Source organism: Sinorhizobium meliloti, from assembly GCF_017876815.1.
GTDB lineage: Bacteria > Pseudomonadota > Alphaproteobacteria > Rhizobiales > Rhizobiaceae > Sinorhizobium > Sinorhizobium meliloti.
The window spans coordinates 340,175-800,276 of record NZ_JAGIOS010000003.1; the positions used below are offsets into that span (position 1 = coordinate 340,175).

A 460,102-nucleotide genomic window follows, 5' to 3' on the forward strand; every position below is an offset into this window, starting at 1 on the left:
CCGAGCGACGAGGACATTGCCGGCGCAATGATCAATCTCTGTCGCTGTGGCACCTATAACGCCATTGCGGCTGCCGTCCGGCAGGCCGCTGAGGCTTGATCGGGAGCGACACCATGAACGACATGACACCGGTTACCTCTGAAATCACTGCCAGCGAGATCGGCAAGCCCTTCAAGCTTTCTCGGCGAGGCTTTCTCGGCGCCTCGCTCGGCGCCCTCGTCCTCGGCGTCACTCTTCCGGCCGGCCGGGCCAGAGCGCAGGCAGCCGCTGCGGCCATAACGCCCGGCACCCGGATTTCCGCATTTCTGGAGATCCTGCCCGACGAGACCGTCCTGTTCCGCAGTGCTTTCATCGAGGGAGGGCAGGGCATATTCACCGCCATGGCGCAGATCGTCGGTGAGGAACTGGACGTCGACCCGATGCAGTTCGTCGTCGAAGGCGCGCCTCCGGGTCCCGATTATCTGCTGACCGGCGGCGGGCGGTTCACCGGCGGCAGCATGTCCGTGCGCATGAGCTACGACGCCATGCGTAAGCTCGGCGCTTCCGCGCGCCACATGCTCATTCAAGCCGCTGCGGTACGGCTGCGCGTGCCGGTATCGGAGCTGTCGACGGAGCCCGGCCGCGTCGTGCACGGCGCTTCGGGGCGGACCCTTCCATACGGTGAGATCGCGGATGCGGCAGCGGGCTTGCCGCTCCCCACCAATGTCGTGCTGCGCGCTCGCGCAGACTTCCGCTGGATCGGCAAGCCGGTCGCGCGGCTCGATGTGCGCGACAAGTCGACGGGCAAGGCTCGGTACGCAATCGATTTGAAAGTCGACGGAATGCTGCATGCCGCGGTCCAGCACAGCCCGCGTCTCGGTGGCGAGCCCGGTGCTTTGCAGAATGAAGCGGACGTGCGCGGCATGCCCGGCGTCCATTCCATTCACAGCCTGCCCGGCACCGTCGCCGTGGTCGCCGATAGCTGGTGGCGCGCGCGCATGGCAGCCGAAGCCCTGCAGGTGACCTGGACGGAGCCGACTCGCGGAACGGCCCACGTCATGCCGGCGGATTTTTCCACCGAGGCGCACATGGCGATGCTGAAGGCGACGCCGGGGGAGGGCGTCGCCTACGAGACCGTCGGGAATGCTGCAACAGCGCTTGGTGATGCTGCGCGGGTGGTCGAGGCGACTTATGACGCGCCATATCTGGTGCATGGGCAACTCGAGCCGCCATCCGCGCTTGCGCGCTGGAACGACGACGGCTCGCTCGACCTCTGGGTTCCCAATCAGGCACCGGAGATGTTTCAGGCAGAGGCCGCGAAGGTAGCCGGCATCGCGCCGGAGAAGGTCACCATCCACTCGCCGATGCTCGGCGGCTTCTTCGGGAGGCATTTCCTCTATCAAACGGCCAATCCGTTCCCACAGGCGATCCTGCTTGCAAAGGCTGTCGCTCGGCCGGTCAAACTCATCTGGAGCCGCGAGGAGGAGTTCCTGCGAGACACCCTGAGGCCGATGGGCGCCGTTCGTTTCCGCGCCGGGCTCGACGCCGAAGGATTGCCGGTGGCACTGGAGGCGGTGGCGGTGGGCGAAGGTCCGACGGGCCGCTGGTTCGGCCGCCAGCCGGACAAGGTCGATAGTTCTTCCGTCGAGGGCATTGCGGGCAAAGTCTATTCGATCCCCAACCGGCATGTCGGCCAGGTTCATGTGGACGACCCCACGATCATCGGCTTCTGGCGGTCCGTCGGTCACTCGATGAACGACTTCTTCTACGAGACGTTCTTCGACGAGATGGCCGATGCGGGTCAGCAGGATCCTTACGAATTGCGGCGGCGTCTCCTCGCGGACAGCCCGCGGCACAGAGCCCTGCTGGAAGCCGTGGCCGAGCTCTCCGGCGGTTGGCGGCGAGGACCGTTCATGGCGGACGACGGCACGCGCCGCGCCCGGGGCGTGGCCATGGCCTCACCCTTCGGCAGCGAGGTGGCGACGATTGCCGAAGTGTCGTTGCGGAGCGGCGAGGTCGTCGTGCACGACGTCTGGGTGGCTATCGATCCGGGCAGTATCGTCAATCCGGCGATTATCGAGGCACAGGTGAACTCGGCCGTCGCGCTCGGACTTTCCTCGGCTTTGCTGGAAGAGGTCGTCTATGTCGACGGCATGCCGCAGGCCCGCAACTACGATGGCTATCCGATTTTGACGCCGGATCGCATGCCGCGGGTTCATGTGCGGATCGTAGCAAGCGGCGCTCCCATGGGCGGCATTGGCGAGCCCGGTTTGCCCGGGGTGCCTCCGGCCATCGCAAACGCCGTTTCCGTTCTGGCAGGCCGGCGCGTTCGAAGCCTGCCGCTGTCCAAACACGATTTCAAAGGAGTCGACGGTTGAACAAGGTCGTCATTGCTGCGCTCGTTTCTCTTGCTGTTTCAGGCCACGCCACGCCGGCTCTGTCTCAGGAGGCTGCGCCAGGTCAGAAGCTGTTTCAGCAACGCTGCGGTGCGTGCCATCAGCTCGAGACACCTCGAAACGGCGTCGGACCGCATCTGCTGGGTGTCGTCGGCCGAACGGCCGGCAGCGTTGACGGCTTCAGGTATTCCGCGGCTCTTAAAGGTTCCGGTTTCGCATGGACCGCCGAAACGCTGGAAACCTTCCTGAGCAATCCCGCCGCGATGGTTCGCGGAACGCGCATGGCCCAGCGTTTCAACAACGCCGACGAGCGTCGAGCGATCATCGCGTTCCTTAGGGCGCAATAGTCCTTCCGTCCGTGCTCTTTGCTCGGCGGCGTTGGCTTCGGTCGGCGCCGCCGCTTCGTTACAGGCGAGACTGGGAGTGAATGCCGGGAGCTTTCACCGCATTCGGTCACTTATGCACCCTGTCGATAAACGAAATCGAATTATAGCGGCCAATGCCATCGATGCCGGGCTGCTACATTCGGCCGTGGAGGAACTTGCGACAGGCTTCGGCCTATAAGGAACAGACATATGACGAATCCAACATTCGGCGAGACAATCGTCAAAACCGCCGCGGCCTGGGGCGCAGTGGCGTCCATGGCGCTGTGCGTTGCAGTGCTGATCGCTTCGGAATTCATGCCGGTCAGCCTCCTGACGCCGATCGCCCGTGATCTTGGTATGAGCGAGGGCCAGGCCGGACAGGCGATTTCGATCTCCGGTCTGTTCGCCGTGTTGACCAGTCTCTTCATTGCGGGGTTCACGCGGAAGATCGACCGCAAGTTCGTCCTGTCCTCGTTCTCGCTCATGCTGATCGTCTCGGGGCTCGTCGTATCCTTCGCCCCCAATTACGCGGCTCTGATGGTCGGTCGGGCGCTGCTCGGCGTTGCCATCGGCGGATTCTGGTCGATGTCCACCGCGGTCGTCATGCGCCTCCTGCTGGAGAGTGCGGTGCCGGAGGGCCTTGCGTTGCTGAATGCCGGCAACGCTATCGCTGCCACGATCTCCGCTCCGCTCGGCAGCTTTCTGGGATTACATCGGCTGGCGGGGCGCGTTCTTCTTCGTGGTTCCGCTGGCGCTCATTGCGCGCCGCGGGTCTTGATCGGCGGCGCCATCACCAGGGCCGTACTGCCGCGCCTGGTATGGGCTCAAAAGGAGACTAACATGAAGATGCGCATTGCCTTTGCCGATCACGTGTTCACGGCTACGCTCTACGACAGCCCCCCGGCGCGCGACCTCTGGTCGATGCTCCCGCTCGAGCTGGAGATCGACAATTACGCCAACAACGAGAAGATCGCCTATCTGCCCCGAAAGCTGACGGAGGAAGGCAGCGGTTCGTTCTCCAACGAAGCCCCGGGCGACCTCTGCTACTATGCTCCCTGGGGTAATCTGGCATTCTTCTACGCTGGCTATCGCTACTCGGCCGGTCTGATCCGGCTTGGCCGGCTGGATGGCGGCGTCGAACCTTTGCTCACACGCGGAAAGTTTCCACTCCGCATCGAACGACTGTCCTGAAGATCATGCTCGCACCTGTTCTACCGTGCCGCCTGTAGAGGGACGGCACGCATCTGTCCGTCACATTCGAAGCCTTTCGCCTGCGGGGTCGAAGGGCGGCCGTTCCAGGATGACTGCGTCATGGGCGCGGCCGAGGATCGCAACACTCACCTTGTTACCCGGTTTCGCCATTTCAGCCTTGATGTAGCAGAGCGCTAGCGACATGCCGACCGTATAGCCGTAGGCGCCGGATGAAACCTGGCCGATCGGGGTGCCGTCCCGGAGAAAGATCGGCTCGCCGCCGGTGGCGTCCGCATCCGTGGCGTCGATCGATATCATGGCGAGCTTCTGCCTCGGAAGCTTCCCTGCGATTTCCTGGTAAGGGGCCTTGTTCAGGAACACGTCCTTGTCGAGCTTGATCAGCCGGTCGAGAGCGCATTCCTGCGGCCAGTATTCCGGCGAATACTCGCGGCTCCAGCTGCCATAGCCCTTTTCGATGCGCAGCGAGGCGAGTGCGCGTGAGCCGACCGGACCCGCGCCGAGATCCGCGCCGGCTTCCAGCAAGGCGTCGTAGAGCGCGACCTGCCTTTCGGCGTCGCAGTAGAGTTCCCAGCCGAGATCGCCGGTGAACGAGACGCGCAGCGCGATGACCTCGACGCCAGCGACGCGCATCCTGCGCGACCGCATGAAGGAGAAGTTCTCGTTGGAAAGGTCGTCATTCGTCAGGCGCATCAGCAATTCGCGCGATTTCGGCCCGGCGATGTTGAAGGCGCAAAGGCGCTCCGTGAGCGAGGTGAAGGTCGTGTCGTCGGGAAGCGGAACCGCATTGAAGAAGCGCTGATGGTAGCGTTCCGCCATGCCTGAGCCGAAGATCATGAACTCGTCGTCGCCGAGCTTCGTCACCGTGAAATCCCCGGCGATGCCGCCCCGCTTGCCGATGAGAGGCGTCAGGCACGAGCGGCCGACCCCAGTAGGCATGCGGTTGGCAAAAAGCGCGTTCAGCCAGTCGGAGGCACCCGCTCCCTTCACTGCGTATTTCGCAAAGTTCGAGATGTCGATAATGCCGGCGCTTTCGCGCAGCATGCGGGCCTCGCGGCCGACGGGCGCCCACCAGTTCTGGCGGGTAAAACCGATCGTCTCTTCCTTCGGCTCGCCCTCGGCGGAAAACCAGAGCGGATGCTCCCAGCCGAAATTCAGGCCGAAGACGGCGCCCGTTGCCTTCTGTTTCTCATAAGCCGGCCGGGTGCGAACGGGTCGTCCGGCTGCCCGCTCCTCATTGGGAAAGTGGATCTTGAAACGGTGGCTGTACTGGTCCTGGACGCGCGCCTTGGTGAAGGCCTTGTTCGCCCAGTGACCGAAGCGCGCCATGTCCCAGCCGAACATGTCGAGCGACGGCTCGCCCTCGATCATCCATTCCGCTGCAAGCTTGCCCATCCCGCCCGACTGCGAGAATCCGGGGATGATGCCGTTGCAGCAGAAATAATTCGTCATTTCCGGTACCGGACCGAAGAGGACCGCGCTATCTGGCGACCAGATCATCGGCCCGTTGATGACGCGCTTGATGCCCGCCGTTCCGACCACCGGCACGCGATCGATCGCGCGCATCATATTTTCCTCGATGCGTTCAAGGTCGTCGGGGAAGAGTTCGTGACCGAAACCGAGCGGCGTGCCGTCCTCGGCCCAGAAGCGCATGTCGCGCTCATAGGCGCCGATCAGGAGGCCCAGGCCCTCCTGCCGCAGGTAATACTCGCCGTCGCGATCAGCGACGGAGGGAAGCCGCCGGTCAAGGGCGGCGATCTCCGCTATGGTCTCGGTGACGAAATACTGGTGTTCCGTCGGCATCAGCGGAAGTTCGAGGCCCGCCATGGCGGCGACTTCACGGCCCCACAATCCTGCGGCGTTGACCACCCACCGGGTGCGTATGTCGCCTTTCGGGGTGCGCACGATCCAGCTGCCGTCCGCTTGCGCCTCCGTACCGGTGACGGGCGTGAAGCGGTGTATTTCGGCGCCGCGCCTGCGCGCGCCTGCGGCATAGGCCATCGTCACACCGGAGGGGTCGACATTGCCGCCCTCCGGCTCGTACATGATGCAGCGGATGCCGTCGAAGTTGACGAGCGGATGCAGCCGCTCGGCCTCGTCACGGCCGATCTCGTAGAAGTTCATCTTGTAGCGGCGCGCCTTGGCCTCTTGGAGCCGGAGCTGGTGCTCGCGCGCCTCGGTCTGAGCAAGATAGAGCGATCCCGGCTGGAAGATGCCGCATCCTTGCCCGGTCTCGACCTCCAGCTCCTTGTAGAGCGCCATCGTATAATGCTGAAGCAGGCTGATATTGGTGGAGTCGTGCAGGCCGTGGATGTTGGCGGCCGCATGCCAGGTCGACCCTGATGTCAGTTCGCTCCGCTCGAGAAGCACGACGTCGGACCAGCCGAGCTTGGTGAGATGGTAGAGAATGGAGCAGCCGATGAGACCGCCGCCGATGACGACCGCTTGAGCGTGGGAGCGCATGGAAATCCAGCCTTGAAACGATGACCTGTGCCGCCGGCGGATCTCTGCCGGCGCGGCTCCAGTTTAGGGACGGGCCGTTTTTTGCAAAGCTGCGTAATGCGGGAAATCGGGCCCTTTTGTCATCGGATGGACAAATAAAACGAGGTCATTGATCTCGCAATTTTCGTTTGTTGCGCGGCAAGTTCCGGCTAGTTTGAAATCGGCCCTTTCCGGCATCGAGCCAACGGGTCACCGGTCAGCCGATCACCTTCTGAGCCTCGGCGATGATCCAGTCGCGCACCTTCGAGACGGTCGTTCCTTTCGACGCCTGTCCTTCGGCGAGGTAGTAGTTCCACGCGCTCCTGGTGCGGATCTGAAACGGCTCGACGAGCAGGCCGCGATCCACATAGGTCCGCGCGAGCGACTGGGTGGTCACGATGCAGCCGGCGCCGCTCGCCGCCATTTCCAGCGCGATATTGGTGGAATTGGTGGAAAGCCGCTTGTCGTTTGCGGATGCATCTATGCCGAGCGCATCGGCCATTTCCTGCCAGAACTCCTGCCGCCCGTGCACGGCGATCCAATTCGATTTAAGAACGTCGGCCGGCGTCCTGATTGCATTCTGGCCGTGGACGAGCTGGGGCGCGCATAGAAGCACAAGCCGGTCGTTCCACAATTGCATGCCGCTTGCCGGCATGTTGTCGAATCGTCGGATCGAAATCAGGATGTCGGCGATTTGCTCGGTCGAATCCTCCCAGATCGTACCGTGCAGAAGGATTTCCACGTCGGGATGTTTCCTGCTGAACCCGGCCACGCACCTTGCCAGCCAGTTTTCGGCAAGGCTCGTTGGGCAGGAGATGACGACGGTTTTGTTGCGTGCCGACGCAAGAACCGCTTCCGTAGCGAAATCGATCTGGTTCAGAGCCTGGCGCAGGGTGGGAAGAAAGGCCTCGCCCATCTCGGTCAGCTTGAGGCTGCGCGGATAGCGGATGAAGAGCTGGCGCCCGAGATATTGCTCGAGCGCCCGCACATGATTGCTGATGGCGGCCTGCGTATAGCCCAGTTCGCTGGCCGCCTCGGTGAAGCTGAGATGCCGGGCAGAGCACTCGAAGGAGCGGATGTAGTTCAATGGCGGCGGCGGCTTCATCTGAAGTTCCCTTTTGTGCGACGCTAGCCTGCCCGCTCCGGCACTTGCAAGACGCAAGCGTGCCATGACATGGTTTTTTTTGGGCATTGCCGCCGAACTTATCATGTGAAGACCGGTGCATCATTGGCCATAGTTTCGGTGAGCGGAACAGAAAAAGCACAAGTATTCGGAGCAGGCCTTCTGTGGCCTAGCTGCGCGGATCAGGGGATGAAAGGCAGTTCTCGATGAGCGGCAGACGCGGCGGCGGAAGACGATCGCGAGCAATCCGGGGCGGCGATGGTATCTCGCAGCTGCCATGGCAGGAGGTCGTCAACACCTATGCCCCGATGCAGCTTCTCGACGAGGAGCGTATTGAGGCCCTTCACCGCAATTCGATGCGCATCCTCTCCGAAATCGGCATTCGCGTTATGAGCGAAAAGGCGATGGCGCTGTTCGAGAAGGCGGGCGCAATCGTCGACCGCGAGAACCTGATGATCCGCATCGACGAATCCATCGTCGAGGCGGCGCTCGCCACGACGCCGTCTTCCTTCACGCTGACCAGCCGCAATCCCGAAAAACGGCTGACGATCGGCGGCAACACGATCGCCTTTGGGCTCGTGGCAGGTCCGCCCAACGTGCACGACCGGGTCAACGGCCGGCGGCAAGGCAATCTCGCCGATTACCAGAACTTCACGCGTCTGGCCCACCACTTCAACGCTATCCACATTCTCGGGAACCAGGTCTGCGCGCCGATGGAGCTGCCGGCCAATTCCCGGCACCTCGATACCTACAAGGCGAATCTTACGCTCAGCGATCTTTGCTTCCACTGCACCGCCATCGGGCGGGGGCGGGCCGTGGACGGCATCAACATGATGGCGATCGCGCGCGGCATCAGCGTCGAGGAGATGAGCCAATCCCCCGGCGTCATCACGATCATCTCGGTGAACTCGCCGCGGCTTTTCGACGACGCGATGGCGGACGGACTGATCGCCATGGCCGAGCACGGGCAGCCGGTGACCATCACGCCCTTCACGCTGATGGGCGCCATGACGCCGGTGACGCTTGCGGCAGCACTCTGCCAGCAGAATGCCGAGGCGCTGTTCGGCGTCACGCTTGCGCAGCTGGTCAATCCGGGTACGCCGGTCATGTATGGTGCATTCACGTCCAATGTGGACATGCGCTCCGGCGCCCCCGCCTTCGGCACGCCGGAGAACGCCAAGGCCAACATTATCGCGGGCCAGCTCGCGCGGCGCTACAAGCTTCCCTATCGCACGTCGAACGCAAATGCCTCTAACGCCGTCGACCTTCAGGCAGCCTACGAGACGGAAATGGCGACTTGGGGTGCGGTGCTCGGGGGTGCCAACCTCATCTATCACGCGGCGGGATGGCTCGAAGGCGGCCTCACGGCCTCCTATGAGAAGCTCGTGCTCGATGTGGAGATCCTGCAGAACATGATGGGCTTCCTCGAGCCCATGCCCTTCTCCGAGGACGATCTCGGCTTCGACGCTATCAGATCCGTACCGGCGGGCGGGCACTTCTTCGGTTCCGAACACACGATGGCGCGATACGAGACGGCCTTCTATCAGCCGATGCTGTCCAACTGGCAGAATTACGGCAGCTGGCAGGAAGCCGGCGGCCGCGACGCGCTGGAGCGCGCGACCGACATCTGGCAGCAGGCCCTGCGAGAATATGAGGAGCCGGTACTCGACCCGGCGATCCGGGAAGAGCTCGATGCCTACATGATCAAGCGGCGCGCGGAGATCGGGGCGGGCGAACCTTGAGGGGCAGATGAGGGATACGCAGGAAATCCGCTTTGCGGTATTGATGTTTCCGAACTTTCCGTTGATGGCTTTCAGTTCGGTCATCGAGCCGCTGCGCGCAGCCAACACGTTGTCCGGCAGGCGCTGCTATTCCTGGCTCACGGTCGCTGCCGGCGAGAAGATCAGCGCGTCGAATGGCATCGGTATCGAGCCGGACTTTCATGTGCGCAACGCACCAGAGGTTGATCGAATTGTCGTGTGTTCGGGCGGTGACGCAGAGCATCTCGTCGCGGACGAGGAGATGGCGTGGATCCGCAAGAATCTCCGCGCCGGGGCGCTACTTGGTGCGGTGGCCGATGCTGCCTTCTTCCTGGCGCGCAAAGGGCTGCTCGACGGCCACTCCTGCACGCTCCACTGGACCAGCCAGCCGGCCTTCAAGGAAGCGTTCCCGCATCTCGACATGCGCTCGGACCTCTATGTGATCGACCGCCGCCGCTTCACCTCCGTCGGCGGCATCGGCAGCCTCGACATGATGCTGGACATGATCGGACGGGACTATGGCGCCGAGCTCGCCGACGGCGTCGCCGGCTGGTTCATGCACAGCCCGCTGCGGCCGGACGCCGATCGCCGGAAGCTGACCTTGCGTATCCGGAGCGGCATCGCCGACGACCTGGTCCTTTCCGCGGTGGCGATGATGGAGGACGCCATCGAGGACGTTTTGCGGATCGAGGACCTGGCAAGCCGGCTGAATGTCTCATCCGATAAGCTCGAACGCGCCTTCAAGGCCGAACTTGGCGTGTCGCCCAACAGCTACTATCGCAATCTGCGGCTCGGTCATGCGGCAGACATGCTGACGCATTCAAACCTCAAGGTGAATGAAGTCGCCGTCGCGTGCGGTTTCGTAAATGCCGCAAACTTCTCCCGCGCCTTCAAAGAGCAGTTCGGATATGTCCCGCACAGCGTTCGCCGCCGCGTCTCGCGAGCGGGCGAGGCGCCCCGCGCAGTCGCGGGGCTGAAATAATGAAGCCGCGCGGATTCTGGCATAGATCCTGCGGAATCGGCGCAAATGCGCGCTCCGACTCTTCTCCATCCTGCTGGAAAAGGAGAATGTCATGAGCATTGTTGTATTCGATCCCGACAGCGTGGATGACGTGGACTTCAAGGACCGGATGCGCCATCCGGAGACAGCCGATCCGGCCGGCGGCATGTGGCTTTCGGACACGGAACCGTCCTTTATCGACGCCGACGCCCTGCGCAACGGGCGTTTGAAGAAGCTTCGCGACTGGATGCGCGCTGCCGGTTACGGCGCGGTGGTCCTTTTCGACCCCTATAACCAACGCTACGCGACGGGCTCCCGAAACATGTTCGGGTATTTCCTGCGTAACTCCACCCGCTATTTCTTCATCCCCACTGAAGGTCCGGTCGTCCTCTTCGAATATCCGCAGAGCTATCACGTCTCGATGGTCCTCGACACGATAGACGAGGCTCGCCCCTCCAAGCTTGTCTGGTCCTCCGTCTCCGGTAAGGACGACGAGACCGCCGGGCCGTTCGCGGACGAGATTACCGATTTGCTCAAGCAGCATGGCGGCGGGTCGATGAAGCTCGGCATGGACCGCTGCAGCCATCTGCAGGCACTGGCGCTCGAAAAGCGCGGGTGCGAGGTGAAGGACTGCCAGGGCGAAATTCTCGCCGTCAGGGCCGTCAAGACTCCTGAAGAGATCAAATGCCTACAGGTATCCATGGCCGGCGCCGAAGCTGCCGTGGCCGCCGTGCGCGAAGCGATCAAGCCGGGCGTTTCCGAAAACGAGCTCTTCGCGATCATGTATCATGAAGTGATTCGGCAGGGCGGCGAGTTCATCGAGACCCGGCTGCTGAGTTCCGGCCAGCGAACCAATCCCTGGTTCAACGAGGCAAGCGGCCGCAAGATCAGGCCGGGTGAGCTCGTGGCCCTCGATACCGATACGATCGGCTGCTACGGCTACTATTCCGATTTCTCGCGAACCTTCCGCTGCGGTCCCGGTAAGCCGACCCCTTACCAGAAGTCGCTCTACCGGATGGCCTACGACCAGGTTCAGCACAATATCGACATCGTCAAGCCGGGTATGGCCTTCCGCGAGATCGCCGAAAAGGCCTGGAAGATACCAGACCGCTTCGTCGATCAGCGTTACACGTCCGTGATGCACGGCGTCGGCATGCACGGCGAGACGCCGTTCATCGCCCATGCGATGGACTACGAGACCTACGGTCGCGATGGACATCTCGTGCCCGGAATGGTCGTGTCGGTCGAAAGCTATATCGGCGAAAAGGGCGGCCGAGAGGGCGTGAAACTCGAAGACGAGATCCTCATTACGGAGAACGGCACGGAGCTCCTGTCGCGCTTTCCCTATGAGGACGAATTCCTGAGCGGGGAGACTTGATGAAGAAACCGTTGCGGATCGACCGCGCGAAAGCCGCCGCCCTTTTTATCGATCTCCAGGAGGAGCATCGCCGCGACGAGCGCTATCTCGTCGAAGGTTACGATACGGTGCTCGGCAATGCCGCACGCCTTCAGTCGGCGGCCCGCCGAAGCGGCATCCCCGTCTTTCACTGCGCCTATATCGTCGATCTCGCCGACAATCTTCGCCCGTTCCATCCGATCGGACCGGACGGACGTTCCGCCTTCAGCGACAAGGACGATCCGCTCACGGCGATTTGCCCGGAGGTCGCTCCGCTTCCGTCGGAGCGGCTGCTTGTCAAAAACGAAGCGAGCGCCTTCGGCAAGAGCCCCTTGATCGGCGAATTGCGGGACGCAGGCGTGGAATGGCTGGTGATCGCCGGCGTCTGGACCGAGGCTTGTGTCGATGCAACGGTCAAGGACGCGATCAACCTTGGCCTGCATGTCCTACTCGTCAAGGATGGCTGCGGCAGCGGCGGCCTTGCGATGCACCAGACCGGCATTCTCAATCTGGCGAACCGCCTCTATGGCGGTGCGGTCGTCGGTACCGAAGCCGCTTGCGCCCTTCTGGAAGGAGATACGGTCGAAGCATGGCGGGTCGAGGGATCGGTGCCCCTGCGTTACACTTTCGAGAATGCCGCTAAACTTTACGGCGAACTCTGACGAGCGTTGATAGGGGCACGCATCAGAGCGGAAGGCCGGGTGTTCCGCCTGCATCCCGCTCTGATTTATTGGAATCGGTCACGCGCATGGTTTCAGGTCGAACCGGCCTGAGACATCGTGATGCAGTTTAGGAGAGGCAGGCGGCAACGAATGGAGATCGTTCGGTTCATCATCGACAATCTGGACATCATAGGCACGCGGACGATCGAGCACATTTCGATCGTCTTCCTGGCGGTTGGGATTGCGATCGCGACGGCCGTTCCGATCGGGGTTGCGATCACGCAGTCGAAGAGCACGGCCGACACCGTTCTCTATCTCGCGTCGATGATGATCACCGTTCCCTCGATTGCGCTGTTCGGCCTGATGATCCCGCTGCTCTCGCCGATCGGGCATGGCATCGGCTATGTCCCGGCGGTCGTAGCCGTCATTCTCTATTCCCAGCTTCCCATCATCCGCAACACCTACACCGCCATCACCAATGTCGATCCGGCTCTTCGGGAGGCCGCGAAAGGGATGGGGATGAGCACCTGGCAACGTCTGCGCCAGGTCGAAATCCCGCTTGCCATTCCGGTCATCATGGCCGGCGTCAGGACTGCCGTCGTCATGAACATCGGCGTGACAGCGATTGCGGCCTATATCGGCGCAGGCGGCCTTGGCACGTTCATCTCGCGCGGCATCAGCCAGTCCGATCCCCGTCAACTGGTGACCGGAGCGCTGGCGGTTTCGCTGCTTGCGATCGCAGCCGACCTTTTCCTCGCGCTCGTGCAGCGCCTTCTCACGTCACGCGGTATTCAGGGGGAGGTCACGCCATGATCCGGCTCGAGAATCTGACGAAACACTACGGCCCGGCGCATGATCCGCTCATTGCCGTCGACAATGTGAGTCTAGACTTACCCACCGGAGAGATCTGCGTGCTGCTCGGTCCCTCGGGATGCGGCAAGACGACGACGATGAAGATGATCAACCGTCTGATCCAGCCAACCAGCGGCAAGGTCTTCATCAACGGCAAGGACACGAGCACCATCGATCCGATCAAGCTGCGGCGGACCATCGGCTATGTGATCCAGCAGATCGGCCTTTTCCCGAACAAGACGATCGAGGAAAATATCTGTGTCGTGCCGGACCTTCTGGGCTGGGATCGCCGCAAGTCGCGCGCCCGCGCCAAAGAGCTCCTCGAGCTTGTCGGCCTCCAGCCCGACCTTTTCCTCAAGCGCTACCCGAAGGAACTTTCAGGCGGCCAGCAGCAGCGTGTCGGCGTTCTGCGCGCCCTTGCGGCCGATCCGCCGGTCATGCTGATGGACGAGCCGTTCGGGGCGATCGATCCGATCAACCGCGAAGCCATCCAGGAGGAGTTCCTGAAGATGCAGCGGGAGATCCGCAAGACGATCATCTTCGTCTCACACGATCTCGACGAAGCGGTGAAGATGGCGGACAAGATCGCGATCTTCCGCAGCGGCAGGCTCGAACAATATGCCGCGCCCGACGAACTGCTCGCCCGTCCCGCCAACAGCTTCATCGAAGACTTCCTGGGCTCGGACCGGGCACTCAAGCGGCTGAGGCTCGTCTCGGTGCGCGACGCCATGGAGACGGGTTTCATCACGGTCCGGAGCTCGGACTCGGTCGAGCATGCGCTTGAGCGCATGCGATCGTCGCGCAGCGCTGCAGTCTTTGTGCTGAACGCCGACGGCGCACCGCAATCTCTCTTGAGTGAGCAGGTGGCGGAGCTGCGCTCCGGTACGGTGGGCGATCATGCGGAACCGGTAAAGTCTGCCGTCCCGACCACCGGCGATCTTAGGCAGGCCGTGTCGATAATGTTCGCCCACGACATGCCGCTGCTGCCCTGCGTCGACGAGGGCGGTCGGATGGCAGGCGTGATGAGCTACCGTTCCATCGTGCACTATCTCGCCCATGGAGCAAAGGCATGAGCGCTCTCGTCAGCCCGGCCGCACCGCAGCAAAGGCGCCGGATCGAGACCGCGCCTTTGATCGTGCTCATCGTGCTGGCCGGAACCGTCGCCTGGCTGTGGTGGAGCGGCATGGCAGAGGAAATCCTCGCCTATTCCGACGACATCTCCTATCTCACCGTGCAGCATCTGGAACTGGTCGCCTGGGCGGGAGGGCTTGCCATCCTTGTGGCCGTACCGGTCGGCATCGTGCTTTCGCGGCCCGCCTTCCGCCTCGTTTCGGAGGCGGTGATGCAAGTCTTCAATATCGGCAGCACCGTGCCGACGCTTGCGATTCTGGCGCTTTCTATGACGCTGCTCGGGATCGGTACGGTGCCCGCGGTCTTCGGTCTCTGGGCGGCCACCCTCCTTCCGATCGTGCGCAACACCTATGCCGGCCTGCGCGCCGTGCCGCCGCACCTCGTGGAGGCCGCAACCGGCATGGGCATGACGCCGCGGCAGGTTCTGTGGCGGGTCGAACTTCCAAACGCCCTCTTCGTGATCTTCGGCGGCATCCGCACGGCGCTCGCGATCTGCGTCGGCTCCGCGCCTCTGGTCTTTCTGATCGGCGCGGGCGGGCTTGGCGAACTGATCTTCACCGGGATCTCGCTGGACGAACTCCCGATGATGATGGCCGGGGCCATTCCCACGGCAATGCTCGCGGTCCTGGTCGATTTCATCGTCGGCCAGATTCAGTACTACCTCGTTCCACGGGGCATCAATCCGCTGCGATAACAAAATGAGAGAGAGGAACTGAAATGAACTTCGCACCGAAACTTGCCAAGACCCTTCTGTCGGCGGCGGCCATCGCGCTCGTAACGACGACCGCCTGGGCCGCCACCATTACCGTCGGCGGGAAAAACTTCACCGAGCAGCTGATCATCGCAGAGATTACCAAGCAGCTCCTCGAGAGCAAGGGCCACACCGTCGACAAGAAAGACGGCATGGGCACGAAGATCGTCCGCGCCGCACTGGAGAATGGCGAGGTCGATCTCTACTGGGAATACACGGGGACGTCGCTCATCACCTTCAACAAGGTGACGGAACGGCTTTCGCCGGAGGAGACCTACAACCGCGTCAAGGAACTGGACGGCGAAAAAGGCCTCGTCTGGCTCGCACCGTCCGCAGCGAACAATACTTACGCCTATGTCGTCAAGCCGGGTAACGCCAAGACGGAAGGCATGGAGACGATCTCCGACCTCGCCAAGGCATATAACGACGGCAAGGATATACTCATGGGCACGACGGCCGAATTTCCGAAGCGGCCGGACGGCCTGATCGGCCTGGAGAAGGTCTACGGCTTCGAGACAGGGCGCGCCAATGTGCGGCCGATGGACCTTGGTCTTGCCTACAATGCGCTGGCCAACGGCGATCTCGACACCATCGCCGCGCAGGCGACCGACGGCCAGATCGCGGCACTCGGCTTGAAGACGCTGAAGGACGACAAGGGCTTCTTTCCCAACTATGCGCTGACCCCCGTCGTGCGCAAGGAAGTGCTCGACGCGAATCCGGACCTCAAGGAAACGCTCGAAACGGTCTCGAAGAAGCTCGATGACGCCACGATGCAGCGTTTGAACAGCCAGGTCGATGTGGAGAAGAAGACCATCGAAACGGTCGCCGCCAACTATCTGAAGTCGCTCGGCATGTAAAACGCGCCGCATTTATCGACGAACGTCTCGTCCCGCCTGCAGGTTTCCTGCCGGCGGGCGGGAAGGATGCGTGCCGGAGAACCCGGCGCAGATATACCGGATCGGCCGTGCCGGCCGTCTTTTCGAGGAACGAGAATGGTCAAAATATCAAACGTCCGCGTCCGCCCGCTGGTTCTGCCGCTCAAGCAGCCCTACCACTGGTCCTACGGCATCCGCGAATCTTTTGCGGTCAACCTTATCGAGATCGAGGCGGATGACGGCACGGTCGGCATCGGCGAATGCACGGTCGCGCCGGACCAGACCGGTACGGCGGCGATCCTTTATCGCCTCGCCAAACATCTCGTCGGCCATTCGCCTCACGACGTGGCACCGCTCATCGCTCGCATCTTCCACCAGGAATATCTCGGGCATGGCGCCAATATCATGCGGGCGGCCAACCAGATATTTTCTGGCATCGACATGGCCATGTGGGATCTTCAAGGCAAGCTCGCCGGCCTGCCGGTTCACCAGCTGCTTGGGGGCGCTCACCGGAAGGCGGTCGGCTACTTCTATTTCCTGCAGGGCGAAACCGCCGAGGAGCTTGCGCGCGATGCCGCCGTCGGCCACGCCCAGGGCGAGCGGGTCTTCTATCTCAAGGTCGGCCGCGGAGAGAAACTCGACCTCGAGATCACCGCGGCGGTTCGCGGCGAGATCGGCGACGCGCGGCTTCGCCTCGATGCGAACGAAGGCTGGAGCGTCCATGACGCGATCAACATGTGCCGCAAGCTCGAAAAATACGACATCGAATTCATCGAGCAGCCGACCGTCAGCTGGAGCATTCCGGCCATGGCGCATGTGCGCGAGAAAGTCGGTATTCCGATCGTTGCGGATCAGGCTGCCTTCACGCTCTACGACGTCTACGAGATATGCCGCCAGCGTGCTGCGGACATGATCTGCATCGGCCCGCGCGAGATCGGCGGCATACAGCCGATGATGAAGGCGGCAGCCGTGGCGGAGGCCGCCGGACTGAAGATCTGCATCCACTCTTCCTTCACCACGGGCATCACCACCTGCGCTGAGCACCATATCGGGCTTGCCATTCCCAATCTCGACGACGGAAACCAGATCATGTGGCAGCTCGTCCAGGAGGACATCGTCTCCTCGCCCGATCTCGCGCCCAAAAACGGCTGGCTCGATGCCTTCAGGAAGCCGGGACTTGGTTTCCAGCTCGCCGAAGACCTGGTCGCCGAAGGCGAAGGACGCTACGCGGCAAGCCGATGACGCCGGTCGAGACCTCCTGGGAAGAGATCGAGGCGGTTTGCCTCGAGGCGCTGACGCTCCATGGTGCGGCAGCCGAAAACGCACGCGCCGTGGCGGGCGCGATCGCCACGGCTGAGGCCGATGGCAATCGCGTCTGCGGCCTTTACTACCTGCCGATCTTCTGCAGGCACCTGGCGATCGGAAAGGTCGATGGAGAAGCCGTTCCCGCGGTGACGACGCGCGGTGTGACGGTTACGGTCGACGCAAGATCCGGCTTCGCACATCCCGCCATAGCCGCCGGCACGCCGGCCCTGATCGACCTTGCACGCCAGGCGGGCCTCGCGGCAATGGCGGTGCGCAACTCCTATAATTGCCTCGCGCTCGGTCATCACGTCCGGCCCCTTGCCGACGCCTGCCTTATCGGCATCTGCGTTTCGAATGCGCCTGCCTCTGTCGCGCCGCCCGGTGCGACGCGGGCGCTCTTCGGCACGAACCCGCTTGCCTTCGCCGTACCTTCGAAAGAAGGGGCTCCGACAATCATGGTCGATCAGAGCATGAGTGCTGTCACCAAGACGGAGATGATCCTGCGCCGCGATCGAGGCGAGGCAATCCCGATCGGCTGGGCGCAGGACGGGAACGGACAGCCGACGACCGACGCGGCCACCGGGCTGGAAGGCTCTCTGCTGCCCGCCGGCGGTCGCAAGGGCGCCAATATCGCCCTTCTCGTGGAAGTCCTTGCTGCGGCCCTGACGGGTTCGGCCCTCAGCACGGAGGCGAGCGCCTTTGGAAACGAGGAGGGTGGGCCGCCGCATGTCGGCCAGTTCCTGATCGCGATCGACCCTGATCACTTCGCCGCCGGTCACTTCTCCGAAGCGATGGATAATCTGGTCGCCTCCCATGGCGCCGCCGGGGTAAGGCTTCCCGGCCACTTTGGACGAAAGCAGCCCGTTTGCGTCGATGCTGATCTTTGGAAGAGGGCCGTTTTGCTTTCGCAATCGAAGGTCGGTCAGAAGCCTGGATAAAAGTGAAAAGTCAGCTCATCATCGATTGGCGGTCGTGTCGGTCTTGCGAAACTGCATGCACTGCCATATATTTTGCACAGGAAATATGTTCTTGGATATGACGCAATATGGCTCAGGCTCAAAAGATCCAAAGCGATAGCGGACCGCTGATACTTTCCTACATGGACAAGGGCGGAAAGATCGCGATTCAGCAGGTCGCGGACGGCTTCGGCATGTCGAAAACGCAACTTGCCGAAACGGCCGGGCTTGCGCGTGAAACGCTCTACCGGCCGGAGCGCAGCCGGGGGACGAAGACGCAGAACCGTCTCCGCGAAATGCTCGAGATCATCAGCCGGGTCACCGACTGGGCGGGCGGCAAGGAGCAGGCAATGGCGTGGTATCGCGCCCAGCCCCTCCCGGCATTCGGCGGGCGAACGGCCGAAGCTCTGGTGAAGGACGGCAAGGCGGCGGCCGTGCGCGATTATCTCGATCACATGGCCCTCGGGGGCTTTGCTTGAGGTTCAAGGGAACCTGCTATCGCGCGCATGACCCTCGCTGGGCTTTCAAACCTGCATCCGGCGATGGCGCGGCAATAAAGGGCGCGCGCTTCAATCCGAAGGGTGTGAAGACGCTTTACCTTGCACTCAGCATCATGACAGCGGTCAAGGAGGCCAATCAGGGCTTCGCTCATCGTATCGATCCTTGCGTTCTTTGCTCCTACGACATCGATTGCGCTGACATCGCTGATCTCACGGCGGAGAGGGGGAGAGCGGAACACGGGGTATCGCTGGAGGAGATGGCCTGCAGCTGGGCGGGCGCGTTTGCCGAGGGGAGGCGTCCGGCTTCCTGGGCCATTTACAACCGCCTCCATCCGCGCGGGACCGCCGGCATTCTGGTTCCGAGTTTCGCACCGGGGACCGAAGCGGGAGACCGGAATCTCGTCCTTTGGACGTGGGGACCGGATCTGCCGCATCGCCTCGACGTGTATGATCCAAGTGGTCGGCTTCCTAAGGATCAGCTCTCCTGGGGTTGAGTGCGTTTCCGTGGTGAACTGCTTTCCGCGAAATCCGTCTGCGTGGCATTACGCCGGAATTGCGCCGGGGACTTTCCGGTCCATTTCCGGAATGCGCGGTGAAAGGCGCTCGGCTCGGAAAAGCCGAGCTCGACGGCAAGCAGGGCCACATTCGTCCGGCCGTCAGCCAGGGCTTCCATCGCAAGCGCCCGGCGCAGGTCCTCCTTGATCGATCGATAGGTCTGGCCCTCCTGCCTCAATCTCCGCCGAAGGGTCGGCGCTGCAATCCGCATGCGCGCGGCAATCGGCTCGAAACCCGGCCAAGCGGATGGAGCCGTAGCATGGAGCCGCTGGCGTATTGCCGCGGACAATCCCGCGTCGTGGCGATATCGCACGAGAATATTTGCAGGCGCATGCCGGAGGAAGTGCTTCAGCGCCCGCTCGTCACGGATGGGCGGCAGTTTGAGGTACTCGGCATCGAAGACAAGCCGCGTCCGGGGCTGATCGAAGTGGACGGGCGCGCCGAAGAAGAGCCGATAATCGGTTCCGGCGGGTGGCGCACTGCAGCGGAAGTCGACCCAGCGGATCGGAAGCCGGCGCCCGATCAGCCAGCAATTGACGCCATGCAGGATGATCCAGAAGGTACGGTAGGCGAAGGCGGAGCGCGTCGCCCCGGCGTCCTTCAGGACAATCTGTGCCAGACCGTTTTCGACGACCAGCTCGCCGTGCGGATTCTCGAGGACCACCCTTAGGAAGCGCAGTGCTCGCCGCAGTGCATGTTCGAGCGTCGCGGTGGAAAGAATGGCGTGGCAGAGCAATGCGAAGCTGCCGGCGCGCATCGGCCGTGCGCCCTCGCCGAAAAACTCGTCATCCATCGCCTGCGCCACCGCATGCCAAAAGGCGCCGTATTGATCGGCCGAAACGGGCCCGGTGACGATGGATGGCAGGCCGGCTTGTGCAAGGAGGGGTCCGGCATCCACTCCATGGCGCCGGAGGCATTCGAGCGTGTCGTCCATGAAACATGGGGCGATCATCCGGCGTTCCATGAGCGACGATCCTTCTCATTGAACATTGCAAAAGCGATCACATAAGCTGAGCCATTCGGTCATTGCATACCATATTTTTCCTCTGCATCATCCGATTGGAAACAGTTGGAGCTGGAGCCTATGCAACTCAAGAGCCGCGTCTTTATCGTTACGGGGGCCAGTTCCGGGCTCGGCGCGGCTGTGACGCGCATGCTGGCTCAGGAGGGCGCGACAGTGCTGGGGCTGGACCTGAAGCCGCCAGCGGGGGAAGAGCCTGCCGCCGAGCTCGGCGCGGCGGTGCGCTTCCGAAATGCCGACGTGACGAATGAGGCCGACGCCACCGCCGCTCTGGCATTTGCGAAACAGGAATTCGGGCACGTCCACGGATTGGTGAATTGTGCCGGCACTGCGCCCGGCGAGAAGATTCTCGGCAGGAGCGGCCCGCACGCACTGGATAGTTTCGCCCGCACGGTCGCCGTCAACCTGATCGGGACATTCAACATGATACGGCTTGCCGCCGAGGTCATGTCGCAGGGAGAGCCGGACGCCGACGGCGAGCGGGGGGTGATCGTCAATACCGCCTCTATCGCCGCTTTCGACGGGCAAATCGGCCAGGCCGCCTACGCTGCGTCGAAGGGCGGCGTCGCAGCCCTAACGCTTCCGGCCGCGCGCGAGCTCGCGCGTTTCGGAATTCGCGTCGTCACCATTGCGCCTGGCATCTTCGATACGCCGATGATGGCCGGCATGCCTCAGGATGTTCAGGATGCGCTCGCGGCAAGCGTGCCCTTTCCCCCGCGCCTTGGTCGGGCGGAGGAGTATGCCGCCCTCGTGAAGCATATTTGCGAGAATACGATGCTCAATGGCGAGGTCATCCGCCTCGACGGGGCTTTGCGCATGGCGCCCCGGTAAGCATGGCCATGCAGGGAGGTTCGAATGAACAAGCAGGATCCTGTGGTCATCGTCGGGCAGGCACGAACCCCGCTTGGCAGTTTCCAAGGTGAGTTGAAGGACCTTTCCGCCGCCGACCTCGGCGCGGCCGCGATTGTCGATGCTCTGAAGCGCGCCGGACTTGCGCCGGATGCGGTCGATGAGGTGATGTTCGGTTGTGTCCTGACCGCGGGACAGGGACAGGCGCCAGCCCGTCAGGCGGCGCTCGGTGCGGGTCTTCCGCCCGGCGTCGGCGCGACCACCGTGAACAAGATGTGTGGTTCGGGCATGAAGGCGGCGATGCTGGCGCATGACCTGATCAAGGCGAAATCGGCCTCGATCGTGGTTGCGGGCGGCATGGAAAGCATGACCAATGCCCCCTATCTGCTCGACCGCGCGCGGCAGGGCTATCGCATCGGGCACCAGAAGGTTCTGGACCACATGTTCCTCGATGGGCTGGAGGATGCCTATGACAAGGGGCGCCTGATGGGCACCTTTGCCGAGGATTGCGCGGAAGCCTATCAATTCACCCGCAGTGCCCAGGATGAGTATGCCATTGCGTCCCTGGAGAAGGCGCAGAAGGCAAGCGCCGACGGCAGCTTTGCGGAGGAGATCGTCCCCTTGAGCATCGCCTCGGGCAAGGGGGAACGGACCGTCAACCTGGACGAGCAGCCGCAGAAGGCGCGGCTCGACAAGATTCCTCTGTTGAAACCGGCTTTTCGCGACGGCGGCACGATCACGGCCGCGAACGCCTCTTCGATTTCCGACGGGGCAGCCGCGCTGGTGCTGATGCGCCGGTCGGCGGCGGATAAACAGAGCATCAGGCCTCTGGCGGTGATCTGCGGTCATGCCACCCATGCGGACGCCCCCAGTCTCTTTCCGACGGCGCCGATCGGAGCGATCAAGGCACTCTGCCGGCGCATCGGCTGGGACATTGGTGAGGTCGATCTCTTCGAAATCAACGAGGCCTTTGCCGTCGTGCCGATGGCAGCAATGCGCGAGCTCGGCCTTGATGCGGAGAAGGTGAACGTCCACGGCGGCGCCTGCGCGTTGGGCCATCCAATCGGCGCCTCGGGCGCCCGGGTGATCGTCACGCTCGTCAATGCGCTGCGCCGCCGTGGCCTTAGACGCGGCATCGCCTCCGTGTGCATCGGCGGCGGCGAGGCGACTGCAGTCGCGGTGGAGATATCGGGCTGACGGGATGACGGGCCGCCCGTGTCGGCCCGGCATGTGGCGGGGTTTCACATTGATCCGGGTTCACCGGCGTCCGGTCGGCTTGCGATCGCTTCTGCCAATGGTGTACGTAGGTAATTACCCATATGGAGCTGAGCCGTGAACATCACGAAAAACGGTCTGGTAGGCATCACCGACCGCGGCAAGCCTTCCGATGCCCTGGCGACCCATGAAGAATTCGGGCGCTTGACCGGCAAGCAACGCAGCCTTGTCGACTCTCTCGCCATGCCCGGCCAGTCGGCAATCGATTTCGTGCTCCCCCGCGTCGAGATCAGGCGCCGCGATGTTGACTTGTCTTGAGGCACTTGCTGGAGAGCAAGGTCGTTTCCAAACTGCGCAAGGACGGATTTGCCGGTTGACGGTGCGGCTGCGGCACGCTGCGGCCACCAGCATGCCCCGACCGGCGCAGCAAGGCCGAGGTGCTGATTGCAGCGGCTCGCCAACTGGAGAAAGGGCGAATGACGACAATCACAGTAGACGATGCGCTCGATCGCGCCGGCACGGGAACTTACCAGCGGAGACTGATGGCCATATTCGGTCTGGTTTGGGCTGCCGATGCCATGCAGGTGCTGGCGGTCGGCTTCACCGCCGCATCGATCGCCGCCACTTTCGGCCTGACAGTTCCGCAGGCACTTCAGACGGGCACGCTTTTCTTTCTCGGAATGCTGTTCGGCGCCGCGGGTTTCGGCAGGCTCGCGGACCGGATCGGCCGCCGGCGCGTTCTGATCGCCACCGTCGCCTGCGATGCCGTCTTCGGTCTGCTGTCCGTCTTTGCGCAGGACTTTACCGTTTTGCTTCTGCTGCGGTTTCTCACGGGCGCAGCTGTCGGCGGCACACTGCCGGTCGACTATGCGATGATGGCGGAGTTCCTGCCGGCCCGGAACCGCGGGCGCTGGCTGGTCATGCTGGAAGGCTTCTGGGCTGTCGGCACGCTCATCGTGGCGCTCGCCGCCTGGGCTGCGAGCCTCGCCGGCGTCGCGGATGCCTGGCGATACATCTTCGCAGTGACGGCAATCCCGGCACTGATCGGCGTGGGCCTGCGTTTCCTGGTGCCGGAATCGCCGCTCTATCTGCTCCGCCTGGGAAATACGTCCGAGGCGAAGGCCATCGTCGATGAGATCCTCGTCGTCAACGGCAAAATGCGACTTGGCGCCGGCACATCGCTGGTTCCGCCGCCGCCGACGGCGAGTGCGGGTATTTTTTCCGCGGATTTGCGCAAGCGCAGTCTGATGATCCTGGCCATCTGGTTTCTGGTTTCCATATCCTATTACGGCGTCTTCACCTGGATGCCTCCGAGGCTCGCAGGCGAAGGCTTCGGCTTCGTTCGCGGCTACGGCTTCCTCGTTGTCCTGGCATTGGCCCAGATCCCCGGCTATGCGCTCGCCGCCTACGGTGTCGAGAAATGGGGCCGCCGGCCGACCCTGATAGGCTTCTGCTTGCTGTCGGCGCTCGGCTGCCTGCTCTTCGTGGCGGCGGGAACGGCCATGCTGATCGGCGTCTCGCTCCTGATCATGAGCTTCGCCCTGCTCGGCACCTGGGGTGCGCTTTATGCCTATACGCCGGAACTCTATCCGACCGCATCGCGGGCGACAGGCATGGGCGCGGCCGGCGCTATGGCCCGGCTGGGCGGCTTGCTCGCCCCGTCGCTGATGGGGCTCGTGGTGGCGCAGAGTTTCGGTCTCGCCATCGGCATCTTTGCCGGCCTTCTGCTCGTGGCTGCCGTTGCGGCCTTTCTGATCGACGCCGAGACGCGCCGGGTATCGCTCGCCTGAGATCTCCGCAACGATGTGAGATCTCTTGCGTATCCCAGGATGCCTTTCCTCATGCCCACGGCGGCATCATGTTGAGGCGGGAACCAAACAAATTTAGGAAGAACGCGATCAAATGGGAACCACGCGTGCTCGCCCGGGGGCGCATCGGCACACAGTGACTTGCTCCCGATTCAGGTACTTTTTATCTTGCCGTTCATTCCATTGGGGTAAAAGCCGCCCTTGCTGGCACCTTCCTTGTCGGAGATATACACAATGCGTAGGACCTCTTGCGGGGTCCGGGTGAACGCAATCGCATCCGGCGTCGAGGGAACGATGTTGGCCTTGCCATCCACCTGAAGGCCCTGATCCTTGTCTTCCGGCCCATCGATTTTGTCCCGGGCGTCCGATACCGCCTGCGCGGCCTTCCAGGCTTCTTCGCCCTTTCGATAAAGGGTCGATCGCGCCATTCCCATGTGGTAGGCCTCGACTGCCAGAATGCCCGCGGCGGCGGCGAGAAAGTCCTTGTTCTTGAGGACGGTGGCTGCTCCGGCATAGGCGGTAACGCCAACATCTTCGAATAGCATGCCGCCGAGCACGAAGTTCGTCTCATTACCGAACGGATCGAAGTCCTCGCCGAGCCCTGCCGATTTCGCAACCGCGGCGAAGCCGGCGTCGAAATCAATGGCCGGCCTCGGCACAGCCTGATCTGCGAGCGTCTTGCGATAGAACCTGACGTGGGCAAGTTCGTTTTCGGCTACCTCCTGCATGAACTCGCCGATCGCAGGGGTATCGAAGGAAACTTGCTTGCCGCCGGTCACCGGGCCGGCGTCAGAACCTGCATCGGAATCATCGATGCCTTTTCCGGTCGTGCCACGCAGGTAGTACTCGGCTTCCATGTATTCGAGGTTGAGTGCAAATTGGAATATGTCCTCGTCCTCGATGTCACTCGGCTCGTCGGCCTGCGATATCGAGGGGAAGCCTGCGGTTGAAACGAGCGTCGCCCCGAGGCCAAGCTGTAAAAGGCGACGGCGCGGAAGGAAAATTGAGGGCATTGGACGGATCATGGCTTCCTCCTTGAAGCCCACCCGGCGTCAGTCTTGGCTCCTCAGGTGCGGGCCAACTCTCTCGAACATTGGGCGAGGCGAAATGTTCCGGAACATGCTTGCAGTCGTCCCTTATCCGACTTCGTCTCTGGCTTGCGACATCTCGTCCGCGAGTAGCCGGCTCGAAATCTGCTGTACCGCCGTCCGATAATCCCATAAGATGTCTGCGACAACTATCGGTCGTAGTCATATGATGATTTTGGATGTGGGGTATGGGAATATTCATGCCGAGTACGAAAAAAGGGGGCGGTCGCCCATCGCTGTCCTCGCAGGTGGCAGACGCTATAAAGGCGCAGATCGAGGCGGGATACTATGCACCGGGCGACAAGTTGCCGACCGAGCCGGCCTTGATCGACAAGTTCGGCTTCAGTCGGACGGTGGTGAGGGAGGCGATTGCGGCGCTCAGGGCCGATGGCCTGGTGGAGTCGCGGCAGGGGTCGGGCGTCTTCGTGATAGGGCCGCGGCAGAGCGACCCGGGCCTCAAGCTTTTCACCGGCGAGACCGACAAGATTTCCGACATCATCGAGGAGCTGGAACTGCGCATCGGTATCGAGGTCGAAGCGGCAGGTCTGGCGGCGGCACGCAGTTCCCCGGCGCAGGAGGCCGAAATCCAGGCTCAGGTCGAGCGCTTTGCCCAACTTGTCGCCGAAGGGAAGCCCACGGACGAGGCGGATTTCCAGTTTCACATGGCTATAGCGACGGCCACCAACAACACCCGCTTCCGCACGTTTCTGGAGCATGTCGGGCGCCGCATGATCCCGCGCGTGAAGTTTCGCACGGTCATGGGCGGCGTGGATCCGCTGCCGAACCGCGACGAGCCCATTCTCCTCGAGCACCGCGAGATCGCCGAGGCGATCCTCGCGCGGGATCCGGACCGGGCTCGGGAGGCCATGCGTCGCCATCTCGTCACCGGGATCAAGCGGTATCGCTCGCTGACGACCTGGCGACCGAGCGAAAAAACCGATGCGGTTGATTGACTCATCTCAAAAGTCATCATATGAATTTCCCGTCTTAAGCTCGCAGCCGGAGGGAATTCATTGTCGCCTGAAGAAATCAAGTCGCGTGTCGGTTCGGGGCTCTTGTCCTTTCCGGTCACTCACTTCACGTCGGACTACAAGCTCAATCTGGAGAGCTATCGGCGTCATGTCGAGTGGCTTTCCCGCTTCGAGGCCGCGGCACTGTTCGCTGCCGGCGGCACCGGCGAGTTCTTTTCGCTCTCGCCGAATGAAGTGGGCCAGGTTACCCGCGCGGCCAAGGATGTATCGGGCGAGGTGCCGATCATTGCGGGTTGCGGCTATGGCACGTCCCTTGCCGTCGAGACGGCGAAAATCGTCGAGGAGGCGGGTGCCGACGGCATTCTCCTGCTGCCGCACTACCTGACGGAAGCACCGCAGGAAGGCATCTATGCTCATGTGAAGGCCGTCTGCGATTCGACGGGCCTCGGCGTCATTCTCTATAACCGCGCCAATTCGGTCGCCAATGCCGACACGGTCGCGCGCCTTGCCGAGGCCTGCCCCAACCTGATCGGCTTCAAGGACGGGACCGGCAAGGTGGACCTCGTGCGTCACGTGACGGCCAAGCTCGGCGACCGGCTCTGCTATATCGGCGGCATGCCGACCCATGAGCTCTTCGCGGAAGGGTTCAACGGCGTCGGTGTCACGACCTATTCGTCGGCAGTGTTCAATTTCGTGCCGGAACTGGCGCAGCGCTTCTACCGGGCCATGCGAGCCGGCGACAGGGCGGTGATGGAAGGCATCCTTCATACGTTCTTCTTCCCCTTCGCAGCCCTGCGCGACCGCAAGGCCGGCTATCCGGTCTCGATCATCAAGGCGGGCGTCGAGCTTGCCGGTTTTGCGCCCGGCCCGGTTCGCCCGCCCCTGGTGGATCTGACCGGCGAGGAGCGGGAGATATTGCAGGGACTGATAGAGGCATCGCGCCGCTGAAAAGAAACATCGGGCGGGCGCCAGGAGGATGGCGCCCGTCTCTAACGTCGTCGTTCCAACTGGGGAGGAGTGCAATGGGAAACAAATCTGTTCGCGTCATCGCGGGAGCAATGGTGGTCGCCGGCTGGGCCGGCTACGCCGCTGCGCAAAGTGCCTCGGAAATCAAGATCGTCCTGCCGGAGCAGCCGGCCAATTTCGAGCCCTGCGGTACCATCATCACCAATGTCGGCCAGATATTGAGCCGCAACGTGGTCGAGCCGCTGACCATCATCGATCCGAAAAGCGGCCAGCCGACACCCGGTCTTGCGACCGAGTGGAAGCAGACCGATCCGAACACCTGGCAGCTCAAGCTGCGCGAAGGCGTCAAGTTCCAGGACGGAGCCGCCTTCGACGCAGAGGCGGTCAAATTCTCCATCGAGCGGATGACCGGCGGCAAGCTGACCTGCAGCAACATTGCCAAGTTCGGCGATGCCAAGCTGACGGTCACGCCGCTCGATGAGCTGACGGTCGAGATCAAGTCGGACAAGCCGCAGCCGATCCTGCCGACGCTGCTCAGCGTGGTCATGATCGTCTCGCCGAACACGCCGGCGGACAAGGCCGTCAACGACCCGGTCGGTACCGGGCCGTTCAAGCTTTCGAGCTTCACGCCGCAGACAGTCGTGCTGGAAGCCTTCGACGGCTACTGGGGCGAGAAGCCGGCCATCGCCAAGGCCAGCTATGTCTGGCGCCCGGAATCCTCGATCCGCGCCGCCATGGTGGAAACCGGCGAGGCCGACCTGACGCCGTCGATCGCGATCCAGGATGCGACCAATCCGGAAACGGACTTCGCCTATCTGAACTCCGAAACTACCGCGATCCGCATCGATGCCGGTTTTGCTCCGCTCGACGACGTCCGAATCCGCAAGGCGCTGAATCTGGCGATCGACTGGGATGGCCTCGCGCAGCTCTTCGGCGAGGACGTGCAGCGGGCTTCGCAGATGGTCGTCACCGGCATCAACGGCCACGACGACAAGCTGGCGCCCTGGACGTTCGATGCCGAAAAGGCGCGTGCGCTCATCGCCGAGGCCAAGGCCGCGGGCGTTCCGGTCGATACCGAAATCGAGCTGATCGGCCGCAACGGCATCTACCCCAACGGTACGGAAGCCATGGAAGCCATGATGGCCATGTGGCAGGATGTCGGCCTGAACGTGAAGCTGACGATGCTCGACGTGAACGATTGGCTGCGCTACCTGCAGAAGCCCTTCCCGGAGAGCCGCGGGCCGAACCTGCTGCAGATGATGCATGACAACAACAAGGGTGATGCCGCCTTCACCATTCCGATCTTCTACACCTCGGCCGGAAGCTATTCGACCTTCAACGACGCGGCACTCGACAAGGAGGTCGCCGATGCCATGGCTGCCACCGGTGAGGACCGTACGGCAAAGTTCAAGGCGATCTTCGCGAAGGTGCATGACGATCTCGCGGTCGACATCCCGATGTTCCACATGATCGGCTACACCCGGGTCGGCAGCCGCCTGGAGTGGAAGCCGGACATCACGACCAACAGCGAGATCCCGCTCGCCAATATCGCTCTCAAGGACTGAGTGTCACCATCCGGGCGAGCGCGCGCGACAGGTTCGCGCGCTCGCATTGAACTGCAAGGGAATCCAGAGGCTCCGCATGATGCTCGGCTATATCGGCCGGCGGGCATATCACAGCGTAATTTCGGTGATCGGCCTGCTGACGCTCGTCTTCTTCCTCACGCGTTTGACCGGTGATCCGTCGGCGCTCTACCTGCCGCTCGATTCAAGTCTCGAGGCGCGCCAGGCCTTTGCACGCCTGAACGGCCTGGACCAGCCGATCTACGTGCAGTTCTTCCAGTACCTGCAAAACCTCATGTCCCTGGATTTCGGCCAGTCCCCGCGACAGAACCGGTCGGCGATCGAGGTGGCTCTCGAGGCCTTTCCGGCCACGCTGAAGCTCGCCTTGGTCGCAATGTCGCTCGCGACCGTGCTGGCCATCGTCGTCGGCGCGCTGGCCGCCGCCCGTCCCGGTAGCCTTTTCGACCGCATCGCCGGCCTCGTTTCGCTGGCGGGAGCGAGCACCCCCGATTTCTGGATCGCGATCGTCGGCATTCTCGTCTTTGCGGTCGGGCTCGGCATGTTGCCGACGTCGGGTACGGGCACTGCCCTGCACTGGATCATGCCGATCGCCGTCCTGATGTTGCGCCCATTCGGGCTGCTGGTCCAGGTGGTGCGTGGCACGATGATCTCCGCGCTCGCCTCGCCCTTTATCAAGACCGCCCACGCCAAGGGCATGAAGCGTCGCAAGATCATCTTCGGTCACGCGCTCAGGAACTCGCTGCTGCCGGTGATCACCGTCGCCGGTGACCTGGCGACCGGGCTGATCAACGGTGCTGTCGTCGTCGAGACGATCTTCGGCTGGCCGGGCATCGGCAAACTGATGATCGATTCGATCATCCAGCGCGATTTTGCCGTGGTGCAATCGACGATCCTCGTCACGGCAATCGCCATTTTCATCGTCAACATCGCGATCGACCTGCTCTACGCAGTGCTCGATCCTCGCATCCGCTACTGAAGGGAGGCGACAATGACCGACCTGGCATTGCCATCCGTAAGATCGCCCGGAGCCCTGCGGCAGCTTGCAATCTATCTCACCCGGGACAAGCTGGCGCTCTGCGCAGCCGTATTTCTGCTCGTGCTCATCGTCTGCGTGCTTGTCGGGCCGCTCTTCGTCGGCGAACTTGCCGGCAAGCTCGGGCTCAGGCAGCGCAACCTGCCGCCCTTCGCACTGGAGCACGGGTTCATCTACATTCTGGGAGCCGACACGCTCGGGCGGCCGATCCTGGCGCGGCTGATCGTCGGGGCGCAGAACACGCTCGGCATCGCGGCCGCCGCCGTCTTCTGCTCCATGGCTTTAGGCGGCATCCTCGGACTTGCCGCCGGCTATTCGGAGCGCTGGTATAGTCACGTCATCCTGCGGCTTGCCGATGTGGTGATGAGCTTTCCCTCGCTGCTGCTCGCATTGATCGTGCTCTATACGCTCGGTCCCAGCATGACGAACCTGGTGATCGTGCTGGCGATTACCCGCATGCCCATCTTCATCCGCACGGCGCGGGCCGAGGTTCTCGAACTGCGCGAGCGCATGTTCGTGAGTGCCGCGCGCTCCATGGGCGCAAGTACGGGACGCATCCTGTTCCGTCACATCGCGCCGCTCGTGTTGCCGACGCTGGTGACGATCGCGGCCATCGATTTCGCCACCGTCATCCTGGCCGAATCCTCCCTCAGCTTCCTCGGGCTCGGCATTCAGCCTCCGGATTTCACCTGGGGCGCTATGGTGGCCAACGGCCGCGGCTATCTGAAGACGGCGTGGTGGATCGCTTTCTGGCCGGGGCTCGCGATCCTGCTGACGACGCTTTCCTTAAACATTCTCGCCAGCTGGGCGCGGACCGTCGCCGATCCGCTGCAGCGCTGGCGTCTGCAATCGCTGCGAAAGGCCCCGCGATGAACGCGCCGGACAAACCCATTCTGCGGATCGACAAACTCACGGTCGACTTCCTGTCCGAAGGCGATCCCGTGCGTGCCGTCGATGACGTCTCGTTCGATGTCTGTCCGGGCGAAACCCTCGTCATCCTCGGTGAGAGTGGATCGGGAAAGAGCGTCAGCACCGGAACGGTCATGGGGCTGATCGACTGTCCGCCGGGCGACATCGTCTCGGGCTCGCTGGTTTTCGACGGCACCGACCTTTCCCGCCTCGATGACGAAGGCCGGCGTGAACTGAACGGCCGCCGCATCGCCATGATCTTCCAGGACCCGCTGGCCTATCTCAACCCGGTCTACACCGTCGGCAGGCAGATCGCCGAGGTGTTCGAGAGCCATGGGGAAGGCGAGGGCGGTGCGGTGCGCGACAAGGTCGTTCGGCTGCTCGAACGGGTCGGAATTCCGGAAGCGGACGAGCGGATCGACTATTATCCGCACCAGTTCTCGGGCGGACAGAGGCAGCGCGTGATGATCGCCATGGCGATCGCGCTGAAGCCGGATATTCTGATCGCCGACGAGCCGACTACGGCACTCGACGTCAGCGTTCAGGCACAGATCCTGGAACTCCTGCGGGACCTGCAGCGCGAGACCGGCATGGCTCTGATCATGATCACCCATGATCTCGAGGTCGCCGCGGCCATGGCGGATCGGATCATCGTAATGAACGGCGGCAAGGTGGTGGAGAGCGGCAAGGCCGAGGACGTCTTTACCAATCCGAGCCACGCCTATACCCGCCGGCTGATGTCGGCCGTGCCCCATGCCGACGCGCCGAAAGCGCCTCGGAATGCCGCACAAGGCGAGGTCCTGTTGCAGGTCGCCCATTTGAGCAAGCATTACAAGCTGGGGTCCGGCCCGTTCTCGCCCAAGCGGGAGTTCAGGGCCGTGGACGATGTCAGTTTCACGCTTCGTCGTGGGGAAACCGTCGGGATCGTCGGCGAGTCCGGTTCGGGTAAATCCAGCATTGCACGCATGCTGCTGAGACTGAACGAGCCGACATCGGGCGCGGCACTCTTTGCCGGCGAGGACATTTTCGAGCTCAAGGGCAAGGCGCTCGATGGTTTCCGCCGAAGGGTGCAGATGGTGTTCCAGGATCCGTTCGGGTCGATGAACCCGCGCATGAACGTCCGTTCGATCATATCCGAGCCTTGGGCGATCCACAGGGACATTCTGCCGCGCGAACGCTGGAACGAGCGGGTCGTGGAGCTGCTGGAGCTTGTCGGCCTGAAGGCAGAGCATGCTGCACGGCATCCGCATCAGTTTTCGGGCGGGCAGCGGCAGCGCATCGCCATTGCCCGGGCGCTCGCCAGCGAACCCGAGCTGATCGTCTGCGACGAGGCGGTCTCGGCGCTCGACGTGTCGATCCAGATGCAGATCATCGAGCTTCTGGCTGATCTGCGCCTGCGCCTCGGCCTCTCTTACGTCTTCATTACCCACGATCTGGCCATCGTGCGCCAATTCGCCGACCGGATCCTGGTGATGCAGCGCGGCAGGATCGTCGAGGAAGGCGAGACCGAAGCCCTTTTCGTCTCGCCTCAGCACGAATATACGCAAGCTCTGCTGAGGGCCGTCCCGCAGCCGAAGTGGTTGCGGAGCGATCCGGCGCCGATCGCAGGGTAGAGCATTTCCGGGAAAGTTTGAAACCGTATCCGGTCGGGTCCGGCCGGATACTCCGGTGCGCTGTCCCCGAGCGCTTGACGCAAGTCTCCTGCAGTGAATATACCGCACTAACCAGTTACATATTTAACTGCGGTGTAGCTGTTGTTCCGAGCGATGACCGGGGAGGGGATCGATGAGAGTTTTCGGCATGCAGCATATCGGCTTCACCGTGCCGCATCTGGAGGAGGCGGTTCGATTCTTCGAAGCTGCCTTCGGTGCCGTGACGTGTTTGGAGACCGGACGCATCGAAGCCGACGACGCCTTCATGCAGAGAAGGCTCGGCGTGCCAGCCGGCTGCAGGATCGAGAACATAAAGGTTCTTCGAATTGGCAACGGCACCAATCTCGAACTTTTTCAATACTCGGGCGAGGAAGACGGCGAAGAGCCATTGAAGCGCAATAGTCAATCCGGCGGCTTTCACCTGGCGTTTGAGGTGGATGACTGCCACTCGGCCGCGGATCGGCTGCGGCAGGCGGGCGTCGACGTGCTGGAGGGGCCGACTTTCGTGGATGCCGGAGCGATGCAGGGTCTCACCTTTACCTGCGTGCGCCGTGGGGGCAGTTCCTCGAGCTCGTAAGCATGAACGGTGCGCTGGGCTATGAGCGGGCCGGTGGGCCGAAACAGTGGTCCCCGGTAACCGGAGAGTGATTTCATCACCGATCGCAAGAAGGCCGTCGCCACGGAAAGGAGTGCGCTTGCCCCACGAGATAACGATCCCTGCAAAGCAGACGTTCCGACTCGACCGGTATGTGGACTTGCCGCTAAACTCCGGCGAAATCCGTGGGCGGACGGTTTGTACTTTGGTCAGCCCCGGAACCGAACTCGGCTGGGCGAATGGCGATGTTTTTCCGATTCGGCCCGGCTATTCTGCCGTCTTCGAGGTGGAAGAGGTGGCGGACGGCGTGGATGGTATTCGGCCCGGTGAATTGCGTTTCGCGATGGGCATGCACCGAAGCACTCAGACGCATACGGCGCGGGACACGGTTCCATTGCCGGCCGGCTTGAGGCCCGAGATCGCCGTTCTCTCACGCCTCATGGGCGTGTCGCTCACGAGCCTCATGACGACCAAGGCCCGGCCTGGCGATCACGTCGTTATCACTGGAGCCGGCCCGGTCGGTCTTCTCGCGGCGCAGCTCTTCAAGATTTCCGGTTACCGCGTGACCGTCGTCGATCCGGATCCTCTGAGAAGGGCGCAGCTCGCCAGTTGCGGCATCTCCGATTGCCGCGAGCGTGTCCCGCTTCAGTCGTCGCTTCAGGGGCAGGTCGCGCTCGTTCTCGATTGTTCCGGCCATGAAGGGGCCGTGCTCGACGCATGCCGCATCGTTCGCCGCCTGGGCGAGGTCGTCCTGGTCGGCGTTCCATGGCGCAAGCTGACCGAGATCTCCGCGCATGAGCTTCTGAACGCGGTTTTCTTCAATCTCGTGACCTTGCGGTCGGGCTGGGAATGGGAATTGCCGGTTCATGCCCGTGCATTCGAGTGGGAGGAACTGCTGGGCGGTTACAATAACGCGCGCCACAGCGTCTTCGGAGGGTTTGCCCGGGCGCTCGACTGGCTGGCAGAGGGAAGAATCGAACTCGGCGGACTGCTGCGCCGTGTTCCTCCGACCGATCCTGCCTCTCTCTACGCAGACATTGCCGCAAGACGTATCGAGGAACCGTTCATCGTCCTTGATTGGACCGATTTCGACGGACCCGACCTGAAGTCGTCGTGATCTAAGCGCAAACCATGCGCATGATGGTCTCTATGTTGAATTGAACGCGCTCTTCGAGCGCGTCTTTCGCCATCAGGTCACGCTCGAAAACGATCGAACCGGTGAAGCGGTTGGTGATGTAGTAATAGCCGATGGCCGCGATGGTGAGGTTCAGTTGGACCGGGTCGATTCCCGGCCGGAAAACCCCTTCGGAAACGCCCCGCTCCAGCAGTTCCTTGACCATGCCGACGAATTTTCGACTGGTTGCACGGACCACCTGGGACTTCTTCAAGTGCTTGGCGCGATGAAGGTTCTCGCTGTTGACCAGCGTTATGAACTCCGGGTGCTTCAGATAGTATTCCCAGGTGAAACGTACGAGCTTCTCGAGGGCAGCCTTGGGTTCAAGGTCATTGAGGTTGAGCTTTTGTTCCGCGGTCCGTATCCCGTTATAGGCGTCTTCGAGAACGGTCTGGAAGAGGTGGTCCTTGCCGTCGAAGTAGTGGTAAATCATCCGCTTGTTGGCGTTTGCCTTCTCGGCGATCACGTCCACCCTGGCGCCCCCCAATCCGTTTTTCGCGAATTCTTTCTTCGCGGCCTCGAGGATGCGCGCCTTGGTTGCTTCGGCATCGCGTAGCCGTGGCTTCCCGGCTGCTTTCGCTTTCTGTGCACTCGTCGTTCTCAAGGTCTGACCTTCACGCGTTCATGGCTTGTGTTGTCCGACTCATACACGCCTGCCGGTATAGCCGTCAAAGCCGCCTGCCGAGATGGTCGGCTTGATGAAAATATATGAAAACCCTTGACTCATGCAACACTAAACAAGTAACTAGTTAGTGCGTTAACGGTAGTGGCGGCGGAAGAAGGGTGCGGGCGGGGAATGATCATTCTCCTCCATGAAGCCGTCGGTGCCGGACACTCAACTGCATTGGGAGGAATGCGAATGTCGACATTCATCAAGAACTTCATCGAGCGTGAGACGATCAGCCGTCGTCACTTTCTGCTTGCCTCGGCCGCAGGTCTGGGGGCAGCGGTCCTGCCAAACCCGTTTGGCGGCGGCGCGCGCGCTGCATTGACGGATCCCGCGATCGCCTGGAGCTATCGCGACCGCGCTTCGGCCTATTGGAACTCGGTCGTCTCCGGCGGCGAAGCATTCGTCGAATCGCTCGGCAAGCCGAAGAGCGCGCTCGTAAGTCTGATCAACGAAGGATCATCCGAGAAATCTCTGGCCGACATCAAGGCCTTCCTTGCCAAGAACAATGGAAATTGCGCCCTGGCCTGCGATGCCAATGACAGCCCGAATGCGCGGCCGATCGTGGAGGCGGTGGCGGCTGCGGGCGGCTACATCTCCACGATCTGGAACAAGACCGATGATCTCCATCCATGGGATTTCGGCGACAACTACGTGTCGCACATGACCTGGTCGGACGAGAAGCCCGCCGAAGAGACCGCGCGCATCCTGTTCGAAGCCATGGGCGGCGAGGGCGGTGTCGTCCACCTGGGCGGCATTGCCGCCAACAACCCTGCGGTCGAGCGGCTCAACGGTCTGAAGAATGCGCTGAAGGACTTTCCCAACATCGAACTGCTCGACGCGCAGCCGGCGGACTGGGACACGCAGAAGGGCGCGGCTTTGATGTCATCCTTCCTGACCCGCTATGGCGACAGGATCAAGGGCGTGCATTGCGCCAACGACAACATCGCCTACGGCGTCATCGAGGCGCTGCGCGCCGAAGGCATCGAGGGCATGCCGATCGTGTCCTATGACGGCAATCCCGAAGCGGTGCAGATGGTCATGGACGGCCAGCTGCTCGCGACGGTCTTCACCAATCCGCACTGGGGCGGTGGCATCACGTCGGCGCTCGCCTACCATGCGGCAACCGGCAGCTTCAAGCCGTCGGAAGAGCCGAAAGAACATCGCGAGTTCTACGGACCGACCGTCCTGGTCAGCAAGAAGGATGCCGAGGAGTTCAAGGCCAAATATCTGGATTCGGTACCGAAATACGATTGGGCCGACTTCTGGGGTCCCTCGAACGGACAAATTCAGTATCGGTCCTGACCCTCTTTCCGGGGACGGCGCACAGCTGACCGTCCCCGATATTCCTATCCGAGACCCTGCGAAAGGTGCCCATCGTGACCCGGCCCATATCGCGCGAGACCCTGATCAAATGGGCGCCCCTTCTGGTGCTCATCGCGCTTGTGATCTTCTTTACGGTTTTAAACCCGACATTCTTCTCGGCCCGCAACTTCGCGCGCATCGCCATCGCATCCGCCCCCGCCTTGATGGTGGCCGTGGGCGTGACTTTCATCATCATCATGGGCTCGATCGACCTTTCCATGGAAGGTGTCATCTCGCTTACGGCCGTGCTCTTCTCCTTTGCCTTCATAAAGCTCGGCGGCACCTTGCTGGGCACGGCGTGGCTCGCCCTTCCGCTGATCCTGATCATAGGCGGGCTCATAGGCTTCCTGAACGGCCTGGTCCACGTCAAACTGCGGGTACCCTCGTTCATGGCGAGCCTCGCGATGGGCTTCGTCGGAACCGGCGCGGCAATTCTGATCACCGGCGGCGACATAGTGAGGGTCAGCGATCCGGCGTTCCGTGGCCTCTTGACCGTCAGATGGCTTGGCTTCCCGCTCATGGTGTACGTGGCCGCCGTATTCCTGATCGTGGCCTGGTTCATCCAGGAGCACACGAGGCTCGGCCGCAACTTCTATGCGGTCGGCGGCGGAGAAGAGCTGGCGCATGCCTCGGGCCTCGACGTCAGCCGCGTGCGGATCGCCGGCTTTGCGCTTGCAGGCGTGTTTTACGCGATCGCGGCAGTCCTCGTCGTCGCACGCATCGGTCAAGCGGAGTCGGTGACGGGTTCCAATTTCATGTTCGTATCGATCACCTCCGTCGTCGTCGGCGGAGTGGCTCTGTGGGGCGGCATCGGCGGCGTGTGGAATGCGCTGATAGGCGTCCTGATCGTCGGCGTCATCAACAACGGCATGGTGGTCATCGGTCTGCCGGATTTCCTTCAGGACGGAGTTCTGGGCCTCCTCGTCATCCTTGCCGTCGTGCTGTCGACCGATCGCAAGCTGGTCTCTTTCGTGAAGTGAGGGTGAGGACATGTACGAGCTGAAGTCCCTCGACAAGAAGTTTCCCGGCGTTCATGCGCTCAAGGCGATCGACTTCCATATCAAGCGCGGCGAGATCGTCGGGCTGGTGGGAGAGAACGGCGCGGGAAAATCCACCCTGATGAAGGTGATCTATGGCGCCTACCAGCCCGATGGCGGGCAGATCCTCATCAACGGCGATGCCGTGCGCTTCGCGAACCCCCGCCAGGCGATGGAAAAGGGGATCGGGATGGTGTTTCAGGAGCAGTCCCTGATCCCGAACCTGACGGTGATGGAGAACATTTTTCTCGGCTACGAGCAGCAGTTCGTCCGCCTCGGCGTCATCAACTGGAAGGAGATGGCCAAGGCCGCGAAAGCACAGCTTGCGAAGGTCAAGCTGGACATCGATCCTTCGACGGTCACATCGAAACTGTCCTTCGCTCAGCGTCAGCTGGTCGAACTCGCCAAGGTCCTCACACTCGAAGAGCGGGTCGACGGCGATCTCGTCATCCTCCTCGACGAGCCCACCTCGGTTCTGTCGAAGGACGAAGTCGAGCTTCTGTTCAAGCTCGTGCGCGAGCTCGTGACCCGTGCCTCCTTCATATTCGTCTCGCACCGAATGGACGAAGTCATGGAGCTGTCGGATCGGATCTACGTGATGAAGGACGGACAGGTGGTCGACGTCGTCGAGCGGGGCGGGGGCGGAGCCGATGCCGAATCGATCCAGCACAAGATGGTCGGGCGGAACGTCGACAAGCAATATTATCGGGAGCAGCTTCAAAAGCCCTACGATCCCTCGAGAGTCCTCGTCGAAATGTCCGGCATCGACCTGCCGGGCCGCACGAAGGATATCTCGCTCAGGCTTCACGCCGGTGAGGTCCTGTGCCTCGTCGGAACCGAAGGCTCGGGCCGTGAAGCGATCCTGCGCGCAATCTACGGCATGCTCAGCCCCACCGGCGGACGCCTGAAGATCAAGGGACGGGAGGTGAGGACATATTCGCCGCGTCAATCGGTCGGCCTCGGTGTCGGATATGTTCCGCGCGAGCGCAAGATCGAGGGCATCGTGGCGGGCATGAATGTCTACGAGAACATGACCCTCTCGCAGTTGAAGAAGCATTCGACGGCGAGCGTTCTGCAGGTCGGAAAGGAGCGCGCGCTCGCGCGGGAGTGGATCAGGAAGCTCTCCATCAAGGCCCATTCCGAGCTCGCCGACTGCGGCAACCTTTCAGGCGGCAACCAGCAGAAGGTCGTTCTCGCCAAATGGCGCTCCGCGGGCGCCGATATCATGCTCCTCGATCACCCGACGCGCGGTCTCGACATCGGGGCGAAGGAGGACGTCTACGAAATGATCCGCGCCATGAGCGATGCGGGCGTCGGGATCGTCCTGGTGGCCGACACGCTCGAGGAAGCGATCGGACTCTCCCATACGATCGTCGTCGTCAAGGATGGCAGGATCCAGAAACGGTTCGATTGCGTGCCTGGCGCGAAGCCCTCCCTGTATGACCTCCTGCATTACATGATCTGAGGATAAGATGGACATACAACGCCTCAAACCGCACCTGCCCTGGATCACGCTCACGGTGCTCGTCGCCATCGTCGGCATGGCCGATCCCGGCTTTCTCAAGCCGCAAAACCTCATGAGCCTCGCAGGCGACATCGTGCCGCTCTTCATCATGGCGCTCGGCCTGACCTTCGCCATCTATATCGGAGGCATCGACCTGTCGGCCCAGTCCATGGCCAACATGGTGACCGTGATTGCCTCGGTCTACCTTGCATCGATGGGAGCCTGGGTGGCCCTTCTCTGCGTGGCCGCGGGTTTCCTGCTGGGCACCTTGTCGGGCTACATCACCACGAGGCTTTACGTTCCGTCCTTCATTTCCACTCTTGCCGTAGGCGGCGTCGCTTTTTCGGTCGCACAGTGGCTGTCCGGCCAGCGCGCGCTGAACATGGACGCGGCGCAACGCAACGAGACCTTCGGCTGGATGATCGGCCGGACATGGGGGGTCCCGAACGAACTCCTCATCGCGGCAGTGCTCCTCCTCGTCTGCCTCTTCATCGAGCGCCGGACCATTCTCGGACGGGCGCTGAAGGCCGTCGGCGCAGGCGAGCTCGCCGCCGCCGCATCGGGTTTGAACGTGGCCCGCTACAAGATACTGGCCTTTGCGATTTCCGGTGCGCTTGCGGCGATTGCCGGCCTCCTGTTCGCAGTCAAGCTGTCGGGCGGAGCGCCGACGATCGCCAACGGTTTCCTGCTGCCGGCTATCGTCGCCGTTCTCGTTGGCGGAACTCCGCTGACGGGCGGCGTGGGTGGGGTCCTCAACACGGTTATCGGCACCCTGATCGTGGCGGTCATTCGCGCCTCGATGCTCTATTTCGAGATCGATGCGACACAACAGCAGATGGTCTTCGGCATCGTCCTCATCGGCGCCATCGCCTTGACGATCGACCGGGCCAAGCTCAGGACCGTGAAGTAGGAGAGAAGGATGGCGACGATGAAAGCTGCCGTTCTCGTGGAGCCGCGCCGGTTTGAAGTCAGAGAGGTCGGCATTCCCGAGATCGGTCCAGCCGACGTCCTGATCCGCGTAACGCGGGCGGGCATATGCGGTACCGACCTCCACATATTCAACGGCCATTACGCGGCTGATCGGTTGCCGATAGTGCCTGGGCACGAGTTCTGCGGGACGATCGCCGAGATTGGCGCAAGCGTGACGCACCTCAAGACCGGGATGCGTGTGGTCGCGGACATCAATATCGGTTGCGGCAACTGCTACTGGTGCCGACGCAACGAGGTTCTGAACTGCGGCGAAGTGGAGCAGATCGGGATCGGGCGCGATGGAGCCTTTGCGCAGTATGTCGCTCTTCCCGGCCGTCTGGTGCTCCCGGTGCCGGATGGGGTTCCCGAAGCAGTTCTTGCCCTCGTCGAACCGGTCGCCTGCGTCGTCCGGGCGGCGCGCAAGGCCGGTGCGGCCTTCGGTCGGTCGGGAGTGGTTCTGGGAGCGGGCCCCATCGGCAACCTGCATGTCCAGATGATGCGCCTTGTCGGCATGGCCCCGATCATTGTTGCGGATCTGTCGAGCGAGCGCTGCCGCATGGCGGTTGAGGCGGGCGCGGATGCTGCTGTATCGGAGCCGGCGACGCTCAGGAGCAAGGTGCTGGAGATGACGGGCGGACGCGGCGCAGATATCGTCGTCGAAAGCGTCGGCAGCTCGAAGCTCTATCGCCAGGCCTTCGACCTGGTCCGCAAGGGCGGTCATGTGGCTTTCTTCGGGATTACCCCGCCAGGCGAGACCATTCCGATCGAGATACTCAGGACTGTACTCGAGGAAAACAGCCTCAAAGGCTCGGTTGCCGGAATGGGGGAGGACATGCATGACGCGCTGACGCTTCTGTCCCATGGCAGGTTCCGGACCGCGGCCTTCACCGCTGCTCACTATCCGCTCGAACGCATTCAGGAGGCCTTCGAAACGATTCCGGCAAGAACCGGGCACCTCAAGACCCAGATCCTGCTGGACGCTTAGTGCGGGATGAGGAAGTGTCTGCGCGGTTTTCCGCCGCATCCCGCTCCAGTTTTTTGAATCGATTACGGCCATGACTTCAGGTCGACCGGACCTAAAGCCATCGTGGTCGAGTGCGCAGCTAACAGCAATATCCGTTTAGTTACTAGAATAGGGAGGCACCCGATGGACCAGCTGAACAACTTCCTTTCCCCTCCGGCCGCCCCGCGGGATTTCGGTTTCTTCGTGGACGGCAAATGGCAAAGCGGGCATGACTTCTTCGTGCGGCACTCGCCCGGACATGGCGTTGCGGTCACCCGCACGGCAAAATGCAGCGTCGACGACCTGAATGCCGCAGTCGCCGCCGCACGCCGGGCTTTCGAGGACCGGCGTTGGTCCGGTCTCCCGGGGGGCTCTCGTGCCTCGGTACTGCTGCGGGTGGCCGAGATCCTGCGCACCCGCCGCGATGAGCTCGCCTATTGGGAGACGCTGGAAAATGGCAAACCGATCGCTCAGGCGCGCGGCGAGATCGACCACTGCATCGCCTGCTTCGAAGTAGGCGCGGGTGCAGCCCGCCTTCTGCACGGCGACAGCTTCAATTCGCTCGGAGACGGATTGTTCGGCATGGTTCTGCGCGAGCCGATCGGGGTCGTCGGGCTCATCACGCCATGGAACTTTCCTTTCCTTATCCTGTGCGAGCGCGTTCCCTTCATTCTCGCATCGGGTTGCACGATGGTCGTGAAACCGTCGGAGGTGACTTCCGCGACGACTCTCATACTTGCCGAGGTGCTCGCCGAAGCCGGACTGCCCGACGGCGTGTATAACGTCATCACCGGCTCGGGCCGGACGATCGGCCAGGCCATGAGTGAGCATCCGGACATCGACATGCTGTCGTTCACGGGTTCGACCGCCGTTGGCCGTTCCTGCGTGCATGCGGCCGCCGACAGCAATTTCAAGAAGCTCGGCCTGGAGCTTGGAGGCAAGAACCCGATCATCGTCTTTGCCGACTCCGATCTAGAGGATGCCGCCGATGGCGCAGCTTTCGGCATCAGCTTCAATACGGGACAATGCTGCGTGTCCTCATCGCGCTTGATCGTCGAGCGATCGGTGGCGCGCGAATTCGAAGCGCTGCTTGCAGAGAAGATGAAACGCATACGCGTCGGGGACCCGCTGGACGAGACGACCCAGGTCGGCGCGATCACGACCGAAGCGCAGAACACGACCATTCTCGACTATATCGCCAAGGGCAAGACGGAAGGAGCGGAGCTCGTGACCGGGGGGACCGCCATCGATCTCGGCCGCGGGCAATACATCGCGCCCACGCTGTTTTCGGGCGTATCGCGTGAGATGGCGATCGCGCGTGACGAGATCTTCGGGCCGGTGCTTTGCTCGATGACCTTCGACACGGTCGAGCAGGCGGTCGAACTGGCAAACGACACGGTTTACGGACTGGCTGCAAGCGTCTGGACCAAGAATATCGACAAGGCCCTGACCGTCACGCGCCGCGTTCGTGCGGGCCGCTTCTGGGTCAATACCATGATGGCCGGCGGGCCGGAGATGCCGCTCGGAGGCTTCAAGCAGTCCGGTTGGGGCCGCGAAGCCGGCATGTACGGGGTCGAGGAATATACGCAGGTGAAATCGGTCCATGTCGAGATCGGCAAGCGCACGCATTGGATCTCCTGATGATGGAAGGTTTTGATTACGTCATCGTCGGCGGCGGATCGTCGGGCTGCGTTCTGGCCGCCCGCCTTTCCGAGAACCCTTCGGTGCGCGTCTGCCTGATCGAGGCGGGCGGGCGCGACCGTCACCCGTTGATCCACATGCCGGTCGGCTTCGCAAAGATGACCGCGGGGCCGATGACCTGGGGCCTGACGACCGCCCCGCAGAAACATGCAAACAACCGCGAGATTCCCTATGCCCAGGCGAGAGTGCTCGGCGGAGGGTCCTCGATCAATGCCGAGGTCTATACGCGCGGCCACCCGCGGGACTATGACCGCTGGGTGGAAGAGGGGGCCGACGGATGGAGCTTTCAGGAGGTGAAGCCTTACTTCCTGCGATCCGAGGGCAATACGATCCTCTCCGGCGAGTGGCACGGGACGGACGGTCCTCTCGGAGTCTCCAACCTTCCCGATCCGCAGCCGATGACACGGGCTTTCGTCCAGAGCTGCCAGGAACTCGGCATCCCCTATAATCCCGACTTCAACGGGCCGGTCCAGGAAGGTGCGGGGGTCTACCAGACGACGATCCGCAACAGCCGCCGTTGCTCGGCCGCTGTCGGATATTTGCGGCCGGCGCTCGCGCGCAAGAACCTCATGCTCATCACGGGTGCGCTTGTCCTGCGCATCGTATTCCAGGGCCGCCGCGCCGTCGGCGTCGAATACTCGACCGGGGGCGCCGCGAAGATCGCCCGGGCGGAAAGCGAGGTTCTCGTCACCTCGGGTGCGATCGGAACGCCTAAGCTCATGATGCTTTCAGGCGTCGGCCCGGCCGCCTCTCTGCGGAGCCACGGTATCGACGTCGTGCAGGATATGGCGGGGGTCGGCCAGAACCTCCACGATCACTTCGGCGTGGACATCGTTGCCGAACTGAAGGGGCATGACAGCCTCGACAAGTACAACAAGTTCCACTGGATGCTCTTGGCGGGAATCGAATACGCGCTTTTCAAATCCGGGCCGGTCGCCTCGAATGTTGTGGAGGGTGGAGCCTTCTGGTACGGCGATAGGGCAAGCCCCTATCCCGACCTGCAATTCCACTTTCTTGCGGGGGCGGGAGCCGAGGCCGGGGTGCCGAGCGTCCCAAAGGGTTCCTCCGGCGTGACCTTGAATTCCTACACGGTCCGGCCGAAGTCACGGGGTTCCGTCACCCTTCGTTCTGCCGACCCCCGTGCCCTGCCGATCGTCGACCCGAACTTCCTCGATGATCCGGATGATCTCAGGATCTCGGTCGAAGGCATCAGGATCAGCAGGGAAATTTTCGGGCAGCCGTCGCTGCAGAAGTACATCAAGACGATCCGCTTCCCCGACGAGAGCGTCAGGACACAGGCCGACTTCGAGGCCTATGCGCGGCAATACGGGCGGACGTCCTATCACCCGACATGCACCTGCAAGATGGGTCGCGACGATATGTCGGTGGTCGATCCGCAGCTCCGCGTCCACGGCCTTGACGGCATCCGCATCTGCGACAGTTCGGTGATGCCCAGTCTCGTGGGCTCCAATACCAATGCGGCTACCATCATGATCGGCGAGAAGGCGGCCGATCTGATACGGGGCAACATTTGAACGCGCGGGAGCGGCGTCACCTTTCTCTGCTGACCACGCAGAGAAAGGTACGGTGGGCTAGCGTGAAATCTGCTGAAGTCCACTTTAGTCTAGCAAGCGACAGCCTAGCGCCTGGGCGTGGCCGCGATCCGACGCGACGCTTGACTGCGACGCAGTAACGGATGAGTCCCGACGCAATTTGACAAGTGTGCTACTGAGTAGCATGATGGGTCAAAGGAGTTCAGCCGATGAGTGTCAAATCATCGATCTCACTGACCGATCAACAGGATGCGTTCGCCCGTTCGTTGGTAGAGAGCGGCCGGTATTCCAGCCTGAGTTCCGTCCTGCAGCAGGGCCTCGAACTGCTTCGTCAAAAGACGGAAGCGGAGGCCGTCGAAACGGCAGCGCTTCGTGAGGTGATCCAGCGTCGATTAACAGGACCGATGATTTCTGCGACGGAAATGGAAGGCCGCGTCGCGGCAATGATTGAGCGGAAGCGACGGACTGTGCGTGTGGACACTTGAATATTCTGCGGATGTCGAACGCGATTTCGAGCTGATTTTCGATCATCTGTTCGACGCTTATGTCAAACTTGGAGATCTGCCTGACGAGGCGTTGGAGCGTAGCGCTGAACGAATCCGCAAACTGCGCCTCGAATTCGATCGTCTCGTGGATACGCCTTATATCGGGACATTGCGGCCCGATATACATTCCGGGATCCGGTTTCTTCGGCGGGACAAGACGGCAATATGGTTTCTACCGGTAGAACGTAGCCGTACAATCATTGTGGCAGCAATTTTCTATGATGCGCAAGACCACATCAGGCATATGCCCGCACGCATGCTGGCGGAATAAAGCTCCTCCCTTCACGCCGCTTATTGGATGTTTCAGGCGTCCCCCGGGCGGAGGAGGTGCGTGACCTACCGGTCCCAATCCGGAACCCAGGGCAACATCCCGGCTTTCAGAATCCGATAGTTTGTCGCGTTCATCGCATCGATCCGCTTCATGTCGTGCGGCGAAAGCGCAAAATCCAATATCTCGAAATTCGCCCGGATATTCTCCGGCTTGGTGGACATGGTATTCATGGACACGCCCTTCTGAAGAATCCAGCGAAGCACCGTCTGGGCAGCCGTCTTGCCGTATCTTGCGCCGATCTCGGCGAAGACCGGATGCTTGAACACCTCGCCCCTGGCAACCGAACAGTAGGATGACAGCGCAATCTTCGTTTCCTCGGCTGCGTCGAGAAGCCGGCTCTGGTCGATGAGCGGGTGGAATTCGACCTGGTTGGTCACCAGCGGCGCCTCTACGATCGATTGTGCTTCGCGCATCATCGGGGCCGTGTAATTGGAGACGCCGATGTTGCGGGCGAGACCGATGTCGAATGCCTTCTGTAGCAGCCGCAGGGATCGCGCGTTCTCACCATTGATCTCCGGCCAATGCAGCATCAGGACATCGGCCTGATCGACCCGCAAGGCCTTCAGGCTCGCCTCGACCGAAGGCAGGAATGCTTCTTCGGAATAATTATCGGGGTGCACTTTCGTGGTGATGCATAGCTCGTCACGAGCCAGGCCGCTTTCGGCAAGCGCTTCCCCCGTCTCGGCCTCGTTGCCGTACATCTGTGCGGTGTCGAAGGCGCGGTACCCGACCGTGATGGCCTCGCGAACGGCAGCCTTCAACGGCTCGCCCTTCAGTGGGTAGGTGCCGAAGCCTCTCTGATAGCTCTTCTCGAAATAGACGCTCATCGGTCCTCCCATTGGTTAGCCATTAAAACGGGAGCTGAGGAAAAATGCCCCCTTGCCTCTACCGTTCATCATGCTTAAGCTATATCTGGTTAGTTACTTACGCAACAAGAAAAGGAGCCTTGGCATGGCAAAAGTGATGACCGCAAACGAGGCCGCCGGGCTGGTCAGGGACGGGGCGGTGCTGGCGGTCAATTCGTCGTCCGGCCTGGGTTGTCCCGATGAGGTTCTGAAGGCGCTCGGAGAGCGGTTCGAGTTGGAGGGACATCCGCGCGGACTGACGTCGGTTCATCCCATCGCCGCCGGAGATTTCTTCGGGACGAAGGGTGTCGATCACATCGCCAGACGAGGCATGCTCAAGAAGATCATCGGCGGTTCGTATCCTTCCGGTCCGAGCAATGCCGAGCCGCCGCTCATCTGGCAGATGATCCTGAAGGAAGAGGTGGCCGCCTGGAACGTGCCCTCTGGCATCGTCTTCGACATGCTGAGGGAAGGTGCGGCGAAACGCCCCGGCGTGCTGACCAAGGTCGGCATCGACACCTTCGTCGATCCCGAACAGGAAGGCTGCGCCATGAACGCCGCAGCGCGGAGCGAGCCGATCGTCAGGCGCGTGCGCTTTGCCGACGACGACTGGCTGCACTTTCCGCCCATTCAGCCCGATGTCGCGATCATCCGGGCGACGACCGCCGACGAGAGAGGCAACCTGACCTTCGAGCACGAGGGTGCGACGCTCGGCGCGATGGAGATGGCGCTTGCGGCGCGCAATTCCGGCGGGATCGTCATCGCCCAGGTGAAGAGGGTCGCGGCCGAGGGAACGATGCGTCCTCACGATGTGCGCGTTCCGGGGATACTCGTCGACGTCATCGTCGAAGCGCCCGATCAATTGCAGACGACTGCGACCCCGTACGATCCTGCGATATCCGGGGAATTGTTCCGCCCGCTTCATACGTTCCGCACGCCGGCGCTGGACCCCGGCAAGGTGATCGCCCGCCGTGTGGCGCAGGAACTCAAGGCCGGCTGGGCGGTCAATATCGGGTTCGGTATTTCGGCAAACGTTCCGCGCGTGCTGATAGAGGAAGGGCATCACGGCAAGATCACCTGGGTGATCGAGCAGGGCGCAGTGGGCGGCGTGCCGCTGCTCGATTTCAAGTTCGGCTGTGCCTCCAACGCCGAGGCCTTCGTAGCCTCGCCGCATCAGTTCTGCTATTTCCAGGCGGGCGGGTTCGACTGCTCTTTGCTTTCTTTTCTTGAAATCGACGCCGAAGGTTCGGTGAATGTCAGCCGTCTCGCAGCGACACCCCACCGCACGGCCGGCGCGGGCGGTTTCGTCGACATTACTGCGCGCGCAAGGAAGATCGTTTTCTCGGGCAATTTCAACGCGGGCGCGAAAATGCGTATCGAGGACGGGCGGCTCGTCATCGACAAGGAAGGACGAATTGCGAAGATCGTCCCGAAAGTCGATCAGGTCAGTTTTTCCGGCAGGCGCGCACGCGTTCAAGGTCAGGATGTCACCTATGTGACCGAACGCTGCGTGATGAAGCTCGAGCCCGACGGGCTCGTCGTCAGCGAGGTTGCCCCCGGATTGGACCTGAGACGGGACGTTCTCGATCAGGCAGCGACGCCCCTGCGGGTAGCCGACGGCCTCAAGGAGATGGACCAGGCCCTGTTTCTTTCAACTGCGATGGGGCTAGGCCTGTGAGCGAGCCGGTTCGACTGAAAATCGGGGAAGGTGTCGCCTGGCTGACGATCAGCCGGCCGGATAAGCTGAACGCGCTTGACGGCGAAATGGTCGATGCAATCGTCCCGGCCTGTCGTGAAATCGAGCGTTCCGCGGCGAAGGTGGCGATACTGACCGGTGAGGGGGAGCGTTCGTTCTGCGCCGGCGGCGACATCGATGCCTGGAGCAATGCTTCGCCCGAGGCCTTCGGCCGCCATTGGGTGCGTGATGGCCATGCGGCCTTCGATGCTCTGGCCCGGCTCGCGGTTCCGCTGATCGCGGTGTTGAACGGGCACACATTAGGGGGCGGGCTCGAGCTCGCCGCCTGCGCCGATCTCCGGATCGCCGAGGCGCACGTCAGGATAGGGCAGCCGGAGACGGGGCTCGGAATAATTCCCGGCTGGTCCGGAACGCAGCGCGCGGTGCGAAGGTTCGGTCCGCAGCTCGTCCGGCGCATGGCGCTCTTCGGACATGTCTATGGCGCTGAGGAGGCGCTCGCTCTGGGATTGGTGGATCAGGTGGTCGCAACGGGCGAGGGGCGCGCCGCGGCGGAAATTGCAGCGGCAGGCGTAATGAAGCGATCGGCGCGCGCGACCGAACTTACGAAGATGCTCATCAACGCGGCCGAGGGAGAGGAAAGCGAGCGGGTCGTCGAAGCCTTGGCGGGTGCCGTCGCCGCCGCGTCCGACGAGCTGCAGGAAGGCTTGTCGGCCTTCCGTGAGAGGCGGCCGGCGCGGTTCGGTCAATGAACTGGAGTTTTCATGTCGCCTGAAGATCGGGACTTTCTTTCGGAATTGTTCGAAGCGGCCGTGGGGGCGGCAGACCCGAAGCTTGCGCTTCGCGCGCGATTGCCGCAGCGCCCGCGCGGGCGCACTGTCGTCGTTGGGGCGGGCAAGGGCGCGGCCCAGCTGGCGGCGGCATTCGAGAGCCTGTGGGGCGGCCCGCTCGAAGGCGTCGTCGTCACCCGCTACGGCTACGCCGTTCACTGCGATCGGATACGAGTGATCGAGGCGGCACACCCGGTTCCCGACTGCAACGGACTGATCGCCTCGCACGCGCTGTTCGAAGCCGTTCGGGGTCTGACGCCGGATGACCTCGTCGTCGCTCTTTTCTGCGGAGGAGGCTCGGCCCTGCTGCCTTGCCCGCCCGAGGAACTCGCACTCGAAGATGAAATCGCCCTGAACAGGGCACTGCTCGCAAGCGGCGCACCGATTTCCGTGATGAACGCGATTCGCAAGCAGGTCTCCCGCATAAAGGGTGGGCGGCTCGCCGCCGCCTGCCATCCGGCGAAAGTGATAAGCTTCATCGTTTCCGACGTCCCGGGCGACGACCCGGCACAGGTCGCCTCGGGACCCACCATTCCCGACGCGACGGACCGAGCTGCTGCCCGCGCAATGAGGGATGCCTGGCGAATCGAACTGCCCGAGAGGCTGGTCGATTGGCTGAAGGGCGAGAACGGGACGGCTCCGTCGCCGAACGATCCCGTCTTTGCGGGGCACGAGGTCCAGGTTATCGCCTCGGCGCGGCTTTCGTTGGAGGCTGCCGCGGCTCGGGCCGATGCACTGGGAATTCCTGCCATCATCCTGTCGGACGCGATCGAAGGGGAGGCGCGCGACGTCGGCAAAGTCCACGCCGCAATCGCGCGCGAAGTGGTTTTGCGCAACCGCCCCTTCGAGCGTCCCGTGGTTCTGCTGTCGGGCGGTGAAACGACGGTGACGCTTCGCGGGCATGGAAGGGGAGGGCGCAATACCGAGTTCCTCCTTTCGCTTGCAATCGCAGCCGAAGGCCTGTCCTTCGCCTCACTGGCGGCAGACACCGACGGTATCGACGGTTCGGAGAGCAATGCGGGAGCGTTTGCGGACGGAAGCAGCGCCACGCGCTTGCGCGCACTCGGCAGAGATCCGGTCGCATTGCTCTCGGGCAACGACGCCTGGACTGCTTTCAATTGCCTCGAAGATCTGTTCGTGCCCGGGCCCACAGGTACCAATGTGAATGACTTCAGGGCGATTCTGGTCCGGTGAAAGGCGGCTAACCTTCTCTCCCGGCAGTGGATGCGGGCACCCTCTTCAAACGTCTTCCTCGGGCCAAAGCCCGAGAAAGACGATCGGAGAGGGCGCAATCTCTCTTGAGTCGCCTCACGCGGGGATCGGAGCATCCTCGCGCAGGAGCCCCTTGGACTTGAGTTCCGTCCAGAACCCAGCCGGAATCGGGTGGCTGAACCAGGAAAGGTTCTGGCGCAGCTGTTCGATCGTCCGTGTGCCAGCCATGAAGGAGGGAACGGCCGGGTGCGCGACCACGAATTGGAGTGCGGCTGCCCCAAGGGGCACATCATGTGTCCTGCACACCGCCTCGATTCGCGCCACCTTCTCCAATATGGCCTTCGGCGCCGGTGCGTAATTGTATTTCGCTCCTTCCCTCGCCCCCGTTGCCAGGATCCCTGAGTTGAAGCCGCCGCCGACGACCACGGCTGCGCCTCGCTCTTCACAAAGAGGCAGGAATTCCTCGAGTGCGTCCTGTTCGAGAAGCGTATAGCGCCCAGCAAGCAGGAAACAGTCGAAATCCCGCTGCTTCAACGCCTCGTGACACACCTCCCATTCGTTGACACCGACCCCGATCGCCTTGACCAGGCCTTCCGACCGGAGTTTCTCGAGCGCCCGCCAGGTCCCGTCCATGGCCTGGCCGAATACTTCGGGCTGCTCGCTTCCCCGCGTGAAAACGTCGATGTCGTGGATGAAGCAGATATCCATCCGTTCCAGGCCCAGCCTCTGCAGGCTGTCTTCGAAGGAGCGCATCGTGCCGTCATAGCTGTAGTCGAAGCGCATGCTGAAGGGCGCGGCGTTCACCCAGGGGGCGAAGTCGATCGTCGATCGCTTGGCGGGCGTCAGCAATCGGCCGACCTTCGATGAAAGCACGTATTCGTCCCGATCCCTCCAGCGCAGGCCCTGGCCGGTACGAAGTTCGGCCAGGCCATGCCCGTACATGGGCGCGGTATCGAAGAAGCGCACGCCCGCATCCCAGGCGAGCTCAAACATGGATTGCGACGTCTCTTCGTCGATTTCACGGAAGATGTTGCCGAGCGGCGCAGTCCCGAACCCGAATGCGGTGACGTCGAGGTCCACGCGGCCGAACTTCCGTTTCTCTCCCGGATGCATTCGCAAATCTCCTCATGTAAGTAACTGGATGGTGCACAATACGCGCGGCGACGGCCAGTGCGCAAGCCTCGTCGTGGTGCGATCGGCGATTTTCCGGCTTGACCGTCTGCCGCATGCCGATGTATGTAACTGGATAGTTACTGAATGCGGGATAAGTCTATGTATCTAACGGAAATACAGGGGCAGGTGCGTGATATGGCGCGCGCGTTCGCCGATGAAGTGATCCGGCCGATGGCGGAGTCTCTCGACCGCGAGGAACGTTTCCCCGCAGAACTTTACGGGGAAATGGCGAAGCTCGGATTGTTCGGTATCGGCGTTCCCGAACACCTCGGCGGACCGGGCTTCGATACGCTGACCTATGCGGTCGTGATGGAGGAGCTCAGCCGCGGTTATGCGTCGGTTGCCGATCAGTGCGGGCTGGTGGAGCTGATCTCCACACTGCTCGTCCGTCACGGGACCGAAGGTCAGCAACGCATGCTCCCCGACGTTCTGAACATGAGCGCCAAGGTCGCTTACTGCATCACCGAGCCCGAGGCCGGAACCGACGTATCGGGCATTCGGACGACGGCGGAACGCGACGGCGACGGCTGGATGCTTAACGGCGGCAAGATCTGGATCCATAACGCGCCCGTTGCCGATGTCGGTTTCGTTCTGGCGAGGACCGACAAGGAGGCCGGCAACCGCGGCATGTCGATCTTTATCGTCGATCTCAATTCCGCAGGGGTCGAGAGAGGTCCGAAAGAGCACAAGATGGGCCAGAGAGCCAGCCAGGTGGGAGCGTTGACCTTCACCGATGTGCGCCTGCCGGGCGGTGCTCTGCTGGGCCAGGAGGGCCGCGGTTTCCACATGATGATGTCCGTTCTCGACAAAGGCCGCGTGGGCATCGCCGCACTCGCCGTCGGCATCGCCCAGGCGGGGCTGGAGGCGGCGGTGGACTATGCCGGGACACGCAAGCAGTTCGGCAAGGCCATTTCCGATTTCCAGGGCGTGCAGTGGCTTCTCGCCGACATGGCAAAGGACATCGAAGCCGCGCGTCTTCTCGTCCATTCGGCCGCCTCGAAGATCGACCGGGGCCTGGACGCGACGAAGGCCTGCTCGATCGCAAAATGTTTCGCCGGGGACATGGCCGTTCAGCGCACCGCCGACGCGGTCCAAGTCTTCGGCGGGTCGGGCTATATCCGCGGCTTCGAAGTCGAGCGGCTCTATCGTGACGCAAAGATCACCCAGATCTACGAAGGCACGAACCAGATCCAGCGGATGATCATTGCGCGTGAACTTCTGAAGAAGGGGGCAAGGGCGTGAGTAATCCGACCGCGAAACCCGTGGCACTGGTGACGGGCTCGTCACGCGGTATCGGTCTTGCCGCTGCCGAAGCCCTGGCGCGGGAAGGGTTCTCCGTCGCAATCAACGGGCTGACGGCCGACGACGAATTGGCGGTCGCTGCCGCACGCGTCTCCAGGCACGGAGCGCCGGTGATCGCGGTGGCCTTCGACGTCGCAGACTTGGCTGCTCACGAGGCGGCGCTCACGAAGATCGAGGCGGAGCTCGGCCCGCTCACGACACTCGTCAATAATGCCGGGGTTGGCGTTCTGAAGCGCGGCGACCTCCTCGATGTGACGGAAGAGAGCTGGGATCGTTGCCTCACGGTGAATGCCAAGGCGATGTTCTTTCTGAGCCAGGTTTTCGCGCGCCGACTTCTGGCTCGGGAGCGAAGCCCGCTTTTCCACTCGATCGTCAACGTCACTTCGTCGAATTCCGTGGCGGTCGCCGTTCAGCGCTCGGAATATTGCGCCTCCAAGGCGGCGGCGTCGATGGTGTCCAAGGCGCTCGCGGTCCGCCTTGGGCGGGAAAACGTCGCTGTTTACGACGTCCAGCCCGGCCTGATCGCCACCGAAATGACCGCTCCGGTGATCGACTCCTATCGAGAGCGTGCGGAGCAGGGGCTGACGCTTTTTCCGCGCGTCGGAGAGCCCGAGGAGGTCGGGGCCGTGATTGCCTCGCTCGCCTCCGGAAGGCTCCCCTACACGACAGGACAGACGATCTCGGCAGATGCCGGCATGCTCGTTCCGCGATTTTGAGGTCTCCAATGAAAATTGCTCTTCCCGATGCCGAAGGCAGGCTGGCCGAATACAGCCTTTCAGGTAACGCGATAGCGGGCGCGGCCCTCGGTCCCGATCGTGCTCGTGTCGTCTATTCCGCCGCGCATGTCGTGGCAGACCCGTTCACCGCCAACGAGCCCTCAGGACGGGCGACCGTCGACTGGCCGAAGACGCTGGAGTTCCGCCGCTATCTTGCGGGGCTGGGGCTCGGGATCGCCGAGGCCATGGACACGGCACAGCGCGGTATGGGTCTGGACTGGGCGGGCGCCCTGGAACTCATTCGCCGCACGAAGGCCGAGCTGCCGGACGCGCTGGTTGCGAACGGCTGCGGAACCGACCACCTGGACCTTTCCAGATCCCACAGCATCGACGACGTGAGACGTGCCTATCTCGATCAGGTCGAAGCGGTGCAGAAGCTGGGCGGGCGGATCATCCTGATGGCGTCGAGGGCTCTGGTTCGGGCGGCCAGGGGGCCGGACGATTACATCAGCGTCTATTCCGACGTGCTCGATGCCTGTGACCACCCGGTCATCCTGCACTGGCTGGGCGACATGTTCGACCCGCAGCTTGCCGGATATTGGGGTGGCCAGACATTCGAGCCCGCGATGCAGACGGCGTTGGCCGTTATCGGAGCGAACGTCCGCAAGGTCGACGGCATAAAGATCTCCCTGCTCGACAAGGACAAGGAGATCGTTATGCGCCGGCTGCTGCCGGCGGGCGTCAAGATGTATACCGGCGACGACTTCAACTATCCGGAACTGATCGAGGGGGACGAGCAGGGCTTTTCGCACGCACTTCTCGGCATCTTCGATCCGCTCGCGCCGGCTGCCGCCTTTGCGGTACAGAGACTTGGCGAGGGCGACGTTAGCGCGTTCCGCGCGACATTGGATCCGACAGTGCCGCTGGCGCGGCTGATCTTCCGGGCGCCGACGCAACACTACAAGACGGGCGTGGTCTTCCTGGCTTGGCTGAACGGCTTTCAGGATCACTTCGTGATGCTGAACGGCGCGCAGGCGATGCGGCCGCTTCCCTATTTCACCGAGGTTTTCAGGCTCGCGGATCAATGCGGTCTGCTTCGCGATCCGGAAGTGGCCGTCACCCGCATGAAGCGCCTCCTCGCAGTCTACGGAGTCTGAGATGAGGGACTTCTCTTCGGACCACTCGGCCCTCGCACTGAACACGGCGAGCCTCGGCCACAACCTCGAGGGCCACGGTGCGGGCTGGACGAGCGAACAGGTCATCGATGCCTGTGCCGAGCGCGGTTTCGGGAGCATCGTGTTCTGGCGGCGCGAGATCGGTGAACGCGCCGTGAAGATCGGCGAACGGGTTCGTTCTGCCGGGCTGACCGTGGCGGGTCTGTGCCGGACCCCCTTTCTGGTAGGCACCCAGGCGACGGATGTCGAAAGCGTCATGGACGATTTCAAGAGGTCGATCGACATGGCGGCAGCCTTGGGGGCTCCGGTCTTAACGATCGTCGTCGGAGGCGTGCATCCGGGGACCAAAGGGGTTGCCGAGAGCCTGAAGATCGTGGCGGACCGCGTTGCCGAAGCCGCTCCCTGTGCACAAGCAAGCGGCGTGAAACTGGCGCTGGAGCCACTCAATCCCGTCTACGCCGGCAACCGGTCGTGCCTCACGACGCTGCGCGATGCCGTGGACCTTTGCGATCGCATAGCTGCCCCGAATGTCGGTATAGCCGTGGATGTCTACCATGTCTGGTGGGACACGGAGCTTGAACGGCAGTTGAAGCGTGCCGGCGCCGAGCGAATCTACGGCTATCACCTCTGCGACTGGCTCGCCGAAACGAATGACGTGCTTCTCGACCGCGGCATGATGGGCGACGGCGTCGCCGATCTCAAGGCGATCCGTTCATTCGTTGAAGGCGCCGGCTATCGCGGCCCTTGCGAGGTCGAGATCTTTTCCGCGAACGACTGGTGGAAACGCGATCCCGGCGAGGTGCTGGACGTGATGGTCGAGCGTTTCCGCAACTGTTGCTGACAGAGAGTAGGAATCCATGAAAATACTTGTGACGGTGAAACGGGTGGTCGACTACAACGTCAAGATCCGGGTCAAAGCGGATGGATCGGGCGTCGAGCTTGCCAATGTGAAGATGTCGATGAACCCGTTCGACGAGATCTCGGTCGAAGAGGCGCTGCGGCTGAAGGAAGCCGGCAAGGCGAGTGAAGTGGTGGTCGTGTCGATCGGCCCGGCCAAGGCGGAAGAGACGCTCAGGACCGCGCTCGCCATGGGCGCCGACCGGGCGATCCTGGTCGAGACCGAGGACCAGGTCGAGCCGCTCGCCGTCGCCAAGATCGTCAAGGGCGTGGCCGAGGCCGAACAGCCGGGGCTGATCATCGTCGGCAAGCAGGCGATCGACGACGATTCCAACCAGACCGGCCAGATGCTGTCGGCATTGCTTGGCTGGGCCCAGGGCACCTTTGCCTCCAAGGTCGAGATCGGCGACGGCAAGGTCAACGTCACCCGCGAGGTCGGCGGCGGCCTGCAGACGGTCGAACTGAAGCTGCCGGCGGTGGTCACCACCGATCTCAGGCTCAACGAACCGCGCTATGCCTCGCTGCCGAACATCATGAAGGCGAAGAAGAAGCCGCTCGACAAGAAGACCCCGGCCGACTTCTGCGTCGACACCAGCCCGCGGCTGAAAGTCTTGAAGACGGAAGAGCCGTCCGGCCGCAAGGCCGGCGTCAAGGTGAAGACGGTCGCCGAGCTCGTCGAGAAGCTCAAGACCGAAGCCGGCGTGCTTTAAGTTCAGGAAAGGGAGATATCATCATGGCTATTCTGCTTCTGGCTGACCACGACAACAGCCACCTTTCCGACCAGACGGCGAAGGCACTGACGGCGGCAGCGAAGATCGGCGGCGACGTGCATGTGCTGGTTGCCGGTCAGAACGTCAAAGGCATCGCCGAACAAGCCTCCAAGCTCTCGGGCGTTGCCAAGGTGCTGGTCGCCGAGGACGCCTCGCTCGCTAACAATCTCGCCGAGCCGCTGGCGGCCCTGATCGTTTCGCTCGCCGGCAATTACGACACCGTTATTGCCGCCGCCACCTCGGTCGGCAAGAACGTCATGCCGCGGGTCGCAGCCCTTCTCGACGTCGCCCAGGTTTCGGAGATCATCGAGGTCGTCTCGGCTGACACGTACCGGCGGCCGATCTATGCCGGCAACGCCATCCAGACGGTGCAGACGAGCGAGCCGAAGAAGGTGATCACCGTGCGCACCGCCTCCTTTGCCGCCGCTCAAGAAGGCGGCTCGGCACCGGTCGAGACGGTTGCCGCCGCGGCGAATCCGGGCCTTTCCGCCCATGTTTCCGATGCCCTGTCGTCCTCCGACCGGCCGGAACTGACCTCGGCGAAGATCATCATCTCCGGCGGTCGGGCGCTCGGCTCCTCGGAGAAGTTCAAGGAAGTCATCCTGCCGGTTGCCGACAAGCTCGGCGCCGCCGTCGGCGCCTCCCGCGCCGCCGTCGATGCCGGCTATGCGCCGAACGACTGGCAGGTCGGCCAGACCGGCAAGGTGGTCGCCCCGGACCTCTACATCGCCTGCGGCATTTCCGGTGCGATCCAGCACCTCGCCGGCATGAAGGACAGCAAGGTGATCGTCGCCATCAACAAGGACGAGGAAGCGCCGATCTTCCAGGTCGCCGACTACGGCCTCGTCGCCGATCTCTTCGAAGTCCTGCCGGAACTCGAAAAGGCGCTTTGAGGCGAGCATGGCCAATCAGGATCTGCCGGAGAGCTCGAACTGGCAGTGGCTGAAGAAGGCCCGGACGGTCTCGTTGTCCTTCAGGAAGTGCGCCGTCCCGAAATAGATGGGAACAGGCGTGAGGCTCAGCAGCTCCACCCGGGTTATCGTGTCGTCGTCCGGTCCGACGGACCAGGTAGGCAATATGGAAAAGCCGAGGCCTTCGCTGACATAGCGCTTGATGCTGACGCTTGACGAAACCGAGATCAGCGGCTCGACGACCGCACCCTTGCTGCTGAGGAAACCGGTGGCAATGTCCCTTATTATCTGTCCCGGTTCATGCGAAACGAAAGGACGACCGCAGGCCCATTCGGGAATATCTCCCTCGGCGGGAGCGGGTCCCCAGGTTCGGGGATAGACGAGCGAAAGGCTGTAGCGGCCGATCAACTGCTGGATCACGACGGAGTCGCCAAAGTGCCGCTCCGCAATGAATATGTCGAGGCTGCCCTGGCGGACCAGGTCGGACAGGGCGGTGTCACGCTCGTAGACGACAAGCTCCACGTCAGGGCGGCTTTCATGGAATTTCCGGACGACCCTGGGAAAGAGATCATGGAAGATTCCCTGCGGCATGCCGATCCGCAGCACCGGACGCTGGCTCTCCATCAGTCGCGTCAGACGTGTCAGCATGATGTCGAATTCCGGGCGGATCAACTCGTAAAGCGCAAGTCCCCGCGGTGTCAGTCCCACGCGCCGTGCCCCGCGCTCGGCAACGACCAGCCGCTCGCCGAGGAGGTGTTCCAGCCGCCGGATATGGTTCGCCACGGATGGATGGCTGAGATTGAGCTCCCGGGCCGCAGCGGAATAGGAGCCGGTCCGTCCGAGTTGGTAGAACGTCTGGACAAGTGAGAGGCTGATGCTGGGCAAGTGGCGGTTCCTGCGGCTCGTGGGCATTCGCGCCGAGGACGTTACGGTGAGCAGGGGCAGGGCCGCAAGGCGCAGCTTCGGCAAGTTGTAAGTTTTTTCATAACTCGTGCCCTTGTTCTTTTATCGACGCGGTTTTGCCGGGCGCGCTACGATCTGTCCCGAGACCTCCTTGCAAGGCGTTCAGATCAGGTGCGCGAGCAGCATTCTTCACCACCAGTCATTGTGATAGGCGCGGGCATTGTCGGCGCCGCGACCGCGTCGTTTCTCGCGCTCGCGGGTACGCCAGTTCGGCTGCTCGACGCTTCGACGCCGGCCAGCGGGGCGACCGGCGCTGCAGATGGTGCGGTGTCGGTGGCGAGCAAGCGCCCGGGTCCGATGATGACGATGGCCCGGGCCGGAGCGGCGCTTTATCGCGAACTCGCCGAGGAGGGGTTGTTCCAAGGCCTCTTCCACAGGCGGCCCACCTTCCTCGTTGCGACGAGCGATGCGGAAGCCGACGTCCTTTCCGACCACTCGGAAGCTCTCGCCGAGGTCGGTGCGCCGGTGCTTTGGCTCACCCGGGATATGGCTGCAGACAGATTGGCCCCGCTCTCCCGAAAGACGGTGGCAGTGCTTGAAGTCGAAGACGAGGGGCACGCGATCGGCTACAGCATAGTTTCGCGTCTGATTTCCGCCGCAGGGTTGAAGGTGGAGCGCAATTCCCCCGTTGCGGCGCTGGAATACGACGGACGATCCGGCCGCGTCAGCGGCGTTCGTGTCGGGGAAGCGGTGATCGAAGCCTCGGCGGTGGTCGTCGCCGCAGGTGGCGGCGCGGGCGGGCTTATAGGACTTCCCGATGTGTCGCGTCCACGTAGGGGGCAGCAACTGGTGACCGAGCGGGCACCCACCCTGAATGCCGCCCTGCCGGGGTCGCTTCTCTCCTGCAGCTATCTCCTCAGCAAGAAGCAAGGGGGCGATGCGGATCAGCGCGGATATGGCGTCGTCATCGACCCGCTCGAAACCGGCCAGTTCCTGATCGGCTCGACACGGGAGGAGGGCCGCAACATCCCTGAAAATGATATCGACGCGGTGGCTCACCTGGCGGCCTCCGCTGGGGACATGGTGCCCGCGCTAGGGCGCTTGCGCATCCTTCGGTGCTTCGCCGGAATCCGCACTGCGATATGCGATGGCCTGCCGATGGTCGGCAGGATGCCCGGTGTCGACAATCTTTTCGTCGCAGCCGGGTTTGAAGGAGACGGCATCTGCCTTGGTCCGCTGACTGGCCGGATCGTGGCGGATCTTGTTCGGGGGGAGGAGCCGGAAATCGATGTTTCGCCGTTCGATCCGGGCCGGTTCGCCGGTAGGAGCATCGCGGCATGACGGCCGTCCGGACTTTTTTCTGGCGGGGCTCCGAGGTGCCGTTCCGAGCAGGCGAAAGCATTGCAGCCGCCCTTGCCGGTTCGAACATCCATGGATTCGGAAAGGATCCTGCCGGGTCACCAACCCGGTATTTCTGCGGCATCGGTGCCTGTCAATCTTGCCTCGTCCGTGTGGATGGGCGCGCAACCGAGGCCTGCCTCGACCCGGTCTATGACGGAATGGTCGTGATGGCGCTGGAGGATGACGATGCGTGAGGCCGACATCATCGTCGTCGGCGGTGGACCGGCCGGCGTGTCGGCGGCGATCGAAGCCGCGAAATCGGGGCTCTCGGTGATGCTTTGCGAGCAGAGGCCGGCGCTCGGCGGCGCCATCCATCGCCAGCCGGCCGAAGGCGCAACCCCCGTTGCCGTCTTACCGTCACTTAGGGGCCGCTGGCAGGCCCTGTCTGCGGAGCTTTCCGCCTCGGGCGTGGATGTTCGGACGCGCCGCGCATTCGTCGGCGTCGACAGCACAGGCGCCGTGTTGATCGAAGACCGGGCAGCTGGCAAGGTCGAAGTACGCCGGCCGCGCGCCTTGATTTTAAGCTGCGGGGCCGTGGAGCGGGTAAGACCGCGTCGGGGCTGGCATTTGCCCGGCGTCGCCGCGGCAGGCGGTCTCCAGGTGATGCTGAAGGAGGGCCGCGTGCCTGGGGGACGCATCCTGCTTGCGGGGAGCGGCCCGCTGCTGCTCGCTTTGGCCGCACAAATGACGGCAGCCGGCAATCCGCCCGTGGCCGTCATCGAGGAGGGAGACCCTGCTTCGCGGCCCCTGGCAGGTGTCCGTCTGCTGGCTCATCCATCCATCCTTCCGGACATGGCTGCCCTGATGATGCCTGTCCTCTTCCGCCGCGTCGTGTGGCGCCGCGGCACGCGCCTGACGGAGATCACCCAATCCGGCGATATGCTCACCGCGTGCCTCATCGCGCCAAACGGGCGGGAGGAGCGGATCGAGGTCGACCGCATCGGTCTCCATGACGGGCTGCGTCCGAACGATTTCGGCCTGCCGGCCAATGATGCCGCGGCAGGCCTCGTCATCCTGCGGGCCGGAGATGTGCGCGAAGTGCTCGGCGCGCACGCCGCCGAGGCGGATGGAGCCGAAGCGGGCCGCGAAGCTGCGGCACGGCTGGCAGGGCGCCCGCCGCGCAGTGGCGCGAACGGGATTCGACGCCTGCGCTCTCTGCAGACCAGCCTTTCCCGCCTTTTCGCGCCCGTCCACGGTGCGCCGATCCTGGACGATTGTCCCGGAGACACGGTGATCTGTCGTTGCGAGAACCGGACGATCAGCCATCTGAAAGCACAATTGTCGGGGCCGGACACCGTTTCAGCACGAGAATTGCGGCTCAACGGACGGTTCGGCATGGGCGCCTGCCAGGGGCGCTTCTGCTCCGAATGGACGCTTTCACTGATGTCCGAACTGCGCCCCACAGCCTCTCCGTCAAGTATCGCCGAAATGGGCGCTTGCCGTTGGCCGTTGCGGCCCGTAGCTCTGTCGTCGCTCGCAAAAGGTGGCACGAACGCCGACACACTGACAGAACCGCATATGGAGGAGATCTCGGCATGACGCTGCAGGCCCGTTGAGGAAAGGGTTGCCGCCGCGAGCTTCGCTTTTACCCTTACGATCGAGGATGCAAAACAAAAATTCCAATAAGAGGGGTACACAGATGAACACAAGAATACTGGGTTTGGCCGCCGGCCTCGCCGTCCTGTTCGCGTCCACATCTTGGGCGCAGTCGATCACCGTAGCGATCGGCTCGGAGCCTTCGACCCTCGATCCCCAACTCCGCGATGACGGGGGTGAGCGACAGGTCAACGACAATATTTATGAAGCGCTGATGGCGCGCACTGCGACTGGCGATCTCGTGCCGGGCCTTGCCGCAGATGCGCCGACACAGGTGGATGCCAGGACCTGGCAGTTCAAGCTGCGTGAAGGCATCAAGTTCCACAACGGCGAGCCATTCAACGCCGATGCCGTCGTCGCTTCGGTGCTGCGGGTGATAGATCCGGCGAACAATTCGGAGCAGATGGCCTATCTTGGTCCGCTTTCAGGAGCCGAAAAAGTCGATGACCTGACTGTCCGCATCATCACATCCGCCCCCGACCCGATCCTGCCGGCCCGGATGTATTGGCTGAAGATGGTCCCTGCCGCCTACTCGAAGAACGCGACCGCCATCGCGGAGAAGCCGGTCGGAACCGGCCCCTACAAGTTCGGCACCTGGGACCGCGGGAACAGTATCACAATGACGGCCAACACCGATTACTGGGGTGGGGAGCCGCAGATCGATGATGTGACCTACCGCTTCGTGAGCGAGGCAGGCACGCGGCTATCGGGGTTGGTCGCCGGTGAATTTGACGTCGTCGTCAATCTGCTTCCCGAATTTGCCGACTCCGTGCCTCAGGCAAAGTCGGTAAGCGGCCTCGAGACATCGGTCATCATTCTCGGCGTGGACAATCCGGCCGTGAAGGATGTGCGAGTGCGCCGGGCGCTCAACATGGCAATTGATCGGCACGCCCTTGCGGAAAGCCTGTTTGCCGGCAACGCGAAGGTAACAAAGGGACAGCTCGTCCTGCCGGGCGCCTTCGGCTACAACGAGAGTCTGGAAAACTGGCCTTACGATCCACAGGGTGCGAAGAAGCTGATCGCGGAAGCGGGCGCGGCCGGAACGACGATCGATCTCGTCGGCGAGGCGGGGCGCTGGCTGAAGGACCGGGAGCTGGTCGAGGCGGTTGCCGCGTATTGGACCGAGGTCGGACTGAAGGTGAATGTCGAGATCCTCGAATTCTCGGTGTATCTCGACCGCATCTTCGACATGGGCAACCGGCCCGACAGCTACTTTGTCCTCAACTCGAACGAGCTTTTTGACGCCGACCGTGAAATGGCCTTCGCTTACGAACCGGGCCAGGGCGGTGCCTCGAACAGCGACAAGGCCCTCGGCGAGGCCATCCGTGCAGCACGTTCGGAAGTCGACGTGGAAAAACGCAAGGCCGCCTATGCCGTGATCACGAAGAAGCTGCACGACGAAGCCTATGACGTCCCGCTTCTGAACCATCAGGACATTTACGGCATGTCCGAAAAGATGGAATGGCAGCCGCGGGTGGATTCAAAGATTATTGTCAGGGAAATGAAGGTCAATGAGTGACGCTGGCAAAATCGAGGCGCAGTTGAGGGCGATTGCGAAGGTCAGGCTGCCTCATGGGGCTTCTGAGGAAGAGATCGCGGATTTTGTTCGAGGCCTCGTCATACTCGATGACGTGACGTTGCGGGCGCGTCGCGTGGCCGAAAGGCTAGCCCAGGACGAGATGCAGCCATGACCGCGCTTGAAAACCTGTCGATCAGGAAACTTGCGGCGATGGTCCGGGCACGTGAGATCTCCGCCGTTGATGTGACAACCCATTTCCTTGGCCGAATCGTGGCCTACGACGATGCACTTTGCGGGTTCAACGTGCCGGCACCGGAAGCAGCTCTGGACGCCGCACACGATCTCGATACGTATCTGAATGCAGGAGGCGAGGCGGGGGCGCTTGCCGGCATACCGCTCTCCATCAAAGATATAGCCGATGTTGCCGGGCTTCCCTCTGCGGGGGCCTCGGCGTCACGGTCAGGGCGCACGGCCACTGCCGATGCGACTGTCGTTGCCCGTATGAAGGCGGCGGGTGGGATCGTGCTAGGCAAGGCGAACTGCCACGAGCTTGCCTTCGGCGGCCCGTCTTTCGATCTGCCTTTCCCGCCTGCCCGCAATCCCTGGAATCTTGACCGCTTTCCCGGTGGCTCGTCGAGCGGATCCGGCGTCACCGTCGCTGCCGGCCTCTGTCTCGGATCGCTGGCGACCGACACGGCCGGTTCGATCCGGCTTCCGGCCACGATGTGTGGCGTCTTCGGCCTGAAGCCCGGTCACGATACGCTGCCGCTCGACGGTATCGCTGTCCTCGCGGCCACGATGGACCATGTGGGCCCGGTCGCCCGGACCGCCGATGATACCCGCATCCTGTTCGACGTCATGGCAGGCCGCAGCCCCGGTTCACCCTTCGTCGAATCGCTAAAAGGTCTTCGGATCGGCGTCCCGGAGAATGAATGGGATGTTGGACGGCTGATACATCCCGATGTGCGGGCGGCTATCGACGGCGCCATCGAAGTCGCCCGGTCTGAAGGCGCAGACATCGTGCCGCTCCGGCTTCCTTCGCTGGAGGATTTCCACGCCCCGGGCACCGTTCTCATGATGTGCGAGGTTGCTGCGGAGCATGCCGCTTCCGTCCGTGCGGCCTGGGACAAGTTCGGCGCGATATTCCGGGCTCGCGCACTTGTCGGTGAGGGGATAGCGGTTCATGACTTCCGACTGGCCGAACGTCTGCGCCCTGTTTTGAGGAAGAGGCTCTTGGACGCTATGTCGAACGTCGATTGCCTGCTGGTCCCCGGCGCACTCGCGCCGCCCGGGCCGCTTGCGTCGGTCGACCCCTTCTATTTCATGAAGGACCCCATTCCGAATATCGTCGCCAATTATACTGGCTTTCCCGCTCTCGCCTTTCCGGCAGGTTTTGGCGGCGACGGGATGCCGGTCGGAGTGCAGATCATGGGGGTGCCGCGCTCCGAGCATCGGCTGCTCGACATTGCCGAGAGCTTCGAAAGGGCTGATCCATCGCGGTTTGCGGCCAGGACGCCTCCGGGACTGGAAGGCCGGCCCGAGCCTTGCCTGTTCAAACTAGAACTTCCGGCTCGAGCCATGTGATATCTGAACAAAAAACAGGGGAACTTGGATGAAGAAGATACAGAGACTGACTGCCGGCATCGTGATGTTGCTCGCGTCGACACTTGCCGCATCGGCAGCATGGGCACAATCCATCACCATCGCCATCGGGTCGGAGCCTTCGACGCTCGATCCGCAGCTTAGGGATGACGGCGGCGAGCGACAGGTCAACGACAACATCTATGAGACGCTGATGGCAAGGACGCCGACCGGCGAACTCGTGCCGGGTCTGGCCGCGCAGCCTCCGAAGCAGGTCGACGCCACGACCTGGCAGTTCAAATTGCGGGACGGCGTCAAGTTCCACAATGGCGAACCTTTCAATGCCGATGCCGTGGTTGCATCCGTCTCGCGGGTCATCGATCCTGCCAACAATTCCGAACAGATGGCGTATTTCGGTACGATCAAGACGGCCGAAAAGGTCGATGACCTGACAGTCAACCTCGTCACCACAGGCCCGGATCCGATCCTGCCGTCGCGCATGTACTGGATGAAGATGATCGCGCCCGGCTATGCCAAGGACGGCGATCTTGCCGGTGCGCCGGTCGGAACCGGCCCGTACAAGTTCGACAGCTGGAACCGCGGGACGGACCTGAAGCTCGTTGCAAACGCGGACTACTGGGGCGGGGAACCGCAGATCGACGACGTCACCTACCGCTTCGTGACGGAGCCGGGCACGCGCCTTTCCGGCCTGCTTTCCGGCGAATTCGACGTGATCACAAACCTCCTGCCGGAGTTCACGACAAATGTGCCGAAGTTCGCTGCCGTTCCCGGCCTCGAGACGTCGGTCTTCGTTCTGGGCACGGACAACGAAGTTACGAAGGACCCGAAGGTGCGCGAGGCGCTCAATCTCGCCATCGACCGCAAGGCCATGGCCGAGGGCCTGTTCATGGGCTATGCGACCCTCGCCAAAGGGTCGCACATCAATCCGGCAGCCTTCGGCTTCAACGAAAAGCTGGAGCACTATCCCCATGACATCGAGAAGGCGCGGGCGCTGATCAAGGAGGCAGGGGCCGAGGGCAAGCCTCTCGTGGTCGTCGGCGAATCCGGCCGCTGGCTGAAGGACCGTGAGCAGATCGAAGCGGTCGCGGGTTACTGGGCCGAGACCGGGCTGAACGTCACGACCGACATCCAGGAATTCTCGCAGTACCTCGACAGCCTGATGGGCGACGGGCCGCGTCCCGACGCGATCTTCATCGCCAATTCCAACGAACTGCTCGATGCCGACCGGGAAATGTCCTTCATCTACCACAAGGACGGTGCAGCGGCATCGAACTCGGATGCCGAAATGGCCACCATGATCGAGGCGGCACGCGTCGAAACGGATACTGCAAAACGCAAGGCGCTTTATGACGATATCCAGAAGAAGGGCCACGACCTGAACTACACCGTCCCGCTGTTCAATCTCCAGGACATCTACGGAATGTCGGAACGCATGGAATGGCAGCCACGTGTCGACGCGAAGTTGATGGTGAGCGAAATGAAGGTAACCGAATAGCGTCGTCCGCAGGTGGATTAACTCTTGCCGCGGACCTGTTCTGCGGCAAGGGTCGCCCCGACCAAAGGAATGCCTCATATGCTGGAATTCATCCTCCGCCGCCTGTTCCAGGGCGTGCTCGTCGTCTTCGGGGTGACAGCGACCGTCTTCGTCGTGACCCGACTGGTGGGCGATCCGGTTGCGCTGATGCTTCCGCTCAGCGCAACGGAGGCGCAAAGGGCTGCCTTTGCCCAGCAGATCGGCCTGGACCAGCCGATCGCCACGCAGTTCCTGCGTTTCGTCGGGGACATCGCCACACTGGATTTCGGAAACAGCCTCTGGCAGCGTCGCCCTGCGATCGAAGTCGTGTTCGAGCGCTTGCCGAACACGCTGCTGTTGATCGCGGCAGGGCTTGGAGCCGCAGTCATGCTTTCGATACCGCTGGGCGCCGTTTCGGCTCTGCGTCCGGGCGGACTGGTCGATCGGCTGACCATGTCGGTCGGCCTTCTCGGGCTCGCGATGCCGCAATTCTGGCTCGGTCTCGTCGCCATCATGATCTTTGCGGTCACGCTGAGATGGCTGCCGACCTCCGGCATGGGCACGGCCGCTCACCTTGTTCTTCCAGCCCTTACGCTCGCCCTGACGCCGCTTGCGCGCTTCACGATGATGGTGCGCGCGTCAATGATCGACGAACTCAACAAGCCCTATGTCAAGACGGCAAGGGCAAAGGGCCTCGGGCTAACGCGTATTCTGCGCGTCCATACCTTACGCAACATCCTGGTTCCCTTTCTCTCTATCTCCGGATGGGAACTGATTGCCACTCTCTCCGGCTATACGGTTGTGGTCGAAACGGTGTTCGCGTGGCCGGGGCTGGGCCTGACGGCCGTGCAGGCGATCCAGCGGGGCGACCTGTTTCTGATGCAGGCCATCGTCTTCGTCATCGCTTTCCTGATCGTCTTGATCGGCATCGCGCTCGACATCCTGTCGAAGGCGGTGGATCCGAGGATGGAATTGAACTGATGGCCGCTTCCGCTTCCGCCGCTTCACCCACTCCTGTCGGCACGCGCGTGCCGCGCGGAAGGATATCGGAGCTCTGGCACGACAAGACCGCCGCCATCGGCCTCGCCCTCATCCTGCTCATCGTGTTCCTGGCCCTGTTCGCTCCGCTCATCGCACCTTACGATCCGGCCGCGCAGTCGATCATGGCACGGCTGAAGCCGCCGGTCTGGATGGAGCGCGGTACCTGGGAACACTTGCTCGGAACCGATAATCTCGGCCGCGACGTCCTGTCCCGCATCATCTGGGGTGCGAGGGCGACGCTGACGATCGGCGCCGTCACCTGCCTTCTGGCGGCGACACTGGGGACCGTCATCGGCCTTTGGGCAGGCTTCATGGGAGGACGCACGGACTCGATCCTGATGCGTCTGGTCGACATTCAGGTGAGCTTCCCGGGCATACTTCTCATCCTCCTCGTCGTCGCGGTTCTGGGGCCAGGCGTCTGGACGCTTGTTGCGGTCCTGTCGGTGACGAACTGGATGGTCTATGCCCGGCTCGTGCGCGGCATCGTCTCGTCGACCCGTCAGACCCCTTACGTCGAAGCAGCCGAAGTGATCGGCTGTCGTCCTGCAAGGGTCATCTTCAGGCATATCCTGCCGAACATCGTCTCGCCGCTGATGACGCTCGCGATCCTGGAGTTCACCAATATCGTGCTGGCGGAAGCAGCGGTGTCGTTTCTCGGCTTCGGCGTTCAGCCTCCGGCGACGTCATGGGGGCTCGACGTCGCCTCGGGACGGGACTACCTGTTCATCGCGTGGTGGCTCGTGACCTTTCCGGGCCTTGCGATCGTCGTGACAGTGCTGTCCATCAATCTCTTCGCCAACTGGTTGCGGGTAACGACCGACCCCGAGGAACGGGAGAAACGCTTTGCGCGCGCCGAGGCGGCCAGGCGGCGGCGCGGGCGACGGAGGGCGGAAGCATGACCATGCCTCTGCTCGAGATCGACAACCTGCATGTCTGTTTCGATACGCGCGCCGGGACCGTCCAGGCCCTGCGCGGGGTGTCCCTGACCGTCGCACCGGGCGAAACGCTCGGCATCGTCGGCGAATCCGGATCCGGCAAAAGCGTGACGGCACAGGCGGTCATGGGCCTGATCGACGTCCCGGGGCGCATCTCGGACGGTGAGATTCTCTGGGAGGGAAAGCCGCTCGCCGGGTTCGATGTCGCCAATGCTGCGCGCGATATCTGGGGCAGGGAGATCACGATGATCTTTCAGAACCCAATGACATCGCTCAATCCGCTGATGACGGTGGGGGCGCAAATCGCCGAGGTGATCGAGGTTCACATGGGATCCAGCAGGCGAGCGGCGCGACGTCGGGCGGCGGAATTGCTTTCGGCAGTCGGCATCTCCGGGGCGGAGCGGAGGCTCGATCAGTATCCGCACGAGTTTTCCGGCGGCATGCGACAGCGTGTCATGATTGCCATGGGAATCGCCTGCGAGCCCAAGCTCCTGATCGCCGACGAACCGACAACGGCCCTGGACGTAACGATCCAGGCCCAGATTCTGGAGCTTCTGGCGGAGTTGCAGGAGAAGATGGGGTTGGCGATCGTTCTGATCACCCATGACCTCGGCATCGTCGCAGGCCTCTGTCACCGCGTCGCCGTCATGTATGCGGGGCAGATCGTCGAAACCGGTCCGGTGGATGCGATTTTCGAGAATCCATCGCATCCCTATACGCAGGGCCTGATCCGCTCGACACCAGGCCTCGATGCCGACGAGGAGCGGCTGACGGCGATAGACGGAGCTCCGCCGGGGCTGTTGCAGCCGCCTTCCGGCTGCGCTTTCCTGCCTCGCTGTCCGATTGGCGACGAGGGTTGCCAGGGGCCTCAAGTTCTCCGTGCGGTCGGTGCGGGCACAGTGGCCTGCCGCAAGGCCGGCGAACAGGCATGGAGGGAGGCAGTATGACGGTCGCCCCCGTGCTTTCGGTTTCCGGCCTCGCCATCGATTACGAACTCTCGTCCGGCGGACTTTTCCGCAAACGCCGGAGCGTCAATGCCGTCAGCGATGTGAGCTTCGACCTGGCACCGGGCGAAACGCTTGGTCTTGTAGGCGAATCCGGCTCCGGCAAGACGACCGTCGGCCGTGCGGTGCTCCGCCGCATTCCCGCTGCGCAAGGCAGGATTGTCTTCGGCGGCGAGGACATTACCCATCTCGGTGGCGAGCCGCTGCGACGCCTGCGTGCGCGCATGCAGATCGTCCTGCAGGATCCCTATACGTCGCTCAATCCGCGCATGAAGGTCTCGAGCATCGTAGCGGAACCGCTTATCGTCCACGGCCTCGCCGCTTCCGCAGAGGAGGCGCGTGCCGCCGTTGCCGAATTGCTGGAGCGCGTGGGACTGCCCGGCGATGCCGCCGACCGCTATCCGCACAGCTTTTCCGGCGGACAGCGCCAGCGGATCGGCATCGCCAGGGCCCTGGCGCTGAAGCCCGCGCTCATTGTGGCTGACGAGCCTGTCTCCGCCCTCGACGTCTCGGTGCGGGCTCAGGTCGTCAATCTTATGCAGGACCTGCAGCGCGATCTCGGAATATCCTATCTCTTCATCGCGCATGATCTCGCGATCGTGCGGCACATCTCTCACCGGGTGGCGATCATGTATGCGGGGAGGATCGTCGAGATCGCGCCGCGCGACGCCATCTACCAGCGGCCTATCCATCCCTATACAGAGGCATTGCTGTCTGCGGTTCCGGTCGCCAATCCGAAGCTCCAGCGCGCCCGGAGGCGCATCGTGCCTCCGGGCGAGTCCGTCGATATCGCCAGTCCGCCGACCGGCTGCCGCTTCCATCCGCGCTGCCCGCTTGCGACCGACCGGTGCCGCGAAGAGGCTCCGCAGCTCCTGCGCAAGACCGGCGATCACTTTGCCGCCTGCTGGAATCGTCACGCATGATGGAATTGTTGATCAGCCCTCAGGGGATAGCCGCGGCCGTTGCGCTCATTCTTGCCGGCGCGGTTCAGGGTTCCACCGGTTTCGGGTTCAACATGCTCGCAGCGCCGATGCTCGCCATCATCGATCCCGCCTTCGTACCGGGCCCGATGCTGGCAATGGCGATAGCCGTGAGCGCCGGCGGTACGGTTCGGGAATGGAGCGACGTCAACCGGCAGGACCTTGCCTTCTCCCTGACCGGACGCCTGCTGGCGGCAGGGGCGGCCGCGTTCTGCCTGCAATTGCTAAGCCCAGATGCCTTCGCGGCCGTATTCGGCTTCGGCGTGCTCTTCGCCGTGGCGCTCAGCCTTGCGGGGCTGAGGATCGACACGACGCGCAGTTCGCTCTTTCTCGCCGGTGTCCTTTCGGGGTTCATGGGCACCTTGACCTCGATCGGGGCTCCGCCAATGGCCATGGTTTATCAGAATACCGGCGGCGCACGCATGCGTGCGACCCTGAACGCCTTCTTCGTCGTCGGTGGCATCATCTCGATCGGAGCGCTTTTCGTCGCCGGCAGTTTCGGCCTCTCCGATCTCCTTCTTGCCGCCACCATGCTCCCCTTCGCCTTCCTCGGCTTCCTGCTGTCGGGCTGGGGACGACGACTCGTCGACCGAGGGCATGTGAAAGTCATCGTCCTCATCGTGTCGGCGGCTTCAGCTCTTGTTCTGCTTTTGCGCGCATTTTCATGAGGATGCAATGACAGACGCACCAAGAATTCTCATTACCGGTGCTGGCAGCGGAATCGGCGCCGCAATCGCGCGGCGCATCGCGACGCCCGGCATGCGGCTTTTCTTGCACACGGGCGCGAATGCGGAAGGACTAAGGACAGTCGCGAAGGAGGTGAGCGCAAGAGGCGCCGAGGTTGCCACGGAACTCGGAGATCTGTCCGATCCGACCGTTCCCGGACATCTCGTCCAGGCGGCGCGTGCAGCCTTCGGCGGGCTCGACCAGATCGTTTCGAATGCCGGCCGCGCGCAGCGATCTTCGTTCGGTCAACTGACGGACGCAGACCTGCAGACCGCGTTCGACATGATGCCGATGGCCTTTTTCCGGCTGGTCGACGCCGCTCTGCCGGACCTGAGAACATCCATGCAGGGGCGAGTGGTCGCCGTCAGTTCCTTCGTCGCCCACGGCTTTGGAACGAATGGGATGCATTTTCCCGCATCCGGTGCCGCCAAGGCTGCGTTGGAGGCTCTAGCCAAATCGCTTGCTGCCCAGCTCGCGCCGGTGGGTGTGACGGTAAACTGCGTCGCACCCGGCTTCACGCGCAAGGACACCGGAGGCCATGCCGCGACTTCATCAGCAGCAATGGAAAGCGCACGTGCGGTGACACCGAATGGCAGGCTCGGCGAGCCGATCGACGTGGCAGAATTGGTCGCCTTCCTTCTGTCACCCGGAGCACGCCATATCACAGGGCAGGTCATGCATGTGGACGGCGGACTGCTGCTGGCATAGCCGGCGTTGACGGTCTCAACATCAGATGAATACCGGGCTTCTCGCAGTCGCGGTCGCTCATCGCAATCGATCCGACCCGCAATCTCCCACGCCGTCAAAACGTCGGAGAGTGACATTCTTACTTTGCAGAATCAGGACACTTTAGATTCGCGTTTTGACAACCGGCCGACCCTCCGATCGGACGACCGACGGCCTTCAGGCACAGATCCTGGAACTCCTGCGGGACCTACAGCGCGAGACCGGCATGGCTCAGATCATGATCACCCATGATCTCGAGGTCGCCGCGGCCATGGCGGATGATCGGATCATCGTACTGAACGGCGGCAAGGTGGTGGAGAGCGGCAAGGCCGAGGACGTCTTTACCAATCCGAGCCACGCCTATACCCGCCGGCTGATGTCGGCCGTGCCCCATGCCGACGCGCCGAAAGCGCCTCGGAATGCCGCACAAGGCGAGGTCCTGTTAGCATGCGTGCAATGCTGGATTTGCCCGAACCGGACTCGCCGACGATTTCCCCACGACGAAGCGTGAAACTGACATCGTCCACGGCCCTGAACTCCCGCTTGGGCGAGAACGGGCCGGACCCCAGCTTGTAATGCTTGCTCAAATGGGCGACCTGCAACGACTTGCTCGAAGCTCAATACGCTCTGTTGCCGCAATCACGGCCGATGCTTGCGCAAACGGGCCCAAACATCCGATCGATGTAGCACAACACTCAAGTGAGTGTCCTTAAGGCGGCGGTCCACGTCAACGAGGAGATCGTCAGCGCTGCACGTCGTCTGCTTTTCCGAAAGCGGCCGGCCTGACCGGATTGCCGGAACTCGAGAGCTTGTCATCCCGAGGACGCCTTATCTTGCAGCCTACATGATGCTGGCAGATATGATTCGGATTCTGCGTGTCCTACATGGCGCCCAGATGTCGCCCAGCGAGTTCGAAGACGAGTAGAAGCGGCTCCACTTCCTACTTCGTGGATCCCTGCTGCAATTCCCTGAGCACGCCGATGACGCCGACCGGCTTGTCGCAGATTTCGGGGTGGGCTTGCCCTGATCTCGGCGTTGCCAACGCGCAGCGAGTATACTCGAATAGCTCGGCGATTTTGGCAAGTAATGGGCCGCCGCTCGACGTTTCCGCAGACAGAGCTATCTACCTCCTGAAAAGCGGGACGCTTTTGTCCGTACCCGCGCGACGTGGCTTTTGATCGGAGGGAGGACCGACATGCTGTTCCGTCCTGGAGCTCTCGTTGCAGCGACCATGCTCTTTGGGTTGCCGGCCTCTGCTGAGGAGATTGTACGGATATCCGGCTGGGGTGGGTCCGAGGTCGCCATTGTCAACGGGCTATTGACGAACGTTCTTGCCGAAAAGCTCGCGGAAGAGGGAATCAGGGTAAAGTACGAGCCTGTTGATGGCGACTATTCGCAATTCATCATCAACGGCCTGTCGGCGGGCACCGCTCCAGACCTTTTTTACGTCGACACCTTTTGGGCGCGGTCGGTATTCAGCGCCGGTCAAGCCGCACCGGTAACAAACGACGTTTCTGGTTTTGCAGCCAATCTGCTGACGGCCTTCACCTACGATGGGAAGCTTTACTCAACCCCCAAAGACTTCAATACGCTGGCCATACATTTCAACAAGGACATTTTCGATGATGCGGGCGTCGGCTATCCGAGCGACGACGACACGTGGACGACGCTGCAAGAGAAATTGGTGGCCGTGAACAAGTCGCTTCCGGAGGTCGATGGTCTCTGTGTTGTGCCGGAATATGCCCGGTTCGGCGCCTTTGCGTTGTCGACCGGCTGGTCGCCCTTTGATGCTCGGGGAAAAACCGTACTGGATAAGCGCTTTCGTCGGGCATTCGATTTCTATACCGGCCTCGTGAAGTCCGGGGCCGCCGTTATGGCCGCCGACGCGGGGCACAGCTGGACTGGCGGTTGCTTGGCGTCGGAGCGGGCTGCCGTAGCGATAGAGGGTGCTTGGATCCTCAGCGCGTTGCGCGATAGTGCTCCAAACATGAATCTCGGCACTGTCCGGATGCCGAAAGACCCAGAAAGCAGCAAACGAGGCAATATCGTCTTCTCCGTCGGCTGGACCGTCAACGCGGCCTCGAAGGTCAGTAAGGCTGCTGCAAAAGTCGCCGAGCTTCTAACTACCGAGGAGGCCCAGCAATGGGTTTTGGAGCAGGGGCTGGCCCTCCCGAGCCGGACTAGTCTGAATGACAACCCGTGGCTGCGCGGCGGCCAGCCTGAACAGATCGCAAGCCGAGTGGTCCTTGAAGGCCTCTCGGACGATCACGTTATGCCGTATTTTTTTGGAGACGTCGGAGGGAGTTGGATGCAGCCGATCAATGCTGCGCTCAATTCTGTCATCCTCGGGGAGGAGGATGCGAACACAGCTTTGCTATCGGCACAAAGCGCCTTTGACCGGATGCTCGCCAAGTAAGTTTCTCTCGGGCTAGCAACGGTTAGAGAACGCACGAAGCAGGCGCCCGCGGGAGGAGCATGCATGTCACGAGCAAGGTCAGAAGAGAGGAGCGGCTGGCTCTTCGTACTGCCTTTTACGATCTCGATGATGCTGTTTTTTGCCTACGCGATTGTTCGGACAGCTTACTACAGCTTTACCGATTTCGACTTGTTCAAGGCTCCAAGCTTTGTCGGGATGTCCAATTACACTGCATTGGTCTCCGACGAACTTTTCCTCCTCGCCTTGCGCAACACTATCGGCTTCTCGCTCATCGTCACAACGACCCAGACTGTGCTCGCACTTGGTCTGGCAGTTCTCGTGAACCATGCCGTCCGGGCGAGGGGACTCATTCGGACGGTGTTTTACCTGCCATCGATCATGTCCAGTGCGGCCATGACGCTTATCTTCCTGTGGCTCTTCCAGAGAAATGGCTTCATGACCGCGATCGCCAGCGTCGTGCTTGCTTATCGCCAGCACATCCTTTTGTTCCTCGTGGGCATGGCTGCTCTGCAGGGCGCGCTCGTTCTCAACGCACGACGCAGCTACGAAGGCATTTCGATCTTCGATCCGTTCTTCCTGCTCGTCGCCGCCGTCGGCGCGCTGGCGCTTGCTGCTTCCTGTGCCCTCGCGGGATTGCTGTCTGTTTTCGACAATAATCTCCTTATTTCCTGGCTAAATACGCAGCGCCATTTCCTTTTCATGCCGGTCACGCTGTGGTCCGTGGCGTTAATGAACGTTTTTACGACGGTCCCGACGCTGATGCTGTTGTTCCTGGCAGGCCTGCAGTCGATCCCGAGCAGCTTATACGACGCGGCCGAGGTCGACGGAGCCAACGCTTTCCAGCGATTTCGCCACATAACCGTGCCGGCGCTCAGGCCGGTGACCTTTGCCGTCGTGACGATGGGCGTCATTGGTACCCTACAAATGTTCGACCAGGTCGCAATTCTAGGAGATGCGGCTCCCCTCGCAAGTCGGGTAACGCTTGCCTACTACGTTTATGAGAACGCCTTTCCGGCAGGCGCCTCTTCGAGAATCGGTCTGGCAAGTGCTGCGGCCCTGGTCCTTGGCATTCTTACAATCGCAGCCGTCTACGTGCAAAAATCGGTCGGCGTGAAGGAAAAGGGCGAATGATGGCGAGCATGCCGGCTGCGGAAGTCTCGCCCTCGCGCCGCCGTTTGCCGGCTGGCGCGCTTCGTCGGCGGCAGCTTGCAGCGAGCGCCTGGGTATATCTGGCCTTTCTCGCCGTTGCGACCATCATGGCGGGGACATTCGTTCTCGCCTTTATAGCGAGCTTGAAGGTCGACCCACTCGAGAGACCGTTCCGCATCTATTTCGATCAGCTCAATCCGGCCGCATGGGTCGCCGCCGCTCGCTTGGGACGGGAAGGTGCGGGTGACGCTTTGTGGGGAGGGCTTGCTCCTGGCGCCAACGTTCACTTCAGTGTGACGTACGCGGCACCCGCCGATGCTAGGATTGTTGAACCCAGAGCCGAGATTCCCCGCCGCCGCCCGGGTTCGGGCATCGCCGCTGCGCTCATGCGGCATTATGCGGCGGATTATGCGTCAATTGCATTGAGAAGCTCCAGTTCGGCAACAAAGCAGGCTCGTGACAAGAGGGGAATTCGGCAGGGTTGGCAGGCGCGGACATTCGTCTATGAGATCACCTACCGCTCCGACCGCCATAATGGCCCCTGGATCGAACGTACGCCCGTCAATCTTACCGCTCCGACCTCTCAAACGCTTATCGACAGTCCGATTTCGCCATCGCGATCCGAGCGTCGCGGACGTTTGCTGAGCTGGGATAACATCACACCAGGCGCTCTCGGGTTGATCTTCAACAACTACCGGAGGGTCATAAGCGAGACGGCTGACCTGCAGACTGGGAAGAGCCTGATTGGAAGCTGGCTGGGCAATAGTCTTGCGATCGCCACTGGGCGCCTGGTCCTGACGCTCGTCGTCGCCAGCCTTGCGGGGTATGCGCTCGCGCGGCTGAAGTTCAGAGGCAGCCGCTTACTGTTCGCTGCAGCACTCTTCTCCATGACGATTCCGGCGCAAGTGACCTTCGCGTCAAACTATCTGATTTTCAGGGATCTGTCGCTTCTGAACACACCCTGGAGCGTAATCGTCGTTTTCGTCGCCTCAGCCAACGTCCTCTTGATGAAACAGTTTTTCGAGGGGTTTCCAAGAGAGATAGAGGAAGCTGCAATCGTCGACGGCGCAAACCGTTTTCAAGTGTTCTGCAAGATCGTTCTGCCAAACGCCAAACCGGCCTTGTTGGTCAACGCGATTCTCGCGTTTCAAGGCGCCTGGAACGACTTCTTTTGGCCCCTCGTCCTCATCACCAGCCCACCTGAAGCGCTGACGATCCAAGTCGGGCTTCTCAGCCTACGTCGTTCGTTCGGGGGGGTGCAGGGTGATTGGGGACTCGTTTTGGCAGGTGCGTTCATCTCGATCGTGCCAGTCGTTATCCTTTTCGTGCTCTTCCAGCGCCACATTGTCTCCACTGAGTTCGCCAAGGGCACCACATAGCAATGCCACCCAAAGCCGTCCATTGTGAGTGCCGGAGTGCGGATTGCTGATCAATGCTTATCCATAGCGCAGTGCTTCCAACGGCGACTTGTGCGATGCGCGGATTGCCGAGTAAAGGCCAAAACGAGGCCGACCCGTGCCGAGAACGGAGAGCAAGCAGAACCGCGCAGCCGAAAGCTCGACCCACATTCCGAGCTGCTGTTCGGCAAAGATTGCCCCGCCGAAGCCGATCGCGGCACCTACATTCCACTCCTCCCGTTTGCACGCTTTCAAATGTCACAGCGCCAGCTCCCTTTCCCGCTTGCGCTCGAGTGTGCCCCATGTGTTGGGTTGAAGCGCGATGGTCGTGCGGGGAACTTGCGATTCCCGCCTGCGTTGTTCGTCAGTCAACGGAAGGAGGGCCTTGGATGGCAGACGACAAGACTAAGACGGCAGCTGACCGCCGACTGGTATCGGGCACCCAGAAGTACGAGGTCGACTACTTTGCGAGGAAGCACGGCATCGCTGTTGCGGATGCACGCCGCATCATCAAACAGCACGGCAGCGACCGCGACGCTGCCGACAAAGCGGCCAGCCGCTTGAAGGGCTAGAGGCGATTCTGTCTCCTACGGAAGCCTAAGCTGAAAGCCCGCGTCTATCTTTGTCAGCGGGACGGCCCGCCTCCTCTCGCACCCTTTAGCGGCACGCGGATGCTCTCCTGTACTGTGGGGCTGAGCGGCCGCCGTTCTATTACGTCCGAAAGCCAACCGCCGGTAAAACATCCTCAGCAGAAGTCTTGGAAGCGCATTCAGCCGCAAACCGCAATCACAGTGGCTGCAACCAAAATGTGGTCAGTGACGGAGTTTTGCCGAGGGTCTTGTGCGAGGGAGAAGAACGGCGCTTGACCCGCCTCTTGGGCCGGTTCGCCACGGCTCGGGGGTTGCTTCACAACGCAAACCGCGCTCCCAAGTGGAGGTATAAATGCGCGCAAACGGTAGAATGAGTGACCGACTTTGACGGAAAGCGCCCCTCAGCCTGCAACTGCCCCGTCCGCCAAGTGGCCTTGCGCGGTGTGAAGGCATTCAAGCTGGACGCCGCGCGCGTGACTGCCAGTTCTACTAGGAAAAATTATGAAAACGCTGCTCGATTCCAGAAGAATCGGTAACTGACGGTGCGATGCAAGAGCCACCGAGGCAACGTCGCGGCCCTTGGACGACCAATACGCCGCCAATCGTCACCCTCACTGCAAGGAATAGGGTGTTGGCTCCCCGGCCCGTAGGAATTGATGCGAGACAACCAGGTCACGCTCTACGGTTGCCACGGGGCCTATAAACTGAACTGATAGGAAACCGGCAGCCAACGATAGCCTCTATCCTTCCGCTCAACAAACCCGAGCGAGGGGAATGACGTATGGTATCCGGCGACGGGAAGCCGATCGGTTGCAACCATGTCATAGATGTGCTGCCGGGTCTCCGCGCCTTTGGCCTTATCCATGTCGAAAAAGGCGTGCCACTCGGGATACGCAAGCGATGCTACCTCGTGATGGGCGCAATCGCCCCAGACGAGCAGTTGTTTGCCCTCGCTTTCGATGTGAAACGCGAGGTGGCCAGGTGTATGCCCATAGGCCTCGACCGCACGAATGCCGGGAACCACATCACTACCCGGTTTGATAAAGCTTGTACGTTCGGCCAAGGGAACGACATTTCTGGCGAAGAGCTTTGCCGACACATACTCGTTGTCACTGGGAGGGGCTGCGAGACGGTCCTCGGACGACCAGAAATTGAACTCCACATCACCGGTTGCATATCGAGCGTTGGGGAATAGTGGTCTTCCACCCTCGATGAGGCCGCCTATATGATCAGCATGGCCATGGGTCAGGACCACGACGTCGATCTGCTCCGGTGCAAAGCCGGCCGGGCCCAACAGGTTTGCGAGCCAGCCGCCATTGGGCCTCGGGACGAAGCCGTTTTCGCCGTTACCGGTATCGAAGAGCACGAGCTCTTTGCCCGTGTTCACGATTGTGGGGGTAAAGCCCGGCCGAAATTTCCTTTCGGGAAGCAGGCTTTGCCGCATCAACTCTTCGACCTCGGACTGCGGGCGATCTTGCCCGACGATAGGCCACGGTCCATCGAGCACGGGGCCGGCATCGAGGATATTGGTCACTTCAAATCTTCCGAGCTTGAAACGATAGTGCGTTGGCATTGACGGACCGAGCGGCATTCCGGCACCTTGTGCCGCCGACCCGAACAGGCCGGCTATCGCCGGAGCTGCTACCAACGAAGCGGCCGAGGCCAGGACTTGCCGTCGAGATAAGTGGGGTAGAAGCATCATGCGGTATCCTCCACGTGGGTACTGGTCTCTGCTAGAGCAGCTCCACTGCGCTCGAAGCAGTGACCGCGTTAGCCGCAGCCGATCTGACCGCATAACGCTCCAGCACAGGTCATTCCATTTCTGCGAGCTTCACCTACACTGCAGTCCCGCGATCGAGATGAGGCTAGGTGGTCGCAAGTATTGGGAGGTTAGCCATGTCGGCACCGGATGGCTTGTATGAACGTGCTGCTCCGGACGGCATGCTCCGGCCCTTTTGGCACGTGGATGAAGTGCATACGTTCTTTGTAGGACCTCTCGAGTATAACAGGCTCCACCAGCATGGCGCTCCCGTTTTCCTGGCAGGGATCTACAGCGAATTCCGGCTGCGAATCCATGGGGGCCATTGGCATTCGTGCCGTACGGCGGTCATTCCCGCTGGTGTAGTTCACGAGCTTGATCTCTGCGGCTATCCGCTGGCCGTATTTTACGTCGAACCAAAGCATGGCGGCATCGAAGTACTTGTATCGCTGTCCGGCAATATTTGGGAAGTGGACGGCGTTGTTATGGGGCGCAGTGGCGAGGTTTCCGTCATGCGCGAGCTGTGGGAGGATAGTGCCGCCGCCAGATGGGCCGGTTTGGCTCTGGAGGACTTGCTCGCCTTTTCCGCACGACGGGCCACTAAAAACAGAGACACGCGAATAGCGGCGGCTATTGATTACCTGCGAACACACCCGGGCGAACTCACCTCAGTATCGCCCCTCGCAAAGAGCCTAGGCCTTTCCTCGTCGCAGTTTCAACGCGTATTCACCCGAGAGGTGGGCGTGCCTTTCCGTCGCTACCGCGCTTGGAACCGGATGCGTGTGGCCATAAGTGAGATCGTGAACGGCAGCAACTTTACGACGGCCGCCCACACCGCGGGCTTCTCGGATCAAGCGCATTTCACCAATGATTTCCGCCGGACTTTCGGCGCGCCGCCTTCAGTCAGTCTTCTGGCTTTGAGGAAGCCTCCTTCCCAGTGAATGCAAGTGGGTACGGGATAAGCCCGTCCCCAAGAGCGGGCTCCGGCCCCGGCCTTGGACGCCTGATGTTAACGTCTCGCTGTCGTTATTGGGCCATCACTAGACGGCGCATGTCGAGCGGCGGCCACGAACATTGGTGGGAGGCCGTGTCCCGCAAGCGCGCCAAACCTTGCCCTAGATGCGTCGGTGAGGTGCATTGATGCCTGTCAAAGCAAGGGTTGCACAATGAACGGCCTGCGGTTCGGATCTTTCAGGAGCTTTTACTCGGGGCCTGATTCAAGACTTTGACCGAGGATCCAACCAAGACCGGGCGTTCATCCAGCGTAGCGGGGGGCCGCCGGAAACCGATTCTCAATGTCCGACATGAGGGGCGGCCGCAGGTAAGCGAAGCCCCCTTGTGGATGTCCCTCGATGGCGGGATCAGGCCTCGGGTTCGTGGCAAACCACTTCGATGTTGTGCCCGTCCGGACCAATGACGAATGCTGCATAGTAGTTCGCGTGGTAGTGGGGGCGCAGGCCAGGAGCACCATTGTCTTTGCCACCCGCCTCGAGAGCCGCGCGATAGAAGGCTTCGACTTGCTGGCGATTGTCGGCCGTGAACGCCAAGTGAAGATGCGCTGGCTTCTCCTCGGTTTGGTACAGGCACAATGAAGCCTTGCCCTTTGGGCTAAGCTCGACACCGTACGCCGGCAGACCCTCAGAGACTACGGCTACGCCGAGCGGTTCGAGTGCCTTGAGGAAGAACGCTCTGCTCGCTGCGTAGTCGCTGACGCCGAACTTGACATGGTCAAACATGAGTTTCTCCTGAAGTGTGTGGGCTTGCCTGACGAAGATACGCTCGGAGCATACCTTTGCTGCGCACCTTGCAATGTCGACTTGGCTGCAACGGTCTTCGCGGGCGCTTGCGTCTGTGTCTTGATGGCATGTCTCAGCGATTAATGGCAAGGAACAACGTGGGGAGTGAAGAACCGCAACACCCTAATTCCCATGACAAGCGGCTGTTCGGGCAATGTCCGGGCATTCGATCTTGCAATGGGTGTTTCCTGTGGCCGACCGAGGGTTTGGATCGGACCGCGACAACCTTCCGGCAGGTCGTGCGTTAGTAGACGAAGAAAATTGGAGCGCGGAGAGCACCATGCCCTCAAGATTTCGTTTCGACGTACTTGCGAAAGCCGGCTACACCGCCCGTGGTGTCGTGTTCCTTCTCGTTGCCGGACTCGCTCTTTTCTCCGGAGTGACAGGCGGTCAACCGGAAATGAAATCAGCGCTCTTGACGCTGCTTGGACAGCCCTTCGGCCGGGCCTGGGTCGGATTGATCGGGCTCGGTCTGCTCGGGTTCGTCGCCTGGAGATTGGCCCAGTCTCTTGCAGATAGTGATGGCCACGGATCCGGTCGCAAGGGGCTCACTGTGCGCGGTGCACTGTTCGGCAGCGCCGCAATCTACCTTGGGCTTGCCGGCTACGCCCTTGGACATGCACTGTTTTCCGCGGGAGGAGACCAGGAATCGGGTGAGAAAGGGCTGGCGGAATGGATCATGTCGAAGCCATTCGGCTCATACTTGGCAATCGCGGTCGGGATCGGCTTCATCGTCGGTGGGGTCGTCACCGCCTACAAAGGCCTCACCCGAAAGTTCGAACGATATCTTCGCATTCCCGACCGGAACCGCGTCCTTACGTTAATCTGCATTTACGGCCTCGTCGCGCGTGGCGCAGTCTTCGTGATTATCGGTATCCTGTTTGCCTATGCGGGATTCCGGGTCGACCCGGAACAGGCTGGTAGCATCAGCGATGCCCTGGAGTGGCTTCGACAACTGCCGTTCGGCTCGATTCTGTACATCGCGGCCGCTGCCGGTATTGCTGCTTTCGGCATCTATAACCTCGTTGAAGCGCGGTATCGCGTCGTCCGCGGCCCTGATCTGACAGCGGCGAAGCAGCCGATTTGGCTGCAGAAAATCTGACCCGACTCAGCCGGCCAGGCCGAATTGACCGCCGGTTTCGAGAACTGGCACGTCGACTGTAGATTAGAACCCGCACAGTAATTGCGTAGGTTTGCAACCATCGGACGGATCTAAGTGTAGGCTTTGACTTCCATACTGAACGTTTGGGCGGGCAGGAGGAATTCCACAAATCCGAAATCGGTAGGGCAAGGCGACGCTTAGTCCTGCCGGCCCCAACGAACCTGGTGACGCTCGCGCTGCCGCCGCGCCCAACTTCAACTGTTCGGGAGCGTTGGTAAGCGCGCGGCCGGTTCGTCATGCCGCTGCCTTCCATCCGTCCCGGATGTGACGGTATCCATCGCGATAGACCACTTCGGGCGTCTCGGAGAAATCGCGCCAGACCTTCGTTGCTGCCGCGAGGTCTTTCAACGCGCGACCGAAGGCCTCGATTGTCAGCCAGCCGTCATAGCCGCTCGCACGGATTGCCTTGAAGGTCTCCGGCCATGGAATGTTGCCATGGCCCGGTACCCCGCGGTCGTTTTCTGAGATGTGGACATGAACGATTCGGTCCGCATTGCGGGTGAAGGCCCCCACGGGATCGGCTTCCTCGATATTGCTGTGGAAGGTGTCATACATGGCGCGAATGTTCGGATGCCCGATTGCATCAATATGAGCAGTAAGGTCGTCCATTGTGTTGACGAGATAACATTCGAAGCGGTTCAGCGCCTCGAGCGCAACGGTGACACCGCGCTGGGCGGCATGATCGCCGATCGTGCGCTGCGAGAAGATGGACCGCCTCAGTTCCGCGGCGGTGGGCCCGGTACCGGAGAACTGGCCTAGCGTAGAATGCAGTGGACCGCTTAGCGCGTGAGCGCCGAGGGCGGCCGCGCAGTCGATAGCCCATTGCATGTAGGCGATGCCGCGCTTGCGGGTCGCAGTGTCAGGCGAAATCAGGTTCATGGATGGGTCGCTCATGGCAGAAACAGCAGTGCGCTCCAGACCTATGCCATCGAGCAATGCGCCGAGGCGGCGGTAGTCGTCCGGAGTGCCCTCGAAGATCGGTATTTCTACACCGTCGAAGCCAGTCGCCCTGATGTCCCGGAGTAGCTTTTCATGTTTCCGGCTGACGCTCGTCGTCCAAAGAAACATGCACATACCGATCTTCATGGTTCCTTCCTCCCGTTTCTCACTGCCGCGGTAACGCCTCCCCACGCCGGTCGCCATCTGGTAATACCAAATGCGGCGATATGGTCAAGTTAGCAACGGCGATGATTTTGGACCGAAGCACCGAGACAGGACGGGCGCTTGTTAAAAATCCCAGAAACGCGAGGCTGCGTAAGCCGCCTTGCCGGCACAGGTAATTTGGGATAGACCTTTTAGGAAGTAGAATTGGCCAAACCAGAATAGGTTCGGTCGGAGTGGAGGAGATGCTCCGGCACCCTCGAGTGCCGCGGCAGCTATGATAGTTTGGGAGGACGTTTATGCACCTTTCGACGCACAACTGGATGCGGGCGGAGCCTCTCGCCGTCACGCTGAAACGCATCAAGAAGTACGGCTACGAGAGCATCGAGATTTCAGGCGAGCCGGCCCAGTACGACATCAAGGACACTCGCGCACTGTTCAAAGAACACGGTATTCGCTGCTGGGGCGCGGTGACGCTAACGCTCGGTGAGCGCAACCTCGCAGCCAAGGATGAGAGCCAGCGAGCAAAGTCGGTGGACTACGTCAAGAGTGTTATAACGATGGTCAGTGAGCTCGAAGGCGAGATCGTGACCCTTGTACCTGCGACCGTCGGAAAGGTTGTTCCGGATGGCACCGAGGAGGAGGAATGGCAGTGGGTCGTGGATGCGACGAAGGAGTGCTTCGCCCACGCCCGGGGAAAGGGCGTCCGGCTGGCGATCGAACCGCTGAACCGGTTCGAGACTTATCTCTTCAATCGTGCTGCCCAAGCGCTCGCGCTGGCCGAAGCAGTTGATCCCGATTGCGGCGTTTGCCTCGATGCTTTTCATCTCAACATCGAGGAGGAGGACATGTATGACGCCATTAGGCTCGCCGGAAACCGGCTTTTCGATTTCCATGTGGCGGACAACAACCGCTTTGCGGCGGGCCTCGGTCATCTCGACTGGCCGAAGATCGTCGCCACGTTGAAAGAGATCGGATACGATGGCGCGCTCACCAATGAGTTCGTGGCTCCGGTAGACCGCACGCCGGCGGCGAAATACCCCGATATGGTCGAGCGCAATCCGGTCGATATCCCGCCGGAGCAGCTCAAATTCATCCAGGACCACGGATCGAGCCTACTGACCGAGAAATTCTACGATGACCAGATGCGGATCACCGCAGAGACGATCCTGCCGCTGATCAAGTGAGGACGGAGCATGCCCCGCGGCCTTCGTGCTGCGAGGTTGGGAGGCGAAATGCGTATCAAGACCGTCCAAGCCTGGTGGGTTCGAATACCTATCGCAGCCAATCGGCAGCATCAAAGCGATTTCGGTCGCCTGACAACCTTCGACGCGGCGATCCTGCGCATAGAAACAGATGACGGGATCGTGGGGTGGGGTGAGGGCAAGAATGCTGCGGGTAGTGCGGGTTCTTACGGAACGCTCGTGCACATGCTCAACTATGAGGTAGGGCCGAGGCTCGTCGGTCGCGATGCCGCTGATATCTCCGCCGTCTGGGAGATGCTCTACAATGGCGTGCGCCACGAGAAGGCGGCGATGTCGGGTCATGCTATGCCGGAGCTCTCACGCCGGGGCCTCTCGATTGCCGCTATCAGTGCTGTGGACATCGCGTTGTGGGACATCCTTGGCAAATCGCTGGGCGTGCCGGTATGGAAGCTGCTCGGCGGGCGTAAGGCGGATCGGCTGCCTGCTTATGCTTCGGGCGGGTGGGAGAGTGCCGAAAAGATCGGCGGCCAACTGCAGTCCTACCTTGCCAGTGGCGGTTTCAAGGCGGTCAAGATGAGGGTCGGCGCGATGGACGGCGCGCCGTATGTCTCGGCCGCCCGCGTGCGTGCTGCCCGCAAGGCGCTGGGCCCCTCGGTGGATATCATGGTCGATGCGCATGGCACCTACACGGTTGCCGACGCGAAACGTTTCATCCAGCTCGTCCGGGATTGCGATCTTGCCTGGTTCGAGGAGCCGGTGATAGCAGACGATAAGGCCGGCATGGCGGAAGTGCGCGCCGCTGGAAACGTGCCGATCGCCACCGGCGAGAGCGAGGCCACTCGCTTCGCTTTCCGCGACCTTGCGGTGCTGCGCTCAGCCGATATTTTCCAGCCTGATCCGGCGTTCTGCGGCGGCATTACGGAGGCCATGCGCATCGGTGCGATCGCCAGTGCCTTCAACCTCCGTCTTGCACCGCATTTGTGGGCCGGTGCGCCGTGTTTCTTCTCTGGCCTGCACATCTGCGCGGCCTCCCCGGCAAGCTTCGTCGTCGAGTACTCGGTCGGCGCGAACCCGATGATTCACGACCTCGTCGAGGAGACTGTCGCCGTGAAGGACGGGATGCTAGAGATTCCCGATAAACCAGGCTTGGGATTCACGATAAATGAGCGCGTCCTGGAGACTCATGCGCAAAGACTTTAATTATGAAAGAAAACAATCTGCTTTCGGATCTGGCGGCCCATCTATTTTCGACTTCGAGCGGCAATGGGCGAACACCCTCGGAGCGGGAGCTCGCCGAGCACTTCGCCGTCAGCCGGGGACAGGTCCGGGAGGCTCTGGCAATCCTGGAGGCCATGCGCATTGTGGAGCGCCGGCCGAAGTCGGGTATCTATCTGACGACGACGGAGGCGAGTGTCGAGGCCATAGCACTCTTCGCGCGCGCTGGCGTACCACTGGACCCGATCGTGATCTACGAGACGGTAGAACTCCGCAAGATCCACGAAATCAAGGCTGCGGAGCTCGCCTGCGCACGGGCGACGGAAGAGAACTACGAACGGCTGCGCGAAATTCTCGCCGCTTCCGAGACGAGGATCGCTGCGGGCGAGGGCCTCGCGCGCGAGGACAGGGACTTTCATCTGGAGATCGTGCGGGCGACGAAGAACAGCGTGTTCCACCGGATCTGCAGCGTCTATTACACCATGGGCGAACAGCGACTGCCTATCTACTTCGCTGATATCGCCCGCAGCCGCCGCTCGCATGAAGAACATATCCGTATCTATGAGGCGCTGCTCGCACGCGACGGCAATCTCGCACAGGCTTTGATGAACGCGCATCTTCAGGGCGCGGAAAGCTACTGGAAGGGTCTCATCGGCGGGCCTGCGACAGCCGCGGAGTAGTCCCCGGTCGGCAATGAGGAGGCCGATGAGTTTCATTTTCTCGACCCACCAACTGCACCCCGATGCCGAAGCTATGCTGAAGGCGGCGGGTGATCTCCGTGTCGCGTCCGCCCCGGATCCCGAATCGTTGCTTCGTGAAGGTGAGGGTGCGGAGATTGTCATCGTGCGCGCTCCGATACCGCCCGCCTTCTTCGGAAATGTACCGGCCCTGCGCGCCGTAGTCCGGCACGGTGCGGGGCTCGACATGATTCCCTATGACGCGGCCACGGCCGCCGGTGTGCTTATCGCCAACGTGCCGGCGGTCAACGCACCGACCGTTGCGGAGCACGTATTCATGGTGACGCTTGCGTTGCTGCGACAGTTCCGTCCTATGGACCGCGATCTCAGAAACATGGGTTGGAGTGCTGGGCGAGCCCACTCCGACCGAGCACTTGATCTCGCCGGCCGGATCATGGGTGTCATCGGCATGGGCAATGTTGGAAAGGCGGTCTTCCGGATCGCGAAGTACGGGTTCCAGCTGGAGATCGTTGCGAACAGCCGCTCGCCGGAAAGCCTGCCGGACGGTGTACGGTTTCTCTCAGTCGACGATCTGGTGTCGACGGCGGATATCGTCGTTCTCTGTTGCCCGCTCACGCCCAAGACGACCGGGCTTTTAAGCCGCGAGCGAATTGCGCGCATGAAGCCGGGCGCGATCCTCGTTAACGTGTCGCGCGGTCCGGTCGTGGACGATGCTGCCTTGATCGAGGCGCTAGAGATGGGGCGTATCGGCGGCGCTGCCCTTGACGTGTTCTCTACACAGCCCCTGCCGCCCGAGCATCCCTACTTCCGGCAGGACAATGTGATTGTGACGCCTCATCTCGCCGGCATCACCGAGGAAAGCATGATGCGCATGGGAAAAGGAGCTGCGGCCGAAGCGATCCGCGTCATGGAAGGGGGATTGCCCGTTAATCTCCGCAACCCTGAGGTCGTCGAACACTACAGGCGGCGGTTCCCTGGATAGGGCTTCGTCCGTTCCGGGTGGACGCGTCATGGTGGCCATGTGAATGACGGGCAAACGGGCGGAAAGTCACGACCAGGACCGAACCCGTTTTTATGCCGTCAATGACGCCTCAGCCAGCATGGCGCAGGCTCATCCCGCTTCCGCCGTCGAAGAGCACGACTTTTTCCGGATTCCAGGAGAAGCGAACAGACTCCTCGATCTCAAGGTCGGTCTGAGCTGGCACCGTCGCCTGCAAGAAATGGTTACCTGTACGGAGCGTGACGATCTTCTCGACGCCATGGTTCTCGACGTCGTGTACGCGGGCCTCACCTGGTGCGCCGCTTTCGAGAAAGAGATCCTCAGGGCGAATACCGAAGGTAAGTGGCCGTCCGTCAAGCCCAGCGCCGGGGGCGGCGTCAAAGGGCAAGCGGTAGCCTTCGTCCGCGATAGCCTCGCTGGCCCCGAGCTTGCCGGAGATCAGGTTCATTGGCGGCGATCCGACCGCACGTGCAACGAAGGTGTTGACTGGATAGCGATAGATCTCCTGTGGGGTGCCTATCTGAACAAGCTGGCCGTTGTTGAGTACGCCGATCTTGTCGCCCATTGACATGGCTTCGATCTGATCGTGGGTGACGAAGAGGAAGGTCGCGCCGAGATTCATCTGAAGGTTCTTGAGTTCAGTGCGCAGCGCCTCCCGGAGTTTGGCGTCGAGGGCGGAAAGGGGCTCGTCCATCAAAAAGAGGCGCGGCTTGCGCACGATGGCTCGGCCGATGGACACGCGCTGCATCTCGCCCCCCGAAAGGCGGTCCGTCTTGCGGTCGAGTAGATGCTCGATGCGGAGCGTCCTCGCGACACGCGCGACACGCTCCTTGATCTCGGCCGGTTCGACACGCCGGATGCGAGATTTCAGCGGGAATTCGAGATTCTCGCGGACGGTATAGCGCGGATAGAGCGAATACTGCTGCAGCACAAGCGCCACGTCGCGCTCGGCGGCGCCCCAGTCGGCAACATCCTCACCGTCGATGAAGATCTGTCCGCCCGTCGGCTTTTCGAGCCCGGCAATCAGCCTGAGGGTCGTCGTCTTGCCGGCGCCCGTCTCGCCAAGCAGCACGAAAAACTCTCCGTCGGCAATTTCCAAACTGAGATCCCTCAGGGCGGTGTGGGCTCCGAAGGTCTTGGTGATGCCTTTGAGTTCGATATGCGCCATCAGAGCCTGATCCCGAAAGATGTGCCAGTCGAGCTGTCGAAGAAATGCGCCTGAGCCGGATCTATTCGAGCCCAGACGGCCTCGCCGGGCCTGCGTACGAAACCACTTTTTGTCCGCGCGCGCAGCATCTGGTCGCCAACCTTCAGGTCTATGATGTCATGCGAGCCGAGCGGTTCGATGATATGGGCCTCGACGGGCACGAAGCCCTCACGTGCTTCCCTGGACACGAGAACCCCTTCAGGTCGTACCCCGAGGGTGAGATTACCGTTTTGAGCCCCAGCGACAGCGAGCTGGGCCGTGAGATTCGACGGAAAATCGAAGGAAGTTGGAGCACCTCGGACCACGACGCGCGCATGCCCGGCGTCCTCGGAAACGGTCACGTCAGACATGTTCATGACCGGACTCCCGACAAACTGCGCGACGAACATGTTGGCAGGACGAGCGTAGACCTCATGAGGGCTGCCGACTTGCTGCAGCACACCTTCGTGCATGACGACAATGCGGTCGGCGAGGGACATCGCTTCGACCTGGTCATGGGTTACGTAGATCGTTGTCGAGCCCTGTTTGATGTGAAGTCGCTTGATTTCAGCGCGCATCTCTTCGCGGAGCTTCGCGTCAAGCGCGCCGATCGGCTCATCCATGAGCATCGCCTTCGGACGCCGGACGAGTGCCCGACCAATCGCCACGCGCTGCATGTCGCCGCCGGAAAGAGCGGAGGGCTTTTTGACGAGGAGGTGGGTGATCTGGAGCGTTTTTGCAACCGCCTGAACCTCGCGCTCGATATCCGCACGGTTGCCGCGCGTGGCGCGGAGCGGGAAAGCGATATTCTCGAACACCGTCATGTGCGGGTAGAGCGAGAAGGACTGGAATACAAAGGCGATGTCTCGGTGCGCCGCCTTTATGTGCTGCACCGGCTGACTGTCTATGAGGATGTCGCCTTCATCGATCGTTTCGAGCCCGGCGATCGCGCGTAGAGTGGTCGTCTTGCCGCAGCCGGACTGGCCAAGCAGAACAATGAACTCGTTGTCGGCGATGGTGAGATTGAGGTCCTTGATCACCTGAACGGCACCAAAGTGCTTCTCAATCCCGCGTAATTCAATCTGCGTCATGGGTTCCTGCCTTCGTCAGCTTTCTGTTCGGGCGGAACCTTCGACGTGATCATGAAGGCAACCAGCCCAACTAACGTCATCGTCAATCCATAGCGATGAAGGAACAGGTACCATGGCTGGCACAGCGCGATGATCCCAAATATCATCAGGAGCTGCGCGCCTGGCGCGAGATACTTCTGGTTTATCGCACGAAACGTCATTTGCGAATCGCTCCGAAGCTCATGCCGCGCAGGAGATGGTTCCTGAGCAGGAAGGTGAAGATTGCGACCGGTAGCAGGAACAGGAAGGTACCTGCGGCGATAACCGTCCAATCGGGTAGGCCAGAACCAACCTGGCTTGGGATGAAGGGCGGTGCCGTTTGCGCGCGCCGGTTCGTCATAATCAGCGCGAAAGCATATTCATTCCACGCTGTAATGAAGCAAAACACGGCGGTCGCGGCGATCCCTGTGGCGGCCTCCGGCAACACAATCTTGAAGAAGGCTTCCAAGCGCGTGTAGCCGTCTACGAGCGCCGCTTCCTCATACTCCTTCGGAATCTCGTCGATGAAGCCCTTCATCAGCCAGACCGAGAAGGATAGATTGAAGGCGGTGTAGAGGATTATAAGACCCCAGTGAGTGTCGTTCAGCCCGACAGCCCGGTACATCAGGAACATAGGGATTGCCACGACCACGGGCGGCAGCATGCGTGTCGATAGAATGAAGAACAACAGATCCGCTTCGCCTTTCACTTTGAAACGCGAGAAGCCGTAGGCCGTGAAGGTGCCCATGGCGACGGCGAGCACTGTAGAGGTGATCGCCACGATGAGCGAATTCATGAAGCGATTGGGATAGCCGGATAACTGCACCTGACCGCGTCCGGAACGCACGACCTTTTCCCCCCCGTCGAAGACCAGCCGTTCCCACCAGGGAGCGGCGGCATAGTCTTCGGGCTCAGGTGCTGACCGCAACTGAGAGCGCTTGGTGAAGAGCTTGACAAAAGGCGAGATCTCCGGCTCGAAGATAACCGTCGGGGGGATGGTCGTTGCGAGGTTGCGCGGTTTGAAGGCCGTTGACGTGATCCAATAGATCGGTGCGAGGAACAGCAGCGTGATTACGAGCACTGCGGCGATCGCTAGCCGGTTCAGCGCGCGCTCGGAGCGAGTTTGGACGGCCGCCATCTCAGCGCTCCTTCACCCTGTTGAGGTATTTGACGTAAATGTTGGTGATCGCGAGCACCATGATCAGCACTATGTAGGCGAGTGCGCAGGACCGCCCGGTCTGCCATTCCTGAAACGCCATCTTGTAGAGGCGGATCGAGATCACCTCTGTGGTCGGTTGGCTCGTGAGAATGTAGGCGAGATCGAAAGTCTTGAAAGCCTCCATCGTGCGAAAGATGATCGCGATCATGAGTATCGGCGCAACGAGCGGCAGAGTGATACGGAAGAACGTGTAGAACGGTCCCGCTCGGTCGATGGCAGCCGCCTCGTAAAGGTGCCTCGGTACGGCGGAGAGGCCTGCGAGCGAGAGCAGCATCACGAATGGTGACCACATCCAGATGTCGGTAATGGCGACAGCGTAAAGTGCCATTTCGGGATTCGCCAGCCACTCGAAAGAGCCGAGACCGAGCGCGTAGTTGATGATGCCGAAGGAAGGATCGTAGAGCAGCTTCCAGAAGAGCCCGACCACCGCCATCGACAGCATCATCGGCAGCAGAAGCAGTGTCGTGATGAGACCCTTGAACGGAATTTCGCGATTGAGCAGCATCGCCGTGCCGAAACCGACGACAACCTGACCGGTAACCGACACGATCACGTATTTCGCCGTAATGGCGAAGTTCGCCCAGATGAAGGGGTCGTTTAACAGTTCCCGGTAGTTCTGCAGGCCGACGAAGGTGGCCGGCGCGTTCGTCGAAGCACGAAAGTCGGTGAAAGAATAGCCGAGCGAGTAGATCAACGGGAAGATGTTGAAGACGATCAGGAACAGGATCGTCGGAATAATGAAAAGATTGCGAATTTTGATGTCGCTCAAGCCGCGCGAAGCCGCTCGCGACTTCGAATCCAACGATGTCATAACCACGGTGGCCAATGTGCTCCTCCTCCCAGAGCCCGACGCCGGGCGCACTTGCGCCATGTGTTGCCCGCGCGTCGCCGCGTCCGGCGCGAGCCCTGTCCGGTGCCAAGTTGAAGAACGGGAGGGAGCCGGGCACCCTCCCGTAGTGTCTTAGCGTTATTGGCGACCGTACTTCTTGAAGGTCGCGTTCCAGTCCTTGGCGAGAGCGTCGAGCGCCTCCTTTGCTGTACCCTGGCCGGCCGTCACATAGGGATAAATGCGTTGGTTCATCTGGATCAGCAGCTCGGCATATTCCGGCGTTGCCCAGAAGTCCTTTACTCTGAACATGGTCTCGTAGAAGGCCTTGTTGTAGGGCGTCGCGTTTTGGAACTCTTCGGACTCCAACACCTTGGCGCTTGCCGTGTAACCGCCGAGCTCGGCCCAGCGCTTCTGTGTCTCGTCCTTGACGAACCACTCAAGGAATTTCATCGCCTCTTCCTTGTTTTCCGAATAGGAGACGATGGAGATGCCCTGGCCGCCGAGCGCGGCGTACTGGTCGCCCTCGGGGCCGGCCGGATTGGCAAAGAAGCCGGTGACCTTCGCGTTTGGGTTTGATGCTTCATTGACCAGCGCCGGGAAGAAGGCGAAGTAGTTCATGCTCATCGCCGCCAGATTTTCAGTGATCGCCTGGTTGTTCTCAACGAAGAAGGACTTGGCCCATCCAGGAGGCGTAAAACCGTAAAGCTCGCGGTAGGCTTCCAGAGCCTTGACGTTCTTCTCCGAGTTGATGATCCCATCGACCTTGTAAGTGCTGTAGTCTCCGAGTTCTCCTCCAAAAGAGAAGATGGCGTTCTCCACGCCCATAACGAGGCCGTCGTAGGAGTTGTCGGTGTAGATCGCGACGCCGTAGCGTTTCTGGTCCGGACGATGGAAGAACTCGGCGATGTCGCGCAACTGCTTCCAGTCCTTGGGCGGAGCGAGGTCATAGCCATACTTCGCCTTGAAGGCTTCCATCTCCTTAGGGTCCTCGAACCAATCCTTGCGGTATGACCACCCGACAGCGTCGCCCTCGGCAGGGATCGACCAGTACTTGCCGGAGTTCGCAGGATACTCCGAGTAGTACTTCACCGTAGCAGGAGCCATCACCTCGTTTAGCTTGTGCTGGTTGAAAAACTCGGTGAGGTCGACGTAGTGGCCGGCCTCCGATGCGGCGCCGATCCACTGTGAGTCGCCGACGACCATGTCATAGGCCGAGCCCTTGGCGTTGAATTCGGTAAAGGCCTTCGTTTGAAAGTCCGCCCATGGAGTCGTTTCGACCGTGACCTTCACGCCGGTCTCGGCCTCGTATTCGTTTACAAGTTCCTGGAGATAATTGGCCGGGTCCCATTCGGCCCAGAAAATCGTCAGTTCTTGTGATTGCGCGGACGTCCCGCACGCGATCATAAAGCTGATACCGGCCAACAGCCCGGCCACTGTCTTGCGCATAATTTTTCCTCCCCTTTTGTGCATCCCGCCCGCTTTACAACGGCGGTCCGTCTGTCAAATCCTCCTGATTGGCGCTCCTGCGGCGGGTCCTCCTCCGACCCTTTGCGGCTTGGGACAGATATCAGGCCCAAACGAACGCAGCACCAATCTGGTAGTACCAAAGCCAACGAGCGTCAAGATTACTGTTCGTCGCCATCTGCCGCAGATCACCGCTCATAATGCTGGGTTCTCCTACGGAATCGAACCTGCATGCTTTACCTCAGTTCAAGCAGGAAAGAGCTGTCGCTAAGTCGTTATGCACGCGCATCATCTAAATTGGTCAAACCAGTTCCTATGCGGGCGGGAGTGCGCGAGATCATGCCGCGGTTTGCGCATCCCGGACCGCCGCCTCGACCAAGGCTGCTGCCGCCCATTCTGCAACGGCTTGCGCGCGTTCGGCCGAGAGGCCCCAAATATCCTTGAGCACGACCAGCACCTCGACACCGAAAACAAGCGAGAGCGCCTGAGCCAGCTGCTCGCGGGCCTCAGCCGACACCTTGCCCTCGAGTGGCACGGTGACTTGTCGAAGGAGTTCGACGCGGTGCCCTCGCGTGAGCTGTGGTTCGTTGCCGAGCGTACCTGCCTGGCGCTGCGCCCACTGGTCGAGCGAGAGCTTCAGCGCAGCCTTGAACGTCGCCTCGAACTCATCGATGCGCGGCATGGCGGTCGCGAGCAGATCGCCAACGCGGGTGAGCGCATCGGGCGCTTCGGATCTCCAGTCGAGGATCGGGCCGAGCGCCTCGTGCACCACCGCATGAACCAGCGCCGCCTGGCTCGGAAAGTATCGGTAGGCGGTGGCGCGCGAAACTTCAGCGGCTTCCGCGACCTCACTCACCGAGGGGGTTATACCGGACTGCATCAACCGCGTGGCGGTATCCAACATGAGTTTGCGGGTGCGGGCTCGGGGACCGCGTTCGGCGGGTGCGGAGGATTCGCTATGTTGACGTGAGACATCCATGTCTTTACGATACGCGCATCTCATATTTTTGCAAGTGCCGGCAAATCGGGCGGCATGAGGCGGCTTTTCAAGGCAGAGGAGGGCCAGGGCCGCCGGGGAGGAGAGATGAAGCGTATCTACGTCGTTGGCACGGCCGACACGAAGGGGGAGGAACTCGTTTATCTTGCGTCCTGCGTTGAGGCAGCGGGCGGCCGGCCCGTTTTGGTCGATGTCGGCACGCGTCGCCCCACGGTTCTGGTCGACATCTCCGCCGAAACCGTGGCCGCGGTGCATCCGGGGGGCGCCGCCGCGGTGCTTTCCGGCAACGATCGGGGAACAGCGATCGCTGCCATGGGCGAGGCCTTCGCAAGGTTCCTGCCCGCCCGGGACGACGTCGCCGGCGTGGTGGGCATGGGTGGCGGCGGCGGGACGTCGATTATCACCGCCGGCATGCGCAGGCTGCCGCTCGGGCTACCGAAGGTCATGGTCTCGACGCTCGCGTCGGGCGACGTGGGACCTTATGTTGACGTCTCAGACATCATCATGATGCCGTCGGTTACCGACATGGCCGGGCTCAACCGCGTGAGCCGCGTGATACTAAAAAACGCGGCCGAGGCGACTACCGCCATGGCGAACAGGCCTGCGGAGGAAACAGCCTCGAAGCCCGCTCTCGGCCTGACCATGTTTGGCGTGACGACGCCCTGTGTGACTGCCATCGTTGAACGACTGAAGGCCGACCATGACTGTTTGGTTTTCCACGCCACAGGCACCGGCGGACGAGCAATGGAGAAGCTTGCAGACAGCGGGCTTCTATCGGGTGTGCTCGATATCACGACGACGGAGGTGTGCGATCTTCTCTTCGGCGGCGTGCTGCCGGCCACCGAGGATCGTTTCGGCGCAATTGCGCGCACCGATTTGCCTTATGTCGGCTCCGTCGGGGCTTTGGATATGGTCAATTTCTGGGCGCCAGAGACAGTACCGGAGCGATATTCCGGCCGGCTCTTGTATCGCCACAACCCCAACGTCACGCTCATGCGCACGACTCCGGAGGAATGCGCCGCGATCGGAAGGTGGATTGGCGCAAAGCTGAACCTCTGCAGCGGACCTCTCCGGTTCCTGATCCCGGAGCGAGGCGTGTCGGCGCTGGATATCGAGGGCGGCGCCTTCTTCGATCCTGCGGCGGATGCGGTGCTCTTCGAAGCATTGGAGACCACCGTCAATAGAAGTGACCGGCGCCGCATCGAACGCCTTCCGCTCCACATCAACGATCCGCAGTTCGCCGAGGCCGCAGTCGCCGCCTATCGAGACATTGCCAACCCCTGAAAGAGAAACCGATGCCACTAATCCCCCGCAAGACCATTCTTGAAAAGTTCCACGGCATGATCGGCGCCGGCAAGCCGATCATCGGAGGTGGGGCCGGCACGGGAATTTCGGCCAAGGCCGAGGAGGCGGGCGGCATCGACCTCATTATCATCTATAACTCCGGCCGTTACCGAATGGCGGGCCGCGGCTCGGCGGCCGGTCTGCTCGCCTATGGAAATGCCAATGAAATCGTGAAGGAAATGGCCTTAGAGGTGCTGCCGGTCGTGAAGGCTACACCGGTACTCGCCGGCGTCAATGGCACCGACCCATTCATTCTCATGCCCCAGTTTCTCGCGGAACTGAAGGCCATGGGCTTTTCCGGCGTACAGAACTTCCCCACCATCGGCCTCTTCGATGGACGGATGCGGCGGGGGTTCGAGGAGACCGGGATGGGCTATGGTCTCGAGGTGGACATGGTCGCCGAGGCCCACCGGCTCGACCTCCTGACGACACCCTATGTCTTTAACGAGGAAGAAGCGATCGCGATGACGAAGGCGGGTGCAGACATCGTCGTCGCTCATATGGGCGTTACCACGGGAGGCGCGATCGGCGCCACTTCCGCGATCTCGCTCGACGACTGCGTGAGCGAAATCGACGCGATCGCGGCGGCCGCGCGCTCGGTCCGCAAGGACGTCATTGTGCTCTGCCACGGGGGGCCGATTTCGATGCCGGAGGATGCACGGTACATCCTGGATCGTTGCCCAGGCTGCAATGGTTTTTATGGCGCGAGTTCAATGGAACGCCTGCCTGCCGAGGTGGCGATCCGCAGGCAGACGGAAGAGTTCAAGGCGCTTGCCATCAGTACTGTGGTCTGAAGCGAGCAAGATGCGGAGGAGGCCGCGGCATGGCAAAGGAAGAATATTTTCTCTACCCGACGGATGTCGAAAGCTTCGGCTTCGACTGGGGCCGACTTGCGCTGACGGTCGCGCCGGAGGTGAACGGGGCCGAACGCTTCTCGGGCGGTGTGGTCGATTTGCCGAGCGGGGAGGGGCATACGCGTCACAATCATCCGGGCGCGGAAGAGATCATTTTCGTCGTCTCGGGAGAGGGCGAGCAGATGGTGGAGGACGAGAACGGCGATCCGGTGACGCAGAGGGTTGGGCCCGGTTGCACGATTTATGTACCGGAAAGCCGATTCCACTCGACGAGGAACACGGGTCCCGGCCCGATGCAGCTTTTCGTGGTCTATTCACCGGCAGGTCCTGAGCGTGCGCTTCGGGATCTGCCGGATTTCCGTCTAATCCCGCCCGGTACCTGAGGGCGCACGACAACGGCTTTGTGGGAGAAATTCCGTGGCTATCAGCCCAAGACAAACGCTGGCGGCGGGGCCGCCCTTCGATGCGGCGAAACTCGACAGGCTCATGGAGGAGGCGGGCATCGACGTTCTGCTCGCCACGTCCAAGCACAACACGCAGTACCTGCTGGGCGGTTACAAATTCATCTTCTTCGCCGCAATGGATGCGATCGGCCACAGCCGTTATCTGCCGATCGTCGTTTATGAGAAGGGCTCCCCCGATCATTCCGCGTATATTGGCAACCGCATGGAAGGGGGAGAACATCAGAACAACCCTTTCTGGACACCCGCCGTTCATACGGCGACATGGGGTACGCTCGACGCAGCAGCGCTTGCGGTCGAGCACCTGAGGAAGATCGGAAAGGCGGGTGCTCGCGTCGGCATCGAACCGTCCTTCCTGCCCGCTGATGCGCGGGATCTCTTTGCTTCTCGCCTTGATGGTGCGCGCTTCGTGGACGCGACGCACACGCTCGAGCGACTGCGCTCGATCAAGACACCGCAGGAGCTGGAGAAGCTCAAGGTTGCCTCCGAACTGATCACCGATTCAATGCTCGCCACCATCGCGGCTGCACGAGAGGGATCCACCAAGGGCGAGATCATTGAACGACTCAGGCGAGAAGAGACCAATCGCGGGCTGCATTTCGAATATTGCCTGCTGACCTTGGGTGCTAGTCACAACCGTGCGGCCTCGCCGCAGGCATGGGCGAAAGGTGAGGTGCTTTCGATTGATTCCGGCGGCAACTACCAGGGCTATATCGGTGACCTTTGCCGGATGGGCATGCTCGGCGAGCCCGATGCGGAGCTCGAGGACCTGCTAGCTGAAGTCGATTCGATCCAGAAGGCGGCCTTTGCCAGGATCAAGGCCGGGGCAACAGGCAGTGAGATGATTGCTTCGGCGGAAGAGATTTTGAAGAGCTCGCCTTCGGCCGCCTTTACTGACTTCTTCTGCCACGGCATGGGGCTCATCAGCCACGAAGCACCGTTCCTGATGACCAACCACCCCGTCGCCTATGAAGGCGTGGACGCGGATCGGCCCCTGGAGGTAGGCATGATCATTTCCGTCGAGACGACGATGCTTCATCCGCGACGCGGTTTCATCAAGTTGGAGGATACGGTCGCCGTCACGACGGACGGATACGAAATGTTCGGCAACAGAGGGCGCGGATGGAACCCTGGGGGGGTTTAGGAGCGGCGAAATTTTGCGAAAGACGGAGCCCGGCGCACGTTGGCATGCCGGACTCGTAGTATGTCATGTGTGGTAAATCTCGGCGCCAAGAACCCTAAGGCACTCCGCATGATAAGCGTGCGTTGAACGCCGAGAATCCAAGCCTCATGGACTTGATGATTCAAGTCCATGGATCATTCCTCGGTCTTACAATTCTATCGTCTCCCTGCTTCCCTAGGCCCTGCAGTCAGCTTTCCTGCGCTCCGACTACTACGGAAGCTCCGCGCTAGCATCGTCCCTGTCCGGCCTTCGCGGCTAGCCCAGTCCACATTGGGCAGGCGTGCCAAGTCCCGTGTTCCTTTCTTCAACCTTCGTATTATTAGGCGATAGGCTTTACTCCAGCGATACAGGAAAGGGGCAAAGAGAATTGTACCCGTTTCGGACACGGTTCCCGTGCACGCAGTGAGGATCGATGAGCCTCACCGCTTCAAATCGCGTGTCTTGCCTCCCATCCAATGGCGCGACTTGGAGGCGTTACCGGTTACAATTGCCGCGGGTGAGGAGTTTTCCGCCAGCCCTTACTTCCAGAGATCTTCCCGTTCCGGAGCAATACTCAATTTTGGCATGGTAAAGTATTGGACTGGAGCCATGTCTTGAAACGGGAGGAAGCAACATGGCTGTTCAAGTCCCGACGGATTTCCGCCGCGTGATCGTTGCGGCATCGGTGGGAAACATCATCGAATGGTATGACTTCTATATCTTCGGGAGCTTGGCTGCGGTTCTGTCCGTCAAGTTCTTCGAGCAATCACACCCGGTTGCGGCGCTGCTGAGTACGATTGCGCTCTTTACGGCAGGATTCCTGATCCGCCCACTGGGCGCTTTCCTCTTCGGCTGGATGGGCGATCGGGTCGGCCGCAAATACACGTTCCTGATTACGCTAACGGGAATGGGGTTGGGCACCGGTGCGATCGGTTTAATCCCGACCTACGAGTCGATCGGTCTGACGGCTGCGTTCCTTCTCTTCAGCTTGCGGATGATCCAGGGCTTGTGCTTGGGCGGCGAGTATGGCGGTGCCATCACCTACGTCGCCGAGCACGTCCCTGACGAGCGCCGCGGCTACTACACAGGCTGGCTTCAGACTTCTCCAACTCTCGGGATCGTGGTGTCGCTGGCGGTGATCATCGCGGCACGAACCTATTTCGGCAGTGAAGCTTTCGACGCATGGGCGTGGCGCGTTCCGTTCCTGGTATCGTTCCTGCTGGTAGGCATCGCAATCTACATCCGGCTCCAGCTCCAGGAGACACCAATCTTCCAGGAGATCAAGGCCAAGGGGCAGATGACCCAAAATCCCTGGAGGGAAGCTTTCCTCAGCTCCAACATCAAATATGTGGGCATTGCCACCATCGTGCTCATCGGGCAGGGCGTGGTCTGGTACAGCGGACAGTTCTGGGCGTTGTACTTTCTACAGCAGGTCTCCAAAGTGGATCCGCTGAACTCCGCCTATATCGTCGGAGCGGCACTGCTTCTCGCAACGCCGAGCCTAATCCTATTTGGCTGGCTTTCCGACATAATCGGCCGCAAGCCAGTAATCCTGGGAGGAATGCTGCTCGCCGCGCTCACCTATTATCCGCTGTATTTGTGGCTCGGTGCGGTCACGCAGCCTGACAACATCAACTATCCAATTGCGATCTTCATCATCTTCATCCTCGTTTGCTATGTCGGCATGGTCTACGGGCCGGTTGGGGCGTTTCTGGCTGAGTATTTTCCCGGAAGGATTCGGTACACGTCGGTATCAGTGCCGTATCACATCGGAAACGGCTGGGGTGGCGGATTGGTGCCGTTCATCACCTCAGCGGCTTTCGCAGCGACGGGTAGCATCGGGTACGCGCTGATCTATCCAATCGCAGTTCCTGCAGTGTGCTTCGTGCTAGCCATCTTCCTAATGCCCGAGACCCGCAGAATAAGCATTTGGCAGCCAATCGAGCCTCGAACGTAACAGAGATGCAGAAAATCGGCGGTCATCGCCATTGGGGCGGCTTGGGGCAATTACGGTGCTAGTCGACGCAGCCATGGTGGTCTGCCCATCCGAGACACAGCACTGTGCCATACACCCCCACCTTATCGACGGCCTGTGTGTTCAGTCGAATTCCGACGTGCGCGTGTGAGGCTAGTGACGGTCACCATCAGCTGCCGAAGTTCGTGCGCAGCTAAAAGAGATCTCCCTCCAAATCTTAGCTAATCTGACAACAAATCACGGCTTTGATGGCTTCTGTAAACAAATCGGATGAAGCCGTCGCGGGGCTTGGTGGCGACGCTTACGACGGGCCTTCCGTAAATGTTCCGCGCATTAACGGAGCCGAACAGACCCCCGATTCGAAGCGAGAGATCCAGTCGTCATTCGACCATTCGTCGCCAGCACCTTCAAAGAGTGATCTAGGGGTAGCCCCAGCGGTGGGCGGGCCATCCAATTTGAGCGGTTAATTTGAATTTCCGCAGAACTGATTGCAAAACAGAACTGGTTGCACTATTCTGCAACCAGTTGCTATTTGCAATCACACTTCAGCAGATCAAGGGAGGCTTGCAAGAGCATGCTCATCATTAAGGGCAATGACGTTGAGATCGCCACCGAAGCCTTCGGTGATTCTGCCCATCCGCCGGTCGTCCTCGTCATGGGGGGAATGGCATCTATGCTATGGTGGCCTGAGAGATTCTGCCGCCGGGTTGCTGAACACGGCCGCTTTGTCATTCGCTACGACCATCGCGATACCGGTCTCTCGACGAAATATCCGCCAGGTCAGCCGGGATATGCCTTCGACGATGCTGTCGGGGACGTGGTCCGCGTTCTCGACGGCTACCGAATTTCCGCGGCCCACGTCGTCGGGATGTCCCTCGGTGGCATGATCGGCCAGGCAACAGCGCTCAAACATCCTGAACGCGTGCTTTCCCTGACCGCGATCAGCAGTTCGCCGGTTGGGATGAACACAACCCATCTTCCTGCCAGCGGTACGGCTTGGATGGACCACATGAACATGGAGGTGGACTGGTCGGACCGGGCAGAGGCGGTCGCTTACATGCTCGAGGATGCGCGTTTGGTCGCGAGCACGGTACATCCGTTCGACGAGGCCGAGACCAGAGCCTTCATCGAACGGGATTTCGACCGCTCAGGCGGCTACCTCAGCGCCACCAATCATAGCGTTCTGTTTGAGATCAGCGACGCGTGGCAAGATCGGCTGCCCGAGATGAAAGTGCCCCTTCTGGTCATTCACGGCACAGCTGATCCGGTTTTCCCGGTCGAACATGGAGCGGCCGTCGCAACGGCGGTTGATGGAGCCCGGCTGGTGGAAATCGAAGGGGGCGGACACGAGCTGCACCCGGCCGACTGGGATAGAATTATCTCCGCAATCATCAAGCGCACCAACACTCGCCCGAACGAATGATTTCGACCCACCAGATCGTCCATCAACCAAGCAGTTCAGGAGACATACCATGTCCAAGCTTCGTATTCATGCTTTCTCGATTTCGCTCGATGGATACGGCGCCGGGCCCGACCAGAGCCTCGATAATCCGTTGGGCAGGGGTGGAGAGGCGTTGCACGAATGGTTTTTGCCTACCCGCACCTTTCAGCGGATGTCGGGCAAAGAGCAGGGGACGACCGGTATTGACGAGGATTTCGCCGCACGCGGGTTTGACAATATTGGTGCCTGGATCCTCGGCCGGAACATGTTCGGGCCGGTGCGAGGACCCTGGCCCGACCAATCCTGGAGGGGCTGGTGGGGCGAAAACCCGCCCTATCACTGCCCCGTCTTCGTCCTCACAAACCATGCGCGTCCGTCGCTGCAAATGGAGGGCGGCACGGTCTTCCACTTCATCACTGACGGCATCGAGGCCGCGCTCGCCCGCGCGAGGGAGGCGGCGGACGGTCGTGACGTCCGCCTCGGTGGCGGCAGCGCCACTGTCCGGCAATATCTGAACGCCAGGCTGGTAGACGAGATGCATATCGCCATCTCGCCCATCCTTCTCGGCAGCGGCGAGGCGCTCTTTGCCGGCATGGACCTGCCTCTCCTCGGCTACGAGGTGACCGAGTATGTCCCGTCGCAAAAGTCGACCCACATCGTCGTGTCGAGGCGGGCCTGAACCCGTCCGCTAGTTCTGACGAACCTAAAGGCTCTCCGCAATCCGCAGGCCGGTAACTGAGGAATAAAAGGCAGTGGTTCGGGAGGACATACTGCAGCGCTTCGGCCTCTGGCCTTCCGTTTGAAACGCACGAACTACCTGTTCGGCGACACCTTCGGTGTGGCGGATCGGTATCCGTTCATACTGACGGGCGGGGCGCAGGAACTCGAGTTCCCGCTCTCCGCGTGCTATCGCGATTACGTGGCGCGCATCGAGGCACGCCCCGCTGTGCGGGAGGCGGAACGGCGTGAAGCGCTTTCCGAGGCTTCTTCCTCGCAACTATGAGGCATCAGCCTTGAAACGGCCGAATTCGACGGCGAGGCGAACAACCGCCCCTAACGGAGCGACGGGCTTCGCCCGCGTCTTTTCCCGCCCAAGCAGTGCAGACGAAATCATTGCTAGCGTGTGCCAGCATGACGCCCTCGGATAGTAGATCTTCGAGTGGTTCGGCTTTGACTGTCGCGAACCCCGCGTCTCCCAACCAAGGCTCCGGGATGGTCTTAGCGGACGCCGGGAGCGCCGGGTTTAGTATGGCAACGCCGCCACTACGCTCCTCGCTTTCGCTCCTCACTGCCCGACCTTAGTCGGTCGAAAATCTCCGGACAGAACTCGAACTGCCTCGCAGTTCCGCGCCCCATGGAGTTCTTCACAATTGTCTCTGTAAGTATCCCGCGCTCAACGAGCGGGTCGACCGATTCCGCCACGGCATTGCGTGTCAATCCGGTAATTTTGACGATATTTGAAAGCGTTAGCTTTTCGTGACTCTGGTGCATCATGTAGAGGACCGTCATCATCCCGAGCTGCTTCAGCCGCGATTGCGGCGTCTCTCCGTCGATCGGTTTGTCGAGAACTTCCTGCAATGCGTAGGCCGCAAATAGCTGGCTCTGCCAATGTACGTTGAGTGCGCTTGTCATCTTTTATACTGTCAGTTATATGATTGTAAAACGAGTCGCGAGCTCGCAAAGCCTGATGGGGTCCGTGCATGTTCGCGTCGGTGAAGGGTGGTGGTCATGAACACGTCTCTCGTACGGGCATTCGTCGCTGCAGCCAGCTTAGCGTCATTCTATCTTGTTTTCGACGGTAAAGCGCGAGCGGACGACTGGGGATGCCAGGTTATCCTGTGCCTTTCCAATCCCGGTGGTCCGACGCAGTATGCCGAGTGCCGGCCTCCGATCGAGAAGCTCTGGCGCGCGCTTGCAAAGGGACACTCTTTTCCGGCCTGCAGCGGCGTTGGGTTCCAGGCCTCGCGCCCCGGATACGAGCCGTTGATGGCTACCGCCTGACGACGCGGTATGGAGATCGCGGGCGCGAGGCTAGTTGCATCTCGACCACGCCGCAAATCGTCTCAAGTCATGAATGCTATTTCGACAATGATCGGAGCACCTCGCCGAGGTGGCAGCGGAGCGAAGGCCGCATAAAGTGCCAACGCTATGTGACGACGCGGCCGAACATCCGCCCACAGCCTCATTATGTCGATGTGACCATCGACGGCGGCGGCAAACAAAGGGTGTGGTACTGAGCCATGCCCGCTGCGTTCCTCGATCTGGCGCAAACGTGCGCCCCTATAGTTGCGGCCGAGACACTTGCCGGTGTCGTCAGCCTTGAAAGCCGGTTCGAACCATTCGCCATCCGGATCAACAGCGGAGTCCCGCTCTCGGAGCAGCCCGCAACCAAGACGGAAGCGATCGCGATGGCAACGTCGCTGGCAGCCGAGCGGCAGGACATCCAGCTCGGTCTCGGAGGTATCGGCATGGGGGAGCTCCGGAGGCTGAAGCTCTCAATTTCCGACGCCTTCGATCCGTGCCTCAACCTTCATGCCACCGCGACGCTGCTCGACGGATATTACCGACTGGCAATGAAGGCCGGAGCGGATCCGGACCATGCCGAACAAGTGATGCTGCAATCCTACTACGGCCGAGACGACCCGTCCGTCGGCGCCATGGTCCAGTACGACCAGCAGGTCCGCCAGGAAGTGAAGCGGCTCGGCAAAAGTCTAGCCGCTCTCATGATCGGAGATGGCGGACAGGCGAGGGGAATCACCGAAGAGAGCCCTGTCGATGTGGCTGCAGAGAAGCCGCCGGGCGACCGGCCGGTCGACGAGAGGGCGTCGGTGCCGTCCTGGGATGTTTTCAGTTCGCGACGGAGATCATCCGTCCTCGTGTTTCAGAACAGTCAAATGGAGCAGAGTGAATGACTTTCAGTTCCCGTATCCGTCCGATAGCTGCATCCACTGTTATGGCAACGGCCATCGTGGTGACCATGGTCGAGCCGGCCTTCGCGCAAGCCGCCGGAATAGAGACCGTGCTGCAGAACATCGTCGACATGCTGACCGGCAACATCGCCAAGCTGCTCGCCGTCATCGCGGTGATCGTGATCTGCATCGCCTGGATGTTCGGTTACATGGATCTGAGACGGGCAGGGTTCTGGATCATCGGCATTGGCGGCATCTTCAGCGCCACCGAACTCGTGAATACCATCGTCGGAAGCTGACACCATGGCGGACTCAGGACCGGCACTCGAGGAGGACACGCTGTTCATCGCCTGCACGCGGCCCGCGATGATCGCCGGCGTAACAATGGAAGCCATGGGCATGAACATCATGCTCACGACCATTCTTTACATCGTCGCCGGCTCCGTCGCTTACGCGCTCGTCGGCGTGGTCTTCCATCTGGTGTTCCGCGCCCTCATCAAACACGACCACAACATGTTTCGCATCCTGCTGGCCTGGATTGAGACCCGCGGCCGGTCCCGCAACAGCGCCTATTGGGGCGGGGCGACGCTTAGCCCCCTGAAGCTCGCCCGCAAATACGATGAAAGGGACCTCGGATTTGCCTAGCCTGACCACACTCAGATCTCGCGAACTCGGTCCGGAGACCTTCATCCCCTATGTCCGCCATGTCGACGAGTCGACAATCGCGCTCGATTCCCGGGCGCTGATGGTGATGATCGCGCTCGAAGGCGTCTCCTTCGAGACCGCCGATATTCTCGACCTGAATGCCCTCCATCGCGACCTCAACACCCTCTACCGCAACATCGCCGACGAGCGGCTTGCCTTGTGGACGCATCTCATCCGCCGTCGCGACAACAGCTATCCAGAAGGCACGTTCGCCACACCGTTCTCGGCAGCGCTCAACGATAAGTACCGCGAAAGAATGGTGGGCGAGGACCTGTTTCGCAACGACCTCTATCTGTCAATTCTCTGGTCACCAGCTCGCGATCCGGCAGACAAGGCGGCAAAACTGCTGTCGCGCCTGCGTCGGGCCCGCCGGGTCGGGACCGAACTCGATGAGGACGCCCTCAAGCATCTCCGCGACAAGGTCATCGACGTCACCGCCGCTTTGAGACGCTTCGAGCCGCGCGTGTTGACCCTCTACGAGCACGACGGCCTCATGTTCTCGGAACCGAGCGAGGTGCTCCATCAGCTCGTCGGCGGCCGTCGCGAGCCGATCCCGCTGACAGAGGGGCACATCGCCTCTGCCATCTACTCGGATCGCGTCATCGTGGGGCGCGAGACGATTGAGATCCGGCACGAGGCGGACAGCCGTTATGCCGGCATGCTGAGCTTCAAGGAGTATCCGGCCCGCACCAGGACCGGCATGCTTGATGCCGTGCTCACCAGCCCGTTTGAACTCATTCTGGCGCAATCCTTCTCTTTCGTCTCGAAGGCCGACGCGCGCGTGATCATGGGCCGCAAGCAAAACCAGATGGTCAGCAGCGGCGACAAGGCGGCCTCGCAGATCGAGGAACTTGATGGGGCGATGGACGATCTGGAGTCCAACCGGTTCGTGTTCGGCGAGCACCACCTGACGCTTTCCGTCTTTGCCCCCTCAGTGAAGGAACTGACCGACAATCTTGCCAAGGCACGCGCCAGCATGACCAGTGGCGGCGCAGTCGTCGCGCGTGAGGATCTCGGCCTTGAGGCGGCCTGGTGGGCGCAGCTACCGGGCAACTTCCGTTATAGGGCCCGGTCCGGCGCGATCACGTCACGGAACTTCGCAGCGCTGTCGCCCTTCCACTCTTATCCGCTCGGCCAAAGGGACGGTAACGAGTGGGGACCCGCCGTCGCCCTGCTCAAGACCGCGTCCGGCTCGCCGTACTACTTCAACTTCCATTACGGCGATCTCGGCAACACCTTCGTCTGCGGGCCGTCCGGCGCCGGCAAAACGGTGCTGCTCAACTTCATGCTGTCGCAACTAGAAAAGCATGATCCGCATGTGGTGTTCTTCGATAAGGACAGGGGAGCCGATCTCTACGTGCGCGCCGCCGGCGGCACCTATCTGCCTCTCAAGAACGGCATCCCGACCGGTTGCACCCCCTTAAAGGCCCTCCAATTGACGCCGGAGAACAAGGTCTTTCTGACACGCTGGGTCGGCAAGCTGGTCGGCTCGGCAACGCGTGAACTGAGCGTGACCGAACTCCGCGACATTGCGTCCGCAATCGACGGCCTTGCCGACCTGCCGGTCGAGCGTCGGACGATCGGCGCGCTCAGGACCTTTCTCGACAACACGAACCCGGAAGGGATCGCAGCCAGGCTGCGGCGGTGGGAGAGGGGAGGGCCGCTCGGCTGGGTCTTTGACAACGTCATCGAGGATATCGGTTTCGGAGAATCCGGCGGTGGCAAGTTCGTCGGCTACGACATGACCGACTTTCTCGACAACGAGGAAATCCGGACCCCCCTGATGGCCTATCTCTTCCATCGTGTCGAGCAACTGATCGACGGCCGCAGGATCATCATCGTTATCGACGAGTTCTGGAAAGTGCTCCAGGACGAAGGGTTCCGCGATCTCGCGCAGAACAAGCTCAAGACGATCCGCAAGCAGAACGGCCTCATGCTGTTTGCGACACAGAGCCCGCGCGACGCGATCGTCTCGCCGATCGCTCACACCATCATCGAGCAATGCCCGACACAGATCTTCCTGCCGAACTCCCGCGGCAATCATGGCGACTATGTCGATGGCTTCAAGCTGACGGAGCGCGAATTCGAGCTGGTCGCGCGTGAGCTCTCCATCGAGAGCCGGCGGTTCGTGTTGAAGCAGGGACATAACAGCGTCGTCGCCGAGCTGGATCTCAAGGGCCTCGACGACGAACTCGCCATCCTCTCCGGACGAACCGCCAATGTCGAACTTGCCGATGCGATCCGTGCGGAGGTCGGCAGCAATGCAAAGGATTGGCTTCCCGTTTTCCAGCAAAGAAGGAGTGCGACCTAATGGCTTTCTTTCGAATTAATTGTGTGGTGATTGCCTCTGCGCTCAGCCTTTCCGCCACCGGTGCGGCAGGGCAGGGGATCCCGGTGATCGACCAGACCGCGATCGCCAAGCAGATCGAGAGCATCGCGCAGCTGAAAGTCCAACTCGATGCGCTCAATCAGCAGATCGAGCAGGCACAGCAGCTCCACGGTTCGCTCAACAAGCTCACCGACATGGCGGATGTTGCCAGCGCCTTGAACGATCCGGCCATTCGCAAAGCGCTGCCGGCAGACTTCAGCGCCATTGAGGACCTGTTCAAAGGCAACAGTACGGGCGTCTTCGCTGACTCAGCCTCAAAGCTTCTCGAAGGCAATACGACCTATCAAACCAACGCCGCCGACGACTTCTACGCGCAGGAGCTTTCGCGCATCCAGAACAAGAACGCCGGTCAGATGAGCCTCGGCCAACAGATTTATGATGCCGCGACCAAGCGCATAGACGGCATCGACCAGCTGCGCGAGAAGATTTCGACGGCAGGCGACGCCAAAGATATCGCCGACCTGCAGGCGCGACTTCAGGCCGAGCAGGCCTTCCTTCAGACCGATGTATTGCGGATGGAGGGTCTGCGGATGGTGCAGCAGGCGCAGGCGCAGATCGATGAACAGCGCAAGGCCGAGGACTGGCGGCAGCGCATGGACGCCATGGGAGCCGCACTGCAATGAGGGTGCACTTTTTCTGTGTTTTTCTCTTCGTTTTGGCCGCTTGCTCGAAAGAAGCCGAGCGCGTCTACACCGTCGATGAACTGATTGCCGACGAAGCGCTGCTTGCCGACGTGATCGGCAAATGCCGCCACAATTCGGGTGAGTTGAGTAACACTCTGAATTGCCAAACCGCTGCGGCCGCAGATTTCAGGGCGCGTCTTGAACGAATGTAAGGAGCGCTCGGAGGTAAAAACCGTGTATCAAGTCTTCGCCTTTGTCGACGGGCAGTTCAAGGCACCGCTCGAGACCTTCATTGCCTCGGGAACGTCGAACATTGCCGAGTGGGTCACTGGTCCCCTGACGACGGCGGTCACCCTTTACGTGGTCCTCTATGGCTATCTCGTGCTGCGCGGCTCGGTCCAGGAACCGATCCTCGATTTCGCCTTCCGTGCAATCAAGCTCGCCATCATCGTCATGCTGGTGAAGAACGCTAGCGAATACCAGACCTACGTAACGAACATCTTCTTTGACGTCCTTCCGCGCGAAATCTCCCAGGCGCTGAATACCGGGACGGAGCCGAACGCTTCGACCTTCGACGGGCTGCTCGACAAGGGACAACAGTGCGCCAAAGAGATCTGGGCGCGTGCCTCCTGGCCTATCGACATCGTCAGTGGCACGAGCGGCATGCTCGTGATCGGCGCAAGCTTCATTGTCGCCGCTATCGGCTACATCGTCTCGCTCTATGCCAGGCTTGCGCTTGCCATCGTGCTGGCGATCGGGCCGATCTTCGTGGCATTGGCCATGTTCCAGTCGACGCGTCGGTTCACCGAGGCCTGGATTGGGCAGCTTGCGAACTTCGTGATCCTGCAGGTCCTCGTCGTCGCCGTCGGCTCGCTGCTGATCACCTCAGTCGATACGACCTTTTCAGCGATCGATGCCTATAGCGATGTGCTGATGCGGCCGATCGCACTCTGCGCCATCTGCCTCGCGGCTCTCTATGTCTTCTATCAACTCCCGAACATCGCCTCGGCGCTTGCCGCCGGCGGCGCGTCGTTGACCTACGGCTACGGCGCCGCACGCGACGCCCACGAAAGCACGCTCGCCTGGGCGGCTTCCCATACCGTCCGTGCGGCCGGACGTGGTGTCCGTGCCGTTGGCCGAACCTTCACCTCAAAAGGCTCCGGATCATGACGCTTTTCGCTGGAACAAGAGAAAGGCTCTCCAGGAATAATCAGAACATTCCGCTGCTTTGCATTGCGGCGATCTTAAGCGGTTGCGCATCGATGACCTATCCGCCCCCGAAATGTGACGGCTATTCGCGCCGGCCTCTCAATCGATCGATGTGGCAGTGGGAAGACAATAGCAACTTCAAGCTGAAACAGTCCGGTGCGCGACCGGCGGCTTCTCAGTCCGTCGCCACCGCTGATGTCGACGAGGGCAGGGAATTTCCCACCTTCGCACATCTCGACATCGACGCATCCTATCGTCCTTGCGAGGGTTGACTCGATGGTCTCGGCGGACGAACTCAAGACATACTTCGAAAAAGCGCGACGCTTCGATCAGGACCGCGTGATCCAGGTCGAGCGCTCGGCACGCATCGCCTGGTCTGTTGCGATCGTAGCCGGCATTCTTGCGGGCGCTTCGATCTTCACCGTCGCCGCCCTCACGCCGCTGAAAACGATCGAGCCATTTGTCGTGCGCGTCGACAATTCGACGGGCATTGTCGATGTCGTCTCGGCGCTGACGTCGACGGCCGGCACTTACGACGAGGCCGTGACCAAATACTTCGCCGCGAAATACGTGCGTGCGCGGGAAGGCTATGTCTGGAGTGAGGCGGAGGAGAACTTCCGCACCGTCGCCTTGCTGTCGACGCAGCCGGAGCAAGCTCGTTTTTCGGCCATCTATCGCGGCAGCAATCCAGACTCGCCGCAGAACACGTACGGGCGCAGCGCCACAGCGCGCATCAGCATCGCGTCGATCTCGCTAATCAATCCGAATGTCGTGTCCGTCCGTTACATGCGCACGATTACCCGCGGCGAGGAGGTTCAACCCACCCATTGGGTTGCGACGCTCACCTTCTCTTATGTGAACTCGCCGATGTCATCGACGGATCGGCTGGTGAATCCTCTTGGTTTTGCGGTTAGCGAATACCGGGCCGATCCGGAGGCCATCAACTGATGCGGACTACTTTCATCGCCACCCTCCTTCTTACGGCCGCCGCCTCCACGGCGCTTGCCCTCGAAATCCCGCGCGGCGCGGCGCAGGACAGCCGCGTCCGTTTCGTCGACTACCAGCCCTACAACATCACCCGCATCATCGGCTCGCTGCGCTCCTCGGTGCAGGTGGAGTTCGCGCCCGACGAGGAGATCGCCCATGTCGCGCTCGGCAACAGTGTGGCCTGGGAGGTCGCCCCAGCGGGCAACATCCTGTTTCTCAAACCGCGGGAAAATCAGCCGGTCACCAATATCTCCGTCGTGACCACCCGGCGCGACGGATCGACCCGAAGCTACCAGATGGAGCTGACGGTACGGGATGGAAAGGTGGAGGTCGGCCAGAACACCTACTTTTACGTCAAGTACCGATATCCCGCCGACGAAGCCGAACGCAGGCGACAGGCCGCGGCCGCGCGTGCGATCGCCGCCCAGGCGAAGGAAGCCGACAACGTGCTGGCCATTCATGAAGCCTATGGGCCAAGGAACTGGCGCTATTCGGCGCAAGGCGCACAGGCGCTGGAACCGCAATCGGTCTACGACAATGGCAAGGTCACGACCTTTGCCTTCGTTGGCAATCAGGAAATGCCGGCCATCTACATCGAGAACTCGGACGGCAGTGAGAGCCTGGTTCCCAAGTCTGTCGACGGCAACCTGGTGCTGGTACACGCGATCAGCCGCAAGTTCATCCTTCGGAGGGGAGGGGACGTTCTTTGCGTCTTTAACGAAGCCTACGACCACGTCGGCATCAATCCGGATACTAACACGACCTCGCCCTCCGTCGAGCGGATCGTGCGGATCGACGCAGGAGCGGTGCAATAGGAGGCTGCCATGGCTCAAGAAGATGAAAACCGGATACCGGGCGAGCGGGCCGAGACGGTTTCCGGCAGGAAGATCGATAACAATCCCATGCTGAAGCGCGGCGCCGTGGCGCTGGCGGTCGTTGCCTTTGTCGGCTTCGCCTTGTTGGCGATGGGCGGGGAAGGGAAACGGCAGGACAATGCCCAGCCGGAGCGCGTGGTCATCCGACAAACGACGAACTTCGAACCGGCCAAGGAGAAATTGGAACCCGTTCAGCCAGTGCCGGAAGTGAAGCTGCCAACTCCCGTCGTGACCGAGGAGGTCAAGGAGGAAGACCCACTGCTCGACTCGGCGCGGCGGGCGCCCGTCATCGCCTATAGCAGCGGACAGAAAAACGCGACATCGCACCGTGACACCGAAAATCCTCCCATTTCGGCGGACAGCAATTTCATACCGCTCGATGGAGACACGATGGGCCGGAATACGGCCAATGCCGATGAACAGCGGTTCGAGGGGTTGCTGCGGCCGACCAGGCTTGAGGGCTCACGCGCCGGCACGCTCGGCAACCGGAACTTCATCGTTGCGATGGGAACCTCGATACCCTGTGTCCTGGAAACTGCCATGGCATCTGATCAACCTGGCTTTACAAGCTGCGTGATCAACCGTGACGTCCTCTCGGACAATGGCCGAGTCGTGCTGATGGAGAAAGGCACTCAAGTTCTCGGCGAGTACCGCGGCGGCCTTCAGCGAGGACAGAAGCGCCTCTTCGTGCTCTGGAACCGTGCGAAAACCCCGAATGGCGTCATCGTCACATTGGCCTCGCCGGCAACGGATGCCCTCGGCCGAGCCGGCGTGGATGGCTACGTCGACACTCACTGGTGGGAGCGGTTTGGAAGTGCGCTTCTCCTTTCCATCGTAGGCGACGCCACGAGCTATGCCAGCAGCCGCCTGCAGGACAGCGACGTCGACGCGCAGAAAACGACGAGCGCAGGCCAGCAGGCGGCGGCGGTCGCTGTCGAGCAATCGATCAACATTCCGCCGACGCTCAACAAACATCAGGGTGAACTGGTCTCGATCTTCGTGGCGCGCGATCTCGACTTTTCTGGTGTCTACGGATTGCGGGTGACCGGGTCGAAAAACAAGGTCCTCGACCGGGCGGTGCCGGGGGACTTCAGGCCGCAGTCAACGCTCGTGACGAAGTAGAGCAAGGCCGATGACCGAAGGTGCCGACGCAACGGTCGTTCGTGAACTGCTCTCTCCGTTCGCGCCGTTCCTCGGTGACAGGTCGCTCTACGAAGTGATCGTAAACCGGCCCGGGCAAGTGCTGACGGAAGGCGCTGGTGGTTGGCGGACCTATGACCTGCCGGAGCTTTCCTTCGAGAAGCTGATGCGCCTTGCCCGGGCAGTTGCCAGTTTTTCCCACCAATCAATTGATGAAACGCGACCGATCCTATCGGCAACCCTGCCCGGGGACGAACGCATCCAGATCGTCATCCCGCCAGCCACCACCAGGAACACGGTCAGCATCACCATCCGCAAGCCATCGTCGGTCACATTCACCCTCAATGATCTGAAAGAGAGAGAGTTTTTCTCAGAGACGCGATCGGCCAACGACGGCGCCTCGACGCGGGACGAGGGCTTGCTGGCGCTTTACCGTGCCGGCCGCTTCAAGGAATTTTTGCGACAAGCCGTCATTTCACGGAAGAACATCATCATCTCAGGCGCAACCGGTTCGGGCAAGACGACTCTCTCGAAAGCGCTGATTAAACACATTCCCGAGCATGAGCGGATCATTTCGATCGAGGACACACCCGAACTCATTATTCCGCAGCCCAACCACGTGCGCCTATTCTATTCGAACGGTGCCCAGGGACTCTCGGGGGCTGGCCCCAAAGAGCTGCTCGAATCCTGTCTCCGGATGCGGCCGGACCGAATTTTGCTGCAGGAACTGCGCGATGGCACGGCATTCTACTACGTTCGCAACGTCAACTCCGGTCACCCCGGATCGATAACTACCGTGCATGCCGATTCTGCCAAACTCGCCTTCCAACAGTTAACGCTTCTCGTGAAGGAATCGGCAGGGGGACGGAATCTGGACCGTGATGACATCGATAAATTATTGAAGGTATCGATCGACGTAATTGTTCAATGCAAGCGAATAGATGGGCGATTTCGTGCAACAGAAATCTACGTTCGAGCCTAAACTTGTAGGCCCGCGGTTCGAATTGAGTCTGATGCGTTTCTTCATGCGCTACGCACGGCGCAGATTCTCAATGTTCTTTCGGCAACCGATGGAGGGCGCTCACCGCCTATGGATGTTCTTACTTTCTCTGCATCGGGAGCCAGTGCGAGGATTTTCGGGGCAGCGCCGTATCAGGCGAACTCAGGCGTGTTGACGCATAACGATCGCAGACTCAAGGCTGCGCGCATGATCATCAACGCAGCCTTGAGAAATCGCTCCCCAACGGCATCAACAGCCGCAGATCGGCGATTGGAGGCGACCCTAAATTCGTTCAATGCTGCAAGCTTCTTTCCTGACCGTGTTTCTCGGTCAGGAAGATGGCGACCGCTGTGGCGGGCAGCGCGAAGCCGATCATGGACGCGAACCACCATCCACCAGAGGCAAAAGCCCAGGCACCCAAGGCAGAGCCAATGGCGCCGCCAGTGAAGAAGATAGCCATGAACAGGCCGTTGAGCCGGCTGCGCAAATCGGGGCCGAGTTCGTAAATCGAGCGCTGCCCGGTCACCAACGTCATGGTTACGCCGAAGTCGAGCAGGATGGCAGCAAGCGTCAGAAGCGTGAGCGCAATGGTTGAACCTTCAGAAGCGATTTGTGTCATCAGAAAAGCGACACCGACACTGAGAAGGCCGAATGCCGTCGCCGGCCGAACCAACCCCTTGTCCGCGAGGCGTCCCGCGATGGGGGAAGCAATGGCGCCCGCAACACCGGCGAGGGCGAAAAGCGCAATGCCGTTGTGACCCAGCCCAAAGCGAGGGCCTGCAAGATAGAGCGGCGTGACGGTCCAGAAGAGGCTGAATGCGGCGAACTGACAGGCCTGATATGCGGCGCGGCGCTGCAGGACCGGCTGCGTCGCGAGAAGCTGGGCCATCGACTTGAGCAGCTGGCCGTAACTCAGCCGGGCCGTCGGCATGCGCGTCGGCAGTTGGACCCATAGCAGGGTTCCAAGCCCGACCATGACGATAGCGGAAATATAAAAGACGGCATGCCAGGAGCTGAGGCCGGCGATCAGTCCGGAAATCGGCCGCGCCATCATGATGCCGACCATCAACCCGCTCATGATATTGCCGACGACGCGGCCCCGAGCCGCATCCGGAGCAAGGTTGGCAGCGAAGGGAACGATCATCTGGACTGCAACCGAGCCTACCCCGATGGCAAGCGAAGCGGTGAGGAAGGGCCCGGGCGTGGTTGAGAGGCCGGCCGCGATCAGGGCGAGAGTAACCAGGCCGATCATGGTCACGATCAGCCGACGATTTTCCACGAGGTCACCTAGCGGCACGAGCAGCAGCAGCCCAAGGCCATAGCCGATCTGCGTCAGGGTAACGATCAGGCCGGTTGCCTCTGCCGGCAGGCCGATGTCGACTGCAATCGGCCCGGCGAGTGGCTGGGTATAGTAGAGGTTGGCGGCAATCAGGCCGCAGGCGGCGGCCATCAGAAATGTCATGCCGGCAGAGAGTCCGGGCGGGTGCTGAGTCTGGGCGGTGGAAGCGGGAGTTGTCATTAAAATTCCTTGGGAGAAAGAAGGCGGGCGGTTTATTCAGTCGAGAATGCGCAACACGGCTTCGGCGGAAGGGAGCATCTGGTTCTCCAGCTCTCCGGTTTTGCCGGCGATGCGGACTCCCTGAAGATAGGAAAACAGCGCAAGCGCGGTCGCCGCAGGATCGACGTCCTGGCGGATTGAGCCGTCCAACTGGCCATCCCGGATGAAACCCTCGAGCCGGGCGACGAGTTTGCGATTGTGTCTGCCGACCATGTCGGCGATCTCCGCGTCGGACAGAACCAGTTCCACGGCGGCGCCAATGGCCAGGCATCCGCGCCTACCGGTCTCGCCACAGGCGGACATGGCATAGAAACCTACGACGCGGGCAATCTTTTCGCGACCGGTGGAGGCTGAAAACAGCGCCTGATCCAGAAGATCGGCCCGGATCTGTTTATAGCGGTCGTAGGCCGCGACGAAGACGTCACGCTTGTCACGAAACGCCTTGTATATGCTGCCGGCGGTCAGTCCCATTTCCGTTTTCAGTTCGGCGATGGAGGTCCCGTGATAGCCCTTCTCCGAGAATATGCGGATCGCCGCATCCAGAGCCTGGTTCATGTCGAATTCGCGCGGCCGCCCGACGCGGCGATTAGAGGTGCTTCCGAAGTTCATCTGACAACCTAATAGGAAATGATCATTTCCTATTAGGTTGCGGAATTGATTTCGTCAAGCCATTCGCTCATCGGCATCGCAGCTGATGGCACCAAGTTGCAGCACCAAGCGCTCGACCTGCGGAAATATTCCTCATTGCCTCTGCAGGTATCTTAAGGCTGGCCCATCGTTGCGTTGTTGACCTTGATCAAATGGATTTGTGCCCCGCTGTGTAGCCCAAGACATCGCCTAAAGAGTCACCTTTGTACCGACCAACAACGGCTATCTCGACGCAGCTCTCGCCGCGGCCAACAGTAAACGAGGCCAGGTAAACAGTAGGCCAATCCATACACCGGGCCTCAATGCCTACCTACGCGCTTGTATTAGAATTAGATAATGGTTATCGCCCCGTTCCCAAGTAATTGACAAACAACAATTTCCCTTGGAGCATTGTAAACTGCGATACACGAATTATCTGGGATCTCCCTTTATTTTTATCTGCTAGGTACTAAACTTCTCTCAGGCGTATGCGGAGAGGAGACGCTAAATGCCCGATGCTGATCAGCGAACCGCGAGCCTACCACGATCGCAGCGGCGAAACGAATTCACCACCTTCCTCGTCCTGGCCTTCGGCATCTGGCCAATCGTCGCCGTGGGCGTCGTGGGTGCTTACGGCTTTCTTGTCTGGATGTTCCAGATCATCTTCGGCCCACCCGGCCCTCCGGCGCACTAATGAGCAAGCCGGTCCACCTATCGAGGCGAAATTTTCTCCGCGGTTGTTATAAGCGGGGGAGTGGGCGTGTCTCTCCGCCGGGAGCAACCCCGGAAGGCCTCGAGGCCTGCACCGGCTGCGGACGGTGCGTCGACGCCTGTCCGACGCAAATTATCCGGCTGATCAAGGATCGCCCGGCGCTCGATTTCTCCGTCGCCGAGTGCACCTTCTGCGGCCAATGCGCGGAACTCTGTCCCGAGCCGGTCTTCGCCGGCCGGCCACAACAATTTCCACACATCGCGATGATCGGCGAGAGCTGTCTTGCCAGGAATCGCACCGATTGCCAGGCCTGTCGCGACGCCTGTCCGACGGAGGCGATCCGCTTCCGTCCGCGTGCCGGCGGGCCCTTCTTGCCCGAGCTTGACGAAGAGGCCTGCACCGGCTGCGGCGCCTGCCTTTCCGTCTGTCCAGTGGCAGCGATAGGCATTCGCGAGGTCGAGTGGGAGCGCGCCCATGTCTGATCGGAGCGCGTCCTATCATATCTCCAGCGCCGTCATCGTGACGATGCCGCATATGCGGGAGCGTGTCGTCGCTGAACTTGCCGAGATGCCGAACGTCGAGATCTACGCCCATGAGGCGGGAAAGATCGTCGTCGTGATCGAGGGCACGAGCACCGGGATGCTCGGTGAAAGTCTTTCGCGTATCGCGGTGCTCGAGGGCGTGGTGGCAGCCAACATGGTGTTTGAGCATGTCGAAACTCAAGGAGAGATCGGCCATGACCGGCGAACTGACGCGGCGTGAAATGTTGAAGGCGCATGCGGCCGGCATCGCCGCTGCGACGGCGGGGATCGCGCTTCCGGCGGCGGCCCAGCCCGTGCCGGGCGGCGTCGAAGCGCTTCAGATAAAGTGGTCCAAGGCGCCCTGCCGGTTCTGCGGTACCGGCTGCGGCGTCATGGTCGGCGTAAAGGAGGGACAGGTCGTCGCCACCCATGGCGACATGCAGGCCGAGGTCAACCGCGGCCTCAACTGCATCAAGGGCTACTTCCTGTCGAAGATCATGTACGGCGCCGACCGGCTAAAGACGCCGCTTCTGCGCAAGCGCAACGGCGCCTTTGCCAAGGACGGCGAGTTCGAGCCGGTGAGCTGGGACGAGGCTTTCGGCGTCATGGCCGAGCAGGCGAAGCGGGTGCTGAAGGAGAAGGGGCCGGCAGCCGTCGGCATGTTTGGCTCGGGACAGTGGACCATTTTCGAGGGCTACGCGGCCACGAAGCTGATGCGCGCCGGGTTCCGCTCCAATAATCTCGATCCCAATGCCCGCCACTGCATGGCCTCGGCCGCCTACGCCTTCATGCGCACGTTTGGCATGGACGAGCCGATGGGATGTTACGACGACTTCGAACACGCGGACGCCTTCGTGCTCTGGGGCTCGAACATGGCGGAAATGCACCCGATCCTGTGGACGCGTCTCGCCGACCGTCGGCTCGGCCACGAGCATGTGAAGGTGGCGGTGCTCTCGACCTTCACCCACCGCAGCATGGATCTGGCCGACATCCCGATCGTCTTCAAACCGGGCACCGATCTGGCGATCCTGAACTACATCGCCAACCACATCATCCAGACCGGCAGAGTGAATGAGGATTTCGTCAGGAAGCATACGACGTTCATGCTCGGCGCGACCGACATTGGCTATGGCCTGAGGCCCGACAATCCGCTCGAGGTCAAGGCCGTGAACGCCAAGGATGCGGCTAAAATGACGCCGAGCGACTTCGAGAGCTTCAAGACTTTCGTGTCGGAATACACGCTCGACAAGGTGGTCGAACTCACCGGGGTCGAGGCCGGATTCCTCGAACAACTGGCCGACCTTTATGCCGATCCCAAGCGCAAGGTCATGTCGCTCTGGACCATGGGGTTCAACCAGCATGTGCGCGGCGTCTGGGTCAACCAGATGGTGTACAACCTGCATCTCCTGACCGGGAAGATCTCCGAGCCGGGCAACAGCCCGTTCTCGCTGACCGGTCAACCCTCGGCCTGCGGGACGGCGCGCGAGGTCGGCACCTTCGCCCACCGGCTGCCAGCCGACATGACCGTGACCAATCCGGAGCACCGCAAGCATGCCGAGGAGATCTGGCGCATTCCCCACGGCATCATTCCGGAGAAACCCGGATACCATGCGGTTGAGCAGGACCGGATGCTGAAAGACGGCAAGCTCAATTTCTATTGGGTGCAGGTCAACAACAACGTCCAGGCGGCTCCCAATACGCAGAACGAGACCTATCAGGGCTATCGTAATCCGGACAATTTTATCGTCGTGTCCGACGTCTATCCGACGATCACCGCTATGAGCGCGGACCTGATCCTTCCGGCCGCCATGTGGGTGGAGAAGGAAGGCGCCTATGGCAATGCGGAGCGGCGCACCCATGTCTGGCACCAGCTCGTCGATGCGCCCGGCGAGGCCCGTTCCGATCTCTGGCAGATGGTGGAGTTTTCCAAGCGCTTCACCACCGACGAGGTGTGGCCGACCGACATCCTCGACGCCAGTCCCGGCTATCGGGGCAAGACCCTCTACGACGTGCTCTTCAAGAACGGCAACGTCGACCGCTTCCCGGCAAGCGAGATCAGCAGGGAATACGCCAACCGCGAGGCCGAGGCTTTCGGCTTCTACATCCAGAAGGGCCTGTTCGAGGAATATGCCTCCTTCGGGCGCGGTCACGGGCATGACCTCGCCCCCTATGACCGCTACCACGAGGAGCGGGGGCTCCGCTGGCCTGTCGTCGACGGCAAGGAGACGCTCTGGCGCTACCGGGAAGGCTACGATCCCTACGTGAAGCCGGGGGAGGGCGTGAAGTTCTATGGTCGTCCGGACGGCAAGGCGGTGATCCTCGCCGTTCCCTACGAGCCGCCGGCGGAATCTCCCGACGACGAATACAACGTTTGGCTGGTGACGGGCCGCGTCCTCGAGCACTGGCATTCCGGCTCGATGACGATGCGGGTGCCGGAACTCTACAAGGCGTTCCCCGGTGCAGTCTGCTTCATGAATGCGGGCGACGCACGCGATCGCGGTATCAACCAGGGGGCCGAGGTCAGGATCGTTTCCCGCCGCGGCGAGATTCGCGCGCGCGTCGAGACGCGCGGCCGCAACCGCATGCCGCCGGGCGTCATCTTCGTACCCTGGTTCGACGCCAGCAGGCTGATCAACAAGGTGACACTCGACGCAACCGATCCCATCTCCAAACAGACGGATTTCAAAAAATGCGCGGTCAAAATCGTCTCTGTCGCATGATGAGAAGCCCTGGATCGATACTGGGGGCGCCGTTGGCCATCCTGGTCGTCGCAACGGGAGCAATCGCGCAAATGGCTGACAAACGGGTGCCGGAGCTTTCCGGCCCGCCGCAGGAAATGGGCGAAGTAGAGGCGCACCCGATCCCGAAGTGGGTTGTTGACGACGTCCGCAAGGAGCGCGCCTATCCCGACCAGCCCCCAGTCATCCCGCATTCGATCGAGGGCTACCAACTTTCGGTCAACACCAACCGATGCCTTTCCTGCCACAAGCGCGAACTCACACAGGAGTCCGGCGCGCCGATGATCAGCGTCACCCATTACATGACGCGGGAGGGGCAGATGCTCGCCGACGTTTCGCCGCGGCGCTATTTCTGCACAGCCTGCCACGTGCCGCAGGCGGACGTGCGACCGCTCGTCGGCAACACCTTCCGGGACATGAGCGAGATGGGCGTCAGCCAGGCGGGGAGCGAGTAGGCCATGGCTCGGATAAAGCGCCTCCTACTCTGGGTGTGGAAGATCCTGACTACGCCGGCCGCAACGCTCAGCCTCGCCTTTTTGACACTCGGCGGCTTCGTCGGGGGCGTGATCTTCTGGGGCGCTTTCAACACCGCCTTGGAGCTCACCAACACCGAGGAGTTTTGCGTCTCCTGTCATGAGATGCGGGCCAACGTATATGAGGAGCTTACGCGCACGGTTCATTTCTCCAACCGCTCGGGCGTCCGGGCGTCCTGTCCCGACTGCCACGTGCCGCATGAGTGGACGGACAAGATCGCCCGCAAGATGCAGGCCTCAAAGGAAGTGTGGGGAAAGATCTTCGGGACCATCAACACGCGCGAGAAGTTCCTCGACCACCGCCTGGAACTCGCCAAGCACGAATGGGCGCGGCTCAAGGCCAACGACAGCCTCGAGTGCCGCAACTGTCACTCCTCAGCGGCGATGGACCTTTCCAAGCAGACGCAGCGTGCAGCAGAAATCCATACGCGCTACCTGCTGCCGGGCAGGGCGACCTGCATCGATTGCCATAAGGGCATTGCCCACGAACTGCCGAACATGCAGGGGGTTGAGCCCGGCTGGAAGCTGCCGCCCGAACTCGAAGGAGAGACGCTGCCTTCTGCTTCCGCGATTGACGAGCTGAAGCGGGTCATGGACGAGGCTCACAGCGCCGCGCTCGCGAATTAGGACCGCTTGCCCCGAGGCATTTAGCGGCGCTTCTGAAGCCTCCCAGCACGGGGAGAAGAAAGGCTATCTAACCATCAAGACGGGCAGCATCGGTGCATCGATCATCGACTTGGTTACGCCGCCGAATACCCTCTCGCGGATGCGCGAGTGCCCATAGGCGCCGATCACGATCAGGTCGGCCGAAGTGTCGCGTGCGTGCTGGGCGAGTACCTCTTCGACCGGGCGGCCGGCACTCGCAAGCTGGTCGACTGCAACTTTGACGCCGTGTCGTGCGAGATAAGTGGCGACATCAGCGCCGGGTCCTCCGCCGTTCTTGGTCTTTGGATCGACGAGCACCAGGTGTACCCCCTCGGCGTTTTGCATCATGTCCAGCGATTCGCGGGCGGCCCTTGCGGACTCGATGGTCGAGTTCCACGCAAGGAGGACGTTCTTCGGCTCCAAGGTAACTGATCGGAGATTCGCAGCGAGCAGGACCGGCCGTGCCGAATAGAAGAGAGCACCCTCTATGACTCCCCGCCGGAGGAGGTCATCTACCCTTAGACTTGTGCCGACCAAGGTGACATCAGCGTACCGCGCACGCTCTCCGACGTCTTGCCCGAGCCGCATCGTCTCTGAGTATCGCCCGACCACGTCGTATGAAATCCCGGCACTTCCGAGGATCTCCCTGGCCTCTCTGACCGATTGACGCAGTTGCTCCATATCACCGTCGCGGCTGTCAATCCACGCGGCGGAGATGGCTGCGAGGTCTCCCATCGGAGGGAGAGTGGCTATCTTGCTGACTAGAACCGAGAGGTGCGCCCCCTCCGACGCGCAAAGATCTGCCGCTGCCCTCAGGTCATCTTCGAGTTGGCTGATACCAACCACCAGAAGGATCGTCTTGTACGTCATTGGCCTGATCTCCCGAACGCGATTTGAATGCAGAAGCGATCTTACTCTGCGTCGCGGCGGCTACATTGATCACGGTCAATACTGTCGCGACGGGCTCTCGTCGTGGGGCGATTTGCAGCAAGCGGCGGGTTGGCTGTTTACGCCAGCATGGGCTATGGAAGAGTACGTATGGTGCAAGTACAGCCAAGACGCTGGGCATTGCAGCGGTAAACAGTCCTTCGGTGGATAACTGGATGCTTTCAAAAAGCGGTATTGAGCGGACTCAGTGGGGACGACGGGTCGTCAGGTGGAGAGGCGACGGCGTCGCAGCCTATATTGTCGCCGCGATCGTCACGTCGAGCGTTCTTGCGATCAGAATGATACGGGCCGAACCAATCGGCGAGGGCCTTCTTCTCTTCTCGTTTATCCCGGCCATCCTCGTTGTGGCGCTGATCGGCGGCCGCAATCCGATCCTCTTTGCAGCCGGGCTGTCGCTCGTTGTAGCGGTGCCTCATCAGCAGATCACGAGCGCCGACGGTCCGAGTGTCGTGGAACTGCTGGTCTTCGGGTCGGCAGTGCTTCTGATCGTGGCACTGGGAGAAGTGCTTGAGGCGGCAAGACGCGCCATCGACCGGACCGAGGACGTCGTAAGGGCCCGCGACGCTCATCTGAGATCCATACTGGACACTGTTCCGGACGCTACAGTGGTCAGCGCTACCGACGGCACAATCGTGTCCTTCAACGCCGCGGCCGTCCGGCAGTTCGGATACGCGGAGGAGGAGGTCATCGGCCAGAACCTGCGCATATTGATGCCGGAACCCTACCGCCACGAACACGACGGATATCTGCAGCGCTACATGGCAACCGGGGAAAAGCGCATCATCGGTATCGATCGCGTTGTCTCGGGGCAGCGGAAGGATGGATCGACGTTTCCGATGAAGCTCGCCGTGGGGGAGATGCGGTCGGGCGGCGAGAGGTTCTTCACGGGCTTCATCAGAGACCTGACGGAGCGGGAGGAGTCTGCCGCAAGGCTCGAGCAGATACAGGCTGAACTGGCGCGCCTTGCCCGCCTAAATGAGATGGGCGAAATGGCTTCGACGCTTGCCCACGAACTGAACCAGCCGTTGTCGGCGATCGCCAACTATTCGCATGGCTGTACGAGGCTGTTGCGTGACATGGACGACGCCGTCGCTACGCGAATACGCGAGGCGCTCGAAGAGGTGGCGAGCCAGTCGCTGCGGGCCGGCCAGATCATCAAACATCTGAGGGAATTCGTCACCAAGGGCGAGACGGAGAAGGCTCCGGAAGACATTCGCAAGCTGGTCGAGGAGTCTGCGGCCTTGGCTCTGGTCGGTTCGCGCGAGCAGGGCGTCCGCACCGTATTCGAGTATCTGCCCGGTGCCGAAATGGTATTGGTCGACCGTATCCAGGTGCAGCAGGTCCTCATCAATCTGATGCGCAACGCGATCGAGGCGATGCGCCACGTCGACCGCCGGGAACTGACGATCCGCACGATGCCGGCCGATCCGGGCGAGGTAGCAGTCGTCGTTGAAGACACCGGCGGAGGCATTCCGGAAGAAGTCGCCGGTCAGCTCTTCAAGCCGTTCGTCACGACCAAGGCAAGCGGAATGGGCATCGGGCTGTCCATTTCTAAGCGGATCGTCGAGGCGCACGGCGGTGAGATGACTGTTTCGAAAAATGAGGCCGGCGGAGCCACTTTCCGGTTCACGCTTCCCGCCTATCTAGATGAACGGATCGTTGCAAATGACTGATTATACGGTGCACATTGTTGATGACGAAGAGCCGGTCAGGAAGTCGCTGGCATTCATGCTGACAATGAACGGTTTCGCCGTGAAAATGCATCAATCGGCCGAGGCCTTTCTGGCTTTCGCGCCGGACGTCAGAAACGGGGTTCTCGTGACGGACCTGAGAATGCCGGACATGTCCGGCGTAGAGCTTCTGCGCAATCTCGGCGATCGCAAGATCAATATACCGTCGATCGTGATTACCGGGCACGGCGACGTGCCCATGGCGGTGGAGGCGATGAAGGCGGGGGCGGTGGACTTCATAGAGAAGCCTTTCGAGGATACCGTGATCATCGAGGCAATCGAGAGGGCGTCTGAACATCTGGTGGCTGCGGAAGCCGATGTGGACGATGCCAACGATATCCGAGCCAGGCTCCAGACGCTGAGCGAGAGAGAACGCCAGGTGCTCTCGGCAGTCGTCGCGGGCCTTCCCAACAAGTCGATCGCCTATGATCTGGACATCAGTCCGCGTACCGTCGAGGTGCACCGCGCCAATGTAATGGCCAAGATGAAGGCGAAGAGCCTCCCCCATCTCGTTCGCATGGCTCTCGCCGGTGGTTTCGGTCCTTCCTGATCTGCCGAGTTGATCTCGCGCAATGCGGCGCGTTGCCGCAAGCGGCTTAATGGCGGCTCGTTGCGGGCAGATGCACGCCGGATTGCGCGGGACTGAAATTGTTGGATGGGAAAACCATTATCGTCGTTGCAGCGGACCAGGGCCTCCGGCGGTCCGTGGCATTCGCCCTCGAAGTCGAAGGATATTACACGGAATCCTACGACTCCGTGCAAAAGGCTGAAGCCTCTTGCCGGGAAGCGCTCTGCGCGATTGTTGACGATGACATACTAAGATCCGAGCCTCAGGCCGCCGCGCAATTCCTTAGCAATCGGGGGGGCCGGGCCATACTGCTGGTTGATGGCCTGTCGGCCCTTCAGCGACGTGTGGACTACGCGACATTGACGAAGCCGTTCACCGGTGCCGACCTGCTCGGCGTGATCAACAGCCTGGTCGTGGCAGCTAAGTAGTTCCCCTTAGTGATCTAACCCAATTTCTCCAAATCACGCGAGTTGGCAATCTGTCCCCACATCGAACGGGGATAATCCATGTACGCCGCTGTAAAAGCCAAACCACAGTCCATCGAGGTCGAACACCTTGGACCGGCACCAATGTCGGGGCCGCATCTTGTCGCCACCTACAAGCCGGGTCGCGAGATCTATGCGCAGGGGGATCTGAACGACAAGTGTTATCAGGTTTCGACCGGAGCAGTGCGTATCCACCGCCTCCTTTCGGATGGACGCCGACAAGTCGTATCCTTTCATCTCCCAGGCGAAATGTTCGGGTTCGAAGCAGGATCCAACCATTCTTTCTTTGCCGAAGCCATCACTGAAACAACACTGGCCATTTTTGGCCGCCGGAATATGCAGGAGCGTTCGCGGGAGCTTCTCGCGCTCGCCTTGACTGGCATGGCACGGGCTCAGCAGCATCTTCTGGTAATCGGCAGGCAATGTGCCGTGGAACGGATTGCCGCATTTCTCGTCGATCTTTGCGAACGTCAGGGAGGAGGCAGGCAGCTACGCTTGCCCATGTCGCGGCAGGATATCGCGGACTATCTTGGCCTGACCATCGAGACCGTGTCGCGCGTGGTGACGAAACTGAAGGAGCGCAGCCTCATCGCGCTTAGGGACGCAAGGACGATCGACATCATGAAGCCGGACGCGCTGCGCTCGCTTTGCAATTGAGGTTGTCCGAGGGGCCGCGAAAGCGGGCCCTCTCTTCGGCTTCCTGGCGGGCGCCCGTTACTCCAGAAACGGAGCGAGACATGTTCGTGAGGGTAATGTCTCGTGAGGAATGCCAACGCGCCGTCGCCGCTGGAGATCTTGCGCGGCTGGCATGCTGTAGGGACGACCAGCCCTACATCGTGCCGATCACCTACGCGCACTCGGGCAACAGGCTCTACTGTTTCTCTATGCCCGGCCAGAAAATCGATTGGATGCGCAGCAACCCAAAGGTGTCGCTGCAGATTGCCGAGTTTGCCAGCAATCGCCAATGGAAGAGCGTGGTCGTGACGGGCAGGTACCAAGAACTACCGGCGACGCAAGGCTGCCGCCACGAGCGTATTCACGCCTGGTCCCTGCTCGAAAAGAAACCCAACTGGTGGGAACCGGGCGGCCTCAAACCTGTGCCACAAGAGATCTCAGGGGCGTCTGCGCACATCTTCTTCTGCGTGGAGATGGACGAGATGACGGGCCGGGCAACCTGCGCGGGTGAGTTATAGTCTCCCCCACGCGAAGGCGATCCCCTCCAACGGTTCTCCCGCCCTCAGCTTCCATTGCTTGTATTTTCCTGCTGCAGCTCGGGTGGTTCGGCCGATCCCAGAGCCCAAGCCGGCAGCCTTCCGGGCCCTTCGTGACGTCTTTGTCCGTACCGCTGTCCGGCCTCTTTTTGACCAACCTGCTAGCATGTGTCGCGAGTTCCAAAACACTTGATCTGGATCAAGGTGCCCAAGGCCGGGCTCTGACAATTCTCGCAACAGTTTGGCGCGTCGTGCACACGCGCCAGTCAGCGATTAGCGAGAGTTGGGGCCTATCATGAAACACACAGTCGAGATGGTCGTGCTTTCCGTCGGCGCCTTCCTGGCGCTGGTCGGAGCCGGCCTTGCCCAGGACCGCCTGTTCGGCGCGCACATGTGGGTGCTGTTCTTCGTGCTGCTCGCCGGCACCCTTGTGCTCATGCGCCGCGTCGACTTCCGTCCGGCTGTCGCGGGTCATCCGGGCCGTCGCAGCGAATACTTCGACGAGGTTGTGAAGTACGGCGTCGTCGCGACCGTGTTCTGGGGCGTGGTCGGCTTTCTCGTCGGCGTCGTCGCCGCCCTTCAGCTTGCTTTTCCGGACCTCAACGTGGAGCCCTGGTTCAATTTCGGCCGGGTACGGCCGCTTCACACGTCCGCCGTCATTTTCGCCTTCGGTGGCAACGCGCTTATCGCAACTTCGTTCTATGTCGTGCAGCGCACCAGCCGCGCACGGCTCTTCGGAGGTGACCTCGGCTGGTTCGTCTTCTGGGGGTACCAGCTCTTCATCGTGCTTGCGGCCAGCGGCTACCTGCTCGGAATTACCCAAAGCCGCGAATACGCGGAGCCGGAATGGTACGTCGACCTCTGGCTAACAATCGTCTGGGTTGCCTACCTCGTCGCCTTCCTGGGCACGATCATGAAGCGCAAAGAACCGCACATCTACGTGGCGAACTGGTTCTATCTCGCCTTCATCGTCACCATCGCGATGCTGCACGTCGTCAACAATCTGGCGGTGCCCGTCTCCTTCCTTGGTTCGAAGAGCTACTCCGCATTTTCCGGCGTGCAGGACGCGCTGACGCAGTGGTGGTACGGACACAACGCAGTGGGCTTCTTTCTCACGGCGGGCTTCCTGGCGATGATGTACTACTTCATCCCGAAACAGGTGAACCGCCCGGTCTATTCCTACCGGCTGTCGATCATCCACTTCTGGGCGATCATCTTCATGTACATCTGGGCGGGTCCCCACCACCTGCACTACACGGCGCTGCCCGACTGGGCGCAGACGCTCGGCATGGTCTTCTCCATCATGCTCTGGATGCCCTCGTGGGGCGGCATGATCAACGGTCTGATGACGCTCTCCGGCGCCTGGGACAAGATCCGCACCGACCCGGTGGTCCGCATGATGGTGATGGCCGTTGCCTTCTACGGCATGGCGACCTTCGAAGGCCCGATGATGTCGATCAAGACGGTCAACTCGCTCAGCCACTACACCGACTGGACCATCGGCCACGTCCATTCCGGCGCACTCGGCTGGAACGGACTGATCACCTTCGGCGCGATCTACTATCTGGTGCCGAAGCTGTGGAACCGCGAACGGCTCTACAGCGTCCGCATGGTCAACTGGCACTTCTGGCTCGCCACCCTCGGCATCGTCGTCTACGCCGCTGTCATGTGGGTCGCTGGTATCCAGCAAGGCTTGATGTGGCGCGAATACGACGACCAGGGCTTCCTCGTCTACTCCTTCGCGGAAACGGTCGCGGCCATGTTCCCCTACTATGTCATGCGCGCCGCCGGCGGCGCCCTGTTCCTCGCCGGCGCGCTCCTCATGGCCTTCAACGTAACAATGACGATCCTCGGTCGCGTCCGCGACGAGGAACCGATCTTCGGTGCCGCGCCGCTGCCGGCACCTGCAGAATAGGAGGGCATAGACCATGTCGATTCTCGACAAACACGCGATACTCGAGCGCAACGCCACGCTGCTGCTGATAGGCTCGCTCCTGGTCGTCTCCATCGGCGGAATCGTGGAAATCGCGCCGCTCTTCTATCTCGAAAACACCATCGAGAAGGTCGAGGGAATGCGGCCATACTCTCCGCTGGAGCTTGCCGGCCGCGACATCTACATCCGCGAGGGATGCTACGTCTGTCACAGCCAGATGATCCGTCCTTTCCGTGACGAGGTGGAGCGCTACGGCCATTACTCGCTCGCCGCGGAATCCATGTACGACCATCCCTTTCAATGGGGTTCCAAGCGAACCGGACCGGATCTCGCCCGCGTCGGCGACCGCTATTCCAATGAATGGCACGTCCAGCACATGATCGAGCCCCGTTCGGTCGTGCCGGAATCTGTGATGCCGAGCTACGCCTTCCTCAAGGAGACGCCGCTCGAGGTGAAGAACGTTGCCATGAGCCTCGAGGCGAACAGGGCGGTCGGCGTTCCCTACACCGACGAGATGATCGGCAACGCGGCTGCGGACCTAAAGGCCCAGGCCGATCCGAATGCCGACGGTTCGGGCGTCGAGGCACGTTATCCCAAGGCCAAGCTCGGCGACTTCGACGGCGATCCGCAAAGGCTGACGGAGATGGACGCGCTCGTCGCCTATCTCCAGATGCTGGGCACGCTCGTCGACTTCTCCACCTACGACGACGCCGCCGGCTACCGCTGAGAAGGAGGCAACATGGAAACGTACACGGCCATGCGCCATTTCGCCGATAGCTGGGGATTGCTCGCAATGACGTTGTTCTTCCTCGGCGTCGTCTTTTTCATCTTCCGCCCCGGCGCCAAGAACGCTGCCGCTCAGGCGTCTGTCATCCCGTTAAAGGAGGACTGATCCATGGCCGACAAGCACAAGCACATTGACGAGATAAGCGGCGTAGAGACAACCGGACACGAATGGGACGGCATCCGCGAACTCAATAATCCGATGCCGCGCTGGTGGGTCTACAGCTTCTATGCCACGATCATCTGGGCAATCGGCTATGCGATCGCCTATCCCTCGTGGCCTATGCTGACGGAGGCGACCAAGGGCATGCTCGGCTATTCGAGCCGCGCCGAGGTCAGCGTCGAACTGGCCGCTGCCAAGGCTGCCCAGGCCGGCAATCTGGAGCAGATCGCATCGAGTTCGGTCGAAGAGATCATCGCAAATCCGCAACTGCAGCAATTTGCCGTTTCAGCCGGGGCTTCCGCCTTCAAGGTGAACTGCGCCCAGTGCCACGGCTCGGGGGCTGCGGGCGGGCAGGGCTTCCCGAATCTCAATGACGACGACTGGCTCTGGGGCGGCAAGCCGCAAGAGATCTATCAGACTATTGCTCATGGAGTTCGCCACGCCCCCGATGGGGAGACGCGGGTTTCGGAGATGCCGCCCTTCGGCGACATGCTGACACCAGAGCAGATGCAGCAGACGGCCGCCTACGTGGTCAGCCTCACCCAGGCTCCTTCGCAACCACACCTGGTCCAGCAGGGTAAGCAGGTGTTTGCCGACAACTGCGCTTCCTGCCATGGCGCCGACGCGAAAGGAAACCGTGAGATGGGAGCACCCAACCTCGCCGATCCGATCTGGCTGAAAGGCGAGGGCGAGCAGGCGGTGATCACTCAGATGAAGACGCCGAAGCACGGCGTGATGCCCGCATGGCTGCCGCGCCTCGGCGACGACACCGTCAAGCAGCTCGCGGTGTTCGTCCACTCGCTAGGCGGCGGCGAGTAGAGGCCCACGATCAATCGGCCGTGCACCCGCGCGGCCGCTTCCCGACCACAGGCCGGCCTGGTCAGATTTTCGTTCCTCTATCGGAAGAAACCGCTCCGTTCAAAGCTCTTGGGGTTTTCCACCGCATGTGGGGCATGTGGGCCGCAGACTTGACGCAGATCAAGGTGAACAGCGTGCACATCGGCAAAGGTCGCCTCACAAGCGAAACTATCGCCGGAACCTGCCTCCATGCTCCACCAACCCAAAACCAAAGCTACAGTCGGACGGCTCGATGCCGAAACCGTCAATGCCGCCCGCGTGCGCGGTCCGCTTTACGAGAAGCGTCGGAAGATCTTCCCGAAGCGGGCCGAGGGTCGTTTCCGCCGGTTCAAATGGCTGGTGATGCTGGTGACGCTCGGCATCTACTATCTGACGCCGTGGATCCGCTGGGACCGCGGGGCGCATGCGCCGGATCAGGCAGTCCTTATCGACCTCGCTTCCCGGCGCTTCTATTTCTTCTTCGTAGAGATTTGGCCGCAGGAGTTCTTCTTCGTCGCGGGGCTCCTGGTGATGGCGGGCTTCGGGCTTTTCCTCGTGACGTCGGCAGTTGGGCGGGCCTGGTGCGGCTACGCCTGCCCGCAGACCGTCTGGGTCGATCTCTTCCTCGTCGTCGAGCGCTTCATCGAGGGCGACCGCAACGCCCGCATGCGCCTCGACGCCGGACCGTGGAGCCTCGACAAGATACGCAAGCGCGTGGCCAAGCATGCCATCTGGCTTGCGATCGGCGTTGCAACCGGCGGCGCGTGGATATTCTATTTCGCCGATGCGCCCTCGCTCATGTCGAGCCTGATCGCGCTCGATGCGCCGCCGGTCGCCTATACCACGATCGGCATTCTGACCGCGACGACCTATGTCTTCGGGGGACTGATGCGAGAGCAGGTCTGCACCTATATGTGCCCATGGCCGCGCATCCAGGCGGCCATGCTGGACGAGAACTCGCTCGTCGTAACCTACAACGACTGGCGGGGGGAGCCGCGCTCGCGGCATGCGAAGAAGGCGGCTGCGGCCGGCGACGTCGTCGGGGACTGCGTCGACTGCAACGCCTGCGTTGCCGTCTGTCCCATGGGCATCGACATACGCGATGGCCAGCAGCTCGAATGCATCACCTGCGCGCTCTGCATCGACGCCTGCGACGGCGTGATGGACAAGCTCGGCCGCGAGCGCGGGCTGATCTCATACGCGACGCTCAGCGACTATGCCGCCAATATGGCCCTCGCGACGAGTGGCGGGACTGCGGCGATCGATCCGAGCCGTGTGCGCGACGCCCATGGCGCTTTCCGTGACAAGGTGAGGCATCTCAGCTGGCGCATCGTCTTCCGACCCCGCGTTCTCGTTTATTTCGGCGTGTGGACGATGGTCGGATTCGGTCTTCTTTTCGGCCTGCTGGCGCGCGACCGGCTAGAACTGAACGTCCTGCACGACCGCAACCCCCAGTTCGTCGTCGAATCCGACGGCTCGGTCCGCAACGGCTACATGGTGAAGCTTCTCAACATGATCCCAGAACAGCGCACCATCAGCCTGACGATCGAGGGTATGCCCACCGCCACTATGCGCGTGGCAGGACAGGCGACGGGCGACGGGCGGAGCGTCACGATTGGTGTCGAGCCGGACAAGGTCACACCCCTCAAAGTCTTCGTCACATTGCCAAAGGGCGGGTTTGCCGAGGCGGAAGGGGGCTTCTCCCTCATTGCGGAGGACCCGTCCAGCCACGAACGCGATGTGTATCAGGCCAATTTCAATCTACCGGGAGCAGCAAGACGATGAGCACGGCAAAACAGCGCGGATTCACCGGTTGGCACATGTTGACCGTCATGGGCCTTTTCTTCGGGACCATTATCTCCGTAAACCTCGTCATGGCCTGGAACGCCAGCCGAAGCTGGAGCGGCCTTGTCGTGGAGAACACCTACGTCGCCAGCCAGCAGTTCAACGGCAAGGTGGCCGAGGGTCGCGCCTTTGAGGCAAGCGGCATCAGGGGACGGCTATCGACCGAACCCGGTGCTATTCGCTACGTGCTTACCCGCAACGGCGAACCGGAGCGAAAAATTGACAAGGTCATCGCCGTTCTCAAACGACCAGTCGAGGAGCATGAGGATATGCACGTCGAGCTGGTGCGTATGGGTGTCGGTGTTTTCGCCGCCGAGCAGTCGCTGAAACCCGGCCAGTGGGTTGCTGACGTGACGGCAATGGCGGGTGGAGCGCTCGTCTATCGCCAGGCCATTCGTTTCATCGTCTCGGGAGAGGTCCAATGAGCTGTTGCGCCGCGGGAGCCGCGACAAACTTGGCTGCAGAACGGGCGGGCCAGCGGCTCCCTTCTTCCGAAGAACTTTGGCTTGCGAGCCGGGACCTCGGAGGCGGGTTGCGTCAGACGGAGCTAAGTGTCCCCAACGCCTATTGCGGCGCCTGCATCGCCACGATCGAAGGAGCGCTGCGCGCCAAGCCTGAAGTCGAACGCGCCCGCGTCAATCTCTCCTCCCGCCGCGTTTCAATCGTCTGGAAGGAGGAGGTTGGCGGTCGTCGCACCAATCCCTGTGATTTCTTGCATGCGATCGCTGAGCGTGGCTATCAGACACATCTCTTTTCGTTCGGGGGGGAGGAAAGCGACGACCTGCTGAAGCAGTTGATTCTCGCGGTTGCCGTTTCCGGCTTCGCCGCAACCAATATCATGCTGCTCTCCGTGTCAGTCTGGTCCGGGGCGGATGCGGCCACGCGCGATCTCTTCCACTGGATCTCGGCGCTGATCGCCGGACCAGCGCTGATCTATGCTGGCCGCTTCTTCTACAAGTCGGCATGGAACGCCATTCGCCACGGCCGAACCAACATGGATGTGCCGATCGCGCTCGCCGTCAGCCTTTCCTATGGCATGTCGCTCCATGAGACGATTGGTCATGGCGAACATGCCTGGTTCGATGCATCCGTGACCTTGCTGTTCTTCCTGCTGATCGGCCGTACGCTCGATCACATGATGCGGGGACGTGCACGAACGGCGATCAGCGGTCTCGCACGCCTGTCGCCGCGCGGGGCCACGGTTGTCCATCCGGATGGCTCGCGCGAGTATCGCCCCGTCGACGAGATCAAGCCAGGCGAACGCCTGATTGTCGCGGCTGGCGAGCGTATCCCGGTCGATGGACGGGTGCTGCACGGGACAAGCGATCTCGATCGCTCCGTGGTCAACGGCGAGAGCTCGCCGGCCGTGGTCGCGACAGGGGACACCGTTCAGGCCGGTACGCTTAACCTCACGGGTCCGCTGACGCTGGAGGCGACGGCCGCGGCGCGCGACTCGTTCATCGCCGAAATCATCGGATTGATGGAGGCTGCCGAAGGGGGAAGGGCGCGTTACCGACGCATCGCCGACCGCGCCGCTCGCTATTACTCGCCGGCCGTGCATCTGCTGGCGCTCCTGACCTTCGTCGGCTGGATGCTGGTGGAGGGAGATGTCCGCCACGCCATGTTGGTCGCGGTGGCGGTGCTCATCATCACGTGCCCCTGCGCACTCGGTCTCGCCGTTCCGGTCGTCCAGGTCGTTGCGGCCGGGCGGCTTTTCCAAGGCGGTGTCATGGTCAAGGATGGCTCGGCGATGGAGCGTCTCGCTGAGATCGACACAGTGCTCCTGGACAAGACGGGCACGCTGACCATCGGCAGACCACGGCTCGTGAACGGGCACGAAATCTCACCGGGTCGGCTCGCAATGGCGGCGGGTATCGCGGTGCATTCGCGCCATCCAATGGCAATAGCAATTCAGAATTCGGCAGGGGCAGCCTCGCCGATTGCCGGCGATATCCGGGAAATTCCCGGCGCCGGCATCGAAGTGAAGACCAAGGAGGGCATCTATCGGCTCGGGAGCCGCGACTTTGCGGTCGGCGGTCCGGGGCCTGACGGCGGCCAATCTGAGACAATCCTGTCGTTGGACTTTTGTGAGCTTGCCTGCTTCCGGTTCGAGGACCGGCCGCGGCCCGCATCACGCGAATCGATCGAAGCCCTTGGCCGCCTGGGCATTGCGACCGGAATCCTGTCCGGCGACCGGGAGCCTGTGGTAGCGGCCCTCGCCAGCAGTTTGGGGATTGCGAACTGGCATGCCGAACTCTCGCCACGCGAAAAGGTCGAGGCATGCGCGGTTGCCGCCGAGGCAGGTCACAAGGCCCTGGTAGTTGGGGACGGCATAAACGACGCGCCCGTTCTGCGTGCGGCGCACGTTTCCATGGCTCCGGCGACTGCCGCCGATGTCGGACGGCAGGCTGCCGACTTAGTCTTCATGCATCAGCCCCTATCGGCAGTTCCCTTCGCCATCGAGACTTCGCGGCATGCCGGCCGACTTATCCGGCAGAACTTCGTGCTGGCGATCGGCTACAACGTCATCGCCGTGCCGATCGCAATTCTTGGCTACGCGACTCCGCTCGTTGCCGCTGTCGCGATGTCCACCTCGTCGCTCGTGGTAGTCTTCAATGCTCTGAGACTGAAGCACACGCTTGCCGACGGTAAGCCCGGTACGCCAACCACATTGATGCATCCAGGCGCGGTGACGTCATGAACACCCTCGTCTATCTCATTCCAATCGCACTCAGTCTCGGTGGTCTTGGACTCGTAGCATTTCTGTGGGCGCTCAAGAGCGGGCAGTACGAGGACCTCGACGGAGCGTCCTGGCGCATACTCGACGACGGCGATGGCGAGGGTTAATGAAGCCAGACTTTATAGCTATTTGACCAAGATCAAATTACCGAAACCGACATAGCCCTAGACTGGTGGCATGTTCATTGGGACACGCGCAATGGAGACACTGCAATTAACTTCGAGCGATAGGACGACCTTCTTGGGTTCGCGTTTCTTCGTGCGGCTGCCGCGCTCCACTGTCGACGCCATTCTCGAGGACACGAGGCTGTCCACTTACGAGGAGCACGATGTCCTCTTCCACCAAGGCGACAGCATCGACGACGTTTTCTTTCTACTTTCAGGTCTGATTCGCCTCTACCGTGTTGGCAAAGACGGGCGCGAGGCCGACGTCGCGGTGTTTTCCAAAGGGGAAATGTTTGCCGAGAACGCCATGTGTCTGGGGCGTGCAACCGCCAGCGCGGAGGCTGCCGAAGCATCCATTGTTGCGCGCATTGACGGTGCCAAGCTTCGCCAACTCGCCGCCGCAGACGCCGACGTGGCGCAGGCTTTCATCGAGCATCTTTGCCATCGAGGTAAGATGACGGAAGACCTGCTCGCGCAAGATCGCCTGCTCACCGCTCCCCAGCGGGTTGCCAGCTATCTACTCGGTCATTGTCCAAACGGCACCGCCACAAGCTTCTCGTTCCGCCTGCCGTTCCAGAAGAGCGTGCTTGCGGGGAAACTTGGCCTTGCCCCGGAAGCCCTGTCACGCGCCTTTTCGACGCTCCGCCAGTCGGGAGTCACCGTGAAGGGTCGGATGATCGAAATTCACGACAGGCATGCGCTGGAGCGGTTCTGATGCGTGCCTACAGGCGCTGGACCGGAAAATCCACTGTGACTTTCTTGCGTCCGAGCCACGAAATTCGCAACCCACTACGTTATGGATACTCTCCATGCCTCGCGCGCGAGCAATATACATGTTTGCGGCGACTGCGCACGTCTCTCCGACACCAACGGTTGTTGATCTGGAACAATGATCGGTTCCGGAGGCTCGTCTATTTGTCGGATTGATTGCACCGCCGGAATGGAGATTGGACGATGGCGAGACAACGGACGGGATTGAGCCGAGGGCTGGCGCTGGTTGCCGCCTGCATGCTCGCCTTGCAGTCCGTGGTCCACGCGTTCGCCGGCCAGGCGCCGGATATCCTACCATTCGACGCGTTCGGCAATCTGTGTTACGGGCGCAAGCCATTCAGACAGCGGGCATCGCGGCGGCGATCATGATAAGCTGCCCGAGTGCTGCATTCTCGGATGCGCCATGTCCTCGGCGCTGCCGGCTGCACCTAGCGGCGGCACGTCGCTGATCGTAACGCCGCGGTCTTCAGGCGCTGTCTTGCCTCCATACTGCGAGGTATTCGTTCGCAGAAGCGACCATGAGCCCGGCAGTGCGCGAGCCCCGCCACCGATCCCGGACCGCGTCGTGCGTGTCATCGCACGCCAATATCGTACCACCACCTAGAACCATCGTTCGTCGAGGTGCGGGCTATCCGAAACCTCATGAAACCGGCTGGCCGCCCAGTCCGCAAGTCAATCCCTTCAGCGATGAAGCGGACCGGCAATGCTGGTCCGTGTGAAACCTCGCCGGCGGGAGCCGGCATTCGATACAGGAGAGAAGTCCAATGCTAAAGAAACTGGCGCTGACTGCCGCCCTGGTTGCCGTTGGTGCGGGAGCGGCGATCGCTCACACCTCGCTCGAAACGAAGGAAGCCGCGGTCGGCGCGAGCTACAAGGCCGTCTTCCGCGTGCCGCACGGCTGCGAGGGCAAGCCGACAAACGTCGTGCGCGTCCTGATTCCGGAAGGCGTCATTGCCGTCAAGCCGATGCCGAAGCCCGGCTGGATCCTGGAGAAGGTGAGCGGCGCTTACGAGAAAGCCTACGGCAACCACGGCACTCCGACGAAGGACGGCGTGAAGGAGGTGCTGTGGAAGGGCGGCAATCTGGGAGACGACGAATACGACGAGTTCGTGGTGCGCGTCTTCCTCACTCCTGACCTGCCGGTCGGAAAGATGCTCTATTTCCCGACCGTGCAGGAATGCTCGGCGAATGCGGTTGAACGGTGGATCGAGATTCCGGCCGAAGGCCAGAGCGGCGACGATCTCGAGTTTCCGGCTCCCGGCGTAAAGCTCCTCGAAAAGGCACGGGGCCACTGAAATCAACGAGAGGCGGAGGGAAGGGCGCACTCCAGGCGCGCTTCCCTATAGCTGACGGAGGAAGGCTTGAAGATCATGCGCAGGCAACGCTTGAAGGGCACCAATTCCGCGACCCGGCTCGCCCGCTGTCAGTGTCCGTGCTTGCCTGTTCCGCATGGCTCTGGCTCGCCGCAACGGCCTTCGCGCATGCGTCGCTGGTCGAGACCATTCCTGCCGACAACGCCGTGCTTGCGGAGTCGCCTGCGACATTCTCGATGACCTTCAGCGAAGCGGTCTCGCCGCTCTCCCTCAAGCTGGTCGGGCCGGACGGCTCGAGTGTCAGCCTCGAACGTTACGAGCCGCGCGATCGAACTTTGGAAGTCGAGCCACCATCCAGTCTCGTCCGGGGCACGCATGTGCTTGTCTGGCGCGTGATCTCCGAAGATGGACATCCGATCGGCGGCTCCGTGATCTTCTCGATCGGACCGCCGGGCGCAACCCCTCGCGCAGCCGCAGTGAAAATCGACGGAGAGGTCGGCACGGCAATATGGCTGGCAAAGGTCGCACTCTATCTCGGCCTCTTTCTAGGGATTGGTGGGTCGTTCGCCCTGTCATGGCTTGGAAGGGTCGAGCGCTCCGGAACCGTGACCGTTCACATCATTCTCGGCATCGGGCTCTTCGGAGCGCTGTTGTCTGTCGGCTTCCAGGGCCTTGACGCACTCGCCGCTCCCCTTCGGCGCCTCGCGGATTCGGCGACTTGGCAAGCTGGAATGAGCACTAGCTTCGGCCGGACCTCCGTCGTCGCCGTTCTTGCATCTGCGATGGCGATCTTCGCGCTTGTCGCGAAAGGCGGCTGGGGGCGCCTTCTTTCGCTGGCTGCGCTCATCGGGACGGGTCTGGCACTTGCGCTGAGCGGCCATGCCAGCGCCGCGGAACCGCAATGGGTTACGCGCCCGATGGTCTTCCTTCACGGTGTCGGCATCGCGTTCTGGACAGGAGCGCTCATACCGCTTGGGCTAGCGCTCGCACGCCGCACTCCAGAGTCCGGATACATGCTGCGCCGCTTCTCCAACACGATCCCGCTCGTCCTCGCCTTGCTGATCGTCGCCGGCATCGTGTTGGCCGTGGTCCAGGTTCGAAATCTTTCGGCACTGGTCGAAACTGCCTACGGGGCCGTCCTCCTCGCAAAACTGGCCTTGTTCGTCCTGCTTTTTGCACTTGCCGTGTTCAATCGCCTACGGCTGACGGAGCCGGCAGAACGACGGGACGCACCGGCGGCACGGCGCCTCGCTCGGTCGATCGCCATCGAAACCGTCGTCGCCGTCTTGATCTTCGGGGTAGCCGCAGTTTGGCGGTTCACGCCCCCGCCGCGCGCCTTGGAGATCGCCGCTGCCCAGCCTGCAACCGTTCATCTCCATGCACCGCGGGCCATGGCGAACGTGCGGCTCTCGCCTGGCCGCGCCGGGCAGGTCGCGGCATCCATCGAGGTGTTCAGCAAGGACGCGAAGGTCCTCACGCCCAAGGAAGTGACGCTCGTCCTTTCAAATCCGGCGTCTGGCATAGAAGCGATCCGGAGGCCCGCGCAGCGCGCCGGGGAGGCGAACTGGCGCGTCGATGGTTTTGTCGTGCCCTTGCCCGGCACTTGGCATGTGCGGCTTGATCTCCTGGTCTCCGACTTCGAGCTGGTGAAGCTCGAAGGCGAGGTTGACATCCGGCGCTGAGTACGCTTGGCGCGGGACGGAGCCAAGTTTCGGGCTTAACCGGCGGGCGTTACTTGCTCCAGCGAAAAGGACCCTCAGTTCGACGCTCCTCGATGGAGGACTTCACATCTCGTATGTCTCGCGACCGCGCTCGCAATGACGGTGGTTATCGTGCTGATAGTTGCCCTTGCGACCCTGGGTCTCGGCCGCTGGAACCCGACGCAATTCACCTGGCGCAGACGTGCCGGCCGCGCGCAGTTCCTTCAGCCACGGCATGCCCAGAGATCGCATCCTCGCGGGTGCGAGATATTCTACCACGGCCGCCTGGCTTAGCGATTGAGCTCGCAGACGGAGCGGTTCTCATCTCGAGGTTCTCGCGGCGGCCCCTTCATTGCTGTGCTGGCACTTCATGGGCTCTGCTCTTCTGGCGCTGGTAGCGCTCGGTTTCTCTTCTTACCCCAGCACTGAGCTGTTTGCGCAAGCGCAAAGACGTGCATGCCATTCTCGTGCACGAACATATCAGTTCAGGGGCGCGGCTTCTGCTCGGAATGGCTCCAGCGAGTCTTAAGCCAAGGACATCTCTGGCAAGCAACACCAGACAAGGAACAGATCATGACGGGAATACGTCTCGACAACACCGTCGCAGCAATCGCGGCAGAGCTGCCCGGAGCGGCGGAACTCTTCCGGGGCCATGACATCAGCTTCTGTTGCGGCGGCAACGTCCAGCTCTCGGAAGCCGCCGTCAAGGCAGGCGTCGCGCCGTCGGCGCTGCTTGCAGAGTTGCAAGCCCTCGTAGTGGCCGCGAGACGAGATGCACCTGCGGAAACATCGGACCTCATCGGACACATCCTGGACAGATATCACCAGACGCACCGCGCCGAGCTCGCCTGGCTCATCCCGCTCGCCCAGAAGGTGGAGCGGGTACACGGAGACCACCCCTCGGCACCGATCGGGCTCTCCCAGGTACTTGAGCGCCTGCGAGACGACCTCGAGAGCCACATGATGAAGGAAGAGCAGGTCCTGTTCCCGATGATGCGGCGCGGCGGCAGTGCGGTGATCGCCCATCCGATCACGCAGATGCGAGACGAGCACGAGGAGGAGGCGGAGCATCTCCGGACGGTCGAACATGTGACCCATGGGCTTTCGCTGCCGCCAGGCGCCTGCGGCTCGTGGACCGCACTCTATACGGGACTGCGCAAGTTCACCGACGACCTGGTGACCCACATCCATCTCGAGAACGCAGTGCTGTTTCCGCGGTTCGAAACCCAGGCCCAGGCGGCCGTTTGACGCACGACTTAGCAGATGAGCTCAATCTGGCGGGCGCCATACCGGCCACTTTTCTTTCTCGCGGGACTATGGGCGCTTATCGTGCCTATTGTCTGGCTCCTCCCGGAACAACTCGTGCCGGACAGGGTCGAGTGGCACAGCCGCGAGCTTCTGTTCGGCATGGGCGGAGCTGCGGCAGGGGGCTATCTCCTGACGGCCCTGCCGGCCTGGACGAGGGGGGCCGTCCCGCCGGCCGCCACTGTGATCGCTACCTGCCTCTGGTGCGCGGCCCGTCTGACCGGCGCGTTCTCGGATCATCTGCCCCTTATCGCTGCCGCGATCGGGGTCTCGGGCTATTTCGCGTTCCTGACCGCGATGCTGATGCGTGGCGTCGTGGTCTCCCGGGCTTGGGCTCGGTGCTGGGCGCCGCTTGGGACAGGCGGGCTTGGCGTAAATGCCTTCGTTAGCATCGCCGATGGCCCGAGTCCCACGCCTCTGCTTTTTGCCGCGCTGATCGTCGTGGTAGGCGGACGCGCCGTGCCCGCGTTCACCGGCTCCTGGCTATACCGGACAGCGGGAGGGAAGTCCCTCCGCAATCGGCGGGAGCTTTCGCATCTGGCGGTCGCGGGCATTCTCATCGCGACCTGTCTTCATGGCGACTGGTCGCCGACGCTGCCAGGTCTCCTGCTGTTGTTTTCTGGCGCTATGCTGCTGTGGCAGATGAGCGAATGGCGGAGCCTCGGGACCCGCGGCTACCCGGCCTTGTTCATCCTGCATGTCGCCTTCGCCTGGACGCCGACGGCGCTCCTTCTGGGCGGTCTTTCAGCTACTATATCCGGCCATGTTCCAGCAGATGACGCCCTGCACGCGCTGACGATGGGCGCGATGGGTACAATGATTGCCGCCTTCATGATGCGCCCGGCCATGGTCCGCGACGGCGAGTCCCTGATCCTCGGCGGGACCATGGCTGGCGCGTTCTCGCTCGTGTCGCTCTCGGCGCTGCTGCGGACTTCCGGTGGCTGGCTGGATGCAGACCATTTCGAACCCGAAGCCGCTGCCGCAATCTGCTGGATGGCGGGGTGGACGCTCTTTCTGATAGCATATCTTCCGGCCATGAGCGGCCCTGTTCCCAGACCCGCGTTCAGCGCCGCACTCGGCAATCAGGTCAAGCGCGGCAACGGCACCACCGCCGTGGAAGGCGGGGTGCCGTTGTCCGTAGAGCACCGAGGATACCCGACCGAATAGACGTATCTCGCAAGGAAAAGTCATGCACGTGGAACGAGATCAAAATGGTGACTTCACATTCGACTCCGTGGCGCTCGCCGATCGTTTCCAGCTCTCAAGCGAGGACCTTCGTCGGAACATCCGCAGGGGACTGGTGACCAGCATGGTCGAGCGCGGCGAGGGCGAAGACGCTGGCACGTGCCGCTTGCGCGTGAAGATCGGGAACCGCGTATGGACCGCAATCCTGAACAGCGAGGATCGCGTAATCACCGAAGAAATGACCATTTATCGCGCGAGCTCGCGAAGTGAGATCACACTGGCGTCGGACGCATCTTGAGCCAGACCCCGCTGCAGCCAAGCCCCGAAGGCTTGCCCCTCGGCCTTCGCTCGAAACAGCTTCGGCCGGGGGGCAGCCTCACTCGGCAAACAGATCGGGACCGAATACTTCGTAGTGGATGCGCGCTTCGGTAATTCCAAGACCGAGGAGCTTGTCGTGCTGCATGCGCATGAACGGAACCGGTCCGCAGATGTAATAGTCGGCGTCGTCGAGCAGGATGCTGTCCTTGACCTTTTCGACGTCGACGAGGCCCGCAAAGTCGTAGTCACGCCCCTCGATATCCGTCGGCAGGGGGTCGTCGTAGAAGATGAACAGCTTGAAATCCGGATAGGTACGGGAGGCTTCCTTCAGCCGATCGCGCATCGCATGTACCGCGCTGTTTCGCGCGCCATGTACGAACACGACCTTCCGCGGCGGCGTCTGGAGCGCCTTCTTCAGCATGCTGACCATCGGCGTCAGCCCGACCCCGCCGCTGATCAGAACGATTGGCGTAGTCGCGCTTACATCGATGTAGAAATTGCCATAGGGAGCCGCGAGCTTGAGTTCGTCGCCGACATTGATCTCGTCGTGCAGCAAGGACGAGACATAGCCGGGCGTCCCCAAGCCGCCATCTTCTCGCTTCACAGAGATCCGATAGCTGCGTCCGTTCGGAGAGTCCGACAGGCTGTACTGGCGTATCTGCTGGTACCCGAGCTTAGGCACCTGCACGGCGACACTCGTATATTGTCCGGGTTCGAAATCCGCAACGGGTCCGCCGTCCGCCGGCTCCAGCACGAATGAGGTGATGACGTCGCTCTCCGGGTTCTTCTCACGGACGATGAAGCGACGCCAGCCGGCCCAGCCACCGGCACGTTCCTCCGAGCGCTCATAGAGCTCGCTCTCCATGCCGGCCAGTATATCCGCCAGATTGCCATAGGCCTGTGCCCACGCTGAGATGATTTCATCTGTCGCGGCATCTCCCAGCACCTCCTTGATAGACGCAAGCAGATGTTCTCCGACGATCGGGTATTGTTCCGGTCTGACGCCAAGGCTGGCGTGCTTATGGGCGATATCCTTCAGCACCGCCGAAAGGCTCTCCGGATTTTCGATGTTGGCCGCATAGGCGTAGACCGCGCGCGCGAGCGCTTGCTGTTGTTCGCCCCGTTCCTGGTGCGCCATATTGAAGATGTTCTTGAGCTCGGGATGAGCCTGAAACATCCGCTTATAGAAATGCTGGATGATGGCGTACCCGTGCTGCGCGAGGACGGGGGCCGTTGCTTTGACGATATCCTTGGTCTTCTGAGTGAGCATTGGGTTTCTCCTTTGGCTCCTTGACCCAGGGCGCTCTAACTGCACTGGTTTCAACATACGAGTGGACCCCAACCGCTGACGCTGATGCAGACCTGGAATTCTACTCAGCAATAGAGCGGAATTGCGCGCGGGTTTCATTGCGGCTGGGCTGAGGTTCGAATTTCGTCGTTTTGGAACCGATCTTTGGCACACCGAGGTCAGGCAGCCCGGCCGAACCGCTCGTGCGCACCCGAAGTGGAGATCATGTCAACAGTTAGTTCCGAATGGTGCTCGCACGCGATGCGGACAGCCGAACTGCCCATGAGGCTGAAGGCGGTTGAGAAGGCGTCGGCAGCCGTCGCAGTCGGAGCTACGACGCTGACCCGCCGGCGGAGTCTTGGCGCTCTCCCGCTAAGGGGGTCAAGAATGTGGCCGAAGCGGCCGGAGTCGTCGAATCGGAAACCGTCCGGGCTCGAGGTCGCGACGGCCCTGTTGACGAGATTCAGAACGCTGTCCGGCGTGCTGGCATCTTCTCGCGTCGCAAGTCCGACCCGCCACGGACGGCCGTCGTGTTGCGACCGTCCAGAATCGGTATCCAAGCGTCCCCGCCGCTGCCGCGGGCTCGGTCGGTAGGAAGCGGAGCGCGTTGGTCGCCCGACGCGCCGTGCTCCATCCGCAGGTTCTCCTTCAGGCGGGCACCATTCCGTCGAGTTCGGCCATTGCTTCGTCCGGGAAGTCGACTTCGGCGGCGGCGAGATTCTCCCTCAGATGCACGCGCGAGGAGGTGCCGGGGATCAGCAGGATGTTCGGCGAGCGCTTGAGCAGCCAGGCGAGCGCCACCTGCATCGGCGTTGCCCCTAGCCGCGCCGCCACATCCGACAGCGTCGAGGATTGCAGCGGCGAAAAGCCGCCGAGCGGGAAGAAGGGCACATATGCGGTGCCTTCGGCGGCAAGCCGGTCGATCATGGCGTCGTCAGCGCGGTTGGCGAGGTTGTACATGTTCTGCACACAGACGATCTCCGTGATCCTGCGGCCTTCCTCGACTTGCCTCAAGGTCACGTTCGAAAGGCCGATATGCCGGATCAGCCCCTGCCTTTTGAGATCGGTCAGCACCGTCAGCGGCTCCTCAATCGAACCCTCGGCCGGGCCGTGCACGCTGAACATGGCGCGCAGGTTCACCACCTCGATCGCGTCGAGCCCGAGATTGCGCAAGTTGTCATGCACGGCCTGCGTCAGATCTTCCTTCGAGAACGCAGGATTCCACGAGGCATCCGCGCCGCGCCTGGCGCCCACCTTGGTGACAATGACGACGTCGTCCCGGTAGGGGTGGAGCGCCTCCCGTATGATCTCGTTCGTCACGTGCGGGCCATAGAAGTCGCTGGTGTCGATGTGGTTGACGCCGCTTTCAACCGCTTCGCGAAGGACGGCGACCGCTTCCGCGCGATCGCGCGGAGGGCCGAAGACACCTTTGCCGGCAAGCTGCATCGCACCATAGCCGAACCGGTTCACCGGCCGCTCGCCGAGCATGAAAGTTCCTGATTCTGCAACACTGGACATGCACTGATCTCCGTCTGAGCCACAAAAACGGGATTAAGGCTGTTTCATCGGCAGGACAATCAGCTACCATTCGGACGGGCTGTGCGGTACGCCGAACAATTGGTGGGAGCGGGAATATGGAACGGGACAGGCCCAACATGGCGGATGTGGGCGCTTTCATGAAGGTCGCTCGGGCCGGTGGGTTCCGGGAGGCGGCTCGGGCGAGCGACATCAGCGCGTCGGCGCTGAGTGACGCCGTGCGGCGCCTGGAGGCGGAACTCGGCGTCAGGCTTCTCAACCGTACCACCCGCAGCGTCGTACCGACCGAGGCTGGCCGGGGGCTGATGGAGCGGCTCGGACCGGCATTCGGAGAGATCAATGCCGCGCTCGATTTCGCTCGCGGCTTCCGCAACCGCCCGGCGGGCGTCCTGAGGTTGAACGTGCCGGTCAGCGCCGCGCGGCTGGTCCTGCCGCCCATCGTGCCACCGTTCCTTGCGGCCTATCCCAACATTAGGCTGGAGATCGTGACCGAGGAGAGCTTCGTCGATGTTGTCGCCGCGGGCTGCGATGCTGGCATCCGCTACGACGAGCGGCTGCAGCAGGACATGATCGCCGTTCCGATTGGGCCACGCGTGCAGCGTTATGCGAGCGGGGCCTCGCAAGCCTATCTCGACGCGCATGGCCGGCCGCAGCATCCGCGCGACCTGCTTTCTCACAGCTGCATCCGCGGCCGTTTTGCCGGCCGGCCGATCAGTCCCTGGGAGTTCGAGCGCGACGGCGAGGTGATCACGATTGACCCGCCCACGTCCCTCGTGGTGCAGGCGGGCGGCGGCTCGGATCTTGGGATCGCAGCGGCGATTGCCGGAACTGGAATCATCTCGCTCTTCGAGGACTGGTTGCGTCCGCACTTCGAAAATGGAGCGCTGGAGCCCGTGCTGGAGCCATGGTGGCTGAGTTTTCCCGGCCCCTTCCTCTACTATCCTGGGCGCCGGCTGGTGCCGGCGCCCCTGCGGGCCTTCATCGACTTCATCAGGGCCATGCCGGCGGCTCCATCGGGTTGAGCAACAAGCCGCATGCCGCTATCCAGAGCCTGAAGGTGCGCAAACGCGTCGGTATGCTCATCAAGTCGCTCGGTGAACACGAGTGGTAGCGGTCCCAATCTCGCGTCGGCGCAGATGCTCCGTCGGATCCAGCTTACTCGGGATCGTTTCGGCGCCCTAACTGACTCCGCTTGCGCAGAGCCTGTTCGAGCATCTTGAAGGCGAAGGGGAGGGGCCGGCATTTCCACGGAGCCCGGCACAAGAGATGACCACCGGCGGTAAGCACGGCCGATGTTCTCGTTGTCCCGCCGCAATTCGGGCAGTAACAGACCGGTGGATGAGTGATCGTCTCCCTCGGCAGGTGGGCCGGTAAGGGACTTTGCCCCAGGGGCGACTTCGTCTTCGCGGCGACTGCGGACGGCGAGACTGATGGAAGGCCCTTGTGCCTGTTCGACGTCCGCTTACGCGTCGCTTTGCTCCAGGCGATTATTGCAGCCGCCCCGCCGCTATCCACGCTCGCTTCAATCAGCAACCTTTCAATGTAGGCAACCCTGTCGGCATCAACGGAGGTGAGATCCGTCGCAACTTAAAGATTAGGACAAATGCAAAATAGCTTTACTTGTTAGGGGATGCGCGGGCCTGGGCCGGATCGCAAGCTGCGCAAGCTGCAGGAACTAGCGAAACCGGGCGCGTCAGACCGCGATGCTGCAGTGGTCAGTTTTGTACTACGGGCTGCGCCTGGCGCGCCTTCCGTCGCCTTTGAACGGCGCTCCGCAGATTTCTCGAACCAGCTAACGATCCAGCCGAAGCCGTCCCATTCGCGACCGTCGAGCGGATCGGCAAAAGCATTGGTTCTTTTCTTGCGGTGTTGGGTTACTAGCTCTCTATATACAATCGTCCATTGCAGTAGCATCTCGTTTCTCCGCCATGCTGTCTGGCCAGAATGTGGTTCGTGGCGGCTTGAAGATGTAGACGCACAAGCGAAAGGTACGTTTCAGAGATGAAACTCGAAAATTGGGATGATCTTCGTTTGTTCCTGCACGTCGCTGAACAAGGCGGGCTGGCGGGTGCCGCCGAGAGGGCGGGCGTCAGCGCGCCTACAATCGGACGGCGCATGCTGGCGCTTGAACGCGCCATTGGGAGAGCGTTGTTTGTACGGGCGCGTACGGGATACGAGCTTGCACCGGACGGACACGTCCTGCTGGAGCGCGTGAAGGCGATGTATGAGGCGGCGCAAGATATCCACAACTGGCAGGAGTCGGTACACTCGCTGCCAATGGTGCGGCTTCTTTCCGACAGCACGTTGTCGTGCTTCACGGCCGCGAGCTTCAACCACCTGTGGTCGCCCACCGACTCGTTTCGCGTGTGTTTCAAAACTTCCGAGGCCATACTTGACCTGACGTACCGCGAAGCAGACATAGGATTAGCCGCCGAGCGGCCGGAGACTGGTAATGTCGCTGCCCGCCGTTCCGTCCGGATCGCCTACGCGCCCTACTGCGCCCAGGGTTTTGATCAGCGACGCTACAACAACTGGGTGTCGCTCGGCACAGACGTCGCAAATCAGCGGTGGAAGCGGTGGACGTTTGAACATCGGGGCCAGTTCATCACAAACTGGGCGAACGCGCCCCGTTCGATGTTCGATCTTGTGAAGGCGGGAGCGGGCGTCGGTGTTCTGCCGTGCTTCATCGGCGATCGCGATCCCGGCTTCCTTCGGGCGGGCCACGTGATTGACGAGCTGAGCCACCACTTGTGGATCGTGCTGCATGATGACGAGCGGGACCGGGAATCCGTCCGCACTGTCGCTGACCGTCTGTCGGCGCTGCTTGCAGCGAACGCCCCGCTATTCTGCGGCTTCACTGGGCAAGCTCCCTTGTGAACGGAGCGGGCAAGCGACCCCAGCAGGCTCAAGGGCGTGAGCCGCTGCCACATCTGTTCACCTCAGCTAGACGCGTAGGGCTCGCCTTCAATTTTTGCCCCATACGCCCATCAGCATCTGTGAAACCTTCCGCGGCCCGCGACAGGCGCCGCCGCGACGGCGGATCACGCCGATGATACGCGATATCTCGGGATCGCTAATCGGGCGTGTGATCAAGAACGGATGGTCATCCGAAGGGGTCGCCATGCGCGGCAGGACTGAAATCCCTAAGGGCATCGACCAGACCGAGCGAGGTGGACAGATTGGTCACTTCGTAGAACCAGCGCAGCTTGATGTTCGATTTTACCAGGGCCGCATCCAGCAAGGTTCTGTTTCCGCTTGAACGATGAGCGGTGATCAGATGGTAGGGCTCGACGTCTGCCCAGCCGACCGAGGGTTTGGCGGCAAGCGGGTGATCTTTGCAGGCCGCAAGCACGAAAGGGCCTTCTCCCAGCCGGTCGAAGATCAAATCTGGGTCCGACGTGCCCATGATGTTTATGCCGAACTCCACCTTTCCCCATGCGACCGCCCGTAGGCCGTCGAACGGTGGCCCCGGGCGGCATTCGATGCAGCGCGCCCACGCCAGCGCGGACTAAACTCGCGAGGGCTTTCCGATCAGGCGCTTGAAATCCAGCGCATGGGGATGTATATGCACATGTATATGCAAAGGAGGCCGAGATGCCCGAACTCCGACACAACGAACCAACACCGCCAAGGGAAGCTAAGCTCTTTCGAAATAATAGAAGTCAGGCTGTACGTATCCCCGCTGATTTTGAGCTTCCCGGCGATCGGGTGATGATCCATCGGGACGGAGATCGGCTGATAATAGAGCCGGTGCTCCGCAAGAACTTGCTGGAGGTGCTGGCTGGTTTGGAGCCGCTCGGGTCTGAAGATGAGTTCCCCGACGTTGACGAAACCCTGCTGCCGGTGAAGGAAATCGACCTGTGAGCAGGCTCTACATGCTGGACACCAATATCGTGTCCGAGCTTGCGCGAAACCCACAGGGGGCTGTCACTAAACGCATTGCCGAGGTAGGACCGGATGCAATCTGCGTCAGCATCATTACGGCGGCAGAGTTACGCTATGGATGCGCCAAGAAGGGATCATCGAAACTACTGGCGCAGATCGAGACCATTCTTGGAAGTATGCAAGTGCTTGCGCTCGATGTGCCTGCTGATGCCGAATACGGCGGCATCCGGGCTGAACTGGAGGCCGCTGGTAAGCCCATCGGCCCGAATGACCTGTTCATCGCCGCTCATGCCTGTATGCTTGGAGCGGTGCTGGTAACGGCCAACAGTAGCGAGTTCACACGCGTTCGTGATCTCAAGGTCGAGAACTGGCTGGATTTCACTCCTTCGTGTTGAAGCCAAAGGCGCTCAATGCTCTTGCCGACTTCGAGCAAGGGGAGAAACGGCATGGCGAATTCGCTGACTTCGTGCTGATTGACGGTAGTAGAAAAGGTTTATCCCGGGCTCAATGTTGTGGTGGCGCCGAACAATATTCATATGGGTGAGGTGTCAGCTGCATTGGCAATTCGCCTTCTCAAGGATGTGAAGTGAACAGCAAAGATCGCGATTGTAGACCGAGATCCGGGTTTGCAGATGGTCAAATTTCAACATCGGCTTCAAGGGATCCCGATCGATTGAATTGATGCGGTCGCCATTTGAGCCCTCGTTCGTGCTTGGGCTCAAAACGATCTTGCCTGCGATCGGCTGCGGGAAGCCTTCAAAGATCGTGAAGGCGGTCAGCCCGTCCTGCGGACCTTCTTCGTCGACGAACAGCGTGTGCCGCTCGTCGAACCGTACGACTTCCAGCAGGCGGCAGCCGATAATCTCGTAAAGCGGCCGGATGCCCAGATCGACCTGAAGCGCTACCGGCTTAAAAATCGTGGTTTCCGGGTCCAGCACATAAGCCGTGTTTGCTCTGACCATTTTCTAGCCCTTTCCTTCCGCGGTCTAACGTCTACCCGAGGGGCAGGAGCCCCGCTCCTGCTCCCCGAGCTCGCGCGGAGCAGCGGGAGAGAGGGAGGCAAGGGAACAAAGGGGCGGCCTATTCCGGCCAATTTCGCGCCAAAAGCTCTCCTAGACTGCATTCCGTCGATGTTGCTTTGGTGGTAGTTGAGAGTGCCCCGCCACCAAATTTCCAAATTGGGAACTTCACGCTTGTTTCCAAATTGGAAACGCGTTAAATAGGAGTTCGAGTGAACGTTATCGCTAAATCCGCGCTGGTGAATTTTTGGAGCAGCTTGCCGAAAGGAGCTCCCAGGGAGACCGCGGAAGCCGCGATGATGGAATGGTACACCACCGCATCGAAGGCGAGTTGGAGCAACTTTTGTGAGTTGAAGAAGACATTTAACTCGGCTGATATTGTGGCGGGCAACAAGGTTATTTTCGACGTCGGCGGCAACAAGTACCGCATCGTGGGGCTGGTCGCATTTCGATCAAAGCGGATTTTCGTTCTGTTTGTCGGGACGCACGCCCAGTACGGTGCGATCGACGTCAAAGACCTCTGACGTGAAAGGAAGTCGACATGTTGGATTTGAAAGCTTTTCGAACGCTTCAGAGTGAGGCCGAGTACAACGCCGCGCTGAAGGAAGTTCGGCCGTATTTCGAGAACGAACCCGATGAAGGCTCTGAGGAAGCTGCGCACTTTGACGCGCTCGTCCTTCTAATCGAACAGTACGAAGGTAAGCACTATCCAATCCCGACGGCGAGCCCGGTTGAGGTGGTCAAGTCGGTGATGGCTGCGAACAATTACACGCGTGCCGATCTCGTGGCGGTTATTGGCTCCAAAGCGCGGGCGGCCGATCTTTTGAACGGCAAGCGGGAAATCAATCTGGATCAGATCCGAAAGCTAAGCAAGGAATGGAACATTCCGGCTGGCTCACTGATCGGCGACGTCGCGGCTTAAGGGATACCCACAACCAATAACTGAAGCGCTCGGCGCCCTGGCCACTTTACGGTGACCTAAATACTCAAGCCTAGGCCGTTCTTAAGGGTCCGCGTGAGTTCGCAGGTTCGGCTCAACTCCGCCCGCAACGACCGCCTTTCGAAACAATGGTTTAAGTTCCATAATCTATCTTATGTGATCCGCTTGTGTAGCCGGGTACATTCTATTTCCAAGTGCGACATGCCAATAAAAACAAAGGCTTCGCCTTGGAGATTTTTGGATGTCGCTTTGCTATTCGCAACTCACCCTTTCCGATCGACGACGTTTGCATCAGCTCGTGGAACGCAAAGTTCCTGTCGGTGAGATCGCCCGCCAACTCGGTCGGCATCGATCGACGATCTATCGTGAACTGAAGCGCAATACCTTTCATGATGCCGAGTTTCCGGAATACAGCGGCTATTACAGCGGTATCGCCAACGACATCTCGAAGGAGCGTCGGCGACGGCTGCGCAAGCTCAGCCGCCACCCGCAATTGCGCGAACTGGTCATCGAGCAGCTGAAGGCACTTTGGTCGCCGGAGCAGATCGCCGGCCGTCTGCTTGCCGATGGTGTGAGCGCCGTCCGCGTCTGCACCGAGACGATCTATCGCTTCATCTATAGCAAGGAAGATTATGCGCTGGAGCTCTATCAGCATCTGCCGGAAGGCCGTCGTAAGCGCCGCCCACGCCGCTCCCGCAAACCCCGTGACGGCTCGATCCCGTTGGACTGCAGGATCAGCCAACGCCCTGATTTCATTGCCGATCGCTCTCAGTTCGGCCACTGGGAGGGTGATCTCCTGATCTTCCGGCGCGACCTTGGTGAAGCCAATGTCACCTCGCTGGTCGAGCGCAAGAGCCGCTACACGGTGATGATCAAGAATGGCAGCCGTCACTCTCGTCCGCTCATCGACAAGATCATCGATGCCTTCTCACCGCTACCCGCCTTTGCCCGGCAGAGCTTCACCTTCGACCGTGGTACCGAGTTTCGCGGTTTCAAGGCTTTGGAAGATGGACTCGGCGCCAGGAGCTGGTTTTGCGATCCGAATTCACCGTGGCAGAAAGGCGCGGTCGAGAACACCAACAAGCGCATCCGTCGCTTTGTGCCGAGCGATACGGACCTGTCCGCCGTCAACCAGCCGCAACTGGTCGCCCTCGCCCACCATCTCAATTCACTGCCCAGGAAATGCCTTGGTTACCGCACGCCCGCCGAGGTCTTCATGGCCCATTTGCGCGATTGCGGGTAATCCCCTACCCTCCACCCGTCATTGTTGCACTTGGATTAGATTCTCCACCGCAAAGTTAAAGTGTCCTGTTTCTGCAATGTAAGAATGTCACTCTCCCCGGGTTTAGATGACCTGGGAGATTGCGGATGGGATTGATTGCGATGAGCGAGCGTGATCTGCAGCGGATTGAGGTTTTGTCGAAGGTCATCGATGGTCGGATGACGCTGGTAACGGCCGCTCATGTTCTGGGGTTAAGCACGCGCCAGGTGCGCCGGCTCTTGGAGCGGATGCGGACGGATGGTGCCGCATCGATCCGGCACAAGGCGATCGGTCGGCCATCGAACAACCGGATCAGCGACGGCGTTCGGGATTATGCAGTGACGCTGGTTCGCGAACGCTATGCCGACTTTGGTCCGACGCTAGCGGCGGAGAAGCTTGCCGAGCGCGATGGCTTGCGGGTGTCGCGCGAGACCTTGCGCAAATGGATGTCGGAGGCCGGACTTTGGCTGTCGCGCAAGCAGCGGCGCACCTTCCACCAGCCACGATTGCGACGCGAGGCCTATGGCGAGCTGGTGCAGATCGATGGATCGGAGCACCGCTGGTTCGAGGATCGCGGTGATCCATGCTCGCTGCTGGTGTTCATCGATGATGCGACCGGCAAGCTGATGCAGTTGCGTTTCGTGCGCTCGGAAAGTGCGTTCAGCTATTTCGAGGCGCTGGAGCTTTATCTCAAAAATCATGGTGCTCCGGTCGCCTTCTATTCCGACAAACATTCCGTGTTCCGGGTGGCGAAGAAAGACGCCAAGGGCGGCCAGGGCATGACCCAGTTCGGGCGTGCGCTTTGCGAGCTAAACATTGAGATTCTTTGTGCAAATTCGAGCCAGGCGAAGGGTCGGGTCGAGCGGATGAACCGGACGCTGCAGGACCGTTTGATTAAGGATCTGCGCCTGGAGGGCATCTGTGGCATGGACGACGGCAACGCCTTCCTGCCTCGGTTCATGGAGGGCTATAACCGGCAGTTTGCCATTACCCCTGCCCGACCTGATGATCTGCATCGGTCGCTGAATCTTGCCCCGGATCGGCTCAAGGAGATCCTGTGCAAACGCGAGCAGCGCTACGTCGGTGCGCAGCTGACGTTTTCGTTCGAGCGCCAGCGGATCATGCTTGAGGAGACCGAGGTGACGCGCGGGCTGGTCGGTCGCTATGTCGAGACCTACGCCTATGCCGACGGCCGGCTCGATGTGCGGTGGAAAGGCCATTCCCTGCCCTACCGGGTATTCGACAAGGACCAGCGGGTGACGCATGCGGCGATCACCGAGAACAAGCGGCTCGGTGATGTCCTGGCCTACATCAAGGCGCGCCAGGACGAGCGGCCGGCGCCGAAGGTGAAGACCAACAGCGAGAAGATCGGCTACCGACCGCGTGGCCGCAAGCCGGGCAAGCGGACGGATTTCACCAACGATCCAGCGGTCATTGCCCGACGGCGACAAGCGCTCTCTGAGCTCGATGCGGCGGAATGACTGGCTGCTGCAACTGTCAAAGCTAAAGCCGATGGGTGCGTCTCATCCGCCCCCTCCCTTCCCTTGCAACCCGATCCAGCCGGTCCGGTCGGGGGCTTGGCTCAGTGCCAGTGGGGATGTCGCGTGTCGCATTTCTAAATGGTTGGTGAGGCACCCAAAGTGACATTTCAACTTTGCCCAACCGCGGACAGTTTAACCTTGCCGCCACATGTGGTGTAGCGGCCGTTTAGAGATGCGACATATGAGCCAGTTAGAGATGCGACAGTCGTCGCCGCTTGGGATGCTGGTCAAACGTCAACGTTTGGAAGGAAGACTGGCGACGTGAAGCGTGGCTGAGACCATGAGCGTTCGGAGTCGTCATGTCTTGTTTGATCACCATGTCGCAGAAGGAATTGCATCGTCTTGAACTGATCCAGCGGATTCGCGGCCGCAGCCTGAGCGTCGTCCAGGCGGCCGAACTGCTCGGCCTCAGCCGCAGTCAGGTGCATCGGCTGCTGCAGGCCTATGACCTGGCCGGCGCCGACGGGCTGGTCTCGAAGAAGCGCGGCCGGCCGAGCAACCGGCGTCATAGAAAGGATTTCCGCATCCTGGTGCTCGACCTGGTGCGTGAGCATTATGCGGATTTCGGACCAACCCTGGCGGCTGAGAAGCTGCTCGAACGCCACCGGATTGCCGTCAGCAAGGAGACGCTGCGTCAGTGGATGATGGAAGCCGGCATCTGGGTGTCGCGACGCGAGCGCAAGAAGCGCGTCTTCCAGCCGCGCGGCCGGCGCGATTGTTTCGGCGAACTCGTCCAGATCGATGGCTCGCTTCATTGGTGGTTCGAGAACCGCGGTCCCAAATGCGCCCTGCTCGTCTATATCGACGATGCCACCGGCAAGCTGTTGCACTTACGCTTTGCGGGCTCGGAGAACACCTTCGACTATCTGCACGCGACGAAGGCCTATTTGCAGCAATGGGGCAAGCCGATTGCCTTCTACAGCGACAAGCATGGCATCTTCCGCACCACCCATGCTTCCAAGAAGGACAGAACCAGTGGCCTGACGCAGTTCGGGCGTGCCCTTTACGAGCTCAACATCGACATCATCTGTGCCAATACCCCGCAGGCCAAAGGCCGCGTCGAGCGCGCCAACCAGACGCTGCAGGATCGCCTCGTCAAGGAACTGCGGTTGCGCGGCATCGATACGATCGCGGCGGCCAATGCCTATTCGCCGGAGTTCATGGCCGACTTCAATCGTCGCTTTGGCAAGGCGCCGCGCAATCCGAAGGACATGCATCGGCCGTTTGCCGCGCATGAGAACCTCGATGGCGCCATGTGCCGCAAGGAGATCCGCAAGCTGTCGAATTCGTTGACGCTGCGCTATGACAAGGTGATGTTCATTCTCGATCCGACAGATCGCGCAGCGGCGCTGGCGGGTAAGAAGGTTGTCGTTTGCGACTATCCCGACGGACGCCTGGAGATCACAGACGGGGAAGCCACCCTGCCCTACAGGACGTTCGACACGCTGCGCTCGGTGCACCGCTCCGAGGTGGTTGAGAACAAGCGCCTGGATGACATGCTGGCGCTGGTCGCCGCGATGCAGGCCGGACGAGAGCAACAGCGCAGCAAGGGCGGGCCGCGCCGCACCGGCCAGACGGACCATATGTTCGGCATTCGCGACGGCAGCCAGAGCAATGGCTACCAGAAGCGCGGCACGAAGCCTGGCCGGAAGACGGATTTTACCAAGGATCCGGTGGTCATCGCAAAGCGCCAGCAAGCCCTCGCGCAGCTGAAAGCGGCGGAGTGACCGGCGTGTCAAAGCTAAAGTTTATCTTGCACCTCAAGCCATCCGCCGCCGGCCGGGCTGCGCAACCCTGACCAGCTCCACCCGGCCGGCGGCTTGCGTCTCCGTACTTTGTAAATATAGCAACTTGCAAATGCAGTAGTAATGGATAGGATGATGTCGCGTTTCTAAGTTGACTACTTTGTCTCATCTTTAAATAGCTTTGACATTGATGTAGCCGGGGGTAAATTCTATTTTCAAGTGCGACATGGCAATAAAAACAACGGCCTGTCCCTTGGAGATTTTTGCATGTCGCAGTGCTATTTGCAGCTCACCCTTCCCGATCGCCGACGCGTGCATCAGCTTCTCGAACGCAAGGTGCCGATTGCTGAGATCGCCCGCCCTCAGTCGGCATCGGTTTGTCCTCGAGCCGACTGATCTCGCCAAGACCCTAAGCCGGCAAGAAGGTGATAGTCTGCGAACACCCCGCGGACGACCATTCTTATCAGCAGATCCATTGTCTGCAGGCGCTCGCCGCATGCACTTGGCTTCAAATGAGCCTGAGCTTTGTCGCCAGTGCCGTCGCCTGCGCCTGTGTGCTCGCACCGAGCTTCCTGCGAGCGTTGTTCATATGGAAATTCACATTCGCATAGGTCATGTTCTCGATGGTGGCGATGTCACTCATGGATTTGCCCTCGGATGACCACTTGAGCATCAGCGCCTGTTTGGCGGTCATGCGGATGCTCGGTTTTGCCGTGGGTTCAATTTGCGCTTGCTCGATCCTCACATGAAGCTGAGCGACCGCCGTCGCAGCTGCGACCGGATCGAGATCGAGATTCAGCGAAAGGCACGGCTTGTGCGACGCAATGGTCAGCATCGCGATGCGCCGGAATGCAGTCGCCACCGGAATCGTGATGCCCGATCGGATGCCGAACCCGGCAGCATCCAGGTAGAACTGCCGAACACGCCTCGACTTGACTTTCCGCGTGTTTTCCGAAGACCAAGTGAACGCCCTCATCGTGGACTTGGCGATCAGGACCACGGGATCAATCTCACTGAAGCTCTTGGAGAAATACCGATCCTGCCATTCGGGTGAATAATTCGAGACAGCGAATGTTCCGACCGGCTGAAGATTGAGGTAGGCGTAATATTCGAAGCCGAGTTCCCGTGCGAGTTCGGTGAGTGCTCCATTGAACATCTCCCTGGTGCGCGCTACCGCTGTAACATCGATTAGCTTCTGAAACCAAATCTCCACCTTCTAATCCCCTCTTGTTGCATCCCGTCTCATACTGCTCGTGCCCACCAAAATCAGGATATTTGGTCGGCGACCACTTTTCAACGAGGGCAGAGCAAAGCCGCCCGCAGAACTCGAAGCCTCGAACGCGGCAGAAGCATCAAGGCACGCCCCCAGCAAAACGCGCTGACGACGCCAAGCTCATCCTGCCACGGCCCTAGTTCGACTGCCTAGTCTCCATGCGCCGACCCGCGGCGGTCTTGCCGGGCTTTTCAGAATGCCCGCCGGCAGGTTTACGCGGCCGCGAGACTGATGCGAGAGAGCGGGCGATTTCCACGAATTCTTCACGGTTCGCGGTGGGGTCTTCCTTGTTCCAGGCGAGCCCCATGCCGATCGTAAAATCCACTCCCTCCACTTCCCAAAGCGAAACGACCGGTGGGGCAAATCCTTCGTCCATTTCCGGCACGAAACCGACCCAATCCCGGCGGCAACGAGCGAAACCAGGGAGAGCGCATCGTCGCAGCTGTAGGCGACCTGATCGAGAAGGCCGTGCTTTCTGAACTGCTCGAAGAAGTACTTTTCCGTGTAAGATAGATTCGAGCGGGAAAAGGCGATTATCCGCGCTCGTTTGAGGTCGCTCATTGTGACAGTTTCCGCCATCTCCAGCGGGCTGCCAAGCGGCACCGCTAGAAGACATCGTTCGTTGGCGATGCTCTGCCAGCGGAGCGAGCCGATATTTTCGACCGGCCGGATGAAGCCGAGATTGATGCGGCCCTTCTCCAGATCGCGGATGATTGCATCGGTCGAGCCACTGCTGATGTGAATCTGAACGTCTGGAATCGCTTGCCGAGCTTGCTTAGAAAGAGCGGCAAGACACCGCAGGTCGCAGGGTAAATGTTACAGATCGTGATCCGATCGACATCCTTGCCCGCAACGGCCCGGTCGACGGCGGAACTGTTTTCAATCTCCTTGAGAACACGGATACACCGCTCATAGAAAAGTTCGCCAGGCTTGGTCAATTGAACGCGACGGGTAGAAACGGGTGAGAAGCTGCACGCCGAGCTCCCTTTCCAGCGTCTGGATCTGCACGCTGAGGGCGGGCTGCGCCATGGCCGCGGCGCGACCGAAATGAAGTTCCTCGGCCAGCGTCGCAAAGCATCTCATCTGACGGACTTCCATTCCCTGTCCTCTCCAACTGTGCAGTTCTTCCGCAAGGCGCAGACCATCCGTTAATCGTCACTTTAGATCAATCTGTTGTTTTTTGATCTCGACCCCATGAATTCCCGCAGTAGACGGAATCGTCTTTGCCCTATCGGTTGAGCATGAAAACGAGCCTCGAATACCTTGCCGGAGAGGGAGCAGCGCGAGCTTGCCCGCGTCGTCTAGATAATCCCACGAGGAGTTTGCCGATGCGCTCGAGGGAAGCTCAGCCGCCTTTAAGAAGCGCGGGCGGTCGCCCGCGGTACGTTCGTCGACGAGCCGCAGGCTACCGCTCGGACTACGATATTCTCGTGATCGCCAGTTCGAAGAAATTGGCCGAACCGCAGTATTGGGGCAAGGCGACCGATCGGCTGCTGTGGGACAAGGGGGTCTCGACGCCGGTGGGGCTGATTGTCCATGGCGCGCGGGAGGTGAACAACTTCGTTGCGGACGGACAAGAATTCTTCGTCGACGTCCTCCACGAGGGCGTCGTGCTCTACGAAATCGACGACGGGGCCAGATACGCCGCCGTCAAGGTGGTCGGTGCCAATGCGAAAAACCGTCGATTTTTTCAAAGGCGCCGAGCCCGCTCGCATGGAAGGTCCCCGAATGCATCCATGCGCATGTGCATTGATGAGGCCCGGTATAAGCGATGCCGCCGGCTGCATCGATGGTTTCACGCGCCACAATCTCAGCGCCTGCGGCAGTCTCCTCAGCGTCAACTCCGGCGATCTGCCCGTGCCGGACATAAACCGCAGTCCGCTTGTGACATCTTGCCGCCACCAGTGATGAGGCTTGCGTCTCGGACGACTAGATCCATGACAATTATTCCTTTCGCCATGGTGCGGTGCTGGCCGCTGGTCGCCCGCCCGGCCGATCCAACCGGCGATGCGATTGCTCCTGGCTGGAACCATCCAGCATCTAGCCGGACGATCGCACCGTTCGGATCAGATCAGCGCAATTGGCCACGCTTAGCGCCTTGCGCAGTCGACCGATATGGACGTTGACCGTTTGGCGTCAACGAAACGACGTTCGGGCCAGGCAGCTTCAATGAGTTGTGCGCGGCTGCACGCCTGCTCCCGGTTCTCCATCAGGAGCTGCAGCAACCGAAATTCGATCGGTCCTAAGTGAATGCTGACGCCGAAACGCTTGACGCTATGCCTGTTGGTGCTCAGTTCAATCCCTGCGCGAGGATATGACCGTCGATCGCCGTGGGATGCGACCCGTGCAGGATGCGGTCACGGAGGAAGCCGAGCAGTTTCGAAGGAGCGATCGGCCTTACGAAGTTCTCGTCAATACCGCCTTCAGGTAGATCGATAAACCGGCATTCCGCACCAGGCCCAATCAAGCCGACCGTCGTGATCCCGAATGTCCGCGGCTCCTGCTTTAGCTTTACACAAGTTGCAGGAGCCCACTCTTCTCCCGATCGACAATCAAGAAGGATGGCTCTGACATCGTTCTCGCCTGCGAGATTGCAAATTCCGAGGCAATCCGCCCCCTGATTCCGAAATGATCTCGCCCCCCAATTCCGAGAAATAGTCGCCCCCTGATTCCGAGATGATGCCGCCCCCATCGGAAAGCATCTGGCGTGGGTGTTCTGCTGGTGTGAAGTTTCTTCCTTCGACGTGACGAGGAAGGAACGGGATGCCTGCGGAGAGACTGGAGATGCGGCGTGTCCGCGAGATATTGAGATATCGCTTCGAACAAGGACTTGGCCACAAGTCGATCGCGGTTCGGGTTGGAGCTGCGCCATCGACGGTGCGCGAGACGCTTCGGCGTGCGGCCATTGCGGAGCTATCGTGGCCGTTGGGTGACGACATCAGCGATGCAGTCCTGGAAGCGGCGCTTTACAAGGCAGCCGGGACGAAGACGGGTCATCGTCGGAGCCCTGAGCCGGACTGGACGCAGGTCCACCGCGAGCTGAAGCGCAAGCATATGACGCTGCAGATCCTTTGGGACGAATACATCAGCCGTTATCCGGAGGGCTATCGTTACAGTCGCTTCTGTGACCTCTACCGCGGCTGGGCGATGAAGTTGCCTGTGACGATGCGGCAGGATCACGCGGCCGGCGACAAGCTGTTCGTCGACTACGCCGGCGACACGGTCACGGTTGTCGTTGATCGGCTGTCCGGCAAGACACGGCAGGCGCACCTGTTCGTGGCGGTTCTGGGAGCATCCAGCCTTTCATATGCGCAGGCACGTTGGAGCGAGACGCTTCCCGACTGGATTGAATGCCATATCCTGGCGCTGGAGTTCTTTGGCGGTGCGCCAGCCTTGCTGGTTCCCGACAATGCCAAGGTAGCGATCATCAAGGCCTGCCACTTCGATCCCCAGGTCAACCGGACGTATTGCGGGATGGCGGCCCATTATGGCAGCGCCGTCTTGCCGACGCGGCCGCGACGCCCGCGGGACAAGGCGAAAGTGGAAGCTGCGGTTCGTATCGTCGAACGTTGGCTGTTGGGCCGGCTGCGCCATCGCATCTTCTATAGTTTGGCCGAGGTCAATGCGGCGATTGGCCAATTGCTCCATGATCTCAATGATAAGCGCGTTCTGCGCCGTGTCGGCGCCACGCGCCGCCAATTGTTCGAGGAGCTTGATCGTCCGGCTTTGCGACCGCTGCCTGTCGAACGTTATGTCTTTGCCGAATGGCGTATCCGGCGCGCCGGGCTGGATTATCACGTCGAGATCGAGCGGCACTATTATTCCGTTCCCTATCGCTTTGCCCGCGAGCAGGTCGAGGCTCGTATCACCGCCAATACGATCGAGATCTTCCACAAGGGCGAGCGAATTGCCGCTCACCGGCGCTCCAGCGGCAACGGCAAGCACACGACGATCCCCGATCATATGCCCTCTGCGCATCGCCGCTTTGCCGACTGGACGATTGAACGGATTCAACGCGAAGCCTCTGCGATGGGGCCGGATGTTGCGCTGTTGTGCGAGCGCATTCTTGCCGACAGGCCTCATCCCGAGCAGGGCTTTCGAGCTTGCCTCGGCATCATCCGCCTCAACAAGAGCTTCGGCCGCGACAGGGTCAATGCCGCTTGCGGCCGTGCGTTGGAGATTGGCGCACGAACCTATGGCTCGGTGCGATCCATCCTCGACAATCACCTTGACCGGACGGCTGCCTCAAATGGAGCGGCGCCGCATGAACCGATCCATCACGCCAACATCCGCGGACCTCGCTATTACCACTAAGGAGAACGAAAGATGCTTGCCCATCCAACACTGGATAAATTGAATGCCATGGGCCTGGCCGGCATGGCAAAGGCCTTTGGCGAACTTGTTGCCAACGGCGAAGCCGAACATCTCTCGCACGCCGAATGGCTCGGACTGCTGCTCGAACGGGAGTGGAGCTCCCGTTACGATCGGAAGCTTGCGGCACGCCTCAGGTTTGCCAAGCTTCGCCACCAGGCCACCCCAGAAGATGTCGACTATCGCGCCGACCGCGGCCTCGACCGTGCTCTCTTCATGAAGCTGCTCGGTGGCGACTGGATCAACGCCCATGACAATCTGGCCATTTGCGGACCCTCGGGTGTCGGAAAGAGTTGGTTGGCTTGCGCTCTCGGCCACAAGGCTTGCCGAGACGATCGCTCAGTTCTCTATCAGCGTGTCCCAAGGCTGTTTGCCCAGCTTGCGCTCGCGCGTGGTGATGGCCGCTACGCCCGCCTGCAACGAACCTTGGGCCATGTTCAGCTCCTGATACTGGATGATTGGGGGCTCGAGCCGCTCAACGAACAGGCCCGCCACGACCTGCTGGAAATCCTCGAAGATCGCTATGGACGCAAATCAACGATCATTACCAGCCAACTTCCCGTGTCCGCATGGCACGGCGTCATTGGCGACCCAACCTACGCCGATGCCATACTCGACAGGTTGGTCCACAATGCCCACCGCATCGAATTGAGCGGCGATAGTCTGCGCCGAAATCTACCGCGCAAAGCTTGACACCTCGCCTGAATGAACTGACAACAATCATCGCCTGCAGACCCCACTAAACAGGGGGCGAGATCATCCCGGAAACCGGGGGCGCAATCATCTCGGAACAAAGGGGCGGCTTCATCGGAATCGGCATGCGAGATGGACGATTCCCCCAACCCCCAGAACGAAGGATGACCTGATATCCCTCGGATTCTAGGATACGGATGACCAGCAGATAGTAATCCGCATCAATCGAGCCAATCAAGATCTGGGGCCGCGTTGGATTCAAAGACCTCCCCTTTGGACTCCATGTCTGTTTCGGGCCGATCCCGAGCGAATTCGGGCGTCATTCTCTGCAGCGGCGCGGCCGTTAGGCCGGCCGACGGTGCAGCGACGACACTCCGCGCGGCGCCCCCGGTTGCCGGTATCTGTTAAACAGCGACGGTGTGGCGAGTCCCTGGTCGAGCGGCACCAGCGCGAATCCGATCAAGACTTCCGACATCGGCAGAAAGAATTCCGGCAACGGCCAACGAGTTGCCAATGGGGCACGGCGGGCCGAGGCGCTGCATCGGCCACCCGGCACGCTTCAGAATGCGCTCGAAACGCAGATCAGTTGCGGTGACAATCTCGTGGTACCCGTTCGCCATCGACCATTCGATGATGCCGGCGAACATCATCAGCGTGGTCTTGTGGAGAGGCCCTGGCGTTCTGTGCTGGTCGAGCGCAGTGTCGACACAAAAGCGCGAGCTTTCGACCATGCCTGGGTGAGCGTTCAAACCGCGCGCTGGCAGGAGCTGCGGAAAGGTATTGGCGAGCATTGTCGGGCCTGTAGCTGGCAGAAGCCTTGCACAACCCGCCACCGCACCTGTGGGGGAAACAGCTAGGATGTAGGTCGGGTCGAATTGATCGTAGGCGTCGGCTTCACGCCCGTCCCTTATCTCTACGTCCCAATCCAGCCTGTCGCCAAAGACGCAGGCACGCAGTCGGTGCATCGAATCAATTAGGTCAGCAAATTCTCCACGCGCCGCGGCCGGTACAGCCAGTATCTCCATCACCAATCTCCGAAGAAATCTCGCTCGTAGACTACTGAACACGAGTCTTGGCGCTCGGGCGACTAATAAAGTTAGTAGTCGAGTGTTTGACCGAAGCGTGCATGAATATCGCGGATATGAGTAGCTCGGAACGGAAGGCAATCAAGGACGAAGGTCAAAGGGAAAGGAAGTCGATGTACAAGCACACCGCCGAAGCTCTCGTTTACGTAACGCACACCGATTGCGCCATAGAGAGCCTTTCTGTACGCCTCGGAAAGTATTGTGGAGCAATCAGGCACTTCGAGACCGGCAGGATACTCGACTTCGGCGAAGGTGAAGCGATCATAAGATCGACTGAGGGCGCACTTTTGTTTCACGTCTCCGCACGAGACATCCTCACATTTTATGGCATTCAGGCGCTTTTGCAGGGGAGCCTGTCCGTCATCGCGACGTTTCCTGGTGAAGCCGTCGAATGGCGCCCGGTGGACAGGGCGCCATTCGACCCTATGAGAGGATGACCCAGACACATCCAGCACTGGCAGGGTGGGAAATAGCCCCTCCCTGGACTTGCCGAATTCCCTTCAGCTGCTCATCGCAAGGAACGTCAAAGTCTTCGCGCGACGGTGAAAAGTCCGTCCCGAGGATGAGAAACAGCATGCCACTCTGCCTATGCCCCCCTTGTCATATCTGCCACTCGTATTTCCTACAGTTTCGCTACGGGAGCGCTGGCATTAGGATCCGGTTCTCCAGGTTTGAGACACAGGGCGAATGGCAGCAAACCGAAGCAGTCCACCGATGGTCGACAACCGTAGACTGTCATTGTCCCTGAGGACGCTGCAGTCAGCGAAGCACCGCCGGGACCTTCACCCTGCACTGGACGAGCTTTGCGCGCGATACGGCCTGTCGCATATGACATTCCTTGTGGTTTGCAGCGGAGGCAGGTCGGGTTTGTACCCCGATTACTGCACGACCTATCCCGGTAAGTGGACTGAGATATACGTAAACAAGCGTTATTTCGACATAGACCCGGTAATTGACGTCATTCGGTGGGATTTCTCCCGGTGGACTGGTCCTCTCTCGATCGGCGGTCAGCACAGGCGTACCGTTTATTTAAGGAAGCGCGTTCGTACGACATCGGGCCCCATGGCTTGACGATCCCAATCCGAGGCTCGAAAGGCGAACGCTGCCTCTTTTCCGTGAGCTCGAACCTGCCCAAGCGCGATTGGTCGCGGCTACGCACTTCGAGCATTCACGAGCTGCAGATCCTTTCTCACTATCTTCATGAGACGACGCTTTCGGCCAGCGGTCTGCGAGAGGTCGGCCGTTATCGGACCCTCTCCAGGCGCGAAACTCAGTGCCTGCAGCTGCTTGCAACGGGCCGGATTTCCAAGCAGATAGCAGCGGACCTCGGCATCTCAGAAAACGCCGTGAAACTGTACCTGCGTTCGGCAAGGATCAAGCTGAATGCTGCTACAAGTTATCAGGCCGTCGCCAAGGCGAGCTTCCTCGAGTTAATCAAGTTCTGAGCGCGCTCGATCGAGGATTCGGGACCTGTATGTCTCCATCCGGCTTTCCCGACAGCATCAATCTACCGAATTCGGTAGATTGGCTGCCCGCTCGCAAGGGTCCACACATAGCAATCACAAACTCACGCACGGCAGGGGCTAGCGCAACCGAAACATCTCGCCGAGAGCCGAGATGAAGCGCACCGCCGATAATGTCGGGAGGTGGTTATGGTGAATCGACTAACGATTGAACGCTGGCGAAACGCGCCCAGGCTTACATCGTTCGCAGCGTTCTTCGAAAGGACCGCCAGCGGACAGGGCGGAGCACCGGACCTTGCCGAACCTCAAATCGACATGAGCCTGCTCGATTTTGATCTGGAGAGCGCAGTTTTCGCGGATACGCATCGGCGTCTTTGGGGACACTTCGACAGCCATTACTTCGCCAGCATTCCCTATAGGCTCGAAGAGGAATGCCGCCTGGGTGCTGCGATACTTTCCCTCGGCCTGAGGGCCTGGGCACGCAGCGGCTCCCTAACGACAATATACACGCTGGGCACAGGCACCGGTTGCTTTGCGCGCACGCTTGCCACGCTTGGCAATGGTCGCATCGAGGCGCTCTGCTGCAGTCCAACGGCAGCCAATCGGACATCATTCCTTGCGAACCGGGGGAGCGAACACGCGCACTTCTTCCACGGCCCGTTCTTTGAGTTGGACGACGATCGATACGCGACCGACGAGGATCTTCTCCCATTTCGGGACGGATTTGACGTGCTGTTGGAAGACACGACGTTTCAGATGTACGACCGTGACCGGCTAAAGCAGCTGGAGTTCGTCGTCCCCCGCATACGGCCTGGCGGTCTTCTCGTCCAGGTGCAGAAGCTCGCGCATGAAGACCGCGACGTCTATGAGGAGCGCGAACGACAGAAGGACGAGCTTTTTAAGTCCCGGTTCTTCTCGACCGGTCACATCTCCGAGAAAAAGGATGAAGTCCTGAACACGATGACGGATCTTCAAGTCGATGTGGCAACTACCGTAGCCGCTCTGGGAGCGTTTTTCCGATACTCAGTGCTAACCTGGAACAGCGGGAATTTCTACACAATCGTGTCATCCAACTCCCGGGCTTCCGTCTTGGAACTGATTTCGCTGATGTTAAAGCCCGCAATTCCACCAGCCTATTGTTACGAACATTTGCCAGCCGCTGTCGTCGATACGGAGGTGGAAGGGTTGGCTCCTGATTTGACGTGGCGCAGGGCGAGTACCATGACGCTGCTCGCGCCCAGGCGCTTGGCATCGTGAAATGGCGGCCACCCCAGAGGTCAGCGAGCATTGCAGCGCAGGCGACGTGCGAAGCGCGCTGTCTGCCTTAATGCCGCATCTTACCTCCTATTGGGAGCGTCCCCTTCGAGATTACGCGTCGGTTGCCCACCACGTCGAGAAATTCCATTCCGAGTGTTGCGTGCGTCGTCATGCAATGGAGCTGCTCTGCCACTGCATAGAACGAGCGGGGCGCAAGTCCGGTTACGATCTTGAGGAAGCTCGAAGCGCCGGCCTTCAGTTGATGGCGTCGCCGGTACTGCAGACCGGTCCGCACTGCATGCTGCTGATCGAGCCGGATGCGTTCTACACGCATCTGTTCAGTCTGTTGGGCCTGTGCGCCAATAGCCGGCAATGGTACATCACGTATCACGCCTCGACAGTCAGCTTCTCGGAAAAATCAAAGAAAGGCCCCGGATGGCTCTGGCTTGAAGGCGAGCCCCTGAACGTCTTCGGCTTACCGCGGAGCCGGATGGATTCATTAAGCATCTGCGGTCTGAATGGTCCCTATCGCTTCGCTTTCTCGAATGCCAAAGGCGATCCGGCACCAAACGCCTCTGCCGTCCATCTCTTCGCCGAACTGCCGACGGTTGAATTTGCTTCTGCGGCCGACGCAATCAGGGCGGCCAACCAAACGCTTTGGCGTCGCAAGCTCCCCTCCCCCATCAGGCTACTTCAGCTCGATGATTTCGACATCGCAGACCTGGTCGCTGACCATCTCGACGACCAAGAGTCCTGGATGTCGGCTCGTTTCTTCGGAGACAAGGTTGCCGAAAGCATCCTGGTTGCCATGGATCGCTTAAGCATTGGACCCTGGAAGGGTTGGGTCCGCAGGACGACCGATCTCTTCTGGCGGCTGGAAAAAGGCAGGGTTGTTCCGCTCCGGCTCCAGGAAAATGCCCTCAGGGCCGCGGCCCCGTCCGGTTTCGAATTGGAGTTCCGGCCGGATAATATCGCAGCGGGGCTTCGGCAACGAGCGATCGTGCCCAGCCTCTATACAGTGTTCCTAGTGACTTCCATTCTGCCCGGTGTGAGGGCACTTGGGGGATGTCGGCAGACCATCTACTACCCACTCATGCGCTATCTTACTGCGGTCGGCCTTGAGCAGTCGGGTAATTCCGATCTCTTGGCCGAACTGCGTGGGGACGACCGACCCGGGCTTTGGGGCCACCGTGTCCTGAAGCCCGCTGGCGGTTATCCATTCCAGGAGATCGGACTTTTCGGACAAAGCCCGAGGTCCCTTTCAGAATACGCGCAGATCCCTTTGGTGCAGTCGAGCGGTGATCTAGGAAGTTTCACCGGGGATCCGATCTGGGCGAACCTGTCGAAGCAAATCGCCAGCGGTGTCATCAACTCGGGTTCCGTCGAGTGGCAGTGGTCGGGATCGTGAGCAAGTGACGGATGGCCGAGCGGCTTCGCTGCTGGAGCGTTTACATGCCATGCGATCAGATGCCCAGGTGGCGGGATACGGTGTTTCTCAGCCGGAACTTGGTGGAGGTCGATGTGTCGATTGAAGAAGGGGCGGTAATCAAGCGCCTATCAGTCGAGGACGTGGACGTGTTTCGCCGCATACGGCTGGAGGCGCTTTCACACGAACCGTTTTCGTTTGCGAGCGTATTTGACGATTGGCTCCATCTCTCCGACCGTGAATGGCGCGAGCATCTTGACCAGCCAGTTTTTGTCGCGTTCCTGAACGGGCAGCCCGTCGGCATGATGGGGCTCAAGTTTGAGCGTGCGAGGAAAATGGTGCATCGCGCGAAGCTTGTCAGCGTCTATGTGCGGAAAGGCGAACGAGGGACCGGAATTGCAGCAAACCTTTTGCATAACGTTACAGAGCATGCACGAGATCACGGAGTTCTGCAGTTGGAGCTTGCGGTAAATGCAGAAAATTCGGCAGCGATACGCTTCTATCAACGCCACGGTTTCGTCGAAGTTGGCCGCATTCCAAACGGCTGTCTTGGTCACGGTACGGAGAACGATGAGTTGATCATGGTACTCCGCTTGAATAATCGCTAGGTTAATACCGGTAGCCGAAATATCGGCTTCGTCCTTGGCCCCGAACGCGCCATTCGGCGATTGGGTTGGTGATGACCGCTTCGTCCCCGACGGAGCCTTCAGCGGAGGCGGTCCTGAACTTCCGCCCTCCACCCAAAAAAGAGGTCTGTGCCAGGAGGTATCAACGGCAGGTTTCACCACTAGAATCGACAAACCTCCCCTCGCTTGCGCAATGGAGAGGCCCAGTGCCTGACGCAATCTCGTAACTGTGCACGGCAAAACATGTGCCCGGTGGACGGATCAGGAAAACCGCTATTCCGCGGGGCAATTTGCTGATCAGGTTGCTGCCGACGTGCTCGGCCTGCGGAAGAGCGGTGACCTGTTCGGGCGATAAACGGCCTAGCCAGCTACTATTTCTTGAAACGAACACCCACGCCGCCACCGTTTTCCGGAATGAACTCAATACCAGCGCCTTCGAGAGCAATTCGGATCAGCTTTAGATTTGCTGCCGTAATTGTCGGTGGCCCATCTTCTGCCTCCGCCCGTCGTATCGTCGAGAGACCCACACTAGCAGTACTTGCTAGCTCTTCGGCGCTCCATCGAACTAATGCCCTCGCCGCGCGAATTTGAGCACCCGTTATTACACTCATAAATTTCGGTTTTCCGGTTGAACTTTTTTCGTTCATGTGGCACTTAAGGTTCCAGATCGGCCGTGCTCGGTGCTCGCAACACCGAACACAGCCTGACCACAACCAAGCTTACGGGAGCTCGGATCATGGCTGATTCCGACAATAGCAGAACTGTGTCTACGGTCACCCGGGGAGATTTTCAATCTTTCGTGGCGGCGTCTTTACCCACATATCAAGAGCTTACTCAGACGAAACAGCTATCCTGGGGTGCGTGCGATGCCGATCCGGCGCTCGTAGTTTGGCACCAATGGTGCGCCGCCTGGCAGCGTCTGAGCGAATCAAGTTTGCTACAACAGCGGCTCGAAAGATCCCTCTTTCCAGTGGTTTTGCCACCATCGGTTGAGCAAGCCGCAGGTTCTCGAACCTACTGCGAGGCCCTCGAAGCTGAAGATCGCGCATCCATCGCGGAGGAGCAGGCCGCGGAAACCTTGTGGAAGACGCCGGCGGTGTCCGTCGCAGGCGCCGCCGCCAAACTCCATGCCGCCATGACCAAATGGCAGCCCTCGCCCACAGGCCAAGAAGAGCCTTGGCCGCAAATCCGCATCGTCATCGCCGACCTCCTGAAAATCGATATGGCCTCAGTTGCGAGCGGACGGGATTGCCTGTCTACGGCCGACCTCCGACCCGAGTTTCAAAGCAGCTGAACGGACGGTGGCAGAGTACGCGGGATTCCGGCCTTTCCTTCAATTTCACATGACATGCGCACCGCGCCTTTGCATGCATTTCGCCGTGGGAGCACCGCGTTGGGACTGCTTCCAATGCGGCGTTCCGACTCTACCAAAAACTAAAACAAGGAACTTCAAATGAAACTGGGAAGCCCATTTCGGCCACGCCTGCTTTCCGCGCTTCTGTTCTCCATCTTCCTCGGGAGTGCTTCGGCGACGCCGGCGCAAGAACGCGGAGAGCTTCGGATCGCTACATCGTACAAGCTGATGACGCTGGATCCGCAATATGCCAATCTCAACGAGAACACCTCACTGCTCTCCCATATTTACGAGCGGCTCGTCTACCAGGACGAGAATCTCGAATTGAAGCCTGGGCTCGCCACCTCCTGGCGGCCACTGTCCGACACGCAATGGGCGTTCAAGCTCCGTGACAAGGTCCGCTTCCATGACGGCTCGGCCTTTGACGCCGATGATGTCGTCTACACGATCGAGCGCATCCGGGACTTCCTCAAACCGCCGAGCGGCGGCTTTCGCTCCTATGTCAGCGGCATCAAGTCGGTCTCGGCACCCGATCCCCTCACAGTGCTGATCGAAACCGACGGCGCGGTCCCCAATCTGCCACTCTTCTTCTCCTCCCTCTTCGTGATGAACCGGCCCTCTGAGGGGGTCGAGACGACCGAGGACCTCAACGCGGGTCACCCGCCCAACGGCACTGGACCCTATCGGTTCGAGAGCTGGAGTTCCGGCGAGAGCCTGAGACTTGCCCGGAACGACGACTACTGGGGCGGCAAACCTGCCTGGTCCAAGGTTACCTTCCGGGTGATCGAGAACCCGGCAGCGCGCGTGGCGGCGCTCAGCACGGGAGAGGTCGATGTGGCCGACGCGATCCCGGCCCGCGACGTTGCCTCCTTGAAGGAGCGCGGCGCCAGGGTCGCGAGCGTCGGTGCTGCACGTGTCAACTTCGTACAGTTCGACGTCGCGCGAGACACGCTTCCAGGAGTGACTGACAAGTCGGGCGAACCGATCGCCAATCCGTTCAAGAACCCGCTCGTGCGCCGAGCGCTTGCGCTGGCGACTGACCGGGGCATTCTCGTCGACAAGATTCTCGCCGGTTATGGCACGGCCGCCGCCCAGGTCTTTCCGAATGGTCTGCCGGGCACCTCGGCGAAATTGCTGCCTGAGGCTCCAAACTATGACGAAGCAAAGATGCTTCTCGCGAAGGCCGGTTTCCCGGACGGCTTCAACCTTGTTCTTGCCGGGCCGGCGGGCCGTTACCCCGGTGACGCCGAAAGCCTTCAGGCAGTCGCCCAGAGCTGGGCCCGCATCGGCGTCAATGCTCAACCAGCGGCCGCGCCTTTCTCGGTATTCAACACCAAGCGGGCGGCAGGGGATTACGGCGTCTGGTACGGCGGCACCTCCGGCGAGGCGGTCGACATCATTCTCCATACTCTGCTGGCATCCCCGGACCCAGAGCGCGGGACCGGTGCGTTGAACTTCGGGAAGTATCGCAACGAGGCCTTCGACGCGATGCTCGCAAGGGCGGAAAGCATTGCGGTAGGGCCGGAGCGCAATGCGGCACTCGCGCAGGCGACGGAACTCGTGATGGCCGACCAGCCGATCATACCGCTCTACCACTTCCATCACATCGTCGGTTACGGCTCGCGGATCGGCTCCTATGTCCTGCACCCCCGCGGCTGGACAACCGCGATGCAGACGCTTCCGGCGATGGAGTAAGCGGTCATGGGCATGATCTCGGTTGCATTGGGAAGGCTGGGCCAAGCCTTCCTGCTCCTCATCGCCATGTCGTTGATCGGCTTTATCGGCATCCACAGCGTCGGCAATCCGGTCTTCAACGTCGTCAACATCGAAACAGCTACGCCCGAGGATATTCACGCCGCAACGATCGCGCTCGGTCTTGATCAGCCGATCTGGCGCCAATACCTCGCATTCATCGGCAATGTCGTCAGCGGCAACTTCGGCACCTCCTACATCTATCATCTGCCCGCCTTCGAGTTGGTGATGAGCAAACTGCCGGCAACGCTTGAGCTCGCCTCCATCGCGATGCTGATCGCCGCACCGCTCGGGACGGGACTCGGACTCCTTGCCGGCCGACGCAGCGGCACGCTGTTCGACAGAACCCTGGTCAAGGCGAGCGTGTCGGCGCTGAGCATCCCTTCCTTCTGGCTGGCGATGATGCTGATCCTCGTCGGCGCTATCCTGACCGGCTGGTTCCCGTCCGGCGGCCGCGGCTTGACTGCGAGCTTCCTGGGTCAGGAATGGAGTTTTCTGACTGCAAATGGATTATGGCACCTCGTGCTTCCGGCCTTGGCACTGGCGATACCGAACATCGCTCTGATTGCCCGCCTATCGCGATCGGGAACAATCGAAGTCGAGAACCTGGATTACACAAGGTTTTGCCGCGCCAAGGGGCTTTCCGCGCGAAGGATCCTGTTCCGCCACACCCTTCCGAACATCAGCGTGCCGATCGTGACGATCATCGGACTGCAGTTCGGCGGCATGCTCGCCTTTGCCGTGGTGGTGGAAACGATCTTTTCGTGGCCGGGCGTCGGCAAGCTTCTGATCGACTCCATCCAGCTCCTCGACCGGCCAGTGGTGATGGCGACGCTGACCGTCATTGCCGTCGCCTTCGTCGCGCTGAATGCCCTCGTCGACTTGTTCTATGCCGTGCTCGACCCGCGCGTGCGCCTGTCTTCATGAAAGGTGACCCGTCATGAAAGCCCACATCGTAAGCGCGCTGAAGAGGCGCCGACACGGACCGGTGCTGACCGCGTCCAAGCTGCTGCTGGCAAGCTACATCCTGATTGCCATCGCTGCACCCTTGATCGCGCCGCAAAATCCCTATGACCCGCTGCAGATCTACGGCTGGGAGGCGTCCTCGCCACCCGGTACACGTGGCAGCGGCGGCTATCTCTACCTGCTTGGAACCGACGGTCTCGGCCGAGACATCGTCAGCACCATTCTCTACGGCCTGCGCATCAGCCTGGTGGTGTCGATCGTCAGTAGCGCGCTCGCCGCGCTGATCGGGCTGACCGCCGGCGTCAGTGCCGCGTATTTCGGGAAATGGGTCGACATCGCGATCATGCGGCTGGTCGACCTGCAGCTCAGCCTGCCGACGATCCTGATTGCGCTCATCGCCATCGTCACGCTCGGGCCGGGCATAGACCGGATCATCCTGGCGTTGATCATCGCGCAATGGGCGACCTATGCCCGGATCGCCCGCGGCGTCGCACTCAGCGAAGCGAACAAGCCTTACATGGATGCGGCCCGCTTGATGCGGCTGCCAACGTCCCGGATCATCGTCCGGCACCTGCTTCCGAACAGCATCGCGCCCGCCGTCACCTTGATACCGATCGAGGTCGGCCATGCCGTCGCACTCGAGGCGACCCTCTCCTTTCTTGGGCTGGGCGTCCCGATCGACAAGCCCTCGCTCGGCTCGGCGGTCGCAAACGGATTCCAGTACCTCCTGACCGGCCAATACTGGATCAGCCTGTTCCCGGGCCTCGCCCTCTTCGGCCTGATCGCCAGCATCAATCTCGTCGGCGAAGACGTTCGCCGCAGCCTCGATCCAAGGAACCATTCGCGATGACCGTGGAACACGTGACGACACCCCTGCTGCGGGTTGAGAACCTTGGCCTTCGCCATGTCTCGGGCTCGGCCACAACACAAATCCTGTCCGACGTGAGTTTCGAACTCGGGCGAGGCGAGATCCTCGGCATCATCGGCGAGTCCGGCGCCGGCAAATCGACCGTCGGCAATGCCATCCTCGGGCTGCTTTCGCCCGAGTTCCAGCAGACCTCCGGAACAATCGAGTTCGATGGCAAGGCGATCGACGGGATGACTGCCGACGAGCGCCAGACGCTTCGAGGACGGCGGATATCGGCGATCTTCCAGGACCACACCGCCTCGCTCGATCCGCTGATGAGCGTCGGCGCCCAAGTCGAGGAAACCTGCCTTGCGCTCGACAGCTCGCTTTCCAGGCGCGAGGCGCGTGCCCGCGCGGTTGATCTGCTTGCCCGCGTCGGCATTCCCGAACCGGAGCAGCGATACCGCAATTACCCGCACCAGTTCTCCGGCGGGCAGAGGCAACGCGTCGTCATCGCCATTGCGCTTGCCGGCTCTCCTGACATCATCATCGCCGACGAGCCGACCTCGGCGCTCGATGCGACGGTTCAGAAGCAGGTTCTGGAACTTCTAAAGATACTTGTCGACGAAACCGGTGTCTCGATCATCCTCGTCACCCACGACATGGGCGTGATCTCCGAAATCACCAACCGGGTACTCGTCATGCGAAAGGGCCAGGTGGTGGAGGCGGACCGCACGACCGCCATTCTCGATCAGCCCGGCCATGACTACACGAAGAAGCTGCTCGCCGCTGTTCCAAGGCTTCGAATCCCGACACGCATTGATAGCGGCCAAGCAGGCTCTTCCGCCCTAGACGGCGACCAGAACCCGCTTCTGGTCGCGGAAGGCCTTTCGAAACAGTTCGCGCCGCAGGGTTTTGCCTGGGGCGTCGGCCGGGGCAAGCCGAGATTCGGCCTGCGCGACGTCGGTATTCGCCTGGCGCGCGGGTCGATCACCGGGATCGTCGGCGAGAGCGGCAGTGGAAAGACGACGTTCGGCCGCATCCTCGCGGGCCTCGACAAGGCGCCGACCGGCAGGATCACAATCGGGGAACACGCCTTCGACGTTTCGCGAAGCGGCCGCCGCAGCGGTCTTCTCGGCCGCGTCCAGATGATCTTCCAGGATCCATCCGTCTCCCTCAACCCCCGCATGACCATCGGCGAGACGCTGGACGAGAGCATCCGCTTCGGCGGGAGGATCCGTTCCGGCGAAGAGCCGGCGGAAGTGGCCGCAATGATGGATCGGCTTGGTCTTCCGCGAAGCCTGCTCGCCCGCCATCCGCATCAGCTCTCCGGTGGCCAAAAGCAGCGTGTCTGTATCGCTCGCGCCCTGTTGGCACGGCCTGAGATCATCGTCGCGGACGAGCCGACATCCGCGCTCGACGTCTCGGTTCAGGCCGAGATCGTCGGTCTCCTGAAGGACACCATAGCGGAGCGGGCGATGACAATGGTCTTCATCTCCCATGACCTCGCGATCGTTCAAGCGATGTGCAGCTCCGTCTACATCTTCAAGGACGGCCGGATCGAGGATTTCGGGCCCACCGAGTTCATCTTCTCGCGATCCGACAATCCCTACACCCGCGCGCTCATCAACGCCCGCCCCCAGCGGTTCACATGCTGAGCGGCGCGGCACGCCTCACCGACAGCATCCAGGCAGGATCTGCCAAATTTTCGAAACGCACACGCATTGCCACAGAAGGTCACCCAAATGAATGACAGGTTCACATTGGCCGTAACCGGCCAATCTCTCATCAAGCACGATATCCGCGACATTCCTGCTCCTGCCTTCCGTGAGGTTCAGTCCCTCCTTCGCCAGGCGGATCTCTCATTCACCAACTTCGAGGGAACGATCCTTGGGCGTCACGGCGGGTGGCCGCTCAAAGGTTCGTTCTTCGGCTGCAGCGATCCGGTCGTTCTCGACACCCTCCGGGCGATAGGGTTTCGGGCACTTTCGCTCTCGAACAACCATGCTTTCGACCTCGGCCCGTCCGGCGTGCTTTCGACGCTCGAGGAAGTGGAGAAGCGAGGCTTCCTCCATGCCGGCCTCGGCCGCGATCAAGCGCAAGTCTCGCGGGCGAGCACCGCAACGATCGGCGGGCGGCGGGTCGCGATCGTCGCAATGGACGGAGGCCCCGGTCCGGATTTCATGTATGCTGCCGATGGCGACGACGACCGACCAGCACGCCCGGGCGTCAACCGGCTGCGTCTCACCCAGGTACTCGCGGTCGACGGAGCTGCCTTCGAACAGATTAGGGCCATTCGCGACAAGATCGGTTATACGGCGATCGATCTCACCAATGACAGTCAGCCGGACGATCCGCCGCGCCTCGCCGCGGAATCCGAGGTCGGCATCTCGCGTGCCGTCTTCAGGCGATCGGGGAAATTCGGACGCAGCGTCAAGATCGATGAGGCGGATCTGTCCAGGAACCTCTCAGCAATCGCGACCGCCGCCAAGGACGGATCTCTGGTGGTCGCGTATCTGCACCATCACCATTGGGCGTCCGACTGGTACCAGGTCCCTGACTGGGTGAGCGGCGTCGCCAGAGAGTGCATCGATGCTGGTGCTGCCATGTTCGTCAGCCACGGTGCGCCCGTTCTCCAGCCGATCGAGATCTACCGGGGCCGGCCGATCTTCTACAGCCTGGGGAATTTCATTTTCCATGTGCGTTCGGAGAAGTCGACGTGGACGGCACCCGAAGTCTGGGAAAGCGTCATCGGGGTCTGCTCGTTCGGCGAGGACAATAGACTTATCGAGATCACGCTTTATCCCGTCGTCATCGGAGGCGACGAGGCATTGGCCGACAGGATGCTGGAACGACGCCTGGCGCCACATCTTGCGACCGGGGAAAGTGCCGCGCGCATCTTGCGGCGGTGTTCAGAACAATCGGCCAGGCTCGGCGTCGACATCGAGGTTTCCGGCGGTGTCGGTCTAATCAGGCTCTAGCCTGCAGCGCCTCATACCAAGGAGCTCACTATTTCCTCCACCGCGACAGCGGGACGCGACAGTGAGCCCGCCCCTTTCAGCTAAAAACGCGACCGACAAAGGTCGCATCTTCTGCATGAGGATGAAGAGCATGAGAGTTCGGGAAGAACTTGTCAGCCGGTTTTTTCGCTATGCCGCGATCGAGAGCCAAAGCAACGGCCGCTCGCAGTCCCTGCCGTCCTCGCCGGGACAGGCGGCACTTGCCGCCCTGCTCGCCGACGAGATGCGCGCCATCGGCCTGGAGGACGTCTGCATCGACGCGCATGCCATCGTGACGGGAATAAAACGTGGCAACAGGCCTGCAGCACCACCGATCGGCTTCATCGCGCATCTCGACACGGTCGATGTCGGCCTCTCGCCCGTCGTCCGCCCTCAAGTCCTCCGCTTCAAGGGCGAGGACCTTTGCATCAACCGTCAAGAGGACATCTGGCTACGGGTCGCCGAACATCCGGAAATTCTTGACTGGTTGGGAGAAGAGATCATCGTCGGCGACGGCACCAGCGTGCTCGGTGCGGACAACAAGGCCGCCATCGCCGTGATCATGACGCTGATTGCCCGGCTCGATCACGAGGTCGGCCACGGCGACGTCTTTGTCGCCTTCGTGCCGGACGAGGAAGTCGGAATGCGCGGCGCCAAGGCGATGGACCTCTCCCGCTTCCCTTGTGACTTTGCCTACACGATCGACTGCTGCGAACTTGGCGAGGTGGTCCTGGAGACATTCAACGCCGCGTCCTGCGAGATCGTCTTTACCGGCGTCAGTGCGCACCCGATGTCCGCGAAGGGAATGCTGGTCAATCCCCTCCTGATGGCGATCGACTTCATCTCCCACTTCGACCGCAAGGAGACGCCTGAATGCACGGACGAACGCCAGGGCTTTTTCTGGTTCAAGGACCTCATCGCCAACGACAGCGTGGCGAGCTTGACCGCCCTGATCCGGGATTTCGACACAGATGGCTTCAATCGGCGCAAACACCGGATTGCCGAGGTCGCGGAACAAATGCGATCTCGCTATCCCACCGCAAATGTCCGGTATCAGATCATCGACACCTATCGGAACATCTCCACGAGCCTCGCTCGTGACGAGCGTGCCGTCGCTCTTCTGTTCAAGGCCATGGAGGAACTTGGCATCGAGAAGAAAGTGATCGCGATGCGCGGCGGCACCGATGGCGCGGTCCTCTCCGCCAAAGGAATACCGACACCGAACTTCTTCACCGGCGCCTACAACTTCCATTCACGCTACGAGTTTCTGCCCGTGCCAGCCTTCGAAAGATCGTTGGAAGTTGCGTTGAAGATTTGTCAGTTGGCGGCGTTTGACTGAGAACGTCGCGAACTGCGTACTCGAGCGGCCAGGCGCTCGACAAACGAGACAACCGACTGCTTGGCCTCGCCTTCATTCCAGGAGGGAAGCGCATCTGCACGCTGGGCAGTTGAAGCAAATACCAGCAGAATGATTGGCAACAGGTAGCTCTTTGCACCGAATGAAATAGGTCATGGCCCAATCTCCTCACGGTTCTCATCAGCAGGCACGCCATGGGTTACGTCACTCTTTCGCGACATGTGCCGGGCCGCCGTGATCAAGGCCATCGCGATATTCCAAGAGCAGATCCCAAAGCCGGCCTTCACCGAGTGCAACGGCAAATTCCCTCGAAGCTAGATAGGGGATGAGTATCAGCAGCATGACCACGCTTGTTGCCAGAAGCTCTGGTAGCTTGGCGCCTCCAACTTCCGCAAGCGTGGCGGCGATCGTTCTGCCGTTGCTGAGCCCGACGATCGCTTCCTCGACGATGGACAGGACGATGAGCAGAAGAAGGTAGAGCCGGCCTTGTAGGCGATAACGGAAACGAGCCGCAGCCCTCCATATCGTTCACCCAATTTCATTGCATGGCCGAGAAGGATGAACTTCCCGAGGATCAGCGCCTTGAAAACCGGGACGCCGAATGAAGAGACGTGCACGCCCTGACTGCCAAGTATAGCCATCTTGTAAAGGACGAGCGCACCGAAGCAGACGTACAGATACACGGACAAAAGGGCATACTCCTTCAACTCGCGCTTTGCTCTTTGGGCAATTGTCGCAGTCGGGCGGCCTTTCTCTATCGTCATCAGTCTGCCTTTCATTCGCGCTGAAGGTCGCGCCGGCTGCTTGGCTTGCGCGACCCTGCGATGATTTCATAATCGGGTCAGTGCCTGCCGCCCTCCTGCAGCTTCGCCATCACTTCGTTCAGCGCAAAGCTGCCAGGCGTTTGCCGCGGCGGGAAATCGACGTAGGTCTGCAGGTGCCGGACCACGAAAGCCTGGGCCGGCACGAGCGCAAAGGCATGCTCGACACGCCACCGGTCGTAGTCACCGGCGACATGCTGGGCGATCTCGAAAGGATCAGCCCGCAGGTCGATGAGTTTGGGGAAGCGCAGCGTTATCAACGGATCCTGCCACACATCGAGACCTTCGGCCCGCTGTTCCATGAACACAAGCTTCCAGCGATCATAGCGCAGCGCAGCGAGATTTCCGTCGTCCGTCCAGTAGAAGTATTCCTTGCGCGAACTTGGCCCACTTCCCGCGAGCAGTTCCCGCTGATTGTACCCGTCGAGATGGACCTTGAAGGTCTTGCCCGCCGCCTCGTAGCCGGTGAGAAGCTTTTGCTTGACATCCGGTTCGCCGGCCGCCGCCACGAATGTCGGAACCCAGTCTTCGTGAGAGACGATCTCGTTGATTTCCGTGCCGGGCTTGATGACCCCCGGCCAGCGCATGACACCAGGAACCCGGTAGCCACCTTCCCAGTTGGTGTTCTTCTCGCCATGAAACGGCGTGGATCCACCGTCCGGCCACGAAAAGACCTCTGCGCCGTTGTCGGTTGTAAACAATACGATGGTGTTGTCAGCGATGCCCAAGTCGTCCAGTTGCTTTAGAAGCTGGCCAACCATGCCGTCGAATTCCGTCATACCGTCGGCCACCAAGCCGAGGCCGGTTTTGCCTTGTGACTCCGGCTTCAGATGCGTGTAGATATGCATTCGGGTCGCATTGAACCAGCAGAAGAACGGCTTTCCGGCCTTCTGGTTCTTATCGATGAAATTCATCGCGGCGCCCAAGAACTCCCCGTCGACCGTCTCCATGCGCCTTTTGTCGAGCGGTCCAGTGTCCTCAATTTTCTGCTTGCCTACCCTGCCAAAGCGCGGGTCTTCGGTCGGGTCATCCGTGTCGCTCGCGACGCATCTAAGCACGCCGCGCGGACCGAATTTGGCGCGGAACTGCGGGTCTTTCGGGTAGTCGGGGTTTTCCGGCTCCTCTTCGGCATTGAGGTGATAGAGATTGCCGAAGAATTCATCAAATCCGTGCACGGTCGGCAGGAATTCATTGCGGTCGCCAAGATGATTCTTGCCGAACTGACCGGTAGCGTAGCCGTGCGGCTTGAGCAGCTCAGCTAGCGTTGGATCCTTGTCCGACAGGCCTTCCTTGGCGCCTGGAAGACCAACTTTGAGGAGCCCGGTGCGGAAGCAGCTTTGCCCTGTAATGAACGCGGCGCGTCCCGCAGTGCAGGACTGTTGGGCGTATAGGTCGGTAAAGATCGCCCCTTCGTCGGCAATGCGGTCGATGTTGGGGGTTTGGTATCCCATCTGGCCGCGGTTGTAGGCGCTTGTGTTCCACCAGCCGATATCGTCGCCGAAGATAACCAGTATATTCGGCTTTTTGCCCGCCGTTTGCGCTTTTGCGCCCGCGCCGGTCAAAGAACCCAAAGCCGTTACGGCCAGCAAAGATCCTCCCGCAAGCAGAACCTCGCGCCGGCTTGGATGGCGGCGCGAATTTGCGTGCTTATCGCTCATCTTTCTTCTCCCTGATTGCTTTGAAGGCAGGCATGGTGGCACCAACACCCGCGGGCGTCCGGCCACTTCGGTCGGAACACACCCTCCCTCAATGATGTCGGATTTTCTGGCACTCTCCCCTTGATGGCGCTTCCGCTGTTTTTCTGGTGGCAATTCTATGAAGTTTATGAACAGGCGCTATTGTACTTTGGGGAAGACACTTCCTGTATGCGGGTAGACCCCGATCCGACGCTCAATCCATTGCATCCCCGGCGAGTGCCTCCTTGACTGCAGCAATCAACGAGGCAGCGGCAAACGGCTTCTGGAGATAGGCGAGGCAACCCACCCTACGCGCCTCCAGTTCGAGCGCATCATCATCGATAGCCGTGATGAAAATGACCGGGAGCCGGCAATGAGCGGTTTTCAGCCGGCGCCGCAACTCCATGCCCGACATGTCCACAAGGTGCATGTCGAGCACGACGCAGCCGAGCTTCGCCGGCGTAGCGTGGCTGAGAAAGGCTTCGGCCGAGGAGTATCCCTCGGTCCTCAAACCACAGCGTTCAGCAACCGCTCTACGCTCGTCCGCATGCTCGGATTGTCTTCCACGACAGCAACCGTGCGTGGTCGGGTTCCCAACGTACTGCCTTTCCAGTGCTGGTCGGCCGCGGAATGCGGTCATGAAGGCCATTAGGAGCCAAAATTGCGGTGTCGCCTATTGTCCTTAGGGGAAGACGAATGTGAAGGCCGGCGCGTCAGTCATGTGGTTTTTTCAAGCAAGCCCAGTCGTTCCGCCATCGACACGACCTCGGCAAGAGAGCGGACTCCCAGCTTTTCCATGACCTTGTGACGGTGTGCCTTGACGGTCCGCTCAGATGTGTTGAGCTCAAAGGCGATCTGCTTGTTGCGCTTGCCACGAACGATCAGGTCGAAGACTTGTGACTCCCGTGGTGCTGGCAAGAAGAGTATGCAGCGCTTGGGCGCGATCGTGCTCCTTGCGTCTCGTCTCACAAAGCTGCAGCGCCCGTTCAACGGCTTCAAGCACCGCCGCGCTCGAGGCCGGCTTTTCGAGAAAGTCATGGGCGCCAGCCTTCATCGCCCGCACAGTAATCCCGATATCGCCACGGCCGGTGAGGAAGACGATCGGCAGGAGAGGTGCCAAATCGGCAAGACGAGCCTGCAGCTCCAAGCCGGATAGGCCAGGCATCTGCAAGTCGAGCAGAATGCAGCCGGACCCCCTTGGCAGGCGTGCCAGTAACTCTTCCCCAGATGAGTAGGACTCGATTTGGAAGCCCGAGGCCGCTAGCATTCGCCCCACCGCTGCGCGGAACGATTTGTCGTCATCGACGATATGAACGGTCGGGCCCACTGAATCACCCCGGTCGCGCGAGGGGCAGGACAAAGCGAAAGACAGCACCGCCCTGCGGGCGGTTGTCGGCCCAGAGCTTGCCACCATATATTTCTATTATTACGCGAGCAATCGAAAGACCAAGCCCGGTGCCAGTTGGCTTGGTCGTATAGAAAGCATCGAAGATGTTGCTGAGCTTGTCGCTTGGAATCCCGCTCCCGGTGTCGGAAATCGACACTTCAACCTTTTCATTTCTGTCGACCATCGTCGTTTGAAACATCAGATTTCGCTCGGCGGTCGGTGCTTGGAGCATGGCGTCCATCGCGTTAATCGCCAGGTTGAGAATGACTTGCTGGACATGCACCCGATCGGCGCGAACCGGCAGCCCTTGCGCGGACGCAACGGAACTGACGGTCACATCTCGCCGCTGAGCTTCCGGGTGAAGAATGTGAATCGCGCTCCGAACGACATCGTTCAAGTCGAATTCTTGCCAGTCGATCTCGCTGCGCTTCCTCAGCAATCCCCTCATCCGGTCAATGATGTCGCCAGCGCGCTGGTCGTCGTCGCGGATGTCGGCGAGAATCTGCTGGATCAGCTTCAAGTCGGGATTCGGTCTCTCGAGCATCAGGGCTGCGGTTTCGGCGTTGATGCGGATGGCACCGAGCGGTTGATTGAGCTCATGGGCGATCGAGGCCGACAGTGCACCGGCAGTGGCCGATTGGTTCAGATGGATAACCTCGAGAAGACGATGACGCGCTTGAAACTCCGCGGCTGCCCGGCGACGGCGTTCAAGGACCAACGAAACGATAACCAGACTTTGAGCTGCGACAAAGGCGGATATCGCTATGATCTCCTTCCAGTATTCTTGCCAAAGCGACCTTTCCTTGAACAATACGGCGGTGCCAAGCGGAAGATCGGCTTCGGAAAGCCCCCAACGCCGCAATTGCCGTGAATCGGCCATGTAGCTTTGCGGTACGGTGATATCGGTGATCGCCTTGCCGGCAAGGGCGTCGATGGCAAGACCGGCGACGGCGGTCCCGGTGGATTCGAAAGTCGCCGCATTGCCGCCGACGACGCCATGGTCCAGATATGTGGAATATGGACCATAGACCGGGGCGCTGGCCGCTTTCGCGATCTTTTCCAGTGAATTGCGCGGGACGAAGTTCCGGCCGGTGCGATCACTTAGCACGGTCAAGACGACGACAATTGTGTCTGGCGGAAGAGCTGCCACGCGCTCGACAAACTCCTCGATGGACAATCCGGTGAGATAGGTCGTCTCAATATAGCTCGGCAGGCCGATCAGGTCTTCCTGCGCCGCCGCGACCCATGCTTTGTCGAATTCGGCAGATCCCGCAATCACCACAACTTGCCGGGCGTCCGGCTGCAATCCGATCGCCATCTCGACGGTTTTCCTTATCTCGAATTCCGTCAATGCGCCCACGACGTCATTTGGCAAGCGCAACTCCTCGGCAGTGGCACTGCCGAATCCGCCGAAGACGATTTTCGCATCCGGCGCGATTGCATTTCGGTTCGCAACAATGAAACGGGTTGATTCCTCACCCAGGGCGATGACCAGGTCCGGTCGGCCATCGCTGTACTTCTCAGCGAGATAGCGCGCTATGCGATCGACGTGGCCTTTCTTCGGAAATCTCGAAAGATCGAGGAACTCCGAGAAGACCTCGACCTTGCCGGAGGTCGCCTCGACGAGCCGAGTTCTCGCGGCCTCACCGACGATATTCGTAGCGGGAATGCGCTCATCATAGGGGTAGAGGATCAGGACACGTGGAACCGGCCCTGCGCCTTGCGCAGAACAAATTCCGGTCGCCCCGAAAATCACGACCAACAGAAGACAGATGAAGGCGGACGCGTTCAGGCATGAGGGGCTCACACGGATTCTGCCGAAACGTGCCTGGGACCGAGCAATCATGCGACACCAGGTGGCTGGAAATTATCGAGGAACGCTTCTGAAATGACCTTGAAAGATTACTTCGTCGGCTGCCCTAAAGGACAATATTCTAGCCGCTAGCTTACCACTAAAATTCACCTATGGTGAGTGTCGGTTGCATTGATCCGACGTGCTTCGGTACCTTCGGGTTGTCAGCACATGCACGACACCTGAGACGCAGCGATAGCGAAAGGACGTGCAGTGGGCATTCCGCACAGGTTCGGGGAGGAGTGAAACGATGATACCGACAAGGATCATTGCACTGAGCAGCGCGATGACGATCATGCTGTCATTGCATGCGACCGCACCTCTCGCCCAGGAAGCGCTTTCCCCCTCCGGGCAGGAGCAAGCCGCCCCAGAACCACTCACCGAGGATGAACTCGAGGTACTCGTCGCCCGGATCGCGCTCTATGCGGACGAGTTGGTGGCGCTGGTCTCGGCCGCGTCGCTTTTTCCCCTGCAGGTCGTTGAGGCGGAGCGGTTTCTCGAGGCGCGCAAGAAGAACCCTGACCTGATGCCAAAGGAAGGTTGGGACGGCAGCGTGATCTCGCTGCTCAACTATCCCGATATCGTCAAGATGATGAGCGAGGAACTCGAATGGACGCAAAGCTTCGGCCAGGCGATCGCCTATCAGCAGAAGGACGTGCTGATCGCCATCCAGCAATTGCGCGACGAGGCACTCGCCAAGGGTATCATCAAGTCCGATGACAAGATGAAGGTGGTCGAGGAGGGTGACAACATCATCATCCAGTCGGCGAGCCCTGAAACAATCTACGTGCCGCAATATCCGCCGGAGATGCTCTACGAGCCGGATTACGCGCCAGCTCCGGTGGCCTACTATCCGGATCCCTATCCGGCCTACTACTATCCGGCCGCGACCTTCTTCGCCGGAGCGGTGACAGGCGCGGCATTCGCCGCCGTCGTCGACTGGGATGATTGGGGCGTCTGGGGCGGTCGCTGGAACGGCGACATCGACGTGGATTGCAATAAATGCTTCAACAACATCGATATCGACGGCAAGATCAAGTGGAACGATATCGACTGGAAAAACGTCGACCGCAGCAAGCTTCAGATCGATCGCGACCAGGTCCAGAAGTTCGACCGTGCGGACATCAAGAACAACATCAAGGCGGACGGCGACAACAACATCCGCAACCGTGCCGCCGAAATCAATCGCGACCGGGTGGCCGCACGTCCGGGCGCGGGCGCCGCCCAGGTCAAGGATGTCCGCAGGAGCACACTCGAGGGCCTGAAGGCCCAACCGCGACCAGAGGTGCGGCCAGCCGCAGGCCCCGGCGGCGCGCGGTCGGTCGCGAAGGCCGCACCCGGCGGTTCGAAGCCCAGCGTCAACCCTCCCAAGGGCAAGAAGCCCTCGCAGGTCAACCGCCCGGCTGGCAAGCCGAAGATGGCGGCCAAGGCGCAGAACCGGCCAAAGAAGCCGTCCGGCCTCGGCAATGTTTCATCCGGGCGGCGGGAGGTGGCGTCGTCGCGTCGCGGCGGCGAAAGCATGGGCGGCGGCCATCGCGGCGGCGGATCGCACAAGGCGATCAACCGTGGCGGCGGTGGCGATCGCAGACGTTGAACGAAGGGGAAGCCCATGACACAGCTCTTGCGTACTCTTCTCCTCGGATCGGCAATTACGCTCACGCTCGTCAATGCGCCGATCAATATGGCTCTCGCGCAGGCGCAGCCGCCGGTAAGTGTCGATGACTATGCCGCCGCAGAAGACCCGCCTGCCTTCGACGATCCATCGAGGGCGGTCGACGCCTTCAAGTCGGAGCTGAACACCAATGACTTCGACGGTCTTGCAGAACTCCTTGGCCTTGACGCCGCAAAGCTGAGGACGGGTGAAGGAGCGATGGAGACCTTCAATCTCATCCGCGAGGGCGCGGCCCGCAAGGTCGTCGTGCGCGATCTCGACAATCGCAAGATCCTCGAGATCGGCGACCGGCTGTGGCCGCTGCCGTTCCCGATCACCGAGCGCGAGGAAGGCAAATGGGCCTTCGACACCTATGTCGGGCTAGAAGAGATCGTCAACCGCCGCGTTGGCGAGAACGAGCTCGAGGCGATAGAGACGGTACGGGCCTATGTCGAGGCGCAGAAGGACTATGCGGAACGGGATCGCGATGCCGACGGCGTCTTCGAATATGCCCAGAAGCTGATCAGCAGTCCGGGCCAGACCGACGGCCTCTACTGGCCGGCCGACCAGGGCGATGGCGAAAGCCCTGTCGGCGACGCCATCAGCGAAGCCGCATTGGAAAAGGCTAAGGCCGGCGAAGGCTATTTCGGTTATCGCTTCCGCATCCTGACCTCGCAGGGGGACAACATAGCCGGCGGTCGGCACGACTACGTCATCAACGACAACATGATCGCCGGCTACGGATTGATCGCCTGGCCGGTCACATATGCCGAAACCGGCGTGAAGACCTTTGTCGTCAACCAACAGGGCATCGTCTATGAAAGGGACCTCGGAGCGAGCACCGCGGAGATCGTGCCCTTCATCGACGGCTTCGATCCGGACGACAATTGGAACGTGGTCAACGACTGAACCGCTTACCTCTGAAGCAGCCAGGCCCGCAAGGGCTAGATCAAAACAGCATTCTATGGGTCGCAGAAATGGCAGAGACATTGCATCCGGCCGCAGTCGATCATCTCCCTGTGTTCATCACCGCTCCGGGGGACACGGATATTCTCTTCAATGTCATGGTGGTGTTCGTGCTGCTGCTGATCTTCCTGATCGGCATTCTCTATCTACGGCTGCACGCGCTGCCGGAGCACATGGCGCATGGCGCGAGCAAGGTTCAGCTACAGTTGGTCGCCGTGCTGTCGCTGATCGCGCTGTTCACCCACAATCATCTGTTCTGGATCGCCGCGCTGTTGCTGGCACTGATCGAGTTTCCGGATTTCTCGTCGCCCATCACGTCGATGGCTGAATCGCTTCGGAAAATCGCCGATCGGGACGATCGGCCGCTCGAAACCCCGCCGATGGAACTCCAGGAGAAACCGACAAGCCCCCGTCCGGCGCAGCCCGAATGGACACCGTTCGAACCGGAACCTTCGGCGGGCGACACATTATCAGAGCGGAGGGGTTGAGCCATGTTAGAGTTCATGATCTGCTCGATGCTGACGATCTTTCCCGACTTTCTCTTTCGCCGCTATGTTCAGGGAAAGAGGATCGGCCGGGAGATCAATCTCTATTCCATTTGGTTCGAGCTGCGTTGGGGTATCACCGCCTGCGTGATCCTCGCCCTTTCGCTGATCACGCTGATTTTCTATTTTCATCCTTCCACAAAGAACGTCACAGCTGTTTTCCGCACGGTTACCATCTTGCCCGAGTCGACCGGACGCGTGGCCGAAGTGTTCGTCGGCACGAACGAGAAAGTCGCGGCGGGAGCTCCCCACTTCCGCCTCGACAACACGGAACAGCGGGCGGCGCTTGAAACGGCCCGCCGGCGCGTCGCCGAAATCGACGCTGAGACGGCGGTCGCGCAGACCGAACTGGCGGCGGCTGATGGGATGATCGCACAAGCGCAAGGCGCGTACCAACAGGCGCTGGACGAACTCAACACACAGGTTGAGCTCAATCGTCGCAACCCGAACGTGGTGGCAAGGCGGGAAATCGAAAGGCGTCAGGTGGCCGTGGACGGCCGCAACGGTGCGCTTGCCGCCGCCGTTGCCAACAAGCAGACCCTTCAGACGAAAATCGCCTCCCTTCTGCCAGCGCAGAAGGCCAGCGCCGAGGCAGCGCTAGGCCAGGCCCAGGTCGAACTCGACAAAACCATTGTGCGTGCAGGCACCGCCGGTATGCTTCAGCAGTTTGCTCTGCGGCCCGGCGACATCGTCAATCCGATGATCCGCTCCGCCGGCATCCTGGTGCCTGATGATCGCCGGATCGGGCTGATCGCCGGCTTTGGCCAGATCGAGGCCCAGGTGATGAAGCCGGGCATGATCGCCGAGGCGACCTGCGTCGGCAAACCCTTCACCATTATTCCGATGGTGGTAACAGAGGTCCAGAACGTTATCGCCACCGGGCAGATTCGCCCGACCGATCAGCTCGCCGACGTGCAACAGATGTCGCGTCCTGGGACGCTGACCACTTTCCTGGAACCGCTTTTCGACGGCCAGTTCACTGCCATCCCGCCCGGAAGCAGTTGCATCGCCAACGCCTACACCGGCAATCACGACGAATTGCACTCGCCGGACATTAGCACACCGCGCTGGCTGTTCCTGCACATGGTGGACGCCGTGGGGCTGGTACACGCCATGATCCTCCGGCTGCAAGCGCTGCTCCTGCCGGTGCAGACGCTTGTACTGACAGGGCATTGAATTGGAGGGGCGCCGGATCCTTGACTGGCGGCGCCTTCTTGCTCGTCTCGGAAGCCCACGGGCCGGCGCAACGACGTAATCCGCCCGCGTGGGTATCGTGGCCGTCTATAATCGGTGCAAAGGACTGGAAGCAGATGAGTGCAGTCTTCAAGCATGGTGATAGAGGCCTTGCCGCGATCGTTCTGTGTCTCCAGCTCGTTTTCGGGCTTGCCTCTACGGTGGCAGCACAGGAGCCGGCGACCGCTACCGCGCCGCCCGCGAAGGTCCAGCAACTGATCGAATTGCTGGACGACCCGGAAGTCCGGCAATGGCTGACCGCCAAGCAGGCCGCGGCGCCGGCCGCCGCCACGACACCGGCGGGTCTCGCATCCCAATGGATCGCAGAAATCAGGAGGCACCTTGGCGGCATGCGGAACGCCGTGCCGCGGGTGGTTCCCGAGTGGATGGCGGCAAGAGAGCGCATCGCGGCCGAGATGCACCAAGGGACGATGCCGATCCTGCGCGGCTTCGCCTTTCTGCTCCTTGCCGGCTACGGCGCCGAGTTCCTGCTGCGTTATCTCCTGCGGCGCAGTGCGAGCCGAAGCTTGGCTCAGTTCGGGCCTGGTCTTGACGCTCTTCTTCGCATCGCACCGCTGGTCGTCTTTGCGATCGCAGCGATCGCGGCCTTCGTGTTAGCCGGCTGGCCACGCCAGCTCGAGATGGCGGTCGCACCGCTGCTCATCGCCTGGATCGCCGCCCGCTTGCTGGTTGCAATCGCTGCGGCCGTGTTCAAGCCCGCAGAGGACGGCAGGGCGCTGGAGGGGAGCGTATCTCTCACGCCGGAAGCAGCGCATTTCTGGCACAGACGATTCGTGCTGTTTGCCTGTTCCGTTGCTTTCCTGTGGGCCGTCGTCGACGTGATGCAGGCACTCGCGTTTCCGGCCGACGTCCGCGATTTTACGGCTGCCGCCCTCGGCCTCGTCGTACTGGGCCTGGCGATCGATACCGTGTTGCGCCGACCCGTCGCGGAAATGTCAGCCGGACGGCGGATAATGCGCAATGCGCTGCTCATCGGCTTCCTTGTGCTGCTGTGGCTCGTCTGGGTCGCGGGCATGAAGGTGCTGTTCTGGCTCGGAATCTATGTACTCGGCCTGCCGCCGCTGTTGCGTTTCACCAGCGCCACTACAAGGACAATGCTGGACGCCGAAGCGGCGGATAACGTCCGGGTCATGCGCAACGTCCTAATTGACCGCGGTGCCCGGTTCGCGATCATAGCGCTCGCGGCCGCCTGGCTCGCCGTCGTTTTCCGTATCAACGGCAGTGCGATGATGCAGGACGATGTTTTCAACCGGATCTTCCGCGGTATTCTTGCAGGCGTAGTTATTCTGCTTGCGGCAGATCTGATCTGGCAACTGGCGAAGGGTTTCATCGATCTGCACCTGAGGCGGGCGAGCGTCAACGGTGCCGACTCAGCGCAACTCGCCCGCAGCATGCGGTTGCGCACGCTGCTGCCGATCCTGCGCAATTTTCTCGCGGTGTTTATTGCGGTCGTCGCCGGCATGATGGTGCTCTCCGGCCTCGGCGTTCATGTCGGCCCGCTGATCGCCGGTGCCGGCGTCTTTGGTGTCGCCATCGGTTTCGGCTCACAGACCCTGGTCAAGGATATCCTCAGTGGCGTGTTCTACATGATGGACGATGCCTTTCGGGTCGGCGAATACATCCAAAGCGGCAGCTACAAAGGCACAGTGGAATCCTTCAGCATCCGTTCGGTGAAGCTTCGGCATCACCGCGGACCGGTGTTCACCGTTCCTTTCGGCTCGCTCGGCGCTGTCCAGAACATGAGCCGCGACTGGGTTATCGACAAGTTCATGATCAACGTCTCCTACGATGCCGACGTTGCCAAGGTGAAGAAGGTCGTCAAGGGCATAGGCGCCGCGCTCCTCGACGATCCCGAACTCGGGCCGCTGATCATAGAAACGGTGAAGATGAAGGGCGTCGAGCAGTTCGGCGACTATGGCATCACCTTGAGTTTCGCCATGACGACGAAGCCCGGACACCAGACCCAGATCAGGCGCCGGGCCCAGGCCATGATCAAGGATGCCTTCGCGGCCAACAGCATCCACTTTGCCTCGCCGACCGTTCAGGTCGCCGGTGATGAAGCGCAAGCGACAGCGGCAGCTGCCGCGACACGCGACGCAATCGCGAAGAGGAATGCGGCCGCGGCGCAGAAGGGGGAGACAGCCGCCGAGTAGCTCATTGGTCTGCGGGAGTAAAAGTGCATGGGCGCCATCGTTCTTGTGCCGCTTCACGGATATGGATCCGGCTCAAGACGGCAGCTGCACAATTTGTCAAACACAGCCGCTGCTTTGGATCCGAGACACGACTTTGCAGTGCCACCGGTATATGTCGCGAAGTGGATGCGAAGCTGCCGTTCGGCAGCTTCGCATCCACTTCGGCTGTCCACCACTGCAGCCCTTAGAAATCGACACCGAATGGCGGAAATCTGTGCAACTACGTCAATCGCTGGTCGCCAATCGCGTTTGAGCAATTCTGGCGCCACCGAGGATCTTTGTCCTCTAGCTCGTAGACGCGGCCGGGGACGATCGCGGGCCTGGTTGACGATCTCGATGGCGATCTCGGGGCGAACGACCGCGTCGTAAGAGCTTTCCGTTCAGGCATTCGTCTCTCCTTCTGCTTTCTTCAATATGCTCATCGGGTGACGCCGCGAGCGCGATCGATGACGCGCCGCTGCCGCTCCGAAATGATCTCCTGACTGCTTTGCACGCGAACGGCCTGCTGCAAGATCGTCAGCCTGTCCCGCATCGCCTCGAAGGCGCGGCGCTGGGCCGGCGAGACGCGATTGATGACGTCCGTCTCGCCGCGCAGGATGGCGTTGCGGCCGAAGCGCTCATCGAGCGCGCGGCTGACCTTGGCGAACTCTCGGGCGATGCGCGGATCGAGCGAGCCCGCGGCGACGTCGAGCTTGCGGTCCTTGTTCTTGATCTGCGCCGCCAGCCGCTTGAGCGCGTCCTCGGCCGCTGGCGACAAACCGGGAATGGCAACCGCCATTCGGCGGCGCTCTTCGGTGATACTTCTAGTTTCGGCATCGAGGGCACTGGCATAGGACGCGCCGAGGGAACGGATACGGCTTGCCGCTTCCGGCACAGCTTGAAGTGCGCCCTTCCTTTCCCGGCCGACGGCAAGCAACTTGTCCATGATGCGGTCGGAACCGCGCAGCGCCCCATAGGCGGCGGGATCGTTGGTCACCGCCGCGGCGATGCGTTCGGCCGCAAAGCCCTTGACGATCAGATCCTCGATCTTGCCGATCGCGTCTGCTGGGTCTCGCCAGACGCGTGTTGCCGTTTCAACGAGGGCCGCGCGGTGATGTGCATAGTGAGGAGCGGCGAGCGCTCGCTCCCTCGCTTCCTCGTCCACCGTCGTCTTGAACTCGGTGACAGGCGCAAGCATCGGCAGCACGGCAAAAGTCCCCTTCCCCAACTCGACACTGGCGCCGGCAACGATCTTCGACCGATCCTGTCTCTCGGCAAGGTGCTGTTCTTCGGCGAAGCGCCTGATGACGGCGAACAGGCGCGTCAGCTTTTCGCGACGCTCGGGGGCAAGATCCTCCGGCATGCGCTCGGCGATGTTGCGCTCGGCAATCACATCCGCCTTCGCGGTGAAGGCGCTCCAGCCGAAGCGTGCGGTCAGTGCCTCGTTGACGGCCTTGACCTCCTGGATCAGCAAGCGGTCCTCGACGGCAAAGGCAAAGGCGGTCCTGTAGGCGTCGTCTCCCCCTTGCTTGCGGACCGCCTCGATTTCGACCAGGCGCGCCATCGCCGTTTTCGAGAGCGCCGGAACCGACAATGCCATATGCGCGCGCCGCTGCTGCTCGCGGATACCGAAGCGCTCGGCGTTTCTGCGGAACTCGGTCGCATGAGCGCGTGCCAGAGGCAGCAATTCCGACAGCGCGACGGTCGCCGCGGTGCGCTCGTCGCGCGCGGCGCGGCCGTCGACCACGAGCTCGGACCCGCGCAGGCGGCCAAGCCGGTCGGGTGCAAGGCCAAGGTCCTCGGCAAGCTTGCGCGGCTCGATGGCGGCGTCCGATGCCAGCGCATTCAGCGCCGACAGCGCGCCATCAGGATCGCGATAGATTTTCGCGAGCACCGGATGCACGATCGCCTCCCGCTCCTTCCACCGTTGCGAGGAGAGCTGCGCAAGACGTGCATCCTCCGCGACGCTGCGGGAGAATGTCGTGGTCGGCGGGACCAGATATTTTCCATCCGACGGGATTCCGGTCGAGAGGGTTTCGGTCCGTTCCTCGTTGTAGGAGACACGCCGTTCCCGCTCGATCGCAAAGCCGAGCGCAACGCTCGCCCGCTCCCAGAGCCTGGCCACCTGCTCCCGCTTCTCGGCAATCCCGGCCCAATGCCGCAACACCTCCGCTTCCATTCCGGCCGCGACCAGCGAGAGATGATAAAGCCCGCGCCGTCTGGCGAAGTCGCGGGCGTGCGCCTGATAACCGGCCTCATCCTCAAAATCGAGCGTCGTTGTCTTGGCGCCGGAGCGCGACAGGCGCTCGACGAGCTGCTTGAACAGTTGCGGCCGATGGCTCTCGCGCTCGATCCGCTCCCGGCGGGCCGCGGCGGTTTCCAGCTGGCTTGCGCTCCAGACATTGCGATCGACCTGTCGTTCCTCGAAGCGCTTCTCACCGGTTTGCTCATCGACAATCGGAACCTGGACCTTGACCCGCTCCACGCCGTCTTTACGCAACGTGATCGTGTCGCCTTCCGCGACGCCAGCATCCTTAAGCGCCTTCGGCAGGCTGACGCCCCAAAGCCGATTGACGGTGCCGTCGTCGGTCCTGATGTCGGCATAGGGGCTCTCGTCCGCATCCTCGTCATTGGGCCGGAACTTTGCCATCCCTTCTTCGACCAGTTCGCCGGTGACGCCGGCGGCATGGTCGACACGCGGCTTACGACCCCATTCGGGCTTCGCCTCAAAGTCCTCTTTCGCCGCGTAAAGATCGGCGCGGTCGCGATGGCGGGTCATCGCCACATAGGTCAGATGCTGGTCCATCATGCCGGTGGCGAGCACGAAGGTGCGGTCGACGGTCGACCCTTGCGACTTATGGATGGTCGCGGCATAGCCGTGATCGACATTGCGATAGCTGTCCTGGCTGATGACGACGTCGCGGCCACTGTCGAGGCGCACCGACAGCAGCGTATCGCCGCGTCTGTCGCCGGTGGAAACGACCGTGCCGAGCATGCCGTTCTTCACGTATTGCGGTCCAAGCCGCCGTGCCCGCGGCTCAATGAAGCGGGCGTTTTCCAGGAAGATGATCCGGTCGCCAGCGGCGAACTCGCGAAGCCCACGCGCCGTCTGGAATTCCCGCGCCCCTGCAAGCGCGCCCTCGCCGATCATGACGTTGCGCAGGGCCTCGTTCAGCTTCCGGACATCATCGTTGGTGTGGGCGAGAACCAGCAGCTCGTCGCCGCGAAGGCGGCCCGGATGTTCGCCGTCGGCGGTTTTCTGAAGCAGGTCACGGCGGGCATTGGCCCAATCGGCAACGATGCGGTCGACGATCTCGGCGCGGGTTTCGGTCTCGACAATGCGGCCCTGCTGCGCATAGGCATCGAGACCCTCTTCGACCTTGCCGCGGGCGAAGAGACGCGAGGCATCGCGCGCCCACGCATCACGCTGGCGGCGCACGCCGGCAAGCTCGGCAAAGCCGATCCGTTCGGTGATCGCCCGGAACGCCGCACCCGCCTCGATCGGCTGCAGCTGCATCGCGTCGCCGACCAGCACGGCTTTCGCGCCGGCATCTTCCACCGCCTTCAGGATCCGCGCCATCTGCTGCGACGACACCATGCCGGCCTCGTCGATCACCAGCACATCGCCACGCTGGAGCAGATCGCGCCCGCTTTCCCAGGCCAGTTCCCAGGAAGCCAGCGTGCGCGACCGGATGCCGGAACTGTCCTCCAGCCCCTCGGCCGCCTTGCCAGCCAAGGCTGCGCCGATCACCCGCCGGCCTTCGCCTTCCCAGGCGACGCGGGCCGCCGCCAGCAGCGTCGACTTGCCGGCCCCGGCAAGACCGACGACGGCTGCGATGGCATTGTCACGCGTAACATGACGGACCGCATCGACCTACTCGGGATCGAGCCGGAAGGGCTTTTCGGTATCAGCCGTTTCGATGCTTCGGACGGCTGCGGCGGCTCGCGCGTTGGAGACGCCGAAGCCCTTGCGCCTTGACAGCACCTCAGCCGACCGCGCCATGGCATATTCGAGGCGCAGCATCTCCCGGGTGGTGAACACCGCCGGCTGCTTCGCCTTGCCGGCCTCGGCATCGACCTGCTGCGGCTTCAGCAGCACCAGCTCGTCGAAGGCCATCAGCCGCGCCCGGATATTGGCAAAGTCGACGGGATCGTCGACATAGCGGTGCAGCGCCCTGGCGATATCGCGCTCGTCGAAGGTGGAGCGTTCGTTGCCAAGCTGCTTCAAGAGAAGCCCAGGCTCGGCCAGCAGCCGGTCGGCCATTTCCTGCCGGCGGGCGAGATCGGCCGGCGCAAAATACATCGCGATGCCCTTGCGGGCGAGCGCCGCCTTTTCCGGCCCAAGATGTTTCTGTGCGATGCCGTCGAGGCCCTGCTCGGCATAGGAGCGGCCGTCGAGGCGGATCTCGTGGCCGGCAAGCGCCAGATGCCGGTTGGCGGTTTCCGCCCAGGCGATCTTCCAGGCCTTGATCGTTTCCTTGTCGCCGGCCCAGAGCTTGTAGACGATCTTGCCGTTCGGCCTGTCCGGCGTGACGACACGCAGCGGCTCGCCGTCTTCGCCCAGGACCGGAACCTTCTTCGGCCCGAACCCCTCCTCCGTCAGCGGACGCAGCGCGGTCATCAGATGGATGTGCGGATTGCCGTCCTTGTCGTGATAGACCCAGTCGGCGACCATGCCTTTCGACGTCAAATTGTCCCGGACGAACTCGCGCACCAGGGCAATGTTCTCCGCCCGGGTCAGCTCTTCCGGCAAAGCGATGATCAGCTCGCGCGCCAGCTGCGCGTCCGCCCGCGTCTCGTGAGCCTCAACCGCATTCCAGAGCGCCTCGCTCGCCTTGGCGACCGATCGCCCGTCGATCGCCGCCTTCAGCCAGGCGGGGATATCGTCCGGCAGCGCCAGCTCCTCATGCACCAGCTCCGAGGCGCCGCCGCGATAGCTGAACGAGGTTCCGGCCTGCTCGTCGATCATCCGGGTGCGATGGCGATAGGCGGCGGCCGAGACGATGCTGCGTCCCGCTCCCCTGCCGATCACCTGCGCTCTGACGAACATGATCGCCACTGATGTCTCCAGACTTGTCCAGGCACGTCGCGCCAGCGACGTATATTGCGCCCTCAAACCGATCGGCCTGCTTTCCGGCTGCGACGTTTTCGGGATGATGCACGCTAACCCGTTTTACTATCATTTTCCAGATAGTATAATCGACGCCGTGCAGATTGCTCGAACAGGAAAGGACACATTCGAATGGCCGCAAAATCATCGATCTCCGACATTGACGCCCAGATCGAAAAGCTGCGTGCGCGCCGACGATCGCTGATAGTAAAATCCGCCGAACGGTTTGCGCGCGCCGCGACAAAATCAGGTTTGGCGGAGATGGAGATCACGGAGGAGGAGCTTGACCGGATCTTCGAAGAAATGGCCGCGCGATTTCGCAATGACGAGAAGAAGGGGGTGGATCACGCAACTGCTTCGCCGCGTCGGCCAGCAGCTGGAGCAACTGGAACGGCGGCGGAGGTTTCTCATGACGGCTGATCGCAAGAACGAGGCCCGCGAGAAATTCCTGCTCGGCGCCATCGTCGTCAGGGCCGGACTGTCGAAGGCGGACCGGGCGTTTCTGCTCGGTGGCTTCATCGAACTGGCGAGGGTCACGGCCGGCTCTGCCGAGCATCGGCGGCTGCGCGATATCGGCGAGGAAGCCTTCACCGCTCCCGCGCTTGATGGCGGTTCGGCTGGCAACGCGGAGACGGCGGAATGGCACTGAAGGCAAAAACGCATCCGAGCCTGTTGGTCATTCTCTTCCCCGTCGCCGTCACCGCCGCTGCCGTCTATGTCGTCGGCTGGCGCTGGCCGGGGCTCGCCGCAGTCATGTCGGGGAAGACGGCATATTGGTTTCTGCGGGCGGCGCCCGTGCCAGCGCTACTGTTCGGGCCGCTAGCCGGCCTGTTGGCCGTTTGGGTCTTGCCATTGCACCGACGAAGGCCAGTCGCAATAGCGAGCCTCGCCTGTTTTCTGACGGTCGCGGGCTTCTACGCGCTCCGTGAATTCGGCCGGCTGTCCCCCTCCGTGGAAAGCGGTGCGCTATCATGGGACCGGGCGCTGTCCTACCTCGACATGGTCGCTGTCGTCGGCGCGGTCGTTGGCTTTATGGCCGTCGCTGTCTCCGCGCGCATCTCCACCGTCGTGCCCGAACCGGTAAAGCGCGCTAAGCGCGGAACCTTCGGTGACGCGGACTGGCTGCCGATGGCGGCGGCGGGAAAGCTGTTTCCGCCGGACGGCGAGATCGTCATCGGGGAGCGCTACCGCGTCGACAAGGACATTGTCCACGAACTGCCCTTCGAGCCAAACGATCCGGCGACTTGGGGCCAAGGCGGCAAGGCCCTTTTGCTGACCTACCGCCAGGACTTCGATTCCACCCATATGCTGTTCTTTGCGGGCTCGGGTGGATACAAGACGACCAGCAACGTCGTGCCGACGGCCCTGCGCTATACCGGGCCGCTCATCTGCCTCGATCCGTCGACCGAGGTCGCGCCCATGGTGATCGAGCACCGAACCCGCGTGCTCGGCCGCGAGGTGATGGTGCTTGATCCGACGAACCCGATCATGGGCTTCAACGTGCTCGACGGGATCGAGCACTCACGGCAAAAGGAAGAGGACATCGTCGGCATTGCCCACATGCTGCTGTCAGAAAGTGTGCGCTTCGAAAGCTCGACCGGCTCCTACTTCCAGAACCAGGCGCACAATCTCCTGACCGGCCTGCTCGCCCATGTGATGCTGTCGCCCGACTATGCCGGACGGCGAACCTTACGCAGTCTCCGGCAGATCGTATCCGAGCCAGAGCCGTCGGTGCTGGCGATGCTGCGTGACATTCAGGAGCATTCCGCGTCCGCTTTCATCCGCGAAACGCTCGGCGTCTTCACCAATATGACCGAGCAGACTTTTTCGGGCGTCTACTCTACGGCGTCGAAGGATACGCAGTGGCTGTCGCTCGACAGCTACGCCGCACTCGTTTGCGGCAACGCGTTCAAGTCGAGCGATATCGTCTCGGGCAAGAAGGACGTGTTCCTGAACATCCCCGCGTCGATCCTGCGCTCCTATCCGGGCATCGGCCGCGTCATCATCGGCTCGCTGATCAATGCCATGATCCAGGCCGATGGCTCATTCAAGCGCCGGGCGTTGTTCATGTTGGATGAGGTCGATCTCCTCGGCTACATGCGCCTCCTCGAGGAGGCACGCGACCGCGGCCGCAAGTACGGCATCAGCATGATGCTGCTGTACCAATCCCTAGGGCAGCTGGAGCGGCATTTCGGGAGGGACGGTGCGGTGTCGTGGATCGACGGATGCGCCTTCGCCTCCTATGCCGCGGTTAAGGCGCTGGACACGGCGCGCAACATTTCGGCGCAATGCGGAGAAATGACGGTCGAGGTAAAAGGAAGCTCCCGCAATATCGGCTGGGACACGAAGAACAGCGCATCGCGCAAATCGGAAAGCGTCAATTTCCAGCGCCGGCCGCTGATCATGCCGCACGAAATCACCCAGTCGATGCGAAAGGACGAACAGATCATCATCGTCCAGGGCCACAGCCCGATCCGCTGCGGGCGCGCGATCTACTTCCGGCGGAAGGACATGAACGAGGCGGCGAAGGCCAATCGCTTCGTCAAGGCGGTCCCTTGAGGAGCCGACAGTGTCACGTTGGGAGAAGCCCTATCGATCAGGACGGCGGCACCGGGCAACGGGTCCTCCGCGCCGGGCGGAGTGAACCAGTCGAGGAAAATCGTGTAGCCGATCGCGAGGGCAACAAGCCCGAGCGCCGTCAGATCGAACGCCCAGAAGAACATGCCATTGGCCCGCGTGGGACGGGCGTATACCACGATCGAGATCGGCACCTTGACCATAGCATCATGAAACCTGTGATTGGGCGAAGCATGCAAAGGATATGGAAGGCGAGATACCACGCGCTGTAAACCGCCGCTCTGACGATGCCGAAGGCGCTCACGAACGGAAGCCCGACGATGAACCGAAGCGCGGGGAAAGCACCGCTTCGGCTCGTCGCGTCGGTTTCGCGTTAAGCGCTTTGAGGCTCTGTCGACTGACCGGTTCCCTCGGCAGGAGACTATCCGTTTCCTGAGAGTCTATTCACAAGCCCAGATCGACCCAAGCGAGAGGGCAAACGCCGCCCTCAGAAGGGCGGCGCGGCGTCGATGGTGCCCTCCAGTTCGGCGATCGCTGCGGCCAGCTCGGCCTCAGCCAGTTCCAGCTCCGCTTTGATCTGGCAGCGTTCGGCGGCGTCCGCGTTCCTGAGCTCGGCGCGCAGTTCTTCTACCTGAATTTCAAGTGCAATCGTCATCGTCGTCATCTCCTTGGATAGTGTGAAAGATGACGCCCGGAGTCGTGAGGATCGGGCCGGGTCAAGGATCGCGTCAGCGACCGCCGGAGGCGGCGAGCGGAGGAACCGATTTTCTGACGGTGCCCTTCAGGGCAGCGGTTGAAAATTGGAGGGGCCGCGAAGTCCTTGAGGCGGCGCGATGCTCACGGCAGACTTGGCTATCTGAGCAGACAGGCTTTCCTCTCGTGTGGCACGGCAGGAGGAGCACAAGCGGGCTCGATGCCCGTTTTTGCTCCCTATGCTGCGCGAAACAATGAAACGGCGAAAGCGGCCCCGATTGCTCGGGGCCGCTCGCTTGGCTCGTCAGTCCGGATTGTTCCACAGGATCACCTTCTTGCTCGGATCGCCGCCGGGTGCCGGTGCGAGGTTGCCGAAGATCACGCCGATCTCGGGGGCCTCCAGCTTCACCGTGAGGTATTCCTCGCCGGTCTGGCGGGCGATGCGGTTCCAACCCGCTCCGATCTCGAAGCCGGTCTTGCGGTGGATGACGCGGTAATCGGGGGCTTCTTCGCTCGACTTGCTTGCGTTCGGGATGATGGCGATCGGGGCGTTGACCCGGATGGTGGCGAAGACGCCTTCGAGGATGCCGTCGGTCTTCTGCGTCAGGGTTGCGATCGTGGTGGCCATGGTTCTGTCTCCTTCGGTTGCTCGGGACCATTCCCGATGGCGCACGAAGAGACGGCCGACCTGCTGCGGTCAGCTCGGCCGAAATTTTTGCAAAATTCTATTTTCCGCCGAGAGAAAAAGAACCGAAATCGAATTTTTCAAAAATTTCGGCTCGAGACTTACCCCTTTAGGGGTTGGCCGCAAAAGCAGGCGGTCGTCTATACGAGCGACATAAAACGGGAATGGTTCGGGGCGACTGAAGGACGCGACAAACCACCATAGCCGCCCGACCCAGCGCTGCGGGATATCGGCCGCGCATCCCTTGAACGTTTTGCCTGCAAGCCAGTCAATTGCGTACCCTCGCCCGCTCCCAACTACAGCAAGCGGGTGGGCACCCCTTTCGATACCATCCCTTTGTTGATCCGAGAGGTCGACGCGGCGACGGTATGGCGCCTGCAGACCGTGCGGCGATACCGGGTAAAGCTAATCGCGTGGACATCAGATGAGTGATCTTTCCCCACACGTCCGTCCGCGCCCGGCCATCTGAGCCGTCGGTCTTCGCCAGGCACATCGCCGCTGGCAAGCGTCCCATCCGAGCGATCGGAGCCGGCTTGGGCAGTGGAACCAAGCCCGTCGGAGATCACGAGACAACAGGATCCGAGCAAGTGACGAACGGAATGCCATAGTGCGCGACATTCTGATCCTGGAAAACGAAATGCGCTCCCTCCGCCACGGACTGCGCCATGAGAAGGTCGAAGGGATCGCGGTGATAAAGCGGAAGAGCCGTAAGAGCGATAAGATGCGCATCTGTAATATCCAGCCGGTCGAATCCCCGGCCCGGCAATATCGCAAGAATCTCTTCTATATCGGCATCAAGTTTGCCGATCCGCAGCTTCACCAATTTCCAAGACGGATGCGGCACTGACGAGGACGTCGTTCTCAGGTCGCCGATAGGGCCTCGCGCAGATTCCCGAACTCCTCGTCGTCGTTCAGCCACCACAACAAGGCATCGTATCGAGCAGCAGCCTCAGTCCCATCTTCCACGGACCTTAGAACATCCTCCGGCAGGCTGTCGAAGTCATCGGCAACTTTGATCTTTCCGCGCAATGCACCTGGTTTGCGTATGACCACGTCTGACGATGGCGGTCCGATTTCCGCAACCACCTTATGCTGGGACGTCAGGACGAACCTCTGCCCGTCTTCGACCTGCTTGAGGAAGGACGTCAGGTTGCCGCGAAATTCCCGCACGCCGACGCGGCGGGGAGTTGATGTCTGCTGCCGGGGTTGAGGCATGGCGAGGCTCCGTTTCAGTGGGAAATGTGTGCACATTTTTCAAGAAATGAAAGCTTGTCGAGCCGCGTGGAGAACGGAGACCCGGCCGGCATGACGAGGACATGTTGTCGTAAGGCGGAAGGGCGCGGCCTTTCTCGCCTGCATGTTGACACGACCGCGCTGACCATGCCAGCGATCAGCACCGCGATATCTCGATGCGCTGGCCGGTGCGGAGATCGACCAAGGCGATCTTGCCACCGTCACGTCCCGACACAATCGCTGTCGCCTCGACAGACGTTCGCATGCTCCGATCCGTCGGCCCTAGGAAAGTGTGGCGTCGGCTTTCGCTTACTCCGTCCGATTGACGCGTCGGCCCGATTTGCGCGGCGCCTCGCCAAAGGCTGCGGCAATCCTCATCATGAAGGCCTTGCTGAACCGGCCAAGCGCTTGCTCGTCCGGCCCGATGTATCAGGATCGTTCGGCGACATCGTAATTGTATTCGTCGACAACGATCCAGCAGCGCTTGCGGTCGCTAAGGCCTGCCCGCCGGCACTCGATATCAGAAACTTCCAAGGCGATCCTATCGGCCTGCGGCGGCTGGGTTGTGAACGCGAGAAGCGCCAGATGCGTCCGGCCATCATTCGCGTCACGGACGGCGACCACGACGCAGGCCCGGTCGGGTCTTCCGGCCTTCGGTTTCGCCGTGCTCGTGTTGCCACGCCCAGAGATAGGGATAAGCAATCACCTGACCGGGCAGGAACTCACGACTCATCGTCATACCTCTCGGCCGCGCCAGCCGGTCGATCTCCGCGGCGAAGAGCTCCCTATGCTCCTCCGGCATCTCGGAAGCGCGATGGACGCTGCGCGATCGCCGCCGGTGCGCATCCGCTCGTAGTTATTCGTAGCTCATCAGCACGAAGCGCGGTTTCTGGTGCTTGGTGAGAACCATCTTTTGCAGATTTGCAAGAAGACGGCGCTTACGCGCCGCTTCCCGAAGCCTGCCAGACCGGGATGCCAAGGCGGCGAGCCTTGTCGGCGAGGTTCTCGGTGATGCCGGAGCCGGGAAAGATGACGACGCCTGATGGCATGACCGAGAGCATGTCGTCGTTGCGGCGGAAGGGTGCTGCCTTGGCGTGCTTCGTCCAGTTCGGTTTGAAGGCGATCTGCGTCACCTTGCGCGCCTCGGCCCAGCAGGCGGCGATGCGCTCTGCTCCCTTCGGCGAGCCGCCATGCAGCAGAACCATATCAGGATGTTTCGCCAAGGCCTGATCGAGTTTCGCCCAGATCCGTTCGTGATCGTTGTAGTCGATGCCGCCGCCGAAGGCGATCTTGGTGCCGGCCGGGATCAGCACCTCGGTCTCGGCGCGGCGGCGGGCGGAAAGAAAGTCGCGGCTGTCGATCATCGCCGCGGTCATATTGGCATGGCTGACCTTGGAGCCGGTCCGCGGCCGCCAGGCGGATCCGGTCTGAGCTTCGAAGAGATCGGCTGCATAGTCGCGCATGAACTCGAAGGCGTTGCGGCGCTCGAGGAGCGTGATGCCCTCGGCGATCAGGCGTTCAAGCTCGACGCTTTTCACCTCCGAGCCGTCCTGCTCGCTCTGTCCGGCGCGCTGCGCGTCCTCATTGCGCTGGAGCTCGCGCTGGATGCGCTCGCCGGCGCGGTGGAAGAGATTGACCGTCGACCAGAGCAGATCTTCGAGATCGGGTTCCAGCCGCGTGTCGCCGAGCATCTCGAACATGGCGTCGAACATCGCAGTCAGCGCCGACTGAACGACCGGCTCCTCGGGAAGTGGGCGCGGGTCTGGTTCGTCCTGGAAAGGACGATGGCCGTAGATTTGCATCTCGTAGATGAAGCGGTTGGCTGGGGAAGACGCGTGGTGGGGCTCGAAGGCGTCGTCGAGGGACGAGGTAAGACTCATGATGATCTCCGTCGGTTTTGGGCCGCGGCTTTCGCGGCCTGACGGCGATCCCTGTCCATGCGGCGGCGGGCCGGAACCGCGAGCGCAGCGAAGCGGCCCAGCGTAGCGCCGGGCGGCTGAGGGAGGGTTTCTTGGCCCGCGAGGAATGCCGGGTTGCGAAGCGGCCCGGCAGGGAAAGAAACCTGACTGACCCGCTGAAGACCCGCCTGCCGTATGGTAAGGGTCGTCTCTCGGCAGGCCCGCGGGCGCCCGCCCACCCGTACGCGACCGACAGGATCCGGCCTTCCCTGCTACGCCGCGCCCTCCCCGCCTTCCCGTCCAGCAGCATCAGGTGGGCAAGAACGCCTCGGCGTCTTCCGGCGCGAGCTGGGCTCTCAGATGCACAGTGAGCCGGTCGGATCCGAGCCGGAGCAGGTCCTCGTTGAAGTCGCCGAGCTCCGGGGCAAGCACGAGCGGTAGGATACCTAGCGTCTGCGCGCGGCGGCTCAACCGCTCGGCGCCATGCCGGCCGGCCGCGTCGGCGTCGGCTGCGATGTAAAGGCCCCGGCAACCATCGGGCAGCCGAAAGGCGGCAAGGTGATTGGCGGTCAGCGCCGCGGCCATCGGCATACCGGGCATCACGTGCGCGACTGACAAGATGCTTTCGAGCCCTTCGCCCGCGGCCGTGACCGGCACTGGGCCATGGGCGGGAAACCAGAAGCGCACGGCATTTCCGAGCAGCCCGCCGAGCGCGCGGCGGGGATCGTCCACCTTCGCCTTTCCGTCGCCCCCCGGATCAAGCCAAGTGCGATGCACACCGGTGATCGCCCCGGAGGGATCGGTCACGGCTGCGATCAGCGCCGGATAGCTAAACGTCCTGCCGGTCACGAGGTCCCGGTAAAAGCACGAGGGATGGAAGCGGAGCGCCTGGTGCAGAGCCCCCCGCAGGATGCCCCGCTGGCGCAAATAGCTGTCGGCCAGTGTGCCGGCGAGCGGCTTCGTCATCCGGAACAAGCGTCTTGCGCGTTCGCCTGCCGGTCTATCGACCGGCGGATCGGTGTGGGCGTCGCCCCTATGGGACGGCGCAGGATGGGGAAGGCTTAGGAAACGCCGCACCTCGTCTGCGACATCACGGAAGTCCACCAACCCGCAGGTCTCTCGAACGAGGTCGAGCAGATCGCCATGTTGAGAGGTTGCTGCATCTGTCCACCGTCCGGCACGCGGGCCGGAGAGATGGACATAGAGCGACTTGCCCTTGCTGTTCGCGACGTCGCCGACGATCCAATAGTTGCCGGCCCGATGACCGGCGGAGAGGTAATGACGGCAGACCGCCTCGGCGTCGTGCGCGAGACGATCCGCCAATTGAGAAGCGGACAGCATGGCGATCACACCGGTCCAGTGACATCGACGATCGGATGCCGTTCGATGAGGCGGGCGAGGATCGCCGATCCTCCCTCGGATGTCGGAAGGAAGAACCTGAGCTTCCAGGCGATCGTCTCAGAGAACAGACCCATTGCTTTGAGCCTGTCCCGCATCCCGTCGGTGGAGCCACTGAGTGCGACACGATGGTCGCTCATCAACCGAACTCGGCGCAACGGCATATCGCCGGCGAGGGCAACGACCGAGGAGCCGCCGAGAAGCGATTGCCAGACTTGGTCGGCGTTGATGACCTCCGTCTGATCGAGCCCGAAATTCCGGCTAAGCCGTGAAAGCCCGCCGGTCTGGCGCTGACCCCGGGTAATCGCGTCGAGTGCGTCAAGGCGCCGAGCAATCGTTGACAGGAAGCGCCGTTCCGCCTTGACGTTGGTGGCGATCATGCGGAAGCGCGGCGGCTGTACGATCGCCATGAAGCCGGTACCGGCGGACGGTTCATGCAGGGTATCGTTCGCGATGACGCCGGCGGCGTGAGCCGCGACAAGGCCAAGCGGCAGCGGCGTGGAAAACTGCTGGAGCTGTTGGCTTTCCTCGGAGCGCCGTGTGTGGGTCAGGATCAGGCCCACGACCTTCTTCAGCATGATCAGCGCCGCCTGAGGCGCGTTCGCGCGAGCGGAAATCGCTGCACCCAGTTTGCGCAGAAACAGGATCTGCGCGACCTCGGACGCCGCATAGGCGTCCTTCCCCGCCCAAAAGCCTTCGGCGTCCGATCCTCCGACGACATTGGTTAGGGTAGCGCGAAGATCGGTGGTACCAATTGCCTGGCCGTGTTCGAGAAACGGCAAAAGCTGATGGCCTGCAACAAGATTTTTTCCTGCCCGGTCGGCACGGACGGAGGGAGCCAGCGGGACGGCGGCCGCGTTCGCGGCGCGAAATGAGGTCACGTTCATGGGAAAACCCTGTCGAGAGCGGGATGGAACTGCCCGCCCGGACGCTCTCCAAGCCCCAGCAGGCCGTCCCTCTCTGGCCCCTCTCTCCCTCCGGGGCGATTAGGCAGCCAGCACGCGACTTTCAGCCGGGTGCGAGCTCCAGTTCGACGAACGCCGCAACGCCGGCGACAGACAAGTCATGCAGAACGGCCCTGCACCCAGCGTCGATCCAGGTTGCGGTCTCTCTGCGCTAAGCTGATGGACATGGAGGAAAGCCTTGACAGTCTGATGCTGACGCCTCGACACTTGAAAGGATAGATGCCAAGAGCCTTTACTGTCAATTTTGTGATAGTAACTGAAACACTGTCCGTGTACCTTCGGCCGAAGCAAGGGGAGAATAGAAGTGCGTAACTTTGCGATCGGCGATCAGGCAGTGGACGAATCCTCGCCCGAGTTTCGGGCGCTGCTTCCGCACGCCTATGAGCAAAAGCTTCGCCCGATGTGCATGTGCAAGGAACTTCCGGTTCCAATGTATATCGCGCGCCTGGACGATCAGTATCTCATCAAGCGCATGCCGCTTTCGGGGCGCGACCACGATCCTGCATGCCCCTCCTATGAGCCGCCCTACGAGCTTTCTGGTCTCGGTCCCCTGATCGGCAATGCGATCCAGATCGGTGCCAGCGGCAAGGCAGACCTGAAGCTGGATTTTTCGCTGACAAAACGCGGGCCACGATCGGCGCCGGGAGCGTCGGCTGAGGCAGCGGAGCGGGGCATCCGCAGCGAGCCGAAGAAACTGTCGCTCAGGGCGATGCTGCATTATCTTTGGGAGGCCGGCGAACTGACGGAATGGCGCTCGACGTGGACGGGCCGGCGCGGCTGGGGCCGGGTGCGTACGAGCCTCATCAATGCCGCCTCGCAGATGACCGCAAGGGGCGGTCCGTTGAGCGACATGATCTTCGTTCCTGAGGTGTTTCATCCTGACGACAAGGACGGGATCGCTGCTCGACGCGCCGCCGCGCTCAAGCAAATCCAGACTTCAGGTTCGGGAACGCGCAAGCTCATGATGATCGTGGCCGAGGTAAAGGAGTTTGCCGCGGCCCGCGAAGGGCACAGAATCGTCGTACGGCACCTGCCCTTCCCGCTGATGATCGAGGATGGCGCGTGGCGGCGGCTCGCAGGGCGCTATGAGACCGAACTGGAACTGTGGCGCTCGAGCGAGGCGTTGCACCTGATCGTCATCGCGACCTTCGGCGTCTCGACCGCCGGCATCGCGTCGGTCGACGAGGTCGCCCTGATGGTGGTCAACGAGCATTGGCTGCCATTCGAGGACACTCACGAATTGCGGCTCTTGGAAAAGCTCAGTCATCTCAAGCGAAAGAGCGTCAAGGGGCTGCGTTTCAACCTACCCCGCGATGCGCCGATCGTGTCAGTAACATTGCCCGAACAGAAACCCGTCCCCGTCGCGATGTTCATTGTGCCGGCAAGCGCCGGAGATGAATACGAGCAGGCACTCACCAATATGATAGACGCGAGACCGGAGATCGCACCTTGGATCTGGAGAGTGGCCGAGGGCGAGATGCCGCGATTGCCTTGATACGGGAACACGGAGCTGCGGGGGCGTTGACCGGGCGAGACGATAAGAACACCTGTGGCATTGACAACTATCCGTCTTATTCAATCGGACCATCGTGAAGCCTTCAAAAAAACCGTTCGTCGTGGAGATCAAAAATCGGCGTCGCCTCACCACCGCTCCTCGGAGGCTCAATGATCGCGCCACGGTGCCCCTGCACCACGAACGGCCACGGGAATTCGCTCGAGTCGATGTCGACTGACGCTGCCGTATCGGCGTCGCCGGACCGGGCGGGCAGAAGGGCAATGATGCGGAATGATGCGGCTGGCAATGAAGATGTTGAGCGCACTGTCGACGTGTGGCGCCGATGCGCGAAAGGCTTCGTTCAGTTCGTGTCGCCTCACGCGGATCGGATGCATCGCTCCGAAATCGGTGAACGGGACAAGGATCGCTTCGATTTCGCGGCATTCGAGTGCATTGGTCAGAACCAGCGTTTCGAGCGGCGTGATGTGGGCAAGAGGGATGGGCGGGTGGCAGATGACGCTGCCTTCGATATTGGTCATGGCATTGATTTTCTGAATGCGGAAACGCCCGGCACAATTGCCGGGCGATGAAGGGGATTGATGAGGATGTGCATGCTAAGAGGCAGCAATCAGGCTGCGCTTTCCAGCAGCTTCCTCGCTTTGCCCTCCAGTTCGAGCCGCGTGTCCTGATGGGCTTTTCCGCGGGCAAGCGCGGTGATGCCCTGGACAAAATCGAAGATGCTCTCGGGTGGCCGCCCTTCTTCGGAAAGCACCGTCTCGATGATCTTGCCGGTTTCGGCCTTGGAGAAGCCGCGCTTGCGCAGGAACTCCGAGCGATCCTCGTCATTTCGCGCAACGACCCGCTCACGCGCGGCGCGGATGCCGGCAATGAAGGGCGCGGGCGAGGAATTGGCGAAGTTCGTCAACGCCGGGGCGGCTTCATGGGCAAAACGTTGCGCCGCGAACTTCGAGTGCCGGATGGTAATTTCCTCGAAATTTTCGGTGCCCCAAAGATTGCGATTGGCACAAACCGCCCGCAGATAGAACGAAGCGATGCCGAGCGTCTTGGACCCGACTTCGGAGTTCCAGGCATAGAACCCGCGGAAGTAGAGGTCCGGCTCGCCGTTCGGTAGGCGACCGGCCTCGATCGGGTGCGTGTCGTCGACGAGGAATAGGAACACATCGCGGTCACTGGCGTAGAGCGTGGTCGTATCTTTCGTGATATCGACGAAGGGATTGTGGGTCATGGTTGACCAGTCGAGCACGCCCGGCACCTTCCAGATCGTGTCGCCGGTTCCGTTGCCGGCGATGCTCATCACGGCGGCAACCAGATCTTTATCCCAGATGCGCCCGTATTCGGGGCCAGTCACCGCCCGCAGCTCGACGCGACCGTCATCCATCTCCAGTGTTTTGACCAGTTCGGCTTTGTGGTTCAGGAGCCCGTGCTGAAGATTGATCGCGGCCAATGGCGCAGGCAATTGTCGCATATAGCTCGCAGGCGCACCGGCCAGGCTGCAAAGCTGACCGTAACTCCAATGCGTCGGCGCAATCGGCTCACTCCCGCCGGGAACGATCAACGCAAGACGCTCGGCATTGTCACGGGTGGCTTCCACGCGCATCTCCGCGCTTTCAACCGTTCGAACACGGGCGCGATCGGTTCTGGCGCTGACCGCACAAAGAAGATCGGAGAGCGACAGGAAGCGCTCATCGTCGGGCCGCCAGAACCATTCGGATGAGACGCGGCCGATGCGTTCGCCGCGGGAAATATCGACCCTGAAGCCGGACGAGACCGGCGGCGGGCTGGAAATCATGGTGTTCATGCTCAAATCTCCTCAAACGAAGTATCCCGGCTGATCGCTGTCGCGACACCGAGCTGGTGGGGTGGAAGATGGCTCGCCGAAGCGTCTGTCGGACGCGGCAAGCGGGCGGGACGCTCAGGCGCGCCGAGGGCGGCGCGTGTTGGTTTTCAATCGATCGCCTGGAATATCTCGACAGCTTCTGGATGGTCGGCCGAATAGGCGTAGAGACGGCCGTAGCCTTCAGAGAGATGTTCGGACTGATACTGGAAGGAGAGATGGGAGAAGGCGAACAGTGTGGCGATGATGCCGGCGGCCTCGGCGGACACCTCCCCCTGAAATCCGGTGATCTCGCCGGTGATCCGAAGCCGCGATTTGGATTGCGGAGCCAGGAAGAGCGGCTTGCCTTCGTGTTCGTAGAAGGCCCAGAAGCCGCCGCCATAGTCGAGCGGGCTCAGCCGCTCCATCAAGCTATAGACTGCATTCTCGGCGACGATCAGGAGTGAACGACCGAACAGGGTGGGCAGGAATTCCGGGCGACTCGCTTCGGGGACAATGGTGGCGCTTTGGGGTGCAATCACGGATGTCGACATCGATGTACTCTCCAGAGAGGCGACAGGGTTCAGGCCGGACAACCCTCTCTCCATTGCCCGGCTTCAACCCTCCCTGGCCCCTCTCTTCCTCCTCCGGCCGACTGCAGCCGCCCCTTCCCAGGGTCCTGCAGCCATTATCCTGCTCGAACAGGTCGCACATGACGACACGGCCGGCAGCCTCATAGGGCGTCGATGTCCACATAGACGACGCGTCGATCGGACGCCCAGACCGCGGTTTCGTCAGCATCCGGCGGCTGTAATAGGGGTCCTGATTATGGGACCGCGAGGTCGTGTCCCAAACCTGCTCCTGCCGGAGGTGGTCATTGGTGATCGAAAATGCCAAGCCTGGCCGAGCTCTCGTCATTGGCATAGAATTCGAGCAGGCGCGGCGAGACGGAGGTCAGCCGCAGGCGCTGCCTCACCGTCGCTACCGAGATGTTGAAGCGGGCGGCGATTTCTTCCTCGTCGAACCGTGATCGCGCGGCTGCATCAAACCGCGAAACTCGTCCAGCGGATGCATTTCTTGGGTTGTCTTCAAGTGTCCTGTTAGCTGGATGACGTCGATTCTTAGATCTTTTTGCCTGCGCCTTGTTTTTTCAGGGTATCTTTAGCGTTGAAGCGCAGCCGCACGGTGTCAATCACGATGGCTTTCTCGACGGAAGCGATAGTCGCCCTTAGATGCGCGTAGTGGCTTTGCCAATCGCTTTGTTGATTTCATCGAGATTGCAAGCTTCTGGTTGGAACTTGCGACCTACCCACCGGCGCATGGCCTTATGTTCCTCATGATCAGGATCAAGCCACGCGTCGAGGAAGTCAGCATAGCCTGAAGTGCCACCGACATCTTCTGGAGGTCCGGATCGTTTGCCGGCGAGACAGCGGGGATATTTCACACCTTCCTGGCGGGCGACGCGCTCCAGGCGCAGTAGATGACGCCAATTATCGCCGAAGTCGTATTCGTAGAGGATCGTGAGAGGGTTTTCCTCGGGATCGTAGGGAAATTGAAGGTCGATCATTCTGACCTCAGTCGCCTCGAAGGTGCGGCTGTCGGACAGACCGTCCTCATCGAACTCCGGGGCTCCGTAGATAAGGCCCCCAATATTGAACTGATGCAGATGGCTGTCGGTCCAGCCAAAGGCCGCCTGCAACACCTCGTGGAGTTGGGCAAGGTTGAGAGTGATTGGCAATTCGAGAGTGCGGCTGATCTTGGGCTCGATGCCGAGGATATGAACCTCGGCGCGCACAATGAAGCGGTCTGGATCGAAGGGGTCAAGCATGCCGCAGATCATGCCGGGCACGAGTTTCGCATGCAATGGATGAGGCGACAAATATCCTTTGGCGGGGCGACACGAACGCACAATCTTAGACGACGTCAGGTTTTTAGCCAGCGGGAGGGGCACCGGCTTCGCGGCTCGACCACGTACGGCGATCAGGCGGGCGCTATGACGCTTCTGCCGCTCAACCGTCCGTTTCGGCTTCTCGACGAAATGACCCGCAACCTCGTGAGCGACTACGGTATCGACCTACCCCGGCAGAAGCATGCGAACTGTCATGGAGGAGGCATTCCCTGATGCGGGCTGGAAGGATGGGAAAAATTGAGCCGGACATGCGGAACGATCCCAAGGATCGGAATGTTGTCGCGGCAGCAGTCGCTTCCGAGCCACTGTCATCGTGACCTCGACATCCGCGATTTCAGCAACCTTTCCGACGGCATCGTTGCCATAAGCTCTGATGAATTCCTTTCGAAGATCCTCGCGAAAGATCCAACGCAGGTACTCGAGGCGATCACGGCTGAAGCAGGCGCTACCGGCGCCGACCACATGGGAGTTGATCGAAAGCTTGCGCTCACTTCACCTGGTTTCGCCGAGCAGGCGCTCGAAGCGTTAAATGACGGCTGACCTTAGTCGGTGACGACCAGGAGCCGCGCCCCGGCGCTCTACTGGAAATTCCGGCTCTTGATCTTCAGCGTATCGATATGAAGATCCGGCACGAGTATGTCCCTCGCGCGAACGCCCGGAGGAGCCTTTCCGCGGGAATCCGCGCTGCCCGGCGAACCATGGGCGAATTCGTCGCCACGGCCAGTCGGCGGCCGAAATGCGCCATCGCGCTCGGCAAGGCTCGACAGGTCGGCCGAGAGATCAAAGAGCTGCTGGGCGACGAGATGAACCACCTCGCCTTCGCGCTGGATCCTGCCGTTGATGGCCATCATGCTGGCGCCGAGCACCACGCGGCGCGACCGCTCGAAGAGCTTTGGCCAGACGACGATGTTGGCGATACCGGTTTCGTCCTCAATCGTGATGAACATCACTCCCTTCGCCGATCCCGGCCGCTGACGCACCAGCACCAGGCCGGCGGCCATCAGCCATTGCCCGTCGTGCGCCGTCATCGCCTGGGCACAGGTGACGATCCGGCGCTTGGCGAGGTCGTCCCGCATGAAACGCAAGGGATGCTCCCGGAGCGTCAGGCCGGTATGACTGTAGTCCTCTACGACGTTGTGACCGTCGGTCATCTGTCTTAGCTCGACTTCCGGCTCCTGCTGTTCGGCAATTGCCCGAGCCTCGCGATCGGCGGCGGCGGTGAAGAGCGGAAGCGGCTCGTCGCGCAGTGCCTTGATTGCCCAGAGGGCATCCCGTCGCTCGAGACTGAGAGATGGCAGGAAGGCGTCGGCCTCAGCCAGCTCGACCAGCGAGGCGACCGGCACGCCCGATCGCCGCCACATGTCGTCAACCGATGTGAAGGGTTCGTCGGCGCGGGCGGCTACGATCCGCGCGGCGTCGGCGGTCGCCAGACCGTGCACCAAGCGCATGCCGAGCCGGACCGCATGCCCGCCGGAGCCGTCGATTGGCTCAAGCATGCAGTCCCAGCGTGACCGGTTGATGCAGATCGGCCGGACTTCGACACCATGCTCGCGGGCATCCCGGACGATTTGGGCGGGGGCATAGAACCCCATGGGCTGCGAGTTCAACAGCGCCGCGCAGAAGACATCCGGAAAATGGCATTTGATGTAGTTGGAGGCGTAGGCGATCAGTGCGAAAGAGGCAGCATGGCTCTCGGGGAAGCCATAGGAGCCAAAGCCTTCGAGCTGTGAGAATGTCTTTTCCGCAAACTCCTTTGTATAGCCGTTTCGGATCATCCCGTTCACTAGCTTGTCCTTGAATCGCGAAACACCACCTGTGAACTTGAAGGTCGCCATGGATTTCCGGAGCTGGTCGGCTTCGCCGCCGGTAAACCCCGCACAGACCATGGCCACCTTCATCGCCGACTCCTGAAACAGTGGCACGCCGAGTGTCTTGTGGAGGACCGCCTCCAATTCGGGCGTCGGGTACTCGACCTTCTCCTTGCCTTCGCGCCGGCGGAGATAGGGATGGACCATGTCGCCCTGGATGGGCCCGGGACGGACGATCGCCACTTGGATGACGAGGTCGTAGAAGGTTCTCGGCTTCATGCGTGGCAGCATGGACATCTGCGCCCGGCTTTCGATTTGGAATGTGCCTAGGGTGTCGGCCTTTCGAATCATCGCATAAGTCGCCGGATCCTCCTGCGGGATGGTGGCAAGATCGATATCCTCATGCTTGTGCTCGCTGATCAGCGCGAATGCCTTGGCCATGCAGGTCAGCATGCCGAGCGCCAAGACGTCGACCTTCATGAATTTCAGCGCCTCGATGTCGTCCTTGTCCCATTCGATCACCTGCCGGTCGGCCATGGTCGCCGGCTCGATCGGCACCAGATCATCGAGCCTGTCATGGGTGAGCACGAAGCCGCCGGGATGCTGACCGAGATGGCGCGGCGCACCCATCAGCTGCTGTGCAAGTTTTAGAGTCAAAGTGAGACGCCGATCGTCCGGATTGAGGCCGAGTTCACGCACCTGCCGTTCGCCGACGGTCTCCGACCAGGACCAGATGCCGGAGGAGAGCGTCTTGATCAGGTCCTCCGGCAGACCAAGGGCCTTGCCGACATCGCGAATGGCGCCTTTGGCCCGATAGCGGGTGACGGTCGAGCAGAGAGCCGCCTTGTCGTGGCCATAGGTCTTGTAGATCCACTGGATCACCTCCTCGCGCCGCTCGTGCTCGAAGTCGACATCGATGTCGGGCGGCTCGTCGCGCTCTTGGGAGACGAAGCGCTCGAACAGGAGATCGTTGGTCTCGGGATCGATCGAGGTGATGCCGAGCACGTAGCAAACGGCGGAATTGGCGGCCGATCCCCTGCCCTGGCATAAAATGCCCTGCGACCGGGCATAGCGGACGATCGAGAAGACGGTCAGGAAGTAAGGCGCATATTTCATCGTCTCGATCAGCGCCAGCTCATGGCGGATGGTCTTCTCGACATGAGCCGGCAATCCCTCGGGGTAGCGCGCCCTGACCCCCTCCCAGGTGTAGTGCTGCAGCGACTGTTGTGCCGTCATGCCTAGGATCAGCGCTTCCTCGGGATATTGATAGACGAGCTCTTCCAAGGAGAACCTGCAGCGCTCGACGATCTCCATGGTTCGCGCCAGCGCTTCCGGGTAAGCCGGAAAGAGACGGGCCATTTCTTCCGGCGGCTTCAAGTAACGATCGGCGTGCCGCTCGCGCTCAAAGCCGACATCGTCGATGGTCATGCCGGTGCGGATGCAGGTGACGACATCCTGCAGCTGCCGGCGGCCGTGCTCATGAAACAGCACATCATTGGTGACGATCGTCTTTACCCGGTGTTTGACCGCCAGGTTCGTTAGCTCGTGCAGTCGCAGCTGATCGTTGGGCCGACGACGAAGACAAAGAGAGACATAGGCGCGGTCGCCGAAGACGTCCGCTATCTTCCTGAGCTGCACGGCGCAGACCTCGTCGGCCAAGTCCGGCACCAGGATGCCGATCAGGCCCTCGGCGTAGAGCGCCACATCGTCGAAATGGATGATGCAGTTTGCCTTCCCGCCCCGGCCCTTGCCCAAGGTCAGCAGCCGCGTCAGCCGCGAATAGGAAGCGCGATCGGTCGGATAAACGAGGATCGACATGCCGTCCTGCAGATCGAGCCGGCAGCCGACGACCAACCGCAGGCCCGTGGCGCGCGACGCCTCCAGCGCGCCCGGACGATGCCCGCCAGGCTGTTGCGGTCGACGACGCCGAGCGCTTCGATACCCATCAGCTTTGCGGTGGCAAACAGTTCCTCAGCCGAGCTTGCGCCCCTCAGGAACGAGAAATGCGTGGTGACCTGGAGCTCGGCGTAGCGCATCACGCAAACATCCCGTGCATGAACCACTTATGCGATCCTGTTTCCGCATCGACGCCGTCGCCGGATCGGAAAATCCAGAAGCGCTCGCCCCTATCATCCTCGACGACGAAATAGTCGCGGACCGCAACCCATTCTGAGCTGCGTTTCCACCACTCCCCAAATATCCGCTCCGGTCCGTCGGCGCGCTTCACTCTGCGCCGCTTGCTGCGCCACGTGAACGAGACGGGCGGATGATCGGGCAAAAGCGCGATCACTTCGATCAGTTCGGGACGCGCCAGAAGCCGCGGCGGTCTTGGCCAGTTGAGCGGCCAGGTGGCGCCGTCCTCGTCGGCGATCGGAGCGATCCGCCGGACGCTACGTTCCGGGACGTCGCTTGCGACCGGGGCCACACGGAATATCCGCTGTCCACCGCGATTGCCAAGCACGTCGATGAGCGGCGTCACATCGGTTACCTGTTCTTCAATGAGTGACGAGGCTGACTGTGCCTCAATCAGCGGCTCGGCGAGGATGGCCGCAAGACCGAGCTTCTCGATGCCGAAGCCTGGTTCGATCCTCTCGATGCGGTCGCGGAAGAGTTTCGTCAGCCAGGCGATGTCACGGACCGGCTTCGCCGTCCCCGCCCTCAGTGCCTGAATGGTGTTATCGACGCGATGGACGATGAGGTCGGCGCGTCTGACCCCAAGCCCGCGCTTCTCGAGCTCAAGACAGAGCTGCCGCACCAGGCGGCTCACATATTTCTCGATCGTTTCCGGCGCGCCGATGGGCTCAGCGAAAGATTTTTGGACCTCGACAAGTTCCGCCGGCCGGATCGGATCTATCGGCTCAGCGATATGGCCGAACATCTGATCGAGACGGCGGCCGACCTCCAGGCCGAAGCGCAGCGTCAGCGGTGCCCGCGGTGTGGCAGCCAAGTCGCCGACGGTGGTAAAGCCGAGGGTTCGAAGGCTTTGAACAGTTTCGGCCGGCAGCCGCAGCGACGACAGTGGCAGTCGGTTCGCGGCCCTGGCGGCATCGCCGCGCCCGACGATGACCGTCTCGCGATCTGTGGTCCGGGCAAGCGCATGCGCGGCACCCCAGGTATCGGCGATTGCCGCGCGGGCAGCGAGACCCCGGCCGCGGAAGCGATTGACGAGGCCGGACAGCATCAAGTCCTCGCCGCCCTGAAGATGATCGGCGCCTTCGGTATCCATGACGATACCGTCGGGAGGGTCCATCGCGACAACCGGAGAATATTGTGACAAGGCCCAGAGCGCCAGCCGTTCGAGGGCAGCGAGATCGGCTGCCGTATCGGCATCGATCATCACCAGACCCTGGACCAGTGCCTGCGCCTTGGCGGCCGGCATGCCGACACGAAGGCCGAGCTTGGTCGCCGCCGTATCAGCTGCCGAAATCCATCGCTTCGAACCGCTCCTGGCGATGACCACCAGCGGCTTTTCGACCGATAGCGAAGGATCGGCCCGCCTGATCCGGTCCGTTGGCAGTTTCGGAAGAAAGACAGATACGACCCTGGCCATCACATGCTCCGATGATGAACTCGCCTCCCTCCCCAGCTCTCACGCGCATAAGCTCCGCCAGCCATCGCGCCCGGCCAACACCCGGCACGGGAAGCGGCTCGGACGGCAGCACCGAGATCCGCCAGCGCGTTGCCGCAGCCGTCGGCATGCCAAAGTCCGAGGCTTCCGTCTGGCGCCGCCAGCGGCGGATCACCAGCCCCAATGTCCCCGACTTCTCCGCCGCGAGCTGCAAGCGGCGGGATGCCGTCATCGGCAGTCGCACCAGTTCGGCAACCACGGCGCCGAGGCCGCCGTAACGCAAAGCTTCTTCAAAGCTTGCGAGCACCGTCTCTTCCTTATCGCACTCGACGAAAATGACGCGGTCGGGATGAAGCCCGACCTGGGCGAGCGCCGGAAAGAACAGATCGAAGCGTGTCAGGCACCAGACCACCTTGCCGGTGGTACGGGCGGCGATGCCGCCGATGAAGAGTGCCGCGGCGGCTCCATCGATCGCGCCGTTTCCGCCACCGGCCACTTCGTGCAGTGCGCCAAAGGCAAGCCCACCTCCTGGCAGTTGCGCGTCGACCTCGGGGACCCCGAACGGTAAGATGCTCCGATTGCGTGAGCCTGCCCCTTCCAAGCTGGCGATTTTCCCGCGCAACTCGTGGAGGACGGGGTTCAAAGTGGCGACGGCTGCGGACATGATCTCCTTTACGGCAACCCGTTTTCGGCTTGAGATGGTGCAATGTGTTCTGTATTTGTTCTCAAAGCGAAAACGAGTCAATGCGCATGTGGCGCGCGGAAGTTGAGCGACAGTGCCCATCGGAGAATTCCGCCAACGGATTCAAATCGATGGCGGGAATGGGAATTTTTTGGCATGCCCCGACGGCAGCCAATGAACGATCTGGGCCCCGAAACTGAAGAATCGTCGGACCCGATCGTCGAATTCATCTGTGCCCATGTCATCGCCACTGCGCGCTTGAGCGCAAGCTGTTGGTGAAAGCGTTTGGCGCTGGCATGACCTTCGCTGTGATCCGCCGGCGCATGGCGATAGGCTGCGAGCCCATACAAACGCCGTAGGGTGACAAAATGCGGCGCGCACTTCCCATGTCTGGGCGATACAGATTGTCCTGATGGAGGCTAGGCCATGACAAACGACGAAGGCAGCGAGCGGCCGCGCAAAATCGTGCATGTGGACATGGATGCCTTCTACGCATCGGTCGAACAGCGCGGCAATCCCGACCTGCGGGCTGCCGGTCGCCGTCGGCTATCCTGCCGCCCGCGGCGTGGTGGCGGCCGCCAGCTACGAGGCGCGAAAGTTCGGCGTTCATTCGGCGATGGCTTCGGTCACTGCGAAGCGCAAATGCCCCGATCTGATCTTCGTCAAACCACGTTTCGAAGTCTACAAGGCCATCTCGTTGCAGATCCGCGCGATATTCGCCGAGTACACGCCGATGATCGAGCCGCTATCGCTCGACGAGGCCTATCTCGATGTTTCCGAAATCCTGAAGGGCACGGAGATAGCCACCGTCATCGCCCAGGAAATCCGGGCAAAGATCAAAGCGACGACAGAGCTCAGCGCCTCCGCCGGCATCTCCTACAACAAGTTCCTGGCGAAGATGGCTTCCGGTCAGAACAAGCCGGACGGCCAGTTCGTCATCACGCCGAAGAACGGCCCGGCCTTTGTCGAGCAGCTTCCGATCAAGAAGTTTCACGGCGTCGGGCCCGCACAGCCGAAAAGATGCATCGGCTTGGGATAGAAACACGCGCAGACCTCAAGGAGCAGACGCTCGAGTTTCTGGTGGAGCATTTCGGGAAGTCGGGGCCATGTTTCTACGGTATTGCCCGTGGTATCGACAATTGCCAGGTCAAGGCGGACCGGGTGCGAAAATCCGTCGGCGCGGAAGGCACGTCCTCGGAGGATATCCATTCCTTTGAGGCGGCTCGCGAAGGTCTTCAGCCGCTGATCGAGAAAGTCTGGAGTTATTGCGAGGCCAATGAGATCAGCGCCAAGACCGTGCCGCTCAAGGTGAAATATGCCGGTTTTTTCCAGATCACCCGGAGGGCACCTTTGCAAACGATCGGTGATCTCGAGGAGGTAGTCGGCTTGCTTCTCGCACCAATCTTTCCGCCGCGAAGGGGAATCCTCCTGCTCGGCGTTTCCCTGTCATCGTTGGAACGGCAGACGCTACAAACGGAACCGCAGCTGCGGCTGGCGCTTTAGACTGCCAGCATCGGCTGAACAGGAGAGGTTGAATGGCGCGTAACCCGGAATGTCCCTGCCGGCAGCCGGCGAAGGATTTCGCCTTCGGGTACCAGTCCGTCGAACCAGGCCAAGCGTTGCTCCCGTCTCAGCACCACCATCTGCCGGTCGTGAAACGGCGCAAGATCGTCATTCGCCTCGATCGTCAGGATGGCATAGGAGTCTGGCCAATCGTTGATCGCCGGCCGCCAAATCCCCGCGAAATAGAACCAGTCACCATTCGCGAGCGAGAAACTGAAGGTTCGGTGGCGAAACTCGGAAGCGGGCACCAGGCAGCGGTGGGTTGGAAATGTCCTTCCTTCCGATCGAACGACGTTCACGGCGCGCGCATCGCCGTCGCGCGGGCGCAGCCCCCACGGCAATTCCACCATCTCCACATCGCCGTCATGGCGCCTTATGATCACCCGGCGCTCGTCGAGCGGAGCGTCGGACTGGAAAACGGTCGCACTCGTCATAGTTAGAACATAGCAGGAACAACATCCCCACACAATCAGACCTGAGATGGAGGACGCATGTGCAATGATTATCGGCTGATGGTGGATGTCGCCTCGATCATCGAGGACTTCGCCGACCTGAAGATCAAGGTCCGTTTCGGCGAAGGCGCGCCGAATCTTGAACCGCGCGAGGACATCAAGATCACCGATGTCGGCCCCATCGTCAGAACGCTTGACGGAGCCCCGGATGAAGTCGAGCTCGTGCAGCGGCGCTGGAGCTGGCCCGGGCCGAACAAGCGGCCGGTGTATAATTTCCGATCTGAGGGTCGCGAGTTCAATTCCAATCGCTGCCTGATCATCGCCGACGGCTTTTACGAGTTCACCGAACCGAAGGACCCGAAGAAGAAACGCAAGGACAAATGGCTCTTCACCAAGAAGGACGAGCCGATCTTCTGCATCGCCGGAATCTGGCGTGAGACGCCGGAGGTCGGCCAGGCCTTCACCATTCTAACGATGGAGCCGGGAGCGGACATTGCCCCATACCACGACCGGCAGATCGTCATTCTCGAGCGCTGCGCCTGGGCCGACTGGCTCGACCCAACGGTGTCCGCGAAATCGCTGATCAGGCCGCTCCCCATTCGGACACTATCGGTAGAGCAGGTCGGCTGAACCGGAAAGGCTCCGGACGGGAGACTAAAGCGGCTATCATGCGATCAAGCCGAGCGCAAAAATCGCAGCCGTAACCTCCAGGAACTCTCGCGATATTAGCAAATCGTAATCCGCTCCCGACCTCAACCTAGGCGAGTAGACACCGATGCTCCGGTACGTAGCAGTATGCCTGTTTGTTATGTTGGATCGACCAATGCGCTGCCCGGCAACGACCTCGGACGTGTGCCAAACCGCCATGGAACTAGATCAATTAGCGGCTAGCGCTTTCGTAAGTTGACGCGACTTTCCCCGATACGGCGCATCGTCTGTCCCCTTGAATGGAATCAACCATGGGTCTCCTCGCCCGACTGGGTTCTGGTACGTCGCATAAGTATCGGTGGGCAGCGTAGCGGGGCGTTGATCGTTACGGACCGTGCCGGCTCTGTTCGGACACCCATCGCGGTTATCGCCGCCCATTGTTCGCGAAGGTCGGCCTCCGGCGCCAGTTTTTTAGCAGGGGTTCGAGCTACCGGCTGCGAGCCCATCTTTTCTTATCCATAGGGTGGATGATTGCTATCCTCATAATCGATTTTACCAATCTTGCTGAATGTTATTTAGGAGACCCTGAATGAAGGCCGGCGAGCGGTCGTCCGTAGTCCTACTGCTGCGCCTAGATTATTTCGGAGAGAACATGTGCGGGATTGTTGGCATCGTGGGGAATCAGCCGGTATCGGAGCGGCTGGTCGAAGCATTGAAGCGCCTGGAGTATCGCGGCTACGATTCGGCCGGCGTCGCGACGATCGACGCGGGAACGCTGCAGCGCCGGCGGGCCGAGGGCAAGCTGGTCAACCTCGAGAGCAGGTTGAGAGAGGAGCCTCTGGCCGGTACCATCGGCATCGCCCACACGCGCTGGGCAACCCATGGAGCACCCACGGAACGCAACGCCCACCCGCATTTCACTGAAGGCGTCGCCGTGGTTCACAACGGCATCATCGAGAATTTCGCCGAGCTCAAGGACGAGTTGGCGGCAGCAGGAGCGGAATTCCAGACGGAGACGGACACCGAGGTCGTCGCGCATCTTCTGGCGAAATACCGGCGCGATGGACTGGGGCGGCGCGAGGCGATGCATGCCATGCTGAAGCGCGTCAAGGGCGCCTACGCACTGGCCGTTCTCTTCGAGGACGATCCGTCGACCATCATGGCGGCACGCAACGGGCCGCCGCTGGCGATCGGCCACGGCAACGGCGAGATGTTCCTGGGTTCGGACGCGATCGCGCTTGCTCCCTTCACCAATGAAATCACCTATCTCATCGATGGTGACTGGGCCGTCATCGGCAAGACCGGCGTCCATATCTTCGATTTCGACGGCAATGTCGTCGAACGTCCGCGCCAGATTTCGACGGCTGCTGCCTTTCTGGTGGACAAGGGCAACCATCGCCATTTCATGGAGAAGGAGATCTATGAGCAGCCGGAGGTCATCGCCCATGCTCTCGGGCATTATGTGAATTTCATAGAAAATCGTGTCGTTCCGATTTCCGACGCCATCGATTTCGGCAAGGTCCCGAGCCTGGCGATCTCTGCCTGCGGCACAGCTTATCTCGCAGGCCTGATCGGCAAATACTGGTTCGAGCGCTATGCCCGCCTGCCGGTCGAAATCGACGTCGCGTCCGAATTCCGCTACCGCGAGATACCGCTGTCGCCGCAGTCGGCGGCTCTTTTCATCTCGCAGTCGGGCGAGACCGCCGACACACTGGCCTCGCTGAGATATTGCAAGGAGCACGGCCTCAAGATCGGCGCGGTGGTCAATGCCCGCGAGTCGACCATCGCACGGGAATCCGATGCGGTCTTTCCGATTCTTGCGGGCCCGGAGATCGGCGTCGCCTCGACCAAGGCTTTCACCTGCCAGCTTGCCGTCTTGGCCGCACTTGCGGTCGGCGCGGGCAGGGCCCGCGGAACGATCAGCGGCGAAGAGGAGCAAGCGCTCGTAAAGAGCCTTGCCGAAATGCCGCGCATCATGGGTCAGGTGCTGAACAGCATCCAGCCGAAGATCGAGAGTCTGTCGCGCGAACTGTCCAAATGCCACGACGTCCTTTATCTCGGCCGCGGCACCAGCTTCCCGCTGGCAATGGAAGGGGCGCTGAAGCTCAAGGAGATTTCGTATATCCACGCCGAAGGTTACGCCGCTGGCGAGCTGAAGCACGGACCGATCGCCCTGATCGACGAAAACATGCCCGTCATCGTCATCGCGCCGCATGACCGCTTCTTCGACAAGACGGTATCGAACATGCAGGAGGTGGCCGCACGCGGCGGCCGTATCATCCTGATAACCGACGAGAAAGGTGCAGCCGCGTCGAAGCTCGATACGATGCACACGATCGTGCTGCCGGAGGTCGACGAGATCATCGCGCCGATGATCTTCTCATTGCCGCTCCAGCTTCTCGCCTACCATACCGCCGTCTTCATGGGGACCGACGTGGACCAGCCGCGCAACCTTGCGAAATCGGTAACGGTCGAATGATGGCGCCACTTTCATAGTTGGCAACGCTCCTCCAGCAAACGTCGAATAGAGCTCAAGATGACGATATCTGCTCAGTGCAATCTCCAGAAACTGGCGTTCGCCACAACCCTGGCCGTGACCATCGTTCTTTCGCAAGGTCGGGCAATTGGGCAGGTTAAACACGGTAGCCCGATCGAGCTTGCCAAAGCCGACGTAAGCACCGCCGTCCGGCAAGACATGGCAAACGAAGTTCGTATAGTCGGCTCTCTAACGCCCATTCGACGTTCTACACTGACCTCGCGCGTGTCCTCGACGATTATTGAACTACCTGTTCAGATCGGGGACGTGGTCAATACCGGCGATCTCCTCGTCCGTTTCGAAAGGGGAGCTCTCGAATCGGCGGTGACGGGGCGAAAAGCAGAGGCGGATGCCCTTAGCGCGCAGACCGAACTCGCCGAGGCAGTGCTTGAGCGAAACACGCGACTGGGTGAACGAGGCGCGGCATCGGAGGCCACGAGGCTTGCTGCGCTGGCGGATGTGCTTGATCTTCGCGCGCAGCTAAGATCGAAACAGGCCGAGGTTTCGGACGCCGAACGATCGCTCTCCCATGCAGAAGTGCGAGCCGAGTTCGGTGGCGTTATTGCTGCGCGTTCGGTTGAAGAGGGCCAGACAGTTCCGCTGAATACCCAACTGATGACTATTGTCGAGCTCAATCGGCTGGAAGTTGACGCCGGTGTTCCCACAAGCCGCATCCCGCTCATTCGCCTCAAGCAGTCCGTAGAGCTGACGGTAGAGGGTTTTCCGGGCCGGACGTTTTCCGGAGAGGTCGCTCGTATCTCGCCCACCGCCGACGCCGGATCCCGTGCTGTGCGAGTGTTCATCGCCGTCGACAACGAGGAAGGCCTGTTGAGAGGCGGAATGTTCACCATCGGCGATCTAAGAGTAGACGACCAGAAGGATGTCATCGCACTACCGGCGGCTTCAATCCGACACGACGCAGATGGTTTTTTCGTTCTCAAGGTGGAAGCGGGCGTTTTGCAAAGGCGACCTGTCGGGCTCGGCAGGAGTTGGAGCGACCGTGATCTTGTGCAGGTGTCGGGAGTGAGTGAGGGCGATGTTATCGTAACCGCCCCATTGCCCGATCTCGTCGTCAATACGCCCGTGATCATCGAGGGCATCTGAGGGATGTTCCTCACACGTATCAGCATCAACCATCCGGTCTTCGCTACCATGATGATGGTGATGATCCTTGTCCTTGGTCTGTTTTCATATGGTCGACTCGGTGTCGATCACTACCCCGAGACCGACCTGCCAGTCGTAGTGGTCGCGACCACCTACACCGGAGCATCGCCCGAATCGGTCGAAAGCGAGATCTCACGGCCGATTGAGGCGGCGCTCAACACTATCGGCGGAATCGACACCATCACCTCGGAATCCTACGAAGGGCGTTCGATCGTCGTGGTGCAGTTCGAAGTCGATGTCGATTCACAAGACGCGGCACAGGAGGTGCGCGACAGGGTTGCGCGTCTTGAAACTAAGTTTCCCGACGGAGTGGCGACCCCTCAGGTCACGCGATACAAGCCGGAAGGCCAGGCAATCCTCTCTGTTGCAGTGTCCTCGACGAGCCGGACGCTGCCCGAAATCACCACGCTTGCCACTCGCGTGATCAACAATCGCCTGAGCGTTATATCGGGCGTCGGCCAAGTTTCACTGATTGGCAGCAGCGAGCGGCAAGTTCTCGTTGTTGTGGACCCTGATCGTCTCGGGGCCTACGGCCTCGCTGTCTCCACCGTCATCGAAGCAATCCGAGGCGAAAACCAGGATCGGGCGGCGGGAACGCTTATATCCGGCATCAATCAGCGAATCGTAACGGTCGAGGGACGCATTGCGAATACTTCAGGCTTCAACCGCATCATCGTCGCTCAAAGAAGCGGCTATCCCGTCTACCTTTCGGAAGTGGCAACCATTCTCGACACAGGCGCCGAAGTTACCAGCCTTGCAAACTACCAAGGCCAGACAACTCTCGGTTTGCACATCGTTAAGGTCCAAGGCGCCAACACGGTCGAGGTTGCGTCCGCAGTTCGCAGGGAGGTTTCCGCGCTGAACGCAGAACTGACAAAGGACAACGTCCAACTCACCATCACACGTGACAACTCCCGCCCCATTGCCTCCCAGGTTTCCCAAGTACAGCGAACGCTGGTCGAAGGAGGTGTTCTGTCAGTGCTGATCGTGTTCATATTTTTGAACTCCTGGCGATCCACGGTTATCACCGGCCTTACCCTCCCCATTTCAGTTATTGGCACATTCGCGGCAATTTACGCTCTCGGCTTCACGCTGAACATCATGACGCTTATGGCACTCTCCTTGTCCATCGGCATTCTGATTGACGATGCGATAGTCGTACGTGAAAACATCACTCGCCATCTACAAATGGGCAAGGATCCTGTAAGGGCGGCTCTGGATGGAACCAACGAGATTGGCCTTGCAGTGCTGTCGACAACACTGTGCATCGTCGCTGTGTTTCTGCCGGTTGCCTTCATGGGCGGGCTGATCGGTCGCTTTTTCCTTCAGTTTGGCGTTACCGTAGCCGTGGCCGTGGTCATTTCGCTCTTTGTGTCCTTTACTCTTGATCCGATGCTGTCGAGCATTTGGTGCGATCCCCAATCTCAAAAAACTGCCAAGCGAGGTTTCTTCGGGCAACTGATTGAGTGGTTCGATCAATGGTTCGAGGGACTTGCAAGCCGCTATCGCTCGGTTATCTACTTCACATTCGACTACCGGAAAACGACAATTGCTATTGTCCTAGGCATGTTTGTCGTCAGCCTGCTGCTTGTTCCGCGCATCGGAACTGAGTTTTTGCCGCCACCCGACCAGGGAGAAGTGAGCATATCGCTGGAAGCCAACGAAGGCGCTTCCCTCGATTACATGGCCGCGAAAGTCGGTCAGATCGAACGAGCACTGCGAGAATTCAATTATGTCTCCTCGACGTATTCCACTATCAATTCCGGGGAAATGCGTGGCTTCAACAAGGCCCTGGTGGCCGTGCAACTTGTGCACAGCAGTCAAAGGAGGCTGAAGACGGCGGAAACCCTCGGTCCTATCCGCCGGCGGCTTTCCAGGATCGCCGGCCTCGAAATCTCAGTCGGACAGCGTTCGGAAGTGGTCGGATCGATAAAGCCGTTACAATTGTCGATCCTCGGGGATGGTGACGAGGAGTTGCGACGGATCTCCGATCACATCACCTCGGTGCTTGCGGCCATTCCGGGCGCTACGGAGATCGAATCTTCAATCGAAAAGCTTCGACCAACGCTGGCTGTTCGGGTACGCCGCGAGGCGGCGAGCGATCTCGGCGTGTCGATCGCAACGATAGGCGATACACTCAGGTCACTAGTCGCGGGTGATGCAATATCTGTATGGAACAGCCCTGACGGAGAAACCCACGATGTCGTGGTGCGCCTCCCCGCCGCCGGCCGAGAGAACGCCGCACAGCTCCGTAATCTTCCAATCGCCACCGCTCGTATGGACGACAATGGCAAGCCGATAATGGTCTTACTGGATCAGGTAGCCGATGTCGTCGAGAGCACCGCGCCTGCTCAGATCACCCGCAAGGATCTGTCCCGGGACATTCGCATATCCAGCAACATTGAAGGAAGGACGTTGGGCGACGTTGTGGCCGATCTGAAGGCCGCGATGACAAAGATGGATATCCCAGTGGGGTTTCGAATTTCATTCGGCGGCGATGCGGAGAACCTGACCGAGAGCACCGCCTATGCACTCCAGTCGCTGGCGATGGCCGTCATCTTCATCTACATTATCTTGGCTTCTCAGTTCGGCTCCTTCATCCAGCCAATCGCCATCATCATGACAATGCCGCTATCCTTGATGGGTGTCCTGCTTGGCCTTCTGTTTACGGGCTCCACACTCAATATGTTCTCGATGATCGGCATCATGATGCTGATGGGTTTGGTGACAAAGAACGCGATCCTTCTGGTCGACTACTCCAATCTAGGCGTTCGCGAAGGCAAAAGCCTGCGTCAGAGCCTTGCAGATGCCGGAGCGGTAAGACTCCGGCCGATCGTGATGACGACCCTCGCCATGATTTTCGGTATGCTCCCAACAGCCCTGGGCTTGGGCGAAGGCGGCGCGCAGCGCGCGCCAATGGCCCATGCAATCATCGGCGGGTTGATATCCTCCACCCTCCTCAGTTTGGTCTTTGTGCCTGTCGTGCTGACTTATCTTGATGCCTTCGCCGGGCGCGTAAGGCGCTGGGTGCCTTCTCCTACTGGATCGAATGCTTCGGCTCAGCACGACGGGTCCGATAAGACTAAAGCTCCTACTTGCGCTCTCACAAGCCAGGATCAGTTAGGGACAACAATTATGTGAGGTCGCGTGCATGAGATTTCCCTTTCGGACGTGTCGAGCTTGGTTGGACAGGAACTCGGCACATCCAAATGGATCACCATCGATCAGGCGATGATCAACCTCTTCGCCGATGCGACCCATGACCATCAATTCATCCACGTAGATCCGAACCGCGCAGCGGCAGAGAGTCCGTTTGGCGGCACGATCGCTCATGGTTTCTTGACGCTGGCGCTTCTGTCGGTGATGAACTTCAGCGGTATGCCGAAGTTTCGCGAGCAAACCCTGGGCATCAATTACGGTTTCGACCGCGTCCGCTTCATCTCACCGGTCAGGACCGGCAGCCGTGTGCATGGTCGCTTCGTGCTTTCGGATTGCCGCTTACGCCGCGCCAGCATACTAATGACAGCCTACAACGTGACGGTTGAGATCGAGAACGAGAATAAACCTGCACTCACTGCCAACTGGATCGCTATCGCCCAGTTCAATCCCAAGGACCGGCCAAAAGCCGGTTGAGTATCGCTGCCAGCTTGATGAAGGTGCATGCATCCCGATGTTCTGGATGCACCCGCCATCGGAGCGCGAATACTCCTAGGAAACAGATCACGTCCCCCGGTGCGTCGGCGCAAGGGAATGGGATTGGAAGATGTTGGAAACTTCGAAGATCAAGTCGCGCGTTCCGTGATACAGAATTGTGAGCTTGTGCTGACTGCCCAGTTGGTCGAAGACAGGAAACCCGACGCGCATTAGCGGAGTGCCGAGACGTGCTGAAGCGTGCTGGCCGTGCGAATGCGTGACGAGAAGATCAGCATGGGTGGCAAGACTTTCCAAGTCGCCGAGATCACCGACCTGAATTATTTCCACCGGGACTTTGTGGAGGATTTTCGACGCACCTTTCGTGGTAACGGCTGCCACAATCTCGGCACCCAGGCAAATGAAGAACGTAGCGAGTTGATAGAGCTGGTCCGGCTCGGCTGCGATCGCAATCTTCTTGCCAGCCGAGTGGAAATGTCCGTCCAGGAGGGCGTCCTGCAGCTGTGCGCGGCGCCGGCGGACTTTCGCTGGCGCGGGCCGACCGGAAATAGAGGAAAGTAGCGAGACAAACCGGTCGACTGCATTTAATCCTGTCAGCGACTGAAACAGCACGTAAGGAACTCCGGTCAGCGTCTTCATCTCCTCTGCTGGACCGCGCATATGCTCACCAATCGCTATGCACTGCGCTGCTGTGCCAAGCTCGCGTATCTCCTCGACGCTGATGCCGCCGTATGTCGTCGGCACCCAGCGGTCATCGGGCACTATACCATCAAGCGAGCCAGAGAGGTCCGGCAGGATGATCGGCTTGAGCCCGAAGCTTTCTACTATATCGCGCAACTGCTCGATGTCAGCTATAGTGAGATTCCACCCCGGGAGGATTGCTATAGTTCTCGACTGCCGCTCCTGCTCGCCGATTCGTGTAATCGCTTTGATCATTACTGTGACAGCCTTGGCCCAACCCTCCTCCATAGCGCCGTCAAAATCCGGTGTATTGGCCAGCACGACGTCGGTACCTGTGAGTTCTTCCGCGCGCTCCAGCTTGATACTGGCGAGATCACCCGCCAGATCTTCGCCACGAGTTTCCACCAGCGCCGTGGTGCATATACCGATCAGCTTTGGCTTTGCGCGAATTTTGAGATTGAGGATCGCCTGCTCCAAATGACCCGCCCCGCCGAGGACTATTGCCACGTCGTCCATCGCGGTGGTTTGCAAGGGAATCGCTTCCTTGAAGTGCCTAACAAGAAGCACCAGTGCAAAGCTGGTGCAACCTTGACTGCCATGGAATAGCGGTATCGCACCACCGACACCAAGGAAGGCCAAGGCGCCACCCAGCGGCTGCGACGATTTCAGCGGGTTGATCGTTGCCCATTTAGTCTGAGAAAGGATGCGGACCATCAGCTTTCTTCGGTCTCACGACCTTCATGATCTGCCTGATGGCCTAACTCTGGGTTAGCCCCGATTTCTTGACCGTCATGCCAACGACGTTCGTGCCGATCTACATCTAGGCCGACCAGAACTTTGTGCCGTCGGTGATGAGAAGGGTTGGCTTGCCGTTTAGAAGCGGTCGCTACGCCTCCATTCTGATCCACACCGTTGCATTTCCTATCGAGAGCGTTACCTCGGTGAGAACCCTTGGGTCGGCACGCAGTGAGGCGGTATGTACTTTGGGAGAAGAACTCCCCGAAGCGTCTTCTCCCGCAAAATGCGGTCTCACCCAAACGTGACATGGTTCTTTTAGTCCCTGGTTGATACGCTGACTACGACATGCATCGGCAGTTGTCGCCGTTTTATGACCGGGAATCTCAAAACTCGTGCCAATTTTGTTAACTTCAGCTAAAGACCACTTTGTTGTTTGTTTCAGCTACTTATCCTCAGACGAGCTAAAGAGCTTAGCCAATCAAGCTCTGTCGCGGACCTCACAAACCCTACACCGGTTAGGGTTCCCCGACCCATTGCGGCCAACGATTCCGGGAATTAATGCCGCGAAGATCGCGTTTGCGGGTGGCTGATGCGAAGTTCCTCTCTTCAGTGTCGTTGCGTGGTTGCGTCTGTAGTTCACTGAGGCTCTATAAGCTCAAAGAGAGTACTTCATACGCTGACGAGTGTAACATGGATTGAGTTGCGTTGAGACGAATGCCGAGAAACAAAGTGCCTGAAGGAAGCGGCGGGGCGTCGCCACGACCCGAAAAGGCGGCTGGCTGAACAGGTTCATGATTCGAAGGGTGCGGCTGCTATTAGGAGCAGGACGTACGGCAATCAGTACGCGAGTGGGGAGCGCAAGAGTATACCCAAAGGCGCTATCAAGAGCGGCGGGTATGTCGCACCAATTTGGTCGATTGGACGGTTCGAACCGCAGGAGCTCCGGAGAAAAGCGAGGAGTTCTTGATCAACATGCAAGTTAATGCTCTTTGCAACGTTTAACAGGTGTCCGACTGAGGATCAATGCGCGACGCCTCTTGCAACAGTATCTCCCGCAACCAAATGTTTCCGGGATCAGTGTTGTGAAGGGCGGGCCACTGGACAGCTTCAGTGAAAAAGAGGGGTGGCAGCGGAGATGTGACAATGCGCAGTGGTACCGTTTTTTCGAAATATTTAACCAAGCGCAATGGTATAGTTGCTATGCGGTTAGTACCCGACAACAGGCGTGGAATTAAGGTAAAACCTGGCACAACAAGCTCGATACGTCTATTGAAGCCGTGCTCAAGCAATAGCCATTGCTCGACGGAGGGCTTCATTTCTCGTCCGAACTGGGCTGCAACATGCCCCATCGACATATAGGTCTCGAACGAGATGTTCCCCAGTAGCTTCTTGTTGGTGGGGCAGCCGACGCACACGAGTGCCTCGTCGAACAATTTCGCTTTGGGATGCGCGCTCGACATGAACACGTCTGGAAAAATCAGAAAATCAACATCCCCCCGCCGGAGAAGCTCATGGGGATCATCATCGAGAGGGAGCAACTCGAAGCTGACACCGGGGGCCTCGCGAGCCACGCGTTCCACGATCCTCGCAAAGAATACAAGTATCATGAAATCGGAAAGGATGATTCTGAAACGGCGATCCGACTGGGCCGGGTTTAGTGGATCCCAGGCAATGACGGAAAGCTGAATTTGCAGCAGGGCGTCGCGGACCGCGGGGGCGAGCGCCTCCGCACGGGGTGTAGGGACAAGTTCGCGGCCCTGCATCGAAAACAGCTCGTCGCCAAAATACGTGCGCAGGCGCGCGATAGCCGCACTCATGGCCGGTTGACTGAGGTTGATCCGGCGTGCGGCGGCCGTGAGCTTGCGCTCCGTCATCAGTGCGTCGAGCGCGACGAGGAGGTTTAGATCTAGGCCCCTAAAACGCATGTGCGGCATCCATATCGCAGATGATCGTTATCCAAACAATCAATTTTACCAATCTTGCAGAGTCCTATTAGAGAACCCTGAACTTAATGAAATCAAGGTGCGGCGCGAGAAAAGTTTGATAAGTACAGGATGGTCCAAATTTAGAGCCGTCGCCTAAGCCCTCGACCAACGGTCCAGCGCTACGGTGGCCTCCCCGGTGTGACTAGGCGGGTACACACCACTCTCGATCGTGCTTTGAAGAAACAACACACTGGAGTTCTTATATGTCCTTAAAAGTGCAGTGGAAACTATGCTGGGAAAATCAGCTGGAACGTGCAGACCACGAGGAGCTCTCAGAATTTTTTCGAAAATCCTATGGGCCCACAGGAGCGTTCCACGCGAAACCATTCGAGGGTGGCCGCAGTTGGGCGGGCGCGAGACCGGAACGCCGCGCAATTGCTTACGACTCGGTCGGGATAGCAAGCCACATGGGCGTGTTGCGCCGTTTCATTAAGGTTGGTGAGACTGATCTCCTTGTGGCTGAACTGGGCTTATACGCGGTGCGGCCCGATCTGGAGCGAATGGGCATCGCTCACTCGGTCGGTGCTTTGACTCCAACTTTGCGGGAGCTTGGTGTCCCATTCGCCTTTGGGACAGTTCGGCACGCCATGCGGAACCACGTTGAGAGATATTGCCAAAACGGGATGGCTAGCATTTTGACGGGGGTTCGAGTGCGGTCGAGCATCGCAGAGGTTAATCCCGATCTCCCTTCCACGCGCACCGAGGAGCCTCTCGTCGTGATATTCCCGGTTGGACGTCCGTTGAACGAATGGCCGCCAGGTACATTGATTGAACGGAACGGATCGGAGCTATGAAGCACCTCGATTACATACACGAGGTGCCGAGCAACTGCGATTACGGGACGGAAGATCCTAGTATATACCTGACCTTTGACGACGGCCCGAATCCACATTGCACACCGGAAATCCTGGATGTGCTGGCTGAATACGGCGTGCCGGCGACTTTCTTCGTCATCGGCACCTATGCGAAAAGCCAGCCGGAACTCATTCGACGTATCGTCGCGGAAGGTCACGAAGTGGCTAACCACACGATGACCCACCCGGACCTGTCAACATGCGGACCTCACGAGGTCGAACGTGAGATTGTCGAGGCAAGTGAGGCCATTATAGCCGCTTGTCCTCAGGCGGCCGTCCGACACATACGAGCACCTTATGGTGTCTGGAGCGAGGAAGCTCTGACAAGATCGGCGAGCGCTGGGCTGACGGCAATACATTGGTCGGCAGATCCGCGAGATTGGTCTCGGCCAGGCGCCAACGCGATTGTTGATGCAGTGCTTGCCTCGGTTCGGCCCGGTGCAATCGTGCTGTTGCACGATGGGTGCCCGCCCGACGAATCGGGAGCGCTTACGGGCCTGCGTGACCAAACCCTTGTGGCGATTTCCCGTATGATCCCGGCGCTGCACGAGCGTGGTTTTGCAATTCGCCCACTTCCTCCGCATCACTGAACAGACGAGAACCCATGTACCTGCTTGACACAACCAGCACCGCCGCTATCTCGATCTACGCGCTGCTCTTGACCGCCTACAGGAGCATGCAAGTCCTACATGCTCGACCGATAGACGGTCCAGCAGTGTCGGCAGAACCGGTCGAGACCCGCCCTCTGCCAGCCGTGGATGTTATCGTCCCCAGCTTCAATGAGGACCCAGGCATACTCTCGGCATGCCTCGCGTCCATTGCAGACCAGGATTATCCTGGAGAATTGCGAGTCTATGTCGTTGATGATGGTTCTCGGAATCGCGAGGCCATTTTGCGTGTACGCGCCTTCTATTCGCGCGATCCGAGGTTCAGCTTCATTCTGCTCCCGGAGAACGTCGGAAAGCGGAAAGCGCAGATTGCCGCGATAGGCCAATCCTCCGGAGATTTGGTGCTGAATGTCGACTCGGACAGCACGATCGCTTTCGATGTGGTCTCCAAGCTTGCCTCGAAGATGCGAGATCCAGAGGTCGGTGCGGTTATGGGTCAACTCACGGCTAGCAATTCGGGTGACACTTGGCTGACGAAATTGATCGATATGGAGTATTGGCTTGCCTGCAACGAAGAACGCGCGGCACAGTCTCGCTTCGGTGCTGTTATGTGCTGCTGCGGCCCTTGTGCTATGTACCGCCGGTCGGCGCTCGCTTCGCTGCTTGACCAGTACGAAACGCAACTGTTTCGCGGTAAGCTAAGCGACTTCGGTGAGGACCGCCATCTGACGATCCTCATGTTGAAGGCAGGGTTTCGAACTGAGTATGTTCCAAACGCCATAGTGGCAACCGTTGTCCCGGATACGCTGAAATCGTATCTGCGCCAACAACTGCGTTGGGCACGCAGCACGTTCCGCGACACATTTCTAGCGCTCCCTCTGTTGCGCGGCCTCAACCCTTTTCTCACATTTGATGTAGTCGGGCAGAATATCGGGCCACTGTTGCTTGCTCTGTCGGTGGTGACGGGACTCGCGCATTTCATAACGACCGCCACAGTGCCATGGTGGACAATTTTGATTATTGCGTCCATAACCATCATACGCTGCAGCGTCGTAGCATTGCATGCTCGCCAACTTAGATTTCTTGGCTTCGTTCTGCACACACCCATCAACCTCTTTCTCTTACTTCCGTTGAAAGCTTATGCGTTGTGTACATTGTCCAATAGCGACTGGCTGTCACGCTACTCCGCGCCAGAAGTACCAGTCAGCGGAGGAAAGCCGACTCCAATTCAAGCCTCCGGCCGAGTGACACCTGACTGCACTTGCAGCGGCGAGTGACAGTAGCATGACTGGAAACGGGCGAGTTTTGAGACAGGAAGCGGAAAATCAATTGTCAGATCGTGAGATGGCCGAAGAGGTTCCGCATCGGCTTGAGCCGAGTCCGTTCGAGTGGAAGGACCAAAGAGGTCTAGGCGTGAAGACCTCAATACCCGGCGCCATACCAACCGTGGCAATCGATGTTGCCAACGTAACAAAGTCGTACGGTGACAAACCTGTAGTCAACGGACTGTCGTTCACCGTTGCAGCGGGTGAGTGCTTCGGTTTGTTAGGCCCGAATGGTGCGGGCAAAAGTACGATCACCCGTATGATCCTCGGCATGACGACGCCTGGTACGGGTGAGATCACCGTGCTCGGCGTGCCGGTTCCGTCACGGGCTCGATTGGCACGCATGGGGATCGGCGTAGTTCCGCAGTTCGACAACCTCGACTTGGAATTCACCGTACGCGAAAACCTGTTGGTCTTCGGGCGCTACTTCCGGATGAGCACGCGCGAGATAGAAGCGGTAATCCCATCGCTGCTTGAGTTTGCGCGCCTCGAAAACAAGGCGGATGCGCGTGTTTCGGACCTGTCTGGCGGCATGAAGCGGCGCCTTACACTGGCACGTGCCCTCATCAACGATCCCCAGCTACTGATATTGGACGAGCCTACCACTGGACTTGACCCGCACGCCCGTCACTTGATCTGGGAACGGCTGCGGTCGCTGTTGGCACGCGGAAAGACGATTCTCTTGACCACCCATATTATGGAAGAGGCAGAGCGGTTGTGCGACCGGCTGTGCGTGCTCGAAGCAGGGCGCAAGATCGCCGAAGGCCGACCTCACATGCTAATAGACGAGAAGATCGGTTGCCAGGTGATAGAGATCTACGGGGGCGATCCACACGAGCTAAGTGCGTTGGTAAGCCCGCACGCCCGCCACATCGAGGTGAGCGGCGAGACCGTCTTCTGTTATGCGTTCGACCCGGAGCAAGTACGAGTCCAACTGGATGGGCGCGCGGGTGTGCGCTTTCTGCAGCGTCCACCAAATCTCGAGGACGTTTTCTTACGGTTGACCGGGCGGGAGCTGAAGGACTGAACCATGTGGAAGCTTTATGTGGCGGCTCTGCCCGCCAACGGGTGGAACTGGATTGCCGTGTGGCGCCGCAATTATCTCGCGTGGAAAAAGGTCGCGCTGGCGTCGATCCTCGGTAACCTGGCCGACCCCTTAATATATCTGTTCGGTCTGGGTGCCGGCTTAGGAATGATGGTCGGGCGCGTTGACGGTGTGTCGTACATTGCATTTTTGTCTGCCGGGATGGTCGCGACAAGCGCAATGACCGCGTCGACTTTCGAAACGATCTACGCGACTTTCGCCCGCATGCGCGCTCAGCGCACCTGGGAAGCGATCCTGCACACACAGGTCACGATCGGCGACATCGTGCTCGGAGAATTGGCGTGGGCAGCTACCAAGGCTTCCCTTGCGGGTACAGGAATTGGTGTCGTCGCCGCTACGCTGGGCTACACGGAATGGGTGTCACTCCTTTATGCACTGCCGGTCATCGCCCTGACGGGCTTAGCGTTTGCGAGTCTAGCCATGATCGTCACGGCGCTTGCACCCAGCTACGAATATTTCATATTTTATCAGACGCTCGTCATCACACCGATGCTGTTCCTGTCCGGCGCTGTCTTTCCAGTCAACCAGCTGCCGGGCGCTTTTCAACATGTCACACGAATCTTGCCGCTGGCTCATTCGATTGATGTCATCCGTCCGATAATGCTCGGCAGCCCGCTGGTCAACGTGGGTCTGCATATCGGGGCTCTTTGCTGCTATGCAGTAGTCCCGTTTTTCTTGTCGACTGCATTGCTCCGCCGACGCCTGATGCCTTAATTGGAAATGCGGCGCCACGTTACGGGGTCATCAATCGGAAACATCGATCGATCTGGCATGGCCGAGGCAAGCCAGCATTGCTCGAATATCTCACGCTTGGAAACAGCGATGAGAAGGCCCTCCCGCCACGGCGATCGTAACCAGCCAAGTGTTACGGCGTTACGGTTGAGATTCGCCTTTACGCGCGCGACGAGTTCTTCGCCATCTGCGAAGCAGTGAAGAAAGTCGATCCAGGCTTAAGCGAACGGCGCGCATTTGAGAGTATGTCGCTAAGCTCATCGATGCCATGGCCGGTAGTGCGGTGATCATCGGCACTGGTTACGACGCTGATGATACTTCCATTGGCCCGATTGTTGGAGTTTCGGACGAACGCCTCGAGGAATTCCAGGTCTTCGCTGAGCATTCGGCCCCATCGTTGATGGTGAAGACGTTGATGACGGTGGCCATCAGGCTGACTCAGCCTCGGTGCAGGTAGTGGTCGCGGGGACCAATGCCAAGGAAGGTAGCCATCCGAGCAGGGCGGCGGGATTTTGGGTGCCGCGCGTGGCAGGAGCGCGGCCGTTCCATACCCGACCCGGTCGGCCAGCGTCGAGGTCGAAAGCTCGAGGCCCTCGCATTTGAACCGGGTGCTCTGGCGGGTGAGCGGCCTATGCATCCCATACTTGTCGAAGAGGGATGGTCGCGAGCAGATGAGGACCGATGAAGCCGCGCGGCGTTGCATGGAACGGCGCCGGCGGCTGGCTGATCGCCTCGCAGTCACGGCAGGTAAATTTCTCCCGCACCGTCTCGATCACTTTGAACCGACGCGGAATCTCTTTCAGCTTTCAGCGTCTCGGTGACGTCTTCGCCCAGCTTGGAAAGCCGCGATCCGCCGCAGCATGCACAGGTGACGGGGGATCGATCACCACGCGCTCGCGCTCAATATCCTCCGGCCACGGCTTTCGGACCGGCCGTTTTCGCGTGAACGAACGTACGCTCGAGGTCTTGGCGGCGGCCGCTTGCACTGCGACTTCATCCTCCGTCGCCGCCATCACCAGTTCTTCGAGCTGCAATTCCATCTGGTCGATCAGGAGCGCCGTGCGCTCGGATCGAAGGCCGCGCAGCTCGCGCTTCAGCTTTTCGATCGCCAGCTCCAGACTGGCAATCAAGGCCTCACTGTCCGACAGCATGGCCTGCGCATTGGCGGCTTGCGCCACCGCAATGTCCCGCTCGGCGACGACGGTATCGCGCTCGGCAACAACGACATCACGTTCAGCCTGTAACATCTCACGCTCGGAAGCGCCAGATAGGCGCTCGCAAGGTCCGCAGGAAGATCCACAGGCTTTGAAGTCATGAAGCTATTCGATCAGATTTACCCAATATGTTCAATGCAACCGTCGACATCGCGTCCCACGATCACACGGGCGACCATTGGCGCTGACAACCTCCATAAGCCCACTTTTTGCCGTTAAAGAATTGGTCGGCGCAACAAGCGGAATGGCTAGCTCCGGGACCATATAGACAGAACATCCAGTTCGCCTCACTTCTCAGCAAGGCGGCCCTCCTCGGATGCGTACCCGTCCGTCTCTATGTTGGGCGTTGAAGCGGCGTCATTTGTCCTCCAATCCTGCAGTCAAGGAATTCCTCGATCGCGAGCGCCAGGTCGGTCGGTTGACGGCCGACGGTGCGTATATGGAGTTCCGGATTTTCCGGGGCCTCATAGCACGAGGATACGCCGGTGAAGTTCGCGATCTTGCCGGCGAGCGCCTTCTCGTAGAGACCCTTCGGATCGCGGCGCGCACACTCGTCGAGCGGCGTGTCGACGAATATCTCGATGAACTCGCCCTCCTCCATCAGTTCCCGCGCCATCCGCCGCTCGTCGCGGAACGGCGAGATGAAGGAGACGAGAACGATCAGACCGGCATCGGCCATGAGCTTGGCCACCTCCGCCACGCGGCGGATGTTCTCTACCCGGTCCTCCTCGGTAAAGCCGAGGTCCCGGTTGAGGCCGTGACGCACATTGTCGCCGTCGAGCAGGTAGGTATGCTTGCCCTGAGCGTGGAGGATCCTGTCGAGCTCGTTAGCGATGGTCGATTTTCCGGAGCCGGAAAGCCCGGTGAACCAGAGAACGGCAGGGAGTTGATTTTTCATGGCGCTGCGCGCGCTCTTGTTCACCTCGAGCGCATGCCAGTGGACGTTGTCTGCGCGCCGGAGCGGAAAATCGATCAACCCCGCACCAACCGTGGCATTCGTCACCCGGTCGACGATGATGAAATTGCCCGTCGCCCGGTTGTCCTTGTAGGCGTCGAAGGCGATCGGCGCCTGTGTCGAGATGTTGCAGACACCCACTTCGTTCATCTGCAGCGACTTCGCCGCCTCACGGATGAAGCTGTTGATGTTGACCTGGTGCTTGAGCGTGGTGACCGTCGCGCTGACGCTGTCGGTCTCCGTGCGCAGGATATAGCTTCGTCCCGGCATCATCGGGTTCGCATCGAACCAGATCACATGCGCCTGGAACTGGTCCGCCACGAAGGGCCGGGCACCTGGGGCGACGAGCATATTGCCGCGGGACGCATCCACCTCGTCAGACAGGACCAGCGTCACCGCTTCGCCTTCCCCTGCCGTCGCAAGCTCCCCGTCATAGGTCACAATCGCCTTGACCGATGTCCGCTGCCCAGTCTTCGCGACGACGACCGGATCGCCCACGGAAATCCTCCCGCAGGAGATCTGCCCGGCATAGCCGCGAAAATCCGCGTTCGGCCGCATGACCATCTGAACCGGGAAGCGGAAAGGCTTTGCCTGGTCCGTCGGATCGAGTTCGACCGTTTCCAGATATTCGAGCAGCGCCGCCCCTCTGTACCAGGGGGTATTGGCGGAAGCCGAGATGACGTTGTCGCCGTCTCGCGCCGAGATCGGGATTGGCCGTATGCTGGCGAAACCGAGCTCTTTGGCGAAAGCCATGTAGTCGGCGACGATTTCCTCGTACACCTGTTGTTGAAAATCGACGAGATCGATCTTGTTGACGGCCAGCACGACATGGCGGATGCCGAGGAGTGAGGCGATATAGGAGTGGCGCCGGGTCTGCTGGAGAATGCCCTGCCGGCTGTCGATGAGGATGATGGCGAGATCCGCCGTCGAAGCGCCGGTCACCATGTTGCGCGTATATTCCTCGTGGCCAGGCGTATCGGCGACGATGAACTTGCGTTTGGACGTGGCGAAATAGCGATAGGCGACGTCGATGGTGATGCCCTGCTCGCGCTCGGCCTCAAGCCCGTCGAGAAGCAAGGCGAGATCGATCTCCTTGCCGTTGGCGGCGCCGGGAGAGCCGACACGCCCGAGGTTTGCGAGCTGGTCTTCGAAGACCAGCTTCGCATCGTAAAGCAGTCGCCCGATCAGGGTCGATTTGCCGTCGTCCACCGAGCCGCAAGTGATGAATCTCAGGATCGACTTGTTGTCGTGCTCGGCCAGATGCGCTTCAATGTCATGCGGCGGTATAGATTGAACATACGACATCAGAAGTAGCCCTCCCGCTTCTTTTTCTCCATCGCCCCGACTTCATCCGTGTCGATCAGCCGGCTCTGCCGTTCGGACGTGCGCACCGTCAGCATTTCCCGCAATATCTCGGGAACGGTGACAGCGTCGGACTCGACCGCCCCGGTCAGCGGATAGCAGCCAAGCGTGCGGAAACGCACGAGCTGTTCGGTAACCTCCTCTTCGGGTTGGATGGGCATGCGGTCGTCGTCGACCATGATCAGCATACCCTCTCGCTTGACGACCGGGCGCCTGGCCGCGAAATAAAGCGGCACGATCGGAATTTCCTCGCGCAGGATGTATTGCCAGATGTCGAATTCGGTCCAGTTGGAGAGCGGAAAGACCCGCATCGTCTCGCCTTGCCCGACCCGCGTATTGTAAGTCTTCCACATCTCGGGCCGCTGGCGCTGCGGATCCCAGCCGTGCTGGGCACTGCGGATCGAGAAGATGCGTTCCTTGGCGCGCGACTTCTCCTCGTCGCGCCGCGCGCCCGCGAGCGCCGCGTCGAAACCGTATTTCTCGAGCGCCTGCCGGAGCCCCATCGTCTTCATGACATGGGTGTGCACGTTGGAGCCGTGCGTGAAAGGGCCGATGCCCTGATCGATCCCGTCCTGATTGACGTGGACGAGGAGATCGAAGCCGAGCTCTCGCGCCATCCGGTCGCGAAACTCGATCATCTCCCGGAACTTCCATTTGGTATCTACATGCAGGAATGGAAATGGCCGCTTGGCGGGGTAGAACGCCTTCATCGCCAGATGCAGCAGTACCGAGGAGTCCTTGCCGATCGAGTAAAGCGCGACCGGGTTGGAGAATGTTGCAACAACTTCTCGAATGACATGGATCGCTTCGGCTTCAAGCCGCCGAAGATGGGGAAGAGACATTTGTGGCCTTGTTCTATGTTCAGGAAACCTATCCGGGTTACGCCTCGGCAGCTCAGCTCGCTCAAGGCATCCCCAATGCGTGGGATCACCGCAGCAAGACGGTGGCGCGACGTAATGGCGCTAAGCAACGCCGCACTAAAGCGTTTGCGCTATCTGACGTTCCGCGCTGATGCGCCGGCGCCGAGCGAGATAGCGTCTTCATATGGGGCCGAGCTATTGCTGCTGGGACCGGAGCGCTCAATCGCAGGCTATTCCGTTGAGACCGTTCAGTATTGCTGACAGGTGCACTATCCATAATGGCTTGCTTCCTCAGCTTTCGGAAAGTGCAATGGCCTTTATGCCGTTATCATCATTGCGCTGATAGGCTGGCGTATGCAAAATGCAAGCCCACTCATCCGTAGGCCCGACCGCCCTCAAATCATTGCCATACCGCCGTTCACGTGAATGGTCTGTCCGGTGACATAGGCGGCGTGATCGGAAGCGAGATACGCAACGGCGGACGCGACTTCGGTACCGGTGCCCATGCGGTGGATCGGGATCGCCACCATGATTTTCTCCTTCTGTTTGTGATTGAGCTTATCGGTCATTGCCGATTCGATGAAGCCCGGGGCGACGCAGTTGACAGTGATGTTTCGCGTAGCGATCTCCTGCGCCAGCGACTTGGAAAAGCCGATCATACCGGCCTTGGAGGCGCAGTAATTGGTCTGGCCTGGATTGCCGATGGCGCCGGCGACCGAAGTGACATTGATGATGCGGCCATTTCGACGGCGTATCATCTGCTGGGTGATCTCGCGGGTCAGTCGGAACATGGCGGTGAGGTTGACCTCCAGCACAATGTCCCAGTCGGGGTCTGCCATGTGCAAGAACAATCCATCCTTGGTGATGCCAGCATTGTTGACCAGGATGTCGACGCCTTCAAGATCGGCTTCCGCTCTCTGACCAAGCGCCTTGACTTCGTCTCGATTGGCCAGATTAGCCGGGAACAGCTTGACCCGGTCTCCAAGCTCAGTTGCCAGTGTCTCCAGTTTTTCAATTTGGGTGCCGTGCAGTCCGACGATAGCGCCCTGAGCATGCAGCACGCGGGCGATAGCCCCTCCTATGGCTCCTGATGCGCCCGTGACGAGCGCCTTGCGCCCGGTCAATTCGAACATTGTCTTAACCTCTTCTCATATCGTGTAGGCTGGTGATGGTGTCTTTTAACGTCACCGCGCCAGCCGTCTTCGTGTTCATCGTGGCTTCCTTGCCGCGGCTGATCGTCGCCTTGCGCCGCAGCTCCGCCTTAATATTGCACAGCGGCGAGCCCGGCTTCGCGGCTGATACACGGCGCTAGGTCAGACAGCACCTTGCAAGCTCCGACTTGCTTGCTGCGATCCATTCACGCTGATGCCGGTACACGCCGGCAATGCCGCAAGAACAACCAGCATTACTTCATCGCGCCACCAGAAAAACTGCCTTACATGAACGCCGGCCAATCACGCGATCTCGAAGCGCTGGCCTAGGGTCAAACGCTGCCCAGACCAGTCGCTCCTTCTCCTGACGAGAGCCATGCCCGATCCCGCTTGACGGACTTCATTGATGCAACGGCACAGGGGGCGTCTCATGCCGCCCTGCAAGTGGTGATCATCGAGGAAGCAACTGACAGGCTCATACCTGCTTGAATGCCAGAACTGCGTTCGTGCCACCCATGGCGAAGGCGTTGCTCATGGCAACGCGCACCTTACGCTCACGCGGCACGTTTGGCGTCACGTCTAGATCGCAATCGGGATCTGGCTCACGATAGTTGGCGGTCGGCGGCACGACTCCTTCTTGGATCGCCATCACACAGGCGATCATTTCAAGCGCACTCGCTGCGCCGATACAGTGCGCGTGGGTGGACTTGGTGGAAGATATGGACATCGAATAAGCATGGTCTCCGAAGACGCGCTTGATAGCCGTAGTTTCGTTTTGATCGTTGGCCTTGGTGCCGGTGCCGTGCGCGTTGAGGTAGTCGACGTCCTCGGCATTCAGTCCTGCATCGGCAAGGCAAGCGCGCATCGCCGACTCCGGCCCATGGACAGCCGGCGCTGTGATATGGAACGCATCGGCGGAAAGGCCGACGCCGGCGACCTCCGCGAGTATTGTTGCACCGCGAGCGGTGGCATGTTCATAGCTTTCCAGCACGGCCATGCCTGCACCCTCGCCCAGTACCACGCCTTTCCTGCCGGCGGAGAAGGGTCGGCAAGTATCCGGAGCGAGTGCGCGCATAGCTTCCCATGCCTTCAGCACAATCCAGACTAGTGGCGCGTCGCTGCCCCCCGCGAGCATGACGTCGGCCCGGCCGCACTTGATCTGGTCTACCGCCGAAGCGATCGCATGGTTGGCCGAGGAACAGGCGGAGGTGACGCCGAAGACTGGGCCCCGCAGGCCGAGGCTCATGCTGACCTGGCAGGCGGCGGCACTCGGCATAGCCTTTACACCAGTGAAGATTTCAGTACGGGTCCCCCCGTCGACAAGGAGGGTACGGTATGCTTTTTCGGTAGCGTCCCATCCTCCCAAGCCGACGCCCACGGTCGCGCCGAACCGAAGGGCATTTCCTTCATTGCAGGAAAGCCCGGCCTGGCGCATGGCTTCGTGCGCTGCAATCACGGCAAGCACGCTAATGCGATCCATCGATACGAGCTGCTTGCGGTCGATGTTGTGGTCAGGCAGCGCCTTGATCTCAGCGCCCACTATGCCCTTCATGCCGTGAAGCTCTGTATTGAGAAGCGGCCCGATGGCGGAGCGGCCTTCGCGCATCCATTTCCAGATGGAGGTGGTGTCGGTGCCCAGTCCGCATAGGCCGCCCATTCCGGTGATGACAACGCGCCTGTCCATTCAAGCCCCCTTAGTGAGCAAGCCTCGGATGGCTCCCACTATGTCGCCGACGTTCTGGAGATCCGACCACGCCTCGGCCGTGTTCATCTCGATCCTGATACCGTAGGCCTGTTCCACGTCCCAGATGATGTCTGCCAATCCGAGAGAATCGACACCAAGCGCGGTCAATTCAGTGGCAGCCGTTAAATCGCCGACTATTAACGCGGTCTCTCCATCGCCGCCCTCCGATTCGACACGGTTCTTGATGATGCCAATGATTTCGCTTTCGAGTTGATCTACCATTCTGTTCCCTTTAGCTTGTGTTCGACGCACGGCGGCTCAAATTCCTGAGGCGGCCCGATACGAAAATTATCATCAGGCGTGCGCGACTGGCTTAGCCTAATGCCCGCAGAGCCGGACATCCGGCTGGTCTGTGCAGAAGCCTCCGATGACGAAGAACATCATTGGCCTCCCAATCGTGGGCAGCTTGTGCTACATATCAGTGGGATTGGTAAAATCGATTGTTTGGATGTCGGCCATCCGTGAAATGGATGTCTGTGACTAGCGGACGGCTATCCAGTGCACCAAGCACAACGACACATCTCTGCCGTAGATCACAACAATCAAATCGACTGCCGGCGCGAGTATGTTTCTCCCTGCTACATTGCGCTCATCCCCTCTGCGGCTCGGCGTTCTCATATTCACAGGCTGGATCCCTCTCATAAAAACAATCGATTTTACCAATCTGGGCGACTGCGATTAAAACGCTAAGCAGTCCGGATTGCGAGTGAGCAGCGCTGAGGTGTCGGCCGATAGAAGCACGAAACTAGCAAACGTCGAGCTCTGATCGAGTCATGAATGGAAGCTAACCATAGGTGATCAACGCTTAAGAGCAGCGCGCTCCCCAGACTAAGCAAGACGGCGGGCGAACATAATCCTCCGCTGAAACCACCACAACTGCTAAATGGAAACACGCCTGAATGACCCATTCCACGCTGCCGCCTCAGCCATTTGCAATCCTTGCAATGCCAAGGACCGGTACACACTACTTGGAAGAATTGGTGAACGAGCATCCGAATGTATTGAGTAACGGTGAATTGCTCAATACGTACGACACGAACTGGCCTGATAAAGAACGCCTGCTACTCAGCGATCGAGAGCTTCTTGAGCGTGCCTTCTTGCGCTATCCCCCACAAAGCGACAAGAAGGTGACCCATGTGGGTTGCAAGATCAACGAGCCTCAGTTTCAGGAGCGTCCGAGCTTTTTTGCCGAGCTGACCGCTTGGCCTGGACTTAAGGTTATCCTTGTGATTCGCAGAAACACATTAGAGTCGCTAAGATCGTTTGTGCAGGCAAGGCAAACCCGCCAGTGGCTCAAGTTCAAGTCGGACAGTTCAGCTCCTCCACCTCCGGTGATGTTGCCATTCGCCACCTGCGAAGCCTACTTCAAAGCTGCCGACGATTTCCACGCTCGAGTGGTGAACGCCTTTGATTCAAGCAGGATACGTTTAATCGAGTACGAGAGGCTCCTTCGCGATCCCCTCCCTTGCGTGGCAAAGGCCTTAGATTTCCTCGGCGCTCCTGCCCTACAGCTTGCTGATCGCGGTATTCTTCGGCGTCAAGAGACGCGTCCGTTGGACCAAACGGTACGGAACTTTCATGAGTTGCGGGTTCACTTCGCGAATGGACCTTACGCGAGGTTCTTTGAGCTTGCGTAAGCGCTCATTTCCATGCGCGTTGACGCGGCCCGTTTGACCGGGGTCGCTGTGCGACGGCTGCATTGGATCAGGCAGCGACTGCTTTGGTGAAGTTGAAGGGCAAGAGATCGGTGATGTCAGTATCTGTTGCGCGCTGTGGCAATTCACTAAGCACGTGGCGCAAGTAGGCCAAGGGCTCGACGCCGCAGGCGCGACAGGTCAGCATGATGCTGTAGACGACAGCACTGGCCCTGGCTCCGTCCACGGTATCGCTGAACAGCCAGGATTTTCTTCCAGTGGCCATTGCAAGGTCATTCTACCCATATCGGCGAATATGTGACCATTCATTACCCACATCATCCGCTTTTTGGGAAGCGCGTGAGACGTCAGGGCGTCGATCATCGCAAAGGCGGGGCGGTCGCGCACATCGAGACGACGCCCGGTAATGTCATTGTCATTCCGACGTGGATGCTGGATCCGATTGCCTGTGCGGGCATGGAGATTGGCGAGCCCCGTGCTTCCCTTGAAGCGCTCATTGAACTCGCCAGTCTATTGACCCCTCAAGGTGAGAGGGCACCCTCGTCAACTGCCAAAGCAGTTGACGAGGAGGTTCCAGATGAAACTGCCAACGCCAATTCCACCCGAGGGTCCGCGCCAGATGATCATGGCGTTCGACTCGGTGAAGACGCGTGGGATGAGCCCGCGCCAAAGGGAAGCCGCACTGATGGCATTGGCCATGTTGTTGATGGAGGCGGCCTGTGTAGCGGAGAAGGAGGCGCCGCATGAACGCGTTTAGCCCTCTGCCGCCAGCGCTTCTGAAGCGTAAAGCCGTCGTCTATGTGCGACAATCGAGCCAAAGCCAGGTCATGCAAAATCTCGAGAGCCAACGGCGCCAATACGATCTTGTGGATGCTGCGCGCCAGCACGGTTTCCGACGGGTCGAGGTGATTGATGATGACCTCGGATTGTCGGCGAGCGGCGCGGTCGCCCGTCCGGGGTTCGAACGTCTTGTCGCCTGGCTCTGCGCCGGAGACGTCGGCGCCGTTTTGTGTTTCGATGCTTCGCGTCTCGCCCGAAACGGGCGTGACTGGCATCATTTGCTCGAACTTTGCGGCCTCGTGGACGCCCGCGTCATCGACCAGGACGGCGTCTATAATCCGTGCTCTCCTAATGATCGTTTGCTTTTGGGCATGAAGGGCACGATCAGCGAGTTCGAGCTTGGCATTATTCGCGCGCGCATGCTCGACGCTGCGCGTGCCAAGGCCAGACGCGGAGAGCTGCGCATCAGCGTTCCTATCGGTTATATCTGGTACCGCGATGCGGGCCTTGGTTTCGATCCGGATCTGCGCGTGCAGGAAGCCGTCCGTCTGATCTTCAGCCGGTTTCGAGAGCTGAGAAGCGGTCGCCAGGTACTGTTGTCGCTGACGGAAGACAAGCTTTGCTTCCCACGTCCGACGGACGGACGCAACACGACGACTTTCGACTGGACACCGATCCGATATCGCAATGTCATCTCGGTGCTAAAGAATCCGTTTTACGCTGGCGTTTATGCTTACGGCAAAAGCGAGAAGCGCACCGAGATTATCGATGGCCGCGCCCGCAAGACCTATGGCCATGGCAAACCGAAGGAGGAGTGGGAAGTTTTTCTCAAAGATCACCACGACGGTTATATCGAATGGGACGAATATGAACGCAACCAGGCGCTGCTCGCCGCCAACGCCTATGGGCAAAAGGGCGGTGCAAAATCGGGCCGCGGTGGGCGTGCGCTGCTTTCTGGGCTCCTTTCCTGCGGTCGTTGCGGGCGGCGCCTGTGCGTCGCCTATACCGGCAAAACGCCACGTCCGGTTTACCGCTGCGAACGCCCCAATTTGATGTTAGGACTCAATCGATGTCTTGGCTTCGGCGGCCCGCGAATTGACAAAGCGGTTGCCGCGGAGCTTCTGCGCGTAGTCCAGCCGATGGCGATAGAGGCGGCGATGCAAGCTGAACACATGCAGTCTGAGGCGCGAGCTGAACGCCGCCGCGCCGCTGAACTCGACCTGCAGAAGGCGCAATATGAAGCTGCGCTCGCAGAACGACGCTACGCCGCCTGCGATCCCGACAATTGCCTGATCGCGGCAACGCTGGAGAAGAACTGGGAGGTCGCTTTAAAACGCCTGGAGGCCTGCAAGACACGCCTTGACGCCGAACAGCTCCCGGATACCCCGGCAAAGCTGCCTGATTTAGATGGCTTGGCGGAAGATCTGCAGGCCGCCTGGAATGCGCCGGGCGTCAGCACGCGGGCGCGGCAGCGCCTCGCGCGGGCGCTGATCAAGGACATCATCGCTGATGTCGACGAAGAAGCGCGCGACGTCGTCCTGACAATCCATTGGCAGGGTGGTCAGCACTCGCAACTGCGCGTCAGAAAGCCCAAGACCGGCGAACATGGTTGCAATACGTCCGAAGACGCTCTTGAGGTCATGCGTTCCATGGCTGGAAGATGGAGCGACAGCGATATCGCAGCCACTCTCAATCGCATGGGCATACGCACAGGCTTTGGCCACACCTGGACGGCTCACCGCGTCTCTTCGATCCGCCGTGTCAACGATATTCACGCATACTTTTCTGCCGAAAAGAGCGGCAAATGGCTGACGATGACGGAGGCGGCCACCAAACTCGGCGTGACAAACCACGTCATCCGCAACCTGATCAAGGCAAAAATCCTGCCGGCCGAACAAGTCGTGCCCAGAGCGCCTTATCAGATTAAAGCCGTTGATATCGAACGCGAAGATATCATTGAAGCGATTAACAATAGACGACGGAAACGCCCATATCGCGACCCTCGGCAAATCGCCCTTCCAATAAATTCAATTACTTAGAAAGGGGGTGCATAATGACTCATGTCCGGCAAAAATCCTGATATCGCGTTCGAGAAGGTTGTTGTCGATCGACATCCTGCCGTCTTCGGTGTAGCGCGTCAGGTATTCCCACTGGTTCAGGGTGTAGGATACGGCGTCACCGATCTTGCTATCGGGCAAGACCTTCGGCGCGATGTCATCGAGCCATGCTTGAGAGCGATCAGGATGGGGACGCTGTGTTGCTGGCGGAAACGGCGGATGCAGTCGGCTTGCGTTTCGCCAACTTCCGGCTTTTCGTTCTTGGCTTGGCTTTCAATCCGGTAGAGCTGCTCGAAGAACTTCAGCGCCTGCTCCGGCGGTCCGCCGCCTTTCTTCCTTGTCTTCAGAGCATCGATGAAGCGACGCCTCGAATGTGAGCGCGACGAGCATCCCACGGCTTTCGTCTGTTGACGGAGGAGGAGCCGTCCGCTGTTTTAGAACTTCTGCTTTGCGCGCTTTGGCATGAAGTAGCTTCGGATATTGACGAGCGCCTCGGCGACGGCAGCAGCATCCTTGTGGGTAGCTGGTCCTTTTGTCTCGCTGAGCTTGCGGATTGGCGCAATGATGTCGCCAGTGACGGCATGACCGCGAACGACGGGCCGCCACAGCTTCGGCGCGAACCCGGTTCCCATCAGAAAGCAGACGTCCCAGTCCATGGCATCAAAGGTCTGATCATCGATCCTGGTGAACCTGGGCCGGTGGTCTTTCGGCGTTTCGGCGAGGCTCGCCGAGATGCGGTTGTATTCCGCAACGATGGTCTGCACGGCCCGATGCTCGGTTGTTTCCATTGGCAGGTTCAGGGCCTCCGGGCCGGTCAGCTCCGGGATCCATTGACGTGGGTCGATAAACTTCGGGCCGATGATGAGAGCCGTGAGATAGCCATCGAGACCGCTCATTGACCAGATTGGCGATGCCGGACGACGTGCCCTGATGAAGGCTTCGAACGCCTCGTCATCGAGCTTCGGTCGTACCGTCGTCCCTTGGCTGTTCTGTGTCATGCCGCCCGTCGCTCCTGATCTGCAATGTCCTCGCGTTCGGCCTTCCAAGCCCACGGCAATAGGCTTTCCATCCGGTTGGCTTTCACTTTGCCGGAGATGATGCGTTCCAGCACATCGGCAAGCCAGACTTCAGGATCCACGCCGTTAAGCTTCGCCGTGTTGATCAGTGATGCGAGCACAGCGAAAGTCTCTCCGCCGCGCGCACTGCCCACGAACAAGGAATTCTTCCTCGTCAGGGCCACCGATTTCATCGAACGCTCGACCACATTGGAGTCTACTTCGATCCGGCCATCCTCTAGGAAGGCTGCCAGTCCGTTCCAGTGGTTGAGCGTGTAGGTGACGGCCTTGCCAAGCGCCGATTTCGCCGACACCTCGTCGCTCAGTTCGGTGAGCTGGGCCTTCAGTTCGCTCATGATGGGCGCTGCCTCGCGACGCCGCACCCTCAGCCGGGTATCGGCACTTTCGCCTCGGATCTTCGCTTCGATGCGATAGATCTCGGCGATCCTGGCCAGGATCGACAGCGCCTCCGAGGAGCCGGTCAGCTTGACGACATCGACGAACTTGCGTCGTGCGTGAGCAAGGCAGAACGCCAGCCGCATGGGGGCGACATTGCTCTTCCCCCTGCGCTTGGCCAAGGTTTTATAGGCTTGATAGCCATCGACCTGAAGCACGCCGGCAAACGACGACAGTTGCCCCTCGACCTCGCGAGCGCTGCGGCTTTCGGCAAAAGTATAGGCCACCGCCGGCGGCGCGGGACCATTCCATGGCCGATCGTCGACCGCCTGCGCCCACAGTTGGCAAAGCTTGGTGCGTTTGCGCCTCGGATCGAGCCGCGGAAGCGGTGTCTCGTCACAGAACACCCTTGGCTGGGAGAGGATGAAGGCGGTAAGCGCATCGTAGAGAAGCTCGAGCCACCAGGCGACCCGCGTCACCCAGGCGCCGAGCGTGCCGCGATCTATGACGACGCCGCAGGAGGCAAGCATCTGCGCCTGGCGATGCAGCGGCAAATGCCAGGCAAACTTCGAAACGGCGACATGGGCTGCAAACGCCGTGGTCACCATACCGCCGTCCATCACACGCGCCGGCGCGGGCGCTTGCACAACAACGCTTTCGCAGGCCCGGCATGCATAGCGCGGCCGGATCGTCCGCTTTACCCGGACAATTGCCGGCACGATATCGAGCGCCTCGCTGATATCCTCACCGATGCAATGCAGGTCGAACGAACAGCAGGGGCAGACCTTGCTCTCCGGCTCGATGATCTCGTCATAACGGGGAAGGTGTTTGGGCAAGCGACCGATATTGCGCGACGGCGCTCGCCGAGCCTGTGACGCCTGGTCGACGATTGGCGCAACATCGTCATTGGCCGCCACCGGGATGTCACTGAGATCGCCGAGATCGAGCACCGCCTGCGTCGGATCGATCGTCGTCATCTTCTCCGATTTCGGCCCAAACAGCTGGCCCTCGAGGAAGGCGACACGCGCTTTGAGGTCGGCATTCTCTGCATCGAGCGAGAGAATGATCCGGGTCAATTGCTTGGCATCCTGAGGCAAGGGATCGGGTCGAAGCGGCATGACAGACCCTACCACATGAGCCTGAATCTGCAAACAAATCCAATAGGATCAGCCCGCTTTTGAAGGCCTCCTCACCGCGTTTCGTTTGACCCGCGTCCAGTCAATGCCGGCCAGCAAAAGCGAGAACTCTTGGCTACTCATCTGCATCGCGCCATCGCGGATCGGTGGCCAAACGAACTTGCCCGCCTCCAGCCATTTCGTCGCCAGGATCATGCCTGACCCGTCCCAGTAAATACAGCGCAGGCGATCGCAACGCTTGGCGCGGAACACGAACACGTCGCCACAATAAGGATCAGCCGCAAGCGCTGACGCCACCAATGCCACCAGACCATTCATGCCGCGCCGGAAGTCGACAGGCTGCGTCGCCACCATGATCTTTACGCCACTCGGCGAAAGACCGATCACCGGCGACCTCGCAACGCCGCTACTACCGCTTGCGCCAACTCGGGCGCCACCGAGCCGATCACGGTCAGGCGCGCGCCGGCAATCTCAATCTCAATTCGACCGGAGGCACCGGAAGCGATATCCGACGACGCGCTCTGGTGAAGCGTTCGTTCTCCAACCACTGTCACCGGCACGAACATCGCCTGCTGTGCGCAGGCTTGCTCGGATCGTCGAGAGGTCAGCCCGGCTTCGCGGCGCCAGACAGTCAGCAGCCCGCGATTGACGCCCCAGCGCCGGGCAACAGCCGAGATGTTCACTCCGGGTTCAGCGCTCTCCGCAAGGATCCGCGCCTTCTCCTCGTCGGTCCAATTCCGCCGCTGGCGTCGCCCGGTGATCAGCTCGATCCGCCGGTAGGCTCCATCATGCCTAGCTTCATCCATGGCTTCATCCATGACTCCAAGCATGGCACCAGCGCGATCTCCAACCATCCCGTTCCACTCCTGTCGATGACGGAGCTTATCTCGCGGTCTCAATCAGCAAAGGAAAGGTGGGCTGTTCGTAGCGCTCACCCTCGAATGGGCCATACACCCAATATGGGTCGCTCCTGCCAGAGTGCGCCAGGCGGTGTAACCATCGCTCATCAATATGCCGCGGTAGTCGCCGAGGAAGGCCTGCGGATAAATCTGGCCGCGGCCGGGTTGATAATCGAGCAGCACGATCGGCTCGCCGCTGTCTTCACCGCTCCTGTATGCCCACATGAAGGATATGCTGGTGGCCTCCCTGTCCTTTTCCTTCAGCACCTGGACCGTTGTCTCGTCACCATGGATCAGCGGTTGTGAACGAAGCCGGAGCTTCAGCGCGTCATAGATGCGAGAGAGATGCCTCTCGCTCGAGCCGATCACCCAGTGACCCAAAGCACCGCGGCTGACGGGAACGCCGGCGCGCTCGAAGGCCTGGGCGAGACGGTAGAGCGGCGTGCCGTCGATGTATTTGTGGACCAGTGCAAATGCCAGCGTCGAGGCCGTGGCGATGCTGCCCGGCAAGGGCTGCGCGGGCATTGGCGCGAGAACGACAGGCGTGTTGATGCCGGTCCGGTCGCAATGGCGGCAGGCGTACTTGAACCGCACATTCTGCAGGACCTTGGCCTTCACCTCGATATGGAGCTGCTCGGTGACGGCCTCACCCATGCGATGCATCTGATGACGGCAGCAAGGGCAGGCCTTCTGGTCGTCGGCAAGGTCATACTCGACACGCTCGCGCGGCAGGTGTTCCGGCAGGGGCTTGCGGCCACGCTTCTTGCCCTCCGGTTTCTCGATCGTCGCAAAACCGGTTTCCGGCAGGTCGACGACCTCGCCATCTTCTCCGCTGGCGTCGTCTTCATTGGCAACCTGCTCGGCTTCATCGAAGAGCCGGTCCACATGCTTTTCGCTCTTCGGCGCAAAACGATGCAGCCGCGCCAGCTCCAACTCTTCCTCGAGCTTGACCACGCGGGCGCTGAGCGCTTCTTTCTCGGCTTTCAGCGCGGCATTTCGGCAGCATTTGCCGCCAACTGCGCCATCAGTTCTGCAACGCTTGGTTCGCCGGATCGAGTCATCGTAGTTTTGAATCTGAACCGCACCACCGCGTCAACCGCAGAAGTTCAGAGCCGTCAGCCGGCGATCTGATATTGCCGCACAGGGTGGCGCACCATGGCGTCGATATCGATGCCGTCGAGAATCCAGTGAAGCTGCTCAGTCGAAAGCGTCACCACCGCCGTCTCCCGGCGTGGCCATCTGAACCGATCTTCGGTCAATCGCTTCAGGACCATCACAAAACCGGACCGATCGAAGAACAGGAGCTTCATCCGGTCACGACGGCGATTGCAGAACGCAGAAACGGCTGGAGCAAACGGGTCGAGCTCCATCGTCTCCTGCACCAGGACCGCAAGGCTGTTGATGCCGGCGCGGAAGTCGATCGGTTCGCGGTGCAGGTAGACCTTGAGATCAGCGCCCAGTCTGAACATGGCCCAATGCTCCAATGACAGCCGTCAACGCATCCACATCCCTGCATTCCAGCGAAAGCTTCACGCCGTTTGGCAGCAACGCGCTGATTTTGGATAAACCTGACGGATGAACCGGCTTCTCCAGTGATGCTCGTTGTTCTTCATCACACGTGACCGACATATCCAGCGAGCAGGTCCCGACAGGCAGGCTGCCATCTGCTGCCACGACCGGGATAAACGCCGATCGTGGAGATACCGCCAGGGGGCCAGACTCCCTGGCCTCCTTGACCCACTTGCGCAGTAGGTTGGCATTGATCCCATGCGTAAGCGCAAGGCCGGATATCGACACACCAGGTTCAAGGCAGGCCGCAACAAGCCGCGCCTTTGATCCTGGATCGTAGCGGCGTCGACCATCGCGCCCCACATGCCGCACACGCAGTTTCTGCTCTTCGTCACTCATATTTGGTGTCCACCTATTTTAAGTGGACACTTCATGCGGCAGAGGCATCAACGAGAAAAGGCGCATGGAAATGAGCGCTTACGAGCTTGCTAACAACTGATTTGACAGCACAAATTCTCGGCATATTCCGATTCAGCATGCCGAAGCTGCCATTCGGAATTGCGTACGCCTAGGAATTTGCACCAAATAAACGCGATGGACGGAAAGGGACCGATGCCTGAAGTCACTAGGGCATGCAACTTGCGACGATGGGTACGCTAAGCTCATGTCGATTCACGCCGGGTCGGACCGTATCGTTAGGCAGAAGCCAGGGAGCGTTATTGCGTTCTCGACGGTGCAGATCGTCCAAAGTATGGATGGCGCGCAGCAGAGAGAGCACCTCTGAAAAGACCGGTGCCTCCTAGGGCTCCTCATGGTTTTAGCATCGTCAAGACTCTGCTGCGCGTGCAATTTCCCACACCGCGACGGAATGCGGCGGCTAAGCATAGTTCCGTCTCAGCGGATCGCAGTCCGCGCTGGCGACGTGGGGCGACTGACGGAACACCTACGTTCGGAGCAGGGTCGCGTATTGTCATCGGTAGTGATGAGAGGAGCATTTGACACAACGCCGCGAACCCGCCGGGATTGGGGCGTGCACAGCCGCTATGACCGCTCGCTCATCGTTGCAACTCGATCCTCGCTCGTGCCCCCTTGCGACTTCGGCCGGTTGACGAAAACGGCGGTGTCTGGACCCAGCCGCATGTGGTAGGCGCGCTCGGACTCACCCCCTCCCGGGTGTGAGTCATCGGGCAAATCGCGCATCGACCGGGTCCTCCACCGCCCTGGGATAGTTCAATCATCAAACCGTCGTCATTCATTATGCTCACCCATCCTCGCCTATTCGCTAGTCTTCGTCTAACCGGCCGTGGACGCTGCGGCGGCGATTTCGCCACGCAGCCAGCGATGCTCTGGGTCTCGATGGCACCGCTCGTGCCAGATCAGCGCGACTTCGTATGGTCTCAGTTCCACAGGCGGGGGAATCACCGCGAGCGACAGCATGGCGGCGACACGGGTCGCCACGCGGCTTGGTACAACCAGCACTGAGTCAGTCGCCGCGATCAAGACCGCCGCGGTCAGTACGGTGGAAACCACCATCGGATCACCACGCTGCAGTCCGAGTTTGGTTAACCTGTCATAGATCTGCCCGAAAAGCTCGCCAGGTTCCGAGGCAATGGCGACGTGGCGCAAGGCCGCGAAAGCCTCGATCGTCCACTCCTGCGCCAAGGCCGGGTGATTGTGGCGTAGCACGCAGGTGAAGCTGTCGGCGTAGAGTCTGCGCCGCAAGTAGCCGAGCGGAGCGGCGCCCATCTGCCCGACGACCACGTCGATCTCACCTTGCTCAAGTAACCCCAGCGCGCCGCCCAAAAGCGGATCGGTCACAATGTCGAGATGAGGGGCGCGCTCGTGTAACCGCGGCAACAGATGTGGCAGCAGAACCACCGCTTGGTGATCGGGCATAGCCATTGTCACCTTCCATCGCCGTTGCGCCGGAGCCAAGCTGAGGTTCATCATCTGGCGAATCGCGTCTAGTACTGAAGGCAGCATCTGGGTCAAGCATTCAGCCAGAGGCGTCAGGACCAAGCCTCTAGAGCCGGCAACCAGAAGATCGTCCTTTAACATGCCGCGCAGCCTTGACAAGGCTCTGCTCATCGCCGGTTGGCTACGGCCCACGTGCTGGGCCGCTTGAGTAATGTGCCGATACTGCAGCAGAGCCTCAAGATCCACCAGTAGGTTTAGGTCGATGGACGCAAGGTTCGGCATTTGCCGTTGTTGTGCGGCGTCACTGACACCGGTAAATTTGGCCCTATGCGGCCGCTTCCAAGTGGGCTGATCCATGGATCTATTCTCCTCGGCAGGTAATGTTCCCGCGCCACATCCCGGAGATCCAGGTCGTCACAATATGGGTGTGCGTGCCAAAGACTTTCCTGGCCCGCCGACAAATGGGAAGCGTCGTGATTTTCCGTTAATCAGAAGTACTTGGCTGTGACGCCCCCCGGGCCTCGCAGGCCTAGCCTGATGGGTGTCGAAGACCCGCTGGTCCAGAATGCTTTCGAGGAACTGCCGGCTCACATCATATTTCAGTGCCAACGAGCAAGCCGCAAAATGATCTCGCCAAAGTGGCCCCGCCTGAAACTTACTGAAGAAAACTGCCTCAACACATCTGAGGCCCTGGTCGCAAATCATGCTTTCATTGCAAAGGAGTCTGTCGGAATTGATCTCGCTGCCCACTTCTGCCCTCCGGTTATATTCAACGTTCTTGTAATGGCATTCGGCGAGACAGGAGAAATCGCGTTTTCGCATGACTGTCATCCACGTTTTGGATACATAGCCTCACTCAACGGCCGGTAAGCAGCCGCCCCTGCACTTCACTATCCATCATACAGGGTCTTCACCCGGCGCGAGCTCTGTTAAGGAGACTCTTGAAACGGGTTTCAAATGCCCATTGCATGCAGCGCTGATGGAAGACCGTCGAGACCGGCTTGCTGTCGAGGCCGCCGTCGGGCACGCGCCCGCCTCGGCAAGGCGGTCGGGGGACGCCCTGTCAAATTTTCAGGAGAGAGCGATCGCTAGAGGAGGTTGGCTCCGAATACGTGGCCTTTCGGACCTGCCACTGAACTTTTCATCCAGCGGCGATTAGAGCCTCGACCGTTTTCGATACACCAACTGGCTCGGTTGCGGCGATGATCCCAGGATAGGCTGCCGGGGTGCGGTATCCGAGCGACGAGTGCGGCCGGAACGTATTGCAGTCGTCGACCATTTGGAAATGGCCCTGCTGGCATGGCTGAGACCGAAGAACAGACTCTCGTTCAGCAGCTCGTCGCGCATGCGGCCGTTGCACCTCTCGACATAGCCGTGTCTCACATCGGCTTTCCCGGTGCGATGTAGTGCCACTCGACTTTGTGCGCCTTCGATCAGGCAAGGATGGCTTCCGAGGTGAACTCCATGCCATGATCGGAGACGATCATGCCAGGTTTCCCGCCCGCGCCGTTCAAGGAGCGCCGTCACCTCCCGTGCTACACGACGCCGGGCGATCGAGGTGTCTGGGATCGCTGCCAGACATTCGCGCGTCACGTCATCGACGATGTAGAGCACACGGAACCTCCTTCCGCAGGCGAACTGGTCGTGTACGAAATCCAGCGACCAGCGGGCATTGGTTTTAGCCTTGACGAGGATCGGCGCACGCGTGCCGACGGCACGCCGTCTGGCTTCCGTTTGCGAACCGAAAGCGCTTCCTTGCGGTACAGCCGATAGACGCGGTTGACCCCGGACGGCTCTTCTCCCGCCTGAGCAGGACGAACAGCCGCCGATAGCCGAAGCGCCGTCGCTCGTTGGCGAGCTCTCGCAGTCTCGCTCGCAGTTCGACCTCCGGCGGTCGGCAAGACCGATAGCGCACCATCTTCCGATCAGCGGATATGATCTGGCAGGCCCGCCGCTCCGAGAGGCCCATGACGGTCTTCAGATGGGCGACGGCTTCACGCCTGGCGGCAGGCCGTAACATTGAAGAAGCTCGCGGAGTGCGGCGGCACCCAGCATCTGCCCGGACAGCATCTTCTTCAGCTTGGCGTCCTCCTCTTCGAGCGCCTTCAGGCGCTTCGCCTCGGAAACCTCCATGCCGCCGTGTTTGGCTTTCCAGTTGTAAAAGGTCGCTTCCGAAACCCCGTGCTTGCGGCAGAGCTCAGCCACCTTCGCACGGCCTCCTGCTCCTTCAGCATGCAATAATCTGCTCTTCCGTAGATCTCTGCTTCTTCGATGCGTCCGTCCTGAGAAAATTACCGGTGGCAGATCACGTCTTCCATGCGGTCGATTTGCATCTCGGGGCAATGAGTCTTCAACCATACCCAGCGCGCATGATGGGATACGCACTTTGCATGGCGTGGGCTGACCGGTGGCCACTAATATGGCCATCCTTTATCTGACTATCGGAGCGACGCGATTGATGTACTCAGGAAACTCCCGGAGAGAAGGCGCTGCCACGGCAGATGGTCTCGCTCCGAACGCCGCGCACAGGTTGACCGGGGCGTCCTCGTCCTCGGCCATGCCGTCGAAATTCGAGTGGTGCGCACCAGTGACTTCTGATTGGTATGCCCAAGAGGCTGCTGACCTTTAACGACAGGGAAAGGGCCAAGCGGGTCTGCATGAGGCGGCTCGGGCTGACTCATCGATGATTCGCAGCCGGTGGCCGCCTGGCACCCCTGGCGGAAGAAATGGGGCACTAGAAGGTGCGCTCTGCCCACCGCGCTCGCACGACAATTCCGTTCGCACGTGGAAGGCGATCGTAGGTAAATGTCAGGAATGCTCCACGCAACGAAGTGACGCTTCGCTGGGTTTCGGCGGCCTTGAGCTCGGCCAGCTCTTCAGAAGGTCGTGTGCATTCGTCCGTCGGCCGACAAGCGTATGTGTTCCTTCGGTGCCTGACGCCTGAGACTAGCATGTCCGAGCGCCAGTTGGTCTTGCATCGAGTGCATTGAACAGAGCTGTCCTGCCGTGCTGACGACGTCCGGCGAAATGTTCGCCTTTACTGATTGGTCGGATGGTGACCTTTCAACTATGGATACAAACGAAGACATGCGTTTCAAAGGTCTTGATCTAAATCTCCTCGTCGCACTCGATGCACTGATGACCAAACGAAGCGTTACCGCAGCGGCACGCAGCATCAACCTCAGTCAACCGGCAATGAGCTCGGCCATCGCTCGCCTACGCTCCTATTTCCAGGACGAGCTTTTTAGGATGCAAGGCCGCGAACTTATCACAACACCGCGTGCGGAGGCACTCGCCCCTGCGATCCGGGACGCCCTGCTGCACATACAGTTCTCCATCATTTCCTGGGACATGTTCAACCCAGCCCAATCGGATCGATGTTTCAGGATCATTCTTTCCGACTTCATGACACTCGTATTCTTTGAGAAGGTCGTGGAGCGCGTGGCTCGGGAGGCTCCCGGCGTCAGCTTCGAGTTGCTGCCTCCCGACGACAATCCCGACGAGCTTCTCCGGCGCGGTGAAGTCGATTTTCTGATTTTCCCGGACGTGTTCATGTCGAGCGTACATCCCAAAGCGAAACTGTTTGACCAGACACTGGTTTCCGTCGGCTGCCTCACGAACGAACAGCTGCTAGGGGATCTCTCGTTCGAGAGATATATGTCGATGGGGCATGTTGCAGCCCAGTTCGGACGTGCGCTGAAACCCTCCGTCGAACAATGGCTATTACTTGAACACGGATACAAGAGACGTATCGAACTCGTCGTGCCCGGTTTCAATTTGATTCCGCCGCTGCTTTCGGGAACCAAACGTATAGCCATTATCCCATTGCGGCTGGCCAACCACTTTGCGAAAAGCATACCCTTGCGGATCGTCAAGCATCCGCTGCCACTCCTCTCGTTCACGGAGGCTGTCCAGTGGCCGGCTCTCCACAACAAGGATCAGGCAAGCATCTGGATGCGGGAAATTCTTTTGGATGAGGCCGCCCGAATTGCTGCTCCGCGCGAGACCGCAGGGTGTCTTGGGCGTTAGACATTGACGGATGCGGCATTGTTTCTCTTCGCTCTTTTCAGCAGATCGAGATAGACTAGGCCTTTCACGCCGACTTTCCGACTGGTGTCGCCGGAGCTACGCACCGGAGGCATAACCGGCTGGTCGGTGCGAAGCAGCGAACGCCAATGGCATCCACTCGAACTGGTGAAAGGCCGCCTGCACCCGCCTCCTCAGCCAGTTGACGTTCGAGTTGTGAGACGGACAGTTCAGAGTGGGAGTGGTACTCCGCCGTGCTGGGCCTCCTGATGCGCAGATCTGTCGACATTGAAGTCTTTACTTGGAGCTGTGATTGCGGTTCTCGCTGAAAATACCAAAAATGCGCAGCCGCGCGGATAGCTGCGCGATTGCAGCTAGACAGACCAGCAAGAGCACACTTCCGAAATAAGCTAGTTGGAAGAGCAGCAAGCAAGCCAGCGTCGTAACGATGAAGCCGGGGCAGGGCTGCAGGGCAAAGTAGATTGCGAGAGAACTGGCGCACAGGAGCAGCCATAGGATTAGACAAACGAATCTGAAGGACAATGACGTTCTCCTTGGTTTGCCATCGGATCATGCGGCAACCTCGGCAGCGTCCAACTGAGCAATAGTGTCCAACATTTTTAGATAACTGCCGTGACCCAGGTATAATTTAGCGGATCTTCGGCGGATCATTTGAAGCTGAGCCGGTAATCGTCATACAGTCGTTTGGGCGTAAGTAGCATTCGCCCGAGTCCTACGGCTGATCGCGATCGGAGGGTTAACAGAAGGCTCGCGCGCTCCCTGGCTAGGAGGCCCGCCCTCCGCGTAGAGATATTGTGTCTCCACAGCAGAATCGATTCGGCGTCGCCGGCGGCGGGGTCAGAGCGGCGTCACGGCGAAGTTGGCTCATAAGCTCGGCGGGGCCTCCCCGCTTCCACGATCCGCAGAAATCTTGAGCTCGGGTCAGCGGCGATGCAGTTGATGAATGGCTCGTCATCACTGTCATCGGGGTCACCAGTCGGAACACTTAACGATATCATCAGTCACTCCTCGTCTACGAACCGGTCATGCTTTTCGCCGATGCGCTCCGGTGTACTGATAGTGGCTATCGGCCCGCCCCCATCATGCAAAGCCGACATCCCGGTATGCTCCCGGTGTATAGTCATAAGCATGAGTTTTCAGCCCGCCCTGAAGACGCTCCAGCATGAAGTTCGAATACCACTCCCCGAAATTGCATGACGCCGCCCTCGTCTTCAGTCGAATAAGGGCCCGATTCGTAGGCCGGAGAGTGGATGCCAAAGGCAATTTCCTCGACAATCTGCCGGTCCCGGTCATTGGTTTCCGTCCAGACATGCGTGAGATCCTCGATCGTATAGTCGAGCAACCCTCGACCGGATCCTTGTTGATGAGCCACTTGGTCGTAACCTCAGTCAATTCGGGTAGCGCGCGGATCGCGTGATCGCCGAGGATATGGATTTGCTCCAAATCTATGGTGGTAGTCAGGGTCGACATAGAAGGATCGCCGTCAACGCAATTCGGCCGTAGGGTGCACAGGAACGCCCATCGGTTCGAGAGTTTCGAATGACATCGCCGTTCTACCGGTTCTTCTGTCCGATCACGCGGCAAGTATGTCAGCCGCGACATGAGTCTGGCAGTCCCTGGGGCAGACGCGGGCGCATGCTCCGCAGCCGATGCAACGGCCACGGAAGTCGACGACCATGATCATACGATTGAGCTCACCACCGAAATCGTCCTCTTCGCCATCGAATGGGCCGAGAATTTCACCTACATCATCTATGCCGTGAAGGTGCATAACCTCGCGCGAGCAGACTTTAAAGCAGCGACCGCAGCCGATGCAGGTCGCACCGTCGATGGCGGATAGATATTTTGGCATCCATCTGGATCCGTCGCGCGTCACGAATGAGCTTATCATTGTGCATTCTCCGACTCAGCAAGTTCTCTTTTCACAGCGTCCAACTCAGCAAAAGCGCGAAACGCTTTTTCCGCGACTGCCATGATTTCGGTCCACTTACTTGGAAGATCCTCCGCGAGGTCGTGCAATTCCATCATTGCAGTTCCGGGCCCGCGACTGCAGTTTCCGCATCCGTTTCCTCAGTTCTTCAGATCTGACATGATCTCTTCCCCTTCATCCCAAATATGGATGAGTTCGCGCACTGCGACCGCATCGTTGACCAGCTTCGTACTGCCTTGGCCGACCTTCAAAGCGTGTTAAAGGTGAATCGGTGCACGTCACAAAGGGCCTTCAGCACTCGACGAGCCGTTTGGTCGTAAATAGCACTCGCCCTAAACTCTCACTGGCGGAACGGCGGAACTCTCCGCCGGCGAGATCATTGAGATCTTTCCTTCCTCGATAGAGCGGTCGACGGCCCCTCCACAGCCAGCCGGATCAGGAACCCTCGATTACCCGGGATGGCGCGGCGCTGTTCTTCATGACGGGAAGTTCACCAGTAGCTCGGCACCGCACTTGCGCTCCGACGATGCTTAGGGATCCTGAGCATGGATCGGCCCAGGAGGCCGCCAGATGAGCGGAGCGGAAAGGGCCTTGCTATCATTGGCGGCAGGGGCGACCCGCGGGATCAGTAACGGGCTCATCATTCAGTCTCGTCCTCAAAGTCGGCTCTCTTTTTAGCTGCACCTGCATCCGCCAACATTTTGCGCAGCCAAGGTGGAGGAGCCGTCTGGAGCATTGTCTGGACGCTCGACAATACTTGGCTCATGGAGACAGCCTGCTGTGCTTTGATCGGATGAATCTTTGCGGAAATTACCTTGGCGGCCGAAGGACCGCCGATGGCGAGACAAAATAAAAGCTGGCAGCCCTTCAACGCGGACACCCTCGACCGGATGCGGCCGTCACCTTCAGTGCGATGCCTTCCGCTCTCGTCCGAAGCGTCATCGAACTCAATGGCTTCCATGAACTGCGACTTGTGAGCTGTCACGTCGTAGATGGCAAAACGCTTGGCCGACCCGAAATGTGCGTTCAGCCCTTTCATATCTTCAGTAGCAATCGCAATGCGCAATGCGCCTACCGGCCGGTCCGAAATCTCTCTCTGGGACTGATCGCTGACGAGCGAGAGACGACGAATGGAGATCATTTGGCAATTCCCCGACTACAGACTGCATTTAGTGGGTGTCGCGAGAGGAGTGCAAGAAGTTGGAAAGTTCGGAGTGAAGCCGGATGTATCGCGCAGAAAACACGCTGCAGCGGGCAAACCTCTAACAAACCAGAAAAATAGGCGTTGGCGAGTAGCGGAGGCGCATTCGCGCCTCCGCTCTCTCAGAACCGTGCGTGAACCTCTCAGTTCACACGGCTCCCATCAGGCAAACGTGCCGATCAGACCGAGTTGCCAGTGCACAAAGAGATCGGTGCGCTGCTCGACGAGCCGTTGTAAGAACCGACTTGCCCGAGCCTTACCCCTGCCAAAGCGCTTGAACTTCCGCCTTGCCCACGCAAGCATCGTCTGATTGACGTAGCGAAGTATGGGCTGCAGCCCCGTTGGCGCGTACCGTCCATAATAGCTGATCCACCCCCTGAGGAGCGGATTGATCAGCCGGGCGATGTCGTTCAACGAGAGCTGCGTCTGTCGGCGGATGTGCAAGTCCCTGATCTTTTCCCGCATCGCTTTCAGCGCCGAGGAACTGACCGCTGGTGTGAAGCCGCAAAACAGTCGCCCGCTTTGCGTTCCCCATACCGCGCGCGGTCGGAAGCAATATCCGAGGAAGTCGAACGTCACATTCGGATGTTGCCCTCTGCGTTTGGAGTCTCTGCAGTAAACGATCTTGGTTTTGGTGGGATGCATCTCCAGTTGGCACTCCGCCAGCCTCGCCTGAAGTGCGGCCTTGACGGCCTCCGCTTCCTGCTCGCTCCGGCAGTGCACCAAACCGTCATCCGCATACCGACACCATGGGAGGTCGGGATGTGTCCGGTCCATCCACAAGTCAAATGCGTAGTGCAGGAACAGATTTGAAAGAATCGGACTAATCACGCCCCCTTGCGGGGTGCCGCAATCACGCTCTATTCTTTGTTCATCTTGTTCCATGGGCGCCGTCAGCCATCTTTCGATGTAGAGCAACGCCCATTTGCACTTTACATGCTTGCGGACAGCCTTGAGCAATAGTTCGTGGGAGATGTTGTCGAACAGACCCTTGATGTCGAACTCTAAAACCCAATCATATTTCCAGCACCGCTGACGCGTGATCCCCACGGCATCGAGCGCCGATTTGTTCGGCCTGTAGCCGTAGGAATCTTTCAGGAAGATCTGATCGAGTTCCGGTTCGATGAGCTGCTTGACCACCATCTGCGCGATCCTATCGCTCACGGTGGGCACACCCAAAATCCGCTGGCCCCCAGTCTTTTTGGGAATGGGGACGGCTCGCACCGGTGGCGGAAAGTAGCTTCCCGAACTCATCCTATTCCAGATCTTGTAGAGATTACCCTTCAAGTCGGCTTCGAACTGCTCGATCGTCTGCCCGTCCACACCGGCCGCACCACCATTGGATTTGACCGCTTTATAAGCTTCGTACACCAGCCGCTTATCGATCCTAAACGGCTTGTCTGTCGTATCCGCCGACGTCATCCTGTTTCCAGTTGTTTCGAAAATACGACCACCTGACCCGACCCCTTCGCTCCAGCCCCATTACAGGGCCTTCAACGCTAATACGGGTCGATCCGTCCCAGCTTCCTGCATCGGTACTCTCGCCTCGCGGTGATGTGCCGCTTGTGCTTCTCCCTTGGCATCAGAAAGCTGGTTCCTGCAGTTCCACGCAAAAGCCTGCATCCGTCTCATGCCCCCTATACGCCGTCCACTGTCCGCCCAGTCATCAGGCTCCCGACGGACTTGTCCCGAGAGATCCATACACCCTCGGTTTTAGTGGTGGTAAAGAGTTCTAACGACGCGTCATCGAAGGGTTTGCTTGCGCTCATCTTCCGGATGCCTACCTGCCCCGGATCATGTCCGCGGCTTTTGACCCAACGCTCACCACCATGGCTCTTCTACCACAGCAGCTTGGGCTGGTTTGAGACCCGCTCCTGAAAGCCGATCCCGAGGGGCCTACCCTCATCTTTCACGCAGCTTCTCAGCATGTTGTCAGTTCGCCATCGAACCTCCTTCTGCTTGCTGCAGCACACTATGGACGGGCACTAGCGTAGTTCACGTCGCTTTATTTCCTAGATTGCTTCAAGTGCTTCCGCGACTGTCCAGCCTGGAGATACCGCCGCGCCCAGAAGCTTGGCCTCCTTTTCCTGCTCAAGTTTCATGCACAAAAACTCTAGTGCCTCCTGGACCGTTGAATGTGATTCCCCGGACCTACGATATGGACGGATGAAATCGATGGCGATATGGCACAGACCTTCCTCCTTCAGGCGACGACAAGCTCACCGAAGTTGCGGGGGATCTTGCCGCTAAGCTAAATCACAGTAGCGCTTCCTCCTCGGACATCTCCTCTCCTCGCGCAGGAGCCATCTCCCATGGCGCCGGTTCGCGCACCTGCGCCCAGATCGGGTTGTGGATTGATAGGTCGATCTGGCGCGCGAGTTCCACTACGCCGTGGTAGCCGGCGTAGGAGTGCTGGCGCTCCTGGTTGATATCGAGCCAGGGCATTTTGGCCTTGAGCGCTATAAATTGGGTGCGTCCGCCCGACAGCATGATATCAGCCTTATGATCCGATAGAGCCGAGTAAAGCTCGCGCGGCGTCGTCGCCCCACTCATACTATCGTTCGTGAGCATCTGCTTAAGACGCTCCTTATCATTGTCTGTCGATTTCTTAATTGACGTACCCGCGATTTCCAATCCGATCTCCATCAGCGCATGTGCGACGGACCAGGATTTTACCCCCCCGGTATTGAGAAGCACGCGCTTGCCTTGCAGCCGAGGTCGATAGACCTCAAGTCTCCTCCACGCCCTTGCCTCTTCTTCTACGATCAGTGCTTCGGTGCGACTGATTAGGTCCGGACCGGCTCCTTGCTTTACAAGCAGTCCAGCGATCTGCCTGAGTGCTTCCGAAGTGTCGGTGATGCCATAGAAAGAGCCCTCGAAAAAGGGAATGTCCCAGCGCTCCTGCATCTTGCGTGCGAGATTGATGAGCGCCGTTGAGCACACCATCATAGCTGCGCGTGCTCGGTGCGCTGTGGCAATATCGAGATAGCGCGAGTCGCCTGGAATACAGGCGCGGACGCGAACACCAAGCTTGTCCAACAGCGGCCTTACCTGCCAGAATTCGCCGGAGAGGTTGAATTCGCCAAGGATATTGATGTCGCTAGACCGGGCATCATCGGGCTCTACGGTCCCGATGACATGATCGAGCAAGGCTTCCCCCGCCAGTTTGTTGCCCAGGTTCTTTGAGCCGGCGAAGCCCGGCGCATTGACCGGCACGACCGGCAAGCCGAACTTTTCCGCCGCACGCCTGCACACCGCGTCTATGTCGTCGCCAATCAGTGCCGTAACGCAGGTCGCATAGACGAAGACCGCCGCCGGGGCATACGCCTCGTTGATCTCGCGGATTGCTTTGAAGAGCTTTCGCTCGCTATGCCCCATCACCACGTCGAATTCGGTAACATCAGTGGTAAAGCTTGTGCGCCACAGCATGTGACTCGAAGAAGCCGTGCCGCGATTGTCCCAGGAGTTGCCCTCACAGGCGAGCGGTGCATGGATCAGATGTGCGACGTTGGTGATCGGCTGCAGTGCCACCTTTGCCCCGTCAAATGCGCAGCCGCCGGCTGCCGCGCCCGGCATCGGCGGCTGCGAACAACCCTTCTTTCGCACCTTAAAGTCCTTGCTGCGGTTTCTTTCGCAGGCAGGTTCGTTGAAGAAGTCCTGATTTTTAGCACTGAGCGAGGGCATGGCGCTGGCCTCCGTGGCAATCAGAAGGTCGCCGGCTTTGGCCGTCCGCTGCTCTAGCGAGTAAGGTCATAAGAATAGTCCGTCACTCCCACCTGCATCGTCTCACGATCGAGTCGGTCGAAGATCTTATCGAGGATCGTCGTCAACACACGCAGTCCACCTTGATAGCCCATCAGGGGAAAACGGTGATGGTGGTGCCGGTCGAAAATCGGAAACATCAGCCGGATCAGCGGCGTGCCGGTATCGCGCTCCAGATACTTGCCATAGGAATTGCCGATCAGCAGGTCCACCGGCTCGGTGAAAAGGAGTGAGCGCATTGCCCAGAGATCCTTGCTCGCCCAAACCTGTGCATCATTGCCCAGGGGCGAGGATGCGAGCAGCTTTTTCATCTCAGCTTCCCAGGCTGGGGTGCCGTTGGTTGCGAGGCAGTGGGTTGGCTCCCCTCCAGTCTCCATGATGAATCGCGCTACGGCGTATACGAAGTCGGGGTCGCCGTAGATCGCGTATTTCTTACCGTGCAGCCAAGACTGGCTGTCCGCCATCGCGTCGACAAGCCGGCCACGCTCCAGGCGGATTGCCTCGGGGATTTCCCTGCCGGAGATCTCCGATACTTTCACCAGGAACTCGTCTGTCGCCTTGACACCGAGAGGATAGTGAAAGGACACCGTCGACTGTCCGGCCGCTTTGCAATATTCCAGGGTTCTGCGAGTATTGTATTGCTGCAGTGACACTGTCGCCTCGGCATTCAGTGCCGCTCTCACGTCCTCGATCTTGGTGCCTCCGTCATACATGCGGAACTCACCATCCGAGGGCGTATCAAATTGGTCGGAGGCATCTTGGATGAACGTATAGGAAACTCCCATCAAATTGAGCAGGCGCTTCAACTCGCGATTGTTCCCGACGCAGAATCCATCGAAACCCGGGATGATGTTGATCGAGCCAGGGTTTACAGTGCGCTGCTCGCCCTTCCAGAAATTCTCCAGCACGCCTTTAACCATGCTGTCATAGCCATCGACATGGCTGCCGACGAATGCCGGTGTGTGCGCAAAAGGGACATCGAAATCATGGGGGACGGCGCCTTCGTCCTTGGCATTTTCAATGAAGCCGTGCAAGTCGTCACCAATGACCTCCGCCATGCACGTGGTCGACACGGCGATCATCTTCGGTTCGTAGAGCTTATAAGTATTGGCTAAGCCATCGACCATGTTCTTCAAGCCGCCAAATACCGCAGCGTCTTCTGTCATCGAAGATGAGACCGCCGACGACGGCTCCTTGAAATGGCGCGACAGGTGCGAACGGTAATAGGCAACGCACCCTTGACTGCCATGCACAAACGACATTGTTCGCTCAAACCCGGCCGCCGCAAAAACCGCGCCAAGCGGCTGACAGGCCTTGGCCGGGTTCACGACGAGCGCTTCGCGGGCAAGATTTATTTCGCGATAATGCCAGGTTTTGGTGAATTCGCGTTGATCAGTGACGGTCCGATCCGGGTATGGTCGTTCGAAGTTTCGCTTCTTTTCGGCCAACATTTTCCTATATTCCGGCTCGCGGAAAAGGGGAGCATGGTCGAGCACTTTCTCGGCGGATTGCGGCATGTGGTAACCTCTTCCATATCGGCATCGTCTTGCGGCGGCACAGAGACGTTCGAGACGTTGCTGATCTCTCGCGGGGGAGAGATCAGACTCTCATTCAGCGGCACCTGATGCCGCAGGCATTGTCACCTTCTGCCAGGGCGCGTCGTAGAGGTCCCAGACCGGATTATTGACCGCAAGGTCCATGTCGCGGGCGAAGATCGCGAAGCCGTCATAGCCGTGATACGGTCCGGAATAATCCCAGGAGTGCATCTGGCGGAATGGGATGCCCATCTTTTGCACCGAGTATTTTTCTTTGATGCCGGAGCCGACGAGATCGGGGCGAATCCTCTCGATGAACTTTTCGAGTTCATAGCCGGTGACATCGTCATAGATCAGCGTGCCCTCCTTCACGTAGTGGCCAGTGCGCTGATAATCGTCGTTGTGGGCGAATTCGTAACCGGTCCCTACGATCTCCATGCCGAGGTCCTCATAGGCAGTAATAACGTGACGTGGTCGCAAGCCGCCGACGTAAAGCATTACCCTTTTGCCGTGAAGGCGCGGCCAGTACTTGTCGATCACAGCATCGGTCAAGCCACTGTACTTCCCGATTACCCTCTCCGCCCTTTCCTCGATTTCCGGTCCAAAATGTTTCGCTATCTGGCGCAACGAGGCTTCGATCTGGGATGGCCCGAAAAAATTGTACTCCATCCAAGGAACACCATACTTTTCCTCCATGTGCCGGCAGATGTAATTCATCGACCGGTAGCAGTGGATAAGATTTAGCTTTGCGGTCGGCGCGCGCTCTATCTCCGCGAGTGTGGCGTCCCCCGACCAGTTGCCGACCACGTGCAGCCCGATCTCCTCTAGCAGGATGCGCGATGCCCAGGCGTCACCGCCGATATTGTAGTCACCGATCACGTTAACGTCGTATCGACCAGCTTCGTACGCGACCTCGGTCGTGTCGAAAACCCAATCACGTATCGCGTCGTTAGCAATGTGATGTCCGAGGGACTGCGATACACCGCGGAAGCCTTCGCAACGCACCGGCACGATTGTTGTTTTGTACTCCTCAGCCTTCTTTCGCGAAACCGCCTCGATGTCGTCACCAATCAAGCCGATGGGACATTCCGACTGCACGGTAACACCGTTGTTCAGCGGAAACAGTTCCTCGATCTCGTCGATGATCTTTTCTAGCTTCTTGTCACCACCGAAGACGATATCCTTCTCCTGAAAGTCGGAGGTAAACTGCATCGTCACGAAGGCGTCGATGCCCGTCGTACCGACGTAATAGTTGCGGCGCTGTGACCAGGAATATTGGCCGCAACCGACCGGGCCGTGCGAAATGTGCACCATGTCCTTTATCGGACCCCAAACAACGCCTTTGGAACCGGCATAGGCGCAGCCGCGGATCGTCATTACGCCCGGGATCGACTTGATGTTCGACTTTACGTCGCACTCGGAAACCACCTGTCCTTCCTCGGCGGTCTCCTGCTTGTTCCTTGCGACACTCAGGTGCTTTTTACGGCGCTTCGCCGCCTTGTCTGGATAGTGCGATAGCACTTCTTCGATAAGCTTCTCGTGCGAAGCATCGTCATTCTCATAGTCGAGGCTCATTTGGGCCTGCCCATTTCACGATCTAGGTGACACCTCATCAATGGCGCCGTTTGTGGAATGGCACGCCGCGTCCAGCTGCGCCACCCTCTCGGCGGCGATTCAGTGGGGGGCTATTACCTTGGCTTCCTTGGCGTGGAGTTCGGCAAGCATCTGCTCGTCGCTCTTCATGATTCCAAAGTCGAGCAGCATGTCCTCCAGTTCCTCCATAGTGATCGGTGTAGGGACGGTGCCTCGGCCGGAATTTGCATGGATCTTTTCAGCCAGGGCGCGATATTCCCCGGCTTGCTTAGAGTTCGGCGCATATTGGATCACTGTCATCTTTCTGAGCTCTGCGTGCTGAACGATATTGTCGCGCGGCACGAAGTGGATGAGCTTGGAATTGAGGCGGGCGGCAAGTGCCTCGGCGAGGTCGAGCTCCCGATCGGTCTGGCGCTCGTTGCAAATCAAACCCCCCAGGCGCACGCCGCCGGCATGGGCGTACTTCAGGATACCCTTCGCGATGTTGTTGGCGGCATAGAGCGCCATCATCTCACCGGACATGACGATGTAGATTTCCTGAGCCTTGTTTTCGCGAATAGGCATCGCAAAGCCGCCGCATACTACGTCCCCTAGCACGTCGTATGAGACGTAATCGACATCGTTGTAAGCGCCGTTCTCTTCCAGGAAGTTGATCGAGGTGATAACGCCGCGTCCGGCGCAGCCGACGCCCGGCTCTGGGCCACCGGACTCCACGCACTTGATGCCTCTGTAACCCACTTTGAGCACGTCCTCGAGCTCGAGGTCTTCGACCGAACCTTCGGTTGCCGCAAGATGCAGTACGGTGTCCTGTGCCTTTGCGTTCAGGATGAGGCGCGTGGAGTCCGCTTTCGGATCGCAGCCGACAATAAGGATCTTTTGCCCCAGGTCGACAAGCGCGGCGAGTGTATTTTGGGAGGTCGTGGACTTGCCGATACCCCCCTTACCGTAGAACGCGATCTGACGCAGAGCTGCCATCTTGCTTCCTTTGTTGTTTAAACTATTTCGGTTGTTCGGACACATGAATGCGCAACAGCATGCGCGCCCAGGGCTGATCGTGCAAAAGTCGTGCCAGCCGCAGGAGTGTCTGAAATAAACTACTCGGCTTTCTTTCAGATAGTTAGATCTGGAAATTGACCATATGGTTGAGCGAACAACTCGTGTCGCTAAGCCGACAAGGGCTACGGATAGTGTCGTATGGGCGGTTGTCACGCGTCAGAAATCGCTCAACGAATTGCCGCCGTGCGTGGAAGCCCTTGTGACTGGGCGACGACACGCCGAGTGGCCGCTGGAGAGGCAATGACGCTGTACGGGCTGCTCTGGGTAGCGGCTCTTTTTGCGCCATCCTCGTGATCGGGAACGACTGAATTTCTGCCGCATACGCTTAGCTGCTGTGAACGCGAGTGCCTTCCCGCCGCGGGGGAACAAAAGAGAGCGGCCCAAAAAACCGGGCGGCTGATGTCGCAATCTCGCTCCAGGAGCCACCGGACCCGCCTGCTCGAGCGTACTTGCGGGTTGCCGGCATCCCTCCGAGTCCGGTGGCCCTCGCCAGTGCACGCTTCTCGCGGCGGCCTTGGACAGAGGATGGATGTTCATCGTTTCGCGATATTTTGCGACCGTGCGCCTGGCGATATCGACACCTGTCTTCTTGAGGACGTCGACGATGTCGTCGTCCGAGAGCACCGCTGAGCTCCAGATGATCTATCTGAAGCAGCTGGATTGCCTGCATCAGCTGCGGCGTCATAGTCAGCGAATGCGACTGCGACTGTCTTAAATGAAGGCTGAGGGAAGAGGCCATGCTAACGCGATGCTCCCGTCAACATTGCCGAAGCCGTGCCCGGTTAGGGCGAGTGCATTTTGGAGATTGTGGACATCCCCTTACCGTCGAACGCGATCTGACGCAGAGCTGCCATCTGCTTCCTTTGTTGTTTAAACTAGTTCGGTTGTTCGGGACAAATGAATGCGCACAGCAGGGGCACCACTGGGTGATCTTGCAAAAGTCGTGCCAGGCCGAGTGACCAAATAAAGTTTAGAGCCTTTTTTCAGATAGTTAGGTCTGGAAATTGACCATATGGTCGAACGAACAACTTGTGTCGTTAAGCCGACAAAGGTGACGAACATTGTCGTATGCGTGTCGTCACGCGTCCGGTCGGTAAAGGTCCAAACGATAGAAGGGGCCTGCAATAAGGCCAAGCTCGTGCATTCGCACCAATCACACCCGCGGCAAAATATAAAACGTCCCATCACCGAAGTCTCTCTCCAAGCGATCAACACCTGCTGCGCCAGAACCGTGCAGCGGGTTGGCTATTCCGATGGTCTTCAGCCAGCGATAATGAGGAGCGACTTGCCCGTCTGGACGACGGCGTTGAGGATCGGGAGGAAGCATCGCCGGCAGGTTGGAGAGCTTCTTCTCGAGCAGGCGCGCATGATGCACGTCCGAACAGACGCAGGGGTGTCCCCCAAACATAGCAGCCGCAGACAAAATGTCCGGTTCCACAGGCCGTGTTGGGAGGTGACAATGGGCCGACACGACAAAGACTAAAACACGCCGGAATCTCCAAGAACGAAATACGTCGATCACATCAATGCTTTGTGATGACGTCAGTGGTTGGCACGGTTGATGCTGGAAGAGACAGAAACGCTGGCACACATATGATTGGAGCCTGGAGCGATACCATGCACCTCGTAGTCTGTATAAAGCAGGTGCCGGATTTCTGCGCGAATTCACGTCGCTTCAGTGACGAGCACGATCATGCGCCTTGGGAAGGCGCCGCACGCGCCTTGCCTTCCGATCGCGCAGACAATCCCCGTGCGAGTTGACATGCGCTGCCCTCTCAAAAAATGCCCGCCATTGCAACTGCGGCATTCATCACCTCCGCGTCCTATACGCAAAGAAACCAGTCGAGCGGATGATTGCCGCAGCCATATGACATTGTCCGTCGCCTCTGTCGGCCCCTCGACACAAATTGTTCCTTCAAGCATGCGGCCAATTTCCCGATCTAACTATTTGAAAGAAAGCAATTAGCATTATTTCAGTCACGTCTGCGACCTGGCACGACTTTTGCACGATCATCCCCCTAGGAAGCGGTAAGAAGACACAATATCGAGCAAGACAGTGAGGACCATTCCGGTTGCTGCTAACGCTTGCCAGCAACGGAAACGCTGGCACACATGTGATTGGAGCCTGGAGAGACACCATGCACCTTGTAGTCTGCATCAAGCAGGTGCCGGATTCCGCGCAAATACGCGTCCATCCGGTGACCAACACGATCATGCGACAGGGCGTGCCGACCATTATCAACCCCCATGATCTGGCCGCCCTAGAAGAAGCACTGAAGTTGTGCGACACGTATGGAGGCGAGGTTACCGTGGTGACCATGGGCCCTAAGATGGCCGAGGACGCCCTGCGCAAGGCACTCACGTTTGGCGCACACCGCGCCGTTCTCTTAACCGACCGCCATTTTGCAGGCTCGGATACGCTCGCGACCTCCTTCGCCCTTGCTCAAGCAATCGCGGAGATCGGCGAGACCTTCGGCACGCCTGATGTTGTGTTCACCGGCAAGCAGACGATCGACGGCGACACTGCCCAAGTTGGACCTGGAATTGCCAAGCGCCTCGACCTACAGCAGCTCACTTACGTGGCGAAGATTCTCTCCATTGATGCCGCTTCGCGCGAGATCACTGTTGAGCGGCGCGCGGAAGGCGGCTCGCAGATCCTGAGAACCGGACTACCATGCCTTGTCACTATGCTGGACGGCGCCGACGCCATCCGTCGCGGGCGTCTCGACGACGCCCTTCGCGCCGCGCGCACCAAGGTCGTCAAGTGGAGTGCGGCGGACGCCGGCATTGCAGAACCGGCCAACTGTGGCTTGCGAGGATCTCCGACGGTCGTAAAGCGCGTGTTTGCCCCAACTTCCCGCGAACAAAAGGCAAGGCAGATCGACACCACAAATAAGCCACTGCGTGAGATCGCGGACGGTCTGATCGCGGCAATCTTTGCCGACCAGCCGGCCTTGAAACACGATCTCGGCTTCCCAGGCAGCACGGGACAGTAAGGAGCACCAGATGTCGACCGAGAATCGTGAAGCCAGTTCCCAACCCTCCGGACGCGCCGCCATGAAGAAGGAGCTACCCAAGCAATTCCAGGACTATCGGAACGTATGGGTCTTCATCGAACTGGAGCACGGTCAGGTGCATCCCGTCTCCATCGAACTACTCGGTGAAGGCCGCAAGCTCGCCGACAAGCTGGGTGTCCATCTTGCGGGCGTGGTCATTGGGCCGCCGGGAGGACAGGGCACGGCAAATGCTATTGCGGACGCCTTCTCTTACGGCGCCGACCTCAGCTACCTCGTCGAGTCGCCGCTACTCGCCCACTATCGCAACGAGCCTTTCACCAAAGCCCTGACGGATCTCGTCTTGGCAAACAAGCCGGAAATCCTGCTTCTCGGCGCGACTACGCTCGGCCGCGATCTCGCCGGATCGGTGGCAACGACATTGAAGACAGGACTCACGGCCGACTGCACTGAGCTAAATGTTGATTCAGATGGTTCCCTCGCTGCGACCAGGCCAACCTTCGGAGGTTCCTTGCTCTGCACGATCTATACACTCAAGTGTCGACCGCAGATGGCAACCGTACGGCCGAATGTAATGGCCACGCCGCAACGCGTGAATAGACCAACTGGAAGCATCATCCGGCACGATCTGAAAATGCTTGAGGAGGAGATCGCGACCAAAGTCCTTGCCTTTTTTTCCGATTGCGACTCGACCATAGCCAATCTCGCCTACGCCGACGTCGTGGTTGCCGGGGGACTCGGTCTTGGAGCAGTGCAGAACCTTCAGCTCTTGAAGGATCTCGCACGAACGCTCGGCGGGGATTTTGGGTGTTCGCGGCCGCTAGTCCAAAAGGGGTGGATGCCGTTTGACCGGCAGATCGGCCAAACGGGCAACACGATCCGGCCAAAGCTCTATATAGCGGCTGGGATCTCGGGCGCCGTTCAGCACCGCGTTGGCGTCGAAGGATCTGACCTCATTGTTGCTATCAACACCGATCCGAACGCGCCCATCTTCGATTTCGCCCACCTCGGCGTTGTGGCCGATGCGATCAGTTTTCTGCCTGCCCTGACGGAAGTCTTCACTAAACGGTTGGAGCCACGCAATCTTGAGAAGTTTGTGCAGTGAGACAAGGACCAATGACAAAGGAAAAATTTGACGCCATCGTCGTTGGTGCCGGTATGTCCGGGAATGCGGCGGCTTACGCGATGGCTAGCCGTGGGCTAAAGGTGCTGCAGTTGGAGCGCGGAGAGTATCCGGGTTCAAAGAACGTCCAAGGCGCTATAATGTACGCCAACATGCTGGAGGCAATCATTCCAGATTTCCGGAATGACGCACCGCTCGAGCGGCATCTCGTCGAGCAGCGATTCTGGATAATGGACGATACGTCTCACACCGGGATGCACTACCGGTCAGACGACTTCAATGAGGTGACGCCAAACCGCTACACGATCATTCGCGCTCAATTCGATAAATGGTTATCGCGCAAGGTGTGCGAGGCTGGCGGCACGGTCCTGTGTGAAACAACGGCTACAGGACTGGAATGGGACAGTGCCGGGAAGGCGATAGGCGTCCGCACTGACCGCGCTGGCGACGTCGTTCTTGCAGATGTGGTCGTGCTCGCTGAAGGGGTCAACGGACTCCTTGGCACGCGCGCCGGCTTACGTGAGATGCCGAAGTCGAAAAACGTAGCCCTCGCGGTAAAGGAATTGCATTTCCTCCCCGAAGAGGTGATCGCAGAGCGCTTCGGACTGACAGGCGATGAAGGATGCGTGATTGAGGCGGGCGGTACAATTTCGCGCGGAATGGCAGGATTGGGCTTCCTCTACACCAATAAGGAGTCAATCTCACTCGGCATCGGCTGCCTCATCTCGAACTTCGCCGAGACCATGGAGAGACCTTACGCGCTTCTCGACGCCTTTAAACGCCACCCTTCAATCCAGCCGCTAATAGCAGGGTCGGAAGTAAAGGAATATGCGGCCCATCTCATTCCGGAGGGCGGTTTCAACGCAATACCGCGGCTCTGCGGTAACGGCTGGGTCGTCGTTGGAGACGCGGCGCAACTTAACAATGCCGTGCACCGCGAAGGGTCTAACCTTGCCATGGCATCTGGGAGGATGGCGGGAGAGGCGATTTCAATCATAAAGAGCCGCGGGGGGGTAATGGATAAGGCGAGCCTCTCTCTCTACAAAACGATGCTAGACAAGTCCTTCGTTGTTGAGGACCTGAGCAAACAAAAGGACATGCCTTCCCTGCTCCATACCAATTCCCCAAACTTCTTCACGACGTACCCGCAGCTGATATCGCATGCCGCGCAGAACTTCGTGCGCGTGGACGGCACGCCTAAGATTGAGAGGGAAATTGCGACCACCGCCGCCTTTCTCAGGGCACGATCCCGATGGGGTCTCGTCAGTGACGCGGTTCGCCTTGCCTCCGCCTGGCGCTAAAGGAGAAATGAGATGAAGACGGCAATCGCGGAGCGTATCGAAGACAAGCTTTACCAGAACCGCTATCTGGTCGACGCAGGGCGTCCACACATTACAGTGCGGCCACACCGGTCGCCAAGCTTAAACCTGCTCGCGCTCACGCGAGTCTGCCCGGCCAAATGCTACGAGTTGAATGAAACTGGGCAAGTGGAAGTCACTGCCGATGGCTGCATGGAGTGCGGCACATGCAGAGTGTTGTGCGAGGCAAACGGTGACGTCGAGTGGAGCTATCCACGAGGTGGCTTCGGTGTCCTCTTCAAGTTCGGATGAGCCACTCTAAGGTCGATTCACAAGCTAGATCGGCGTTCAATAGGGGGACGAAGTGCCAGGGATCCTTACAAGGAAACCAACTTACCTTCCGTAACTTTATCGCTCTCCGACTGTCAATACGCATACCTCCTAATATTAAGCGGGCGAGAAAATGACTAAGGTGCTCCCATCGCAACTCGTTCAGGGGAGTTAGTGCCCTGTCTGTACCTTCACAAAGAGACATGCGCAAACAGGACAAGCGCTCCGCCGAAATTTACAGCATATCAAAGGCTCTGATGGCCCCCACTCGTCTTGAGACCACGCTTAACAATTTCGTGAATACCCTCTCTTTGATTCTGCGCATGCGCCGCGGCGGACTCGAGATTCCGGCGTCGGAAGGAGAGAAAAAGATAACAGCGGCTACCCGCAACAGCGGGTCTCCTTCTGCCGCTGATTATACTGTACCAAAGGCCGCAATAGACCAAGTCATGACTGCCGGGCGGCTGGTCGTACCAGACGTTTGCAACTCTGAGCTGTTCAAGGATGAGATAAAATGGCGCGGAATTGGTCCGACTGCCTTCATCGCTGCGGCGGTGGAAGTCGATCACGAAACGGGCGGAATGCTGTGGTTCGAGTGCGCCGAAGAGTCCGATTCTGATTATGAGGAGGAGGTACACTTTCTTTCTATGGCCGCCAATCTTGCGGGGAGGGCCATTCGGCTTCATCGCACAATGAGCAGGCGTGAGCGGACATTTGCCGAAGAGCAGCAAGAACAACAGAATTCACGTGATGAGCAGAGCCAGAGTTCCGCCCGCCAGCGGCTGCTCAAGAATGACGGGATCATCGGGGAAAGTACCGCCCTCATGACGGCGGTAGATATCGCCAAAGTCATGGCAGAGACCAATTCAATCGTTCTCCTTAGGGGAGAAACAGGAACTGGCAAGGAATGCTTTGCGAAGCTAATCCACCAGCATTCGACTCGGCAAAAAAAGCCCTTCATCAAGTTCAATTGCCCCGCGCTGTCTGAGAGCCTTCTCGAATCAGAGCTGTTTGGACATGAGAAAGGTGCGTTCACCGGGGCTATTGCTCAACGAGTAGGCCGTTTCGAATCGGCGAATGGCGGAACGTTGCTGCTCGATGAAATCGGCGAGATTCCCCCGGCGTTCCAAGCAAAACTGCTACGCGTAATACAGGAAGGTGAATTTGAGCGAGTCGGCGGCACAAAGACGCTGAAAGTCGACGTCCGGCTCATATTCGCCACAAATAAGGATCTCGAAATGGCGGTCCAGAATGGGGAGTTCAGGGAAGACCTTTACTACCGCATCAGCGGGGTGCCCCTCATTTTGCCGCCCCTTAGGCACCGCGACGGTGACATTCCGCTCCTTGCAAGAGCATTCCTTCAGCGGTTCAACGAAGAGAACGGTCGTGATCTCCATTTCGCGCCGTCTGCGCTTGACCACTTGTCGAAGTGCAAGTTCCCTGGAAACGTTCGCGAGCTGGAAAACTGTGTGCGGAGGACTGCAACTCTCGCCAGGTCAAAGACGATCACTTCGTCAGATTTCGCCTGCCAAACGGACCAGTGTTTTTCTTCTCGCCTCTGGAAAGGCGTTCACTGTTCGCATGGCCACATTGAGATCGATGCGCCCGCGGGTACAACACCGTTGCTCGGAGCGCCAGCCAATGACGTTCCGCCGAAAGAGCCCGGATCCGCAGGAGTGGCATCCAATCTGATCGAGCGCGACCGGTTGATCAGTGCGCTGGAGGAGGCCGGTTGGAATCAGGCAAAGGCAGCTCGCATCCTCGAAAAAACGCCCCGGCAGGTCGGGTATGCTCTACGTCGGCATGGTGTGGACGTGAGAAAGCTCTAAGCTGCCGGTGAGATAAAGGCGTCGCGAGCGTCGCCTCTTTTCTCCGTCCTTTCGAAACACGACCGGATGCAATTCAACTTTGCCCTTGTCGGAAGTCCGACAAGCCTGTGAGCAAAGAGACAGGACCGAATCCAAAGACGCCAATCCATTGACGAAAAGGATTTGGCATAGCTGTTGCTGGTTGAATTGCAAAATCACCCTCCACTGGAGTTGTTCATGTCCACACCCATGATTTTGCGTGAGAGCCGGACCAGCACTACATTCTCTGACCAGTTGCTGGAGAACGCTAAATCGGTTGGCTGCTCACCCCCATCGACGGCGCCGGGCGACATAGATCCTGGAACTTGGGACAAGATTAAGAATCACCCCTGTTTTTCAGAGGAGGCGCATCACTATTTCGCGCGCATGCACGTGGCGGTCGCGCCTGCCTGCAACATCCAATGTAACTATTGCAATCGCAAATACGATTGCGCCAACGAAAGTCGGCCCGGTGTTGCCTCGGAAAAGCTCACACCTGACCAGGCGGTGCGAAAGGTGATTGCCGTTGCCAACGAAGTGCCTCAGCTGTCAGTGCTTGGCATCGCTGGGCCCGGCGATGCCTGTTACGACTGGAAGAAAACAAGGGCGACGTTCGAACGAGTGGCTAGGGAAATTCCCGACATAAGACTCTGCATCTCCACGAACGGGCTCTCGTTGCCGGACCATGTCGATGAGCTTGCCGAAATGAACGTCGATCACGTGACGATCACCATCAACATGGTCGATCCGCGTGTCGGCGTAAAGATCTACCCCTGGATTTACTATGGTCAGCGCCGCCACACTGGTATCGACGCTGCGAGAATCCTGCACGAACGGCAGATGTTGGGCCTGGAGATGCTAGCCGAACGCGGCATCCTCACCAAGGTCAACTCGGTAATGATCCCCGGCGTCAATGATGAGCACCTGATCGAAGTCAACAAAGTTGTGAAAGGAAGAGGCGCGTTGCTGCACAACGTAATGCCGCTAATTTCAAACCGCATACACGGGACCTATTACGGACTGACAGGGCAGCGCGGCCCGGAGGCCTTCGAACTGCAGGCCCTTCAGGACCGTCTAGAAGGAACCAAACTGATGCGTCATTGTCGACATTGCCGGGCCGATGCCATAGGCTTGCTCGGCGATGATCGTGGTCACGAGTTCACGCTCGCTGAAATCCCCGACGAGATAACCTACGATGCCAGCAAGCGACAGGCCTATCGCCAGTTGGTCGCGCGCGAACGCGGGGACCACCTAGTGGCCAAGAACGAGGCGAACAGAACGGTAATGTCGGTGGAATATGGCGGATCGCTTCTCATTGCCGTGGCGACCAAAGGCGGGGGCCGGATCAACGAACATTTTGGACACGCGAAAGAATTTCACGTTTATACCGTCTCCCAGAGAGGGATCAAGCTGGCAGGCCGCCGCAGGGTTGAGCAGTATTGCCTCGGCGGCTGGGGCGAGGTCGCCACCCTCGATCACATCGTCGTTGCGCTTGAAGGAATAGACATCCTGCTCTGCGTCAAAATCGGAGATTACCCAAGGAAACAGCTGACACAGGCCGGGCTTCGAGCGACGGAAGCTTATGGCCATGACTACATCGAGAGTGCGCTCGGCGCGCTCTACGCCGCCGAGTTTGGCATCGAACCACCGGTAAAGACGGCGACAGCTTGAGCTGCCCTCCGACTGAATAAGGAGTTTTAAAATGGCCTTCAAGATTATTGCATCTCAATGCACTCAGTGCGGCGCCTGCGAGTTTGAATGTCCGCGGGGGGCGGTCAATTTCAAAGGCGAGAAATACGTGATTGACCCGACCAAATGCAACGAATGCAAGGGAGGATTCGACACACAGCAATGCGCATCGGTCTGTCCGGTGTCGAACACCTGCGTCCCTGCCTGAGCTCCTACCAATATGTTCCGACAGAACTTCGATTTTAAGGTCCTGCAGCACAAAGAACGTGAGGAACCGCAAGAGGTTGTAGGAGAACAGGGTCGAAATTTGCGAGGCTCCACCAAACTATGTGTAGAAATAGCCTCCACTCGCGGGATGACTGAAACTGCCACCAGTCTTGCAGAACGGACAGATCATGAAAGTCACAATCCGCATAACCGGCGACGCCTTGTCGGCGTATATCCCTAAGAAGGACCTCGAGGAGCCGATCATTTCGGTGGCGAATGAAGACCTATGGGGCGGCTCGATACTGCTGAGGAACGGGTGGCGCCTGGCCCTGCCCCACCTTCCGCAGGACACTCGCCTGCCGGTTACAGTCGAGGCAAATATCCGGCGACACTGACCGGACATGAGTTGCGACATGGATGAGATTATTTGCCTGGAGCGGGATCAGGGGTTCCCATCATCGAGCGACCGCGCTCAGGTTCCTTCACGCGGTTGCATTTGCCGAGTTTTTTGATTGTTGATATTAATGAGTTCCCAAGGATCCCCGGGTGCAGCGGGTTCGTGACGCTGGTGCGATCGCGATGATACACATCGCCGCCGACACCATACGCGGGCCTAGTATCGATCCGATTGCAGCAGGGTCGAAGCAAGTGGAACGCTAGAGCACGTGCTGCGATCGATGAATCGATTGTGAAGTGACGACGCAGGCCGAAGCTGATTCAACATCCACAGCGAAGAGGTGGATGATGGGCCAGGCACTGAGCGACGATCTTCGAATACGGGTTTTGAAAGCGTCTGCAGCGGGCATGTCAGCTCGACAGGCTGCAGCCCGGTTCGGAGTTGGGATCTCGACAGCGATCCGCTGGATCGCGAGAGCGAAAGAGGGCGAGCTGACCCCTCGGCCGCAGGGCTGGAGGCGGCCATCGGCGGTAGACGCACACGAGGAATTTGTTGTCGCCCTGATCGAAGAGCGGAAGGACGTGACGCTCGATGAAATGGTCCAGCGCTTGTCCGTCGAACGGCAGGTGAAGATCAGCCGTAGCGCACTTGGCGCCTGGCTTCGAGGCCGAGGATGGACCTTTAAAAAAAGACCGCACACGCACTGGAGCAAGACCGGCCGGATGTCCTGAAGCGCCGGCGCGTCTGGTTTGATGGTCAGCTCGATCTCGATCCGGAGAAGCTGATCTTCATCGATGAAACCGGCCTTTCCACGAAGATGGCACGTCTGCGCGGGCGTGCACTGCGAGGCGAACGTTGCCGGGCCGGCGTACCGCACGGGCACTGGAAGACAACGACCTTCACCGGCGCCTTGCGCCTAACCGGAATGACCGCACCGTTTGTCTACGACGGCGCGATGAACGGCAACGTCTTCCTGGCCTATGTCGAACAGGTACTTCTGCCGACCCTTCAGGCCGGGGACGTCGTAGTCATGGACAACTTGCCAGCACACAAGACATCCGGTGTGCGGGATGCCATCGAGCGCGCCGGGGCCAAGCTTATGTTCCTCCCGCCCTATAGCCCAGACTTCAATCCCATCGAGAATGCATTCTCGAAACTGAAAGCCATGCTGCGAGGCCGCGCGGAGCGAAAGATCGATGCCCTGTGGGACGCAGTCGGCGCCTTGATACCCCGCTTCACTCCTGACGAGTGTGCCAACTACTTCAGGGCTGCCGGGTATGACCCGGATTGAACAGGATCTGCTCTAGTATTGAAATGTATGCCGGGGCCTTCCGGCGCTTGAGCTATTCGACGGGCCGACCCAGTCGCCGATAATCAGAACGATAGCGTGGCAACAGCGCGCTCCTGACCGAGCTGCCCGAGCATCCACTCAAGCGGCCGAACTCGATCTGCGCGAAGGCTGACTCCGCGCAACAATCGCCACACCGTTGTTCGGTTGCAAGCATCCGCACGATCAGCTTGAAGTGGCAGAGAATTTCGAGAGCGTTGCATCCCCCGCAGGTAGTCCTCGCCAACTTAGCAATGTCGGATTCTCATTTCCATCAGACACGTCGTCGAGATCCGAAAGGCGACATCAAGGTAGGGCAGCCTCTCCCGGGGCTATCCGCGAAACTCGGGCTCACGGGCTTTCCTGCCCGACGCTAGTGGCGCCACATCGCGTTCGGCATCAAATCGTTCGAGCATCTTCTTGAGCCAGAGGTTCTGTGCAAGAAGCAGTTCAGCTAGCAACCTCTTGAGGAGCTTGTTGTCCGCACCCAGAGCGGCAAGCTCGTCGAGGGAGATCGGATCGTCGACAGTCCTGGTCTGCGCTTTTCGACCCTCGTGCCCGACCTTCAAGTCGTGCAGGCGCTTCGTGCGATTTCGAGCAGTGCCCGACGTCGATAGACGCTGCGATGGCGTGTGGCGCTCCTTTGTCTGCGCAACCGCCTCGGTCGGAGTGTCGGCGACGCGATGCTGCGAGATCTCAACCTTCGTGCCGTTGGCACGTTGTATCTCTGGCAGCGCAACCTCGACACGGCCGTTAAGCGGCTCTGCATTGATCGGATCGACCAGCCTAGTTTCACGCGAGCCAAAGGTTCCACGTCCCTCATTTGAATTGAACGGAAGCGACGCCATATCTTCCACTTCGCGTGCCAAAGCCTTAAGATCCGTATCTCCCCAGATTGACTTCGTCTGTGCGTTTGGCTGTCGCCGCTTTGTCTTCTTTTCGACAACAAATGTCTGTTGTGGCCTCTTCATCTCTTTCGACCCCGAGCAAAGTGAAAACAGACGCGACACTGATGGCCCCGCGGGATTTCTGCTGGCGCACCAATATAGCCCTTCCTCGCGTGTTTCAATTGCTTCGCAACGCGCCACCGGCCCTGGACCCGGCAAGATTTTTGGGACAGCAGGGCTTCGTCTGGGCGAAAATGCCAAATCGGGAGCCCCTCGCGTAGCGCGGAGAACGACAAAGCAACGTCTTCCCGGGCCTTCCCGCTCCTCGTCAGTCCAAACCGAGCCTCTTGCGCAGTTCAGTATTTTCCGTTCGCAGCTTCTCCGCCAGTTGCTTGCGGAGCCTCTGATTTTCCTCTTCAAGCTGGACAAGCTCCGCGAACTCATCGCCAGCCGATAAGGGTGTAGTTCTCTCAATGTCCTCTCGCGCGGCTGACTTAGCAGCACTTTTCCAATGATAGTAGGTTTGCTCTGATATACCGGCGCTCTTGATAGCGTCCTTGAGGGTATTGCCTTCGCTGACTTTTGTCTCAATCAGCCTGAGCTTCTCGCTCCTCTCTTGCTCGCTATATCCCCTGCGTTTAGCGGCCGGCATCTTTGGTTGAGCTGGTTCGGGGGGCGCCTTCTGGGGCCGTGACGAGCTACGCTTCTTACCCGTTGGTGCTTTCACTTCTGCATCCGCCACTACAGCCGGAGCAACTGGCCCTGCATTACTTTCGTCAACCATCAGAAATCCCTCCTTTAGCATCCGAATGTTCTCGGCTGAGTGTTCCACAGAGTCAACCCAACTATTAGAATCCTGCTTTACGGATAATTGATGTTTGGGTGTTTGATCCAGGCTTTGATGATGCCTTATCATCGCCGCTTGGAGCAGAGGCACTATCGGACACGTCTACATGGCAGACCACGCGGACAGAGGCAGTCCTTCGAGCGATACAAAGCAGTCAAGACAGCCTGAGGCTGCTTTAAGCGTTCTGGCGCTGGTCATCCCTCCAATAGATGCGATACGCGACATTCGAAGCGTACACCGGGAACATTGCCAGTACGTTGTACCGGACCCTCACCAGCAATTCGCTCGTCGCGCGCTCAAATACTGAGGCAAAGATACTTGGTTTCCACATAGTCATCGATGCCGTATTTGGAGCCTTCGCGGCCTTGCCCCGACTGCTTGACACCGCCGAAGGGCGCTACTTCCGTAGAGATCAGGCCTGTATTGATGCCCACCATGCCGTATTCTAGCGCTTCCGCCACGCGGAATACCTTACTCACATCCTTGGAGTAAAAATAGGATGCTAAGCCGAACTCGGTCTTGTTGGCCATACTGACAACTTCATTCTCGGTCTCGAACTTGAAGAGCGGCGCGACTGGGCCGAACGTCTCCTCGCCAGCAATCTTCATGTCCATGGTGGCTCCGGTCAGGACGGTCGGCTCGAAAAACAATCCGCCCCGCGCATTGCCGCCCAGAACCAGATCGGCACCCTTCGTCACCGCGTCCCGGATATGTTCCTCGACCTTGGCGAGAGCCTTTTCGGAGATCAGCGGGCCAGCGTCGACGTCCGGCTCAAACCCGTCGCCGATCGTCATCTCGCTAACCTTGGCAGTCAGCCTCGCGGCAAAGGCGTCGTAAATTCCGGCCTGCACGAAAATCCTATTGGCGCAGACGCAGGTCTGCCCGTTGTTGCGGTACTTGGCGACCATGGCGCCTTCGACAGCGGCGTCGAGATCGGCGTCGTCAAAGACGATGAACGGCGCGTTGCCTCCGAGTTCCAGACCCAGCTTCATGATCTGGTCGGCGCCCTGGCGCATCAGTATTTTGCCGACGTTGGTGGAGCCGGTGAAGGTCAGCTTGCGAACCTTGTCATTGGCACACATTTCCTTGCCAACTTCCGCGGAATCGGTCGACAGGATAACGTTGAAGACTCCGGCAGGCAGGCCGGCGCGTTCTGCGAGCAAGGCTAGCGCCAGCGCCGACAGCGGCGTCTCCGCGGCAGGCTTCGAAACCACTGCGCAGCCTGCGGCAGCGGCAGGCGCCAGTTTTCGGGCGAGCATCGCATTCGGAAAATTCCACGGCGTGATCGCCGCCACGACCCCGATCGGCTGTTTGAGGACGATGATGCGCTTGTCCGGCTGGTGGCCCGGAATCGTGTCGCCGTAGACGCGCTTCGCCTCCTCGCCAAACCACTCGACGTAAGACGCGCCGTAGAGAATCTCGCCCTTCGCCTCCGTAAGCGGCTTACCCATTTCCATCGTCAGGATGGTGGCGAGGTCGTCGGCATTGGCAACCACGAGGTCGTAGAGGTTGCGCAGCACCGCGGCGCGTTCCTTGCCCGTCTTCTCCGCCCATGCCCTTTGCGCCGCGTGGGCCGCATCGATCGCACGTGCGGTTTCGGACCGACTCATGTCGGGCAAGATGGCGATGACCTCGCCGGTCGCCGGATTGCTGACATCGAACGTCTTGCCGCTGTCGCTTCTGTCAAGCCATTCGGCGCCGATCAAACCCTTGTCGACAGCGAGGCTGGGATCCTTCAGTTTGACGAGAAGTGTTTCCGAAATCGTCATGCGTAGGTCTCCTGGTGCGTCGCCTTGTTTCCGGGCCGCTACTGTTCCATCGCCAGGCGTCTCACCGAAATAGCGGCTATTTCACTGACCGAAAACGTGCGCCGACCCGGCATCGAATCTGAGCCAAACGGCATCTCCCCGATTGAGTCCCGAGATCGCTTCATGACCGAAGGGAAGGCGGACGGACAGGTCGTTGCCTTTGCGGGTTTTCGTGGCCACATGGACGTTGTTGCCGAGGAAGGTGATATCGCTGACCGTGACCGGCAACCCGATGTCTGACTTCGTCTTTGACAACAGTAGCCGCTCCGGCCTCAGCATAAGCGCCGCTTTGCTCCCCGAAGAAGCAGTCCCATGAAGCGGAATGTTCGAAAAGGTCATGGAACCGCACACAGCAATCTCGGCTCGGCCATTGACCATAGAGACCACGTCGCAAGGGAGAAAATCGCTGTCTCCGATAAACTCGGCCACGAACCGAGTGGCCGGGTTGGCGTATAGTTCCGGCCCTGTGCCGATCTGATCGATCACGCCCTTTGAGAAAACGGCGATGCGATCGGAAAGACGAAGTGCCTCCTCCTGGTCATGCGTGACATACAGGATTGTGACTTCCGTCTGCTGGTGGATCCGGCGGATTTCGTGCTGGATCTCCTCGCGCAGCTTTTTGTCGAGGGCAGAAAGCGGCTCATCCATCAGCAGCACTGGCGGGTCATAGGCGAGTGCGCGGGCCAAGGCCACACGCTGCTGCTGGCCGCCGGACATCTGAGCGGGCTTACGGTCCTCAAAGCCTTCCAACCGGACGAGCTTCAGCATCGCGCGCACCTTGGCGTCGATCTCCGCCTTCGGAAGACGCCTGACCTTTAGCGGAAAGGCGATATTCTCGCCGACGGAAAGATGCGGAAACAGCGTGTAGCGCTGGAACACCATGCCGATATTGCGTTTGTGCGAAGGCGTCGCCAGCAGCGTTTCGCCATTTAGCAAGATGTCGCCGCGCGTCGGGTTCTCAAAGCCGGCCAGGATGTAAAGCGTCGTGCTTTTTCCGGATCCCGAAGGGCCAAGAAAGGTCAGGAATTCCCCCTGTGCAACATCGAGAGTAACATCTTGCACGGCCGTCACCGGGCCATACTCCTTGCGGATGCCGCGGATCTGTAGGAAGGGTCTATTCATGATTTTAATCCTTTACGGACGATGGCGACGAGCACCATCAAAAGTACTGTCAAGAGGATGAGAAGCGTGGAGGCGGCGGCAACGACCGGCGTTAAATCCTGCCGCAAGGTCGACCAAACCTTGACGGGAAGCGTCTGAAGCGTCGGGCTCGCCATGAAAATTGCGACGACCACTTCGTCCCAAGAGGTGAGGAAGGAAAATATTGCCGCGGAGAAAACGCCGTGGCTGATGGCCGGCAGCGTCACACGGATTTTGGCTTCGAAAGGCGAAGCGCCGCACAGAACGGCGGCATCCTCAATCGATTTATCAAAGCCCTCGAGCGCATTTGTGATCGACAGGATTGAGAACGGCAGTGCCAGCACCAGATGGGAAATGACGAAGCCGGTGAGGGTTCCATTGAGACCTATCTGCAGGAAGAAGGCGTATAGCGCCACGGCTAGCACGACGACGGGCAGGATCATCGGCGTCAGGAATAGCGCCTTCAACGCTTCCCGAAACAAGAACCGCCCGCGGTTCAGACCAAAAGAAGTGACTAGACCGAGAAGGACCGACAGCACCGTAACGATGAGTGCGATGCGGAAGCTCGTCCAGGCGGAGTCCAGCCAACGGGGATCTTCGAGTAGCTCCTGGTACCACCTGAGCGTCCAACCGGGCGGCGGGAATATCAGCCATTGCGACGAACCGAAGGAGAGTGCCGCTATGAATAGGATGGGGAGGAGCAGGAAGGCAGTTGTCAGCAACGTGATGCCGATGAGAACGAGCTTCCACCAGCCCAGACGGTCGAAATTCAGGAGCATGTCAGCGCCCTCCCATCCGGTTTTTGCCGAAGAAACGAAGCTGCACGGCGTACAGCGCCAGGGTGACGACCAGAAGCACCAGGGCCGCCGCGCCGCCCATGCCCCAGTTGACGAGAGACTGCACGAACTGTGCGATGAGCTCCGCGAGCATCATGTTCGAAGTACCGCCGAGCAGCGCCGGCGTAACGAAGTAGCCGAGCGACATCACGAAGACCATAAGCGCACCTGCCGCCATGCCCGGCATTGCGAGCGGCAGCAGCACGCGCACGAGCGACTGCCAGCGATTGGCGCCACAAAGAGCAGCCGCCTGCAGGATGGCGGGATCGATCTTCCGGATGACGCCATAGAGCGGCAGGATGATGAAGGGCAACATGATGTAGGTCATGCCGATCGTCACTCCCGTCAGGTTGTTGACGAGCGGAAGCGGCGTATCGATGAGCCCCATTCCAAGCAGCATCTTGTTGATGACACCTGTGCGCTGAAGCAACACCATCCACGCGTAAGTACGCGCAAGAAGGTTCGTCCACATGGACAGAAGCAGAATGGCGAACACAATGGATGCCGCGCGGCTGGGCATGATGGCCAGTGCCCAGGCGACAGGAAAGCCGATCAGCAACGAGACAAGTGTGACGAGGCTAGAAACGATGAAGGTGTTTGCGAATATTCGCAGGTAGGTTGATGAGCCCAGCAATTCGGCATAGTTGCCGAGACCCGGCACCGGCTCTGTGACGCTGCGCGTTAACAGCATGGCGACCGGCAGGACGAAGAACAGGATCAGCAGTCCTAGGGCTGGCAATGTCAGGTCAAAGTCGGTCAGCCGCCGGACCTGTGCAGGCGAATACGGTCTCCCACTCCCGGTTTCGGTCTGCGATACCATTGTTTCTCCTCCCTAAACGCAAGGCGCGCCGCTTTCCGGCTGCCGGAGCGACCGGAAGAACGCCACAACGTCCTTCCAGCCGTTCCCAATGATTACTTCGCCTGCCAGGCGTACCAGCGCTCGCCGATGGCATCGCGATTCTCGGCCCAGTAGTTCATGTCCGCATTCACTTGGCTTGCCGTCTGCGCGTCCGGCAGGGTCTTCGCTAATTCCGGATCCATCATCTTAGGCGAATCCAAGTTGATCGGCGCGTATCCTGTGATCTTTGCAAGGTCGGCCTGAGCTTCTGGCGATGTGGCGAGCGCTATGAACTGCATGGCCGCTTCTTTGTTCTTCGAGCCCTTGGGGACTACGAGAGCGTCGGCGGCGGTGATGTTCTGTTCCCAGGAAGTCTCGACATTGATGCCGCTTTGCGCGAGCGCCGTCATTCGGCCATTCCAGACGCTACCGAAAGGCGCTTCGGCGGAGGCGAGGAGCTGTTGCGACTGCGCGCCGCCTGACCACCAGATGATGTCGGACTTAATCGTGTCGAGCTTCTTGAAAGCGCGATCCAGATCGAGCGGATAGAGTTTATCGGGCGATACACCGTCGGCAAGCAGGGCGGCCTCGATGACACCCGGCGCGGACCACTTGTAGAAGGCGCGCATCCCTGGGAATTTCTGGGCGTCGAAGAGGTCCGCCCAGGTCTTGGGGCAGGCATCGACCGCATCCTTGTTGCAGCCGATGACGAAGGAATAATAGAAGCTGCCAACCGAATAGTCGGTGACGAAGCGCGGATCGAGCTTGGACTTGTCGATGACAGAGAAGTCGAGTTTCTCGAGGAGGCCCTTCTTGCCGGCCTGAGCGGCGTAATCGCCCTCGACGTCGACGACGTCCCAGGTGACGGCGTTCGCCTCGACCATAGCCTTCAACTTGCCGTAATCGGTCGGTCCGTCCTGCAGCACGTTAATGCCCGTCTTTTCGGTAAATTTCTCGGCCCAGGCGATCTTCTGCGCGTCCTGCGTGGTCCCTCCCCAACTCGTGAAAACGAGATCGGCAGCCGTCGCCGGCATCGCTGTAGCAATCGTCGCGGCAGTGGCCGCCAAAACAAATATCCTATTCATGTTCCCTTGCTCCGTGTTCCGGTTTTGCTTGGTTGTTCTAAGACGCGACGGCACCTGTCGGCGAAAATCGCGCCGCCTTCATGATCTTATTTTCAGCGACTTCTATCAGGTCGCGTATCTTGGGAAGAAAATCCCGCCAGGCCGCATCGTTCATGAGTGCGGCTCGCCGACGCTCGCGCTCATCGAGGCTCGGATAAGCCCAGATATGGACGATCTCGTTGATCGGCCCGATTTCGGAGAAGAAGTAGCCGACAAGTTCGCCGAGATGCTTCCTCTGGATGGCTATCCCTTCTTCCTCGACCACCTTCAGGTAGGTAGGGATCGCGCCATTCCTCAGCCGATAGGTGCGGATCTCGTAAAACATCGCTCTCACCGCATCACGAAGGGATCAGGAATTGGATCGTCCGACGTCCTGAGCCAAACGGTCTTGCTCCGGGTATAGTCGAGCGCCGCCTCCAGGCCGCCCTCACGCCCGTGACCCGAGAGCCCGAAGCCGCCGAAGGGCGCGACCGGGGAGACCGCCCGATAGGTATTGACCCAGACGATTCCCGCGCGAATTCCCTTCATGAGGCGGTGCGCTCGGGTGAGATTCTGGGTGAAGACCCCGGCTGCAAGGCCGAAGCGAGAGTCGTTGGCGAGATGGAGAGCTTCAGCTTCTGTCTCGAAAGACAGAACCGAGAGCACAGGACCGAAGAATTCGTTCTCGAGGGACGGCGATGCGCTGCCGTCGCAATCGAGAATGGTCGGGCGATAATAGAACCCGGCGCCCTCCGGCGCTGTGCCTCCGGTCACCAGCTTCGCGCCAGCGGCCAGCGAGCGCGCGACAAGGGTCTTGACGTGGTTGGATTGGCGCTCCGTCGCGAGCGGTCCCACCTCCGTCGACATCTCGAGCGGGCTGCCGATGCGAATTGTCTCTGCCTTGGCCTTCAGGATCTGCAAGAAGCGGTCCTTGACACTTTTCTCGACGATCAGCCGTGAGCCGGCCACGCAGCTCTGCCCGGTCGCGGCAAAGATCCCAGCGATCTGGGCATTGGCCGCACTTTCAAGATCAGCGTCGGCAAAGACGATGAAGGGCGATTTGCCGCCGAGCTCGAGCGAGGTCGAGGCGAGATTTTCCGCTGAATTGCGTACTATATGGCGCGCCGTCTCCGGCCCGCCAGTGAAGGCTATGTGATCGACCTGCGGATGGCGGCTGAGCGCCGCGCCGCATGATGGGCCGAAGCCGGTGACGATGTTGACGACACCGGCGGGAAAACCCGCCGCATGCACCAGCCGGGCAAATTCGAGAAGCGGCGCCGGCCCGTCCTCCGAGGCCTTCACCACCATGGTGCAGCCGGCCGCCAGTGCCGGACCGATCTTCACGGCCGAAAGGAACAGTTGGCTATTCCACGGCACGACCATGGCCACGACGCCGATCGGCTCGCGGCGCAGCCAGACATCCATGTCGGGCTTGTCGATCGGCAGATAGGAGCCCTCAATCTTGTCGGCGATCCCGGCGTAGTAGCGATAGTAGTCGGCGACATAGGCGATCTGCGACGAGGTCTCGCGGATGATCTTGCCCGTGTCACGGGTCTCCAGCTCGGCAAGTCTTCCGGCATTCTCAGCGACGAGATCGGCAAGCTTGTAGAGGAGCTTGCCTCTCTGCGTGGCCGTCAGTGTGGACCATGGCTGGTCGTGAAGGGCGATACGTGCAGCCTCGACGGCACGATTGACGTCCGCTTCCCGTGCCTCTGGCATCTCCGCCCAGGCACGGCCGGTGGTGGGATCGATGCTTTCGAAGCGGGCTTCGCCGTCTGCGAATTCACCGTTGATGTAACACTGGAAGCGCTGCATGTGCCCTACTCCGCAAATGCTGGCATGACATCGGCGATGAAGCGTTCGAGCGAAGCCTTCTTGCGCTCGAAGGTCATGCCTGTGTCGATCCAGAAGGAATATTCGTCATACCCCAGTGCCTCGTAGCTCTTGATGCGGGCGATGACCTCGTCGGCTGCGCCGACGACGTTGTTGCGTCGCATTGCCTCGCCTGAGAGCATGGCATTGGCGGCAATTTCCTCTTCCGGAATCCGATCGATGAGGCCTTGTCTGATCGGTCTTTCGTTCTTGAACCAGGCGAAGAAGTAATTGTAGTATACGCTCATCTCATGAGCTGCCTGCGCGATATCCGCCTCGTCGGAGCCGACATAGGTGTGCCGCAGCAGCATGATCTTCGGTCGCGGGAGCTCTGGATCCTTGGCGCAGGCGTCGTTGAACCGTGCCATCAGGCTCCGAACCTCCTCGTCGTCCTGCCAGAGTGGCGTCACCTGCACATTGCAGCCGTTCGCAACGGCAAACTCGTGCGAGTTGGGATCGCGCGCAGCAACCCATATCGGCGGATGGGGCTTCTGCAGCGGCTTCGGTGACGAGGTCGTGGCCGGAAACTTGAAGAACTCGCCGTCGTGGGCGTAATCACCCGCCCAGATCCCCTTCACCGCCGGAATGAGTTCGCGCATGCGCTGCCCAGCGCTCCAGGCGTCGAGGCCCGGCAGCAGCCGCTCGTACTCGAAGGAATAGGCGCCGCGGGCAATTCCGATGTCAAGCCGACCCTCGCAGATCAGATCCGTCATTGCGGCTTCTCCCGCGAGCTTGATCGGATGCCAGAAGGGCGCGATCACCGTGCCGGTTCCAAGCCGCGCGGTCTTAGTGCGACGGGCAAGGTCCGCAATCGTTACGAAAGGATTCGGCGCAATGGTGAACTCCATTCCATGGTGTTCACCGGTCCAGATCGCGTGCATGCCGCCTTTGTCGGCGATTTCGCACAGCTTGATGAATTCTTCGTACAGCGTCTTGTGGTCTTGCGAAGCATCCAGGCGCTCCATGTGAACGAAGAGCGAGAATTTCATGAGTGTGCGTCCTTCTTCGCGATCGGATGGACCGTGCCGCCGGTCTCGTCGCCGAAATACATGCCGAAATTGCCGATAGAGCTTTCGAGTACGAAACGATTGATGATATCGGCGGTCGCGCTGCTGCTGAACTTGGCCGCAGCCAGCTCCGCCGGCCTGACAAACCGGCCTTGTCGTGGTGCACCGTCGCTGGCAAGCGCGTGGTAAACGATGTTTTGACGACCATCGCTCTTGTCCTCGTAAACCGAGTAGAGAAATCCGATGGTGACGTTCAGCCCGGTCAGTTGTTCGAGAAACGCGGCAAGCGTGCGCGCTGGATCGCCGCCTTCGACTGTGCAATTCGGAAGCGACAGGGTTTCATTGCCTGCCAGAAATACAGCGCCCTGCTGTTCGAGCACCGCACCGAGACGAATTTCTCCCTCAACGGCAGCGGAAACCGCCTTTCCTGCCAACCTCGGCGTGAAGTAGCCGCCCCGGGCGTAACCCAGGCCATTGAGGCCGCTGTTTTCGAAGGCGGTAACGCGACCAATTATGATGACATGATCGCCCGCCTCGATGATGTCCTGCATCGAACACTCGAACCAGGCTGCCACATCTGAGAATATCGGGCAGCCGTCCCGGCCAAGCCGCCAATCGACCGCTGCAAACCGATCCTCCACGGGGCGGGCAAATGTATTCGAGACGTCTTTTTGCGTTTCGGACAAGACGTTGATGGCGAAACGCCCTGCCGAAGTCATCGATTCATAATTGCGCGAGCTCTTGGCAAGGCAAACGAGCAGCAGCGGCGGATCCAATGAGACGGACGTAAAGGAATTGGCCGTAAAGCCGATTGGCTTGCCTGCCGCATCGCTCGCCGTCACCACCGTCACTCCGGTTGCGAATGCGCCGAACGCGTCTCGCAAGGCTCTCGGGTCGAAAACTTCCGCAGTCATCTCGGTTTCTCCCTGGAAGTCAGCCATTCGGACATCAACGCGTTGACGATCTCGGGGGCGGTTAGATTGACCATATGTCTGTGACCATCGACAATGCGTGCCCATCCCTTTGGCGTCACAGACGCCATCTGTTTGGCCATTTCCGGTGTCGAATTCGGATCTCCCGAGCCCGTTAGGAAGAGAGCCGGGCATTCGACGGACGGCCAGCAGTCTGCATAGATCTCATCGCCCCCCGCAAAGGCGGCATAGGCAATCGCGTATCCTTCCGGATCGACCATCTCCAACCATGTTCGTGTTAGCTCTCGAGCACGTTGGCTCTCCGGATCCTCGCCGAACCACCGCTCCAAAGGCCCTTCCGCGTCGACCCCGTTTTTACGGATAGCTTCAGCGCGCGCCAGGACTGCAGCTTTCGCCGCGGCGTCGCGGCGATAAACGCCGTTGAGATAAGCGACACGAGTGATCCGGTCGGAAAATGTTGCCACCGCGCCTCCGGAAATAAGTGCACCCATCGAATGTCCGGCGATACTCGCCCGTGCGATGCTCAGGTCTTCCAGGAAGCAGCCAAACCAAGCAACATAGTCCCGCACCGTGCTGCCCGCTGGGATTTTTTCGCTTGCGCCATGCCCCGGCATGTCTAATGCGAAAACCCGGTGGGTTTTTGCGAAAGCCTCGATTTGTGGCGCCCAAGCCTCTAGGCGCATACCAACGCCGTGAATGAGGATTAACGTCTCTCCATCGCCGGCTTCGAAATAGGCGGTGCCGCGCGCAGTGGTCTTGCGCGGAAGGGAGGCGCCGCCCTCCCCGAATGTGTGTGATGTAACCGTTTGCATCGAGGTGTCCACCGCCGCTCAGACGCCGGCCGGATTGGTGACATCTTGCCCAAGCTCCTTCAAATCCTCGTAACGGTCGCCGATCCGGTGATGAGGACGTCCGCCAGTCGAGGCGCCAAGAGCCACCACGATTTCATCGGCGGCTGGGGCATCGGGTACTGCGGTCTGGATCGTCAGGTAGTGCGAACGGCGCCCCTCGTCGTTCTTGTCCATCAGGGGGATCATGATGGGGGCATTGGCAGGGCCGCGCGTATTGCAGAAGGCCAGGTATGATTTGGCGCCAACCGCTTGGCGATAATGATTGCCGAAACGCAAGGTATGGATGAGCGCCGAGGCATGCTCGATTTCGCCATCAATCCCGACCACGGCGGCTTTCCCATAAGCTTCAACCGCCTCGGCGGAACCAACGGCATCGATGATCATCCTAGTTAGAAGCTCGCCCAGTACCGGTGCCGCCCTGTGAATCTCCGGCCTCAGATCTTCGACGAAGCCGTGCCCAACCCACGGATTTTTCACCACCGCCACCGCCGAAAACAGCTTTAACGGCAGAGGGGCGGCTTTCCCGCCCTCGATCAGGGTCGTTTCCATCTGGAGAAGCGTCTTGCGGATCTGAACGGGCATAGGACATCCTTCCTGTGAGCTATTTGATCTTATGGTATGCCATCATATAAGACAGTCAAGTGGCTCTTCAACGCAAAGCCCGAATTCCGGCCAAGTGCCCGATTTTGGTAGGAAAAAATTTGCGATTGAGGGCGAACGCAAACCGAGCGCTTTGATCGCGGTCGGTTTTTTGCAGCGGAATGCGTGCCGATTCCGATGAAGCCGCCCCTTTGTTCCGAGATGATTGCGCCCCCGGTTTCCGGGATGATCTCGCCCCCTGTTTAGTGGGGTCTGCAGGCGATGATTGTTGTCAGTTCATTCAGGCGAGGTGTCAAGCTTTGCGCGGTAGATTTCGGCGCAGACTATCGCCGCTCAATTCGATGCGGTGGGCATTGTGGACCAACCTGTCGAGTATGGCATCGGCGTAGGTTGGGTCGCCAATGACGCCGTGCCATGCGGACACGGGAAGTTGGCTGGTAATGATCGTTGATTTGCGTCCATAGCGATCTTCGAGGATTTCCAGCAGGTCGTGGCGGGCCTGTTCGTTGAGCGGCTCGAGCCCCCAATCATCCAGTATCAGGAGCTGAACATGGCCCAAGGTTCGTTGCAGGCGGGCGTAGCGGCCATCACCACGCGCGAGCGCAAGCTGGGCAAACAGCCTTGGGACACGCTGATAGAGAACTGAGCGATCGTCTCGGCAAGCCTTGTGGCCGAGAGCGCAAGCCAACCAACTCTTTCCGACACCCGAGGGTCCGCAAATGGCCAGATTGTCATGGGCGTTGATCCAGTCGCCACCGAGCAGCTTCATGAAGAGAGCACGGTCGAGGCCGCGGTCGGCGCGATAGTCGACATCTTCTGGGGTGGCCTGGTGGCGAAGCTTGGCAAACCTGAGGCGTGCCGCAAGCTTCCGATCGTAACGGGAGCTCCATTCCCGTTCGAGCAGCAGTCCGAGCCATTCGGCGTGCGAGAGATGTTCGGCTTCGCCGTTGGCAACAAGTTCGCCAAAGGCCTTTGCCATGCCGGCCAGGCCCATGGCATTCAATTTATCCAGTGTTGGATGGGCAAGCATCTTTCGTTCTCCTTAGTGGTAATAGCGAGGTCCGCGGATGTTGGCGTGATGGATCGGTTCATGCGGCGCCGCTCCATTTGAGGCAGCCGTCCGGTCAAGGTGATTGTCGAGGATGGATCGCACCGAGCCATAGGTTCGTGCGCCAATCTCCAACGCACGGCCGCAAGCGGCATTGACCCTGTCGCGGCCGAAGCTCTTGTTGAGGCGGATGATGCCGAGGCAAGCTCGAAAGCCCTGCTCGGGATGAGGCCTGTCGGCAAGAATGCGCTCGCACAACAGCGCAACATCCGGCCCCATCGCAGAGGCTTCGCGTTGAATCCGTTCAATCGTCCAGTCGGCAAAGCGGCGATGCGCAGAGGGCATATGATCGGGGATCGTCGTGTGCTTGCCGTTGCCGCTGGAGCGCCGGTGAGCGGCAATTCGCTCGCCCTTGTGGAAGATCTCGATCGTATTGGCGGTGATACGAGCCTCGACCTGCTCGCGGGCAAAGCGATAGGGAACGGAATAATAGTGCCGCTCGATCTCGACGTGATAATCCAGCCCGGCGCGCCGGATACGCCATTCGGCAAAGACATAACGTTCGACAGGCAGCGGTCGCAAAGCCGGACGATCAAGCTCCTCGAACAATTGGCGGCGCGTGGCGCCGACACGGCGCAGAACGCGCTTATCATTGAGATCATGGAGCAATTGGCCAATCGCCGCATTGACCTCGGCCAAACTATAGAAGATGCGATGGCGCAGCCGGCCCAACAGCCAACGTTCGACGATACGAACCGCAGCTTCCACTTTCGCCTTGTCCCGCGGGCGTCGCGGCCGCGTCGGCAAGACGGCGCTGCCATAATGGGCCGCCATCCCGCAATACGTCCGGTTGACCTGGGGATCGAAGTGGCAGGCCTTGATGATCGCTACCTTGGCATTGTCGGGAACCAGCAAGGCTGGCGCACCGCCAAAGAACTCCAGCGCCAGGATATGGCATTCAATCCAGTCGGGAAGCGTCTCGCTCCAACGTGCCTGCGCATATGAAAGGCTGGATGCTCCCAGAACCGCCACGAACAGGTGCGCCTGCCGTGTCTTGCCGGACAGCCGATCAACGACAACCGTGACCGTGTCGCCGGCGTAGTCGACGAACAGCTTGTCGCCGGCCGCGTGATCCTGCCGCATCGTCACAGGCAACTTCATCGCCCAGCCGCGGTAGAGGTCACAGAAGCGACTGTAACGATAGCCCTCCGGATAACGGCTGATGTATTCGTCCCAAAGGATCTGCAGCGTCATATGCTTGCGCTTCAGCTCGCGGTGGACCTGCGTCCAGTCCGGCTCAGGGCTCCGACGATGACCCGTCTTCGTCCCGGCTGCCTTGTAAAGCGCCGCTTCCAGGACTGCATCGCTGATGTCGTCACCCAACGGCCACGATAGCTCCGCAATGGCCGCACGCCGAAGCGTCTCGCGCACCGTCGATGGCGCAGCTCCAACCCGAACCGCGATCGACTTGTGGCCAAGTCCTTGTTCGAAGCGATATCTCAATATCTCGCGGACACGCCGCATCTCCAGTCTCTCCGCAGGCATCCCGTTCCTTCCTCGTCACGTCGAAGGAAGAAACTTCACACCAGCAGAACACCCACGCCAGATGCTTTCCGATGGGGGCGGCATCATCTCGGAATCAGGGGGCGACTATTTCTCGGAATTGGGGGGCGAGATCATTTCGGAATCAGGGGGCGGATTGCCTCGGAATTTGCAGAATGCGGGGGATGACGCATCGTGCGCAAACCCGAGCACGTCAGCAGCGGCCACGTTAAGCGGCGATTCTCATGCGTTCAGAGGATGGCGTTCAGGCGGCGGCACAACCCGAAGGATGTTCCATAGGGCAATACCCACCACATCATGCTGCACAAACGCTACGGATTACCCAACGAGTGCAATCAGAAGAAGGGAGGCGCCAGTCCGCTGGCGGCCAACGAGCAGATCTGAGAGCCAGTGTGAGGTGGGTTGAGGCAGCCTTCGTCGCGGATCGTAGTCGTAACCTCGTCAGTCGCCCGTCTGCTGCGCTGAGAGTACGGCCTCCGCGATGACGGAAGCTCTGGCGACATGATCAAGGGCAGCCTTGTAAGCCGCTTCACCGTCGCCTTTTCGGATGGCCTCAACGATCTTTTCCATCTGTGCCGGTCCTTCGACGTCACGATTCCTAGTCTTGATCGTCATGGAACGGAGATGGTTGATCCGGACGGTCAGCAGGCTGACGACACCCCAGGCAACGTGGCGATCGACCTTGGTAAAAAGCGTCTGGTAGAAAGCGGAGGTGTGATTGAGAACCGCGGGCATATCCTTAGCAGCATAGCTCTGGCGGATGCCTTCCAAGGACGCGTCAAGGGCTGCAACAATGGTCGAGTCTTTTCGCTCCGCACAAAGTCGGGCGGCCATCCCTTCGAGGGCGCCGCGAATTTCGTAGATCTGCTTCGCTTCATTCAGATCTAGACGCGCGACGATCGGCCCTTTGTTAGGCAAGTTCGCGACGAGGCCCTCGGATTCGAGGTGCCGCAGCACCTCACGGACGATTGTACGACTGACACCGAGTTGCGCACACAGATCGCGCTCGACAAGGCGATCACCCGGTCTGAAATAACCGTCTACAATAGCGTCCCGCACCTTGTCGAGCGCCAGTTCCCGCAATGTCTTTGTCGGGCGCTCTACCCGAATGGCATTCCCTGCCAGTGCATCGTTCATCGGCTCACCTCGTCTAAATCCGCCCAATCAGGTATAAGCTCCGCACGAGAACGAATCCGCCCTGCCGTATTATGGCGTACCAGTATATAACCTGGATGCCCCGCTTAAGGCAACTGCCATGACCAGTTGCTCGCGATCACTATCGCGTCGATGTTTCCGATGCGTAGCAACGGGACTCGTGAAGTCCGAATTGCTGGGCCGTGGCCGCACCTATTTATGATGCTTGATATCACCGCATTGAGCCAGGCTCATGATGTCAAAGTTCCGCCGCGGGGCGTGCTCACCATCTCGAGGAGTCGCATTTGACCCCTCGATCACTCCATTATCGCGCCATCGCGTGAACCCTTCGAGCATACAAAAAAATTGAGAAAGGCGAACTACGGCATATCCTGCAATGCAGTGCCGTACCGCGACCGTCGTGCAGGTCTCAATGGGCGTGAAGGTGTCGCCTCGTGCCGCGCGTACATTGAACAATCCATCGGCGGTTGCTACTCAGTGAAGTGCTACTCCTTCGTTCGGAACCACGTTGTATCGTCGGCTCACGACGTGTTCGAGAGGATAGTCGAGAGCCTTGATCCTTTGGCGGGCGGTCGTACACCCAGCTTTGCCGAAGAGAAAATGCCGAACGAGACGCAAAGCGCGTCCGTTCCAGGCAACACCACGCTGTCCGGTCTAATCATTTCCGTACCCGAGACCGCCAGTGGTCCATTCCCTCCCCTACCCTTGGAGAACAAGGGCGAGTTTGTCGACGTCGACAGTTGCGCGGTTGAAAGGTTGAACGGACCGTGGCCACACAGACTTGCTTCTCGCTTCTAAGGTAGCGTGTTCGTTCCTAAATAGCTGAAACATAGCCAATTATCTCTTGATCGACTGATGCGAGCCAATTGGCCTGACTCTTCAACGTTTACTTGTAGGCGCGCAAGCGATAGCGCGGAGATTAGCTCTTTCGCAAGCTGAGAGCGATTGACCCTGCCCGCAAGTTTATCCAATTTTCGCTCCAGCCGTTTCGGGTTGCCCATTCCTAGCGGCGAGTTGCGGTGCGGAGCCATTTCGGCTGCGCAGAAAGTGTGTGGGCCGTGGGGATCTAATGGGAGGCCCGCTGAAGCGATGAGTCCGCCGATGCAGGCGAGTGATCAATGGGATGCGTCAAAGTCATGCATCGGCATTATAGCAACGTGGTCTGGGTCGGTAATGGGTGCGTACACTGCTGGATCGTCAGATTTACCCTGCATAGATCCTACTACGGTCGGGGCAACCTCTGATACATTGCCACGGAACAGAGAAGCGTTTAACCACTGGACCGAGCGTAGCTTGTAGTCCGTACCCGTCGCCACGCCCGGCTTTCTGACCGCGTAAAGAGCGGAATAATTGTCGACGTAATCCCTCGGAGACATAGTCTCGACATTTCTACCCGCAGAAATACGTGAGCCGTGGTCGCCATGAACGACTATCGTAGCGTCCTGAAATCTCTTATCGCTGAGAACCGCATTAAAGAACTTATCTAGTTGCTTGGCGAGACACAGCGTTTGAGCGAAATAGAATCCATATTCTTTCACCCGCGCTTCATCTAGCTCTTGACCTGCCAACCCGCGGACTTCCGTAAGATAGGACCTCTCAACCCAACGGTTCGTTGGTTTGCAATCTTTGTTGTAGACCGAGGGACTATGCGGAAATAGAAAATGTGCAAAAAAGGCGTTTCCACGACCTTTATCTAGAATCATGTTCTGAAACTGTCCGAGCCAGTAAGGGAAGGCTAGTTGGTCGTAAGATCGCGGGTGCCATTCTTGAAGTGCCGTCTCCTTCGTCTCCAGCAAGTTGGAGGCCACGAAGCCAACGGCTGCCATTGCAAGGCTTTGCCTGTTTCCCTCGACCAGCGCCTTAACATCCGCCAGCGAAGCGGAAGCGGGTGGAACGTCCCGGTATGGGCCGCCCTCGATCCGCTGCCGTTGAATAAATCTACTTCCGTCAAATGATGCGAAGGTGTGACAGTCGACTAGCGCTTCAGTTTTGCAGTAATCAAGATGCGCAGACTGGAAGACATTGACGGATAATCCTTGTCGATGCCACAGATTGAATAACAACAGTTCCTTGAACTTTGTTACCTCCCCCGGGTAGGCATAACGCGATCTATCGCCGGGAAAATTATAAGAATAGTCCATGTTCAAGGCGGCTGGTACTGAAACCTGAGTCAGAATGTGGCGACTGAAAGCCTTGGAATGGAGCCGAAACCCATGTTTCTGGAAAACCCGCGACAATGCGGCTTTGGCTTCTGCTCCATGGGGTAATCTTGTGTCGATCCCGGAAATGCCGATCATTTCATCAGTCACGATATAAATCACGGCCGGCGCGGGTTCTTCGGCGCTCGCCTCAGTAATCAAGCCGCGATCAAGAACTGTAGAGCCCAGTAGGGCTACGGCAAATGCGGCCATCATACGGGGCACAGCGGCCATGAGCTTGAATAGGATAAGAATAAGTACAACCAGTCCAGCAAACGCCAATGCGGCGGCGCCCCCCATTCCGATGTGGTCTGCTAGTCTCCAGAAAACACCGTATGAAAGATCGCCAAAAAGGAAAAGGGTAACGGCGAGTGTGCCTGCTGTTACGACGTTGCCAACAGCTCCCCTTTTATAGCAAACGGTTGCAATCATGCCCAGGGCGAGCCCAATTACGGCAACACAAGCGATGACGGCGTACCCTGCATCGCTTCTGGGGTCAATATACACTCCCTGAAACGCGTCAATGATCGGGCTAAGCAAGATTACCAGAGGTGATAGCAGCAAGACGATTCGCTTCATTTCTGCTTACTCCGATCTTTCGAACGTGTACAAAGTTCGTTTGCTGCCAGGTATTAGGTGCTTGCGCACCACCCGGGCTTTCTGGCTGAGCGCGCTTGCAAAAGCTTCTTCGTTGTAGTCACTGAAGATGTCCTCTCGACCCGCCAACATGCGTCGCACAGTCTCGTCCTCCTTCGGAACGAATTCGATAATGCCCTTTGGTGCAACTTGGGTCACCCATGCGACAACCTCGGCAAGGGGAACGTTGTGAGCGATTGCCAAATGATGTTCGAAGGCTAGCGCCAGAACAGCATCTGCCGAAAACCTTGAGCTGAACCCTTGACGCTCCCGTTCGCCCCACCCTTGGCTCGGCGATGGATTACGTGCATCAAGGTAGAGTGGAAGAAAGTTCTTTGATGTCTGAACTGACCGGTCGAACGCGGCGTCGAGCGCGTGCGGGTCGAAGTCAAAGCCTATCGCCTTCTCTGCACCATTCTCCAAAGCTACGTAGCTAAAGTCACCGGTATTGCAGCCAAGGTCGATTATAGTCCGCGGCTTATGTTGAGCGACAAACTCTGCGACGTACTGCCCTTTATCGCTTCTCTGGGTAGCTGTGTACGTGTTGTTCGCAGCGTATCCTTGCCAAACCGATTGTTTTCCAACATCAACTTTCAGTCCGCTAATCCAGCTGTAAAGTTGGGCGAGCATGGCGCGGAAGGCATCCTTGGGAAGCCGTCTCGCACGAGAGTCTCCAAGATCTACCTTGGTCTGCGATGTCCTAGATGACTGCAGCTTTGCAGGCAAAATGATATGCATGAACAACTTGTGGGAAAACCAATGTCGGGTACTCAGCAGCTTCACGAAATCCGCACTCGGCACCCCTTCGAGATTGCCGCGATACCAGCTGTGATGCGTGATGTCGAAAACGGATCGTAGTAACAGTGGAACGAGGAACTGCTCACAAAACTGCTTATGTCCATACCAAAGCTGTCCATCGCGGTACGGCTTTATCGACAGATGATCGATGAAAGTTGGTCGTGACCCTTCAAACTGAACGTTATAAGCGGTCGCATCCGACAGGCAAAAACCCTGATCAAGTAGATCAAGCTGCAGTTGAAGATGAAAAAGCGCCGCCGCCTTCAATCCAGCAAACGACCACTCGTATGGGTAGGTGATTTGCTCCAGGAGGGGATGCTGCAGAACTCGAGCAATGCTCCCTTGAAAAAGCTGATGAAGGCTCGGCTCCGCGTCTGAGAAGTCGACGAGTCGCCCTTCAACCACGAGCTGTCGCATTACTCTCTCAGCACTGGCAAACTCGATTGCAGCAGCCGAATCCATTGTCCGCAGAATGCGATCCTGGAAGTGGAAGACTTGACCAGAGGGATCTCTAAAGGAACCGGCGACGCGTCCGGGTCTCGGTGCGGCCGCCACCAACTTACTTTCCGCCATTCTTGCCATTGTTCTCCCGGCCTAAAAAAGATCTGACAGCCCATCTGATCTTATTCCAGTATCCGGAGACAGCTGCTCCGCCGATCGCCAACGCACCGATCAAGCCCTGAACGAGCATGCTGCCCGTGCCGGGGTCGAGATATGCATGAGCTGGCACAATAGAAAGGATGAGAAATCCCACAACACTCATAATTATCGGCATCGATATCCCCTTCGCATGTTGGTTGTTATTCAAGTTTTAACGGCGGTCAATTTCCTGTGCCTTCAGTGGCTGGTCCTGATTCTGTTGCGCCCCGAACGTACGCATGGAAGCGTCGCGGCCTCAGCACAGGATACTGTCGGCTGAGCGCCTAGAGAGCTCGAACCATCTGGCAAGCGCGCCACCAAGGAGCCGAAGGTCAGCCCCTTACCCGAGCTGGGCTTCCCATTACTTTTGCGCCCGCAGGGACGTCGCGCGTGACTACGCTGCCCGCGCCAACGACCGCATGATCGCCAATGGTCACGCCCGGGAGGATGATCGCGCCACCGCCAATCCATACGTGCTTTCCAATGCGGACGGGTCGCCCGAGCTGCAGCCCCGCCTGCCGCTGCTCGGGGTCATCCGGATGATCGGCGGTATAGATCTGCACAGCAGGCCCAATTGCGGTCCCATCGCCGATCGTCACCTTTGCCACGTCGAGGATGACGCAGTTGAAGTTCATATAGGCGTGGGCTCCGATACTGATGTTGAAGCCGTAATCGCAGTGAAAGGGCGGACGGATAACCGCTCCAGGCCCAACCTCGCCTAGCCGTTCGCGGAGGAACAAATGCCACTGCTCGGCGGAGTCGCCCAAAGTACTATTGTAGCGCTTCAGCCAAGCCCCAGCGGCCAGCAAGTCGGCTTGGATTTCTGGATCCGCTGCATTGTACATCTCGCCTGCGAGCATCTTCTCTTTTTGAGTGCGTGTCATCGTCTCCTCTCAGAACGTCTTTGATGGTTGATAGGGGGTTGCCGATGTTGACTATTGCATCGCCTTGACTATGCCCGGCGTCTTTAGTGCACGGGCCCGCACTCACTTGAATTCTTTCACCTTGTCTCCTATCGAGCACACTTGATGATTAGTAAAATCGATTGTTTGGATCACCTTCATCCGCGCGGTGGATGACACCGGCTTAGCGCCCTCCCGCCTTCGGCCGCCTCCATCAGCCCCATGATCTCGGCAAGGAAGGAGTTGCGCGCGTTTGCCGTCGCCCGGAGCACCAGCGGGCCGGTAAGGTTGAGCGTGCCGGCCTCGACCGCGTCACCCGAGCTGTCCGAAATCGGCTCGCTCTCGCCGTTGACCGAGCGGTCCAGGTCGCTGGTGCCGGATACCACGCAGCCGTCGACCGGTATTCGTTCGCCTGCAGCGATCATCAGTCGCTCGCCGGGTTCGATCTCACTGACGGCGCGATATTCCGGCGAGCCGTCGGCATGCAGGACTGTCGCGCCACGCGGCGATAACCGTGCGAGGCCTGATCGCGGATCGTGCGCGGCCGCGCATCATATGGTCGAGCGTCGGCCGATGAGCAGGAAGAACAGAAGGGTCACGGTCGCGTCGAACCAGGCATGCTCCCCATGGCCGATCGTCTCGTATAGCGACATGGCATAGGAGAGAGTGACGGCAAGTGCGATCGGCAAGTCCATGTTCGTCCGCCCGTGGCGGAGCGCATTCCAGGCGGACTGATAGAAGAAGCGGCCGGCGGTAGATCAGCATCGGCCCTGCGATCATGGCCGAGACCCAGTGGAAGAGACCGCGTGTGGCCGCGTCCGCACCCGACCAGACGGACACGGAAAGCAGCATGATGTTGGCCGCAGCAAAGCCCGACACCGCGACCGCACGGATCAACTGCTTCAGAACGGCATCCCCTTCCCCTCACCGTGCGTGAGATGTGCGTCTCGTGGCCGCGCTCGCTGATCGCGCGCACCAGTTCTCCAGGGTCGCTGCGCTTTCCAGCGACCTCCTCTTTCCAGACGATCGAGATGCGGCGGGTGGAGAGATTGACGCGTGCCCGTTCGACTGTTCGACTTGGATCTTTCCCGCAACGCCGTCTCGATGGTGGTGATGCAAGCACCGCAGTGAACGCCGGGCACGCTGAGATCCGTCTGGCGCAACCCGCCTCCAAGTGCCCGGCTCGTCAGCCAAAGTTCTTCGGAAGAAGGGAGCCACTGACCCGCCCGCGGCAGTGAACAACTTCACAGAGGGAAGTCGCTGCGCCGGCCACACCGCTCTCGTTCGGCCGACGGGATCTCGTATCCGCTACTCGCCGCCGCCGAGCGAATGAACGAAGACCGCAAGCTCTTTCACCACCGGATCGCCGATGCGCTGCAACCAGGCTGGCATGACGCCATGCTTCGGCGATTTCATCTGATCGATGATCGCCTGCTCCCCCTCGCCGTTCAGCCAGATCGCGTCGGCAAGATTGGGCGCACCGAATTCGCGGGTGCCTTTCGCATCCGCTCCATGGCACGAGGCGCAGTTCTCGGCGAAGAGCTGCTTGCCGGGTTCCACGAGCGCCGGGTTGGAGGGTGTTCCGGTGAGGCTGGCCACGTAGGCTGCGGTCGCCCGTACCTCGCGCGGCGCCAGCATGTCGGTAAAGGCCGGCATTTCCGAAACGCGCGTCTCTCCGTCTCCGCTGTAGCGGATGCCATGCGCAATCGTTTGGTAGATCTCCTCAGGCTTGCCGCCCCAGAGCCACTCGTCGTCGTTCAGGTTCGGGAAACCTTTCCCGCCGGCCGCACCCGACCCATGACATTGTGCGCAATTCACCTTGAAGGCAGATGCACCGGCCGTGATCGCGAACTGCTTCAGTTCCGGGTTGGCCACGATGTCCTCGACCGCACTCGAAGCGATGCGCTCAAGGTTACCCGCCTGAGCTGCCTTCGCTTCGGCCAGTTCCGCACTGACCTCGGCGCGGCTCGAATAGCCGAGCACGCCCTTGGTCGCTTCCGTCAGCATTGGCCATGATGGATAGGCGATCGCATAGCCGATCGCCCAGATGATCGTCGCGTAGAAGCTGTAGACCCACCAGCGTGGCAGAGGATTGTTGAGTTCGCGGATGCCGTCCCATTCATGCCCGGTTGTCTCTACGCCGCTTATCTCGTCAATGTGCTTGTCGGCCATGGATCAGTCCTCCTTCAACGGGATGACAGACGCCTGAGCGGCAGCGTTCTTGGCGCCGGGGCGGAATATGAAAAAGACGACGCCGAGGAAGAACAACGTCATTGCGAGCAGTCCCCAGCTATCGGCGAAATGGCGCATGGCCGTGTACGTTTCCATGTTGCCTCCTTCTCAGCGGTAGCCGGCGGCGTCGTCATAGGTGGAGAAGTCGACGAGGGTGCCGAGCATCTGGAGATAGGCGATGAGCGCATCCATCTCGCTCAGCCGCTGCGAATCGCCGTCAAAGTCGGCGAGCTTGGCTTTGGGGTAGCGTGACTCCACGCCGGAAGCATCGGCATCGGGATCCGCCTGGGCCTTTAGGTCGGCCGTCGCGTTGTCGATCATCTCATCAGTGTAGGGAACGCCGACCGCCCTGTTTGCCTCGAGGTTCATGGCAATATTCGTCACCTCGAGCGGCGTTTCCTTGAGGAAGGCATAGCTCGGCATCACAGATTCCGGCACGACCGAGCGAGGTTCGATCATGTGCTGCACGTGCCATTCGTTGGAGTAGCGGTCGCCGACGCGGGCGAGATCCGGTCCGGTTCGCTTGGAACCCCACTGAAACGGGTGGTCGTACATCGACTCCGCCGCCAGTGAATAGTGACCGTAGCGCTCGACCTCGTCTCGGAACGGGCGGATCATCTGGCTGTGGCAGACATAGCAGCCTTCGCGAACGTAGATGTCGCGTCCGGCGAGCTCCAGCGGTGAATACGGCCGCATGCCCTCGACCTTCTCGATGGTGTTTTCGAGATAGAAGAGTGGTGCGATTTCCACGATGCCGCCGATGGAGACGACGAGCAGCGAGCCAACGAGGAGCAACGTGGCGTTCCGTTCGAGTAGCGCATGTTTATCGAGAATGGACATAATCTGCCCTCCTATTTCGCCGGTGCCGGCAGCGGCGCGGCATCCAGGGCCGCGGCCTCATCGCGCACGCAGCCGAGGATGGTCATTGTTACGTTGAAGGCCATGAGGAGCGCGCCGGCGAGGAACAGGGCGCCGCCGGCGGCGCGCATGACGTAGTACGGGAACATCGCCGCCACCGACTCCGCAAAGGAGTAGACGAGGAAACCCTGATCATCGTATTCGCGCCACATCAGCCCCTGCTGGATGCCCGCTACCCACATGGTGGCGGCATAGACGACGATGCCTAGGGTCGCGAGCCAAAAGTGCCAGTTGACCATTTGCAGGCTGTAAAGACGCTCCCGGTTCCAGAGCTTCGGCACCAGATAGTAGATCGCGCCGAAGGTGATCAGTCCGTTCCATCCGAGCGCGCCGGAATGGACGTGACCGATGGTCCAGTCGGTATAGTGGCTCAGCGAATTGACGGTCTTGATCGACATCATGGGCCCCTCGAAGGTCGCCATGCCGTAGAAGGCGACGGCCATGACCATCATGCGGACGACCGGATCCGTACGGATCTTGTCCCAGGCACCGGAGAGCGTCATCAAGCCGTTGATCATGCCGCCCCAGGAAGGCATCCAGAGCATGATGGAGAAGACCATGCCGAGCGTCTGCGCCCAATCCGGCAATGCCGTGTAGTGCAGGTGGTGGGGACCTGCCCAGATGTACATGAAGATCAGCGCCCAGAAATGGATGATCGACAACCGGTAGGAATAGACGGGGCGATTCACCTGCTTCGGGATGAAGTAGTACATCATTGCCAGAAAGCCGGCGGTCAGGAAGAAGCCGACCGCGTTGTGGCCGTACCACCATTGCGTCAGCGCGTCCTGGACGCCGGCGAAGGCCGAATAGCTCTTGGAACCCATGAACGATACCGGCACCGCCAGGTTGTTGACGATGTGCAGCATGGCGATCGTCACGATGAAGGCGAGATAGAACCAGTTCGCGACGTAGATGTGCGGCTCCTTGCGCATCAGGATCGTGCCGAGGAAGACGGCCAGATAAGCGACCCATACGATCGTCAGCCAAAGATCGACGTACCATTCCGGTTCCGCGTATTCGCGCGACTGCGTGATGCCGAGCAGGTAGCCGGTCGCTGCAAGCACGATGAAAAGCTGATAACCCCAGAAAACGAACCAGCCGAGATCTCCGCCGAAGAGGCGCGCTCGACTCGTGCGCTGAACCACATAGAAGGACGTGGCGATCAGTGCGTTGCCGCCGAACGCGAAGATCACGGCCGACGTGTGGAGCGGCCGCATGCGGCCGAAGCTGAACCAGGGCTCCACATTGAGGTCGGGGAAGGCAAGTTGCAGGGCAACGACGACGCCTACGAGAAAGCCGACCACGCCCCAGAATACCGTGGCGATGACGCCGTACTTCACGACCTCGTCGAAATATTCCGTCTCTCCGGCCCGGCGACCCGCGGCAGCCGGACGGAAATCAACACGGCGCAGGAGCACCAATGTGCCGCCGAGCAGCACGAAGAACAGTACCCACATGTGCGCGCCGAAAAGGCGGTCCTGGGCGAGGCCTGCTCCGACCAGCGCCAGGAAGGCGCCGACGGCAAGTACGACCATCTCGACTGTGTGTTTCATGGTTGGACCCCAACTTCTTTTCTAATCGCTGACGGTGAACGCTTGCGCGCAAGCCGCCAACGTCGTTCGAGAATTGCCATAGCTTCGGCACCTTGATTCAGATCAAGACAATGGGAGCGTCGCCGCGCATGCCTCGGAAACCGGAGTGACCGCGACGTCGGAAACATGGCAGCCAGGCCCCTGTTCGCGGGACCGGTGACCCGGGCACATTGCGGTCTTGATGCAAGCTCCGCGCGCAGTACGCCGGATACAGCAGCGCTTGCTGCCCGGGCCGCTATCTCGTCCATCTCAACGCAGACGAAGATGTGGGCAGACGGCTTTGCTACAGGTTTGAGACCGCCTGGCTTCCACCAATTTGGCTTTTTTTCGCGCAAGGACCAGGCGTGTATGCGCTCATCATGGTGGTCGTGCGCCGCCGTTGGTTCGCGGCAACGGCCAAACACGGCCGCGCTTTTCCATTGGCGGTTGCTGGCAAACTCCTCTATCTGGAGCGACATCTTTGATTGTTGCGCGTCCAATCGATCTTCTGGCCGGACATGGAAGAACAGTAGATGCAATTGCCCAAGAGCGCGTACCTGATCGGCACGATGTAGGGCTGGCCGTCCCTGCAACAACCCAATCGCGCCAGATCTCCAGCGGCGACTATCCGTGACATTCAACACAAGAAATCTCCCATACGAACATAGCTTTTCCCCTGCTCCCACCACGCCCGGTCGGCTGCTGCAACCCGGGGAGAGGGCTGAGCGCGCAACCACTGCAGGGTCAATCGCAGAGCGAACGCAGAGCTTCCAGCCTCACGATGTCGATCGTCCTTGCGTCCCTAAGCGCGATGACGCTGCGCGCCTTCAGTTTCGTCACCACGCGCGACACTGTTTCGATCGTCAGGCCGAGATAGTCCGCGATATCCTGTCGCGACATGGGCAAGCGTAGCTGCCTGCATCCTCCCTGACGCTCGCAAAGATCGACGAGGAATGCGGCAATCCGTTCCACGGCACATTGCCTGCCGATCACCAGAAGATGCTGCTGAGCCCGTGCCATGCCGGTCAAGGCGAGCGCGAGAAGCTCCCGCGAACGCTCCTGCATATGCCGGCGACCGAAGACGCCCAGTGTTGTTTCCGTGATGGCTTCGGCAAAGAATGCATGGTTGGGTCCCGCTTCGAACCCGAACATTTCGCCTGGGAGATGAAAGGATACGACTTGTCGGCGTCCATCTGAAAGGAGGCGGTAGACACGCACGGCTCCGGTCGAAACCTGATAGCACTTGTCAATCAGATCACCCTGGGCATAGATCTCGCGACCCGGCTTGTAGGTGGCGACAAGATGGGGCCCAGAAATTGGGGCCGGTCCAAGGTGTTCGGCCTCAATGGACTGTGGTTTGGCGGTTGCAGCGGCGTACATGGATTATCCCCCGTTCGATGTGGGGACAGATTGCCAATTCGCGTGACCCGGGGATATTCGGTTAGATCACTAAAGGGAACTACTTAGCCGCCTCGATCAGGCTGTTGATCACGCCGAGCAGGTCGGCACCGGTGAACGGTTTCGTCAATGTCGTGTAATCCACACGTTGCTGAAGGGCCGACAGGCCATCAACCAGCAGGATGGCCGGGCCCCCGCGATTGCTAAGGAATTGCGCGGCGGCCTGAGGCTCGGATCTGAGTATGTCGTCGTCCAGGACCGTGCAGAGCGCCAGCCGGGAAGCATCTTCGGCTGTCCGCAAGGTGTCGTACGACTGGGTCGCATATCCTTCGACCTCAAGCGCGAATGCCACGGACCGCCGGAGGCCCTGGTCCGCCGCGACGACGATGATGGTTTTCGCATCCAACAATTTGAGTCCCGCGCAATGTGACGTGCATCTGCCGCAATGAGCCGCCATTACGCCCCTTGCGGCAACGCGCCGCATTGCGCGAGATCAACTCGGTGGATCAGGAAGGACCGAAGCCACCGGCGAGAGCCATTCGCACGAGGTGGGGAAGGCTCTTCGCCTTCATTTTGGCCATGACGTTCGCGCGATGCACCTCGACGGTGCGAGGACTGATGTCCAGGTCATAGGCAATCGACTTATTGGGGAGGCCCGCCACTACAGCCGATAGCACCTGGCGTTCTCTCTCGCTCAGCGTCTGGAGCCTTGCTCGGATATGGTTGCCTTCGCCCGCATCGGCTTGCGGAACGACCAGATGTTCAGATGCCCTCTCGATTGCCTCGATGATCACGGTATCCCTCGAAAGGTTTTTCGATGAAATCCACGGCTCCCGCTTTCATGGCCTCTACCGCCATGGGTACGTCGCCGTGCCCGGTAATCACGATCGAGGGTATATTGATCTTGTGATCGCCGAGATTGCGCAGGAGGTCCACACCGGACATCTCCGGCATTCTCAGATCCATCACGAGGATGCCGTTTCTGACGTTCGGCGCGAAAGCCAGAAAGGCCTCGGCCGATTGATGCATTTTCGCGGCGAATCCGTTCATTGTCATGAAGGTCAGCGACTTCCTGACCGGCTCTTCGTCATCAACAATGTGCACCGTATAATCAGTCATTTGCAACGATCCGTTCATCTACATAGGCGGGAAGCGTGAACCGGAAAGTGGCTCCGCCGACCGCATTTTTCGAGACAGCCATTTCACCGCCGTGCGCCTCGACGATCTGCTTCGAGATGGACAGCCCGATACCCATTCCGCTTGCCTTTGTGGTCACAAATGGCTTGAAGAGCTGACCGCCGATTTCCTCCGGAATGCCCCCACCCGTGTCTTCAACGACAACGGCAATTCCCCGCATCGGCCGGCATTATGTTCCGAGGACTATTTACCGCTGCAATGCCTAGCGCTTTGCTGGTTTCAACCATGCGACCCTTCCTAGACCATGCTGGCGTAAGTAGCCAACCCGCTCCTTGCAATTGTCTGAGGACGGAAGATGGCTGCGACCTATTTGATAGTGACGTACAAGGCAATCCTCCTCGCAATTTAAGTCAGCCAGTTTGAAGATGACCTAAACGCGGCGGCAGATCATTGTGCAGTTGAGGATGCGCACCGCCGCGAATGCTGCGATGAAAGCAATGAAGATTTACCCGGCGTTAGACGCCTAAGATCAAGCGCTCGGCGCGAGCCCAAGGCTCGAGATCGCGGGGCGCAAAGACCGTAGCTTGATCAGTGCCGATCGTCGCCGAATGAAAACCCTTCCGTCGCGGGCTCAAGGGCAAATTCTACGCATTCGTCGACGCCCATGTCGGCCCAACGTCATCTGACCAGCCGCAAATCTCCGACTGCACCGGCCCAACGCGCTGCCGCATGACCTCGGCCAGGACGATATCGTGCTAACTGGCAGGTTAGTGATACTATCTTGCTAAGGCCGCCGAGCAAAATCCTAGGCCAACATCCCGCCAAGGACAAACGAGGGTCATTCGTTTTCTCGCGCTGGTCTATCGGCAGCGGAACCTTCTAGAGCAGTGTCAACGGCGCTGTGAGGCATCGCGACCAGTACAATCTCCGAACAGTACTCCATGCAGTAGAGCAATCGGTGCGGAGCTAGGGTGTCATAATGAGGAGCAAACGCTCTAGATGCGCAACCTGAGCAGGTTACCCTCGGTCAGTCCGAGTCTGTGATCGTAGCCCGCCCGCTTGGTCCTTAAAGATCGAGCAGAGAAAACCAATCGTGGACGCTCAGTCCCAATTGTTCGAGGTGGGACGCCAGCGTCTTTGCTGGGTCACCGCCCCCGGCGCTGTAACTCGGAAGGGACAGATTATCGTCGCCCAATGGAAAAAGCGCACCGTGGCGCTCCAACACCGCGGCGGCGCCGATCTCTCCGCCCGCTGCAGAGGAATTGGCCTTTGCCGCGACTCTCGGAGTGAAGTAGCCGCCGCGAGCATAGCCCAGACCATTCAAGCCGCTGCTTTCGAAGGCTGTCACGCGACCGACCATCATGACATGGTCGCCCGCCTCGATAACATCATGCATCGAACATTCAAACCACGCCGCCACCTGCGCGAATATCGGACAGCCGTTCGGACCCCTCGCCCAGTCGACAGCAGCGAAGCGATCTTCGGCGGGGCGGGCAAATTTAATGGACACATCCTTCTGCGCCTCTGACAATATGTTGATGGCGAAGTGCTCGGCTGTGGTCATTGTCGAGTAGTCGCGCGCAGTCTTGGGAACGCAAACGAGCAGCAGCGGCGGATCCAAGGATACAGATGTAAAGGACTTGGCAGTGAAACCAACCGGTCTGTCCGCCGGACCGGTGGCTGTTATGACCGTCACTGCGGTTGGAAACGCTCCAAACGCCTCGCGCAAAGCTCTCGGGTCGAAAACGTCCGCCTTCATGTCCTTTCCCTCCTTGCGCGCCAGCTATTCTGCCATCGTCGCATAGACGGCTTCTGCAGGCAGATTCACCATGTGTTCGGCCCGCCGCGGATCGCCAACGATAGGGCCTTTCTGTCGACTTGAGACCTCCAGCACTTCCCTGCGTATTCGAGCGGCCATCGGTAGCCGTCTTCTAGATTACGTCTCATGGTATGCCATATTACGTTCCTGTCAAGCGACTCTTCAATGCGGGACCTGATGCCCGGCCAAACGCCTGACCGCGGCGACCCAACCTATGCCGATGCCATACTCGATAGGTTGGTCCACAATGCCCACCGCATCGAATTGAGCGGCGATAGTTTGCACCGAAATCTGCCGCGCAAAGCTTGAGACCTCGCCTGAATGAACTGACAACAATCATCGCCTGCAGACCCCACTAAACAGGGGGCGAGATCATCCCGGAAACCGGGTGTCAATGCCGCTGTAAATTTCCCCAAAAGTGCCGAAGTAAAATTCCCCAATTATGCCGACGGGGTCGTCATGGAGAGATGGCTATTTTTCGGCGGCCGTCCCCTCGGTTTCGGCGGAGGGGTGAAGGCTGGCGGCGTGATCAGCGCCTTCGAGCGGACATGCTCCGGCATGAGCTCGGCATGCTGACGCAGTCGATAGCTTGATCCCTCGATCTGGACGACGACGGCATGGTGCAGAAGCCTGTCGAGCAGCGCGGTGGCAACGACCGGATCGCCGAAGACATCGCCCCATTCGGCAAAGCCACGATTTGAGGTGAGGATCATTGCCCCACGTTCGTAGCGGGGCGTTGACGAGTTGGAAGAACAGATTGCCGCCGCCGGCGATGACCGGAAGATAGCCGATCTCGTCGACGATCAGCAGGCTTGGCCTGCAGAAGAAGCGGATGCGCTCCTGCAGCCTGCCTTCCCGTTCGGCGCGTGAGAGCGCGGCGATCAGATCGGCGAGCGTTGTGAAGTAGACGCTCTTTCCGGCCTTAACGGCCTCGACGCCGAGAGCGGTGGCCAAGTGGCTTTTGCCCGTTCCCGGTGGGCCGAGGAAGTGGACAGCCTCACACCGCTCGATGAAGCCGAGCTGTGCGAGGGTGAAGATCCGATCCTTGTCGAGCGATGGCTGGAAGGAGAAGTCGAAGCCGGCCAGCGTCTTGATCGTCGCAAGCCGCCCCATCCGCAGCGCGGTCTTGATACGGCTATTCTCGCGCAGCGTCAGCTCCTCGGAGAGCACGATGTCGATGGCTTCCAATGCGGAGAGTTCGCCATGCTCCAGGCGACGAACAACGTGATCGAGAGCCTCGAGCGCACGGGGCATCTTCAGGCCGACGAGATCGTGCCGAATGCGATCGATCATTGAGGATGCAGTATCGAAGGCGACGCTCATGGGCGGTTCTCCCGTGCCATGGCTTTGCCCACGGCGTCATAAAACGCCAGCGACCGATGAGAGACTCTGTCGCCAGCGCCCTGAAGAACGACGCTGCTATCGGTGGACGGCGGCAGTGAACGCTGGCAGGCCATGCTTCGACGATGATCGGGGTGGATGTGTCGTTGCCTGCGCCCCTCGAGGACAGGATGGACGGCGATCAGCGTGCCGTTCTCGAAGATGCGGACCTCGTCCGCGAGCGAATGGACTTCGACCATCCGGCTGCCGGTCGCGTCGGGAACACTGTAGGCATTGCCGCCGACGCTGACCATGCCTTCGCGGGAGATGCGGCGCTCCAACTTCAGAACCGAGCGGAAAGCGGCGAGCGGAAGCGGTCGCAAATGCGGCCGTTCTTCGGCGAAAGCCTCATTGACGACGCGTAAGGTGGTGGCATGCGTGCGCGGATTGGCGACGCTGTCCAACCAGTGCCGCAGTTGAGCGTTGAGGTCGTCGAGGTTGCGGAACGAGCGCGCCAGGAAGAAGTCTTCCCGAATATAGCGAAACGGTCTCTCGACCTTGCCCTTCGTCTTGGCCCGATAGGGACGGCATGCCCGGGGATGAAAGCCGTAGTGACGCGCGAGATCAACAAGCGCACGGTTATAGACAATACCCTCTGTCTCGCCCTCGCCGATGACTGCCGTCTTCATCCGATCGTACAGGATCTCGCGCGGAACGCCCCCAATCGCCTCGAAGGCGGCGACATGGCAACGCAGCACGGTCGGCAGGTTCTGATGATCGGCATAGGGGCGGCCGTTGTGACCGCGCCCCTGCCACACCACCCGGCATGCGGGTCCGCACCGGGCGGTTCGAAGAGTTGAGGTCAGGCGAGGCGGGGGATACGGAGGGCATCCATCCACCTGAGGGTTAGGACCGAATTGAGCAACATGCCGCTGTTGCGCCACCATCTGCGGCTGTTGACCGCGATCTGCCGTGCCACTTCGGGCTTGGCGCCCTTGGCAAGCAGGGCCTTGTAGGTGGTCTTGCCACGCTTCCAGTGCTTGAGCTGGATCGCGCGCACCCGGTGACGCATCCACTCCTCCAGCTCCTTGAAGAGCCTTGGAGTTTGTGCCAGCCGGAAGTAGGCTTTCCAACCCAGAACATAGACGCGCAGGCGCTCGGCCACTTCCGCCATGCTGCGCCCGCCCGAACGGCGGGTCAGTTGCCGGACGCGGCGCTTGAACGCCTTGAGCGGCTTGTCGGCCACCCTGCGCTTGACCGCGCCATCCCGGCCCCGCCAGAAGCTGAAGCCGAGGAACTTGCGGCCAAACACACTGGTAACCGCGCTCTTGCCCTCGTTGATCGTCAGGTGCAGCCGTCCGTAAAGCCGCCGCAGAAGCGCCATGACCCGTTCGCCCGCCTTGCGGCTGCCAACGTAAACGTTGCAGTCGTCCGCATAGCGCACGAAGCAATGGCCCCGGCGTTCCAGTTCCTTATCCACCTCATCGAGCAGCACATTGGCCAGAAGCGGCGACAGCGGCCCGCCTTGCGGCGTGCCCATCACCCGCTCCTGGACCACGCCATGGTCCATGATGCCGCTGTTCAGATAGGCCCGGATCAGGCGGATAACCCGCTTGTCCGATACCCGTTTGCTGAGGCGGTCGATCAGGATGTCGTGGTTGACCCGGTCGAAGAACTTCTCCAGGTCGACGTCCACGACAATCCGCCGGCCCGACTGCACGTATGACTGCGCCTCGAGGACAGCGTCATGCGCACTACGGCCCGGCCGGAAGCCGTGGCTGTGCTCGCTGAAAGCGGGATCAAGGAGCGGCTGCAGCACTTGCAGCAGCGCCTGCTGGATCAAGCGATCCGTCACCGTCGGGATGCCGAGCTCGCGCTCGCCCCCATCCGGTTCGGGATCGTCACCCGTCGCACCGGCATCGGCCGGTACGTTCCCGCCAGAACCCGTTCGCGGATGCCAGGCCACGACGTGCGCAGATGAGCCGCGGTCGCCTCGATGGACAGACCGTCCGCACCAGCCGCGCCCTTGTTGGCCTTCACCCGTTTCCAAGCTCTTTGCAGGTTCTCGCGCGCCAGGGCCGCTTCCAGCAGCCCCGGCCCTGTGCTCTGCGCGTCACAGCGCGGGCAGGTCGCTTCATCGCTGCCCGGTTCAGACAGGGCTTCACCCTGTCTCCCCACGGACCGCCCCGCTCTCGCGGGCATCTGATGCCTGGCTTCCTGCATCGCTATGCCTCAAGCACTCCTCTTCGTTCGGTCCTTCGCCGCGGATACGGCTACTACGACCTCTGCTGACTTCTCGCTCCGGCTCGACACCGTCGCCCTTTCAGGCGCAAGGCGAGATCTCCCCGGGTAAGAACGCATTCCTTCACCGCACCACCGCCGGATCTACGCCGCCGCCCCTTGGTCACGAGAGCTTCGCGGTTCATGGCCCGCTCGCCCTGGTCGGCACCGCCTCATATCCGGTTCTTGTTCATCGGCACGCGGTTTACGCTCCACGCTTCCTCCCCACGCTCGGTCACCCTCACGCAGTTGCGCTTCACTTCACTCGCTGTGACCAGCTCGTGGCGGGACTTCCACCCGCAGGAATGCGCCCATGCCGGGCGCACCATGACGAAGCGCGCCCAGATGAGGCGGCTGTAGCCGAGCACCATGGAAAACAACCAGACGATCCTCGGCGTCGTCGGTTCATCGGTGAACACGACATGAAACTGGGCAAAATCGACCTGCGCCTGCTCGCCCGGCGGCGTCTCGAAGCGAACCTCGAACCCTTGCTCGCTCGGTGGTCGAACGTCACGCAAGAAGTCGGTCAGCGCCGTGTAGCCGCCGGAATAGCCGAGATCCTTGATCTCGCGGAAAAGCCGCCGCGCTGTCAGGCCGGGATAGGCCTGCACGCGTTCGCGAAGATAGGCCGCGAACGGGTCGATCACCGTCGCTCTTGGCTTGCGCGGGCCATAGACCGGAGCCTCCAGCCCGCGCTCGATGTACTTGCGCACCGTCTTGCGATCGATACCAGCCTGCCTGGCGATCGCTGACACCGACAGACCTTGCCGATGTAGATCCAGGATCATCATCATCTCCCTCAGCTTGATCACCGAAATCCCCCTTCCGACCATCGGAAGCAGTATCGGTGATAACATGTGACCGATCTTCCGGGGCGCGCGCCGGAAGACCGCTCACGGCGCAAACTGGGGAAGATTCAAACGGCACATTTGGGGAGTATTGTTCCGGTATCCACACCGGGGGCGCAATCATCTCGGAACAAAGGGGCGGCTTCATCGGAATCGGCATGGAAAGACCCATCTCGTCTATGAAGACGAGGCGGGCTGGATCGAGGTCAAGCTGTGCATCGAACCAGTCCTGAAGCCGCTTCAGGAGGTCTGGCCGCTCCTGCTCCAATGCGCTTTTTTTGAATGTGAAGCCGCGCTTGCGCAGCCAGACGTCGAGGGTGCTGCGGCCGATAGAGACGGATCGGTCCTCTTCCAGACGCAAAACCATCTGTTCAGAGTGATGTCCTTCGACGCCTCGATCATGCCGATGATGAAAGCCTCATGATCGTCGAGACGGGAACCTCCAGGTCGACCCTGCTTGGCAGCGCTCACCTGCCCCTGCCGGGCGCTCGCGATCCAGGCAATCGCCGTCGAAATCCCGATCCCGAACCGCGCTGCAGCCGACCGCGCGGACATCCCACTAGCCGACGCAGCAAAAACCCGGTGGCGAGGGCGGCTTGTAGGCGCGCTTCTGGCCGCGACCTTGAAGATGACAAGGCCTGACGATCACGCCTATCGGCGGATGCATTTTGATCCCATGAAGTACAGTCTCGACGAGAAGCCAGTTAATGTCGTTTGGGGGCGCCTAAGACATTTCTCCCTGAAATTCGCTGCGCGAGGCTTCCTGCAAGAGTAACTCCCGGATCCAGACATTTCCGGGATCCTTGTCGTGGAGGGCGGGCCACTGGACAGCCTCAGTGAACCAGAGGGGTGGCAGCGGATGCTTGACGATCCGCAGGGGTATCGTTTGTTCGAAATACTTTACCAGGCGCAATGGGAGAATGGCTATACGATTGGTGCCCGGCAGCAACGGCGGAATCAAGGTAAAACCTGGCACGACAAGTTCGACACGTCTCTTGAAGCCGTGCTCCAGCAATAGCCATTGTTCGAAGGAGGGCTTCAAGGCACGCCCGAACTGGGCTGCAACATGCCCCATCGATATATATCTTTCGAAAGAGAGATCCCCAAGCAACTGCTCATTCGTCGGGCAGCCGACGCACACGAGTGGCTCGGCAAACAGCTTCGCTTTAGGGTGCGCACTCGACATGAACAAGTCCGGAAGAATTAGAAAATCAACATCACCGCGCCGGAGAAGCTCATAGGGATCGTCGTCTAGCGGCAGCAACTCGAAGCTGACGCCAGGAGCCTCCCGAGCCAAGCGCTCCACAACCCGCTCAAAGAATACAAGTGTCATGAAGTCCGAAAGGATGATCCTGAAACGGCGATCCGACTGGGCTGGGTTGATCGGATCCCAAGCAATGATGGAGAGCTGAATGTGCAGTAAGGCCTCACGCACCGCAGGGGCGAGCGCTTCGGCACGCGGTGTCGGGATAAGATCGCGGCCCTGCATCGAAAACAGCTCGTCGCCAAAATAGGTGCGCAGGCGCGCGATAGCCGCGCTCATGGCCGGTTGACTGAGCTTGACCCTGCGTGCGGCGGCCGTGAGCTTGCGCTCGGTCATCAGTGCGTCGAGCGCGACGAGGAGGTTTAGATCTAGGCCCCTAAAACGCATGTGCGGTATCCATAGCGGAGATGATTGTTCCCAAACAAACGATTTTCACACTCCCATTAGAGAACCCTGAAGTTAACGAAATCAAGCTTCAGTGAAGGATTCTTTCCTCATGACCTCGCTGGACTGACATTTCATCCCTCATTCAATTCATCGATCGCCGGACGGGGCCGATTTTCCTGCCAAGCAGGCAGGCGAGTCAAAGACCAGGCGTCAAGGTCATTTTTCAGTTGCTCAGGGCTCCGCTTGGACTTACCGCCACGGCCGTTGCCGACCCCCCCTTGCCGTAGAACGCGATCTAACGCTGAGCTGCCACCTTGTTTCCTTCGTTGTTTGAAGCATCTCGGTCGTTCGGACACATGCAGCAGGAGATTTCCGCTTTTACTAAGCAGCTTGCCTCGGCCGGCGCCGACGAAATCGGCCAGTGCATCGAACGCCTCAGGAGCGGCGGCATGCGGATCTCCGAAACGATCACTGCTGCAAACCCGGTCGAAGAATACCGGGAGGTGTAATGGTAGGTCGACCGCTCAAGTCGAGTGCGCCGCAAGCACGCCGGATCGAGATCGTCCAATCCCGGCACATACCCTTCACCACCTCCCGCTTCCGAGCAGGCCTTGAAGCTTCGCCGAATGACATCCTGCAACATCTCGAGGTCCAGCGTATGCGGCGTCCACGCCCCATCGATTATTCAGTTGCGGCGATCTGAGGTTGATCGACGGGCCGTCAAATGAGCTCACCGAAGAGTATCTGACGAGCTCATTGTGAGGCCTGGATGCGAGCGGCATAGGCCCATGGCATCAGGGCATCGATGTCTTTGGCGAGGTGGCCGTTTGCGAGGCGGGTGAAGAGGTTGCACAGATAGGCGTAGGGCTCAACGCCGTTCATTTTACAAGTGCCGATCAGGCTGGCAAACCGGGCCCAATTGCGGCCCCCTTCATCGTGCCCCGCAAAGAGCGCATTGCGGCGGTTCATGGCCATTGCAAGGTCATTCTACCCATATCGGCGAATATGTGACCATTCATTACCCACATCATCCGCTTTTTGGGAAGCGCGTGAGACGTCAGGGCGTCGATCATCGCAAAGGCGGGGCGGTCGCGCACATCGAGACGACGCCCGGTAATGTCATTGTCATTCCGACGTGGATGCTGGATCCGATTGCCTGTGCGGGCATGGAGATTGGCGAGCCCCGTGCTTCCCTTGAAGCGCTCATTGAACTCGCCAGTCTATTGACCCCTCAAGGTGAGAGGGCACCCTCGTCAACTGCCAAAGCAGTTGACGAGGAGGTTCCAGATGAAACTGCCAACGCCAATTCCACCCGAGGGTCCGCGCCAGATGATCATGGCGTTCGACTCGGTGAAGACGCGTGGGATGAGCCCGCGCCAAAGGGAAGCCGCACTGATGGCATTGGCCATGTTGTTGATGGAGGCGGCCTGTGTAGCGGAGAAGGAGGCGCCGCATGAACGCGTTTAGCCCTCTGCCGCCAGCGCTTCTGAAGCGTAAAGCCGTCGTCTATGTGCGACAATCGAGCCAAAGCCAGGTCATGCAAAATCTCGAGAGCCAACGGCGCCAATACGATCTTGTGGATGCTGCGCGCCAGCACGGTTTCCGACGGGTCGAGGTGATTGATGATGACCTCGGATTGTCGGCGAGCGGCGCGGTCGCCCGTCCGGGGTTCGAACGTCTTGTCGCCTGGCTCTGCGCCGGAGACGTCGGCGCCGTTTTGTGTTTCGATGCTTCGCGTCTCGCCCGAAACGGGCGTGACTGGCATCATTTGCTCGAACTTTGCGGCCTCGTGGACGCCCGCGTCATCGACCAGGACGGCGTCTATAATCCGTGCTCTCCTAATGATCGTTTGCTTTTGGGCATGAAGGGCACGATCAGCGAGTTCGAGCTTGGCATTATTCGCGCGCGCATGCTCGACGCTGCGCGTGCCAAGGCCAGACGCGGAGAGCTGCGCATCAGCGTTCCTATCGGTTATATCTGGTACCGCGATGCGGGCCTTGGTTTCGATCCGGATCTGCGCGTGCAGGAAGCCGTCCGTCTGATCTTCAGCCGGTTTCGAGAGCTGAGAAGCGGTCGCCAGGTACTGTTGTCGCTGACGGAAGACAAGCTTTGCTTCCCACGTCCGACGGACGGACGCAACACGACGACTTTCGACTGGACACCGATCCGATATCGCAATGTCATCTCGGTGCTAAAGAATCCGTTTTACGCTGGCGTTTATGCTTACGGCAAAAGCGAGAAGCGCACCGAGATTATCGATGGCCGCGCCCGCAAGACCTATGGCCATGGCAAACCGAAGGAGGAGTGGGAAGTTTTTCTCAAAGATCACCACGACGGTTATATCGAATGGGACGAATATGAACGCAACCAGGCGCTGCTCGCCGCCAACGCCTATGGGCAAAAGGGCGGTGCAAAATCGGGCCGCGGTGGGCGTGCGCTGCTTTCTGGGCTCCTTTCCTGCGGTCGTTGCGGGCGGCGCCTGTGCGTCGCCTATACCGGCAAAACGCCACGTCCGGTTTACCGCTGCGAACGCCCCAATTTGATGTTAGGACTCAATCGATGTCTTGGCTTCGGCGGCCCGCGAATTGACAAAGCGGTTGCCGCGGAGCTTCTGCGCGTAGTCCAGCCGATGGCGATAGAGGCGGCGATGCAAGCTGAACACATGCAGTCTGAGGCGCGAGCTGAACGCCGCCGCGCCGCTGAACTCGACCTGCAGAAGGCGCAATATGAAGCTGCGCTCGCAGAACGACGCTACGCCGCCTGCGATCCCGACAATCGCCTGATCGCGGCAACGCTGGAGAAGAACTGGGAGGTCGCTTTAAAACGCCTGGAGGCCTGCAAGACACGCCTTGACGCCGAACAGCTCCCGGATACCCCGGCAAAGCTGCCTGATTTAGATGGCTTGGCGGAAGATCTGCAGGCCGCCTGGAATGCGCCGGGCGTCAGCACGCGGGCGCGGCAGCGCCTCGCGCGGGCGCTGATCAAGGACATCATCGCTGATGTCGACGAAGAAGCGCGCGACGTCGTCCTGACAATCCATTGGCAGGGTGGTCAGCACTCGCAACTGCGCGTCAGAAAGCCCAAGACCGGCGAACATGGTTGCAATACGTCCGAAGACGCTCTTGAGGTCATGCGTTCCATGGCTGGAAGATGGAGCGACAGCGATATCGCAGCCACTCTCAATCGCATGGGCATACGCACAGGCTTTGGCCACACCTGGACGGCTCACCGCGTCTCTTCGATCCGCCGTGTCAACGATATTCACGCATACTTTTCTGCCGAAAAGAGCGGCAAATGGCTGACGATGACGGAGGCGGCCACCAAACTCGGCGTGACAAACCACGTCATCCGCAACCTGATCAAGGCAAAAATCCTGCCGGCCGAACAAGTCGTGCCCAGAGCGCCTTATCAGATTAAAGCCGTTGATATCGAACGCGAAGATATCATTGAAGCGATTAACAATAGACGACGGAAACGCCCATATCGCGACCCTCGGCAAATCGCCCTTCCAATAAATTCAATTACTTAGAAAGGGGGTGCATAATGACTCATGTCCGGCAATGGGGCGCAGGGCCCGTTCGGCGGCGTTGTTATCCATGGCGACGCGACCGTCTTCGAGGAATAGGCAGAATGAGTGCCAGCGGCTCAGGCCGTAACGGAAGGCGCTCGCCAGATCGCCCTTGCCCGGAATACGGGTCAGTTGCGCTTCAGCCCAGACGCGCAAGGCTTCGACCTTTGCTGTGCTGTGCTTCTGACGAGCAGCAAGGCGGATATCGGCAGGCTGGCCTGCAATGTCGCGCTCGATGTCGTAAATCGCGCCGATACGGTCGAGAGCCTCGCGCGCGATCTCGGATTTGTTCGAGATCCAGATATCATGGAAGTCACGTCGCCAATGCGCCCAGCAGGCCGCTTCCCGGAAGCGGCCTGTGCCGTCCGCTCCTGGCTCATAAAGCTTCCCGTAGCCTTTGTAGCCGTCAGCTTGAAGGATGCCGCTTGTCTGCCTGAGGTGATGGTGGACGTGCTCTTCCTTCCAGTCGGAAGCAAAGTAGTAGACCGTTCCCGGTGGAGCAGCGCCCGCCCAGGGACGCTGATCGCGGACATAGGTCCAGATCCTGCCCTTCTTCACGCCTTTGCCCAACCCCTTATCCCGAAGAGAACGATCGAGCACCCGGATCGGGGTGTCGTCGGCATGGAGAAGGTCACTGCTCATGACCACCGCCTCGATCCGCTCAATCAGCGGCTGGAGCACCTGCATGGCGCGACCGCACCAATCGACCAGCGTGCTGTCCGGAATGTCGGCGCCCATGCGGGCGAAGATCTCGTTCAGGCGATACAAAGGCAGGTGATCGTCGAACTTCGAGACCAGAATGTAAGCCAGAAGCCCAGCACCTGCCATGCTGCCCGGTATCGGACGGCTCGGCGCCGGCAACTGCACCATCTTCTCGCAGCAACGGCAGGACTTCTTCAATCGGGCGACCTCGATGACCTTCATCTGCGCAGCGATCATGTCGAGGATTTCGCTGGCGTCCTCGCCGACAAGGCGCAATTCACCGCCGCAATCGGGGCAGCAGGTACCCGGATCGAGTTCTTTGCGCTCGCGCGCTGCCTTTTCCGATACCCGCGGACGGCGGCGCATGGTCTTCTCGGGCCTGCTTGCCACAGGCGCGGCAGGCACTGCCGCATCGACCTCATCGAGCGGCTTGGTGCTGTTTTCCGCTGCGGCGATTAAAAGATCCTCCAGCGCGAGTTCCAGCTGCTGGATTTCCCGTTCGATCTTTTCCGAGGACTTGCCGAAGACCTGTTTCTTCAGCTTGGCGATGCGCAGTCGCAGTTCCCCGATCAATTGGTCGTGCGCCTGCAACGTCGCCGACATCTTCGCGTTTTCCGCCTGCAAGGCGGCGATCATCGCCTTCAGGAAGGCCGGATCGTCGGGAAGATTTTGGCTCGCGTTTGACATCATCCTGACTACCATAGGTCAGGACGAGTATCCATAAAAACAAGCAGATTCAGTGAGATAAAATCAACCGACACGCGCCGGCGGAGCGCCCCAGTTGGGCCGTCGCCAATCAATCCCTTCCCAAAGCATGGCCAGTTGCGCGGTTGTCAGCCGGGCCGTTCCATCGGCTGCTGAAGGCCATGGAAAACGCCCCCTCTCCAAAATTTTATAGTACAGGCAGAAGCCCTGGCCATCAAAATACAGGAGTTTCAAACGATCGCCCCGTCTGCCTCGAAACGCGAAGACTGCACCTCCCGTCGGCTTCTGGCGCAGCACATCCTGCGCAAGCGCAGCCAAACCTTCTACCCCTTTGCGCATGTCCGTGGCTCCGCAAGCGAGATACACTCGAACACCGGTTCCTGGTCCAATCATGCTGCTTCAACCGCCCGGATGAGCCGAGTGAGGACGGCGGGATCGACGCCACTGTCGAAGCGAAGGCTGCGCCCATCGTTCAACCGCAACTCGATCATTGCAGACACGCGCGCAACGTCCTCACGCACCAGCGGGGCGCCATGCATGGCGGCCATGTCTACGGGAACGAAGACCGTATCGGCCGTGGACGGCAACAAACCCTTCTTCTTCAGCTCATGCCGCCAGGCGTAAATCTGCTGCCGGCTTACATCGTGCCGATGGGCAACCTCCGTGACCGTCGCACCGTCGAGCCCAATCGACATGACAACGTCGAGCTTCTTCGCGTCACCCCAACGCCGCCGCCGTTCCTGACCAAGAATTTCGACACGCATCCCATACCTCACCTAAGACACGTCGCTAACGACGTCGTTAATGACGTGTCTTAGGTCATCAAGGCGCTATCCGGCAGGCGGTGCCAATCGGGTGCTTACGCTTCAAGGAAGGCAATGCCACGCAAACCGGAAGGTCAACCACCAATGCCAAGGAAAGTGCTGATTCTGCTTGAAGGCACTAGAATGGGTACTGGTCAGCTATACGTCCAAGCGGCGAAGCTTCTTGGATTGCACCCAATTGTCCTGTCAGCTGACCCGGCACGTTACAACTATCTTGCAACGGAAAACGTCGAGGCTATCCGTGTCGACACGGACGATCTCGACGCGCTGATCCGTGAATGCTCCCGGCTCCGGGAGACCTATGACATTGTCGGCATTACGGGCCTTCCAGTCCCCGGCGAGGCGGTCTATGCGACCGTTGCCAAGCTCTGTCGGCATTTCGGTCTACCGGGACCAAACCCCGCATCGATTGATCAATGCTGCGACAAATTCATCCAGCGTCAACTGCTCGCGGAGGCTGGTGTTCCCGTACCTGTCTGTCGCATGGCAACGAATGCGGCGGAGGTAGAAAGTGCTGCCGCGGAGATCGGCCTGCCAGTGATCCTGAAACCTGCCGCTGGCAACGGAAGCACCGGTGTCCGTTTGTGCCGCGATGCCGAGGAGCTAGCCGAACACACGGTTTATCTGCTGGGCGGAACGTACGAATGGCAGACTTCGCCGAGGATACTGGTCGAAGAATTCGCAGAGGGGCCCTATTTTATTGCTGATATAATGGGGAATACTATCATTGAGATAGGCGCCGGTGATTTCGGACCCCCGCCGAATTTCGTCTATCGTGAGTACACCTATCCGGCCTCGCTGACTGATGACCAGCGGACGCGTATCACCGATGTTTCGCTGAGCTGCTTAGGCGCTCTCGACCTTAACTGGGGACCAACGAACATTGAATTCCGGTGGACAGAGCGTGGCCTGGTTGTCATTGAAGTCAATCCGCGTCTTGCTGGCTCGCCCGATCCTCAGCTGATTCAGCTGGCTTGCGGTGTCGATCTTGTCATGGAGCACATCAAGCTTGTCATTGGCGACGAATGCGATTTGCGCAAAAGGCATTCGCAGACTGCGTCCGCACGGTTCCTGGTTCCGGATCGAGCCGGCACCCTCGACCGTATCGATGGCGCCGATCAGGCAGCTGGTGTACCGGGTGTCGCCGAGGTCACATGGTATATTAAGCCCCCGACGCCGATCATCATGAAAGGCGACTGCCAAGACTGTATCGGACATGTCATCGCCGCTTCTCCAAACCCTACCCAAACCTCGGCGATACTTCAGCGTGCAGTCGACTCAATCACCTGGTCGATTACACCGTTTCCGACCATCGACGACTAGGAACAATCCGTTACCTGCACCAGCGCAGGTGGACTGGGCTCCGGAATTGGGAAAAGGGGATAAGTGGGGTTCTGCGCGGCTGCGAACAGGGAGACGATGAGCAAGAAACCCGGCCGGAACCACCCCCGGGCTTTCAAGGGAGAAGTGGCCTGGTCGCCGTGAAGCGCAAGAAGACTCTGCCGAACTGGTCCAACGGTCTGATGTGCATCCCAACCGGATGAGCCAGTGGAGGGCCCAACTCCGAGGCGGCGCAGCCGGCGGTGGGGCATTGGGCTTATACACCTATCTGCATCGAGAGCGGCATGGCCCAGTTCCGCGTTTGCCGGCGCAGTGAATCGACGGTGGCGACTAAAAAACGCTTTACCGTCCTTCGTCACGGCTCTCCAGTACCTGAGTGCTGACTTTCCCCGGTTAGGGAAATTCCACTCTCATCGGTAGTGTGCTGAAGGTTCTGCAAATTCACTGAGAGAGGCGGTCATGGCAGGCTGGTGATGTTGAACGTCACCTGATTCCCTGGAAGGAACGCCACCATGACCAAGACTGAAGGTAGGACAGCCAGCGCCGCCGTCAAAGACATTTTGCTTTCGAACCCCGATGGGCTGCGCGAGGTGATCCGCACGGTGATGCAGGAGGTGCTGGAAGCGGAGATGGACGAGGCGCTGGGAGCTGCGAAAGGCGAGCGCACGCCGGAGCGGCTCGGCTACCGTTCGGGCCACTATGGCCGCACGCTGATCACGCGGGTGGGCAAGCTCGAGCTGCGGGTGCCGCAGGATCGCTCGGGGCACTTCTCCACCGAATTGTTCGAACGCTACCAGCGCTCCGAGCGGGCGCTGGTGGCAACCTTGGCGGAGATGTATGTGCAAGGGGTGTCGACGCGGAAGGTCAAGGCGATCACCGAGGAGCTGTGCGGCCATGCCTTCTCGGCGTCATCGATCTCGGCGATCAACAAGCGGCTGGACGAGAGCCTGAAGGCCTTTGCCGAGCGCTCGCTTCAAGAGCCGTTTGCCTACCTGATTCTCGATGCCCGTTATGAGAAGGTGCGCGAGGCCGGTGTGGTGATGAGCCAGGCGGTGTTGATCGCTGTCGGCATCGACTGGGACGGACGGCGGCAGATCCTGTCGGTCGAGATGGCCGGCCGTGAAAGCCGTTGCGCCTGGAAGGACTTCCTCGTCAGGCTGAAAGGGCGCGGTTTGAAGGGCGTCGAACTGGTGGTCTCCGACGACCATGCCGGTCTCGTCGCGGCAATTGGCGAGGTGATTCCGGAAGCTGCCTGGCAGCGCTGTTACGTGCATTTCCTCAGGAACGCCCTCGATCACCTGCCGCGCAAACATGGCGACGATTGCTTGCAGGAGCTTCGATGGCTCTATGATCGCCGCGACCTTGATGAGGCGAAGGCCGATCTCGCCGCGTGGCTGGGAAAATGGTCGGTCCGCTATCCGCGCCTGACCTCCTGGGTTGAGGAAACCATCGAGCAGACGCTGACCTTCTTTCGTCTGCCGCGCCAGCATCACAAGCACCTCAAGAGCACCAACATGCTGGAACGCCTCAACGAGGAAATCCGCCGCAGAACCTACGTCGTGCGCATCTTTCCCAATACCGAGAGCTGCCTACGCCTCGTCCGCGCGCTCGCCGTCGAAACCCACGAAAACTGGATGGAGGCCAATCGCTACATCAACATGGACGACCTGCGAGAGCACAAGAAACTCGCACTCCGTCAAGCCGCATGACCAGCACGCATGACCGCCCAATTTTGCAGAACTTGACGCACACAACCCTCTCATCCATTTGTCGGCAGTGATCGCCGAAATTTCCAATCGGGGGCGCCATGACATTTCCACGGGACGAAGCGGTGAACCTCAAGGAAAGGTCAACACCAATGAAACGACGAGCACTTGTGTTGGTCGAAGGATCAACGGGTAATGGCCTACTAGACGTGCGCATATGCGGACCCTGGACGCGTGGCGACCAGGCATACGACATTGTCCGTCGCTTTTGTCGGCTTTACGACACAGATTGTTCCTCCAACCGTGCGGCCACTTTCCGATCTAACTCTCTGAAAAACAGCCATTAGCATTATTAGTAACTCCCTCGGCCTGGCACGACTTTTGCACGATCAGCCCTGGGCGCGCATGCTGTTGCGCATTCATGTGTCGGAACAATCGAAATAGTTTAAACAACAAAGGAAGCAAGATGGCAGCTCCGCGTCAGATCGCGTTCTACGGTAAGGGGGGTATCGGCAAGCCCACGCGGAAGGCTGAGCTGGTAACCGCGCCCATCGAAGATCGCAGCCTCGGCTCTCCGTCAAAAAACGAGGCGCACTTCCACAGCCGCATGAACGTCATGGCTAACATGCGCGGCGGCCACGGCTTCCGCGTTCCATCCGCAGCTTCAAGGAAGGCAATTAAACACAAATGGAAAGGTCAACCACTGCCGAAGAAAGCGCTGATTCTGCTTGAAGGCACTAAAATGGGTACTGGTCAGCCGCCAGTGGCGTCATGATCAGCGACTCCTCCGACCACCGCTTCGATGCAATGCCGTTTGGCGGTTTCAAATATGACGGCATGGACCGCGAGGGCGTCCGATTTGCCTCTGAGGACATGACGCAGCCGAAGGTGGTGTGCATCAACCGCATGAAAACACAGAGCCACGCCTGCTCAAATCCATCCACAACTCAAGGGGCAAAGAATGTTTGAGGGTTCGATTACCGCGCTTGTCACGCCTTTTGCTGATGATCGCATCGATGAGGTTGCATTGCGCGACCTCGTCGAGTGGCAGATCGAAGAGGGATCCTTCGGTCTCGTTCCATGCGGGACAACAGGGGAAAGCCCGACGCTCAGCAAATCCGAGCATGAGCAGGTGGTCGAGATCACGATCAAAACCGCAAACGGGCGTGTGCCCGTCATCGCGGGCGCCGGATCAAACAGCACGGCGGAAGCGATCGCCTTCGTTCGCCATGCGCAGAACGCCGGCGCCGACGGAGTACTGATCGTTTCACCCTATTACAACAAGCCCACCCAGGAGGGGATCTACCAGCATTTCAAGGCGATCGATGCTGCGTCTACTGTTCCGATCATCGTCTACAATATCCCTGGCCGTAGCGCCATTGAAATTCACGTTGAAACGTTGGCCCGCATTTTTGAAGACTGCCCGAATGTGAAGGGCGTCAAGGATGCAACCGGCAACCTGTTGCGCCCGTCCCTCGAGCGCATGGCCTGCGGGGAAGACTTCAATCTCTTGACCGGTGAAGACGGCACGGCGCTTGGCTATATGGCGCATGGCGGACATGGCTGCATCTCGGTGACGGCGAATGTCGCACCGGCCCTCTGCGCTGACTTCCAGCAGGCCTGCCTGAACGGCGACTTTGCCGCCGCCTTGAAACTGCAGGACCGTCTGATGCCGCTGCACCGGGCGCTTTTTCTTGAAACCAACCCGGCGGGGGCGAAATACGCGCTCCAGCGTCTTGGCCGAATGCGTGGGGATTTGCGCCTACCACTCGTCACGATCAGTCCTTCCGTTCAAGAAGAGATCGATGACGCGATGCGCCACGCGGGGATCCTTTTATGATGGACAACGCAAGATTTGCTGAACGCATCGAGATGGTTCTTATCGGACCGAACAACCAGCGAAGAAAACAAGGTGGCACCTGCATGGGATTGGATTCTGGAGAAACACCATGCACCTCGTAGTCTGTATCAAGCAGGTGCCGGTTACAGCGCAGACACGCGTCCACCTCGCACGAACACGGTCATGCGGCGGCAGATGCTGCGGACCTCCACCCTTTCGGGTGACACATTCATTCACTTTACACCGGAGACTTGAAGCCGTTGCTGACAGGAAATTGAACACGCCAGAAGGATATGGTGAGGCTACCGGACACATGCGAGCTCATCCAAGCCGCTTGTCGGGACATGGGGGTAATATGCCGCCGCTCGCGGGATGACTGAACTGCCACTGGTCTGACAGAACGGACAGATAATGAAACTCACAATTCGCATAAACGGCGACGTCTTGTCAGCGTATATCCCTAAGAAGGACCTGGAGGAGCCGATCATCTCGGTGGAGGATGAAGCCTTGTGGGGCGGCTCGATATTGCTGAGGAACGGCTGGCGGCTGGCCCTGCCCCACCTTCCGCAGGAAGCTCGCCTGCCGGTTACCGTCGAGGCAAGAAGAATGTCCGGCCGGCTTGATCGAGGTGCGCATGAAAAACCCGATCGGATGACGAGGATCGGTGAGATCTCAAGCTCCCAAAATGCCGCTGCAATGCTAGCCGAGAACCAAAAGATGCATCCATGGCCGGCTCTAACGAGAACCGCTTACGAGGATGTCGCCGCATGTATCTCTTCCGGAGAATTATCCGGATCGGGACTGGGCATTATCAATGCGTTCGAGCGGCGCATGGAGGAATGGATCGGCGGCGGTTATGTGGTCTCGGCAAGTAGCGGCACAGCCGCCCTGACAGTGGCGCTCATAGCTCTCGGCATCCACCCGGGGGACGTTGTGCTTCTGCCTTCCTATACCTGGGCTGCCACAGGAGTGGCACCGCTACGTATTGGAGCGATCCCCCGTTTCGTCGACATTGATCCGAATTCCTACAACATCTCTCGCGTTGGCGGCTGCGATCACACCGGACGTCAAGGCAATCATCGTGGTCCACATGCACGGCACTAGCTGCGACATGGATGAGATTATTTGCCATGCGCGAGAGCAGGGCATTGCGGTCATCGAGGACTGCGTTCAGGCTCATGGCGCACTCTACAAGGGGCAACATGTTGGGCTTCTGTCCGACATCGGATGCTTCAGCATGCAAAAGAGCAAGCACCTGTCCGCGGGCGATGGCGGATTCATGGTGACAAGCAAGCAAGGTGCGCTGTCATTGAACCCACACGTCCCGAGTTCATCGAGACGTCATCATGTTGAGGACAGCAGATCGTCAGGCCGTGTGTTCTTGAAATTGTAATCGCATAGAATGGAACAGCGATGGAATTGAAACGCCCCTTTTTATTGTTCCTCGGAGACGCGGCCGACGACCTGGCTGTCAAGACAGCAGCCGGCATCGCACACTGGCGCAAAAGCTGGTGCGTCGGCCAATGGAGGCTCAGCGGGTGCAAGGCCGATGTCCACCTGAATGACATGTCGCCGAGCGACGCGAAAGCCCAGGGGGCCGAAACCATGATTGTCGCCGTAGCCAATGCGGGCGGCATCCTCAAGGAAAGCTGGATGAGCAGCATCGTTGAGGCGTTGGAGGCCGGACTCGATGTCGCCTCCGGCCTCCATGTGACACTTGAGGCTATTCCGGCAATTGCTGCTGCAGCCAAGCGCAACGGGCGCAGCCTTCACAACGTGCGCATCCCCGATCGCGCATTTTCGACGGGCAAGGGCACCAAACGTCGTGGCAATCGCCTCCTGACAGTCGGAACCGACTGCTCCGTCGGAAAGAAGTACACCGCGCTCAGTCTTGAAGCCGCGATGCGCGCTAAGGGCTGGGATGCTGACTTCCGCGCCACTGGCCAAACCGGCATATTCATTTCCGGGCGGGGGGTTGCCGTCGATGCAGTGGTGGCCGATTTCATCTCGGGCGCCGCAGAGTGGATTAGTCCCGACGCGGAAACCGACTGTCATTGGGATCTCGTCGAGGGTCAGGGCTCCCTCTTCCACCCGAGCTTCGCTGGCGTCTCCCTTGGCCTCTTACATGGATCGCAGCCCGACGTATTCGTAGTCTGTCACGAACCGACGCGCAAGACCATGCGTGGCGTGCAGGCACCGATACCAACCATCCGCGATGTCATCGACCTGACGATTGCATGCGGACGGCTGACGAACCCTTTCATCAAATGTGTAGGCATCGCCGCCAATACCGAGGCCCTTAACGAAAAGGAGGCCCGCGACTATCTGGCGTCTCTGACCAGGGAATACGATCTTCCGGCCACGGACCCGCTCAGGTTCGGTGTCGACGTTATCCTGGAGAGGATCCAATATCAGCGGTGATGGTGGCGTGGATCTGGACGGCGGCATCGCTTAGGCCCATGCGCGGGCAATGCCACGCGACGCTCACGCCGGGAAGGCTTTCAAAGCGCATCCGTGCGCTCGCTGCACAAAAGCGAACTGGCACGGTTTGTGCCATTTATCCCCACGAGGCACCACGAGGGGCTGCGGCGATGCCGTTCCCTTTAACCCGAGTGTCTCGTCCTAGTTGGAGACCAAGCTATGTCATACAAAACACTTCCAACGAGTGCTCCAGTCTTGCAAATGGACTCTCTGGCGCCTGCACTCAAAGTGCGGGACTGGATACGTGGCAAATCCTTGCGAGCTTCCAGCCGGGCAAATTGTACATCCGCGAGTTTTGTGGAACCTCGTGTGAATCTTGTGAGGGTGCGATGCACAATCTGATAGAGCTGCAGGAGACTTACAAGAACAGTGGAGTTGGGGCCGTCGCAGTTGTGGCAGAAGAAAGCGCTGCATTCGTCGGGGAGGCTCTGGACTTTGGGACGCGTGGTGGGCCGGTTCCCGAAGTCGAACCTGCGGGTCGCGCTCGACGACACAGGCACAATGAACACGGTTTGATGGAGGCGAGTTTTTCTGTCGAGATCCCGAAGGCGTTGGTGGTCGACCGAGACGGCTACATCGCCTCTATCGGCCATCCGAACGACCTGCATGGCGTTCTATGCTTGATGGCACCTGGCGCACCAGCGCTCAAGCGAAAGCCGCCGAAAGGGAGCGGATCGCCGAAGATGAACCAAAAGCGGCCAAGGAAGCATCGAAGAAGCAGATCAAGGCAAATTTGGCGGCAGCGGAGGAGATAGAGGATTTGAACACGGCGCTTGATGCGATCGAAGAGGGCGTCGCCCTTGATCCGGTTAACTTTTTTCCGCGAGGCTCATGTCCACCTGCTGCTCCATGAAAATGCACGACAGGCAGGCCGGTCTGCCCGCGCTACGCCAATCGATTCGCGGCGCAATCAACACAAACAACGAGTTAATGTTGACGGTGGCATCTTTCCGACTCTTCAACCCGGCACCCCTGCACCGGCTCTGGCATGCGCTTTATGTCCATCGGCTGAACCCCAGCGAACAAGGGCATTGCCGAGCTCGACGTGCTGGCCGAGGGTTGGCGCAAACATGCGGTGTGGCGGCAGGAGAGCGGCCGGGTCGAGGACTGGCGCAAGAGACTGGAGGGCACCGATGACTCCTCCCCCTTTCGTGATTTCCATCCAGAGCCAGGTCGTATTTGGTCATGTCGGCAATTCGGCAGCCCTGTTCCCCATGCAGGCGGCGGGGCTGGAAGTGGCGGCAATTCCGACGGTGATCTTTTCGAATACGCCCAATTACCCAACTCAGCACGGACGTGCGCTGCCGCCCGAGTTCTTTTCGGATCTGTTGCAGGGCGCACGGGAACGGGGCCTGACAGAACGGGCGGATTTTATCCTGACGGGCTATATCGGCTCGCTCGACGTGGCGCTGATGGTGGCGGATTTCGTGGCGGAGGCAAAGGCCGTGAACCCAGCCCTCATATACCTCTGCGACCCGGTGATGGGCGATACGGACCCTGGCCTCTATGTGCCGGAAGCCATTGCCGACGTGATGCGTGACCGGTTGCTGCCGATGGCCGACATCGCAACACCGAACCCGTTCGAACTGAGTTGGTTGACCGAGCGAAAAGTCGCGACTACTTGGGACCTGGAAGCGGCACGACAGATTTTGCGCTTTGCGCCAGAGGCTCAATTGATCACCACCGGCTGCGCGCTGGAAGATACCACTCCTGGTCAGATCGAAAGCGTCATCCTGGGGCCCGAGGGTATCATCAGCCGCCATCCGACGAAGCGTCTCCCAATCGGCCTGCCTGGCACTGGTGATCTCTTCGCCGGATTGATAGTCGCGGGGCTGGCGCGCGGGGTGCCCCTGCCCCGCGCAGTCGAGATTGCGCAGAACCTCACCTCCCGCGCACTAGATCACGCCAATGCACTTGGCGCCGGTGAAGTAGTCCTCAGCGAGCCAGAATTCCGCCGCGCGCTTGTGGCGCTCGATCCAAATTGAGCTCCGTGGCACCCTCATGGCAACGGATCCAACGTCATCGTCAACCGTTGCATGCAAGTTGCAGATCAGGAGATCGCTTGCGAACTTTCCGCGCAGCTCAAGTGAAGCCACGCAAATTGAAACGGTTTCAGGGAGAAGGCGGCGATTGGAAGATGATAGCGGCAAGAGATTGTCGATGAGCGTGACGCCGGGGCAACGGGGACTGTGCAGTAAATGCCCTTCTAACCGTTCCGCCTATGAGGAAGACCCATTCTTTCGGGATGCCGCTGCTCGTGAGCTCTAGCAGGCCGTTGAAGAAGTCAGTCGCGTTCGCAGACGAAGCCTGAATCGTCTCCGTTGTGGACGTAGAAGTGCCCGACAAGTCGTCCGGCGGAGCCGAGAGCTGCCCATCCGCGACCACAGACCCGGTCGCTCTCGTCTTGTCCCTCCCATGAGAACTCCGCACAGGCTGATCCATCGCGTGCGCCGTAGCGGACATCGAGAAAGCCCTTGAGCGCGACGAACGCGATTTCGCCGTCCGCCGTGCCCTGGAATGTCAGATGCGCCTCTTCGACGAGATCGAGGACGTCGTTGTCCCAGTTGTCCATCTCGACGATGCGCCAACGACCGGCGAAGGCCTTGGCGAAGGGAGAAACTCTCGCCATCAGCCTGTCTCCGTCATGAGCTTCGGCAGCCGCACCAGATCATAGGCGGCGGCCGCGAAGGTGAAGGCCCATCGGACGCGGTCGCGGCCACGGAACTTCGTCTTATCCTGCCCGGCGACGGTTTTGATCCAGCCGAACGCCCCTCCTCGATGCGCTTGCGGATGCGCAAGCTGACCCGATAGCCGGAATGGCACGTCGTGCGTCCATCAATGGCCGAGCGGCGACCATTGATGTTCTGCGCCACATGGGGCGTGACCTTCATCGACCGCAAATCTTTTACGAAGTCCTTTGTGTCATAGGCCTTGTCGACACCCAGCGTGATCGCTTGTGTCCGCTCAGTGAAGGGCCCGATCATGTGCAACGCCGCGACCCGTTCGGCATACCCGCTGGCCTCTGTCAGATAGGCATCGACCAGCAGGCCATGGCGATTTTCCATCAGCCCATGCCCCATGAAGCACAGCTTGGCCTCCTTGCCTTTTCCCTTCCTATAAAGCTTCGCATCCGGATCGGTCGTTGAAGCATGCGTCTCGTTGGAGCGTCTCTCGCCATGGAAGTCTGCTTCCTTATTCCGACCGCCCGCATCCGACGGTGGTTCGCCATGATCGCCCCTGGGGCCGTCCTTCGGCTTGAAGCTCTTGATCGACGCCCAAGCTTCGATCAGCGTGCCATCGACAGAGAAGTGGTCCGTTGACAGCAACCGCTTTACTTTGGGCTGCGAAAGGATTGCGACCAGGAACTTCGCGGCGATGTCGCCTTCCAGCAACCGGTCGCGGTTCTTCGAAAACACCGAATGGTCCCAAGCTGGATCGTCAATGCCAAGGCCAACGAACCAGCGGAACAGAAGGTCGTATTCCAGCCGCTCCATCAAAAGCCGCTCAGAGCGGATCGGATAGATGGCTTGCAAAAGCATGGCGCGCAGAAGCTTCTCAGGCGCGATCGACGGCCGCGTGATCGGTGAATAAAGTGCTGCCAAATCTCGTTCCAGTGAAACGAGCGCTTCGTTCACGATCTGCCGGATAGCCCGTAGAGGATGATCTTTTCGAACACGATCCTCCAGATCAACATAGCTGAAGAGTTCGCCTGTCCTCACATCGCCGCCGCGCATCCATCAGCTCCAAATCGCAGTAAAGCGAGTGAATCACGACCAGAACCTATGCGCCAGGGCCCTTTTTCAACAGCCTGCTAGTAGACCCGTCGCCGGTCCGCTTGACCTTATAGAGCAGAGAAAACCAATCGTGGACGCTCAGTCCCAATTGTTCGAGGTGGGACGCCAGCGTCTTTGCTGGGTCACCGCCCCCGGCGCTGTAACTCGGAAGGGACAGATTATCGTCGCCCAATGGAAAAAGCGCACCGTGGCGCTCAACACCGCGGCGGCGCCGATCTCTCCGCCCGCTGCAGAGGAATTGGCCTTTGCCGCGACTCTCGGAGTGAAGTAGCCGCCGCGAGCATAGCCCAGACCATTCAAGCCGCTGCTTTCGAAGGCTGTCACGCGACCGACCATCATGACATGGTCGCCCGCCTCGATAACATCATGCATCGAACATTCAAACCACGCCGCCACCTGCGCGAATATCGGACAGCCGTTCGGACCCCTCGCCCGGTCGACAGCAGCGAAGCGATCTTCGGCGGGGCGGGCAAATTTAATGGACACATCCTTCTGCGCCTCTGACAATATGTTGATGGCGAAGTGCTCGGCTGCGGTCATTGCTGGGTAGTCGCGCGCAGTCTTGGCAAGGCAAACAAGCAGCAGCGGCGGATCCAAGGATACAGATGTAAAGGAGTTGGCAGTGAAACCAACCGGCCTGCCCGCCGGATCGCTGGCGGTGATGACCGTCACTGCGGTTGGAAACGCTCCAAACGCCTCGCGCAAAGCTCTCGGGTCGAAAACGTCCGCCTTCATGTCATTCCCCCTTTGCGCGCCAGAAATCTCGCGATCGTTGCGTTAACGGTTTCCGCCGTTAGATTCTCATTTGCCTGGACTGGCGCGGGCCGCCAACGAGAGGGCCTTTCTGTCAACTTGAGACCTCCAGCACTTCCCTGCGTATTCGAGCGGCCATCGGTAGCCCTCTTCTAGATTACGTATTATGGTATTCCATGATACTAACCTGTCAAGCGGCTCTTCGCTGTGGGAGCCTCAACTCACCAGCTTCCCGGCAAGTTGTTGTGCCGAGTGTGCCGCAACTGATGGTCCCGATTCAGGAGCTATGCCTCGACGCTTACGCGTCCCAACGGCTTCGAGCAGCAGGCGAGGATATAACCGTCCTCGACATCCTCATCCGTGATGCCGCCATTGTGCACCATGTGGACCTGGCCCTCGGTCTTGCGCACCTTACAGGTGCCGCAGATCCCCATCGAGCAGCCCGACGGGATCACCAGCCCTGCAGCCTTTGCCGCCGCCAGTATCGTGTCCGTCTCGCTGCATCTGGTCGTGACGCCGGAGAGGGCGAAGGCGATCTCGGCATGGTTCTGCTCATCGGGGATCACATCCTCGGGGACGTCTTCGGCATGCCCCGGCTCCGCCGTGAAGCTCTCCTGATGGTAGCGGCTCATATCGTAGCCAAGTCCGGCAAGCGCCTCGCGGACGGCCCGCATAAAGGGCTCCGGACCGCAGCAGAACACTTCGCGCTCGAGATAATCCTGCGCCATCAGGCCGAGCATGATCTGATTGAACATGCCCCGGTAGCCGGTCCAGGGCCGGAACGGGTCTGGCTCTTCGACCACCCATTTCAGGTCGATGCCGACGATGCGCGACGCCATGAGTTCCATCCTGTCGCGCAGAATGATCTCGGAGGGTCGGCGCGCGCAATTGATGAAGACAATGTCCGGCTCGCGTCCGGAATCGTAGAGCCAGGTGGTCATCGCCACCATCGGGGTGATGCCCGAGCCGGCCGAGATGAACAGGTATTTATCAGTCGGGTGATGCACGATCGAGAATTTTCCCGCCGGCCCGATAGCCCTGATGCGCATGCCCTATGCAGATTGTCCAGCATCCACCGTGTGCCGGTGGACCCGTCCTGCGCTTTGACCGTGATCGTCAGTGCGGTTGGCCGCGAGGGTGCAGAAGAGATGGTATAGGTGCGATAGAGCGGTCCGCCCGGCGCGGGCAGTTCCAGAGTGACGAACTGCCCCGGATCATGGTTGAACAGCGCCCCGGAAGGACTTTGAAAGCTGAAGGTCACCACATTGGGAGCTTCCGGCGTGCGCGTGACGCATTCAAGCGGCTCGGCATCACTCCAGAAACTGAGCTGCTTGAACTGGGTCATCTGCTCACTCCGCAGCCACTTGACGCGGCGCAAGGGCGCGCTCCAGCGAGGCCGCATACCAGTCGACGAACTGCATGACGCCGCTTTCCTGACCCGGTGAATAGGGACCGGGCACGTAAGCCGGAGAGAGGATCCCTTGCTGGTTCGTTTCGACGATCTCGCGATCTTCGTCATTGGTGGCGATCCAGACCTCCGTCAGGCGCTTGAGGTCGTAGTCGACTCCTTCGACCGCATCCTTGTGTACGAGCCAGGTCGTCGTGACCTCGGTTTCGGTCGGACTGATCGGCATAACCCTGAAGGTGAGTGAGTGATCCGGCAGGAAGTGGTTCCACGTCGACGGATAGTGGAACATCAGGAGCGTGCCGGCATCCGGCGGGGCAACCCGGCCCAGATGCCGGGAAACAGCGGCCTTGCCGTCCATCGTATAGCTCAACGCCTTTTCCTGCAGCGGCATACGTGCGAGGCGATACTGACCGTCGCCAGCAAGGACGAATTGCGCCGGTGTGCCGGCGGCTTCGCAACGGTCGAAATGCACCTGGAGCTTCTTAGATACTCCGCCATCGGCCTGAACACCGGCAACTTCCGGGTCGAGCGGGAAGGAGCGGCAGAGTGCCGGATGGTTGCTGCTGCAATGATAGCACTCGCGGTTGTTCTCCCAGACCAGCTTCCAGTTGCCTTTCTCGATGATCGTAGAGGTGAACGCGACCTTGGCATCCTTGAGGTCGTGAACCTCCAGATAGGGGCGCGCCAGCTGTGCGAATGTTTGGAAATCCGGCGGCGTATCGGAAAGACAGATATAGATGAGGCCGTCGAGATTGCGCAGGTTGACGGGTTTCAGGCCGTATTTCGAAGCATCGAAATCGGGACCCATGTCGTTCGCCCAGATCAATTTACCGTCAAGCTCATAGGTCCATTGGTGGTAGGGACAGACAAGCTTCGCCACCTGCCCCTGGCGTGCCTTGCAGATCAACGATCCGCGGTGGCGGCAGGAATTATGAAACGCACGGACTTCACCGTCACGGCTACGGACAATGACCACTTCATAGGCGCCCACGCGTAACGTGACATAGCTGCCGGTCCTTGCGAGCTGGCAGGCCGGAACGGCATAGAGCCATTCCCTGTAGAAAATGTGCTGCAGGTCGAGCGCGTAGACCTCGGGCGAGACGTAGAAGGGCTGCTCCAGGCTGAAGCCCGATAGACGGCGATCGAGCCGCTGATGAATCGAGGTCGGGTTAGCTGTCATTGGCAAATTCCCGGGCGATGGTTCAATTCAGATCAATCATGCTTGCAAACCGGACCGTCTGGCAATAGCGTTAAATTTCACTTTGGATTAGCTGAAATAATCTCAAAGCCTACCCACTCCTGCGGGAGAACATATAACGGGACCCTTATGCCACGCCCTTATGAATTCTCTTCGATGACCGCCCTCGTCTGCTTCGAGGCGGCGGCGCGAAATGCGAGCTTCAAGAAAGCCGCTCAAGAGCTGAATGTGACGCCAGCGGCCATCAGCCACCAGATCAAGGCACTGGAGATGGACCTCAAATGCAGCCTGTTCCTGCGCCACCACCGCGGTGTCGAACTGACCGAGAAGGGAGCGCTCCTCTTCGTGGTCATTCAACGCGGCTTCGAGGCTATCTCGGAAACTCTTACCCAGATCCGCGAGCGCCCCGAAACCGTCGACGTGACCATCGGCGCGACTACGGCGTTCAGTTCACTCTGGCTGACCCCGAAGATTTCGGCCTTCTGGAAGATCCATCCCTCCATCACCGTGTCACAGGTCGTCAGTGATGTGCCTGGAATGACCAGCCGTTGCGATCTGACTATCCATTACGGCAACCCGCAGGAGAACGGCGTAGAATACAGGAAACTCTTTCAGGACCACATTATCGCGCTGGGAACGACACGATTTGCCGCCGAGCACCGCATTGCCCGGCTCGAGGATCTGCTCAAAGCACCCTTGATCCATTCCAGCAGCAACGAGACCGGTTGGACGGCCTGGGACGATTGGTTTGCCGTACTCGGATGTCCGGCCCCGAAGGGCCGCAGTTTTTACGTCAACAATTACATGATCGCACTTCAGGCGGCTCAAGACGATGTCGGGGCCGTACTTGGGTGGGACGGGCTCGTCGGGAGCCTCGTCAACGAAGGGCGGCTAGTCAAGCTCGTGCAAGAAAGCATTCCCTCACCTGTCGGCTTTCATCTGAGGATCCATTCGCGCGCAACGGCAAAGGCGCGGCTGTTCGCCGACTGGCTAGTCGAAGCCACCTAAGGCGCTCGGCATCTGCCCTGATGCGGACGGCGTCGCTGTCATGAAAACTCGGCATTCCCGACGGTGACCAATGGGGATGAACAGAGTTGTCGGATGGCGGCGGCGTACAGGGTTGGTGGAGATCGACATCTCGATGGTCGGCAATGGCGCGTGGCGGGACAATTCATCGAGCGGCTCTGGCGTGCGATCAAATACGAGGAGGTCTATACCACGCCTACAAAACCGTGCCCGAAGCCCTAGCTGGCATCGGCCGCTATCTCACCTTCTACAATTGCCGACACCCACATTCATCCCTTGACCGGCAGACGCCGGATCAAGCTTACTTCAACACGCTGACGCCGATGATGGCGGCAGCATAATCGAGGCGGAAATCCACCTAGAGAAACGCCCCAAACTGTTCAGACAAACCGCGCCACCTCTGTAGGCCTGCTGATGTCGTGGCGTGTTTGCCGTGCTCGTCCACGCCGTGTGGAGTAGCATCTTCTTGGGTCAGGTCTCGCCAGTCGATCATTGAATTTTCCTCCTTTGGTGACCTACCCGCTTGCGATCGGTACCTCTCGCCTCACGGTATCAGCCGAAATCAGCCGAACTTCAGGCCGATCTTACCGCTTGCAGAGACGGGGAGAGGTTTGCCGCCGATTTCTTTCCCAGGCCGGTCGCGCGTGCGAGCTCGGATCGCTTTCTGGCATAGTTCGGAGCTACCATCGGGTAGTCGGCCGGGAGCTTCCACTTTTCTCGATACTGCTCCGGCGTGAGTGCGTATTTTGCCATCAAGTGTCGCTTCAGAGATTTGAAGCTCTTGCCGTCCTCAAGGCAGACGATGAAGTCGTCGGTCACAGACTTCTTGATCGGCACAGCGGGGCGTTGCTCCTCGACTGTGGCCGGAGTTTTCGTTGGTTCAGAAGCCTTACCCAGCGAGCCGTAGGTTTGCTGAATAAGATGGGGGAGTTCGCTGGGAGCAATGACATTGCGGCTCAAGTAAGCGGACACGATGCGGCTGGTGAGCTCAAGCCTTAGTTCGTTTGAGTGCGATTCCGTCAATGATCTTCTCCACAAGCTGTTACAAATTGAGATCGAGCATGCAACCTGCAGATATTTCGGTCGGAAGGAAGGCAGTGTACGAGAAAGGCAAGACTTATCGACAGGTTCTGCCGCCCTCAGTATCGTCTCTTCAATCTCTGGTTTCGGGGAGGCACGGTGATACGAAGTCGTTGATGACTCTAGCGCAGTTCGAGATTACGTCGCCTCCTCGGTGCGCCAGGAAGCTGGCCACTTTTGTCAAGCGAAGCGAGAAATTGACCCCGCCCAACCAGCCTCGGGGTTTCATGCATCTCTTGCCTCCGGCCGGCGAATGTTGATCGAGATCAGTTCGGCTTTGTTCTGAACGAGCAGAACATCGGAATGCCGATGTCATACTGCTTGGTCGCGCCAAATGACGGCGTTTTCGTCGGTTGCATTCACCTTGGAATACTTCACCGTCCAACGCGCATCGCGATCCTTCTGCGCGAGCTTGGCGGGCTTGTCTTTGGCGGCCGGTACCTTCTCGGACAGGGAAAGGCCTGGCAACCGCATGAGCGACAGCCGGTCCTGGATGACGGACTCAGCCTAGTCGTCGGAGAGATTCTAGAGCTCCTGAAGCATCCGGATCTGGAACATCAGCACCGCTGGAAAACGGCGGACGCCCGCCCTTCGATCCGTCGGAGCGCTTCAGCGCTTTGGCCAAAGGCTTCTCGAACACAGGCCACGGGAGGATTCCGTTGACCTTGTCAAGCGGACCGCCAACCGCACTCAACCGCAGAGACGCGTCCGGACAATGATCAGAAAGAGGATCACAAGTGGAGGCTGGCGGCCCGGTTTCGCCGCCGCCAACGTGGTCAAGCTATTAATCGCGATGGCGGATTCGGCCATCGGTCCAACCGACTACTTGTTCGCAATGCCAAACCGATATGGCGTAATCGTGATCGGCAATCCCAGCATGCGACCGGCCTGTCCCGTTGCGAATCAATGCTTGACACTCAGCCGGGGCATATCTCAGCCACGGAGCTAGCACTCTCGCGTGAAGAGTGCTAACAACCACCACCGGGTCGTTCAAATATCCGCAGTGTCAATGATCGAGGGATTAAACAATGGCAAGCACCAATTTCCGTCCGCTGCACGACCGCGTTGTCGTCCGCCGCGTCGAGTCTGAAGAAAAGACCAAGGGCGGCATCATCATTCCGGACACCGCTAAGGAAAAGCCGCAGGAAGGCGAAATCGTGGCTGTCGGTTCGGGTGCCCGTGACGAAAGCGGCAAGGTTGTTCCGCTCGACGTCAAGGCTGGCGACCGCATCCTGTTCGGCAAGTGGTCCGGCACCGAAGTCAAGATCAACGGCGAAGACCTTCTGATCATGAAGGAAGCCGACATCATGGGTGTCATCGGCTGATCGGCCGGCAACCCTTCAAACTTCCGCAATTTGAAACCGGACCAGTTCCGGAATTTCGAAACCAGGAGCTTTCAAAATGGCAGCTAAACAAGTCAAGTTCGGCCGCAGCGCGCGCGAAAAGATGCTGCGCGGCGTCGACATCCTCGCCGACGCAGTCAAGGTGACGCTCGGCCCGAAGGGCCGCAACGTCGTTATCGACAAGTCGTTCGGCGCGCCGCGCATCACCAAGGACGGCGTCACCGTCGCCAAGGAGATCGAACTCGAAGACAAGTTCGAGAACATGGGCGCCCAGATGGTCCGCGAAGTCGCTTCGAAGACCAACGACATTGCCGGTGACGGCACGACGACTGCAACCGTTCTCGCCCAGGCGATCGTTCGCGAAGGCGCGAAGGCCGTTGCCGCCGGCATGAACCCGATGGACCTGAAGCGCGGTATCGACCTGGCTGTCGCCGAAGTCGTCAAGGACCTGCTCGCCAAGGCCAAGAAGATCAACACCTCGGACGAAGTCGCCCAGGTCGGCACGATCTCGGCAAACGGCGAGAAGCAGATCGGCCTCGACATCGCCGAAGCGATGCAGAAGGTCGGCAACGAAGGCGTCATCACGGTTGAAGAAGCCAAGACCGCCGAGACCGAGCTCGAAGTCGTCGACGGCATGCAGTTCGACCGCGGCTACCTGTCGCCCTACTTCGTCACCAACCCGGAAAAGATGGTCGCCGACCTCGAAGACGCTTTCATTCTCCTGCACGAGAAGAAGCTCTCCAACCTCCAGGCGATGCTCCCGGTTCTCGAAGCCGTCGTGCAGACCGGCAAGCCGCTCCTCATCATCGCTGAAGACGTCGAAGGCGAAGCACTCGCAACGCTCGTCGTCAACAAGCTGCGTGGCGGCCTGAAGATCGCTGCCGTCAAGGCCCCGGGCTTCGGCGACCGCCGCAAGGCCATGCTCGAAGACATCGCCATCCTGACGGGCGGCACGGTGATCTCGGAAGACCTCGGCATCAAACTCGAAAGCGTCACGCTCGACATGCTCGGCCGCGCTAAGAAGGTTTCGATCACCAAGGAAAACACGACGATCGTCGACGGCGCCGGCCAGAAGTCCGACATCGAAGGCCGCGTCGCTCAGATCAAGGCCCAGATCGAAGAAACCACCTCCGACTACGACCGTGAGAAGCTGCAGGAGCGCCTTGCCAAGCTCGCCGGCGGCGTCGCTGTCATCCGCGTCGGCGGTGCGACGGAAGTCGAAGTGAAGGAAAAGAAGGACCGCATCGACGACGCCCTCAACGCGACGCGGGCTGCCGTTCAGGAAGGCATCGTACCGGGCGGCGGCGTTGCCCTGCTGCGTTCTTCCGTCAAGATCACCGTCAAGGGTGAAAACGACGATCAGGACGCCGGCGTCAACATCGTTCGCCGCGCTCTGCAGTCTCCGGCCCGTCAGATCGTTGAAAACGCTGGCGACGAAGCCTCCATCGTTGTCGGCAAGATCCTCGAGAAGAACACCGACGACTTCGGCTACAACGCTCAGACCGGCGAGTATGGCGACATGATCGCCATGGGCATCATCGACCCGGTCAAGGTCGTTCGCACCGCGCTTCAGGACGCAGCCTCGGTTGCTTCGCTGCTCATCACCACCGAAGCCATGATCGCCGAACTGCCGAAGAAGGACGCTCCGGCAATGCCTGGCGGCATGGGCGGAATGGGTGGAATGGACATGATGTGATAAGGCGACAGCCTTAGCACGATCCATCCGGATCCGAAGGGCGGCGCTCGGGCCGCCCTTTTTTGTACGCAACAAAGAGACGCGAGCGATCTCGTTGAGACAGGTCGATCCGACGCTGCATCATACGGTCTGCTGGCCACCTTCGTGGATGTGAATCTCTGGCATGATGATAGCCGGGCGGGCCGTCAGCCTGCCCGGCGGCCGGCTGTCGGATCGTCACCTTCCAAGCCGCAGGCGCCGTGGGGGAGCGGCACCACAGCCGGATCTTCGTCTGACCCGTGCGGTTGCCGGAACTTTGAGGCTTGTATCCAAGACAGGAGCGATGACGCGAGGTCCAGGGAAGGGAAGGATCATCAATATGAAGGCAGGGTACAACCGAAACTCTGAAGCAGGAATCTTCTAGACTCCAGCTTCGAGTTGCGAGGGGGGCGTTATGCCGAACGCGATATCTGTTCCAAATCCTAAGGGAGGTCTCGCGCGGTCAAGACGCTGATAAGCCATCGAGGCACGAAGCCGGCTGTTACTCTCGTCGCAAGGAGCCGCGTATCCGGCAGAATGGAAAGCGGTCCTTTCGACGGAAGGTACAAGCCTCCCCAAGCGTTGGCGAATACTCCTCAGATTGTACAATTACTCCGGGTGATTTGTTTGAGGTATATCTTCGAAATCGTTGACGATGAGGGGCAGAGTCGCGCGTATGTCGCCTCACACATGTATCGCAAAGCAGATAAACTGATCGTGCTTCATCGAGGTGCGGAAGTCGGCATCGACATATGTCGGATTTGCGACTGGTGCGCAGTCGACGAGGACGAAGCGCAACGGGCGGGGACCGCCCAAACTGGTTGGCTGCATGATTGTTGAAGTGCGCCCAGCACGCGTTCAGTATGGAATCCGTCCTTCGATGGGATTGCAGCTGCCAATGCGCAATCTTGTGCTACGCCCCCCTCGGCAAGCTCAAACACGATCACTGGCCAGGCCTCCGTGATCGATAGAGACACATTAGAAGTCGCAGGCAACCGTGTGGGCTGCACGGTGTAGATGCGCCGGAAAGTTGGCAAAAATGCTTAGAGTCGGACTCGAAAAGGTTTCAACGATATCCATATCTTGCAAGGCGTCTGGTGAGCATGCGGATGTGAGCGATGGTGATCCACGCTTCTGCTGAAGCGACGGATTTTTCGAAGTCCTTGGCCAGTCTGCGGCATCGACCCAGCCAGGCGAAGGTCCGCTCGACGACCCAGCGGCGCGGCAGGATTTCAAAACCCTTGGCCTTGTCGGAACGTTTGATGATTTCGAGTGTCCATTTCCCGATTTTCTGCAGCCGCTTTTTGAGCTTGTCGCCCGCATAGCCGCCATCAGCGAAGACATGAAGCAACCACGGCCACCGGTTTTTGATGGATTTCAGGAGATCGGGAGCGCCGTCGCGATCCTGAATATCGGCGCTGTGCACCATGAGGCCGACCATCAGCCCGAGCGTGTCGACAATGATGTGGCGCTTGCGGCCCTTAATCTTCTTGCCTGCATCAAAGCCACGGATACCGCCGCTTTCCGTCGTTTTAACGCTTTGGCTGTCGATCGCGCCCGCTGTCGGCGAGGCTTCTTTCCCCTCCAATTCCCGCGCCTCCATGACGAGGTGATGGTTGATCCGTGGCCAAAGACCCATTGCCCGCCATTCATAGAAATATCGCTGCACCGTCGAACAGGGCGGAAAGTCCTTCGGCAGCATCCGCCACTGGCAGCCTGTCGAAGCGATATAGAGAAGGGCGTTTAAAACATCGCGCAAATCAGTCTTGCGCGGACGACCCAGACGCCGTGGCGCAGGCATGAACGGTGCAACAAAATCCCATTCGCGATCCGTGACATCGCTTGCATATCCGCTCGTCCGCCGGACATAATTGCGCCGGGTGGTTTCAGTCCAGGCCATCGTGATCTCCATCGAATCTTTGCAAATCCGACGGAATCACAACTGGCTGAAATCACTCAATTCTTTTTGAGGCAGCCTCTTAGACGGAGATGGCGGCACCTATCGGTGCGGAAAGGCAGCGGCAAACGCGCTTGATCTATTCTTGCGGCGTCACGACCATCCGGTGCGACATCAGAGAGCGCGATCGATATCAGAGGCTCGTCGGTGTCTGTTTTCGCGCCGACGGCCGCGAAGTAAATCGGTGGCTCGTCGAGAGCGGCAATGCTCTGGACTGGGTCCGGTACAGCCATGGCGCGTATGCGGGTGCGGAGAAGACAGCTCGGTCTGCGGGCATTGACATTTGGCGCGGCAATTTCCAGCTTCCCTGCGAGGTGAGAGCCCGACGATTTAAACATTCATCGTCGTGTTGAGCGGCAGCGAGCATCGATGGCGAAGCCATCACCGAAAGACGCGGCAGAACGAGTGCTACCGTCGTCTGAAAGCATCAATCATTGCTTGAGTTACGTCTTCCGCATAGCAGATCGGCGAGTATCCCTGGTTTTGAGTAGGCACTCCTTTCCCCACGGCGTCGCCCACCACGGGTAGTGTTCTGAAGGTTCTGCAAATTCACTGAGAGAGGCGGTCATTGCAGGCTGGTGGTGTTCAACGTCACCTGATTCCCTGGAAGGAACGCCACCATGACCAAGACTGAAGATAAGACAGCCGAATTCAGAGAGGCGCGCGTTATGCGAACACTTGAAGATGGAGTAGGAACCGCAATTGAAGTTGATCTTGCGGTAATGCATCCGCACCAAAGGCGGGCCTACGCCGGCCCCGAACAGTATCGCGGTCCCGTCGAGGTGCGCGGCGTCCAAGAACTCGCCAAGGAATTGCCGAATCCTGCTGACCTTTGCTATCTTCGATGTCGAGACGGTGTTGCGGTCTCCGGCGATCGCGCCATTCGTTACGCAGACGCTTTACTTCGATCCCGCTTGAGCTGCGGCGGGCCGCCTGCGACGGCGACCGGCGGAAAGCAGAAAGCGCGCCGATACCATTTCGAGCCATTGAAGCACGTCGGCGCCTCCCGCCATCCGAATTGGGAACAGGCATTCGAGCAAAATACCTACGCAAAGCCATCGAAGGATTTGCTCGCCTTGAGACCTCTTGCCGTCCCGGGCATTGACCGGTATTGCGTGTAGGGATGCTCAGCAACCAACGAGGACAAGATGGCAACTGGCACTGTAAAGTTCTTCGCCCAAGACAAGGGCTTTGGCTTCATTACCCCTGACAATGGCGGCCCAGACGTATTCGTTCACATCTCGGCGCTCGGTTTTGGCGGTTCTCTTCAGGATGGCCAGAAGGTCAGCTACGAGCTGGGACAAGACCGCAAGACCGGCAAGTCGAAAGCCGAGAACGTCAGCATTCTTTGAGTGCAGTGTCGGCTCGGCCCGTCTTGCGGCAATGTACATTTGCCGCAAGACGGCTACTAACATCGTAGCTCAAAGCGAAAAACGCGGGATCCCCCGCTTCCGTGATTGCATACCGGTCCGATGTCGCGCCAAATTGCTAGCAAAAGAAATTTCGCGAGCAAATCGATGGCGGAACTAACGACTACCGACATGGCGTTGCTCGACCGCGTCGCTGCCGGATCGGTCTCGCCAGGCCGGGTGATGAACACGGCGCCCAGCCCCATTTCAGACAAAGGGCCAAGAGTGATCAAGGTCAGACGAGGGCTGCCTGCCGCTCGTCCTCTGCGCCCTCAGGATTGATGAGGGCGTATTCGTCTTCCGCGTCCCGCTCAGGCGAAAGATTCCGTCGGCTTGGCCACGTTCGTAGAAGGTCTCCCAGGACATGCCGCCCTGAGTGTAGACGCCGAACAATTGCGCGAAGTCCGCAGCCGACATTGTGCTGTCGAGCAGATCTTTGGGCGGAGCGACGACTATGTCGGCATCATCCAGCCCCTTCATTCGAGCGGCGGCTTTCAAGCCACGCTCGAGCAGTGCAGCACAGAGACCTGCGATACGCTCATGAGATTGGCAGTCTCGCGCGCGAATCGGAGGCGCCTGGCCTCCCCACTCTCCTGTGTGGATTTCTCCTGTTCGAACATCCCGGCGCCGGCCATGACGGCGGCTTCCTTCTGCTTCTCGATCGCGTCCTCGTGCTTCTGGGTGCCTGAGCACGTCGACGAGACGTATTTCAGATCAGGCGTCATCGGGTCGCTGCCCATCATCTGGTGCACGACGCCGGCGCCGACGGTCTTCGGAGCCTCGCCATTGATGGCGACAAGCGTTTCCTGGCCGGACATGAAAAGCTGCCAACGCCAGTCCCCGGATAGCTGGTAGGCGTTGATGATGGCATTCGCGATGCCTTGAGCCGCTGGCCGCCGAGTGCGACCGGTTCAGTTGCCGTGACAGTGGTCAGGCCTTCGCCCTCATAAACTGTAGAGACATAGAGCCCGTCGACCAGAACGCGAAATTTCGGATTGTCCTTCCACTCAAACCCGTCTCGCTTTCTTGCCGCTTTCGTCCATGACGAAGAAATCGCGGTCCCAGTTGATGATGCTGTTACCGGCATAGCAGCAAGGAACGGCTCGCCGCCCTCGGCCGGCGCCGTCGTCAGCACGCCATATCGGCCGAGCCAGAGCAGGTACCGCGTGATTCTGCGGTGGCGCCCGGCCCGACTCTGCCTTCTTGTTCGGCTCATGGCTCTGGACGAGCTGCCGGCTCACGTCGACCCCGAACTCCTTCTTGACTGCGGCCGCCACGACAGATGGACTATCAAAACACGCCAGGGCTTGCACAATGTAGGTTTTCACCTCATCAGAAAGCTTCGCTTTGGCCATTCGTCCGTCAAAGCCCCGTCAAAGAAGGAATCGCCTGCATGGCTAAACACCTGATCAACCTTGAAGCTCTCGGAGATTGCGAGATCCGCGGTCACGCCATACCTCAAGGCACGTATCAGGGCGTGACGATTGATCGGCCAGATGTGAAAGCTGAAGGCGGCAGGGCGCAGGCCGTATTTTTGTCCCTTACCGCTGATAAATATGTTGATGCTGATAAAGCTCTCAATGCCAGTTCTGTGAATGTTACTGACTTGATCCAACAGGGCCTCATCGTCGAGATTTGATCAGGCGACCCTGAGCTGGCATGTGCCGCAAGCGTGGGCAATAATCTTAGCCAGGGCTATCTCTGGCGGGCGGGAGCGGCATCTACGATCGCGCGGACACCAGCTGCATTTGCGCCATAGCGGCGAACAACGCCGACGAACTCTTCCACGTTATGTCCGCGAATAGTGAAGACGGGCGCGCCACATGCCCGGCAGTATTCGGCATCGAGCGTGATGATGAAATCCGGGACGAAGCCAAACCACTGCTTTACCTGCATCTCTGCTCGGGCGCGGGCCTATTTGCCATGGCGCCCTGAGGTTTTCCTCCTCGCAGTGGCCGATGATGCGGCGGCCCTTGCAGCTGTTCTCGACTACGGTCCAGAGAAAGCCGAGCTCGGCAGCCGGCCGGATGGGTGAAGAGACGTCCGATTCCCCATATTTCTGAATTGGGGCAGGAAGTGAACTTGCTCGAGGAAAAGAACAGCACCTAACGAGATGTGCTTTCCCGCACTGCCTGATGGAGCGAATAGCCCTTGGCCGCCCACTCGTTGATGAGCGCTCCCATGCCCGGCATACCCATAAAGCCGGAATCGTATTCAGTGACGCGGTAGAGCATCCATCACCTCTTGGCTAAGCCCGATGAATCCCGGATAAAAGCGCACGAGCCATCACCACTGCCCTTGCTGCATGAACCGAACGCTATCTGCTCGTGCCGAGCATGAAGTGTGTCCGGTTTGCTTCTGGAGCCTGATGGCCAAGACGAAGACGACGAGGTGAGAGGCGGACCCAATGGCCGTTGGTCACTGTCTGCTGCTCGGGCCAACTATGCGGCTTTCGGCGCGTGGCGTGCGTAACGCAGGTGATTGAAACGACATTTCCTTGCTCTTTGGCTTTGTCGCGAAGAGCATTGAAAAGAGCGGTGTGGATATGTTTCCGTCGATGCTCGGGATCCACGTAGGAGAGCGTGATATCCCAGCTCTCCCGGCCGCAGTCGTAGGTGAGGAAGCCGATTGCCTTGCCGTCTTCACCGATGGGTACCACGCAGGAATCCGTGAAATCCGGCGGAAGGTACGGCCGGGCGCGCGAACCCACTCTCTTCGAAGTAAGTCACTGTCTGCGGCACCAACTGCCACGCTGGTGAATGCCCGTAATGCTTATAGAAGCGGATGCGGTACAGGCCTCGGCGGTGGGCTGGGAAGGGATGTTCATTGACAATCCTCGAAACGAAAAGCCGCCACCGATGGTGAGGGGATGATTTGGCTGCGGCGACAGGCTTAGAAACTGTGACTCTGCCCGCTCGGTGCGCTTCTTCGAGCGGTCGCGGGACTAGTTATATGGGAGGCGGCGGACGGCTGGCTGAGCGCTACCCTCTAGCCGCCTTATACAATGCGCCACTCGCGCTGGCCATTTTGGCTGAGGCTTTGTCCAACCATGTTAACGTTATTTAATGTGAGGAAGAGCCGGCGTTGCCTTCCTCGTACTCATCTGCATCCGCCGTCAACGCAGCGCACTCCTCGAAGTTCAGCCTCAGCAGGTTGACGAAGGCCTGGGCTGATTGGCTGGATCCGACCGTTTCCGCCAAGTCGCTCATCAAACCGCTACCCGCAGGCACTTTAGCCATCGATCACGTGGGCTAGCTGGCAAACACTCGGCAGCGTCGCTCTTTACGGAAGCTCAAGCCTTACGGGAGCGGGCTCAAGTCAGTCCTCTCCGCCAAATTGCCCGGATTCCACACGATCTCCCACAGATGGCCATCGGGATCGGTGAAGTAGCCCGCATATCCCCCGTAAAACGTCTCTTGGGCGGGCTTCACGATGGCCGCGCCCGCTTCGCGTGCCTGTTCCATGACTTCATCCACCTCGCTTCGTTGCGAGACGTTGTGGCCGATCGAGAACGATGTGCTGCTGGCAGGCGCTTTCGTCAGACCGCTATCGTGAGCCAAATCGTCCTGATCCCAGATCGCAAGTTTGACACCGTTCGAAAGATCAAAGAACGCGACAGCGCCATGCTCGAATTCGCGACCCACGATCCCTGGGGTGTGCAGTCCCAGTCCATCACGATAGAAAGCGAGAGACCGTTCAAGATCTGCGACGCCAAGCGTCAGCACAGAAATGCGGGGCTTCACGAGCAATTCTCCCGTAAAATAGTGGCTTGGCACATCCAGTTTCGCGCTGTCTTTGCGTCGACACAACATTGCCGCAGAAGCGCCGACCGTGAGCGGGCCTGTTATCACTGAGAGTTGTTTTTTCTTGGGCCTTGACGCTCCTCCGCCGAGTGTGAGCATCGCCAAGGCGAAATGAACACCCAACGCTCCGATGACCGCCATCAAAGCATCCACATGACCGCATTCTAGCATCACGCCGTTCGGCAGTGACGCGCTCACCGTGGTTGGAGAGGAAAAGGCACAGCTCTTTTCGAGGGCCGACCCACGCACCCCATCGCAAGTCCCCGCCAAATCCGCCGCAGCCATGCTGATCTGTCGCAGCAGGGCCCGATCGGAAGTGCTTTTAAACTGAACTGGGATAATCGCCGGTGATGAGGACGGGGCGAGAGGCTGGCTCTGCGCGCTTCTTTATCCGCTTGCACAGAAGGTTCGCGTTGACCCGATGTTCGAGCGCAAGTCTCGCTACCGATGCGAATGGCTCAAGGCAGGCCGCGACGAGGCGGTTCTTCGATGCGGGGTCGTATCGACATCGCCCGTGCCGACCTACAAGCCCTATCGGCAGTTGCTGATAATCGTCTTCCAACATCTCGACGCATTGGCCGTCCGTGGCGATGACATATGACCATCCGCCGACCCTCTCATGCATGAAGGAGAGAGGCGACTCTTCAGTCCAGCCATGATTTCGGACCCTGAAGGTTATCCTTCCCGGACGTGGAGCCTGCGCATCGGCGCGCCCCACAATTCCAGCAATCCTCTTCATCCAGGAGGCTGAACGTATGGCATCGGCATCGATCCGGAACCGGTCTTCTCCAGAGATCACTTCAACCGAACGGCTACGAAGTTCATTGGAGCGCGGCTCCTGTGTTCCGGCGGTAACTCGATGTGTCCTGTAGGAGAGCGACAGGATTTGGACATCCATGTCGCAGAATGCCGTATTCCAGCGATCGAACCGCAAGTCGTGTCAGGTGTTTCCATGTCTACCGAAATTCGTGCCATGTTCCACCAGCGAAATTCACGCGCTACCCGCATGACACAATCGAATACGACGACCCTCTAGAAGCCACCCGACAACACGACGGCCTCGCCGGTCATGAAGCTACACGCATCCGAGGCGAGAAAGAGCGCAGCGCCCACCATTTCGTCGGGCCTGCCTGCGCGGCCCATCCAGTTGAGCGTCCGGACGTAGTTCGACCATGCCTCAGGATCGCCGTCGCGGCGGGCAGCGTTTCGGTCCGTGTCGATGAGTCCCGGCGCAAGTGTGTTGAGTAACACGCCGCGGGAGGCATAATCGCGAGCGAGGCTTTGGATCAGGTTATGCTGGGCTGCCTTGGTCGCCGCATAAATGGAGACGATCGATTTCGGCCGCAACTGGTTGATGCTGCCAATGTTGACGACGCGGCCCCAGCCGCGTTCCGCCATAGCGGGCAACGCCGCCTGCAGCATCTCGACTGTAGAGCGAAGGTTGACATCGATCTGGGTGGCGAAATCCTCCGGTGTCACATCGTGGAGCGCCCCGTTGATTTGCGCCGATGCGTTGATGACCAAAATATCCAGGGGACCTGCCGCGCCTTCAGCCGCCGCAATCAAGTCGCGGCCGGCACTGGGCGGCGAAAGCTCGCGATGGATCGAGACCGCGTCACCGCCGGCCGCGCGTATCGCCTTTTCGATCTCGGCCGTAGCGCCGGGCCTCTGTCCGTGCAGGACAACACGCGCGCCATACGCTGCATAGGCTTGTGCGATCGAGGCCCCGATGCCGCGGCTCGAGCCGGTCACCAGAGCTGTTCTGCCCTTCAGCGAAAATATGTCCTTATACGTGTTCACAACTGTCCCTCAGACGCCGAAGAGCGAGGTGGGCAGGCCGCGCTCACCGGGATTGCAGGCAAAAATGCCGCCGGAGAGCGGTGCTTCCGTCAGCGTTGAGGCCGGGAGACGGGTGCGCGCACTGGTGATGAACAAAGTCGCAAGCTCGTCCCCGCCGAAGGCAACGCTGGTGGGGCGCGGCACTGGCAGTTCGACGGCTCGATCCAGCCGGCCATCTGGGCGATAGCGGTTCACGCGCCATCCGTCCCAGATCGCACACCAGACCCCGCCATCGGCATCGACAGCAAGACCGTCCGGGCGCCCTTCCGCCTCGGGCACCGTAACGAAGACACGGCGGTTGGCGATGCTCCCCTCGCGTGCATCGAAGTCGTAGGCATAGATGATGCCCGGCACCGTATCGACGAAGTAAAAGGTCGAACTGTCCGGACTCCAGGCCAGCCCGTTGGCGACCGTGAACCCGCTCCCGGCGCGGGTTACTTCGCCGGCACTCGTAAGGCGATAAAGGCTGCCGGTCGGGCGGCTCACGTCGAGCCGCATCGATCCCACCCAAAGGCGGCCGCTCGGATCGACTTTGGCGTCATTCAGGCGGTTTTCCGGCAACCCGGGTTCCGGCTCGGCGAAGGGGTTGAAGTCGCCGCGGTCGAAATCGAAGTGCTCGACGCCATCCTGGGAGGCGACGATCAGTCCCTCATTCCGCGTCGGAAGGACAGCACTGACGAGTTTGGCGACGTTACAGCTCTCGTTCTTACCAGTGACGGGGTCGAAGCGGTGCACAGCCGGATGCAGGATGTCCACCCAATAGAGCCGCTTCTCCCTTTCGACCCAAACTGGCGCTTCTCCGAGCTGAGCGCCCCAGGGCAAGACGCATTGCACGTCGCTGAAGCCCCCCGAGCGCGTGCGGGGGCGTGGTCCAGAGCTGATCGCAACCGCCCCGACCGTGCCAGTGATCCGTCGCGCCGCCGCCATCAACTCGCGCCCAGCCGGATGGATGGCGGAACTGTCGAGGCGGGAAGCCGGCCCAAGCACGACGAGTGCGCCGAGTGGCACTCCATCGCGCCCGGCGATCGGAGCAGCGACGGAATTGACCCCGGCCAGATGCTCCTCGTAGGAAACGGCGTAGCCGCGGGCACGTGTCAGAACGAGATCGGCCTCCAGCGCCTGCGAATCCGTGATGGTGTTTGGCGTAAATCGATCATATGTGATCTGCCCCGCCAGCGACCGGGCGAAAGACGGCTCCTGAAACGCAAGCAGGACCTTGCCGGCCGCAGTGCAATGAACCGGCACGCGCCGGCCGACCTCGATCAACACGCCCAAGCCACCGCTTGACCGCTCTTCCAGATAGACCACGCGCTGACCGTCCAGCCGGCAAAGCGCAACCGTCTCTCCGAGCTCGCTCGCAAGGCGATCGAGTTCGGGGATGGCGGCGCTGACGAGGTCGAATTTGTCCCACACCCGATGTGAGAGCTCGACAAAACGGTGGCCGAGCAGATAGGCCCCCGTGGTCTCGTCCTGGCGGATCAGCCGGAAGACCATCAGCGTCTTGAGCATGCGCGCAAGCGTTGGCTTCGGCACACCACTCATTTTCTGCAGATCGGCGAAGCGCAGCGGTTTCGGCGCCTCAGCTATGAGGTCGAGGAGAGCAAGCCCCTTGGCGAGCGCTGCCGCCCCCGCCGGCGCACCGCGATCCTCCAGCCCGCCTAAGCCTGCCTTATCGTCCATTCCGCTACCGCCTCGTCCAGCATTCGCATGATCGGCCAGTCAGGCTCGAAACCGAGTGTCTCGCGAATGCGCTGATTGGATGTGTGATACCAAACACCGGCGCCAGGCAGATCCACCGTCAAAAGCGGCAACCCGGTCATTTGCGCCATTACGGGCAGGATCTGGGCGAAGTCAACAGGTTCGGAAGCCCCCAGATTGAAGATACCACGGGCTGCCTTTTGGTGCGTAAGTGCAAGAAGCACGCCTTGGGCCATGTCGCGGGTGTCGGTAATATGCATTCGGAACGGCCGCCCCTCTTCATTGCGGGTCAGCACCAGCGCGGGCCGACCGGGGTCGGCCGCACGCAGAAGGTCGGCCGCAGCCTTATTGCCAAAGTTTTCCTGCTGCTCGATTTTGGGTCGAAGAAAGAAGCGCGGTCCGGAGAAGAAGCTTTCGGGGTCGAGCAGCTCACTTGCGTTCTGCGTGTGCGAGAAGCGCAGGATTACCGTCTCCATCGACGATACGCGCCCCTGGAACGTCACCAGTTCCTCGCCGAGAAGCTTGGTCAGGCCGTATGGCGACAGCGGCTTCTTCGGATGGTCTTCGGTAATCGGTTGAAACTCCGGTTTGTTTTCCGGGTAGACCTCGCCGGAACTCGCGAAGACGAAGCGCCCGACCTTAGCCGCGGCCGCGGCCTCGAGCACGATGCGCGTCCCCTCGACATTTGCCCGAAAGAGTTTGTCGCGATCGCTTGCCAGCCAGGACATGAAAGCGCCGAGATGAAGCACCGCGTCGGTGCCTTCGCAAGCGCGTATTGCCGCTTCCCGATCGTCGAAGGCCCCGATGACTTCGTCGAAGCCGCCGTCCTCGATACCGGCCGAGCGAAGGTCGAAGCCCCGGACTTGATGGCCGCCGGCAATCAGCCGCCGGACGAGAAAGGCGCCGACCCTTCCGGCAGAGCCCGTTACAAGCACTTTCATGTCAGTTTACTGCCTTTTCTGTCTTTGCGTCGAAGAGGTGGACCTCTGAGGCATTGAACGAGAGCACAAGCTCTTCGCCCTCGCGGATGGGGCCTGCGTGTGCGATACGGGCGATTAGACCCTTGCCGCGCTCCTCGTCGCGCGCATCCGCTCTGTAGGCGTGCTCGCCAGGTTCGAAGTAGACGTACTTTTCCGAGCCGAGGCTTTCCACCAAAGTCGGCTTTACGGTGAATGTGACGTCACCTGGACCGAGCGCGAGGTGTTCGGGCCGGATGCCGACGATGATCTCTCCCGCGCCGACGCCGACAGCCGCATTGAAGGTCTGGCCGAAGAGCGTCAGCTTGCCGGCTTCGATCCTGGCGCGCAGGAAGTTCATGCCCGGCGAGCCGATGAACCCGGCGACAAAGAGGTTCTCCGGCTTGGCGAACAAAGTATCAGGGTCGGCGATCTGCTGGATGGCGCCGTCACGCATGATGACGACACGATCGGCCATGGTCATCGCCTCGATCTGATCGTGCGTGACATAGACCGTCGTGACGCCGATGCGCTTGTGAAGCGCGCTGATCTCGGCGCGCGTATGGACGCGCAGCTTGGCGTCGAGGTTGGAAAGCGGCTCGTCCATAAGGAAGGCGCGCGGCTCGCGCACGATAGCGCGGCCGAGTGCGACGCGCTGGCGTTGTCCGCCCGAAAGCGCCTTCGGTCGCCGGTCCAGCAGATGGTCGACTGCGAGGATCTTGGCCGCCGCGCGAACCCGCCTGTCGATCTCTGCCTTGGGCATCCCACGCATCTTGAGCCCGAAGCCCATATTCTGACCCACCGTCAGATGCGGGTAGAGAGCATAGTTCTGGAAAACCATCGCGATGTCGCGGTCGCCCGGGGCAAGGTCCGTCACGTCCCTGTCGCCGATCATGATCTTGCCGCCGCTTGCAGGCTCCAGCCCGGCAAGAATTTTCAACATCGTTGACTTGCCGCAACCCGAAGGACCGACCAGTACGACGAACTCACCATCCGCGATCTCCAGCGAGAACTCCTTGAGCACGTTGAGCGCTCCGTAGTCCTTGTAGACGTTTTGAATGCTTATTCCGGCCATTTCACTTCTCCGCGCCGGCAGTCAGGCCGCCGACCAAATAGCGTTCGAGGAACAGGTAGATGAGGATGATCGGCAGCGCGATGAACACGGCCGCCGCCGAGATCTCGTTCCAGTCGGTGACGTACTCGCCCTTCATCGTGGTGATGCCGAGATTGGCCGTCCAACTGCCCTGGGCATTGGTCAGGAAGGTGCGAGCATAGGCATAGTCCGCCCAGGAGAGGACGAAGGCATAAAGCGCCGTTGCAGCTAGACCAGGCGTCGCTACCGGAAGCACGACCCGGAACAGGGCGCCAAGCGGAGAGCAGCCATCGACCATCGCCGCCTGCTCCAACTCGCGCGGGATCGTGTCGAAGTAGCCCTTCAACATCCAGGTGGTGAAGGGGATGATCAGCGTCGCATGGGCGAGGACAAGCGACCACAGGCTCCCGATCAGCCCCATCGAGCGGAAGATGCCGAAAAGCGGAATGACAAGCAGCGTTGCCGGCAACATCTTCGCTGTGAGAATGAAGAGGCCGAGCGATCGCCCGCCCTTCACGCTGAAGCGCGACAGGCTGTAGCCTGCGAAGACCGAAACAACCATCGACAGGGCTACAGAACCGAGCGCCGCGAGCGTCGAGTTCCACAGCCATAGGAAGATCGGCCGCTCGGTACCCACTTTGGCGAAGGTGCTCCACTGCGGTTCGGCCGGCCAGAAGGACGGCGGCAACTGGCGGATTTCCGCGAGCGTCGACAGCGCCGTGACGAACAGCCAATAGATAGGAAAGAGAAGGACACCGCAGACGACGGCAAGGCCGACGTAGAGCGAGAGCGTTTGAAGGGTGGTGCGCTGCATCGCTCGACCTCCTAATACATTGCCTGGGACTTGCGGCCGAGCATCAACAGGCTGGCGACGACGCACAGCACGAGGGTTACGATGCCGATTGCGGAGGCGTAACCCATGTTGAAGAAGCCGAAAGCCTGATCGTAGGTCATGATCGAGAGCGTTTGCGTCGCCTTGAGCGGCCCGCCGTCGGTCAGCACTTTGATGATTGAAAGATCCCGGAAGACCCAAAGGACAACGAGCACCGACGTCACGCCGAGAACAGGCATGAGCACGGGAATGGTGATGTACCAGAAGCGCTGGAACGCGTTCGCGCCATCGACCTTGGCGGCGTTGTAGAAATCTTCCGGAATGGACTGCAAACCGGCAAGCGTCATGATGGAGACGAAGGGGTAACCCTTCCAGATCATCGTTATCGCCACCACCCAGAATGCGGCGGTGGGTTCGGAGAACCAGTTGATCATCTGGCTCGTAATGCCGAGCTTGATGAAGAGCCAGTTCATCAAGCCGAAGGAAGAATCGAAGATCCAAGCGAAAATGACGACGGCGATGACTTCGGGAACGGCCCAGGGCAGAGCCACGAAGAGACGCGCCAGCGTCCGCCCCTTGAAACGGTTATTGACCAGCAAGGCCGTTCCCAGACCGACGGCGAAACAGGCTGCACTGACAACCACGACCAACTTGATCGTCACCCAGCACGAGTTCCAGAAATCCGGCGAGGCGAATAGCTTGTGGTAGTTTTCCAGTGTGAACGGCTTGCGCGGTGCGCTGAGCGTCGCCATGCCGATCTTCTGGAAAGACAAGTCGAGGGACACGAACAGCGGATAGACGATGATCAGGGCGACCAGCGCGACGGCCGGCAGCAACAACAGATAGCCCAGCCAATGCTGCCGGCTCGGCCGTGCCAGATCGAGGAAGCGTAGGCTCATGATTGCCTCTTGTTTCTTGCGGGGACCAGACGCCACATAAGGGGCGCCCGGTTTTCCTTTATGTGCCGAGGGCGGCAAGCGCCTATTGAAGCGCCTCGGCCTTCTCATGCATTGTCTTGGCGACCGCAGCAGGATCGAGATCTTCGATTATCATCCTCTGCGCCTCCTCCTGGATCATTTTCGAGAACTCGTTGAACTGGATCTCGAGGCCGATGGGAATGCGGTCGATCTTGTGGTCTGCCGCTGCCTTCTGCGACTGCGCCATCAGGTCGAAATGCGGAATCTGCGCCTTGGCTTCGGTGAGATCGGCGCGCGGGCTCGGCGGCGTCGAAGCGGCAAGGGTTGCGAAGCTGGTCTGGAATTTGTCGGAAGTCGCAATTGCGATGAAATCCCAGACAAGCTGCTTCTTCTCTTCGGAAATCTCGCTCGGCATGGCGAGAATGTTGGAGGAGCCGCCGAGCGGCGGATCGAAGGGAACGCTGGCGAGCTTCAGCTTATCCTTCGCCGCTCCCTGCTGCATGATGGAATAAATCCAGGGACCGTCGACCTTCAGCGCGATCTTCCCATCGGCAAAGAGCTTGCGGACTTCGCCGGCCGATAGATCGCGCGGCGTCAGGTTTTCCTTGACCACCGTCTTCCAGCGCGTCAGCCCCTCAACCATCTCAGGGGTGTCTATGGTCACCTCGCCTTCTGCATTGGTGAAGCGCGCGCCGGCGTCGAAAAGGTAACTCGCCATCTCGGCTATGTACTGGCCACCGCCACCCTTGGTTTCGTGGCCGGTTCCGAACTGATCGACAATGCCATCACCGTTCAGGTCCTTGGTCGTCGCTCGAGCCGCGGCAAGGAATTCCTCATAATTCGTAGGTACGTCGACGCCCGCCTGCTTCAACATCTCCTCGTTGTAGCCGAAGATCGTGCCGTAATAGAGCATCATGATGCAGACGGTCGTATCCTGGAACTTGCAGATGTCCTGCCCGCTCCAGCCGTCGAGCTCGAGCCCCGCCTTCTCGACCCAGGGACCGAGATCTTCAAGCCAGCCATTATTGGCGAAGGTCTGGAACTCGAACGAGGCCAGGTGGACGATATCCGGCGGCGTGCCGCCAGCAAACAGTGTCGTCATCGTGTCGGAGTAGGCGCTGCGCTCGACCTTGGTCCACTCGATCGTATTGCCTGGATGCTTCGCCTCCCACTCTTTGATCACCGAACCCCACCAGTCGCCGATGCCCTTCTCATCCTTCTGCCATGACACGAATTTGAGCACTTCCGCGCTTGCGGGCACCGCCGAGGCGGTGCAGGCAAACATTGCGGTCACCGTTGCCGCGACGGCGTATTTTCCGATGGTCTTCATTTTCTCCTCCACTCCTCCGAGAGAATATTCTTTCAATGCTTCTTGAGCAGCCCTTGAGCCTCCTTGGACGGCTCGACGCCGAGACCCGGGCCGGTCGGCACGACGTACTCGCCGTTCAGGCAATCCATATCGCCGACGAGAAGCCGCCGGTTGGGTTCAAAGATCGAATGCTGGAACTCGTGGCAGTCGACATTCGCCAGCGCCGCACTCGCCTGCAGACTCGCAGCAAGGAAAATGCCGACCCCGATCGTTGCGTGAGGGATGACTTTGATGTGGTGGACATGGGCATATGCGCCGATGCGCATGAATTGGGTGATCCCCTTATGACCCATTTCAGGCTGCACGATCGCGAGCGCACGGCGAGCGACGCGCGGCACCATATCGTGGACGGTTCGCCATTCCTCGCCGACCGCTATGGCCGTCGAGACACTCGCGGCGACCCGGGCCAAGCCGTCGATATCTTCGGTGCGCACCGGCGCTTCGGCGAACCACAGTCCGTGCGGTTCCATCGCCTTGATGAGCGCGACTGCCTCGCTTGCGGTATGGGCCCAATGCATGTCGCAGGCGATGCGCACGGCCGGACCCAGACTTTCGCGCAGGATTTCCATCTCTTTCGCGACGCCGTCGTCGGCGACCGGCGATGCGAATTTGAAAGACGAAAATCCCTTTGCCTGCCAGGCCGCGGCGAGTTCTGCGCGTTTGGCGCGCGTATCCTCCGGCAGCCCGGAGATATATGCCGCGATACGATCGCGCCGCTGTCCGCCGAGAAGCTTGCAGACAGGCAGTCCCGCGAGTTTGCCGGCCAGATCCCACAGGGCGATGTCGATCGCAGCGAGCGCATCGACGTAAAAGCCGCCGGTGTAGCCGCGCACCCGCATGAGGTCGTACAGATCGTCATGGATCGCCGCCGCATCGAAGGGGTCGCGGCCAATCGTGAAATCCGCAAGGAGATCATCGATGATCTCCATCGTGGCGCGTGGGGCAACCAGCCCGTAGGTCTCGCCCCATCCGACGGCACCATTCTCGGTTTCGATGCGCACGAGCACGCTGCGATCGAATGTCGGATAGACGGTCCGGTTGCCCTTGCGCACTAGATAGCCGCGCCCGTTCGGCTCCTCCCCCGGCCGCGGTTTGCCGAGATAAGGCGTTTCGCGCGGCAGCGTCAGAGTGAAGCTTTCGATCTTTTTGACGCGATCGCTCATTTTGTCCGCCTCCATTTGTCCGCCCCGACGGAGCCGAGGCCACACTCCTGGAAGCATTGTTCGATGTCCCGCACGGCCAAAGCATCGAGATCCGGTGTCGGCGCGCGTACAATGGGGTTGTCGAGAACCCCGCGCAAGCCGAGCACATGTTTTGTCAAGCGCATACGGTAAACCGCCTGCAACACCAACAGAGGTAGAGACTTGACGTAAAGCGCCCGCGCTTCGCTTCCACGACCGTCACGGTAACTGCGGTCGAGTGCGGCATGCAGATCGGCGATCTCCAGTGCCGGCATCGCCGCACATGCGCCTCGATCGTACTCGTCCAGAATGTAGCGGGCTCCTCCGCCGCCGATGACGCCAAGCATATGCTCCGGTGCGTTCGCCAGGATGGCCGTAATCGCCGGCCCCGCGGGCAGCGTCTCCTCCTTGACGTAGCGAACGGCTGCAACCCGACGGACGACTTCGAGGACTGCCTCGGGAGCGAGATCCGAACCACGCGGCGCCGGGGCGTTTTGAAGGATGATTTCCACCTCAGGCAGTTGCGCGGCCGCGGCCGCGAGAAAAGCCGTCACCGCACCGGCGCCGGCACCGATCGATTTCGGCGGCTGGATCATCAGCCGCGTGATCCCGAGCCCGAGCGCCTGTCGACCATACGCGACGACTTCGTCCACCGTCGGCGCGCTGGCGCCGGCCACGATTGGTACGCGGTCCCCCACCTCGGTCGCGACCACCTTGAGAAGGGCTTGACGCTCCTCCCCCGTTAACGCCTCCACCTCGCTTGCAAAGCCCGGGAAGACCACACCCGCTACGCCGGCATCCAAAGCGAAACGAACGATGCGGCGCATGGCATCAAGGTCGACACCCGTTTCGGTGAAAGGGGTCGGGAGAACCGGGAGAATTCCTGTCAGCCGCATGAAATGATCCATATTGTGAGACGTGTTTTCTATATTGTGGACCATACGCGGACATGGTAGGTCGTGTCAATCATCGAACTTCGAAGGAGATCGACCTTGTCCAACTCTGCTTTCAAACCCGTCACGGTCGTGCTCGATTGGGGCACCACAGGCTTTCGGGCTTTCCTGGTGAGATCGGACGGCTCGCTCGTCGATCAAAAGGAAGGCGAACGGGGCATTCAGTCGATCGCGAAGGGGGAGCATGGGCGCGTCGTCAGCGAGGCGCTTGCATCCTGGCGCGCCGAGTATGGGCCCCTCGATATCGTGGCGGCAGGGATGATTGGAAGCCGAAACGGATGGATCGAGATGCCCTATGTGCCGACCCCGGCAACGCCAGCGGATCTGGCCGCAGCGGCCCGCACCGAGGGCCTGCCGGAAGGGGACAGGATCACCTTCCTGCCTGGCTTGACTGATCCCACCGGGTTCCCATTTCCGGACGTCATGCGCGGAGAGGAGGCGCAGCTTGTCGGCTTCGGCCTGGACAAGGACATAATCGTCGTCCTTCCCGGAACTCACGCCAAATGGGCCGAGATCCGCGGCGGCCACATCGAGCGGTTCCGCACCTTCGTCACCGGTGAGATATACGCGACGCTGGCCGACCATTCCTTCCTGTCGAAAGTCGCCACCGCCGAGCGAGATCACGCCGCTCAGGCCTTCGCGGAAGGCGTTGCGCTCGCGCAGGAAGAGAGCACCCGGGCCGGCGGCTTGTTGACCCGGCTCTTTACCGTCAGGACCGGCTGGCTTGCGGGCGCCATTGCGCCGGATGAAATGAAAAGCCGCCTTTCCGGTCTCATCATCGGGTGGGAATTCGTGGAGGCTCGGACCGGTGGCTGGTTCAAGGAGGGTGACACGATCGCGGTCGTCGGCGACGACGATCTTGTCGAGGTCTATGGGAGGGTGGCAGTAGCCTTCGGCGTGAAACTCGCGCCAGCGCCTGCCGACGCGGCGATCCGCGGCGCGCTAACGATCTGGCGGCGGCATCGCCTCGCCGCGAAATAAAGGAGCATCTCCCGATTGATCCCGGCCAATGGGAATCAAGGACACCGCGACCAGCTCTTCGCCCAGATCGCGTCCTACCCGGTGTTTGCCGGCCACGATCGTCGAGCCCGAGGTTGAATAGTGGCCCCCTTTCCGTTGCCCTCGAAAAGAAATACGGCGATCTCCGAGGTTCAGGCTCGGGAGATTTGCGGGCGACATGGCGCTCCTCTATGACGCCCGTGGTGGCATCTACCTTTGGGGCCCGCTCCTGCGGAAGATGGAACGTCTCCTTCGCAATGATGTCTTTCGCCATCGCTTAACTGGCGAGCGGGCCGAGTGCCGAACTGTCAATCGCCTCTGAACCCGTCCGCCGCCGGGGGTCGTGCAGCCCTTGATTGGCAGCACACTGAACAATGAATGCAATCATGGGCAGGATGACGATGAGCAGCAGCCACCGGCGTGAGTGCACAGGCGTTCGCCACTCACGGCCGTGGCCCTGCCTAGTCGTTCCCGCGAAAATGCAGACGCTGGATCACGGCCATCATCAGTGCCGTTGCCCATCCGAAGATGATCCAGCCATTGACGGCCTCGAAAGTTGCAACCTGGCGCCAGTCTCTGCCGAGAACGATGTCGCCATAGCCCACCGTCGTGAATGTGACGGTCGAGAAGTAGAGCGCGTCTTCAAAGTCAGGCAGCGCTTGCGAGAGATAATAGAAAGTGGCCCAGAGCACGACATCAAGTGCGATCGGAACGATCAGGTAGACTACCCAGATGACGGTCGTCACGGTCGGGTAACGAAGCAGAAAATCTCGGCGATCTTCTTCCAGCCTGCGAAAAACACCAAGTCCGGCGGACATGAAGGACGCCTGAACGGCGACGGTTGCCGCAATAAGACCACACGCGATAGCCAGCCGAAATAACACCCATGCCTCCACACCGTTGGCCATTGCTTCAAACGCGAGAGATAGCATGGCGCCACGCGGGCGACCCGAACTCGGCCGGTCACGGCAAGCCCCAGCGACACGGCAGGATTGAAATGCCCGCCGGAAATTTGCGATTGAGTCACGCTTTCTGCCGGCGCGTCCAGGAGGCGCTCCAGCAAGATACGTTCTGAGCGGCGAATCAGGAGACGATGCGCCAATCCATAGGCTTGGACTAGGCCTAACAATTCGTGCTCAACTCCGGAGAACTTACCGGTCTCGACAAGAGGTCTGTCGTCCAAAGGCGTCGCCTAACTCGGGTCTGCGGGCTTCATTCCTAAGCGTCATCAGGAGCCCAGTTCAGGAAGAAGCCCACGTCACCTGGCATTCCACCGGGAAAGTTGACAATCATAGCTTTCAGCTTGTAGCCCTGAGGCTTGCCGAATTTTTGATATCGTTCATAGAATTCCTTCGCCTTGCCCTGGAGGGTCTGCGGCCAATCGCGGTCGGCGCTGTTTATTGCGCGGCCACTATCGGTGCAAAGATTCGAAGGGAAGCTGTAAACCATCGCCTCGAACTTTCCGTCTCGTACGGCGTTCGCCACGAGGCGGCGCACGACCGCGACCTCCTCTGGCGTCACGTGCTCCTCGAGAAATACGCCGGCAAAGTCAGTCAGCTTTTGCTCCTGTACCGCTTTGAACTGTCGTTCCTTCTCCATTTCCTCCATCTGTCGTTGAAGGAGTTGCATACGGAGGTCCTTGGCGCTCGCAGGTGCGGCATCCAAGTCGATATGTTGTTTTTCAGCCATTTCCTTGCTCCACTTTCAAAGGGTGGCAAGCCGCATCTCGCCATATCTGTGTGGCCTTCGCCCTGGGGACGCCATTTGGGAATTCGTCGTGCGCAGTTGCACCTTTTCTCGCAAGCGCACGGTTTTGAATATCGGAGGTTCCAGTCACCTTCATCCGTCACCTCGAAGGCAATCACGATTTCGTACCCGCCGACGGTGCGCAGACAATCTAGACTGGACGGGAGGCCGGACCTGGATTTGGAACCTCAACGTGCCACGTGATGTCAGAAAACGACGAGCTTATGATGGTGCCCCGCTCAGCACGCACCATCGCTGGAATGTCAGCCAATGCACCTATCGCGGCATCGTGGCCCGTTGCATTGACAAAATGACAGGCGGCCTCGACCTTCGGTCCCATAGACCCGGCAGGAAACGAGAACTCGCCTAGCCGCTGGGGATTCGTCTTGAAGATTGCCTTCCGTTCCGGGGTTCCCCATCCGGTAAATACAGCTTCTGCGTCGGTCGCCAATATGAGCAGGTCTGCTTCAATATCCCGGGCAAGAAGGGCCGAGCAGAGATCCTTGTCGATAACCGCTTCCACGCCAATCAGTGTCCGTTCCTTTCCCCGCTCATACATTGTCGGAATTCCGCCACCGCCGGCACAGATGACAACAGCACCTTTGTCGAGAAGCCATTGGATAGGGCGAAGCTCGAAGATACGCCTGGGAATCGGCGACGCTACCACGCGACGCCATTTATTCCCGTCCTGCTTGAATACCCATCCTTTTTGCTGATGAAGCTCTCCCGCCTCGCTTGCGTCGTAAACTGGGCCAACAAACTTGGTGGGATTCTGAAATCCGGGGTCGTTGCCGTCGACCTCAACCATCGTGAGGATTGTTGCCAGCGGCACCTCGAAAGGAAGGACGTTTCCAAGTTCCTGCTCCAGCATGTAGCCGATCATGCCCTCGGTTTCGGCTCCAAGTATATCGAGCGGATAGGCCTCCTCGGGCTTGTATGCCGATCCCTGCAGGGCTAATAGCCCGACCTGCGGTCCATTGCCGTGAGTAACCACTATCTGATGCTCGGCGGCGATCGGCGCTATAGCCTCGGCCGCTATCTTGATGTTCTGACGTTGTACTTCGGCGGTCATCGGCTCCCCTCGTTTCAGGAGGGCATTGCCACCTAAGGCGATCACGACGCGCATAGTCAGTCTCCCAGGGTTGCAACCAGCAGTGCCTTGATCGTATGCATGCGATTCTCGGCCTGTTCGAATGCTATGTTGGCTTGCGACTCGAACACTTCGTCAGTGACCTCAAGACCGTCCGACATGCCGTAGTCATCGGAAATCTGCTTTCCGATAGTGGTCTCGGTATCGTGGTAGGCCGGGAGGCAATGCATGAACTTAGTTTGCGGGTTGCCACTTGCGGCCATCAACTCGGCATTGACCTGATAGGGCGTAAGCAACTGAATGCGTTCTTTCCAGACCTCTTTCGGCTCACCCATCGAAACCCAGACGTCCGTGTGAATGAAGTCAACTCCCTCCACTGCTTCCCTCGGATTGTCCGTGATCATGAGGCGCGCGCCAGACTGAGCCTTAAGTCCTTTCGCGATAGTCTGATATTCTTCTGACGGCCACAGAGATCGAGGACCGCATATGCGCACATCCATCCCCATTAAACAGCCGACAATGAGCAGAGAATGACCCATGTTAGAACGGGTGTCGCCGATATAGGCGTATTTGATTTCGCTGATCGGCTTGTCGCTATGCTCGCGCATAGTCATAACGTCGGCGATCATCTGCGTGGGATGATACTCGTCGGTGAGGCCATTGTAGACCGGCACACCCGCATATTTCGCGAGAGTCTCTACACCGGCTTGTGAGGCGCCGCGGTATTCGATGGCGTCGTACATGCGGCCTAGTACGCGGGCGGTGTCCTTGAAAGACTCCTTGTGCCCGATCTGCGAGCCGGCAGGGTCAAGATAGGTAACATTAGCGCCTTGATCCGAACAGGCAACTTCGAATGCGCATCTTGTACGCGTTGATGTCTTTTCGAAGATCAGGCAGATTTCCTTGCCTTTCAAGTGTTCTTGTTCGGTCCGCGCATATTTCGCGCGCTTCAGATCGCGGGCGAGATCTACGAGGTAACGAAACTCCCGCGGTGTGTAGTCCTGCACGGTCAGAAGCGATCGATTTCGGAGATTAAAACTCATGGTGTTGCTCCAATTGCTGAAATTCCGTTTGCAAAGTCAGTCAGCCGGCTCTCGCCAGATCGGACAGGTCATGCAATGACCGCCGCCGCGTCCTCGGCCCAATTCGGCGCCGCGGATCGTGATGACCTCGATACCTGCCTTGCGCAGCAGGGTGTTGGTATACGTGTTCCGATCGTAGGCAACGACAACGCCCGGTTCGAGGGCAACGACATTGTTTCCGTCGTCCCATTGTTCGCGCTCAGCCTCATAGGCGTTTCCACCGGTGGCGATGGTTCGAAGCTTGTCGATGCCCAATGCTTCGCTGACAACTTCGAGCATGGGTCGGTCTTCCTGCAGCACCTCGAAGTTTCCCTGGTCGTCGAGCGGGAAAAGGCTGTAACAACGGATCTGATCTACAACGTCGGCGAAGAGCGTCACCACGTCGCGATCGCAGAATGTGAATACCGTGTCGAGGTGCATCGCCGCCCGGCTCTTCGGCATCAGGCAACCGATGACGCGAGTAGCGGCGCCGGCCTTGAACAACGCCTTGGCAACCTGGCCCACCGCCTGGTAGGTGGTCCGCTCACCCATTCCCACCAGCAGGATACCGTTGCCGATGGGCATGACGTCGCCGCCTTCCATCGTGGCATTGGCAAACTGCTCGTCGGAGTCGCCCCACCAAATGTCGAAGGCCGCGCCCTTGAAGGATGGATGAAACTTGTAGACCGCCCTTTGAATCAGGGTTTCCGCGCGCCGTGCCGGCCAGAACATTGGGTTGCACGTTACTCCGTTATAGATCCAGCAGGACGGATCGCGCTGAAACAATGTGTTGGGTATCGGAGGGACGACGAACTCGGTGGAGTGGAAGGCAGATGCCATGAGAGCCTTGCCCTGTCCTTCGGGAAGGTCTGCAATAGAGATCCCACCGATTAGGAAGGCAGCCAGCCGCCTGGAGTCCATTTCCTCCATCCAAGGACGCATAAGCTCGGCGATCTGGGATCCCATGACGTTCGGGGCGACCCGGCGATCAAGCACGAACTTGCGCGCTTCGGCATCCATGAGGGTGTCGGTTAGAAGGTCGTGCAACTCAAGGACCTCCACACCTCGTTCCTGCATTTTCAGAACGAAATCGTAATGGTCCTTCTGCGCCTCCTGCACCCAGACGACATCGTCGAAAAGCAAGTCGTGACAATTACCCGGCGTCAGTCGTTGATGAGCCAAGGAAGGTCTGCAGACCATCACCGTTCTAAGCTTACCGACTTCCGAATAGACACCGACAGTACGCATTGGCATCTCCTTCCGCGACACTCAGACTCGCCTGCGTTGGTCGAAATTCGGCGAAAGTCGGACTGGACGGTCATCCCGGCGCTTGGGGAAGAGCATTTTGGCCAGAGCCAAACAGTTCTGCAGCCTGTGGATGCCCCCTCAGTATTCGCTGCGGATAGAATAGCTCTTTGCGCAAGCGCCGGCATTGATCAGGAACAATTCTCCCGAAAATGTAACTTCGCCGTGCGATCAACTGCTCGCATGCACATTCGCGCCAAAGCAGCCCCAACATTACGGCGGTTTTTTTGTCGTTCTTGACCACGATCAACGACTTGTCGTTCGAGACTAACTAAAAATGGGTTTGCGCCAATTGCAGCGAAGGAATCAGAAAATGAGCACGATTCCAATCATCCGGGCGATGATGGTAGCCTTCTGTTTATTCCTGGGCGCCGCCGTGCCAGCGGCTGCAGACGAGTATTATGAAGGCATCGACATCAACCAACGCCAAATCGACGGAAAAAGACAGCCCATTAATACTTACCTACTGAAGCGTAGGGCCGCCGCCCAGAAACCGCCTCCATCAACTACGGGCTCCGTGCCAAAGCCGGCCCCAGCAGCGCGCGCACCGACAGCCACCGTTCGCCCGTAACCTGGTGCAGATTGCAGAGAGCCCGCCACCGCGGATCAGGTCTGACGCTGCAATCGCGGACCGGGCTCGCATAGCCCGATGTCTCGCCGCTCCATCTGTCAGGAAAGAAAGATGAGGGGGTGCGCTTCGGCGCGGCGCATTCGAAGCCGAGATCGCGGCCGTATTGACGTAAGCACGATCTTGATAATCGCGAAAGGCCCGGCCCCTGGGAGGCGGAAAGATGATGAGAGGGACGACCCTTGCACTTGCGGGCGCAATGACGCTCATGCTGTCGATGCAAGTCAGCGGCTCACTTGCACAAGAACCTACGAAAGCTGCAACCGGTACCGTGTCAACCCCGGAGCCGTTGACTGACGACGAACTGGAGGTCCTGGTGGCGCGGATCGCGCTTTACCCGGACGAGTTGGTTGCGCTGATTTCAGCCGTGTCGCTATACCCCTTACAGATCGTTGAGGCGGAGCGGTTTCTTGAGAACCACAAAAAGAAGCCAGACCTCAAGCCGAAGGAAAGCTGGGATGGCAGCGTAATTTCGCTGCTGAACTATCCCGACGTCGTCAAGATGATGAGTGACGACCTTGAATGGACGCAGGCCTTCGGTCAGGCAGTCGCCTATCAGCAGAAGGACGTGCTGATTGCGATCCAGCAGTTGCGCGACGAAGCGGTAGCCAAGGACATTATCAAGTCGGACGACAAGATGATGTTGGTCCAGGAGGGCGACAACATCATCATCCAGTCGGCGAATCCGGAGACTATCTACGTGCCGCAATATCCTCCGGAAATGCTGTACGAGCCGGATTACGCGCCGGTGCCCATCGACTACTATGACACGCCCTATCCCTCCTATTACTACCCAGGCGCAGCCTTTTTTGCCGGGGCGGTCACCGGCGCGGTCTTCGGCGCTATCGTCGACTGGGACGACTGGGGGGTCTGGGGCGGAGACTGGGGCGGCGACATTGATGTGGACTGCGACAATTGCTTCAACAACGTCGATATAGACGGCAAGGTCAAGTGGAACGACATCGATTGGAAAAATGTCGACCGCAGCAAGCTGACGTTCGATCGCGACCAGCTCCAGAAGTTGGACAGGACGAACTTAAAAAACAATATCAAGGCGAACGGCGAAAACAACATCCGCAACCGCGCTACCGAGATCAATCGCGATCGGTTAAAGTCGGGACCGGGCGGTGGCGCCAGCCAAATAAAGGACGTGCGCAAGAGCACGCTCGAGGGCCTGAAGGCGCAGCCGAGACGAGACGCCGCGGCACGTCCCACCGCAAAGCCCGGCGGCGGACAGGCGGTGGCAAAGGCGAAATCCAGCGGCGCGAAAGCTGGTGTCAACCGCCCCAAGGGCAAGAAGTCCTCGGCCAATCGGCCAGCAGGCAAGAAGAAGATGGCTTCCAAGGCGCAGAACAGGCCGAAAAAACCGTCCGGGCTGGGCAACGTCAACTCCGGCCGGCGGGAGGTGTCTGCCTCACGGCGCGGCGGCCACAGCATGGGCGGCGGGCAACGAGGCGGCGGGCGGCCGCAGATGAGTCGCGGCGGCGGCCGGCCGCCGATGGGAGGGGCCGGACGTGGTGGTGGACGCGGGGGTGGCGGACGCGGCGGAGGCAGGCGCTGAACGGTTACGGGAGACAGACCATGATCAAGTTCTTGCACACACTTCTCCTGGGATCGGCGATCTCACTTGCGCCCGTCGTTGGCCCGATGGACGCATCTCTCGCTCAGACACAGGATTTGGCAGACCTGGACGATTATGCTGCCGCGGAAGAGCCCCCGATGTTCGACGACCCGTCGAAGGCGGTGGAAGCATTTAAGTCGGTCCTTGCCGCCAACGACTTCGACGGGCTTGCACGACTTCTGGGGCTGAACGCCGCAAAACTGAAGACGGGCGAAGGAGCGATGGAGACCTTCAATCTGGTTCGCGAGGGTGCGGCCCGCAACGTTGTCGTGCGCGATCTTGACGGTCGCAAGATCATCGTCATCGGCGACCGGCTCTGGCCACTGCCGTTTCCTATCGTCAAGGACGAGGCCGGCAAATGGGCTTTCGATACCTATGTCGGGCTCGAGGAGATCGTCAACCGACGCGTTGGCGAGAACGAATTGGAGGCGATCGAGACGGCGCGCGCCTATATCGAAGCACAGAAGGACTATGTATCGCAGGACCGCGATGGGGACGGAGTTTTCGAATACGCACAGAAGCTGATCAGCAGCCCAGGCCAGACGGATGGGCTTTACTGGCCGGCAGATCAGGGGAATGGCGAAAGCCCGGTCGGTGAGGCCATCAGCGAGGCGGCGCTAGAGAAGGCAAGGACTGGAGAGGGCTATTTCGGATACCGCTTCCGCGTCCTGACCTCTCAAGGTGAGAATATCGCCGGCGGCAAGTACGATTACACCATCAACGGCAACATGATCGCCGGCTTCGCGCTGATCACCTGGCCGGTCAAGTATGCCGAAACGGGGGTCAAGACCTTCGTTATCAATCAACAGGGCATCGTCTATGAACGAGACCTTGGTCCGAGCACCGAGGAAATCGTGCCATTCATAGATCGTTTCGATCCGGATGAAAAATGGAGCGTGGTTACCGACTAGATCACGATGATTTAGATCCATTAAGCATACCGCACATTCAATGAAGCTCGTTGGATCGGCGCCGCGCTCGCGCTGGAAGACGCACATCTTATTGCCCCCCGGGCAGACGGCAGGCAAGCACGGGTGTCTGGCTCGGCTAGATCCAAGATTTCATACCCGCCATTAGAAACAGCCTGGCCGTACCGGCACGGCTGAAACAAGGAGGAATAATGTTATGAAGCTAACCCCAAAAACACGGATCGTAGCTGCGACGGCAGTGAGTCTTCTCTGCAGTGGAACGGTGGTTCAGGCACAGGACATGAAGAAGTACGGCACCGCGGCAGGCTGGGATATCATTGTGAGAGGGGACATGGGCCCCGGCTGCCTCATCGCGAAGAAGTTGGGTGATGATATGCAGGTTCTGATGGGCATAGACGAGACGACCGGCAGACGCGGCTACATGGCACTCTACACAAAGTTGGCGGCAAACGTTGGCAGTGGTGAGAAACGCTCCGTAATATTCGACGTTGACGGCCAGAAATTCAGCGGGGAGGCAACCGGTCAGCAGCTGGAGGGATTCGATGGAGCTTACGTTTGGGTCAACAATCCAGACTTCATCTACGATCTTGCCAAGATGAAGACGCTGACGATCACGCCGGAAGGGCGCAAGCCTTTTGCGCTAAGCCTTGCCGGAACCGACGCTGCAATGCAGGCCATGCGCGCCTGCCAGGAGGCTAACTAAGTAGGTATCGCCTGCGCGCACACTTGACTGCGATCAATGCGAGAGGATCCATGGAGTGGCATGCTCTGCACGCGGTAGAGCAATGCATGCGCGCGGTTTGCGCCGTCGCCTGGAGGGGAGCATGGCACCGATACAGGTTGGTCCCGGCCGTGCGTGTCGGTGTCGAGTGCTCTAAGCGACGTTGACGCAGGCTGTTGCCGCATCGAGCGTTGTCGATCTCAGATACGCTGCTGAATTGGTACCTTCGTTCACCTTGATCGGCGATCGAAACAGTTAAAGGAGCCGTCTCCAATATCAGATTCCAGTTTCGCCATGCTTCTCCGCGCCACACCGGCAACGCAGGTCAGCGCTCATCATTACTAACTTCCTGGGGCCCGGCGCTCGAAAGGTTGAGCAAATGTCAGCACCGTCAAGTGGCAAAAGCCTGGGTCTGGCCGCCTGTACCGCCATCGTCGTCGGTAACATGGTTGGCTCCGGCTTCTACCTCTCGCCGGCGGCAGTTGCTCCCTACGGCAATCTCGCTATCGTGATTTGGATCGTGATGGGAGCGGGTGCGATCTGTCTCGGGCTGACGTTCGCACGGCTCGCAAAGCTCTCTCCGGCAGTCGGCGGGCCTTATGCATATACGCGCCTTGCCTATGGAGACTTTCCGGGCTTTCTTATCGCTTGGGGATATTGGATTTCCATCTGGGCGTCCCTGCCCGTTATCGCCGTGGCGTTCGCCGGCGTGGTCATCGATTTTTTTCCGTTCCTCCGCGGGCGCGGAACGGCGACGCTGCTCACGTTGGGCGTGATCTGGCTTGTCGTGCTCGTCAACTTACGCGGCGTCCACGCGGCCGGGCTCTTTTCGGAAATCACCACCTACGCTAAGATGATCCCGTTCGGGGCCGTCGCGCTGCTGGGCCTGTTTTACATCGACTTCTCTCACTTTGCCGACTTCAATCCAAGCGGCCAGCCGCTCCTTCAGGCGAGCGCTGCGTTGGCGCCGCTTACCATGTTCGCCTATTTGGGGCTTGAATCTGCCACGGTGCCCGCTGGCGATGTGCGCGACGCCGAACGTACGATCCCGCGTTCAACGGTGCTTGGAATCGCCATTGCTGTAACGCTGTACGTTCTGGGCACCATTGTCGTTATGGGGTTGGTGCCGAGAGAGGAGCTCGTCCACTCGGTGGCGCCCTTCTCCGAGGCAGCAAGGAGAATGTGGGGACCGGCCGGTGAGCTAGCGATTTCTCTCGCAGTTGTCCTGTCATCAATCGGAGCGCTGAACGGCTGGACATTGCTGATGGGGCAGGTGCCAATGGCGGCGGCGCGAGACGGATTGTTTCCACCTCTGTTCAGCCGGCTCTCGGTGCGAAATGTGCCCGCCACGGGGATTGTCGTTTCGGCGACTCTGGCGACGATTCTCGTGCTCGTTCAGGCAGCCGGTTCCGAGGGCTTCTCATCCATTTATCGTCTATTCGTCGGCTTAAGCACAATGACCGCCGTTATACCTTATGCGTTCTGCGCTCTTGCCAGCAGTCTCGTCTCCGCACGGGTTAGCGGAGGGACTGTAATACCGCGTGTAACCCTTATCGAGCTTGTTGGTTTCGCTTTTGCAATTTTCACGCTTTACGGCTGTGGTGCGGAGCCTGTTCTCTACGGGCTATTGCTGCTGTTGCTGAGCATCCCCGTTTACATATGGCAGCGACGGCGGAGCTTCGTGCCGGGTGATGATCCTAGCCGGGGCCAGACGCCTGATTGATTGCGATAACTTAGAGCGGATGGGGGTGGAAAACCGCGTGCACCTTTCCTCATCCCGCTCCGGGCAGGCAGCAGCGCCTGGTACCGGTGTGTGGTTCGTTCCGTACCTCGAGGGCGATATGTTCAACGAGCAGACCTTCCTTCGGGCTTCCATCGCCGCCACCGTTGTCGTCGCGGCATTTGGAATTATCCTGGGACTTCTGTCCGGGTCATTCTCCATCACATTTGACGGCGTCTACTCGCTCGCCGATGCCGGAATGACTGTCTTGGCGCTTTGGGTTTCCAGGCTGATTGCGGTAGCGGCAACGGGCAATGCGTTGTCCGGCCGTATGCGGGAACGTTTCACGATGGGGTTCTGGCACCTCGAGCCGATCGTCTTGCTTCTCAACGGTACATTGCTGATGGCCATCGCCGTTTATGCGTTGATCAATGCGCTGACCAGCGTTTTGAAAGGGGGCCATCAGCTCCAGTTCGGCTTCGCCATTGCCTATGCTGCAGTGACCGTGTTCATTTGTACGATGATGGCGGTGATCGGTGCGCGAGCTAATCGCGGGCTTCGATCGAATTTTATCGCGCTTGATGTCAAGGCCTGGATCATGTCGGGGGGCATCGCGTCGGCGCTGCTGGTTGCTTTCATAATCGGCCATGCGGTCCAGAAAACGGCATTGCATTGGATGACCTCATACGTCGATCCCGTGGTGTTGGCTTTTGTCTGCATCGTCATCATCCCCCTGCCGATCGGTACGGTTAAGTCGGCTCTTGCCGATATCCTGCTGATCACCCCAAGCGAGCTCAGGGCTCGGGTGGAGCGCATCGCCGACGAAACGGTGCGGAAGCAGGGCTTTCTTTCTTACCGGGCCTACGTCGCCAGGGTTGGGCGCGCCAAGCAGATAGAGCTTCATTTCATCGTGCCCAGCAACCTTCCTCCTCAACCGGTAGAGTCGTGGGACCGAATTCGAGATGAGATTGGGATTGCTATTGGCGATGAAGGCCACAATCGCTGGTTGACAATCGCCTTTACCGCAGACGAGAGGTGGGCAGAGTGAGCACGAGCCCTGCCCGCGTCGTTGGCGTCGCCGTCGCCGATCCGTCGGCCGGTGCCCGATCGAACACGATTATCCGACCTGATTCCGGTAATGAGTATAAGCTCGCGGGCATAGGTTTGATCAGGATCAACGACGCGCCGGCGCCGCGCGTGTACGACTTACAACGAAAGCTGAGAATTCGCCGCCGCGTCCGCAGGAGCCTGGGACCATGGAGTTCTACAAGGCATTCCCCATCGCTGTCATCGATGAAGATTACGAGGGTAAAAACGCGGCCGGGCGGGGCATGCGCAGCCTCGCAGAGGCGATTGAAAAGGAAGGTTATCGGGTCGTTGGAGGGCTCACCTATGAGGATGCACGCCGCCTCGTGAACGTCTTCAACACCGAGTCCTGCTGGCTGATTTCAGTCGACGGGACGGAATCAAGTACGACGCGATGGGAGATTTTGGCCGAGCTGCTCGCCGCGAAACGCTCCCGGAACAACCTGCTGCCAATCTTTCTGTTTGGCGACGATACAACGGCGGAAATGGTGCCGGCGCCCGTGCTGCGCCACGCCAATGCCTTTATGCGTCTTTTCGAGGATTCTCCGGAATTCATGGCGCGCGCGATCGTGCGCGCCGCGCAGAATTATCTTGAGAGGCTTCCGCCTCCAATGTTCAAGGCGTTGATGGAATACACGCTTCACGGCGCCTATTCCTGGCACACGCCAGGGCACGGAGGCGGGGTGGCGTTTCGCAAGAGCCCGGTTGGCCAGCTCTTTTATTCGTTTTTCGGAGAGAACACACTGAGGTCGGACATTTCTGTGTCCGTCGGCAGCGTTGGTTCGCTCCTCGATCATGTTGGGCCGATTGGCGAGGGTGAGCGCAATGCCGCTCGTATATTTGGTGCGGATGAGACGCTGTTCGTTGTCGGCGGCACATCGACCGCCAATAAGATCGTATGGCACGGCATGGTCACTCGGAACGACCTCGTCCTCTGCGACCGAAACTGCCATAAGTCTATCCTGCACTCGCTGATCATGACGGGTGCAACGCCGATTTACCTGACGCCCTCACGCAACGGCCTCGGCATCATCGGGCCGATTGCGAAGGAGCAATTTACCCCAGAGGCAATTGCGCACAAGATCGCCGCCAGTCCGTTTGCCAGTGAGACGAACGGTAAAGTGCGCCTGATGGTAGTGACAAACTCCACCTATGATGGGCTCTGCTACAATGTAGATGAAATCAAATCGGCTCTCGGCGATGCGGTGGAGGTACTGCATTTCGACGAGGCCTGGTTTGCTTACGCCAATTTTCACGAATTCTACGATGGTTATCACGCGATCTCTTCAACGAAGCCCGCGCGCTCGCAAGACGCCATAACATTCGCAACCCAGTCGACGCATAAGCTGCTGGCCGCCTTCTCTCAAGCTTCAATGCTTCATGTGCAGCATGCCGTGGCGAAGCAACTCGACATCACACGCTTCAACGAAGCGTTCATGATGCACACATCGACATCGCCGCAATATGGGATCATCGCCTCGTGCGACGTGGCTGCTGCCATGATGGAGCAGCCCGCCGGGCGGGCGCTGGTACAGGAGACCATTGACGAGGCCATGAGTTTCCGTCGAGCCGTCAACGCCGTGCGGACACAGATGCAGGATTCCTGGTGGTTCGAAGTCTGGGAGCCCCCCATCGCGGATCGGGCACCGAGCGACGCCAGGTCGGATTGGCTTCTTAAGCCCAACGACGCGTGGCATGGTTTCGAAGACCTGGCTGAGAATCACGTGATGGTTGACCCGATCAAGGTAACGATCCTTTCGCCCGGACTCAATGCGGGCGGAGCGATGCTGGAGCATGGTATTCCGGCTGCAGTCGTCACGAAGTTCCTTTCTTCTCGCCGGATCGAAATCGAGAAAACGGGTCTCTACTCTTTCCTGGTGCTCTTCTCCATGGGGATCACACGGGGCAAGTGGAGCACCCTGATCACCGAGCTCTTGAACTTCAAAGACCTCTATGATGCCAATGCGCCTCTTTCACGCGCCCTTCCCGCCCTCGCGGCAGCCCATCCGGACGTCTACCGTGCAATGGGGCTCAGAGATCTTTGCGAGAAAATTCACGACGTGTACCGCAGCGACGACGTGCCGAATGCCCAGCGCGAGATGTACACCGTGCTGCCCGAAATGGCACTGCGCCCGGCGGACGCCTACAACCGCTTGGTCAAGGGGTGCGTCGAAAGCATCGATATCGACGAATTGATCGGCCGAACACTCGCAGTCATGATTGTACCCTATCCTCCGGGGATCCCGCTCATCATGCCTGGCGAACGGATCACCGCCGCCACAAGATCGATCCAGGACTATCTCGTCTACGCCCGGAGTTTCGACAGGAAATTCCCGGGATTTGAGACGGACATCCACGGGCTCCGTTTCGTCGCTAACCCGAGTGGACGGAGATATCTCGTGGATTGCATCGTCGAGGAGGGGCAGGATGATACCGCGTGATGTGAAGGCTCCGACCGTCCCCATTCCATTCCACAAGCTGCTTAAGGTCGTGGCATTCGTCGACGAACGCAATCTCGAAACGAAGAGACTTCTTGCGCACATTGTCGCGGAGAATTTCGAAGTCGAGTTGCGCGGCAGCTACAACGCCGACGTGTCCGAGGACGCTTCGGTTGGTGCCTATATTGGGACGGTCGAGGGCGGACGGCTCGAAGATGCCCGGAAGTTCGTCCGTGCGGTCAGAGACATCGGATTCCGCACGCCGCTATGGGCCCTCGCAGACTCCCACGGTATTGCGGACATTGCGGCGATTAAAATGGCCGGCGAAGTCGATGGCTTCGTTTATCTTGGGCAGCAGACACCGGCGTTCTACGCAAAGCAGATCATTTCAAGTCTGGTCAATTACGGCAAGACGCTCCTCCCGCCGTTTTTCGGCGGCCTCATGGCTTACGATGGAGAAGCCAACATCGCGTTCGACTGTCCCGGACACCAAGGCGGACAGTTTTACCGGAAGTCGCCCGCAGGCCAGCTCTTTTTCAATTATTTCGGCGAAAGCATATTTCGCGCCGATCTTTGCAATGCCGATGTCGACCTTGGCGACCTGCTAATCCATGAAGGGCCAGCGGCCGAGGCGCAGAAGAATGCGGCAAGGATTTTCGGCGCGGACCGGACCTACTTCATTCTGAACGGCACAAGCACATCGAACAAAGTAGTTACGAACGCGGTACTGCGCGCAGGCGACCTCGTGTTGTTCGACCGCAACAATCACAAATCGCTTCATCAGGGCGCGCTGGTGCAGGCAGGAGCGATACCAGTTTACCTGCCAACCTCACGCAACTCGTTCGGGATGATCGGTGCCGTGGACTGGGACGCCTGGGACGAAGCCAGCCTGCGCCGGCAGATCGAAAGGCATCCCCTGGTCGAGGACAAGACGCGAGCCAGTGCAGAGCGACCGTTCCGACTCGCCTGCATCCAACTTGCGACCTATGACGGCACTATTTACAACGTCCGCAAGGTGTTGGAACAAATCGGACACCTGTGCGACTACGTACTCTGGGACGAGGCGTGGATCGGCTACAACGCTTTCCACCCATTGTTTGAAGACCACAGTCCGATGCGGATCGACACGCTTGATGCCGAAATGCCGGGATTGTTCTCAACGCAATCCGTCCACAAGCAAGGGGCGGGCTTTTCGCAAGCCTCGCAGATTCACAAGCGCGACGAGCACATCCGTGATCAGCGCCGCTATGTCGAACATAAGCGCTTCAACGAGTCGCTTCTCATGCATGTTTCGACATCACCATTCTACCCGCTATTCGCCTCGTTGGACGTCAATGCCAAGATCCACGAGGGCAAGGCTGGTGAAATGCTCTGGGATCGCTGTATCGAGCTGGGTATCGAGGCACGCAAGAAGCTCAGAGAATTCACCCGGTACTACGAGTCGACGGGTGCGGGGCCCCAGGAGCAGTGGTTCTTCGACCCCTTCGTACCCGATGTCGTCACGATCTCGGGCTCCAAACATACCGAGGATGTTGTCGAGTCCCGTTGGGAGGCGCTCCCGACGGAGGTCATCAAACGGGAACAGCAGTGCTGGCGCTTCCGCCCAGGGGCTTCATGGCATGGATATTCCGGCTACTCCGATGGCTACGCAATGGTGGATCCAAACAAGCTCACGCTTCTCACTCCAGGCATAGACCGTGCGACCGGGGAGTATCGAGACTTCGGCATCCCGGCAACGATCGTTGCCAATTATCTTCGCGAACAGCGCATCGTTCCCGAGAAGTGCGACCTCAACAGCATACTGTTTCTGCTCACACCGGCCGAGGACGAGAGCAAGCTCAACACGCTGATAGCCAAGTTGGTGAAGTTCAAGAACTTATGGGATCGGGACGCACCTTTGGCCGAGGTTCTACCAACCGTGTTTGCGGCGAACAGAGAGCGCTATGCAGGATACACACTCCGGCAGGTCTGCAAAGAGATGCACGACTTCTATCGGCAAGCAGGGGTCAAGGAATTGCAGCGCCTCTGCTTCCGGGCGGAGAGCATGCCCGAGCCCGCAATGCCGCCGAAAGCGGCTTATGAAGCCCTCGTGGCAAACGAAGTTGATTATGTGGCACTCGACGAGGCTTTCGGCAGGATTTCGGCCACGCTCGCGTTGATCTATCCGCCGGGCATAGGCGTCATAGTCCCCGGGGAGCGCTGGGACGAAAGGGCGCGGCCGATGCACAACTATTTCCTGGCATTCCAAGAGTCCTTCAACCGTTTCCCCGGCTTCAATTACGAGGTCCAGGGTGTGTTTCAGGAGCGCGTTGACGGCCAGATCAAATTCTACACCTACGCCGTGCGCGAGTAATCGCCTCTTCCGAGGGAGGATCAGGTCATGACTGAACATTCGCTCAACGTTGCCATGGAAGCTTCGTCGAAGAAGAAAATGAACCTGGTCCAGCTCACCTTTATCGTTGCGGTGAACATGATGGGCTCGGGAATAATAATGCTGCCGGCGAACATGGCGCAGGTCGGTGCCATTTCACTTCTGTCCTGGCTGGTGACCGCGGTCGGCTCGATGGCGATCGCTTACGGATTTGCACAAGCCGGTCTATTCAACCAGCGTCCCGGAGGGATGTCGGCTTATGCGGAGGATGCCTACGGTAAACCGGGCTATTTCCTCGTTTTCTTACTCTACTTTCTTTCGCTCGCTGTCGGCAATGTCGCGATCGGCATTTCGGCCGTCGGCTATCTCGCCGGGTTCTTCCCATGGCTGACGTCCACGCCGATTGCGACTTGCGTGAGCCTGATCATCCTCCTGTGGCTTACGACTGTAGCTAACTTTGGCGGGCCGCGCGTCACGGGCCGTATCGGTTCAATCACGGTATGGGGAGTGATCCTCCCCGTAGGGCTGCTCTGTATTATCGGTTGGGCATGGTTCAGTTCGGAGGTTTTCGCGGCTGCCTGGAATCCCAATGGACTGACCCTCGTTCAAGGCATGGGATCGAGCATCTCGCTGACGCTCTGGGCGTTTCTGGGGATGGAATCGGCTGCACAGAACTCCGATGCGGTGGAAAATCCCAAGCGGGACGTTCCTCTTGCCTGCCTGTTCGGGACGCTCGGCGCCGCTATTATCTACATTCTCTCGACCACAGTCATTCAGGGGATCGTGCCGAACGCTGAGCTTGCCGCGTCGACGGGACCGTTCGCGCTTGCCTATGCCACGATGTTCAACCCCGCCATCGGATCAGTCGTCATGGCGCTGGCTGTTCTCGCCTGCGTCGGCTCGCTACTCGGCTGGCAGTTCACCATCGCGCAAACGGCGCGGGCCGCCGCGGACGAGCGCATGTTTCCGTCCCTTTTTTCGCGGGTGAACGAGATGGGTGCGCCCGTAACCGGGATGATCGTCATGGGCGTTGTTCAGTCTCTGCTGGCGCTCATGACGATTTCACCCACGCTCAACGAGCAGTTTGCAGCGCTCGTCAATCTGGCGGTCGTCACCAACGTGCTTCCCTACATCATCTCCCTTTCCGCACTCTTCGTCATGATGAGGGCGGCTGGCGTTTCAGAAAGCAAGTTCCGCTTGAATTCTTCGATCGCGATCGTAGGCATGCTCTATAGCGTCTTTGCGATTTATGCGTCCGGAAAGGATGCCGTGCTGGGCGGTATGCTCGTGACCGGAATTGCCTTCATCATTTACGGCCTTATCGCGCCTCGCTTCACCCCAAGACCGGGAATTGTGGGGACAGCGTGAGGTCAAGAGAAGCGTTGGGAGGATGCAACATGCAAGCCGCACCGGGCAAAGGACGTCAAGCGGGACGATGGATAGTCAGATTTGGGCTGACGCTAGGAGCAATGACCGTCAGCATGTGGGCGAGCGCAGAAGCACAGACGCTTGATCGCGTCCGCAGCAGCAGCACCGTCAAGCTGGGCTACGATGCGAACGCGCGCCCATTCTCGTTCAAGGCCGAAGGGGAAAGCGCGACCGGCTATGCCGTCAGCCTGTGCATGGAGGTGGTCGAGGAACTGAAACGTGAACTTGGGATCGCCGATCTTGCGGTCGAGTGGATTGAGCTCACCAGGGAGGCTGCCGACCACGCCATACGACAAGGTTCGGCCGATCTCTTCTGTGGTGCGTCACCCGTGACCTTGACGCGTCGAAAAGAGGTTTCGTTCTCGCTACCGATCTTTCCGAGCGGGACGGGTGCGGTACTGAATGCGAGCGCACCCCTTGCGCTGCGCGAGGTTCTGACGCAGGGTCGCCCCTCTGACCGGCCCATTTGGCGGGGATCCCCTGCAAGAACTGTACTCAATCAGAAGACATTTTCCCCGATCGCAGGTACTACCAGTGAGGATTGGCTTGCGGAGCGGATAAAGACATTTCAGCTTTCAGCGACCATCGCTGCTGTGGAGAACTATGATCAGGGAATCGCCAATATTCTGAACGGCGAGTCCGACGTACTCTTCGGCGACCTGCCGCTCTTGCTCGACGCCGCCGCGCGCGGCGAAAATTCCGGCGATCTCATCGTACTGAAGCGCCATTTCACCTACGAACCGCTTGCGCTTGTGCTGGCGCGCAACGACGAGGATTTTCGAATCGTCGTTGACCGGGCGTTGAGCCGCACCTACCGATCGGAAGATTTCCCGGCATTCTTCAGCGAGTGGTTCGGACCTCCCGACGATACGATCGTGACCTTCTTCCGGCAAACGACATTGCCTGAGTGAAGCGCTTCCACGAGAGCCTCTCCTGGAGCCCCGTTGCGGTCAAACGTCCCTTCGTCGAGCAACTGCGCAGTGATGAGATCGGGTGGTTCGTCGTCCAGTCCTCGGATCATGCTTGGTAGTTGCGTCACGGCGAAGTGCGGTTCGACCCGTTTGCGTCATGCACTCGGAAACCAAGTCACAAGCCCTTCAGGGCCGGAGGACCATACGGATGCCCACTTTCGAGGTGAAAAGGTCCACCAAGCAGTCGCGATCTGCAATCGAAGCGGTCTTAAGGGAGCTTCGACGATCTCCACTTCTGGCGTTGATCTTCTTCGTACCTGTGGTCATTCTCCTGGAGCGGATGGCTCCGAAGGCTCATACGTTATTGTTTTTCGTGGCGATCGCAGCGATCGTACCGCTCGCTGCGCTCTTGAGCCGCGCGACGGAATCGGTGGCGGCAAAGACCGGCGATGCGGTCGGTGGCCTGCTCAATGCAACGCTCGGTAACCTGACGGAGCTCATTATTACGCTCGCCGCTCTGCAGGCCGGGCAGTATCTTCTCGTCAAAGCCTCGATCGCGGGCGCAATTGTCACCAATAGCCTTTTCATGTTTGGAGGCGCTTTTCTCATTGGCGGCCTGAACCATCATCTGCAGGAATTCAACAGGGTGAATGCACGTTTTCAGGCGAGCCTCCTGTTCCTTGCGACGATTGCGATTCTGGTACCCTCGCTCACGAGCGGCTTGGATCGCACCCCGGCAGCGGAATTTTCCCAGCAGTTGAGCCTAGGATTGGCGATCCTGCTCATAGCCGTCTACGGACTTGGCATGGTGTTTTCCCTGAAGACGCACAAGGAACTGTTTGCAAGCGTCGGTCAGGCCGAGGCGGGAGAGAAGCCCTGGCCGCTTTCGATCGGGATTGTCGTTTTGATTGTCGTCACGCTCCTCGTCGCAATGGTCAGCGAGATTTTCGTCGGGTCAGTGCAAGCTGCCGCGCAACATCTAGGACTGACACCGGCCTTCGTTGGTTTCATAGTCATCGCCCTGGTTGGCGGAGCTGCGGAAATGACCACGGCGTTCTCAGCGGCGCGCGCAAATCGCCTGGACCTCAGCGTTGGCATCGCGCTGGGCAGCGCTGCGCAGATCGCTCTGTTCGTTGCGCCGGTACTCGTCCTTGTCAGCTACTTCATTGGGCCCCAGCCGATGTCGCTCGAATTCTGGCCCGGCGCGGTGGCAATGATGCTGGTGGCGACCATGGCGGCGACCCTTCTGTCCAATGGAGGGCACGCAGCGTGGTATGCGGGCGTCATGGCACTGGCGGTTTACGCCATATTTGCGTTGACGCTGTTCCTCTTGCCCCCAGGAGTGACTCAATGAGCGAGAAAGTGCCCGGTAATGGCGGCTCGAAGCATTTGTTCTACGGCGTCCTCAATCCTGTTGACCGCTCCAACGAGGTGCTCTTTGGATTGATCATGGTCATGACGTTCACGAATTCGCTGAGCACCACGGAAGCAGGACGAGCGGATGTGCGGTCAATGCTGGTTGGAGCTGTCGGCTGCAATCTGGCGTGGGGTATCATTGACGCAGTCATGTACTTCATGAGCTCGATGGCTGAGCGCAAGCTTTCGGAGCGAACGGTTCACCGTGTGCGGACAGCTGATGACGTTAAAGCGGCTCGCGGTATCGTGGCAGAGGCACTGCCGGGCATCATTCTGCCAGCGCTTTCGTCCGAAGACCTGGAACGGATACGCCGGCACCTGGCCAGCCTCCCTGACGATGAGGTGCGCGCGCGACCCACCACGCGTGATGTCATCAGCGCGCTAGGTGTCTTTCTGTTGGTCTTCCTTTGCACATTTCCGGTCGTTTTTCCGTTCATCGTCATGACAAACGCCCTGGCCGCAGTGAAGGTCTCCAACGCGATAGCCACTGCTCTGTTGTTTCTGGCCGGGTATACTCTGGGACGTCACTCCGGCAACCCAGTGGGTCTGGCGCTTGCGATGGTCGCGATTGGTTTGATTCTGGTGGCCTTAGCCTCGGCCCTCGGGGGATGACACGCAAGTTCAGCATCGCTTTGAGCCGCTCCAGTTTAAATGGAAACGATTCTGCTGGCTCGAGCGAGTGGAATGTTTGCTCGGCTGGCGCGCGTCGTAGCCCAAGAAACGGCAAGCAGAGCCGACGACCGCAGACGCACAGCGCCGGACGTGCTCAGAAAAGGTTTGGCACCGTGCGGCGGCGCGTATCTCCTTCGAAATCAGCCGGCCGCTTCTGACGCTTGCCAAGGTCGGGTTCCACGAACTTCACCCGTTCGTAGGGAATTGAGGAAAGAATATGAGCGATACAATTCACGCGCGCCTGCTTTTTATTATCCGATGGGACGATCCACCATGGCGCATCGTCGGTGTCTGTCATCCTGATCATCTCGTCATAGGCTCGAGTGTAGTCCCACCAGCGCCGATAGGATTCGACATCCATCGGTGATAGCTTCCATTGGCGCAGCGGATCATTGATGCGTTGCCGGAATCGGCGGTCCTGTTCCTCCTCGCTTACATCGAGGAAATATTTAAGCAGCACTATTCCGCTTTCAATCATCGCTGCCTCGAACCGGGGAGCGATCTCCAGAAAGCGCTTTGCCTTCTTCTCCGAGCAGAAGCCCATTACGCGCTCGACGCCGGGTCTGTTGTACCAGGATCGGTCGAAGATCACGACTTCGCCGGCCGCCGGAAGCTGCTGTATATAGCGTTGCATGTAAATCTGCGTCTTCTCACGATCCGTCGGCGCAGGTAGGGCCACGACACGAAAGACGCGTGGGCTGACTCGCTCAGTGATCCGTTTTATCACGCCGCCCTTGCCGGCCGCGTCTCGTCCCTCGAAGACGATGACGATCCGAGCCCCTGTCTGCTTCACCCAAGCCTGCAAATGAGCAATCTCCTCCTGCAATCGGGCCAGCTCTTTTGCATAGTTTCCAACGGACCGCTTTTCGGAGCCCTTGGTCGCAGCGGATTTCCTGTCCTCCCCCTTCCAGTGATTGTTCTTTTTTCTGTCGTCGGTGTGCTTGTCCATTGGCCCCTCCTCTATTGCTTAGGGGTTGCTGTCCCTATCGGCACTAAATCTGCGGCTGAGTACCCGACAGGTATTGACGTCTGCGCTGGGCGCGGCGCAGCCGACCCTCCTCAATGGCCCTTGAAGACCAGCGTCTGGACCGGCAAGAGCAGGGCCTGAAGCCTGAGGATCATGGCGTGCACCAATCCCACCGCATCGACGACATGCAGAAATAGCCAGTGCGGTGTGCTGATGCCGGGCGCATGTAGTGCATCGTGATTGCTCGTGTACGCGTTGGCAATGCAACTGCTTCCAGGTGGTATGCCGCTGAACTGTCCCTCGTAGAGCGGCTCCAGATAGGCAGTCAGCGTGCCAGGACTGGCAAGTTGCTGCGCGTCGACGAGCTGGTCGGTCGGACGAACTTGGCCGGCGGCGATGACGTCTTGCACCTCCGTCACCACCATCGGGATGATGGTGAACGGCTTGCCGATGCAGGTCGCCTCGGCAATCATCCCGGCCTTCATCACCTGTGCCTCGATCTGGCCGAAGCCAGCGATCAGGCCAATGCGGCGTTGCTCGGGAACCAGGATGCCGGCCGAGCGAATCATCGGATTGACGATATCTCCAGCTCGGAGCGCGAACTGCTGGACTACGCCGGCGGTTCCAGCCCGTACGATCGTCTTGTCGAGCTCCACCTGGGCTTGGGTCAGCGCCGCTTCAGCGCTCGCCTTCTGAGCCGGCAGGAGTGAGGCGATTTTCGTTTCCAAGGTCCGCTTGTTGGAGATCGACGCGGCACGCGCGCCATCGCGACCATCGACAGCGACCTGAAGCCGCTCGATTTCGCGCCTTGCGACGATGTTAGGGTTGCGCTGGTTCAATTCGACCTGCGTCTCGAGTTCATTCAGCGCCTGGAGATAGTCGCCCTCGGCTTGGGCGATAAGGCCGTCGGCGGAGGCGAGTTCGCTCTGCGCAACAATTGCCTCTGCCTCGATCTCGGCGACGCGTCGGCGGGCGGTCTCAAGTGCTGCCCGTTGCTCGGAATCGTCGAGGCGGAAGAGGGGAGCACCGGCAGAAACCTTCTCGTTGAGGTCAACATAAACCTCTGCTACTCGCCCGGTTGATTCGGGCATGATCGTTACCGTGCGGAACACCGCGGTGACGTTGCTGGTAGATGGATGGAAGTAGAAGATCATTGTGATCAGTGAAATGGTTAGGATAAGGCAGGCCGTTATGCCGTATCGGAGCTCAAACCACATGGAATAGAGATTTATCTCACGGCCGACACGCTTGCCTTGGACATAGCGGCGGACGAGGTAGTCCGGAAAAATGGTGAGCAGCGAGCAGATCAGGAATTCCAGCACAATTTCACCCCCTCCGTTCCGCCTTCTCGTCACCTGCCACGGGCTCTATCTCGAGCGGCACCCATTGTGGCGGGCCTGCGTGGGATTCGCTGGCTCGCGGGGGCATCGCCGCCGGCTGGGCACTCGTCCCGGGTTCGTCGGTTCCATCGTGGCGGTCGGCCATTTTCGCCAGCGAGCGAGCGATCGATTCGACTGGAGACGAGAAGTTCGGAAATTCGACCATGGCAAGTAGGAGAGCCGCAATCCAGAACAAGTGATTGTGGGTGAAGAGCGCGACCAGCGCCAAGACGCCGACGATCTGCAACTGCACTTTGCTGGCGCCATGCGCCATGTGCTCGGGCAAAGCGTGCAGGCGCAGGTAAAGGATGCCGACCACAAAGACCATCAGCAAGACGAAGACGATCATCACGTTGAAAAGAACGTCGGTCTGACCCGGCGCGGTGATGAACGGCGGCAGATGGGCAACCGCAGCCGGATGCAAGGAATCTTCCATCTCTGCGCTCCCCCTTCCCATAAAGTGGCAGGAGCCGCTGGCTGCGGCAAAAATGCTTGAACCTAAGGCAAGTAGAGAAGGGGACTAATCACCTCAATTTCCTTAAGTCTAATATTACGCCAGAACGCGTCGGTGGCATTGATCGTGGTCAATATCGATAGGTAATAACTTGCGGACGGTCCCGTCAATTCCTCATCATTCACGCGCTTGTAAAACCTGCCTATGAGCGAAGTTCTGTGTACGACGAAATGCGCAAAGCCGGAACGTTGATTGACGTATGCTACGGTATGTTACTGCTGTGCTACCGATAAGCGGCGTACGATCAACGATCATCTTTTTCTGCATGAGGGTGACCTGGCCCCCGCGACGGAACGATCGGTGCGGAAGACAGGTCTTGCGTTGCTTCAACTGAAATGGCCCTGCGCGACCGGGTCGAACGCACAAGCCTCAAAAACCACGCGGATGAGCTTTTTGTTTCCGGCATTAAACGCGAGGTGCGCCATGGACGACAATCCATCATCCCAAAGAAACCCGGGCCCGGTTAATCCCGCCGCGCGGCCGTCTATCGAGCCGAGAATCACGGAGATCGCGCGGATCGGCCTGGTTGGACTTTTCGCCTACTGGTCTTTTACCTTGATCGCGCCGTTTGCGATTATTCTTATCTGGGCCGCGATCCTGGCTGTAGCCCTTTATCCAGCCTATGCTGCGCTTTCAGCTATTCTCGGCCACCGGCCCCGCGTGGCGGCGCTCGTCATTACAATGCTGGGGCTGCTCGTTATCGTCGCTCCGCTCGCAGCCATTGCGATCAGTTTTGCCGAGGGAGTACAGGTGGTGCTTGCAAGACTCAATGATCGATCTCTGCTGATTTCGGCGCCACCCGACAGTATTCGCAGTTTTCCGCTTATCGGCGAGCGCATCTATTCCGTCTGGAGTATGGCTTCCGACAATCTTGAAGCCGTATTGCAACAGATCAAGCCTTCGCTCCTGCAAGCGGGCAGCAAGGCGCTCGGCAAAATCGCGTCGATCGGTGCCGACCTGCTCAGCTTTGTGGTTTCCGTTCTTGTCGCCGGTTTTCTCTTCGGGTCCGGAGCACGGCTGGCAAACAGTGCGCAGGGATTTGCGAGCAGAATGGGTGGGGATAGAGGCGTTGGCTTTCTGCAACTGGCAGCGGCAACGATCCGCAACGTGGCGCGGGGTGTGATCGGTGTCGCTCTCTTGCAAGCCTTTATCTGCGTTTTGATCCTGAGTCTTTTCAAAGTTCCTGCACCCGGTGCAATCGCCTTCGTCGTCCTTATCCTCTGCATCATTCAGATTGGACCGGCGTTGGTTCTGCTGCCGGTAATCGTCTGGGCGTGGACCTCAATGGAATTCGGGATGGCTGCCTTGTTCACGATCTTGCTGATACCGCTCCTCATCATCGATAATGTCATGAAGCCAATCCTGGTCGCGCGCGGACTTTCCACACCGACACTCGTGATTTTGTTGGGTGTGCTCGGCGGCACGCTTTCTTACGGATTGATAGGACTTTTTCTGGGGCCGATCGTTCTCAGCGTGTTCCACAGTTTACTATTAATATGGATGAACACGGACACCGTAGGATCGGAAAGGCTGCGGCTGGGGCCATCGAAACTGCCGAATCCAATGTGATAACACGCAGTCCTGTGGCGCTTGGCGCGATACCTCATTTTCCGGGAACCGGTACGCCTGCCTGGCGCAAACCCTCTATGAAATGCTGCTGGTCTTCCGGGCGGTGAATTCGTAATGCGACTTCGTTGCGTGCGTTCTCGAGGAAGCCAGGCACGTTGGTTTCAAGCCATTCTCTCTCGGTACGAGCCAAATCCATCTTGCCGAGCTTTCCAAGGATGGCAAGCAATATGACATGGTAGACAGGATTGGCGTGAAGGTCCGCCGATCGGGCCCACCGTTCCGCGGCGACGTAGTCGTGTTCAATATAGCAACAGACCGCCAGCGCGGCCTCGAAATATCCAACCGGCCCGGGATTGCTCGCTACGGTTTTCGATACAAGGTCGCACCCCGAACGCCACTGACCAGACAGGGCGAGCCGGAAACCATATTCGCCCGAGAACTCAGTGTCGTTGGGATTGATAGCATAAGCGCGCGCGCCGACCGTCAGGGCAGCGTTAACTTCGCCCCGGAAAAATAATGTAAGCATCTCCGCCTGCAGTGCGCGAACGTTCTGAGGGTCAAGTTCCACCGCACGCGCCGCAGCCTCGATGGCGTGCGCGAGCGACACGGTCGTCGATCGGTTCAGGCGATATCGAAAGCGAAGCTCGTCAACATAGGTCAGTGAGAGTAGTGCCCATGCCGTAGCATAATCGGGAAACTGTGTCGTTGCGCGTTGAAGACACTCTTGAACGGAGGCATGTGTCTGCGGATTCAGATCGCCCCGATACCCGTAGTAGGCCAGGGTGCACGCATAAGCCTGCCAATCGTCCGGGACAGAGCGCATGAAGTGTGTGGCGTTGGCCTGGAAAACAATGCCGTATGGTTGTGCGATGGCGCTAGCCACTGCAGCAGCGGCGTTCTGCTGCAACTCGATGATCTTACGCGGCTGTAGTACTTCGTCATAGGTGTTCGCCCACACGACTGAACCATCGGAATGCTGGACTAACCGTATACCCAGCCGAAGTTTGTCGCCATCGAGCCGGACCCGGCCTTCTAACGCAAAGGCCGGGTATTCTCTTTCGGCGCTATGCGAGTTCGGGGCTGCCGGCCCGGCGACCACAACAATCTCCTTGAACTTGGCGATGTTGCTGATGACCTCATCTGTTAGGCCGCGCGTGATCATCGCCGATTGCGGCGTTTGTGAAAGGTCTTCAAACGGCATCACCATCAGCTTCGGAATGTTTGGTCGAGTGCCGCCAGGCTTCGTGAGGCTCTCGATTGTCGTTGCCGCCGAGCCGAAAAATGCATTTGCTAGCAAACCGCATGTCAGGAGACCCACTGTGGCCACACTGACCCACAGCGCGGTCTGCTCAAGCGGAATGGAACGCGACTGAACGTTTGCGGCCTGTCCGGAGCTTAGGGGGTACGGCGCACCGTCCCGTTTCTCGAAGGCCGGCGCGTAGCCGCCCTTGGGAATTTTAATCACGATCGGATCGTTGCTCCCAGCAACGAAATAATAACGCTCGAGGGCGCGTCGGATACGACCTGCTTCGATCCGTACGACTGGATCTGTTTGAGCATCGAAAGAAGAATCCCGCCCGAACACTTCGGTAGCGATCGAATAGGCCTTTATCCGGTCGGCACGGCCCGCAATTGTCTCTCCGACAATGTAGGCCAGGAATTTGCGCGCTCGATCCGGCACGTCGAATTCGGCGCTTAACCGTATTCGATCGAGTTGTACAAGAATTTCCGTGTTCGTAGGGAGAGCGGTGGGCGATCCGGCTCGGACGCTCCCCCGGCCAGCGATTGTCATGTCCGCCCCTCATGGGCAAAACGTAAGATTGCAAAAACTGCTCTGTATACTCTCGTATATTACGTCCATACCCCGGCAGAGCGCAATACAATCCGACGAGATAAAAGACATCTTTGAAACCAAAGGTGGAGGGAGCGCAATGTATGGGGAACCGGACTGGAAACACTGCATGGCAGCGGCATTGCGGCGGTTTCCGGCGCGCTCCTTGCAAATCAGGGAGTTGTCGATGCGCGATGAGGACTTCAGGGGAATGTGCGAGGATTTTGCAGCCGCTGAGAACGCACTCGCGGCCGTCGATCAGCTTCCTTTGCATATTCGCGAGGAGCGCCGCGCCGAGTTCAAGGGGCTGATAGAGAGCTTGGCAGCAGAGATTGCAACAGCGCTTGGCCCGGCGGACGGGTCCTTTTGACTGCAGGCATTTTGCCTGCTCATCCGAAGGGCAGCGTTCTTACGCGGGTTAACGACAGGGAACAGCGGCGGGAGCCTCGCGAACCGGGCGGCCCAAAGTTCTGGGAGTGGAGCAATGAATACCTCGATATCGGCATCCTGGGGCAGGTATATAAATGCCATTCCCCCGCAGTCAGGCGAGGCGGCGTTGGCGCCGCTCAGCAGCTTCGTTGACGGACAGTGCATTTACTCTTTCGGAGAACGCGCCGATCAAGTCTATCAGGTCGAATTCGGCGCTGTCCGCGTCTATAGGCTAGCCGCGAATGGGAGGCGACAGATCCTTGCATTCCATTTTGGTGGCAACTGGTTTGGCCTGCAAAGTCGGGACCGGCACAGTTCGAATGCAGAAGCGATTGGGGTCACCGGCGTAAGATGCATCAGCCTTCAGGAAGAACCGCTCTTTCGGCCAGCTCTATTCTCCGCGGCGCTGGATAACGTCTCCGCCGCACAAGAGCATCAGCTCGTCATCGGTCGTCAAAGTGCGATTGAGCGCGTCGCGGCATTCCTGCTCGAGATGTCGGAGCGCTCGGGCTATTCACGCAGGTTCGAGCTGTCCATGTCCCGTGTCGATGTTGCGGACTATCTCGCGCTGACGGTTGAGACGGTTTCGCGCTCGCTGACGAAGCTGAAGCACAGGGGCTTCATCGAGTTACATGGCGCTCGCGGTATTGAACTCGTGGGATATCGAGCCCTTCAGAATTTATGCCTTTAGTGATTGGTTAGGATCGCAGACGAAGGGCCACAATATCGCGCCAAAGCAAATCAAGTTAGCGGAAGGCTCCTGGCTCGAGCATCTTGTCGCTGTAAGGGGAAGGGATCTTTGGCGCTCCAACGTGGAGGAAAGGTTTTCCAACTGCACTATGGCAGTCGTTGCATTCGGTTGTCATCAGGGCGAAGGACTGCTGAAATTGCTCGTCACTTCTTGCGACAATGGCCTCTTCGATCAAATTGGCGATCTTTTGCGCGTTAGCGAAATCGAAGTTGGACTTGTCAGGATGATGGCGAGAAACGTCATTGAAGCCTGTCTTTACCTGTTCCAATTGATAGCCGGCCAAAGACCAGTTTCTTAACTTGACTGAGTACCAAAGCTTAGAGCGGCTGAGATCTATTTTGGTCATGATCTCGCCAACACTGGGTACGTATTTGCTGGGCTCGTCAACTGATTTGCCCGGTTGGCCAGCCGATCCATCGGAGCTGTCGAGTAGGAGCACCAGAGCGGTTACCGGAATTACCCACGTTGCTCGCATGCCGATCTCCAATGCTTCTGAATATAGGACGGCCAGAACGGATCCTGTATCTTTCCCAGCAGCGTAGACCGATGTGCCACAAGCCGGATGGTGGAATAAGTAGCGATCCTGTCGGCGCGTCGGCGACGCTCGTTCGGTGGCCCAAGTTACTCCGCATGCCGAATAACTCTACGCTGTTAATCGGTTGAGTCGTTGATTGTGATCAACAATGGTCAAATTGCACCGGAAAGGCTGCCATCCGCCTTTTTGCACATCAAAGCTCTTCATGAAGGTCTGTGACAAGCTTCGCCGATGCCTTGTGAGTGCAATCCCTTGTCCACTGCAAGATCGAATTGATGTATGCAGTATCGCAGCGGGGTCACGGGCGTGCACTCTCCAGCCAATTGAAATTCATACGGTGCAAGTCAACCTTCCATTGTCCGGAACAATTCGACCATGACTTGCGAGCATCAATTGCCAAAGGCTACCCCTGTGGAGTCATTCATTACCTCTTCAGGTCGTCGATTGCCGAAGCAGAAGGCAACGTCTCTCCTTCGAGTTCGGGCGGCAGCTTCCACCCCGGCTGCATGTTGGGCAGTTCGTGGGCAATGCCCTTATGGCAGTCGATGCAGGTCGCCTTTCCCGGCAACAGATAGCGGGTATGGATCTCGGCAGCACGTTGCGTCTGCTTGGAAAGGTCCATCGCCGCCGAGGAGTGACAGTTGCGGCACTCAAGGCTGTCGTTGGCCTTGAGCCGCGCCCATTCATGCTTGGCGAGTTCCAGGCGGTGGTCGAGGAACTTCTCGCGCGTGTTGATGGTCCCGAAAATCTTGCCCCACACTTCCTTGGAGGCCTGCATTTTGCGGGCGATCTTGTCCGTCCATTCATGCGGCACGTGGCAGTCGGGACAGGACGCCCGGACGCCCGAGCGGTTGGAGAAATGAACCGTGCGCGTAAGCTCCTCATATACGTTGGCCCGCATCTCATGACAGGAGACGCAAAACTCCTCGGTGTTGGTGAGCTCCAAGGCGGTGTTGAAGGCGCCCCAGAAGATCACGCCCCCGACGAAGCCGCCGAGTGTCAAAAAGGCGAGGCTGAGCGTTGCGGCCGGCGTAGTCAGGATCTTCCACACCCAGAGTAGGAGGCGCTTTATCCGAGCCATGGCCTACTCGCTCCCCGCTTGGCTGACGCCCATCTCGCTCATGTCCCGGAAGGTGTTGCCGACGAGCGGTCGCACGTCCGCCTGCGGTACGTGGCAGGCTGTGCAGAAATAGCGCCGCGGCGAAACGTCGGCGAGCATCTGCCCCTCCCGCGTCATGTAATGGGTGACGCTGATCATCGGCGCGCCGGACTCCTGCGTGAGTTCGCGCTTGTGGCAGGAAAGGCATCGGTTGGTGTTGACCGAAAGTGGTAGCCCTCGATCGAATGCGGGATGACTGGCGGCTGGTCGGGATAGGCGCGCTCCTTGCGGACGTCGTCATGCGTGGCCCATCTAGATCCCGCCTGTTTGAAGGGACCGGTCGGCATTGACCGGAGTCAATTTCTCGACACTTGCTCCGGCGAATCGAGAAGCTCGTCCGGCGCTGATTTCGTCGATATCGGCGCGTTGCCCCGACAAACTCGCCCAGCGTCTGACACAGCAGAGTGCTGCCATGCGGATCGGGTATGTCCATCAAGCCGCGCCTAGTTCAGTCCGCCCGGAAGCGCACCCGGTCCGCTTGGATTTGACGGAGATCAATGCTCAAAAGGCAGTGTTGGTGTATGTGCGATCAGAGACTGGGACCGCCCTCCGTTCAAGCCGAGGAGTAGACCGAATGCCTCAGCCGACCATCTCATCATTCGCAGACGCCTCGCCTATGCGCTCGATGCCTGGCAGCGTTCTATCCTGCTTCTCGACGTGATGCGCCAGCGCGGTGAACAGTACCGAGAATACAGCGCGCAGACCGCTCCGCACGTGCTGAACTAGGACGCGGAACTCGTCGTCGAACGCCGCACGCTCGATAGACCGGTCAACTGTGCGCTCGCCCGGGTAATCCCGCCCGAGGCCGTCGCTGAAGCGATCCTTCGTCGTCGTCGACCCGCGCGCCGGCCACGCAAGCCTTGCGTGATCGGCAACTGCCAGGCCGGCTGGGCGCCGATGAGCCTCGCATCGCTGCGCCCGGAACTGTTCGGTCCGATCGTCATCACACCAGACGAATGAGTTCAAGGTACCCAGGAGAACGTGGGAAGCCGGCGCTAAATCAAGTGGGGGTCCGAAATGATCATATATGTCGCCGAGATTTCAGGACGCGGCATCGCCGCTTTTGACGCAGCCAACGACATTGAAGCGCAAGCACAGTTGGCAAACAGGGGACTCCTACGGGACCTGATTGTCTTGCAGAATGAGGGTCGCGCACTCTGGGATGGTGTCGCGGAAATCCATGTGCGGATGGCGACCCCTGAGGAGACCGAGATCTGGCAAACAAGCCGGGCGGCTGTTCAGTCAGGTGAGGATTCCGATGACGAGGGTCGACATGTCTTCCTAGTCCCCGTCGTCGATCCTTCTCATGACAATTTCGACGATGACGATAACCCCCACCATGACGACGACCGTGACGGCGACTGAAAACGGATGACGCGGCCCTGATCGAGGAAGGGGCGGACTGCGTGCGGCTGCCCATCCCCGACATTATGATGCCGTCCGACAAGGTCGACGGATAAGAGCGAGAGTTGGCCGCGCGGTCAAGCCGAAACCTCCGATCTTCTGGTCGCGCTGCCCGCCAAAAATCAATCCGGAGCGCCCCATGAATAGCGTACAACCCATTCGAATTGGTTTTCTGCTGCTGGCCGTCGCTCCAATCCTCTTTTGGATGCTGCTTGGAGTTTCCTGGGCACAGCAGGCTCCCGTCGGCGTGCCGCCCGAAAAGGCGCAACAGTTCCTCGATCTGCTCTCGGATCCGGAGGTGAAGACATGGCTCGAGGGTAAGATCCCTTCGGCTGCCGCGGAGCCGCCTGCTGGGTCGCCCGTCGAGACGATATCGAGCTGGGAGGCCGCCATCCGCGATCGCTTTAATGGGCTTATGGGCGCAGTTCCCCGCATACCAGAGGAGCTGGCAAGCGGCGCGGCTGTTTGTCTCGCGGGACGTGAACTTGGGCAGGCCCGGGCTGGTGGTCAGCATATTTGCCGTTCTGATTGCCGTTGGCCTCGGCGCCGAGTGGCTGATCCCGAGGGTCTTTGCCCGGGCACGCAAATCCGGCACAAACGAGAACGCCGGACAAGAGATCCTGCCCGAGATCGCTGCCTTGCTGACGTTTGCCTTGGCCAGCGTCGGTTCATTCCTGGCTTTCGAATGGCCGCCCTTACTGCGTAAGATCATCCTTACGCTGCTTCTAGCCGTGATCGTGTTTCGGGTCGTCCGAGCGATCGGCAAGTTGCTGTTTGCCTTGAGCGGCGCCAGCGGCATTGCCGATCAGCCGCCGTCAGCTTTTGAAAGCGATGCGGCCCGTCGTTTCTGGCTTTCGCGGATCAGCATTATTGCCGGGTTTCTTCTATTCGGCTGGGCCATCGTCAGTCTCATGCCCGCTTTGAGCTTCTCCAATGAGGTGACCCGGCTTGCTGCCTTTCTGTTCGGGTTGGGCATTCTGGTGACCGCAGTTGAAGTCGTCTGGCGGCGCCCCGACAAGCCGGCTTCGCTTGTCGTCAAGTCACTGCTTACCCTCTATCTAGTCTCTAGGTTCGGGTCGTCAGGTGCGTTCTTCTTGACTCGAAGATATCGGCGAACCGTATCACGCGCGCATCCAAATTCTTTCAGTGCATTCTATTTTCAAGTGCGACATGGAAATAAAAACAATGACTTACCCCCTTGGAGATTTTTGCATGTCGCAGTGCTATTTGCAGCTCACCCTCCCCGATCGCCGACGCGTGCATCAGCTTCTCGAACGCAAGGTCCCGATTGCTGAGATCGCCCGCCAACTCGGTCGGCATCGATCGACGATCTATCGTGAACTGAAGCGCAATACCTTTCATGATGCCGAGTTTCCGGAATACAGCGGCTATTACAGCGGTATCGCCAACGACATCAGTAAGGAGCGTCGGCGACGGCTGCGCAAGCTCAGCCGCCACCCGCAATTACGCGAACTGGTCATCGATCGACTGGAGGGTATCCGTCCGGTGAGGACCGCAGGTAGCTCGAAGCTGACTTACGCCTAGCGGTTTGATCGGAGGGCCACGATTGCTGCTGCGGCTGTCTCGGACAGCTTCGCCATCTCGCGATCGGGCAGCGCCATGTGCTCTGTGGCTATTTTGAAGAGGTAGTTGGCGATGTCTTCTGCCGTTGCGTTCTCGTTGATGAGCATACCGAACACGACGTCGGCATAGGCGTCGTATTCGTCCTTCGCTTCGGGAATGTCAGATATGCCGATCGGATCCCAGTCGCGGAGCAACACATCGCGAACAAGAGCGCGGATTTTGTCGGTATCGTGAGCCATCAGGTGCCCCTACGCGGCGGCGGCTTTCGCCGACGGTGCCACCCAGTTCCACGGAAGCAATTGCTCCAGCCTGGTGATCGGGGTGTCGGCGATGCGGGCGAGGACGTCGGCAAGCCACGCCTGCGGATCGACCCCATTGAGCTTGGCACTCATGATCAGCGTCGCCATGAAGGCGGCGCGATCGGCACCACGATCGGAGCCGGCAAAAGAGCCACGACTTTCTGCCGAGGGCAAAACCGCGCAGCGCTCGTTCGGCGGCGTTGTTCGTCAGGCAGATCCGGCCGTCGCCGAGGAAGGACGTGAAGCCGTCCCAGCGTTTCAGCATGTAATCGATCGGCTCAGTGACCGGTGAACTGCGCGACAGCTTTGTTCGCTCAGTTCGAAGCCAGGTCTGAAGTTCATCAACGAGCGGACGGCTGTCCTTCTGACGTCGTTGCAGCCGTTCGTCGGCGGCAAGCCCGTTGATGTCACGTTCGATATCAAAGAGGGCGTCGATGCGTTTGACCGCCTCGAGCGCAACCGGCGAGATCGCGGCAGCATTCTTGCCGCGTTTGGCGTTGCTGGCGATGTCGGCAAGCACGAAGAACTTGCGCCGAGAATGCGCCCAGCACAGCGCCTGCGTCAGCGGAACGGGATCGCGATCCACCTTGAACAATGGGTTGTAGCCGCCATAGGCGTCGGCCTGCAGAATGCCGGTGAAGCTCTTCAAATGGCGCTCGGGATGCTCCTGCCGTCGATCGCGCGAGGCATAATAGAGTGCCGCCGGCGGCGACGTTCCGCCGAACGGCCGGTCATCCCTGATATAGGTCCAGATGCGGCCGGTATCGGTCTTGCCCTTCGCCAGGATCGGCACGGTGGTGTCGTCGCCATGCAGCCGCTCGGCAGCCAGCACATGCGCCTCGATCAGCGCATGTACCGGCTTCAGCGCCGCGGCGCAGGCCCCGACCTGGTCGGCGAGCGTCGACAGGCTGAGGTCGATGCCCTCGCGGGCGTACCGCTCGCTCTGCCGGTTCAGCGGCTGGTGCTGACCGAACTTCTCGAACAGGATCATCGCCAAGAGGTTCGGCCCGGCAAAGCCGCGCGGCGTCACGTGGAAGGGTGCCGGCGGCTGGGTGATCTTCTCGCATTCGCGGCAGGTGAACTTCTCGCGCACGGTCTGGATCACCTTCCACTGGCGCGGGATCACCTCCAGAGTCTCGGTGACGTCTTCACCCAGCTTCGCCAGCTTGGCCGAACCGCAGCACGGGCAGTTGGTTGGCGCGGTGATGACGACGCGTTCGCGCTGCAGATGCTCGGGGAAAGCTTTGCGCGATGGACGCTTGCGCTCGAAGGCCCGGACCGTCGAGGAGCGTGCCGCCATCTCCGCCGCCAGCTCGTCTTCGCCGGCGTCGGCCTCCAGCTCCTCGAGCTGCAGCTCCATCTGTTCGAGAAGCCGGGCCTTGCGCTCCGAGCGGCTGCCATGGATGTCGCGCTTCAGCTTCTCGATCTCAAGCCTCAGTCGGGCAATCAGTGCATCCGAATGTGAGTTCACCGCCTGGGCGCGGGCGGCAAGTGCTTCGGCTTCACGGCGGGCCGCACGCTCCGCGAGGATCATCGCGTGCGCGCTGGCAAGGTCGTCGGGAAGCTGATCGGCCGCATCGGTCATGGCGGGATGGAATCATATTCGCTGCCGCCGTGCCAGCGGTTTTGCTCATCCGGCCGAGCTAGGCCGCCAGGTTTTTTGCGGCATTCGCCAGTCGATGCCTTCGAGCAGATAGCCGAGCTGCGCCGGCGTGATCACCACCGTGCCGTCGGCCGCTGACGGCCAGATGAAACGGCCGCGCTCGAGCTTCTTCGTGAACAGGCAGGCACCCTGGCCGTCGTGCCATATCACCTTGATCAGGCCGCCGCTCCGGCCGCGGAAGACGAACAGATGGCCGCTCATCGGATCGCGCTTCAACGTCTCCTGCACCATCAGTGACAGGCCGGGAAAGCCTCTGCGCATGTCGGTATAGCCCGTCGCTAGCCAGACCCTCACACCGCTCGGGACCGGGATCATCGCCGCTCCAGCACATCGAGAATCCGAGCCAAGGCTTCGGTGTCGATGTCACTCCCGACCCGCAGGCGACGGCCGCCGCCAAGCTCGATCATCACCAGGCTTGCTTTCTTGCGCGGCCGGGAAACCGGCGGCGGCTCGGGCGGGATCGATGGCCCAGGCAGCGTCTCGACGACCTCCACGGGAATGAGCTGCGGGACGGACGGCGTGGAGATTTGGCAGAGTTCCTTGCGCCAGCGGAAGAGTTGGCTGACATGAATGCCGGCCGAGTGCGCGATCTCCGAAACACTTGCTCCTGGCTCAAGCGTCGCCGCGACCAGCCGCTCCTTCTCCTCGCGAGACCAGCGCCGACGCCGTTCGACCGACGTAATGACCTCAATCTGATGCTTCGTCATAGGACTACTCCTAGTGCTTGCACTAGGACTTGCAGTCTTCAGCCTACCTCAGCAAGGCGGCCGTCACCGGAGGGATACACTGGAGGCCCTTTGGTCGCCGGAGCAGATCGCCGGCCGCCTGCTTGCCGACGGTGTGAGCGCCGTCCGTGTCTGCACCGAGACGATCTACCGCTTCATCTATTGCAAGGAAGATTATGCACTGAAGCTCTATCGGCATCTACCGGAAGGCCGTCGTAAGCGCCGCCCACGCCGCTCCCGCAAGCCCTGCGACGGCTCGATCCCGTTTGATTGCAGAATCGGCCCCGTGATTTTCGGCATGGTCAGTACGATCAATTCGTTGCGTTTAGCTCCCAGCGTGAGAAGCACTTGGTCAGTCTTGCCCCGTGGGAATTTGATCCATTCGTATTTGCCGCAACATGTTCCGTCCGGCGATCAGCAATTCAAATAGGAATGCGACAAGCGATCCGATGAGCGAGACTATGGCGCCACCAAAAAACCAGAAGAGATTTTCTTGACGCAACCCAATGGCAAGAGCGCCAGCAAGAAGATTTAGGATTGCGCCGCCCGTGCAAATGCCGGCTATCACCCCAAGCACTACCGCAACCTCCAGTGCAAGTGCCCTTCGCCGCAGATACGCGAGCTGCATGCGAAACAACTTGCCTTGATTGCCCTTGTCGGCGACCTCGTTCAGCCGGTCCGATACTCTCCCGAGGCGAATGGTGTAGATACTGACAAAGCCTGCGGTACCAGCCAACAAAAAGACCGGCGCAAGGGATGTCTGTACGACAGAGGCAAGGTCTGTGACGATAGGCGGTGTGTTCATGAGTACCTCTCAGAAACAAATTGAACTGCGATGTAACAAGCTTTGACAGCATTAGATGTAGTCCACAGCGTAACGCCCATCATGAGAGCCCAGCGGAAGAGAGTTGAGTGAAATCAGCCAGTTGTGGGTCTGTTCGTTTGCATAGGACGCACGCAGACCACGATACGCCGGGCTGATTTCACACGTCTGCAATATGCCCGACGCGCAATACGGTATGCAAGCGAACTGACGGACCGGGAAACAGGATTGATCTCGCCTTGCCTGCCTGGAACGAGGCGGCTGGGCAGCACCGATCTTCGCGAGGTCGTGCAAGCTGTTCCCAAGACCCACAGCTAGGGCTATATTGAGCGATTCGCAAAACGCGCGAACGGCATGACTAAGCTCGAGATCGAAATGCGCGTAATCCAACCGCTGTCGTCGCCGCGAAGTCGAGGGATTAACTCTGCGTGGGCAAAGCCCATTCCTCGATCGCCACATCTAGTTCGACTTGCACAAAGAAAATACCGCTTTGATAGGTAACAACAAGGGCGCAACCACGTATTTTACGGAAGCCGTCCCCTCGATCTGCGGATCAACTGGGAGTTGGATCTATGATCAACCCTGCTTTTATTCGGGAACGACACCGCACGTAGGGACCAACCGACTGAAGATCGGTTTGTTCTCGCACGTCTTGGGACGGGCCCTTGCGGGATTGCGGACAATTTCTGAGGGCAACATCGGAACCTAGAGCGCGTCCGATGAAAGCGGAATCGGCGTGAGGATTGAACTAAGCCGCTATCGCGGCGAATGGGGCCGACTTTGACCGGAGCCTCCTGACTGATTGGATGGTGGTGTTGCAACCCACCCTTCAGACAGGAGGTCCAGATGGCTGAGCTTAGCCCTTTTCGCCGCCGGATGATCGAGGACGTGACGGTCCGCGATCTGTCTCCGGCAACCCAGCGATCCTACATCAACGCCGTTCAGAAGTTCAGCCGCTATTTCGGTCGGTCACCGGATCGGCTTGATCTTGAGGATGTTCACGCCTTCCAGGTTCATCTGGTCTCGACAGGGATTATCCTGGGCATCGCTGAACCAGATCGTCTTCGCAAGATGAAGAAAACTGGGTTGTTTCTGCCGCTGCGAAACCTGTCGGAATCTGCCCGGATTGCGGAACCCGAAGCCGGCATCGGCACGGCTGGCATCTTATGGCCAATCAAGCCAACAATCTCAGCCATCCGTTCAGTTCGTCGCATGTAGCGTGAAGCAATCTCGGGCAATCTGTCCGTGAAGGTTCGTCGCACGCACTCCCGGTGTCTACATTGCCACCGGTTCAGCGCGAGTTTGATTTTCACAACTTGACTCTGAACAGGCAAGTCCTGGTGGCGGCGGTTGTGGGCGGTCGTCCGGGTGAATACTTAATGCATCGGATCGGCATGCCGGTCAGCGGCGATACGATCTTGCGGCAATTGAAGCGCAGGAATCCAAAGTCCAGGCAAAAAAACAATGTTAGGGTTGTGGGCATTGATGATTGGAGCTGGCGGCATTCCTCGCGGTAAGGCACGATCATGGTCGATCTCGAGCATCATTCGGTCGTCGATGTTCTGGAGGACCGCAGCGTCGAGAGCGCAAAAGCATGGTTGCAAGCGCGTCCGACTATCGCGGTCGTTAGCCGAGGTCGCTGCGGTCTGTATGCCCAGGCAGCCCGGGAGGGCGCACCGCAGGCCCCCCGGTAGCTGATCGTTTTCATCTGGTCCAAAATCTCAAGGCGGCGATCAAGGAACAGATGAGCGTTTATGGTCACACCCATGTGAGACCCATTCTCTCCGAAGATGCTATCGCCAGCGCTACGGCACAACACCGCCGCGCCCGCTTGGCGCACAGACAATCTCGTCAGGAAATATTCGACACGCTTCAAGCTTTGCGCCAGCAGGGCCTCACCTACAAGCGAGATTGCAAGGCGGACCGGATACGGCTTACTTCCAACGCACCTCGAGACTGAAACCGGCAGCATTGAACGCGACATCGCCATTGTATTTTGAAACATTTTTGGCTGAATGCTGGAAGAATGGAAACCGCATTGGGCGCCATCTGCTTTACGATATCAAGAACCGCGGCTACACGGGTAGTCGCACCAATCTGGAGCGCCTGTTGAAGGTGTGGCGTGAAGCCAAAAACATCCAACCCGGCGAGCCGCCTCCGGATATGGATGTTTCAGAACCCGTCCGCGATCCTGACACCGGCCATATGATCTCGTCTGTGGTGGCCGCAGCTTTGTGCATAAAACCGCGCGGAATGCTGACAGATCGTCAGGCCAGAAAGGTCAATGCTTTGAAGCAGGGCTCGACAGTGTTCGCCATAATGCGTGGCTTGGCCATGCGCTTCAAAGGCGTCTTGGGCAGCAGGAATTCGGAGGCACTGGCTAAATGGATCGACGATGCCATTGAAACCGAGCTTACGGCAACATGCGTTTCGCCAGCGTTTTGCGCCGGGATATTGATGCCGTCAAAAATGCAATCGAACTCCCTTGGAGGATGAACCTTTAATTGCGAGGCTCCTGTGCCAGTGAATTCAATTGGTTGGCATTGTACTCGATTTGAGAACGGGCAGGTTAATTTGAGAATATGGCTTGGATTTTGTCACTTAATGTGAGAATCAGGCGGTCGACGTAATCGGCGGTGTTTCTGCATTGAGTGACCCATTTCCTGACGAGGTCGACGAAGTGCTTTGGGATGAACCGTGCCGACGCGCAGAAGTGGCTCGAGAACTCCTGAAGCATCCGCCTGGCAAAATGACAGCCGCAGATGTAGCCACCTTCGACGCTGTCACAGTACGTAGTCGAACGCATTTCTTGGGGATATGCTGATGAAGAGACCCGCGTTTTCGACCGCAGTTTCACTCTCGTTACTCGCGTTGGTTTCGAGCCGTGTCAATCTTTCGCATGCCGCAGAGCCGACATTCGCAATACTTCAAGGCATGTGCCGAAATACGAAGGATCCTTTGCAACAGGGATACTGCACTGGTTTTATCGAGGCGATCGCCATACGTATCGCCAGAGATGGTAAGAATTGCGCATTTCTCCAGGACTATATCGACCATGCGAACGCCGATCTTGCTCTTTCCGATCTTATTGCCGATCTGAATCCGGCTGAGTATTCCGAGAAGGCGTTCGATGCGGTAGAAAAATTCTTCTACAACAAAGGCTGCTCCTAAAGGCAGGATTGGGTGCGTGAAATAATGAGTGTTGATTTCCACTGAGAACTGACCCCTATTGCGGGCAAGGGCGATCTGGGAGAACGGCTCCTCGACGCCGAAGCCGAGCGCTGTGTCGGAACCAGAAGAACTCGGTCGATTTCCGGGGACCAAAAGACAAGCCGGGCACCAAGGGACAATATGCCGACGTCGCCATCCATGCCGGGCTGTTCGTAACGGCCCACCCGGCATGGACCTCGACATGCAGATTGAGTTGTTCGAGCAGGCACTGATCGAGCTCGACAATGACGATGAGCTCATCAATAGGGTGTTGGAGATTTCCTCGAAGACGAAGACCTGCGCGTGCTTCGCTACGGTCTACCGAAAGAATAGTCAAAAGGGCGCGGGCAGCATAGCCGAGGTAGCTAGCCTATTCGTGCTTTGGTCGGCTTGGGTAACGGGATTTCTAGGACTGCTGTGGCTCGGCATCTATTCGCTGCTCTTACCGGCTCTGGTGCGCGGCGTTGGCGATGTGGCGCAGGCCTTAGCGACCAGAGCACAGCGCACCGGGCCTCCCGGCATCGTACTGAGCGTGGTCATAGTCAGGGCTGCCAGGGCAGCGGTGATCGCCGCCGCGGTCGCATGGCTCGCCTACATCTGGCGCATCAGAGCCGCAGCCCTCGCCGGCAGCGAACCCGGCGCGATCGTGATACCGGGATTGCTCAACGGTATCATCGCCCTCTTGGTCGCCGACCTGCTTTGGCAGATGTCAAAGGCGTTAATCGCTTATCGGATGGGACTTGGGTCTAAGGACGGTTCCAACGCCGATGAACTCGCCTTTCGCAGCTCCCAGCGCCTCGTCCATCTCCGCTTCCAAGATCCTGCATCACGGTGCGGATCACCTCGCGCAGCCCATCGGGGTTTGAAAGCAAAATGTCTTTGACGGCGGCGCTGGCTGTCTTACCCTCACTCTTGCTCATGGTGGCGTTCCTTCCAGGGAATCAGGTGACGTTCAACATCGCCAGCCTGCCATGACCGCCTCTCTCAGTGAATTTGCAGAACCTTCGGCACACTACCTTCATTTCCGTCCGCATACCCGCCTATAGCGGCATCATGTCTAACGGCGAGTGAACCACACAAATTGAGGAAGACCCTCTTAAAATTCCATCCCCGGCGGGAACAGCCGCATTGTCAAGTTTATTTGCTAGCATTACAGTTGCATATCTATCTGTGGTCTGCATCTATGGGTCTCCATGATTCGGAGGTCATGGATGACAGGTGCATCAATCGAGACTACGCTTGAGCTTTGGGCATCATCGCTGCGTGACGTGAAAGCTGCGCGGACTGTTTACGCAGGAGCGAGTTGCAGCATCTGCGAACTCTTTTCCTGGACGGCTTGCTGGGTGACGAGCGGCGTAAGACAGGTTGGATGCGCGCTGAGGCGGCCGGTGATCCCGGCCCGTGGCGGCAACAAGCCATTCTGGGTCGCGGGCGTTGGGACGCGGACGGACTTCGCGACATCGTGCGAGAGTATGTTGTCGAAAACCTCGCCACAGATGATGCGGTCCTGGTCATCGACGAGACGGGCTTTCTCAAGCAGGGCAAGACATCGTGCGGTGTTGCACGTCAATATACAGGTTCGGCTGGCAAGATAACGAACTGCCAGATCGGTGTGTTCGCCGCCTATGTGTCCGTTCGCGGCCATGCCTCTATCGATCGAGCCCTGTACTTGCCCAAGAGCTGGACTGGCGATCCGGCAAGGCTTGCAGCAGCTCATGTTCCTGAGGTTACAGCCTTCGCTACCAAGCCAGGCCTGGCTGTCGAGGTGATACGGCGTGCGCTGGCAGCCAATGTGCCGTTTTCATGGGTGGCCGCAGATGCGGTCTATGGCGTCGGGGACGTTGAAGGGACCCTGCGGCGAGCCTGCAAAGGCTACGTTCTTGGGGTTAAATCGACCACCATTTCGGCTCCTGGTCGGGGAAGCCTCCGGTCGCCGGCACAGCACAGGAGATCGCCCGCGATCTCGATCCAAGTGCATGGCAGCGTCTTTCCGCCGGTGAGGGCACCAAAGGCGCGCGGCTTCATGACTGGGCGTACTGCGAACTCGCCGATCTCGATGCCGACGAATACAGCGAGACGAAATCGGGGCTTTGGACCCGTGGCCTCCTGATCCGGCGCAATATCAGCGACGGTGATCTCGCATTCTTCACCACATGGTGCCCGGCCGGGACGGGCATCCAGACGCTCGTTTCCGTTGAAGGCCATCGCTGGGCGATCGAAGACAGCTTCGAGACCGCCAAGAACGAGCTCGGACTCGATTACAACGAAACCCGGTCATGGCATGGCTGGCATCGCCACGTCTCCCTCGTCATGCTCGCCTTCGCCATGATGGCGGTGATCCGATACCGCGCCAATGACGTGACGCCCCAAAAAAGACCGCGGATGCCGACCATCAGGATTTGATCCGCTGGTCTATCCAGGATAGTCCGGCGCATCGCCATCAGACTCGCCCAGCGTCGCATAAACCCCGCCTACGTCATCGCATGGTCATGCTGGAGGCGCGCCCATCAGGCGGCCGCTCGACGAGCTCATCTGAGAACTAAAATGCAACTGTAATGCTAAGTGATAGCTATATATCGGCGCGGCACTGCGGGTTATCAGTTATAGTTGCTTCATGTCTTCTACAAAAGTGAAAAGGTCGTCCCGCCCCGTGCGTTGGGGCTTGGCGGTAAAGCTGTTTACCATCCTCGTCCTGCTGGGCGCGATCGCGGTCCTGGTCACCGGGGTGCTCGGTTATTTCCGCGCCCGCGACGCCCTCGAAAAGGCTGTCTTCGACCAGCTCACGGCCGCCCGTCAGACCAAAACGCGTCAGGTCGAAGACTACTTCCGCACGATCGATGCCGAGTTACGCCTTCTTGCCTCCTCTAAGATGGCGGTTGATGCAACGCGCGAGTTCCGGATCGTGGTCGACCAGCTCGACCGGGCAGGCGCGCCACCCGAATTGCGCCAGAAGGTCGGCACCTGGTATACCGAGAACTTCATCCCCGGAATTACGCGTGTTCTGGGCAGGAAGCCGGTTCTGGCCGACTACCTGCCAGTCGGCGCCGCTCCCTACTATCTCCAATATCACTACATCGTCGCCAATCCGCATCCGGCGGAGCGGCGCAAGCTTCTCGACGACGCCGGCGACGGAAGCGAATACAGCAGGCTGCACGCCATGTATCATCCCATGATGCGCGCCGCAGCCGCAACGCTCGGTTTCTTCGACTTCATGATAGCCGACCCCAAATCCGGTCGCCTGATCTACACGGTGGAGAAGGAGGTGGATTTTACCACCTCCCTCCAGGCCGGTCCCTACCGCCACTCCAACGCCGCAGCCGCCGCCGCCCGCTGCGCAGCAAGCCCCGACCGGTCGGCCGTATGCCTGGAGGATTTCGCCCCTTATGCGCCATCGGGCGGAGCACCCATTGCCTTCATGGGAGCACCGGTGATTGACCGGGGCGTCGTCATCGGCGTGCTCATCGCGCAATTGTCGAACGAGGAGATCGACAACGTCGTCACCGGCGGTCGTCGCTGGCGACAGGAAGGATTTGGCGACACGGGTGAGGCTTATCTCGTCGGGCCCGATTACCTGGTCCGCTCTGGCCCGCGAGCGTTCTATGAGAATCGTGAGAACTACTTCGCCGAACTCAAGTCCGTCGGCGCCCCGGGGGAGGAAATTGCCGCAATTGAGCGTTACGGGACGCCAGTGCAGCATCAGCGCATCAACACCAAGGCCACCCAGGCTGCGCTCGCCGGCGTCGAGGGCACGGGCGAGATTGTCGGCTACCGTGGCGTCCCCACGCTCGCTTCGTGGGGACCGCTCGCCATTCCGGGCATCAAATGGGGGCTGGTCGCCAAGATCGATAGCGCTGAGGCCTTCGCGCCGATCGAGCGCCTGCGCCAGGATCTGCTGGTCGTCGGGGGACTGGCGCTGCTCGTGGTGGCAGCCACCGGCGCCTGGCTTTCGCGCGCGCTGCTTGGACCGCTGCGCGAGCTCACTGCCGGCGTGAGACGCTTCGCTGCCGGCGACTACCGGGCCAGCGTGCCGGTCCGCACGCACGACGAGATTGGCCAGCTCTGCTCAGCCTTCAATGGCATGGTTGAGGATCTGCACCAAAAAAACGTTGTGATCGAGAACAAGAACCGCGAGAATGAGCAGTTGCTGCTGAACGTCCTGCCGGCACCGATCGCCAATCGGCTGCGCGGTGGCGAGGAGGCGATTGCCGACGGCTTCGCGGAGGTCACAGTGGCCTTCGCTGACCTGGTCGGCTTCACCGAGTTGACATCGGAGATGCCGCCGCACGACGTGGTGACGTTGCTCAACGAGCTCTTCACGCGCTTCGACTCCGCCGCCCACGATCTCGGCATCGAGAAAATCAAGACGGTGGGCGACGCATACATGGCGGTCTGCGGTCTGCCCGAGCCGGTCGCCAACCACGCCGAGCGCATGGTGCGCATGGCCATTCGCATGGTCCACATTACCCGCGAGCACGGCATGGAACACAACGCTTCGATGAAGCTCAGGGTCGGCATCAACACCGGCCCTGTCGTCGCCGGTGTCATCGGGACGAGTAAATACATCTATGACTTATGGGGCGACACGGTGAACCTCGCGAGCCGGATGGAATCGGGAGGAATCCCCGACTCCATTCAGGTGACGCGCTCGGTCTACGAAAAGCTTAAGGGCCAGTTTGCCTTTGAGCCGCGCGGCGCTATCGAAGTCAAGGGCAAGGGGAAGGTCGAGGCCTGGGTCTTGAGATTGTAAAGTCGTGGGCGCCAAAAGTTGGGTGCACGTAGTGATTTTTGCGCTAACCCTCGGGCTGGCTTTGTACATCATCACGGATATCGAGTTTCCCGTCTCGGATTTTGTAGGGGGATCAATTCGATTGGGTGCTTGTTCTGCCTTTGGATGCAGTTAGGAACATTGTCGCCGCCACACCGATCCAGGCGACAACAGCCGACGCGCGCCATTGCGCTAGCCATTAAATTCCTGCCGGACACGCGCTGAGCGGCCGTTCTCGCCCCTTCAGTTGTAAGGTGAGTTGCACGGGCGGCGCGCACCCTCGAACGGCTGGAATGTGTCGTCGGCCAGTCGATACGATAGGTATCGCTCCTGGCACCAGCGAAGATGCTTGTTCGCGTCGATTACCCTTCGCTGGCGGAGGCGAAATTGTTGACGCACTCCGGGCCGGGGACCCCCAACAGTGGCGCCCGGGCCTATGCTGATGTCAGGCCTCATGCCGCGATAGCGGGAGCCGTAATTTGGATATCGCTGCTGCAGGAAGTCTCGGTACTCTCTCTCGATGAAGAGGTTGTGATTCGTGCTGCCTCCCGTACCGCCGTTGCAAATTCCTATGCATGTTTGGGCTCTTGCCGGCGACATACCTATTGCTGCGGCAAGCACCGCAAAGGCGAGCGTTGAGGCTTTCACAGACCTGACCTTCTTTCTGCCAAAAAGAATCGATCGGAGCGACTTACGTGCGGCCCCTACGTAACGCTTGGAGGTCAGCAGGGTTCCTGTACCCCAAATCGGCACCGCCTAAGGGGAAGGCGAGCCGAGTTCGCTGTCGCACGATCGAGCACACGTGCCGTATGCAGCACAGCGCGGGTTTTCGGTCCGACATCGCCGTCCACCCGGAGGCAATGGTAGGCCTGGAACTGAAGGACATTGTCCGCTCGGTAGCCGAGCAGCACGAGCGAGATCCGCGCCAACCTATCGAAGCGGGCGGCCAAGCCATTCTTGCCGTCGTTGATCTTCTTCGTGATGGTCTCGGCGTCGCCCTCGTCGGCCCAGCGGTTAAGGTCCCGGATGTCCCAGTTAACAGAGGCACCAGCCCTTTCCACGGATCGGCATTGACCGCGTCCGGATCCTTGACGAAGTCGGAGCAGTCGAGGCCAGCCGCTCGGCACCAGTTGCGGAACTGGCGGTAGTTGTCCTTGCCGGTGAGCTGCATGCCGGTGCGCCGCGGTAGAGATAACCGTCACCATCCTTCTCCAGCGTGTTGCCGAGATCGGTCCTTGTGTCGTAGCGCTGCTGCGTCGGCGTCGGCCCCCAGAACTCGCGATCGTAGCGGAAGTCGCCGCTTTCATACATCAGCTGGGCGAAATACTGGGCGAGACGGTGCGGCCGATCCATGCCGAAGCGGTCACCGTACCTGTCCAGCGCCACAAGCACGGACGCGAGGTTGCTCTCGGTTCACCCTGCCCTTTGCGGCAGAGCGAACCTGCTGAGCGGTGATTGAAGTCTCCTGATTGTCGTTGGGGAATGGTTGGCGGGGCTTAGCCGCGCTGGCGCATGGCGGCCGGCAGTGTTCGGGTTTAAACTGACGTTGGTAGCTTTGCCCCCCTCGCAGGCGGCCGGGAGGCTCGTCACCGGCCCGCGGCCCTTGACGGGCCTCGCCATTGATCCACATCAATGGAAATGGGACTGGGACATGGACGATACCGAAGCGAAAAGCGCCGGCACAATGCGCCGCTACTAATCTTTTGGACGTTGCGGCACAGCTTGCCGGCCTCGCCGAGGACCTCAAAGCTCTAGCAGCTAGGCGGATCGAGCCCATACCGACGTTGGCCGAGCCAGACGATCAGCCTTGAGCGAGCGGTGCAGAGCCAGAATAACGGGTCGGTCTGTTCTTAGACGCGAAAGGGCCCCTTCTCTCTCGACGAAAGAAGAGGCCCAGCGTCTGAGCGTTCGAGTTCACAGACACTTCCATTTACGTGCTGAGCGCGGTTGATGCAATCAAAGATGCCCGCGCCGGGGCACGGTTTTATCCATCTGGTTTTTCCCTTGTTAAGGTGAATGTTGAAGTCAGTTGAGTCGCGCCCTTGAGGTGCATTCTGTGAAGGCATGAAGCACCAGCCAGACAACACCTGGGTACACTCAACGATGATTTCATAGACCAGATGCCACTCGCAGAACAGCTCGTGCCCGAGGGCGTTACAGGGCCGGCCCTGCTAGTCGGGCAGCTGGCGTGAATCTGGCACTGTCCGCTCCTCCCCCGACGCACGCTACGAGCGATGCGAGCCGTTTGAAGGCCGCCGTCACGTACGTCAGCTTGTCCCCCGCGCGCGCCGGCGTCATCGTTGCTTTCCCCGGCGAAGGACGTGTTTGGTCCGCCGGTCCAGGCAGCGGCAAGGGCGAGAGCCGTGGCGCTGGCAGCGTGCGGCTTTGCCCTGATTATCGACACGAGCGCGCCGGCAGACAACGAAGCCAGGGCGCGTGTTCTCCGGGTGTCATCACCGGAATTGGCTTCATTGGCGGTGGGGCTATCGTCAAGCAGGGCAGCAGCGTCAAAGGTCTGGTGACCGCCGCCGGCATCTGGAATGCAGGCGCCATTGGGGTGGCGGTCGGACTCGGTGCCGCAAACATTGCAATCATTCTCGGCCTGACCAACCTCTTCGGACTAGTGGCTGCTGAGCACGCTCGGCGTTCACCGTCGCGAAGATGACAATGGGAATTCGCCCTCTCTAACGAACGGGCACACTGACGCATGGCAAGCATGACTGACGCTCCGCACGCCGCTCTTCACGAGCGCCGAACGGCAGTTCGATCAGCATGGACGAAACTCCGTGATCTGCAACGCGCGTGCAGGGCAAACGACGCGATGCCGCCGCCAGGTTTTGTTTTGTGGTTATTCCCATATGATCGCGCGTTCATTCGTTCCTCCCTCCGGGTTACGAAATGCAACCATAATTGGTCGCCTCTTGCATATTCCCTTTCACCGGGTGGCGGCGTAAGTTACGGGAACCCACAATGACGCCGGCCACAATCTTGATTGTGGCCATAGGGGCGGGACATGGTACACGCAGACCAACAGGGCGTCCCGGTCGACCCCGCAACTGCTCTACCCACCGAGGCGGAAGTTCTTGCGCAACTTGATCGAATCCGATTCAGCACCGAATTCGATGCGCCGGAACGAGCCCGCCAATTCCTGGCCTATGTCGTCGGGGAGACGATTGCAGGCCGTGCCGATCGTATAAAGGCCTATTCAATAGCAACCGAAGTCTTCGGTCGAGATTCTTCCTTCGACGCTCAAACGGATCCGGCCGTGCGGATTGAAGCTGCCCGTATTCGACGCGCGCTCGAACGCTACTATCTGGTCGAGGGCCACAACGACCCGCTCATAATAAACATGCCGAAAGGCGCCTACGTACCGACGTTCGAAAGGCGCATCAAAGTGCATACTGAACCTGACCCCGGCCTCTTCGTGAGCGTCAGACGCAATTCGCCCTTCGGGAGCTCTCGGCAGCCATGGGCGTGGGTCGCGATCGCGGCGCTTGCCTTTGCCCTTGGTAGTCTGGCGGCAAACGCCCTGCTTCGTTCTATTACCCCGGCGGAGAGCGAGGATATGGCCGGATTCCGGCCAAACATCCCGAAACTCGCTGTGATGCCCTTTGAGGATCTTACCGGAACACCGCACTCGGCGATGATAACACGAGGGTTCACGGACGAGGTCGTCGACAAAATTGCCAGATTCAAGGAGATCATTGTCGTCAGCCGAGAAAAACTCGATGGCTCACCTGATCAGGCCGACGCCCCGGCTTATGCGCTGGAGGGGCGGGTTCGGCTCGACGGCGAAAAGCTTCGACTTGCAATAAGACTCGTACAGCGGTCCGACGGGTCGGTGGTGTGGGCGAACAACTATGACGAAAGTCTTGCGACGCATAAGATTATCGCGTTGCAGGAAAAAGCCGCCGCCGCCGTGGCGACTGCTGTGGCACAACCCTATGGCGTCGTTTTCCAGGCGAACGCCGTGCGATTTACGCGCTCGGTTCCCGACGATTGGGAAGCATATGCGTGCACCTTGGCCTATTACGGCTATCGCAGCAACTTGAGCCCGCTAACGCATTCGTCGGTTCAAGAATGCCTGCAGCAAGCGACCCGACAGTTTCCAAACTACGCGACGGCTTGGGCACTTTTGTCGATGACCTATATCGACGAGCTCCGTTTCCAGTATCGTCTCGAGCGATCATCTCCGATTTCGCTGGAACACGCGGTCGCGGCAGCGGCGCGCGCCGTAGAACTGGATTCCCAGGACGTCCGTGCCCTGCAGGCGGAGATGCTCACCTTGTTCTTCCGTGGCGAAGTCGACGCGGCCTTGGCTGTCGGCGCGCGCGCCTTCGCGATCAATCCCAACGACACTGAACTTGCCGGTGAGTATGGTTTCCGGCGCGCCCTTTCCGGTCAATGGCGTTCAGGCTGCGAACTTGTATCGCAAACTGTGGAGCGGAACCCCGGCCCGGTGGGATACTTCGAGGCGGCCTTGGCCATCTGCTCCTACATCGAGAGCGATTACGTGGCCGCCGAGCGATGGGCGCGCTTGGCTGACCTTCGCGCCAATCCCATTTACCGGGTCATATTGCTTGCCATTCTTGGGAAACTCGGCAAAGAGGAGCAAGCAAAGGAGGAACAGAATTGGTTGGAAACAAACGTTCCGGGCTTCCTCGAAAACATCCGAAAGGAGATCGCCTTGCGGATTCGTCGTCCTGAAGACCAGCAGCATTTCATCGAAGGTTTGCGCGAGGCGGGTGTAACGATTCCGGAAGGTGGAGCGTAGTAATCTTCCCGAGAGAGTCATCTTGTCGATCACCCAGTCGCGGCTGGTGGCGTTCCTTCCAGGGAATCAGGCGACGTTCAACATCACCAGCCTGCCATGACCGCCTCTTTCAGTGAATTTGCAGAACCTTCGGCACACTACCCAACATGGACGATGAGGAGCGCCGAAGAGACCTACGCTCCTCGAGCGAGTCCCTAAAAGGCGGCTCTGGTACCGATTTAGTCGCTGTAAGCACCGATTCAAGGGGGGTATTTCACCCCTTTATATCGTAGCCGGCGCGCCCTGTTGCGCGCGCTTCCCCTAGGGGCAAACCGCCGCTCACTATGCACTGAGGCTGCCCGCTGCCTGATGGCGAGGTCGCCATATATTCGCCCCAAAGAGAGACCAGTATTCCGGCAGTATTGGATAGATACTATTCCTTCCTGTTGAGTAACGCTTGGGGCGCCCGGAGTTCTTCTCCGATCGATAGCTGTCCCTAGCTGCCGTGATGGCGGAAGCCAGCGACGACCGCGTGCGTTCACGCGTCGAAATAAGTCGGTCTTTTACAATCTGACGGGAGAATCCTATGGCACGGCTACCTAGCATGGCAGCGGCAGCGCTTGCGCTTGCCTCTTCCTTCCCCTTGATCTGTGTAACGACAACCCCGGCCTCTGCACAGTCGTTGAGTGCGGGGGACGGCGGCGACATCAGCGCCAGCGACGTGCGCGACTTCCTGCGGGATGCCCTTCGCGCCCGCAGCGATAGGGGCGATCTGCTCCGGGACCTTGTCGCCGAGCGACAGGACCGTCGTGACGAGCTCTCAGATATTCTCGGAGACGGCGGCGATCCGATGGGCGACCGCGGCGACCGGCTCGAGCGGCTTCGGGACCTCCTTGCCGCGCGGCGGGACCGCCGCGATGACCTGATGGAACTGATCGGCGACCGCGGCGACCGGCGCGAGCGGCTCATGGACCTGATCGCCGCGCGGCGGGACCGCCGGGATGAGCTCATGGATCTGATCGGAGACCGCGACGATCAGGGTGGAGGCCGCGGTCTCCTGCGGCAACGACTGTTGGAGCGTCTTGCCGATGGTAATGACGAAAACTGCGTCTTTATTACCCGCAGCTTGCGGGCCGAGAACGGCGACTGGCTGGCCTTCGTTCGCAGGCGGGTGTGCCGGGACTAGGCCATGGTGCCGTTTTGATATGCGTATGACCGCATGATTTTTTCCGAAACTCGCGATGGGTAACGAAGCAGATCCCGCCAGCGAATGCGCCCGCAAGTGAAAGGGGTTGTGCGCTCCAGTGCCTGCTGGCAGGCGGGGTGCACCACGCCGGGTTTGGGAATTCCTGCGCGCCAACCGCGCACGAAGCCAGGAGAAGGTGAAATGAACAAGTTTCTTCTCATGACGGCAGGCCTCCTGCTGATGCCGCTCCCAGCCTTGAGTCAGAGCGCGCCCGACTCCGGCTCTCGCGACCCGGGCTCGATGCAGGATCGCGAAATCGAAGACCTGCTGCGTAGCATCACCGACGAGGTTTCCGGCGGGAGCGGTGGCCCGCGGCGCGGCGCCGCCTTCCTGCTCCGCAGCGGCGACGCGACAGTAGCAGTCCGTTGCGACCCGCGGGAATCGATGAAAGACTGTGTGGACCTTACCACGTCGCTGCTGGAAAAGGCTCGTTCTGCGATGCCTACGGGCGGCGGCGCTCCCGGAACCGCGCCGCCGCCGCGACCATAGCCTGCTGCTTCCCGACTTGTCGGAGCCAGCAAGTGGCAATTCATCTGAAGCATTCTTGCAGGGTGTTTACGATTCGAAGGACCTGGGAAGCGGCGTCATCTACGGTCACGAGTGCGATCTCCCGCAGGCCGAGCTCCAAAACGATCCGTCGCGCCGCCTGCGGCGTGACGTCGAGCGTCTTCGCCACCATGTCGTCCGTCAACAGACGAAAGCCGTGGGCTGCTCGTCGCGCTCACCATCAAACGCAAAACCGAGGCTCATACTCCCGTTCGCACCGAGGTCGAGTGGACTACCGATCCGTTAGATTAGGTAGCCTCTGCCTTCGGTGGCAGTACAGCGGCGAATTCGTCGCGGGAGATGGGATTCCCGTCGATCATCTCGTAGACGGCCTTCGAGCGGCCGAGGGTGGCCAAAAGCGAAGGAGGGCCGGAGAACGGCTTACCGCCAATGTGCCACGCATCGGTGTGTAGTTCCTCGATCACCACCCAGGTCACGGACCTGAACGCCTCGGACCCTCGAACTTCACCATGACATCCGTCATCGCCTTCGCGAGCGCGTGTTTTTGGGTGCTCGTAAACACGCCGTCCACGAGTTTGATGTTCACAAAGGGTATGAGAAAATCTCCTCTTGGTGCCACCCTCGATTGGCGGGGCAAACGTCGGACGCCATCAATCGACATCGATAACAAGTTTGCCGTTGGCCTTTCGGTGTTCGATCAGCTCATGGGCGTTTGCAGCGGTCTCAAGGGTGAATGTTCTCGGATCAAGGCGCGGTGAGACTTTCCCGGCTTCCACCAGCTTCGTGGCCTCCCGCATGATATCGCCGTGGTGCTCTCGTCCCTCTCCCGTCAGGAGCGGGATCAAGGTGAAGACACCGGAGTAGGTCGCTGATTTGAACGAGAGAGGAGCCAGGGCATGAGTTCCCCAACCGAGGCAACTCACGACATGTCCGAAGCGCGCGACGGCTTTGAATGCCGTGTCCAATCCCGCGCCGCCCACCGTGTCATAGACGACATCGAAGCCTTTGCTGCCGGAATGCCTCGCCACATAAGATTCGACCTCCTCGGAGGAATAGTCGATCGCCGTCGCTCCTAGACTGCGGAGGTAGTCTCCCTTGGACGTCGAATCGACACCGTAGACGTCGGCTCCCAGCGCGATGGCGATCTGCACAGCGATATGCCCCACGCCACCGCCGGCACCGAGTACGAGGACCGTTTGTCCAGCCCTTGCGTTGACTCTGTCAACGAGGCCCTCCCATGCGGTGATGAAGATGAGTGGCAGCGCCGCTGCCTCGCGCATGGAGAGGTTCGACGGCCTGATGGCCAATAACCGTTCGTCAACCGCCGCGTACTGAGCCAGAGAGCCTTGATGGCCGCCGACACCTCCGGTCATGCCGTAGACCTCGTCACCGGGAGAAAACCGTGTGACGCCCCCGCCGACATCCTCCACGATCCCCGCGAGGTCGAGCCCGAGGACGGCGGGCAGTTGATGCCGGGCATGTGCTGCCGCTCCGGCGCGGATTTTAGTGTCGAGGGGGTTCACGCCGCTTGCTTTGATACGAACCAGTACCTCACCGGACTTGGGAACTGGATGTTCGAGGTCGGAAACACGGAACGGACCATTTGCCGCCTCGACCACCGCCGCTCTCATCGTTGGCATTTTTCTTCTCCTTGTAGCGAGCCGTTTCAAGGTGACTGTGCGCGAACTTCCGAGAGGTGGGAATCATATTTACCTTTAGCGGACCGCCTCTGGCGAAGGCACCGCTCCTCCAAAGGCGGCAAATGCGACGGCCGCTAACGTCCTAATGGAACATATGATTTCGCATTTTGCTCACGGGTATACTCTTGAGAGAGGTACCACCCGATCAGGCGTGACTGGCCGTTGATTCTTGGCAACGGGAGTTTGAATTGAACAAATTGCTCGACAAGGTCATGGTGGCCCACGGGAGCCCGTCGCGGTGGAACGACCATCAAGTCGTAAGAGCCGCTGCGCTGATCGCGGGCGATCTCTGCGGTAACGGCGTGTCCGGGACGACACGTCAAATTACGGTGTACCCACATCTCGCGCGGGCGCTGGTCGAACCTTCGGGTAGCCTCAGCTGCCGGAGCGATCTCGTCGCAAATCGTCTATCGATCATTCGCGAAGACGGCACCGTCATCAGCGAGATCGAGGACGTTCGCACGATGCCAATGAACTACGACCCTAAGGCGCGAACGGACAAGGTGTTTGGAGCTTTCCTGGCCTGCTGTACGGTCCGAACCTTGCTGACGACGCCGTTCTTGCTGGCCATGAAGGGTGTCGAAGTGAACGAACTGGTCCCGTGGAATGAGGACGGCGACCGCTGGCGGGTTCTCAGGGCTGAGTTTCCTCCCGGCTTCGACACCGCCGCCCGTGTTCACGACTTTTTCTTTGGCGGAGATTTCCTGTTGCGCAGGCACGATTACCACGTCGACGGCGACACAGGCATCACGATCACCGAACTGGTTTCCGACTATGTCGATAATCACGGTATCAGGATGCCCAGTAAGTTGAGAGGATACCGCCGCTGTTCGGACCTCAATCCCGATCTTGCTCGCGTGCTGATATCCATAGATATCAGCACGCTGGAATTTTCGGCCACTTAGCGTTTCGCTGAACGACGCGATTCTCCGCCAGGATGAAGAAGGAAACACGATGAAGGACCTCACGCGCTGCGTCGTTACACCAAAGGTTGATACGGAAGGCTTCGTGGCACTCGGTGCTGGAGTGTACCGTGCTTCAACAATCATGTTCGAGAATGCCGAGGCATATGCCAACCGCGGAAAGCGCGGTCCCGACGGCTATAGCTATGGACTGTACGGTACGCCAACCACTCGAACACTCGAGGCCAAACTGACAGTCCTGGAGCAAGGTGTCAGGACATTCCTTTTACCGTCTGGTCAAGCAGCAAACGCAATTGCGATGCTTCCGTTCCTCAGGGCGGGTGACGGCGTGCTCCTAGCCGATTCCGTTTATCCTCCAGTACGCGATTTCGCCAATACGGACCTGGCTCGCTTCGGCGTCGAGGTTGGCTACTACGATCCTGCCGATCCATCCGATCTCGAAGCTCGCCTTAACGACCGAACCAAGATCGTCTGGTGCGAGTCGCCAGGGTCTACAACTATGGAAGTCCAGGACCTTCCGAGGATCGCGGACATCGCTCATCGGTATGGGGCATTGCTTGGCTGCGACAACACCTGGGCGACGCCGTTGAACTACAAGCCGCTGTCACTCGGAGCCGACATCGTCACGGAAGGGCTGACCAAGTATATTTCGGGACACTCCGATGTCTTGCTGGGATCGTTGACGGTCCGGGATGAACAGCTAACGGCTCCGATACGGTCTACGCTTGGAAGGTTGGGAATATGCGTCTCTCCTGACGACGCCTCGTTGGTTTTGAGAGGACTCGAAACACTTGGCGTCCGCATGAGACATGCCAGCGAAGGCGCATTGCAGTTGATCTCCCGGATTCAGGCAGCCGATATCGTGGACCGCGTTCTTCACCCTGCTCTGCCCACGAGCCCCGGACACTCGATCTGGAAACGAGATTTCCTCGGCTCGTCCGGTGTGTTCGGCATTGTTTTCAAGGAAGGTCTTTCGCGCCATGTCGCGCCCTCACTCGACGTGCTCAAGACGTTCGCGATCGGGGCGTCCTGGGGCGGAACACGCAGTCTGATCGCGCCGATGCCCGTGAAGGCCTACCGGTCGGTGACACAATGGGACGGAGATGATCTCATTCTGCGTCTTAGCGTCGGCTTAGAAGACCATCAAGACCTCGTTGAAGATGTCGACGCTCTTCTCAAGGAGATTTCCGCACGGCGCTCCGCGTGGACCATCCCGCGCTGAAGAAGCTCGAAATGGGCTTACACGGCAGTGGCATGCGCCAAGTGAGGAACACCGCACAATACGAGTTTCTCAAAGCTCAAAGACAAAAGAGCGGATCAGATCGGAGACGAAGGGCGTCAAATGAGCCTGTTCGATCTTTTAACGCGTTGGAGAACACAACGTTGTAGCCGTGGTTGCTGAAGGGAACGTCGCGACGCTAATCGTTGTCGCTCCGGAAATTGCCGCATTATTTGCGATCTTCCACGCCGGGGACGCCCCGCCGTAAGGTAGAGTACGGTCACGACTTCGATTTGACAGCATCCATTACTCGAGTGGAATAAACCAAACCCGCGCCGGCGTTGACGCCGATCGCAGTGCCGAGGGCCTCAGCGATCTCTTCGCGCGTCGCACCGGCTTTTAAAGCGGCGTCCGTGTGGACAACGATGCATCCATCGCAGCGCAAGGAGACTGCGGCCGCTAGCGCGATTAGTTCGTTTACCTTGGAGCCGAGCAAGTTGGATTTGCGAGCTGCTCCACCGATCGCCTGATAGCCTCTGATCACATCCGGATTCAAGGAAGCGAGTTCACCGACGCCGGCGAGGACCTGGTCGTGATAGGAATTCCAATCGATCATTGACATGATATACCTCGTCGCGTGGTTTTTATCGCTCAGACGCCGTGATAGACAAGGCGGGTGAAGAACTCGGGGCCGATGACGAACTGTCCCCACTTCGCGTCGAATTGTTCAGTCGGCTTCGCGGCAATGACTTCATCGATCGGCTTTCCCTCGGCTTTCAGTCTGGCGACGTTCCCGCGGATATCGACGAGCATCTTCCTGTAGTCACTCAGTTCGGATTTCTTGCTCAGCGGCTGACCGTGGCCGGGTATGACGATCGTCTCGTCGGTGACGCGGGAGAGGATTTCCTCGACCGCCCTGATCTTGCCGTCGATCCCGCCCCCGGTCGAATAGTCTATAAACGGATAAATGCCATTCCAGTACAGGTCTCCGGTGTGGACGATATTCGCTTCGCGGAACGTGACCGAGATGTCGCCGTCCGTATGCGCGTTGGGGTGGTGCTTTAGCATCAGCGTCGACTTGTTGAGCTTGAGCGAGGTCTCATCGCCGACAGTTTCCGACGGCACGGCGGCAAGCGGTGGCCGCGGAAACTCGAAATCCCAGTCGTCCACTCTCTGGATCGTCATAAGGCGTTTCTTGGTGTTCTCGTGCGCAAGGATCACCGCACCTTCAGCGTTCAGCCATTCATTTCCGTCCGTGTGGTCGAAATGCCAGTGCGTGTTGATCAGATGCATGACAGGTTGCTTGCCAAGCCCAGCCAGGGCATCGAGTATCCGGAGGCGGGAGGCGGTTATGCCTCCATCGACCAGGAGTTTCCCGTCCTCCCCGGTTAGAACGGCAATGTTCCCCCCTGACCCTTCCAGTATGGCGACGCCGGCTCTGACCTCGTGCACCTTGATCGGTGCTTTCGCCGCCTCGTCGCGGATCATGTCGACGATGCCCTGCGCCTTGGCGAAAGCCTGGCGTGGGCTGAGCCAGCCTCCGGAGACAGCAAAGGTCGAGGCGGCCATGCAGCACAGACAAAACCCGCGGCGGGAAAGCTTTAAGTCTTGGGTCATGGAAGGTCCTTTTCCGGAATGGCGGCTCCAAGGAGCTTGGACATCACCTGAAGCCGCTCTGCCGCCGAGCGATCATGCCTGGAAGAAAGCCAATAGATCGGGGTTGATGATGTCGGGGTGCGTGCTGCACATGCCATGTGGCAGACCCTTGTAGACCTTCAACGTGCCATGCTTTAGCAGCTTGATCGACAGCAGGGCGGCGTCGGCAATCGGAACAATCTGGTCATCGTCGCCGTGCATCACCAGCACAGGAACGTCGATCTTCTTCAGGTCTTGGGTGAAGTCTGTTTCGGAGAAGACCTTTATGCATTCATAGTGCGCGATCGCTCCCCCGATCATTCCCTGTCGCCACCAATTCTGGATCAGTCCGGGCGAGACCTTTGCATCCTCCCGGTTAAAGCCGTAAAAAGGACCAGTCGGGACGTCGAGGTAGAACTGCGCGCGGTTGGCGGCAAGTTGGGCGCGGAGATCGTCGAACACCTCGATCGGCAAGCCTCCTGGATTGCTGTCGGACTTTAGCATCACGGGCGGAATCGCCGAGATGATCACCGCTTTAGCCACCCTGCCCTTGCCGTGCTGGGCGACATAGCGGGTGACTTCCCCGCCGCCGGTCGAATGCCCTACGTGGATCGCATCCCGCAGGTCGAGGGCCTCCGCAAGTTCCGCGACGTCGGCCGCGTATGTGTCCATGTCGTTGCCCGTGTCGGTCTGCGTCGAACGACCATGGCCGCGCCTGTCGTGCGCGATGACCCGGTAACCTTTGCCAAGGAAGAAGAGCATCTGGTTGTCCCAGTCATCGGCGCTCAGAGGCCAGCCGTGATGGAAGACGACGGGCTGGCCCTTTCCCCAGTCTTTGTAAAAAATTTGCGTTCCATCCCTTGTAGTGATCGTGCCCATGGTCTTTTCCTCGGCTGATGGTTGCTGCGTCTGAGCGTTCGCGGTCGGCACCGGAGCAAATGTTGCCGATCCGAAAAGGGAGGCTCCGACAGCCCCTGCGGCACCGCCCAAGACGGTGCGCCGTGAAACCGGTGCAAGTGATGATTTTCGGACCGTCATGGAGTTCATCCTGCATTGGGTCATCCCCCAACCGCGGTTTGGACAAGCGCGGCTGACGGGCGATTTCGATCGCGGTTGGCGATCGCTCCGTTGGCCTCCCAGGATAGGCAGGAGGGTGGGCTCGGCAATTATATGTTTCCGTTAGGCCAGAAAGCCCAACTGGTCGGATGTTCTGGATCGACGTATAGTCGCCGAAACTCCGGTGGTGCCAACCTGGGAGAATGTCGTGAGGGGGCTAGAATTGCGACAATACGCACCTGCGCTTGCAGCAGGATGCGCCGGAACGGCTTTGGGAGTGATTAACCAGGAACCCTCAGGGGCGTTGTTCCTCGCCCTTGCCACGACAATGTTGATCAAACGCAGGCATTTAGCGGTGGCGGCCGCGTTGCTGCTGATAGCCGTCTGCGCTCTCATTGTCTTCGTTCAAGCCAGCGGTTCCGCCGGTCTGACGCGCCCGGCGGCATTTCTGCTGTCCGCGCTGGCAATCGTCTGGCTCGCCGACCTATGGCGGCGGCGGATTGACACCGACGAACATCTGAACAACGCGAAACTGATCGTGGAAAGCATGCCAGGTCTCGGCTGGGCTACCGACGCAATGGGAAAATTTGTTTATGTGAACCCCAGCGTGGTCGAGTACGTGGGCAAGCGGACAGACGAATTCAACGAAACCGGACGAACCGGACTGGAGGCCGTTCACCCCGACGATGCCGAGCGAGTGACGGAGGCATGGCTCACCAGCATGCGGACGGGCACGTCCTTCCAGTCGATACACCGCATAAGGCGGGCCGACGGCGAGTATCGCTGGTTCCAGGCGTACGGACGCCCCCATTTCGATGCGCAGGGCGATATACTGGGGTGGTTTGGAACGACCATCGATGTCGATGAAAAGAAGCGCGCTGAGCAGCGGCTGGCGGAAAGCGAGCGGCAGCTTCGCACTCTGATCGATACGATGCCGGTTATGATATGGTGCGGCTCCCCGTCGGGTGAGCCGATCTATCAGAACCCGAAGACGCTCGAGTATCTCGGGGCCACGTTCGAGGAGATCAAAGAGAACAACTTCGGTGTTGTCCATCCCGATGACGCCGAAGGTTTCCAGTCCGCATGGGCGGACTGCGTCGAACGGAAGGCATCGCTCTCGCTGATCTGTCGGCTGCGCTACAAGGACGGAACCCACCGTTGGAACAGGATAGACGCGGCCCCGCTCCTCGGCGAAGACGGTGAGATAATCGAATGGTATGGGACCAACGTCGATATCGAAGAGCTTCATCAGACGCAGGAAGAGCTCCGGTCAAACGCAGAGCGGCTGAAACTGATGCTCGACACACTTCCCGCCTTTGTGTGGTGCGCCAGCCCGGAGGGACAGCCGACCTATTTCAACGAGCCACTGATGAAGTATTCCGGTGTGACACTCGAGGAGCTTCGCGGCGTCGATGGTTCCGGCTTCGCCCCGATGATCAGCAACCTCGTTCACCCTGCTGACGCGCCGTTCCTGCGAGACCGCTTCGAGCAGTCCTTCAAGTCCGGCGAACCGATCGCTTTGAAATACCGCCATCGCCTGGCCGACGGCAATTACCATCTTGTGGACTGCCGAGCGCGTGTCCTGCGCGATCGCCAGAGCAGGCTGTTCCAGTGGTACGGCGTCATCGTCGACGTGGAGGATGAGGCCCAGGCGCAAGCACAGCTGCAGAAAGCCCAGCACCAGCTCGAACTCGCAACGCGCGCTGCAAGTCTCTCGGAGCTATCCGCTTCGATAGCGCATGAATTAAACCAGCCTTTGGTGGCCGTCACCACCAACAGCAGCGCCACCGCGCAATGGCTAAGTGCGACGCCACCCAACATCGACAGGGCGAGGTCCAGCGCCAAGAAGGCCGCAGACGCCGCCAGCGACGCAGCCGAAGTTATCAGCCGGATCAAGGCACTCTTCAGGCAGTCGGGCGGAGCGAAATATCCAGGTGACATCAACGAGGTCATTTTGGAGGCCTGCACGCTGCTGCGTGAAAGGATCGCCGGATCGAAATGCGATCTGCGAACGCATCTGGAGCCGAACCTGCCGAACGCGACCTTCGACAAGGGCCTCATCCTCCAGGTGGTTGTGAACCTCGTTCAGAACGCGATGGACGCCATGGCGACGTTGAACGGAGCAGTGCGGCTGCTGGAGATTCGGTCCCGGTTCGAGAATGGGAAAATCCTGGTGGACGTGCGCGACAGCGGCGTCGGCCTCCAGGATGCCGAGAAGATATTCGAACCGTTCTACACCACGAAGCACAACGGCATGGGGATCGGGCTGTCGATCTGCCGTAGTATCGTGGGAGCACACGCAGGAACGCTCTGGGCCTCACCATCGGAACCATCCGGCACGGTTTTTACCTTTGCACTTCCCTTATCCGGAGGATAACGCAATGTCCCACGGGGACCATGCCGTATTCGTCATAGACGACGACAAGCGCGTTCGGGATGGGCTTTCCGAATTGCTTGAATCGCGGGGGATAGGCGTGACGACGTTCGCGTCGGCAAGGGAATACCTCAAAGCCCCAAAGCCGGAGAATCCTTCATGTCTCGTGCTCGACGTGCGACTTCCAGACATCGACGGGTTCGAGCTCCAGGCCCGGTTGGCAAATGAACCGCACCCACCGATCGTTTTCATAACCGGGCACGGAGACATCCCCATGACGGTTCGCGCCATGAAACTCGGCGCGGTGGATTTTCTTGCCAAACCGTTCAGGGATCACGAACTGCTTGCCGCGATCCAAACGGCACTCGAGCGCGATCGCGAGGCACGTCGCGACCGATCCGTACTCAATGAGCTGCAAGGCAGACTGAATCGCCTGTCCGCAAGGGAACGAGACGTCCTTCCCCTCGTTGTGAGTGGACTGATGAATAAACAGGGAGCCGCCGAACTTGGAATCAGCGAGATCACCTTCCAAATCCACCGAGGCAATCTTATGCGCAAGATGCACGCGGACTCGTTGGCCGACCTGGTGCGGATCGCCACCAAGCTCGGCATACCTATCACGCACTCCCGACATGGAAACTAAGGGATGCTAGCGCAGGACAGCCATACTTTCGCGATCGTGGACGACGACAAACGGGTTCTGGACGGACTGCGGGAGCTTCTGGAGTCCGTCGGCTACGTCGTTCGGACGTACCGCTCGCCTCGGTCGTTTCTCTCGACTGAAGACCTCTCCACATGTCACTGCGTGATCACCGACATCAGAATGCCGTCCATGGATGGTTTCGAGCTGGAGCAAGCCGTGAGAAGTCGGGAGCCCGCAATGCCGATGATATTGATGACCGGCCGCAACGACATCGACGACCTCGGCTTCCCAGGAGCCGACGATCGCAGGGTCTTCATGCGAAAACCCCTCAACAGTCAGGTGCTGTTGCAGGCTATCACGCGGCTTCTCGCATTTCGGCGATGACGCCGGCCGCCGAGCCTCCGTACGTGTCGGATACGCGTTTACGGTATTCACTTGGCACTATCCCCATTACCTTCGTGAAGGCCTTGGTAAACGCTGCCTCGGACTGATAACCGATGCTCCGCGCGATGACGGAAAGCCTATCCGCGTTTCTCTCAATCAGCCTTGCAGCCTGGTGAATTCGCCACTCAGTCAGATATGCCAGGGGAGTTTGTCCGACGACAACTTTGAAACGGGCCGCGAAAGCCGAACGGGACATGCCGGCTTTCTTTGCCAGTTCATCCACCGTCCAGGCTATTTGCGCCTTCGCATGCATTGCTTCGATCGCCAAGGCCAGATTCCTGTCGAAGACAGCCGCTAGCCATCCTCGCTTAGGCGTCGACCCTTGTTGCGCGAATGCCCGTATCGCATGAATGAAGAGCAGTTCGAACAGGCGTCGCACGACGGCGTCCGAACCCAATCCCGGAGCATCTGCTTCCGCCGCGAGCAACTCCAGCACCGACTGGAACGCTCGGCTACGGTACTGCTCAGATTTCAGGTGAAGTAGTTTTGGCAGCACATTCCAAAGTCGTGAACTTAGCCTTCCTCATTCGCATCGAAGAGAAGATGTCGGTCAACAGGTCCAACTAAATGTTCCTATGATGGACGATCGAGCCAAAACTTGGGACGATCGTGACTGAAAGCTCTTGCTGTTCGTCGCTATATGGTGGAGCGAAAAGGAGATTCCAATTGCAAAACCATTTCGCGTTAGTCGAAACCGAACGTCGAAGGCTCGCTACTGCCGATACGTGGACACCCAAAATTGGGTGGAGTTCGCTGCGTTGTTCGCACGTGAACCCACCATCCGCTTCTTCGGCGAAGACGGAATCGCGCTGGCTGAATTCGATTCCTTCGACGAATTCCTTGCCGCCACCAAGGCCTACCTCGCCGGGGCCAGGACCATTCACCAAGTCCACAAGATCGACGTCATCACGGAAGAGGAAGTCCGCGCCATCTGGTCGATGGAAGACTACCTGCTTTTTCCCGACGGCGATGACCTCCGCCCGGCCTCGATGCACGGGTACGGCCACTATCACGAAACCTGGCGGCTCGAAGACGGACAATGGCGCTTGGCGCACCTGGAGCTTCACCGCACGATCCTAGAAATCAAGCCGAAGGAGATCGCGGCATGAATTCCAATCCGATCAAAGTCGGCATCATCGGCGTCCATCCGGAAAAGGGCTGGGCCGCAACCGCCCACATCCCTGCTCTCAAAGCGTTGCCCGAGTTTCGCATCACGGCTGTGAGCCACAACAAGCCGGAGATAGCCCGCGCGGCCGCCCTGAAGTTCGGCGCGGATCACGGCTTCGGAACAACGGATGAACTGGTGAACGATCCGAATGTCGATCTCGTTGTGGTGACGGTCAAGGTCCCACGTCACCTTGAACTCGTAACGAAGGCCTTGGTCGCGGGTAAGGCCGTCTTTTCGGAGTGGCCTCTGGGAATGAACCTGCCTGACGCAGAAACGATGCTCGCGCTCGCCAAGTCGAAGAACGTGTTCACCGCAATCGGCCTTCAAACGCGTTCCGTCCCAGCCGTCAGCTATATGAGGGACCTTATCAAAAACGGGTATGTTGGCGATGTCCTCTCAGTTTCGATCATCGGGTCCGGCATCATCTGGGGCGAGGAGATCAGCGAGAGCTACCAGTATACCCTGGAGATGGCCAACGGAGCCTCCATGCTCCACGTGCCATTCGCCCACACGCTTGACGCTGCCCTCTATGCGCTCGGCTTGCGGCTGAAGTCCGTCAGCGGTGCGCTGTCGAACAGCCGTTCCGCGGTAAGGATAGCGGAGACCGGGAACCAGATCGCGTTTACAGCGCCGGACCAGATTGTAGTTGGTGGCTTGCTTGAGAACGGCGCGGCGCTCAGCGCGCATTTCCGGGGCGGTCTCTCACGCGGGACGAATTTCCATATCGAGATCAACGGGACCAAGGGTGATCTCATACTGACGAGCCCTGTCGGCTACGTCGGTCTTGGGGGCTTCACTCTGAAAGGCGCACAGCGAGACGAGCAAATGCACGAGTTGCCCGTGCCTTCGGACTACGAAACATCCGGTCTCGAAGACGGGTTCAGCCAAAGCGTTGGCGTCGCGTACTCGCGCATAGCGTCCGACATAACAAACCACACCAATCTCAGTCCGACGTTCGAAGACGCCGTAAACCTGCATCGGATTCTAAACGCCATCTGGTCCGGTAAAGCGGAACCGCACGATGTCTGAGAAAATGCAGGCACTCGTGGTAACCAAACCGGGCGGTCCCGAGGTGCTAAAGCTGCGCGAAGTCCGCCGCCCTCGCCTTAGGGACGAGTTGGACGTGCTTATCCGAGTGAAGGCGGCGGGCATCAATCCGGCTGACTGGCAGAACCGGAAGAACGGAGCCGTTTACGACAGCGAAGGAGGCTCCCCGTCTGGGCCAACGATCCTCGGCATTGATGGTGTCGGCGTGGTGGTGGAGGCCGGGCGAGAGGTGACCAACGTCCGAGTAGGCGACGAAGTTTGGTACGTGGACGGCGGTTACGCCGGAAATCCGGGAAGCTACGCCGAATACAAGGTCGTACGCTCCGACTACGTGACAGCGAAGCCCGGAACGCTGGACTTTGCCGAAGCTGCTGCGCTTCCTGTCGTCGCACTGACGGCTTGGGAGGCGGTGTTCGAGAAGCGGCGGGTCGGGCAAGGAGATTATGTCCTCGTTCACGGCGGCGCGGGCGGGCTCGGGCACATCGCGATCCAGTACCTTGCTGCTCTTGGTGCAAAGATAGCGACCACCGTTTCGAGCGAGCAAAAGGCCGGCCTGGTGAAGAAGCTTGGCGCTGAACCGGTCATCAATTACCGCTCGGCGAAAGTCGAGGAAGCGTTGCACTCCTGGCGGGGTGAACCTGGAGCGAATGTCGTGTTCGACTTCGTGGGTCACAGCAATTTCGCCGAAAGCTTCTGTCACACTGGCTCGTACGGAAGACTCGTCAATACAGTGGTGTCCGATTGGCCCGTCGGCGGAAACGGCCCGGCCGAATGGAAATACATGGATATCAGCTTCGTGAACATAGGGCTTCCCCAGATCAGTCGCGACCATGCACAGCGACTCCGGCAAACCGTTGCGCTCAAACGGATTGCGGAACTCGTCGATCGAGGCGGTTTGCGAGCGCACATCGACCGGGTGGTTTCCTTCAGTGGAGTCGGTGAAGCCCAGAGGGCCTTGGCAGCCGGCGAAACGATGGGCAGGCCGGTGCTTTTGATCTGATCGAGATTGGCGGCGAGACCGTAATCCGGACTGACGCACCTGAGATACAAGCTCAATTCCATGAAAGACCCTAGCAATGTCTCAACATATTCCATTGGATTCTCCTCGACAGCATCCGAGGTACTTTCCGGCATCGATTTGACCGGAAAAACGATGATCGTTGCAGGCGGAGCCAGCGGCATCGGTATCGAAACGGTAAAGAGCCTCGCCGGCGCGGGAGCATCGGTCACCATCGGGGCTCGGCGCGTCGGGGCCGCTGAAGAGGTCGCCGAGGCTCTCAGGAGAAAAACCGGCAATGAGAAGATAGACGTGCGTCCGCTCGATCTTTCTGATCTCAGGTCCGTTCGCACGTTCGTGGCCAATTGGACAAACCGCTACACGCGCTCATCAACAATGCGGGCATCATGGCGCTGCCCGAGTTGGAGCGGTCACCCCGAAGGCTGTGAGATCCAGTTTGCAACAAACTTTCTGGGGCACTTCGCGCTCACGCTCGGCGTTCACCCCCATCTCGCGAGGGCCCAGGGTGCGCGCGTTATGTCCGTAAGCTCGACAGGAAGCCTCTTTGGCCCGCTCTTCTGGGATGACCCGCATTTCCGCTTCATGCCCTACGATCCCCTCCTCGCGTACGCCCAGTCCAAGACCGCCTGTATTCTGCTTTCTATCGGCATCAAAGACCGCTGGGTCTCCGACGGCATCGTTTCCAACGCGCTCAACCCGGGTGCCATCGCGACCAACCTCCAACGCCATACGGGTGGCCTGAGGACGCCTGAACACCTGCGCAAGACGCCCGAGCAAGGTGCTTCCACATCTGTGCTGCTGGCTGGCTCGCCGCTGGTGGAAGGGGTGAACGGTCGGTATTTCGACCACTGCCAGGAAGCTCCGCTTGTTGCGCAGAGACCGGAAGGAAAGCTCGAAGGCGTAGCCCCGTATGCATTGGACAGCGCGAACGCGCATCGGCTTTGGGGCATGGCCGCGGACATCGTCGGAGAGCGGGCTGGATCCACTGGGCCTCGTCACACCTGATGAACCCGGGCGTAATCATCGAGGCTGGGCGGCGTTACCGGTACTGGGACCGGCTTCCCCTCGGTGACCGGCGCCGCCTTGATCTCCGGCCGTGCCGCTTCGCCCGGAGTGAGTGCCACGAGCGCCGTATGCATCGCAGCGCTGGTTTTCGGTCCGACATCGCCGTCCACGCACTGGTCGGCCTGGAACTGAAGGACATTGTCCGCTCGGTAGCCGAGCAGCACGAGCGAGATCCGCGCCAACCTATCGAAGCGGTCGGCCAAGCCATTCTTGCCGCCGTTGATCTTCTTCGTGATGGTCTCGGCGTCGCCCTCGTCGGCCCAGCGGTTAAGGTCCCGGGTGTCCCAGTAGAACAGAGGCACCAGGCCTTCCCCCGGATCGGCATTGACCGCGTCCGGATCCTTGACGAAATCGGGGCAATCGAGGCCAGCGGCGCGACACCAGTTGCGGAACTGGCGATAGTTGTCCTTGCCAGTGAGCTGCATTCCGGTGCGCCGCGGTAGAGATAACCGTCACCATCCTTCTCCAGCGTGTTGCCGAGATCGGTCCTTGTGTCGTAGCGCTGCTGCGTCGGCGTCGGCCCCCAGATCTCTCGATCGTAGCGGAAGTCTCCGCTTTCATACATCAGCTGGGCGAAATACTGGGCGAGACGGTGCGGCCGATCCATGCCGAAGCGCTCACCGTACCTGTCCAGCGCCACAAGCACGGACGCGAGGTTGCTCTTGTTCACCCTGCCCTTTGCGGCAGAGCGAACCTACTGAGCGGTGATTGAAGTCTCCTGATTGTCGTTGGGGAATGGCTGGCGGGGGCTAAGCCGCACTGGCGCATGGCGGCCGGCAGTGTTCGGGTTTAAACTGACGTTGGTCGCTTTGCCCCCCCTCGCAGGCGGCCGGGAGGCTCGTCACCGGCCCGCGGCCCTTGACGGGCCTCGCCATTGATCCACATCAATGGAAATGGGACTGGGACATGGACGATACCGAAGCGAAAAGCGCCGGCCCAATCGATGCGGCTTCTGACCTGAGGGCGGGACATGGTACACGCAGACCAACAGGGCGTCCCGGTCGACCCCGCAACTGCTCTACCCACCGAGGCGGAAGTTCTTGCGCAACTTGATCGAATCCGATTCAGCACCGAATTCGATGCGCCGGAACGAGCCCGCCAATTCCTGGCCTATGTCGTCGGGGAGACGATTGCAGGCCGTGCCGATCGTATAAAGGCCTATTCAATAGCAACCGAAGTCTTCGGTCGAGATTCTTCCTTCGACGCTCAAACGGATCCGGCCGTGCGGATTGAAGCTGCCCGTATTCGACGCGCGCTCGAACGCTACTATCTGGTCGAGGGCCACAACGACCCGCTCATAATAAACATGCCGAAAGGCGCCTACGTACCGACGTTCGAAAGGCGCATCAAAGTGCATACTGAACCTGACCCCGGCCTCTTCGTGAGCGTCAGACGCAATTCGCCCTTCGGGAGCTCTCGGCAGCCATGGGCGTGGGTCGCGATCGCGGCGCTTGCCTTTGCCCTTGGTAGTCTGGCGGCAAACGCCCTGCTTCGTTCTATTACCCCGGCGGAGAGCGAGGATATGGCCGGATTCCGGCCAAACATCCCGAAACTCGCTGTGATGCCCTTTGAGGATCTTACCGGAACACCGCACTCGGCGATGATAACACGAGGGTTCACGGACGAGGTCGTCGACAAAATTGCCAGATTCAAGGAGATCATTGTCGTCAGCCGAGAAAAACTCGATGGCTCACCTGATCAGGCCGACGCCCCGGCTTATGCGCTGGAGGGGCGGGTTCGGCTCGACGGCGAAAAGCTTCGACTTGCAATAAGACTCGTACAGCGGTCCGACGGGTCGGTGGTGTGGGCGAACAACTATGACGAAAGTCTTGCGACGCATAAGATTATCGCGTTGCAGGAAAAAGCCGCCGCCGCCGTGGCGACTGCTGTGGCACAACCCTATGGCGTCGTTTTCCAGGCGAACGCCGTGCGATTTACGCGCTCGGTTCCCGACGATTGGGAAGCATATGCGTGCACCTTGGCCTATTACGGCTATCGCAGCAACTTGAGCCCGCTAACGCATTCGTCGGTTCAAGAATGCCTGCAGCAAGCGACCCGACAGTTTCCAAACTACGCGACGGCTTGGGCACTTTTGTCGATGACCTATATCGACGAGCTCCGTTTCCAGTATCGTCTCGAGCGATCATCTCCGATTTCGCTGGAACACGCGGTCGCGGCAGCGGCGCGCGCCGTAGAACTGGATTCCCAGGACGTCCGTGCCCTGCAGGCGGAGATGCTCACCTTGTTCTTCCGTGGCGAAGTCGACGCGGCCTTGGCTGTCGGCGCGCGCGCCTTCGCGATCAATCCCAACGACACTGAACTTGCCGGTGAGTATGGTTTCCGGCGCGCCCTTTCCGGTCAATGGCGTTCAGGCTGCGAACTTGTATCGCAAACTGTGGAGCGGAACCCCGGCCCGGTGGGATACTTCGAGGCGGCCTTGGCCATCTGCTCCTACATCGAGAGCGATTACGTGGCCGCCGAGCGATGGGCGCGCTTGGCTGACCTTCGCGCCAATCCCATTTACCGGGTCATATTGCTTGCCATTCTTGGGAAACTCGGCAAAGAGGAGCAAGCAAAGGAGGAACAGAATTGGTTGGAAACAAACGTTCCGGGCTTCCTCGAAAACATCCGAAAGGAGATCGCCTTGCGGATTCGTCGTCCTGAAGACCAGCAGCATTTCATCGAAGGTTTGCGCGAGGCGGGTGTAACGATTCCGGAAGGTGGAGCGTAGTAATCTTCCCAAAGGTAGTTCGACCCGGTCGCATACTCATGTCGAGCGCCGTATTCATGAAGCTCGGTCAGCGGGTTCCGACGCCGTACCCGGCGCATCCAAATCATCAGCAAGTCTTGATCATGCTGAGGCTGACCGCCCCAACAAGAGGCGGATCAGGCTGTTGGAGAGAGTGCCGCCGAGCACCCCAACAGAATGACGACCGTCGGAGTCGAAACACCAGGGCATCGTTCACCGCCGGGTCGATCTGCTGCCCTGGGCACGATTTCTCCTAGCCGTAACGGCGGCTGCCGTTCACCTCTTTGCCTACAATTTCCCTTATGATAGTCAAAGTCTCTCTGGCGGCTTCCTTCGGCCGCAGAGCCGTATCGGCGACATTGCTCACAAGCTTCGTATTATTGTGGTCGATACCCTTCTCGGACCAGCGCTTTCCTTTGGCAACGGTAATATAGACAGAATAAGCATGGTGCATCGTCCCGGGTCGTTCGCCGATAACATGGAGAATTCCCCTGAAGCTGTTTGGATCCGCGTTTTCGAACAGCATTTCGCCGATGCGGTAGCCGGCGCGCACCCGTCCGCTGGTGACCATGATGTTCTTGTCGCCCACGGTGACACCGGCCCCGGCAAGCAACCTGCGCATCTCCGCAAGGTAGGGTGCAAGATGCCCGTCGTCCATGATGGCTTTGGCGTTCAATCCATCCGAGATAACAACCTGGCCCTTCGGCAAGTCGTCTCCCCAGGAATCCCTTATTCTTTCGATTTCCCGGATTCCTTCCGGGCTGAGCATTTCACCCGTATTGGGGTGGGCTATGTAATCGTTGCGGTCCTTGGACAAGGTGCGGACCGGCACGACATCTGGTATGGCGGAAATGAACTCGGGAGTAAGTTCGGCCCAAAGAGATTGCTTCGCGTCGTCGTAGAGACCCTTCACCTTGGCTGCGAGCGTCGGATTGAGATCCCATAAATTAGGCCCGTGGCCTGCGGCTAGGTCGACACCTCTCTCCTCAACTTCCCTCATCTTCTGGCGGCCCTCGGCGTAGATCGCGTCCTTGGACCGTCCATCCCCCTTGGCGAGCCGGTACTGGTAGTAGACCCAGAGAGGATCTGCGTAGTTCGCGGTATAGTTCCCGTCTCTACTCACGATGCCGATTCGTTTGTAAAAGTCCCACATCGAGTCATTGACCTTGAAACCAAACTTGTCGCGCAATCGGACGTGATCCTGGAAGGATGTGGTGAGATAGCTCAGCATCGGATCGTTCTTGGTAGGCAGCGCAATCAGATAAGCGGGATTAGCCGGCATGATCTGGTCCTGGCACCAATCCAGGTCGTCGAGGCTGACCGTCATGTGCAGGGTCGTGCAGATATCGAGGCCGATGGTGAGGCCATGGAGCTTGCCCATCACCATGTCCTCGAGACAGCACCGCACCAGTTGTTCCCGGCTCTTGAATACTTCCGGTCCTATGAAGCCGGCGACATCGTTGACATGCAGCCATGCGCCTTCGGGCTGCACCTTCGCGAGTTCGATTCCGACCGCCCTGCTGAAGCCATACTTCCGCGACTCAAGCACCATCATGTCGACGCCGTTCGCCGCACCGTTGGTGAACTCCGATCCCTGTCCGGTTTCGAAGTAAAGGCCATATCTCTCGCCCTTCTTCGCGCGGGCGTATTTCAGGATTTTCTCGTTCGTGATGTCGAAGATCTTGTTGCAGTCATCTGTTCCGGCAAGGCTCTGGAACATTGTGGAAACTGTTCCCGGAAAATTCGCGCCGGTTTCGGCCTGAACATCGATGTGCGCGAGCACGCACCATGGGATCACATCCGCCAGCCTGAACGTATCCACGATGTCCTTGAGCGCACGTTCAACCGCGGCCACGCTGCTTACAGTGCTGTCCACCGGGTTGGTGCCGATGACAATGTCGCCCGTCGCGTACGAGAAGGCATCGAAAACCTGCCAGGCGATGTCATCGGGATGGTCGGTGGGAGAATTCGGTTGGATACGGGCGCCCATATATCCCTTTGAACCCATCTTGGTGCCGGGCATCACATTGAAGATTTTCCGACTTAGGGAGATCAGCTCCTCATTGCTCATCAGTTTCGGAAGCAGGCCTATTGTGTCGCTCGTCAGGCCATCCATAATAGCTTTGATTTTTTCTTCTGTTTCGGTGATGAGAAATTTCGTCAACTGGCCCATCGTCCAGTCTTTGACATGTTCGTACTGGGCTTGGTCGGTGGTCTGCCAGATCAGTTTCTGGAGGTCGTCCTCAAACAGCGGGCGCTGGTAAAGATCCTTGATCTTGGTATTTGAAAGAAGAGCGCGAGCCTTTCTTCGACTTGCCTCATCCGCTGCTCCCACTCCAATCGCTTGATCTCCCTCTTTGAAATCATTCGCAGCGCCGATAACCTGCTGATAAGCAGCTTGATCGAAACCGCCTTTCTTTCTGCTGATGTATGCAAAGACGTCCTCGCCGTGTTTCACATCATCGATTACGATGGTGAGTCCGCCAGAAGCGCTTTTGGCAGCGTGGCTGTAGCTTGCGAGCGTGGCGGTGGCTCCCGCCATTAACAGGAGATCTCGTCTGGTAAGCCCGTCACGCTGACGAGAGAACAAGCGCTTGCTCATGGCCGATTCCTTTCCTGCAGGAGGTTCAGTGCAATGGGCAAATTTCGCACGAGCTTACCCCCGTGTGTCCAAAGCCCATACCGCAAATCCATGTCGTGCGTGCCACCGGAGTTTCAGCTGCGTCATAACCATCCGCCCGTGAACCCGGCGCGCCTCAGTCCGACCACCAAGGGCTCGCACCGACGCATGACGTTCCACAAGAGGCCGGTCCTGTAGTTTTCGATCATGAGAACGACGGGACCCTGGTCGATGCCGAAGTGATAAGGAGTCACCCACCATCCCGTTTCGCTGCCTTCAACCGCAAAGGTCTGGTTGAAGGATGGCTTGAAGCCGTAGAGGCGTGTCATCCCCAGTTGCATCTGTGCAAAGTTCCAGACAGTCGGAATGACGATCTCCGGAGCGAACGGCAGGGACCCCACAACCACCCAGGGGGACACGGTGCCATCGTCCGGTCCAAAGGGCGCGCCGCGCGCGGTATAGTCGTAGAATTCCCTTTCCACGCCATCGACTGTTCTCTTGATCCAGCCGGGACCGTCGCTCGCGGTGAAGCCCCAGCAATGCTCGCCGTAACCGGCAAAGTTCAACGGGTTGCGGATGGCGTATTGCTGCTGGACGTAGGTCGCATGGCGGCTGTTCTGGAAGTAGTCGCTGTTGTGATCGCGCATGAATTCATCGCGGATCCCGCGAAAATCAATCCACATATGCGAGAGCTGGTGGGTGAAGAGTGGCCCCGAATAAAGCAGTTCGCGTCCGTAGATGTTTCTCCATTCGTAGCTCTCGGTATAGGCGGAATAGGCGTCCGGAGGCAGCGGATGGGTCCTTGATCCCAATCCGAGAATGTAGAGCAGAAGCCCCTCGTCGTAACCACGCCAGCGATAGGGAATGAAGCCGCTTTCCGGTCGCCAGCCGTGGGTCAAGGTAGGCCCATGGTCACAGGCCCAGTTCCAGTCGGCCCGTTCGTAGAGCGTGTTGGCAAGCTGCCTAACCTCGACTTCGTCGGCGCTGTCGCCGTCGAAATAGGCGGCTACGGTCAAGGCTCCGGCAAACAGGAAGGCCGAATCGATCGTCGACAGCTCGCACTGCCAGACCCGCCGGCCGGTCTCGATGTCGAGGAAATGATAGAAGAAGCCCTTATAGCCAGACGCGTCGGGCTCCGGTCCCTGTGGGCAGGCCAGCAGGAATGCCAGCTTCTTTCGGGCGATCTTGGCCGCAAACTCGCGGATCAGGACGCCGCGCTCGACGACCACGGGAAGCGCCGCGAGCGCCATGCCGATCGCGGCTATGCTCGCCGGAGCGTTGGGCTCGGTCTTGTCGCGAACGAGCCCGTTGTCCGGGTTGGTGCAATGGAGGTAATAGAGCAGCGTCGTGAACTGGAGCCGGCCGAGGTCCTGGTCGGTCGGCATGCGAGTGAGTTTCGGGGCGATCGATAGCATCTGTGACATAGTTTTTAGCCAAGGATCACTCGGACGTCGTGGAAACGACCATCATCTGCTAACGGTATCTTTGTGTCCGCCAGCGGTGTGTCATCAAGGAGAATCGAACGTACCCCGCGACAGACGCCGGCCGTGTTGTCCACGTGGATGCGGTATGTCGATGATCCGTGCCTGTACTTGATTTCGAACTCCGGCCAGTCGGTCGGTACACATGGTTCGATCAAAAGAAACTGGGCCTGTCGGCGAAAACCAAGGATCGCCTCGAGCGCGACGCGGTACAACCAGCCTGCTGCTCCCGTATACCATGTCCAGCCACCGCGGCCGGTATTTGGCGGTGCGCCGTAGACATCGGCGCTGACGACATATGGCTCGACCCTGTAATGCTGAGCGTCCTGCTTCGTCGTCGCGTGATTGATCGGATTCAGCAGGTTCCAAAGCTCCAGCGCCCGATCGCCGTCGCCTTGCAGCGCAGTGGCCAACACGACCCAGGCAGCCGCATGGGTATATTGCCCGCCATTTTCTCGTATGCCGGGAACATAGCCCTTGATGTAGCCCGGCTGCAGCGAACCCTTGTCGAATGGCGGATCGAACAACTGGATCAGCTTGTCCCGCCGGCGCACGAGTCTTTGATAGGCCGCGCTCATCGCCCTTGACGCGCGTTCATCGTCGGCTTCGCCAGAGATGACGGCCCAGGCCTGCGGAAGGGCATCGATCTGGCACTCGTCGTTCGAAGAGGAGCCGAGCGGCGTGCCGTCGTCAAAATAGGCGCGGCGGTACCAGGAGCCGTCCCAGGCGTGTTCTTCCAAGGCCGCGCGCAATCCTTCAGCACGTTCGCAGCACCAAGTTTCGCGGCTTTCGTCTCCACGCGATGACGCGATCGTCGCAAATGATTTCAGCACCGTCAGGAAGAACCAGCCGTTCCAAACACTTTCACCTCGGCCCTCGGCGCCGACCTTGTTCATGCCGTCGTTCCAGTCGCCCGTTCCCATGAGCGGCAAACCGTGCTGACCGAGCCGGAAACCGTATTCCAATGCACGGATACAGTGTTCGTAGAGCGTATCGGTCCGTTCGCTGACGTCCGGTTTGCCGAAGTCCTCCTCCTGGCCCTCCTTGAGAACGGGTGACGTGATGAAAGGCACCTGCTCATTAAGAAGGTCAACGTCGCCAGTCGCCGAAACGTAGTGGTGGACGACGAAAGGCAGAAAATAGAGGTCGTCGGTGATCCGTGTGCGCACGCCGACGCCGGACGGCGGGTGCCACCAATGTTGAACGTCTCCTTCCGTGAATTGACGCGCGGCTGCTCGCAGAATGTGTGCGCGTGTCTCGTCCGGCGCGCTGTGGACCAACGCCATCACATCCTGAAGCTGGTCCCTGAAACCGAATGCGCCCCCGGACTGATAAAAGCCAGACCGCCCCCAGACGCGACAAGCCAGGACCTGATACAGCAGCCAGCGATTCATCATCAGATTCATGCCGACGTCCGGTGTCGAGACCTGAACCGTATCCAGCAAATCGTTCCATTGACAGCATATGGCCGCGAAGCTTTCGCTCGCACGTTCCGGGTCGGCATAATCGCGCACAAGTCTGCGGACCTGCTCGTGGCTGCGGGCCTGCCCCAGAACAAAGATAACCTCCTTGCTCTCGCCGGGTGCCAGGGAGATCTCTACCATCAGCGCGGCACAGGGGTCCTGCAAGGGACCGAAGCTTTCTGCCAAATCGGTTCGCCCTAGGGCCGCTGGCGAGGACACTGAACCGTGTTTCCCAAGAAATTCCGCGCGGTCGGATGTCGTCGACCTCGGAGGCTGGCTGGCGGCCGCAAACGCAAGCCTTTTCGCGAAAACGCCGGCCCATGAGTTCCGTGCCATGATCGCATTCGATTTCGCATCGCGTTCGCAGACGATTTGCATTGCCGTGTCGTCACGCTGGGTTCCCAACACCCATTCGGCGAAATACGTTGCGGTCAGATGGCGAGTTCGCGCGTCGTCATTGCTCAGCCTCAAATACATCACCTTGACCGGATCTTCCGGCGGAACATGCACCGTCAATTCGTGGTTCAGGCGCCGGCTACGGCTTACATAGCGACTATAGCCCTGGCCGTGATGAACAGTCACGAACGTTCCATGTCCAAGTGGCAGAGGCGTCGGAGTCCAGACGTCGCCGCTCTCCTCGTCCCTCAAGTAGATGACCTCGCCTGGCGTATCCGAAACGGGGTCGTTCGACCACGGCGTCAACCGGTTCATTTGGCTGTTGCCCCACCAGGTGTAGCCGAGCCCCGCCTCAGTCGTCAGGCAGCCGAAGTCCGGGTTGGCCAAAACATTGCTCCAAGGTGCGGGCGGCAAGGCCGGTGCTCGCGACTTAACGCCGTCCACCATGACGACATATTCGCGTCCCGAGGGGGTGAACCCCCCGAATCCGTTCCAATATAGCAAATCTTTAGTGGATGTGGTCGAAGCCGGCTCCGGGGGCTCTTCGCCCGTTTGAGCGGCCAGAATACGTGCAGGAAGTGATGCGGCGGGGGATTGCCGGTCGAACAGGCTTGCGAGAGGCCTGCCGCCATCCGGCAAGACGATCCGCGCTGCGGCCGTGATTGCATCCAGGTGATCGCTCGGGACCGTCGCTGCAGAAAGGACAAAGATTCCGCCTGGTTTGCCCAGCATTCCGGTTTGCGGGCCGGCTCGCAGATCTTTGGCAAGCCGCTCGGCACTACTCGCGCCACGCCTGTCATATAACGCAAGATCGAACAGCAGACCTCGGCGGCGGGCGAAGTCGTGCGCCATCCTCACTTCGCGAATGAGCGCGGCATCCCCGTCGCCATTCACGCGAACCAGCATGATTGGAAGATCACCGGAAATTCCGTGGGACCAAAGCGCTCCCCTATCCAGTGGATTTTTCTTCAGTGCCCTGGCCAATCGCATGGCCGGATTTGCAAACAGGATGCTCCCGGCAAGCTGGTTGAACAGCGACACGTCGCCGGGGGTTAAGTTCGAGCCCTGAAGCTCGCCTTGATACGCCTCCAGCGCTTCGGAGAAGGCGCGGTCCGCCCCCTCGATTGTCGAGTAGCGTTCGGCTATTTCCTGGGCCGCCTGTTGATTGTCCGTCGCTCCCGTGACAAAGGCGGCGCGCACCTTGGCTTTGGGTTTCAGATGGACAATCCTTTGCAGGCAGAAGATCGCATCGAGCACCGGCCCGGTCGACTTGGAAAGCATGGCACCTGGGTCCAGCATCGCGGGGTCAGCCGTCGTGCGGCCCCTTCCGAGGAATTTGAGCCGATCGGTCTCATGGGCGACTTCTGCCCGGATCTGTTGATCTGATGATGAAACATGGACGGCCCAGACGGGTGGCTCTGCCGCATCGCGCGGCCGGCGTCGCGCAAACAAAGCACCGGTCGCGTCATCGTGCTGCGTCTCCACGAAGAGCTTGGCAAAGGCCGGATGCGCCCTGTCCGCGCGGCGATCGTTCAGGCAGACCTCGGAATAGCTGGTAAGATCGAGGGTCCGCTCTCGTCCGCCATGGTTGACGACGGTAAGCTCACGCACTTCCGCGTCGGCATCCTGCGCGACGCAGACTTTCCAGGAGATTTCAATGTCTTCGGAACGACAGGAGAACTCGGCCCGGTCTCCGTGAAAAGAGTGCGCGTAGCTGTTTGCAGGCTGGAAAACGGGTTGCTTGCCGATAGACCACACCGTTTTGTCCGCCTGGTCGCGGACGTAGCAAACCTGCCCCCAGCAATCTCGCGTGACATCTTCGCGCCACCGCGTGACGTCAAGGCTCCGCCAGATGGCACAACCCGCGCCTGCATCAGTAACCATGACGCTGTAACGGCCGTTGGAAAGCAGGGCGACGGCTGGGCCTGTATCCGCCAGCTCAGGCGAGCTGTCGTGTCTCGTCACCTCGGGCGGTCTGCGGCCTTGATTTGTTTTTGACATTGACGTTTCCCAGCTCAACCGACGACATGGACTTCGAAAGCAGGACCATCACGGTAACCGCCGCCGGAGCCTCCGCGGGCTAGATCATTTCATGTCGCACCGAAACGGTGAAATGATTTAACCCTTTGTAATCATGCAACTAATAAAATGCCGCACACGTTTCCCGGAATTGCTCTAGCCAGCGACGTGTCCGTTCCATACTCTCACTGCGGGTACCTCGTGGTAGTAGGTGAGGACGCTTAACGTGCCGGTATTCAGGAGAAAATGCTGCCCTGCGCGTGGTGGCAGGCCGATCCATCGCGCTGCAAGCACGCGCAGCACGTGCCCATGCGCAAATAGCGCAACGTCGCCCTTCGCAGCCCGGACGCGCGTCACGACCTGATCCACACGAGCACCCACCTGACTGGGCGTCTCGCCGCCGGGGCAACCATCCCGGAAAATCAACCAGCCCGGCCTCTTCGCCTGGATTTGCTGGGGTGTATGCCCCTCGTATTCGCCGTAGTTCCACTCCATCAAGCTTCGGTCGCCGAGGGCGGCGGCGCCGAGACCCACCAAGTCACAAGTCTCCCGTGCCCGCTGCAGCGGGCTTACGAGAACGAGCGCGAACGTGTGCCGAGCCAACACCGGCCGCATCCTTTCCGCCTGTCGTCGTCCGTTGTCGGTCAAGGGGACGTCTGTTGTGCCCGTGTGTTGCCCGCTCAGACTCCACTCGGTCTCCCCATGCCTGATCACGAATACGTTCACGTCCAGCCCTCCCGGCTCAGACGTTGTCCCCTTCCGTAGAGGTTTTCCGGGACACTGCTGTCGTGTCTTTCACGCCCCACTTCCATCCGCTGATCGCAAGCATGTCGTCGCCATGCTTTTCGATATATTCGCGATGCTCGATTAGCTTCTCGTGAATTGCCTGCTTGAAATAGGCGGCACGGGCACCGAGTTGCGGCAGCCGATCGATGACATCCTCGACGAGGTGGAACCGGTCGAGCTCGTTCAGGACCACCATGTCGAACGGGGTGGTCGTCGTGCCTTCCTCCTTGTAACCGCGCACGTGCAGGTTGCCGTGATTTTTTCTGCGATAGGTGAACCGATGGATCAGCCACGGATAACCGTGGAAGGCGAAGATGATCGGCTTGTCCCTTGTGAAGAAGGCGTCGAAATCACGGTCCGATAGCCCATGCGGATGCTCCTCCGCAGGTTGCAGCTTCATCAGGTTGACGACATTGATCACCCGCACCTTCAGCTCGGGCAGGTGTTCGCGGAGCAGTTGCACCGCCGCAAGTGTTTCGAGGGTCGGGACGTCGCCGCAACAGGCCATAACGACATCGGGCTCGCTGCCCTTGTCGCTGCTCGCCCAATCCCAGATGCTGAGGCCCATGGCGCAGTGCCTAACGGCCTCGCTCATCGTCAGCCATTGCGGCGCAGGCTGTTTTCCGGCGACGACCACGTTGACGTAGTCGCGACTGCGCAGGCAGTGGTCCGTGACGCACAGCAGGGTGTTGGCGTCCGGCGGCAGGTAGACGCGGATCACGTCCGCCTTTTTATTGACGACATGGTCGATGAAGCCAGGGTCCTGATGGCTGAAGCCGTTGTGATCCTGTCGCCAGACATGCGAACTGAGGAAATAGTTCAGTGAGCCGATGGGTCTGCGCCACGGGATTTCGCCACACACCTTGAGCCACTTGGCATGCTGGTTGAACATTGAGTCGATGATGTGGATGAAGGCTTCGTAGCAGGAGAAGAAGCCGTGGCGGCCTGTCAGCAGGTAGCCTTCCAGCCATCCCTGGCACTGGTGCTCGCTCAGTACTTCCATGATGCGGCCGTCCGGCGAGAGATGGTCGTCCTCCGGATAGATATCCGCCATGTAGCAGCGATCGGTTACCTCAAGCACATCCTGCCAGCGGTTGGAGTTGTTCTCGTCCGGACTGAACAGCCGGAAGTTCTTGCTCTCCAGGTTCGCCTTCATCACGTCGCGCAGGAACTTGCCCATGGCGCGGGCTGACTCGGCCATAGTCGCGCCAGGGCTGGTTACCTCCACGGCGTAGTCCCTGAAATTCGGCATCTTCAAATCACGCAAAAGCAACCCGCCGTTGGCGTGGGGGTTGTCGCTCATCCGGCGGTGGCCCGCCGGAGCGAGCGATGCAATTTCAGTCGTGAGCCGACCGGTCTCGTCGAAAAGCTCCTCGGGCCGATAGCTTTTCATCCATTGTTCGAGAATGCGGATATGCTCCGGCTTGTCCATCTCGCCCATGGGCACCTGATGCGATCGCCAGTAGTCCTCGCATTTCTTGCCATCGATCTCCGGCGGGCACGTCCAGCCCTTTGGCGTCCGAAAGACAATCATCGGCCATGCCGGGCGCTTGAGATTGCCGTTCGTGCGGGCATCGGCCCAGATTTCCTTGATCTTGCCGACCACAGTGTCGAGCACGCCTGCGAGCTTCTGGTGAACATCCTCGGGATCACGGCCCTCGACAAAATATGGCCTGTATCCCATCCCCTCGAAGAACTTGCGCAATTCCTCCTCGGGAATGCGGGCGAGGAAGCAGGGGTTGGCAATCTTATAGCCGTTCAGGTGAAGGATCGGCAGCACACAGCCGTCGCGGGCAGGATTGAGGAATTTGTTGCTTTGCCAGCCGGTCGCGAGCGGACCGGTCTCGGCCTCCCCGTCGCCAACGACACAGGCGATGATCAGATCGGGATTGTCGAATGCCGCGCCATAGGCATGGCTGAGCGCGTATCCGAGTTCGCCGCCCTCGTGGATGCTGCCGGGTGTCTCGGGCGCGACATGGCTCGGTATGCCGCCGGGGAAGCTGAACTGCTTGAACAGCCGCTTCATCCCTTCCGTATCCTCGCTGATATTCGGATAGAACTCACTATAGGTGCCTTCGAGATAAGCGTGCGCCACCAATGACGGTCCGCCGTGGCCGGGGCCGATGACGTAGATCATGTTGAGATCGTCGCGTTTGATGACCCGGTTCAGATGCACATAGAGCATGTTGAGACCGGGCGACGTCCCCCAGTGGCCGAGCAGTCGCGGCTTGATATGCTCGCGCTTCAGGGATTCCCGCAATAGCGGATTGTCGAGCAGATATATCTGGCCGACTGAGAGATAGTTGGAAGCTCGCCAGTAGGCGTCCATCAAGCGGAGTTCCGCGGATGACAGCACGGCTGCTACATGTGACTTGCCTGATGTTGTCTCGTTCATCGCTGCCGTTTCAAGCGAAGTCATCTGCACCTCCCGATCATAATGACATTACTGAAATCTCTCCGGCTTGCTGTGATGCAAGCTATTGCAATCGCACGACTATGCGACCGTCGATCTTGCCCGCTTCCATGCGATGAAAGATGTCGTTGATGTTCTCGAGGCTCTCCCACGAGAAATAAGGCTTTACCTTGCCTTCCGCCGCGAACACGAGCGATTCCTCAAGGTCTTGACGGGTGCCCACGATTGATCCACGCACGGTTATGCGTTTCAGGACGGTCTCGAAAACCGGCAAGGACATCATTCCGGGGGGAAGGCCGACCAAGACCATCGTACCTTTCGACCGCAGGAAACCAAAGGCCTGTTCCATGGCGGCGGGAGAGACAGCGGTCACGAGCACTCCGTGAACGCCGCCGCTCGTGGCCTTCTGTACCTGCTCGATTGCATCTTCTGACTTGCCGTTTATTGCGATGTCGGCGCCAAGTTGCTTAGCCAGCGCCAGCTTGTCTTCGAATATGTCGGCGGCCACTACGTGCATTCCCATTGCCTTGGCATATTGCACCGCCATGTGGCCGAGACCCCCGACGCCCGAGATGGCCACCCATTCACCGGGACGGACTTCCGTTTCCTTCAGCCCCTTGTAGACGGTCACTCCCGCGCAGAGAACGGGCGCGGCGGCTCCGAATTCCAACCCATCAGGAATCTTTCCGACGAACTCGGGATCTGCCAGTCCGAACTCCGCGAAGGTGCCGTTCACTGAGTACCCGGTGTTCGATTGCGAAGCGCACAGCGTTTCCCAACCGGTCCGGCAATAGGTACAGTAACCGCAAGCGGTGTGGAGCCATGGCACCCCAACCTTGTCACCTTCTTTCACTCTCCTCACGCCGGCGCCCACGGCTGAGACGAAGCCAACACCCTCATGCCCTGGAATAAAGGGCGGGGCCGGCTTAACGGGCCAATCGCCGTTTGCCGCATGCAGATCGGTATGGCACACGCCCGTCGCTTCATATTTTACCAGGACCTGCCCCGCGCCAGGCGTTGGGACTTCCATCTCCTCTATGGTCAGCGGAGCGCGGAACTGGCGTACGACAGCCGCCTTCATTGTCTGTGCCATTTGCATTCCCCTCCATCTCATACGGCTTCAGAGACACCTCTCAGGGGGGTGCCGAGAGTTTGCGTTGTGAACGGCAGCGCTATTGAGTGTAGGGATCTGGAAAATGCTCCACGATGCCCCTGACCCCGTGGACACTCTCAGCCACGATCCGCGCGGCCCTGCGACAAGCGGCCGTCTCGACTTGGCCCCAAAAGTGCACGATCCCCTCGGTGACCGTGACAGTCACGTCCAGTTCTTCCAGACCCGTGTTTTCGCCGAGGCGAACAAGGATGCTGCGTCGAATGGCTTCGTCGCCCGCTGCTGTTTCGTCTGGCTTCGTTGAAAAAATTGCCTGCAGCAGGTCGGCGCGGCTGACGATGCCGACCAGTTCCCCATCGCGCATTACGGGGATGCGCTTGATACCGCGTTCCTGCATGAGCCCTGCAACGCGCGCAAGGGGCGCTTCCTCCTCAATGGTTACGGGGTTGGCCGTCATGACGTCGCCGACGCGCCACGAGCATCGCCTGATGAAGGCGTTCGCCCTGTCATCGGGATCGATCGCCATGTCCGCCATCAACACGGATGCTCCACTGCAGAGTTCCGTCCGCCGGATCAGGTCGCCCTCACTGATGACGCCGAGCAAGCGCCCATCGTCGTCAACGACCGGGACGCCGCTTACGTGGTGGTCGAACATCAGCTTGGCTGCCTGTCTAACGCTGTTGTCAGGCGACAGTTTGACAACCTTTGTCGTCATCACATCCTTGACAAGCATATCGATCGAACTCCGGTACAGACGTCTCCGCCACTACGGCACCGCGCCTATAAGACGCGCGAAAGATGCTGTAGCGCCTTGGACCGCTGCGAAGCTGAGTTGAGCCGTACTCAAGCAAGCTCCGCGACGATCTCAAGCGTGGCCCATGGAGATCCGCCTGATTGTGAACCCCTCCGTCCTGTGCTGCCATTCCGAAAAGCGAATTGCAGCGGAAAGATGCTGAACGCCGACTTCCTCGTGTGACGATAAGGCAAAAGGGACCGGTCGGCATTGACCGGAGTCAATATATCGACACTTGCTCCGGCGAATCGAGAAGCTCGTCCGGCGCTGATTTCGTCGATATCAGCGCGTTGCCAGATGCTCCCCGACAAACTCGCCCAGCGTCTGACACAGCAGAGTGCTGCCATGCGGATCGGGTATGTCCATCAAGCCTCGCCTAGTTCAGTCCGCCCGGAAGCGCACCCGGTCCGCTTGGATTTGACGGAGATCAATGCTCAAAAGGCAGTGTTGGTGTATGTGCGATCAGAGACTGGGACCGCCCTCCGTTCAAGCCGAGGAGTAGACCGAATGCCTCAGCCGACTATCTCATCATTCGCAGACGCCTCGCCTATGCGCTCGATGCCTGGCAGCGTTCTATCCTGCTTCTCGACGTGATGCGCCAGCGCGGTGAACAGTACCGAGAATACAGCGCGCAGACCGCTCCGCACGTGCTGAACTAGGACGCGGAACTGTCCTCGACGGTCGCACGCTCGATAGACCGGTCAACTGTGCTCGCCCAGATAATCCCGCCCGGGGGCGGCGTTGTCGACACGCTGAAGCGATCCTTCGTCCCCATCGAGCGGCGAGCCGACCACGCAAGCCTTGCGTGATCGGCAACTGCCAGGCCGGCGGAGCGCTGATGAGCCTCGCATCGCTGCGCCCGGAACTGTTCAGTCCGTTCGTCGTCCCACCAAACGAATGAGTTCGAGGGGTCTCCGGCAGAACGCTCAGCAGCGTGGCACGGCCTACGCAGTGGACCTGGCCTGGTCCCGCCGCTGAGAGCTCTTCCAGTTAAGACGACGCTTTACCTCATCGATCATCGGGAGAAGCACGGCCGGAAGGTGTCGGTGAACCGCAGAGCAAGGTGCAGATTATCGGTGATCGCATCGAATAATTCTTGGCGTTAGAATACCTGAAAGGGTGGAGTGTGACGCAGTCTGCAGATAATAAAAGACCTGACTCCGGCGTGTCGGACGACTCGATCAACATGCTGCTGCGGTTTGCCGTTATGATGCTTCGTTCCGGGGGCACCGCGATCCGTACCCGCGAACTGGTGGGGGCGATGGCGCACCGCCTCAACCTGGAAACGCCATCGGTGAGTCTCACGCTCGAGTCCGTCACCCTCAGTGTTTACCACGGCAGCGAACAGTTCGTAGCGATGCGCGAGGTCGGTCCGCCCGGAATCGACTTCAGGCGCATCGGTGAGTTGGAGCGGCTTGCGAACGCGTTAGAGCCAACGGCACCGCCACACCGGATAGCGAAAGAACTTGCTGAAATCGAAGCGCGGGCGCCTCAATATACCGGCTGGCAGATGGCGATCGCGATCGGCCTGGCCAGCGGAGGCTTTGCGTTCCTCAACGGAGCGGCCCTGCCGGAAATGGCCAGCGCCGCGATCGGTGGCGGCATAGGTCAAGGATTGCGCTGGTGGTTGACCCGCCGCCAATTGACACACTTCGGCACGGCGGCACTGGCTGCCATAACCGCTGCAGGAACTTACGTTCTGGTGGCAGCGCTGGCGCGCCGTGCAGGGTTTGCGTTCTCGCACTATGCTGCGGGCTTCATCTCCACCATACTATTTCTCATCCCCGGCGTTTCGCTGATTGCAGGACTGTTCGATCTGTTGCAGCATCAGACGGTGGCCGCCTTGAGCCGGCTGGCATATGGCGCGCTGATCCTGTTCATCGTCGCTTCGGGGCTGAGCATCGTGGTGACTGTTGCGGCCATCGAGCTGTTGCCACGCTCGGCGCCGGCCGAGCTTGCCTATCCGTTGCGCCTTTCGTTGCGCGCCGTCGCGAGCTTCGTTGCCGGCTGCGGCTTCGCCATGCTGTTCAACAGCACGCCACTTTCGTTGGTTGTCGCGGGCATCGTGGCGCTGGCGGCGAATAGCGTGCGCCTCGTCCTGATCGACATGGGAATGCCGTTGGCGCCGGCGGCGTTCATCGCCGCGTTGTTGATAGGAATCATCGCCATTCTTGTGAGCCGGCGGTTGGACGCAGAGCTCATGGCGATTGTTACCGCGCCGGTCGTCATCATGATTCCGGGTCTCTACGTATTCGAGATGCTTGTTCTGCTCAACCGGGGGCAGACGCTCGAGGCCATGCAGGCCTCGGGGGCAGGGATCTTCGTGATCAGCGCGCTCGCGATGGGGTTGAGCGTGGCGCGCCTCGCAGTCCCGTGGGAAAGTTAGTCGATGCGGGAAAGCTGTTCTATAGGGTGGTAGCCGCCGTCGATGAAGAACGTATCGCCGCGCGGCCTCGTATGCGAACAACGCAGTGCGCCTCCGCCATCATCGTTGCTCCCCCCATCAAAGCAGAATGTTTGAGGGCGCCCGTCTCACAAAGGCCTGTTTGAGGCTCATGTTGTGTCGAACGCCGGCCTGCGCGCTACCGATCGAAACGAGGCGTGTGGCCGCCTGCCTGATATTGACAGCTCCTATCCCGCGCTAGTCGACGATGTGGTAGCCGCCGTCGACGTAAAGCACCTGGCCGGTTATGAGTCGCGCCGCGTCGTGGGCGAGAAACGCGGTCGCCATGCCGACGTCATCAATGTCGACGAGCTCGTTGGCCGGTGCCTTCAGCTTCGTCTTTTCAAGCAGCGCGTCGAATTCCGGGATACCGGAAGCGGCTCGGGTGGCAAGCGCCCCCGGCGATATGGCGTGGACGCGAATGCCCTTGGAGCCAAGCTCGGCGGCCATGTAGCGCACGGCGCTTTCGAGCGCTGCCTTGGCGACCCCCATGATGTTGTAGTTCTCCACCACCACCTGTGACCCGTAATAGGTCATTGTGAAAAGCGTCCCACCGTTCTTCATCAGCGGCTCCGCGAGTTGCGCCATACGGATGAAGGACCAGCAGGAAATCTCCATCGTAGTCAGAAACCCCTCGCGCGGCGCATCGGTCACACGCCCGCCGAGGGTGTCCCTCGGGGAGAAGGCGATCGAGTGGACGAGGAAGTCGAGCTCTCCCCAGGTTTCGCCGATGCGCTCGAAGACCGCCTCGATCTGTCCAGGCACCGCCATGTCGAGCGGCAGGAAGATCGGGGCGTCGAGCTCGCGTGCCAGCGGCTCGACATGTGGCTTTGCCTTGTCGTTGAGATAGGTCACCGCGAGTTCCGCGCCCAAGGCACGAAACGCGCGGGCACAACCCCAGGCAATAGAGCGATCGTTGGCAATGCCGACGATCAGGCCCTTACGACCTTCGAGAAGCTTGGCCTTGACGGTTGGAATGGACATGCGGCAGTCTCCAGTCAGGCGTTGGGAGCGCTGATGAGCGCCAAGGTATGGCGCGCGATCATCAGCTCTTCGTCGGTTTGAAGGACATGAACGGCAACCCGGCTCTCGGCCGTTGAGATCAACGCAGCGCCAGCCTCGTTTGCCGCCGGATCGAGCTCTGCCCCGAGCCACGCGAGGCCTTCGACGATACGTGCGCGGATCGAGGGCGAGTTCTCGCCGACGCCCGCGGTAAAGACGAAGGCATCGATTCCTCCCAGTGCCGCCGCGAGCATGCCCGCATTGAGCACACACCGGTAAACGAAATGAGCAACGGCGAGCGCGGCATGTGGGTCGTCACTCGCCAGAAGATCGCGCATGTCGTTCGAGAGGCCCGACAACCCTTTGAGCCCGGCGTCATGATAGAGGAGATCCGAGACGGCTTGCGCCTTCATGCCCTTCTGGAGGATCAGGTAGAGGACGACGCCCGGATCGAGCTGGCCCGGCCGCGTCCCCATCGGCAACCCGTCGAGGGCGGTGAAGCCCATTGTGCTCTCGATGCTGCGGCCGTCGCGCAACGCGCACATCGAAGCACCGCTGCCGAGATGAGCGACGACGACGCGCCCCTTGGCCGCTCTCGACGCCACGTCTCGGAGCCGCTCGGCGATATATTCATACGAAAGTCCGTGAAAGCCGTAGCGCCGGACACCCTCATCATAGAAGCTTCGCGGCAGGGCATAGCAATCGGTGTGCCTGGCGTGGCCACGATGAAAGGCAGTATCGAAGCAGGCGACCTGTGGCACATCCGGATTGATCTCCATCGCCAGACGAATCGGCGCAAGGTTGTTCGGCTGATGCAGAGGTGCGAGGTCCTGGTAGCCTGCGAGGCGGTCGAGCACGTCCGCATCGATCAGCACGGGCCGCTTGTAGTCGGGACCGCCGTGCACGACCCGGTGACCGACTGCCTGCAACTCGAAGCCCTCCAGCGTTAGGAGCCAGTGTCTAGCCTCGGTAATGGCGGCCGGAAGATCGCGAACTGCCTTCGCGTCATAGGTCTGGTCGATGAGTTGGGTGCCGTCGGCCGCCGTCGCCTGCAGACGCGGCCGGGTCCCGATGCCGTCGACTTTCCCGCGAATCTGATGCGTCAGGTCCATGCCGGCGATGCCGAAAACCTGGAACTTGAGGCTCGATGAGCCGGCGTTGACGACAAGGAGCGCGTCCATGGCGCTACACCGCTGCCACTTGCGCGGCCCGTCGCCGCGCGGAGCAGAGCGCAGCGACAGCGCATGATGCAAGGCGCGTGCGCACCGAATCCGCCCGTGAGGTGAGCACGATCGGCACACGGGCGCCAAGGACGATGCCGGCTGCATCAGCATGGGTAAGAAAAGTCAGGTTCTTGGCCAGCATGTTCCCGGCTTCGAGATCCGGCACCACGAGGATGTGGGCGTGGCCGGCAACCGGCGAATTGATTCCCTTGATGCGCGCGGCTCCCGGATCAATCGCGTTGTCGAAGGCCAGTGGTCCTTCAAGCAGGCCGCCCGTGATCTGGCCGCGTTCGGCCATCTTGCAAAGCGCGGCGGCTTCGATCGTCGAAGGAATTTTGGCCGTCACCGTCTCGACCGCCGAAAGAATGGCAACACGGGGCTCGCCGAGACCGATCGTGACCCAGAGATCGATCGCGTTCTGCACGATGTCGCGCTTGGCTTCGAGGTCAGGAAAGATGTTGATCGCCGCGTCCGTGATGAACAGCGTGTCGGCGTGGCCGGGCACGTCCATCACGAAGACGTGGCTGATTCGCCGCTCGGTCCGAAGGCCCGTGGCAGAGGCGGCGACCTCGTGCATCAGTTCGTCGGTATGAAGGCTGCCCTTCATCAGGAGTTCGCCCCTGCCCTCGCGGATCAATGCGACCGCCTTGGCGGCCGCGGCATGGCTGTGCGGGACATCGACGATCTCTCGCCGCCCAAGATCGAGCCGGTGTTCCGCCGCGACATTGCGGATCTTGGCTTCCGGCCCGACCAGTATAGGCGTGATTAGCCCCATCTCGGCGGCTTCTATGGCGCCACTCAGCGAAGTTTCATCGCAAGGATGCGCCACGATGGTGACCGCGGGCGCCTCGGCTCGTGCGGCCGCAATCAGGCGGTCATATTTGGACGGCTGGGTCGCCAGCGTGGTCACCTCGGACACTCGGAACTCCCTCTCCAGTCAGGATGCGTTGCGATCACGTGCGGCCTTGCGCACCATGAGAGGGACCGGCGCTTCGCCGCTCAGGCCAAAAAGCGCTGTCACGCTTTGCAGCCGCTCGGCGGCAATGCCAGTCAGCAGCCCGGGAGCCTCCAGGACCTCTCGTAGCGCGGCAAAGGCAGCGCGGCGTTCCTCGATTTTCTCCGGCAGCAATTTTGGAATGGCCGCAAGCGCCGCCTCCTCGTCGACCAGCAACATGAAATACTGCGTGCGCATCAGTGCCTTGAACTCGGCAAGCGTCAATTGCTTGGCGGAGGGATGAGCGCGCCGAAGTCGACGGACCGTTTCGAAACCGCGCTCATCGACTCTGCCGCGCGCCATGCCGACAAAGAGCAGCGCCCGGGCGAGTGCCTCCCGAAGCCCGCCCTTTGCCATGTCAGCTTTGAGCGCCGCGATCCTGTTTTCCAGCAGCGCGTGGTGCAGCAGGTTCTTTGCCGCCTTGCGTGGACGGCGCTCGGTCTTCGTGTCGATACCGAGCGCGGCTTGCAAGGCGGGCGCGCCATAGACCGCGCGGAACGTCTGTTCTGAAAGATGTTCGACCATCTGTCGCCAAGCTTCCAGCCCGTCGACGACCTGCCGGGACATGTTCTCTTGTAGCGCGAGGAGCGGGTTGTCAGGCGCCGCCGGTTGACGCGCGTCGCGGACGAGCCCGGCGGCCGCCTGGACCCAAGCCATGACGGGATTGCCAGGACCGAACACTTCATATTGCAAGCGCAACGGGTGGATGCTCCGCATCGCCTCCGCCATCGGTGGCGTCACCATCCCCTTGATCCAAGGCTGCAGGTAGGTTCGGTACAGCGCCAGATTGATCTCCGAGACTCGGGCGGCCGCAGCGAAGCGGCGGTCGTCCTCAAGATCGTTGCCGCCGAAGGCACGGATGTCGTCGAGCGTGCGCGCCTCGCAGCGCATAATCCATTCGCCGCTGACCAAGTCCGGATTCTCGACAGCCGGCCCCACTGGCTCCAGCACCGCTTCGTAAAGGCCGGGCGGCAGCACGTCGATCAGGTCGATATTCGAGGCGAACTCGTCGTGTTCCTTGCGGGCCACACCGGCGGAAACAAAGATGCCGAGGTGCCCGATCTTCTCGTGCACCGTGTAGACGATGGTCTGGCCGTGTGCACGGATCTCGTCGACGCTGTCGTAAAGATCCAAAATCCAGTCGAGCGCCTGCGCCGGTGGAGTGATGTTGTCGCCCTTTGAGCAGAAGACGACGATCGGCGAGCGGATGTTGCGCATGTCGATGGTGGTGCCGTCGGAGGTCTGGATCTCGCCCGCCGCAAGCTTGTTGCCGACGAAGAGCTCATCGACGATGAACTGCATCTCCTCTGCATTCAGCCTCACATGCCCGCCCCACCAGCGCTCGAAGCCGAGATAGCGGCCAGCCTCGGTGTCTACCTTGGAATAGAGGTTATATTGCTTGGTCCAGAGCGTGTTAGCGGGGTTCTGGTTCTCAAAGTTCTGCACCAACCAGGCGCCATCGAATATGCCGGCGCCAAGATCGCCGGTCAGCGCAGTCAGCCAGCTGCCGCCAAGCAGGCCTCCCGAATAGCGCATCGGATACTGGCCCCGGATACCTGCCCAATAGGAAAGCGGCGCGCCCGCGATAATAATCGGGCCGAACAGTTCCGGGCGCAACGAGGCAAGGATCATCACGGCCCAGCCGGCCTGGCAGTTGCCGATGACGCAGGGCTTGCCATCGGCATCGGGGTGGCGGGCGATCACTGTTTCGAGGAAGATCGCTTCGGAGCGAGTGATATCCTCAATGGTTTGGCCGGGAACCGGTTCAGGAAGAAAGCCTATGAAATAACAGGCGTGGCCCGCCTTCATCGCGACCCCGATCTCACTGTCTGCCTTGAAGCCACCAATGCCGGGTCCGTGGCCGGCGCGCGGATCGACGACGACAAACGGCTTTTTCAATGGATCGATCACCGCGCCGGCGGGCGGCACGATCCGGACGAGTGCATAGTTGACGGGACGATCGAGCTTGCGGCCGTCGCAGACGAGTTCCGCATCGTAGTCAAGCACGTTTGGCGCGGGCTGCGCCGTATGCTCTTCGTACTGCGCCGCGCGCTGCCGCATCACGTCCAGAAACAGGATGGAGCGTTGCCAGGCATCGAGCGCATAGGCGTAGGCATCCGCAAGGGTCGGTATTGTCGGGATCGAGGATTGCTCAGGCATCTGTCCACTCCTCGGCGCGACCGAAGGTCGGCCCCATTCCTGCATACAAATATGAGCACGATCTTTGTTGAGCGGTGATCTGCGTCAAAGAAGGCGAGCGGCAAGGCCGCAACATTATCCAATTATTGAAAACCCGTGGATGGCTCTGGTTTTATGAGATTTTATTTTACGGGTTCGAAGAGCATAACAATGCCTTGTTACGGCGGTTTGACAAATCCCAAAAGTTGCAATGCCCGGCCGACCGTCATCGTCTGAAGCATCGCACTGAAAAGGACCCTCCGCAAGACGGCCCTTGAAATTCAAGCCCTAGCCGATGTGGCGGGGTTGCTCCATTTGATGGTGTACTCGGTTTTCTCAGACAAGAAATCTTCCTACGTGAACTGATTTCGAATGCCGCAGATGCCTGCGAGAAGCTGCGTTACGAGGCGATCGTTGCGCCCGAACTGCTCGGCAACGAGCCTGCGCCGCCATCCTCTCCGCCAGCGGTTTCAGCCAACGCTTTGGTTTTGTTTGGCTTGCCAGAACGGCAAAAGAGGTGCTTACACCTCCTCGATGGTTACCGGGTTGGCCGTCATGACGTCGCCGACGCGCCATGAGCATCGCCTGATGAAGGCGTTCGCCCTGTCATCGGGATCGATCGCCATGTCCGCCATCAACACCGATGCTTCACTGCAGAGTTCCGCCCGTCGGATCAGGTCGCCCTCGCTGATGACGCCGAGCAAGCGCCCATCGTCGTCAACGACCGGGACGCCGCTTACGTGGTGGTCGAACATCAGCTTGGCTGCCTGTCTGACGCTGTTGTCAGGCGACAGTTTGACAACCTTTGTCGTCATCACATCCTTGACAAGCATATCGATCGAACTCCGGTACAGACGTCTCCGCCACTACGGCACCGCGCCTATAAGACGCGCGAAAGTTGTTGTAGCGCTTTGGATCGCTGCGAAGCTGAGTTGAGCCATACTCAAGCAAGCTCCGCGACGATCTCAAGCGTGGCCCATCGAGATCCCGCCTGATTGTGAACTCCTCCATTCTGTGCTGCCATTCGGAAAAGCGAATTGCAGCGGAAAGATGCTGAACGCCGACTTCCTCGTGTGACGATAAGGCCAAAGGGACCGTTGGCATTGACCGGAGTCAATATATCGACACTTGCTCCGGCGAATCGAGAAGCTCGTCCGGCGCTGCTTTCGTCGATATCGGCGCGTTGCAGGATGCTCCCCGACAAACTCGCCCAGCCTCTGCCACAGCAGAAGCTATGCGGACGCAACCCGCGCCTAAGCCAGTCCGCCGGGAGCGCGCCCGCTCCGCCTGGATTTGATGGAGATCAATGCGCAGAAGGCGGTGTTGGTGTATGTGCGATCAGAGACTGGGACCGCCCTTCGTTCAAGCCGAGGAGTAGACCGAATGCCTCAGCAATCGGCAACTGCCAGGCCGGCTGGGCGCCGATGAGCCTCGCATCGCTGCGCCCGGAACTGTTCGGTCCGATCGTCATCACACCAAACGAATGACTTCAAGGGTACCCAGGAGAACATGGGGACGCCGGTGCTAGATCAAGTGGGGTTCGAATTGATCATATACGTCGCCGAGATTTCAGGACGCGGCATCGCCGCTTTTGACGCAGCCAACGACATTGAAGCGCAAGCGCAGTTGGCAAACAGGGGACTCCTACGGGACCTGATTGTCTTGCAGAATGAGGGTCGCGCACTCTGGGATGGTGTCGCGGACATCCATTTGCGGACGGCGACCCCTGAGGAGACCGAGATCTGGCAAACAAGCCGGACGGCGGCTGTTCAGTCAGGTGAGGATTCCGATGACGAGGGTCGACATGTCTTCCTAGTCCCCGTCGTCGATCCTTCTCATGACAATTTCGACGATGACGATAACCCCCACCATGACGAGGACCGTGACGGCGACTGAAAACGGATGACGCGGCCCTGATCGAGGAAGGGGCGGACTGCGTGCGGCTGCCCATCCCCGACATTATGATGCCGTCCGACAAGGTCGACGGATAAGAGCGAGAGTTGGCCGCGCGGTCAAGCCGAAACCTCCGATCTTCTGGTCGCGCTGCCCGCCAAAAATCAATCCGGAGCGCCCCATGAATAGCGTACAACCCATTCGAATTGGTTTTCTGCTGCTGGCCGTCGCTCCAATCCTCTTTTGGATGCTGCTTGGAGTTTCCTGGGCACAGCAGGCTCCCGTCGGCGTGCCGCCCGAAAAGGCACAACAGTTCCTCGATCTGCTCTCGGATCCGGAGGTGAAGACATGGCTCGAGGGTAAGATCCCTTCGGCTGCCGCGGAGCCCCCTGCTGGGTCGCCCGTCGAGACGATATCGAGCTGGGAGGCCGCCATCCGCGATCGCTTTAATGGGCTTATGGGCGCAGTTCCCCGCATACCAGAGGAGCTGGCAAGCGGCGCCGCTGTTGTCTCGCGCGACGTGAACTCGGGCAGGCCCGGGCTGGTGGTCAGCATATTTGCCGTTCTGATTGCCGTTGGCCTCGGCGCCGAGTGGCTGATCCCGAGGGTCTTCGCCCGGGCACGCAAATCCGGGGCAAACGAGAACGCCGGACAAGAGATCCTGTCCGAGATCGCTGCCTTGCTGACGTTTGCCTTGGCCAGCGTCGGTTCATTCCTGGCATTCGAATGGCCGCCCTTACTGCGTAAGATCATCCTTACGCTGCTTCTAGCTTTTATCGTGTTTCGGGTCGTCCGAGCGATCGGCAAGTTGCTGTTTGCCTTGAGCGGCGCCAGCGGCATTGCCGATCAGCCGCCGTCAGCTTTTGAAAGCGATGCGGCCCGTCGTTTCTGGCTTTCGCGGATCAGCATTATTGCCGGGTTTCTTCTATTCGGCTGGGCCATCGTCAGTCTCATGCCCGCTTTGAGCTTCTCCAATGAGGTGACCCGGCTTGCTGCCTTTCTGTTCGGGTTGGGCATTCTGGTAACCGCAGTCGAGGTCGTCTGGCGGCGCCCCGACAAGCCGGCTCCGCTTGTCGTCAAGTCACTGCTTACCCTCTATCTAGTCGTGCTTTGGTCGGCTTGGGTAGCGGGATTGCTAGGACTGCTGTGGCTGGGCATCTATTCGCTGCTCTTACCGCCTCTGGTGCGCGGCGTTGGCGACGTGGCGCAGGCCTTAGCGACCAGACAGCGCACCGGCCCTCCCGGCATCGTACTGAGCGTGGTCATAGTCAGGGGTGCCAGGGCAGCGGTGATCGCCGCCGCGGTCGCATGGCTCGCCTACATCTGGCGCATCAGAGCTGCAGCCCTCGCCGGCAGCGAACCCGGCGCGATCGTGATACCGGGATTGCTCAACGGTATCATCGCCCTCTTGGTCGCCGACCTGCTTTGGCAGATGTCAAAGGCGTTAATCGCTTATCGGATGGGACTTGGGCCGAAGGACGGTTCCAACGTCGATGAACTCGCCCGCAGCGGCCGGTTACGGACGCTCTTGCCGATATTCCGCAACGTGCTCGCTGTCTTCATCGGTGCCGTTACCGTGCTGACGATCCTGTCCGGACTGGGCGTGCAGATTGCACCGTTGATCGCCGGGGCGGGTATTTTCGGCGTCGCTATCGGATTCGGATCGCAGACGCTGGTCAAGGACGTCCTGAGCGGCGTTTTCTACATGCTCGACGATGCCTTCCGTGTCGGTGAGTACATCCAGAGCGGCAGCTACAAGGGCACGGTCGAATCGTTCAGCCTGCGGTCGGTCAGGCTGCGGCATCACCGCGGCCCGATCTTCACAGTGCCGTTCGGCGAGCTGGGGGCCGTTCAGAACATGAGCCGCGACTGGGTGATCGACAAGATGACTCTCAACGTCACTTACGATGCCGACGTAGACCTCGCACGGAAGCTCATCAAGAAGGTCGGCCAGGAGCTGGCTGCGGATCCGGAGTTCGCGGCCGACACGATTGAGCCCTTGAAGATGCAGGGCGTCGACAGCTTCGGCGACTTTGCGATCGTGCTCAGGATGAAGCTGATGACCAAACCGGGCGCGCAGTTCACTATAAAGCGACGAGCCTTCATGATGATCAAGAAGGCATTTGATGAGAACGGCATCAAGATCGCGGTTCCAACCGTTCATGTCTCGGGAGGAAGCGACAACGCCGCCGCCGCGCAGCAAGCGCTCAACATGAGCAAGGCCGCCGAACTGGCGGCGAACAAGGCACCTGTAGGCCTTTAACCTTAAACCATGATGATTTTGGATTGAATCAATTCAAAATCATACGTGCGATGGACTCTCATAATTTCGAGCGTAAACGCGCAAGCGGCCCCACGTCGCGTGACCGCTTATGCTAGGGGCGGGAAGCAGGGCGGAAAACTGCTGTCCCGCTCTGGTTTCGGGGCTTCGTCGCGGCTGATCGGGGCGATCGACCTCGCCTTGCACTTGGAGTGGTAGGCGCTCGCACGCGGAACGCCTTCGTCGCAGCGCGCGCCAGATTTCAGGCGCACACTCGCGTCCGCTCGATCGCCGCCTTGGTCTGGCCGAAAGACATTCGTCGCCCGCTGCAACTATGCGATCCAGAGCAACGCACTGGTGCGTAACGAATTCGAAACGCGCCGCAGGGACGTTCTCGAGTGATTTCGCCGCACGTTCGACGATAAACATGCCCGCTTTGAAAAACTTGGGTCGGACAGCTCTCCTTTTGAGGGAAAGGCGAACACTCGCAAAGTTCGCATGCGGTAATACACCATCCCCCGCGTGCGGGCTAATCCTGTCGTTCGGCTGCATTGTTTGCTTAGATGGGAACTGATTCAAGGAAACATGCAGCAATTCAAGATGCTACAACGCCCCTTGTGCGTCTGATAAGGCGCTGGGCGCTTGGCAGCGACGCATCGTCGAGCCGGCCTAGTCTACCGGTCTAAACTCCTCGCCAACGCTCTTCCAGACGATCCCGGCGATTGCTGCACCGAAAAGCGGCGCAATCCAGAAGAGCCAGAGTTGGGAAAGCGCCCAGCCGCCGACGAACAGCGCCTGTCCGGTCGAGCGCGCCGGGTTCACCGAGGTATTGGTGACCGGGATGGAGACAAGATGGATCAAGGTGAGAGCGAGGCCGATCGCAATCGGCGCGAAGCCCGCTGGCACCCGACGATGCGTCGAGCCGAGAATGATGATGAGGAAGAAGAATGTCATCACGACCTCCGTGACGAGCGCTGCCGTCAGCGAATAGCCACCCGGCGAGTGCTCGCCGTAGCCGTTCGCGGCGAAGCTCCCCAGCTGGAAATCCGCCTTGCCGGTAGCAATCACGTAAAGCACCGCGGCAGCAATGATCGCGCCTGCGACCTGCGCGATGACGTAGCTGACCAGGCTGGCGGCCGGAACTCTGCCGGCCACGGCAAGCCCCAGCGACACGGCAGGATTGAAATGCCCGCCGGAAATTCCGCCGACCGTATATGCCATGGTCAGAACAGTGAGACCGAATGCGAAGGAGACCCCGAGCAAGCCGATGCCAACCTGCGGAAATGCGGAGGCAAGCACCGCACTACCGCAACCGCCGAGAACAAGCCAACACGTCCCGAGAAATTCTGCACAAAGCTTCTTGAACATGAAATTCTCCCCCGGAATCCGCTCCACGGTGGCTTAACTGTCGCCGATGCAAGAACGCTTTATTTGAATCAGTTTCGTTTTCGCGAACAACCGTTGTTTTGCGAGTGCATTGAGCTCCGCCTGCGCTGCAAGGAGGCGCTCCAGCGAGACCCGTTCTGAGCGGTGGTCGAAAGCGCGTCACTAGCAATTATAGACACCCGCGGCACAGCGCCGGGTCGTTCGCCGAGCGACACCGGCCACACTAACAGGGGTCAGCGGCCGACCAACTCTGGCAACGGCAGAAGAGACGAGACTGGGGATCGAAACAATTGACTGGTCCCGCGCAAGATCACCGATGCAAAGTCCTGCCCAGGTGAGAGAGATGATTAGCATGCGTTTACAAAAGGTCATTTTCCCCCTCCTCCTACAAAATTCTCCGGCAATTCGCCTAGGGTACCCTTCAGGTCGTTAACATCGATCTTTTCGGCATCAGTCGGGTTCTTGAAGCTAAAATCACCCAGCGTAACCCCATCCCCAGACTTCCAATCCCTGATCTGGACGCTGTATTCCGGTCCACCCTTGACCAGTCTGGAAGTAATGACCAAGCGGCATGGGTGAGGTTGTGCTCCTTGTGCGACCCAGATCTGAAAATCCACATCGTCCTTGCGGAAGGCGAGCGAATCGCACTCGGCACCATTGATGACGCCGCTTCCCAGGTCTTTCGAATCGTAAACACCCTGGATTAGCTCGTCATATGCATTGGTCAACAACAAGTCGGCGGCAGGCAAGGGCAATCCATACTTGTCCTTCAACTCGTCTACAAGATGATCGACCGTGCCGGGGATTTCGACTTGTGTATACTTATTGACGTTCTTTCCCAGAAGCGTAAGCGTCTTACCATCGAAAAGGGACTCGACATCGACAAAGCCGCCGGAACGGGTCGTGTGCACCTTGTCCGGCCGGCTGAGGGTCACAGTCCCTGAACTCGCCAGCCCGAGTTTTTGATCACTGTTGGTGACAACCTGTAGATTTGCATCGTACGCGAACGATATCGCTTTCTGGGCTGCCAAATAATCAGACATGGCCTTGAGCAGCTTCTTGGCTTCGGCCGAGTCGGTGAACCTCATGAGCTCGACCCGACGGTTGAGCGCTTTTCCTTCATCGGTCTCATTGCTAGCAATCGGCCGGCTCTGCCCAGCGCCCGCCGCCAGCAACTTGCCGGCATCGATCCCTCGTTCGACCAGCGCGGCCTTGATCGTGTTGGCACGCTCAAGTGAAAGACGTTCATTGCTCTCTGCACTGCCGCTTGCGTCAGTATGGCCGACAATTCTCAAGCTCCAATCAGGGAAGTTCTTGAGCGCGGTCGCTATATCATCGAGAAGCGGCTTCGCACCTGGTTGTAATGTTGACTGGCCGGTGTCGAAGCTTAGGCCATGGACATCGTACTGCTCTCTGGTTTGCAAGGCCTGCTGCATGGATTCTTTGCTGTACTGCTTGACCGGGTCTGCCACGCTTTGTGACCAGCACGGGACATTAGTGGCCGCCACAAGGGCGCCCGCCATGAGCAGTTTTCGAGCAACGCCCTCACATAGCGATGCATTTCGGCCAGATTTTCGCCAGCGCAGGTCGTATTTGCTGTCTCCGAAAATCGTAATGTGTGCGTTTGACATCGGCTAAATCCTTCTCACGACTTGTGAATCTGGCTACCGAGCACTAAATTCTTTATATTCTGGAACACGACATACTGGAAAGGAAAGTAATCTTAGCAGGCGTTCGGCAAGAAGTGTAGTACATTATTCAAACTGTTGAAGTTCGCGTGGGTGTGAACCGCGCCAGGTTGGCCGAAATTTTCTCATCGTTCTTCGCCTGGTTGGGGCGAATGAGGACCAAGATAGTGAGCGCAGCTGCTGGGGACCTGAAACATGCCTATGGTTTTTTCTGAGCGCCGCCACCGACGGAAAGCTCCCCTATGGATATCATGTCCGACCCATAGCAAAGCGTCACCGGCGCAAAGCGGCAAGACGGACCCGAAGAAATGCCAGCGGACTTACTGCATGTTTCCCCAAGTCGTATCCGATTAAAAGATTGCAAAGTGCTGAAGCGACCCGTGTGGGCTCAATATGGGACGGCGGCGCTGTGGGTCTAAGCCAGTCAGCAATCGCTTCCAGAGCGGCGAGCTTTCTGACTGAATTTTATGGGGTGCCCGTAACGCAGAGCGAATTGCCGAACGCGTCGAATGGTAGGATATCCGATGGCTGGCCGGCGAAGGCGTGGACCACGGACTGCAGGAAGGGCATGAAGGCGGCGACCAGCGCCAGCGCCGGGCTCAATCCCGTCCGTTCTCTCGCCATCATCCATTCTCCATTCTGGCGCTGCGATTACAAATAGACGAGCCTCCGGAACCCACCATTGTTCCAGATCAACAACCGTGGGTGTCGTAGAGATATCCGCCTTCGCCGCGGCCAATTGATAGGCGGCAAAGTGATTGCGGCTGTCATCCGTCAACTTGCTTGGGCACTCTGACCCCACGCATGACGCCAATCGCAGCTCCCACAGTCCCCCCGGCGACCACGCCCGCAGAACCGCCAGCAAGGACCGCAATCAGGCAATTGAGGACGGCAGCCCCGAAAGCGGAATCCGACAGGAAAACGATACCGGCGACGAGTCCGACCAGAGCGCCGATCGCTCCAAGGGCAATTGCAAACAGGGTGACGGACTCCGACGGATCAATCTGCCGGTCGGGAACCTCTTTCTGTGTCGGATCTGGCCCCTGAGTGGCCCGCTGGCGTTCATCCGTGTTTGGCATTGGATACTCCGGAGTAGAGCTTCGATTCACCGTCCTCTTTCGGGGAACGCTGGCGTCTGCTGGCAGTTCCGTCCCGGTCCGGGTCCGGCAACGGTCCCTCGTCCTCCTCATCGTCCAGCAGGATCCTCTCGGCCGCTCCGTCGAGATCATCGTACTGCCCGGAGCGCAGCGACCAGAAGAATGCCAGTAGTCCGACGAAGCCCATCGCCAAGGCAACCGGGACGAGGAGAGCAAGATAATTCATATCTTTACCGTGGCTGGTTTGGTCGCGCCGAAGGTGCGCGGCCCCTTTTTAACCTTTGCACCTTGGCGCAGCGCGTTTCCAACGACGACGATCGAGGACAGCGACATGGCAAGCGCAGCAGCGAGCGGCGTGACCACTCCGCCGATCGCGAAGGGCACGCTGACGACGTTGTAGACGATTGCCATTGCGAAGTTCTGGCGGATCAGCACGTCGGCCCTCGCCGCGGTCTGGATGATGTCTCGGACAGCCAGCAGGCTCTGACCGAGAAAAACGAAGTCGGATGCGCTCCGTCCGACGTCCGTTGCCGACGAGGGGGCGATCGACACGTGCGCGGCCGCCAGCGCCGGCGCATCGTTCAGACCGTCGCCGATCATCAGCACCTTGCGGCCTGTCGCCGCGAGTGCCCTGATGGCCTCGACCTTTTCACCCGGAAGCAGCTCAGCCGAAAACGCCTCGATGTCCAATTGCCCGGCGATGGACGAAACCGCGGCACTACGATCTCCAGAAAGGATGCGCACCGAAAGGCCGGCCGAGCGCAGCGTCTGGACAAGCTCGCGAGCACCGGGACGAACGGTTTCCTCGAACGCGAAAACCGCTATCGCTTCGGCGTCCTTCGACAGCACGGTGGTCGACGACGTTCCCAAGTCGACCTGCTTTGCAGTCGATGCCCAGGACGGGCGTCCGAGACGGTAGACCGCGTCCCCTGCCCGCCCCTCGATGCCGCAGCCATGAACCTCCTCGAGGCTGTCGAATTCCACAGGGGCCACGGGCCGTCGAGGGTCTGCCAAGGCGATGGCGACGGACGCGGGATGCCGTGAGACCCTCGCCATCGCGGCTGCCAGAGACAGGAGCCGGGGCTGAATGTCGCCCGCGTTGACGAGGCGCATCTCGCCGAGGGTCAGCGTCCCGGTCTTGTCGAAGAGTACGGTGTCGATTTCGTTCAACCGCTCGAATGCGGATCCGTCGCGCGCCATGATGCCGCGTTCAAAGAGGCGCCTTACCGCAACTACCTGCACCATCGGAACGGCAAGTCCAAGGGCGCAGGGGCAGGTTATGACAAGTACGGCGATCGCAATGGTGACGGATTTGTGGAGGTCTCCGGTTCCAAAGAGCCATGCGACCATGGAAAGGAGGGCGACGCCATGCACGACTGGCGCATACAGGCTTGCAGCGCGATCCGCGATGCGACGGTAAGTGGAGCGCCCGCTCTCGGCAGCCTCCATCATGCGGGTCATCTCGGCCAGGAAGGAACCGTCGGCGGATGCGGTCGCCAAGAGGGTCAGCGGATTGGCGAGGTTCATCACGCCCGCCTGCAACGCGCTTCCCAGCGCGGCACGCCTCCACTCGCTCTCCCCTGAAACGATCGAAGCATCAAGCTCCGAGGCGCCTTTGACGACAATGCCGTCGACCGGCGCGCGCTCGCCGGCGGCGACAAGCAGACGCATGCCCGGCTGGATCTCGGAAAGCGGGACGTAGTCAATCGCCTCGTCTGCCTGGACGACACTCGCGCCACGCGGCGAGAGCCTTGCAAGCGCTCCCACGGCGGAACGCGCCCGGCCCCGCATCAGATGGTCCAAAGTTCGGCCTGCCAGCAGTACGAACAGCAGGGACGTGCTCGCGTCGAAATAGGCAAAGGCCGCGTTGTGAAGGGTGTCGTAGACGCTCAGGGCGAAAGCGAGGAGAACGCCGACGCTGATCGGAACGTCCATGTTGGTGCGACCATGCCGCAGCGCCGCCCAGGCCGAGCGGTAGAAGAACCTCCCGGAATAGACGATCGCCGGCAGAGCGAGCGCCGCCGAGACCAGGTGGAACGCATGGCGCGTCGCGGGATCGGCCCCGGACCAAACCGATACCGAGAGGATCATGATGTTCATCGCCGAGAAACCGGCGACCGCGAGCGCCTTCAAAAGGGAGGCAAGCACCGGGTCCTGTGTCTCCTCCTCGATGGAGGCCAGATGCGAAGCATAGCCGATCTTCGCAAGCGCAGCGGCGAAATCCGGACTCTCGTCGTCATTGCCCCGCCAGTTGATGGTGACCCGACGGGTAGACAGGTTCACGCGTGCAAGCTCGACGCCTGGGATTTTCCGGAGAGCGCCTTCGACGGCAGCAATGCAGGCGGCGCAATGCGCGTCGGGCAACGCCAATGCGATTTGGCGAAGGCCGTCGCCAAGGTCTCGGCTCGCGAGCCGGATCTCCTGGGGGGAGACGCTCGTCCGTGATGCCGCACCGGCGCTTGGGACGGCTATACCAGAGCAGCAGGACATGGCTAGCGCAACGCTCTGTAGGCGTGCCAGGTGGCATGCCCGAGCAAGGGGAAGATCACAACAAGACCGATCATCGCCGTGGCTACGCTGACCAGGAACATCCCTAGCACGATCGCGCCCCAGACGAGCATCGGACGGAGGTTGTTCCAGACAAGCGCCACGCTGACGCCCATTGCCGTGAACGCATCGATGCGCTGGTCGAGCAGCATCGGTATGGAGAACACGCTGATAGCAAAGGAAAATCCGGCAAAAAGCGCGCCGATGAAAATGCCGACTGCAAGCATGGCCCAGCCGGTGGGCGTCGTTAGCAGCAGTTGCGTGACATGCCCTAGGCCGGGAAACGGCCGCACCCCGAAGAACAAGGCATAGATGAGCACGGCCGCGCGCATCCACAGCAGCATGAGCATGCAGAGCAGAAGCCCGGTAAAGAACACCTGGGCGCCGGCCACCGGCCTGACGCGCAGCATGCTCCCGAGACTGACCGGCTCGGATCGCTCGAGGCGCGAACTCTTCAAATAGAGCCCCGTCGCGAACAGCGGCGCGATGATCATAAAACCTGCAACTGCGGGGAACAGGAAATAGTCGCGTCCGGTGGCGAACAGGAGCCAGATGATCAGGAAGGAAACCACAAAGACGGCCACCCCGTAGCTCAGGCTGAGCATCGGATACGTGATCAGGTCACGCCAACCTTTCGCGAGCCACTCAAAGGGTGCCTGGGCCGGCAGATGGCGTTGCCACTTCGGATTCCAGGTCTCCTCTATGCCTGAGACCTCGCCTACCCACCGCTGTAACTTTCCAGTCCCTGACATATGTCTCTCCACGGGTGCACGATAACGTCAGCAGGATGATTTCGCGGCCCTGTACCGTCCCGGAGCCGATCCCGTTTCCTTCAGGTGAGCGACGCATCCGGGATCGCTGTCGATCGCGATGTAAAGCATGTGGGCGTTGGCACCGAGAAAGATGGCCGCGGCGACGAGGCCCCACCAGGCTAGGAGCGATCTGCTTCGTCTCGCGGCAGCTTTCGTCATCACGGTTTCTCCACGCCCAGAGAGTTGACGTAGAGCGCCAAAATCTTGATCTCCGCGGGTGTCAGCCGCTCGTCCCATGTCGGCATATGACCTTGGCGCCCGCCGTGGACGGATTCGATGATACCCTGCATCGTGCCGCCATAGATCCAATAGGCGTCGGTCAGGTTCGGAGCGCCGACCTCCCGACTGCCTCTCGCGTCCTCGCCGTGGCAGGCGGCGCAAGTGGTGAGGAACACTTCCCTGCCCGCCTCGATCCGGCCAATGTTCTCAGGCGTGGAGTATCCGGGATTGGTCAGCGAATAGACATAGGCGGCGACGTCGCGGACCTGATTGCGTTCGAGCATCTGGTCGCGTCCGAAAGAGGGCATCTGCGCAACGCGGCTTTCGGGATGGCGCGTGTTGATGCCGACCCTGAGGGTCTGTGCGATATCCTCCGGTCCGCCGCCCCAAAGCCAATCGTCGTCGGTCAGATCCGGATAATTGCTCCGGCCCTTTCCGTCGACGCCGTGGCAGACGGCGCAGTTGTCGCCGAACAACTGATGGCCGGTGGAGCGGACAGTCTCCATCAACTGCTCGTCCGCCCTTATCTGCTCGTAGGAGAGCGTATCAATCCTCTTCTCCCAAACCGCCCTGGCTGCAGCCGCGGCGGCAAGCTTCTCTTCGACGACGTTCCGCTCGTCGATTCCTAGCAGGCCCCTCGTATAGGTAGTGCCGAGCGGCCACGTCGGCAGCAGCACCCACCAGATCAGTGCGAAGACATGGGTGACGACCAGGAAAAGCAGCACTCCTCGGGGAACCGGCGTGTCCAGTTCCTTGATGCCGTTCCACTCATGTCCCGTGGTCTTGCGGCCGCTGATCGGATCGACTTCCTCTACGTCCATGGCTGGTCGTCCTCATCGAGAATGTCCCTCTTGGCACGATCGAAACGCTCGCGGTTAGCGGGCCAGAACGCGTAGACGATCACGCAGATCGAGAACCCGATGAGGTAGAAGAGCCCCCAGGTCTTCGCCGCCTCCACCAATGTCTCGTGGGTCACGTCCATGACGACGTTGTCCTTTCTCGCTCAATCGCTGGGGTCGGGTACCTGTTCCGGCGCCGCGGTGTTCTGGTATGCCGCCTTGGTCAGCCGTCCGAGGACCTGCAGATAGGCGACGAGCGCATCCATCTCCGTGACCCGAGTTGCCACCCCGTCGAAGGCGCTGACCTGCGTCTCCTCCCCATAGCGTTCCGTCACGCCGGAAGACTGCTCGCTGTCGGGCACCGCCTGACCGAAGGCGTCCCGCGCGGCGTTCTCGATCATCTCGTCGGTATAGGGCACTCCGACGCTTCGCTGCGCCTCCAGATGGGAGCCGAGATCGTCCAGCCGGAGCGGCGTCCGCGCCAGCCACGCATAGGCCGGCATGTTCGACTCCGGCACGACGTCCCGCGGATTGGTGAGATGGGCTACATGCCAGAAATCGGAATATTTGCCTCCTACCCTGGCGAGATCCGGTCCAGTCCGCTTCGATCCCCAGAGCATCGGGTGGTCATATTTGGATTCGACCGCCAGCGAGAAGGGCCCGTAGCGCTCCACCTCGTCCCGCAGCGTGCGGATCATCTGACTGTGGCACGCATAGCAGCCTTCACGGATGTAGATGTTGCGACCGGCGAGTTCTAGCGGCGTGTAGAGACGCATGTCCTCGACGTCCTCCACCGTCTCGTCGATGGTGAAGAGCGGAGCGATCTCCACGATGCCGCCGACGCTTGCCGCCAAGATGATCGCCAGCACGAAGCCGATGGCGGTCCGCTCGAGCTTTCGATGAATAAGTTCGCGCATGTTCCTACTCCGCCGGTCCCGATGCCGCGCCTTCTGGCAACGGTGCGGCGACCGGAACATCGTCGTGCCGTTCAGCCAGAGCTGGGACGCCGCGAACGGTCATCCAGATGTTGTAGGTGGCAACGACAGCTCCGATTAGGAACAGCAGGCCGCCGAAGGCACGGGCGATATAGTAGGGGTACATCGCCACGAGGGAATCCACGAATGAATAGGCGAGCGTCCCCTCCCCCGTATAGGTCCGCCACATCAGGCCCTGGATGATGCCCGAGTTCCACATTGCGAAGACGTAGATTACGGTGCCGGCGAAGGCGAGCCAGAAATGGACCTCGACGAGGGCTGCCGAATACATCCTCTCGCGCTTCCAGATCGCTGGCACGAGCGTGTAGAGCGAGCCGTAGGTGATCAACGCCACCCATCCCAGAGCCCCCGCATGGACATGGCCGACTGTCCAGTCGGTATAGTGCGACAGCGAGTTCACGGGGCGGACCGCGAGGAACGATCCCTCGAAGGTCGAGAGCCCGTAGAAGAAGGCGGCCATCATGATGAAACGCAGCGTCGCGTCGTCGCGAACCTTGTGCCAGGCCCCGTTCAGCGTCAGCAGGGCGTTGCCGGCCGATGCCCATGAGGGAACCAGCAGCATCACCGAGAACGTCATTCCGAGGTTCTGTACCCAGTGCGGCAGGGCCGTGTAGTGAAGGTGGTGGGAGCCGGCCCACATGTAGAAGAAGGTTATGCCCCAAAAGCTGAGGATCGACAGCCGGTAGGAAAAGATGGGCCGCTCGGCTCGTTTCGGCAGGTAGTAGTAGAGCATCGCCAGGAAGCCTGCCGTCAGGAAGAAGGCGACCGCATTGTGCCCGTACCACCACTGCACCATCGAGTCCTGCACGCCCGCCCAGATCGTGTAGCTCTTGGCATGGCCGAGCGAGA

389 protein-coding genes and 71 pseudogenes (2 of these 460 cut by a window edge) are annotated in these 460,102 nt (G+C 60.1%); 253 read left to right on the plus strand and 207 right to left on the minus strand.

Features of this window, described 5'->3' with window-relative positions; genetic code table 11:
* The 5 genes and pseudogenes from JOH52_RS28085 to JOH52_RS35430 form a co-directional block, all read left to right on the plus strand.
* Positions 1 to 99, plus strand: partial view of a (2Fe-2S)-binding protein gene (locus JOH52_RS28085; RefSeq protein ID WP_014531491.1) — the 3' end only. Its footprint begins 348 nt before the window's first position; only the last 99 of its 447 coding nucleotides appear in the window; the start codon falls outside the window, past its left edge; its stop codon occupies positions 97 to 99.
* Positions 100 to 113: 14 nt separating this feature from the next.
* Positions 114 to 2,357 (plus strand): xanthine dehydrogenase family protein molybdopterin-binding subunit, encoded by a 2,244-nt coding sequence (locus tag JOH52_RS28090; RefSeq protein ID WP_014531492.1) that lies wholly within the window; start codon positions 114 to 116, stop codon positions 2,355 to 2,357.
* On the plus strand, positions 2,354 to 2,722 hold the full coding sequence (locus JOH52_RS28095; RefSeq protein WP_014531493.1) for a c-type cytochrome: 369 nt from the start codon (positions 2,354 to 2,356) through the stop codon (positions 2,720 to 2,722). The genes JOH52_RS28090 and JOH52_RS28095 overlap by 4 nt, the downstream gene beginning before the upstream one ends.
* Positions 2,723 to 2,950: 228 nt before the next feature.
* Positions 2,951 to 3,512 (plus strand): annotated as a pseudogene (locus JOH52_RS35425) (MFS transporter); the annotation flags it as partial.
* Positions 3,513 to 3,514: 2 nt separating this feature from the next.
* Entirely contained in the window at positions 3,515 to 3,931 is a 417-nt protein-coding gene (locus tag JOH52_RS35430; protein ID WP_272950190.1) for a cyclophilin-like fold protein, read from the plus strand.
* Between the two features lie 60 nt (positions 3,932 to 3,991).
* Here JOH52_RS35430 and JOH52_RS28105 read toward each other — a convergent pair whose 3' ends face one another.
* Both JOH52_RS28105 and JOH52_RS28110 read right to left on the minus strand, forming a co-directional pair.
* Positions 3,992 to 6,412: a GcvT family protein gene (locus JOH52_RS28105; RefSeq protein WP_014531495.1), complete on the minus strand. Its 2,421-nt coding sequence runs from the start codon at positions 6,410 to 6,412 to the stop codon at positions 3,992 to 3,994.
* A gap of 235 nt (positions 6,413 to 6,647) precedes the next feature.
* Complete coding sequence (locus JOH52_RS28110) at positions 6,648 to 7,535, minus strand: LysR substrate-binding domain-containing protein (protein ID WP_003527002.1); 888 nt, start codon at positions 7,533 to 7,535, stop codon at positions 6,648 to 6,650.
* Between the two features lie 224 nt (positions 7,536 to 7,759).
* On the opposite strand from JOH52_RS28110, the gene JOH52_RS28115 reads away from it, so the two are divergent.
* From JOH52_RS28115 to JOH52_RS28170, 12 genes are all read left to right on the plus strand, one after another.
* Positions 7,760 to 9,295, plus strand: a complete 1,536-nt coding sequence (locus JOH52_RS28115; RefSeq protein ID WP_014531496.1) for a trimethylamine methyltransferase family protein — start codon at positions 7,760 to 7,762, stop codon at positions 9,293 to 9,295.
* Positions 9,296 to 9,302: 7 nt separating this feature from the next.
* A complete protein-coding gene (locus tag JOH52_RS28120; protein ID WP_014531497.1) occupies positions 9,303 to 10,295 on the plus strand; it encodes a GlxA family transcriptional regulator in 993 nt (330 codons plus the stop codon).
* Between the two features lie 91 nt (positions 10,296 to 10,386).
* Positions 10,387 to 11,691, plus strand: a complete 1,305-nt coding sequence (locus JOH52_RS28125) for a M24 family metallopeptidase (RefSeq protein WP_013845525.1) — start codon at positions 10,387 to 10,389, stop codon at positions 11,689 to 11,691.
* Positions 11,691 to 12,371, plus strand: a complete 681-nt coding sequence (locus JOH52_RS28130) for an isochorismatase family protein (protein ID WP_014531498.1) — start codon at positions 11,691 to 11,693, stop codon at positions 12,369 to 12,371. Before JOH52_RS28125 ends, JOH52_RS28130 begins: the two co-directional genes overlap by 1 nt.
* Positions 12,372 to 12,521: 150 nt before the next feature.
* Positions 12,522 to 13,184 (plus strand): ABC transporter permease, encoded by a 663-nt coding sequence (locus tag JOH52_RS28135; protein WP_010967771.1) that lies wholly within the window; start codon positions 12,522 to 12,524, stop codon positions 13,182 to 13,184.
* Positions 13,181 to 14,296: an osmoprotectant ABC transporter ATP-binding protein OsmV gene (locus tag JOH52_RS28140; protein WP_014531500.1), complete on the plus strand. Its 1,116-nt coding sequence runs from the start codon at positions 13,181 to 13,183 to the stop codon at positions 14,294 to 14,296. Before JOH52_RS28135 ends, JOH52_RS28140 begins: the two co-directional genes overlap by 4 nt.
* Positions 14,293 to 15,048, plus strand: a complete 756-nt coding sequence (locus tag JOH52_RS28145; protein ID WP_014531501.1) for an ABC transporter permease — start codon at positions 14,293 to 14,295, stop codon at positions 15,046 to 15,048. The genes JOH52_RS28140 and JOH52_RS28145 overlap by 4 nt, the downstream gene beginning before the upstream one ends.
* A gap of 23 nt (positions 15,049 to 15,071) precedes the next feature.
* Positions 15,072 to 15,962: a glycine betaine ABC transporter substrate-binding protein gene (locus tag JOH52_RS28150; protein ID WP_014531502.1), complete on the plus strand. Its 891-nt coding sequence runs from the start codon at positions 15,072 to 15,074 to the stop codon at positions 15,960 to 15,962.
* Between the two features lie 135 nt (positions 15,963 to 16,097).
* The gene (locus JOH52_RS28155) at positions 16,098 to 17,222 is read left to right on the plus strand and encodes a mandelate racemase/muconate lactonizing enzyme family protein (RefSeq protein ID WP_014531503.1); all 1,125 of its coding nucleotides are present in this window, start codon (positions 16,098 to 16,100) and stop codon (positions 17,220 to 17,222) included.
* Complete coding sequence (locus JOH52_RS28160; RefSeq protein ID WP_014531504.1) at positions 17,219 to 18,223, plus strand: Ldh family oxidoreductase; 1,005 nt, start codon at positions 17,219 to 17,221, stop codon at positions 18,221 to 18,223. The genes JOH52_RS28155 and JOH52_RS28160 overlap by 4 nt, the downstream gene beginning before the upstream one ends.
* Positions 18,224 to 18,330: 107 nt before the next feature.
* The gene (locus JOH52_RS28165; protein WP_014531505.1) at positions 18,331 to 18,720 is read left to right on the plus strand and encodes an MbcA/ParS/Xre antitoxin family protein; all 390 of its coding nucleotides are present in this window, start codon (positions 18,331 to 18,333) and stop codon (positions 18,718 to 18,720) included.
* Positions 18,717 to 19,235 carry an RES family NAD+ phosphorylase gene (locus JOH52_RS28170; RefSeq protein ID WP_014531506.1) on the plus strand — a complete coding sequence of 173 codons (519 nt, stop codon included), beginning with the start codon at positions 18,717 to 18,719 and terminating at the stop codon, positions 19,233 to 19,235. The genes JOH52_RS28165 and JOH52_RS28170 overlap by 4 nt, the downstream gene beginning before the upstream one ends.
* Here the strand turns inward: JOH52_RS28170 and JOH52_RS28175 are convergent.
* The gene (locus JOH52_RS28175; protein WP_017266573.1) at positions 19,217 to 20,260 is read right to left on the minus strand and encodes an AraC family transcriptional regulator; all 1,044 of its coding nucleotides are present in this window, start codon (positions 20,258 to 20,260) and stop codon (positions 19,217 to 19,219) included. The two genes, JOH52_RS28170 and JOH52_RS28175, sit on opposite strands and share 19 nt — an antisense overlap.
* Positions 20,261 to 20,380: 120 nt before the next feature.
* On the opposite strand from JOH52_RS28175, the gene JOH52_RS28180 reads away from it, so the two are divergent.
* The 4 genes from JOH52_RS28180 (at position 20,381) to JOH52_RS28195 (ending at position 24,171) form a co-directional block, all read left to right on the plus strand.
* Entirely contained in the window at positions 20,381 to 21,148 is a 768-nt protein-coding gene (locus JOH52_RS28180) for a 3-hydroxyacyl-CoA dehydrogenase (protein ID WP_010967762.1), read from the plus strand.
* Between the two features lie 24 nt (positions 21,149 to 21,172).
* Entirely contained in the window at positions 21,173 to 22,363 is a 1,191-nt protein-coding gene (locus JOH52_RS28185; protein ID WP_014531507.1) for an acetyl-CoA C-acyltransferase, read from the plus strand.
* A gap of 135 nt (positions 22,364 to 22,498) precedes the next feature.
* Positions 22,499 to 22,699: a hypothetical protein gene (locus JOH52_RS28190; RefSeq protein WP_014531508.1), complete on the plus strand. Its 201-nt coding sequence runs from the start codon at positions 22,499 to 22,501 to the stop codon at positions 22,697 to 22,699.
* Between the two features lie 158 nt (positions 22,700 to 22,857).
* Positions 22,858 to 24,171, plus strand: a complete 1,314-nt coding sequence (locus JOH52_RS28195) for an MFS transporter (protein WP_014531509.1) — start codon at positions 22,858 to 22,860, stop codon at positions 24,169 to 24,171.
* 170 nt (positions 24,172 to 24,341) lie between these two features.
* Here the strand turns inward: JOH52_RS28195 and JOH52_RS28200 are convergent, their stop codons facing one another.
* The gene (locus tag JOH52_RS28200; RefSeq protein WP_010967759.1) at positions 24,342 to 25,214 is read right to left on the minus strand and encodes a ferritin-like domain-containing protein; all 873 of its coding nucleotides are present in this window, start codon (positions 25,212 to 25,214) and stop codon (positions 24,342 to 24,344) included.
* Positions 25,215 to 25,465: 251 nt separating this feature from the next.
* Here JOH52_RS28200 and JOH52_RS28205 point away from each other — a divergent pair, with 251 nt between their 5' ends.
* From JOH52_RS28205 to JOH52_RS28240, 8 genes are all read left to right on the plus strand, one after another.
* Positions 25,466 to 26,230, plus strand: a complete 765-nt coding sequence (locus tag JOH52_RS28205) for a FadR/GntR family transcriptional regulator (protein ID WP_010967758.1) — start codon at positions 25,466 to 25,468, stop codon at positions 26,228 to 26,230.
* A 60-nt stretch (positions 26,231 to 26,290) separates the two neighbouring features.
* Positions 26,291 to 27,196 carry a 5-dehydro-4-deoxyglucarate dehydratase gene (gene kdgD / locus JOH52_RS28210; protein WP_014531511.1) on the plus strand — a complete coding sequence of 302 codons (906 nt, stop codon included), beginning with the start codon at positions 26,291 to 26,293 and terminating at the stop codon, positions 27,194 to 27,196.
* A 74-nt stretch (positions 27,197 to 27,270) separates the two neighbouring features.
* Positions 27,271 to 28,779, plus strand: coding sequence for an ABC transporter substrate-binding protein (locus tag JOH52_RS28215; protein ID WP_014531512.1), 1,509 nt, complete (start codon positions 27,271 to 27,273; stop codon positions 28,777 to 28,779).
* A gap of 79 nt (positions 28,780 to 28,858) precedes the next feature.
* A complete protein-coding gene (locus JOH52_RS28220; RefSeq protein ID WP_026029891.1) occupies positions 28,859 to 29,773 on the plus strand; it encodes an ABC transporter permease in 915 nt (304 codons plus the stop codon).
* A 12-nt stretch (positions 29,774 to 29,785) separates the two neighbouring features.
* Positions 29,786 to 30,703, plus strand: a complete 918-nt coding sequence (locus tag JOH52_RS28225; protein ID WP_003527027.1) for an ABC transporter permease — start codon at positions 29,786 to 29,788, stop codon at positions 30,701 to 30,703.
* Positions 30,700 to 32,352 (plus strand): ABC transporter ATP-binding protein, encoded by a 1,653-nt coding sequence (locus tag JOH52_RS28230; protein ID WP_014531514.1) that lies wholly within the window; start codon positions 30,700 to 30,702, stop codon positions 32,350 to 32,352. Before JOH52_RS28225 ends, JOH52_RS28230 begins: the two co-directional genes overlap by 4 nt.
* A 172-nt stretch (positions 32,353 to 32,524) precedes the next feature.
* Positions 32,525 to 32,968, plus strand: a complete 444-nt coding sequence (locus tag JOH52_RS28235) for a VOC family protein (RefSeq protein WP_234842732.1) — start codon at positions 32,525 to 32,527, stop codon at positions 32,966 to 32,968.
* A 112-nt stretch (positions 32,969 to 33,080) separates the two neighbouring features.
* On the plus strand, positions 33,081 to 34,103 hold the full coding sequence (locus tag JOH52_RS28240) for a zinc-binding dehydrogenase (protein ID WP_234705570.1): 1,023 nt from the start codon (positions 33,081 to 33,083) through the stop codon (positions 34,101 to 34,103).
* A gap of 1 nt (position 34,104) precedes the next feature.
* On the opposite strand, the gene JOH52_RS28245 is transcribed toward JOH52_RS28240, so the two are convergent.
* Positions 34,105 to 34,764, minus strand: coding sequence for a TetR/AcrR family transcriptional regulator (locus JOH52_RS28245; protein WP_003527031.1), 660 nt, complete (start codon positions 34,762 to 34,764; stop codon positions 34,105 to 34,107).
* Between the two features lie 255 nt (positions 34,765 to 35,019).
* Here JOH52_RS28245 and JOH52_RS28250 point away from each other — a divergent pair, with 255 nt between their 5' ends.
* The 9 genes from JOH52_RS28250 (at position 35,020) to JOH52_RS28290 (ending at position 44,775) form a co-directional block, all read left to right on the plus strand.
* A complete protein-coding gene (locus tag JOH52_RS28250) occupies positions 35,020 to 36,132 on the plus strand; it encodes a sugar ABC transporter substrate-binding protein (RefSeq protein ID WP_013845509.1) in 1,113 nt (370 codons plus the stop codon).
* Between the two features lie 74 nt (positions 36,133 to 36,206).
* A complete protein-coding gene (locus tag JOH52_RS28255) occupies positions 36,207 to 37,172 on the plus strand; it encodes an ABC transporter permease (protein WP_003527033.1) in 966 nt (321 codons plus the stop codon).
* Between the two features lie 10 nt (positions 37,173 to 37,182).
* Positions 37,183 to 38,694, plus strand: a complete 1,512-nt coding sequence (locus tag JOH52_RS28260) for a sugar ABC transporter ATP-binding protein (protein WP_010967750.1) — start codon at positions 37,183 to 37,185, stop codon at positions 38,692 to 38,694.
* A 7-nt stretch (positions 38,695 to 38,701) separates the two neighbouring features.
* Entirely contained in the window at positions 38,702 to 39,643 is a 942-nt protein-coding gene (locus JOH52_RS28265) for an ABC transporter permease (RefSeq protein ID WP_010967749.1), read from the plus strand.
* Between the two features lie 9 nt (positions 39,644 to 39,652).
* A complete protein-coding gene (locus JOH52_RS28270) occupies positions 39,653 to 40,687 on the plus strand; it encodes a zinc-dependent alcohol dehydrogenase (RefSeq protein WP_014531515.1) in 1,035 nt (344 codons plus the stop codon).
* Between the two features lie 162 nt (positions 40,688 to 40,849).
* Positions 40,850 to 42,346, plus strand: coding sequence for an aldehyde dehydrogenase family protein (locus JOH52_RS28275; RefSeq protein ID WP_010967747.1), 1,497 nt, complete (start codon positions 40,850 to 40,852; stop codon positions 42,344 to 42,346).
* A complete protein-coding gene (locus JOH52_RS28280; protein WP_010967746.1) occupies positions 42,346 to 43,941 on the plus strand; it encodes a GMC family oxidoreductase in 1,596 nt (531 codons plus the stop codon). The genes JOH52_RS28275 and JOH52_RS28280 overlap by 1 nt, the downstream gene beginning before the upstream one ends.
* Before the next feature lie 227 nt (positions 43,942 to 44,168).
* Positions 44,169 to 44,444 carry a type II toxin-antitoxin system ParD family antitoxin gene (locus JOH52_RS28285; protein WP_014531516.1) on the plus strand — a complete coding sequence of 92 codons (276 nt, stop codon included), beginning with the start codon at positions 44,169 to 44,171 and terminating at the stop codon, positions 44,442 to 44,444.
* The gene (locus JOH52_RS28290) at positions 44,425 to 44,775 is read left to right on the plus strand and encodes a type II toxin-antitoxin system RelE/ParE family toxin (RefSeq protein ID WP_080567612.1); all 351 of its coding nucleotides are present in this window, start codon (positions 44,425 to 44,427) and stop codon (positions 44,773 to 44,775) included. Before JOH52_RS28285 ends, JOH52_RS28290 begins: the two co-directional genes overlap by 20 nt.
* A 65-nt stretch (positions 44,776 to 44,840) precedes the next feature.
* Here the strand turns inward: JOH52_RS28290 and JOH52_RS28295 are convergent, their stop codons facing one another.
* Entirely contained in the window at positions 44,841 to 45,662 is an 822-nt protein-coding gene (locus JOH52_RS28295) for an aldo/keto reductase (RefSeq protein ID WP_013845505.1), read from the minus strand.
* A gap of 124 nt (positions 45,663 to 45,786) precedes the next feature.
* On the opposite strand from JOH52_RS28295, the gene JOH52_RS28300 reads away from it, so the two are divergent.
* From JOH52_RS28300 to JOH52_RS28310, 3 genes are read left to right on the plus strand one after another with little or no spacing between them, the layout of a single operon-like run.
* Positions 45,787 to 47,358 carry an acyl CoA:acetate/3-ketoacid CoA transferase gene (locus JOH52_RS28300; RefSeq protein WP_010967743.1) on the plus strand — a complete coding sequence of 524 codons (1,572 nt, stop codon included), beginning with the start codon at positions 45,787 to 45,789 and terminating at the stop codon, positions 47,356 to 47,358.
* Positions 47,355 to 48,125: an enoyl-CoA hydratase/isomerase family protein gene (locus JOH52_RS28305; RefSeq protein ID WP_010967742.1), complete on the plus strand. Its 771-nt coding sequence runs from the start codon at positions 47,355 to 47,357 to the stop codon at positions 48,123 to 48,125. The genes JOH52_RS28300 and JOH52_RS28305 overlap by 4 nt, the downstream gene beginning before the upstream one ends.
* Positions 48,126 to 48,137: 12 nt before the next feature.
* A complete protein-coding gene (locus tag JOH52_RS28310; protein WP_013845504.1) occupies positions 48,138 to 49,397 on the plus strand; it encodes a glycerate kinase type-2 family protein in 1,260 nt (419 codons plus the stop codon).
* Positions 49,398 to 49,511: 114 nt separating this feature from the next.
* On the opposite strand, the gene JOH52_RS28315 is transcribed toward JOH52_RS28310, so the two are convergent.
* Positions 49,512 to 50,528 (minus strand): aldo/keto reductase, encoded by a 1,017-nt coding sequence (locus JOH52_RS28315; RefSeq protein ID WP_010967740.1) that lies wholly within the window; start codon positions 50,526 to 50,528, stop codon positions 49,512 to 49,514.
* 159 nt (positions 50,529 to 50,687) lie between these two features.
* Between JOH52_RS28315 and JOH52_RS28320 the strand changes: the two genes are divergently transcribed.
* Genes JOH52_RS28320 through JOH52_RS28345 form a run of 6 tightly spaced genes read left to right on the plus strand, consistent with a single transcriptional unit; the run spans position 50,688 to position 56,341 of the window.
* Positions 50,688 to 51,830: an acyl-CoA dehydrogenase family protein gene (locus tag JOH52_RS28320; protein WP_010967739.1), complete on the plus strand. Its 1,143-nt coding sequence runs from the start codon at positions 50,688 to 50,690 to the stop codon at positions 51,828 to 51,830.
* Positions 51,827 to 52,606 (plus strand): 3-ketoacyl-ACP reductase, encoded by a 780-nt coding sequence (locus JOH52_RS28325; RefSeq protein ID WP_013845503.1) that lies wholly within the window; start codon positions 51,827 to 51,829, stop codon positions 52,604 to 52,606. Before JOH52_RS28320 ends, JOH52_RS28325 begins: the two co-directional genes overlap by 4 nt.
* Positions 52,607 to 52,614: 8 nt before the next feature.
* Positions 52,615 to 53,763 (plus strand): dihydrodipicolinate synthase family protein, encoded by a 1,149-nt coding sequence (locus JOH52_RS28330; protein ID WP_013845502.1) that lies wholly within the window; start codon positions 52,615 to 52,617, stop codon positions 53,761 to 53,763.
* A gap of 1 nt (position 53,764) precedes the next feature.
* A complete protein-coding gene (locus JOH52_RS28335) occupies positions 53,765 to 54,622 on the plus strand; it encodes a sugar phosphate isomerase/epimerase family protein (protein WP_010967736.1) in 858 nt (285 codons plus the stop codon).
* A gap of 16 nt (positions 54,623 to 54,638) precedes the next feature.
* Positions 54,639 to 55,388, plus strand: a complete 750-nt coding sequence (locus JOH52_RS28340) for an electron transfer flavoprotein subunit beta/FixA family protein (RefSeq protein WP_014531519.1) — start codon at positions 54,639 to 54,641, stop codon at positions 55,386 to 55,388.
* Positions 55,389 to 55,411: 23 nt separating this feature from the next.
* Positions 55,412 to 56,341, plus strand: a complete 930-nt coding sequence (locus JOH52_RS28345) for an electron transfer flavoprotein subunit alpha/FixB family protein (protein WP_014531520.1) — start codon at positions 55,412 to 55,414, stop codon at positions 56,339 to 56,341.
* A gap of 15 nt (positions 56,342 to 56,356) precedes the next feature.
* Here JOH52_RS28345 and JOH52_RS28350 read toward each other — a convergent pair whose 3' ends face one another.
* Positions 56,357 to 57,244: a LysR family transcriptional regulator gene (locus JOH52_RS28350; RefSeq protein WP_013845500.1), complete on the minus strand. Its 888-nt coding sequence runs from the start codon at positions 57,242 to 57,244 to the stop codon at positions 56,357 to 56,359.
* Between the two features lie 189 nt (positions 57,245 to 57,433).
* Here JOH52_RS28350 and JOH52_RS28355 point away from each other — a divergent pair, with 189 nt between their 5' ends.
* From JOH52_RS28355 to JOH52_RS28420, 14 genes are all read left to right on the plus strand, one after another.
* The gene (locus JOH52_RS28355; protein ID WP_013845499.1) at positions 57,434 to 58,603 is read left to right on the plus strand and encodes an NAD(P)/FAD-dependent oxidoreductase; all 1,170 of its coding nucleotides are present in this window, start codon (positions 57,434 to 57,436) and stop codon (positions 58,601 to 58,603) included.
* Positions 58,600 to 58,857: a 2Fe-2S iron-sulfur cluster-binding protein gene (locus JOH52_RS28360; protein ID WP_014531523.1), complete on the plus strand. Its 258-nt coding sequence runs from the start codon at positions 58,600 to 58,602 to the stop codon at positions 58,855 to 58,857. The genes JOH52_RS28355 and JOH52_RS28360 overlap by 4 nt, the downstream gene beginning before the upstream one ends.
* A complete protein-coding gene (locus JOH52_RS28365) occupies positions 58,850 to 60,202 on the plus strand; it encodes an FAD-dependent oxidoreductase (RefSeq protein WP_014531524.1) in 1,353 nt (450 codons plus the stop codon). Before JOH52_RS28360 ends, JOH52_RS28365 begins: the two co-directional genes overlap by 8 nt.
* A 100-nt stretch (positions 60,203 to 60,302) precedes the next feature.
* Positions 60,303 to 61,778, plus strand: coding sequence for an ABC transporter substrate-binding protein (locus JOH52_RS28370; RefSeq protein WP_013845497.1), 1,476 nt, complete (start codon positions 60,303 to 60,305; stop codon positions 61,776 to 61,778).
* Positions 61,771 to 61,950 carry a hypothetical protein gene (locus tag JOH52_RS28375; RefSeq protein ID WP_014531525.1) on the plus strand — a complete coding sequence of 60 codons (180 nt, stop codon included), beginning with the start codon at positions 61,771 to 61,773 and terminating at the stop codon, positions 61,948 to 61,950. Before JOH52_RS28370 ends, JOH52_RS28375 begins: the two co-directional genes overlap by 8 nt.
* Positions 61,947 to 63,362, plus strand: a complete 1,416-nt coding sequence (locus JOH52_RS28380) for an amidase (protein ID WP_014531526.1) — start codon at positions 61,947 to 61,949, stop codon at positions 63,360 to 63,362. The genes JOH52_RS28375 and JOH52_RS28380 overlap by 4 nt, the downstream gene beginning before the upstream one ends.
* A gap of 28 nt (positions 63,363 to 63,390) precedes the next feature.
* Positions 63,391 to 64,875, plus strand: a complete 1,485-nt coding sequence (locus JOH52_RS28385) for an ABC transporter substrate-binding protein (protein ID WP_014531527.1) — start codon at positions 63,391 to 63,393, stop codon at positions 64,873 to 64,875.
* 78 nt (positions 64,876 to 64,953) lie between these two features.
* A complete protein-coding gene (locus JOH52_RS28390; protein ID WP_003536990.1) occupies positions 64,954 to 65,874 on the plus strand; it encodes an ABC transporter permease in 921 nt (306 codons plus the stop codon).
* Positions 65,874 to 66,833 carry an ABC transporter permease gene (locus JOH52_RS28395; RefSeq protein WP_013845493.1) on the plus strand — a complete coding sequence of 320 codons (960 nt, stop codon included), beginning with the start codon at positions 65,874 to 65,876 and terminating at the stop codon, positions 66,831 to 66,833. Before JOH52_RS28390 ends, JOH52_RS28395 begins: the two co-directional genes overlap by 1 nt.
* The gene (locus JOH52_RS28400) at positions 66,830 to 67,816 is read left to right on the plus strand and encodes an ABC transporter ATP-binding protein (RefSeq protein WP_003536994.1); all 987 of its coding nucleotides are present in this window, start codon (positions 66,830 to 66,832) and stop codon (positions 67,814 to 67,816) included. Before JOH52_RS28395 ends, JOH52_RS28400 begins: the two co-directional genes overlap by 4 nt.
* A complete protein-coding gene (locus JOH52_RS28405) occupies positions 67,813 to 68,796 on the plus strand; it encodes an ABC transporter ATP-binding protein (RefSeq protein ID WP_010967725.1) in 984 nt (327 codons plus the stop codon). Before JOH52_RS28400 ends, JOH52_RS28405 begins: the two co-directional genes overlap by 4 nt.
* Complete coding sequence (locus JOH52_RS28410) at positions 68,793 to 69,521, plus strand: sulfite exporter TauE/SafE family protein (RefSeq protein ID WP_013845492.1); 729 nt, start codon at positions 68,793 to 68,795, stop codon at positions 69,519 to 69,521. Before JOH52_RS28405 ends, JOH52_RS28410 begins: the two co-directional genes overlap by 4 nt.
* Before the next feature lie 7 nt (positions 69,522 to 69,528).
* Complete coding sequence (locus JOH52_RS28415) at positions 69,529 to 70,287, plus strand: SDR family NAD(P)-dependent oxidoreductase (RefSeq protein WP_003526782.1); 759 nt, start codon at positions 69,529 to 69,531, stop codon at positions 70,285 to 70,287.
* 154 nt (positions 70,288 to 70,441) lie between these two features.
* Positions 70,442 to 70,816, plus strand: coding sequence for an ABC transporter ATP-binding protein (locus tag JOH52_RS28420; protein ID WP_013845491.1), 375 nt, complete (start codon positions 70,442 to 70,444; stop codon positions 70,814 to 70,816).
* Here JOH52_RS28420 and JOH52_RS36270 read toward each other — a convergent pair.
* Positions 70,749 to 70,907: pseudogene (locus JOH52_RS36270) on the minus strand (ATP-binding cassette domain-containing protein); the annotation flags it as partial. The gene JOH52_RS28420 and the pseudogene JOH52_RS36270 sit on opposite strands and share 68 nt — an antisense overlap.
* A 109-nt stretch (positions 70,908 to 71,016) precedes the next feature.
* Between JOH52_RS36270 and JOH52_RS35435 the strand changes: the two are divergent.
* The 5 genes and pseudogenes from JOH52_RS35435 to JOH52_RS28440 form a co-directional block, all read left to right on the plus strand.
* Positions 71,017 to 71,230: pseudogene (locus tag JOH52_RS35435) on the plus strand (type II toxin-antitoxin system RelE/ParE family toxin); the annotation flags it as partial.
* 270 nt (positions 71,231 to 71,500) lie between these two features.
* Positions 71,501 to 72,721, plus strand: a complete 1,221-nt coding sequence (locus JOH52_RS28425; protein ID WP_013845490.1) for an extracellular solute-binding protein — start codon at positions 71,501 to 71,503, stop codon at positions 72,719 to 72,721.
* 129 nt (positions 72,722 to 72,850) lie between these two features.
* Entirely contained in the window at positions 72,851 to 73,873 is a 1,023-nt protein-coding gene (locus JOH52_RS28430; protein WP_234705571.1) for a carbohydrate ABC transporter permease, read from the plus strand.
* On the plus strand, positions 73,870 to 75,270 hold the full coding sequence (locus tag JOH52_RS28435) for a carbohydrate ABC transporter permease (RefSeq protein WP_017266268.1): 1,401 nt from the start codon (positions 73,870 to 73,872) through the stop codon (positions 75,268 to 75,270). The genes JOH52_RS28430 and JOH52_RS28435 overlap by 4 nt, the downstream gene beginning before the upstream one ends.
* Positions 75,271 to 75,677: 407 nt before the next feature.
* Positions 75,678 to 75,860, plus strand: coding sequence for a DUF3606 domain-containing protein (locus JOH52_RS28440; RefSeq protein ID WP_013845488.1), 183 nt, complete (start codon positions 75,678 to 75,680; stop codon positions 75,858 to 75,860).
* Positions 75,861 to 76,575: 715 nt separating this feature from the next.
* On the opposite strand, the gene JOH52_RS28445 is transcribed toward JOH52_RS28440, so the two are convergent.
* Positions 76,576 to 77,580, minus strand: a complete 1,005-nt coding sequence (locus tag JOH52_RS28445) for an MBL fold metallo-hydrolase (protein ID WP_013845487.1) — start codon at positions 77,578 to 77,580, stop codon at positions 76,576 to 76,578.
* A 194-nt stretch (positions 77,581 to 77,774) separates the two neighbouring features.
* Between JOH52_RS28445 and JOH52_RS28450 the strand changes: the two genes are divergently transcribed.
* On the plus strand, positions 77,775 to 78,578 hold the full coding sequence (locus JOH52_RS28450) for a helix-turn-helix domain-containing protein (RefSeq protein ID WP_013845486.1): 804 nt from the start codon (positions 77,775 to 77,777) through the stop codon (positions 78,576 to 78,578).
* 420 nt (positions 78,579 to 78,998) lie between these two features.
* Here the strand turns inward: JOH52_RS28450 and JOH52_RS28455 are convergent, their stop codons facing one another.
* A complete protein-coding gene (locus JOH52_RS28455; RefSeq protein WP_013845485.1) occupies positions 78,999 to 79,373 on the minus strand; it encodes a VOC family protein in 375 nt (124 codons plus the stop codon).
* A gap of 340 nt (positions 79,374 to 79,713) precedes the next feature.
* Here JOH52_RS28455 and JOH52_RS28460 point away from each other — a divergent pair, with 340 nt between their 5' ends.
* Positions 79,714 to 80,535, plus strand: a complete 822-nt coding sequence (locus JOH52_RS28460) for a DUF1206 domain-containing protein (protein ID WP_013845484.1) — start codon at positions 79,714 to 79,716, stop codon at positions 80,533 to 80,535.
* 294 nt (positions 80,536 to 80,829) lie between these two features.
* Here the strand turns inward: JOH52_RS28460 and JOH52_RS28465 are convergent, their stop codons facing one another.
* A complete protein-coding gene (locus tag JOH52_RS28465; RefSeq protein ID WP_013845483.1) occupies positions 80,830 to 81,681 on the minus strand; it encodes a sugar phosphate isomerase/epimerase family protein in 852 nt (283 codons plus the stop codon).
* Between the two features lie 314 nt (positions 81,682 to 81,995).
* Here JOH52_RS28465 and JOH52_RS28470 point away from each other — a divergent pair, with 314 nt between their 5' ends.
* Genes JOH52_RS28470 through JOH52_RS28485 form a run of 4 tightly spaced genes read left to right on the plus strand, consistent with a single transcriptional unit; the run spans position 81,996 to position 85,796 of the window.
* Positions 81,996 to 82,883, plus strand: a complete 888-nt coding sequence (locus JOH52_RS28470) for a sugar phosphate isomerase/epimerase family protein (RefSeq protein WP_013845482.1) — start codon at positions 81,996 to 81,998, stop codon at positions 82,881 to 82,883.
* A 48-nt stretch (positions 82,884 to 82,931) separates the two neighbouring features.
* Entirely contained in the window at positions 82,932 to 84,101 is a 1,170-nt protein-coding gene (locus tag JOH52_RS28475) for a mandelate racemase/muconate lactonizing enzyme family protein (RefSeq protein WP_013845481.1), read from the plus strand.
* Positions 84,102 to 84,103: 2 nt separating this feature from the next.
* Positions 84,104 to 84,796, plus strand: coding sequence for a FadR/GntR family transcriptional regulator (locus tag JOH52_RS28480; protein WP_013845480.1), 693 nt, complete (start codon positions 84,104 to 84,106; stop codon positions 84,794 to 84,796).
* A 25-nt stretch (positions 84,797 to 84,821) separates the two neighbouring features.
* On the plus strand, positions 84,822 to 85,796 hold the full coding sequence (locus tag JOH52_RS28485) for a 2-hydroxyacid dehydrogenase (protein ID WP_017266270.1): 975 nt from the start codon (positions 84,822 to 84,824) through the stop codon (positions 85,794 to 85,796).
* 109 nt (positions 85,797 to 85,905) lie between these two features.
* Here the strand turns inward: JOH52_RS28485 and JOH52_RS28490 are convergent, their stop codons facing one another.
* From JOH52_RS28490 to JOH52_RS28520, 7 genes are all read right to left on the minus strand, one after another.
* The gene (locus JOH52_RS28490) at positions 85,906 to 86,982 is read right to left on the minus strand and encodes an ABC transporter ATP-binding protein (protein ID WP_013845478.1); all 1,077 of its coding nucleotides are present in this window, start codon (positions 86,980 to 86,982) and stop codon (positions 85,906 to 85,908) included.
* Positions 86,982 to 88,091 carry an ABC transporter ATP-binding protein gene (locus JOH52_RS28495; protein WP_013845477.1) on the minus strand — a complete coding sequence of 370 codons (1,110 nt, stop codon included), beginning with the start codon at positions 88,089 to 88,091 and terminating at the stop codon, positions 86,982 to 86,984. The genes JOH52_RS28490 and JOH52_RS28495 overlap by 1 nt, the downstream gene beginning before the upstream one ends.
* A complete protein-coding gene (locus JOH52_RS28500; RefSeq protein WP_014531534.1) occupies positions 88,088 to 88,291 on the minus strand; it encodes a hypothetical protein in 204 nt (67 codons plus the stop codon). The genes JOH52_RS28495 and JOH52_RS28500 overlap by 4 nt, the downstream gene beginning before the upstream one ends.
* On the minus strand, positions 88,288 to 89,247 hold the full coding sequence (locus tag JOH52_RS28505; protein ID WP_003526762.1) for a carbohydrate ABC transporter permease: 960 nt from the start codon (positions 89,245 to 89,247) through the stop codon (positions 88,288 to 88,290). The genes JOH52_RS28500 and JOH52_RS28505 overlap by 4 nt, the downstream gene beginning before the upstream one ends.
* A 1-nt stretch (position 89,248) precedes the next feature.
* Complete coding sequence (locus JOH52_RS28510) at positions 89,249 to 90,154, minus strand: carbohydrate ABC transporter permease (RefSeq protein WP_003526755.1); 906 nt, start codon at positions 90,152 to 90,154, stop codon at positions 89,249 to 89,251.
* A 141-nt stretch (positions 90,155 to 90,295) separates the two neighbouring features.
* On the minus strand, positions 90,296 to 91,603 hold the full coding sequence (locus tag JOH52_RS28515; RefSeq protein ID WP_013845474.1) for an ABC transporter substrate-binding protein: 1,308 nt from the start codon (positions 91,601 to 91,603) through the stop codon (positions 90,296 to 90,298).
* Between the two features lie 355 nt (positions 91,604 to 91,958).
* Positions 91,959 to 92,600 (minus strand): TetR/AcrR family transcriptional regulator, encoded by a 642-nt coding sequence (locus tag JOH52_RS28520; protein ID WP_017264152.1) that lies wholly within the window; start codon positions 92,598 to 92,600, stop codon positions 91,959 to 91,961.
* A 105-nt stretch (positions 92,601 to 92,705) separates the two neighbouring features.
* On the opposite strand from JOH52_RS28520, the gene JOH52_RS28525 reads away from it, so the two are divergent.
* The 8 genes from JOH52_RS28525 (at position 92,706) to JOH52_RS28560 (ending at position 100,858) form a co-directional block, all read left to right on the plus strand.
* Complete coding sequence (locus JOH52_RS28525) at positions 92,706 to 93,902, plus strand: Tm-1-like ATP-binding domain-containing protein (RefSeq protein ID WP_013845473.1); 1,197 nt, start codon at positions 92,706 to 92,708, stop codon at positions 93,900 to 93,902.
* A gap of 11 nt (positions 93,903 to 93,913) precedes the next feature.
* Positions 93,914 to 94,756 carry a phosphoenolpyruvate hydrolase family protein gene (locus JOH52_RS28530; RefSeq protein WP_014531537.1) on the plus strand — a complete coding sequence of 281 codons (843 nt, stop codon included), beginning with the start codon at positions 93,914 to 93,916 and terminating at the stop codon, positions 94,754 to 94,756.
* A 29-nt stretch (positions 94,757 to 94,785) separates the two neighbouring features.
* Positions 94,786 to 95,199: a cupin domain-containing protein gene (locus JOH52_RS28535; RefSeq protein ID WP_010967703.1), complete on the plus strand. Its 414-nt coding sequence runs from the start codon at positions 94,786 to 94,788 to the stop codon at positions 95,197 to 95,199.
* 34 nt (positions 95,200 to 95,233) lie between these two features.
* On the plus strand, positions 95,234 to 96,421 hold the full coding sequence (locus tag JOH52_RS28540; protein ID WP_014531538.1) for a M24 family metallopeptidase: 1,188 nt from the start codon (positions 95,234 to 95,236) through the stop codon (positions 96,419 to 96,421).
* A 652-nt stretch (positions 96,422 to 97,073) separates the two neighbouring features.
* A complete protein-coding gene (locus tag JOH52_RS28545) occupies positions 97,074 to 98,396 on the plus strand; it encodes an MFS transporter (RefSeq protein ID WP_003526748.1) in 1,323 nt (440 codons plus the stop codon).
* Positions 98,397 to 98,988: 592 nt separating this feature from the next.
* Positions 98,989 to 99,837, plus strand: coding sequence for an alpha/beta fold hydrolase (locus JOH52_RS28550; protein WP_014531539.1), 849 nt, complete (start codon positions 98,989 to 98,991; stop codon positions 99,835 to 99,837).
* A 49-nt stretch (positions 99,838 to 99,886) separates the two neighbouring features.
* A complete protein-coding gene (locus JOH52_RS28555; RefSeq protein ID WP_010967700.1) occupies positions 99,887 to 100,534 on the plus strand; it encodes a dihydrofolate reductase family protein in 648 nt (215 codons plus the stop codon).
* A 120-nt stretch (positions 100,535 to 100,654) separates the two neighbouring features.
* A complete protein-coding gene (locus JOH52_RS28560) occupies positions 100,655 to 100,858 on the plus strand; it encodes a glutathione S-transferase family protein (protein ID WP_017266272.1) in 204 nt (67 codons plus the stop codon).
* 260 nt (positions 100,859 to 101,118) lie between these two features.
* On the opposite strand, the gene rctA is transcribed toward JOH52_RS28560, so the two are convergent.
* Positions 101,119 to 101,487 carry a conjugative transfer repressor RctA gene (rctA, locus tag JOH52_RS28565; RefSeq protein ID WP_010967698.1) on the minus strand — a complete coding sequence of 123 codons (369 nt, stop codon included), beginning with the start codon at positions 101,485 to 101,487 and terminating at the stop codon, positions 101,119 to 101,121.
* 96 nt (positions 101,488 to 101,583) lie between these two features.
* Here rctA and JOH52_RS35440 point away from each other — a divergent pair.
* From JOH52_RS35440 to virB11, 13 genes and pseudogenes are all read left to right on the plus strand, one after another.
* Positions 101,584 to 102,092: pseudogene (locus JOH52_RS35440) on the plus strand (hypothetical protein).
* 3 nt (positions 102,093 to 102,095) lie between these two features.
* Positions 102,096 to 102,767: a lytic transglycosylase domain-containing protein gene (locus JOH52_RS28570; protein WP_010967696.1), complete on the plus strand. Its 672-nt coding sequence runs from the start codon at positions 102,096 to 102,098 to the stop codon at positions 102,765 to 102,767.
* Complete coding sequence (locus JOH52_RS28575; RefSeq protein ID WP_003526741.1) at positions 102,764 to 103,063, plus strand: TrbC/VirB2 family protein; 300 nt, start codon at positions 102,764 to 102,766, stop codon at positions 103,061 to 103,063. Before JOH52_RS28570 ends, JOH52_RS28575 begins: the two co-directional genes overlap by 4 nt.
* A 4-nt stretch (positions 103,064 to 103,067) precedes the next feature.
* Complete coding sequence (locus tag JOH52_RS28580; protein WP_003526740.1) at positions 103,068 to 103,409, plus strand: VirB3 family type IV secretion system protein; 342 nt, start codon at positions 103,068 to 103,070, stop codon at positions 103,407 to 103,409.
* Complete coding sequence (locus JOH52_RS28585) at positions 103,402 to 105,780, plus strand: VirB4 family type IV secretion/conjugal transfer ATPase (RefSeq protein ID WP_014531543.1); 2,379 nt, start codon at positions 103,402 to 103,404, stop codon at positions 105,778 to 105,780. Before JOH52_RS28580 ends, JOH52_RS28585 begins: the two co-directional genes overlap by 8 nt.
* Positions 105,780 to 106,481 carry a P-type DNA transfer protein VirB5 gene (gene virB5, locus JOH52_RS28590; RefSeq protein WP_014531544.1) on the plus strand — a complete coding sequence of 234 codons (702 nt, stop codon included), beginning with the start codon at positions 105,780 to 105,782 and terminating at the stop codon, positions 106,479 to 106,481. Before JOH52_RS28585 ends, virB5 begins: the two co-directional genes overlap by 1 nt.
* On the plus strand, positions 106,478 to 106,693 hold the full coding sequence (locus JOH52_RS28595) for an EexN family lipoprotein (RefSeq protein ID WP_014531545.1): 216 nt from the start codon (positions 106,478 to 106,480) through the stop codon (positions 106,691 to 106,693). Before virB5 ends, JOH52_RS28595 begins: the two co-directional genes overlap by 4 nt.
* A gap of 22 nt (positions 106,694 to 106,715) precedes the next feature.
* Positions 106,716 to 107,651, plus strand: a complete 936-nt coding sequence (locus tag JOH52_RS28600) for a TrbL/VirB6 family protein (RefSeq protein ID WP_014531546.1) — start codon at positions 106,716 to 106,718, stop codon at positions 107,649 to 107,651.
* Entirely contained in the window at positions 107,648 to 107,962 is a 315-nt protein-coding gene (locus tag JOH52_RS28605; RefSeq protein ID WP_013845458.1) for a hypothetical protein, read from the plus strand. Before JOH52_RS28600 ends, JOH52_RS28605 begins: the two co-directional genes overlap by 4 nt.
* A gap of 4 nt (positions 107,963 to 107,966) precedes the next feature.
* Positions 107,967 to 108,638, plus strand: coding sequence for a VirB8 family type IV secretion system protein (locus JOH52_RS28610; RefSeq protein ID WP_014531547.1), 672 nt, complete (start codon positions 107,967 to 107,969; stop codon positions 108,636 to 108,638).
* Positions 108,638 to 109,492, plus strand: coding sequence for a P-type conjugative transfer protein VirB9 (gene virB9, locus JOH52_RS28615; RefSeq protein WP_014531548.1), 855 nt, complete (start codon positions 108,638 to 108,640; stop codon positions 109,490 to 109,492). The genes JOH52_RS28610 and virB9 overlap by 1 nt, the downstream gene beginning before the upstream one ends.
* Positions 109,493 to 109,501: 9 nt before the next feature.
* A complete protein-coding gene (gene virB10, locus JOH52_RS28620; protein ID WP_014531549.1) occupies positions 109,502 to 110,674 on the plus strand; it encodes a type IV secretion system protein VirB10 in 1,173 nt (390 codons plus the stop codon).
* 10 nt (positions 110,675 to 110,684) lie between these two features.
* Entirely contained in the window at positions 110,685 to 111,674 is a 990-nt protein-coding gene (virB11, locus tag JOH52_RS28625; protein ID WP_013845454.1) for a P-type DNA transfer ATPase VirB11, read from the plus strand.
* 310 nt (positions 111,675 to 111,984) lie between these two features.
* Here the strand turns inward: virB11 and JOH52_RS28630 are convergent, their stop codons facing one another.
* Positions 111,985 to 113,211 carry an MFS transporter gene (locus JOH52_RS28630; protein ID WP_013845453.1) on the minus strand — a complete coding sequence of 409 codons (1,227 nt, stop codon included), beginning with the start codon at positions 113,209 to 113,211 and terminating at the stop codon, positions 111,985 to 111,987.
* A gap of 36 nt (positions 113,212 to 113,247) precedes the next feature.
* Entirely contained in the window at positions 113,248 to 113,859 is a 612-nt protein-coding gene (locus JOH52_RS28635; protein WP_014531550.1) for a TetR/AcrR family transcriptional regulator, read from the minus strand.
* Positions 113,860 to 114,385: 526 nt separating this feature from the next.
* Here JOH52_RS28635 and napE point away from each other — a divergent pair.
* From napE to JOH52_RS28665, 6 genes are read left to right on the plus strand one after another with little or no spacing between them, the layout of a single operon-like run.
* The gene (gene napE, locus JOH52_RS28640; protein ID WP_013845451.1) at positions 114,386 to 114,571 is read left to right on the plus strand and encodes a periplasmic nitrate reductase, NapE protein; all 186 of its coding nucleotides are present in this window, start codon (positions 114,386 to 114,388) and stop codon (positions 114,569 to 114,571) included.
* Positions 114,571 to 115,071, plus strand: coding sequence for a ferredoxin-type protein NapF (locus JOH52_RS28645; protein ID WP_013845450.1), 501 nt, complete (start codon positions 114,571 to 114,573; stop codon positions 115,069 to 115,071). Before napE ends, JOH52_RS28645 begins: the two co-directional genes overlap by 1 nt.
* The gene (locus tag JOH52_RS28650) at positions 115,064 to 115,351 is read left to right on the plus strand and encodes a chaperone NapD (RefSeq protein ID WP_013845449.1); all 288 of its coding nucleotides are present in this window, start codon (positions 115,064 to 115,066) and stop codon (positions 115,349 to 115,351) included. Before JOH52_RS28645 ends, JOH52_RS28650 begins: the two co-directional genes overlap by 8 nt.
* A complete protein-coding gene (gene napA / locus JOH52_RS28655; RefSeq protein WP_013845448.1) occupies positions 115,326 to 117,830 on the plus strand; it encodes a periplasmic nitrate reductase subunit alpha in 2,505 nt (834 codons plus the stop codon). Before JOH52_RS28650 ends, napA begins: the two co-directional genes overlap by 26 nt.
* Positions 117,800 to 118,303 (plus strand): nitrate reductase cytochrome c-type subunit, encoded by a 504-nt coding sequence (locus JOH52_RS28660; RefSeq protein ID WP_020479568.1) that lies wholly within the window; start codon positions 117,800 to 117,802, stop codon positions 118,301 to 118,303. The genes napA and JOH52_RS28660 overlap by 31 nt, the downstream gene beginning before the upstream one ends.
* Before the next feature lie 3 nt (positions 118,304 to 118,306).
* A complete protein-coding gene (locus tag JOH52_RS28665; RefSeq protein WP_013845446.1) occupies positions 118,307 to 119,008 on the plus strand; it encodes a cytochrome c3 family protein in 702 nt (233 codons plus the stop codon).
* Positions 119,009 to 119,071: 63 nt separating this feature from the next.
* Here the strand turns inward: JOH52_RS28665 and JOH52_RS28670 are convergent, their stop codons facing one another.
* On the minus strand, positions 119,072 to 119,896 hold the full coding sequence (locus JOH52_RS28670; RefSeq protein WP_014531553.1) for a universal stress protein: 825 nt from the start codon (positions 119,894 to 119,896) through the stop codon (positions 119,072 to 119,074).
* Positions 119,897 to 120,129: 233 nt separating this feature from the next.
* Between JOH52_RS28670 and fixL the strand changes: the two genes are divergently transcribed.
* From fixL to JOH52_RS28765, 19 genes are all read left to right on the plus strand, one after another.
* Positions 120,130 to 121,647, plus strand: a complete 1,518-nt coding sequence (gene fixL / locus JOH52_RS28675) for an oxygen sensor histidine kinase FixL (RefSeq protein WP_014531554.1) — start codon at positions 120,130 to 120,132, stop codon at positions 121,645 to 121,647.
* Entirely contained in the window at positions 121,640 to 122,254 is a 615-nt protein-coding gene (fixJ, locus tag JOH52_RS28680) for a response regulator FixJ (RefSeq protein WP_013845444.1), read from the plus strand. The genes fixL and fixJ (JOH52_RS28680) overlap by 8 nt, the downstream gene beginning before the upstream one ends.
* Before the next feature lie 98 nt (positions 122,255 to 122,352).
* Positions 122,353 to 122,700, plus strand: coding sequence for a transcriptional regulator FixT (fixT, locus tag JOH52_RS28685; RefSeq protein WP_013845443.1), 348 nt, complete (start codon positions 122,353 to 122,355; stop codon positions 122,698 to 122,700).
* 78 nt (positions 122,701 to 122,778) lie between these two features.
* Entirely contained in the window at positions 122,779 to 123,414 is a 636-nt protein-coding gene (locus JOH52_RS28690; protein ID WP_014531557.1) for a helix-turn-helix domain-containing protein, read from the plus strand.
* Between the two features lie 80 nt (positions 123,415 to 123,494).
* The gene (locus JOH52_RS28695) at positions 123,495 to 123,950 is read left to right on the plus strand and encodes a pyridoxamine 5'-phosphate oxidase family protein (RefSeq protein ID WP_014531558.1); all 456 of its coding nucleotides are present in this window, start codon (positions 123,495 to 123,497) and stop codon (positions 123,948 to 123,950) included.
* A 313-nt stretch (positions 123,951 to 124,263) separates the two neighbouring features.
* Positions 124,264 to 125,883: a cytochrome-c oxidase, cbb3-type subunit I gene (ccoN, locus tag JOH52_RS28700; protein ID WP_014531559.1), complete on the plus strand. Its 1,620-nt coding sequence runs from the start codon at positions 124,264 to 124,266 to the stop codon at positions 125,881 to 125,883.
* A 13-nt stretch (positions 125,884 to 125,896) separates the two neighbouring features.
* Positions 125,897 to 126,628: a cytochrome-c oxidase, cbb3-type subunit II gene (gene ccoO, locus JOH52_RS28705; RefSeq protein ID WP_010967643.1), complete on the plus strand. Its 732-nt coding sequence runs from the start codon at positions 125,897 to 125,899 to the stop codon at positions 126,626 to 126,628.
* 12 nt (positions 126,629 to 126,640) lie between these two features.
* Positions 126,641 to 126,793: a CcoQ/FixQ family Cbb3-type cytochrome c oxidase assembly chaperone gene (locus JOH52_RS28710; RefSeq protein ID WP_010967642.1), complete on the plus strand. Its 153-nt coding sequence runs from the start codon at positions 126,641 to 126,643 to the stop codon at positions 126,791 to 126,793.
* A gap of 3 nt (positions 126,794 to 126,796) precedes the next feature.
* Positions 126,797 to 127,666 carry a cytochrome-c oxidase, cbb3-type subunit III gene (ccoP, locus tag JOH52_RS28715; RefSeq protein WP_013845439.1) on the plus strand — a complete coding sequence of 290 codons (870 nt, stop codon included), beginning with the start codon at positions 126,797 to 126,799 and terminating at the stop codon, positions 127,664 to 127,666.
* A 228-nt stretch (positions 127,667 to 127,894) separates the two neighbouring features.
* On the plus strand, positions 127,895 to 129,469 hold the full coding sequence (ccoG, locus tag JOH52_RS28720) for a cytochrome c oxidase accessory protein CcoG (RefSeq protein ID WP_014531560.1): 1,575 nt from the start codon (positions 127,895 to 127,897) through the stop codon (positions 129,467 to 129,469).
* Positions 129,466 to 129,954, plus strand: coding sequence for a FixH family protein (locus JOH52_RS28725; RefSeq protein ID WP_013845437.1), 489 nt, complete (start codon positions 129,466 to 129,468; stop codon positions 129,952 to 129,954). Before ccoG ends, JOH52_RS28725 begins: the two co-directional genes overlap by 4 nt.
* Entirely contained in the window at positions 129,951 to 132,230 is a 2,280-nt protein-coding gene (locus JOH52_RS28730; protein WP_013845436.1) for a cation-translocating P-type ATPase, read from the plus strand. The genes JOH52_RS28725 and JOH52_RS28730 overlap by 4 nt, the downstream gene beginning before the upstream one ends.
* On the plus strand, positions 132,227 to 132,376 hold the full coding sequence (ccoS, locus tag JOH52_RS28735) for a cbb3-type cytochrome oxidase assembly protein CcoS (protein ID WP_013845435.1): 150 nt from the start codon (positions 132,227 to 132,229) through the stop codon (positions 132,374 to 132,376). The genes JOH52_RS28730 and ccoS (JOH52_RS28735) overlap by 4 nt, the downstream gene beginning before the upstream one ends.
* 91 nt (positions 132,377 to 132,467) lie before the next feature.
* A complete protein-coding gene (locus JOH52_RS28740; protein ID WP_014531561.1) occupies positions 132,468 to 133,148 on the plus strand; it encodes a Crp/Fnr family transcriptional regulator in 681 nt (226 codons plus the stop codon).
* A gap of 820 nt (positions 133,149 to 133,968) precedes the next feature.
* Complete coding sequence (locus tag JOH52_RS28745; protein ID WP_014531562.1) at positions 133,969 to 134,499, plus strand: YcnI family copper-binding membrane protein; 531 nt, start codon at positions 133,969 to 133,971, stop codon at positions 134,497 to 134,499.
* Positions 134,406 to 136,199 (plus strand): copper resistance CopC/CopD family protein, encoded by a 1,794-nt coding sequence (locus JOH52_RS28750; protein WP_017266248.1) that lies wholly within the window; start codon positions 134,406 to 134,408, stop codon positions 136,197 to 136,199. Before JOH52_RS28745 ends, JOH52_RS28750 begins: the two co-directional genes overlap by 94 nt.
* Before the next feature lie 591 nt (positions 136,200 to 136,790).
* Positions 136,791 to 137,465: an iron-sulfur cluster repair di-iron protein gene (gene ric, locus JOH52_RS28755; protein WP_014531565.1), complete on the plus strand. Its 675-nt coding sequence runs from the start codon at positions 136,791 to 136,793 to the stop codon at positions 137,463 to 137,465.
* Positions 137,466 to 137,480: 15 nt separating this feature from the next.
* Entirely contained in the window at positions 137,481 to 138,689 is a 1,209-nt protein-coding gene (locus JOH52_RS28760) for an NnrS family protein (protein WP_014531566.1), read from the plus strand.
* Between the two features lie 22 nt (positions 138,690 to 138,711).
* On the plus strand, positions 138,712 to 139,005 hold the full coding sequence (locus JOH52_RS28765) for a DUF6522 family protein (RefSeq protein ID WP_010967629.1): 294 nt from the start codon (positions 138,712 to 138,714) through the stop codon (positions 139,003 to 139,005).
* A 78-nt stretch (positions 139,006 to 139,083) separates the two neighbouring features.
* Here the strand turns inward: JOH52_RS28765 and hmpA are convergent, their stop codons facing one another.
* The 3 genes from hmpA to JOH52_RS28780 all read right to left on the minus strand — a co-directional run bounded on the left by hmpA (position 139,084) and on the right by JOH52_RS28780 (position 141,801).
* Positions 139,084 to 140,295 carry an NO-inducible flavohemoprotein gene (hmpA, locus tag JOH52_RS28770; RefSeq protein WP_014531567.1) on the minus strand — a complete coding sequence of 404 codons (1,212 nt, stop codon included), beginning with the start codon at positions 140,293 to 140,295 and terminating at the stop codon, positions 139,084 to 139,086.
* Positions 140,296 to 140,492: 197 nt separating this feature from the next.
* The gene (locus tag JOH52_RS28775) at positions 140,493 to 140,873 is read right to left on the minus strand and encodes an FAD:protein FMN transferase (protein WP_014531568.1); all 381 of its coding nucleotides are present in this window, start codon (positions 140,871 to 140,873) and stop codon (positions 140,493 to 140,495) included.
* Between the two features lie 88 nt (positions 140,874 to 140,961).
* Entirely contained in the window at positions 140,962 to 141,801 is an 840-nt protein-coding gene (locus JOH52_RS28780) for an aldo/keto reductase family oxidoreductase (protein WP_017266245.1), read from the minus strand.
* Between the two features lie 146 nt (positions 141,802 to 141,947).
* Here JOH52_RS28780 and JOH52_RS28785 point away from each other — a divergent pair, with 146 nt between their 5' ends.
* Both JOH52_RS28785 and JOH52_RS28790 read left to right on the plus strand, forming a co-directional pair.
* Positions 141,948 to 142,871, plus strand: coding sequence for a LysR family transcriptional regulator (locus tag JOH52_RS28785; protein WP_013845420.1), 924 nt, complete (start codon positions 141,948 to 141,950; stop codon positions 142,869 to 142,871).
* A 979-nt stretch (positions 142,872 to 143,850) separates the two neighbouring features.
* On the plus strand, positions 143,851 to 144,726 hold the full coding sequence (locus JOH52_RS28790) for a LysR family transcriptional regulator (RefSeq protein WP_014531570.1): 876 nt from the start codon (positions 143,851 to 143,853) through the stop codon (positions 144,724 to 144,726).
* Positions 144,727 to 144,813: 87 nt separating this feature from the next.
* Here JOH52_RS28790 and JOH52_RS28795 read toward each other — a convergent pair.
* A pseudogene (locus JOH52_RS28795) lies at positions 144,814 to 145,315 on the minus strand (LysR substrate-binding domain-containing protein); the annotation flags it as partial.
* Positions 145,316 to 145,443: 128 nt separating this feature from the next.
* On the opposite strand from JOH52_RS28795, the gene JOH52_RS28800 reads away from it, so the two are divergent.
* A complete protein-coding gene (locus JOH52_RS28800; RefSeq protein ID WP_013845417.1) occupies positions 145,444 to 145,713 on the plus strand; it encodes an antitoxin in 270 nt (89 codons plus the stop codon).
* A complete protein-coding gene (locus tag JOH52_RS28805) occupies positions 145,710 to 146,129 on the plus strand; it encodes a type II toxin-antitoxin system VapC family toxin (RefSeq protein WP_014531572.1) in 420 nt (139 codons plus the stop codon). Before JOH52_RS28800 ends, JOH52_RS28805 begins: the two co-directional genes overlap by 4 nt.
* A 153-nt stretch (positions 146,130 to 146,282) precedes the next feature.
* Here JOH52_RS28805 and JOH52_RS28810 read toward each other — a convergent pair whose 3' ends face one another.
* Positions 146,283 to 146,696 (minus strand): DUF3846 domain-containing protein, encoded by a 414-nt coding sequence (locus JOH52_RS28810; RefSeq protein WP_014531574.1) that lies wholly within the window; start codon positions 146,694 to 146,696, stop codon positions 146,283 to 146,285.
* A 269-nt stretch (positions 146,697 to 146,965) separates the two neighbouring features.
* Here JOH52_RS28810 and JOH52_RS28815 point away from each other — a divergent pair, with 269 nt between their 5' ends.
* From JOH52_RS28815 to JOH52_RS36585, 6 genes and pseudogenes are all read left to right on the plus strand, one after another.
* Entirely contained in the window at positions 146,966 to 147,277 is a 312-nt protein-coding gene (locus tag JOH52_RS28815; RefSeq protein ID WP_017266244.1) for a type II toxin-antitoxin system HigB family toxin, read from the plus strand.
* Between the two features lie 17 nt (positions 147,278 to 147,294).
* Entirely contained in the window at positions 147,295 to 147,675 is a 381-nt protein-coding gene (locus JOH52_RS28820) for a helix-turn-helix domain-containing protein (protein ID WP_003526626.1), read from the plus strand.
* 259 nt (positions 147,676 to 147,934) lie between these two features.
* Positions 147,935 to 148,936 (plus strand): IS30 family transposase, encoded by a 1,002-nt coding sequence (locus JOH52_RS28825; protein ID WP_014531093.1) that lies wholly within the window; start codon positions 147,935 to 147,937, stop codon positions 148,934 to 148,936.
* Positions 148,937 to 149,061: 125 nt separating this feature from the next.
* Entirely contained in the window at positions 149,062 to 150,435 is a 1,374-nt protein-coding gene (locus JOH52_RS28830; protein WP_014531577.1) for an ISNCY family transposase, read from the plus strand.
* A gap of 359 nt (positions 150,436 to 150,794) precedes the next feature.
* The gene (locus tag JOH52_RS28835) at positions 150,795 to 152,222 is read left to right on the plus strand and encodes an ISNCY family transposase (protein WP_014531578.1); all 1,428 of its coding nucleotides are present in this window, start codon (positions 150,795 to 150,797) and stop codon (positions 152,220 to 152,222) included.
* A gap of 285 nt (positions 152,223 to 152,507) precedes the next feature.
* Positions 152,508 to 152,616, plus strand: a pseudogene (locus JOH52_RS36585) (helix-turn-helix domain-containing protein); the annotation flags it as partial.
* Positions 152,617 to 152,748: 132 nt separating this feature from the next.
* Here the strand turns inward: JOH52_RS36585 and JOH52_RS28840 are convergent.
* Entirely contained in the window at positions 152,749 to 153,453 is a 705-nt protein-coding gene (locus JOH52_RS28840) for an autoinducer binding domain-containing protein (RefSeq protein WP_014531579.1), read from the minus strand.
* A gap of 196 nt (positions 153,454 to 153,649) precedes the next feature.
* Positions 153,650 to 154,611: pseudogene (locus JOH52_RS28845) on the minus strand (LysR family transcriptional regulator).
* Between the two features lie 143 nt (positions 154,612 to 154,754).
* On the opposite strand from JOH52_RS28845, the pseudogene JOH52_RS36590 reads away from it, so the two are divergent.
* A pseudogene (locus tag JOH52_RS36590) lies at positions 154,755 to 155,144 on the plus strand (nucleotidyltransferase); the annotation flags it as partial.
* A gap of 409 nt (positions 155,145 to 155,553) precedes the next feature.
* On the opposite strand, the pseudogene JOH52_RS36280 reads toward JOH52_RS36590, so the two are convergent.
* Positions 155,554 to 155,723: pseudogene (locus JOH52_RS36280) on the minus strand (helix-turn-helix domain-containing protein).
* A gap of 574 nt (positions 155,724 to 156,297) precedes the next feature.
* Here JOH52_RS36280 and istA (JOH52_RS28855) point away from each other — a divergent pair.
* On the plus strand, positions 156,298 to 157,827 hold the full coding sequence (gene istA / locus JOH52_RS28855; protein WP_014531024.1) for an IS21 family transposase: 1,530 nt from the start codon (positions 156,298 to 156,300) through the stop codon (positions 157,825 to 157,827).
* 12 nt (positions 157,828 to 157,839) lie between these two features.
* On the plus strand, positions 157,840 to 158,577 hold the full coding sequence (gene istB / locus JOH52_RS28860; protein WP_012477343.1) for an IS21-like element helper ATPase IstB: 738 nt from the start codon (positions 157,840 to 157,842) through the stop codon (positions 158,575 to 158,577).
* A 404-nt stretch (positions 158,578 to 158,981) separates the two neighbouring features.
* Here the strand turns inward: istB (JOH52_RS28860) and traI are convergent, their stop codons facing one another.
* Complete coding sequence (traI, locus tag JOH52_RS28865; protein WP_014531585.1) at positions 158,982 to 159,602, minus strand: acyl-homoserine-lactone synthase; 621 nt, start codon at positions 159,600 to 159,602, stop codon at positions 158,982 to 158,984.
* Between the two features lie 173 nt (positions 159,603 to 159,775).
* Here traI and rctB point away from each other — a divergent pair, with 173 nt between their 5' ends.
* The 5 genes and pseudogenes from rctB to JOH52_RS28890 all read left to right on the plus strand — a co-directional run bounded on the left by rctB (position 159,776) and on the right by JOH52_RS28890 (position 164,416).
* Entirely contained in the window at positions 159,776 to 160,099 is a 324-nt protein-coding gene (gene rctB / locus JOH52_RS28870) for an SMa0974 family conjugal transfer regulator (RefSeq protein ID WP_014531586.1), read from the plus strand.
* A 277-nt stretch (positions 160,100 to 160,376) separates the two neighbouring features.
* A pseudogene (locus JOH52_RS36285) lies at positions 160,377 to 161,107 on the plus strand (helix-turn-helix transcriptional regulator).
* Between the two features lie 207 nt (positions 161,108 to 161,314).
* Positions 161,315 to 162,382 (plus strand): class I SAM-dependent methyltransferase, encoded by a 1,068-nt coding sequence (locus JOH52_RS28880; protein WP_017265831.1) that lies wholly within the window; start codon positions 161,315 to 161,317, stop codon positions 162,380 to 162,382.
* Positions 162,383 to 162,557: 175 nt separating this feature from the next.
* Positions 162,558 to 163,790: a hypothetical protein gene (locus JOH52_RS28885; protein ID WP_017272646.1), complete on the plus strand. Its 1,233-nt coding sequence runs from the start codon at positions 162,558 to 162,560 to the stop codon at positions 163,788 to 163,790.
* A gap of 11 nt (positions 163,791 to 163,801) precedes the next feature.
* A complete protein-coding gene (locus JOH52_RS28890; RefSeq protein ID WP_017265833.1) occupies positions 163,802 to 164,416 on the plus strand; it encodes a GNAT family N-acetyltransferase in 615 nt (204 codons plus the stop codon).
* A 389-nt stretch (positions 164,417 to 164,805) separates the two neighbouring features.
* On the opposite strand, the gene JOH52_RS28895 is transcribed toward JOH52_RS28890, so the two are convergent.
* Positions 164,806 to 165,045, minus strand: coding sequence for a helix-turn-helix domain-containing protein (locus JOH52_RS28895; protein ID WP_026029982.1), 240 nt, complete (start codon positions 165,043 to 165,045; stop codon positions 164,806 to 164,808).
* Positions 165,046 to 165,170: 125 nt separating this feature from the next.
* Here JOH52_RS28895 and JOH52_RS28900 point away from each other — a divergent pair, with 125 nt between their 5' ends.
* From JOH52_RS28900 to pepT, 7 genes are all read left to right on the plus strand, one after another.
* A complete protein-coding gene (locus tag JOH52_RS28900; protein ID WP_014531592.1) occupies positions 165,171 to 165,728 on the plus strand; it encodes a hypothetical protein in 558 nt (185 codons plus the stop codon).
* Positions 165,729 to 165,887: 159 nt separating this feature from the next.
* Complete coding sequence (locus JOH52_RS28905; RefSeq protein WP_014531593.1) at positions 165,888 to 167,483, plus strand: ABC transporter substrate-binding protein; 1,596 nt, start codon at positions 165,888 to 165,890, stop codon at positions 167,481 to 167,483.
* 6 nt (positions 167,484 to 167,489) lie between these two features.
* Complete coding sequence (locus JOH52_RS28910) at positions 167,490 to 168,467, plus strand: ABC transporter permease (protein WP_014528611.1); 978 nt, start codon at positions 167,490 to 167,492, stop codon at positions 168,465 to 168,467.
* Positions 168,468 to 168,480: 13 nt separating this feature from the next.
* On the plus strand, positions 168,481 to 169,356 hold the full coding sequence (locus JOH52_RS28915; protein WP_014531594.1) for an ABC transporter permease: 876 nt from the start codon (positions 168,481 to 168,483) through the stop codon (positions 169,354 to 169,356).
* Positions 169,353 to 171,011: a dipeptide ABC transporter ATP-binding protein gene (locus JOH52_RS28920; protein WP_014531595.1), complete on the plus strand. Its 1,659-nt coding sequence runs from the start codon at positions 169,353 to 169,355 to the stop codon at positions 171,009 to 171,011. Before JOH52_RS28915 ends, JOH52_RS28920 begins: the two co-directional genes overlap by 4 nt.
* Before the next feature lie 87 nt (positions 171,012 to 171,098).
* Positions 171,099 to 172,334, plus strand: a complete 1,236-nt coding sequence (locus JOH52_RS28925) for a CapA family protein (protein ID WP_014531596.1) — start codon at positions 171,099 to 171,101, stop codon at positions 172,332 to 172,334.
* Between the two features lie 130 nt (positions 172,335 to 172,464).
* Positions 172,465 to 173,691 carry a peptidase T gene (gene pepT, locus JOH52_RS28930; protein ID WP_014531597.1) on the plus strand — a complete coding sequence of 409 codons (1,227 nt, stop codon included), beginning with the start codon at positions 172,465 to 172,467 and terminating at the stop codon, positions 173,689 to 173,691.
* A gap of 222 nt (positions 173,692 to 173,913) precedes the next feature.
* On the opposite strand, the pseudogene JOH52_RS28935 reads toward pepT, so the two are convergent.
* From JOH52_RS28935 to JOH52_RS28955, 5 genes and pseudogenes are all read right to left on the minus strand, one after another.
* Positions 173,914 to 174,473 (minus strand): annotated as a pseudogene (locus JOH52_RS28935) (hypothetical protein).
* A gap of 77 nt (positions 174,474 to 174,550) precedes the next feature.
* Positions 174,551 to 176,188 (minus strand): arylsulfatase, encoded by a 1,638-nt coding sequence (locus tag JOH52_RS28940; protein ID WP_014531600.1) that lies wholly within the window; start codon positions 176,186 to 176,188, stop codon positions 174,551 to 174,553.
* 232 nt (positions 176,189 to 176,420) lie between these two features.
* Positions 176,421 to 176,803, minus strand: a pseudogene (locus JOH52_RS28945) (response regulator transcription factor).
* Between the two features lie 120 nt (positions 176,804 to 176,923).
* Positions 176,924 to 177,533, minus strand: a pseudogene (locus tag JOH52_RS28950) (response regulator transcription factor).
* A 4-nt stretch (positions 177,534 to 177,537) separates the two neighbouring features.
* Entirely contained in the window at positions 177,538 to 179,439 is a 1,902-nt protein-coding gene (locus tag JOH52_RS28955; RefSeq protein WP_014531604.1) for a sensor histidine kinase, read from the minus strand.
* Positions 179,440 to 179,695: 256 nt separating this feature from the next.
* On the opposite strand from JOH52_RS28955, the gene JOH52_RS28960 reads away from it, so the two are divergent.
* From JOH52_RS28960 to JOH52_RS28980, 5 genes are all read left to right on the plus strand, one after another.
* The gene (locus tag JOH52_RS28960; RefSeq protein WP_014531605.1) at positions 179,696 to 181,039 is read left to right on the plus strand and encodes a DUF3300 domain-containing protein; all 1,344 of its coding nucleotides are present in this window, start codon (positions 179,696 to 179,698) and stop codon (positions 181,037 to 181,039) included.
* Between the two features lie 15 nt (positions 181,040 to 181,054).
* Positions 181,055 to 182,005 carry a DUF2950 domain-containing protein gene (locus JOH52_RS28965; protein WP_014531606.1) on the plus strand — a complete coding sequence of 317 codons (951 nt, stop codon included), beginning with the start codon at positions 181,055 to 181,057 and terminating at the stop codon, positions 182,003 to 182,005.
* A 68-nt stretch (positions 182,006 to 182,073) separates the two neighbouring features.
* Complete coding sequence (locus JOH52_RS28970) at positions 182,074 to 182,550, plus strand: hypothetical protein (protein ID WP_014531607.1); 477 nt, start codon at positions 182,074 to 182,076, stop codon at positions 182,548 to 182,550.
* A 3-nt stretch (positions 182,551 to 182,553) separates the two neighbouring features.
* A complete protein-coding gene (locus JOH52_RS28975) occupies positions 182,554 to 183,783 on the plus strand; it encodes an HlyD family secretion protein (protein ID WP_014531608.1) in 1,230 nt (409 codons plus the stop codon).
* Between the two features lie 134 nt (positions 183,784 to 183,917).
* On the plus strand, positions 183,918 to 186,014 hold the full coding sequence (locus JOH52_RS28980; RefSeq protein WP_041862561.1) for a mechanosensitive ion channel family protein: 2,097 nt from the start codon (positions 183,918 to 183,920) through the stop codon (positions 186,012 to 186,014).
* Between the two features lie 457 nt (positions 186,015 to 186,471).
* Here JOH52_RS28980 and traA read toward each other — a convergent pair.
* Positions 186,472 to 191,091 (minus strand): annotated as a pseudogene (gene traA, locus JOH52_RS28985) (Ti-type conjugative transfer relaxase TraA).
* A 183-nt stretch (positions 191,092 to 191,274) separates the two neighbouring features.
* Between traA and JOH52_RS28990 the strand changes: the two are divergent.
* Genes JOH52_RS28990 through traG form a run of 3 tightly spaced genes read left to right on the plus strand, consistent with a single transcriptional unit; the run spans position 191,275 to position 193,701 of the window.
* A complete protein-coding gene (locus JOH52_RS28990) occupies positions 191,275 to 191,562 on the plus strand; it encodes a TraC family protein (protein ID WP_014531612.1) in 288 nt (95 codons plus the stop codon).
* Positions 191,552 to 191,791: a conjugal transfer protein TraD gene (locus JOH52_RS28995; RefSeq protein ID WP_014531613.1), complete on the plus strand. Its 240-nt coding sequence runs from the start codon at positions 191,552 to 191,554 to the stop codon at positions 191,789 to 191,791. Before JOH52_RS28990 ends, JOH52_RS28995 begins: the two co-directional genes overlap by 11 nt.
* Positions 191,782 to 193,701: a Ti-type conjugative transfer system protein TraG gene (gene traG, locus JOH52_RS29000; RefSeq protein WP_014531614.1), complete on the plus strand. Its 1,920-nt coding sequence runs from the start codon at positions 191,782 to 191,784 to the stop codon at positions 193,699 to 193,701. The genes JOH52_RS28995 and traG overlap by 10 nt, the downstream gene beginning before the upstream one ends.
* On the opposite strand, the gene JOH52_RS29005 is transcribed toward traG, so the two are convergent.
* The 3 genes from JOH52_RS29005 to JOH52_RS29015 all read right to left on the minus strand — a co-directional run bounded on the left by JOH52_RS29005 (position 193,635) and on the right by JOH52_RS29015 (position 195,040).
* Positions 193,635 to 193,922 carry a hypothetical protein gene (locus tag JOH52_RS29005; protein WP_017267093.1) on the minus strand — a complete coding sequence of 96 codons (288 nt, stop codon included), beginning with the start codon at positions 193,920 to 193,922 and terminating at the stop codon, positions 193,635 to 193,637. The genes traG and JOH52_RS29005 overlap by 67 nt on opposite strands.
* A 284-nt stretch (positions 193,923 to 194,206) precedes the next feature.
* Positions 194,207 to 194,374, minus strand: a complete 168-nt coding sequence (locus JOH52_RS29010) for a hypothetical protein (protein ID WP_014531615.1) — start codon at positions 194,372 to 194,374, stop codon at positions 194,207 to 194,209.
* A 342-nt stretch (positions 194,375 to 194,716) separates the two neighbouring features.
* Positions 194,717 to 195,040, minus strand: coding sequence for a DUF736 domain-containing protein (locus JOH52_RS29015; RefSeq protein WP_014531616.1), 324 nt, complete (start codon positions 195,038 to 195,040; stop codon positions 194,717 to 194,719).
* Between the two features lie 664 nt (positions 195,041 to 195,704).
* Between JOH52_RS29015 and JOH52_RS29020 the strand changes: the two genes are divergently transcribed.
* Positions 195,705 to 195,944 carry a hypothetical protein gene (locus JOH52_RS29020; RefSeq protein WP_020479540.1) on the plus strand — a complete coding sequence of 80 codons (240 nt, stop codon included), beginning with the start codon at positions 195,705 to 195,707 and terminating at the stop codon, positions 195,942 to 195,944.
* A gap of 104 nt (positions 195,945 to 196,048) precedes the next feature.
* Here JOH52_RS29020 and JOH52_RS29025 read toward each other — a convergent pair.
* From JOH52_RS29025 to JOH52_RS29040, 5 genes and pseudogenes are all read right to left on the minus strand, one after another.
* A pseudogene (locus tag JOH52_RS29025) lies at positions 196,049 to 196,312 on the minus strand (type II toxin-antitoxin system Phd/YefM family antitoxin); the annotation flags it as partial.
* Positions 196,313 to 196,639: 327 nt separating this feature from the next.
* Positions 196,640 to 197,063: pseudogene (locus JOH52_RS35455) on the minus strand (hypothetical protein).
* A 205-nt stretch (positions 197,064 to 197,268) separates the two neighbouring features.
* Positions 197,269 to 198,210, minus strand: coding sequence for a DUF2493 domain-containing protein (locus JOH52_RS29030; protein ID WP_014531624.1), 942 nt, complete (start codon positions 198,208 to 198,210; stop codon positions 197,269 to 197,271).
* Positions 198,211 to 198,537: 327 nt separating this feature from the next.
* A complete protein-coding gene (locus JOH52_RS29035; RefSeq protein ID WP_026030494.1) occupies positions 198,538 to 199,569 on the minus strand; it encodes a DUF7146 domain-containing protein in 1,032 nt (343 codons plus the stop codon).
* 5 nt (positions 199,570 to 199,574) lie between these two features.
* A complete protein-coding gene (locus JOH52_RS29040) occupies positions 199,575 to 200,513 on the minus strand; it encodes a strawberry notch C-terminal domain-containing protein (protein WP_014531626.1) in 939 nt (312 codons plus the stop codon).
* A 382-nt stretch (positions 200,514 to 200,895) separates the two neighbouring features.
* On the opposite strand from JOH52_RS29040, the gene JOH52_RS29045 reads away from it, so the two are divergent.
* Together JOH52_RS29045 and JOH52_RS29050 are read left to right on the plus strand one after the other, a co-directional pair.
* The gene (locus tag JOH52_RS29045; protein ID WP_014531627.1) at positions 200,896 to 202,086 is read left to right on the plus strand and encodes a DUF1173 domain-containing protein; all 1,191 of its coding nucleotides are present in this window, start codon (positions 200,896 to 200,898) and stop codon (positions 202,084 to 202,086) included.
* A gap of 227 nt (positions 202,087 to 202,313) precedes the next feature.
* Positions 202,314 to 202,676 carry a hypothetical protein gene (locus JOH52_RS29050; protein WP_164826932.1) on the plus strand — a complete coding sequence of 121 codons (363 nt, stop codon included), beginning with the start codon at positions 202,314 to 202,316 and terminating at the stop codon, positions 202,674 to 202,676.
* A gap of 38 nt (positions 202,677 to 202,714) precedes the next feature.
* On the opposite strand, the gene JOH52_RS29055 is transcribed toward JOH52_RS29050, so the two are convergent.
* From JOH52_RS29055 to JOH52_RS29065, 4 genes and pseudogenes are all read right to left on the minus strand, one after another.
* Complete coding sequence (locus JOH52_RS29055; protein WP_026030493.1) at positions 202,715 to 203,905, minus strand: hypothetical protein; 1,191 nt, start codon at positions 203,903 to 203,905, stop codon at positions 202,715 to 202,717.
* A gap of 146 nt (positions 203,906 to 204,051) precedes the next feature.
* The gene (locus JOH52_RS29060) at positions 204,052 to 204,474 is read right to left on the minus strand and encodes an antirestriction protein (protein WP_017267088.1); all 423 of its coding nucleotides are present in this window, start codon (positions 204,472 to 204,474) and stop codon (positions 204,052 to 204,054) included.
* A gap of 130 nt (positions 204,475 to 204,604) precedes the next feature.
* Positions 204,605 to 204,997: pseudogene (locus JOH52_RS35460) on the minus strand (ParB/RepB/Spo0J family partition protein); the annotation flags it as partial.
* 111 nt (positions 204,998 to 205,108) lie between these two features.
* Positions 205,109 to 205,784: pseudogene (locus tag JOH52_RS29065) on the minus strand (plasmid pRiA4b ORF-3 family protein).
* Positions 205,785 to 205,913: 129 nt separating this feature from the next.
* Here JOH52_RS29065 and JOH52_RS36010 point away from each other — a divergent pair.
* Together JOH52_RS36010 and JOH52_RS29070 are read left to right on the plus strand one after the other, a co-directional pair.
* Positions 205,914 to 206,042: a hypothetical protein gene (locus JOH52_RS36010; RefSeq protein ID WP_017267086.1), complete on the plus strand. Its 129-nt coding sequence runs from the start codon at positions 205,914 to 205,916 to the stop codon at positions 206,040 to 206,042.
* A 60-nt stretch (positions 206,043 to 206,102) separates the two neighbouring features.
* Complete coding sequence (locus tag JOH52_RS29070) at positions 206,103 to 206,369, plus strand: hypothetical protein (RefSeq protein WP_014989997.1); 267 nt, start codon at positions 206,103 to 206,105, stop codon at positions 206,367 to 206,369.
* Between the two features lie 38 nt (positions 206,370 to 206,407).
* Here JOH52_RS29070 and JOH52_RS29075 read toward each other — a convergent pair.
* The 3 genes and pseudogenes from JOH52_RS29075 to JOH52_RS29085 form a co-directional block, all read right to left on the minus strand.
* Positions 206,408 to 209,673, minus strand: a pseudogene (locus tag JOH52_RS29075) (error-prone DNA polymerase).
* Positions 209,673 to 211,097, minus strand: coding sequence for a Y-family DNA polymerase (locus JOH52_RS29080; protein WP_017272359.1), 1,425 nt, complete (start codon positions 211,095 to 211,097; stop codon positions 209,673 to 209,675). The pseudogene JOH52_RS29075 and the gene JOH52_RS29080 overlap by 1 nt, the downstream one beginning before the upstream one ends.
* Positions 211,051 to 211,869, minus strand: a complete 819-nt coding sequence (locus JOH52_RS29085; RefSeq protein ID WP_017272358.1) for an ImuA family protein — start codon at positions 211,867 to 211,869, stop codon at positions 211,051 to 211,053. Before JOH52_RS29085 ends, JOH52_RS29080 begins: the two co-directional genes overlap by 47 nt.
* A 444-nt stretch (positions 211,870 to 212,313) precedes the next feature.
* Here JOH52_RS29085 and dinB point away from each other — a divergent pair.
* Positions 212,314 to 213,390 (plus strand): annotated as a pseudogene (gene dinB / locus JOH52_RS29090) (DNA polymerase IV).
* Here the strand turns inward: dinB and JOH52_RS29095 are convergent.
* The gene (locus tag JOH52_RS29095) at positions 213,387 to 213,884 is read right to left on the minus strand and encodes an SOS response-associated peptidase family protein (protein WP_014531639.1); all 498 of its coding nucleotides are present in this window, start codon (positions 213,882 to 213,884) and stop codon (positions 213,387 to 213,389) included. The pseudogene dinB and the gene JOH52_RS29095 sit on opposite strands and share 4 nt — an antisense overlap.
* A 57-nt stretch (positions 213,885 to 213,941) precedes the next feature.
* Between JOH52_RS29095 and JOH52_RS29100 the strand changes: the two genes are divergently transcribed.
* The 5 genes from JOH52_RS29100 (at position 213,942) to nodN (ending at position 221,883) form a co-directional block, all read left to right on the plus strand.
* Positions 213,942 to 214,532: an SOS response-associated peptidase gene (locus JOH52_RS29100; RefSeq protein WP_014531640.1), complete on the plus strand. Its 591-nt coding sequence runs from the start codon at positions 213,942 to 213,944 to the stop codon at positions 214,530 to 214,532.
* A gap of 670 nt (positions 214,533 to 215,202) precedes the next feature.
* A complete protein-coding gene (gene glmS / locus JOH52_RS29105; protein WP_017272985.1) occupies positions 215,203 to 217,029 on the plus strand; it encodes a glutamine--fructose-6-phosphate transaminase (isomerizing) in 1,827 nt (608 codons plus the stop codon).
* 57 nt (positions 217,030 to 217,086) lie between these two features.
* On the plus strand, positions 217,087 to 218,190 hold the full coding sequence (nolF, locus tag JOH52_RS29110; RefSeq protein ID WP_014531642.1) for a nodulation protein NolF: 1,104 nt from the start codon (positions 217,087 to 217,089) through the stop codon (positions 218,188 to 218,190).
* A gap of 3 nt (positions 218,191 to 218,193) precedes the next feature.
* A complete protein-coding gene (nolG, locus tag JOH52_RS29115; protein WP_014531643.1) occupies positions 218,194 to 221,391 on the plus strand; it encodes a nodulation protein NolG in 3,198 nt (1,065 codons plus the stop codon).
* 6 nt (positions 221,392 to 221,397) lie between these two features.
* The gene (nodN, locus tag JOH52_RS29120) at positions 221,398 to 221,883 is read left to right on the plus strand and encodes a nodulation protein NodN (RefSeq protein ID WP_017267146.1); all 486 of its coding nucleotides are present in this window, start codon (positions 221,398 to 221,400) and stop codon (positions 221,881 to 221,883) included.
* Positions 221,884 to 221,970: 87 nt separating this feature from the next.
* Here nodN and nifN read toward each other — a convergent pair whose 3' ends face one another.
* The gene (gene nifN, locus JOH52_RS29125) at positions 221,971 to 223,296 is read right to left on the minus strand and encodes a nitrogenase iron-molybdenum cofactor biosynthesis protein NifN (RefSeq protein WP_014531645.1); all 1,326 of its coding nucleotides are present in this window, start codon (positions 223,294 to 223,296) and stop codon (positions 221,971 to 221,973) included.
* 1,022 nt (positions 223,297 to 224,318) lie between these two features.
* The gene (nodD1, locus tag JOH52_RS29130; protein ID WP_017271931.1) at positions 224,319 to 225,245 is read right to left on the minus strand and encodes a transcriptional regulator NodD1; all 927 of its coding nucleotides are present in this window, start codon (positions 225,243 to 225,245) and stop codon (positions 224,319 to 224,321) included.
* 263 nt (positions 225,246 to 225,508) lie between these two features.
* On the opposite strand from nodD1, the gene nodA reads away from it, so the two are divergent.
* Genes nodA through JOH52_RS29155 form a run of 5 tightly spaced genes read left to right on the plus strand, consistent with a single transcriptional unit; the run spans position 225,509 to position 229,911 of the window.
* Positions 225,509 to 226,099 carry a nodulation N-acyltransferase NodA gene (nodA, locus tag JOH52_RS29135; RefSeq protein ID WP_011970890.1) on the plus strand — a complete coding sequence of 197 codons (591 nt, stop codon included), beginning with the start codon at positions 225,509 to 225,511 and terminating at the stop codon, positions 226,097 to 226,099.
* A complete protein-coding gene (nodB, locus tag JOH52_RS29140) occupies positions 226,096 to 226,749 on the plus strand; it encodes a chitooligosaccharide deacetylase NodB (protein WP_014531648.1) in 654 nt (217 codons plus the stop codon). The genes nodA and nodB overlap by 4 nt, the downstream gene beginning before the upstream one ends.
* A 14-nt stretch (positions 226,750 to 226,763) precedes the next feature.
* Complete coding sequence (gene nodC, locus JOH52_RS29145; RefSeq protein ID WP_017266288.1) at positions 226,764 to 228,044, plus strand: chitooligosaccharide synthase NodC; 1,281 nt, start codon at positions 226,764 to 226,766, stop codon at positions 228,042 to 228,044.
* Positions 228,045 to 228,051: 7 nt separating this feature from the next.
* Positions 228,052 to 229,119, plus strand: coding sequence for a nodulation factor ABC transporter ATP-binding protein NodI (gene nodI, locus JOH52_RS29150; protein WP_014531650.1), 1,068 nt, complete (start codon positions 228,052 to 228,054; stop codon positions 229,117 to 229,119).
* 3 nt (positions 229,120 to 229,122) lie between these two features.
* Positions 229,123 to 229,911 carry an ABC transporter permease gene (locus tag JOH52_RS29155; protein ID WP_014528575.1) on the plus strand — a complete coding sequence of 263 codons (789 nt, stop codon included), beginning with the start codon at positions 229,123 to 229,125 and terminating at the stop codon, positions 229,909 to 229,911.
* A gap of 178 nt (positions 229,912 to 230,089) precedes the next feature.
* On the opposite strand, the gene JOH52_RS29160 is transcribed toward JOH52_RS29155, so the two are convergent.
* The 7 genes and pseudogenes from JOH52_RS29160 to hsnA all read right to left on the minus strand — a co-directional run bounded on the left by JOH52_RS29160 (position 230,090) and on the right by hsnA (position 237,437).
* Entirely contained in the window at positions 230,090 to 230,314 is a 225-nt protein-coding gene (locus JOH52_RS29160) for a hypothetical protein (RefSeq protein ID WP_003532843.1), read from the minus strand.
* Positions 230,315 to 230,455: 141 nt separating this feature from the next.
* Positions 230,456 to 231,244, minus strand: a pseudogene (locus JOH52_RS29165) (transposase); the annotation flags it as partial.
* 233 nt (positions 231,245 to 231,477) lie between these two features.
* On the minus strand, positions 231,478 to 233,403 hold the full coding sequence (gene nodQ, locus JOH52_RS29170) for a bifunctional sulfate adenylyltransferase/adenylyl-sulfate kinase NodQ (protein ID WP_014531654.1): 1,926 nt from the start codon (positions 233,401 to 233,403) through the stop codon (positions 231,478 to 231,480).
* On the minus strand, positions 233,403 to 234,302 hold the full coding sequence (gene cysD / locus JOH52_RS29175; protein ID WP_014531655.1) for a sulfate adenylyltransferase subunit CysD: 900 nt from the start codon (positions 234,300 to 234,302) through the stop codon (positions 233,403 to 233,405). The genes nodQ and cysD overlap by 1 nt, the downstream gene beginning before the upstream one ends.
* Positions 234,303 to 234,715: 413 nt before the next feature.
* Positions 234,716 to 235,453, minus strand: a complete 738-nt coding sequence (gene hsnC, locus JOH52_RS29180) for a host-specificity nodulation protein HsnC (RefSeq protein WP_003532825.1) — start codon at positions 235,451 to 235,453, stop codon at positions 234,716 to 234,718.
* Between the two features lie 493 nt (positions 235,454 to 235,946).
* Positions 235,947 to 237,155, minus strand: a complete 1,209-nt coding sequence (gene hsnB / locus JOH52_RS29185) for a host-specificity nodulation protein HsnB (protein ID WP_013845744.1) — start codon at positions 237,153 to 237,155, stop codon at positions 235,947 to 235,949.
* Positions 237,156 to 237,437 (minus strand): host-specificity nodulation protein HsnA, encoded by a 282-nt coding sequence (gene hsnA / locus JOH52_RS29190; RefSeq protein ID WP_003532819.1) that lies wholly within the window; start codon positions 237,435 to 237,437, stop codon positions 237,156 to 237,158.
* Positions 237,438 to 238,114: 677 nt separating this feature from the next.
* On the opposite strand from hsnA, the gene hsnD reads away from it, so the two are divergent.
* Positions 238,115 to 238,852, plus strand: coding sequence for a host-specificity nodulation protein HsnD (hsnD, locus tag JOH52_RS29195; protein WP_014531660.1), 738 nt, complete (start codon positions 238,115 to 238,117; stop codon positions 238,850 to 238,852).
* A gap of 67 nt (positions 238,853 to 238,919) precedes the next feature.
* On the opposite strand, the pseudogene JOH52_RS29200 reads toward hsnD, so the two are convergent.
* Positions 238,920 to 239,132: pseudogene (locus tag JOH52_RS29200) on the minus strand (transposase domain-containing protein); the annotation flags it as partial.
* Between the two features lie 315 nt (positions 239,133 to 239,447).
* Between JOH52_RS29200 and JOH52_RS29205 the strand changes: the two are divergent.
* Together JOH52_RS29205 and JOH52_RS29210 are read left to right on the plus strand one after the other, a co-directional pair.
* On the plus strand, positions 239,448 to 239,627 hold the full coding sequence (locus tag JOH52_RS29205; protein ID WP_017266853.1) for a hypothetical protein: 180 nt from the start codon (positions 239,448 to 239,450) through the stop codon (positions 239,625 to 239,627).
* Positions 239,614 to 241,689 (plus strand): recombinase family protein, encoded by a 2,076-nt coding sequence (locus tag JOH52_RS29210; RefSeq protein ID WP_209566077.1) that lies wholly within the window; start codon positions 239,614 to 239,616, stop codon positions 241,687 to 241,689. Before JOH52_RS29205 ends, JOH52_RS29210 begins: the two co-directional genes overlap by 14 nt.
* Here the strand turns inward: JOH52_RS29210 and JOH52_RS29215 are convergent.
* From JOH52_RS29215 to JOH52_RS29260, 10 genes and pseudogenes are all read right to left on the minus strand, one after another.
* A pseudogene (locus JOH52_RS29215) lies at positions 241,678 to 242,108 on the minus strand (IS66 family transposase); the annotation flags it as partial. The gene JOH52_RS29210 and the pseudogene JOH52_RS29215 overlap by 12 nt on opposite strands.
* A gap of 33 nt (positions 242,109 to 242,141) precedes the next feature.
* On the minus strand, positions 242,142 to 242,705 hold the full coding sequence (locus JOH52_RS29220) for a UPF0149 family protein (RefSeq protein WP_011970372.1): 564 nt from the start codon (positions 242,703 to 242,705) through the stop codon (positions 242,142 to 242,144).
* Positions 242,702 to 244,276 carry an IS66 family transposase gene (gene tnpC, locus JOH52_RS29225; protein ID WP_014531665.1) on the minus strand — a complete coding sequence of 525 codons (1,575 nt, stop codon included), beginning with the start codon at positions 244,274 to 244,276 and terminating at the stop codon, positions 242,702 to 242,704. Before tnpC (JOH52_RS29225) ends, JOH52_RS29220 begins: the two co-directional genes overlap by 4 nt.
* Before the next feature lie 48 nt (positions 244,277 to 244,324).
* The gene (gene tnpB, locus JOH52_RS29230; RefSeq protein WP_013845337.1) at positions 244,325 to 244,681 is read right to left on the minus strand and encodes an IS66 family insertion sequence element accessory protein TnpB; all 357 of its coding nucleotides are present in this window, start codon (positions 244,679 to 244,681) and stop codon (positions 244,325 to 244,327) included.
* Entirely contained in the window at positions 244,678 to 245,148 is a 471-nt protein-coding gene (gene tnpA, locus JOH52_RS29235) for an IS66-like element accessory protein TnpA (protein ID WP_013845338.1), read from the minus strand. The genes tnpB (JOH52_RS29230) and tnpA (JOH52_RS29235) overlap by 4 nt, the downstream gene beginning before the upstream one ends.
* Positions 245,149 to 245,229: 81 nt before the next feature.
* Positions 245,230 to 246,254: pseudogene (locus JOH52_RS29240) on the minus strand (IS66-like element ISRm2 family transposase); the annotation flags it as partial.
* A gap of 54 nt (positions 246,255 to 246,308) precedes the next feature.
* Entirely contained in the window at positions 246,309 to 246,662 is a 354-nt protein-coding gene (gene tnpB, locus JOH52_RS29245) for an IS66 family insertion sequence element accessory protein TnpB (protein WP_014531668.1), read from the minus strand.
* Positions 246,643 to 247,101, minus strand: coding sequence for an IS66-like element accessory protein TnpA (gene tnpA, locus JOH52_RS29250; protein WP_014531669.1), 459 nt, complete (start codon positions 247,099 to 247,101; stop codon positions 246,643 to 246,645). The genes tnpB (JOH52_RS29245) and tnpA (JOH52_RS29250) overlap by 20 nt, the downstream gene beginning before the upstream one ends.
* Before the next feature lie 894 nt (positions 247,102 to 247,995).
* Positions 247,996 to 248,976 (minus strand): nod/exo genes transcriptional regulator SyrM, encoded by a 981-nt coding sequence (gene syrM / locus JOH52_RS29255; protein WP_013845747.1) that lies wholly within the window; start codon positions 248,974 to 248,976, stop codon positions 247,996 to 247,998.
* A gap of 784 nt (positions 248,977 to 249,760) precedes the next feature.
* Positions 249,761 to 250,861 (minus strand): annotated as a pseudogene (locus JOH52_RS29260) (IS3 family transposase).
* Positions 250,862 to 251,706: 845 nt separating this feature from the next.
* Here JOH52_RS29260 and nodD3 point away from each other — a divergent pair.
* Positions 251,707 to 252,648 carry a transcriptional regulator NodD3 gene (nodD3, locus tag JOH52_RS29265; protein ID WP_010967440.1) on the plus strand — a complete coding sequence of 314 codons (942 nt, stop codon included), beginning with the start codon at positions 251,707 to 251,709 and terminating at the stop codon, positions 252,646 to 252,648.
* A 294-nt stretch (positions 252,649 to 252,942) separates the two neighbouring features.
* On the opposite strand, the gene syrA is transcribed toward nodD3, so the two are convergent.
* The 12 genes and pseudogenes from syrA to JOH52_RS36295 all read right to left on the minus strand — a co-directional run.
* A complete protein-coding gene (gene syrA, locus JOH52_RS29270) occupies positions 252,943 to 253,188 on the minus strand; it encodes an exopolysaccharide biosynthesis transcriptional regulator SyrA (RefSeq protein ID WP_003532793.1) in 246 nt (81 codons plus the stop codon).
* Positions 253,189 to 253,746: 558 nt separating this feature from the next.
* A pseudogene (locus JOH52_RS29275) lies at positions 253,747 to 254,097 on the minus strand (SRPBCC family protein); the annotation flags it as partial.
* A gap of 142 nt (positions 254,098 to 254,239) precedes the next feature.
* Positions 254,240 to 254,557 (minus strand): ferredoxin III, nif-specific, encoded by a 318-nt coding sequence (gene fdxB / locus JOH52_RS29280; protein ID WP_011970912.1) that lies wholly within the window; start codon positions 254,555 to 254,557, stop codon positions 254,240 to 254,242.
* A pseudogene (locus JOH52_RS29285) lies at positions 254,554 to 254,728 on the minus strand (CCE_0567 family metalloprotein). Before JOH52_RS29285 ends, fdxB begins: the two are co-directional and overlap by 4 nt.
* A 508-nt stretch (positions 254,729 to 255,236) precedes the next feature.
* On the minus strand, positions 255,237 to 255,737 hold the full coding sequence (gene nifX / locus JOH52_RS29290; protein WP_014531681.1) for a nitrogen fixation protein NifX: 501 nt from the start codon (positions 255,735 to 255,737) through the stop codon (positions 255,237 to 255,239).
* Between the two features lie 222 nt (positions 255,738 to 255,959).
* A complete protein-coding gene (gene ltrA / locus JOH52_RS29295; protein ID WP_015241829.1) occupies positions 255,960 to 257,219 on the minus strand; it encodes a group II intron reverse transcriptase/maturase in 1,260 nt (419 codons plus the stop codon).
* A gap of 834 nt (positions 257,220 to 258,053) precedes the next feature.
* Positions 258,054 to 259,481: a nitrogenase iron-molybdenum cofactor biosynthesis protein NifE gene (gene nifE, locus JOH52_RS29300; protein WP_014531683.1), complete on the minus strand. Its 1,428-nt coding sequence runs from the start codon at positions 259,479 to 259,481 to the stop codon at positions 258,054 to 258,056.
* Positions 259,482 to 259,534: 53 nt separating this feature from the next.
* Positions 259,535 to 261,076 carry a nitrogenase molybdenum-iron protein subunit beta gene (gene nifK / locus JOH52_RS29305; protein ID WP_014531684.1) on the minus strand — a complete coding sequence of 514 codons (1,542 nt, stop codon included), beginning with the start codon at positions 261,074 to 261,076 and terminating at the stop codon, positions 259,535 to 259,537.
* A gap of 90 nt (positions 261,077 to 261,166) precedes the next feature.
* Positions 261,167 to 262,669, minus strand: coding sequence for a nitrogenase molybdenum-iron protein alpha chain (nifD, locus tag JOH52_RS29310; protein WP_014531685.1), 1,503 nt, complete (start codon positions 262,667 to 262,669; stop codon positions 261,167 to 261,169).
* A gap of 99 nt (positions 262,670 to 262,768) precedes the next feature.
* Positions 262,769 to 263,662: a nitrogenase iron protein gene (gene nifH, locus JOH52_RS29315; RefSeq protein WP_003532770.1), complete on the minus strand. Its 894-nt coding sequence runs from the start codon at positions 263,660 to 263,662 to the stop codon at positions 262,769 to 262,771.
* 556 nt (positions 263,663 to 264,218) lie between these two features.
* A pseudogene (locus tag JOH52_RS36290) lies at positions 264,219 to 264,376 on the minus strand (RNA polymerase factor sigma-54); the annotation flags it as partial.
* Between the two features lie 34 nt (positions 264,377 to 264,410).
* Positions 264,411 to 264,482 (minus strand): annotated as a pseudogene (locus JOH52_RS36295) (hypothetical protein); the annotation flags it as partial.
* Positions 264,483 to 265,881: 1,399 nt separating this feature from the next.
* Between JOH52_RS36295 and JOH52_RS29330 the strand changes: the two are divergent.
* The 9 genes from JOH52_RS29330 (at position 265,882) to JOH52_RS29370 (ending at position 274,939) form a co-directional block, all read left to right on the plus strand.
* Positions 265,882 to 266,739, plus strand: coding sequence for an electron transfer flavoprotein subunit beta/FixA family protein (locus tag JOH52_RS29330; RefSeq protein ID WP_014531687.1), 858 nt, complete (start codon positions 265,882 to 265,884; stop codon positions 266,737 to 266,739).
* Positions 266,740 to 266,749: 10 nt separating this feature from the next.
* Positions 266,750 to 267,862: an electron transfer flavoprotein subunit alpha/FixB family protein gene (locus tag JOH52_RS29335; RefSeq protein ID WP_014528563.1), complete on the plus strand. Its 1,113-nt coding sequence runs from the start codon at positions 266,750 to 266,752 to the stop codon at positions 267,860 to 267,862.
* Between the two features lie 11 nt (positions 267,863 to 267,873).
* Complete coding sequence (locus tag JOH52_RS29340; protein ID WP_003532765.1) at positions 267,874 to 269,181, plus strand: FAD-dependent oxidoreductase; 1,308 nt, start codon at positions 267,874 to 267,876, stop codon at positions 269,179 to 269,181.
* Positions 269,182 to 269,193: 12 nt separating this feature from the next.
* Complete coding sequence (locus tag JOH52_RS29345) at positions 269,194 to 269,490, plus strand: ferredoxin family protein (protein WP_010967432.1); 297 nt, start codon at positions 269,194 to 269,196, stop codon at positions 269,488 to 269,490.
* Positions 269,491 to 269,711: 221 nt separating this feature from the next.
* Positions 269,712 to 271,337 (plus strand): nif-specific transcriptional activator NifA, encoded by a 1,626-nt coding sequence (gene nifA / locus JOH52_RS29350; RefSeq protein WP_014531688.1) that lies wholly within the window; start codon positions 269,712 to 269,714, stop codon positions 271,335 to 271,337.
* Positions 271,338 to 271,553: 216 nt separating this feature from the next.
* Entirely contained in the window at positions 271,554 to 273,026 is a 1,473-nt protein-coding gene (nifB, locus tag JOH52_RS29355) for a nitrogenase cofactor biosynthesis protein NifB (protein ID WP_010967430.1), read from the plus strand.
* Between the two features lie 31 nt (positions 273,027 to 273,057).
* Complete coding sequence (locus JOH52_RS29360; RefSeq protein WP_010967429.1) at positions 273,058 to 273,252, plus strand: 4Fe-4S binding protein; 195 nt, start codon at positions 273,058 to 273,060, stop codon at positions 273,250 to 273,252.
* A gap of 187 nt (positions 273,253 to 273,439) precedes the next feature.
* Entirely contained in the window at positions 273,440 to 273,646 is a 207-nt protein-coding gene (gene nifT / locus JOH52_RS29365; RefSeq protein ID WP_003532756.1) for a putative nitrogen fixation protein NifT, read from the plus strand.
* A 349-nt stretch (positions 273,647 to 273,995) separates the two neighbouring features.
* Positions 273,996 to 274,939 (plus strand): IS630-like element ISRm10-1 family transposase gene (locus tag JOH52_RS29370; RefSeq protein ID WP_186808768.1). Its coding sequence is split into 2 segments (ribosomal slippage): positions 273,996 to 274,332 and positions 274,332 to 274,939, totalling 945 coding nucleotides; the frame shifts between segments, so codons are not numbered across the junction.
* Between the two features lie 368 nt (positions 274,940 to 275,307).
* Here JOH52_RS29370 and JOH52_RS29375 read toward each other — a convergent pair.
* The 31 genes and pseudogenes from JOH52_RS29375 to JOH52_RS29520 all read right to left on the minus strand — a co-directional run bounded on the left by JOH52_RS29375 (position 275,308) and on the right by JOH52_RS29520 (position 305,650).
* On the minus strand, positions 275,308 to 275,946 hold the full coding sequence (locus JOH52_RS29375) for a hypothetical protein (protein ID WP_010967428.1): 639 nt from the start codon (positions 275,944 to 275,946) through the stop codon (positions 275,308 to 275,310).
* A 244-nt stretch (positions 275,947 to 276,190) separates the two neighbouring features.
* The gene (locus JOH52_RS29380; protein WP_014531690.1) at positions 276,191 to 276,646 is read right to left on the minus strand and encodes a transposase; all 456 of its coding nucleotides are present in this window, start codon (positions 276,644 to 276,646) and stop codon (positions 276,191 to 276,193) included.
* Between the two features lie 359 nt (positions 276,647 to 277,005).
* Entirely contained in the window at positions 277,006 to 278,478 is a 1,473-nt protein-coding gene (locus JOH52_RS29385) for an NAD-dependent succinate-semialdehyde dehydrogenase (RefSeq protein ID WP_010967426.1), read from the minus strand.
* Positions 278,479 to 278,559: 81 nt separating this feature from the next.
* On the minus strand, positions 278,560 to 279,639 hold the full coding sequence (locus JOH52_RS29390) for an ABC transporter ATP-binding protein (protein WP_013845764.1): 1,080 nt from the start codon (positions 279,637 to 279,639) through the stop codon (positions 278,560 to 278,562).
* The gene (locus JOH52_RS29395) at positions 279,636 to 280,436 is read right to left on the minus strand and encodes an ABC transporter permease (protein ID WP_014528554.1); all 801 of its coding nucleotides are present in this window, start codon (positions 280,434 to 280,436) and stop codon (positions 279,636 to 279,638) included. Before JOH52_RS29395 ends, JOH52_RS29390 begins: the two co-directional genes overlap by 4 nt.
* A gap of 1 nt (position 280,437) precedes the next feature.
* Complete coding sequence (locus tag JOH52_RS29400) at positions 280,438 to 281,313, minus strand: ABC transporter permease (RefSeq protein ID WP_014531691.1); 876 nt, start codon at positions 281,311 to 281,313, stop codon at positions 280,438 to 280,440.
* Positions 281,314 to 281,405: 92 nt separating this feature from the next.
* Positions 281,406 to 282,416, minus strand: coding sequence for an ABC transporter substrate-binding protein (locus tag JOH52_RS29405; RefSeq protein ID WP_014531692.1), 1,011 nt, complete (start codon positions 282,414 to 282,416; stop codon positions 281,406 to 281,408).
* Positions 282,417 to 282,453: 37 nt separating this feature from the next.
* Complete coding sequence (locus JOH52_RS29410; protein ID WP_003536940.1) at positions 282,454 to 282,780, minus strand: NIPSNAP family protein; 327 nt, start codon at positions 282,778 to 282,780, stop codon at positions 282,454 to 282,456.
* A 5-nt stretch (positions 282,781 to 282,785) separates the two neighbouring features.
* Complete coding sequence (locus JOH52_RS29415) at positions 282,786 to 284,249, minus strand: aldehyde dehydrogenase (protein WP_010967420.1); 1,464 nt, start codon at positions 284,247 to 284,249, stop codon at positions 282,786 to 282,788.
* 5 nt (positions 284,250 to 284,254) lie between these two features.
* Positions 284,255 to 285,295, minus strand: coding sequence for an LLM class flavin-dependent oxidoreductase (locus JOH52_RS29420; protein WP_014531693.1), 1,041 nt, complete (start codon positions 285,293 to 285,295; stop codon positions 284,255 to 284,257).
* Positions 285,292 to 286,227, minus strand: coding sequence for a flavin reductase family protein (locus tag JOH52_RS29425; protein WP_015242446.1), 936 nt, complete (start codon positions 286,225 to 286,227; stop codon positions 285,292 to 285,294). The genes JOH52_RS29420 and JOH52_RS29425 overlap by 4 nt, the downstream gene beginning before the upstream one ends.
* On the minus strand, positions 286,224 to 287,057 hold the full coding sequence (locus tag JOH52_RS29430; protein ID WP_014528549.1) for an alpha/beta fold hydrolase: 834 nt from the start codon (positions 287,055 to 287,057) through the stop codon (positions 286,224 to 286,226). Before JOH52_RS29430 ends, JOH52_RS29425 begins: the two co-directional genes overlap by 4 nt.
* Before the next feature lie 18 nt (positions 287,058 to 287,075).
* The gene (locus JOH52_RS29435; RefSeq protein WP_014531696.1) at positions 287,076 to 287,678 is read right to left on the minus strand and encodes an amino acid synthesis family protein; all 603 of its coding nucleotides are present in this window, start codon (positions 287,676 to 287,678) and stop codon (positions 287,076 to 287,078) included.
* 310 nt (positions 287,679 to 287,988) lie between these two features.
* The gene (gene istB, locus JOH52_RS29440; RefSeq protein WP_012477343.1) at positions 287,989 to 288,726 is read right to left on the minus strand and encodes an IS21-like element helper ATPase IstB; all 738 of its coding nucleotides are present in this window, start codon (positions 288,724 to 288,726) and stop codon (positions 287,989 to 287,991) included.
* Positions 288,727 to 288,738: 12 nt separating this feature from the next.
* Positions 288,739 to 290,268 carry an IS21 family transposase gene (istA, locus tag JOH52_RS29445; protein ID WP_014531024.1) on the minus strand — a complete coding sequence of 510 codons (1,530 nt, stop codon included), beginning with the start codon at positions 290,266 to 290,268 and terminating at the stop codon, positions 288,739 to 288,741.
* A gap of 480 nt (positions 290,269 to 290,748) precedes the next feature.
* Positions 290,749 to 291,444, minus strand: a complete 696-nt coding sequence (locus JOH52_RS29450; protein WP_014528546.1) for a GntR family transcriptional regulator — start codon at positions 291,442 to 291,444, stop codon at positions 290,749 to 290,751.
* A gap of 1,133 nt (positions 291,445 to 292,577) precedes the next feature.
* Positions 292,578 to 294,239, minus strand: coding sequence for a nodulation protein NoeB (gene noeB / locus JOH52_RS29455; protein ID WP_014531698.1), 1,662 nt, complete (start codon positions 294,237 to 294,239; stop codon positions 292,578 to 292,580).
* A gap of 6 nt (positions 294,240 to 294,245) precedes the next feature.
* Complete coding sequence (gene noeA, locus JOH52_RS29460; RefSeq protein ID WP_014531699.1) at positions 294,246 to 295,676, minus strand: nodulation protein NoeA; 1,431 nt, start codon at positions 295,674 to 295,676, stop codon at positions 294,246 to 294,248.
* Complete coding sequence (locus tag JOH52_RS29465) at positions 295,654 to 295,869, minus strand: hypothetical protein (RefSeq protein WP_003534891.1); 216 nt, start codon at positions 295,867 to 295,869, stop codon at positions 295,654 to 295,656. The genes noeA and JOH52_RS29465 overlap by 23 nt, the downstream gene beginning before the upstream one ends.
* A 196-nt stretch (positions 295,870 to 296,065) precedes the next feature.
* Positions 296,066 to 296,617, minus strand: coding sequence for a nodulation O-acetyltransferase NodL (gene nodL, locus JOH52_RS29470; protein WP_014531700.1), 552 nt, complete (start codon positions 296,615 to 296,617; stop codon positions 296,066 to 296,068).
* Between the two features lie 197 nt (positions 296,618 to 296,814).
* Positions 296,815 to 297,870 (minus strand): annotated as a pseudogene (locus tag JOH52_RS29475) (heavy metal translocating P-type ATPase); the annotation flags it as partial.
* 73 nt (positions 297,871 to 297,943) lie between these two features.
* Positions 297,944 to 298,807: a cytochrome-c oxidase, cbb3-type subunit III gene (gene ccoP, locus JOH52_RS29480; RefSeq protein ID WP_014531703.1), complete on the minus strand. Its 864-nt coding sequence runs from the start codon at positions 298,805 to 298,807 to the stop codon at positions 297,944 to 297,946.
* 3 nt (positions 298,808 to 298,810) lie between these two features.
* The gene (locus tag JOH52_RS29485) at positions 298,811 to 298,963 is read right to left on the minus strand and encodes a CcoQ/FixQ family Cbb3-type cytochrome c oxidase assembly chaperone (protein ID WP_010967642.1); all 153 of its coding nucleotides are present in this window, start codon (positions 298,961 to 298,963) and stop codon (positions 298,811 to 298,813) included.
* 12 nt (positions 298,964 to 298,975) lie between these two features.
* A complete protein-coding gene (gene ccoO, locus JOH52_RS29490; RefSeq protein WP_014531704.1) occupies positions 298,976 to 299,707 on the minus strand; it encodes a cytochrome-c oxidase, cbb3-type subunit II in 732 nt (243 codons plus the stop codon).
* Between the two features lie 11 nt (positions 299,708 to 299,718).
* Positions 299,719 to 301,338, minus strand: a complete 1,620-nt coding sequence (gene ccoN / locus JOH52_RS29495) for a cytochrome-c oxidase, cbb3-type subunit I (RefSeq protein ID WP_014531705.1) — start codon at positions 301,336 to 301,338, stop codon at positions 299,719 to 299,721.
* Positions 301,339 to 301,592: 254 nt separating this feature from the next.
* Positions 301,593 to 302,022, minus strand: a pseudogene (locus JOH52_RS36595) (pyridoxamine 5'-phosphate oxidase family protein); the annotation flags it as partial.
* 78 nt (positions 302,023 to 302,100) lie between these two features.
* Positions 302,101 to 302,736, minus strand: a complete 636-nt coding sequence (locus JOH52_RS29500) for a helix-turn-helix domain-containing protein (RefSeq protein WP_014531707.1) — start codon at positions 302,734 to 302,736, stop codon at positions 302,101 to 302,103.
* Positions 302,737 to 302,815: 79 nt separating this feature from the next.
* Entirely contained in the window at positions 302,816 to 303,238 is a 423-nt protein-coding gene (locus JOH52_RS29505; RefSeq protein WP_017272162.1) for a hypothetical protein, read from the minus strand.
* A gap of 22 nt (positions 303,239 to 303,260) precedes the next feature.
* Positions 303,261 to 303,873 (minus strand): annotated as a pseudogene (fixJ, locus tag JOH52_RS29510) (response regulator FixJ).
* A pseudogene (locus JOH52_RS29515) lies at positions 303,866 to 304,121 on the minus strand (ATP-binding protein); the annotation flags it as partial. The pseudogenes fixJ (JOH52_RS29510) and JOH52_RS29515, both read right to left, overlap by 8 nt.
* 836 nt (positions 304,122 to 304,957) lie before the next feature.
* Positions 304,958 to 305,650 (minus strand): flavin reductase family protein, encoded by a 693-nt coding sequence (locus tag JOH52_RS29520; RefSeq protein ID WP_014531712.1) that lies wholly within the window; start codon positions 305,648 to 305,650, stop codon positions 304,958 to 304,960.
* Positions 305,651 to 305,911: 261 nt separating this feature from the next.
* On the opposite strand from JOH52_RS29520, the pseudogene JOH52_RS29525 reads away from it, so the two are divergent.
* Positions 305,912 to 306,019: pseudogene (locus JOH52_RS29525) on the plus strand (ATP-binding protein); the annotation flags it as partial.
* 131 nt (positions 306,020 to 306,150) lie between these two features.
* Here JOH52_RS29525 and istB (JOH52_RS29530) read toward each other — a convergent pair.
* The 6 genes and pseudogenes from istB (JOH52_RS29530) to nodD2 form a co-directional block, all read right to left on the minus strand.
* Positions 306,151 to 307,033: pseudogene (gene istB / locus JOH52_RS29530) on the minus strand (IS21-like element helper ATPase IstB).
* Positions 307,030 to 307,815: pseudogene (gene istA, locus JOH52_RS29535) on the minus strand (IS21 family transposase); the annotation flags it as partial. The pseudogenes istA (JOH52_RS29535) and istB (JOH52_RS29530), both read right to left, overlap by 4 nt.
* 77 nt (positions 307,816 to 307,892) lie before the next feature.
* Positions 307,893 to 308,996, minus strand: a complete 1,104-nt coding sequence (gene ltrA, locus JOH52_RS29540) for a group II intron reverse transcriptase/maturase (RefSeq protein WP_274852902.1) — start codon at positions 308,994 to 308,996, stop codon at positions 307,893 to 307,895.
* A 643-nt stretch (positions 308,997 to 309,639) separates the two neighbouring features.
* Positions 309,640 to 310,122 (minus strand): annotated as a pseudogene (locus JOH52_RS29545) (helix-turn-helix domain-containing protein); the annotation flags it as partial.
* Between the two features lie 196 nt (positions 310,123 to 310,318).
* Positions 310,319 to 310,713, minus strand: a pseudogene (locus JOH52_RS29550) (transposase); the annotation flags it as partial.
* A 169-nt stretch (positions 310,714 to 310,882) separates the two neighbouring features.
* Positions 310,883 to 311,809, minus strand: coding sequence for a transcriptional regulator NodD2 (gene nodD2, locus JOH52_RS29555; RefSeq protein ID WP_014531721.1), 927 nt, complete (start codon positions 311,807 to 311,809; stop codon positions 310,883 to 310,885).
* Positions 311,810 to 312,165: 356 nt separating this feature from the next.
* On the opposite strand from nodD2, the gene JOH52_RS29560 reads away from it, so the two are divergent.
* Positions 312,166 to 312,318, plus strand: a complete 153-nt coding sequence (locus tag JOH52_RS29560; protein ID WP_017267143.1) for a hypothetical protein — start codon at positions 312,166 to 312,168, stop codon at positions 312,316 to 312,318.
* Here JOH52_RS29560 and JOH52_RS36600 read toward each other — a convergent pair.
* Positions 312,306 to 312,467, minus strand: a pseudogene (locus JOH52_RS36600) (IS3 family transposase); the annotation flags it as partial. The gene JOH52_RS29560 and the pseudogene JOH52_RS36600 sit on opposite strands and share 13 nt — an antisense overlap.
* Before the next feature lie 95 nt (positions 312,468 to 312,562).
* Positions 312,563 to 312,781: pseudogene (locus JOH52_RS29565) on the minus strand (transposase domain-containing protein); the annotation flags it as partial.
* Between the two features lie 315 nt (positions 312,782 to 313,096).
* Between JOH52_RS29565 and JOH52_RS29570 the strand changes: the two are divergent.
* Both JOH52_RS29570 and JOH52_RS29575 read left to right on the plus strand, forming a co-directional pair.
* A complete protein-coding gene (locus tag JOH52_RS29570) occupies positions 313,097 to 313,276 on the plus strand; it encodes a hypothetical protein (RefSeq protein ID WP_017266853.1) in 180 nt (59 codons plus the stop codon).
* A complete protein-coding gene (locus JOH52_RS29575; RefSeq protein ID WP_014531100.1) occupies positions 313,263 to 315,338 on the plus strand; it encodes a recombinase family protein in 2,076 nt (691 codons plus the stop codon). The genes JOH52_RS29570 and JOH52_RS29575 overlap by 14 nt, the downstream gene beginning before the upstream one ends.
* A 30-nt stretch (positions 315,339 to 315,368) precedes the next feature.
* On the opposite strand, the pseudogene tnpC (JOH52_RS29580) reads toward JOH52_RS29575, so the two are convergent.
* The 3 genes and pseudogenes from tnpC (JOH52_RS29580) to tnpA (JOH52_RS29590) all read right to left on the minus strand — a co-directional run.
* Positions 315,369 to 316,766: pseudogene (gene tnpC, locus JOH52_RS29580) on the minus strand (IS66 family transposase); the annotation flags it as partial.
* A gap of 63 nt (positions 316,767 to 316,829) precedes the next feature.
* Complete coding sequence (gene tnpB, locus JOH52_RS29585) at positions 316,830 to 317,177, minus strand: IS66 family insertion sequence element accessory protein TnpB (RefSeq protein ID WP_012477217.1); 348 nt, start codon at positions 317,175 to 317,177, stop codon at positions 316,830 to 316,832.
* On the minus strand, positions 317,174 to 317,548 hold the full coding sequence (tnpA, locus tag JOH52_RS29590) for an IS66-like element accessory protein TnpA (protein WP_012477218.1): 375 nt from the start codon (positions 317,546 to 317,548) through the stop codon (positions 317,174 to 317,176). Before tnpA (JOH52_RS29590) ends, tnpB (JOH52_RS29585) begins: the two co-directional genes overlap by 4 nt.
* 144 nt (positions 317,549 to 317,692) lie before the next feature.
* On the opposite strand from tnpA (JOH52_RS29590), the gene JOH52_RS29595 reads away from it, so the two are divergent.
* From JOH52_RS29595 to pdxY, 12 genes and pseudogenes are all read left to right on the plus strand, one after another.
* Complete coding sequence (locus tag JOH52_RS29595; protein WP_003537336.1) at positions 317,693 to 318,931, plus strand: ATP-grasp domain-containing protein; 1,239 nt, start codon at positions 317,693 to 317,695, stop codon at positions 318,929 to 318,931.
* Positions 318,932 to 319,027: 96 nt separating this feature from the next.
* Positions 319,028 to 319,190 (plus strand): annotated as a pseudogene (locus tag JOH52_RS36605) (transposase); the annotation flags it as partial.
* 271 nt (positions 319,191 to 319,461) lie between these two features.
* Positions 319,462 to 320,658, plus strand: a complete 1,197-nt coding sequence (locus JOH52_RS29600) for an IS256-like element ISRm5 family transposase (RefSeq protein WP_014531784.1) — start codon at positions 319,462 to 319,464, stop codon at positions 320,656 to 320,658.
* Positions 320,659 to 321,121: 463 nt separating this feature from the next.
* Positions 321,122 to 321,430, plus strand: a complete 309-nt coding sequence (locus JOH52_RS29605) for a hypothetical protein (RefSeq protein WP_003537334.1) — start codon at positions 321,122 to 321,124, stop codon at positions 321,428 to 321,430.
* A pseudogene (locus tag JOH52_RS29610) lies at positions 321,415 to 321,624 on the plus strand (hypothetical protein); the annotation flags it as partial. The gene JOH52_RS29605 and the pseudogene JOH52_RS29610, both read left to right, overlap by 16 nt.
* Positions 321,617 to 322,495, plus strand: a complete 879-nt coding sequence (dapA, locus tag JOH52_RS29615; protein ID WP_003537331.1) for a 4-hydroxy-tetrahydrodipicolinate synthase — start codon at positions 321,617 to 321,619, stop codon at positions 322,493 to 322,495. The pseudogene JOH52_RS29610 and the gene dapA, both read left to right, overlap by 8 nt.
* A 411-nt stretch (positions 322,496 to 322,906) precedes the next feature.
* Positions 322,907 to 323,095: pseudogene (gene nifT / locus JOH52_RS36300) on the plus strand (putative nitrogen fixation protein NifT); the annotation flags it as partial.
* A gap of 6 nt (positions 323,096 to 323,101) precedes the next feature.
* Complete coding sequence (locus JOH52_RS29620; protein ID WP_307724307.1) at positions 323,102 to 323,599, plus strand: DegT/DnrJ/EryC1/StrS family aminotransferase; 498 nt, start codon at positions 323,102 to 323,104, stop codon at positions 323,597 to 323,599.
* Positions 323,586 to 323,888, plus strand: coding sequence for a DegT/DnrJ/EryC1/StrS family aminotransferase (locus JOH52_RS36015; protein WP_017265599.1), 303 nt, complete (start codon positions 323,586 to 323,588; stop codon positions 323,886 to 323,888). The genes JOH52_RS29620 and JOH52_RS36015 overlap by 14 nt, the downstream gene beginning before the upstream one ends.
* 20 nt (positions 323,889 to 323,908) lie before the next feature.
* Positions 323,909 to 324,916: an N-acetyltransferase DgcN gene (gene dgcN, locus JOH52_RS29630; RefSeq protein ID WP_003537327.1), complete on the plus strand. Its 1,008-nt coding sequence runs from the start codon at positions 323,909 to 323,911 to the stop codon at positions 324,914 to 324,916.
* Positions 324,917 to 325,592: 676 nt separating this feature from the next.
* A complete protein-coding gene (locus tag JOH52_RS29635) occupies positions 325,593 to 325,829 on the plus strand; it encodes a hypothetical protein (RefSeq protein ID WP_014531788.1) in 237 nt (78 codons plus the stop codon).
* A 280-nt stretch (positions 325,830 to 326,109) separates the two neighbouring features.
* Complete coding sequence (gene pdxY / locus JOH52_RS29640; protein ID WP_003537322.1) at positions 326,110 to 326,961, plus strand: pyridoxal kinase; 852 nt, start codon at positions 326,110 to 326,112, stop codon at positions 326,959 to 326,961.
* Positions 326,962 to 327,260: 299 nt separating this feature from the next.
* On the opposite strand, the gene JOH52_RS29645 is transcribed toward pdxY, so the two are convergent.
* From JOH52_RS29645 to JOH52_RS29665, 5 genes and pseudogenes are all read right to left on the minus strand, one after another.
* The gene (locus tag JOH52_RS29645; RefSeq protein ID WP_014531790.1) at positions 327,261 to 327,605 is read right to left on the minus strand and encodes a hypothetical protein; all 345 of its coding nucleotides are present in this window, start codon (positions 327,603 to 327,605) and stop codon (positions 327,261 to 327,263) included.
* A pseudogene (locus JOH52_RS29650) lies at positions 327,605 to 328,710 on the minus strand (IS5 family transposase). Before JOH52_RS29650 ends, JOH52_RS29645 begins: the two are co-directional and overlap by 1 nt.
* Before the next feature lie 46 nt (positions 328,711 to 328,756).
* Positions 328,757 to 329,505: pseudogene (locus tag JOH52_RS29655) on the minus strand (flavin reductase family protein).
* A 302-nt stretch (positions 329,506 to 329,807) separates the two neighbouring features.
* A pseudogene (gene stc4, locus JOH52_RS29660) lies at positions 329,808 to 330,868 on the minus strand (stachydrine N-demethylase reductase subunit Stc4).
* 4 nt (positions 330,869 to 330,872) lie between these two features.
* On the minus strand, positions 330,873 to 332,111 hold the full coding sequence (locus JOH52_RS29665) for an aromatic ring-hydroxylating oxygenase subunit alpha (RefSeq protein ID WP_014531259.1): 1,239 nt from the start codon (positions 332,109 to 332,111) through the stop codon (positions 330,873 to 330,875).
* A gap of 147 nt (positions 332,112 to 332,258) precedes the next feature.
* On the opposite strand from JOH52_RS29665, the gene JOH52_RS29670 reads away from it, so the two are divergent.
* Both JOH52_RS29670 and JOH52_RS29675 read left to right on the plus strand, forming a co-directional pair.
* Positions 332,259 to 333,137, plus strand: a complete 879-nt coding sequence (locus tag JOH52_RS29670; protein ID WP_014531795.1) for a LysR substrate-binding domain-containing protein — start codon at positions 332,259 to 332,261, stop codon at positions 333,135 to 333,137.
* 118 nt (positions 333,138 to 333,255) lie between these two features.
* Positions 333,256 to 333,496 (plus strand): annotated as a pseudogene (locus JOH52_RS29675) (integrase core domain-containing protein); the annotation flags it as partial.
* Between the two features lie 232 nt (positions 333,497 to 333,728).
* On the opposite strand, the gene JOH52_RS29680 reads toward JOH52_RS29675, so the two are convergent.
* Entirely contained in the window at positions 333,729 to 334,178 is a 450-nt protein-coding gene (locus JOH52_RS29680; RefSeq protein WP_014531797.1) for a Ros/MucR family transcriptional regulator, read from the minus strand.
* A gap of 369 nt (positions 334,179 to 334,547) precedes the next feature.
* A complete protein-coding gene (locus JOH52_RS29685) occupies positions 334,548 to 334,709 on the minus strand; it encodes a hypothetical protein (protein ID WP_010967386.1) in 162 nt (53 codons plus the stop codon).
* A 554-nt stretch (positions 334,710 to 335,263) separates the two neighbouring features.
* Here JOH52_RS29685 and groES point away from each other — a divergent pair.
* Together groES and groL are read left to right on the plus strand one after the other, a co-directional pair.
* A complete protein-coding gene (gene groES / locus JOH52_RS29690) occupies positions 335,264 to 335,560 on the plus strand; it encodes a co-chaperone GroES (protein WP_010968824.1) in 297 nt (98 codons plus the stop codon).
* 76 nt (positions 335,561 to 335,636) lie between these two features.
* Complete coding sequence (gene groL, locus JOH52_RS29695; RefSeq protein WP_015061278.1) at positions 335,637 to 337,274, plus strand: chaperonin GroEL; 1,638 nt, start codon at positions 335,637 to 335,639, stop codon at positions 337,272 to 337,274.
* A 1,084-nt stretch (positions 337,275 to 338,358) separates the two neighbouring features.
* Here groL and JOH52_RS29700 read toward each other — a convergent pair.
* Positions 338,359 to 339,192 (minus strand): IS5-like element ISRm4-1 family transposase, encoded by an 834-nt coding sequence (locus JOH52_RS29700; RefSeq protein WP_013851057.1) that lies wholly within the window; start codon positions 339,190 to 339,192, stop codon positions 338,359 to 338,361.
* An 82-nt stretch (positions 339,193 to 339,274) separates the two neighbouring features.
* On the opposite strand from JOH52_RS29700, the pseudogene JOH52_RS29705 reads away from it, so the two are divergent.
* From JOH52_RS29705 to JOH52_RS29715, 3 genes and pseudogenes are all read left to right on the plus strand, one after another.
* Positions 339,275 to 339,602: pseudogene (locus tag JOH52_RS29705) on the plus strand (thermonuclease family protein); the annotation flags it as partial.
* Between the two features lie 315 nt (positions 339,603 to 339,917).
* Positions 339,918 to 340,370: pseudogene (locus tag JOH52_RS29710) on the plus strand (hypothetical protein).
* Between the two features lie 27 nt (positions 340,371 to 340,397).
* Positions 340,398 to 340,601, plus strand: coding sequence for a cold-shock protein (locus tag JOH52_RS29715; protein ID WP_003535606.1), 204 nt, complete (start codon positions 340,398 to 340,400; stop codon positions 340,599 to 340,601).
* A gap of 264 nt (positions 340,602 to 340,865) precedes the next feature.
* Here JOH52_RS29715 and JOH52_RS36305 read toward each other — a convergent pair whose 3' ends face one another.
* The 3 genes and pseudogenes from JOH52_RS36305 to JOH52_RS36310 form a co-directional block, all read right to left on the minus strand.
* Positions 340,866 to 341,138 carry a hypothetical protein gene (locus JOH52_RS36305; protein WP_014989928.1) on the minus strand — a complete coding sequence of 91 codons (273 nt, stop codon included), beginning with the start codon at positions 341,136 to 341,138 and terminating at the stop codon, positions 340,866 to 340,868.
* A 14-nt stretch (positions 341,139 to 341,152) separates the two neighbouring features.
* Positions 341,153 to 341,521: a DUF4055 domain-containing protein gene (locus JOH52_RS29720; protein WP_107592306.1), complete on the minus strand. Its 369-nt coding sequence runs from the start codon at positions 341,519 to 341,521 to the stop codon at positions 341,153 to 341,155.
* 315 nt (positions 341,522 to 341,836) lie between these two features.
* A pseudogene (locus JOH52_RS36310) lies at positions 341,837 to 342,013 on the minus strand (DUF2280 domain-containing protein); the annotation flags it as partial.
* Between the two features lie 38 nt (positions 342,014 to 342,051).
* Between JOH52_RS36310 and JOH52_RS29730 the strand changes: the two are divergent.
* The gene (locus JOH52_RS29730) at positions 342,052 to 342,297 is read left to right on the plus strand and encodes a hypothetical protein (protein WP_013851091.1); all 246 of its coding nucleotides are present in this window, start codon (positions 342,052 to 342,054) and stop codon (positions 342,295 to 342,297) included.
* A 56-nt stretch (positions 342,298 to 342,353) separates the two neighbouring features.
* On the opposite strand, the gene JOH52_RS29735 is transcribed toward JOH52_RS29730, so the two are convergent.
* Together JOH52_RS29735 and JOH52_RS36020 are read right to left on the minus strand one after the other, a co-directional pair.
* A complete protein-coding gene (locus JOH52_RS29735) occupies positions 342,354 to 342,554 on the minus strand; it encodes a putative metallopeptidase (protein ID WP_010967377.1) in 201 nt (66 codons plus the stop codon).
* Between the two features lie 209 nt (positions 342,555 to 342,763).
* Positions 342,764 to 342,892, minus strand: a complete 129-nt coding sequence (locus JOH52_RS36020; protein ID WP_014531800.1) for a hypothetical protein — start codon at positions 342,890 to 342,892, stop codon at positions 342,764 to 342,766.
* Positions 342,893 to 342,963: 71 nt separating this feature from the next.
* On the opposite strand from JOH52_RS36020, the gene JOH52_RS36610 reads away from it, so the two are divergent.
* The gene (locus tag JOH52_RS36610) at positions 342,964 to 343,053 is read left to right on the plus strand and encodes a hypothetical protein (RefSeq protein WP_080590380.1); all 90 of its coding nucleotides are present in this window, start codon (positions 342,964 to 342,966) and stop codon (positions 343,051 to 343,053) included.
* 138 nt (positions 343,054 to 343,191) lie between these two features.
* On the opposite strand, the pseudogene JOH52_RS36615 reads toward JOH52_RS36610, so the two are convergent.
* Positions 343,192 to 343,368 (minus strand): annotated as a pseudogene (locus JOH52_RS36615) (GNAT family protein); the annotation flags it as partial.
* 452 nt (positions 343,369 to 343,820) lie between these two features.
* Here JOH52_RS36615 and JOH52_RS36315 point away from each other — a divergent pair.
* Positions 343,821 to 343,913, plus strand: a pseudogene (locus JOH52_RS36315) (SOS response-associated peptidase); the annotation flags it as partial.
* A gap of 44 nt (positions 343,914 to 343,957) precedes the next feature.
* Here the strand turns inward: JOH52_RS36315 and JOH52_RS29755 are convergent.
* The 10 genes from JOH52_RS29755 to JOH52_RS29800 all read right to left on the minus strand — a co-directional run bounded on the left by JOH52_RS29755 (position 343,958) and on the right by JOH52_RS29800 (position 355,254).
* Positions 343,958 to 344,401: a VOC family protein gene (locus JOH52_RS29755; RefSeq protein WP_017268542.1), complete on the minus strand. Its 444-nt coding sequence runs from the start codon at positions 344,399 to 344,401 to the stop codon at positions 343,958 to 343,960.
* 1,092 nt (positions 344,402 to 345,493) lie between these two features.
* Positions 345,494 to 346,261, minus strand: a complete 768-nt coding sequence (locus JOH52_RS29760; protein WP_014531805.1) for an SDR family NAD(P)-dependent oxidoreductase — start codon at positions 346,259 to 346,261, stop codon at positions 345,494 to 345,496.
* Between the two features lie 9 nt (positions 346,262 to 346,270).
* Positions 346,271 to 347,980: an SMP-30/gluconolactonase/LRE family protein gene (locus JOH52_RS29765; protein WP_014531806.1), complete on the minus strand. Its 1,710-nt coding sequence runs from the start codon at positions 347,978 to 347,980 to the stop codon at positions 346,271 to 346,273.
* Positions 347,959 to 348,939 carry an NAD-dependent epimerase/dehydratase family protein gene (locus tag JOH52_RS29770; protein WP_014531807.1) on the minus strand — a complete coding sequence of 327 codons (981 nt, stop codon included), beginning with the start codon at positions 348,937 to 348,939 and terminating at the stop codon, positions 347,959 to 347,961. Before JOH52_RS29770 ends, JOH52_RS29765 begins: the two co-directional genes overlap by 22 nt.
* A gap of 1 nt (position 348,940) precedes the next feature.
* Positions 348,941 to 350,029, minus strand: a complete 1,089-nt coding sequence (locus tag JOH52_RS29775; RefSeq protein WP_014528449.1) for an ABC transporter ATP-binding protein — start codon at positions 350,027 to 350,029, stop codon at positions 348,941 to 348,943.
* A gap of 1 nt (position 350,030) precedes the next feature.
* Positions 350,031 to 350,861, minus strand: a complete 831-nt coding sequence (locus JOH52_RS29780) for a carbohydrate ABC transporter permease (protein ID WP_014531808.1) — start codon at positions 350,859 to 350,861, stop codon at positions 350,031 to 350,033.
* Between the two features lie 11 nt (positions 350,862 to 350,872).
* Positions 350,873 to 351,778, minus strand: coding sequence for a carbohydrate ABC transporter permease (locus JOH52_RS29785; RefSeq protein WP_017266382.1), 906 nt, complete (start codon positions 351,776 to 351,778; stop codon positions 350,873 to 350,875).
* 82 nt (positions 351,779 to 351,860) lie between these two features.
* On the minus strand, positions 351,861 to 353,126 hold the full coding sequence (locus JOH52_RS29790; RefSeq protein WP_014531810.1) for an ABC transporter substrate-binding protein: 1,266 nt from the start codon (positions 353,124 to 353,126) through the stop codon (positions 351,861 to 351,863).
* A gap of 32 nt (positions 353,127 to 353,158) precedes the next feature.
* Positions 353,159 to 354,328, minus strand: a complete 1,170-nt coding sequence (locus JOH52_RS29795; RefSeq protein ID WP_017275288.1) for a mandelate racemase/muconate lactonizing enzyme family protein — start codon at positions 354,326 to 354,328, stop codon at positions 353,159 to 353,161.
* Entirely contained in the window at positions 354,325 to 355,254 is a 930-nt protein-coding gene (locus JOH52_RS29800; protein WP_017266379.1) for a dihydrodipicolinate synthase family protein, read from the minus strand. The genes JOH52_RS29795 and JOH52_RS29800 overlap by 4 nt, the downstream gene beginning before the upstream one ends.
* An 84-nt stretch (positions 355,255 to 355,338) precedes the next feature.
* On the opposite strand from JOH52_RS29800, the gene JOH52_RS29805 reads away from it, so the two are divergent.
* Both JOH52_RS29805 and JOH52_RS29810 read left to right on the plus strand, forming a co-directional pair.
* Positions 355,339 to 356,280 (plus strand): 2-dehydro-3-deoxygalactonokinase, encoded by a 942-nt coding sequence (locus JOH52_RS29805; RefSeq protein WP_014531813.1) that lies wholly within the window; start codon positions 355,339 to 355,341, stop codon positions 356,278 to 356,280.
* Between the two features lie 196 nt (positions 356,281 to 356,476).
* Complete coding sequence (locus JOH52_RS29810; protein ID WP_017266378.1) at positions 356,477 to 356,620, plus strand: hypothetical protein; 144 nt, start codon at positions 356,477 to 356,479, stop codon at positions 356,618 to 356,620.
* A 139-nt stretch (positions 356,621 to 356,759) separates the two neighbouring features.
* Here the strand turns inward: JOH52_RS29810 and JOH52_RS29815 are convergent, their stop codons facing one another.
* The 6 genes from JOH52_RS29815 to arcA form a co-directional block, all read right to left on the minus strand.
* Positions 356,760 to 357,149, minus strand: a complete 390-nt coding sequence (locus tag JOH52_RS29815; RefSeq protein ID WP_234834426.1) for a potassium channel family protein — start codon at positions 357,147 to 357,149, stop codon at positions 356,760 to 356,762.
* Positions 357,041 to 357,325 carry an aquaporin gene (locus tag JOH52_RS36320; protein WP_324603391.1) on the minus strand — a complete coding sequence of 95 codons (285 nt, stop codon included), beginning with the start codon at positions 357,323 to 357,325 and terminating at the stop codon, positions 357,041 to 357,043. Before JOH52_RS36320 ends, JOH52_RS29815 begins: the two co-directional genes overlap by 109 nt.
* Positions 357,326 to 357,516: 191 nt before the next feature.
* The gene (locus JOH52_RS29825; protein WP_014531816.1) at positions 357,517 to 357,987 is read right to left on the minus strand and encodes a hypothetical protein; all 471 of its coding nucleotides are present in this window, start codon (positions 357,985 to 357,987) and stop codon (positions 357,517 to 357,519) included.
* A gap of 208 nt (positions 357,988 to 358,195) precedes the next feature.
* Complete coding sequence (gene arcC, locus JOH52_RS29830) at positions 358,196 to 359,170, minus strand: carbamate kinase (protein WP_014531817.1); 975 nt, start codon at positions 359,168 to 359,170, stop codon at positions 358,196 to 358,198.
* Positions 359,171 to 359,172: 2 nt separating this feature from the next.
* Positions 359,173 to 360,177, minus strand: coding sequence for an ornithine carbamoyltransferase (locus JOH52_RS29835; protein ID WP_003532235.1), 1,005 nt, complete (start codon positions 360,175 to 360,177; stop codon positions 359,173 to 359,175).
* 36 nt (positions 360,178 to 360,213) lie between these two features.
* A complete protein-coding gene (gene arcA / locus JOH52_RS29840; RefSeq protein WP_014531818.1) occupies positions 360,214 to 361,443 on the minus strand; it encodes an arginine deiminase in 1,230 nt (409 codons plus the stop codon).
* A gap of 848 nt (positions 361,444 to 362,291) precedes the next feature.
* Here arcA and JOH52_RS29845 point away from each other — a divergent pair.
* The 11 genes from JOH52_RS29845 to JOH52_RS29895 all read left to right on the plus strand — a co-directional run bounded on the left by JOH52_RS29845 (position 362,292) and on the right by JOH52_RS29895 (position 377,381).
* Entirely contained in the window at positions 362,292 to 363,689 is a 1,398-nt protein-coding gene (locus tag JOH52_RS29845) for a DUF3300 domain-containing protein (RefSeq protein ID WP_014531819.1), read from the plus strand.
* 20 nt (positions 363,690 to 363,709) lie between these two features.
* Positions 363,710 to 364,660: a DUF2950 domain-containing protein gene (locus tag JOH52_RS29850; protein ID WP_017272570.1), complete on the plus strand. Its 951-nt coding sequence runs from the start codon at positions 363,710 to 363,712 to the stop codon at positions 364,658 to 364,660.
* A gap of 214 nt (positions 364,661 to 364,874) precedes the next feature.
* Positions 364,875 to 365,381, plus strand: a complete 507-nt coding sequence (locus JOH52_RS29855; protein WP_014531821.1) for a hypothetical protein — start codon at positions 364,875 to 364,877, stop codon at positions 365,379 to 365,381.
* A 397-nt stretch (positions 365,382 to 365,778) separates the two neighbouring features.
* Positions 365,779 to 367,122, plus strand: coding sequence for an amino acid permease (locus JOH52_RS29860; RefSeq protein WP_014531822.1), 1,344 nt, complete (start codon positions 365,779 to 365,781; stop codon positions 367,120 to 367,122).
* Positions 367,123 to 367,240: 118 nt separating this feature from the next.
* Positions 367,241 to 368,167 (plus strand): cation diffusion facilitator family transporter, encoded by a 927-nt coding sequence (locus JOH52_RS29865; protein WP_026029872.1) that lies wholly within the window; start codon positions 367,241 to 367,243, stop codon positions 368,165 to 368,167.
* Positions 368,168 to 368,375: 208 nt separating this feature from the next.
* Positions 368,376 to 370,646, plus strand: a complete 2,271-nt coding sequence (locus JOH52_RS29870; protein ID WP_014531824.1) for an arginine/lysine/ornithine decarboxylase — start codon at positions 368,376 to 368,378, stop codon at positions 370,644 to 370,646.
* Positions 370,633 to 372,996 (plus strand): ornithine decarboxylase, encoded by a 2,364-nt coding sequence (gene speC, locus JOH52_RS29875; protein WP_014531825.1) that lies wholly within the window; start codon positions 370,633 to 370,635, stop codon positions 372,994 to 372,996. The genes JOH52_RS29870 and speC overlap by 14 nt, the downstream gene beginning before the upstream one ends.
* A gap of 27 nt (positions 372,997 to 373,023) precedes the next feature.
* The gene (gene potE / locus JOH52_RS29880) at positions 373,024 to 374,382 is read left to right on the plus strand and encodes a putrescine-ornithine antiporter (protein ID WP_014531826.1); all 1,359 of its coding nucleotides are present in this window, start codon (positions 373,024 to 373,026) and stop codon (positions 374,380 to 374,382) included.
* Positions 374,383 to 374,411: 29 nt separating this feature from the next.
* Positions 374,412 to 375,353: an amino acid ABC transporter substrate-binding protein gene (locus tag JOH52_RS29885; protein ID WP_014531827.1), complete on the plus strand. Its 942-nt coding sequence runs from the start codon at positions 374,412 to 374,414 to the stop codon at positions 375,351 to 375,353.
* 208 nt (positions 375,354 to 375,561) lie between these two features.
* A complete protein-coding gene (gene cax / locus JOH52_RS29890) occupies positions 375,562 to 376,707 on the plus strand; it encodes a calcium/proton exchanger (protein WP_014531828.1) in 1,146 nt (381 codons plus the stop codon).
* Positions 376,704 to 377,381: a VIT1/CCC1 transporter family protein gene (locus tag JOH52_RS29895; protein WP_014531829.1), complete on the plus strand. Its 678-nt coding sequence runs from the start codon at positions 376,704 to 376,706 to the stop codon at positions 377,379 to 377,381. Before cax ends, JOH52_RS29895 begins: the two co-directional genes overlap by 4 nt.
* Positions 377,382 to 377,535: 154 nt before the next feature.
* Here the strand turns inward: JOH52_RS29895 and ppk2 are convergent, their stop codons facing one another.
* From ppk2 to JOH52_RS29910, 3 genes are all read right to left on the minus strand, one after another.
* Positions 377,536 to 378,390, minus strand: coding sequence for a polyphosphate kinase 2 (ppk2, locus tag JOH52_RS29900; RefSeq protein WP_014528427.1), 855 nt, complete (start codon positions 378,388 to 378,390; stop codon positions 377,536 to 377,538).
* 110 nt (positions 378,391 to 378,500) lie between these two features.
* Positions 378,501 to 379,730, minus strand: a complete 1,230-nt coding sequence (locus JOH52_RS29905) for an HlyD family secretion protein (RefSeq protein WP_014531830.1) — start codon at positions 379,728 to 379,730, stop codon at positions 378,501 to 378,503.
* Between the two features lie 4 nt (positions 379,731 to 379,734).
* Positions 379,735 to 380,223 carry a hypothetical protein gene (locus tag JOH52_RS29910; RefSeq protein WP_014531831.1) on the minus strand — a complete coding sequence of 163 codons (489 nt, stop codon included), beginning with the start codon at positions 380,221 to 380,223 and terminating at the stop codon, positions 379,735 to 379,737.
* Between the two features lie 501 nt (positions 380,224 to 380,724).
* On the opposite strand from JOH52_RS29910, the gene JOH52_RS29915 reads away from it, so the two are divergent.
* Entirely contained in the window at positions 380,725 to 381,870 is a 1,146-nt protein-coding gene (locus tag JOH52_RS29915; protein ID WP_014531832.1) for an AI-2E family transporter, read from the plus strand.
* A 34-nt stretch (positions 381,871 to 381,904) separates the two neighbouring features.
* Here JOH52_RS29915 and JOH52_RS29920 read toward each other — a convergent pair whose 3' ends face one another.
* Entirely contained in the window at positions 381,905 to 383,662 is a 1,758-nt protein-coding gene (locus tag JOH52_RS29920; protein WP_014531833.1) for a hypothetical protein, read from the minus strand.
* 139 nt (positions 383,663 to 383,801) lie between these two features.
* Between JOH52_RS29920 and JOH52_RS29925 the strand changes: the two genes are divergently transcribed.
* Together JOH52_RS29925 and JOH52_RS29930 are read left to right on the plus strand one after the other, a co-directional pair.
* Entirely contained in the window at positions 383,802 to 384,071 is a 270-nt protein-coding gene (locus tag JOH52_RS29925; protein ID WP_014528422.1) for a hypothetical protein, read from the plus strand.
* Between the two features lie 114 nt (positions 384,072 to 384,185).
* A complete protein-coding gene (locus tag JOH52_RS29930) occupies positions 384,186 to 384,821 on the plus strand; it encodes a helix-turn-helix domain-containing protein (protein WP_014528421.1) in 636 nt (211 codons plus the stop codon).
* Positions 384,822 to 384,876: 55 nt separating this feature from the next.
* Here JOH52_RS29930 and JOH52_RS29935 read toward each other — a convergent pair whose 3' ends face one another.
* From JOH52_RS29935 to JOH52_RS29945, 3 genes and pseudogenes are all read right to left on the minus strand, one after another.
* Complete coding sequence (locus JOH52_RS29935; RefSeq protein ID WP_017266141.1) at positions 384,877 to 385,356, minus strand: hypothetical protein; 480 nt, start codon at positions 385,354 to 385,356, stop codon at positions 384,877 to 384,879.
* Positions 385,357 to 385,840: 484 nt separating this feature from the next.
* Positions 385,841 to 386,497 carry a cytochrome c3 family protein gene (locus JOH52_RS29940; RefSeq protein ID WP_026030882.1) on the minus strand — a complete coding sequence of 219 codons (657 nt, stop codon included), beginning with the start codon at positions 386,495 to 386,497 and terminating at the stop codon, positions 385,841 to 385,843.
* Between the two features lie 3 nt (positions 386,498 to 386,500).
* Positions 386,501 to 386,829 (minus strand): annotated as a pseudogene (locus JOH52_RS29945) (nitrate reductase cytochrome c-type subunit); the annotation flags it as partial.
* A 320-nt stretch (positions 386,830 to 387,149) separates the two neighbouring features.
* Between JOH52_RS29945 and JOH52_RS36620 the strand changes: the two are divergent.
* The 4 genes and pseudogenes from JOH52_RS36620 to JOH52_RS29965 all read left to right on the plus strand — a co-directional run.
* Positions 387,150 to 387,520: pseudogene (locus JOH52_RS36620) on the plus strand (DUF3141 domain-containing protein); the annotation flags it as partial.
* 72 nt (positions 387,521 to 387,592) lie between these two features.
* Positions 387,593 to 387,940 carry a hypothetical protein gene (locus tag JOH52_RS29955; protein WP_014531840.1) on the plus strand — a complete coding sequence of 116 codons (348 nt, stop codon included), beginning with the start codon at positions 387,593 to 387,595 and terminating at the stop codon, positions 387,938 to 387,940.
* A 178-nt stretch (positions 387,941 to 388,118) separates the two neighbouring features.
* Positions 388,119 to 389,043 (plus strand): annotated as a pseudogene (locus JOH52_RS36325) (mechanosensitive ion channel family protein); the annotation flags it as partial.
* 148 nt (positions 389,044 to 389,191) lie between these two features.
* Positions 389,192 to 389,473 (plus strand): annotated as a pseudogene (locus JOH52_RS29965) (helix-turn-helix domain-containing protein); the annotation flags it as partial.
* A gap of 47 nt (positions 389,474 to 389,520) precedes the next feature.
* Here JOH52_RS29965 and JOH52_RS29970 read toward each other — a convergent pair.
* From JOH52_RS29970 to tnpA (JOH52_RS29985), 4 genes are all read right to left on the minus strand, one after another.
* The gene (locus JOH52_RS29970; RefSeq protein WP_234706817.1) at positions 389,521 to 389,802 is read right to left on the minus strand and encodes a hypothetical protein; all 282 of its coding nucleotides are present in this window, start codon (positions 389,800 to 389,802) and stop codon (positions 389,521 to 389,523) included.
* Between the two features lie 9 nt (positions 389,803 to 389,811).
* Positions 389,812 to 391,447 (minus strand): IS66 family transposase gene (tnpC, locus tag JOH52_RS29975; protein ID WP_088199240.1). Its coding sequence is split into 2 segments (ribosomal slippage): positions 389,812 to 390,009 and positions 390,011 to 391,447, totalling 1,635 coding nucleotides; the frame shifts between segments, so codons are not numbered across the junction.
* A 45-nt stretch (positions 391,448 to 391,492) separates the two neighbouring features.
* Positions 391,493 to 391,840 carry an IS66 family insertion sequence element accessory protein TnpB gene (gene tnpB, locus JOH52_RS29980; protein WP_014531844.1) on the minus strand — a complete coding sequence of 116 codons (348 nt, stop codon included), beginning with the start codon at positions 391,838 to 391,840 and terminating at the stop codon, positions 391,493 to 391,495.
* The gene (gene tnpA, locus JOH52_RS29985) at positions 391,837 to 392,232 is read right to left on the minus strand and encodes an IS66-like element accessory protein TnpA (protein ID WP_014531845.1); all 396 of its coding nucleotides are present in this window, start codon (positions 392,230 to 392,232) and stop codon (positions 391,837 to 391,839) included. The genes tnpB (JOH52_RS29980) and tnpA (JOH52_RS29985) overlap by 4 nt, the downstream gene beginning before the upstream one ends.
* A gap of 79 nt (positions 392,233 to 392,311) precedes the next feature.
* Between tnpA (JOH52_RS29985) and JOH52_RS29990 the strand changes: the two are divergent.
* Positions 392,312 to 392,530, plus strand: a pseudogene (locus JOH52_RS29990) (IS30 family transposase); the annotation flags it as partial.
* 72 nt (positions 392,531 to 392,602) lie between these two features.
* Here JOH52_RS29990 and JOH52_RS29995 read toward each other — a convergent pair.
* On the minus strand, positions 392,603 to 393,055 hold the full coding sequence (locus tag JOH52_RS29995) for a DUF2721 domain-containing protein (protein WP_014528417.1): 453 nt from the start codon (positions 393,053 to 393,055) through the stop codon (positions 392,603 to 392,605).
* A gap of 162 nt (positions 393,056 to 393,217) precedes the next feature.
* On the opposite strand from JOH52_RS29995, the pseudogene JOH52_RS30000 reads away from it, so the two are divergent.
* The 5 genes and pseudogenes from JOH52_RS30000 to JOH52_RS36335 all read left to right on the plus strand — a co-directional run.
* A pseudogene (locus tag JOH52_RS30000) lies at positions 393,218 to 393,373 on the plus strand (IS5/IS1182 family transposase); the annotation flags it as partial.
* A gap of 546 nt (positions 393,374 to 393,919) precedes the next feature.
* Positions 393,920 to 394,142, plus strand: a pseudogene (locus JOH52_RS36330) (phage integrase N-terminal SAM-like domain-containing protein); the annotation flags it as partial.
* Positions 394,143 to 394,146: 4 nt separating this feature from the next.
* Positions 394,147 to 395,562, plus strand: a pseudogene (locus tag JOH52_RS36625) (ISL3 family transposase); the annotation flags it as partial.
* Positions 395,563 to 395,896: 334 nt separating this feature from the next.
* Positions 395,897 to 396,244, plus strand: coding sequence for a hypothetical protein (locus JOH52_RS30015; RefSeq protein WP_014528416.1), 348 nt, complete (start codon positions 395,897 to 395,899; stop codon positions 396,242 to 396,244).
* 409 nt (positions 396,245 to 396,653) lie between these two features.
* A pseudogene (locus JOH52_RS36335) lies at positions 396,654 to 397,061 on the plus strand (hypothetical protein); the annotation flags it as partial.
* Here the strand turns inward: JOH52_RS36335 and JOH52_RS30025 are convergent.
* A pseudogene (locus tag JOH52_RS30025) lies at positions 397,056 to 397,203 on the minus strand (transposase); the annotation flags it as partial. The pseudogenes JOH52_RS36335 and JOH52_RS30025 sit on opposite strands and share 6 nt — an antisense overlap.
* 383 nt (positions 397,204 to 397,586) lie before the next feature.
* Here JOH52_RS30025 and JOH52_RS30030 point away from each other — a divergent pair.
* Both JOH52_RS30030 and JOH52_RS30035 read left to right on the plus strand, forming a co-directional pair.
* Positions 397,587 to 398,393: an IS701 family transposase gene (locus tag JOH52_RS30030; protein WP_014531854.1), complete on the plus strand. Its 807-nt coding sequence runs from the start codon at positions 397,587 to 397,589 to the stop codon at positions 398,391 to 398,393.
* 552 nt (positions 398,394 to 398,945) lie between these two features.
* Positions 398,946 to 401,030 carry an adenylate/guanylate cyclase domain-containing protein gene (locus tag JOH52_RS30035; RefSeq protein WP_017265940.1) on the plus strand — a complete coding sequence of 695 codons (2,085 nt, stop codon included), beginning with the start codon at positions 398,946 to 398,948 and terminating at the stop codon, positions 401,028 to 401,030.
* 261 nt (positions 401,031 to 401,291) lie between these two features.
* Here JOH52_RS30035 and JOH52_RS30040 read toward each other — a convergent pair whose 3' ends face one another.
* Entirely contained in the window at positions 401,292 to 401,648 is a 357-nt protein-coding gene (locus JOH52_RS30040; RefSeq protein WP_017265939.1) for a BA14K family protein, read from the minus strand.
* Between the two features lie 197 nt (positions 401,649 to 401,845).
* Positions 401,846 to 402,504 (minus strand): annotated as a pseudogene (locus tag JOH52_RS36630) (glycoside hydrolase family 19 protein); the annotation flags it as partial.
* Between the two features lie 732 nt (positions 402,505 to 403,236).
* Between JOH52_RS36630 and JOH52_RS36635 the strand changes: the two are divergent.
* The 4 genes from JOH52_RS36635 (at position 403,237) to JOH52_RS30065 (ending at position 407,536) form a co-directional block, all read left to right on the plus strand.
* Positions 403,237 to 403,713 (plus strand): MgtC/SapB family protein, encoded by a 477-nt coding sequence (locus tag JOH52_RS36635; RefSeq protein WP_373865783.1) that lies wholly within the window; start codon positions 403,237 to 403,239, stop codon positions 403,711 to 403,713.
* A 348-nt stretch (positions 403,714 to 404,061) separates the two neighbouring features.
* A complete protein-coding gene (locus tag JOH52_RS30055; protein ID WP_014531860.1) occupies positions 404,062 to 405,822 on the plus strand; it encodes a hypothetical protein in 1,761 nt (586 codons plus the stop codon).
* Between the two features lie 565 nt (positions 405,823 to 406,387).
* Positions 406,388 to 406,987, plus strand: coding sequence for a hypothetical protein (locus JOH52_RS30060; RefSeq protein ID WP_014989888.1), 600 nt, complete (start codon positions 406,388 to 406,390; stop codon positions 406,985 to 406,987).
* Between the two features lie 201 nt (positions 406,988 to 407,188).
* Positions 407,189 to 407,536, plus strand: a complete 348-nt coding sequence (locus JOH52_RS30065) for a hypothetical protein (RefSeq protein WP_014528410.1) — start codon at positions 407,189 to 407,191, stop codon at positions 407,534 to 407,536.
* 40 nt (positions 407,537 to 407,576) lie between these two features.
* On the opposite strand, the pseudogene JOH52_RS30070 reads toward JOH52_RS30065, so the two are convergent.
* The 3 genes and pseudogenes from JOH52_RS30070 to JOH52_RS30080 all read right to left on the minus strand — a co-directional run.
* Positions 407,577 to 407,741 (minus strand): annotated as a pseudogene (locus tag JOH52_RS30070) (helix-turn-helix domain-containing protein); the annotation flags it as partial.
* A gap of 100 nt (positions 407,742 to 407,841) precedes the next feature.
* Positions 407,842 to 408,149 (minus strand): annotated as a pseudogene (locus JOH52_RS36340) (tautomerase family protein).
* Positions 408,150 to 408,204: 55 nt separating this feature from the next.
* Positions 408,205 to 409,194, minus strand: coding sequence for a zinc-dependent alcohol dehydrogenase family protein (locus JOH52_RS30080; protein WP_014528409.1), 990 nt, complete (start codon positions 409,192 to 409,194; stop codon positions 408,205 to 408,207).
* A 248-nt stretch (positions 409,195 to 409,442) separates the two neighbouring features.
* Between JOH52_RS30080 and JOH52_RS30085 the strand changes: the two genes are divergently transcribed.
* Positions 409,443 to 410,159, plus strand: a complete 717-nt coding sequence (locus JOH52_RS30085) for a hypothetical protein (RefSeq protein ID WP_017266315.1) — start codon at positions 409,443 to 409,445, stop codon at positions 410,157 to 410,159.
* A gap of 49 nt (positions 410,160 to 410,208) precedes the next feature.
* Complete coding sequence (locus JOH52_RS30090) at positions 410,209 to 411,399, plus strand: trans-sulfuration enzyme family protein (RefSeq protein WP_017266316.1); 1,191 nt, start codon at positions 410,209 to 410,211, stop codon at positions 411,397 to 411,399.
* 277 nt (positions 411,400 to 411,676) lie between these two features.
* Here the strand turns inward: JOH52_RS30090 and JOH52_RS30095 are convergent, their stop codons facing one another.
* The 3 genes from JOH52_RS30095 to JOH52_RS30105 all read right to left on the minus strand — a co-directional run bounded on the left by JOH52_RS30095 (position 411,677) and on the right by JOH52_RS30105 (position 413,910).
* Positions 411,677 to 412,018, minus strand: a complete 342-nt coding sequence (locus JOH52_RS30095; RefSeq protein WP_014989884.1) for a carboxymuconolactone decarboxylase family protein — start codon at positions 412,016 to 412,018, stop codon at positions 411,677 to 411,679.
* Positions 412,019 to 412,047: 29 nt separating this feature from the next.
* The gene (locus JOH52_RS30100; RefSeq protein WP_017272442.1) at positions 412,048 to 413,013 is read right to left on the minus strand and encodes an MBL fold metallo-hydrolase; all 966 of its coding nucleotides are present in this window, start codon (positions 413,011 to 413,013) and stop codon (positions 412,048 to 412,050) included.
* Between the two features lie 72 nt (positions 413,014 to 413,085).
* On the minus strand, positions 413,086 to 413,910 hold the full coding sequence (locus JOH52_RS30105) for an alpha/beta fold hydrolase (protein WP_017266318.1): 825 nt from the start codon (positions 413,908 to 413,910) through the stop codon (positions 413,086 to 413,088).
* A gap of 505 nt (positions 413,911 to 414,415) precedes the next feature.
* On the opposite strand from JOH52_RS30105, the gene JOH52_RS30110 reads away from it, so the two are divergent.
* The 3 genes from JOH52_RS30110 to JOH52_RS30120 are packed head-to-tail and all read left to right on the plus strand — an operon-like array spanning position 414,416 to position 417,488.
* Positions 414,416 to 416,464: a PAS domain-containing sensor histidine kinase gene (locus tag JOH52_RS30110; RefSeq protein WP_017272441.1), complete on the plus strand. Its 2,049-nt coding sequence runs from the start codon at positions 414,416 to 414,418 to the stop codon at positions 416,462 to 416,464.
* A 4-nt stretch (positions 416,465 to 416,468) separates the two neighbouring features.
* Positions 416,469 to 417,104 carry a response regulator transcription factor gene (locus tag JOH52_RS30115; protein WP_014528402.1) on the plus strand — a complete coding sequence of 212 codons (636 nt, stop codon included), beginning with the start codon at positions 416,469 to 416,471 and terminating at the stop codon, positions 417,102 to 417,104.
* 3 nt (positions 417,105 to 417,107) lie between these two features.
* Positions 417,108 to 417,488: a response regulator gene (locus JOH52_RS30120; RefSeq protein ID WP_014528401.1), complete on the plus strand. Its 381-nt coding sequence runs from the start codon at positions 417,108 to 417,110 to the stop codon at positions 417,486 to 417,488.
* Here the strand turns inward: JOH52_RS30120 and JOH52_RS36640 are convergent.
* Positions 417,460 to 418,068 (minus strand): annotated as a pseudogene (locus JOH52_RS36640) (helix-turn-helix transcriptional regulator); the annotation flags it as partial. The gene JOH52_RS30120 and the pseudogene JOH52_RS36640 sit on opposite strands and share 29 nt — an antisense overlap.
* Before the next feature lie 238 nt (positions 418,069 to 418,306).
* Between JOH52_RS36640 and JOH52_RS30130 the strand changes: the two are divergent.
* From JOH52_RS30130 to JOH52_RS30145, 4 genes are all read left to right on the plus strand, one after another.
* Entirely contained in the window at positions 418,307 to 418,657 is a 351-nt protein-coding gene (locus JOH52_RS30130; protein ID WP_017266321.1) for a nuclear transport factor 2 family protein, read from the plus strand.
* Positions 418,654 to 419,745, plus strand: coding sequence for a Gfo/Idh/MocA family protein (locus JOH52_RS30135; RefSeq protein ID WP_017272440.1), 1,092 nt, complete (start codon positions 418,654 to 418,656; stop codon positions 419,743 to 419,745). The genes JOH52_RS30130 and JOH52_RS30135 overlap by 4 nt, the downstream gene beginning before the upstream one ends.
* Positions 419,738 to 420,763, plus strand: a complete 1,026-nt coding sequence (locus JOH52_RS30140) for a quinone oxidoreductase family protein (RefSeq protein ID WP_014989876.1) — start codon at positions 419,738 to 419,740, stop codon at positions 420,761 to 420,763. The genes JOH52_RS30135 and JOH52_RS30140 overlap by 8 nt, the downstream gene beginning before the upstream one ends.
* Positions 420,764 to 420,916: 153 nt before the next feature.
* Positions 420,917 to 421,786 (plus strand): SDR family NAD(P)-dependent oxidoreductase, encoded by an 870-nt coding sequence (locus tag JOH52_RS30145; protein WP_164851493.1) that lies wholly within the window; start codon positions 420,917 to 420,919, stop codon positions 421,784 to 421,786.
* A gap of 17 nt (positions 421,787 to 421,803) precedes the next feature.
* On the opposite strand, the pseudogene JOH52_RS35510 reads toward JOH52_RS30145, so the two are convergent.
* Positions 421,804 to 422,411: pseudogene (locus tag JOH52_RS35510) on the minus strand (glycoside hydrolase family 19 protein); the annotation flags it as partial.
* 405 nt (positions 422,412 to 422,816) lie between these two features.
* On the opposite strand from JOH52_RS35510, the gene JOH52_RS30155 reads away from it, so the two are divergent.
* Entirely contained in the window at positions 422,817 to 424,577 is a 1,761-nt protein-coding gene (locus tag JOH52_RS30155; RefSeq protein WP_014531860.1) for a hypothetical protein, read from the plus strand.
* 271 nt (positions 424,578 to 424,848) lie between these two features.
* Here the strand turns inward: JOH52_RS30155 and eutB are convergent, their stop codons facing one another.
* The 7 genes from eutB to JOH52_RS30190 all read right to left on the minus strand — a co-directional run bounded on the left by eutB (position 424,849) and on the right by JOH52_RS30190 (position 437,617).
* Positions 424,849 to 427,197: an ethanolamine ammonia-lyase subunit EutB gene (gene eutB / locus JOH52_RS30160; protein WP_014528395.1), complete on the minus strand. Its 2,349-nt coding sequence runs from the start codon at positions 427,195 to 427,197 to the stop codon at positions 424,849 to 424,851.
* 122 nt (positions 427,198 to 427,319) lie between these two features.
* Positions 427,320 to 428,639, minus strand: a complete 1,320-nt coding sequence (locus JOH52_RS30165; RefSeq protein WP_014531861.1) for a glucoamylase family protein — start codon at positions 428,637 to 428,639, stop codon at positions 427,320 to 427,322.
* 5 nt (positions 428,640 to 428,644) lie between these two features.
* Complete coding sequence (locus tag JOH52_RS30170; protein WP_014531862.1) at positions 428,645 to 432,556, minus strand: GH36-type glycosyl hydrolase domain-containing protein; 3,912 nt, start codon at positions 432,554 to 432,556, stop codon at positions 428,645 to 428,647.
* Positions 432,557 to 432,730: 174 nt separating this feature from the next.
* Positions 432,731 to 433,300 (minus strand): histidine phosphatase family protein, encoded by a 570-nt coding sequence (locus JOH52_RS30175; protein ID WP_014989870.1) that lies wholly within the window; start codon positions 433,298 to 433,300, stop codon positions 432,731 to 432,733.
* Between the two features lie 16 nt (positions 433,301 to 433,316).
* Positions 433,317 to 435,779, minus strand: a complete 2,463-nt coding sequence (locus tag JOH52_RS30180) for a phosphoketolase family protein (RefSeq protein WP_014531863.1) — start codon at positions 435,777 to 435,779, stop codon at positions 433,317 to 433,319.
* Between the two features lie 58 nt (positions 435,780 to 435,837).
* Positions 435,838 to 436,872, minus strand: a complete 1,035-nt coding sequence (gene adhP / locus JOH52_RS30185) for an alcohol dehydrogenase AdhP (protein WP_017267188.1) — start codon at positions 436,870 to 436,872, stop codon at positions 435,838 to 435,840.
* A gap of 73 nt (positions 436,873 to 436,945) precedes the next feature.
* Complete coding sequence (locus JOH52_RS30190) at positions 436,946 to 437,617, minus strand: CBS domain-containing protein (RefSeq protein ID WP_014528389.1); 672 nt, start codon at positions 437,615 to 437,617, stop codon at positions 436,946 to 436,948.
* Positions 437,618 to 438,184: 567 nt separating this feature from the next.
* Between JOH52_RS30190 and JOH52_RS36645 the strand changes: the two are divergent.
* Together JOH52_RS36645 and JOH52_RS30200 are read left to right on the plus strand one after the other, a co-directional pair.
* Positions 438,185 to 438,563: pseudogene (locus JOH52_RS36645) on the plus strand (DUF3141 domain-containing protein); the annotation flags it as partial.
* 240 nt (positions 438,564 to 438,803) lie between these two features.
* Complete coding sequence (locus JOH52_RS30200; protein WP_014531866.1) at positions 438,804 to 440,063, plus strand: threonine/serine exporter family protein; 1,260 nt, start codon at positions 438,804 to 438,806, stop codon at positions 440,061 to 440,063.
* A 255-nt stretch (positions 440,064 to 440,318) separates the two neighbouring features.
* Here the strand turns inward: JOH52_RS30200 and fabI are convergent, their stop codons facing one another.
* The 5 genes and pseudogenes from fabI to JOH52_RS30230 form a co-directional block, all read right to left on the minus strand.
* Positions 440,319 to 441,104, minus strand: coding sequence for an enoyl-ACP reductase FabI (gene fabI / locus JOH52_RS30205; protein WP_014531867.1), 786 nt, complete (start codon positions 441,102 to 441,104; stop codon positions 440,319 to 440,321).
* 14 nt (positions 441,105 to 441,118) lie between these two features.
* Positions 441,119 to 442,303: an acetate/propionate family kinase gene (locus tag JOH52_RS30210; RefSeq protein ID WP_014531868.1), complete on the minus strand. Its 1,185-nt coding sequence runs from the start codon at positions 442,301 to 442,303 to the stop codon at positions 441,119 to 441,121.
* Between the two features lie 4 nt (positions 442,304 to 442,307).
* On the minus strand, positions 442,308 to 443,264 hold the full coding sequence (locus tag JOH52_RS30215) for a phosphate acetyltransferase (RefSeq protein ID WP_014528385.1): 957 nt from the start codon (positions 443,262 to 443,264) through the stop codon (positions 442,308 to 442,310).
* 18 nt (positions 443,265 to 443,282) lie between these two features.
* Positions 443,283 to 445,499, minus strand: a complete 2,217-nt coding sequence (locus tag JOH52_RS30220) for a DUF3141 domain-containing protein (protein ID WP_014531869.1) — start codon at positions 445,497 to 445,499, stop codon at positions 443,283 to 443,285.
* A gap of 545 nt (positions 445,500 to 446,044) precedes the next feature.
* Positions 446,045 to 446,350: pseudogene (locus JOH52_RS30230) on the minus strand (CBS domain-containing protein); the annotation flags it as partial.
* A 561-nt stretch (positions 446,351 to 446,911) separates the two neighbouring features.
* Between JOH52_RS30230 and JOH52_RS36650 the strand changes: the two are divergent.
* The 3 genes and pseudogenes from JOH52_RS36650 to JOH52_RS30245 all read left to right on the plus strand — a co-directional run.
* A pseudogene (locus JOH52_RS36650) lies at positions 446,912 to 446,989 on the plus strand (DUF3141 domain-containing protein); the annotation flags it as partial.
* A 37-nt stretch (positions 446,990 to 447,026) separates the two neighbouring features.
* The gene (locus JOH52_RS30240) at positions 447,027 to 447,413 is read left to right on the plus strand and encodes a hypothetical protein (protein ID WP_014531872.1); all 387 of its coding nucleotides are present in this window, start codon (positions 447,027 to 447,029) and stop codon (positions 447,411 to 447,413) included.
* Between the two features lie 178 nt (positions 447,414 to 447,591).
* Entirely contained in the window at positions 447,592 to 449,673 is a 2,082-nt protein-coding gene (locus tag JOH52_RS30245; protein WP_209566080.1) for a mechanosensitive ion channel family protein, read from the plus strand.
* A 666-nt stretch (positions 449,674 to 450,339) separates the two neighbouring features.
* On the opposite strand, the gene aqpZ is transcribed toward JOH52_RS30245, so the two are convergent.
* The 13 genes from aqpZ to ccoN (JOH52_RS30305) form a co-directional block, all read right to left on the minus strand.
* Positions 450,340 to 451,038 carry an aquaporin Z gene (gene aqpZ / locus JOH52_RS30250; protein WP_010967322.1) on the minus strand — a complete coding sequence of 233 codons (699 nt, stop codon included), beginning with the start codon at positions 451,036 to 451,038 and terminating at the stop codon, positions 450,340 to 450,342.
* Between the two features lie 180 nt (positions 451,039 to 451,218).
* Positions 451,219 to 451,428 (minus strand): hypothetical protein, encoded by a 210-nt coding sequence (locus JOH52_RS35525; RefSeq protein ID WP_014528379.1) that lies wholly within the window; start codon positions 451,426 to 451,428, stop codon positions 451,219 to 451,221.
* The gene (locus tag JOH52_RS30255) at positions 451,425 to 452,579 is read right to left on the minus strand and encodes a DUF2092 domain-containing protein (RefSeq protein ID WP_017266934.1); all 1,155 of its coding nucleotides are present in this window, start codon (positions 452,577 to 452,579) and stop codon (positions 451,425 to 451,427) included. The genes JOH52_RS35525 and JOH52_RS30255 overlap by 4 nt, the downstream gene beginning before the upstream one ends.
* Positions 452,580 to 453,209: 630 nt before the next feature.
* Positions 453,210 to 453,368: a hypothetical protein gene (locus tag JOH52_RS30260; protein ID WP_164819904.1), complete on the minus strand. Its 159-nt coding sequence runs from the start codon at positions 453,366 to 453,368 to the stop codon at positions 453,210 to 453,212.
* Positions 453,369 to 453,511: 143 nt separating this feature from the next.
* A complete protein-coding gene (locus JOH52_RS30265) occupies positions 453,512 to 453,823 on the minus strand; it encodes a hypothetical protein (RefSeq protein WP_014989862.1) in 312 nt (103 codons plus the stop codon).
* Positions 453,807 to 454,067 (minus strand): cbb3-type cytochrome oxidase assembly protein CcoS, encoded by a 261-nt coding sequence (ccoS, locus tag JOH52_RS30270; RefSeq protein ID WP_014531875.1) that lies wholly within the window; start codon positions 454,065 to 454,067, stop codon positions 453,807 to 453,809. Before ccoS (JOH52_RS30270) ends, JOH52_RS30265 begins: the two co-directional genes overlap by 17 nt.
* Entirely contained in the window at positions 454,064 to 456,331 is a 2,268-nt protein-coding gene (locus tag JOH52_RS30275) for a cation-translocating P-type ATPase (protein WP_014531876.1), read from the minus strand. Before JOH52_RS30275 ends, ccoS (JOH52_RS30270) begins: the two co-directional genes overlap by 4 nt.
* A gap of 2 nt (positions 456,332 to 456,333) precedes the next feature.
* Entirely contained in the window at positions 456,334 to 457,140 is an 807-nt protein-coding gene (locus JOH52_RS30280) for a DUF2189 domain-containing protein (protein ID WP_014531877.1), read from the minus strand.
* 27 nt (positions 457,141 to 457,167) lie between these two features.
* Positions 457,168 to 457,359 carry a hypothetical protein gene (locus JOH52_RS30285; RefSeq protein WP_014989860.1) on the minus strand — a complete coding sequence of 64 codons (192 nt, stop codon included), beginning with the start codon at positions 457,357 to 457,359 and terminating at the stop codon, positions 457,168 to 457,170.
* A complete protein-coding gene (ccoP, locus tag JOH52_RS30290; RefSeq protein ID WP_014531878.1) occupies positions 457,359 to 458,240 on the minus strand; it encodes a cytochrome-c oxidase, cbb3-type subunit III in 882 nt (293 codons plus the stop codon). Before ccoP (JOH52_RS30290) ends, JOH52_RS30285 begins: the two co-directional genes overlap by 1 nt.
* Complete coding sequence (locus JOH52_RS30295) at positions 458,231 to 458,401, minus strand: CcoQ/FixQ family Cbb3-type cytochrome c oxidase assembly chaperone (RefSeq protein ID WP_014531879.1); 171 nt, start codon at positions 458,399 to 458,401, stop codon at positions 458,231 to 458,233. Before JOH52_RS30295 ends, ccoP (JOH52_RS30290) begins: the two co-directional genes overlap by 10 nt.
* Positions 458,402 to 458,422: 21 nt before the next feature.
* Positions 458,423 to 459,175: a cytochrome-c oxidase, cbb3-type subunit II gene (gene ccoO / locus JOH52_RS30300; protein ID WP_014531880.1), complete on the minus strand. Its 753-nt coding sequence runs from the start codon at positions 459,173 to 459,175 to the stop codon at positions 458,423 to 458,425.
* Positions 459,176 to 459,179: 4 nt separating this feature from the next.
* Positions 459,180 to 460,102: the 3' portion of a cytochrome-c oxidase, cbb3-type subunit I gene (ccoN, locus tag JOH52_RS30305; protein WP_017266936.1), read on the minus strand. Its footprint extends 733 nt past the window's final position; only the last 923 of its 1,656 coding nucleotides appear in the window; its start codon lies beyond the right edge, outside the window — the gene reads right to left on this strand; the stop codon is at positions 459,180 to 459,182.

Bases quoted from the DNA above. Each gene is read 5' to 3' on its own strand.
- JOH52_RS28090 (WP_014531492.1), top strand. From the start codon at position 114: ATGAACGACATGACACCGGTTACCTCTGAAATCACTGCCAGCGAGATC.
- JOH52_RS28105 (WP_014531495.1), bottom strand. From the start codon at position 6,412: ATGCGCTCCCACGCTCAAGCGGTCGTCATCGGCGGCGGTCTCATCGGC.
- JOH52_RS28110 (WP_003527002.1), bottom strand. From the start codon at position 7,535: ATGAAGCCGCCGCCGCCATTGAACTACATCCGCTCCTTCGAGTGCTCT.
- JOH52_RS28115 (WP_014531496.1), top strand. From the start codon at position 7,760: ATGAGCGGCAGACGCGGCGGCGGAAGACGATCGCGAGCAATCCGGGGC.
- JOH52_RS28120 (WP_014531497.1), top strand. From the start codon at position 9,303: ATGAGGGATACGCAGGAAATCCGCTTTGCGGTATTGATGTTTCCGAAC.
- JOH52_RS28125 (WP_013845525.1), top strand. From the start codon at position 10,387: ATGAGCATTGTTGTATTCGATCCCGACAGCGTGGATGACGTGGACTTC.
- JOH52_RS28130 (WP_014531498.1), top strand. From the start codon at position 11,691: ATGAAGAAACCGTTGCGGATCGACCGCGCGAAAGCCGCCGCCCTTTTT.
- JOH52_RS28135 (WP_010967771.1), top strand. From the start codon at position 12,522: ATGGAGATCGTTCGGTTCATCATCGACAATCTGGACATCATAGGCACG.
- JOH52_RS28140 (WP_014531500.1), top strand. From the start codon at position 13,181: ATGATCCGGCTCGAGAATCTGACGAAACACTACGGCCCGGCGCATGAT.
- JOH52_RS28145 (WP_014531501.1), top strand. From the start codon at position 14,293: ATGAGCGCTCTCGTCAGCCCGGCCGCACCGCAGCAAAGGCGCCGGATC.
- JOH52_RS28150 (WP_014531502.1), top strand. From the start codon at position 15,072: ATGAACTTCGCACCGAAACTTGCCAAGACCCTTCTGTCGGCGGCGGCC.
- JOH52_RS28155 (WP_014531503.1), top strand. From the start codon at position 16,098: ATGGTCAAAATATCAAACGTCCGCGTCCGCCCGCTGGTTCTGCCGCTC.
- JOH52_RS28160 (WP_014531504.1), top strand. From the start codon at position 17,219: ATGACGCCGGTCGAGACCTCCTGGGAAGAGATCGAGGCGGTTTGCCTC.
- JOH52_RS28165 (WP_014531505.1), top strand. From the start codon at position 18,331: ATGGCTCAGGCTCAAAAGATCCAAAGCGATAGCGGACCGCTGATACTT.
- JOH52_RS28175 (WP_017266573.1), bottom strand. From the start codon at position 20,260: ATGGAACGCCGGATGATCGCCCCATGTTTCATGGACGACACGCTCGAA.
- JOH52_RS28180 (WP_010967762.1), top strand. From the start codon at position 20,381: ATGCAACTCAAGAGCCGCGTCTTTATCGTTACGGGGGCCAGTTCCGGG.
- JOH52_RS28185 (WP_014531507.1), top strand. From the start codon at position 21,173: ATGAACAAGCAGGATCCTGTGGTCATCGTCGGGCAGGCACGAACCCCG.
- JOH52_RS28195 (WP_014531509.1), top strand. From the start codon at position 22,858: ATGACGACAATCACAGTAGACGATGCGCTCGATCGCGCCGGCACGGGA.
- JOH52_RS28200 (WP_010967759.1), bottom strand. From the start codon at position 25,214: ATGATCCGTCCAATGCCCTCAATTTTCCTTCCGCGCCGTCGCCTTTTA.
- JOH52_RS28205 (WP_010967758.1), top strand. From the start codon at position 25,466: ATGGGAATATTCATGCCGAGTACGAAAAAAGGGGGCGGTCGCCCATCG.
- JOH52_RS28215 (WP_014531512.1), top strand. From the start codon at position 27,271: ATGGGAAACAAATCTGTTCGCGTCATCGCGGGAGCAATGGTGGTCGCC.
- JOH52_RS28220 (WP_026029891.1), top strand. From the start codon at position 28,859: ATGCTCGGCTATATCGGCCGGCGGGCATATCACAGCGTAATTTCGGTG.
- JOH52_RS28225 (WP_003527027.1), top strand. From the start codon at position 29,786: ATGACCGACCTGGCATTGCCATCCGTAAGATCGCCCGGAGCCCTGCGG.
- JOH52_RS28230 (WP_014531514.1), top strand. From the start codon at position 30,700: ATGAACGCGCCGGACAAACCCATTCTGCGGATCGACAAACTCACGGTC.
- JOH52_RS28235 (WP_234842732.1), top strand. From the start codon at position 32,525: ATGAGAGTTTTCGGCATGCAGCATATCGGCTTCACCGTGCCGCATCTG.
- JOH52_RS28250 (WP_013845509.1), top strand. From the start codon at position 35,020: ATGTCGACATTCATCAAGAACTTCATCGAGCGTGAGACGATCAGCCGT.
- JOH52_RS28260 (WP_010967750.1), top strand. From the start codon at position 37,183: ATGTACGAGCTGAAGTCCCTCGACAAGAAGTTTCCCGGCGTTCATGCG.
- JOH52_RS28265 (WP_010967749.1), top strand. From the start codon at position 38,702: ATGGACATACAACGCCTCAAACCGCACCTGCCCTGGATCACGCTCACG.
- JOH52_RS28270 (WP_014531515.1), top strand. From the start codon at position 39,653: ATGGCGACGATGAAAGCTGCCGTTCTCGTGGAGCCGCGCCGGTTTGAA.
- JOH52_RS28275 (WP_010967747.1), top strand. From the start codon at position 40,850: ATGGACCAGCTGAACAACTTCCTTTCCCCTCCGGCCGCCCCGCGGGAT.
- JOH52_RS28280 (WP_010967746.1), top strand. From the start codon at position 42,346: ATGATGGAAGGTTTTGATTACGTCATCGTCGGCGGCGGATCGTCGGGC.
- JOH52_RS28285 (WP_014531516.1), top strand. From the start codon at position 44,169: ATGAGTGTCAAATCATCGATCTCACTGACCGATCAACAGGATGCGTTC.
- JOH52_RS28295 (WP_013845505.1), bottom strand. From the start codon at position 45,662: ATGAGCGTCTATTTCGAGAAGAGCTATCAGAGAGGCTTCGGCACCTAC.
- JOH52_RS28300 (WP_010967743.1), top strand. From the start codon at position 45,787: ATGGCAAAAGTGATGACCGCAAACGAGGCCGCCGGGCTGGTCAGGGAC.
- JOH52_RS28310 (WP_013845504.1), top strand. From the start codon at position 48,138: ATGTCGCCTGAAGATCGGGACTTTCTTTCGGAATTGTTCGAAGCGGCC.
- JOH52_RS28315 (WP_010967740.1), bottom strand. From the start codon at position 50,528: ATGCATCCGGGAGAGAAACGGAAGTTCGGCCGCGTGGACCTCGACGTC.
- JOH52_RS28320 (WP_010967739.1), top strand. From the start codon at position 50,688: ATGTATCTAACGGAAATACAGGGGCAGGTGCGTGATATGGCGCGCGCG.
- JOH52_RS28330 (WP_013845502.1), top strand. From the start codon at position 52,615: ATGAAAATTGCTCTTCCCGATGCCGAAGGCAGGCTGGCCGAATACAGC.
- JOH52_RS28335 (WP_010967736.1), top strand. From the start codon at position 53,765: ATGAGGGACTTCTCTTCGGACCACTCGGCCCTCGCACTGAACACGGCG.
- JOH52_RS28340 (WP_014531519.1), top strand. From the start codon at position 54,639: ATGAAAATACTTGTGACGGTGAAACGGGTGGTCGACTACAACGTCAAG.
- JOH52_RS28345 (WP_014531520.1), top strand. From the start codon at position 55,412: ATGGCTATTCTGCTTCTGGCTGACCACGACAACAGCCACCTTTCCGAC.
- JOH52_RS28360 (WP_014531523.1), top strand. From the start codon at position 58,600: ATGACGGCCGTCCGGACTTTTTTCTGGCGGGGCTCCGAGGTGCCGTTC.
- JOH52_RS28365 (WP_014531524.1), top strand. From the start codon at position 58,850: ATGCGTGAGGCCGACATCATCGTCGTCGGCGGTGGACCGGCCGGCGTG.
- JOH52_RS28370 (WP_013845497.1), top strand. From the start codon at position 60,303: ATGAACACAAGAATACTGGGTTTGGCCGCCGGCCTCGCCGTCCTGTTC.
- JOH52_RS28375 (WP_014531525.1), top strand. From the start codon at position 61,771: ATGAGTGACGCTGGCAAAATCGAGGCGCAGTTGAGGGCGATTGCGAAG.
- JOH52_RS28380 (WP_014531526.1), top strand. From the start codon at position 61,947: ATGACCGCGCTTGAAAACCTGTCGATCAGGAAACTTGCGGCGATGGTC.
- JOH52_RS28385 (WP_014531527.1), top strand. From the start codon at position 63,391: ATGAAGAAGATACAGAGACTGACTGCCGGCATCGTGATGTTGCTCGCG.
- JOH52_RS28390 (WP_003536990.1), top strand. From the start codon at position 64,954: ATGCTGGAATTCATCCTCCGCCGCCTGTTCCAGGGCGTGCTCGTCGTC.
- JOH52_RS28395 (WP_013845493.1), top strand. From the start codon at position 65,874: ATGGCCGCTTCCGCTTCCGCCGCTTCACCCACTCCTGTCGGCACGCGC.
- JOH52_RS28400 (WP_003536994.1), top strand. From the start codon at position 66,830: ATGACCATGCCTCTGCTCGAGATCGACAACCTGCATGTCTGTTTCGAT.
- JOH52_RS28405 (WP_010967725.1), top strand. From the start codon at position 67,813: ATGACGGTCGCCCCCGTGCTTTCGGTTTCCGGCCTCGCCATCGATTAC.
- JOH52_RS28410 (WP_013845492.1), top strand. From the start codon at position 68,793: ATGATGGAATTGTTGATCAGCCCTCAGGGGATAGCCGCGGCCGTTGCG.
- JOH52_RS28415 (WP_003526782.1), top strand. From the start codon at position 69,529: ATGACAGACGCACCAAGAATTCTCATTACCGGTGCTGGCAGCGGAATC.
- JOH52_RS28425 (WP_013845490.1), top strand. From the start codon at position 71,501: ATGCTGTTCCGTCCTGGAGCTCTCGTTGCAGCGACCATGCTCTTTGGG.
- JOH52_RS28430 (WP_234705571.1), top strand. From the start codon at position 72,851: ATGCTGTTTTTTGCCTACGCGATTGTTCGGACAGCTTACTACAGCTTT.
- JOH52_RS28435 (WP_017266268.1), top strand. From the start codon at position 73,870: ATGATGGCGAGCATGCCGGCTGCGGAAGTCTCGCCCTCGCGCCGCCGT.
- JOH52_RS28440 (WP_013845488.1), top strand. From the start codon at position 75,678: ATGGCAGACGACAAGACTAAGACGGCAGCTGACCGCCGACTGGTATCG.
- JOH52_RS28445 (WP_013845487.1), bottom strand. From the start codon at position 77,580: ATGATGCTTCTACCCCACTTATCTCGACGGCAAGTCCTGGCCTCGGCC.
- JOH52_RS28450 (WP_013845486.1), top strand. From the start codon at position 77,775: ATGTCGGCACCGGATGGCTTGTATGAACGTGCTGCTCCGGACGGCATG.
- JOH52_RS28455 (WP_013845485.1), bottom strand. From the start codon at position 79,373: ATGTTTGACCATGTCAAGTTCGGCGTCAGCGACTACGCAGCGAGCAGA.
- JOH52_RS28460 (WP_013845484.1), top strand. From the start codon at position 79,714: ATGCCCTCAAGATTTCGTTTCGACGTACTTGCGAAAGCCGGCTACACC.
- JOH52_RS28465 (WP_013845483.1), bottom strand. From the start codon at position 81,681: ATGAAGATCGGTATGTGCATGTTTCTTTGGACGACGAGCGTCAGCCGG.
- JOH52_RS28470 (WP_013845482.1), top strand. From the start codon at position 81,996: ATGCACCTTTCGACGCACAACTGGATGCGGGCGGAGCCTCTCGCCGTC.
- JOH52_RS28475 (WP_013845481.1), top strand. From the start codon at position 82,932: ATGCGTATCAAGACCGTCCAAGCCTGGTGGGTTCGAATACCTATCGCA.
- JOH52_RS28480 (WP_013845480.1), top strand. From the start codon at position 84,104: ATGAAAGAAAACAATCTGCTTTCGGATCTGGCGGCCCATCTATTTTCG.
- JOH52_RS28485 (WP_017266270.1), top strand. From the start codon at position 84,822: ATGAGTTTCATTTTCTCGACCCACCAACTGCACCCCGATGCCGAAGCT.
- JOH52_RS28490 (WP_013845478.1), bottom strand. From the start codon at position 86,982: ATGGCGCATATCGAACTCAAAGGCATCACCAAGACCTTCGGAGCCCAC.
- JOH52_RS28495 (WP_013845477.1), bottom strand. From the start codon at position 88,091: ATGACGCAGATTGAATTACGCGGGATTGAGAAGCACTTTGGTGCCGTT.
- JOH52_RS28500 (WP_014531534.1), bottom strand. From the start codon at position 88,291: ATGACGTTTCGTGCGATAAACCAGAAGTATCTCGCGCCAGGCGCGCAG.
- JOH52_RS28505 (WP_003526762.1), bottom strand. From the start codon at position 89,247: ATGGCGGCCGTCCAAACTCGCTCCGAGCGCGCGCTGAACCGGCTAGCG.
- JOH52_RS28515 (WP_013845474.1), bottom strand. From the start codon at position 91,603: ATGCGCAAGACAGTGGCCGGGCTGTTGGCCGGTATCAGCTTTATGATC.
- JOH52_RS28520 (WP_017264152.1), bottom strand. From the start codon at position 92,600: ATGGATGTCTCACGTCAACATAGCGAATCCTCCGCACCCGCCGAACGC.
- JOH52_RS28525 (WP_013845473.1), top strand. From the start codon at position 92,706: ATGAAGCGTATCTACGTCGTTGGCACGGCCGACACGAAGGGGGAGGAA.
- JOH52_RS28530 (WP_014531537.1), top strand. From the start codon at position 93,914: ATGCCACTAATCCCCCGCAAGACCATTCTTGAAAAGTTCCACGGCATG.
- JOH52_RS28535 (WP_010967703.1), top strand. From the start codon at position 94,786: ATGGCAAAGGAAGAATATTTTCTCTACCCGACGGATGTCGAAAGCTTC.
- JOH52_RS28545 (WP_003526748.1), top strand. From the start codon at position 97,074: ATGGCTGTTCAAGTCCCGACGGATTTCCGCCGCGTGATCGTTGCGGCA.
- JOH52_RS28550 (WP_014531539.1), top strand. From the start codon at position 98,989: ATGCTCATCATTAAGGGCAATGACGTTGAGATCGCCACCGAAGCCTTC.
- JOH52_RS28555 (WP_010967700.1), top strand. From the start codon at position 99,887: ATGTCCAAGCTTCGTATTCATGCTTTCTCGATTTCGCTCGATGGATAC.
- rctA (WP_010967698.1), bottom strand. From the start codon at position 101,487: ATGACAAGCGCACTCAACGTACATTGGCAGAGCCAGCTATTTGCGGCC.
- JOH52_RS28570 (WP_010967696.1), top strand. From the start codon at position 102,096: ATGCCCGCTGCGTTCCTCGATCTGGCGCAAACGTGCGCCCCTATAGTT.
- JOH52_RS28575 (WP_003526741.1), top strand. From the start codon at position 102,764: ATGACTTTCAGTTCCCGTATCCGTCCGATAGCTGCATCCACTGTTATG.
- JOH52_RS28580 (WP_003526740.1), top strand. From the start codon at position 103,068: ATGGCGGACTCAGGACCGGCACTCGAGGAGGACACGCTGTTCATCGCC.
- virB5 (WP_014531544.1), top strand. From the start codon at position 105,780: ATGGCTTTCTTTCGAATTAATTGTGTGGTGATTGCCTCTGCGCTCAGC.
- JOH52_RS28595 (WP_014531545.1), top strand. From the start codon at position 106,478: ATGAGGGTGCACTTTTTCTGTGTTTTTCTCTTCGTTTTGGCCGCTTGC.
- JOH52_RS28605 (WP_013845458.1), top strand. From the start codon at position 107,648: ATGACGCTTTTCGCTGGAACAAGAGAAAGGCTCTCCAGGAATAATCAG.
- JOH52_RS28610 (WP_014531547.1), top strand. From the start codon at position 107,967: ATGGTCTCGGCGGACGAACTCAAGACATACTTCGAAAAAGCGCGACGC.
- virB9 (WP_014531548.1), top strand. From the start codon at position 108,638: ATGCGGACTACTTTCATCGCCACCCTCCTTCTTACGGCCGCCGCCTCC.
- virB10 (WP_014531549.1), top strand. From the start codon at position 109,502: ATGGCTCAAGAAGATGAAAACCGGATACCGGGCGAGCGGGCCGAGACG.
- virB11 (WP_013845454.1), top strand. From the start codon at position 110,685: ATGACCGAAGGTGCCGACGCAACGGTCGTTCGTGAACTGCTCTCTCCG.
- JOH52_RS28630 (WP_013845453.1), bottom strand. From the start codon at position 113,211: ATGACAACTCCCGCTTCCACCGCCCAGACTCAGCACCCGCCCGGACTC.
- JOH52_RS28635 (WP_014531550.1), bottom strand. From the start codon at position 113,859: ATGAACTTCGGAAGCACCTCTAATCGCCGCGTCGGGCGGCCGCGCGAA.
- napE (WP_013845451.1), top strand. From the start codon at position 114,386: ATGCCCGATGCTGATCAGCGAACCGCGAGCCTACCACGATCGCAGCGG.
- JOH52_RS28645 (WP_013845450.1), top strand. From the start codon at position 114,571: ATGAGCAAGCCGGTCCACCTATCGAGGCGAAATTTTCTCCGCGGTTGT.
- JOH52_RS28650 (WP_013845449.1), top strand. From the start codon at position 115,064: ATGTCTGATCGGAGCGCGTCCTATCATATCTCCAGCGCCGTCATCGTG.
- napA (WP_013845448.1), top strand. From the start codon at position 115,326: ATGACCGGCGAACTGACGCGGCGTGAAATGTTGAAGGCGCATGCGGCC.
- JOH52_RS28660 (WP_020479568.1), top strand. From the start codon at position 117,800: ATGCGCGGTCAAAATCGTCTCTGTCGCATGATGAGAAGCCCTGGATCG.
- JOH52_RS28665 (WP_013845446.1), top strand. From the start codon at position 118,307: ATGGCTCGGATAAAGCGCCTCCTACTCTGGGTGTGGAAGATCCTGACT.
- JOH52_RS28670 (WP_014531553.1), bottom strand. From the start codon at position 119,896: ATGACGTACAAGACGATCCTTCTGGTGGTTGGTATCAGCCAACTCGAA.
- fixL (WP_014531554.1), top strand. From the start codon at position 120,130: ATGCTTTCAAAAAGCGGTATTGAGCGGACTCAGTGGGGACGACGGGTC.
- fixJ (WP_013845444.1), top strand. From the start codon at position 121,640: ATGACTGATTATACGGTGCACATTGTTGATGACGAAGAGCCGGTCAGG.
- JOH52_RS28690 (WP_014531557.1), top strand. From the start codon at position 122,779: ATGTACGCCGCTGTAAAAGCCAAACCACAGTCCATCGAGGTCGAACAC.
- JOH52_RS28695 (WP_014531558.1), top strand. From the start codon at position 123,495: ATGTTCGTGAGGGTAATGTCTCGTGAGGAATGCCAACGCGCCGTCGCC.
- ccoN (WP_014531559.1), top strand. From the start codon at position 124,264: ATGAAACACACAGTCGAGATGGTCGTGCTTTCCGTCGGCGCCTTCCTG.
- ccoO (WP_010967643.1), top strand. From the start codon at position 125,897: ATGTCGATTCTCGACAAACACGCGATACTCGAGCGCAACGCCACGCTG.
- JOH52_RS28710 (WP_010967642.1), top strand. From the start codon at position 126,641: ATGGAAACGTACACGGCCATGCGCCATTTCGCCGATAGCTGGGGATTG.
- ccoP (WP_013845439.1), top strand. From the start codon at position 126,797: ATGGCCGACAAGCACAAGCACATTGACGAGATAAGCGGCGTAGAGACA.
- ccoG (WP_014531560.1), top strand. From the start codon at position 127,895: ATGCTCCACCAACCCAAAACCAAAGCTACAGTCGGACGGCTCGATGCC.
- JOH52_RS28725 (WP_013845437.1), top strand. From the start codon at position 129,466: ATGAGCACGGCAAAACAGCGCGGATTCACCGGTTGGCACATGTTGACC.
- JOH52_RS28730 (WP_013845436.1), top strand. From the start codon at position 129,951: ATGAGCTGTTGCGCCGCGGGAGCCGCGACAAACTTGGCTGCAGAACGG.
- ccoS (WP_013845435.1), top strand. From the start codon at position 132,227: ATGAACACCCTCGTCTATCTCATTCCAATCGCACTCAGTCTCGGTGGT.
- JOH52_RS28740 (WP_014531561.1), top strand. From the start codon at position 132,468: ATGGAGACACTGCAATTAACTTCGAGCGATAGGACGACCTTCTTGGGT.
- JOH52_RS28745 (WP_014531562.1), top strand. From the start codon at position 133,969: ATGCTAAAGAAACTGGCGCTGACTGCCGCCCTGGTTGCCGTTGGTGCG.
- ric (WP_014531565.1), top strand. From the start codon at position 136,791: ATGACGGGAATACGTCTCGACAACACCGTCGCAGCAATCGCGGCAGAG.
- JOH52_RS28760 (WP_014531566.1), top strand. From the start codon at position 137,481: ATGAGCTCAATCTGGCGGGCGCCATACCGGCCACTTTTCTTTCTCGCG.
- JOH52_RS28765 (WP_010967629.1), top strand. From the start codon at position 138,712: ATGCACGTGGAACGAGATCAAAATGGTGACTTCACATTCGACTCCGTG.
- hmpA (WP_014531567.1), bottom strand. From the start codon at position 140,295: ATGCTCACTCAGAAGACCAAGGATATCGTCAAAGCAACGGCCCCCGTC.
- JOH52_RS28780 (WP_017266245.1), bottom strand. From the start codon at position 141,801: ATGCTCGGCGAGCGGCCGGTGAACCGGTTCGGCTATGGTGCGATGCAG.
- JOH52_RS28785 (WP_013845420.1), top strand. From the start codon at position 141,948: ATGGAACGGGACAGGCCCAACATGGCGGATGTGGGCGCTTTCATGAAG.
- JOH52_RS28790 (WP_014531570.1), top strand. From the start codon at position 143,851: ATGAAACTCGAAAATTGGGATGATCTTCGTTTGTTCCTGCACGTCGCT.
- JOH52_RS28800 (WP_013845417.1), top strand. From the start codon at position 145,444: ATGCCCGAACTCCGACACAACGAACCAACACCGCCAAGGGAAGCTAAG.
- JOH52_RS28810 (WP_014531574.1), bottom strand. From the start codon at position 146,696: ATGGTCAGAGCAAACACGGCTTATGTGCTGGACCCGGAAACCACGATT.
- JOH52_RS28820 (WP_003526626.1), top strand. From the start codon at position 147,295: ATGTTGGATTTGAAAGCTTTTCGAACGCTTCAGAGTGAGGCCGAGTAC.
- JOH52_RS28825 (WP_014531093.1), top strand. From the start codon at position 147,935: ATGTCGCTTTGCTATTCGCAACTCACCCTTTCCGATCGACGACGTTTG.
- JOH52_RS28830 (WP_014531577.1), top strand. From the start codon at position 149,062: ATGGGATTGATTGCGATGAGCGAGCGTGATCTGCAGCGGATTGAGGTT.
- JOH52_RS28835 (WP_014531578.1), top strand. From the start codon at position 150,795: ATGTCTTGTTTGATCACCATGTCGCAGAAGGAATTGCATCGTCTTGAA.
- istA (WP_014531024.1), top strand. From the start codon at position 156,298: ATGCGGCGTGTCCGCGAGATATTGAGATATCGCTTCGAACAAGGACTT.
- istB (WP_012477343.1), top strand. From the start codon at position 157,840: ATGCTTGCCCATCCAACACTGGATAAATTGAATGCCATGGGCCTGGCC.
- traI (WP_014531585.1), bottom strand. From the start codon at position 159,602: ATGGAGATACTGGCTGTACCGGCCGCGGCGCGTGGAGAATTTGCTGAC.
- rctB (WP_014531586.1), top strand. From the start codon at position 159,776: ATGTACAAGCACACCGCCGAAGCTCTCGTTTACGTAACGCACACCGAT.
- JOH52_RS28880 (WP_017265831.1), top strand. From the start codon at position 161,315: ATGGTGAATCGACTAACGATTGAACGCTGGCGAAACGCGCCCAGGCTT.
- JOH52_RS28885 (WP_017272646.1), top strand. From the start codon at position 162,558: ATGGAGCTGCTCTGCCACTGCATAGAACGAGCGGGGCGCAAGTCCGGT.
- JOH52_RS28890 (WP_017265833.1), top strand. From the start codon at position 163,802: ATGGCCGAGCGGCTTCGCTGCTGGAGCGTTTACATGCCATGCGATCAG.
- JOH52_RS28895 (WP_026029982.1), bottom strand. From the start codon at position 165,045: ATGAGTGTAATAACGGGTGCTCAAATTCGCGCGGCGAGGGCATTAGTT.
- JOH52_RS28900 (WP_014531592.1), top strand. From the start codon at position 165,171: ATGGCTGATTCCGACAATAGCAGAACTGTGTCTACGGTCACCCGGGGA.
- JOH52_RS28905 (WP_014531593.1), top strand. From the start codon at position 165,888: ATGAAACTGGGAAGCCCATTTCGGCCACGCCTGCTTTCCGCGCTTCTG.
- JOH52_RS28910 (WP_014528611.1), top strand. From the start codon at position 167,490: ATGGGCATGATCTCGGTTGCATTGGGAAGGCTGGGCCAAGCCTTCCTG.
- JOH52_RS28915 (WP_014531594.1), top strand. From the start codon at position 168,481: ATGAAAGCCCACATCGTAAGCGCGCTGAAGAGGCGCCGACACGGACCG.
- JOH52_RS28920 (WP_014531595.1), top strand. From the start codon at position 169,353: ATGACCGTGGAACACGTGACGACACCCCTGCTGCGGGTTGAGAACCTT.
- JOH52_RS28925 (WP_014531596.1), top strand. From the start codon at position 171,099: ATGAATGACAGGTTCACATTGGCCGTAACCGGCCAATCTCTCATCAAG.
- pepT (WP_014531597.1), top strand. From the start codon at position 172,465: ATGAGAGTTCGGGAAGAACTTGTCAGCCGGTTTTTTCGCTATGCCGCG.
- JOH52_RS28940 (WP_014531600.1), bottom strand. From the start codon at position 176,188: ATGAGCGATAAGCACGCAAATTCGCGCCGCCATCCAAGCCGGCGCGAG.
- JOH52_RS28955 (WP_014531604.1), bottom strand. From the start codon at position 179,439: ATGATTGCTCGGTCCCAGGCACGTTTCGGCAGAATCCGTGTGAGCCCC.
- JOH52_RS28960 (WP_014531605.1), top strand. From the start codon at position 179,696: ATGATACCGACAAGGATCATTGCACTGAGCAGCGCGATGACGATCATG.
- JOH52_RS28965 (WP_014531606.1), top strand. From the start codon at position 181,055: ATGACACAGCTCTTGCGTACTCTTCTCCTCGGATCGGCAATTACGCTC.
- JOH52_RS28970 (WP_014531607.1), top strand. From the start codon at position 182,074: ATGGCAGAGACATTGCATCCGGCCGCAGTCGATCATCTCCCTGTGTTC.
- JOH52_RS28975 (WP_014531608.1), top strand. From the start codon at position 182,554: ATGTTAGAGTTCATGATCTGCTCGATGCTGACGATCTTTCCCGACTTT.
- JOH52_RS28980 (WP_041862561.1), top strand. From the start codon at position 183,918: ATGAGTGCAGTCTTCAAGCATGGTGATAGAGGCCTTGCCGCGATCGTT.
- JOH52_RS28990 (WP_014531612.1), top strand. From the start codon at position 191,275: ATGGCCGCAAAATCATCGATCTCCGACATTGACGCCCAGATCGAAAAG.
- JOH52_RS28995 (WP_014531613.1), top strand. From the start codon at position 191,552: ATGACGGCTGATCGCAAGAACGAGGCCCGCGAGAAATTCCTGCTCGGC.
- traG (WP_014531614.1), top strand. From the start codon at position 191,782: ATGGCACTGAAGGCAAAAACGCATCCGAGCCTGTTGGTCATTCTCTTC.
- JOH52_RS29005 (WP_017267093.1), bottom strand. From the start codon at position 193,922: ATGGTCAAGGTGCCGATCTCGATCGTGGTATACGCCCGTCCCACGCGG.
- JOH52_RS29010 (WP_014531615.1), bottom strand. From the start codon at position 194,374: ATGACGATTGCACTTGAAATTCAGGTAGAAGAACTGCGCGCCGAGCTC.
- JOH52_RS29015 (WP_014531616.1), bottom strand. From the start codon at position 195,040: ATGGCCACCACGATCGCAACCCTGACGCAGAAGACCGACGGCATCCTC.
- JOH52_RS29030 (WP_014531624.1), bottom strand. From the start codon at position 198,210: ATGAGTCTTACCTCGTCCCTCGACGACGCCTTCGAGCCCCACCACGCG.
- JOH52_RS29035 (WP_026030494.1), bottom strand. From the start codon at position 199,569: ATGCTGTCCGCTTCTCAATTGGCGGATCGTCTCGCGCACGACGCCGAG.
- JOH52_RS29040 (WP_014531626.1), bottom strand. From the start codon at position 200,513: ATGAACGTGACCTCATTTCGCGCCGCGAACGCGGCCGCCGTCCCGCTG.
- JOH52_RS29050 (WP_164826932.1), top strand. From the start codon at position 202,314: ATGTCGACTGACGCTGCCGTATCGGCGTCGCCGGACCGGGCGGGCAGA.
- JOH52_RS29055 (WP_026030493.1), bottom strand. From the start codon at position 203,905: ATGAACACCATGATTTCCAGCCCGCCGCCGGTCTCGTCCGGCTTCAGG.
- JOH52_RS29060 (WP_017267088.1), bottom strand. From the start codon at position 204,474: ATGTCGACATCCGTGATTGCACCCCAAAGCGCCACCATTGTCCCCGAA.
- JOH52_RS36010 (WP_017267086.1), top strand. From the start codon at position 205,914: ATGACGCTTCTGCCGCTCAACCGTCCGTTTCGGCTTCTCGACGAAATG.
- JOH52_RS29070 (WP_014989997.1), top strand. From the start codon at position 206,103: ATGTTGTCGCGGCAGCAGTCGCTTCCGAGCCACTGTCATCGTGACCTC.
- JOH52_RS29085 (WP_017272358.1), bottom strand. From the start codon at position 211,869: ATGTCCGCAGCCGTCGCCACTTTGAACCCCGTCCTCCACGAGTTGCGC.
- JOH52_RS29095 (WP_014531639.1), bottom strand. From the start codon at position 213,884: ATGACGAGTGCGACCGTTTTCCAGTCCGACGCTCCGCTCGACGAGCGC.
- JOH52_RS29100 (WP_014531640.1), top strand. From the start codon at position 213,942: ATGTGCAATGATTATCGGCTGATGGTGGATGTCGCCTCGATCATCGAG.
- glmS (WP_017272985.1), top strand. From the start codon at position 215,203: ATGTGCGGGATTGTTGGCATCGTGGGGAATCAGCCGGTATCGGAGCGG.
- nolF (WP_014531642.1), top strand. From the start codon at position 217,087: ATGACGATATCTGCTCAGTGCAATCTCCAGAAACTGGCGTTCGCCACA.
- nolG (WP_014531643.1), top strand. From the start codon at position 218,194: ATGTTCCTCACACGTATCAGCATCAACCATCCGGTCTTCGCTACCATG.
- nifN (WP_014531645.1), bottom strand. From the start codon at position 223,296: ATGGTCCGCATCCTTTCTCAGACTAAATGGGCAACGATCAACCCGCTG.
- nodD1 (WP_017271931.1), bottom strand. From the start codon at position 225,245: ATGCGTTTTAGGGGCCTAGATCTAAACCTCCTCGTCGCGCTCGACGCA.
- nodA (WP_011970890.1), top strand. From the start codon at position 225,509: ATGTCCTTAAAAGTGCAGTGGAAACTATGCTGGGAAAATCAGCTGGAA.
- nodB (WP_014531648.1), top strand. From the start codon at position 226,096: ATGAAGCACCTCGATTACATACACGAGGTGCCGAGCAACTGCGATTAC.
- nodC (WP_017266288.1), top strand. From the start codon at position 226,764: ATGTACCTGCTTGACACAACCAGCACCGCCGCTATCTCGATCTACGCG.
- nodI (WP_014531650.1), top strand. From the start codon at position 228,052: ATGACTGGAAACGGGCGAGTTTTGAGACAGGAAGCGGAAAATCAATTG.
- JOH52_RS29155 (WP_014528575.1), top strand. From the start codon at position 229,123: ATGTGGAAGCTTTATGTGGCGGCTCTGCCCGCCAACGGGTGGAACTGG.
- JOH52_RS29160 (WP_003532843.1), bottom strand. From the start codon at position 230,314: ATGCTCAGCGAAGACCTGGAATTCCTCGAGGCGTTCGTCCGAAACTCC.
- nodQ (WP_014531654.1), bottom strand. From the start codon at position 233,403: ATGTCGTATGTTCAATCTATACCGCCGCATGACATTGAAGCGCATCTG.
- cysD (WP_014531655.1), bottom strand. From the start codon at position 234,302: ATGTCTCTTCCCCATCTTCGGCGGCTTGAAGCCGAAGCGATCCATGTC.
- hsnC (WP_003532825.1), bottom strand. From the start codon at position 235,453: ATGTTCGAATTGACCGGGCGCAAGGCGCTCGTCACGGGCGCATCAGGA.
- hsnB (WP_013845744.1), bottom strand. From the start codon at position 237,155: ATGGACAGGCGCGTTGTCATCACCGGAATGGGCGGCCTATGCGGACTG.
- hsnA (WP_003532819.1), bottom strand. From the start codon at position 237,437: ATGGTAGATCAACTCGAAAGCGAAATCATTGGCATCATCAAGAACCGT.
- hsnD (WP_014531660.1), top strand. From the start codon at position 238,115: ATGACCCATTCCACGCTGCCGCCTCAGCCATTTGCAATCCTTGCAATG.
- JOH52_RS29205 (WP_017266853.1), top strand. From the start codon at position 239,448: ATGAAACTGCCAACGCCAATTCCACCCGAGGGTCCGCGCCAGATGATC.
- JOH52_RS29210 (WP_209566077.1), top strand. From the start codon at position 239,614: ATGAACGCGTTTAGCCCTCTGCCGCCAGCGCTTCTGAAGCGTAAAGCC.
- JOH52_RS29220 (WP_011970372.1), bottom strand. From the start codon at position 242,705: ATGACACAGAACAGCCAAGGGACGACGGTACGACCGAAGCTCGATGAC.
- tnpC (WP_014531665.1), bottom strand. From the start codon at position 244,276: ATGCCGCTTCGACCCGATCCCTTGCCTCAGGATGCCAAGCAATTGACC.
- tnpA (WP_013845338.1), bottom strand. From the start codon at position 245,148: ATGGTTGGAGATCGCGCTGGTGCCATGCTTGGAGTCATGGATGAAGCC.
- tnpB (WP_014531668.1), bottom strand. From the start codon at position 246,662: ATGTTCAGACTGGGCGCTGATCTCAAGGTCTACCTGCACCGCGAACCG.
- tnpA (WP_014531669.1), bottom strand. From the start codon at position 247,101: ATGAGTGACGAAGAGCAGAAACTGCGTGTGCGGCATGTGGGGCGCGAT.
- syrM (WP_013845747.1), bottom strand. From the start codon at position 248,976: ATGGATCAGCCCACTTGGAAGCGGCCGCATAGGGCCAAATTTACCGGT.
- nodD3 (WP_010967440.1), top strand. From the start codon at position 251,707: ATGCGTTTCAAAGGTCTTGATCTAAATCTCCTCGTCGCACTCGATGCA.
- fdxB (WP_011970912.1), bottom strand. From the start codon at position 254,557: ATGATAAGCTCATTCGTGACGCGCGACGGATCCAGATGGATGCCAAAA.
- nifX (WP_014531681.1), bottom strand. From the start codon at position 255,737: ATGATCTCCATTCGTCGTCTCTCGCTCGTCAGCGATCAGTCCCAGAGA.
- ltrA (WP_015241829.1), bottom strand. From the start codon at position 257,219: ATGACGTCGGCGGATACGACAGACAAGCCGTTTAGGATCGATAAGCGG.
- nifE (WP_014531683.1), bottom strand. From the start codon at position 259,481: ATGCCCTCGCTCAGTGCTAAAAATCAGGACTTCTTCAACGAACCTGCC.
- nifK (WP_014531684.1), bottom strand. From the start codon at position 261,076: ATGCCGCAATCCGCCGAGAAAGTGCTCGACCATGCTCCCCTTTTCCGC.
- nifD (WP_014531685.1), bottom strand. From the start codon at position 262,669: ATGAGCCTCGACTATGAGAATGACGATGCTTCGCACGAGAAGCTTATC.
- nifH (WP_003532770.1), bottom strand. From the start codon at position 263,662: ATGGCAGCTCTGCGTCAGATCGCGTTCTACGGTAAGGGGGGTATCGGC.
- JOH52_RS29330 (WP_014531687.1), top strand. From the start codon at position 265,882: ATGCACCTTGTAGTCTGCATCAAGCAGGTGCCGGATTCCGCGCAAATA.
- JOH52_RS29335 (WP_014528563.1), top strand. From the start codon at position 266,750: ATGTCGACCGAGAATCGTGAAGCCAGTTCCCAACCCTCCGGACGCGCC.
- JOH52_RS29340 (WP_003532765.1), top strand. From the start codon at position 267,874: ATGACAAAGGAAAAATTTGACGCCATCGTCGTTGGTGCCGGTATGTCC.
- JOH52_RS29345 (WP_010967432.1), top strand. From the start codon at position 269,194: ATGAAGACGGCAATCGCGGAGCGTATCGAAGACAAGCTTTACCAGAAC.
- nifA (WP_014531688.1), top strand. From the start codon at position 269,712: ATGCGCAAACAGGACAAGCGCTCCGCCGAAATTTACAGCATATCAAAG.
- nifB (WP_010967430.1), top strand. From the start codon at position 271,554: ATGTCCACACCCATGATTTTGCGTGAGAGCCGGACCAGCACTACATTC.
- JOH52_RS29360 (WP_010967429.1), top strand. From the start codon at position 273,058: ATGGCCTTCAAGATTATTGCATCTCAATGCACTCAGTGCGGCGCCTGC.
- nifT (WP_003532756.1), top strand. From the start codon at position 273,440: ATGAAAGTCACAATCCGCATAACCGGCGACGCCTTGTCGGCGTATATC.
- JOH52_RS29375 (WP_010967428.1), bottom strand. From the start codon at position 275,946: ATGAAGAGGCCACAACAGACATTTGTTGTCGAAAAGAAGACAAAGCGG.
- JOH52_RS29380 (WP_014531690.1), bottom strand. From the start codon at position 276,646: ATGGTTGACGAAAGTAATGCAGGGCCAGTTGCTCCGGCTGTAGTGGCG.
- JOH52_RS29385 (WP_010967426.1), bottom strand. From the start codon at position 278,478: ATGACGATTTCGGAAACACTTCTCGTCAAACTGAAGGATCCCAGCCTC.
- JOH52_RS29390 (WP_013845764.1), bottom strand. From the start codon at position 279,639: ATGAATAGACCCTTCCTACAGATCCGCGGCATCCGCAAGGAGTATGGC.
- JOH52_RS29395 (WP_014528554.1), bottom strand. From the start codon at position 280,436: ATGCTCCTGAATTTCGACCGTCTGGGCTGGTGGAAGCTCGTTCTCATC.
- JOH52_RS29400 (WP_014531691.1), bottom strand. From the start codon at position 281,313: ATGGTATCGCAGACCGAAACCGGGAGTGGGAGACCGTATTCGCCTGCA.
- JOH52_RS29405 (WP_014531692.1), bottom strand. From the start codon at position 282,416: ATGAATAGGATATTTGTTTTGGCGGCCACTGCCGCGACGATTGCTACA.
- JOH52_RS29410 (WP_003536940.1), bottom strand. From the start codon at position 282,780: ATGTTTTACGAGATCCGCACCTATCGGCTGAGGAATGGCGCGATCCCT.
- JOH52_RS29415 (WP_010967420.1), bottom strand. From the start codon at position 284,249: ATGCAGCGCTTCCAGTGTTACATCAACGGTGAATTCGCAGACGGCGAA.
- JOH52_RS29420 (WP_014531693.1), bottom strand. From the start codon at position 285,295: ATGAAATTCTCGCTCTTCGTTCACATGGAGCGCCTGGATGCTTCGCAA.
- JOH52_RS29425 (WP_015242446.1), bottom strand. From the start codon at position 286,227: ATGACTGCGGAAGTTTTCGACCCGAGAGCCTTGCGAGACGCGTTCGGC.
- JOH52_RS29430 (WP_014528549.1), bottom strand. From the start codon at position 287,057: ATGCAAACGGTTACATCACACACATTCGGGGAGGGCGGCGCCTCCCTT.
- JOH52_RS29435 (WP_014531696.1), bottom strand. From the start codon at position 287,678: ATGCCCGTTCAGATCCGCAAGACGCTTCTCCAGATGGAAACGACCCTG.
- istB (WP_012477343.1), bottom strand. From the start codon at position 288,726: ATGCTTGCCCATCCAACACTGGATAAATTGAATGCCATGGGCCTGGCC.
- istA (WP_014531024.1), bottom strand. From the start codon at position 290,268: ATGCGGCGTGTCCGCGAGATATTGAGATATCGCTTCGAACAAGGACTT.
- JOH52_RS29450 (WP_014528546.1), bottom strand. From the start codon at position 291,444: ATGAACGATGCACTGGCAGGGAATGCCATTCGGGTAGAGCGCCCGACA.
- noeB (WP_014531698.1), bottom strand. From the start codon at position 294,239: ATGAAGCGAATCGTCTTGCTGCTATCACCTCTGGTAATCTTGCTTAGC.
- noeA (WP_014531699.1), bottom strand. From the start codon at position 295,676: ATGGCAAGAATGGCGGAAAGTAAGTTGGTGGCGGCCGCACCGAGACCC.
- JOH52_RS29465 (WP_003534891.1), bottom strand. From the start codon at position 295,869: ATGCCGATAATTATGAGTGTTGTGGGATTTCTCATCCTTTCTATTGTG.
- nodL (WP_014531700.1), bottom strand. From the start codon at position 296,617: ATGACACGCACTCAAAAAGAGAAGATGCTCGCAGGCGAGATGTACAAT.
- ccoP (WP_014531703.1), bottom strand. From the start codon at position 298,807: ATGGCCGACAAGCACATTGACGAGATAAGCGGCGTAGAGACAACCGGG.
- JOH52_RS29485 (WP_010967642.1), bottom strand. From the start codon at position 298,963: ATGGAAACGTACACGGCCATGCGCCATTTCGCCGATAGCTGGGGACTG.
- ccoO (WP_014531704.1), bottom strand. From the start codon at position 299,707: ATGTCCATTCTCGATAAACATGCGCTACTCGAACGGAACGCCACGTTG.
- ccoN (WP_014531705.1), bottom strand. From the start codon at position 301,338: ATGAAACACACAGTCGAGATGGTCGTACTTGCCGTCGGCGCCTTCCTG.
- JOH52_RS29500 (WP_014531707.1), bottom strand. From the start codon at position 302,736: ATGTACGCCGCTGCAACCGCCAAACCACAGTCCATTGAGGCCGAACAC.
- JOH52_RS29505 (WP_017272162.1), bottom strand. From the start codon at position 303,238: ATGCGGCGCGTTGCCGCAAGGGGCGTAATGGCGGCTCATTGCGGCAGA.
- JOH52_RS29520 (WP_014531712.1), bottom strand. From the start codon at position 305,650: ATGAAGGCGGACGTTTTCGACCCGAGAGCTTTGCGCGAGGCGTTTGGA.
- nodD2 (WP_014531721.1), bottom strand. From the start codon at position 311,809: ATGCGTTTTAGGGGCCTAGATCTAAACCTCCTCGTCGCGCTCGACGCA.
- JOH52_RS29560 (WP_017267143.1), top strand. From the start codon at position 312,166: ATGCAGCAGGAGATTTCCGCTTTTACTAAGCAGCTTGCCTCGGCCGGC.
- JOH52_RS29570 (WP_017266853.1), top strand. From the start codon at position 313,097: ATGAAACTGCCAACGCCAATTCCACCCGAGGGTCCGCGCCAGATGATC.
- JOH52_RS29575 (WP_014531100.1), top strand. From the start codon at position 313,263: ATGAACGCGTTTAGCCCTCTGCCGCCAGCGCTTCTGAAGCGTAAAGCC.
- tnpB (WP_012477217.1), bottom strand. From the start codon at position 317,177: ATGATTGGACCAGGAACCGGTGTTCGAGTGTATCTCGCTTGCGGAGCC.
- tnpA (WP_012477218.1), bottom strand. From the start codon at position 317,548: ATGCGTGTCGAAATTCTTGGTCAGGAACGGCGGCGGCGTTGGGGTGAC.
- JOH52_RS29595 (WP_003537336.1), top strand. From the start codon at position 317,693: ATGCCAAGGAAAGTGCTGATTCTGCTTGAAGGCACTAGAATGGGTACT.
- JOH52_RS29600 (WP_014531784.1), top strand. From the start codon at position 319,462: ATGACCAAGACTGAAGGTAGGACAGCCAGCGCCGCCGTCAAAGACATT.
- JOH52_RS29605 (WP_003537334.1), top strand. From the start codon at position 321,122: ATGGCAGCTCCGCGTCAGATCGCGTTCTACGGTAAGGGGGGTATCGGC.
- dapA (WP_003537331.1), top strand. From the start codon at position 321,617: ATGTTTGAGGGTTCGATTACCGCGCTTGTCACGCCTTTTGCTGATGAT.
- JOH52_RS29620 (WP_307724307.1), top strand. From the start codon at position 323,102: ATGTCCGGCCGGCTTGATCGAGGTGCGCATGAAAAACCCGATCGGATG.
- JOH52_RS36015 (WP_017265599.1), top strand. From the start codon at position 323,586: ATGCACGGCACTAGCTGCGACATGGATGAGATTATTTGCCATGCGCGA.
- dgcN (WP_003537327.1), top strand. From the start codon at position 323,909: ATGGAATTGAAACGCCCCTTTTTATTGTTCCTCGGAGACGCGGCCGAC.
- JOH52_RS29635 (WP_014531788.1), top strand. From the start codon at position 325,593: ATGCTTGATGGCACCTGGCGCACCAGCGCTCAAGCGAAAGCCGCCGAA.
- pdxY (WP_003537322.1), top strand. From the start codon at position 326,110: ATGACTCCTCCCCCTTTCGTGATTTCCATCCAGAGCCAGGTCGTATTT.
- JOH52_RS29645 (WP_014531790.1), bottom strand. From the start codon at position 327,605: ATGGCGAGAGTTTCTCCCTTCGCCAAGGCCTTCGCCGGTCGTTGGCGC.
- JOH52_RS29665 (WP_014531259.1), bottom strand. From the start codon at position 332,111: ATGACAGCTAACCCGACCTCGATTCATCAGCGGCTCGATCGCCGTCTA.
- JOH52_RS29670 (WP_014531795.1), top strand. From the start codon at position 332,259: ATGCCACGCCCTTATGAATTCTCTTCGATGACCGCCCTCGTCTGCTTC.
- JOH52_RS29685 (WP_010967386.1), bottom strand. From the start codon at position 334,709: ATGCGGTTGCCAGGCCTTTCCCTGTCCGAGAAGGTACCGGCCGCCAAA.
- groES (WP_010968824.1), top strand. From the start codon at position 335,264: ATGGCAAGCACCAATTTCCGTCCGCTGCACGACCGCGTTGTCGTCCGC.
- groL (WP_015061278.1), top strand. From the start codon at position 335,637: ATGGCAGCTAAACAAGTCAAGTTCGGCCGCAGCGCGCGCGAAAAGATG.
- JOH52_RS29700 (WP_013851057.1), bottom strand. From the start codon at position 339,192: ATGGCCTGGACTGAAACCACCCGGCGCAATTATGTCCGGCGGACGAGC.
- JOH52_RS29715 (WP_003535606.1), top strand. From the start codon at position 340,398: ATGGCAACTGGCACTGTAAAGTTCTTCGCCCAAGACAAGGGCTTTGGC.
- JOH52_RS36305 (WP_014989928.1), bottom strand. From the start codon at position 341,138: ATGAAGGGGCTGGATGATGCCGACATAGTCGTCGCTCCGCCCAAAGAT.
- JOH52_RS29730 (WP_013851091.1), top strand. From the start codon at position 342,052: ATGGCTAAACACCTGATCAACCTTGAAGCTCTCGGAGATTGCGAGATC.
- JOH52_RS29735 (WP_010967377.1), bottom strand. From the start codon at position 342,554: ATGCAGGTAAAGCAGTGGTTTGGCTTCGTCCCGGATTTCATCATCACG.
- JOH52_RS36020 (WP_014531800.1), bottom strand. From the start codon at position 342,892: ATGCTCTACCGCGTCACTGAATACGATTCCGGCTTTATGGGTATGCCG.
- JOH52_RS36610 (WP_080590380.1), top strand. From the start codon at position 342,964: ATGAACCGAACGCTATCTGCTCGTGCCGAGCATGAAGTGTGTCCGGTT.
- JOH52_RS29765 (WP_014531806.1), bottom strand. From the start codon at position 347,980: ATGGACGATAAGGCAGGCTTAGGCGGGCTGGAGGATCGCGGTGCGCCG.
- JOH52_RS29770 (WP_014531807.1), bottom strand. From the start codon at position 348,939: ATGAAAGTGCTTGTAACGGGCTCTGCCGGAAGGGTCGGCGCCTTTCTC.
- JOH52_RS29775 (WP_014528449.1), bottom strand. From the start codon at position 350,029: ATGGCCGGAATAAGCATTCAAAACGTCTACAAGGACTACGGAGCGCTC.
- JOH52_RS29780 (WP_014531808.1), bottom strand. From the start codon at position 350,861: ATGCAGCGCACCACCCTTCAAACGCTCTCGCTCTACGTCGGCCTTGCC.
- JOH52_RS29785 (WP_017266382.1), bottom strand. From the start codon at position 351,778: ATGAGCCTACGCTTCCTCGATCTGGCACGGCCGAGCCGGCAGCATTGG.
- JOH52_RS29790 (WP_014531810.1), bottom strand. From the start codon at position 353,126: ATGAAGACCATCGGAAAATACGCCGTCGCGGCAACGGTGACCGCAATG.
- JOH52_RS29795 (WP_017275288.1), bottom strand. From the start codon at position 354,328: ATGAGCGATCGCGTCAAAAAGATCGAAAGCTTCACTCTGACGCTGCCG.
- JOH52_RS29800 (WP_017266379.1), bottom strand. From the start codon at position 355,254: ATGGATCATTTCATGCGGCTGACAGGAATTCTCCCGGTTCTCCCGACC.
- JOH52_RS29810 (WP_017266378.1), top strand. From the start codon at position 356,477: ATGGCGCTCCTCTATGACGCCCGTGGTGGCATCTACCTTTGGGGCCCG.
- JOH52_RS29825 (WP_014531816.1), bottom strand. From the start codon at position 357,987: ATGGCTGAAAAACAACATATCGACTTGGATGCCGCACCTGCGAGCGCC.
- arcC (WP_014531817.1), bottom strand. From the start codon at position 359,170: ATGCGCGTCGTGATCGCCTTAGGTGGCAATGCCCTCCTGAAACGAGGG.
- JOH52_RS29835 (WP_003532235.1), bottom strand. From the start codon at position 360,177: ATGAGTTTTAATCTCCGAAATCGATCGCTTCTGACCGTGCAGGACTAC.
- arcA (WP_014531818.1), bottom strand. From the start codon at position 361,443: ATGCGTACTGTCGGTGTCTATTCGGAAGTCGGTAAGCTTAGAACGGTG.
- JOH52_RS29845 (WP_014531819.1), top strand. From the start codon at position 362,292: ATGATGAGAGGGACGACCCTTGCACTTGCGGGCGCAATGACGCTCATG.
- JOH52_RS29850 (WP_017272570.1), top strand. From the start codon at position 363,710: ATGATCAAGTTCTTGCACACACTTCTCCTGGGATCGGCGATCTCACTT.
- JOH52_RS29855 (WP_014531821.1), top strand. From the start codon at position 364,875: ATGAAGCTAACCCCAAAAACACGGATCGTAGCTGCGACGGCAGTGAGT.
- JOH52_RS29860 (WP_014531822.1), top strand. From the start codon at position 365,779: ATGTCAGCACCGTCAAGTGGCAAAAGCCTGGGTCTGGCCGCCTGTACC.
- JOH52_RS29865 (WP_026029872.1), top strand. From the start codon at position 367,241: ATGTTCAACGAGCAGACCTTCCTTCGGGCTTCCATCGCCGCCACCGTT.
- JOH52_RS29870 (WP_014531824.1), top strand. From the start codon at position 368,376: ATGGAGTTCTACAAGGCATTCCCCATCGCTGTCATCGATGAAGATTAC.
- speC (WP_014531825.1), top strand. From the start codon at position 370,633: ATGATACCGCGTGATGTGAAGGCTCCGACCGTCCCCATTCCATTCCAC.
- potE (WP_014531826.1), top strand. From the start codon at position 373,024: ATGACTGAACATTCGCTCAACGTTGCCATGGAAGCTTCGTCGAAGAAG.
- JOH52_RS29885 (WP_014531827.1), top strand. From the start codon at position 374,412: ATGCAAGCCGCACCGGGCAAAGGACGTCAAGCGGGACGATGGATAGTC.
- cax (WP_014531828.1), top strand. From the start codon at position 375,562: ATGCCCACTTTCGAGGTGAAAAGGTCCACCAAGCAGTCGCGATCTGCA.
- JOH52_RS29895 (WP_014531829.1), top strand. From the start codon at position 376,704: ATGAGCGAGAAAGTGCCCGGTAATGGCGGCTCGAAGCATTTGTTCTAC.
- ppk2 (WP_014528427.1), bottom strand. From the start codon at position 378,390: ATGGACAAGCACACCGACGACAGAAAAAAGAACAATCACTGGAAGGGG.
- JOH52_RS29910 (WP_014531831.1), bottom strand. From the start codon at position 380,223: ATGGAAGATTCCTTGCATCCGGCTGCGGTTGCCCATCTGCCGCCGTTC.
- JOH52_RS29915 (WP_014531832.1), top strand. From the start codon at position 380,725: ATGGACGACAATCCATCATCCCAAAGAAACCCGGGCCCGGTTAATCCC.
- JOH52_RS29920 (WP_014531833.1), bottom strand. From the start codon at position 383,662: ATGACAATCGCTGGCCGGGGGAGCGTCCGAGCCGGATCGCCCACCGCT.
- JOH52_RS29925 (WP_014528422.1), top strand. From the start codon at position 383,802: ATGTATGGGGAACCGGACTGGAAACACTGCATGGCAGCGGCATTGCGG.
- JOH52_RS29930 (WP_014528421.1), top strand. From the start codon at position 384,186: ATGAATACCTCGATATCGGCATCCTGGGGCAGGTATATAAATGCCATT.
- JOH52_RS29935 (WP_017266141.1), bottom strand. From the start codon at position 385,356: ATGCGAGCAACGTGGGTAATTCCGGTAACCGCTCTGGTGCTCCTACTC.
- JOH52_RS29940 (WP_026030882.1), bottom strand. From the start codon at position 386,497: ATGGCTCGGATAAAGCGCCTCCTACTCTGGGTGTGGAAGATCCTGACT.
- JOH52_RS29955 (WP_014531840.1), top strand. From the start codon at position 387,593: ATGATCATATATGTCGCCGAGATTTCAGGACGCGGCATCGCCGCTTTT.
- JOH52_RS29970 (WP_234706817.1), bottom strand. From the start codon at position 389,802: ATGGCTCACGATACCGACAAAATCCGCGCTCTTGTTCGCGATGTGTTG.
- tnpB (WP_014531844.1), bottom strand. From the start codon at position 391,840: ATGATCCCGGTCCCGAGCGGTGTGAGGGTCTGGCTAGCGACGGGCTAT.
- tnpA (WP_014531845.1), bottom strand. From the start codon at position 392,232: ATGACGAAGCATCAGATTGAGGTCATTACGTCGGTCGAACGGCGTCGG.
- JOH52_RS29995 (WP_014528417.1), bottom strand. From the start codon at position 393,055: ATGAACACACCGCCTATCGTCACAGACCTTGCCTCTGTCGTACAGACA.
- JOH52_RS30015 (WP_014528416.1), top strand. From the start codon at position 395,897: ATGAAGAGACCCGCGTTTTCGACCGCAGTTTCACTCTCGTTACTCGCG.
- JOH52_RS30040 (WP_017265939.1), bottom strand. From the start codon at position 401,648: ATGTCGCCGGCAAGAGCCCAAACATGCATAGGAATTTGCAACGGCGGT.
- JOH52_RS30055 (WP_014531860.1), top strand. From the start codon at position 404,062: ATGGTACACGCAGACCAACAGGGCGTCCCGGTCGACCCCGCAACTGCT.
- JOH52_RS30060 (WP_014989888.1), top strand. From the start codon at position 406,388: ATGGCACGGCTACCTAGCATGGCAGCGGCAGCGCTTGCGCTTGCCTCT.
- JOH52_RS30065 (WP_014528410.1), top strand. From the start codon at position 407,189: ATGAACAAGTTTCTTCTCATGACGGCAGGCCTCCTGCTGATGCCGCTC.
- JOH52_RS30080 (WP_014528409.1), bottom strand. From the start codon at position 409,194: ATGCCAACGATGAGAGCGGCGGTGGTCGAGGCGGCAAATGGTCCGTTC.
- JOH52_RS30090 (WP_017266316.1), top strand. From the start codon at position 410,209: ATGAAGGACCTCACGCGCTGCGTCGTTACACCAAAGGTTGATACGGAA.
- JOH52_RS30095 (WP_014989884.1), bottom strand. From the start codon at position 412,018: ATGTCAATGATCGATTGGAATTCCTATCACGACCAGGTCCTCGCCGGC.
- JOH52_RS30100 (WP_017272442.1), bottom strand. From the start codon at position 413,013: ATGACCCAAGACTTAAAGCTTTCCCGCCGCGGGTTTTGTCTGTGCTGC.
- JOH52_RS30105 (WP_017266318.1), bottom strand. From the start codon at position 413,910: ATGGGCACGATCACTACAAGGGATGGAACGCAAATTTTTTACAAAGAC.
- JOH52_RS30110 (WP_017272441.1), top strand. From the start codon at position 414,416: ATGTTGATCAAACGCAGGCATTTAGCGGTGGCGGCCGCGTTGCTGCTG.
- JOH52_RS30115 (WP_014528402.1), top strand. From the start codon at position 416,469: ATGTCCCACGGGGACCATGCCGTATTCGTCATAGACGACGACAAGCGC.
- JOH52_RS30120 (WP_014528401.1), top strand. From the start codon at position 417,108: ATGCTAGCGCAGGACAGCCATACTTTCGCGATCGTGGACGACGACAAA.
- JOH52_RS30135 (WP_017272440.1), top strand. From the start codon at position 418,654: ATGAATTCCAATCCGATCAAAGTCGGCATCATCGGCGTCCATCCGGAA.
- JOH52_RS30140 (WP_014989876.1), top strand. From the start codon at position 419,738: ATGTCTGAGAAAATGCAGGCACTCGTGGTAACCAAACCGGGCGGTCCC.
- JOH52_RS30145 (WP_164851493.1), top strand. From the start codon at position 420,917: ATGATCGTTGCAGGCGGAGCCAGCGGCATCGGTATCGAAACGGTAAAG.
- JOH52_RS30155 (WP_014531860.1), top strand. From the start codon at position 422,817: ATGGTACACGCAGACCAACAGGGCGTCCCGGTCGACCCCGCAACTGCT.
- eutB (WP_014528395.1), bottom strand. From the start codon at position 427,197: ATGAGCAAGCGCTTGTTCTCTCGTCAGCGTGACGGGCTTACCAGACGA.
- JOH52_RS30165 (WP_014531861.1), bottom strand. From the start codon at position 428,639: ATGTCACAGATGCTATCGATCGCCCCGAAACTCACTCGCATGCCGACC.
- JOH52_RS30170 (WP_014531862.1), bottom strand. From the start codon at position 432,556: ATGTCAAAAACAAATCAAGGCCGCAGACCGCCCGAGGTGACGAGACAC.
- JOH52_RS30180 (WP_014531863.1), bottom strand. From the start codon at position 435,779: ATGACTTCGCTTGAAACGGCAGCGATGAACGAGACAACATCAGGCAAG.
- adhP (WP_017267188.1), bottom strand. From the start codon at position 436,872: ATGCAAATGGCACAGACAATGAAGGCGGCTGTCGTACGCCAGTTCCGC.
- JOH52_RS30190 (WP_014528389.1), bottom strand. From the start codon at position 437,617: ATGCTTGTCAAGGATGTGATGACGACAAAGGTTGTCAAACTGTCGCCT.
- fabI (WP_014531867.1), bottom strand. From the start codon at position 441,104: ATGTCCATTCCAACCGTCAAGGCCAAGCTTCTCGAAGGTCGTAAGGGC.
- JOH52_RS30210 (WP_014531868.1), bottom strand. From the start codon at position 442,303: ATGGACGCGCTCCTTGTCGTCAACGCCGGCTCATCGAGCCTCAAGTTC.
- JOH52_RS30220 (WP_014531869.1), bottom strand. From the start codon at position 445,499: ATGCCTGAGCAATCCTCGATCCCGACAATACCGACCCTTGCGGATGCC.
- JOH52_RS30240 (WP_014531872.1), top strand. From the start codon at position 447,027: ATGGGGACGCCGGTGCTAGATCAAGTGGGGTTCGAATTGATCATATAC.
- JOH52_RS30245 (WP_209566080.1), top strand. From the start codon at position 447,592: ATGAATAGCGTACAACCCATTCGAATTGGTTTTCTGCTGCTGGCCGTC.
- aqpZ (WP_010967322.1), bottom strand. From the start codon at position 451,038: ATGTTCAAGAAGCTTTGTGCAGAATTTCTCGGGACGTGTTGGCTTGTT.
- JOH52_RS35525 (WP_014528379.1), bottom strand. From the start codon at position 451,428: ATGACCTTTTGTAAACGCATGCTAATCATCTCTCTCACCTGGGCAGGA.
- JOH52_RS30255 (WP_017266934.1), bottom strand. From the start codon at position 452,579: ATGGCGGGCGCCCTTGTGGCGGCCACTAATGTCCCGTGCTGGTCACAA.
- JOH52_RS30260 (WP_164819904.1), bottom strand. From the start codon at position 453,368: ATGGCGAGAGAACGGACGGGATTGAGCCCGGCGCTGGCGCTGGTCGCC.
- JOH52_RS30265 (WP_014989862.1), bottom strand. From the start codon at position 453,823: ATGCCAAACACGGATGAACGCCAGCGGGCCACTCAGGGGCCAGATCCG.
- ccoS (WP_014531875.1), bottom strand. From the start codon at position 454,067: ATGAATTATCTTGCTCTCCTCGTCCCGGTTGCCTTGGCGATGGGCTTC.
- JOH52_RS30275 (WP_014531876.1), bottom strand. From the start codon at position 456,331: ATGTCCTGCTGCTCTGGTATAGCCGTCCCAAGCGCCGGTGCGGCATCA.
- JOH52_RS30280 (WP_014531877.1), bottom strand. From the start codon at position 457,140: ATGTCAGGGACTGGAAAGTTACAGCGGTGGGTAGGCGAGGTCTCAGGC.
- JOH52_RS30285 (WP_014989860.1), bottom strand. From the start codon at position 457,359: ATGACGAAAGCTGCCGCGAGACGAAGCAGATCGCTCCTAGCCTGGTGG.
- ccoP (WP_014531878.1), bottom strand. From the start codon at position 458,240: ATGGACGTAGAGGAAGTCGATCCGATCAGCGGCCGCAAGACCACGGGA.
- JOH52_RS30295 (WP_014531879.1), bottom strand. From the start codon at position 458,401: ATGGACGTGACCCACGAGACATTGGTGGAGGCGGCGAAGACCTGGGGG.
- ccoO (WP_014531880.1), bottom strand. From the start codon at position 459,175: ATGCGCGAACTTATTCATCGAAAGCTCGAGCGGACCGCCATCGGCTTC.